Annotated in this window: 301 protein-coding genes, 1 tRNA gene and 1 riboswitch (1 of these 303 running past the window's edge); of the genes, 141 read left to right on the forward strand and 161 right to left on the reverse strand. The window is 66.9% G+C overall.

Going from position 1 to position 329,284, the window contains the following annotated elements; genetic code table 11:
* Nucleotides 1-2,541: the 3' portion of an apolipoprotein A-IV repeat region-like domain-containing protein gene (locus AB4Z10_RS01920; protein WP_441468663.1), read on the forward strand. 3,855 nt of this gene lie to the left of the window's left edge; the window shows 2,541 of its 6,396 coding nt (coding positions 3,856-6,396); its start codon lies off the left edge, out of view; the stop codon is at nucleotides 2,539-2,541.
* A 116-nt stretch (nucleotides 2,542-2,657) separates the two neighbouring features.
* Here AB4Z10_RS01920 and AB4Z10_RS01925 read toward each other — a convergent pair whose 3' ends face one another.
* The 4 genes from AB4Z10_RS01925 to AB4Z10_RS01940 are packed head-to-tail and all read right to left on the reverse strand — an operon-like array spanning nucleotide 2,658 to nucleotide 6,405.
* Nucleotides 2,658-3,254: an ABC-type transport auxiliary lipoprotein family protein gene (locus AB4Z10_RS01925; RefSeq protein ID WP_441468664.1), complete on the reverse strand. Its 597-nt coding sequence runs from the start codon at nucleotides 3,252-3,254 to the stop codon at nucleotides 2,658-2,660.
* 3 nt (nucleotides 3,255-3,257) lie between these two features.
* Nucleotides 3,258-4,400: an MlaD family protein gene (locus AB4Z10_RS01930; protein ID WP_441468665.1), complete on the reverse strand. Its 1,143-nt coding sequence runs from the start codon at nucleotides 4,398-4,400 to the stop codon at nucleotides 3,258-3,260.
* A 2-nt stretch (nucleotides 4,401-4,402) separates the two neighbouring features.
* Nucleotides 4,403-5,257, reverse strand: coding sequence for an ABC transporter ATP-binding protein (locus tag AB4Z10_RS01935; protein WP_441468666.1), 855 nt, complete (start codon nucleotides 5,255-5,257; stop codon nucleotides 4,403-4,405).
* Between the two features lie 2 nt (nucleotides 5,258-5,259).
* On the reverse strand, nucleotides 5,260-6,405 hold the full coding sequence (locus tag AB4Z10_RS01940; protein ID WP_441468667.1) for an MlaE family lipid ABC transporter permease subunit: 1,146 nt from the start codon (nucleotides 6,403-6,405) through the stop codon (nucleotides 5,260-5,262).
* 307 nt (nucleotides 6,406-6,712) lie between these two features.
* On the opposite strand from AB4Z10_RS01940, the gene AB4Z10_RS01945 reads away from it, so the two are divergent.
* Nucleotides 6,713-7,576 carry a hypothetical protein gene (locus AB4Z10_RS01945; RefSeq protein ID WP_441468668.1) on the forward strand — a complete coding sequence of 288 codons (864 nt, stop codon included), beginning with the start codon at nucleotides 6,713-6,715 and terminating at the stop codon, nucleotides 7,574-7,576.
* 89 nt (nucleotides 7,577-7,665) lie between these two features.
* Here the strand turns inward: AB4Z10_RS01945 and AB4Z10_RS01950 are convergent, their stop codons facing one another.
* The 3 genes from AB4Z10_RS01950 to AB4Z10_RS01960 all read right to left on the reverse strand — a co-directional run bounded on the left by AB4Z10_RS01950 (nucleotide 7,666) and on the right by AB4Z10_RS01960 (nucleotide 10,515).
* Nucleotides 7,666-8,541 carry an ABC transporter permease gene (locus tag AB4Z10_RS01950; protein ID WP_441468669.1) on the reverse strand — a complete coding sequence of 292 codons (876 nt, stop codon included), beginning with the start codon at nucleotides 8,539-8,541 and terminating at the stop codon, nucleotides 7,666-7,668.
* Complete coding sequence (locus AB4Z10_RS01955; protein WP_441468670.1) at nucleotides 8,538-9,374, reverse strand: ABC transporter ATP-binding protein; 837 nt, start codon at nucleotides 9,372-9,374, stop codon at nucleotides 8,538-8,540. The genes AB4Z10_RS01950 and AB4Z10_RS01955 overlap by 4 nt, the downstream gene beginning before the upstream one ends.
* Before the next feature lie 109 nt (nucleotides 9,375-9,483).
* A complete protein-coding gene (locus AB4Z10_RS01960) occupies nucleotides 9,484-10,515 on the reverse strand; it encodes an ABC transporter substrate-binding protein (protein WP_441468671.1) in 1,032 nt (343 codons plus the stop codon).
* Between the two features lie 148 nt (nucleotides 10,516-10,663).
* Between AB4Z10_RS01960 and AB4Z10_RS01965 the strand changes: the two genes are divergently transcribed.
* Nucleotides 10,664-11,464: a creatininase family protein gene (locus tag AB4Z10_RS01965; RefSeq protein WP_441468672.1), complete on the forward strand. Its 801-nt coding sequence runs from the start codon at nucleotides 10,664-10,666 to the stop codon at nucleotides 11,462-11,464.
* 98 nt (nucleotides 11,465-11,562) lie between these two features.
* Here AB4Z10_RS01965 and soxR read toward each other — a convergent pair whose 3' ends face one another.
* The gene (gene soxR, locus AB4Z10_RS01970; RefSeq protein ID WP_441468673.1) at nucleotides 11,563-12,018 is read right to left on the reverse strand and encodes a redox-sensitive transcriptional activator SoxR; all 456 of its coding nucleotides are present in this window, start codon (nucleotides 12,016-12,018) and stop codon (nucleotides 11,563-11,565) included.
* A gap of 76 nt (nucleotides 12,019-12,094) precedes the next feature.
* On the opposite strand from soxR, the gene AB4Z10_RS01975 reads away from it, so the two are divergent.
* The gene (locus AB4Z10_RS01975; RefSeq protein ID WP_441468674.1) at nucleotides 12,095-12,688 is read left to right on the forward strand and encodes an NADPH-dependent FMN reductase; all 594 of its coding nucleotides are present in this window, start codon (nucleotides 12,095-12,097) and stop codon (nucleotides 12,686-12,688) included.
* A gap of 200 nt (nucleotides 12,689-12,888) precedes the next feature.
* The gene (locus AB4Z10_RS01980; RefSeq protein WP_441468675.1) at nucleotides 12,889-13,653 is read left to right on the forward strand and encodes an MBL fold metallo-hydrolase; all 765 of its coding nucleotides are present in this window, start codon (nucleotides 12,889-12,891) and stop codon (nucleotides 13,651-13,653) included.
* Nucleotides 13,654-13,776: 123 nt separating this feature from the next.
* Here AB4Z10_RS01980 and AB4Z10_RS01985 read toward each other — a convergent pair whose 3' ends face one another.
* The 3 genes from AB4Z10_RS01985 to otnK form a co-directional block, all read right to left on the reverse strand.
* Nucleotides 13,777-15,306: a malonate--CoA ligase gene (locus AB4Z10_RS01985; RefSeq protein WP_441468676.1), complete on the reverse strand. Its 1,530-nt coding sequence runs from the start codon at nucleotides 15,304-15,306 to the stop codon at nucleotides 13,777-13,779.
* Nucleotides 15,307-15,488: 182 nt separating this feature from the next.
* Nucleotides 15,489-16,823: a malonyl-CoA decarboxylase gene (locus tag AB4Z10_RS01990; RefSeq protein WP_441468677.1), complete on the reverse strand. Its 1,335-nt coding sequence runs from the start codon at nucleotides 16,821-16,823 to the stop codon at nucleotides 15,489-15,491.
* A gap of 145 nt (nucleotides 16,824-16,968) precedes the next feature.
* Nucleotides 16,969-18,234, reverse strand: a complete 1,266-nt coding sequence (otnK, locus tag AB4Z10_RS01995) for a 3-oxo-tetronate kinase (protein WP_441468678.1) — start codon at nucleotides 18,232-18,234, stop codon at nucleotides 16,969-16,971.
* A 303-nt stretch (nucleotides 18,235-18,537) separates the two neighbouring features.
* Between otnK and AB4Z10_RS02000 the strand changes: the two genes are divergently transcribed.
* From AB4Z10_RS02000 to AB4Z10_RS02030, 7 genes are all read left to right on the forward strand, one after another.
* The gene (locus AB4Z10_RS02000; protein ID WP_441468679.1) at nucleotides 18,538-20,043 is read left to right on the forward strand and encodes an ABC transporter substrate-binding protein; all 1,506 of its coding nucleotides are present in this window, start codon (nucleotides 18,538-18,540) and stop codon (nucleotides 20,041-20,043) included.
* 145 nt (nucleotides 20,044-20,188) lie between these two features.
* Nucleotides 20,189-21,133 (forward strand): ABC transporter permease, encoded by a 945-nt coding sequence (locus tag AB4Z10_RS02005; protein ID WP_441468680.1) that lies wholly within the window; start codon nucleotides 20,189-20,191, stop codon nucleotides 21,131-21,133.
* Entirely contained in the window at nucleotides 21,133-22,014 is an 882-nt protein-coding gene (locus AB4Z10_RS02010; protein ID WP_441468681.1) for an ABC transporter permease, read from the forward strand. Before AB4Z10_RS02005 ends, AB4Z10_RS02010 begins: the two co-directional genes overlap by 1 nt.
* Nucleotides 22,015-22,149: 135 nt before the next feature.
* The gene (locus AB4Z10_RS02015) at nucleotides 22,150-22,449 is read left to right on the forward strand and encodes a GIY-YIG nuclease family protein (protein WP_441468682.1); all 300 of its coding nucleotides are present in this window, start codon (nucleotides 22,150-22,152) and stop codon (nucleotides 22,447-22,449) included.
* A 160-nt stretch (nucleotides 22,450-22,609) separates the two neighbouring features.
* The gene (locus AB4Z10_RS02020; protein ID WP_441468683.1) at nucleotides 22,610-24,409 is read left to right on the forward strand and encodes a gamma-glutamyltransferase family protein; all 1,800 of its coding nucleotides are present in this window, start codon (nucleotides 22,610-22,612) and stop codon (nucleotides 24,407-24,409) included.
* Nucleotides 24,410-24,421: 12 nt separating this feature from the next.
* On the forward strand, nucleotides 24,422-25,153 hold the full coding sequence (locus AB4Z10_RS02025; RefSeq protein ID WP_441468684.1) for a DUF1028 domain-containing protein: 732 nt from the start codon (nucleotides 24,422-24,424) through the stop codon (nucleotides 25,151-25,153).
* Between the two features lie 85 nt (nucleotides 25,154-25,238).
* Nucleotides 25,239-25,781, forward strand: a complete 543-nt coding sequence (locus tag AB4Z10_RS02030) for a DUF2345 domain-containing protein (RefSeq protein WP_441468685.1) — start codon at nucleotides 25,239-25,241, stop codon at nucleotides 25,779-25,781.
* A gap of 36 nt (nucleotides 25,782-25,817) precedes the next feature.
* On the opposite strand, the gene AB4Z10_RS02035 is transcribed toward AB4Z10_RS02030, so the two are convergent.
* From AB4Z10_RS02035 to AB4Z10_RS02070, 8 genes are all read right to left on the reverse strand, one after another.
* Nucleotides 25,818-26,939 carry a D-TA family PLP-dependent enzyme gene (locus tag AB4Z10_RS02035; protein ID WP_441468686.1) on the reverse strand — a complete coding sequence of 374 codons (1,122 nt, stop codon included), beginning with the start codon at nucleotides 26,937-26,939 and terminating at the stop codon, nucleotides 25,818-25,820.
* Complete coding sequence (locus AB4Z10_RS02040; protein WP_441468687.1) at nucleotides 26,936-27,394, reverse strand: RidA family protein; 459 nt, start codon at nucleotides 27,392-27,394, stop codon at nucleotides 26,936-26,938. Before AB4Z10_RS02040 ends, AB4Z10_RS02035 begins: the two co-directional genes overlap by 4 nt.
* Before the next feature lie 52 nt (nucleotides 27,395-27,446).
* Nucleotides 27,447-27,929, reverse strand: coding sequence for a GNAT family N-acetyltransferase (locus tag AB4Z10_RS02045; protein ID WP_441468688.1), 483 nt, complete (start codon nucleotides 27,927-27,929; stop codon nucleotides 27,447-27,449).
* A gap of 147 nt (nucleotides 27,930-28,076) precedes the next feature.
* Nucleotides 28,077-29,240 (reverse strand): amidohydrolase/deacetylase family metallohydrolase, encoded by a 1,164-nt coding sequence (locus tag AB4Z10_RS02050; RefSeq protein ID WP_441468689.1) that lies wholly within the window; start codon nucleotides 29,238-29,240, stop codon nucleotides 28,077-28,079.
* An 18-nt stretch (nucleotides 29,241-29,258) separates the two neighbouring features.
* Nucleotides 29,259-30,194, reverse strand: a complete 936-nt coding sequence (locus AB4Z10_RS02055; protein WP_441468690.1) for an N-carbamoyl-D-amino-acid hydrolase — start codon at nucleotides 30,192-30,194, stop codon at nucleotides 29,259-29,261.
* Nucleotides 30,195-30,306: 112 nt separating this feature from the next.
* Entirely contained in the window at nucleotides 30,307-31,215 is a 909-nt protein-coding gene (locus AB4Z10_RS02060) for an ABC transporter permease (protein ID WP_441468691.1), read from the reverse strand.
* Nucleotides 31,212-32,153: an ABC transporter permease gene (locus AB4Z10_RS02065; protein ID WP_441468692.1), complete on the reverse strand. Its 942-nt coding sequence runs from the start codon at nucleotides 32,151-32,153 to the stop codon at nucleotides 31,212-31,214. Before AB4Z10_RS02065 ends, AB4Z10_RS02060 begins: the two co-directional genes overlap by 4 nt.
* A 133-nt stretch (nucleotides 32,154-32,286) precedes the next feature.
* Nucleotides 32,287-33,882 (reverse strand): ABC transporter substrate-binding protein, encoded by a 1,596-nt coding sequence (locus tag AB4Z10_RS02070; RefSeq protein ID WP_441468693.1) that lies wholly within the window; start codon nucleotides 33,880-33,882, stop codon nucleotides 32,287-32,289.
* Nucleotides 33,883-34,277: 395 nt separating this feature from the next.
* Here AB4Z10_RS02070 and AB4Z10_RS02075 point away from each other — a divergent pair, with 395 nt between their 5' ends.
* Entirely contained in the window at nucleotides 34,278-35,234 is a 957-nt protein-coding gene (locus tag AB4Z10_RS02075; RefSeq protein ID WP_441468694.1) for an amidohydrolase family protein, read from the forward strand.
* A gap of 13 nt (nucleotides 35,235-35,247) precedes the next feature.
* Here the strand turns inward: AB4Z10_RS02075 and AB4Z10_RS02080 are convergent, their stop codons facing one another.
* Both AB4Z10_RS02080 and AB4Z10_RS02085 read right to left on the reverse strand, forming a co-directional pair.
* Complete coding sequence (locus AB4Z10_RS02080; protein ID WP_441468695.1) at nucleotides 35,248-36,654, reverse strand: amidase; 1,407 nt, start codon at nucleotides 36,652-36,654, stop codon at nucleotides 35,248-35,250.
* A gap of 108 nt (nucleotides 36,655-36,762) precedes the next feature.
* Nucleotides 36,763-37,992: a M20 family metallo-hydrolase gene (locus tag AB4Z10_RS02085; RefSeq protein WP_441468696.1), complete on the reverse strand. Its 1,230-nt coding sequence runs from the start codon at nucleotides 37,990-37,992 to the stop codon at nucleotides 36,763-36,765.
* 158 nt (nucleotides 37,993-38,150) lie between these two features.
* Between AB4Z10_RS02085 and AB4Z10_RS02090 the strand changes: the two genes are divergently transcribed.
* The 3 genes from AB4Z10_RS02090 (at nucleotide 38,151) to AB4Z10_RS02100 (ending at nucleotide 41,432) form a co-directional block, all read left to right on the forward strand.
* On the forward strand, nucleotides 38,151-39,557 hold the full coding sequence (locus AB4Z10_RS02090) for an MATE family efflux transporter (protein WP_441468697.1): 1,407 nt from the start codon (nucleotides 38,151-38,153) through the stop codon (nucleotides 39,555-39,557).
* 173 nt (nucleotides 39,558-39,730) lie between these two features.
* Complete coding sequence (locus AB4Z10_RS02095; RefSeq protein ID WP_441468698.1) at nucleotides 39,731-40,492, forward strand: L,D-transpeptidase; 762 nt, start codon at nucleotides 39,731-39,733, stop codon at nucleotides 40,490-40,492.
* Nucleotides 40,493-40,595: 103 nt separating this feature from the next.
* Nucleotides 40,596-41,432, forward strand: a complete 837-nt coding sequence (locus AB4Z10_RS02100; RefSeq protein ID WP_441468699.1) for a DUF2076 domain-containing protein — start codon at nucleotides 40,596-40,598, stop codon at nucleotides 41,430-41,432.
* Nucleotides 41,433-41,638: 206 nt separating this feature from the next.
* Here AB4Z10_RS02100 and AB4Z10_RS02105 read toward each other — a convergent pair whose 3' ends face one another.
* Together AB4Z10_RS02105 and AB4Z10_RS02110 are read right to left on the reverse strand one after the other, a co-directional pair.
* Nucleotides 41,639-42,442, reverse strand: coding sequence for a L,D-transpeptidase (locus AB4Z10_RS02105; RefSeq protein ID WP_441468700.1), 804 nt, complete (start codon nucleotides 42,440-42,442; stop codon nucleotides 41,639-41,641).
* A 166-nt stretch (nucleotides 42,443-42,608) separates the two neighbouring features.
* On the reverse strand, nucleotides 42,609-44,039 hold the full coding sequence (locus tag AB4Z10_RS02110) for a lipopolysaccharide biosynthesis protein (protein ID WP_441468701.1): 1,431 nt from the start codon (nucleotides 44,037-44,039) through the stop codon (nucleotides 42,609-42,611).
* A 286-nt stretch (nucleotides 44,040-44,325) separates the two neighbouring features.
* Between AB4Z10_RS02110 and AB4Z10_RS02115 the strand changes: the two genes are divergently transcribed.
* Entirely contained in the window at nucleotides 44,326-45,168 is an 843-nt protein-coding gene (locus AB4Z10_RS02115; RefSeq protein ID WP_441468702.1) for a DMT family transporter, read from the forward strand.
* On the opposite strand, the gene AB4Z10_RS02120 is transcribed toward AB4Z10_RS02115, so the two are convergent.
* Nucleotides 45,155-45,637, reverse strand: coding sequence for a PaaI family thioesterase (locus AB4Z10_RS02120; protein ID WP_441468703.1), 483 nt, complete (start codon nucleotides 45,635-45,637; stop codon nucleotides 45,155-45,157). The two genes, AB4Z10_RS02115 and AB4Z10_RS02120, sit on opposite strands and share 14 nt — an antisense overlap.
* Before the next feature lie 79 nt (nucleotides 45,638-45,716).
* Nucleotides 45,717-46,184, reverse strand: a complete 468-nt coding sequence (locus tag AB4Z10_RS02125) for a MarR family winged helix-turn-helix transcriptional regulator (protein WP_441468704.1) — start codon at nucleotides 46,182-46,184, stop codon at nucleotides 45,717-45,719.
* Between the two features lie 228 nt (nucleotides 46,185-46,412).
* On the opposite strand from AB4Z10_RS02125, the gene groES reads away from it, so the two are divergent.
* From groES to AB4Z10_RS02150, 5 genes are all read left to right on the forward strand, one after another.
* Nucleotides 46,413-46,700, forward strand: coding sequence for a co-chaperone GroES (gene groES, locus AB4Z10_RS02130; RefSeq protein ID WP_112578552.1), 288 nt, complete (start codon nucleotides 46,413-46,415; stop codon nucleotides 46,698-46,700).
* Between the two features lie 48 nt (nucleotides 46,701-46,748).
* Nucleotides 46,749-48,386, forward strand: coding sequence for a chaperonin GroEL (gene groL / locus AB4Z10_RS02135; RefSeq protein ID WP_441468705.1), 1,638 nt, complete (start codon nucleotides 46,749-46,751; stop codon nucleotides 48,384-48,386).
* A gap of 222 nt (nucleotides 48,387-48,608) precedes the next feature.
* The gene (gene phnD / locus AB4Z10_RS02140) at nucleotides 48,609-49,523 is read left to right on the forward strand and encodes a phosphate/phosphite/phosphonate ABC transporter substrate-binding protein (protein ID WP_441468706.1); all 915 of its coding nucleotides are present in this window, start codon (nucleotides 48,609-48,611) and stop codon (nucleotides 49,521-49,523) included.
* Between the two features lie 179 nt (nucleotides 49,524-49,702).
* On the forward strand, nucleotides 49,703-50,815 hold the full coding sequence (locus AB4Z10_RS02145) for a branched-chain amino acid ABC transporter substrate-binding protein (protein ID WP_441468707.1): 1,113 nt from the start codon (nucleotides 49,703-49,705) through the stop codon (nucleotides 50,813-50,815).
* Between the two features lie 230 nt (nucleotides 50,816-51,045).
* Nucleotides 51,046-53,139 carry an ABC transporter ATP-binding protein/permease gene (locus AB4Z10_RS02150; protein WP_441468708.1) on the forward strand — a complete coding sequence of 698 codons (2,094 nt, stop codon included), beginning with the start codon at nucleotides 51,046-51,048 and terminating at the stop codon, nucleotides 53,137-53,139.
* A gap of 166 nt (nucleotides 53,140-53,305) precedes the next feature.
* On the opposite strand, the gene AB4Z10_RS02155 is transcribed toward AB4Z10_RS02150, so the two are convergent.
* The 9 genes from AB4Z10_RS02155 to AB4Z10_RS02195 all read right to left on the reverse strand — a co-directional run bounded on the left by AB4Z10_RS02155 (nucleotide 53,306) and on the right by AB4Z10_RS02195 (nucleotide 62,975).
* Nucleotides 53,306-53,791, reverse strand: a complete 486-nt coding sequence (locus AB4Z10_RS02155; protein ID WP_441468709.1) for an META domain-containing protein — start codon at nucleotides 53,789-53,791, stop codon at nucleotides 53,306-53,308.
* A 133-nt stretch (nucleotides 53,792-53,924) separates the two neighbouring features.
* Nucleotides 53,925-54,911 (reverse strand): ATP phosphoribosyltransferase, encoded by a 987-nt coding sequence (gene hisG / locus AB4Z10_RS02160; RefSeq protein WP_441468710.1) that lies wholly within the window; start codon nucleotides 54,909-54,911, stop codon nucleotides 53,925-53,927.
* On the reverse strand, nucleotides 54,908-56,020 hold the full coding sequence (locus tag AB4Z10_RS02165; protein ID WP_441468711.1) for an ATP phosphoribosyltransferase regulatory subunit: 1,113 nt from the start codon (nucleotides 56,018-56,020) through the stop codon (nucleotides 54,908-54,910). Before AB4Z10_RS02165 ends, hisG begins: the two co-directional genes overlap by 4 nt.
* A gap of 171 nt (nucleotides 56,021-56,191) precedes the next feature.
* A complete protein-coding gene (locus tag AB4Z10_RS02170) occupies nucleotides 56,192-56,509 on the reverse strand; it encodes a GIY-YIG nuclease family protein (RefSeq protein WP_441468712.1) in 318 nt (105 codons plus the stop codon).
* Between the two features lie 58 nt (nucleotides 56,510-56,567).
* Nucleotides 56,568-58,148: a histidine--tRNA ligase gene (hisS, locus tag AB4Z10_RS02175; protein ID WP_441468713.1), complete on the reverse strand. Its 1,581-nt coding sequence runs from the start codon at nucleotides 58,146-58,148 to the stop codon at nucleotides 56,568-56,570.
* 194 nt (nucleotides 58,149-58,342) lie between these two features.
* On the reverse strand, nucleotides 58,343-59,716 hold the full coding sequence (gene glcF / locus AB4Z10_RS02180) for a glycolate oxidase subunit GlcF (protein WP_441468714.1): 1,374 nt from the start codon (nucleotides 59,714-59,716) through the stop codon (nucleotides 58,343-58,345).
* A 3-nt stretch (nucleotides 59,717-59,719) separates the two neighbouring features.
* The gene (locus AB4Z10_RS02185) at nucleotides 59,720-60,355 is read right to left on the reverse strand and encodes a DUF2585 domain-containing protein (RefSeq protein ID WP_441468715.1); all 636 of its coding nucleotides are present in this window, start codon (nucleotides 60,353-60,355) and stop codon (nucleotides 59,720-59,722) included.
* Nucleotides 60,355-61,542: an FAD-binding protein gene (locus tag AB4Z10_RS02190; RefSeq protein WP_441468716.1), complete on the reverse strand. Its 1,188-nt coding sequence runs from the start codon at nucleotides 61,540-61,542 to the stop codon at nucleotides 60,355-60,357. Before AB4Z10_RS02190 ends, AB4Z10_RS02185 begins: the two co-directional genes overlap by 1 nt.
* Nucleotides 61,539-62,975, reverse strand: a complete 1,437-nt coding sequence (locus AB4Z10_RS02195; protein WP_441468717.1) for an FAD-binding oxidoreductase — start codon at nucleotides 62,973-62,975, stop codon at nucleotides 61,539-61,541. Before AB4Z10_RS02195 ends, AB4Z10_RS02190 begins: the two co-directional genes overlap by 4 nt.
* A gap of 136 nt (nucleotides 62,976-63,111) precedes the next feature.
* Between AB4Z10_RS02195 and AB4Z10_RS02200 the strand changes: the two genes are divergently transcribed.
* Together AB4Z10_RS02200 and AB4Z10_RS02205 are read left to right on the forward strand one after the other, a co-directional pair.
* Nucleotides 63,112-64,017 (forward strand): LysR family transcriptional regulator, encoded by a 906-nt coding sequence (locus AB4Z10_RS02200; protein WP_441468968.1) that lies wholly within the window; start codon nucleotides 63,112-63,114, stop codon nucleotides 64,015-64,017.
* A 150-nt stretch (nucleotides 64,018-64,167) separates the two neighbouring features.
* Nucleotides 64,168-65,106 (forward strand): SMP-30/gluconolactonase/LRE family protein, encoded by a 939-nt coding sequence (locus tag AB4Z10_RS02205; protein WP_441468718.1) that lies wholly within the window; start codon nucleotides 64,168-64,170, stop codon nucleotides 65,104-65,106.
* An 18-nt stretch (nucleotides 65,107-65,124) separates the two neighbouring features.
* Here the strand turns inward: AB4Z10_RS02205 and AB4Z10_RS02210 are convergent, their stop codons facing one another.
* The 3 genes from AB4Z10_RS02210 to mscL all read right to left on the reverse strand — a co-directional run bounded on the left by AB4Z10_RS02210 (nucleotide 65,125) and on the right by mscL (nucleotide 68,044).
* Entirely contained in the window at nucleotides 65,125-66,186 is a 1,062-nt protein-coding gene (locus tag AB4Z10_RS02210) for an AbrB family transcriptional regulator (RefSeq protein ID WP_441468719.1), read from the reverse strand.
* Between the two features lie 120 nt (nucleotides 66,187-66,306).
* Complete coding sequence (locus tag AB4Z10_RS02215) at nucleotides 66,307-67,500, reverse strand: pyridoxal phosphate-dependent aminotransferase (protein WP_441468720.1); 1,194 nt, start codon at nucleotides 67,498-67,500, stop codon at nucleotides 66,307-66,309.
* Nucleotides 67,501-67,621: 121 nt separating this feature from the next.
* Nucleotides 67,622-68,044 carry a large conductance mechanosensitive channel protein MscL gene (gene mscL / locus AB4Z10_RS02220; RefSeq protein WP_441468721.1) on the reverse strand — a complete coding sequence of 141 codons (423 nt, stop codon included), beginning with the start codon at nucleotides 68,042-68,044 and terminating at the stop codon, nucleotides 67,622-67,624.
* Nucleotides 68,045-68,307: 263 nt separating this feature from the next.
* Here mscL and AB4Z10_RS02225 point away from each other — a divergent pair, with 263 nt between their 5' ends.
* The gene (locus AB4Z10_RS02225) at nucleotides 68,308-71,871 is read left to right on the forward strand and encodes a hybrid sensor histidine kinase/response regulator (RefSeq protein WP_441468722.1); all 3,564 of its coding nucleotides are present in this window, start codon (nucleotides 68,308-68,310) and stop codon (nucleotides 71,869-71,871) included.
* Nucleotides 71,872-71,877: 6 nt separating this feature from the next.
* On the opposite strand, the gene AB4Z10_RS02230 is transcribed toward AB4Z10_RS02225, so the two are convergent.
* A complete protein-coding gene (locus tag AB4Z10_RS02230; RefSeq protein ID WP_441468723.1) occupies nucleotides 71,878-72,438 on the reverse strand; it encodes a thioesterase family protein in 561 nt (186 codons plus the stop codon).
* 120 nt (nucleotides 72,439-72,558) lie between these two features.
* Between AB4Z10_RS02230 and AB4Z10_RS02235 the strand changes: the two genes are divergently transcribed.
* From AB4Z10_RS02235 to AB4Z10_RS02250, 4 genes are all read left to right on the forward strand, one after another.
* Complete coding sequence (locus AB4Z10_RS02235) at nucleotides 72,559-73,071, forward strand: tyrosine phosphatase family protein (protein ID WP_441468724.1); 513 nt, start codon at nucleotides 72,559-72,561, stop codon at nucleotides 73,069-73,071.
* 147 nt (nucleotides 73,072-73,218) lie between these two features.
* Nucleotides 73,219-73,683 carry an Lrp/AsnC family transcriptional regulator gene (locus tag AB4Z10_RS02240; protein WP_441468969.1) on the forward strand — a complete coding sequence of 155 codons (465 nt, stop codon included), beginning with the start codon at nucleotides 73,219-73,221 and terminating at the stop codon, nucleotides 73,681-73,683.
* Nucleotides 73,684-73,756: 73 nt separating this feature from the next.
* Nucleotides 73,757-74,029, forward strand: a complete 273-nt coding sequence (locus AB4Z10_RS02245; protein WP_441468725.1) for an exodeoxyribonuclease VII small subunit — start codon at nucleotides 73,757-73,759, stop codon at nucleotides 74,027-74,029.
* Between the two features lie 128 nt (nucleotides 74,030-74,157).
* Nucleotides 74,158-75,078, forward strand: coding sequence for a pirin family protein (locus AB4Z10_RS02250; RefSeq protein WP_441468726.1), 921 nt, complete (start codon nucleotides 74,158-74,160; stop codon nucleotides 75,076-75,078).
* 28 nt (nucleotides 75,079-75,106) lie between these two features.
* Here AB4Z10_RS02250 and AB4Z10_RS02255 read toward each other — a convergent pair whose 3' ends face one another.
* Nucleotides 75,107-76,336 (reverse strand): MFS transporter, encoded by a 1,230-nt coding sequence (locus AB4Z10_RS02255; RefSeq protein WP_441468727.1) that lies wholly within the window; start codon nucleotides 76,334-76,336, stop codon nucleotides 75,107-75,109.
* Nucleotides 76,337-76,517: 181 nt separating this feature from the next.
* Here AB4Z10_RS02255 and dxs point away from each other — a divergent pair, with 181 nt between their 5' ends.
* On the forward strand, nucleotides 76,518-78,428 hold the full coding sequence (gene dxs, locus AB4Z10_RS02260) for a 1-deoxy-D-xylulose-5-phosphate synthase (protein ID WP_441468728.1): 1,911 nt from the start codon (nucleotides 76,518-76,520) through the stop codon (nucleotides 78,426-78,428).
* Between the two features lie 9 nt (nucleotides 78,429-78,437).
* The gene (locus AB4Z10_RS02265) at nucleotides 78,438-79,166 is read left to right on the forward strand and encodes a TlyA family RNA methyltransferase (RefSeq protein ID WP_441468729.1); all 729 of its coding nucleotides are present in this window, start codon (nucleotides 78,438-78,440) and stop codon (nucleotides 79,164-79,166) included.
* Here AB4Z10_RS02265 and AB4Z10_RS02270 read toward each other — a convergent pair whose 3' ends face one another.
* Complete coding sequence (locus AB4Z10_RS02270) at nucleotides 79,167-79,667, reverse strand: hypothetical protein (RefSeq protein WP_441468730.1); 501 nt, start codon at nucleotides 79,665-79,667, stop codon at nucleotides 79,167-79,169.
* Nucleotides 79,668-79,755: 88 nt separating this feature from the next.
* Here AB4Z10_RS02270 and AB4Z10_RS02275 point away from each other — a divergent pair, with 88 nt between their 5' ends.
* Nucleotides 79,756-80,523, forward strand: coding sequence for an SOS response-associated peptidase (locus AB4Z10_RS02275; RefSeq protein ID WP_441468731.1), 768 nt, complete (start codon nucleotides 79,756-79,758; stop codon nucleotides 80,521-80,523).
* 48 nt (nucleotides 80,524-80,571) lie between these two features.
* On the forward strand, nucleotides 80,572-82,167 hold the full coding sequence (locus tag AB4Z10_RS02280; RefSeq protein ID WP_441468732.1) for a gamma-glutamyltransferase family protein: 1,596 nt from the start codon (nucleotides 80,572-80,574) through the stop codon (nucleotides 82,165-82,167).
* Between the two features lies 1 nt (nucleotide 82,168).
* On the opposite strand, the gene AB4Z10_RS02285 is transcribed toward AB4Z10_RS02280, so the two are convergent.
* From AB4Z10_RS02285 to AB4Z10_RS02305, 5 genes are all read right to left on the reverse strand, one after another.
* Nucleotides 82,169-82,945 carry an ABC transporter permease gene (locus AB4Z10_RS02285; RefSeq protein WP_441468733.1) on the reverse strand — a complete coding sequence of 259 codons (777 nt, stop codon included), beginning with the start codon at nucleotides 82,943-82,945 and terminating at the stop codon, nucleotides 82,169-82,171.
* Complete coding sequence (locus AB4Z10_RS02290; RefSeq protein WP_441468970.1) at nucleotides 82,945-83,670, reverse strand: ABC transporter ATP-binding protein; 726 nt, start codon at nucleotides 83,668-83,670, stop codon at nucleotides 82,945-82,947. Before AB4Z10_RS02290 ends, AB4Z10_RS02285 begins: the two co-directional genes overlap by 1 nt.
* Before the next feature lie 220 nt (nucleotides 83,671-83,890).
* Nucleotides 83,891-84,964: an ABC transporter substrate-binding protein gene (locus AB4Z10_RS02295; RefSeq protein ID WP_441468971.1), complete on the reverse strand. Its 1,074-nt coding sequence runs from the start codon at nucleotides 84,962-84,964 to the stop codon at nucleotides 83,891-83,893.
* A gap of 262 nt (nucleotides 84,965-85,226) precedes the next feature.
* Nucleotides 85,227-86,639, reverse strand: coding sequence for an FAD-binding oxidoreductase (locus AB4Z10_RS02300; RefSeq protein ID WP_441468734.1), 1,413 nt, complete (start codon nucleotides 86,637-86,639; stop codon nucleotides 85,227-85,229).
* 15 nt (nucleotides 86,640-86,654) lie between these two features.
* The gene (locus AB4Z10_RS02305) at nucleotides 86,655-87,893 is read right to left on the reverse strand and encodes a class I SAM-dependent RNA methyltransferase (RefSeq protein ID WP_441468735.1); all 1,239 of its coding nucleotides are present in this window, start codon (nucleotides 87,891-87,893) and stop codon (nucleotides 86,655-86,657) included.
* A gap of 142 nt (nucleotides 87,894-88,035) precedes the next feature.
* Here AB4Z10_RS02305 and AB4Z10_RS02310 point away from each other — a divergent pair, with 142 nt between their 5' ends.
* A complete protein-coding gene (locus AB4Z10_RS02310; RefSeq protein ID WP_441468736.1) occupies nucleotides 88,036-89,082 on the forward strand; it encodes a cysteine synthase A in 1,047 nt (348 codons plus the stop codon).
* Between the two features lie 112 nt (nucleotides 89,083-89,194).
* The gene (gene corA / locus AB4Z10_RS02315) at nucleotides 89,195-90,247 is read left to right on the forward strand and encodes a magnesium/cobalt transporter CorA (protein WP_441468737.1); all 1,053 of its coding nucleotides are present in this window, start codon (nucleotides 89,195-89,197) and stop codon (nucleotides 90,245-90,247) included.
* Here the strand turns inward: corA (AB4Z10_RS02315) and AB4Z10_RS02320 are convergent.
* The 4 genes from AB4Z10_RS02320 to AB4Z10_RS02335 form a co-directional block, all read right to left on the reverse strand.
* Complete coding sequence (locus AB4Z10_RS02320) at nucleotides 90,244-92,022, reverse strand: SLC13 family permease (protein WP_441468738.1); 1,779 nt, start codon at nucleotides 92,020-92,022, stop codon at nucleotides 90,244-90,246. The genes corA (AB4Z10_RS02315) and AB4Z10_RS02320 overlap by 4 nt on opposite strands.
* 33 nt (nucleotides 92,023-92,055) lie before the next feature.
* Nucleotides 92,056-93,045 carry a magnesium/cobalt transporter CorA gene (corA, locus tag AB4Z10_RS02325; RefSeq protein WP_441468739.1) on the reverse strand — a complete coding sequence of 330 codons (990 nt, stop codon included), beginning with the start codon at nucleotides 93,043-93,045 and terminating at the stop codon, nucleotides 92,056-92,058.
* Between the two features lie 79 nt (nucleotides 93,046-93,124).
* Nucleotides 93,125-93,985 carry an SDR family oxidoreductase gene (locus tag AB4Z10_RS02330; RefSeq protein WP_441468740.1) on the reverse strand — a complete coding sequence of 287 codons (861 nt, stop codon included), beginning with the start codon at nucleotides 93,983-93,985 and terminating at the stop codon, nucleotides 93,125-93,127.
* Nucleotides 93,975-94,850 carry an SDR family NAD(P)-dependent oxidoreductase gene (locus tag AB4Z10_RS02335; RefSeq protein ID WP_441468741.1) on the reverse strand — a complete coding sequence of 292 codons (876 nt, stop codon included), beginning with the start codon at nucleotides 94,848-94,850 and terminating at the stop codon, nucleotides 93,975-93,977. Before AB4Z10_RS02335 ends, AB4Z10_RS02330 begins: the two co-directional genes overlap by 11 nt.
* Nucleotides 94,851-95,092: 242 nt before the next feature.
* Between AB4Z10_RS02335 and AB4Z10_RS02340 the strand changes: the two genes are divergently transcribed.
* Nucleotides 95,093-95,887 (forward strand): class I SAM-dependent methyltransferase, encoded by a 795-nt coding sequence (locus AB4Z10_RS02340; protein ID WP_441468742.1) that lies wholly within the window; start codon nucleotides 95,093-95,095, stop codon nucleotides 95,885-95,887.
* A gap of 17 nt (nucleotides 95,888-95,904) precedes the next feature.
* On the opposite strand, the gene AB4Z10_RS02345 is transcribed toward AB4Z10_RS02340, so the two are convergent.
* Nucleotides 95,905-97,680 carry an acyl-CoA dehydrogenase gene (locus AB4Z10_RS02345; RefSeq protein ID WP_441468743.1) on the reverse strand — a complete coding sequence of 592 codons (1,776 nt, stop codon included), beginning with the start codon at nucleotides 97,678-97,680 and terminating at the stop codon, nucleotides 95,905-95,907.
* 174 nt (nucleotides 97,681-97,854) lie between these two features.
* Here AB4Z10_RS02345 and AB4Z10_RS02350 point away from each other — a divergent pair, with 174 nt between their 5' ends.
* Together AB4Z10_RS02350 and AB4Z10_RS02355 are read left to right on the forward strand one after the other, a co-directional pair.
* Nucleotides 97,855-98,832, forward strand: a complete 978-nt coding sequence (locus tag AB4Z10_RS02350) for an L-threonylcarbamoyladenylate synthase (protein WP_441468744.1) — start codon at nucleotides 97,855-97,857, stop codon at nucleotides 98,830-98,832.
* Between the two features lie 163 nt (nucleotides 98,833-98,995).
* Entirely contained in the window at nucleotides 98,996-99,895 is a 900-nt protein-coding gene (locus AB4Z10_RS02355) for a LysR family transcriptional regulator (protein ID WP_441468745.1), read from the forward strand.
* Nucleotides 99,896-100,074: 179 nt separating this feature from the next.
* On the opposite strand, the gene acuI is transcribed toward AB4Z10_RS02355, so the two are convergent.
* Nucleotides 100,075-101,061: an acrylyl-CoA reductase (NADPH) gene (gene acuI / locus AB4Z10_RS02360; RefSeq protein ID WP_441468746.1), complete on the reverse strand. Its 987-nt coding sequence runs from the start codon at nucleotides 101,059-101,061 to the stop codon at nucleotides 100,075-100,077.
* 150 nt (nucleotides 101,062-101,211) lie between these two features.
* Nucleotides 101,212-102,444, reverse strand: a complete 1,233-nt coding sequence (locus AB4Z10_RS02365; protein ID WP_441468747.1) for an MFS transporter — start codon at nucleotides 102,442-102,444, stop codon at nucleotides 101,212-101,214.
* A 233-nt stretch (nucleotides 102,445-102,677) separates the two neighbouring features.
* On the opposite strand from AB4Z10_RS02365, the gene AB4Z10_RS02370 reads away from it, so the two are divergent.
* Together AB4Z10_RS02370 and AB4Z10_RS02375 are read left to right on the forward strand one after the other, a co-directional pair.
* Nucleotides 102,678-103,979 (forward strand): cell wall hydrolase, encoded by a 1,302-nt coding sequence (locus AB4Z10_RS02370; protein WP_441468748.1) that lies wholly within the window; start codon nucleotides 102,678-102,680, stop codon nucleotides 103,977-103,979.
* Between the two features lie 241 nt (nucleotides 103,980-104,220).
* Nucleotides 104,221-104,814 (forward strand): hypothetical protein, encoded by a 594-nt coding sequence (locus AB4Z10_RS02375; protein WP_441468749.1) that lies wholly within the window; start codon nucleotides 104,221-104,223, stop codon nucleotides 104,812-104,814.
* 134 nt (nucleotides 104,815-104,948) lie between these two features.
* Here the strand turns inward: AB4Z10_RS02375 and AB4Z10_RS02380 are convergent, their stop codons facing one another.
* The 4 genes from AB4Z10_RS02380 to AB4Z10_RS02395 all read right to left on the reverse strand — a co-directional run bounded on the left by AB4Z10_RS02380 (nucleotide 104,949) and on the right by AB4Z10_RS02395 (nucleotide 107,555).
* Nucleotides 104,949-105,215 carry a hypothetical protein gene (locus AB4Z10_RS02380; RefSeq protein ID WP_441468750.1) on the reverse strand — a complete coding sequence of 89 codons (267 nt, stop codon included), beginning with the start codon at nucleotides 105,213-105,215 and terminating at the stop codon, nucleotides 104,949-104,951.
* Between the two features lie 11 nt (nucleotides 105,216-105,226).
* Entirely contained in the window at nucleotides 105,227-105,496 is a 270-nt protein-coding gene (infA, locus tag AB4Z10_RS02385; protein WP_047578165.1) for a translation initiation factor IF-1, read from the reverse strand.
* A 204-nt stretch (nucleotides 105,497-105,700) separates the two neighbouring features.
* Nucleotides 105,701-107,173 carry a DEAD/DEAH box helicase gene (locus AB4Z10_RS02390; protein WP_441468751.1) on the reverse strand — a complete coding sequence of 491 codons (1,473 nt, stop codon included), beginning with the start codon at nucleotides 107,171-107,173 and terminating at the stop codon, nucleotides 105,701-105,703.
* Nucleotides 107,174-107,345: 172 nt separating this feature from the next.
* The gene (locus AB4Z10_RS02395; protein WP_441468752.1) at nucleotides 107,346-107,555 is read right to left on the reverse strand and encodes a cold-shock protein; all 210 of its coding nucleotides are present in this window, start codon (nucleotides 107,553-107,555) and stop codon (nucleotides 107,346-107,348) included.
* Between the two features lie 274 nt (nucleotides 107,556-107,829).
* Here AB4Z10_RS02395 and AB4Z10_RS02400 point away from each other — a divergent pair, with 274 nt between their 5' ends.
* The gene (locus AB4Z10_RS02400) at nucleotides 107,830-108,324 is read left to right on the forward strand and encodes a GFA family protein (RefSeq protein ID WP_441468753.1); all 495 of its coding nucleotides are present in this window, start codon (nucleotides 107,830-107,832) and stop codon (nucleotides 108,322-108,324) included.
* 27 nt (nucleotides 108,325-108,351) lie between these two features.
* Here AB4Z10_RS02400 and AB4Z10_RS02405 read toward each other — a convergent pair whose 3' ends face one another.
* The 3 genes from AB4Z10_RS02405 to AB4Z10_RS02415 form a co-directional block, all read right to left on the reverse strand.
* Nucleotides 108,352-109,053: an HAD family hydrolase gene (locus tag AB4Z10_RS02405; RefSeq protein WP_441468754.1), complete on the reverse strand. Its 702-nt coding sequence runs from the start codon at nucleotides 109,051-109,053 to the stop codon at nucleotides 108,352-108,354.
* Between the two features lie 112 nt (nucleotides 109,054-109,165).
* Nucleotides 109,166-111,850 (reverse strand): pyruvate, phosphate dikinase, encoded by a 2,685-nt coding sequence (gene ppdK / locus AB4Z10_RS02410; RefSeq protein ID WP_441468755.1) that lies wholly within the window; start codon nucleotides 111,848-111,850, stop codon nucleotides 109,166-109,168.
* Nucleotides 111,851-112,032: 182 nt separating this feature from the next.
* Nucleotides 112,033-112,527 carry a YcgN family cysteine cluster protein gene (locus AB4Z10_RS02415; RefSeq protein WP_441468756.1) on the reverse strand — a complete coding sequence of 165 codons (495 nt, stop codon included), beginning with the start codon at nucleotides 112,525-112,527 and terminating at the stop codon, nucleotides 112,033-112,035.
* Nucleotides 112,528-112,769: 242 nt separating this feature from the next.
* On the opposite strand from AB4Z10_RS02415, the gene AB4Z10_RS02420 reads away from it, so the two are divergent.
* From AB4Z10_RS02420 to AB4Z10_RS02430, 3 genes are all read left to right on the forward strand, one after another.
* The gene (locus AB4Z10_RS02420; RefSeq protein ID WP_441468757.1) at nucleotides 112,770-114,992 is read left to right on the forward strand and encodes a transglycosylase domain-containing protein; all 2,223 of its coding nucleotides are present in this window, start codon (nucleotides 112,770-112,772) and stop codon (nucleotides 114,990-114,992) included.
* A gap of 186 nt (nucleotides 114,993-115,178) precedes the next feature.
* Nucleotides 115,179-115,754, forward strand: coding sequence for a DUF1214 domain-containing protein (locus AB4Z10_RS02425; protein ID WP_441468758.1), 576 nt, complete (start codon nucleotides 115,179-115,181; stop codon nucleotides 115,752-115,754).
* A complete protein-coding gene (locus AB4Z10_RS02430) occupies nucleotides 115,751-116,383 on the forward strand; it encodes a DUF1254 domain-containing protein (protein ID WP_441468759.1) in 633 nt (210 codons plus the stop codon). The genes AB4Z10_RS02425 and AB4Z10_RS02430 overlap by 4 nt, the downstream gene beginning before the upstream one ends.
* 10 nt (nucleotides 116,384-116,393) lie before the next feature.
* On the opposite strand, the gene AB4Z10_RS02435 is transcribed toward AB4Z10_RS02430, so the two are convergent.
* Together AB4Z10_RS02435 and AB4Z10_RS02440 are read right to left on the reverse strand one after the other, a co-directional pair.
* Nucleotides 116,394-117,191 carry a hypothetical protein gene (locus AB4Z10_RS02435; RefSeq protein ID WP_441468760.1) on the reverse strand — a complete coding sequence of 266 codons (798 nt, stop codon included), beginning with the start codon at nucleotides 117,189-117,191 and terminating at the stop codon, nucleotides 116,394-116,396.
* Nucleotides 117,188-117,391 (reverse strand): hypothetical protein, encoded by a 204-nt coding sequence (locus tag AB4Z10_RS02440; RefSeq protein ID WP_441468761.1) that lies wholly within the window; start codon nucleotides 117,389-117,391, stop codon nucleotides 117,188-117,190. The genes AB4Z10_RS02435 and AB4Z10_RS02440 overlap by 4 nt, the downstream gene beginning before the upstream one ends.
* A 169-nt stretch (nucleotides 117,392-117,560) precedes the next feature.
* Between AB4Z10_RS02440 and AB4Z10_RS02445 the strand changes: the two genes are divergently transcribed.
* Nucleotides 117,561-118,697: a DUF2336 domain-containing protein gene (locus tag AB4Z10_RS02445; protein ID WP_441468762.1), complete on the forward strand. Its 1,137-nt coding sequence runs from the start codon at nucleotides 117,561-117,563 to the stop codon at nucleotides 118,695-118,697.
* Nucleotides 118,698-118,706: 9 nt separating this feature from the next.
* On the opposite strand, the gene AB4Z10_RS02450 is transcribed toward AB4Z10_RS02445, so the two are convergent.
* From AB4Z10_RS02450 to AB4Z10_RS02460, 3 genes are read right to left on the reverse strand one after another with little or no spacing between them, the layout of a single operon-like run.
* Nucleotides 118,707-119,042: a DUF1491 family protein gene (locus tag AB4Z10_RS02450; protein WP_441468763.1), complete on the reverse strand. Its 336-nt coding sequence runs from the start codon at nucleotides 119,040-119,042 to the stop codon at nucleotides 118,707-118,709.
* 18 nt (nucleotides 119,043-119,060) lie between these two features.
* A complete protein-coding gene (locus AB4Z10_RS02455; protein WP_441468764.1) occupies nucleotides 119,061-119,654 on the reverse strand; it encodes a hypothetical protein in 594 nt (197 codons plus the stop codon).
* A gap of 15 nt (nucleotides 119,655-119,669) precedes the next feature.
* Nucleotides 119,670-121,472, reverse strand: a complete 1,803-nt coding sequence (locus AB4Z10_RS02460; protein WP_441468765.1) for a sensor histidine kinase — start codon at nucleotides 121,470-121,472, stop codon at nucleotides 119,670-119,672.
* Between the two features lie 314 nt (nucleotides 121,473-121,786).
* On the opposite strand from AB4Z10_RS02460, the gene AB4Z10_RS02465 reads away from it, so the two are divergent.
* Nucleotides 121,787-122,065, forward strand: a complete 279-nt coding sequence (locus AB4Z10_RS02465) for a hypothetical protein (RefSeq protein WP_441468766.1) — start codon at nucleotides 121,787-121,789, stop codon at nucleotides 122,063-122,065.
* 103 nt (nucleotides 122,066-122,168) lie between these two features.
* Entirely contained in the window at nucleotides 122,169-122,597 is a 429-nt protein-coding gene (locus tag AB4Z10_RS02470) for a SufE family protein (protein ID WP_441468767.1), read from the forward strand.
* A gap of 6 nt (nucleotides 122,598-122,603) precedes the next feature.
* Here the strand turns inward: AB4Z10_RS02470 and AB4Z10_RS02475 are convergent, their stop codons facing one another.
* The 3 genes from AB4Z10_RS02475 to AB4Z10_RS02485 all read right to left on the reverse strand — a co-directional run bounded on the left by AB4Z10_RS02475 (nucleotide 122,604) and on the right by AB4Z10_RS02485 (nucleotide 124,373).
* Nucleotides 122,604-123,401, reverse strand: a complete 798-nt coding sequence (locus tag AB4Z10_RS02475) for a DUF6456 domain-containing protein (protein ID WP_441468768.1) — start codon at nucleotides 123,399-123,401, stop codon at nucleotides 122,604-122,606.
* A complete protein-coding gene (locus AB4Z10_RS02480; RefSeq protein WP_441468769.1) occupies nucleotides 123,401-123,763 on the reverse strand; it encodes a helix-turn-helix domain-containing protein in 363 nt (120 codons plus the stop codon). The genes AB4Z10_RS02475 and AB4Z10_RS02480 overlap by 1 nt, the downstream gene beginning before the upstream one ends.
* 193 nt (nucleotides 123,764-123,956) lie before the next feature.
* Nucleotides 123,957-124,373: a Ros/MucR family transcriptional regulator gene (locus tag AB4Z10_RS02485; RefSeq protein WP_441468770.1), complete on the reverse strand. Its 417-nt coding sequence runs from the start codon at nucleotides 124,371-124,373 to the stop codon at nucleotides 123,957-123,959.
* Nucleotides 124,374-124,765: 392 nt separating this feature from the next.
* On the opposite strand from AB4Z10_RS02485, the gene AB4Z10_RS02490 reads away from it, so the two are divergent.
* The gene (locus AB4Z10_RS02490; protein WP_441468972.1) at nucleotides 124,766-126,877 is read left to right on the forward strand and encodes a S9 family peptidase; all 2,112 of its coding nucleotides are present in this window, start codon (nucleotides 124,766-124,768) and stop codon (nucleotides 126,875-126,877) included.
* Here AB4Z10_RS02490 and AB4Z10_RS02495 read toward each other — a convergent pair whose 3' ends face one another.
* A complete protein-coding gene (locus tag AB4Z10_RS02495) occupies nucleotides 126,878-128,236 on the reverse strand; it encodes a hypothetical protein (protein ID WP_441468771.1) in 1,359 nt (452 codons plus the stop codon).
* 288 nt (nucleotides 128,237-128,524) lie between these two features.
* Between AB4Z10_RS02495 and AB4Z10_RS02500 the strand changes: the two genes are divergently transcribed.
* Complete coding sequence (locus tag AB4Z10_RS02500) at nucleotides 128,525-129,124, forward strand: superoxide dismutase (RefSeq protein WP_441468772.1); 600 nt, start codon at nucleotides 128,525-128,527, stop codon at nucleotides 129,122-129,124.
* A gap of 71 nt (nucleotides 129,125-129,195) precedes the next feature.
* Here the strand turns inward: AB4Z10_RS02500 and AB4Z10_RS02505 are convergent, their stop codons facing one another.
* Nucleotides 129,196-130,881 carry a methyl-accepting chemotaxis protein gene (locus AB4Z10_RS02505; protein WP_441468773.1) on the reverse strand — a complete coding sequence of 562 codons (1,686 nt, stop codon included), beginning with the start codon at nucleotides 130,879-130,881 and terminating at the stop codon, nucleotides 129,196-129,198.
* A 121-nt stretch (nucleotides 130,882-131,002) separates the two neighbouring features.
* A complete protein-coding gene (locus tag AB4Z10_RS02510) occupies nucleotides 131,003-131,836 on the reverse strand; it encodes a ChbG/HpnK family deacetylase (protein WP_441468774.1) in 834 nt (277 codons plus the stop codon).
* A 123-nt stretch (nucleotides 131,837-131,959) separates the two neighbouring features.
* On the opposite strand from AB4Z10_RS02510, the gene AB4Z10_RS02515 reads away from it, so the two are divergent.
* Nucleotides 131,960-132,991 (forward strand): glycosyltransferase family 2 protein, encoded by a 1,032-nt coding sequence (locus AB4Z10_RS02515; RefSeq protein WP_441468775.1) that lies wholly within the window; start codon nucleotides 131,960-131,962, stop codon nucleotides 132,989-132,991.
* Between the two features lie 116 nt (nucleotides 132,992-133,107).
* A complete protein-coding gene (gene murJ / locus AB4Z10_RS02520; RefSeq protein WP_441468776.1) occupies nucleotides 133,108-134,634 on the forward strand; it encodes a murein biosynthesis integral membrane protein MurJ in 1,527 nt (508 codons plus the stop codon).
* A gap of 3 nt (nucleotides 134,635-134,637) precedes the next feature.
* On the opposite strand, the gene AB4Z10_RS02525 is transcribed toward murJ, so the two are convergent.
* From AB4Z10_RS02525 to AB4Z10_RS02540, 4 genes are all read right to left on the reverse strand, one after another.
* A complete protein-coding gene (locus tag AB4Z10_RS02525) occupies nucleotides 134,638-135,618 on the reverse strand; it encodes an NAD(P)H-dependent flavin oxidoreductase (protein WP_441468777.1) in 981 nt (326 codons plus the stop codon).
* A gap of 16 nt (nucleotides 135,619-135,634) precedes the next feature.
* Complete coding sequence (locus tag AB4Z10_RS02530; protein WP_441468778.1) at nucleotides 135,635-136,507, reverse strand: branched-chain amino acid aminotransferase; 873 nt, start codon at nucleotides 136,505-136,507, stop codon at nucleotides 135,635-135,637.
* Nucleotides 136,508-136,633: 126 nt separating this feature from the next.
* A complete protein-coding gene (locus AB4Z10_RS02535) occupies nucleotides 136,634-136,951 on the reverse strand; it encodes an AzlD family protein (RefSeq protein ID WP_441468779.1) in 318 nt (105 codons plus the stop codon).
* The gene (locus tag AB4Z10_RS02540) at nucleotides 136,938-137,597 is read right to left on the reverse strand and encodes an AzlC family ABC transporter permease (protein ID WP_441468780.1); all 660 of its coding nucleotides are present in this window, start codon (nucleotides 137,595-137,597) and stop codon (nucleotides 136,938-136,940) included. The genes AB4Z10_RS02535 and AB4Z10_RS02540 overlap by 14 nt, the downstream gene beginning before the upstream one ends.
* Before the next feature lie 183 nt (nucleotides 137,598-137,780).
* Here AB4Z10_RS02540 and AB4Z10_RS02545 point away from each other — a divergent pair, with 183 nt between their 5' ends.
* Nucleotides 137,781-138,395: a 4'-phosphopantetheinyl transferase family protein gene (locus tag AB4Z10_RS02545; RefSeq protein WP_441468781.1), complete on the forward strand. Its 615-nt coding sequence runs from the start codon at nucleotides 137,781-137,783 to the stop codon at nucleotides 138,393-138,395.
* Nucleotides 138,396-138,398: 3 nt separating this feature from the next.
* On the opposite strand, the gene AB4Z10_RS02550 is transcribed toward AB4Z10_RS02545, so the two are convergent.
* The 7 genes from AB4Z10_RS02550 to pheS all read right to left on the reverse strand — a co-directional run bounded on the left by AB4Z10_RS02550 (nucleotide 138,399) and on the right by pheS (nucleotide 146,873).
* Nucleotides 138,399-139,139, reverse strand: coding sequence for a TerC family protein (locus AB4Z10_RS02550; protein WP_441468782.1), 741 nt, complete (start codon nucleotides 139,137-139,139; stop codon nucleotides 138,399-138,401).
* Between the two features lie 21 nt (nucleotides 139,140-139,160).
* Nucleotides 139,161-139,865, reverse strand: a complete 705-nt coding sequence (locus tag AB4Z10_RS02555) for a TerC family protein (protein WP_441468783.1) — start codon at nucleotides 139,863-139,865, stop codon at nucleotides 139,161-139,163.
* 87 nt (nucleotides 139,866-139,952) lie between these two features.
* Nucleotides 139,953-141,029 (reverse strand): tartrate dehydrogenase, encoded by a 1,077-nt coding sequence (locus AB4Z10_RS02560; RefSeq protein ID WP_441468784.1) that lies wholly within the window; start codon nucleotides 141,027-141,029, stop codon nucleotides 139,953-139,955.
* On the reverse strand, nucleotides 141,026-141,937 hold the full coding sequence (locus AB4Z10_RS02565) for an alpha/beta fold hydrolase (RefSeq protein ID WP_441468785.1): 912 nt from the start codon (nucleotides 141,935-141,937) through the stop codon (nucleotides 141,026-141,028). Before AB4Z10_RS02565 ends, AB4Z10_RS02560 begins: the two co-directional genes overlap by 4 nt.
* Nucleotides 141,938-142,130: 193 nt before the next feature.
* Complete coding sequence (gene pheT / locus AB4Z10_RS02570) at nucleotides 142,131-144,554, reverse strand: phenylalanine--tRNA ligase subunit beta (protein WP_441468786.1); 2,424 nt, start codon at nucleotides 144,552-144,554, stop codon at nucleotides 142,131-142,133.
* A gap of 26 nt (nucleotides 144,555-144,580) precedes the next feature.
* Nucleotides 144,581-145,762 carry a ceramide glucosyltransferase gene (locus AB4Z10_RS02575; RefSeq protein WP_441468787.1) on the reverse strand — a complete coding sequence of 394 codons (1,182 nt, stop codon included), beginning with the start codon at nucleotides 145,760-145,762 and terminating at the stop codon, nucleotides 144,581-144,583.
* Nucleotides 145,763-145,790: 28 nt separating this feature from the next.
* Nucleotides 145,791-146,873 (reverse strand): phenylalanine--tRNA ligase subunit alpha, encoded by a 1,083-nt coding sequence (pheS, locus tag AB4Z10_RS02580; RefSeq protein WP_441468788.1) that lies wholly within the window; start codon nucleotides 146,871-146,873, stop codon nucleotides 145,791-145,793.
* A 113-nt stretch (nucleotides 146,874-146,986) separates the two neighbouring features.
* Here pheS and AB4Z10_RS02585 point away from each other — a divergent pair, with 113 nt between their 5' ends.
* The gene (locus tag AB4Z10_RS02585) at nucleotides 146,987-147,763 is read left to right on the forward strand and encodes an LOG family protein (RefSeq protein ID WP_441468973.1); all 777 of its coding nucleotides are present in this window, start codon (nucleotides 146,987-146,989) and stop codon (nucleotides 147,761-147,763) included.
* Between the two features lie 134 nt (nucleotides 147,764-147,897).
* On the opposite strand, the gene rplT is transcribed toward AB4Z10_RS02585, so the two are convergent.
* Both rplT and rpmI read right to left on the reverse strand, forming a co-directional pair.
* Nucleotides 147,898-148,272 carry a 50S ribosomal protein L20 gene (rplT, locus tag AB4Z10_RS02590; RefSeq protein ID WP_441468789.1) on the reverse strand — a complete coding sequence of 125 codons (375 nt, stop codon included), beginning with the start codon at nucleotides 148,270-148,272 and terminating at the stop codon, nucleotides 147,898-147,900.
* A 28-nt stretch (nucleotides 148,273-148,300) separates the two neighbouring features.
* On the reverse strand, nucleotides 148,301-148,501 hold the full coding sequence (gene rpmI / locus AB4Z10_RS02595; RefSeq protein ID WP_377846399.1) for a 50S ribosomal protein L35: 201 nt from the start codon (nucleotides 148,499-148,501) through the stop codon (nucleotides 148,301-148,303).
* Between the two features lie 271 nt (nucleotides 148,502-148,772).
* Here rpmI and AB4Z10_RS02600 point away from each other — a divergent pair, with 271 nt between their 5' ends.
* The gene (locus tag AB4Z10_RS02600; protein WP_441468790.1) at nucleotides 148,773-149,798 is read left to right on the forward strand and encodes an amino acid ABC transporter substrate-binding protein; all 1,026 of its coding nucleotides are present in this window, start codon (nucleotides 148,773-148,775) and stop codon (nucleotides 149,796-149,798) included.
* Between the two features lie 24 nt (nucleotides 149,799-149,822).
* Here the strand turns inward: AB4Z10_RS02600 and AB4Z10_RS02605 are convergent, their stop codons facing one another.
* Nucleotides 149,823-151,031 (reverse strand): MFS transporter, encoded by a 1,209-nt coding sequence (locus AB4Z10_RS02605; RefSeq protein WP_441468791.1) that lies wholly within the window; start codon nucleotides 151,029-151,031, stop codon nucleotides 149,823-149,825.
* A gap of 102 nt (nucleotides 151,032-151,133) precedes the next feature.
* On the opposite strand from AB4Z10_RS02605, the gene AB4Z10_RS02610 reads away from it, so the two are divergent.
* Nucleotides 151,134-151,721 carry a TetR/AcrR family transcriptional regulator gene (locus AB4Z10_RS02610; protein ID WP_441468792.1) on the forward strand — a complete coding sequence of 196 codons (588 nt, stop codon included), beginning with the start codon at nucleotides 151,134-151,136 and terminating at the stop codon, nucleotides 151,719-151,721.
* Between the two features lie 124 nt (nucleotides 151,722-151,845).
* On the opposite strand, the gene infC is transcribed toward AB4Z10_RS02610, so the two are convergent.
* Nucleotides 151,846-152,388 carry a translation initiation factor IF-3 gene (infC, locus tag AB4Z10_RS02615; RefSeq protein WP_441468974.1) on the reverse strand — a complete coding sequence of 181 codons (543 nt, stop codon included), beginning with the start codon at nucleotides 152,386-152,388 and terminating at the stop codon, nucleotides 151,846-151,848.
* Nucleotides 152,389-152,505: 117 nt separating this feature from the next.
* Nucleotides 152,506-153,723, reverse strand: a complete 1,218-nt coding sequence (locus AB4Z10_RS02620; protein ID WP_441468793.1) for a glycosyltransferase family 4 protein — start codon at nucleotides 153,721-153,723, stop codon at nucleotides 152,506-152,508.
* A 107-nt stretch (nucleotides 153,724-153,830) separates the two neighbouring features.
* Between AB4Z10_RS02620 and AB4Z10_RS02625 the strand changes: the two genes are divergently transcribed.
* Nucleotides 153,831-154,607 carry an alpha/beta hydrolase gene (locus tag AB4Z10_RS02625; RefSeq protein ID WP_441468794.1) on the forward strand — a complete coding sequence of 259 codons (777 nt, stop codon included), beginning with the start codon at nucleotides 153,831-153,833 and terminating at the stop codon, nucleotides 154,605-154,607.
* Between the two features lie 22 nt (nucleotides 154,608-154,629).
* On the opposite strand, the gene AB4Z10_RS02630 is transcribed toward AB4Z10_RS02625, so the two are convergent.
* From AB4Z10_RS02630 to AB4Z10_RS02650, 5 genes are all read right to left on the reverse strand, one after another.
* Nucleotides 154,630-154,896, reverse strand: a complete 267-nt coding sequence (locus tag AB4Z10_RS02630; RefSeq protein ID WP_441468795.1) for a BQ00720 family protein — start codon at nucleotides 154,894-154,896, stop codon at nucleotides 154,630-154,632.
* Nucleotides 154,897-155,006: 110 nt separating this feature from the next.
* Nucleotides 155,007-155,435 carry an Hsp20 family protein gene (locus AB4Z10_RS02635; protein WP_441468796.1) on the reverse strand — a complete coding sequence of 143 codons (429 nt, stop codon included), beginning with the start codon at nucleotides 155,433-155,435 and terminating at the stop codon, nucleotides 155,007-155,009.
* Between the two features lie 185 nt (nucleotides 155,436-155,620).
* Nucleotides 155,621-155,697: transfer RNA gene (locus AB4Z10_RS02640), tRNA-His, on the reverse strand.
* 151 nt (nucleotides 155,698-155,848) lie between these two features.
* The gene (locus tag AB4Z10_RS02645) at nucleotides 155,849-156,766 is read right to left on the reverse strand and encodes a phasin family protein (RefSeq protein WP_441468797.1); all 918 of its coding nucleotides are present in this window, start codon (nucleotides 156,764-156,766) and stop codon (nucleotides 155,849-155,851) included.
* 93 nt (nucleotides 156,767-156,859) lie between these two features.
* Nucleotides 156,860-157,255 carry a phasin gene (locus tag AB4Z10_RS02650; RefSeq protein WP_441468798.1) on the reverse strand — a complete coding sequence of 132 codons (396 nt, stop codon included), beginning with the start codon at nucleotides 157,253-157,255 and terminating at the stop codon, nucleotides 156,860-156,862.
* A 222-nt stretch (nucleotides 157,256-157,477) separates the two neighbouring features.
* On the opposite strand from AB4Z10_RS02650, the gene AB4Z10_RS02655 reads away from it, so the two are divergent.
* Nucleotides 157,478-160,435: an ATP-binding protein gene (locus tag AB4Z10_RS02655; RefSeq protein WP_441468799.1), complete on the forward strand. Its 2,958-nt coding sequence runs from the start codon at nucleotides 157,478-157,480 to the stop codon at nucleotides 160,433-160,435.
* A 133-nt stretch (nucleotides 160,436-160,568) separates the two neighbouring features.
* Here AB4Z10_RS02655 and mgtE read toward each other — a convergent pair whose 3' ends face one another.
* A complete protein-coding gene (mgtE, locus tag AB4Z10_RS02660) occupies nucleotides 160,569-161,936 on the reverse strand; it encodes a magnesium transporter (protein WP_441468800.1) in 1,368 nt (455 codons plus the stop codon).
* Nucleotides 161,937-162,272: 336 nt separating this feature from the next.
* Between mgtE and AB4Z10_RS02665 the strand changes: the two genes are divergently transcribed.
* The 8 genes from AB4Z10_RS02665 (at nucleotide 162,273) to AB4Z10_RS02700 (ending at nucleotide 169,354) form a co-directional block, all read left to right on the forward strand.
* Nucleotides 162,273-162,935, forward strand: coding sequence for a glutathione S-transferase family protein (locus AB4Z10_RS02665; protein WP_441468801.1), 663 nt, complete (start codon nucleotides 162,273-162,275; stop codon nucleotides 162,933-162,935).
* Between the two features lie 72 nt (nucleotides 162,936-163,007).
* Nucleotides 163,008-163,934 (forward strand): DMT family transporter, encoded by a 927-nt coding sequence (locus AB4Z10_RS02670; RefSeq protein WP_441468802.1) that lies wholly within the window; start codon nucleotides 163,008-163,010, stop codon nucleotides 163,932-163,934.
* Nucleotides 163,935-164,060: 126 nt separating this feature from the next.
* Entirely contained in the window at nucleotides 164,061-165,047 is a 987-nt protein-coding gene (locus AB4Z10_RS02675) for a LysR family transcriptional regulator (RefSeq protein WP_441468803.1), read from the forward strand.
* The gene (locus AB4Z10_RS02680; RefSeq protein WP_441468804.1) at nucleotides 165,047-165,565 is read left to right on the forward strand and encodes a tripartite tricarboxylate transporter TctB family protein; all 519 of its coding nucleotides are present in this window, start codon (nucleotides 165,047-165,049) and stop codon (nucleotides 165,563-165,565) included. The genes AB4Z10_RS02675 and AB4Z10_RS02680 overlap by 1 nt, the downstream gene beginning before the upstream one ends.
* Nucleotides 165,566-165,568: 3 nt before the next feature.
* Nucleotides 165,569-167,080 (forward strand): tripartite tricarboxylate transporter permease, encoded by a 1,512-nt coding sequence (locus tag AB4Z10_RS02685; protein ID WP_441468805.1) that lies wholly within the window; start codon nucleotides 165,569-165,571, stop codon nucleotides 167,078-167,080.
* Nucleotides 167,081-167,145: 65 nt separating this feature from the next.
* Complete coding sequence (locus AB4Z10_RS02690) at nucleotides 167,146-168,120, forward strand: tripartite tricarboxylate transporter substrate-binding protein (protein ID WP_441468806.1); 975 nt, start codon at nucleotides 167,146-167,148, stop codon at nucleotides 168,118-168,120.
* Between the two features lie 239 nt (nucleotides 168,121-168,359).
* Nucleotides 168,360-168,791, forward strand: a complete 432-nt coding sequence (locus AB4Z10_RS02695; RefSeq protein WP_441468807.1) for a DUF1236 domain-containing protein — start codon at nucleotides 168,360-168,362, stop codon at nucleotides 168,789-168,791.
* Between the two features lie 137 nt (nucleotides 168,792-168,928).
* Nucleotides 168,929-169,354, forward strand: coding sequence for a DUF1236 domain-containing protein (locus AB4Z10_RS02700; protein ID WP_441468808.1), 426 nt, complete (start codon nucleotides 168,929-168,931; stop codon nucleotides 169,352-169,354).
* Between the two features lie 152 nt (nucleotides 169,355-169,506).
* Here the strand turns inward: AB4Z10_RS02700 and upp are convergent, their stop codons facing one another.
* The 6 genes from upp to AB4Z10_RS02730 all read right to left on the reverse strand — a co-directional run bounded on the left by upp (nucleotide 169,507) and on the right by AB4Z10_RS02730 (nucleotide 176,621).
* The gene (upp, locus tag AB4Z10_RS02705; RefSeq protein WP_441468809.1) at nucleotides 169,507-170,148 is read right to left on the reverse strand and encodes a uracil phosphoribosyltransferase; all 642 of its coding nucleotides are present in this window, start codon (nucleotides 170,146-170,148) and stop codon (nucleotides 169,507-169,509) included.
* Nucleotides 170,149-170,188: 40 nt separating this feature from the next.
* A complete protein-coding gene (locus AB4Z10_RS02710; RefSeq protein WP_441468810.1) occupies nucleotides 170,189-171,406 on the reverse strand; it encodes a URC4/urg3 family protein in 1,218 nt (405 codons plus the stop codon).
* A 31-nt stretch (nucleotides 171,407-171,437) separates the two neighbouring features.
* Nucleotides 171,438-172,700, reverse strand: coding sequence for a GTP cyclohydrolase II (locus tag AB4Z10_RS02715; RefSeq protein ID WP_441468811.1), 1,263 nt, complete (start codon nucleotides 172,698-172,700; stop codon nucleotides 171,438-171,440).
* Nucleotides 172,701-172,799: 99 nt separating this feature from the next.
* Nucleotides 172,800-172,961 (reverse strand): Thivi_2564 family membrane protein, encoded by a 162-nt coding sequence (locus AB4Z10_RS02720; RefSeq protein ID WP_091855869.1) that lies wholly within the window; start codon nucleotides 172,959-172,961, stop codon nucleotides 172,800-172,802.
* A gap of 364 nt (nucleotides 172,962-173,325) precedes the next feature.
* The gene (glyS, locus tag AB4Z10_RS02725) at nucleotides 173,326-175,704 is read right to left on the reverse strand and encodes a glycine--tRNA ligase subunit beta (protein ID WP_441468812.1); all 2,379 of its coding nucleotides are present in this window, start codon (nucleotides 175,702-175,704) and stop codon (nucleotides 173,326-173,328) included.
* A complete protein-coding gene (locus AB4Z10_RS02730; RefSeq protein WP_441468975.1) occupies nucleotides 175,704-176,621 on the reverse strand; it encodes a glycine--tRNA ligase subunit alpha in 918 nt (305 codons plus the stop codon). The genes glyS and AB4Z10_RS02730 overlap by 1 nt, the downstream gene beginning before the upstream one ends.
* 255 nt (nucleotides 176,622-176,876) lie before the next feature.
* On the opposite strand from AB4Z10_RS02730, the gene AB4Z10_RS02735 reads away from it, so the two are divergent.
* The 3 genes from AB4Z10_RS02735 (at nucleotide 176,877) to AB4Z10_RS02745 (ending at nucleotide 177,999) form a co-directional block, all read left to right on the forward strand.
* Nucleotides 176,877-177,146 (forward strand): hypothetical protein, encoded by a 270-nt coding sequence (locus tag AB4Z10_RS02735; RefSeq protein ID WP_441468813.1) that lies wholly within the window; start codon nucleotides 176,877-176,879, stop codon nucleotides 177,144-177,146.
* A gap of 132 nt (nucleotides 177,147-177,278) precedes the next feature.
* The gene (locus AB4Z10_RS02740; protein ID WP_441468814.1) at nucleotides 177,279-177,554 is read left to right on the forward strand and encodes a hypothetical protein; all 276 of its coding nucleotides are present in this window, start codon (nucleotides 177,279-177,281) and stop codon (nucleotides 177,552-177,554) included.
* 154 nt (nucleotides 177,555-177,708) lie between these two features.
* Nucleotides 177,709-177,999, forward strand: coding sequence for a hypothetical protein (locus AB4Z10_RS02745; protein WP_441468815.1), 291 nt, complete (start codon nucleotides 177,709-177,711; stop codon nucleotides 177,997-177,999).
* Between the two features lie 65 nt (nucleotides 178,000-178,064).
* Here the strand turns inward: AB4Z10_RS02745 and AB4Z10_RS02750 are convergent, their stop codons facing one another.
* Both AB4Z10_RS02750 and AB4Z10_RS02755 read right to left on the reverse strand, forming a co-directional pair.
* A complete protein-coding gene (locus tag AB4Z10_RS02750) occupies nucleotides 178,065-178,835 on the reverse strand; it encodes a tRNA1(Val) (adenine(37)-N6)-methyltransferase (RefSeq protein WP_441468816.1) in 771 nt (256 codons plus the stop codon).
* On the reverse strand, nucleotides 178,828-179,052 hold the full coding sequence (locus tag AB4Z10_RS02755) for a putative signal transducing protein (protein WP_441468817.1): 225 nt from the start codon (nucleotides 179,050-179,052) through the stop codon (nucleotides 178,828-178,830). Before AB4Z10_RS02755 ends, AB4Z10_RS02750 begins: the two co-directional genes overlap by 8 nt.
* 140 nt (nucleotides 179,053-179,192) lie before the next feature.
* Here AB4Z10_RS02755 and AB4Z10_RS02760 point away from each other — a divergent pair, with 140 nt between their 5' ends.
* Nucleotides 179,193-180,209, forward strand: coding sequence for a polyprenyl synthetase family protein (locus AB4Z10_RS02760; protein WP_441468818.1), 1,017 nt, complete (start codon nucleotides 179,193-179,195; stop codon nucleotides 180,207-180,209).
* Nucleotides 180,210-180,226: 17 nt separating this feature from the next.
* Here the strand turns inward: AB4Z10_RS02760 and AB4Z10_RS02765 are convergent, their stop codons facing one another.
* The 3 genes from AB4Z10_RS02765 to AB4Z10_RS02775 all read right to left on the reverse strand — a co-directional run bounded on the left by AB4Z10_RS02765 (nucleotide 180,227) and on the right by AB4Z10_RS02775 (nucleotide 185,027).
* A complete protein-coding gene (locus AB4Z10_RS02765) occupies nucleotides 180,227-181,096 on the reverse strand; it encodes a 4-(cytidine 5'-diphospho)-2-C-methyl-D-erythritol kinase (protein WP_441468819.1) in 870 nt (289 codons plus the stop codon).
* Nucleotides 181,097-181,132: 36 nt separating this feature from the next.
* Nucleotides 181,133-182,899, reverse strand: coding sequence for a tetratricopeptide repeat protein (locus AB4Z10_RS02770; RefSeq protein ID WP_441468820.1), 1,767 nt, complete (start codon nucleotides 182,897-182,899; stop codon nucleotides 181,133-181,135).
* A 448-nt stretch (nucleotides 182,900-183,347) separates the two neighbouring features.
* Nucleotides 183,348-185,027 carry an electron transfer flavoprotein-ubiquinone oxidoreductase gene (locus AB4Z10_RS02775; RefSeq protein WP_441468821.1) on the reverse strand — a complete coding sequence of 560 codons (1,680 nt, stop codon included), beginning with the start codon at nucleotides 185,025-185,027 and terminating at the stop codon, nucleotides 183,348-183,350.
* A gap of 174 nt (nucleotides 185,028-185,201) precedes the next feature.
* Here AB4Z10_RS02775 and AB4Z10_RS02780 point away from each other — a divergent pair, with 174 nt between their 5' ends.
* Complete coding sequence (locus AB4Z10_RS02780) at nucleotides 185,202-186,026, forward strand: uracil-DNA glycosylase (RefSeq protein WP_441468822.1); 825 nt, start codon at nucleotides 185,202-185,204, stop codon at nucleotides 186,024-186,026.
* Between the two features lie 270 nt (nucleotides 186,027-186,296).
* Here the strand turns inward: AB4Z10_RS02780 and AB4Z10_RS02785 are convergent, their stop codons facing one another.
* Complete coding sequence (locus AB4Z10_RS02785; RefSeq protein WP_441468823.1) at nucleotides 186,297-187,874, reverse strand: arylsulfatase; 1,578 nt, start codon at nucleotides 187,872-187,874, stop codon at nucleotides 186,297-186,299.
* 861 nt (nucleotides 187,875-188,735) lie between these two features.
* Here AB4Z10_RS02785 and AB4Z10_RS02790 point away from each other — a divergent pair.
* From AB4Z10_RS02790 to ypfJ, 4 genes are all read left to right on the forward strand, one after another.
* The gene (locus AB4Z10_RS02790; RefSeq protein WP_441468824.1) at nucleotides 188,736-190,061 is read left to right on the forward strand and encodes an MFS transporter; all 1,326 of its coding nucleotides are present in this window, start codon (nucleotides 188,736-188,738) and stop codon (nucleotides 190,059-190,061) included.
* Between the two features lie 244 nt (nucleotides 190,062-190,305).
* A complete protein-coding gene (locus AB4Z10_RS02795; RefSeq protein WP_441468825.1) occupies nucleotides 190,306-191,736 on the forward strand; it encodes a cytochrome ubiquinol oxidase subunit I in 1,431 nt (476 codons plus the stop codon).
* Nucleotides 191,737-191,748: 12 nt separating this feature from the next.
* A complete protein-coding gene (gene cydB, locus AB4Z10_RS02800) occupies nucleotides 191,749-192,753 on the forward strand; it encodes a cytochrome d ubiquinol oxidase subunit II (RefSeq protein ID WP_441468826.1) in 1,005 nt (334 codons plus the stop codon).
* Between the two features lie 106 nt (nucleotides 192,754-192,859).
* Nucleotides 192,860-193,747, forward strand: a complete 888-nt coding sequence (gene ypfJ / locus AB4Z10_RS02805; protein WP_441468827.1) for a KPN_02809 family neutral zinc metallopeptidase — start codon at nucleotides 192,860-192,862, stop codon at nucleotides 193,745-193,747.
* 52 nt (nucleotides 193,748-193,799) lie between these two features.
* On the opposite strand, the gene AB4Z10_RS02810 is transcribed toward ypfJ, so the two are convergent.
* Together AB4Z10_RS02810 and AB4Z10_RS02815 are read right to left on the reverse strand one after the other, a co-directional pair.
* On the reverse strand, nucleotides 193,800-194,612 hold the full coding sequence (locus AB4Z10_RS02810; RefSeq protein WP_441468828.1) for a universal stress protein: 813 nt from the start codon (nucleotides 194,610-194,612) through the stop codon (nucleotides 193,800-193,802).
* 67 nt (nucleotides 194,613-194,679) lie between these two features.
* Complete coding sequence (locus tag AB4Z10_RS02815) at nucleotides 194,680-195,165, reverse strand: hypothetical protein (protein ID WP_441468829.1); 486 nt, start codon at nucleotides 195,163-195,165, stop codon at nucleotides 194,680-194,682.
* A 124-nt stretch (nucleotides 195,166-195,289) separates the two neighbouring features.
* Here AB4Z10_RS02815 and AB4Z10_RS02820 point away from each other — a divergent pair, with 124 nt between their 5' ends.
* From AB4Z10_RS02820 to AB4Z10_RS02835, 4 genes are all read left to right on the forward strand, one after another.
* Nucleotides 195,290-196,483: a PA0069 family radical SAM protein gene (locus AB4Z10_RS02820; protein ID WP_441468830.1), complete on the forward strand. Its 1,194-nt coding sequence runs from the start codon at nucleotides 195,290-195,292 to the stop codon at nucleotides 196,481-196,483.
* Between the two features lie 189 nt (nucleotides 196,484-196,672).
* Nucleotides 196,673-197,284 (forward strand): ribonuclease HII, encoded by a 612-nt coding sequence (locus AB4Z10_RS02825; protein WP_441468831.1) that lies wholly within the window; start codon nucleotides 196,673-196,675, stop codon nucleotides 197,282-197,284.
* Nucleotides 197,285-197,610: 326 nt separating this feature from the next.
* A complete protein-coding gene (locus tag AB4Z10_RS02830; protein WP_441468832.1) occupies nucleotides 197,611-198,813 on the forward strand; it encodes a site-specific DNA-methyltransferase in 1,203 nt (400 codons plus the stop codon).
* A gap of 104 nt (nucleotides 198,814-198,917) precedes the next feature.
* The gene (locus AB4Z10_RS02835; RefSeq protein ID WP_441468833.1) at nucleotides 198,918-199,646 is read left to right on the forward strand and encodes a peptidoglycan-binding protein; all 729 of its coding nucleotides are present in this window, start codon (nucleotides 198,918-198,920) and stop codon (nucleotides 199,644-199,646) included.
* Here the strand turns inward: AB4Z10_RS02835 and mutY are convergent.
* Both mutY and AB4Z10_RS02845 read right to left on the reverse strand, forming a co-directional pair.
* On the reverse strand, nucleotides 199,625-200,698 hold the full coding sequence (mutY, locus tag AB4Z10_RS02840; protein ID WP_441468834.1) for an A/G-specific adenine glycosylase: 1,074 nt from the start codon (nucleotides 200,696-200,698) through the stop codon (nucleotides 199,625-199,627). The genes AB4Z10_RS02835 and mutY overlap by 22 nt on opposite strands.
* A 170-nt stretch (nucleotides 200,699-200,868) precedes the next feature.
* Complete coding sequence (locus tag AB4Z10_RS02845) at nucleotides 200,869-201,588, reverse strand: nucleoside deaminase (protein WP_441468835.1); 720 nt, start codon at nucleotides 201,586-201,588, stop codon at nucleotides 200,869-200,871.
* A gap of 421 nt (nucleotides 201,589-202,009) precedes the next feature.
* Here AB4Z10_RS02845 and AB4Z10_RS02850 point away from each other — a divergent pair, with 421 nt between their 5' ends.
* From AB4Z10_RS02850 to AB4Z10_RS02885, 8 genes are all read left to right on the forward strand, one after another.
* A complete protein-coding gene (locus AB4Z10_RS02850; RefSeq protein WP_441468836.1) occupies nucleotides 202,010-202,507 on the forward strand; it encodes a DUF721 domain-containing protein in 498 nt (165 codons plus the stop codon).
* A 94-nt stretch (nucleotides 202,508-202,601) separates the two neighbouring features.
* Complete coding sequence (locus tag AB4Z10_RS02855; protein WP_441468837.1) at nucleotides 202,602-203,222, forward strand: DsbA family protein; 621 nt, start codon at nucleotides 202,602-202,604, stop codon at nucleotides 203,220-203,222.
* 156 nt (nucleotides 203,223-203,378) lie between these two features.
* Nucleotides 203,379-206,834 (forward strand): chromosome segregation SMC family protein, encoded by a 3,456-nt coding sequence (locus AB4Z10_RS02860; RefSeq protein ID WP_441468838.1) that lies wholly within the window; start codon nucleotides 203,379-203,381, stop codon nucleotides 206,832-206,834.
* A gap of 244 nt (nucleotides 206,835-207,078) precedes the next feature.
* The gene (locus AB4Z10_RS02865) at nucleotides 207,079-207,429 is read left to right on the forward strand and encodes an AtpZ/AtpI family protein (protein ID WP_441468839.1); all 351 of its coding nucleotides are present in this window, start codon (nucleotides 207,079-207,081) and stop codon (nucleotides 207,427-207,429) included.
* A 43-nt stretch (nucleotides 207,430-207,472) separates the two neighbouring features.
* Complete coding sequence (locus AB4Z10_RS02870) at nucleotides 207,473-208,237, forward strand: F0F1 ATP synthase subunit A (protein ID WP_441468840.1); 765 nt, start codon at nucleotides 207,473-207,475, stop codon at nucleotides 208,235-208,237.
* Nucleotides 208,238-208,298: 61 nt separating this feature from the next.
* Nucleotides 208,299-208,526 carry a F0F1 ATP synthase subunit C gene (locus tag AB4Z10_RS02875; RefSeq protein ID WP_038360954.1) on the forward strand — a complete coding sequence of 76 codons (228 nt, stop codon included), beginning with the start codon at nucleotides 208,299-208,301 and terminating at the stop codon, nucleotides 208,524-208,526.
* A 133-nt stretch (nucleotides 208,527-208,659) separates the two neighbouring features.
* Nucleotides 208,660-209,235, forward strand: a complete 576-nt coding sequence (locus AB4Z10_RS02880) for a F0F1 ATP synthase subunit B family protein (protein WP_441468841.1) — start codon at nucleotides 208,660-208,662, stop codon at nucleotides 209,233-209,235.
* Nucleotides 209,236-209,246: 11 nt separating this feature from the next.
* On the forward strand, nucleotides 209,247-209,723 hold the full coding sequence (locus AB4Z10_RS02885) for a F0F1 ATP synthase subunit B family protein (RefSeq protein WP_441468842.1): 477 nt from the start codon (nucleotides 209,247-209,249) through the stop codon (nucleotides 209,721-209,723).
* Between the two features lie 210 nt (nucleotides 209,724-209,933).
* Here the strand turns inward: AB4Z10_RS02885 and AB4Z10_RS02890 are convergent, their stop codons facing one another.
* The 7 genes from AB4Z10_RS02890 to AB4Z10_RS02920 form a co-directional block, all read right to left on the reverse strand.
* On the reverse strand, nucleotides 209,934-211,193 hold the full coding sequence (locus AB4Z10_RS02890; protein WP_441468843.1) for a L,D-transpeptidase family protein: 1,260 nt from the start codon (nucleotides 211,191-211,193) through the stop codon (nucleotides 209,934-209,936).
* 125 nt (nucleotides 211,194-211,318) lie between these two features.
* Nucleotides 211,319-212,893 carry an aminomethyl-transferring glycine dehydrogenase subunit GcvPB gene (gene gcvPB / locus AB4Z10_RS02895; RefSeq protein ID WP_441468844.1) on the reverse strand — a complete coding sequence of 525 codons (1,575 nt, stop codon included), beginning with the start codon at nucleotides 212,891-212,893 and terminating at the stop codon, nucleotides 211,319-211,321.
* A complete protein-coding gene (gcvPA, locus tag AB4Z10_RS02900) occupies nucleotides 212,893-214,233 on the reverse strand; it encodes an aminomethyl-transferring glycine dehydrogenase subunit GcvPA (protein ID WP_441468845.1) in 1,341 nt (446 codons plus the stop codon). Before gcvPA ends, gcvPB begins: the two co-directional genes overlap by 1 nt.
* A 142-nt stretch (nucleotides 214,234-214,375) precedes the next feature.
* Complete coding sequence (gene gcvH, locus AB4Z10_RS02905) at nucleotides 214,376-214,750, reverse strand: glycine cleavage system protein GcvH (protein WP_441468846.1); 375 nt, start codon at nucleotides 214,748-214,750, stop codon at nucleotides 214,376-214,378.
* Nucleotides 214,751-214,783: 33 nt separating this feature from the next.
* Complete coding sequence (gcvT, locus tag AB4Z10_RS02910; RefSeq protein WP_441468847.1) at nucleotides 214,784-215,938, reverse strand: glycine cleavage system aminomethyltransferase GcvT; 1,155 nt, start codon at nucleotides 215,936-215,938, stop codon at nucleotides 214,784-214,786.
* 161 nt (nucleotides 215,939-216,099) lie between these two features.
* Nucleotides 216,100-216,199: riboswitch (glycine riboswitch) on the reverse strand.
* Nucleotides 216,200-216,273: 74 nt separating this feature from the next.
* Nucleotides 216,274-216,876, reverse strand: a complete 603-nt coding sequence (locus AB4Z10_RS02915; protein ID WP_441468848.1) for a hypothetical protein — start codon at nucleotides 216,874-216,876, stop codon at nucleotides 216,274-216,276.
* On the reverse strand, nucleotides 216,873-217,382 hold the full coding sequence (locus AB4Z10_RS02920) for an invasion associated locus B family protein (RefSeq protein WP_441468849.1): 510 nt from the start codon (nucleotides 217,380-217,382) through the stop codon (nucleotides 216,873-216,875). The genes AB4Z10_RS02915 and AB4Z10_RS02920 overlap by 4 nt, the downstream gene beginning before the upstream one ends.
* A gap of 348 nt (nucleotides 217,383-217,730) precedes the next feature.
* On the opposite strand from AB4Z10_RS02920, the gene coxB reads away from it, so the two are divergent.
* From coxB to AB4Z10_RS02980, 12 genes are all read left to right on the forward strand, one after another.
* Nucleotides 217,731-218,609: a cytochrome c oxidase subunit II gene (gene coxB, locus AB4Z10_RS02925; RefSeq protein WP_441468850.1), complete on the forward strand. Its 879-nt coding sequence runs from the start codon at nucleotides 217,731-217,733 to the stop codon at nucleotides 218,607-218,609.
* A 20-nt stretch (nucleotides 218,610-218,629) separates the two neighbouring features.
* Entirely contained in the window at nucleotides 218,630-220,255 is a 1,626-nt protein-coding gene (gene ctaD, locus AB4Z10_RS02930; protein WP_441468851.1) for a cytochrome c oxidase subunit I, read from the forward strand.
* Nucleotides 220,256-220,401: 146 nt separating this feature from the next.
* The gene (locus AB4Z10_RS02935; RefSeq protein ID WP_441468852.1) at nucleotides 220,402-221,346 is read left to right on the forward strand and encodes a heme o synthase; all 945 of its coding nucleotides are present in this window, start codon (nucleotides 220,402-220,404) and stop codon (nucleotides 221,344-221,346) included.
* Nucleotides 221,343-221,516 carry a hypothetical protein gene (locus AB4Z10_RS02940; RefSeq protein ID WP_441468853.1) on the forward strand — a complete coding sequence of 58 codons (174 nt, stop codon included), beginning with the start codon at nucleotides 221,343-221,345 and terminating at the stop codon, nucleotides 221,514-221,516. Before AB4Z10_RS02935 ends, AB4Z10_RS02940 begins: the two co-directional genes overlap by 4 nt.
* Complete coding sequence (locus AB4Z10_RS02945; RefSeq protein ID WP_441468854.1) at nucleotides 221,516-222,127, forward strand: cytochrome c oxidase assembly protein; 612 nt, start codon at nucleotides 221,516-221,518, stop codon at nucleotides 222,125-222,127. Before AB4Z10_RS02940 ends, AB4Z10_RS02945 begins: the two co-directional genes overlap by 1 nt.
* Nucleotides 222,128-222,180: 53 nt before the next feature.
* Nucleotides 222,181-223,044, forward strand: a complete 864-nt coding sequence (locus AB4Z10_RS02950) for a cytochrome c oxidase subunit 3 (protein WP_441468855.1) — start codon at nucleotides 222,181-222,183, stop codon at nucleotides 223,042-223,044.
* Between the two features lie 82 nt (nucleotides 223,045-223,126).
* Nucleotides 223,127-223,501, forward strand: a complete 375-nt coding sequence (locus tag AB4Z10_RS02955) for a DUF983 domain-containing protein (RefSeq protein ID WP_441468856.1) — start codon at nucleotides 223,127-223,129, stop codon at nucleotides 223,499-223,501.
* Nucleotides 223,498-224,262, forward strand: a complete 765-nt coding sequence (locus AB4Z10_RS02960; RefSeq protein ID WP_441468857.1) for an SURF1 family protein — start codon at nucleotides 223,498-223,500, stop codon at nucleotides 224,260-224,262. The genes AB4Z10_RS02955 and AB4Z10_RS02960 overlap by 4 nt, the downstream gene beginning before the upstream one ends.
* A 71-nt stretch (nucleotides 224,263-224,333) precedes the next feature.
* A complete protein-coding gene (gene thrC / locus AB4Z10_RS02965; RefSeq protein WP_441468858.1) occupies nucleotides 224,334-225,749 on the forward strand; it encodes a threonine synthase in 1,416 nt (471 codons plus the stop codon).
* Between the two features lie 14 nt (nucleotides 225,750-225,763).
* A complete protein-coding gene (locus AB4Z10_RS02970; protein ID WP_441468976.1) occupies nucleotides 225,764-227,086 on the forward strand; it encodes a M16 family metallopeptidase in 1,323 nt (440 codons plus the stop codon).
* A gap of 6 nt (nucleotides 227,087-227,092) precedes the next feature.
* On the forward strand, nucleotides 227,093-227,692 hold the full coding sequence (locus tag AB4Z10_RS02975; protein WP_441468859.1) for a GNAT family N-acetyltransferase: 600 nt from the start codon (nucleotides 227,093-227,095) through the stop codon (nucleotides 227,690-227,692).
* A 77-nt stretch (nucleotides 227,693-227,769) separates the two neighbouring features.
* Nucleotides 227,770-230,712 (forward strand): EAL domain-containing protein, encoded by a 2,943-nt coding sequence (locus AB4Z10_RS02980; RefSeq protein ID WP_441468860.1) that lies wholly within the window; start codon nucleotides 227,770-227,772, stop codon nucleotides 230,710-230,712.
* A gap of 120 nt (nucleotides 230,713-230,832) precedes the next feature.
* Here AB4Z10_RS02980 and AB4Z10_RS02985 read toward each other — a convergent pair whose 3' ends face one another.
* Nucleotides 230,833-231,453, reverse strand: coding sequence for a YqgE/AlgH family protein (locus AB4Z10_RS02985; protein ID WP_441468861.1), 621 nt, complete (start codon nucleotides 231,451-231,453; stop codon nucleotides 230,833-230,835).
* 239 nt (nucleotides 231,454-231,692) lie between these two features.
* Here AB4Z10_RS02985 and AB4Z10_RS02990 point away from each other — a divergent pair, with 239 nt between their 5' ends.
* Together AB4Z10_RS02990 and AB4Z10_RS02995 are read left to right on the forward strand one after the other, a co-directional pair.
* Nucleotides 231,693-232,556 (forward strand): protein-disulfide reductase DsbD domain-containing protein, encoded by an 864-nt coding sequence (locus AB4Z10_RS02990; RefSeq protein ID WP_441468862.1) that lies wholly within the window; start codon nucleotides 231,693-231,695, stop codon nucleotides 232,554-232,556.
* Between the two features lie 51 nt (nucleotides 232,557-232,607).
* Nucleotides 232,608-233,093, forward strand: a complete 486-nt coding sequence (locus AB4Z10_RS02995) for a peroxiredoxin (RefSeq protein ID WP_441468863.1) — start codon at nucleotides 232,608-232,610, stop codon at nucleotides 233,091-233,093.
* Nucleotides 233,094-233,341: 248 nt separating this feature from the next.
* Here AB4Z10_RS02995 and AB4Z10_RS03000 read toward each other — a convergent pair whose 3' ends face one another.
* On the reverse strand, nucleotides 233,342-233,899 hold the full coding sequence (locus AB4Z10_RS03000) for a dihydrofolate reductase family protein (RefSeq protein ID WP_441468864.1): 558 nt from the start codon (nucleotides 233,897-233,899) through the stop codon (nucleotides 233,342-233,344).
* Between the two features lie 270 nt (nucleotides 233,900-234,169).
* Between AB4Z10_RS03000 and AB4Z10_RS03005 the strand changes: the two genes are divergently transcribed.
* On the forward strand, nucleotides 234,170-234,619 hold the full coding sequence (locus tag AB4Z10_RS03005) for a GNAT family N-acetyltransferase (RefSeq protein WP_441468865.1): 450 nt from the start codon (nucleotides 234,170-234,172) through the stop codon (nucleotides 234,617-234,619).
* A 198-nt stretch (nucleotides 234,620-234,817) separates the two neighbouring features.
* On the forward strand, nucleotides 234,818-235,840 hold the full coding sequence (locus AB4Z10_RS03010) for an LLM class flavin-dependent oxidoreductase (RefSeq protein WP_441468866.1): 1,023 nt from the start codon (nucleotides 234,818-234,820) through the stop codon (nucleotides 235,838-235,840).
* 61 nt (nucleotides 235,841-235,901) lie between these two features.
* On the opposite strand, the gene rnhA is transcribed toward AB4Z10_RS03010, so the two are convergent.
* The 3 genes from rnhA to ispH form a co-directional block, all read right to left on the reverse strand.
* Nucleotides 235,902-236,348, reverse strand: coding sequence for a ribonuclease HI (rnhA, locus tag AB4Z10_RS03015; RefSeq protein ID WP_441468867.1), 447 nt, complete (start codon nucleotides 236,346-236,348; stop codon nucleotides 235,902-235,904).
* Nucleotides 236,345-237,310 (reverse strand): homoserine kinase, encoded by a 966-nt coding sequence (locus AB4Z10_RS03020; RefSeq protein WP_441468868.1) that lies wholly within the window; start codon nucleotides 237,308-237,310, stop codon nucleotides 236,345-236,347. Before AB4Z10_RS03020 ends, rnhA begins: the two co-directional genes overlap by 4 nt.
* Before the next feature lie 198 nt (nucleotides 237,311-237,508).
* A complete protein-coding gene (gene ispH, locus AB4Z10_RS03025; RefSeq protein WP_441468869.1) occupies nucleotides 237,509-238,480 on the reverse strand; it encodes a 4-hydroxy-3-methylbut-2-enyl diphosphate reductase in 972 nt (323 codons plus the stop codon).
* A gap of 201 nt (nucleotides 238,481-238,681) precedes the next feature.
* Between ispH and AB4Z10_RS03030 the strand changes: the two genes are divergently transcribed.
* The 3 genes from AB4Z10_RS03030 to AB4Z10_RS03040 are packed head-to-tail and all read left to right on the forward strand — an operon-like array spanning nucleotide 238,682 to nucleotide 242,878.
* The gene (locus tag AB4Z10_RS03030; protein ID WP_441468870.1) at nucleotides 238,682-240,547 is read left to right on the forward strand and encodes a monovalent cation:proton antiporter-2 (CPA2) family protein; all 1,866 of its coding nucleotides are present in this window, start codon (nucleotides 238,682-238,684) and stop codon (nucleotides 240,545-240,547) included.
* Nucleotides 240,544-241,962: an MATE family efflux transporter gene (locus tag AB4Z10_RS03035; RefSeq protein ID WP_441468871.1), complete on the forward strand. Its 1,419-nt coding sequence runs from the start codon at nucleotides 240,544-240,546 to the stop codon at nucleotides 241,960-241,962. Before AB4Z10_RS03030 ends, AB4Z10_RS03035 begins: the two co-directional genes overlap by 4 nt.
* A 22-nt stretch (nucleotides 241,963-241,984) precedes the next feature.
* Entirely contained in the window at nucleotides 241,985-242,878 is an 894-nt protein-coding gene (locus tag AB4Z10_RS03040) for a DUF937 domain-containing protein (RefSeq protein ID WP_441468872.1), read from the forward strand.
* Nucleotides 242,879-242,940: 62 nt separating this feature from the next.
* Here AB4Z10_RS03040 and AB4Z10_RS03045 read toward each other — a convergent pair whose 3' ends face one another.
* Together AB4Z10_RS03045 and AB4Z10_RS03050 are read right to left on the reverse strand one after the other, a co-directional pair.
* Nucleotides 242,941-244,830 carry a methyl-accepting chemotaxis protein gene (locus AB4Z10_RS03045; RefSeq protein ID WP_441468873.1) on the reverse strand — a complete coding sequence of 630 codons (1,890 nt, stop codon included), beginning with the start codon at nucleotides 244,828-244,830 and terminating at the stop codon, nucleotides 242,941-242,943.
* A 160-nt stretch (nucleotides 244,831-244,990) separates the two neighbouring features.
* On the reverse strand, nucleotides 244,991-245,350 hold the full coding sequence (locus tag AB4Z10_RS03050) for a DUF1127 domain-containing protein (RefSeq protein WP_441468874.1): 360 nt from the start codon (nucleotides 245,348-245,350) through the stop codon (nucleotides 244,991-244,993).
* A gap of 184 nt (nucleotides 245,351-245,534) precedes the next feature.
* On the opposite strand from AB4Z10_RS03050, the gene AB4Z10_RS03055 reads away from it, so the two are divergent.
* Complete coding sequence (locus AB4Z10_RS03055; RefSeq protein ID WP_149130562.1) at nucleotides 245,535-246,416, forward strand: LysR substrate-binding domain-containing protein; 882 nt, start codon at nucleotides 245,535-245,537, stop codon at nucleotides 246,414-246,416.
* Between the two features lie 27 nt (nucleotides 246,417-246,443).
* Here the strand turns inward: AB4Z10_RS03055 and AB4Z10_RS03060 are convergent, their stop codons facing one another.
* The 3 genes from AB4Z10_RS03060 to AB4Z10_RS03070 all read right to left on the reverse strand — a co-directional run bounded on the left by AB4Z10_RS03060 (nucleotide 246,444) and on the right by AB4Z10_RS03070 (nucleotide 249,113).
* Complete coding sequence (locus AB4Z10_RS03060) at nucleotides 246,444-246,620, reverse strand: Flp family type IVb pilin (RefSeq protein WP_441468875.1); 177 nt, start codon at nucleotides 246,618-246,620, stop codon at nucleotides 246,444-246,446.
* A gap of 96 nt (nucleotides 246,621-246,716) precedes the next feature.
* Nucleotides 246,717-248,096: a glutamate--cysteine ligase gene (locus AB4Z10_RS03065; protein WP_441468876.1), complete on the reverse strand. Its 1,380-nt coding sequence runs from the start codon at nucleotides 248,094-248,096 to the stop codon at nucleotides 246,717-246,719.
* A gap of 270 nt (nucleotides 248,097-248,366) precedes the next feature.
* Entirely contained in the window at nucleotides 248,367-249,113 is a 747-nt protein-coding gene (locus tag AB4Z10_RS03070) for a 16S rRNA (uracil(1498)-N(3))-methyltransferase (RefSeq protein WP_441468877.1), read from the reverse strand.
* 253 nt (nucleotides 249,114-249,366) lie between these two features.
* Between AB4Z10_RS03070 and AB4Z10_RS03075 the strand changes: the two genes are divergently transcribed.
* Together AB4Z10_RS03075 and ubiA are read left to right on the forward strand one after the other, a co-directional pair.
* Nucleotides 249,367-249,786, forward strand: a complete 420-nt coding sequence (locus tag AB4Z10_RS03075) for a hypothetical protein (RefSeq protein ID WP_441468878.1) — start codon at nucleotides 249,367-249,369, stop codon at nucleotides 249,784-249,786.
* A 15-nt stretch (nucleotides 249,787-249,801) separates the two neighbouring features.
* A complete protein-coding gene (gene ubiA, locus AB4Z10_RS03080; RefSeq protein WP_441468879.1) occupies nucleotides 249,802-250,773 on the forward strand; it encodes a 4-hydroxybenzoate octaprenyltransferase in 972 nt (323 codons plus the stop codon).
* A 44-nt stretch (nucleotides 250,774-250,817) separates the two neighbouring features.
* On the opposite strand, the gene AB4Z10_RS03085 is transcribed toward ubiA, so the two are convergent.
* Nucleotides 250,818-251,339 carry a DUF6101 family protein gene (locus AB4Z10_RS03085; RefSeq protein ID WP_441468880.1) on the reverse strand — a complete coding sequence of 174 codons (522 nt, stop codon included), beginning with the start codon at nucleotides 251,337-251,339 and terminating at the stop codon, nucleotides 250,818-250,820.
* A 248-nt stretch (nucleotides 251,340-251,587) separates the two neighbouring features.
* Between AB4Z10_RS03085 and AB4Z10_RS03090 the strand changes: the two genes are divergently transcribed.
* From AB4Z10_RS03090 to lpxK, 5 genes are all read left to right on the forward strand, one after another.
* Nucleotides 251,588-252,415, forward strand: coding sequence for a 3'(2'),5'-bisphosphate nucleotidase CysQ (locus AB4Z10_RS03090; RefSeq protein ID WP_441468881.1), 828 nt, complete (start codon nucleotides 251,588-251,590; stop codon nucleotides 252,413-252,415).
* A gap of 89 nt (nucleotides 252,416-252,504) precedes the next feature.
* On the forward strand, nucleotides 252,505-252,747 hold the full coding sequence (locus tag AB4Z10_RS03095) for a DUF4170 domain-containing protein (RefSeq protein ID WP_441468882.1): 243 nt from the start codon (nucleotides 252,505-252,507) through the stop codon (nucleotides 252,745-252,747).
* Between the two features lie 28 nt (nucleotides 252,748-252,775).
* On the forward strand, nucleotides 252,776-253,516 hold the full coding sequence (locus AB4Z10_RS03100) for a lysophospholipid acyltransferase family protein (RefSeq protein ID WP_441468883.1): 741 nt from the start codon (nucleotides 252,776-252,778) through the stop codon (nucleotides 253,514-253,516).
* On the forward strand, nucleotides 253,513-254,817 hold the full coding sequence (locus tag AB4Z10_RS03105) for a 3-deoxy-D-manno-octulosonic acid transferase (RefSeq protein ID WP_441468884.1): 1,305 nt from the start codon (nucleotides 253,513-253,515) through the stop codon (nucleotides 254,815-254,817). The genes AB4Z10_RS03100 and AB4Z10_RS03105 overlap by 4 nt, the downstream gene beginning before the upstream one ends.
* Before the next feature lie 45 nt (nucleotides 254,818-254,862).
* A complete protein-coding gene (gene lpxK / locus AB4Z10_RS03110; protein WP_441468885.1) occupies nucleotides 254,863-255,948 on the forward strand; it encodes a tetraacyldisaccharide 4'-kinase in 1,086 nt (361 codons plus the stop codon).
* On the opposite strand, the gene AB4Z10_RS03115 is transcribed toward lpxK, so the two are convergent.
* Nucleotides 255,920-256,141, reverse strand: a complete 222-nt coding sequence (locus tag AB4Z10_RS03115) for a DUF2093 domain-containing protein (RefSeq protein WP_441468886.1) — start codon at nucleotides 256,139-256,141, stop codon at nucleotides 255,920-255,922. The two genes, lpxK and AB4Z10_RS03115, sit on opposite strands and share 29 nt — an antisense overlap.
* 110 nt (nucleotides 256,142-256,251) lie before the next feature.
* On the opposite strand from AB4Z10_RS03115, the gene AB4Z10_RS03120 reads away from it, so the two are divergent.
* Nucleotides 256,252-257,064 carry a dienelactone hydrolase family protein gene (locus AB4Z10_RS03120; protein WP_441468887.1) on the forward strand — a complete coding sequence of 271 codons (813 nt, stop codon included), beginning with the start codon at nucleotides 256,252-256,254 and terminating at the stop codon, nucleotides 257,062-257,064.
* A gap of 3 nt (nucleotides 257,065-257,067) precedes the next feature.
* On the opposite strand, the gene xseA is transcribed toward AB4Z10_RS03120, so the two are convergent.
* A complete protein-coding gene (xseA, locus tag AB4Z10_RS03125) occupies nucleotides 257,068-258,663 on the reverse strand; it encodes an exodeoxyribonuclease VII large subunit (protein WP_441468888.1) in 1,596 nt (531 codons plus the stop codon).
* A 232-nt stretch (nucleotides 258,664-258,895) separates the two neighbouring features.
* Between xseA and purD the strand changes: the two genes are divergently transcribed.
* The 3 genes from purD (at nucleotide 258,896) to AB4Z10_RS03140 (ending at nucleotide 262,194) form a co-directional block, all read left to right on the forward strand.
* Nucleotides 258,896-260,173, forward strand: coding sequence for a phosphoribosylamine--glycine ligase (gene purD, locus AB4Z10_RS03130; protein ID WP_441468889.1), 1,278 nt, complete (start codon nucleotides 258,896-258,898; stop codon nucleotides 260,171-260,173).
* A 33-nt stretch (nucleotides 260,174-260,206) separates the two neighbouring features.
* On the forward strand, nucleotides 260,207-261,121 hold the full coding sequence (locus AB4Z10_RS03135; RefSeq protein WP_441468890.1) for an alpha/beta fold hydrolase: 915 nt from the start codon (nucleotides 260,207-260,209) through the stop codon (nucleotides 261,119-261,121).
* A 203-nt stretch (nucleotides 261,122-261,324) separates the two neighbouring features.
* Nucleotides 261,325-262,194 carry a patatin-like phospholipase family protein gene (locus AB4Z10_RS03140; RefSeq protein WP_441468891.1) on the forward strand — a complete coding sequence of 290 codons (870 nt, stop codon included), beginning with the start codon at nucleotides 261,325-261,327 and terminating at the stop codon, nucleotides 262,192-262,194.
* Here the strand turns inward: AB4Z10_RS03140 and AB4Z10_RS03145 are convergent.
* The gene (locus AB4Z10_RS03145) at nucleotides 262,154-262,912 is read right to left on the reverse strand and encodes an ArsR/SmtB family transcription factor (protein ID WP_441468892.1); all 759 of its coding nucleotides are present in this window, start codon (nucleotides 262,910-262,912) and stop codon (nucleotides 262,154-262,156) included. The genes AB4Z10_RS03140 and AB4Z10_RS03145 overlap by 41 nt on opposite strands.
* A gap of 105 nt (nucleotides 262,913-263,017) precedes the next feature.
* Between AB4Z10_RS03145 and AB4Z10_RS03150 the strand changes: the two genes are divergently transcribed.
* Nucleotides 263,018-263,761, forward strand: coding sequence for a sulfite exporter TauE/SafE family protein (locus tag AB4Z10_RS03150; protein ID WP_441468893.1), 744 nt, complete (start codon nucleotides 263,018-263,020; stop codon nucleotides 263,759-263,761).
* Nucleotides 263,762-263,864: 103 nt separating this feature from the next.
* Entirely contained in the window at nucleotides 263,865-264,116 is a 252-nt protein-coding gene (locus AB4Z10_RS03155) for a hypothetical protein (RefSeq protein ID WP_441468894.1), read from the forward strand.
* 122 nt (nucleotides 264,117-264,238) lie between these two features.
* Here the strand turns inward: AB4Z10_RS03155 and AB4Z10_RS03160 are convergent, their stop codons facing one another.
* The gene (locus AB4Z10_RS03160) at nucleotides 264,239-264,703 is read right to left on the reverse strand and encodes a nucleoside deaminase (protein WP_441468895.1); all 465 of its coding nucleotides are present in this window, start codon (nucleotides 264,701-264,703) and stop codon (nucleotides 264,239-264,241) included.
* A gap of 123 nt (nucleotides 264,704-264,826) precedes the next feature.
* Here AB4Z10_RS03160 and AB4Z10_RS03165 point away from each other — a divergent pair, with 123 nt between their 5' ends.
* The 4 genes from AB4Z10_RS03165 to AB4Z10_RS03180 all read left to right on the forward strand — a co-directional run bounded on the left by AB4Z10_RS03165 (nucleotide 264,827) and on the right by AB4Z10_RS03180 (nucleotide 268,759).
* Nucleotides 264,827-266,992: a pseudouridine synthase gene (locus tag AB4Z10_RS03165; RefSeq protein ID WP_441468896.1), complete on the forward strand. Its 2,166-nt coding sequence runs from the start codon at nucleotides 264,827-264,829 to the stop codon at nucleotides 266,990-266,992.
* 3 nt (nucleotides 266,993-266,995) lie between these two features.
* The gene (gene rsmD, locus AB4Z10_RS03170; protein ID WP_441468897.1) at nucleotides 266,996-267,556 is read left to right on the forward strand and encodes a 16S rRNA (guanine(966)-N(2))-methyltransferase RsmD; all 561 of its coding nucleotides are present in this window, start codon (nucleotides 266,996-266,998) and stop codon (nucleotides 267,554-267,556) included.
* A gap of 97 nt (nucleotides 267,557-267,653) precedes the next feature.
* Nucleotides 267,654-268,391, forward strand: a complete 738-nt coding sequence (locus AB4Z10_RS03175) for a hypothetical protein (RefSeq protein WP_441468898.1) — start codon at nucleotides 267,654-267,656, stop codon at nucleotides 268,389-268,391.
* The gene (locus AB4Z10_RS03180) at nucleotides 268,388-268,759 is read left to right on the forward strand and encodes a DUF2019 domain-containing protein (RefSeq protein ID WP_441468899.1); all 372 of its coding nucleotides are present in this window, start codon (nucleotides 268,388-268,390) and stop codon (nucleotides 268,757-268,759) included. The genes AB4Z10_RS03175 and AB4Z10_RS03180 overlap by 4 nt, the downstream gene beginning before the upstream one ends.
* Before the next feature lie 4 nt (nucleotides 268,760-268,763).
* Here AB4Z10_RS03180 and mutL read toward each other — a convergent pair whose 3' ends face one another.
* The 9 genes from mutL to AB4Z10_RS03225 all read right to left on the reverse strand — a co-directional run bounded on the left by mutL (nucleotide 268,764) and on the right by AB4Z10_RS03225 (nucleotide 280,817).
* The gene (gene mutL / locus AB4Z10_RS03185; protein WP_441468900.1) at nucleotides 268,764-270,569 is read right to left on the reverse strand and encodes a DNA mismatch repair endonuclease MutL; all 1,806 of its coding nucleotides are present in this window, start codon (nucleotides 270,567-270,569) and stop codon (nucleotides 268,764-268,766) included.
* A 140-nt stretch (nucleotides 270,570-270,709) separates the two neighbouring features.
* On the reverse strand, nucleotides 270,710-272,035 hold the full coding sequence (locus tag AB4Z10_RS03190) for a glucose-6-phosphate isomerase (RefSeq protein ID WP_441468901.1): 1,326 nt from the start codon (nucleotides 272,033-272,035) through the stop codon (nucleotides 270,710-270,712).
* 37 nt (nucleotides 272,036-272,072) lie between these two features.
* Nucleotides 272,073-273,368 (reverse strand): M16 family metallopeptidase, encoded by a 1,296-nt coding sequence (locus AB4Z10_RS03195; protein ID WP_441468902.1) that lies wholly within the window; start codon nucleotides 273,366-273,368, stop codon nucleotides 272,073-272,075.
* 54 nt (nucleotides 273,369-273,422) lie between these two features.
* Nucleotides 273,423-274,712, reverse strand: a complete 1,290-nt coding sequence (locus tag AB4Z10_RS03200; RefSeq protein ID WP_441468903.1) for a M16 family metallopeptidase — start codon at nucleotides 274,710-274,712, stop codon at nucleotides 273,423-273,425.
* A 121-nt stretch (nucleotides 274,713-274,833) separates the two neighbouring features.
* On the reverse strand, nucleotides 274,834-275,490 hold the full coding sequence (locus AB4Z10_RS03205) for a hypothetical protein (protein WP_441468904.1): 657 nt from the start codon (nucleotides 275,488-275,490) through the stop codon (nucleotides 274,834-274,836).
* A 71-nt stretch (nucleotides 275,491-275,561) separates the two neighbouring features.
* On the reverse strand, nucleotides 275,562-276,047 hold the full coding sequence (gene lspA, locus AB4Z10_RS03210; RefSeq protein ID WP_441468905.1) for a signal peptidase II: 486 nt from the start codon (nucleotides 276,045-276,047) through the stop codon (nucleotides 275,562-275,564).
* A complete protein-coding gene (gene ileS / locus AB4Z10_RS03215) occupies nucleotides 276,047-279,061 on the reverse strand; it encodes an isoleucine--tRNA ligase (protein ID WP_441468906.1) in 3,015 nt (1,004 codons plus the stop codon). The genes lspA and ileS overlap by 1 nt, the downstream gene beginning before the upstream one ends.
* Nucleotides 279,062-279,267: 206 nt before the next feature.
* Nucleotides 279,268-280,266: a bifunctional riboflavin kinase/FAD synthetase gene (locus AB4Z10_RS03220; protein ID WP_441468907.1), complete on the reverse strand. Its 999-nt coding sequence runs from the start codon at nucleotides 280,264-280,266 to the stop codon at nucleotides 279,268-279,270.
* 95 nt (nucleotides 280,267-280,361) lie between these two features.
* A complete protein-coding gene (locus AB4Z10_RS03225) occupies nucleotides 280,362-280,817 on the reverse strand; it encodes a MaoC family dehydratase (protein ID WP_441468908.1) in 456 nt (151 codons plus the stop codon).
* 249 nt (nucleotides 280,818-281,066) lie between these two features.
* Between AB4Z10_RS03225 and AB4Z10_RS03230 the strand changes: the two genes are divergently transcribed.
* Entirely contained in the window at nucleotides 281,067-281,453 is a 387-nt protein-coding gene (locus AB4Z10_RS03230) for a response regulator (RefSeq protein WP_441468909.1), read from the forward strand.
* Nucleotides 281,454-281,523: 70 nt separating this feature from the next.
* On the opposite strand, the gene AB4Z10_RS03235 is transcribed toward AB4Z10_RS03230, so the two are convergent.
* From AB4Z10_RS03235 to AB4Z10_RS03245, 3 genes are all read right to left on the reverse strand, one after another.
* Nucleotides 281,524-282,393 carry a TIGR01459 family HAD-type hydrolase gene (locus tag AB4Z10_RS03235; RefSeq protein ID WP_441468910.1) on the reverse strand — a complete coding sequence of 290 codons (870 nt, stop codon included), beginning with the start codon at nucleotides 282,391-282,393 and terminating at the stop codon, nucleotides 281,524-281,526.
* Nucleotides 282,394-282,495: 102 nt separating this feature from the next.
* The gene (locus AB4Z10_RS03240) at nucleotides 282,496-283,989 is read right to left on the reverse strand and encodes an EAL domain-containing protein (protein ID WP_441468911.1); all 1,494 of its coding nucleotides are present in this window, start codon (nucleotides 283,987-283,989) and stop codon (nucleotides 282,496-282,498) included.
* Nucleotides 283,990-284,156: 167 nt separating this feature from the next.
* Nucleotides 284,157-285,959, reverse strand: a complete 1,803-nt coding sequence (locus tag AB4Z10_RS03245; protein ID WP_441468912.1) for a tetratricopeptide repeat protein — start codon at nucleotides 285,957-285,959, stop codon at nucleotides 284,157-284,159.
* Between the two features lie 177 nt (nucleotides 285,960-286,136).
* Between AB4Z10_RS03245 and aptA the strand changes: the two genes are divergently transcribed.
* Both aptA and AB4Z10_RS03255 read left to right on the forward strand, forming a co-directional pair.
* Complete coding sequence (aptA, locus tag AB4Z10_RS03250; protein ID WP_441468913.1) at nucleotides 286,137-287,477, forward strand: omega-aminotransferase AptA; 1,341 nt, start codon at nucleotides 286,137-286,139, stop codon at nucleotides 287,475-287,477.
* Between the two features lie 123 nt (nucleotides 287,478-287,600).
* Nucleotides 287,601-287,891: a GIY-YIG nuclease family protein gene (locus tag AB4Z10_RS03255; protein ID WP_441468914.1), complete on the forward strand. Its 291-nt coding sequence runs from the start codon at nucleotides 287,601-287,603 to the stop codon at nucleotides 287,889-287,891.
* A 90-nt stretch (nucleotides 287,892-287,981) separates the two neighbouring features.
* Here AB4Z10_RS03255 and AB4Z10_RS03260 read toward each other — a convergent pair whose 3' ends face one another.
* The 5 genes from AB4Z10_RS03260 to AB4Z10_RS03280 form a co-directional block, all read right to left on the reverse strand.
* Entirely contained in the window at nucleotides 287,982-288,476 is a 495-nt protein-coding gene (locus AB4Z10_RS03260) for a peptide deformylase (RefSeq protein ID WP_441468915.1), read from the reverse strand.
* A gap of 14 nt (nucleotides 288,477-288,490) precedes the next feature.
* Complete coding sequence (locus AB4Z10_RS03265; protein WP_441468916.1) at nucleotides 288,491-290,692, reverse strand: FAD-dependent oxidoreductase; 2,202 nt, start codon at nucleotides 290,690-290,692, stop codon at nucleotides 288,491-288,493.
* Nucleotides 290,693-290,715: 23 nt separating this feature from the next.
* The gene (locus AB4Z10_RS03270) at nucleotides 290,716-291,924 is read right to left on the reverse strand and encodes an acetyl-CoA C-acetyltransferase (RefSeq protein WP_441468917.1); all 1,209 of its coding nucleotides are present in this window, start codon (nucleotides 291,922-291,924) and stop codon (nucleotides 290,716-290,718) included.
* Nucleotides 291,925-292,062: 138 nt separating this feature from the next.
* Nucleotides 292,063-293,859 carry an acyl-CoA dehydrogenase C-terminal domain-containing protein gene (locus AB4Z10_RS03275; protein WP_441468918.1) on the reverse strand — a complete coding sequence of 599 codons (1,797 nt, stop codon included), beginning with the start codon at nucleotides 293,857-293,859 and terminating at the stop codon, nucleotides 292,063-292,065.
* Nucleotides 293,860-294,049: 190 nt separating this feature from the next.
* The gene (locus AB4Z10_RS03280) at nucleotides 294,050-294,502 is read right to left on the reverse strand and encodes a MerR family transcriptional regulator (RefSeq protein WP_441468919.1); all 453 of its coding nucleotides are present in this window, start codon (nucleotides 294,500-294,502) and stop codon (nucleotides 294,050-294,052) included.
* A gap of 344 nt (nucleotides 294,503-294,846) precedes the next feature.
* Between AB4Z10_RS03280 and AB4Z10_RS03285 the strand changes: the two genes are divergently transcribed.
* The 3 genes from AB4Z10_RS03285 to AB4Z10_RS03295 all read left to right on the forward strand — a co-directional run bounded on the left by AB4Z10_RS03285 (nucleotide 294,847) and on the right by AB4Z10_RS03295 (nucleotide 300,087).
* Nucleotides 294,847-298,212 (forward strand): SEL1-like repeat protein, encoded by a 3,366-nt coding sequence (locus AB4Z10_RS03285; RefSeq protein WP_441468920.1) that lies wholly within the window; start codon nucleotides 294,847-294,849, stop codon nucleotides 298,210-298,212.
* A gap of 178 nt (nucleotides 298,213-298,390) precedes the next feature.
* Nucleotides 298,391-299,320, forward strand: a complete 930-nt coding sequence (locus tag AB4Z10_RS03290; protein WP_441468921.1) for a sulfite exporter TauE/SafE family protein — start codon at nucleotides 298,391-298,393, stop codon at nucleotides 299,318-299,320.
* Nucleotides 299,317-300,087 carry a TIGR02186 family protein gene (locus tag AB4Z10_RS03295; protein ID WP_441468922.1) on the forward strand — a complete coding sequence of 257 codons (771 nt, stop codon included), beginning with the start codon at nucleotides 299,317-299,319 and terminating at the stop codon, nucleotides 300,085-300,087. The genes AB4Z10_RS03290 and AB4Z10_RS03295 overlap by 4 nt, the downstream gene beginning before the upstream one ends.
* Nucleotides 300,088-300,102: 15 nt before the next feature.
* Here the strand turns inward: AB4Z10_RS03295 and AB4Z10_RS03300 are convergent, their stop codons facing one another.
* Nucleotides 300,103-301,350 (reverse strand): molybdopterin molybdotransferase MoeA, encoded by a 1,248-nt coding sequence (locus tag AB4Z10_RS03300; protein ID WP_441468923.1) that lies wholly within the window; start codon nucleotides 301,348-301,350, stop codon nucleotides 300,103-300,105.
* Between the two features lie 173 nt (nucleotides 301,351-301,523).
* Here AB4Z10_RS03300 and AB4Z10_RS03305 point away from each other — a divergent pair, with 173 nt between their 5' ends.
* The 3 genes from AB4Z10_RS03305 to AB4Z10_RS03315 all read left to right on the forward strand — a co-directional run bounded on the left by AB4Z10_RS03305 (nucleotide 301,524) and on the right by AB4Z10_RS03315 (nucleotide 303,388).
* Nucleotides 301,524-301,751 carry a sulfurtransferase TusA family protein gene (locus tag AB4Z10_RS03305; RefSeq protein ID WP_441468924.1) on the forward strand — a complete coding sequence of 76 codons (228 nt, stop codon included), beginning with the start codon at nucleotides 301,524-301,526 and terminating at the stop codon, nucleotides 301,749-301,751.
* A gap of 30 nt (nucleotides 301,752-301,781) precedes the next feature.
* Entirely contained in the window at nucleotides 301,782-302,897 is a 1,116-nt protein-coding gene (locus tag AB4Z10_RS03310) for an Mrp/NBP35 family ATP-binding protein (RefSeq protein ID WP_441468925.1), read from the forward strand.
* Between the two features lie 89 nt (nucleotides 302,898-302,986).
* Nucleotides 302,987-303,388: an SRPBCC domain-containing protein gene (locus AB4Z10_RS03315; RefSeq protein ID WP_441468926.1), complete on the forward strand. Its 402-nt coding sequence runs from the start codon at nucleotides 302,987-302,989 to the stop codon at nucleotides 303,386-303,388.
* A 15-nt stretch (nucleotides 303,389-303,403) separates the two neighbouring features.
* Here AB4Z10_RS03315 and mobA read toward each other — a convergent pair whose 3' ends face one another.
* Both mobA and AB4Z10_RS03325 read right to left on the reverse strand, forming a co-directional pair.
* A complete protein-coding gene (mobA, locus tag AB4Z10_RS03320; RefSeq protein ID WP_441468927.1) occupies nucleotides 303,404-304,018 on the reverse strand; it encodes a molybdenum cofactor guanylyltransferase MobA in 615 nt (204 codons plus the stop codon).
* Nucleotides 304,019-304,063: 45 nt separating this feature from the next.
* A complete protein-coding gene (locus AB4Z10_RS03325) occupies nucleotides 304,064-304,579 on the reverse strand; it encodes a DUF2478 domain-containing protein (RefSeq protein WP_441468928.1) in 516 nt (171 codons plus the stop codon).
* A gap of 188 nt (nucleotides 304,580-304,767) precedes the next feature.
* Here AB4Z10_RS03325 and AB4Z10_RS03330 point away from each other — a divergent pair, with 188 nt between their 5' ends.
* From AB4Z10_RS03330 to AB4Z10_RS03340, 3 genes are all read left to right on the forward strand, one after another.
* Nucleotides 304,768-306,024, forward strand: coding sequence for a peptide ABC transporter permease (locus AB4Z10_RS03330; RefSeq protein WP_441468929.1), 1,257 nt, complete (start codon nucleotides 304,768-304,770; stop codon nucleotides 306,022-306,024).
* A 130-nt stretch (nucleotides 306,025-306,154) separates the two neighbouring features.
* A complete protein-coding gene (locus AB4Z10_RS03335) occupies nucleotides 306,155-307,123 on the forward strand; it encodes a threonine ammonia-lyase (RefSeq protein WP_441468930.1) in 969 nt (322 codons plus the stop codon).
* 32 nt (nucleotides 307,124-307,155) lie between these two features.
* Complete coding sequence (locus tag AB4Z10_RS03340; protein WP_441468931.1) at nucleotides 307,156-307,677, forward strand: GNAT family N-acetyltransferase; 522 nt, start codon at nucleotides 307,156-307,158, stop codon at nucleotides 307,675-307,677.
* Between the two features lie 18 nt (nucleotides 307,678-307,695).
* Here AB4Z10_RS03340 and AB4Z10_RS03345 read toward each other — a convergent pair whose 3' ends face one another.
* Nucleotides 307,696-308,007 carry a hypothetical protein gene (locus tag AB4Z10_RS03345; protein WP_441468932.1) on the reverse strand — a complete coding sequence of 104 codons (312 nt, stop codon included), beginning with the start codon at nucleotides 308,005-308,007 and terminating at the stop codon, nucleotides 307,696-307,698.
* Nucleotides 308,008-308,457: 450 nt separating this feature from the next.
* Between AB4Z10_RS03345 and AB4Z10_RS03350 the strand changes: the two genes are divergently transcribed.
* A complete protein-coding gene (locus AB4Z10_RS03350) occupies nucleotides 308,458-309,633 on the forward strand; it encodes a M20 aminoacylase family protein (RefSeq protein ID WP_441468933.1) in 1,176 nt (391 codons plus the stop codon).
* A gap of 10 nt (nucleotides 309,634-309,643) precedes the next feature.
* Nucleotides 309,644-310,747, forward strand: coding sequence for an NAD(P)/FAD-dependent oxidoreductase (locus AB4Z10_RS03355; protein WP_441468934.1), 1,104 nt, complete (start codon nucleotides 309,644-309,646; stop codon nucleotides 310,745-310,747).
* Between the two features lie 134 nt (nucleotides 310,748-310,881).
* Here AB4Z10_RS03355 and eda read toward each other — a convergent pair whose 3' ends face one another.
* The 8 genes from eda to AB4Z10_RS03395 form a co-directional block, all read right to left on the reverse strand.
* Nucleotides 310,882-311,526, reverse strand: a complete 645-nt coding sequence (gene eda / locus AB4Z10_RS03360; RefSeq protein WP_441468935.1) for a bifunctional 4-hydroxy-2-oxoglutarate aldolase/2-dehydro-3-deoxy-phosphogluconate aldolase — start codon at nucleotides 311,524-311,526, stop codon at nucleotides 310,882-310,884.
* 39 nt (nucleotides 311,527-311,565) lie between these two features.
* Nucleotides 311,566-312,252, reverse strand: coding sequence for a 6-phosphogluconolactonase (gene pgl, locus AB4Z10_RS03365; RefSeq protein WP_441468936.1), 687 nt, complete (start codon nucleotides 312,250-312,252; stop codon nucleotides 311,566-311,568).
* Nucleotides 312,252-313,754, reverse strand: a complete 1,503-nt coding sequence (gene zwf, locus AB4Z10_RS03370) for a glucose-6-phosphate dehydrogenase (RefSeq protein ID WP_441468937.1) — start codon at nucleotides 313,752-313,754, stop codon at nucleotides 312,252-312,254. Before zwf ends, pgl begins: the two co-directional genes overlap by 1 nt.
* Before the next feature lie 169 nt (nucleotides 313,755-313,923).
* The gene (locus AB4Z10_RS03375) at nucleotides 313,924-314,676 is read right to left on the reverse strand and encodes an ABC transporter ATP-binding protein (RefSeq protein WP_441468938.1); all 753 of its coding nucleotides are present in this window, start codon (nucleotides 314,674-314,676) and stop codon (nucleotides 313,924-313,926) included.
* A complete protein-coding gene (locus AB4Z10_RS03380) occupies nucleotides 314,673-315,545 on the reverse strand; it encodes an ABC transporter ATP-binding protein (RefSeq protein ID WP_441468939.1) in 873 nt (290 codons plus the stop codon). Before AB4Z10_RS03380 ends, AB4Z10_RS03375 begins: the two co-directional genes overlap by 4 nt.
* 4 nt (nucleotides 315,546-315,549) lie before the next feature.
* Nucleotides 315,550-316,455 carry a nickel transporter permease gene (nikC, locus tag AB4Z10_RS03385; protein ID WP_441468940.1) on the reverse strand — a complete coding sequence of 302 codons (906 nt, stop codon included), beginning with the start codon at nucleotides 316,453-316,455 and terminating at the stop codon, nucleotides 315,550-315,552.
* A gap of 10 nt (nucleotides 316,456-316,465) precedes the next feature.
* Nucleotides 316,466-317,530: an ABC transporter permease gene (locus AB4Z10_RS03390; RefSeq protein ID WP_441468941.1), complete on the reverse strand. Its 1,065-nt coding sequence runs from the start codon at nucleotides 317,528-317,530 to the stop codon at nucleotides 316,466-316,468.
* Between the two features lie 136 nt (nucleotides 317,531-317,666).
* A complete protein-coding gene (locus AB4Z10_RS03395) occupies nucleotides 317,667-319,271 on the reverse strand; it encodes an ABC transporter substrate-binding protein (RefSeq protein WP_441468942.1) in 1,605 nt (534 codons plus the stop codon).
* A gap of 232 nt (nucleotides 319,272-319,503) precedes the next feature.
* On the opposite strand from AB4Z10_RS03395, the gene AB4Z10_RS03400 reads away from it, so the two are divergent.
* The 3 genes from AB4Z10_RS03400 to AB4Z10_RS03410 are packed head-to-tail and all read left to right on the forward strand — an operon-like array spanning nucleotide 319,504 to nucleotide 326,311.
* Nucleotides 319,504-322,905 carry a transglutaminase family protein gene (locus AB4Z10_RS03400; protein WP_441468943.1) on the forward strand — a complete coding sequence of 1,134 codons (3,402 nt, stop codon included), beginning with the start codon at nucleotides 319,504-319,506 and terminating at the stop codon, nucleotides 322,903-322,905.
* 8 nt (nucleotides 322,906-322,913) lie between these two features.
* A complete protein-coding gene (locus tag AB4Z10_RS03405) occupies nucleotides 322,914-325,436 on the forward strand; it encodes a circularly permuted type 2 ATP-grasp protein (protein WP_441468944.1) in 2,523 nt (840 codons plus the stop codon).
* Nucleotides 325,433-326,311: a transglutaminase family protein gene (locus AB4Z10_RS03410; RefSeq protein WP_441468945.1), complete on the forward strand. Its 879-nt coding sequence runs from the start codon at nucleotides 325,433-325,435 to the stop codon at nucleotides 326,309-326,311. Before AB4Z10_RS03405 ends, AB4Z10_RS03410 begins: the two co-directional genes overlap by 4 nt.
* A 5-nt stretch (nucleotides 326,312-326,316) precedes the next feature.
* Here AB4Z10_RS03410 and AB4Z10_RS03415 read toward each other — a convergent pair whose 3' ends face one another.
* Nucleotides 326,317-326,679, reverse strand: a complete 363-nt coding sequence (locus AB4Z10_RS03415) for a winged helix-turn-helix transcriptional regulator (RefSeq protein ID WP_441468946.1) — start codon at nucleotides 326,677-326,679, stop codon at nucleotides 326,317-326,319.
* Nucleotides 326,680-326,778: 99 nt separating this feature from the next.
* On the opposite strand from AB4Z10_RS03415, the gene AB4Z10_RS03420 reads away from it, so the two are divergent.
* On the forward strand, nucleotides 326,779-327,792 hold the full coding sequence (locus AB4Z10_RS03420) for a zinc-binding alcohol dehydrogenase family protein (RefSeq protein ID WP_441468947.1): 1,014 nt from the start codon (nucleotides 326,779-326,781) through the stop codon (nucleotides 327,790-327,792).
* A 57-nt stretch (nucleotides 327,793-327,849) separates the two neighbouring features.
* Here the strand turns inward: AB4Z10_RS03420 and AB4Z10_RS03425 are convergent.
* The coding region (locus AB4Z10_RS03425) for an aldehyde dehydrogenase family protein (protein ID WP_441468948.1) at nucleotides 327,850-329,284 on the reverse strand (1,435 nt) is incomplete at its 5' end.

Here is a 329,284-nt window from a genome sequence, read left to right on the forward strand (position 1 = left end):
CTCGGTGGCCGCGCCCTGCAGATCGCCGATACGCTCGACCAGAGCGTCGCGCGCTTCGAGGAGCGCGTCGTCAACCGGCTCGACACCGTCTCGCACACGCTCGACAGCCGTGGCGATGAAATCGCGACGACGCTGCAGGGACGTTCCGAGGCCATCGCGGCAACATTGTCCGAGCGGGCGCAAGAGCTGCGCGCGCTCTTCGATAACCAGGGCAACGGCATGGTCTCGTCGCTCGCCCAGCAGAGCGAAGCCATCGCCGCCGCGCTCACCGAGCGAGCCGAACAGCTGCGTACGCTGTTCGACGACCGCGGGCTCGGCATCGTGGCCGCGCTCGGCCGGCGCGGCGACGCCATCTCCGGCGCGCTCGACCAGCGGGCCGAGCAGTTGCGCACGATCTTCGAAGATCAGGGCAGCGGCATCGTCACCGCGCTCGAACGCCAGGGTGTGGCAATCGCGCACTCCCTGGAGGAGCAGACGGACGCGCTGCGGACCGCATTCGACGCCAAGGGCCACGGCCTCGTCGAGGTGCTCGGCCGCCAGGGCGAGACGATCACCCAGTCGCTCGACGAGCGCGTCGAGACGCTGCGCGCGGTCTTCGATGCGAAGGGCACCGGTCTCGTCACGGCCCTCGGGCAGCAGGGCGAAACGCTGACCCAGTCGCTCGACGAACGGGTCGAGGCGCTGCGCGCAGTCTTCGACGCCAAGGGCAATGGTGCCGTCGAGGCGTTGAATGAGCGTGGTGAAGCGCTGGCTGCCGAGTTCGCCACGGTCGGCGAATCGGTGGTGCGTGCGCTCGAAAGCCGCGGCAACGCCATCGTCGCCGGGCTGCGAGACCGCGGCGCGGCCATCGCCAATGCGGTCGAGGCCTCGTCCAACGCGCTGCGCGAGACGCTCGAAGCCGGCTCGAAGCAATCGGTCGAGGCACTGGTCGGCACGAACGAGCAGCTGCGCGAGGAGCTGGGCGGCATGCTCGGACGCCTCGGCGAAGCCAACAAGCTGATGCAGCAGATCGTCAACGGCGCGAACAAGAACCTCGCCGCCGTCGAGAACAGCCTGTCGACCCGCGTCGGCGAGCTGCAGAACGTGATCGGCACCGTGATGACGGAGGCCGGCAACGCCTCGCAGCAGGTCACGGCGCAGATCGCCGAGCTGAAGAGCTTCTCGGAAGGCACGCTGCGCGAGACAACGGCGCTGATCGGGCAGCTCGACGATCGCGGCACCTCGCTCAGCGAGGCGACGCAGGCCAGCTCCGCGGCGCTCAACGCCGTTGCCGGCCGTCTCGAGCAGATCGAAGCCCGCGTCGGCAAGGCGCTGGCCGAGCGCCGCGATGCGTTGGAGCAGCTCCATGGGCTGATCGCCAACCGCACCGACGATGTCGAGGCGATCACCCGTTCCTTCGCCTCGCTGATCGACGAGTCGCTTGGCAGCGCCGAGGCGCGGGCCCGCCAGATCGGCACCGTGCTCTCCGACTCGGCCGAATCGACGACGAGCGCCATCGCCCAGCAGTTCGAGACGATCCGCGCTGCGACCGGCAAGGAGCGCGAGCTCACGGCGGAAGCCCTGCGCTCGGCCTATGCCCAGGTCTCGACCGAGATCAGCGGCGAGCTCGCCAAGGTGACTGACCGCTTCCAGAAGGCGGCGCAGGACATGCGCGGCATCACCGGCGACATCCAGCGCGAGCTGGAGGCAACGCGTGCAGAAATGAAGCGCGGCGTGCTCGAGCTGCCACAAGAGGCAAAGGAATCGACCTCTGCCATGCGCCGTGTCGTGGCCGAGCAGATCAAGGCGCTGAACGATCTCACCGAGATCGTGACGCGTTCCGGCCGGCGCGGCGACGTCTCGCTGCCGATCGATGCCGTCGTCAGCCGCAAGGCCACGGTCGCCGCCGCCCCTGCCCCGGCCCCGCAGTCGGCTCCGGCCTTCACGCCGGCGCCGCAGCCGAAGCCGGCGGCCGCGGAACCTCTGCTGCGCCCCTCGCTCGATGCCTCGGCTGAGACGGCGCGCGCCGCCACCCCTCGCGCGGAGCCCCGCAGCGAGCCCACTCCTGCGCCGAGCCGCCCGGCTCCCGCTCAGGAGGCCGCTCGCCGGCAGCCCGAGGCGACGACGCAGCAGCCCGCCAAGGCCGGCTGGCTCTCGGACCTGCTCAGCCGCGCCTCGCGCGAGGACAAGCAGCCGGAACCCAGCAAGCCGACGACCCATTCGATCGAGAAGCTCGACTCGCTCTCCGTCGATATCGCGCGGATGATCGACCATGACGCCGCCGTCGAGCTGTGGGATCGCTACAAGCGCGGCGAGCGCAACGTCTTCACCCGCCGGCTCTACACGCTCCAGGGTCAGCAGACCTTCGACGACATCCGCCGCAAGTACCGGCGCGACCCGGAGTTCAAGGAGACGGTCGACCGCTACATCGACGAGTTCGAGCGCCTGCTCGGCGAAGCGGCCAAGGACGACCGTGACTCGATGGTGGCCAAAACCTACCTGACCTCGGAAACCGGCAAGGTCTACACCATGCTGGCGCATGCCAGCGGCCGCTTCGAGTAAGCTGCCGCATCCCTGCGGACTGGAACGAGAAAGGCCGCCCGAGAGGGCGGCCTTTCTGCATTGGAAGGGTCTGCGCAGGATGTCGGCGGCTCAATCCAGGCGAGCCGAGGATCGCCTCAACGCGCCCAGCGCACGATCTCGATCAGCACCTGCGAAAGCGCCCGGTCGAGCGCCTGCGCCGCGCCCGCTCCGTCGACCGAGCTGGCGGGCACGCGGGCGGAGAACAGGCGCGCGCGCTGGATCTTGCCGCTCTGATCGCCGACGATCCGGGCCGTGATCTCAACCACCGCCGTCCCGCTTGCGGCATCGATGTTGAAGCTGCGGATGTTGGTGTTGAGCAGCACGTCAGGCTGAATGCGTTGGCCGGGCGCCGAAACGGAGCCGATACGGCTGGCGTTCTCGAAGGTCTGGATGAGCCGTGCCTGCACCAGCGCGGGGATACGGTCGGCCCACTGCGCCCCGCCGACGAAGGAAAGGGCCCCGCTCGTATCCCTGACGATGACCCGGTCGGAATCGAGCGCCTGCACCGTGGTCGGCTCGGCCACGACCATCACAGCACGCGAGCCTCCGACCTTGCCGAAGCCGCTCGGCGCCGAGAGGTCGAAGGTCGTCGGCGTCGTACCGCCGCAGCCCGCAAGCATGGCGCCGGCCGCCAGCATGAGGGCCGTGAGGCGAGCCTTCGTCGCCGGGAAGAGCGCTGCCTCGATCGTCATCGCTTAGCGGGATCCATTGTATTGCGGGAGCGGCGGCTTGCCGCCGAAGATGAGTTGCTGCGGGTTGCGCTCGAAATTGCGCAATGTCCGGTTGATTTCGGTCAGGGTCTTCTTGCCGTCCGCGGCCAGGCTTTCGACATCTCGCAGCCCCGGCCCAGTGAAGCGGGTGATACCGGCCGTGATCTCGGCGGTGCGCTTGTCGAGATTGTCGGCGAGCACGCGCATCGATTTGGCGGCGTCGGCGACCTCCTGGAAGGCGCTGCGCCCCTCCCCGCCCGAGCCGGCGTTGAGGAAGCCTTGCGCCGCCTTCAATACGCCCTCGATCTGGTCGGCCGCCTTGTCGAGCTTGGCGGAGATCGAGGCGGCGTCCTTGACGACCTTCGCAACGTCGGCGCTCGAACCGCCGAGCGCGCCCGTGAACTTGTCGATGTTCTCGATGATGGCCGCGACCTTCTGCCGATCGACCGAGCGCACCACCCCGGTCAGCTCCTCACTCAGTGTCTGAAGCCGCTGCGAGAGCGGTTGAATCGTCTCGGCGATATTGCTGAAGCCGGCCATCAGCTTGTCGAGCCCGTCGGAGTTCTTGCCCAGGGCCTCCGAGAACTTCTCGACATTGCGGACGGTGTTGTTGAGCGGACCGGCATTCTGCTTGATCAGCCCGTCGAGCGAGGTGAGCATCGTGTCGGCCTTCTGCGCGACGTTGCGCACGGTCTCGATGATGTCCTGCAGCTCCGAGCGCTCGGCGATGATCGTCGGCATCGGCTCGCCAGGCTTGGCGGTGAGGACCGGAGCGTCCGGAGCGCCGCCGATGAGCTGCAAGGCGACCACGCCGGCCAGGCCCTGCGCCTCGATGCGGGCGCGGGTGTCCTCGCGCAACGGTGTCGTGCTGGCGACCTGGATGACGGCGTAGATGCGGCGTGGATCGTCCGGCTGCAGCTCGATACTGGTGACCTCGCCGACGCGCAGGCCGTTGAACAGCACGCTCGACCCACGGCCGAGGCCGGTCACCGTGCCGGTGAAGATGACCCGGACGCTCTCCCTGCGCCCTGACCCGCCGCTGTTGAACCAGTAGACGAAGCCGAAGGCCGCAGCCAGGACCGCGAGCGTGAAGAGACCGACGAGTGCGTAATTGGCGCGCGATTCCATGCCTAGTCGTTTCGTTCCCGTTCCCCGGCCGGCAGCCGGGCCATGGCGCGCTCGCCACCGAAATACGCCTTCAGCCACGGATGCTCCGAGGCCAACATCGTCCCAAGCGGGCCAACCGCGATCACCTTCTTGTCCGCCAGCGCGGCGATTCGGTCGCAGGCATGATACAGGCTGTCGAGATCATGGGTCACCATGAAGACGGTGAGCCCGAGAGTCTTCTTCAGCGTCATGATGAGGTCGTCGAACTCGGCCGCGCCGATGGGGTCCAGCCCCGATGTCGGCTCGTCGAGGAAGACGATCTCAGGGTCTAGCGCAAGCGCCCGGGCGAGCGCTGCCCGCTTGATCATGCCGCCCGAAAGCTCGGAGGGAGCCTTGTCGGCGGCGTCGAGCGGCAGGCCGACGAGATCGAGCTTCACCATCGCCAGTTCGTCGAGCAGATCGGGCGAGAGATGCAGATATTCGCGCATCGGCACCTGGATATTCTGCTTCACCGTCAGCGCCGAGAACAGCGCGCCCTGCTGGAACATCACGCCGGAGCGGCGCTCGAGCACGCGGCGGCGCTGCGGCGTCAGCGTATCGACGTTCTCGCCGAAGACCTCGATGGTTCCGCGCGCCTTCTGGACCAGGCCGAGGATCGTGCGGGTCAGCACGGATTTGCCCTGCCCCGAACCGCCGACGAAGCCGAGGATCTCGCCGCGCATCACGTCGAGATCGAGCCCGTCCATGATCACCTTCTCACCGAAGGCGACCTTGAGGTTGCGCACCCGGATCACCGCTTCGGCCTCGTCCGCCTGCGGTTCGGCCGCGGGTGAACCCGGCTGCGCCGCATGCACCGGAGATTTGCCGGAGAAAGCCATCGTCAGAACTCGATCGACGCGAAGAACATGGCGAAAAGACCGTCGACGACGATGACCATGAAGATCGCCTTCACCACCGAAGCCGTGACCTGGCGGCCGAGCGACTCCGCCGAGCCCTGGACCGCCAGCCCCTCGATCGAAGCGATCAGCCCGATGACGAAGGCCATGAAGGGCGCCTTGATCAGGCCGACGGCGAAGTGCTTCCAGGTGATCACCGACTGCAGCCGGGCAAGGAAGGTATCGACGCCGATACCGCCGTAGAGCCAGGCGACGAGGCCGGCGCCGACGAGGCCGGCCATGGCCGAGATGAAGGTCAGGATCGGCAGCGAGATGATCAGGGCGAGAATGCGCGGCACGACCAGCACCTCGATCGGATCGAGACCCATCACGCGCAGGGCGTCGATCTCCTCGCGCATCTTCATCGAGCCGATCTCGGCAGTGAATGCCGAGCCGGAGCGGCCGGCGATCATGATCGACGTCAGGAGCACGGCGAGCTCGCGCAGGATCAGGATGCCGGTCAGGTTGACCACGAAAGCCGCGGCGCCGAACTGCTGAAGCTGGAAGATGCCCTGCTGCGCGACGATGCACCCGACAAGGAACGAGATCAGCATGATGATCGGCGCGCCGTTGAAGGCGATCAGCTCGATCTGATTGACGAGAGACGGCCCACGGAACTTGCGCGGACCAAGGACGACGCCGATGGAGCCAACCACAACCTCGCCAAGGAACATGGCGCCGCCGACCATGTCGCGGCCGAAGCGCACGATCGCCTCGCCGATATCGACCAGGATGTCGACCACGCGGAAATGCCGATGCGGCGCCTGCTGGTCCTTGTCATGGACGTGGACCTCCGCGAGCAGGATGGTGTGCTCGGGCTTGTCGCTGACGATTTCGATGGCTGCGCCATCCCGCGCCCGGCGCGCCTTCAGGCGGTTGAGGACATAGGCGCCGAGCGTATCGAGACGGGTGACGCCGGAGAGATCGATCCGGACATGTCGGGCCTGCGGCAGATGCTGGACGATCTCCGCGGTCAGCTCTTCGATGCGCGGAGCACGATCGGCGCTCCAGGAACCGGCAAGCGCCACCGCGACCGTCCCGGCATCGGAGCGGATGGTCGCCTGCGGTTCGGCGGTATCAACGCTCGCCATGTCGCTGTGACGTCCCTTGCCCTGCCCGGGACAGCCTCGCGGCTGCGCAACACCGGTCTCTCGCGCCGAAATCTACCCCTTCAACCCTGTATTGCCGTGACCAGGGCACTTGGCAAGCACAGGGCAACGTCCGGGGCGCTTCCGCCGGAAAGCGTTGCCAAAGGGCCATAGAATTGGGCGTTTCCCCGAGAGCCCGGCTCACGGCGCCGCCGGATGCAGCAATTTCTTAAGCAATCGTGGAGCAGCGTCGCTCCCTGAACATCCCGACCGCCGCTGATTCGGCCGGTCCACCGAAGGCAGAATGGTCATGGGCGAACCGCGCTCGCTGACACCGCTGAGCCAGGCTGACTACGAGGCGATTGAAGCCGCGGTCATGGAGACGTCGCGCGGCCGCTGGTTCATGACGGAATACGCCAAGCGCAACCGCCAGGCCGATACGCTCCAACTGCTCGGTGCAATCCACCGGATCGAGCGCGTCGTCGGGCTCGGCGTGCAGGAGACCAGCCGCGAAACCAACCTGATCGAAGCCGCTGCCCTGATCAGCGATCTGCGCAGCGACCTGGAGCGCGTGAGCGGCAAGGCTGACATACGTTCGTCGGGGCTCGCCGTCCGGATCGAACAGGCGGCCGGCACCGTTATCGCCGCCACGGAAAACATCCAGGAGGCGGCCTGGGAACTGCGCGAAGCCGGCGCCGACGAGGGGCTCTGCGACAAGCTCGATCAGCACTCTGCCGATATCTCGACCGCGATCGCCGTCGTCGACGGGCTCGTCCAGCGGATCGACAAGATTTCCGACACCATCGCCATGCTGGATTCAAGCCTGCGCGCCTTCGGCGAGATTTCGCGAGAGCCGAGCACCAGCTTCGAGATCATGGCCGCGGCCGCCGAGCAAGGCATGACGGCGGCGCCGTCCCGGCCGATGGCGCGCCGAAGCTATCGCGATGCAAGCGCTGCCGCATCAGACGAGCCGTCAGCTCCGTACCAGCTCAACGACCAGGCCGCTCCGGAGACCCGCATCGGAACCGTGCATCTCCTCGACGACGACCTCTCCTTCGAGGAGCCGGTCGCCGCTCCACCCGAACCGCAGCGCGTCGCCGCCGGCTATTCGGAGGCCGGCCTGCGCGAGATCGACGCGCTGCAGGCCGACCGCAAGCTCGCCTATTTCGTCTAGCGGAGCTGCGCGTGATTGCGAGCAAGGCTCGGAAGCCACGCTCCATGCAATGACAGCCGGAATCCGACGGCTTATCTGGCAGACCGGCGTCAGTTCTCGCGCCGGATCGCGCTTTCGTGCCAGCGGTGCAGCAGCAGGTACGAAATCAGGCTCGTCGCAAGAAAGATCGCGATGCCCGACAGCGAGATCATGACCAGGGCTGCGAAGACGCGCGGGATCTTGAGCTGATAGCCCGCCTCCAGGATGCGATAGGCCAGGCCCGAGGCACTGCCGCCCGTCCCCGCGACGAACTCCGCCACGACAGCGCCGATCAGCGCGAGGCCGCCCGAGATCTTCAGCCCCGCCAGGAAATAGGGCAAAGCCGCGGGAAGCTTGAGATAGCGCATCGTCTGCCAGCGCGAGGCGCCGTAGAGTTCGAACAGGTTGACGAGGTTATGGTCGGCCGAATTCAGCCCGAGTATGGTGTTGGACAGGATCGGGAAGAAGGCGACGATCCAGGCGCAGATCAGCAGCGACAGGTCGATATCATTGGCCCAGATGATGATCAGCGGGGCGATGGCGACGATCGGCGTGACCTGCAGGATCACCGCATAGGGCAAAAGCGCCATCTCCAGCCATTTCGACTGGCTGAACAGAACGGCGAGCGTGACGCCAACGACGATCGCCGCGGCCAGCGCCATGAAGGTGATCTTCAGCGTTACCCAGAGCGAGCCGGAGAGCGTGCCCCAGTCCGCGACCAGCGTCTGGCCGACCAGGATCGGCCCGGGCAGGACATAGGACGGAATCTCGTTCCAGCGGACCGCGGATTCCCAGATTGCCAGTACGATCACACCGATCGCGAGCGGGGCGAGGATACGCGGCCAGACGCTGACCGGCAGGCCGAGAATGCGTGCCTCGGCCGCGGCCACGGGCAGCGCCTGCGCGTCGGTGCCGTCCGACACCAGCGTTTCGACGGGCGCGCTCATCGGCCAATCGCCTCCTTGAGCTTGGTGGAGGCGACGCGGCAGAGATGGGCGTATTCGCCGGAGGTTCGGAAGAGTTCGTCGCGCGGATAGTCGGCCTCGACGGACAGGTCCGCCATGACCCGGCCCGGCCTGGCTGCCATCACCACGATACGCTGCGAGAGGTAGACCGACTCGAAGACCGAATGGGTGACGAAGACGGCTGTGAAGCGCTCGCGCCACCAGAGTTCCAGCAGGTCGTCGTTGAGCCGATGCCGGGTAATCTCGTCGAGCGCCGCGAAAGGCTCGTCCATCAGGAGGATCTTCGGCCGCATCACCAGCGCACGGGCGATCGAGACGCGCATCTTCATGCCGCCCGAGAGTTCGCGCGGATAGGATTTCTCGAAGCCCTTGAGTCCGACCAGCGCCAGCATCTCGGCCGCGCGCGCCTCGGCTTCTGCCCGCGGGACGCCCTTGAGCTTCAGCGGCAGCATGACGTTGGCCAGCGCGTTCGCCCAGGGCATCAGCGTCGGATCCTGGAAGACGAAGCCGAGATCGCGCGCACCATGGCCGGCACTTCCCTGCGCGGCACCCGTTTCACCGGGCCAGGTGATCGTGCCCGAACTCGGCGCGCCGAGGCCCGCGATCATGCGCAGCAGCGTCGACTTTCCGCAGCCGGAGGGGCCGAGCAGGCTGATGAACTGCCCTGCCCCGAGTTCGAGATCGACATCGCGGACGGCGAGCGTGCCGTTGGCGAAGCGCTTCGAGACCTGCCGGACCGCCACCAGCGGGGCAGCGGCGCCATCCTTGTCCTTGGGTGTGCTCAGATAGGCTGTGTCCAAAGCCTGATGATCCATTTTACGAAAGCCGTCATTCTCAGGCGAAGCGCAGCGCAGACCCGAGAATCTCAGGACGAGAAGGCACTGGTTTCCAAGATGCCCGGGTCAAGCCCGGGCATGACGCATCTCAGGCCTTGCCGATGCCCTTGTTCACGAATTCCAGGCTGTAGGCCTTCCTGACGTCGACACCGGCGGGGATCACCCCGGCCTCGGTCATCGTCTTGGCGAAGCTCGCCCAGCGCGCATCGGTCATCGCACCGATGCCGAGCGTCAACGCGTCGCCGGACAGCACGATGCCGCGCTCGTTCATCACCTTGAGGGCGTAGTCGATCTTCTCCTGATCCATGTCGGGATTGTCCTTCAGGATCCGGGCGTTGGCGGCGGCGATGCTGGGGCCGCCCTTCATGTATTCGGCCCAGCCCTCGAGCGTCGCGTCGACGAAGCGTTGCACCAGCTCCTTCTTCTCCTGCGCCATCTTCCGGGAGATCGTGATGGTGGTGTTGTAGTTCTCGAAGCCGGCATCGGCGAGAAGATGGACGACCGGCTCGACGCCCGCCTTGCGGATGACGAAGGGCTCGGAGGACAGGAAGCCCTGCTGCGAGATCTTCTTGTCGGCCAGGAACGGCGCCATGTTGAAAGTGTAGGGGCGGATCTGCTCGTCGCGATAGCCGAACTTCAGCTTCAGGAACGGCCAGAAGCCGACGCGGGCCTGCGCGCCGATCAGGATCGGCTTGTCCTTGAGGTCGGCGAGCGTGTCGTTGCCCTGGCCGGGATGCGAAATCAGGACCTGCGGGTCCTTCTGGAAGATCGAGGCGATGCAGAGGAAGGGCAGGTTCTCCTGCGCGAAGCTCAACGCCTCCAGCGAATTGCCCATGATCATGTCGACGCGACCGCCGAGCAGAAGCTGGGTCGGGTTCTGCTGCGGGCCGCCGGGTCGAATGTCGACCTCGATGCCGTATTTCTTGTAGATGCCGTTGGTCGCGGCCAGATAGAAGCCGCCATGCTCGGTCTGGGCACGCCAATTGGTCTGGTAGCTGACCTTGTCGAGCGTCTGCGCATTGACGCGCGCGCCCGGCACGGGGATGAGCAGGGATGCGGTCGAACCGCCGATCAGGCCGAGCGCGGCGCGCCGGTTCACGCGATATTTCATCGTCGTCATCTCGATATCTCCCCTGCGCCTGCCGCCGGACCGGCCACTGGCCCGTCTCCTTATCCCATGCGATAGGACGGCGGGACAATGCAACGCCGCGCCACCGGGTTTCTGCACAGAAACGAGGCAATCGCGCCGGCTCCTGACAGGCCTGATCATGACCGCACGTTTCTGGGGCGACCTGAAGAGTTCCGATTTCGCCGCGCTCTCGCCCGAGCGCACCGTGGCGGTGCTGCCGCTGGCTGCGATCGAGCAGCACGGCCCCCATTTGCCGGTCTCGGTCGACACCACCGTCATGAACGCGATGCTGGCCGAGGCGATGCCGCTGGTGCCGGCCGATCTCGACGTGCTCGTCCTGCCTACTCAGGCGGTCTGCAAGTCGAACGAGCATCTGCACTCGCCGGGAACGCTGACGATCGGCTGGGAGAGCGCGATCCGCTCCTGGATCGAGATCGGCGAGAGCGTGAAGCGGGCAGGCTTCCGCAAGCTCGTGCTGATCACCTCGCATGGCGGCAATGTCGACCCGATGAAGATCGTCGCGCGGGAGCTGCGCGTCGGCCACGGCATGCTCGCCATCTGCACCGCCTGGATGTCCTTCGGCCTGCCCGACGGGCTCTATGGCGAGCTCGATATCCGCCACGGCATCCATGGCGGCGATGTCGAGACCTCTCTGATGCTGCATTTCCGGCCGGACCTCGTCGATATGAGCAAGGCCGCGTATTTCAAGCCGCATACGGTGACGATGGCCGAGGAAGGCTACACGCATCTGCGGCCGACCGGCCCACATGCCTTCGCCTGGATGGCGCAGGACGTGAACCGCTCCGGCGCGGTCGGCGACGCCAGCCTCGCGACGTCGGAGAAGGGCAAGGCCACCGCCGCGCTGCAGGCGAAAGGCTTTGTCCAGCTGATGGCCGATGTCGCGCGCCTGCCGCTCGATACGCTCTACAAGGCGGACTGAGCTTCTAGCTCACCCCTCCTCAACGTCATTCCGGGCTCGGCCCGGAGCGACGACGGCGTGTTTCCGCACAAAGTCACAGGCGCGCTTTCCGGCACCTCTCAATCCGGATCGAGGAGGCGCGGACCCGGCCCCTCTTCGCCCAGCCGGTCGAGCGGATTGTGCAGCGGGCAGTCTCGAACCGACAGACAGCCGCAGCCGATGCAGCCATTGAGATGATCGCGCAGCCGCGTCAGTCGGTCGATGCGGCGCTCGAGTTCCGCCTTCCAGGCTGATGAGAGCCGCGTCCAGTCGGCGACGGTCGGGGTGCGCTCCTGCGGCAGAGCCTTGAAGGCCTCGCCGATGGTCTTCAGCGGAATGCCGGCGCGCTGCGCCACCTTGATGATCGCGACCCGGCGCAGCACTTCGCGCGGGTAGCGGCGCTGGTTGCCCGGCGTGCGATGGCTGCGGATCAGCCCTTCCGCCTCGTAGAAATGCAACGCCGAGACGGCGAGGCCACTGCGGCGCGCGACGTCGCCGACGCTGAGCTCGCCCGGCAAGGACCAATGCTGGGACATCGGAAACACCTCTTGACCTTAACCTTACTTGAGGTTCTATAAGCCCTGCTCCCGTGATGCAAACCGGAGCGTTTCCATGCACCAGAAGGTCGATACGAGGATCAGGCTCGCCCTGATCTATGGCAGCAGCCGCGAAGGCCGCTTCTGCGACAAGGTCGCCGGCTGGGCGGTATCGCAGATCGAGGGTGACGGCCCCTTCGACCTTGCCGTCGTCGATCCCGGCGAGATCGACCTGCCGCCGCGCCATGTCAGCGGAAAGCACCCTGCCCTCGAAGAACTCAGGCAGGTCATCGACTGGGCAGACGGCTTCGTCGTGGTCACACCCGAATACAATCGCGGCTATCCGGCGATCCTGAAGTTCCTGATCGACGCGGTCGGGCCGGAATGGCGCGGCAAGCCGGTCGGCTTCGTCTCCTATGGCGGCATCTCCGGCGGCCTGCGCGCCGTCGAGCAACTGCGCCTCGTCTTCGGAGAGCTGCACGCCGCGCCGATCCGCGACGGCGTCGCCTTCGCGGATGTCTGGAGCCGCTTCGATGCGGAGGGCGGCCTGCTCAACGCCGACCGTGCCGAACAGGCGATGGCGACCATGCTGGCGCAGCTCCACTGGTGGGCGAGCGCGCTGCGCACCGCGCGCCGGAGCGTACCTTATGGCCAGTTTGTGCCAGCCTGATACCTCACGCGAACGTGGGAAGAGCTTCACAAATCCGAACTGGTCTCACCGTGTCGGGATGCGGAACAATGCCCGCCCCGAGACTAGATCGCCGCGCGTCCTGCCGGACGCAAAGTGGCGATCCAGCTCTTTGTCATAGCATCGGATCTTCCGAAAAGTGCATTCCACTTTTGGGTCCGATGCCCGAGGAGCCGACGGATATGAAGCTCAAACTTCTCCGCAACGCGACGCTGAAACTCGACTATGGCGGCAGGACCTTCCTGATCGACCCCGATTTCGGCCCGCGGCACAGCCGCCGCTCCTTTACCGGACGCTCGCAGAACCCGATGGTGGACCTGCCCGAGCCGATCGAGGACATCCTTGCCGACGTCGACACGGTGATCGTCTCGCATCTCCATGCCGACCATTTCGACGACATCGCCAAACAGCGCATCCCGAAGAACCTGCCGGTCATCTGCCAGCCCGGCGACGAGGCGGCGATCGCGCAGGCGGGCTTCTCCTCGATCACCGCGATCGACTGCTTCGTCAGGTTGGGCTCGATCGTGCTGAAACGGCACCCGGCCCAGCACGGCACCGGCGCGGTCGTCGAGACGATGGGGCCGGTGATGGGGCTCAGCTTCGAAGCGCCGGGCGAGCCGACCATCTACTGGTGCGGCGACAGCGTGCTCTACCCGCCGCTGCGCGACGCCGTGGCCGCGACCGGCCCGGACATCATCGTCACGCATTCCTGCGGCGCGATGTGGGACAACACCCTGATCGTGATGGACGACGAGCAGACGCTCGATGTCGCCGATGCCTTCCCGCGCGCGACCGTGATCGCGACGCATATGGAAGCGCTCGACCACGCCACGGTGACGCGGGCCGCCTTGCGGAAGGCAGCGAAGGAACGCGGCGTCGACATGCAGCGCCTGCGCATTCCCGCCGATGGCGACACGATCGAACTCGGTGTACCCGCGCTGTTGTGAGCCGTTTCAGCCAAGCGTCATGCTCGGGCTTGACCCGAGCATCTCTGGAAAGAGAAGCGCCTCATCCTGCATGAGATTCTCGGGTCGAAGCTGCGCTTCGCCCGAGAATGACGGTGCGGGCCGTTACTCCCCCGCCTTCAGCCGCTTGGCGTAGATGTCCTTGTACTGCTCGCGCAGCAGGTTCTTCTGGACCTTGCCCATGGTGTTGCGCGGCAATTCGGGCACGACGAAGACCTGCTTGGGCTGCTTGAACTTGGCAAGCCGCTGCTCGAGCGCCTTGGCGATGGCCTGGGCGGTGATGTCGGCGCCGGGCTTGGCGACGACGACCGCGGTCACGCCCTCGCCGAAATCCGGATGCGGCACGCCAATGACTGCGCTCTCGATTACGCCCGGCATCTCGTCGATCTCGGTCTCGACTTCCTTCGGATAGACGTTGTAGCCGCCGGTGATGATCAGGTCCTTGCCGCGCCCGACGATATGGACATAGCCGGCGGGGTCGATCTTGCCGAGGTCACCGGTGATGAAGAACCCGTCAGGGCGGAACTCCGCCTTGGTCTTCTCGGGATTGCGCCAGTAGCCCTTGAAGACGTTCGGGCCCTTGACCTCGATCATGCCGATCTCGTCGGCAGCCAGCGCCTTGCCCGTCTCGGGATCGACCACGCGCGCCGAGACGCCCGGCAACGGGAAGCCGACCGTGCCGGCTACCCGAACCCCCTCATAAGGGTTCGAGGTGTTCATGTTGGTCTCGGTCATGCCGTAGCGCTCGAGGATGGCGTGGCCGGTGCGGGCACTCCACTCCCGATGCGTCTCGGCCAGCAGGGGAGCCGAGCCGGAGACGAACAGGCGCATATGCTTCGTCGCTTCCTTCGTCAGGCGGGCATCCTGCAGGAGCCGAACATAGAAGGTCGGCACGCCCATCATGCTCGTCGCCTGCGGCAGGTACTTGAAGACCTGATCCGGATCGAATTTCGGCAACAGGATCATCGAGGCGCCGGCGAGGAGGATCACATTCGTCGCGACGAAGAGGCCGTGCGTGTGGAAGATCGGCAGGGCGTGCAGCAGCACGTCGCTGTTGCCGAAGCGCCAGTAGTCGACCAGCGCCAGCGCATTGGACGACAGATTGTCGTGGCTGAGCATCGCCCCCTTGGAACGGCCGGTCGTGCCGGAGGTGTAGAGAATGGCGGCAAGGTCGTCCGGCCCGCGCGAGACATCGGTAAAGGTGGCCGAAGCCGTATTGGCCTTGTCGAGCAGGCTGCCATTGCCGACCCCGAGCGTCTCCAGCTTCGCGCCGGCCTTCTCGGCATAGGGACGCAGCGCTTCGGCCTTCGCGGGATCGCAGACGAAGACTGCAGGCTCGGCATCGCCGAGGAAGTACTCGATCTCGGCCGGAGTGTACGCGGTATTGAGCGGCAGGAAGATCGCGCCCGCCCGCACCGTCCCGAGATAGAGCATCAGCGCCTCGAAGCTCTTCTCAACTTGAACAGCCACGCGGTCCCCTGGCTTCACGCCGAGCTCGACGAGCGCATTGGCGAAGCGGGCGGAGACGGCAAGCATGTCGCCATAGGAGAAGCGCCTGCCGTCATCGAGCTCGGCGAAGAGCGCATCCGGCGCCGGCATGCGCGAGCGGATCAGGTCGAACAGGTGATTGCCCATGATTTCGGGTCCTTTCAGGCGTTTCCGTGTCAGCGTCGTTTATATGCAGCCCTCATCCTGAGGAGGCCCACTGGGCCGTCTCGAAGGATGGTCCAGATGGCTGCAGAGCCTCCTGGAGCATCCTTCGAGACGCCGCTGACGCGGCTCCTCAGGATGAGGGCTGACGGGGGTCTGCATCACGCTCAACTCGTCGCCGGGCGCAGGAGCTTGCGCACACTGGATGAGGCCACGACCGTGTTACGGGTGGCGAAGGCCTCGTGATTGGTCTCGATGTCGTCGAGGTCGTAGCGGTAGTTCACCATCACGCCATGCGACTCGCGCAGGCCCCGCGCAGAGAGATTGCCGCTGACATTGATGCGCTCCAGCCGCGCCCCGTTGCCGAGATGGAAGCGCGCCACGGGGTCGATGACCCGGCCCGAGGCCGTGCGTGCCCGCAGCAGGTATTCCGCGGTCATCTGGCCGAGCAGCTTGTCGCGGCGTGCCTTCGTCGCATCGTCGAGAGAGATGGTCTCGCCGGCGGGCCGGGCAAGCTCGGAACGCTCCTCGTTGGTGAGGGCAATATCGCCGGGTTCGGCCGCGACGCCGGCGAGCCAGCGGGCGAAGCCCGGCACAGGCGAGAGGGTGACGAAGGTGTCGAGGCCGGGCAGCTCGCGCCTCAGGTCCTCGGCGACCTGCTTGATCAGGAAATTGCCGAAGGAGATGCCGCGCAGGCCTTCCTGGCAGTTCGAGATCGAATAGAAAACCGCCGTCGTCGCCGCCTGCGCGGGCAGGACCTCGCGCTCGGGCTGGAGCACCTCTCCGATACTGCGCGGAATATCGCTGGTCAGCGCGACCTCGACGAAGATCAGGGGCTCGTCGACGAGTTGCGGATGGAAGAAGGCGAAGCAGCGCCGGTCGGCCGGCTCGAGCCGGCGCCTGAGATCGTCCCAACCCTGGATCTCGTGGACCGCCTCGTAGCGGATGATCTTCTCCAGCAMATTCGCCGGGGTGCGCCAGTCGATGCGGCGCAGGACGAGGAAGCCGCGGTTGAACCAGGAACCGAAGAGATGGCGGAAATCGTCGTCGATCGCCTTGAGGTCGGCTTGAGTCTCCATCGCCTCGAACAGCGCCTCGCGCATCCGCACCAGCACCGGCGTGCCTTCCGGCGCGAGGTTCAAGCGGCGCAACAGCTCCTGCCGGCGCGGCTCTGCAGCAAGATGCAGGGCCGCGACCGCGGCAGCATCGGGCTTTGTGCGATAGGCCTCGATCGCCCTGTCGAGCCGGTCGTGATCCGGCCCGAAGCGCTCCTGCAGCAGGTTGAAGAAGGCAAGCCGGCCGGGCTTGTCGAGCCGCTGCCAGGCTTCGAGCACCGCCTGCGCCAACGCCATCCCGGAGGCCTCGCCCCGGCCGGACAGCAGATCCTCGCAGAGCCGGTCGATCGGACGGGCGCGATTGCCGAGGAAGCGCTCGAAACCGATCAGGGCTCGGCCGCGATCGGCCACGCTCGTCAGAAGTTCGCCGAGAAACGCCATATCCATGCGGGCCTCTTGGTTGCCGTGCGATCCTAGAGCGCGCTGCCCCCTGACGGAAGCGGGTCGGCATAGCGACGCAACGTCATGCTCGGGCTTGACCCGAGCATCTCGGACGCCAGAGATCTCTCGTTCTCGGGTCGCCCTGCTCCCATCAGCGCAGCAGGCTCCAGGCTTTCAGGAAGAAATCCGGCGTGCCGAAATTGCCCGATTTCAGCGCCACGACCATATCTGGGCCGTCCACGACGCGCGTCCAGGGTACACCGGGATCGATTTCCGGGCCGATCTCCAGCGTGCGGATGCCGAGACCCAGCACGGTCGCGCCGGAGGTCTCGCCGCCCGCGACGAGAAGCCGCGTCACGCCGCCCTCCGATAGACGCCGCGCGACCTCCGCGAAGGCGTGCTCGACGATGCTGCCCGCCTTTTCGCGGCCAAGCTTGGCCTGCACGGCCGCGACTTCGGCGGGATCGTCGCTGGAGTAGATGAGGAACGGCTTGGCGGCCGGCTGTGACAGCGCCCAGGCGGCAAGGCCGGCCGCATCCTGGCTGCCGTCGACCAGCGCGAAGGGATCGACCTTGAGCGCCGGATAACCCGCTTCAAGCGCCGCCTTGATCTGGCCCCGCGTCGCGGTCGAGCAGCTGCCGGAGATGATGCCGGCACGCCCGGCGGGCGCCTTGAGCTCCTGCGGTCCGGGACGCTCCGGCAGGAGGCCTGCGCGACGGAAATTCTGCGGCAGGCCCATGGCGATGCCCGAACCGCCGGTCAGCAGGACGTGCTCGGACACCGCGTGGCCCAGCGTCATCAGGTCTTCATTGGTCAGGGCGTCCGTGACGGCATAGCGGACGCCGTCCGCCTGCAGCTTGGCGAGCCGCGCCTTCACCGCCGCGGGGCCTGCCAGCACAGTGACGTAGTCAACGAGGCCGACCTCCGACCCTGCCTGCGCCGCCATCAGCCGCATCAGGTTGGAATCGCGCATCGGCGTCAGCGGATGGTCCTTCATCGAGCTCTCGTGCAGCGGCACGGCGCCGACGAAAAGATAGCCCTGATAGATCGAGCGGCCATTGGCCGGGAAAGCCGGGCAGACAATGGCGAGCCCGGCGCCCAGACGCTCCGCCAGCGCATTTGCCACCGGGCCGATATTGCCCTCGGCCGTGGAATCGAAGGTCGAGCAGTATTTGAACAGGATCTGGCGCGCACCGCCCTTCAAAAGCGCTTCGCAGGCGGCGAGCGAATCCGCGACGGCCTCGGCCACCGGATTCGTCCGCGACTTCAGCGCGACGACGACCGCATCGGCCTCCGGCAGCGTGCTGCCGGCCGGCGGCACGCCGATGACCTGGACGGTCCGCATGCCGGCGCGGTTCAGCATCAGCGCGACATCGGTCGCGCCGGTCATGTCATCGGCAATCACGCCCAGCAGCATGCGGTCCTCTCCCTCGGCCATCCGGCTCGGTTCTATGATTGCCGTTTTAGCGGCCGATTAGTGCCGAGGCGACTGCCATCGCCGCATCCGCCGGTCCTCCTGAAGGCATGCGTCGTGGCCTTGCTCGATCGACGTTCAGCTCTGCCTCTCGATCAGGCAGCGCTGCCTGCGAATTGATGCGGCGCATGATCGACGGCCCCGCCATTCTGAGTCAGGTTGGTGCCATGAGGAACGAATTCGGCGTGGCGGTGCGAAGCGAGCCGGCCGGGTGCGGTTCTGACAATCGGCACAAGGGGGAGAAGCATGAAGCTGTTGAAGGTTGCAGTCTCGGCCGCCGCGCTCGCGCTGGCGACGCTCCCCGCACTCGCGCAGGCGCCCTCGACCCTGCGCATCGGGCTGCAGGAAGACCCCGACATGCTCGACCCGCACAAGGCACGCACCTTCGTCGGCCGCATCGTCTTCATGGGGCTGTGCGACAGGCTCGTCGACATCACGCCCGAACTGAAGCTGGTCCCCCGGCTGGCGACGGAATGGAACTTCTCCGCCGACGGCCTGACGCTGACGATGAAGCTGCGCAGCGATGCGAAGTTCCATGACGGCGAGGCCTTCAATGCCGAAGCCGCCAAGGCCAACCTCGAACGCGCGATGACCTTGCCGGACTCGCTGCGCAAATCGGAGCTGGCCTCGGTCGACAAGGTCGAGGCGCCGGACGCCACGACGCTGGTGCTGAAGCTGAAGCGGCCCGACGCCACGCTGCTCTCGCAGCTTACCGACCGCGCTGGCATGATGCTCTCGCCCAAAAGCCTTTCCGGCGATGTCACGGCAAAGCCGGTCTGTTCCGGCCCCTACAAGTTCGTCGAACGCGTCCAGAACGACCGCATCGTGCTCGAAAAGTTCAAGGAGCATTGGGAAGCGGACAAGTACAATTTCGACCGCATTCTCTATCGCTCGATCCCCGACACGACCGTCCGCCTCGCCAACCTGCGTTCGGGCGAGCTCGACATGCTGGAGCGGCTGGCGCCGACCGACGTGAAATCGGCTCAGTCAGACAAATCGCTCAAGGTCATGAGCATGGCCAATCTCGGCTACCAGGGCATCACCATCAACACCAACAACGGCGAGGCCGCGAAACAGCCGGTGGGCCAGGACAAGCGCGTGCGCCAGGCGCTTTCGCTCGCCATCGACCGCAAGGTGCTGAGCCAGGTCGTGTTCGAAGGCCTCTACGAGCCGATGAACCAGCCGTTCAACCCGGGCAATTTCTACATCAGCGCCGATCTGCCGGTTCCCGCCCGCGACCTCGCCAAGGCCAAGGCTCTGCTCAAGGAAGCCGGGCAGCCCAAGGCCACGGCCGAGCTCTTCGTCACCAACAACCCCGTCGATGCCCAGCTCGGGCAGGTGATCCAGGCGATGGCGCAGGAGGCCGGCATCGACATCCAGATCCGCTCGACCGAGTTCGCCAGCCAATTGCGCGACCAGCAGCAGGGCAAGTTCCAGATGAGCCGGATCGGCTGGTCCGGCCGCATCGATCCGGACGGCAACATCCACCCCTTCGTCACCACGGGCGGCGGACAGAACGACGGCAAATACTCCAACCCGGAGGTCGACCGCCTGCTGAACCAGGCGCGCACGGTCTACGAGCCGGCCGAGCGCAAGAAGCTTTACGACGCGGCCCAGAAGATCCTGCAGGACGAGCTGCCGATCATCTATCTCTATAACCAGACGGTGTTCTTTGCGATGCGCTCGAACATGCAGGGCTTCGTGATCAACCCCGACGGGATGATCCGGCTGGCGGGGCTGAAGCGCTCGTGAGAGCCTGCGGACTGGTGGGCCATGGCGCGGCTGCTGCCATGGCCGTCATTGCGAGGAGCGTAGCGACGAAGCAATCCAGCGGCGGCCGTGCTCTACGCCCTCCTGGATTGCTTCGCTTCGCTCGCAATGACGGCTGGAGCGACCAATGGCGACCCTGATCATCCGCCGCTTCCTGATCGCGATACCGACGCTGTTTCTGGTATCGCTCTTCGTCTTCGCCCTGCAGCGCGCGCTGCCGGGCGACCCCTTCCTCGTCATCGCCGGCGAGGAGCGCGATCCGGAGGTGATCGCGCGGCTGCGCGAGATCTATCGGCTCGACGATCCGATCTTCGTCCAGTTCTTCGCCTGGCTCGGACAGGTGGTCCAAGGCGATTTCGGCCGCTCGCTGCGCACGGGCGAGCCCGTGCTCGGGCTCATCCTGCAGAAGCTGCCGGTGACGATCCAGCTCGCCACTGCCTCGATCCTCGTCGCGATCTCAATCGGCATCCCGATCGGGATCCTGGCGGCGCGGCGCAAGGGCACCATCGTCGACTACTCCGCCAGCGCAGTCGCGCTGTCGGGGCTGTCGATCCCGAATTTCTGGTTCGGGATCATGCTGATCCTGCTGGTCTCCGTGCACCTGAAATGGCTGCCGGCCTCGGGTTATGAATCGATCTTCGTCCACCCCTGGGAGGCGATCCAACGGCTGATCATGCCGGCCTTCGTGCTCGGCAACGGGCTTGCCGCCTTCCTGATGCGCCATACCCGCTCGGCCATGCTCGAAGTGCTGCGCTCGGACTATGTCCGCACCGCCCGCGCCAAGGGGCTCGACGAGGATACGGTGGTGCACCGCCACGCGTTGCGCAACGCGCTGGTGCCGATCATCACGCTGACGACCCTGCTCTTCGGCGAGCTGCTGGCGGGTGCGGTGCTGACCGAGCAGGTCTTCACCATTCCCGGCTTCGGCAAGCTGATTGTCGATGCCGTGTTCAATCGCGACTACGGCGTGGTTCAGGGTGTCGTGCTGTGCACCGCCATCGGCTTCATCCTGATGAACCTGCTCGCCGACATCCTCTACATCCTCGTCAATCCGCGCCTGAGGACCGGCTAATGGCATCGCTCGATTCCATTTCTTCCGCGGGCGCCGCGAGCGGCGTAACGGCGCGCCCCGGCGTTCTCGCCCGGCTGGTCCGCAACAAGTCCGCACTGATCGGCGGCGGGCTCGTGCTGATCTTCGTGCTGATGGCGGTGCTCGCGCCGATCCTGCCGCTGGCCGACCCGTTCAAGTCGAATTTCCTCGCCATCCGCAAACCGCCCTCGGAGCTCTACTGGTTCGGCACGGACGAGCTGGGGCGCGATCAGGTCTCGCGGCTGTTCTTCGGCGCGCGGGCCTCGCTGCTCGCCGGGATCGTCTCGGTGCTGATCGCGGTGGCGATCGGCCTGCCCTTCGGGCTCCTGGCCGGCTGGTATGGCGGCTGGACCGACATCGTGATCTCGCGCGTCACCGAGGCGCTGCTCGCCTGCCCGTTCCTGATCCTCGCCATCGCCTTCGCCGCCGTGCTCGGTCCGTCGCTGACCAATGCGATGATCGCAATCGGGCTTGCGGCGGTGCCGATCTTCATTCGGCTGATGCGCGGCCAGGTGATGAGCGTGAAGATGGAGGATTTCGTCGAGGGAGCACGCGCGGTCGGCGCGCGGGACGCGAGGCTGATGTTCCGCCATGTGCTGCCCAACACCCTGTCCCCCATCGTGGTGCAGTCGACATTGTTCATGGCGCAGGCGATCATCCTGGAAGCCGCCCTTTCCTTCCTCGGCCTCGGCCAGCAGCCGCCGGCGCCGTCCTGGGGACAGATGCTCAACGTCGCCAAGAACTTCATGGAGCAGGCGCCGTGGATGTCGGTGGCGCCGGGCGTCTGCATCTTCCTCGCCGTGCTCGGCTTCAACCTGCTCGGCGACGGCCTGCGCGACGCGCTCGATCCAAAAGAGGGCTGAGTGATTTCGCTTCCCTCAGCCCTCATCCTGAGGAGCCGCGAAGCGGCGTCTCGAAGGATGCTCCAGGAGACTGCGCAGTCTTGCTACCATATACCGAACGGAACGCGCTACGGTTTTGCCGGATTTCCGAGTGCCATGCAGAAGCAAGATGGATGCTGGCTATACATCGTGGAATGCAGCGATGGCAGCCGCTACACCGGCACGACTCGTGGAGAGGTCGAAACCAGGATCGATCAGCACAATGCCGGAGTATACCCCGATAGCTATACCTTTGTTCGGCGACCGGTCAGCTTGGTCTTCGCGGAACACTTTCCAAGCATTCTCGATGCGATCGCTATGGAACGGCGCGTCAAGGGTTGGTCACGCAGGAAGAAGCAAGCCATGATCGACGGCCACTGGGAGCGGCTTCCCGAACTCGCAAGACGCCGAACATGATCCACCATTTCAATATCGCTTTGCGATGCGTCTCCGAGCCTTCTGGAACATCCTTCGAGACGCCGCTTCGCGGCTCCTCAGGATGAGGCTTGGGAGTAAAGCCTGAGTTCGGCTGTTTCGCCCTGATAACACTTCTTTTTCTGACGCACTGGACACGCCCATGTTTACGACCCGCCCCGAAATCCTCGGCACCTTCGGCGTCGTCACCTCGACGCATTGGCTCGCCACCGCCTCGGGCATGGCGATGCTGGAGAAGGGCGGCAACGCCTTCGATGCCTGCGCGGCAGCCGCCTTCGTGCTGCAGGTCGTCGAGCCCCATCTCGTCGGCCCCGCCGGCGATATGCCGGCCGTGTTCTATTCGGCTGAAACCAAGAAGGTCGAGACGCTCTGCGCACAGGGACCGGCCCCGCAGGCGGCGACCATCGCCGCCTACAAGGCGCTCGGCCTCGACCTGATCCCCGGCTCCGGCCTGCTCGCCACCGTGATTCCCGGCGCCTTCGGCGGCTGGATGACGCTGCTGCGCGACCATGGCCGGCTGAAGCTGCGCGAGGTTCTCGAGCCGGCGATCGGCTATTTCGAGAACGGGCACCCGATGCTGCCGCGCGTCTCGGATTCGATCCGGGAGCTGACCGACCTCTTCACCAACGAATGGTCCACATCGGGCGCGGTCTACCTGCCCGGCGGCAACGTGCCGGAGGCGCGCAAGCTCTTCGCGAACAAAGCCGCGGCCGAGACCTACAAGCGCATCCTCGCCGAGGCGGAAGCCAAGGGCAGCGACCGCCAGGAGCAGATCCAGGGCGCCTATGACGCCTGGTACAAGGGCTTCGTCGCCGAGGCGATGGATCGCTTCTGCCGCACGCAGGAAGTGATGGATTCCTCCGGCCGGCGCAACAAGGGCCTGCTGACCGCGCAGGACATGGCGAATTACAAGCCGACCTACGAGACGCCGACTTCGGTGACCTATCACGACTGGGAGGTCTTCAAGATCGGCCCCTGGGGTCAGGGCCCGGCCTTCCTCCAGACGCTGAAGATCCTTGAGGGCATCGACCTCGCCGGGATGGGGCCGGCGAGCCCGGAATTTGTCCACCATGTCGTGGAAGCGATGAAGCTCGCCTTCGCCGACCGCGAGGCGTATTACGGCGACCCGGATTTCGTGAAGGTCCCGCTCGAGACCCTGCTCTCGGCCGACTATGCCGCCGCACGGCGAAGCCTGATCGGCGAGCGCGCCTCGCTGGAGCTGCGGCCCGGCATCGTCTCCGGATACGAGGACCAGGTCGCGCATGCGCTGAAGGCGCTCGGCGCCATCGCCCAGCCGGGCCAGGGGGGCGCCAGCGTGGGCGAGCCGACCATGGCCTCGATGGTCGCGGCCGGGCGCAAGGGCGACACCGTCCATATCGACGTCATCGACAAATGGGGCAACATGATCGCGGCCACGCCCTCCGGTGGCTGGCTGCAATCTTCGCCGGTTATCCCGGAACTCGGCTTCCCGCTCAACTCGCGCGCGCAGATGTTCTGGCTGGAAGAGGGCCTGCCCTCCTCGCTCGCGCCCGGAAAACGCCCGCGCACGACGCTGACGCCGTCGATCGCCTTCGAGAAGGGCGAGCCCCGGCTCGCCTTCGGCACGCCCGGCGGCGACCAGCAGGAGCAGTGGCAGCTCGGCCTCTTCCTGCGCCGCGTCCATCACGGCCTCAACCTGCAGGAGGCTATCGACCTGCCGCTGTTCCATACGCAGCACTTCCCTTCCTCCTTCTATCCGCGCTCCTCGCGGCCGGGCCATATGATGATCGAGGAGAGCATCGGCACGGCCGCGCTCGCCGAGCTGGAGCGCCGCGGCCATATGCTGGAGAAGGCCCCGGCCTGGACGGTCGGGCGGCTCACCGCGGCGGAACGCAGCGCCGACGGGCTCTTGCGCGCGGCCGCGACGCCGCGTCTGATGCAGGCCTATGCCGCCGGCCGCTGAGGGATAGCCTGCATGACCTGGTCCATCGTCGCGCGCGACGCTGCCACCGGCGCATATGGCGTCGCCGTCTCGACCTGCGCCTTCGCCGTCGGCTCGCGCGTGCCGTATGGCGGCGGCCGGATCGGCGCCATTGCGACGCAGGCCTTCGTCAATCCGCTCTACGGCGTCGATGGCCTGAGGCTGCTGCAGGAGGGGCGCTCGGCGCTCGAGATCGTCGCGACGCTGACGGCGGCAGACGAAGGCCGTGCCCATCGCCAGCTCCACGTCATCGACCGCGACGGCAGGATCGCCGCCCATACGGGCGCGGCCTGCATCGACTGGTGCGGAGCGGTGGACGGGCCGCAGGTCTCTGTCGCCGGCAACATGCTCGCCGGGCCGGAGGTCGTGCAGGAGACGCTGAAGACTTATATCGCCGCTTCCGCGCTCGATTTCGACGAGCGCCTGCTGGTGGCGCTCGAAGCCGGCGAGAAGGCCGGCGGCGACAAGCGCGGCAAGCAGTCCGCCGCCATCCGCATCTGGAATGGCGAGCCGGTCCCGAGCTTCGACATCCGTGTCGACGACCATGCCGATCCGCTGAAGGAGCTGCGCCGGCTCTGGCGCGTGGCGCATCAGCGCTATGTGCCGTTCCAGCAGGTCGCGCCCTCGCGCAGCCGCCCGGCGGGTGTCACCGACCGGGCCGAGCTCGACAAGCTCTGCGACGACTACGCCGCCAACTGGAACGCCCGGCATCCGGACAAGGGATAGCCGTTGCAGTCCTTCCTCGACGCGAGTTCGGCATGCTAGATTGACGCTTCGTCACCTTGTCGTTGCCGATTGACCGGAGGCTACGATGGCCGATGCGGATGTCGATAGCCTTCAGCGGCGCATCGCGGCGCTCGAAGCCCAGATCGCGCTCCTGACGCAGGCGATCTCGGTTGACAGAGGCGGCAACATGACCATCAGCGCGCCGAGCCGATTGACGATCCTCAGCGGCGGCCCTTGCGCGATCCAGGCCGGCAGCACGCTCGCCTTCTCCGTCGGTAGCAATATGAGCCTTGCCGTCGCCGGGCGGCTTCAGATCGCCGGAGGGCAGGGAATCACGCTCGATACCCGCTACTTCACCTTGAATGCGACGGTGAATCTCGAGCTCGCCAGCGCCAAGACCTTGGCGATCAAAGCCGAGCGCGAAATGAACATCGTCGCAGGCAAGACCCTTACGGCAACGAGCGCGGATGCGACGCTGCTGAGAAGTGGCGATGCCCGGCTGAACCTGAAGAGGGATGGGACCGCCGAGCTGCACGGCCGCGATATCACGATGCAGGCCAGCGGACGCTTCACAGCGAAAGCGTCCTCCGACATGACCCTGAAGGGCTCGCGAATTCTACAGAACTGACAATCCTGACACCAGCCCGCCTGACGTCAGCCCACCTTACGTCAGCTTGCCGCGGGCGGCGACAGGCAGCTCGCCGATCAGCTTGTTGCCGCGCACGGTGATCAGCCGGTCGACCATGTTCACCACGACACAGACATGGTTCGGCACGATGCGCACGACCTCGCCGACCACCGGCCGCTCGTTCGAGCCCGAGAGATCGAGGAAGCCGTGTTCCTCGGCGAACTGCGCGATCCGCGCCCTCGGATATTCGAGGATGTAGCCGTGGCCGTCGAGATTGCCCTTGTCGCTGGTCAGCGTCTTCGAGCCGGAATCGAGGATGCCGCGCTCCGGTGCTGCCCGGCTCACCACCGAGGCATAGACCGTGAGCGCGCAGTCTTCGAGCGTCGCGACCCCGGCCGCGATCTGCATGCGATCGTTGAAGATCGAGGTGCCGGAGCGGTGCTCGGTCGCGCCCTTGAGCTTGCCCATGTTGGGGATGTTGGGCGAGCCGCCGGTCGAGATGATGTCGGCCTTGAGGCCGGCATCGCGCAGCCCGGCATTGGCGGTGTCGAGGAAGACCTGCGTCCGCTCCCAGCCATCCTCCGGCGGATACATCAGAAAACCTGCGAAGCGCAGGCCGGGCGATGCTTCGATCATCTTCGCGAGCTCGACCGCCTCTGCGGGTGTCTCGACGCCGGCGCGCTTGCGGCCTGTATCGCATTCCACGACGACTTCGAGGTCGCGCCCGGCGATCTCGGCAGCGCGCGGCAGGCCGGAAATCGTGACCGGATTGTCGGCCGCGACGATCATCCGGACGCGCCTTTGCAAGGCACCCAGGCGCCCCAGCTTCTCCTCGCCGAGGATGTTGTAGCTGATCATGATGTCGTCGAGCCCGCCATCGGCCATGATCTCGGCCTCGCCGAGCTTCTGGCAGGTGATGCCGCGCGCGCCGGCCTCGACCTGGAGCCGCGCCAGCTCGGGCGATTTATGCGTCTTGATATGCGGTCGGTTGGCGACGCCGGCTGCATCGCAGGCGGCCTGGAGCCTGGCGATGTTGGCATCGACCTTGTCGAGATCGATCACCACGGCGGGGGTGCCGTAGACGCGCGCAATCTCGGCCGCGAGCGGCGTGGCGGCCGGCTGGTCGACAGCCGACGAGGTGGTGGCGGTCACGCTCATGGATGCACCTTGATGATGACTTCGATCTCGACGGTCATGCGGTTCGGCAGAGAGCCCATGCCGACGGCGGAACGGGCGTGGCGGCCGCGATCGCCGAGCACCGCCACGAACAGGTCCGAGCAGCCATTGATGACCTTGGGATGATCGGAGAACTCGGGTGCCGCGTTGACCATGCCGAGCAGCTTCACCACCTCGACCTTGTCCAGCGAGCCGGTCGCCTTCTTCATGGCGGCGAGCAGGCCGAGACCTGTCTGCTTGGCGTGCTCATAGGCCTGCTCGATCGTGACATCAGCGCCGACCTTGCCAGTCGGATAGGTGCCGTCTGCCCGCTTCGGTCCCTGGCCGGAGAGATAGACGATGTCGCCGACCTGCTTGAAGCTGACATAGGTGGCGACCGGCGTCGGCACCTCCGGCAGCGTCAGCCCCAGTTCCTTCAGCCTGTCCTCGGCGCTCATGGGCATTCCTCTCTTCAATTGTCGCCGGTGTCTGTCGCGCCGGCGTCTCCTGTCAATTCTGCAAATCGCGGCGCATGTAGCGGGCCGCATCGTCATAGCTCGCGAGCTTGCGGGCAAGGGCGGGGTCATGCATCTCGCGAAAGCCCTGGCGCCGCCAGAAGCCGGTCGAGTCGTTCACGGCGACCAAAGCGAGGCTGGCGAAGCCGGCTCGCATCGCCCGCTCCGCGATCGCGGCGACGATCCGCCCCGCAGCGCCGCCGCCCCTGCCGGCCGGCAGAAGCGCGAGGTCGTGGATATACCAGTTCCGTGTGCCGGGCGGGATGGCGCCGAGCAATGAATTCAGCGCCGGCACGGTGCCGACCGGCCAGGGATGGCTGACGAGGTAACCGAGCAGGGCGCCGTCTTCGCTGGCCAGCACATGGCAGCCCTCGGAAGCGAGGCGCAGCCGTTCCGCAAAGACCGCCTCGTCCTCGGGATAGCTCGGATGCACCACGGCCGCGATCGCCATCACGGCCGGAAGATCGACCGGCGCCATTCGGCGCCAGCCCCCTTCTCGCACGTCATGCTCGGGCTTGACCCGAGCATCTCCTGCCGAGGGAGGCTCCTGCGCGTCGACGTCCCGAGATTCTCGGGTCTGCGCTTCGCTTCGCCCGAGAATGACGCCGCGTGTCCCGCGTGGCAATTAGGCCGCGACCTTCGGGAACTTGCTCGTCCGCTTCGGATGCCACCACTTGCCCTTGAGGACGACACCCTCGGAAACGATCTTGCGGTCGCCGGTCAGGTGCTCGCCGACCACGTCCTCATAGTCGAACTTGCCTTCCTTGACGGTCAGGATCGTCGCGTCGCCGAGCGAACCGACCTTGAGCGAGCCGTACTCGGTCCGCTTCAGCGCCATGGCGGCGTTCACAGTCGAGGCGGCGATGACGTTGTTCAGGCTCATGCCCATGCAGAGGAACTTCGACATGGTGGTGACCTGGTCATAGGCCGGGCCGTCGATGCAGAGCTTGTGCACGTCCGACGAGATCACATCCGGCTCGAAGCCGTTGGCCAGCATGGCGCGCGTGGTCTTGAAGGAGAAAGAGCCCTTGCCGTGGCCGATGTCGAAGATGACGCCGCGCTTGCGTGCGGCGAGCACCTCGGGCTTCACCGTGCCCTGCGCGGTCGAGGGAGCGTTCGGGAACGGACGGAAAGCGTGGGTCAGCACGTCGCCCGGCCGGAGCATGCCGATGACTTCCTCATAGGACGGCGGCGGATGGTCGATATGGCACATCAGCGGCATGCCGACCTCGTTGGCGACCTGCAGCGCGATGTTGAGGGGCACGGTGCCCTGGTCGCCCGAAGCATGCAGACCGACGCGGACCTTGATGCCGACGATGTAATCACGGTTCTTGTCGGCGACCTCGGCGCAGTCGATCGGATTCATCAGACGCAGATCGCCGCTTTCGCCGACCATGACGCGGTGGTCGAAGCCGTAGATGCCGGCGTGCGAGACGTGGAGATAGGCGAGGATGCGCGCCTGGCTCGGCTCGATGACGTGCTTGCGGAAGCCCGCCCAGTTGCCGGGGCCGGCCGAGCCGGTGTCGACCGAGGTGGTGACGCCGGATACGCGGCAGAACTCGTCGGCGTCGATGCCGAGCGAGGTGCCGCCCCAGTAGACATGGGTGTGCAGGTCGATCAGGCCGGGGGAGACGATGTAGCCGGAGACGTCGCGGATCTCCTTGGCGCCCTTCAGGTCCTTGCCGAAGCCGGACACCTTTCCGTCCGTGAAGGCCACGTCGAGCACGCCGTCGTGCTTCTGCGACGGGTCGATGACGCGGCCGCCCTTCAGGATGAGATCGTGAGTCATTTTAGTCCTCTGAGGTGATCAAACCGGGGAGACGGCGCCCTTGCGCTCGACGATCAGGCCATAGGCCTGGGGCTCGCGATGCCTGGCGAAGTTGAAGGTCGAGGCCTTATAGCTCTTTCCGAGGTCCATGTCGCAACGGGCGACGACCAGTTCGTCGCCCTCGGTCACGGCCTGCGCGACGACCTCGCCGGTCGGAGCGATGATGCAGGAACCGCCGATCTGGTCGACGCCGGCCTCCAGCCCCGCCTTGGCGACGCCGACGACCCAGCTGGCGTTCTGGTAGGCGCCGGCCTGCATCACGAGCTGATTGTGGTAATTGCCGAGCCGGTCATGGTCCGGCGCTGGCGGGTTGTGCTTGGGCGTATTGTAGCCGAGCACGATCAACTCGACGTCCTGCAGGCCCATGGAGCGGTAGCTCTCGGGCCAGCGCCTGTCGTTGCAGATCATCATGCCGATATTCGCGTCCATCGCCCGCCAGACCGGCCAGCCGAGATTTCCGGTCTCGAAATAGCGCTTCTCGAGGTTCTGGAACGGCGCTGCCGGGCGGTGCTCGGGATGGCCCGGCAGATGGATCTTGCGGTACTTCCCGACGATCGTGCCGGACTTATCGACCAGAATGGCGGTGTTGAACCGGCGCTTGCGGCCTTCCTCGAAGGCAAGCTCGCAATAGCCGAGGTGGAAGCCGATGCCGAGCCGCTTGCTTTCCTCGAACAGCGGCGCGGTCTCGTTCGAGGGCATCGCGCTTTCGAACCAGCTGTCGATCTCGGCTTCGTCGTCGATCCACCAATGCGGGAAGAAGGCAGTGAGCGCTGCTTCGGGATACACGACCAGATCGGCACCGTGCCCCTTGGCCTGCCGCATCAGCTCCACCATGCGGGCAACGGCCGAGGCCCGGCTTTCATCGCGCTGGATGGGGCCGAGCTGGGCGGCGGCGACAGTCAGGATTCGGGTCACGTCATAGGCTCCGGATGAAGATCACCCTGCGGCTAAGGCTTCAAAGCACCGAGCCGGCGCGTCAAGCGCCGGCAATGCAGGGCGAGGGTTGTGCCAGTTGCGGGGCTGGTCCTCAGATGGACTTCGCGAGGCGCGGATCGAGCGAGTCGCGCAGGCCGTCGCCGAGCATGTTCACGGCGAGCACGGTGAGCGAGAGGAAGACCGCCGGGAACAGGATGATGTGCGGCCTGACCTGCCAGAGCGCCCTGCCCTCGGCCATGATATTGCCCCAGGACGGCGTCGCCGGCGGCACGCCGGCGCCGATGAAGGACAGGATCGCCTCGACGATCATGGCGCTGGCGCAGATGTACGTCGCCTGGACGCTCATCGGCGCGAAGGTGTTCGGCAGGATGTGCCTGATGATGATGCGTGGCACGCGAGCGCCGTTGGCCACTGCCGCCTCGACATAGGGCTGCTCGCGCAGCGACAGCACCACGCCGCGCACCAGCCGCGCCACACGCGGGATCTCGGCGATGGTAATGGCGATGATGACGTTACCGACGGAGCCCCGGGTCAGTGCCATCAGCGCGATGGCGAGCAGGATCGGCGGAATCGACATCATGCCATCGATGACCCGCATGATGATGCCGTCGGTCCAGCGCACGAAGCCGGCGAAGAGACCGATGGTGAGCCCGACGACCGACGACAGGATCGCCACGCTGAAGCCGACGAGCAGCGAGACGCGCGCGCCATAGATCACGCGCGAATAGATGTCGCGGCCGAGCATGTCGGTGCCGAACCAGTAGAGCTCGGAGGGCACGCGCGTGCGCCGCGACGGCGAGATCGCGGTCGGATCGACCGTGCCGAGCAGCGGCGCGAAGATGCCGATGAGTGCCATCAGGACGAGCAGGCCGCCGCCGATCGCGACGGAAGGGTGCCGGCGCAGATAGCGACGGAAGCGGGCCGAGCGGCTGAGCGTGGCCTTGACCGGCTCGGCGGCAGCGGCGACGGCCGGGGCCGGGATGGAGGATTGAGCGGTCAATAGCGGATCCTCGGGTCGACGAGGGTATAGGTCAGGTCGATCAGCAGGTTCACGAGCACGTAGACCAGGCTGAACATCAGCACGACGCCCTGGATGACCGGGTAGTCACGCCGCAGGATGGCGTCGACGGTGAGCCGGCCGAGGCCGGGAATGGCGAAGACGCTCTCGGTCACCACCGCACCGCCGATCAGCAGCGCGATGCCGATGCCGATGATGGTGACGATCGGCACCGCCGCGTTCTTGAGGGAGTGCAGGAAGAGCACGTCCTTCTGCGACACGCCCTTGGCCTGGGCCGTGCGGACATAGTCCTGCTGCAGCACCTCGAGCATGGTCGCGCGGGTGATGCGGGCGATGAGCGCGATGTAGACGAGCCCGAGCGTCACCGCCGGCAGGATGAGGTTCCTGAGCCAGGGCCATAAGCCCTGCGAGATCGGCGTATAGCCCTGCACAGGCAGCCAATCGAGCTTCAGCGCGAAGAAGTAGGCGAGCAGATAGCCGACGACGAAGACCGGCACGGAGAAGCCGAGTACGGCGAAACCCATCGCGGCCTTGTCGATCCAGCTCCCGGCCTTCCAGGCGGCGATGACGCCCATCGGAACGGCGATGACGACGGCGAAGATCAGGGTCAGCACCATCAGCGAGACGGTGGGCTCGATGCGCTGGGAAATGAGCTGCGTCACCGGCAGGTTGGTGAAGATCGAGGTGCCTAGGTCGCCCTGCAGCACGCGGAAGGACCATTCAGCGAAGCGGATCAGATAAGGGCGATCCAACCCCAGGCTGGCGCGGATGCGCTCGACATCGGCAGGGGAAGCCTGGTCACCGGCGATGATGGCCGCCGGATCGCCCGGCGCGATGTAGAGCAACGAAAAGACGAACAACGCCACGAAGGCCATCACGGGGATGGTCGTAATGATGCGTCTGACGACGAAAGCAAACATAAAGCCGTGGAACCTCGTTCACGTCGAACCTGGGAACCGCGGCCCGGTCTTCTCCCGGGTCGGGGCGAGGCGAAGTGTCGGAGCCCGGCCGGCCCCGAGGGGCGGAGCGGCTATGCCGCCCCGCGAAGAGAGGTCAGGCCTTGGCGACGTCCCAGAAGAACGGCAGAGGGCCGCTGACGACGCCCGAGACGTTCTTCCGCCAGGCCTGATAGCCGAGATAGAAGCCCGTCGGCGCATAGACGACGTTCTCGACCGCCGCCTTGTTGAGCTTGGCCATCGCCGCCTTTTCGCCGGCCAGGTCCTTGGCGTTGAACCAGTTGGTGACCTCGGTCTCGACCGCGGGGACGTCGGGCCAGCCGAACCAGGCCTTCTCGCCATTGGCGCGGATCGCCGTATAGGCGGCCGGATTGATGCAGTCGGCGCCGGCATGCCAGGTGTGGAACATGCTCCAGCCGCCCTGCCCCGGCGGTGTCTTCTGGGCGCGGCGCGAACCGACCGTGCCCCAGTCGGTAGCGACGAAATCGACGTTCATGCCGATGCTCTTGAGCAGCTCGGCCGTGACGTCTCCCATCGACTTGGTGGCAGCCATGTCCTGCGCGACGATGCAGACCACCGGCTCGCCCTTGTAGCCGGACTCGGCCAGGAGCTTCTTGGCCTCGGCGACATTGCGCTTCTTCAGGATGTCGCCGCCCTCTTCCGTGTAGAGCGGCGTCCCGGGCGTGAAGAAGCCCGGCAACGGCTTCCAGAGCTTGTCGTCGTCGCCGACGACCGCGCGCATGTAGTCTTCCTGGTTCAGCGCCGTCAGCACCGCCTGCCGCACCTTCACATTGTTGAAGGGCGGGAAGAGGTGGTTCATGCGGAAGGCGCCGATATTGCCGAGCGGATCGCCGATATCGACGTTGATGTCCTTATGCCCCTTGAGGACCGGCACGAGGTCGGCGAGCGGGGTCTCCCACCAGTCGACCTCGCCGTTCTGGAGCGCGGCAGCGGCCGTCGCCGCATCGGGCATGATCACCCACTCGACCCGGTCGACGAGGATGTTCTTGCCGCCGGCGAGCCAGTCCGCCTTCTCGGAGCGCGGCTTGTAGTCAGCGAACTTCTCGAACACCGCCTTGGCGCCGGGAACCCAGTCGCTGCGCAGGAACTTCATCGGCCCCGAGCCGATATATTCGGTGATCTGGGTGAACGGATCGGTCTTGGCGATCCGCTCCGGCATCACGAACGAACACGGCGCGTTGTTCTTGGCGAGCGCCAGCAGCATCTTCGGGAAGGGCTGCTTCAGCGACCATTTCCAGGTCAGCTCGTCGACTGGCGCAAGCTCCACCTGGATGGCGCGGATCATCAGGCCCATCGGATCGCGCGCCGACCAGCGCACCAGGCTCGCGACCACGTCCTTCGACGTCACCGGCGTGCCGTCATGGAACTTGAGGCCGGACCGCAGCTTGAAGGTCCAGGTCAGGCCGTCGGAGGAGACCTCCTCGGCCTCGACCATCTGGCGCTGCGGCTGGAACTTGGAATCGATGCCGTAGAGCGTGTCCCAGACCAGCGCGGCGGCGTTGCGGACGACGTATTGCGTTCCCCATATCGGGTCGAAATTCGCGAGATTGGCCTGCGGCACGAAGCGCAGCGTCTTGCTCGCCCCCTGCGCCAGTGCCGGCATCGCCAGCCCGCCTGTCGCCGTTGCCACGCCGGCGCCCGTCGCGGATTTCAGAAATGTCCTGCGATCCATCAATCCTCTCCCCTGAAGCGGCGCCTCTGATCGGGCTGCCTTGCCGCGAGTTTGGGCAGAAAAATCCTGCCTGACAACACGCGGCAGCGCCCAATCGAGGCAAATGGCTTCCGTGCAGGGTCCGTGCCAAACGACGATGAAGCGCGCCTCGCGCAACGCAATCGGCAGAGAACGACCGCATGCGCCCACAAGACGCCAGATAATTGCGACTCCGGCGATAAAATCGATTTAAACGTGTTATCAGATCTGTGCCGTGCCAAATCTTCGGTGTCGCCTCGCCAAGGACTTCGCCGTGCTGAAGGGCCGCGTCGCCGGATCATTCGACCACAGCGCGGCTTGATCTCCAGCGGCTCAAGCGTTCACATCACCGCAGCGCCAATGATCGCGATGAAGCCATGCGTTGCTCGCCGCTCGCCGCCCTGGTCTCGACACTCTGCCTGCTCGTCCAGCTTTCCGCTGTCCTCGCGCAGACCGGGCCGCTGAGCAGCGGTTCGCGGGCTCCCGCGGAGACTGTCGACCCGCCCGGAGCGGCCGCCGAGGCCGTGCCGTTCATCGATGCCCATGTGCATCTGAACGACGAGGCGATGCAGCTCGCACTGATGGAGCGTTTCGGGGCGACGCGCGCAGTCGTCTTTTGGGGCCGGGATAGCGACAACGAGACGATCGCGGCGGCAGCACAGCGGAATCCGGATCGCTTCATCCCCTTTGCCTCGATTTCGCCCGAGCGCAGGGCGTACCGGAAAAGCTGGGACGGGCAGGATCCGGCTGTGCTGGCGGCCCTGGATCAGCTCCTATCGACAGGGCGGTTCAAGGGAATCGGCGAGATCTCCGCCGCTCATTTTCCCTCGCCCGGGTTCCCCGAGGCCGATTACGATCCGACGGGCGCGATCATGCGCGGCGTTCTCGAGCTGGCCCGCAAATATGGCCTGCCCGTCATGGTCCATGTCGAGATCACCCGGATAAGGGAGCTCTCGCTCCTGCTGGAGGCCTATCCGGACGTAGCCGTCATTTGGGCGCATGGGGGCTACACCCCGGTCTTCCTGGCTCGCCGCATGCTCGAGCGCCACCCCAATCTCCATTACGAGCTCAGCGCCCGGACCTGGCCCCGGCACCCGCGCGCACCGGACTACACGATCCTGCGCGATGGCAAGGCCGTCTGGCCTGAATGGCTCGAACTCATCGAGGCGAAGCCCGAACGCTTCCTGATCGGCACCGATGCCAGCCAGCGCTCACTGGGCAGCGACGCGATGAAGTTCGCGAGCGTTCAGTCTTTCCTGCAACAGCTGCCCCCCGCCACCCGGGAACGGGTGGCGAGCCGCAACCTGCTCAGGCTGGTCGAACCGGCGCGCTGACGGCCGACGACCTCTACACGCGCGGCGCATCGACGCGCGCGAACGGCCTGGCCAGCTCAAAGGCGGCTGCGGCCCGCAGAACGAGCGCGTCCTTGCCGAACGCTCCGACGATCTGGAGCCCCGCCGGCAGCCCCGTCGCAGTCAAGCCGCAGGGCACCGACACGGCCGGCTGCTCAGTGATGTTGAAGGGGTAGGTGAAGGGCGTCCAGCGCGTCCAGTCCTCGCCATAGGCGCCATGCTCCGGGGTATTGCGCCCCACCGCGAAGGCCGGCAGAGGCAGCGTCGGCGTCAGCAACAGGTCGTAACGCGCATGGAACTGCGCCATGCGATAGGCCAGCGCATTGCGCTGGTTCAGCAGCGCATCGACATAGGTTGAGGCCGGGATGCGCTCCCCCAGCTCGGCGACCGCGACCAGGCCGGGGTCCATTCGGGAACGCGCGGCCGCATCGACACTACGCAACGCCAGCGCCGCGCCGGACGCCCAGATCGTCATCAGGGTCTCGATCGGATCGGCGAAGCCGGGGTCGACCTCCTCGACCGTTGCGCCGAGCTCGGCGAAGACTTGCGCCGCGGCAGCAGTCAGCGCAGCGATTTCCGGGTCGACGGCAACGTCCTGCCCAAGGCGCGGCGACCAGGCCACGCGCAGGCCCCGGACCCCGCCCTTCAGCCCATCGACATAGTCAGGCGGACGATCCGTGAGCGCCGTCATGTCGCGCGCGTCGGGCTGGCCGATCACCTTCATCGCCAGCGCCGTGTCGGTGACGGTGCGGGTCAGCGGGCCGAGATGGGCGAGGAAGCCCATGGTCGAGATCGGCCAGGCCGGAACGCGCCCGTAGCTCGGCTTCAAGCCCACGACACCGGTGAAGGCGGCGGGAATGCGCACGGAGCCGGCCCCGTCCGTGCCGAGATGGATGCAGCCGAGATTGAGCGCGGCGCAGACCGCCGCACCGGAAGAGGAGCCACCCGGCCCCGTGCCGGTGTTCCAGGGGTTGCGGGTGATACCGGAGAGCGGGGAGTCGCCGACGCCCTTCCAGCCATATTCCGGCATGGTGGTCTTGCCGAGGAACACCGTGCCGGCTTCTCGCAGCCGCGCCGTGGCGGGAGAATCCTCCGCGAAGGGCGCATCGGAAGCGACCGCCGAGCCGCGTCGCATCGGCCAGCCGGCGACGCCGAGATTGTCCTTGATGGTGACGGGCACGCCGTCGAGCGGGCCGATCGCCTCGCCCTTCAGCCAGCGCGCTTGCGAGGCCTCCGCCATCGCCAGCGCGATCGCCTCATCGCGGACGACGAAGGCATTGACCTCGGGCTCGAAGCGCTCGATGCGCGCCAGCGCATCCTTCGCGACATCGACCGGGGAGAGTTCCTTGCTGGCGTAGAGCGGCCCGAGTTCGGCAGCGGAAAGCGAGGCGATCGTCGTCATCGAAGGTCCTTTTGCAGCCTCATCGAAAATTTGAGTCCTCATCCCGAGGAGCCGCGCCAGCGGCGTCTCGAACCTCCTCGGGATGAGGGCTCATTTGTTCAAGCGCTTTCAGGCGTTGGCGACGCGCCAGGCAGTGCTGAGCAGGATGTTCGCGCCGGCGGCCATGTCGTCGTCGGTGCTGAATTCGGCCGGGTTGTGCGACAGCCCGCCGATCGAGGGGATGAACACCATCGCCGTCGGACAGAGCCGCGCCATCATCTGCGCGTCATGGCCGGCGCCCGAGATCATCCGCCGGATCGGCAGCCCGAACTCGCCGGCGCTGCGCTCGACCTCGGCGATCAGTTCCTCGGCGAAGGGCGTCGCCGGGAAGCGCGCGAGGTCACGGAAGGAGATCTCGATGTCGTCCCGCGCGGCAAGCTCGGCGCAGAAGCGGCGCACCGCCTCCTCCGCCTGGGCAAGCGGCGCATCGAGCGGGTTGCGCAGGTCGAGCGTCATCACCACCGTCTCGGGCACGACATTGACGTTGCCGGGCTGCACGCGGATGACGCCGGAATTCGCGAGCTGGTGCGGGATCGTCTTGGTCAGCTCGTTGGCGAAGATGTTGATGCGCGCGGCGGCAAGGCCCGGGTCCTTGCGGTAGGCCATCGGAGTCGTGCCGGCATGGCTCGGGCGGCCCTTGAGGGTCAGCTCCAGCCAGCAGATCGCCTGGATGCCAGTGACGGCGCCGAGGCCGCCGCCCTCGCTCTCGAGCACCGGCCCCTGCTCGATATGGAGCTCGAGATAGGCGTGCGCGGGCAGGAATCCCGGTCGCTCCGCACCTTCGTAGCCGATGCGCTTCAGCTCGGCGCCAAGGCCGACGCCCTCGGAATCGACTTCCCTGTGGGCCGCCTCGACGCTCATGCCGCCGGCCCAGACATAGGAGCCGAGCATGTCCGGGTGGAAGCGCGCTCCCTCCTCGTTGGTGAAGGCGATCACGGCCATATCGCGCCTGGGGGTCAGCCCCGCGTCGCGCAGCGCCGCCAGAACCTCGACGCCCGCGACGACGCCGAGCGCCCCGTCGAAGCGGCCGCCGGTGCCGACCGTGTCGATATGCGAGCCCATGACGATGGCGGGACCGTCCTGCTGGCCCTTGAGGATGCCGACGATGTTGCCGATCGCATCGACGCGGACATCGAGGCCGAGCGCCTCCATCTGGCTGACCAGCCAGTCGCGGCCCTGCCGGTCCTCATCGGTGAGGGCGAGCCGGCGGCAACCCCCTTCCGGCGTCGCACCGATCTTCGAGAGCTCTGCCAGGCGCGCGGCCAGCCTCGCGCCGTCGATCCTCAGATTGGTGCTCATTCGTCCAGGCCCTCCGGCAATCCGCAAGGCAAGATGCAGACCGCGGCGGGACTTGTCGACCCGCGTCCAGTGCATCGGCTCCGGGCGTCGTCAGTCGCGGCTGTGGCTGTTTCAAAGCTTCAATCGGCGGTAGAAGCGGCGCCCCGAGAAAGCGCCTCATGACGACTGCCGACACAGCCAAACCGCATCATCCCTGGCTCACCGAGGCGCGCGCCATGCTCGCCCTGAGCTGGCCGATGGTGCTGACCAATGTCGCGCAGACGGCGATGATGGCAACCGACGTCATCATGATGGGCCATCTGGGCCCGGAGGCGCTGGCGGCCGGCGCGCTCGGCACCAACCTCTACAATGCCGCCCTCATCTTCGGCATCGGCGCGATGGGCGCAGTCGCGCCGATGCTCGCGATCGAGCTCGGCCGCAACAGGCATGCGGTGCGCGATCTGCGCCGCACCGTCCGGCAGGGCTTCTGGGCCGCCGCCACCATGGTGGGGCCGATGTGGCTCTTCCTCTGGCAGGCCGAGTTCATCCTCACGGCGATGGGCCAGGACCCCGCCTTGTCGAGCGCGGCCGCATCCTACATCCATACGCTGCAATGGGGCCTGCTGCCCTTCTTCCTCTATCTGTGCCTGCGCGGCTTCGTCGCCGCGCTGCAACGGCCGCGCTGGGCGTTCATCGTCGTGCTCGGCGCCGTCACCTTCAACGCCTTCGCCAACTGGTGCCTGATGTTCGGGCGGCTCGGCTTCCCGGCGCTCGGCCTGCCGGGCTCGGGGATGGCCACCGCGCTGTCCTCGGCCCTGATGTTCCTGGGCCTCGCGCTCGTCGTCTCGCTCGACCGGCGCTTCCGGCGCTATCATGTGCTCGGCCGCTTCTGGGTGCCGGACTGGCCGCGCTACCGCGCCTTCTGGCGAATGGGCTTCCCGATCGCTCTGACGCTCGCCTTCGAATCGCTCATCTTCTACGGCGCCGCCTTCATGATGGGGCTGCTCGGAGCGACCGCGCTTGCGGCCCACGCCATCGCGATCCAGATCGCCTCGCTCGCCTTCATGGTGCCGCTCGGCATCGGCCAGGCCGGGACCGTCCGGGTCGGCCGCGCCTTCGGATCCGGCGACAAGGAGGGCATCAGGCGGGCCGGCACGGTGGCGCTCATCCTGGCGCTGAGCTTCATGAGCTTTACCGCGCTTCTGATGGCAACCGTGCCCCACTGGCTGATCGCGCCCTTCCTCGACCGCTCGAAACCCGGCGCGGAAGCGGTCGCCCAGATCGCGATGGTCTTCCTGTTCTATGCGGCGGTCTTCCAGATCGCCGATGGCGCGCAGGTCGTCGGCTCGTCGATCCTGCGCGGGCTTGGCGACACGCGCCTGCCGATGATCCTTGCCGGCATCGGCTACTGGGGCATCGGCCTGCCGCTTTCCGCAGCTCTCGGTTTCGTGACCCCGCTCGCCGGACGCGGCATCTGGATCGGCCTTGCCATCGGGCTGACGGCAGTCGCCGTGATGATGCTCTCGCGCTGGTGGGCCCGCGAGCGGTTGGGACTGCTCAAATGGGGGCTGCGGGAGGCGGCCTAGCCGGCTCGACGAGCTGTGGCCGATCGGCAACAGAGTTGCACGGCCACAATTTGGCCACCTCCTGTTCACCCCACGGCCATCTCGGGCACCTTGAACGGAGGCCTGCAACGGCGCATGGAACCGCGGCGCCGTCCCACCGTTGACCTCCGCCCGCAACTCCGAGTTTTCCGTCGATGTCTCCCGCCCGCCCGTCCGCCTCTCCCCTTGCCCGTCCGACACGCCGCGCCTTCGCTGCGCTGACGCCGTTGTTCCTTGCCGCCTGCGTGAGCCAGCGCCAGCAACCCTATGAGGTTGCCCCGCATGGGCGGCAGATCAGCCCGGAATACCTGTCGATGTATGGCGAGCGGCCGGATGAGCAGCACCCGCTGCCGGCCACGGACCTCACCGAGGTCGAGCCGCAGTTCCTGCGCCGCATCGTCTCCTACCCGACCCGCGAGCAGCCCGGCACCATCGTCGTCGATACCGACAACCGCTTCCTCTATCTCGTCCAGGAGAACGGCAAGGCGATCCGCTACGGCATCGGTGTCGGCAAGCAAGGCATGTCCTGGCGCGGCCGCGCGACGGTCGCCCGCAAGGCGCAGTGGCCGCGCTGGACGCCCACCCCAGCGATGATCGCCCGCGAGCCGGAGCGGAACCGCCCCTGGGCTGCCGGCATGGCCGGTGGCCTCGAGAACCCGCTGGGTGCGCGCGCGCTCTATCTCTACCAGGGCAACCGCGACACGATGTACCGCATCCACGGCACCTCCGAGCCGTGGTCGATCGGCAAGTCCGTCTCCTCGGGCTGCATCCGCCTGTTCAACCAGGACATCATCGACCTCTACAGCCGCGTGCCGACCGGGACGGCGGTCGTGGTGCTCAACCGCGGCACGCTGCAGCCGGGCTCCGAAGTCGACGAGATGCCGCCGCCGGACGACGATTTCGGCGGCAGCATCTGACCCGCCGCGGCAGCTTGCCGCGGCTATGGCCTTGATACTGTCACAGGCCGGGCCCACCTCTTCAACGCGGCGCAACGATGCCGCGTAACGAGAGGAGATGACGATGACGCCGCAAGAACGCGACGTGATCGCCGGGATTTTCGACCGCCTCAAGCAGGCGGCCAACCAGCCCCGCGACCCCGAGGCTGAGAATTTCATCGCGGAGCGCCTGCGCGAGCAGCCCTATGCGCCCTATGCCATGGCCCAGGCGGTCTATGTACAGGAGCAGGCGCTCGCGAATCTGAACCAGCAGGTCGAAAGCCTGCAGGCGCAGCTGCGCGACGCCGAGAAGCGGGCGAGCGAGGCCACAGCCCAACCGGCTGCCGGCGGTTTTCTGTCCGGCATCTTCGGCGGCGGCAGCGTGCCGCGCACAGGGTCGGTGCCCTCCGTGACGCCGCGTGCCGATGCCGCCGCCCCCGCGGGTGTCTGGAACACGCAACCGCAGGGCCAGCCCACGCAAGCCGGCCCGATGCAAGCTGCTCCGGCGCAGGCCGCGGCGCCCATGCAGCCCGGCCCGTGGAGCAACCAGCCGCAGCAGGCGCCCGGCCGCGGCGGCGGTTTCATGGCGAGCGCACTCAGCACGGCGGCGGGTGTCGCCGGCGGCGTTGTCCTCGGCAATGTCCTTGCCAACGCCTTCAGCGGAGCAGGCGGTGCCAGCAAGGCTGCAACCCCGGCGGCAGCGGCCGACACGAACGCCAATGCCGGCGCCAACACGCAGCAGGCGGCTTATGATCAGGGCACCGCGGATCAGTCGGCCTATGATCGCGGCTCGTCCGACCAGTCGGCGCAAGATCGCTCGGATTACGGCCAGGGCTATGACGGCGAGGCCAAATACGATCAGGCGAGCAACGACGACGACGATCCCGGCATCGATTCCGGCGACGACGACAGCTGGGTCTGAAACGACCATCAAAACGACGAAGCCCGCCTGGAAAGGCGGGCTTCTTTATTGGGCGATGGGGTTCACGGCGGCCAAAGCCGCGAATGTCTCCTTGGGTCGCTGACGGGGACTAGTCGGCGTCAGGATACGATCCGACCATTCACCGCTGTCTGTCCTGCCGGATCTCTGGTTTCTCTTTTTCTTGCGAGCGGCCTGCTCCGCGCGGTTCAGATCACCAGCACCTTGGCGCCGACGCGCACCCGCTCGTAGAGATCCTGGACGTCGTCATTGGTCATGCGGATGCAGCCCGAGGAAACCGCCTGGCCGATGGTGTTCGGTTCGTTCGTGCCGTGGATGCGGTAGAGCGACGAGCCGAGATACATGGCGCGCGCACCCATCGGGTTCTCCGGGCCGCCAGCCATGAAGCGCGGCAGGTCCGGCCGGCGCTTGAGCATTTCCGCCGGAGGCGTCCAGCTCGGCCATTCCGCCTTACGGGTGATCGTCTTCATCCCGGCCCAGGAGAAGCCGGGACGGCCGACGCCGATGCCGTAGCGCATGGCCCGGCCGCCCGGCTGCACCAGAAAGAGGAAGCGCTGGGGCGTGTCGATGATGATCGTGCCGGGCTTGTGCGGGCCGTCATAGGCGACTTCCTGCTTGCGGAAGCGCGGATCGACGATCTGCTGGATGCCCTGCTGCGGCTCGATCGGCTGGCCGAGCGCCGCCATGCGGCGGCCGGCCTGCGGCTGGCGCGCCGCCTCGAACGGATCGGCTTCGTAGCCGGGCGCCGACCTCACGGTCTGGCCATAGGCATAGCCACCCGGACGGTTGTAGACGGCGCCGCCGCGGCCATTGGGTGACGGATCGCGGCCCGTCATCAGCATCTCGATGAAGCCGCCGCCGTAATTCGCGCGGCCATGCGCCGCCGCCATCGGATCGCGGGGCGCGGCATAGCCATAGCCCTGCGCCATGGCTCCGCTCGCGGTCAAGGTACCGGCTGCGATCAGCAGCGGAAGGACAATCGTTCGACGCATAACGCAACACTCTCGACAGCGACTGCCGGAAGAGTGCGGAGCGGCTTGAAATGAATGGTGAATCGCGGACTTCCAGCGCGCAGATCACGCCAAAACCCAGCCAATTCGCGGAATTAACCTTAGCGGGGCATCAACCCACAGGGTGAAGGAAGCGTTGCCGGCCTGGCTAGCGCCTTAACCCTTTGCGAGCGACCCAACGCAGCTTCAGGCCGCTGCGCCAGCGGCCGACATCGCAGGCGAGGATCACCGCCGCATAAGCCAGGGCGCCGAGGACGATCTGGAGCGGCAGCTCCGCCGGAGCCGGCAGACGGTCCTGCAGCGGCCAGACCACCAGAACCATGACGGCGGCGGCGAGGACGACACAACTGAGATCGCGCAGCGGCGGCCAGGACGGCAACATGCGCAAGGCCACGACACCCGTCACCGCAAAGGCCGTCACGAAGGCTGCGCTTTGCGCGACGGCGATCGTTTCCGACGCGAATGCCCCTGGCAGCGCGAAGATGATGGCAAGGTTGACAACCAGGCCCGCCAGAGCCGCAAAGGTGGCGACGAGGGTACGCCTGGCCAGCAGGAAGACCGGGTAGATCGCCGCCTGGAACAGTGCGATCGCGGCGAAGCCGGGCAGCAGCACGGCCATATAGCTGGCGAAATGGCCCCTGAAGCTCGCCGGCACGAAGAGGCGTTCGAAGGCCGGCAGTGTCAGCCAGAAGCCCAGCGCGACGGGCAGCACGAGGGCTAGCACCGTCACCATGTTGCGCGCGATGCGCTTCTGTGCGGCGAGGCGGCCTCGCGCCTCATCGAGGCGGATGACCTCGCGCAGCAGCAATATCTCCAGCATCGAGGCCAGCACCGGAAAGAGCCTGAGGCCGATATCGGAGGCAAGCGAGAAATAGCCGGCCTCCGCGAAGCCGAAGCGGTCCGCCAGAATGGCGCGATTGAGCAGCGGGATCAGTGAATAGACGGCGTTGCCGGCCACCAGCGGCAGCGCATAGCGGGCGAAGCTGCGGGCAAGATCGGCGCGCGCGGCGGCAAGGCCCGACCCCGCATCCGCCAGCCTGCCGCGCACAGCGAGCACCGAGACGACGGTGCTGGCCAGCCCGCCGAGCAGGACGATGGCCGGATCGCGCAGCCACCATGCAGCCCCGACCATCAACGCGAGGGCAATGCCACTCCTGACGAGGACGAGCCGGGCATAGGCGGCGTCGAGGAAGCGCGAGCGGGCGACCGCCCCGTGATAGTCGAACCAGCCGGCGCCGACGCCGCCGGCGACGGCCACCGCGAGCAGCGTCATCGGCAGCCCCGTATCGATGCCGGCGAGCAGCGCCGCCGTCAGGAGCGCGCAAAGGGAAAGGCCAATACCAGCGAAGAGCAGATTGAGCGTCGCGCGGATGCCGGGATCGCGCTCCCGGCTTTGCGCCGAATAGAAGCGGACGACCGAGAGCTTCAGCCAGTCGAGCAGCGCCGTGTTGACCAACACGACGATCGCGGCACCGATGGCAAAGAGCCCGAACGCCTCGGGCCCCAGGAACAGGGCGATGAGCAGCCCGAGGACGAAGTTCAGCCCGGCATTGACAATGAAGGGCAGAAGAACGGTCATCGCCTCTCGGTCATCTCGTCGTGAGCCTGACGCCTTTGCGGCACCTCGTGCGATTCGCAGCCAGGTCGCAAGCCCGGCTCTGCAAGGCGTGCCGCTGCCGATGCGATTGTCCCACGCCGGGAGCGGCCGGCATGGCAATGTCTCGGCAATCGACCCCTGCAATGACAGCATTGGGGGCCTGTGCGCCCCTCCCCTAGGCGCGCTCCGGGATCGGCCTTAGACGAGGTCCCGGCCCGTGCTCTCCATGGGCGCCCCTCCCGGACAGCCATGGACGCGGCCTGACAGCATGAATCGGTCGATTGCTCTGCGCGCCGCGCTCGGCATCGCCCTGCTCACCGCCATGGATGCGGTGATCAAGGGCCAGATGCAGCACCACCCCTTCATCGTGGCGCTGTTCATGCGCTTCCTGATGGGCGGCCTCTGCGCGCTCGCCGTTCTCGCGCTCGCCCGCCCGGCCCGCCCGACGCGAGACAGCATCATCGGCAATGTCGCGCGCGTCCCGCTCGTCGTGATGACGGCAGGCAGCTTTTTCTATTCGGTCTCCGTGCTGCCGCTCGCCGAAGCGCTGACATTGTCCTTCCTGGCGCCGGTCTTCGTCGCGGTTCTCGGCGGCCTGCTGCTGAAGGAGACGATCGACCGGCGCGTGCTGCAGGCGCTCGCCTTCGGCCTTGCCGGCATGCTGGTCATGGTTTGGCCGCGGCTGCAGGGGCATGTCAGCGGCGCCAGCCTCGGCGTCGCCGCCGCGCTGTTCTCAGCGGTCAGCTACGCCTTCAACCTGATCCTGCTGCGACGCATCGCGGTCAGAGAGCATCCCACCGTCATCGTCGCCTTCCAGAATGTCGGGCCGGCGCTGTGCCTAGCCGTCCCGGCGGCCCTCGCCTTCGTGCCGATGACGCTGGCGGATCTGGCGATCTATCTCTTCGCGGGAGCGCTTGGCGTCGCGGGTCATCTCACGCTCACCTCGGCCTATGCCATGGCGGCCGCGTCCCGGCTGGCGGCAATCGAGTACACCGCTCTGATCTGGGCCAGCCTGCTCGGCTTCTTCCTCTTCGGTGAGATGCCGCTCTATACGACCTATCTCGGTGCGCTGCTGATCGTGGCCGGCGCCGGGGCGGTCAGCCGGCGCTAGGCTTGGCGGGAAACACCAGGCAGGTTTCGGTGCCGTGCGCGAGCAGCTTGCCACGTTCGTCGCGCAGATTGCCTTCCGTCGTGATGACGGAGCCGCCGCGATGGATCAGCTTGCCTTCGCAGCGCACCGTGCCCGAGTCCGGCATGACCGGCCGGACATAGTTCAGCTTCATCTCGAGCGTGGTGTAGCCCTCGCCCGGCTTGAGCGTTGAATGGGCGGCGCAGGCCATGGCGGAGTCGAGGATCGTGGCGGTCCAGCCGCCATGAATCGTGCCGAGCGGATTGAAGAAGCGGGGTGACGGGCGCCCGACGAAGACGACGCGCCCTTCATCCGCCTCCACCAGATCGAAATCCATGGTCCCGGCGAAAGGCGGAGCCGGGTGAGCGCCGTCGATGATGCCCCGCAGGAAGCTCAAGCCGTCGCCCGCGACCAGCACCTCGCGGGACACCACTCCAAACGTCCGATCCATGGCGCCCTCTCAAATCGTGTATCTGCACGTTAGAGAGAGGACGGCTGGCTCGTCAACCGGAGTTGATTGGACACCGCGTTCACAGAACGTCCCGCGCCGCGCGGCGCAGCGCCCTCAGCCCGTCGCGGGTCTCGCGCCAGCGCTCCTCGCCGAAGCCGCCTTCGATCCTGTCCTGCGCCGCCCGCCAGTACGGAATGGCGGCCTCGATCGCAGCCCTGCCCTTCTGCGTCACCGCATAGACCGCGGCTCGGCCCCGGCACTCGACCGGCTCGACCATGCCCTCAGCAGCGAGAAGCTGGAGATTGCGGGTCAGCGAAGTTCGCTCCAGCGCGAAACGCTCGGCCAGCTCGGTGATCGACTTCCATTGCCCGGTGCTCAGCGCCGAAAGCAGGACAAACTGGGTGATCTTGAGGCCGCTCGGCCGCATCGCCTCGTCATAGGCACGGGTGACGGCCCGGGCCGTCATCCGGACGTGTAGCGCCACGCAGGAACGCGCGATGTCGTCGAGGCGCGGATCGGGCGCGGGCGGGGGCGCGAGTGTCGTCATTCAGCCATCTTAGCGTGTTCTAGCGCGTGCGGCAGCCGAAAGGCTAAGGGCTGCGATGCCGCACCCGGCGGCGTTCACTTTGTTGTCGCAGGCTTCCTTGACTCTCCGGGACCCCGAGCCTATCTCCCGGCCATCTGTTAGCACTCTCCTTCGTTGACTGCTAACAGCCTCCCCCGGGAGCCATTCAGCGGCGCCCGAACCGAATAAGACCGAGAGGAAGACAGAACCATGAAGTTCCGTCCTTTGCATGACCGCGTCGTGGTCCGCCGCCTGGATGGCGAAGAGAAGACCAAGGGTGGCATCATCATTCCCGAGACCGCCAAGGAAAAGCCCCAGGAGGGCGAGGTCATCGCCGTCGGTCCCGGCGCGCGTGACGAAGCCGGCAAGCTCGTTGCCCTCGATGTCAAGAAGGGCGACCGCGTCCTGTTCGGCAAGTGGTCGGGCACCGAAGTCAAGATCGATGGCCAGGATCTCCTGATCATGAAGGAATCCGACATCATGGGCGTCGTCGGCTGATAGCCGCCTGACCGCTCTCTTCCGTTTCCATTTCAAGGAGTAGCTCTCATGGCTGCCAAAGACGTCAAGTTCTCCTCCGACGCCCGCGACAAGATGCTGCGCGGCGTGGACATCCTCGCCAACGCCGTGAAGGTCACGCTCGGTCCGAAGGGCCGCAACGTCGTGATCGAGAAGTCGTTCGGCGCTCCGCGCATCACCAAGGACGGCGTCACCGTCGCCAAGGAGATCGAGCTCGCCGACAAGTTCGAGAACATGGGCGCCCAGATGGTTCGCGAAGTCGCGTCCCGTCAGAACGACCATGCCGGCGACGGCACCACGACCGCCACGGTCCTGGCCCAGGCGATCGTCCGCGAGGGCGCCAAGTCGGTTGCGGCCGGCATGAACCCGATGGACCTGAAGCGCGGCATCGACCTGGCCGTCGAGGCCATCGTCGCCGACCTCAAGAAGAACTCGAAGAAGGTCACCTCGAACGCGGAAGTCGCGCAGGTCGGCACGATCTCGGCGAACGGCGACGAGTCGGTCGGCAAGATGATCTCGACCGCCATGCAGAAGGTCGGCAACGAGGGCGTCATCACCGTCGAGGAAGCCAAGACCGCCGAGACCGAGCTCGACGTCGTCGAGGGCATGCAGTTCGACCGTGGCTATCTATCGCCTTACTTCATCACCAACTCCGAGAAGATGATCGCGGAGCTGGACGACCCCTACGTCCTGATCTTCGAGAAGAAGCTCTCCTCGCTGCAGGCGATGCTGCCGATCCTCGAGGCCGTCGTTCAGACCGGCAAGCCGCTGCTCATCATCGCCGAGGACGTCGAGGGCGAGGCTCTCGCCACGCTCGTCGTCAACAAGCTCCGTGGCGGCCTCAAGGTCGCGGCCGTCAAGGCTCCGGGCTTCGGTGACCGCCGCAAGGCCATGCTCGAGGACATCTCGATCCTGACCGCCGGCCAGATGATCTCGGAAGACCTCGGCATCAAGCTCGAGACCGTGACGCTCAACATGCTCGGCCGCGCCAAGAAGGTGCGCATCGAGAAGGAGAACACCACGATCATCGACGGCGCCGGCAAGAAGAAGGACATCGAAGCCCGCGTCGGTCAGATCAAGGCCCAGATCGAGGAGACCACCTCGGACTACGACCGCGAGAAGCTCCAGGAGCGCCTGGCCAAGCTCGCTGGCGGCGTCGCGGTGATCCGCGTCGGCGGCGCGACCGAGGTCGAGGTCAAGGAGAAGAAGGACCGCGTTGACGATGCCCTGAACGCCACCCGCGCCGCGGTGGAAGAAGGCATCCTGCCGGGCGGCGGCGTCGCCCTGCTGCGCGCTCTGAACTCGGTCAAGTCGATCAAGACCCAGAACGACGACCAGAAGACCGGTGTCGAGATCGTCCGCAAGGCGATCGCCGCTCCGGCCCGCCAGATTGTCGACAACGCCGGCGATGACGGCGCGGTCGTGATCGGCAAGCTGCTCGAGTCGAAGGACTACGCCTGGGGCTACAACGCCCAGACCGGCGAGTACGGCGATCTGGTCAAGGCCGGAATCATCGACCCGACCAAGGTCGTGCGCACGGCGATCCAGGACGCGGCTTCGATCGCGGGCCTGCTGATCACCACCGAGGCGATGATCGCCGAGCTGCCGAAGAAGGACTCGCCGATGCCCCCGATGGGCGGCGGCGGCATGGGCGGCATGGACTTCTGAGGAAGTCCGGACGCCCAAAGCGTCTGAATGCCGAAACCGGGCAGGCCCGGTTTCGGGGGCGGCATGGACTTCTGATCCAGCCTCCCAAGGCAATCATGGAAGGCCCGGCGCAAGCCGGGCCTTTCTTCGTTTCACGGCACTGTCATCCCCCCGCCATCCAGCCGTCGCCCCCCGCATGCATCCAGGACCGCTCAACGCATTCGTCGTATCCTGGGAAGCATCATGCCGACACGCCGCTCAGTCCTCGCCGGCCTTGCCGCCACGAGCGCCGTCCCCGCTTTCGCGCGGGCGCCGGACTGGCGACAGAGCATCAAGGAGTTGCGCTTCGGCGTCTCTTCCGCCGAGAACGAAACCGGTGCCATCGCCCGCACCCAGCCGATGGTCGACTACCTGTCGCAGCGCCTCGGCGTGCCCGTCCGGTTCTTCAGGGTTTCGGACTATGCCGGCCTCGTCGAGGCGATGCGTGCCGACCAGGTCGACTTCGCCCGCTTCGGACCGGCCGTCTACGCGCTCGGGCGCCGTGTGCTGGGCGAAAAGCTCCAGCCGCTGCTGCGCGACGTCGATAACCAAGGCCAGGAAGGCTACTATTCGGTGCTGCTGGTGCGGGCGGACAGCGCCTATCAGAACCTTGCCGATCTCAAGGGCAAGGTTCTGGCCTTCGCCGATCCGAACTCGACCTCCGGATACGCTTTCCCCGCTTATTTCCTGCGCAAGCAAGGCATCGACCCGAAGGCCTATTTCAGCGGCACCGTCTTTTCCGGCGGGCACGACAACTCCGTGCTGGCGCTGGTGCGCGGGCAGTTCGACGTCGTCGCGACCTATCAGGTCAATACCGAGTCCGGCGTCGCCCAGCGCCTCGCCCAGCGCGGCATGATCCCGGCCGGCTCGACCCGCGCGCTCTGGACGTCGCCGCTGATCCCCGCCAGCCCGTTCTCGACCCGCGCCAACCTGCCCCAGGGCCTGAAGGACGATTTCGTCGCAGCCATGAACGCGATGAAGGAGGCCGCTCCGGACGTCTGGAAAACCTTCACCGATGGCCATGTCTCGCGCTATGCGCCGGCGCGTCATGAGGACTATCTTGACGTCATCGCCGTCACCGAGGAGCTGGAAGCTCAGCGCAAGGCGAAGAGCGGCTGAGCGAATTCCAAACCAGCGCCCCTGCTCCCGGCGAAGCCGGCCGTCGCATTGCCATGCGTTTGTCGCGATAGCTGATGAAAATGCAGGCAGTGTCCCTCGGACCGGCCCTGGCCTATACAGGCGACAGGCGATCCTCGGCAGGGTCGCGCGCATAAATTGCATGTCGTAGGGAGATGCAGATGAAAAAATCCTATTTCCTCTCGGGCGCTGCGTTGGCCGCCACGCTGTTCCTGTCGGCACAGGCCGCTCAGGCCGACATCACGATCGGCCTCGTCGCGCCGCTGACTGGCCCCGTCGCTGCCTATGGCGACCAGGTCAAGAACGGCGCCCAGACCGCCGTCGACGTCATCAACAAGAATGGCGGCGTGCTCGGCGAGAAGCTCGTGCTGAAGCTCGCCGACGATGCCGGCGATCCGAAGCAGGGCGTCTCGTCCGCCAACCTCCTCGTCGGCGAGAAGGTCAAGTTCGTGGTCGGCCCGGTGACCTCGGGGGTCGCCATGGCGGTTTCCGACGTGCTCTCCGAGAGCGGCGTGCTGATGGTGACGCCGACAGCAACCTCGCCGGCGCTGACGACGCGCGGTCTGAGCAACGTCTTCCGCACCTGCGGCCGTGACGACCAGCAGGCGGACATCGCCGCCGCTTATGTCCTGAAGAACCTGAAGGACAAGAAGATTGCGATCGTCCACGACAAGGGCACCTACGGCAAGGGCCTCGCCGATGCCTTCCAGAAGGGCATCAATGCCGGTGGGCTCAAGGAGGTCGTCGCGCTGACGGTCAACCCCGGCGACAAGGACCTCTCGGCCGTCGTGACGCGCCTCAAGGCCGCCAACGTCGATGTGATCTATTTCSGCGGCTACCACCCCGAGGGCGGGTTGCTCTCGCGCCAGCTCGCCGATGCCGGCGTCAAGGCGACGATCATCGGCGGTGAGGGCCTCTCCAACACCGAGTACGCAGCGATCGGCGGCGATCATGCCACCGGCACCCTCTTCACCAACGCCACCGACGCGCTGAAGAACCCGGATTCTGCCCAGGCCGTCGCCGCGCTGAAGGAGAAGGGCATTCCTCCGGAGGCCTTCACGCTCAACGCCTATGCCGCGGTCGAGGTGCTCAAGGCCGCCATCGAGAAGGCCGGCAAGGCCGGCGACGCGACCGGCGCCGCCAAGGCGCTGCAGTCCGGCATGCCGGTCAAGACCGCGATCGGCACGCTGACCTACGGCAAGACCGGCGACCTGAGCTCGCCGAGCTTCTCTATGTACAAGTGGGACGCCGGCAAGATCGTCGCCGCCGAGTGACGCTCGCGACCAGCGGGCCACGGCTCCGCTAGACCTGCCTTCCGCCCCGGACGAGCCGAGCTCGCTCCGGGGCGTTTTGGTTTGCGGCTCAGGCGCGGATTTCGGCCTCGCAAGCGCCTGTCCGCCAGATGACAATTTGCTCATTCGGGCGCATCGCCATTGAAAGGCCCCATCCGCTGCGACATGGTCCGAATCGTGGAGCCCACCGTTTCCCGCCAGGATCCCTGCCCATGCGTCTGTTGAGCATCTTCGTCGCCCTGCTGGCGGCCGTCACGCTGGTCGCCGGCCAACAGACCGGATCGGCCGGGCTGATCGGCATGGGCATCGTCGGCCTGCTGCTGGCGGTGGTAACCTTCCGCTCGCCGACCCTGCCGTTCTTCCTGCGCATCTTCTCCGGCGTGTTCGCCATCGAATATGTGCTGTTCGGTGCGGCAGCCGTGCTGGCGCAGATCGACTGGTGGCCACCAGCGCTGCAGATTCCCGCGGTGCCGTCCAGCCTGCCGACCACCGTCGGCGTCTTCGGCATCCTGATCTACGCGATCTCCTTCGTGCCGGTGATCGCGCGCATCGCCCGGATCGCCTCACCCTATTTCGAATCGCAGGAGGTCACCACGGCCAATCTCTGGCCGATCGGTCCGTTCCGGATCCGGCTCGGCACGCTTGCGGTCTCGCTGTTCGTCTTTCTGATCGTGTTGAACCAGACCCAGGTCGGCATCACGCTGCGCCTCTCCTTCTTCAACCGCGACATGTACGACGCGCTGCAGAACAAGGATGCGGCGGCGTTCTGGTATCAGCTCTTCTACGTCTTCTGCGTCTGGGCCCTGCTCTGGGTCATTTCGAACCTCATCGAGCTCTTCGCCAACTACACCATCCTGATCCGCTGGCGGCAGTTCATGGCGAACGAGTACACGCAACACTGGCTCGATCACGCGACGCATTACCGGATCGCGCTTGCCGGCAGCGTCGACAACCCCGACCAGCGTATCGCCGAAGACACGCGCGCCTTCGTCAACCAGACCTACAACTTCGCGCTGCCCCTGCTCTCGCAGGTTTCGACGCTGGTCTCGTTCTCGATCATCCTCTGGAACATCCCGGTCGCCTTCAACCTGCCCGGCACCTCGATCGCCGTTCCCGGCTATATCTTCTGGGTCGCGTTCTTCTACGCGGTCGCGGCGACCTGGCTGACGCACCTGATCGGGCGCCCGCTGATCCGGCTCGAATTCGAGCAGGAGAAGCGGGAGGCGAATTTCCGCTTCTCCCTGGCCCGCCTGCGCGAATATTCCGAACAGATCGCGCTGATGGTCGGCGAGCCGACGGAGCGCGCTCACCTCGCGCGCCGCTTCGGCGACATCGTCGAGAACTTCTACCGGCTGGTCTGGCGCCGGCTGAAGCTGACCAGCTTCACCCTGTCCTACAACCAGCTTAGCGTCGTTCTGCCCTACATCATCCTGGCGCCCTACTACTTCGCGGGCACGATCACGCTCGGCATCATGATGCAGGTGGCCGGCGCCTTCGACCGAGTGCAGACCGCGCTCTCCTTCATCATCAACAGCTACTCCTCGATCGCCTCCTACCTCGCTTCGATCAACCGCCTGACCTCGTTTGCGTCAGCGATCGCCGACGCGCAGCACGGGCCGATCAGCGAGGAGGCTCTCAGCCGCGAGACCTCGCGCGACCAGGGCCTGCATATCCGCAACGCCACGCTGCTGCTGCCGAACGGCAAGCCGATCGTGAAGCTCGGCTCGCTCGATTTCGGCAAGGCGCGCTCAACCCTGCTGATCGGCCCGTCCGGCTCCGGCAAGTCGACGCTGTTCCGCGCCATCGCCGGCATCTGGCCCTTCGGCGACGGCAAGGTCGGGATTCCGCCCGAAGCGGATATCATGCTGCTGCCGCAGCGCCCCTATCTGCCGCAAGGATCGCTGCGAGCCGCGCTGGCCTATCCGGCCAAGGAAGGCGCCTATGAGGACGCCGCGATCCGCGCCGCGATGGAGAAGGTCAAGCTGGGCCATCTCGCCGACAAGCTCGACGAGGTCGATCTCTGGGGACAGCGTCTCTCGGGCGGCGAGCAGCAGCGGCTGGCCGTCGCGCGTGCGCTGCTGAGCAAGCCGGACTGGCTCTTCCTCGACGAGGCCACCGCCTCGCTCGACGAGAAGCTGGAAGGCGAGATTTACGCCACGATCGACCGGGAACTTCCCGAGGCCCGTATCGTCTCGATCGGCCATCGCGCGACGCTGCGCACCATGCACGATGCCATCGTCACCATGGAGCCGAATGTCGACGGCACCTTCACCCCGACGCCGACGGAAAAAACGCCGGCTGCCTGACGGCGAAGGGCGCTCCCCTTCTCCCCTCGGGGAGAAGGTGGCACGGCGAAGCGGCGTCGGATGAGGGCCGACCCGCCTCACTGATACAGGAAAGGGCCGCTTGCGCGGCCCTTTCCTCATCCATCTGATGCGCAGACACCTTCTCCCCCGAGGGGAGAAGCAGGCGTCAGAGCGAGCGGCTGAGGGTTACCTCGCCGGCCGCGCCCTTGAGGACGAGGCGGCCATTGACGATGTCCCAGTTGCGCGCACCGCGTAGTGCGGTGAGGAAGGTGCGCTCGAACTCGAGCAGTCCCTTGTCGCAATCACGCTTGGTAAGCGCGATCGGCCCCACGGCGAGGCCCTGCTGGCGCAGCGGGTAGGCCGAGGCCGAAAAGGTGTTGCAGCCGCCAAAGCCGGTGCCGCGGAGGTTCTTGTCGATGATCAGCGTCGCCCGGCGCTCGTAAACCGGCTTGCCGTTCAGCTGGACAACGCTCCAGCTCGCGCCGACCGGAAAGGTCTTCTCCTGCTGGGCCTGCGGAATCTCCGTCTGCCCGCCGCCGAGCTCGGAGCGCGACGGCATCTGCTGACGGCGCTGAGCCATGGCTTCGCCCGGCATCAGCATCGGCACGGCCAAGCCAGCAACAACGGCCGCAAGGCCAAGGCGTCGGATCATGATCGTCTTACCTGCATTCACTCGCACGGCCGCGCGGCCGGCCGCCAAACCGGCTAACACGCCTAGAGGCCAATTGGTTCAGGATCAAGGCTGAACCGCGACCGATATCGTCATTCCATCGCAGAAAGCAGCTTCAGATCCGGGCGTTGAGTCGTTCCAGCAGGCGGTTCGACCGACGGAAGACATAAGTCGGTGCGGAGACGGTCACGTCGTCGGCACCGAGTCCGTCGAGATGCTCGACCAGCGAGAAGACGGCCTTGTCCGGGCAATGCAACGTCAGCGGCGCACCGGCAGCCGGCACACCGAACGGCAGCCGGGCGCCGAAACGCTCCGCGAGAACCGCCAGCACCTCCGGCGACAGATCGAGACGCGCACGGACCTCGCGGATCGTGCGCCCCTCCTCCTCCGCCGCGATGCGCGAGAGGATGGTCTTCGCGGCAGCCCTGGCGCGCTCGCCCCAGAGGGCACGCATCGAGGCGACGAGATTGGCCTCCGAGGCCAGCATCACGCCGTCGTCCAGCACCTTCAGCGCATTGGCCGCCAGCGTCGCGCCGGTCGTGGTGATGTCGACCACGATCTCGGCCGTGCCGGCGGCGGGCGCGCCTTCGGTCGCCCCGAGGCTCTCGACGATGCGGTAATCGGCGAGGCCGTGCTCGGCGAAGAAGCGGCGGGTCAGGTGCACATATTTCGTGGCGACGCGCAGCTTGCGGCCATGGCGGGCGCGCATGGTCGAAGCGACATCGTCGAGATCGGCCATGCTGCGCACGTCGATCCAGGCCTGCGGCACGGCGACGACGACATTCGCCTGGCCGAAGCCGAGCGGCGTCAGCATCTCGACGGCGGCATCGGCGTCAGACAGTTGCTCGCGGACGAGATCCTCGCCGGTGATGCCGAGATGGGCGGCGCCCGAGGCGAGCTGCGCGACGATCTCGGAGGCAGAGAGGAACGCGACCTCGGCGCCTTCCACCCCGGCAATCTTGCCGCGATAGCCGCGCTCGCCGCTGGCCTTGACGAATTTCAACCCGGCCCGGCCGAAGAAGGCGGTCGCGTTCTCCTGCAGGCGGCCCTTGGAGGGCACCGCGAGGACGAGCGGGGCATCGTTGCTGGACGACTGGCTCATGCGGCGTCTCCCGTCAGCCGGTCGAGCCAGAGCGAGGCGCCGACGGCCGGGATCGGCCGGCCCGCGCCGAGACGGCCGAGGACGTTGTCATAGCGGCCGCCGCCGGCGACCGGCTTGCCGTCACTGCGGGCCGTATCGTGCAGCTCGAAGATGAAGCCGGTGTAGTAGTCGAGATTGCGGGCGAAGCCGGCCGAGAAGCGGATCGCCCCGACATCCACGCCGCGCGCGGCGAGGAAGCCGGTACGCTCGTCGAAGGCGTCGAGCTGCCGACCCAGATCGAGCGAAGCCTGGTCGGCCAGTGCCCGGAGCGCAGCGGAAGCGGTGTCGGGATCGCCCGAGACGGCTAGCACTTGGGCGAGCAGCGCCTTGACGTCACCATTCACCGGGTTTTCGCGCTCGGCCGCGCGGGCCAGGAAGCGTTCTGCGATATCCGCAGCCGTGCGCCCGCCGACCGTCGAGATGCCGGCAATCGACAGCACGTCCTCGACGAAGGCGCGGGCGGCCTTGGGGTCCTGCCCTTCCAGCGCCTTGAGCAGGCCGGCATGGGCGGCCTCACCCTCTGCCGCCGGCGCATCGAGCGCCTCGACCGCTTCCGTTCCCTTGCCCTGCACGATGGCGCGCACGAGGCGGCGGCGCGCGGCCCGCGGCACCGAGAGCCCGTCGAGCAGCGCACCGAGCAGCGCGACATCGCCCATCTGGATACGCGGCTCCTTCAAGCCCAGCGCGGCCGTCGCCTCGATGGTAACAGCCATGATCTCGGCATCGGCGGCGGTGAAATCCGCGCGGCCGAAGGATTCGATTCCTGCCTGCTGGAATTCGCCCGGCTCACCGGCTCGCATGCGGAAGACCGGGCCGGCATAGGCATAGGCCGCCGGCTCGGTCGAGCCCGAGGCGATGTGATCGAGCGCGACGGGGATGGTGTATTCGGGTCGCAGGCACCAGTCGCGGCCGTCGGCATCCTGCGTCATGAAGATGCGGCGGCGGATGTCCTCGCCCGAGAGATCGAGGAAGACGTCGGCGGGCTGCAGGATCGCGGGCTCGGCATGGACATAGCCCTCGCCTGCGAAGAGCGCGATCACGGTCTCGATGCTGGCGCGGCTTGCGGACACGGCTTCCTATCCTGTTGCGAGCGCCGTCCTAGCAGCGGTGCGACGAACTTTCGAGGGATTTGAGGGAAATGGGTGAACGGGATTTTCCAGCCCTCATGCTCGGGCTTGACCCGAGCATCTCAGGACGAGGAAGGCTCTACCGCCCTTCCGCCCAAGTTTCTCGGCTCTGTGCTACGCTCCGGCCGAGAAGGACTCGGGGTAGATGTCTTCGCATAGATCACGCCAATCTGGATTAATCTTCTCGATCATTTCGATCTTCCACTCCCGATCCCAGCGCTTCAGGCTCGTCTCGCGCTGGATCGCGAGCTCGATATGATCGAAGGTCTCGAACCAGACGAGCTTGTCGAGATTGTATCTTGCCGTAAACGACCGACCGACAAGCAGCTTGTGCTCCGAAGCGCGTTTGACCAGATCAGCGGTCACACCAAGATACAACGTGCCTCGCGGCTTGTTCGTCATGATGTAGACGAAGGACGGTTCGAGGTTCACGTCATTCTCGGGCGAAGCGAAGCGCGGACCCGAGAATCTCCGGCAAGAGATGCTCGGGTCAAGCCCGAGCATGACGCTGGAGCACGGTCTTCACCCCGTCCACCAATTGATCCACCGGCACGGCGAACTGCGCCTGCGCCTGCTTGGCCTTGTGCTCGGCGGAGTCCTTGACGTCGCGGCTGGCGGCGGCGAGTTCGGCGCCGAGGATCAGGTCCTTGATCACGACGGTGCCGGCCTCGCGCTCGGACGAGCCCTGGATGACCGCGCAGATGGCGCCGCGCCGGTCGGCATATTTCATCTGCGCGTTGAAGCCGGAGGCGCCGAGATAGAGGTCGGCGCGCAGCAGCGGCTTGCCATCGGCATCCTTGGCCTGCCGCAAGGCGGAGACCATCGCCTGATAGCCCGGCATGAATTCCGGCGACTTGTTGTCCATCGCCGTGACGACGACCAGCGGCAGCTCACTTTTGCTGTCGACGATCGGCGATTTCACCGCCTTCAGCGCCGAGAAGAGCCGCGAGACGCCGATCGAGAAGCCGGTCGCCGGCACAGGTTCGGGCCGGAACCGGCCGACGAGTCCGTCATAGCGTCCGCCGCCTGCCACCGAGCCGAAGCGCACCACCTGCCCGTCATCATTGGTGACGGGGAAGGTCAGCTCCACCTCGTAGACCGGGCCGGTGTAGTATTCGAGGCCACGGACGACGGAGGGGTCGATGATGATCCGCCCGAGATAGCCGGCCGCCGTGATCAGCTCGCGGATCTGATCCAGTTCCGCGATACCGGCCTGACCGTTCTCGGCGCTTTCGACGAGCCCACGCAGATCGGTCAGCGCCTCGGCCGACAGCTTGGCGGAACCTTCGCTGTCCTCGGCATTGGCCTTGCCCAGTTCGGCGAGCTTCTGGCCGAGCTCAAGATAGCTGATGATGCGATCCGCCTGAGCGCCGGACAGGCCAGCTCCCTTGGTGAAGTCGCCACTCTCGTCCTTGCGGCCTTCGCCGAGGAGCTTGCGGACCTCGTCCAGCGGAAACTTGTCGGCCTTGTCGATAGCCCGCAGCACCGTAAGGCGCGCAGCCGCCTCGATCCCGGCCGCATCCATCACGCCGTCGAGCACCTTGCGGTTGTTGACCTTCACGACATAGTCGCCGCGCTTGATGCCGAGCTTCTCCATCGTGTCGGCGGCGAGCATGCAGATCTCGGCATCGCCCGCGACAGTGCCCGAGCCGACGATATCGGCATCGAACTGCATGAACTGGCGGAAGCGACCCGGGCCGGGCTTCTCGTTGCGGAAGACGTAGCCGACACGGTAGCTGCGATAGGGCTTGGGCAGCGCGTCGAAATTCTCAGCGACATAGCGGGCGAGCGGCGCCGTCAGGTCGTAGCGCAGCGAGAGCCACTGCTCGTCATCGTCCTGGAAGGAGAAGACGCCCTCGTTCGGCCGGTCCTGGTCGGGCAGGAACTTGCCGAGCGCATCGGTGTATTCGACGAAGGGCGTCTCGACCGGATCGAAGCCATAGACCGAGAAGCTCTCGCGGATGACGGAGAGCATGCGCTCGGTAGCGGCGACATCGGCCGGGCCACGATCGACGAAGCCCCGCGGCTGGCGGGCCTTCAGCTTGGCAGGGGCGGATTTGTCGGCGGACATGGGCGAACTCGGATTGGGGCGTGCGGTACAAACGTACGAGGCGGGTTAGACCGCCGCGACGCAGGGAGCAAGTCACGGGGCGTCATTCTCGGGCGGAGCGAAGCGCAGACCCGAGAATCTCGTGACACGAAGGTGCCGGTGCCCTCTGCGGCAGGAGATGCTCGGGTCAAGCCCGAGCATGACGCGCTTGTTGGCTATTCGGCCGCCGCGAGTGTCGCAACGCGCAACGGCCTGTCCGCGATCCCCGCCCGCGCCAACTTTTCAGGAAGCGGGCCGCCAGTCGCCCAGTCGAGCAGTTCGGCGGTGTGAACCACCGGGGTCGTCGCGCCCTTGTCGGCAAAACCCTTCGCGAGCTGGGTCATGCAGCCGATATTGCCGGTTGCGACCAGCACCGGCTTGGTGCGCTCGATGTTGCCGATCTTGCGCTCGCGCAGGCGCCCGGCGATCTCGGGCTGGAGGATGTTGTAGACGCCGGCCGACCCACAGCAGATATGGCCTTCCGGCACCTCCTTCACCTTGAAGCCGGCGCCCGACAGCAGCCGCTTCGGCCCATCTTTCAACTGCTGGCCATGCTGCATCGAGCACGCCGAGTGATAGGCGATCGGCATGGCGACATCGCGCACCGCTGACAGCTCAAGCGTCTCCAGGAACTCGGTGACGTCCTTGGCCAGCGCGGAGACCTTCGCCGCCTTCTCGGCATAATCAGGCTCGTTGCGGAACATGAATCCGTAATCCTTGATCGTCGTGCCGCAGCCCGAGGCCGTGATCAGGATGGCGTCGAGCCCCTCGCCGTCGATCTCCGCCATCCAGGCGTCGATGTTCGCGCGGGCAAAGGACAGGGCGTCGTGCTCCTGCCCCATATGGTGGACGAGCGCGCCGCAGCAGCCCTCCCCTTTCGGCAGCACGACCTCGACGCCGTGGCGGTTGAGCAAGCGGATCGTCGCCTCGTTGATGGCGGGATCGAGCACCGGCTGGGCGCAGCCGGAGAGCAGCGCGACGCGCTTCGTCCGCGCTGCGGGCGGCGGGAAGCTCTGCGGGCCCTCCATAGTGGAGCGCGTCGGCAGCCGCACGGGCGCCAGCGCCAGCATCGCCTTCAGCCGCGGGCCGACGACCGGCACCACCCCGAGCAGCGGCGCAAGCGGCTTGCCAATCAGGGCCGCCAGCATCGCGGCACGGAAGCGGGCGGGATAGGGCAGGATCGCCGCCAGCACCTTGCGCAGAAGCCTGTCATGCCAGGACCGCGTGTAGGTTTCCTCGATATGGGCGCGGGCGTGGTCGACGAGGTGCATGTAGTGCACGCCCGAAGGACAGGTCGTCATGCAGGACAGGCAGGACAGGCAGCGGTCAATATGGGTGACCACCTCCGGCGTCGCCGGCTTGCCGTTCTCCAACATGTCCTTGATCAGGTATATGCGTCCGCGCGGGGAATCGAGCTCGTCGCCGAGCAGCAGATAGGTCGGGCAGGTCGCGGTGCAGAAGCCGCAATGCACGCAGGTGCGCAGGATCTTCTCCGAGGCCGGCATGCGCGGATCGGAAGCGAGGCGCTCGGGACTGAAATTGGTCTGCATCGCTCAGGCTCCGCCCTGCCAGGCTTTGATCCAGTCCATCGGCCAGAGCAGCATGATGACGTTGAGGGTGAGGTTGTCGCGGATCAGCCAGCCGACGATCAGCTCCATCGCCAGCGCGCTGGTCACCGTCACCCAGACCGGCGCCAACCGTGCGACGAGGAAGCCCAGCACCATGGCGAGGATGTCGCTGACCGAGTTCAGGACGCTGTCCCCGTAATAGTCGAGCGAGATCGTCGCCGAACGGTAGTGATTGATCACCGCGTCGGTGTTCTCGGTGATCTCCCAGGCGCTCTCGGCCACGATGGCGAGCAGCAGCGCGAGGCCGAACGAGATCGGCAGGCCGCTGACGCGGCGGATCAGCCAGAACAGGCCGTAGAACAGGAAGCCGTGGATGATGTGCGAGAAGGTGTACCAGTCGGTGACGTGCTGGGAGTTCTCGGAGGACATCACCGTGCCCTGCCAAAACTTGATATTCCCGCATTTGCAGATCGGCTCGCGGCCCATCCAGAGCAGCGTGCCAGCCGCGATGGCGATCAGCAGCGCGGCCAGCAAGGCGATGGCCATCGGGCTCAGGCGGCCCGGCGCCCAGCTCGCGCGCGGCGGGGCTATTTCGGAGGACAAGGTATCAGCGAGCGCCATCAGATCCCCGCATACATCCGACCCGGCTCCAAAATGCCGGCCGGGTCGAAGCTCTTCTTGATGCCGGCCGTGACGCGCATCAGCGGCTCGGCCAGCGGCTGGAAGACATCGACGGCGGCACGTACCGCATCGGGCGCGCGCACCAGCGTGGCGTGGCCGCCGAGCGGCTTCAGCGCCGTGCGAATAGCGGCCGCGCCGGCGTCGCCATCGGCCGGAGCCGCCAGCCAGACCAGCCCGCCGCCCCAGTCGTAGAACCAGCGCGCGCCCGGCAGCATCCGCCCGATCGCCGTGGCGGCCTTCGCACCATCCGTCGGCTTGAGCGAAAGGCGCCAGATGGCCTCGGCAGTGCCCGCGAAGAAGGCGGCGTCGCGGATGCTACGCCAGAGCGAACCGATGCCCTCGCCGTCCAGCCGGTCCGGCACGCCGTATTCGCCGAGCAGCAATGCGAGCTCGCCAGAGCGGTACTCGATCGAATCCGGGAAGTTCTCCAGACGCAGCAGCGTCACGGCCTCCTCCCCGGCGAGGCCGGCGGGAAGATGGGCAGCGGCCATCGGCTCGAAGGGCGAGCCCAGCGCCTTGGACAGCAGGGCTACGCCCTGCACGTCCGACAGCCCGCGCCATTGCAGCGTCGCGATCTCCGCCGGCTTCGGCAGCACGCGGAAGGTGACTTCGGTGAGGAAGCCCAGCGTGCCGTGGCTGCCGCTGACCAGCTTCACCAAATCGAGGCCGGTGACGTTCTTCATCACGCGCCCGCCGGATTTGATCATCTCGCCGCGGCCATTGACCATGCGGATACCGATCAGGGAGTCGCGCGCGGCACCGGCATTGATGCGGCGCGGACCGGAGATGTTGCAGACGGCGACAGCGCCGATCGTCGGCTCGCCTTCCGTGCCGTAGAGGGCGCGATGATCCATCGGCTCGAAGGGCAGCATCTGGCCGCGTTCGGCCAGCGTCTCCTGTACCAAGGCGAGCGGCGTTCCGGCGCGCGCGGCGATGACCATCTCGGCCGGCTCGTAGAGGGTGATGCCGGTGAGGCCGGCGCTCGACAAGGTGCTCGCGGCCTGCGCAGGGCGGCCGAGGCCAGCGCGCGTGCCGCCGCCGCGCAGGGTCAGGGGGACGCGCGAATCGATCACCGATTTGACGACGGCGCAGGCCTGCGCCTCGGTGGTGGGAGTGTGGATGATCACGCCGCGATCCGTCCTTCGAGCGGAAACACCTTCGCGGGGTTGAGCAGCCAGCGCTCGTCGAACACCGCCCTCACCCGCATCTGCTGCGCCAGGTCCTCCGGGTTGAACTGGAAGGTCATCAGGTCGCGCTTCTCGATGCCGACCCCGTGCTCGCCGGTGAGGCAGCCGCCGACCTCGACGCAGAGCTTGAGGATGTCCATGCCGGCATCCTCCGCCTTCTGCGCCTCGACCGGATCGTTGCAGTTGTAGAGGATCAGCGGGTGCAGATTGCCGTCGCCGGCGTGGAAGACATTGGCGACGCGCAGGCCGTAGCTCTTCACGATCTCGTCCATGCGCCTGAGCACAAAAGGCAACTGGCCGGTCGGGATCGTGCCGTCCATACAGATGTAGTCGGCGATGCGGCCGGTGGCGCCGAAGGCCGACTTGCGGCCCTTCCAGATCGCCGCCGCCTCCATCGCCGATTTCGATTCCTTGACGGTGGTAACGCCGTGCTCGCGGGCGATGGCGACGATGCGGGCGAGCTGCGCGTCCATCTCCTCGTCCGAACCCTCGACCTCGATGATCAGCAGCGCGCCGCAATCCATCGGATAGCCGGCCTTGGCGAAGGCCTCACAGATCTCGATCGCCGGCTTGTCCATGAACTCCATCGCCACCGGGATGATGCCGGCGCCGATAATCGCCGCCACGGCCGCACCGGCCTGCTCGCTGGTCGGGAAGCCGAACAGCACCGGCCGCGCCCCCTCGGCCGAGCGCAGGATCCGCACCGTCGCCTCGGTGATGATACCGAGCTGGCCCTCCGAACCGTTGATCAGGCCGAGCAGATCGTAGCCGGGCGAATCGAGATGGCCGCCGCCGATCTCGACGATGCTGCCGTCCAGCATCACCATCGTCACGCCGAGCACGTTGTTGGTGGTGACGCCGTATTTCAGGCAATGCGCTCCGCCCGAGTTCATGCCGATATTGCCGCCGATCGAGCAGGCGAGCTGCGAGGACGGGTCGGGCGCGTAGAAGAAGCCTTCGGCCGAGACGGCGCCGGTCACCGCGAGATTGGTGACGCCGGCCTGCACCCTGGCGGTGCGGTTGGCGTAGTCGATTTCAAGGATGCGGTTCATCTTCGAGACGCCGACGACGATCGCATCCTCCTGCGGGATCGAGCCGCCGGCCAGCGAAGTGCCGGCACCGCGCGGCACCACCGGGACGCCCTGCTCAAGGCAATAGCGCAGCACGGCCGCCACCTCCTGCGTGGTCGAGGGCAGCACGACCGCGAGCGGCATGCGGCGATAGGCGGTCAGCGCATCGGTCTCGTAGGGGCGGCGCTCGTCGTCGCTGGTGATCAGGGCTTCCCGCGCCACCAGGCCGGAGAGGCCGGCGATGATCGCTTCGCGGCGGGCGAGGATGCCGGCATCCGGCACCGGAAAAGCTATCGCGCTCATCGCTCCCTCCCATCTCCACGGCGCCGAGGCACTGCTCTCGGCGCATTGTTTGCGCTGCAGATTAGATCAATTCAATGGCTCTTGCAGCGCAGCCAAAGCCAGCCATTATTTCCAGTTTGGAAAAGGTAGCTTGTTTATGGATCGATTCGGCGATCTCGATGTATTTGCGCATGTAGTGACGGCGAAGAGCATGTCGGCGGCCGGCCGGCAGCTCAATCTGTCGCCCGCCGTCATCTCGAAGCGCATCCGCCGGCTGGAGGAGCGGCTCGGCGTGCGCCTGCTCCAACGCACGACGCGGCAGCTGGCGCTGACCGAGGCTGGCCAGGGCTTCTATGAGCGCGTCGTCTCGATCCTGGCTTCGATCGAGGAGGCCGAGGCCTGGGTCGCGAGCGGCGCCGGTCAGGTCCGCGGCACGCTGCGCGTCTCGGCGCCGACCTCGTTCGGGCGCATGCATGTCGCGCCGCATCTCAAGCGCTTCCTCGATGGCAACCCGCTGGTGACGGTCGAGCTCGTCCTGAGCGATGCGTTCGTCGACGTCGTCGGCGAGGGCTTCGATCTAGCGATCCGCATCGCCGACCTGCAGGATTCGAGCCTCGTCGCGAAGCGGCTGGCGCCGAACCACCGCGTGCTCTGCGCCACGCCGGGCTATCTCGCGACCCATGGTATGCCGGGCGAGATCGGCGATCTCGCCCGGCATACGCTGATCGCCCACAATACGGATCATTGGCGCCTCGACGGCCCGGAAGGCCCGGTCTCGGTGCGCGTCAACGGCCCCTTGCGGACCAATTCGAGCGAAGTGGTGCGCGAAGCGCTGCTGGCCGGAGTCGGCATCGCCCTGCGCTCGACCTGGGATGTCGGTCCGGAGCTGAAATCCGGCGCGCTGCAGCGTGTGCTGCCGGCCTATGCCGTCGGTTCGCGCGTCGCGGTCTATGCGGTCTATCCGAGCCGCCGGCATATGGAGCAGAAGGTGCGCGCCTTCGTCGACTATCTCGGCGAACTCTACGGCGCCACGCCCTATTGGGATGCGGGGCTTGCGCTCTAGCATTTGCTGCACCGAGATCGTGTCGCGCCGTCACGCTCGGGCTTGACCCGAGCATCTCAAGACAAGACAGCTGCTCTTTCTGCCTGAGTTTCTCGGGTCTGCGCTTCGCTTCGCCCGAGAATGACGGTGCGGTGGCAAGGGAGGGATGACATGTTCGGCGTGCTCGAAGGCACAGGGGTTTCGGTCCTCGATCCGCGGTTCCACCGCGTCATCCCGGGCTCGGCACGTGTCGAGCGGCTGTGGACGGGCGCGCGCTGGTCGGAGGGACCCGCCTGGTTCCCAGCGCACAATTCGCTGGTCTGGTCGGACATCCCTAATAACCGCATGCTGCGCTACGATGCGCTTTCCGGCCATGTCGGCACCTTCCGCCAGCCGGCACGCAACTCCAACGGCAACACCGTCGATGCGGAAGGCCGGCTCGTCACCTGCGAGCATGGCGGGCGGCAGGTGACGCGCACCGAACATGACGGCTCGATCACCGTGCTGGCGAGCCATTATGGCGGCAAGCGGCTGAACTCGCCCAACGACGTGGTGGTGAAGTCTGATGGCTCGATCTGGTTCACCGATCCCGACTACGGCATCCTGACCGACTACGAGGGCGACAAGGCGCCGGGCGAGATCGGTGCTTGCAACGTCTACCGCATCGACGGAAAGACCGGCGAGATCTCCATCGTCTCCGATGATTTCGTCAAGCCGAACGGCCTCGCCTTCTCGCCCGACGAGGACGTCCTCTACATAGCCGATACAGGCGCGAGCCACGATCCGGAGAACGGACCGCGGCATATCCGCAGCTTCACGATCGGCAGCGACGGGAGCACGCTCGGCGCCTCCAAGGTCTTCGCCACCTGCACGGCCGGGCTCTTCGACGGCTTTCGCCTCGATAGCGAAGGTCGCATCTGGACGAGCGCCGCCGACGGCGTCCACATCTACCACCCGGACGGCACGCTGATCGGCAAGGTCGCGATCCCGGAGATCGTAGCGAATGTCTGCTGGGGCGGGCCCAAGCTCAACCGCCTGTTCATCTGCGGCACGACTTCGCTCTATTCCGTGATGACGCACACCAACGGCGCGATGCGGCCAGGCGGCTGAACGCCGCCGCGACTTGCCTCAGCGTGGCGGCTCGTTCTTCACCCGCGTCAGCAGCAGCGGCATGGCAAGGCCGATGATGACGAAACGCACGAGGTGGTGAGCGCCGACATAGAGCGTGTCGAGCCCCATCGCGAAAGCCAGCATCGCCATCGCTTCCAGCCCGCCCGGCGCGAAGGCGACCATGCCGCTGGCGTAGGATGTGCCGGCGAGCCAGGCCGCCGGCCAGGCAAACAGGAAGGCGACGCCGATCGAAACGGCGAAACCGCCGATCGCCAGCGGGAACAGCCCCTTGAGCTCCTTGCGCGGAATATGCGCAATGCGCCCGCCCATCGTCGAGCCCAGCAGGATCTGCACGGCGATCTGGACCGGCTGCGGCAGCGTGCCCTCGATCAGGCCGCTGCCATGCAGGATCGCGCTGGCGAAGGTCGCGCCGAACATCAGCGGTGCCGAGAGCCCCAGCCGATCGAGGCCGAGGCCAAGCAGCAACCCCGCCATCGTCACGCACAGCATGGTGCCGGGGCTGATCGACACCGCAACCGGGATGGGAGCTCCGGTGGAAATGCCGGTCGCCTGCATGAGGCTGGGAAGGCAGGCGACCAGGACGAGCAGCCGGAACAGCTGAACCACCGAGATGCGCCCGATATTGGCGCCCTTGGCCTGGGCCACGGCGAGCACGGTCGAGAGCGCGCCGGGGGCAGCAGCGAGCAGCGCGTCGATCCAGGGCCAGCGCGCGACATGACGCAGATAGGCACCGGTGGCGAGCATGATCGCGGCGACACCGACGAGGAGCACGGCGAGCGAGGCAGGGTAGCGCGCGGCAGCGGCCAGCGCCTCAGGCGTCGCGGAAGAGCCGAGAATGGTGCCGGACAGCACCATGGTCGCGTCGAACCAGGGCCGGCGCAGTGTCGGGAGCGGGCGCAGCAGGGCCACGGCCGTGCTCAACAGCATCGAGCCCGAGAGCCAGGCGGCCGGCATGCCGAGCAACGCGAACAAGCCACCGCCCAGGGCTGCCAACGCAATGACGAGCGCCTCCCGCCAGAGGATCGTCAGCCGGTTCGTGGGGTAGCCGAAGGGTCTCATTGCGCTCCGGGCGCGCCGATCGGGGCAGCGCCGGAGCGTTCATGGCGGCAGGCGCGGCACCGGTCAATCGGCGAGCGGGCTGCTCCGCGCAAGGCTGCCCTGCGCTGCGGGCGCGGCGGCTCAGATCGTCGCCAGAGCCTGCTGCAGCCGGGCCACCGCCTCGACCAGATCGGAGGATTTGCGGGCGAAGCAAAGGCGCAGCCCCGTTTCGCCGCCGGGGCCGAAGGCCGTGCCGGGAGCGAGGCCGACATTGGCCTTGTCGACCAATTCGAGCGCCAGCTTGCGGGAATCGTCGCGGCCATCGACCGAGAAGAACTGGTAGAACGCCCCGACCGGTGCCGAGAGCGCCACGCGATTCGTCGCCTTGAGACCTTCGAAAATGATGCGTCGGCCTTCCGCCGCGCGCGCGATCTGCTCGGCGACAAAGCCCTCGCCATCGTCCAGCGCTGCGACCGCGCCGCGCTGCACGAAGACCGGCGAGCCCGAGGTCGAGTACTGGATCAGGTTCTCGATGACCTGACCGAAGGCTTCCGGCGCCTCGATCCAGCCGATGCGCCAGCCGGTCATCGCCCAGTTCTTCGAGAAGGTCTGGACGAAGACGACGCGGTCCTCCGGCCCCATGATGTCGTGGAAGGATGGCGCGCGCTCCGAACCGTCGAAGACGAAGCGACCATAGATCTCGTCGGCGATGATCCAGATGCCGTGCTTGCGCGAGAGCGCGAGCAGCGCCTCCTGCTCCTCGCGGGTTGCGGTCCAGCCCGTCGGGTTGGAGGGCGAGTTGATCAGGATGCCGCGCGTCTTCGGCGTGATCGCGCCGGCGAGCTTGTCGAGATCGAGCGTGAATCGGCCCTGCGCATAGTCCATCGGCACGCAAACCGTGCGCGCTCCGGCAACGCTGACCGCCGCGCCGAAATTGGGCCAGGCCGGTGTCGGAATGATGAGCTCGTCGCCGGGTCCCGCGATCATGCGGACCGCGATCTGGACCGATTGCATGCCCGAGCCGGTGATGAAGAAGCGCTCGGGCGAGAAGCTCTGCCCGTAGAGGCGCTCATGATAGCGCGCCAGCGCCTCGCGCAGCTCGGGAATGCCGCGCTGCCAGGTGTAGAAGGTCTCGCCGGCAGCGAGCGAACGCGCCGCCACATCGCTGATGAAGGACGGGGTCGGCAGATCACCCTCCCCGACCCAGAGCGGGATCAGGCCCGGCCGCAGCCTGCCGTAGTTCATCACCTCGACAATGCCGCTTTCCGGTGCGTTGACGGCTTCCGGGCGGAGCTCCGCGACCAGGGTGCTGCCGGGCAGAGTGGCGGTGTTCATCAGCATCTACCTCGCGACATTCGATGCCCTCCTTTAGCCGATCGCGGCGCCGGCTGGCATGAAATCGCGAGATCAGGTCAATCGGCCGCCGTGATGAATCGCGGCCACGCAGGCGAATGCGTCAGACGTTCTTCTGCTGCTTGAGCAGGTCCCGGATCTCGGTGAGGAGCGCGACATCGGCCGGGGGCGCAGCCGGCGACGCCGGGGCGGCCTCAGCCTTGCGCTTGAGCTGGTTGATGCCCTTGACCACAAGGAAGAGGACGAAGGCGATGATCACGAAGTTGATCGCCACCGTGACGAAGTTGCCGTAGGCCAGAACGGCGCCCTGCTTCTTGGCCTCCACCAGAACGGGCGCCGTAACGGCACGATTGAGGCCGAAGAAGTAGTTCGAGAAATCGACGCCGCCGAGCGCGCCGATGAACGGCATGATGATGTCCTGGACGAGAGAATCGACGATCCTGCCGAAGGACGCGCCGATGACCACGCCGATGGCGAGGTCGATGACATTGCCCTTCAGGGCGAATTCCTTGAATTCCTTCAGCATGCTGCACCCCTGAGCTAGCAGACGACACTTCCCCGTCAATCGGTCCCGAACGCTAGACCAACCCGACAGAGCAGGAAAAGCCTAAATGCCCGGCCGAATCAGGCGCATCGGGGCTTTTGCGGCAAAGAGCTGGGGATGACTTGCGCCTTTGTCCTATGGCGGGCTCGGGGCGCGTCCGATAAACTGCCGCAAAACTCGAAGCGGAAGCTCATGGCGCCTGAACTCCGGCCTCGCTCGCGCATCGTCGCGCCAGGGATCACGGCATGATTCCGGCGTGGACCGTCATCCTGGTCGCGCTCGCCTATCTCTGCGGGCTGTTCGCCGTCGCGCATATCGCCGACACTTCGGGGCGCAAGCTGATGACCGGCCGGGCGCGCACCACGATCTATGCGCTCGCGCTCGGCGTCTACTGCACCTCCTGGACCTTCTACGGCTCGGTCGGCTTCGCAAATCGCGCCGGTTTCGACTTCCTCGGGATCTATGTCGGGCCGATCCTCGTCATCGGCCTCGGACACCGCTTCGTCGCGCGCATCGTCAGCATCGCCAAATCGCAGAACATCACCTCGATCGCGGATTTCGTCGGCGCGCGCTATGGCAAAAGCGAGCGCGTGGCGGCGCTGGCCTGCATCGTCGCCGTCATCGGCGCCCTGCCCTATATCGCGCTGCAGCTGAAGGCCGTGGCCAATTCGCTTTCGGTCTTTCTCACCGCGACGGGCGGGCATGCGCTGGTGCCGGGCGTGCCGCTGCTGAGCGACCTGCCCCTCGTCGTCGCGATCGTGCTCGCCGGCTTTGCCTGCGCCTTCGGCACGCGCCACATCGACGCCACCGAGCATCAGGACGGGCTCGTGCTCGCGATCGCGGTCGAATCGCTGATCAAGCTCGTGGCGTTCCTCGTGCTTGGTTTCTTCATCGTCTACGGCCTGTTCGGCGGCCCCGGCGACCTGCTCGCCCAGGCAGCGAACCCACCAGAGGGGATGGTGCCGATCTGGGAGCGGACCTCGAGCTGGCCGAACTTCCTGACGCTGACCCTGCTGTCGAGCTGCGCGGCGCTGCTGCTGGCGCGGCAGTTCCACATGACCATCGTGGAGAACCGCGACGTCCGCGACGTGCGGCGGGCAGCCTGGATGTTCCCGCTCTACCTCGTACTGATCAACCTGTTCGTGCTGCCGCTGGCGGCGGCCGGCGAGATCATGATGCCCGGCAGCGGGGTCGATCGCGACATGACCGTGCTGCTGCTGCCGTTGCAGCGCGACGCGGGGGTGATCGCGCTCCTTGTCTTCGTCGGCGGCCTCTCGGCGGCGACGGCGATGGTGATCGTCGCCTCCGTCGCGCTCGCGATCATGATCTCCAACCACATCGTGATGCCGGTGCTGCTGCGCGTGCGTCGCGCGCTGAGCGACCCGACCCGCTCCCGCCGACTCTTCAGCGACGGCAATGGCAGCACGGGCGGCGATCTCGGCTCACAGGTCGTCATCATCCGCCGCCTCGGCATCTTCCTCGTGATCCTGCTCGGCTATGTCTATTACCGGGCCTCGGGCGAGGCGGCGCTGGTCTCGATCGGCCTGCTCTCCTTCGCCGCGACGGCGCAGATCGCCCCGGCCTTCTTCGGCGGGCTGTTCTGGCGCCGCGGCACTGCCCTCGGCGCGACGGCCGGGCTGACGATCGGCACGCTCGTCTGGGCCTACACCCTGCTGATGCCGAGCCTCGCCTTGCCCGGCGGCTGGTGGAGCGAGGTCGTCGCAGAGGGTCCCTTCGGCGCGCAGAGCCTCAGGCCGGAAGCGTTGTTCGGGCTCGACTGGCCGGCGCTGCCGCATGGCGTGTTCTGGAGCCTCGGCCTCAACATCCTCGCCTATGTCGGCTTCTCGCTGCTCAGGCCCGCAAACGCGATGGAGCGGCTGCAGGCCAACGCCTTCGTCGAGTCGCAGCCCGCAGCCATGGCCCAGTCCTTCTCGCTCTGGCGGACCAGCATCACGGAAGGCGAGCTCCAGGCGACGATCGCGCGCTATCTCGGGCAGGAGCGCACGGAGCGGGCCTTTGAGGGCTTCAACTCCAGCCGCGGCGAAACGTCGGACTCGAATCGAGACGCCGACATCCATCTCTTGCGCTTCGGCGAACATCTGCTCTCCTCGGCAATCGGCGCGGCCTCGTCGCGGCTCGTGCTCTCCCTCCTGCTGAAGCGGCGCAACCTCTCGACCGAGGCCGCGTTCAAGCTGCTCGACGACGCCTCCGCCGCCCTCCAGTACAACCGCGACATCCTGCAGCACGGCCTGGACCATGCCGGCCAGGGCATCACGGTGCTCGACCGCGACCTGCGGCTGCTCGCCTGGAACCAGGCCTTCATCCAGCTCTACGACCTGCCGCCCTCGCTGGTGCGCTTCGGCACGGGGCTCGATGAGATCGTGCGCTTCAACGCGGCGCGCGGCGCCTACGGCGATGGCGCGCAGGACGAGCTGATGGCGGCGCGGCTGGAGAGCTTCATCAAGGACCGCGAGCCCGTGCGACTCAAGCTTTATCCCTCGAAGAAGGTGATCGAGGTCCGCACCAACGCCCTGCCGGATGGCGGCTTCGTCACGACCTACACCGACATCACCGAGACCGTGGCCGGCGAGGAAGAACTCGAACGCGCCAATGAGAGCCTCGAGAAGCGCGTCGCCGAGCGCACCGAGGAGCTGCTGCACGTCAATACCGAACTCCAGCGCGCCAAGGCGGAGGCCGAAGCCGCGAACGCCTCGAAGACACGCTTCCTCGCCGCCGCCAGCCACGACATCCTGCAGCCGCTGAATGCCGCGCGGCTCTATGCGACCTCGCTGGTCGAGCGCGACCGCTCCGCCGGCGAGCCCGATCTCGCCGAGAACATCGATGCCTCGCTCGATGCGGTCGAGGAGATCTTGACCGCGCTGCTCGAAATCTCGCGGCTCGATGGCGGCGCGTTGAAGCCCGAGCTGTCCTCTTTCCGCCTCGACGAACTGATGCGCCAGCTCCAGCGCGAGTTCGAGCCGAGCGCCCAGGAGAGGGGCCTGAAGCTCGTCTTCATGCCGACCAGCCTCGCGCTGCGCTCGGACCGGCGCCTGCTGCGCCGGCTGCTGCAGAACCTGATCTCGAACGCGATCAAATACACGCCGAACGGCAAGGTTCTGATCGGCTGCCGCCGCCGGGGCAATCAGGTCGCGGTCGAGGTGATCGACACCGGCCTCGGCATCCCGCAGAGCAAGCAGAAGACCGTGTTCCGCGAGTTCCAGCGGCTCGACCAGGGTGCCAAGGTGGCGCGCGGCCTGGGCCTTGGGCTATCGATCGTCCAGCGTATCGCGCGCGCGCTCGACCATGGGCTGACGCTCGATTCGGCGCCCGGGCGCGGGACGCGCTTCTCGGTGCTGGTGCCGCGCGCCGCGCCCCTGCCGGCGATGGCGACCGGGGCCGCGCCGCGGCAGGCCCCGGCCGGCCAGCTCGCCGGAATGCGGCTGCTGGTGATCGACAACGAGCCTGCCATTCTCGACGGGATGAAACGGCTGCTCGAAGGCTGGGGCTGCCAGGTCAGGACCGCGCCGAGCCTGGAAGAAGCCCTGCCGCATGTCGGCGGCAAGGGCGAAGCCGATGTGCTGATCGCCGATTATCATCTCGACCACGGCAACGGGCTCACCGCGATCAGTGCCTTGAGGGCGCGGGCGCGGACGCCGATGCCGGCGATCCTGCTCACCGCCGACAGGACGCCGCATGTCCGCGAGGCGGCGAATGCGCTCGACGTCTATCTGCTGAACAAGCCGCTGAAGCCCGCGGCGTTGCGCGCCCTGCTGGCGCAGTGGCGCGCGACGCGGCTGGCGGCGGAATAGCCGCTTTCAGCCAGCCCCCGAGGCGGCGCTGCGCATGGATTCCTCGGAGGCGAGGAAAGCCGCCACCTCCGCGGTCGGCGCCGGGCTTTCCACGTCGATGCCGATCTCGCCGAGCAGGCGCGCGACCGGCACATAGGCCCGGGCACCCTTGTCGTAGAGCGCTGCGCGGACCAGCGCGACGGCCGCGACGATCTCCCCGCCATCGCGACCGCGCATCAGCATGCGGTGCTGCATCACCAGCCAGTTCTCGCTCCAGCACAGGATCCTGGTTTCCAGCCGAAACGGCCGGAACAGGCGCATTTCGCGGCGGAAGCGGATCGTGCCGGCATTGACCACAGGCAGCCAGCGATGGCGCAGCACCGCCCGCCACAGCCCGCTGCGCAGCATCAGATCGAGCCGGCCGAGATCCATCAGCGCCCAGTAGCGGCCATTGTTCATGTGCAGGCTGGTGTCGAGATCGTGGAACCAGACGCGGAAAGGCAGAACGGACGCCTCCCCCGGCAAGGCGAGTCCCGGACGGAAACGGGTCGTCAGCAGGAGCCAGATCAGCCGGAGCCAGAGATTCATGGGAGCTTTCGCCGTGGCGGGTCGATGGGTCGCGGCTTCCATGTCATGGAGACGTCGGCACTGTCGATCATGCTATCGTCTGCCCCACCGGTTTCGCGCCGAGACATCCGGAGCCGTCCCTTGCCAAGCCTTCACGTTTGCCCGCTGTCCAGGTTGAGCGAGACCGTCGCCGCCGTCCGCGCCCGCCATCTCGTGACGCTGATCAATGCCGGCACGCCCGTCGAGCGACCGGCAGGGATCGATGCAAACCGCCACCTCTTCCTCGGCATGTCGGATATCAGCACGCCGCTGGAGGGCCATGTCCTGGCCGGGCAGGACCATGTCGAGCGGCTCATCGCCTTCCTGCGCGACTGGGACCGTGAGGCGCCCATGGTGATTCATTGCTGGGCGGGCATCAGCCGCTCGACGGCTGCAGCCTATATCGCCGCCTGTGCGCTCAACCCCAGCCGCGACGAGGAGGAGGCCGCCGACGCGCTGAGGATCGCCGCTCCCTCAGCGACGCCCAATGCCCGGCTCATCGCCCTCGCCGACGCGGTGCTCGGCCGTCGCGGCCGGATGATCCGTGCGATCGGACGAATCGGTCGCGGCGCCGATGCTTTCGAAGGCACGCCTTTCGCCATGCCCCTGGCCTGAATCGGCCTGCGCGGCCGCGCATATTCCTGCAAGGTCAAGGCAAGAAGCTGCGGATGTAAGCGCATCCGCCCAAGATCAACGCAGAAGATTGCTTGCATCGGACGAAATTTGCGACGATGCATCGCGCGGGAGGTTTCCGCAGTGACCATGATGATCGAGCTCGACTCGCGCGACCGCGCCATCCTGCGGCTTCTCCAGCAGGACGGCCGCATCACCAATTCCGACCTCGCCGAGAAGGTGCATCTGTCGCCCTCGGCCTGCCTGCGGCGCGTGCGGCAGCTCGAGGAAAGCGGCCTGATCCGCGGCTATGCGATGATGCTTGACGACAAGATCGCGGGCTTTCCCGGCACGGCCTTCGTCTTCGTCACGCTCGACCAGCAGGGCCGCGCCTCGCTGGAAAGCTTCGAGCAGGCGGTGCAGAGCCTACCGGAGATCCTCGAATGCCATCTGCTCGCCGGCGCACATGACTATCTGATGCGCGTGATCTATCGCGACAGCGCCGATTTCGAGCGCATCCACACCGACATCATCACGCAATTGCCGGGCGTCACGCGCGTCCAGTCGACACTGACGCTGCGCACCATCAAGAAGACCTCGGCGCTGCCGGTCTGATCGGCCTCCGACGAACCGGGTTGCGGCAAGGCGCGCTCCGGCCGATAAGCTCACGGCAAAGAGGAATCGGTCCGTGAGCCAAGACAGCAAGTCTCAAGACAATCCGAATGCCGATATCGCGGCCCTGCCCTTCGAGGCGGCGATGAAGGAGCTCGAAGGCATCGTCGCGCGGCTGGAGCGCGGCGACGTGCCGCTTGAGGAATCGATCGCGATCTATACGCGCGGCGAGGCGCTGAAAGCGCGCTGCGACGCGCTTCTGAAGCAGGCGGAAGCCCGCATCGAGCGCATCACGCTCGGCGCCGACGGCAAACCGACGGGCACGACGCCGCTCGACGTCGACGGCTGACCCGGAACGGCTGCGGCCCCGACAGCGGGGACCTTGAGATTGCGCCTCTGCCAGCGGCCGGTTGCAGCCGGCCTGCTTGCCCGCGAGCGCGATCGGGATCACGCTTCGTCCCAACCAAGGAGGCCGCCATGTCGCAACTGCCCGCCGACGACCCGATCCTGGGCGATGCCCGCTCCTGCGAGGCCATCGAAAAGGTGATCGTGCCACGCACGCGCGATCTCGGCGGTTTCCAGGTCCGCCGCGCCCTCCCCGCGATCGGCCAGCGCATGGTCGGCCCCTTCATCTTCTTCGATCAGATGGGGCCGGCCGAATTCCATCTCGGGGAAGGGCTCGACGTCCGCCCGCATCCGCATATCGGCCTTTCGACGGTCACCTATCTCTTCGACGGCGAGATCATGCACCGCGACTCGCTCGGCACGGCGCTGGCGATCAAGCCAGGCGCGGTCAACCTGATGACCGCCGGGCGCGGCATCGTCCATTCCGAGCGGACCGGACTGGAGGCGCGGGCCACGGGCCCGAAGCTCTACGGCATCCAGGCCTGGCTCGCCCTGCCGAAGACGCATGAGGAGATCGCCCCGCAATTCGTGCATCACGGTGCGCCCGAGCTGCCGAGGATCGTCGAAGGCGGGAAGCGCATCAGCCTGATCATGGGCTCGGCCTATGGCCAGACCTCGCCGGTGCAGTTCCCCTGGGAGGCGCTCTATGCCGAAGCCGTGCTCTCGCCCGGTTCCATCCTGCCGCTAGACCCCGACTACGACGAGCGCGCAGTCTATATCGTCTCGGGCAAGATCGACATCGCCGGCGAGGAGTTCGGCGCCGGCCAGTTGCTCGTCTTCAGGCCGGGCGACCGCATCTCCATCCTCGCGGTCGACCAGAGCCGCCTGATGCTGGTCGGCGGCGAGCCGATGGACGGCCCCCGCAATATCTGGTGGAACTTCGTCTCCTCGTCGAAGGAGCGCATCGAGCAGGCCAAGCAGGAGTGGAAGACCGGCCGCTTCGACACCGTGCCCGGCGACGACAAGGAGTTCATTCCGCTGCCCGAGGGCTGAAACAGTCGGCCGGCTGCCGCCGCCCCGTTCAGGCAATCTCGGACAGGTCCCGCAGCCTCGGCACCTGGGAAAAAGCGATGACGAGCAGCTGAACCAGGAAGCCCGCCGTCGCGAGCCCCAGGCACGCGGCGATGCCGAAATGCGCCGCCACGGATGCGCCGATCGCGGCACCCAGCGGCCTCGCGCCGAAGGTCGCCGTCATGATCAAGGCAGAGACACGACCGAGCATCGCATTGGGAGTGACCGCCTGCCGCAATGTCATCGTCGAGATCGTCCAGATGATCGGCCCGACACCGAACAGGAAGAAGCTCGTGCCGACCAGATTGACGGACGGAATCCAGAGCGTCGCAAGCATCACGGCGGCTGCACAAAGGCCGGCGAGCGGCCCGAGCAGGATCAGCGTCCCGAAAGTGACCTGCCGCGCAATATGAGGGGCGAGGACAGCGCCGACGATCATTCCCGCGCCGTAGATGCCGAGGGTGACGCCGACCTCGGTCGCACCGAGGCCGAGATTCTGGACGGCGTATGCCACATAGACCGCCTGGAAGACGAACCAGGAGACGTTGAAGAAGACCGCCGTCACCAGGATCGGCCTGAGCAGATCGTGGCCGGCGACGAAGCGAGCGCCCTCCTTCAAATCGTGCAGGAGATCGCGTCGTGGGCCGGACGGTGCCTCATCCCTCGGCAGGCCGGCCAGCAGGAGCGCGGCGAGGATCGAGAGCCCGGCCGCCAGACCGTAAGCCGTCGACACGCCGATCCATCCGACGAGCGCCCCGCCGAGCGCCGGGCCCCCGGCATAGGCGGCGCTGCGCGCCAGCTCCAGCCAGCGATTGGCGTCCGCAAGCCGGGCGCGCGGCACCACGGATGGAACGAAGGCCGGTGCCGCCACGCTGTAGCAGACCGTACCGACGGCGCCGAGCGCGCCGAGCACGGCGAGCCAGGTGAGGTTGAGGCCACCGGAGACCAGCAGCAACGGAATGGCGAGCAGCGACAGCGCACGCAGCGCTTCCGTGCCGACCATGAGCCGGCGCCGCGAGGCACGGTCGACCATCAGCCCTGCGGGAATCGACAGCAGAAGGAAGGGCAAAGTCTGTGCCGTCTGCAGCCAGCCGGTCTCGGCCGGGCCGGCCGAGAGCAGGAGAACCGCAGCCAAGGGTGCGGCGGCCAGCGCGATCTGCTCCGAGAACTGGGCAGAGAGATTGGACCAGCCGATGCGCCTGAATGCCGCCGGCAGAGGTGTGATATCGGTCGGGTTCATCGCTTGATGTCCTCAGAAGCAGTCGTGAGGACACTGAAAAGCCTTGCCGGCGTGGGAACCACCCGTTTCGTGGGAAGATGCTGCCTCGCCGATGCAGAGGCAGATCCCAACCGTGGTTTGCCAGCGCGGCGCGCAGGCACTATTTCAGGACAGAACCATTCCAACGAGCCCGGACAGCCTCGTGCCACGCCCTGCGACTCCTCTGCTCGACACGATCCACGATGCCGCCGATCTGCGAGAGCTCGACGATGCCCAGCTTCGGCAAGTGGCGGATGAGCTGCGGCTGGAAACGATCGACGCCGTCTCCGTCACCGGCGGACATCTCGGCGCCGGGCTCGGCGTGGTCGAGCTCACCGTCGCGCTGCATCATGTCTTCGACACCCCGCGCGACCGGCTGATCTGGGATGTCGGTCACCAGGCCTATCCACACAAGATCCTGACCGGGCGGCGCGAGCGCATCCGCACGCTGCGCCAGCCGGGCGGCCTTTCCGGCTTCACCAAGCGCTCCGAGAGCGAATACGATCCCTTCGGCGCCGCCCATTCCTCGACCTCGATCTCCGCCGGGCTCGGCATGGCCGTCGGGCGCGATCTCAAGGGCGAGCGCAACAACGTCATCGCCGTGATCGGCGACGGCGCTATGTCGGCCGGCATGGCCTATGAAGCCATGAACAATGCCGGTGCGCTCGGTTCGCGCCTGATCGTCATCCTCAACGACAACGACATGTCGATCGCCCCGCCGGTCGGTGCGATGTCGGCCTATCTGGCGCGGCTGGTCTCGGGCCGGACCTATCGTTCCCTGCGCGAAGTCGCCAAGCAGCTCGCCGAGCGGCTGCCGCGCTTCTTCCACGACAAGGCGAAGCGCACCGAGGAATATGCCCGCGGCTTCTGGACCGGCGGGACGATGTTCGAGGAGCTCGGCTTCTACTATGTCGGGCCGATCGACGGGCACAATCTCGACCATCTGCTGCCGGTGCTGCGCAACGTCCGCGACGCCGGGAACGGGCCGATCCTCGTCCATGTCGTGACGCAGAAGGGCAAGGGCTACGCCCCGGCCGAGGCCAGCGCCGACAAATATCACGGCGTCGTCAAGTTCGATCCCGTGACCGGCCTGCAGGCCAAGGCGCCGGCGAATGCGCCGAGCTACACGGGCGTCTTCGCCAACGCGCTGATCAAGCAGGCGCGGGAGGACGAAAAGGTCGTCGCCGTCACCGCCGCCATGCCGTCCGGCACCGGGCTCGATGCCTTCGGCAAGGAGTTTCCCTCGCGCACCTTCGACGTCGGCATCGCCGAGCAGCATGCGGTGACCTTCGCGGCCGGGCTCGCGACCGAGGGCTACAAGCCCTTCGTCGCGATCTACTCCACCTTCATGCAGCGCGCCTATGACCAGATCGTCCATGATGTGGCGCTACAGAAGCTCCCCGTTCGCTTTGCGCTGGACCGAGCCGGGCTTGTCGGCGCGGATGGCGCAACCCATGCCGGCTCCTTCGACATCGCCTATCTCGCCTGCCTGCCCGACATGGTGGTGATGGCGGCGGCCGACGAGGCCGAGCTCACCCATATGGTCGCGACCGCCGCCGCCTATGACGAAGGGCCGATCGCCTTCCGCTATCCGCGCGGCGAAGGCGTCGGCGTCGAGATTCCGGATGTCGGCATGCCCTTGGAGATCGGCAAGGGCCGCATCGTGCGTGAAGGGACGCGCGTCGCCCTGCTCTCGCTCGGCACGCGCCTGGCGGAAGCGCTTAAGGCAGCCGATCTGCTGGCCCAGCGCGGGCTCTCGACCACGGTCGCCGATGCGCGCTTCGCCAAGCCTCTCGATGAAGCGCTGATCCTCAAGCTCGCCCGCGAGCATGAGATCCTGATCACGATCGAGGAAGGCTCGGTCGGCGGCTTCGGCAGCCATGTGCTGCATCTGCTGGCGCGCAGCGGCGCGCTCGATGCGGGCCTGAAGGTGCGGACGCTGACCCTGCCTGACGTCTACCAGGATCACGACAAACCCGACGCGATGTATGCCGCCGCCGGGCTCGACGCTGCCGGCATCGTCGCCGCCGTCGATGGCGCGCTCGGGGCGCCGAACGTCGTCAAGCGCGCCTGATATTCACCCATGAAAAGCCGTGCGGACCAACTGCTCGTCGAGCGCGGCTTCTTCGAGAGCCGCGCGCGGGCGCAGGCCGCTATCGCCGCCGGGCTCGTCAGCGTCGCCGGCCGGCCGGTACGCAAGGCCTCGGAAATGGTGGCTGATGACGCCGAGCTGACCGCCGAGGCGCCTCACCCTTACGTCTCGCGCGGCGGCCTCAAGCTGGAAGGCGCCCTCAATGCCTTCGGCTTCGATCCGCAAGGGCTGGTCTGCCTCGATGTCGGCTCCTCGACCGGCGGCTTCACCGACCTCCTGCTGAAGCGCGGCGCACGCCAGGTCGTCGCCGTCGATGTCGGGCGCGACCAGCTCCACAATTCGCTGCGGACCGATCCGCGCGTCACCAGCTTCGAAGGCCAGGACATCCGAACGCTGGCTTCGGAAGCCCTGCCGGCGCGGCCGAGCCTCGCCGCGATCGACGTCAGCTTCATCTCGCTCAAGCTGGTGTTGCCGGCCGTGGCCGCGCTGCTCGCGCCGGCTGCCGGCATCGCGGCGCTGATCAAGCCCCAGTTCGAGGCCGGCCGCGCCGCCCTCAAAAAGGGCATCGTCCGGGACGAAGCGATTCAGCGTCAGGTCTGCGACGACATCGTCACGGCGTTGCGTGCGCTTGGCTTCACGGTCGACGGACCGATCCCTTCCCCGATCGACGGCGGCGACGGCAACCGGGAGTTCCTCGTCGGGGCGCGGCGGAAAGCGTGATCAGCGCGTCAACAGCGCGTCGATCTGCGCTTGCAGAACAGCATCCTCGACGGCCGTGATGTCGATCATGCCGTTGGCGTTGATGAACTGCGTGGCGCGGGCGATCTGCCGGCGCAGCGCATCGCTCGCCACGTTGACGATCATCGGCAGCTCCTTCGGTTGCGGCGTCTCTGCAAGCAAAGCTGTCACGGTGCGCACCAGCCGGGTCATCGATCGGCAGACATCCTCGAACGCGCTCGCGTGGACGGGATCGATGCGGTCATAGGCCGCCAGCGCCGAAGCCGCGCAACGCAAGGGCGAGCGTCGGAAATGCTCGCGATAGCTGATGCTCTGCCAGGCCTGGAGATCGGCGACGAGACTCTCGTCCATGCCGGCCATCTCGATCAGCATCAGGGCTTCGCTGTAGCGGTTGAGGAAATCGGTCGAGAGCCGGGGAGCGTCGACGCTTCCAGCCAGTCCCACCGGCACCTCGGCCAGCACATTCGTCGCGATGGCACTCATCTTCTGCCCCGGAATCGGCGCGACTATGTTTGGCCAACCGGAAAGAAAGTGTTGATCTGACCGCCTCGTCTCGACGTAAACAGCCGGCATGTGCGGACGCTATGCGATCACCCTCCCCCCTGAAGCGATGCGCGAGGCCTTCGGCTATCGCGAGCAGCCGAACTTCCCGCCGCGCTACAATATCGCACCGACACAGCCGGTGCCTGCGGTGCTCGTGCATGACGGGGCACCGCGCTTCCTGCTGATGCGCTGGGGCTTCATTCCCGGCTGGGTGAAGGACGCGAGGGACTTTCCGCTCGTCATCAACGTCCGCAGCGAGAGCGCCGCCGAGAAGCCGTCTTTCCGCAATGCTCTGACGCGCCGGCGCTGTCTGCTGCCCGCCGATGCCTTCTATGAATGGCGGCGCAGCGGTGCCGGCCGGCAGGCGCAGAGCGAGGCCTTCCTGTTCCGCCGGCCCGATCGCGGCTTCTTCGCCTTCGCCGCGCTGTGGGAGACCTGGCATTCCCCGGATGGGTCCGAGATCGACACGGTCGCGATGATGACCGGTCCGGCGAACGGCCTGATGGCCGCCATCCACCACCGCTGCCCGATCATTCTCGATCCGCGCGACTATGCTGCGTGGCTCGATCCGCAGGCCACGGCCGAGCAGACCAGGCGCCTGCTCAAGCCGCCGCCGGACGATCTGCTGGAAGCCGTCGCCATCGGCAACGCCGTCAACAAGGTCGCCAATGACAGTCCGGAGGTGCAGTTGCCTCTGGCCGAGCTGCCCGATCAGGAGCCCCCCGAAGCGCCGAAGCGCCATGCGCGCAAAGCGGCCCGGCCTCCCACGGATGACGGGCAAGGCAGCCTGTTCTAGCGCTGGAATCATGCTCTGATCGTCGCAGAAGACGACGAGGAGACGCAGATGCACGGCCGCCGCCCCACCATGACCTCCCGCCACGGCATGGTCGCCGCGGCCCATCCGTTGGCGGCACAGGCCGGCGCGAGATTGCTGGCGCAGGGCGGCAACGCCTTCGACGCCGCAGCCGCCACCGCCGCCGCGCTCAATGTCGTCGAGCCCTTCATGTCCGGCCTCGCAGGGATGGGCTTTGCGACACTATGGGTCGCCGCCGAGCGGCGCGTGCGGGTGCTCGATTTCGTACCGCCGATCCCGGCCAGCTTCCCGGCCGAACGCTTCAGCAAACGCAGCGACCTCGAACGCGGCCCGCTCGCCGTCGCCGCCCCCGGCAACCTCGCCGGCTGGTGCGAGCTGGCGAAGACCTACGGCCGCAAATCGTTGCCGGAGATCTTCGCGCCGGCCATCGCGCTGGCGCGGGATGGTTTCGCGCTAGCCGAGTTCGGCGCGGCGGAGTTCGAGGAGAACGATCCGCTGCTGCAGAACCGCCCCGCGCTCTATCCGGCCTGGTCCCGGAACTATCAGCCCGGCGGCGCGCTGCATCTCGGTTCGCTGCTGGTGCAGTCCGACCTCGCCCAAACCTTCAGCGAGATCGCCGAGAAGGGGCCCGATCACTTCTACCGCGGCGCCCTCGGCGAGAAGGTGATTGCCCATCTGCAAGCGCTCGGCGGCTCGATGACCATGGCCGATCTCGCGGCGGTGAAGACGGTGTGGCGCGAGCCGCTGGCGGCGAGCTTCCACGGGCTGAGCGTTCATGTGCCGCCGCCGCCCTGCGAAGGCTTCCAGTTCCTGCTGACGCTGCGCCTGCTCGACGGGCTCGACCTCGCCGCCCTGAGGAAGGACGGGCCTGATCATCTCGACCTCGTCTACCGCGCCATCCGCCTCGCCGCCGGCGAGCGCATCGCCCACAACAACCCCAGCCCTGACAAGCTCGCCGAACTTTTGTCCGACGACGCGGTGGAGCGGCTGCGCAAGCGCCTCACCGACGGCAAGCCGGTGACGGGGCCGACCGAGCAGTGGACGCCGCAGGAGAGCGAGGACCCGGCGCATACGACGTCGTTCTCGATCGCCGACAGCGACGGCAACCTGATCTGCATCACGCAGAGCCTCGGCAGCCCCTTCGGCAGCGGCGTCGTCGTGCCCGGCACGGGTCTGTGCCTCAATAACTTCCTGTATTGGGCGGATGTGCAGACCGGCAGCCCGAACCGGGCCAAGCCCGGCGATGCGCTGGCGATGTGCATGTCCCCGTCGATCTCGACGCGCGACGGCAAACCGGTGCTCGCGCTCGGCACGCCCGGCAGCTACGGCATCATGCAGACGCAGGCCCAGGCGATGGTCCAGCACCTCGCCTTCGGCCTGCCGCTGCAGGAGGCGATCGAGGCGCCGCGCGCCCGGCTCTGGGACGGCCACCTCGTCGAGATCGAGAACCGGGTCGCGCCTGAGACCATCGACGAGCTCGTCCGGCGCGGCCATGATGCCCGCGCCTTCGATGTCGGCTGGACGATGCGCTGCGGTGGCATGCAGGCGGTCGCCGTCGATCCGGCGACCGGTGTGTCCACAGGCGCCGCAGATCCGCGCCGCGACGGTTACGTCGCGACGCCGTAATTCAGGCGACGATCTCGCCGCGGAAGGCCCAGCGGGTCATCCGCCGCTCGACCAAGGCGCAAAGCGCGTAAAGCGCCATGCCCATGATGGCGATGGAGAACAGGCCGGCGAAGGTCGTCGGCGCGTCGTTGCGCGCGCCGGCCGAGAGCATCAGGAAGCCGATGCCGCGATTGCCGCCCACGGTCTCCGACAGCACCGAGCCGACGAAGGCGAGCGTCACCGCGACCTTCAGGCTGGCGAAGAGATAGGGCATCGCGCGGGGCACGCCGACCTTGGTGAGGATTTCCCATTGGCTCGCGCCGAGCGAGCGCATCACGTCGCGCATCTCGGGCTCGATGGTGGCGAGGCCCGTGGCGACGTTCACGACGATCGGGAAGAAGGAGATGACGAAGGCGGTGATCACCGCCGGCAGCGCGCCGACGCCGACCCAGATCATCAGGATCGGTACGATCGCGACCTTCGGGATCGCGTTGAAGGCGATCAGCAGCGGGTAGAGACCGGAATAGACGAAGGGCGAGGCGCCGATGGCCAGGCCCAGCAGCAGGCCGAAGCCGATCGCCAGTGCGAAGCCGATGAGCGTGGTCCAGAGCGTCTCCAGGCAGAAGCGCAGCAGGATGTCCCAGCGCTGAACCATCGTCTCGAAGATGCGCGTCGGGCGCGGCGCCAGAATCTCGGGCACGTCGAAGACGATGCAGGCCAGCTCCCAGGCGAGCAGCAGGCCTGCCATGGCAAGCCAGGGCATGGCGAGGAGCAATATGCGCCTCTGAGTCTCGCTCATCACGCATGCTCCAGATGGATGCGTTCGCGCAGTTCGTGGACGATGTCGACGAACTCGACCGAGAAGGTCGTCTCCAGCGTGCGCGGGCGCGGCAGCTCGATCTTGCGGATCTTGACGATCTTTCCGGGGCGCCGGCTCATCACATAGACGGTGTCGGCGAGATAGACCGCCTCGCGCAGATCGTGCGTGACGAGGACCGCTGTGAACCGGCGCTCCATCCAGAGCTTCTGCATCACGCTCCAGAGCTCTTCACGGGTGAAGGCGTCGAGCGCGCCGAAGGGCTCGTCGAGCATCAGGATATCCGGCTCGTGGACGAGCGCGCGGCACAGGCTGGAGCGCTGCTGCATGCCGCCCGAGAGCTGCCAAGGGTACTTCTGGCCGAAGCCGCCAAGGCCGACCGAGGCCAGCAGCGCCTCGCCGCGCGCGATATATTCGGCCTTGTTGGCGCGGAAGCGGCGCTTGTGCGGCTCGACCACCTCCAGCGGCAGCAGGATGTTGTCGAGCGTCGTGCGCCAGGGCATCAGGGTCGGCGCCTGGAAGGCCATACCGACGCCGCGGATCGGCCCCTTCACCACCTGCCCGTGGACCCGAACCTCCCCTCCACTCGGCGGCAGCAGCCCGGTGACGAGTTTCATCAGGGTCGACTTGCCGCAGCCGGATGGGCCGACCACGGCGATGAACTCGCCCTTGGCGATGGAGAGCGTGGCATCTTCAAGCGCCAGCATGCGGCCGGGCCCGCTGCCATAGGCGAGGCTGACCTGCCGCAGTTCGACGAGAGGCGGTTGGGAGTTATTCCCCCCCAAGCCCTCATCCTGAGGAGCAGGCCGGGATGCCTGCGTCTCGAAGGATGGTCCAGATATCACGGGAGCCTCCTGAAGCATCCTTCGAGACGCCGCTCCTGCCGGAACAGCTCCTCAGGATGAGGGCCGGGGATGGAACGGCGCGTCAGGGCGCGACCATCCGCTCCGCCTTCGGCGGCAGGAACTTGCCCGTGAAGACCTTGTCCGGCTCCGGCGCGGAAGGCAGGCCGAAGGCTTCGGCCACGTCCTTGACCGAGCGGGCAAAGCGGGCCGGCTCGACATCGCCCATGCCGTTTTCCTTCACGAAGGGCGTCAGCACGTTCATCCGAAGCGACATGTCGAGGCGCTCTGCCTCCAGCTTCTCGTCGATCAGCGGGTCGCGCTTCTTGGCGGCAGCGATGCCGAGCGCCGGATTGGCAGCGACTTCCTTCCAGGCCTTGGCGGTGGCGCGCAGGAAGCCGGTCACGGCCTCGGGCTTCGCCGCCAGCGCCGGCGAGACGATGATACCGTTGCCGTAAACATCCATCTTGTAGTCGGAGTAGTTGAACGAGACGACGTCCTCCGCCTTCACGCCGCGCGCCTTCAGATCGAGGATCGAGGAGAAATAGTGCCCGGAAATGAAGTCGACCGTGCCCTGCACCAGCGACTGCTCACGCAGTTGCGGCGTCAGGTTGACGTGCTGGACGGTAGCAGCGTCGAGCCCGACCTTCTTGGCGAAGGCCGGGAACAGCCGGAATGAGGCGTCGAAGACCGGCGCGCCGAGCTTCTTGCCGGCGAGATCGGTCGGCTTTGTGATGCCGCTCTTCTTCAGCGCATGGACGCCGAAGGGCGGGAAATCATAGGCCATGAACACGCAGAGGATTTCCTTGCCCGCGTTCTTGGCGTTGTACTCGATCAGCGAGTTCACATCGGCGAAGCCGATATCGTAGGCGCCGGTCGCGACACGCTGGACTGCGCCGGCCGAGCCCTGGCCGGGGTCCATCGTCACGTCGAGCCCTTCGGCCTTGTAGTAGCCCTTGTCGAGCGCGACGAGGAAGGGCGAGGTCGGCCCCTGAAAGACCCAGTCGAGCGTGAATTTCAGCGAAGTCTGGGCGGCCGCCGGCATCGCCCCGGCCAGTGCAGCCGCTCCCACCAAGGCCGCACCGACAAGACCGCGCCGCGTCGGCCCGAAGCCCGTCATCCGCGCGCAATTCGACAGCATCCGCGTCACGCCGATCATACCAGCCAACCCCTCATGTTCTCGTTATGAGGCCGAAGGCTAGAGATGAGGCAAAAAGCGGTCAATCGAGCGCAGGGCGCATCCTGCCAAATTTTTGAGCAGGACGTTCCGGCAGCGATGCTTCACGACGCAGCCTGCCGATGGCGCGGGCAAGGGTTTGTGCCCTCCAGGAGCGATCGTCATTCTCGGGCGGAGCGGAACGCAGACCCGCGAATCTTGATCAGCAGATGCTCGGGTCAAGCCCGAGCATGACGAGCGCCACTCATTCCTGCGCCAGCATCGCGCCCGGGTTCAGAATCCCCCGCGGATCGAGCGTCTGCTTGATCGCGCGCATCAGGTCGAGCTCCACGGGGTCCTTCACGCCCGGCAGCAGGTCGCGCTTCAGGCGGCCAATGCCGTGCTCGGCCGAGATGGAGCCGTGGAGTTCCGTGACGATGGCATGGACCGCCTCGTTCATCTCGCTCCAGCGCGCGAGATAGGCGGCCTTGTCGGCGCCGACCGGCTGGCTGATGTTGAAATGGATGTTGCCGTCGCCGAGATGGCCGAAGGGCACGGGGCGGCAGCCCGGGACCATCGCTTCCACCGTCGCAATCGCGCGCTTCAGGAATTCCGGCGTGGCGTGGACCGGCACCGAAACGTCATGCTTGATCGAGCCGCCCTCATAGGTCTGCACCTCCGACATCATCTCGCGCAGCTTCCAGAAATCGGCGCGCTGGGTCAGCGACCCCGCCAGCGCAGCGTCGGTGACGATGCCATTCTCCAGCGCCTCGCCGAGGAAAGCTTCGACATGCTCGTCGAGCCCGGCGGCGGACTGGGCTGAGGCCTCCATCAGCACATACCAGGGCGACGGCTCGGATAGCGGGTCGCGCGCGCCGGACGCATGGCGCAGGACGAAATCCAGACCGATGCGCGGCATCAGTTCGAAGGTGGTCAGAGTGCCGCCGGCGCCGGCCTTCGCGGCGTTGAGTAAGGCAAGCGCCGCTTCCGGGTCCGGCACGGCAAGGAAGGCGGTGGCGCGGGCCGCCGGCAGCGGGAAGAGCTTGAGCACCGCGGCGGTGATGATGCCGAGCGTGCCTTCGGCGCCGATGAAGAGATCCTTCAGGTCGTAGCCGGTGTTGTCCTTGCGGAGCTGGCGCAGGCCGTTCCAGATGCGTCCGTCCGGCAGGACGACTTCGAGCCCAAGGCAGAGCTCGCGGGCATTGCCATAGGCAAGCACGGCGGTGCCGCCGGCATTGGTCGAGAGGTTACCGCCGATGGTGCAGGAGCCTTCCGAGGCGAGCGAGAGCGGGAAGAGGCGACCGGCCGCCTCGGCCGCATCCTGCGCCCGCTTCAGGGTGACGCCAGCCTCGACGATCATGGTGTCGCCGTCGGTGTCGACCGCCCGGATCTTGTCGAGGCGCTGCAGCGAGAGGATGACTTCCCTGCCCTCCGCAATCGGGATCTGGCCGCCGACGAGCCCGGTATTGCCGCCCTGCGGCACCAACGTCGTGCCGGTCTCGGCGGCGAGCTTCACCAGCTCCGCGACCTCGGCAGTCGAGCCTGGGCGGACGATTCCTTGCGCCTTGCCGCGGAAGAGATCGCGCCACTCCTTGAGATAGGGCACCATGGCGTCGGCATCGGTGATAACGTTCTTCGCGCCGACGATGCCGGCCATGCGATCAAGAATTGCGCTCATCCTGAAGCCCTGTCCTCAGCCCTTCCTGCCTCGCCGGAACACGCCGACGAGCTCGACATGGGCGGAATAGCGGAACTGGTCGACCGGCGTCACGGCCTCCAGCGCATAACCGCCCGCAACCAGCGTCGCAGCGTCGCGCGCGAAACTGCCGGCGTCGCAGGAAACGTAGACCACATCCCGGACCTTCGAGGCCGCAAGCCGCTTGACCTGCGCCTCCGCACCGGCGCGCGGCGGGTCGAGCACGACGACGTCGAAACCGTTGAGCTCATGCTCCAGCAGCGGGCGGCGGAACAGGTCGCGCGTCTCGGTCGCGATGGGTTTGAGCCCCTGCGTCGCGCCGGCGCCTTTGGTCAGAGCGAGCATCGCCGCCTTCTCGGTCTCGACGGCCAGCACCTGCATGCGCTCGGCCATACGGAAGCTGAACGGGCCGCAACCGGCGAAGAGATCGGCGACACGCTTTCCCTTCGGCAGGGCAGCCATGACGAGTCCGGCCAGAGCCTCCTCGCCCGCCGCCGTCGCCTGCAGGAAGCCCCCCGCGGCCGGCGCGACCAGCGCCTTGCCCATATGCTGCAAGGGCGGGCGGCGCTCGACGACGATCTCGCCATGGTTGGAGAGCCGGGCGAGGTCGAGCCGTTCCGCGAGTTGGGTCAGGGCCAGCCTGAGTTTGTCGGCGACCGGGCCGTGGCCACGCATGTCGACATCGAGCCCCGCCTCCGAGGCGGTGATCTGGATATCCAGCGGCTTGTTCGATCCGCCCATGCGGTTCGCCAGCATCTGCGCGACGGCAGGCGCTCGATCGAGGCCCGGCGCCAGCACCGGGCAGGCCTCGACCGCGATCAACTCATGGCTGCGTGCCGCCATGAAGCCGACGACCATCGCCTCGCCTTGGCGGCGAGCGTGGAAGGTGACACGCCGGCGCCCGGCGCCATGGGCATCGACGAGATCGGCGACCGGCGCCTCGATGCCGGCGCGGCTCAGCGCCGTGATCACCTGCTGGCGCTTCCATTCCCGGTAGAGGCCGGGCTCCATGTGCTGCGCCGCGCAGCCGCCGCAGCGGGTGAAGAGCGGGCAGATCGCAGCGATGCGGGATTCGGAGGGCGCGATGATCTCGACGAGTTGCCCGCGCTCGCCGTCGACCACTGCGCGCACGGTCTCGCCCGGCAGCGCATAGGGAACGAACACGGTGCCAGCGGGCGTCTGCACGATACCGTCGCCGCGCTGACCGAGGCGATCGACGACCAGAATTTCATTCATGGCGAGCCTTGGAGAAGAGTTTTCTCCCTGCTGCGGCTTGGCGACTGGCATGGTTGCGAACCCGGGGCGTGCGGCCCGCTTGCTTGGTGACCTTGGCGAGTGTTTCGCCTATCAGGTCAGAGACGAATTGGGAAATCCGGCCATGACCATCCGCAACGGCGTCATCGAAGCCATCGGCAACACCCCACTCATCAAGCTGCAGAAGGCGTCGCAGGAAACGGGTTGCGCCATCCTCGGCAAGGCCGAATTCATGAATCCCGGACAGTCGGTGAAGGACCGCGCCGCGCTCGCCATCATCCGCGACGCCGAGGCGAAGGGGCAGCTCAAGCCGGGCGGCGTCATCGTCGAAGGCACGGCGGGCAATACCGGCATCGGCATCGCGCTGGTCGGCAATGCGCTGGGCTATCGCTCGGTCATCGTCATCCCGGAGACGCAGAGCCAGGAAAAGAAGGACATGCTGCGGCTCGCCGGCGCGACGCTGGTCGAGGTGCCGGCCGCGCCTTATGCCAATCCGAACAACTACGTGAAGGTCTCGGGCCGCCTAGCCGAGGAGTTGGCGAAGAGCGAAGCGAACGGCGCGATCTGGGCCAACCAGTTCGACAATGTCGCCAACCGGCAGGGCCATTTCGACACCACCGGCCCGGAAATCTGGGATCAGACGGCGGGCAAGGTCGACGGCTTCATCTGCGCGGTGGGCTCGGGCGGCACGCTCGCCGGCGTCGGCATGGCGCTGAAGGCACGCAATCCGAAGGTGACGATCGGCCTCGCCGATCCTATGGGCGCTGCGCTGTATTCCTATTACACGAGCGGCGTGCTCAAGGCGGAGGGATCCTCGATCACCGAGGGTATCGGCCAGGGCCGCATCACCGCCAATCTGGAAGGCGCACCGGTCGATGCCGCCTTCCAGATCCCGGATGCGGAAGCGGTCCAGATCGTCTTCGATCTGCTGGAGCAGGAAGGCCTCTGCCTCGGCGGCTCCTCCGGCATCAACGTCGCCGGCGCGATCCGGCTGGCGAAGCAGATGGGCCCCGGCCACACCATCGTGACGGTGCTGTGCGACTATGGCACGCGCTACCAGTCCAAGCTGTTCAACCCCGAATTCCTGCGCTCGAAGAACCTGCCCGTTCCCGGCTGGCTGGAGCGCGATGCCGCGGCGCTGAAGCAGGTCGCTGCCAGGGTGATGGCGTAAAAGTCGGAATCATCGCCGCCAAAGCGCTCGCTTTGGCGGAAAAGTGATTTCCACGGACCGGGAACAGTTCTAGCCTGCCTTATGGTGATCTCGCGACCGACGGGGTGATCAGATGACAGTCTCGAACGTCCGGTTTGCCGCCTCCGCGGCGCCCAAGCCGCTCCCTCGCGATCCCGTCGAGGGGCAACTCCACGCAGCCGGCGTCGTCGCATCGAGCGTCTACGCTCACGGTGTGCGCATCGCCGACATCCCGGTCGAGGAAGCCGGCGACTGGGCGCAAAAGGACGACCATGTCGTCTGGATCGGACTTTTCGAGCCCGATCCAGCCCTGCTCAAATGCGTACAGCAGCAGTTCAACCTGCATCCGCTCGCGGTCGAGGATGCGACCAACGCCCATCAGCGCCCGAAGCTCGAACAATATGGCGACGCCCTGTTCGTGGTGGCGCGCACCGCGCAACTGATCGACGGGCGCATCGCCTTCGGCGAGACGCATATCTTCATCGGCCGCGGCTATATCGTCAGCGTGCGCCATGGCGCCTCGACCTCCTACACCTCGGTCCGGCAGCATTGGGAGACCTGCCCGACTTCGCTGGCGAAGGGCGAGGATTTCATCCTCTATGCGATCCTCGACTTCATCGTCGACAATTACATGCCGGTGCTCGAAGCGATCCATGACGAGGTGGAGGCAATCGAGGACAGGGTCCTGGCCAAGCCGATGACGCGCTCCGATATCGAGCGGCTCTACATGCTCAGGCGCGATCTGCTGCGGCTACGCAATGCCATCGGGCCGCTGGTCGACGTCTGCCAGCGCCTGACCAACGGGAACATCCCGCAGGTAAGGCCGGCGCTCGCCACGATGTTCCGCGACGTGACCGACCATGTCCGCACGGTGCAGGAGAAGATCGACAGCCTGCGCGAAGTGCTGGCCTTCGCGTTCGAGGCGAGCCTGCTGGTCGGCCAGAGCCAGGAGAACGCGATCACCAAACGGCTCGCCTCCTGGGCCGCCATCCTGGCGGTTCCGACCGCTGTCGCCGGCATCTACGGCATGAACTTCAAGAACATGCCGGAGCTGGAATTCCAGTATGGCTACTACCTCGTCCTGGCGCTCATCGCCTGCGCCTGCGCTACGCTCTACTGGCGGTTCAGGCGGAACGGCTGGCTCTAGCGCAGCGGCCAGACCAGCAGGATCATCGGCACGGCGAGCAAGATGACGATGAGGGAGAGCGGCGCGCCGAGCCTCGCATAGTCGCTGAAGCGGTAGCCGCCCGGCCCCATCACCAGCGTGTTGCACTGGTGTCCGATCGGCGTGAGGAAATCGCAGGCTGCGCCGATCGCGACCGCCATCAGGAAGGCATCGGGATTGTAGCCGAGGTTCTTGGCGAAGCCGGCGCCGATCGGCGCCATGACGAGCACGGTCGCGGCGTTGTTCAGGAAGGGCGTCACCGCCATCGCGGCAACCAGGATCAAAGCGACCGCGGCCCAGCCCGGCAGGCCGCCGCCGATCACGGCGAGCCAGGATGCGAAGAGATCGGTGGCGCCGGTCGCGCGCAAGGATTCGCTGACCGGGATCAACGCCGCCAGCATCACCAGGATCGGCGCATCGACGTTGTTGTAGGCTTCGCGCAGCGGCACGCAGCGGAAGGCGATCAGCAACACGGCCGCGGCGAAGAAGACGAGCGGCACCGGCGCGAGACCGGTCGCGAGAGCTATGATCGCCGCGAGCGTGATCGCGACGGTCAGCACGACGCGGCGCGTCAGGCCAAGCGGCACGAGCCGGTCGGCCAAGGGCAGCAGCCCCATCTCCGAGAGCTTTTCCGGCAGCAGTTTCTCATCGCCCTGGATGACGACGATGTCGCCGGCGCGCAGGCGGATATCGCGCAGCCGCTGGCTGAAGCGCTCCCCGGAACGGCTGATCGCGATCATGTTGACGCCGAAGCGGCTGTGAAGCGCCATGTCGCCGGCCGATTGACCGATGAGGACGGACCCCGGCCCGATGATCGCCTCTGCGACGCGGTCAGGATCCAGCGCATCCTCCTTTTGCGTCGGGCGATCCTTGCCGATGAGGTCGAGCCGCCCCTCTGCGACGACCCGCTCCAGCACGGCGGCGTCACCGCGCAGCAGCAGAATATCGCCCGCGCGCAGGCCCGCGTCCGGCAGGGGCGCCTGCTCCCGTCGCTCGTTGCGCAGGATCGAGACGATCTCGGCTCCGCCACCGCCGATGGCCTTGAGATCGGCGACTGTCCTGCCGGCAAGGAGCGACTTCTCGGTCAGCTTTGCTTCGGTGAGGTAATCCTTGATGTCGATGGCCTGGTCGAGCGAGACCGCGCCGCGCCGGTCGCGCGGCAGAAGCCGGTAGCCGACGCTGAGGAAGGCGCAGCCCGCAAGCGCCACGACGATGCCGACCGGCGCGAAATCGAACATGCCGAAAGGCTGGCCGCCGAGCTCCTGCCGCACGCGCGCGACGATGACGTTCGGCGAGGTGCCGACCAGCGTGACGATGCCGCCCAGCAGCGAGGCGAAGGCCATCGGCATCAGGAAAACCGAGGGCGATTTCCCGTCCTTGCGCGCGAGCTGGTAGGCGATGGGCAGCATCATCGCGAGCGCGCCGATGTTCTTGATGATCGCCGACAAGATCGCGACGGCGAAGACGAGCAACGGCACCTCGAGCTGGGTCGAGGACAGGCGCGGGCCCAGCTTCGAGAACAGCCGTTCGATGATGCGCGACCGGGCCACGGCAGAGCTCAGAACCAGCGCGCTGCCGACGATGATCACGATGTCGTCGGAAAAGCCCTTGAACGCCTCTGCCGCCGGCACCAGCCCGAGCGCCACGGCGAGCAACAGCGCCAGCATCGCGACGATGTCGTAGCGCAGCCGCCCCCAGAGGAAGGCGGCCATCATGCCGGCGACGAGAAGGACGGAAAGAAGCTGAGGCTGGGTCATCCGGTCGTCACGGTCGCCRCCGCACGCGTGGTCTCAGAGCCATTTCTTCCAGCGGAAGAAGATATAGGGCAGCACCGCGAACAGGATCATCAGCCCGATCGCCATCGGATAGCCCCACTGCCAGTCCAACTCCGGCATGGCCTTGAAGTTCATGCCGTAGATCGAGGCGATCAGCGTCGGCGGCATCAGCGCGACCGAGACGACCGAGAAGAGCTTGATGATCTTGTTCTGCTCGATCGAGACGAGGCCGAGCGTGGCGTCCATCATGAACTGCAGCTTATTGGACAGGAAAGCGGCATGCTCCTCGATGGCCTGCACGTCGCGCACCGCCGAACGCCATTCCGCCGAGAACCCTGTCTGCGCCTTCTTCGGCCGCGTGTAGTTGGCAGAGAGAAAGAGCAGCACGCGCTCGACCGAAACCATGCTCTCGCGCACATTCGAGATGATGTGCTCGTACTGGCCGATCTTCTGGATGACGACCTGATAGACGCCGCCCCGCTCGACATCCTGTCCGCGCCCGGCGAAGATCCGGCGCGAGGCGATGTCGATCTTGTCCCCGACGCCGCGCAGCACCTCCGCCGCGCGGTCGACGATCGCCTCGATCAGCCCGTCGAGGACCGCTTCCGGCTGCTGGCCGCAGCCACCCGGCTTGGTCGCGCGATTGAGGAAGATGTTGAAGGCGCCGGGCTCGTCATAGCGCACCGTCACCAGCGCCTTCTCGGTGAGGATGAAGGTGACGTCCGCCAGCTTCGGGACGACCGTGTCGGACTGGCAGATCACGCGCGCCGTCATGAAGCGCGCGCCATCCTCGGTGTAGATGATCTCGGAAGGTTCGAGATCATGCATCTCCTCTCGCGTCGGTATCGAGATGCCGAGATGCTGCTCGACGCGCTTGTCTTCCTCGGGCGTCGGGTTGAGCAGGTCGATCCAAATGACGTCCGCCGGAAAGGCCTCTCCCGGTCCGAGCGCCGCATGCCGAAGCTTGTCGCGCGCCTCGGAGGAGACACCGTGGATCATCAGCATGGGTGCGAATCTCGCTGCACGGTCAGGGTAGGTGCCGGCAGGAACTCCGATCCAGGACGCATGTCAAACCGATGACGGCTCAGACGCCGCCCTTCACGCCCTGCGGCGGCAGGCTGTCGGCCGGCACGAAGAAATCCGGCATCAGCGGCACGGACGGATCGACGCGATAGGGCGTGAAGTCGGTGACGCCCTCGCCGGCCATGAAGCTGTCGTCGATCAGGAAGTTGCCGGAGAATTCGCGGGACGGCTTCGAGAAGATCATGTGGGCGGCATCGGCGAGGATCTCGGGCGTGCGGCTCGCCTGCACCATCTTGTCGCCGCCGAGCAGGTTCTGGACGGCGGCGGTCGCGATCGTCGTGCGCGGCCAGAGCGCGTTGACGGCGATGCCCTTCGGAGCCAGTTCCCCTGCGAGCCCGAGCACGCAAAGGCTCATGCCGTATTTGGCGATGGAATAGGCCAGATGCGGCGCGAACCACTGCGTCTTCATGTCGAGCGGCGGCGAGAGCATGAGGATGTGTGGGTTTTCAGCCTTCTCCAGATGGGGAATCGCGTATTTCGAGACCATGAAGGTGCCGCGCGTATTGATCTGATGCATCAGATCGAAGCGCTTCATGTCGGTCATCTGGGTGTTGGTGAGCTGGATAGCGCTGGCGTTGTTCAGGACGATGTCGATGCCGCCGAAGGTCTCGGCTGTCTTGGCGATCGCCTCGGCCACGCTCTGCTCGTCGCGGACATCGACCATCAGCGGCAGGCACTTGCCGCCGGCCGCCTCGATCTCGGCGGCAGCGGTATAGATCGTGCCCGGCAGCTTCGGGTGCGGCTCGGCGGTCTTGGCCGCGATGGTGACGTTGGCGCCGTCCCTGGCCGCCTTGAGCGCGATGGCGAGGCCGATGCCGCGAGAGCCGCCGGTGATGAAAAGCGTCTTACCCTTAAGCGACATCGCCGCCTCCCTGTTGGTCCGTGATGTTGAAGCGGGCGGGCTGCGAGCCGTCCCGATCGGTGAAGCCATAGGCGCGCGCGAGATCGGCTACAGGCAGCACTTGCCCGGTATGGCGCGCGATCTGTGGATCGGCAGCGAGAGCCGCGACGGCACGGCCGGCATAGAGCGGCGTCTCGGTCGTCTCGGCGGCGAGGCCGGCGTCGCGGACGCGCTCGGTCAGGACATGGCCCGGCGAGATCCCAAGCGCGGTGACGCCGAAGGGCCGAAGCTCCTGCGCCATCGCGAAGCTCAGCCGGTTCATCGCGGCCTTGGCGAGATCGTAGAAGACATCGCCGAGATAGGCGCCGGCCGTATCGAAGCTCACCGTGACAATCAGGCCGGAGCGCATCTGCACCATCGCCGGCGCGACGGCGCGCGCAAGCAGGAGCTGCGCATAGACACCGCTTTCGAAGCTCTCCCCCAGCCTCGCGACCGGGCGGCGCCAGAACGGCGTGCCGAAGCCGGAGCCGTCCGGATAGCGCTCTCCGTCATAGCCTTCATTGCCGCCCCAGACCGCATCGACGACGCAGTCCAACCGGCCGAAGCGGCGCAGGGCCCAGGCGACGAGCCCGTCGACCTCTCTCTCATTGGTGTGGTCGCAGCGATAGGGATGGCCCCGGCCGCCGGCCACCTCGACCTCGCGGGCCGTATCCTCGAAGGTTTCCGGCCGCTGATCGGTATGCGGCCCGGCTTCGCTGGAGCGCCCGGTGACGATCACCGTGGCGCCCGCCTCGCCCAGAGCCTTGGCGACGCCGCGCCCGAGCCCGCGCGAAGCCCCCGCGACGAGGCAGATGCGGCCGGAAAGGAACGGTTGCGTCGTCGTCATGCTGGCAGGCCCAGCTTTGGTGGATCAATCCACCCCACCCCGCCAAGGTCATCCCGGACAAGCCGCGTCAGCGGCGCTGATCCGGGATCCATGCCTGAACCTTTGCCGGAAGCGCTCCGGCATGGATCCCGGGTCTGCGCTTCGCTCCGCCCGGGATGACCCGCGTGGTTGGAATGGAAATCGGCTAGCCACACCCCATCCGCTGCTCTATAGCCCCGCTCCCCTCGCAACGGAGCGGAACCATGGACAGTACCGATGTCGCCGCCTGCTGGGAGGCCAATGCCGAAATCTGGACCCAGCATGCGCGGGCCGGCTACGACCTCTATCGCGATGCCCTGAACACGCCGGTCTTCCTGGCGAACCTGCCGGACATCACCGGATTGACCGGCCTCGACATCGGCTGCGGGGAAGGCTCGAACACGCGCAAGCTCGCCGAAGCCGGCGGGCGCATGATCGCCGTCGACATCGCGCCGACCTTCATCCGCCACGCGCAGGAAGCGGAAGCCGCCGCACCGCTCGGCATCGAGTACCGGTTCGGCGACGGCACCGCCCTGCCCTTCGCGGATGCACAGTTCGATTTCGCCACGGCCTTCATGTCGCTGATGGACATGCCTTTCCAGGACAAGGCGCTGGCGGAAGCGGCGCGCGTGCTGAAGCCCGGCGGTTTCTTGCAGTTCTCCATCCTCCACCCCTGCTTTGCGCCGCCCTATCGCAAGGTGCTGCGGGACGACACAGGCAACGTCCGCGCGATCGAGGTCGGCCGCTACTTCGACGGCGTCGACGGCGAGGTCGAGACATGGCGCTTCGGGGCCGCGCCGGCCGAGGTCAAGGCCGATGTCGAGCCCTTCCGGGTGCCACGGTTTCACCGCACGCTGAGCGAATGGGTCGCGATGATCGTCGCGGCCGGGCTCACGATCGAGCACATGGCCGAGCCGCGCATCGACGCGGAGACGGCCGAACGCGCGCCCTATCTGGCCGATACGCTGATAGCGCCGTTGTTCCTGCATATCCGCGCCCGCAAGGGCGCGGCTGTCTGAACGGGGCGCGGCTGCGCTCACGCGGCGAAGACCGCCGCTGCGTCGGCGATTGCACCGGCGCCTTCCGTCACCGCGAGCTCAAGGGCCGGCGCTTCGGTCGCGAGGTATTCGGCATAGAAACGGGCCGTGGCGAGATCGCCTGTGCCGTTGGCCTCCGAGCGGGTGGCGAGCGCCTTCTTTGCGAGCCCCGTGCCGCCCTGTGCCAGTGCGAAGAGCTTGAGGTAGGGCGTGGCCCCCGCCAGCGCATCGGCCTGGCTCGTGCCGAGCGTCGCCAGCATCCACTGCGTCGCGCGCTCGAGTGCATCGACCGCCGCACCCAATCGTGCCGCCGAGTGACCGAAGCCCGGCGTGTTCGCACGCTCGACCTCGCCGACCACGGCGCGCATCTCGGCCATCAGCGCCTTGACCGCCTCGCCGCCGGAGAGCGGCAGCTTGCGGGTGACGAGATCGATCGCCTGGATGCCGTTGGTGCCCTCATAGATCGCCGCGATGCGCGCGTCGCGCAGATGCTGGGCCGCGCCGGTCTCCTCGACGAAGCCCATGCCGCCATGGACCTGGATACCGGTCGAGGCGACATCGATGCCGATATCGGTGGAGTACGCCTTGGCGACCGGGGTGAGGATGGCGGCACGCTCCGCCGCGACCTTGCGCTTGCCCTCGTCCGGCTCGCGGTGCGAACGGTCGAGCGCCTCGGCCACGAGATAGGAGATCGCGCGGGCGCCCTGTGTCTTCGCCCGCATGTCCATCAGCATGCGCCGCACATCCGGATGGACGATGATCGGGCTCATCGGCGCGCCCTTCGGAGCATCCAGCGCCGCGCCCTGCTTGCGCTCATGCGCGAAGGCGAGCGCCTGCTGATAGGCGCGCTCGGCTATGGCCACACCCTGCAGGGCGACATTGAGGCGGGCGTTGTTCATCATCGTGAACATGCAGGCGAGGCCGCGGTTCTCCTCGCCGATCAGCCAGCCGATGGCGCCGCCATTGTCGCCGAAGGCCATCGAGCAGGTCGGCGAGGCGTGGATGCCGAGCTTATGCTCGATGCCGGAGCAGCGCAGGTCGTTGTGCTCGCCGAGGGAGCCGTCGGCATTGACCAGATATTTCGGCACGAGGAAGAGCGAGATGCCGCGCGTGCCGGGAGGGGCATCGGGCAGGCGCGCCAGCACAAGATGGACGATGTTCTCCGTCAGATCGTGTTCGCCATAGGTGATGAAGATCTTCTGGCCGGTGATGCGGTAGGTGCCGTCCGGCTGGCGCTCGGCCTTGCTGCGTAGGGCATTGAGGTCCGAACCAGCCTGCGGCTCGGTGAGGTTCATCGTGCCCATCCACTCGCCCGAGACGAGCTTGGCGAGATAGGTCTCCTTCAGATGGTCGGAACCATGGGCATAGAGCGCCTCGATGGCGCCGACCGTCAGCAGAGGACCGAGCGCGAAGGCGAAGGCGGCCGAGTTCCACATTTCGATGCAGGCCGATTGCAGCAGCGTCGGCAACCCCTGCCCGCCATAGGCCTCCGGCGCCGGCAGGGCGTTCCAGCCAGCCTCGGCCCAGGCCTTGTAGGCCTCCTTCCAGCCCGGCGGCGTCGTGATCGCGCCGTCCTTCAGCTTCGAGCCATAGGCATCGCCGACCCGGTTCAGCGGCGCGATGACGTCGGCCGCGAACTTCGCCGCCTCGTCCAGCACGGCTTCGGTGACACCGCCCTCCAGCTCCGATGCCAACCCGTCCGCGATCAGTCGGTCGAGGCCTGCGACATGGCGCATGGTGGCGAGCATGTCCGAAACCGGGGCGCGATAGCTCATAGGTTGTCTCCCTGAGGCGCGCGGGCCCGAAAGGGCAGCCGCAGCCTGCATTTGCCGTTGCCGCGATGGTAGCGAGGAACTATCGCCTATGCCACGCGCAAGCGAGCGCGACCTTCGTCCCGTGTCGCGCCTGCCAGTTAGTTTATATATAAACCATCTTCGGTCAATCGCATCGTGAACCAGCCCCTCCCCGTTTCCCGCCAAACGAAGCTTCTCGCTGTCGATGCTGCCGGCATTGCCGAGGCGGCGGCGCTGCTGCGCGCGGGCGGGCTCGTCGCGATGCCGACGGAAACCGTCTACGGGCTCGCGGCCGACGCGACCTCGGGCACCGCTGTCGCCGGCATCTACGCCGCCAAGGAGCGGCCGAGCTTCAATCCGTTGATCTCGCACCTGCCCGATCTGGCGAGCGCGCGCCGGCAGGGACTGTTCGACGCCAATGCCCTGGCGCTGGCGCAAGCCTTCTGGCCGGGCCCGCTGACGCTGGTCGTGCCTGCCTCGCCGGGATGCACGGTGAGCGAGCTGGCGCGGGCGGGTCTCGCCACGGTGGCGCTGCGTGTCCCGGCCCACCCCGTCGCACATGCCGTGCTCGAAGCGGCGGGTCGGCCGATCGCCGCGCCCTCCGCCAATCGCTCCGGCCGGATCAGCGCAACCAGCGCCGCCCATGCCATGGCCGATCTCGACGGGCGCATCGACGCCGTCCTCGATGCCGGCCCGACCGAGGTCGGCGTCGAATCCACCATCGTCGCCTGCCTCGACGGTGCACCGCGCCTGCTCAGGCCCGGCGGCGTGCCGCGCGCGGCGATAGAAGGCGTGATCGGCCGCCCGCTCGTCCTGGCGGGCGAAGCCGGCCACGCCCCGATCGCGCCGGGCATGCTGACGTCGCACTACGCGCCGGCAGCGCGTGTCCGGTTGGATGCGGATGCGCCGCGGGAAGGCGAGGCCTGGCTCGGCTTCGGGCCGGGGCAGGACTTCCCGGCAGCGCTCAATCTCAGCCCGGCCGGCGATCTCCGCGAGGCCGCAAGCAATCTCTTCGGCCATCTGCGCCGGCTGGACGAGATGGGACTGCGGACCATCGCCGTCGCCCGCATCCCGGAGCAGGGGCTGGGCGAGGCGATCAACGACCGGCTGCGGCGCGCGGCGGCTCCGCGCTGAGGCGAAGCGTCATTCTCGGGCGAAGCGAAGCGCAGACCCGAGAATCTCAGGACAAGAAGACACTGGTTTCCGAGATGCTCGGGTCAAGCCCGAGCATGACGGCGGGTGCGAGCTTGCATCGGTGCAAGATTTGGGCTTGCGTGCCTGTGGGGGGACGCTGCCGATGAATGCCAAGCTCGCCTGGGACGATTTCCGGCTGATCAAGGCCATCGCCGATCATGACGGGCTGACGGGGGCCGCGGCGGCGCTGTCGGTCAACCATTCGACGGTGTTCCGGCGTCTCGGCCAGATCGAGGAGATCGTCGGGATGCCGCTCTTCGAGCGGCGCAAGACCGGCTATGTCGCGACTGTGGCCGGTGCGGAGATGGCGGCGCTGGCGAGCCGCATGGACGAGGATGTCACGGCCTTCGCACGGCGCCTCGCCGGCCGGGACGTCGCGCCTTCAGGCGAGCTGCGCATCACGACGACAGACACCCTCTATCAGAACGTGCTGCTGCCGATCTTCACGGCCTTCCGCCGGGTCCATCCGCTGATCCGGCTCGATGTCGTCGTCGGCAACCAGGCGCTCAACTTGTCCAAGCGCGATGCCGATATCGCGATCCGTGCCAGCGACACGCCGGGCGAGACGCTGGTCGGCCGGCGTATCGCCACCATCGCCTGGGCGATCTATGGCCGCTCGGAAGACGGCATCACACCTGAGGAAAAAGTCGATCCCGCCCTGCTCTACCAGCGCGACTGGGTCGCACTCGGCGACCAGCTCTCTCACGTCAAGGCCGCCCGCTTCGTGCGCGAGCATGTCGCGCCGGAGCGGATAGCACTGAAGAGCTCGGCCGTGCTCGGCATCGCCGAAGCGGTCGGACAGGGCCTCGGCATCGGGCCGGTGCCGTGCTTCATCGCCGACCAGAGACCGGAGCTCATCAAGCTCCTGCCGCCCAACCCCGATTTCTCCACGGGGCTGTGGGTGTTGACCCACCCCGACATCCGCCATGTGCCGCGCGTGCGCGCCTTCATGGATTTCTGCAGCAGCGAGCTGGCGCGGCGGCGGACACTGTTCGAGGGATAGGATCGGCTCAAGCTGTCGTTTGCGGAACCCTGTCATTCCGGGCGAGGCGAAGCGGAGACCCGGAATCCATCGTAAAGCGGAGAGCCTGATGATGGATTCCGGATCAGCACCGCTTCGCGGCTTGTCCGGAATGACGGCGCGCTTTCTTCAAAACGGCATGGTCTGAACGCGGATGGCTCCTAGCCTATCTCGACGACGACGCGGCCCTTCACCTTGCCTTCGACGATGGCCTTGCCCGTTTCGATCACGGCCTCTAGCGGGATCGTCGTGGTGATCAGGGCAAGCTTCTCGCGGTCGAGATCGGTGGCAAGGCGGCTCCAGGCTTCGAGCCGGCGCGGCTTCGGGCACATCACCGAATCGACGCCCAGCAGCGCGACGCCGCGCAGAATGAAAGGCGCGACCGAAGCCGGCAGGTCCATGCCCTGCGCCAGCCCGCAAGCCGCGATGGCACCGCCATATTTCGTCATCGACAGCAGGTTCGCCAGCGTATGCGAGCCGACGGCATCGACGCCCGCAGCCCAGCGCTCCTTGCCGAGCGGGCGGCCCGGCGCGGCGAGTTCGTTGCGGTCGATGATCTCGGCAGCGCCTAGGCTTTTCAGGTAGTCGGCCTCCTCGGCGCGACCGGTCGAGGCGATGACGTGCCAGCCGGCCTTGGCCAGCAGCGCGATTGCGACCGAGCCGACACCGCCGGCGGCACCGGTGACGACGACCGGGCCGCCGGAAGGCTTGAGGCCATGCTTCTCGAGCGCGAGAACGCAGAGCATGGCGGTGTAGCCGGCGGTGCCGATGGCCATCGCTTCGGCGGGCGTCAGACCTTCCGGCAGCGGCACCAGCCAGTCGCCGTTGACCCGGCTCTTCTGGGCGTAAGCGCCCAGATGCGTCTCGCCGGTGCCCCAGCCGTTGAGGACAACGAGGTCACCCGGCTTGAAAGCGGGATTGTCGGAGCTCTCGACCCGGCCGGCGAAGTCGATGCCCGGGATCATCGGCCAGCGGCGCACCACGGGAGCCTTGCCGGTAATGGCGAGGCCATCCTTGTAGTTCACCGTCGAATGGGTGACGCGGACGGTGACATCGCCCTCCATCAGGTCGCTCTCGGCGAAATCGGTGAAGGCAAGATTTGGCCCGGCCTCGCCCTTGGTCGCCACGAGGGCCTTGAACGTCGTCATCACCATCTCCCGTACACGGGCATCGGACCGAAAAACGCAAGCCGGTTTTCGGAAGGAGCCGATGCAGATCCAACATGCGAAGGCCGACAAGGTTGCAGCGGCAGCCCGCCGCCGCAACCCCATCGGCCGTGCGTCTGATCGTCTTCCGAATCAGGCCGGCTGCATCTGCGGCCGATGCACCGGCCGCTCGACGATCGGCAGGTTGATCAGGGCCGAGGCGACGCCAAGCGCAACCGAGAGCCACCAGACGAACTGGTAGCTGCCCATCGTTTCGTAGAGCATGCCGCCGAGCCAGACGCCGAGGAAGCCGCCGACCTGATGCGAAAAGAAGGCGAAGCCGTAGAGCATCGCCATGTATTTGGTGCCGAACATCAGCATGACCAGCGAAGAGGTCGGCGGCACGGTCGAGAGCCAGAACAGGCCGATGACGACGCCGAAGGTGATCGCGGTCGTCGGGCTCGCCGGGATCAGGATGAAGGCTGCGATCGCCACGGCACGGCCGAGATAGATCCAGGCGAGGAGATGACGCTTCGGCATCCGCGTCGAAAGCCAGCCCGAAGAGAGCGAGCCCACGGCATTGGCCAGACCGATCACCGCGAGCGTCCAGCCGCCGACCCAGGCCGGCAGGCCGGCATCCTTGAGATAGGCCGGCATGTGCACGGTGATGAAGGCGAGTTGGAAGCCGCAGGTGAAGAAGCCGAGCACGAGCAGGACATAGCTGCGGTGCCTGAAGGCCTCGGTCAGCGCCTGCGCAACCGTCTGGTTCGGCAGATTGGCCGCAGCGGCGCCAGCGGCCGCCCCGGTCTTGCGCGTCGCCAGCACGATCGAGATCGGCAGGATCGGCAGCAGCGTGAAGGCGAAGACGACCAGCGCCTGCTGCCAGCCTATCGTCTCGATCAGGATGTTGCCGATCGGCGGGAACAGGAACTGGCCGAAGGAGCCGGCCGCCGTGCCCGCGCCGAAGGCCATCGGCCGCCACTGCTCGGGCAGGAGCTTGCCGAAGGCGGCGAGAACGAGGTTGAACGAGCAGGCGGAAAGGCCGAAGCCGATCAGCACGCCGGCGCCGAGATGAAGCTGAAGCGGCGTGGTGGCATAGGCCATCGTCACGAGCCCGGCGGCATAAAGCACGGCACCGACGCAGAGCACCCGCACCGTGCCGTACCGGTCGGCGATGGCACCGGCGAAGGGCGCACCCAGCCCCCAGAGCAGGTTCTGGATCGCAAGCGCCAGGCCGAAGATGTCGCGGCCCCAGTGGAACTGCAGCGTCATCGGGATCTGGAAGAGGCCGGTACTGGCGCGCGGGCCAAAGGTGATCAGGGCGATCAGGCAGCCGGCGGCGACGATGACCTCCGGTGCGTAGCTGCGCGCTGGAGTGGACGACATGGAGTTCTCCGGCGAGTCGGGAGTGTCGGAAGTGTGGCTACACGTTATCGCCCTGCCCGCGTGGCAACCAGCGCGATTTCGTGAAATTTGACATCACGGCGCGACATGGAATGCCGGAGCGATGGCGGTGTTAACCGGCGCTCAACCTTACCAAGGCGATAACAGATTCCAACGAAGGCGCAGCGTCGTCTGCTGGGTTTTTCGTTCCGTGCGATCGGGACGGGTGTGTCGCTTTGAGTCATCGGCGTCTTCACAGGCATGGGCGGAACCAGCGCCCTCTCGGCATCAAATGGGCCGCGAACACGGTCGCGCCCTGGGCGCTGTCGGTCGGGCTGCTCGTGTCCTTCACCGCCTCCGCCGGCCAGAATTTCGGGCCGACCGGCCTGCCTTCCAGCGCCATCGACCGGGTCGCGCCCGGCCCCGCCTCGGAGTTGGCCGAGGGCCCCTCGATGCTGGTCGCCGCCAGCGCCTTCCGGCTGCCCGGCCTGGCGCTGACCTCCGCCGTCACCCAGGCCAAGCTCTCCTTCGAGGATCCGGAACGTCGGATCGTCGTCGATCCGCGCGCGCCGCGTGAGGATCTGAAGCGCACTGTCGCCAACTTTCCCGAAGTCGACCGCACGGCCAAGGGCGACATGCTGCCGAGCCTGCGGCCGGGCCTCTCCGAACACCCTTCCATCGAGTTGGAGCGCGTCGTCTTCGGCGACACCCAGCCCAAGCTGATTTCCGGGGGCTTCTCGATCGACGCGATGCGGGCGGCCGAGGCCGTCGACGGCCCGCAGACCGGCTTCGAGACCTATGCCAACGAGGAGGGCCTGACCGATCCGGCCCTGTCGGATTCCTCGCCCGTGTCGCTCAAGCCGAAGATTACTTCGGCGCGGCAGGCGGAACTCTTTCTCGAAAGCATCGACGGCTCGTCGCCATCTGTGCCGAAGGCCAACCGGCAATCCTCCTCGACGCCCCTCGTCGGCTCGGTCATCGGCACGCTGACGCCGCCCGCCCTGCCCGCACATGGCGCGCCGCAGCAGCGCAGCCGCGTCGCGCTCGCCTCCGCGCCGGCCAATCACGACCTGCGCCTGGCCGAGCCCGGTGTGAAGCAGGACTACACCAGCCTGATCGCGCCCGAGGCGATGGCGAAGGAACAGCGCTGCCTGGCCGAAGCGGTCTATTTCGAGGCGCGCTCCGAATCCTTCCAGGGACAGGCTGCGGTGGCGCAGGTCGTGCTCAACCGCGTGAAGAGCGGGCTTTATCCAAGCAGCGTCTGCGGCGTCGTCTATCAGAACAGCAACCGCTACCTGTCCTGCCAGTTCACCTTCACCTGCGAGGGCAAGTCGCTACGCATCACCGAGCCGGGCCCCTGGCGCGACGCGGTGCGGATCGCACGCGAGGTCTATGAGGGCACGACCTATCTGCCCGAAGTCGGCGCCTCCACACACTACCACGCGCAATATGTGCGGCCGTACTGGGCCAAGAAGCTGAAGAAGATGGACACGATCGGCCAGCACGTCTTCTACCAGCTTCGTCCCGGCCAGACCTGACGGCCGAGGCCGGGCGTCGGGCAACCGGGGCGGCGGCCGCCCTCGCTACCGGGTGGCCACCACGGCATTCGCACAGCCATTCGGCAGCAAAACCGACGCCGGATCAATGCCGATGCGCGCGCCGCCAAACGTGGTTAATTTTACCTTGTTTTAGCATTTACCTTGCGTTCACTTCTTCCCGCGGGCTTTCTGACCACCACGAACGGCGCGCTGACGCCGGAACCGACAGGTCAGGTCCAACATGGTGCGCTCGCTCCCGTCATCCCGGATCATTGCCGCCTCGGCCTTTGCCGCGACGCTGCTTCTCGGCGTTTCCGCCGCCGAGGCGGGGGGCTGCCGCGGCTCCGCTTGCTACAACCTCGTCAACGCGCCGCCGGTCTACGGCACCATCAACGAGACCTATGAGGTTCGCCCTGCCCAGACGCAGCACCGCGTCGTCCCGGCTGAGTACGACACCGTGACCGACACGGTGATGATCGCGCCGGAGCGGCGTATCGCCCACCCCCGCGCCGCCGTCTACGAGACCGTGACCGAGCAGGTGCTCGTTGCGCCCGCCACCCGTCGCTGGGAAGTGACCCGCGATGCCTGGGGCAATACGGTCGGCTGCTGGGTCGATGTGCCCGCGCAGTATGGCTACCAGAGCCGCCGGGTCGTGGTTTCGCCGGCGACCGTCGAGTATGAGATGGTTCCGGCAGTCTACACGCAGCGTCAGCGCAAGGTGATGGTGCGTCCCACCGAAGTCGTGCGGGAAGAAATCCCCGCCGTCTACGAGACGCGGCAGCGCCAAGTCCTGGTCAGCCCCGGCTCGCAATACTGGTCCCGCGCCGGCTACTGAGCCGACCGGGCAGGAGTTTCACGCAGACCCTTTTTTACCACGGAAATGACCACTTATACCCCGGCCTCGCGCCGGGGTTTTTTCGTGGTGCCTGGTTTTTCGTGGGGGCCCGCGGTGCGGCGCGATCCGCCCGCTCAGATGTAGCGTTCGCCGAGCAGGAAGATGCAGACCCCGACGACGAAGGCGAGGAAGCGGGCGGGCATGCCGACCAGCGTGCCGGGCGAGCGGCCTGCCGCGTAGCCGATCAGCACCTCCGCAAGACCGAGCCCCAGCAGCACGATGACGAAAGGCGGAAAGGCTCCGTCCTGAACGACGAAGCCCGCTTTCACGCCGTAACCGACCGCAGCACCGAGAATGGCGCCCAGCGCGATGAAGAGAAGCTCATTCCGCGACAGGCGCATCGGCAGATCTCTCAGCGACGGCGGAAGTTCTGACGCGGCGGACCGCCGGGGGCCGGGCCGGCCGTCTTCTGGCGGAAGTTGATGCGGCCGCGATCGAGATCATAAGGCGACATCTCGACGATGACCCTGTCGCCCGCGATGGTGCGGATGCGGTTCTTCTTCATCTTGCCGGCCGCATAGGCCAGGATCACGTGGTCGTTGTCGAGCTTGACCCGGTAGTTGCCGTCCGGGAGCACCTCAACCACGGTGCCGTCGAATTCAAGCAGTTCTTCTTTCGCCATCTGTCGTCCTTCGTGAGCCCCAGAGCACGCGCTGGTCGGATTGCTGCGCAATCTGACCGGATCAAGCGTTCTCTACCAGTAGTCCGGAGACGGATTCACCGGCCAGATTGAACAATCTGGCCGGATCCGGCTCCTGGCGCGGAGCGGGCCACCGTCCGGCTCGGAAGCCGGGATGTAGCCTACCCTGTTCTGGCCTATCGCGCGTCAGCGCGCGCGCCGCCGGGCGCCGTTGGTGCGTGGTTGCTGTGTTCTTTGCTGCAAGAACGCGACGCCGCCAAGCCCTTCTTTTGCGGAAACCGCTTCTTTTCGCTGCTGCGTCTGCTCAGGGCGCTGCGGCCGCTCGGCATTGCGCGGGCGATGCTCTTGCCGGTCCTGGCGTTCCGGCCGCGGGCCGCCGCCATTGGCGTGGTTGCGGTGGCCGGCGTGCTCGGCTCGCTTGCCCTGCTGGGCGGGCTGCCCCTGCGGCCTGCCCTGCCCTTGCGGGCGGCTTTGTTGCTGGCCGCGCCCACCGCGATTCTGCTGCGGCTTCTTCGGCGTGCGCCCGTCCCAGTACGGCACTTCGCCGACCGGTGTCGGCTTGACGCCGGTCAGCTTCTCGATCGCGGCGAAATCGCCGCGCTCTTCCGGCGTGCAGAAGGCGATGGCCACGCCGGAAGCGCCAGCGCGTGCCGTGCGGCCGATGCGGTGGACATAGCTCTCGGGCACGTTCGGCAGATCGTAGTTCACGACATGGCTGACGCCGTCGACATCGATGCCACGGGCGGCGATGTCGGTGGCGACGAGGATGCGCAAGCTACCGTCGCGGAAGGCGCCGAGCGCACGCTCGCGCTGGCCCTGGCTCTTGTTGCCGTGGATTGCCGCCGCCTCGATGCCGGACTGGCCGAGCTGGCGCACGACCTTGTCGGCTCCGTGCTTGGTGCGGGTGAAGACGATGGCGCGTTCGAGCTCGGGCACGTTCAGCGTCTTCGCCAGCAATGCCGGCTTGTCGTTCTGCTCCGTGAAGATGACACGCTGGTCGATCTTTTCCGCGGTCGTCGCGACCGGCGTCACCGCGACCTCGACCGGATGGGTGAGATAGGCGGAGGCGATCTCGCGGATCGGCTTCGGCATGGTCGCCGAGAAGAGCAGCGTCTGGCGCTCCTTCGGGATCAGCGTGGCGATGCGGCGCAACGCATGGATGAAGCCGAGGTCGAGCATCTGATCGGCCTCGTCGAGGACGAGGAACTCGATCTCGCGCAGCGAGACGGCGCGCTGGTCGACGAGGTCGAGCAGGCGGCCGGGGGTGGCGACGAGGATGTCGATCTTGTCGCCGAGGGCGCGGATCTGCTTGCCGACCGGCACGCCGCCGAAGATCACCGTCGAGCGCAGCGTGGTGAACTGCGCGTAGGTGCGGATCGAGGTCTCGATCTGGGCGGCGAGTTCACGCGTCGGCGAGAGGATCAGCGCGCGCACCGCGCGCTGCGGCATCTGGCGCGGCTTGCCGAGCAGCCGATGCAGCATCGGGAGCGAGAAGGCAGCAGTCTTTCCGGTGCCGGTCTGGGCGGCGCCGAGCAGGTCACGGCCCTCGAGAATGTGGGGGATCGCCTGCGCCTGGATCGGCGTCGGCGTTTCATAGCCCTCGGCCGCGAGCGCCTTGAGCAGCGGCTCGGCGAGGCCGAGATCGGTGAATTTGGTCAAGAAAGGTCTTTCCGGACGCCGCGATGCGAGGGGCGCATGTGGAATTCGGCGCGCCGCAGGCCCGCATCCGGCCTGATACTGATAGTCGAACCCGCCGGCGAACCGCTAGCCACAGCGCCGGCAGGCTTGTCGTATGCCGGGCGGCGCGACGCCGTCCCGGCTGTAGTTTGGCTCAGGCGACGACGAGGTTGCCGGCCGAGGTCTTGCCGGTCTTACGATCGGCAACGAGTTCGAAGGAGACGACCTGGCCGTCGCGCAGCTCGCGCAGGCCGGCGCGCTCGACAGCGCTGATGTGGACGAAAACGTCCTGGCCGCCGTTCTCAGGCGTGATGAAGCCGTAGCCCTTGGTGGTGTTGAACCACTTCACGGTGCCCTTGTTCATGGGGTTAGTCCTTACGTTTCAGATCCGCGTCTATCGTGATGACACGACGGGACGCGCGGACGCCTCGCCATGGCCTTGTAGCGATGTGTGGTGGATCTGATTCGTAACCGCCGACCGGACAAGCCGCCGAGCGGAGGGGTGGCCAGAACCCGGCCGCATCTCGTCTTACATCGTGCTCCCTAGCACGGAATGCAAGAAGGGTCCAGTAAGCCTGCAGCAGACATCTCGGAACACTCTGCGAAAGCCGGTGTTACTGGCGAATGGAGGCTGCATCATGCCGATAAAGCTGAAGGGCTCATGCCGCTGTGGAGCGGTGCACTTCTCCGTAGAGAGCCATGCGCCGGTGCCGTACCAGCTCTGCTATTGCTCGGTTTGCCGCAAAACCGCTGGCGGTGGCGGCTTCGCGATCAACCTGTCGGCCGATGCGGCGACGCTGAAGGTCGAGGGCAGAGACGCGATCGGCAGCTTCAGCGCGGAAATCAGAGGCGATGACGGTGTCTGCGAGCGTTCGCAGGCGCAGCGCCGCTTCTGCAAGACCTGCGGGACGGCGCTTTGGCTGTTCGATCCGCGCTGGCCGGATCTGCTGCATCCCTTCGCCTCTGCAATCGACAGCCATCTGCCGCACGCTCCCGAGAAGACCCATATCATGCTGCGTTTCAAGGCCGGTTGGGTCGACCCGGATATCGCAGCGAATGACCTGAGCTTCGAAGGCTATCCGGAGGAATCGATCGAGGAATGGCATCGCAGACATGGCCTTTGGGTCGACTGACCCCTGCCACGGCCGAGCTGCGAAACGCTAGCGAAACAGTTGCTCGACAAGGCCCCGCAGAGGGCCGAGGTCCGATATTGCGTGATAGCGACCGTGCCCGACAGGCTCTTCGGCATGCTCCAGCACCCAGGTCAGATCGTGCGGGACATGCACGGCCCAAGCACCCGCCTCGAGCGCCGGCAGGATGTCGGATTTCAGCGAGTTGCCGACCATCATCGCCCGCCCTGCGCCGTCGCCGTGACGGGTGAAGATGCGGTCATAGGTGGCGGCCTTCTTGTCGCTGACGATCTCGACCGCATGGAAGAAATCGCCGAGGCCGGACTGGGCGAGCTTGCGCTCTTGGTCGAAGAGATCGCCCTTGGTGATGAGCACGAGCCGGTAGTCGCCGGACAGGGCCTCAAGCGTCTCATGGACATGCGGCAACGTCTCGACCGGATGGGCGGCCATCTCGCGGCCAGCCGCGAGGATTTCCCCGATGACGGAGGCTGGAACCTGGCCCCTGGTGATCTCGATCGCCGTCTCGATCATCGAGAGCACGAAACCCTTGATGCCGAAGCCATAGAAGCCGAGGTTGCGCTTTTCCGCCTCGAGCAGGCGGCCGGAAATCTCGGCCGCCTCGCCATGTTCACCGAGCAGCGCGACGAAGCGATCCTCCGTCATCCGGAAGAATTGCTCGTTCTGCCAGAGCGTGTCGTCGGCATCGAAGCCGATAGTGGTCAGCTGTGGCATGGGCGAACGCCTTCTCACGACCGGGCGTCATTCCCGGGCGCCGCACCGCGGCGAGCCGGGAATCTCGTCGAAGAGATGCTCGGGTCAAGCCCGAGCATGACGGAAGCTGGCCTCAGCCATCCTTCGGCTTGATCGCGCCCAGTGCCGCCTGCGCGGCAGCGAGCCGCGCGATCGGCACGCGGAAGGGGGAGCAGGAGACATAGTCGAGGCCGACGCTCTCACAGAAGCCGATCGAGGCCGGGTCGCCGCCATGCTCGCCGCAAATGCCGAGCTTGATGCCGGGCCGCGTCTTGCGTCCGCGCTCGGCGGCGAGCTTCACCAACTCGCCGACACCGTCCTGGTCGATGGTGACGAAGGGATCGGCGTCGAGCAGGCCCTTGGCGGTGTAGGCGCCGAGGAAGGAAGAGGCATCGTCGCGCGATATGCCGAGCGTCGTCTGCGTCAGGTCGTTGGTGCCGAAGGAGAAGAATTCGGCACTCTCGGCGATCTCGGCGGCGCGAAGCGCGGCGCGCGGCAACTCGATCATGGTGCCGACCTGATAGTCGATCTTCGTGCCGCTCTCCTCGATCACGGCCCTGGCCATGGCGTCGATGCGCCCCTTGACCAGATCGAGCTCAGGCTTGCCCATGACGAGCGGTACCATCACCTCGGGGATCACCGGCTTGCCGGTCTCCCTGGCGGCGATGACGGCTGCCTCGAAGATGGCGCGGGCCTGCATCTCGGCGATTTCCGGGAAGGCGACAGCGAGGCGGCAGCCGCGGAAGCCGAGCATCGGGTTGAACTCGTGCAGTTCCGCGGCGCGCTGCTTCAGCGCATCGGGCGTGACGCCCAGCGCCGCGGCAACCTCGGCGATCTCCTTCTCGCCTTGCGGCAGGAATTCGTGCAGCGGCGGGTCGAGCAAGCGGATCGTGACCGGCAGCCCGCTCATGATGGTGAAGAGCTGGACGAAGTCCTGACGCTGCACCGGCAGGAGCTTGGCGAGCGCCGCGCGCCGGCCCTTGTCGTCCTGGGCGAGGATCATCTCGCGGACGGCCTGGATGCGGTCCCCTTCGAAGAACATGTGCTCGGTGCGGCAGAGCCCGATGCCCTCTGCGCCGAATTCGCGGGCGGTCTTCGCGTCTTCCGGCGTCTCGGCATTGGCACGGACCTTGAGGCGGCGAACCTTGTCGGCCCAGCCCATCAGCGTCGCGAACTCGCCGGAGAGCTCCGGCTTCTGCATCTTGATCTCGCCGAGCAGCACCTGGCCGTTGCCGCCGTCGATGGTGAGGAAATCGCCCGCCTTCAGCGTGGTCGGGCCGACGGAGAGCGTGCCCTTGGCATAGTCGACGCGGATCTGGCCGGCGCCGGAGACGCAGGGTTTGCCCATGCCGCGCGCCACGACGGCCGCATGCGAGGTCATGCCGCCGCGCGTGGTCAGGATGCCCTCGGCGGCGTGCATGCCGTGGATGTCCTCGGGACTCGTCTCCACACGCACGAGGATGACCTTCCTGCCTGCCTTCTTGGCGGCCTCGGCATCATCCGAATTGAAGACGATCTCGCCGGCGGCCGCGCCGGGCGAGGCCGGCAGGCCGGTGGTGAGCACGCGGCGCTCGGCCCTGGGGTCGATGGTCGGGTGCAGGAGCTGGTCAAGGGCGGAAGGCTCGACGCGGCCGACCGCCTCCTCCTGCGTGATGAGCCCCTCGGTGGCCAGGTCGACCGCGATGCGCAGGGCCGCCTTGGCGGTGCGCTTGCCGGAACGGGTCTGCAGCATCCAGAGCTTGCCTTCCTGGATGGTGAACTCCATGTCCTGCATGTCGCGATAGTGCTTCTCGAGGATGCCGTAGATGCGGCAGAGCTCCGCATAGGCCTCCGGCATCGCCTTCTCCATCGAGGGCTTGTCGGAACCGGCCTCCTTCTTCGCCGTCTCGGTGATGTCCTGCGGCGTGCGGATGCCGGCAACGACGTCCTCGCCCTGGGCGTTGATCAGGAACTCGCCATAGAGCGCGTTCTCCCCGGTCGAGGGGTTGCGGGTGAAGGCGACGCCGGTCGCGGAGGTGTCGCCCATATTGCCGAACACCATCGACTGGACATTGACGGCGGTGCCCCAGGAGGCCGGGATGCTGTTGAGCTCGCGATACTTGATCGCGCGGGCGTTCATCCAGGAGGAGAAGACGGCGCCGACAGCGCCCCAGAGCTGCTTCTGCGGGTCCTGCGGGAAATCGGCGCCGAGCGCCTTCTTCACGATGTCCTTGTACTTGCCGACCAGCACCTTCCAGTCGGCGGCCTTGAGGTCGGTGTCGAGGTGCAGGCCCTTGCGCTCCTTGTAGTCCTCCAGGGCCTCCTCGAAGAGGCCGTGGTCGATGTCGAGCACGACGTTGGAGTACATGGTGATGAAGCGACGATAGCTGTCCCAGGCGAAACGCTCGTCATTGGCCGCCTTCGCCACGGCCTCGACCGTCTCGTCGTTCAGGCCGAGATTGAGCACGGTGTCCATCATGCCCGGCATCGAGGCGCGCGCGCCGGAGCGGACGGAGACGAGCAGCGGGTTGGCGGGATCGCCGAAGGTCTTGCCGGTGAGCTTGGCCATGCCGTCGAGCGCGACCTTGACCTGCCCGTCGAGATCGGCCGGGAAGCTCTTGCCGTTATCGTAATACGAGGTGCAGACCTCGGTGGTGATGGTAAAGCCAGGGGGAACCGGCAGGCCCAGATTGCTCATCTCGGCGAGGTTGGCGCCCTTGCCGCCGAGCAGGTTCTTCATCCCGGCCTCGCCTTCGGCCTTGCCGTCGCCGAAGGTGTAGACCCACTTCCCACCAGCCATCACTTCAACCTCTTCGTTTGCAGCCGGGCGCAGCAACGCCGCGGCGATGCGAAAGTTTCGTGTGCATGCCGTCGATGCCTTGGCGACACCGGCGGCGGGACGGGGCGGTCATGCCCAAAAGCACCTGAACAATCAATGAGCAGGTGCAACAAAATCCCGGGCAGCGCACAAACGCCGACGCGTCATTTCAGGCCTGCCCGCGCGCCGCGCGGCCAACGCAGCGGCCAGTTGACGATGCGTTCGGCAACCTCCTCCTCCGGGACGTCGTCCTCCGAGGCGAAGACGCGGCCGCGGACCGACACCCCTGCCGCCACCACCGTTTCGGGATCCCCGGAAACGAGAGGGTGCCACCAGGGCAGATCCTTGCCTTCCGCGACGAGGCGATAGGCACAGGTCGGCGGCAGCCAGGGGAGCGTGCGCACGTCGTGCGGGGTCAGCGTCACACAGTCGGGCACCTTGAGCGAACGGTTCGGATAGTCCTTGCAGCGGCAGGTTCCGGCGTCGAACAACCGGCAGCCGACATCGGTCGCGAAGATACGCCCCGTGTCTTCGTCCTCCAGCTTGACGAGGCAGCAGCGGCCGCAGCCGTCGCAGAGCGATTCCCACTGCTCCACCGACATCCCCTCGAGCGGGGTGGTGCGCCAGAACGGCTCGTCTTTCGGCTGCTTCAGCGTCATGACCGGCTTATGCGCCGCCGCGCGCCAAGATGGAAGAGCGCCGCTTCGACGGCAGCTTCTGTATCAGGGTGGGACAATAGCACTGGCTCGCTTCCTGCTCGCGGGAAAGGATTCTTTGCGCCCGTCCCTTATCTGGAGACGGCGCGTAACTATGTGTCCATTCTCGGGCGCAATGCTGTTGCCAACGCGATCATCGCACGGCAGCACTGTGTCGGGGGCCATTCGAGAAGCCTGGAACGGCCATGGAGTTCAGGAAGGCAGGCTGGAAGACGCGGCTGAAGCGCTATGCGCTCGCCGCCGACTCATGGCTCGATGCCAGCCTGTGGGGTGCGGGCCGCGGCGCCGGAGAAATCTACGAACGCATTCGCAGCCAGGCCGACCGCCTGACGGTCACCGGATTCAAGCGCATCGCGGCCGAGTTCGCCAGCGAAGGCCTGAACATCGGCATCGTCGGCGCCCTCATCCTGCTGATGCTCGCGCTGCCCGCCTTCCGCATCGGCAATGAGGAAGCACTCAAGAACCAGGTCCTCGCCGTCACTTTCCTCGACCGCTACGGCCAGCCGATCGGCCATCGCGGGGCGCGTCACGACGACTCCCTCAAGCTGGAGGAGATGCCCGACCATCTGCTCAAGGCCGTGCTGGCGACCGAGGACCGCCGCTTCTACGACCATTTCGGCATCGACTTGATCGGCACCTTCCGGGCGTTGCTGGTCAACACCCGGGCTTCGGGCGTGGTCCAGGGCGGCTCGTCATTGACCCAGCAGCTCGCCAAGAACCTCTTCCTCAACAACGAGCGCTCGCTCGACCGCAAGATCAAGGAAGCCTTCCTGGCGCTGTGGCTGGAGACCCGGCTGAGCAAGAACGAGATCCTCAAGCTCTATCTCGACCGCGCCTATATGGGCGGCGGCACCTTCGGCGCCGCGGCGGCGGCCGAATACTATTTCGGCAAGTCGGTGAAGGACGTTTCGCTGGCCGAGGCGGCGATGCTCGCCGGCCTGTTCAAGGCGCCGACGAAATATGCCCCGCATGTGAACCTGCCGGCCGCCCGCGCGCGTGCCAACGACGTGCTCAACGCCATGGTCGATGCCGGCTTCATGACCGCCGGCCAGGTCGACAGCGCCAAGCGCAATCCGGCGACACCGGTCGATCGCAAGCGCGATTCCAGCCCCGACTACTATCTCGACTGGGCCTTCGACGCGGTGAAGGAGCTGGTGGCCGAGGGCAAGCTCGGGCCGGATCGCGTTCTGCTGGTGAAGACACCGCATGATTCCGCGATCCAGGCACGCGCGGACGAAGCGATAGAGACGGTTCTGCGGCAGCATGGCCCGGCCTATCGCGTCAAACAGGCCGCGACCGTCGTCATGGATCCGGACGGGGCGGTGCGCGCCATCGTCGGCGGCCGGGACTATGGCGCGAGCCAGTTCAACCGCGCGACCGCGAGCCAGCGACAGCCCGGCTCATCATTCAAGGCCTATGTCTACGCGGCGGCGCTGTCGTCGGGGCTCTACAAGCCCTCCACCATCGTCACCGACCGCCCGGTCTGCATCGGCAACTGGTGCCCGAACAATTACGGCCGCTCCTATGCCGGCTCGATACCGCTGACAGTCGCGCTGGCAAAGTCGATCAACACGATCCCCGTGCAGATGTCGATCGCCATCGGCCGTGCCACCGGCGAGACGCACGAGGCGCGCGCCGCCGCCATCGGCCGCAAGAAGATCGTCGAGACGGCGCATGCCATGGGCCTGACCACGCCGCTCACCGACACGGTCTCGCTGCCGATCGGCGCGGCCGAGGTCACCGTCATCGACCAGGCAGCGGGCTATGCCGTCTTCGCCAATGGCGGCAAACGGGCGAAGCCCTATGCCGCCATCGAGATCGCCAACTCGCAGGGCGAGGTCATCTACCGCCACGACCGGGACGAGCCGCCGCCCAAGCAGGTGCTGAGCGCGCAAGTGGCGCAGGACATGAACTTCATGCTCTCGAAAGTGCCGACCGAGGGAACCGGCCGCCGCGCTGCGCTCGACGGGGTCGTGACGGCCGGCAAGACCGGCACCACCAACGGCTACAAGGACGCCTGGTATGTCGGCTACTCCGGCAACCTCGTCGCGGCCGTCTGGTTCGGCAACGACAACTCGGCCGAGACCGCCAACATGACCGGCGGATCGCTGCCGGCGATGACCTTCAAGGAGATCATGCAGTTCGCCCATCAGGGGCTTGAGCTGAAGCCGATTCCGGGCGTGCCCACCACCGATCCCAAGGCTCTGGTCGTGGCCAAGGCCGGCGCAGCGGCGCCTGATGCGGGCCAGCAGCCCGGGCCCGGCGCCGGACACATGCCGCGGCAATCCTTCGAGGCGCTGTCGGCCGTCGGCTCGCTGTTCAAGACGATCGAACGATCGCGCGTGGCCGGCAGGCCGGTGCAGGTCGGCATCCGCGAGGTTTCGGGGGCCGACACGCGGCTGCGCTAGATCACGCTGCGATTGGGTGAAAGCGTCCGATCGCAGGAAAGGTGATCGATCCTAAAAGCTTAGAGCATGCTTTAGGCGAAAGGCCGCCGCCAGCTTTTCGCAGCGTGCCGGAGGCGCGTACGGTTGACGGCCCGTGTTCACACGGGTCAATTCGCGTGAGGGGCATCACGCCAGCGGAAGGCAAGCGTGCGGATTCTCGATCTCGCCTATATCCTTGCGCTCGGAGCGGGGCTCGGCCTTGGCTCCGCGCATTGGGCCGTGGCCGGCCGGCCCGCCCTCGGCAAGGTCGAGGTTGGGGCCTGGATGGCCTGGCCCCGCAGCGGCGGGCGCGACATCGACCCTTACATGCGCGCCTATCTCGCCCGCGGCGTCCATCTGCCGCTGGGCTCGGGCGAAGGCCTCGAGCTCATCGCCGAGCGCGACGATGACGGACAACTGCTCGACGGGCGCTGCCGCTACTGGCTGTCCGGCGCCACGCCGACGACGCGCGGCTGGACGCTCGGCGTCACCGATACCGACGGGCTGCCGTTCAGACTGCCGCTGGAACGCACAAGCTTCACGGATTCCGAGATCGTCCGGACCGAGGACGGACAATTGTCCATCGCGGCGGCTGCAACGCCCGTGGCAGGCAACTGGCTTCCCCTGCCGGCGAGCGGGCGCTTCCAGTTCCGCTTGCGCCTCTACGACACTCCGATCTCCAGCCAGACGGGCGAGACGCGGGCGACCAACCTGCCCCGCATCGAACGCCTCGACTGCCGATGAGCGCGATCGAACACGACATGGCGATGCCCCCTGCTCCATCCGCGGCAAAATGGAGAGCCCGGCTGCGCAGCGGCTTCGTGCGCCTTGTCATGACCACGCTGGCGGGGCTGATCCTCGCTGCCATCGTGCACATCGTCACCATCCTGGCCGTGCCCTCGCTGTCCTTGCACGATGCCGCGCACGCCTATCGCGAACTCGGCACCAACGGCCGTGCCGAACTCATCCCGGCGCCCGGCGATGCGCGGGGGCTGCCGGCGCTGCGCGAAGCCGACCCTGATGTCGTCACCGCGATCTGCAGCTACGATCTCTCCAACGGGCCGATGCGCGTCGTCGCCAGGACCGGCGCTCTGCCGCTCGGCCTGACACTGCACCGTCAGGGCGGCGGCGTGATCTACGCGATCACCGACCGGGCGGCGATCCGCGGCGTGCTCGAATTCCTGGTCATGACCGAAGCCCAGCGCGACGAGCGCATCGCAGCCGACGAGGAAGGCGAAACCAGCCGGGAGCTGCGTATCGTCTCCGATACCGAGCAGGGGCTGATCGTGGTGCGCGTCCTCGTCCGCCTGCCGTCCGACAAGGCCGATGCCGAAGGGCTCGCGACGGGTGTCGAATGCGGGATGGCGAACTGAGCGAGACCCGCTAGCCCTTGTAGACCACGGGCCGCTTGCCCTCGCCGAAAGTGCCATTGAGCTGCATCTGGCAGAGCGGAGCGGATTCGGCCGCCAGCGCCATGATCGCGCGTTCGGCCCGAACCGCCTCACGCGAGGGCATCTCGACGACGAGATTGGTCAGCGCGTAGCGATAGCTCCTGATCCGGAAATCCAGGCGCTCGCAGACCCAGTAGATCAGTCCCTCATTCTCGATCACGCGCGCCATGGCCGGCTCCTGCTTGCCGGGAATGACATCCGGCGAGGCCTCGGCGGCACGCATGCGGACGCGATCCATGGTGACGACGCGCATCGCATTGGCGCGGAACGGGCCAACCAGCAGGCGGTCGGCATTCGCGTCTTCCGCGAGGCGGTTATAGCGCGAGACTTGCGAGGCGAAGGACATCGAGGTCAGCCCGCGGAAATAATCCGAAACGTCGTTTGATTGTGCCGCGACCGGCAGGATGCGGCTATGCGCGAAGTTCGATATCTCGCCCTGGAAGACGCTGTGCGGGCTGCCGGGCATGACGAAGCGCCAGGCGCGATCGCGAAGCTGCTCCTCATCGTCAGTCAGACGGAAATAGGACGCAGCCTCACCTCGCCCGGCCGCCGACAGGAAGCCCGCCTCCGGAGCGATCAGCTGTGACCAGACGGTCGGGCGCGGGCGGCCGAGATCGCCGTCGGTCGCCGAGCAGGCGGAAAGGGCAAGCCCTGACGACAGCGCCAGGGCGGCAACGCTTCGGGACCGGCGCCGGAGCGGCCGCGTTTCATCGGGTAGTCGTCGTCTCACGCGGGCTGCCTGTGATCCATCTTGCGCATCGCCTTGCGCGGACGCCGCGCGGGGCGCGCCTTGGCCTGAAGCGGCGAGGTTTCGGCAGAGCGCTCATAGCGGACACCGGTGAAGAACAGGATTTCCGCCGTGCGTCGCGGAAACGGGCAGGACCGCGCCTGCGGGTAGCGGTAGAGCGCAAAGGGGATGATGACGGCCATGCAGCGCCTCCTATCCAGCGCCCGAGTTGCAATCGCGAGAGCCGTCCTGGTGCGCGAGGCCGCACCCGACGCAGGCCCTCAAGGACATCAGGCTCCAGCATGGTTAACGTGGCCTTAATGCCTCGGGGATAATTTGAGCGAACCCATCGGATTCGCAGCCGAGCCAACCATGCCTGCCCGTATCTCCCAGGAACTCGCCGATCTTGCCCGCCTCGCCCGCGACGGCGACCTCGGCCTCAGCCAGGTCTCGCTGCGGGTGAAGGCCGACCTGCTGATGTCGACCCCGCAGCCGCCGCGGGAGGATCTCGCTGCCTTCAACGAGATGGCGGTGATGCTGGTTCCGACCGTCGACGAGCCGACCGCGCTGATCCTGGCGCGCAAGCTCGCGGGTTGGCGGCATACCCCACTCGCGGTGCTGACAACGCTGGCCGCGCGCGGCGGCGCGGTCCTGATCGAGATGCTGCGTCATGGCATGCCGATTTCGCCCGCCGAGCTCGAACGGCTTGCCGAGACCGGCGACGCCGCTATCCGTAGCGCCCTCTCCGTCCGCAAGGACCTCACCAACACCGCGGTCCTGCTGCTGGTTTCCGAAGCCGAACGCGCCATCGATCTCGCCCTGATCGGCAATCGGGAGGCCCCGCTGCCCCGCGCCGCCGTCGACACGCTGATCGCCCGCTCGCGGGTCGACGCGGCCTATCAGCTCGGCCTGCTGGCACGCGAAGACCTGTCCAATCTCGAACTCGCTCCACTTTTCCTCCGCGCAGGGCCGGAGCGCCGCCTCGCCATTCTCGAATCGCTGATGGCGCGCGAGGCCCTGCATCCGAGCGAGCGGCGGCCGGCAGTCGCTAGCTCGACCTTTGCCGACTGGCTCATCCTGGCCGGCGAAGACCGCACGAGCGCATTCGCCGCGGTCGCCGGGCATCTCGGCGGCGGCGCGCCGTTCGCTGCTGCGATGGTAGAGGATGATTCACGTGATCTTGCGGCTCTGAGCCTCATCGCCAGCGGAGTGCGCGTCGAAGACGCTACGCGCTTCCTGATCCGCCTCGGCGACGAGACGGCGCATTCGGTCGAACGGATCTTCGCGCTGGTCGATCTGATGCGGCTGGTCAAGCCATCGATCGCGTTTCGGCTGGCGATGCAGATTGCCGGCGTACTGCCGGTGTCCGCTTCGCCGCGCAAAGGCCAGCACCAGCCGGCGATGGACCCGAGCGGAACGCCGGCCCGGCCCGGCGCTTCCCGCCCGGATGCTCAGCTCGGTCTCACCGAGGTTCTTGGCCGGATCGGCTCAAAGCGCGAGCGGGGCTGAGAGAAAGCGCTATCCGTCGGCCAGTTTGAGGCGCGGATCGCCGATCCGATTCTCGATCTCGACCAGCCAGAGATCGCTGTCGAAGCGCAGTTCCCTATCGACCCGATCCTCGACCGTGAGCGGATCGGCTTCGATCAGGAGTTGGAAGCGGCGCTCGCCATCGTCCTCGGCCAATGATTGGGGCGCCGGGCCGTAGAGGGCGGCCGTGCCGTCGAGGCGATCGAGCTTGACGAAGATCGCACCGGCCTCGCGCGCGCCCCGCCGCCGCAGCACCGCGAAGAGCCCGTCGAGACCGGCCTGGCGCAGATAGGCCGATACCCAGAATTCGCTGGTCAGGCGCGCCATCGCCCGGCGCCGCCCGGCTCAGTTCTCGGCCGATCGACGCGGCGCGGCAGCGGAACGGGAAGCCACGCCCTTGACGTCGGCCGGCGGGCGGAGATCGCCACCGTTGATGAGGTCGGCAATCGGGTCGCGGACCGGCGCGGCCTTGGGTACCGACGTCGTCGCCGACTGCGCCGTGCGCGGCTGGCTGGCGACCGGGGCCGGCGGACGCGGCGCCGCCTCGCGCACCGGCTGCGCATTCGAAAGGTCGGACGGCCGCGCCGGCGGCCGCGACGGCACCGCGGCCGGCGTCGGAAGCGGAGCCGGTGCAGCGTCCTGGATCGGCGCCGAGGCCGGCTCGGAGCGGCGTTCAGCCGCCGCGCGCGGCGGCGCCGCCGGTGCAGCCGAGAGCATCGGCGCCGGGTGACGCGCCTTCTGGAACATCAGCGCATTGGTGACGATCGCGCAGGAAACGATACCGAAGGCGAGAAGCAGGATCGCCCGGCCCGGCCGCCGCCCGACCGTGCGGCTGATCCGCCCGAGCCAGGACGATTTGCGGCGTGCCGGCTGCGCGCGCCGGACGGGGGCGGACAGGGAGGCGCTGGAATGGGCGCGGGCGGCCATGGTCACGGACATCGGTCAGCTCGGTTTTCAGGCAGTCAGACGGAGTGGTTCTTTGGTTTCGAGCCCCTTCCGCGGAGCCCGTGCGAAAGTGACGATCTTGGCCAGCGGCTCGACGGCTTCGGCGCAGCCGACCGGCAGCCGGATCGAGACCCGCGTGCCGACGCCGAGCGCGCTCTCGACCGTCATGCGCCCGCCATGGAGGCCGACCAGGCCACGTACGACCGAGAGGCCGAGGCCGGTGCCTTCATGGTTGCGGTCATAGGCGCCCCTGACCTGGAAGAAGGGATCGCCCAGCCGCGGCAGGTCCACGGCCGCGATGCCGATGCCGGTATCGGAAACGGAGAGGTCGATCATATCGCCGTCGCGGACGATAGCGAGCACGACGCGCCCGCCTGCCGGCGTGAACTTGATCGCATTGGACAGCAGGTTCAGCACGACCTGCTTCAGCGCACGCCGATCGCCCTCTATCGACGGAAGCGCCGGGCCGGCGACACGGTCGAGCGCAATGCCGCCGTTCTCGGCGCGCAGCGCCATCAGCGTGCAGCAGTCGCGGGCAAGTTCGGCGAGATCGAGCGGGTCCCGCTCGATCTCCATCGCGCCGCTCTCGATCTTCGAGATGTCGAGCAGGGTGTTGACGACTTCGAGCAGGTGGTGGCCGGAGGCATGGATGATCCGTGCGTATTCGAGCCGCTTGGCCGCATCGATCCAGCCGTTCTCCTCGGAGCCCAGCATCTCGGAAAAGCCGATGATGGCGTTCAGCGGCGTCCGCAGTTCATGACTGACCGTCGCCAGGAACTGCGCCTTGACGTCATTCGCACGCAAGGCCTCTGCGTGGCCGCGATCGCGCTCCTCGTCGGCGGCCCGGCGCTCCGTGACATCGCGCATCACGCAGACCACGGCGGCACCGTCCTTCGCCTCGGCCTCCCCCGTGCGATAGGCCTGCATTTCCAGCCAGAGCGACACCGGCCGGCGATTATCCCCTTCCCGCGGGACGAAGAGCGTGCGGAAGCAGGCCGTGGCGGTGCCATCGCCATGGGCGGCATCGCTCAGCGCCTTCAGAAAGAGCGGACGGTCCGCGACATGGACGCGATCAAGCAGGCCGCGCCCGAGCAGTTCGCGCGGCTCGGCACCGGCGAGCGCACGCGCCGCGGCGTTGGCGAAGACGACGGCGCCGCCGGCGTCATGCCAGGTCACGAGATCACCGACGTGATCGAGGAGAAGCTGCGCCCGCGTATCCGCCGCACGGTGCGCGCGTTCCGCGACATCGCGCCGACGCAGCATGATCGCGGTTGCGATCAGCACCTGCGCCAGGGCCGCGATGACCAGCATCGACATTGCTTCGCTGGTCCAGACGGCAGGCCCGGCCAGGAGGCCGAGATGCTGCAGGCCGATGGCGGTCGCCAAGGCAGTAACAGCCATCCAGCCTGCCCTCAGGACGAAGTCACGCGAACCGAAAAACGCTGCCTCGACCGGAACGACGACGAGCCACAGCAGCAGCGGCGAGGACAGGCCGCCGGTCACGGCGGCGAGCGCAACGATGAAGAGAGACAGGGCCGCCGAAGAAATCAGATGCGCGATGTCGAGCCGGCCGGTGCGGGAGAGCAGCACGACGGCCAGGACGGGAAGGGCCGCAGCCACAACCATGACCGCCTCGAAAGCTCCGAGCGCTCCGCGCCAGGCCAGATAGGCTGGAGCGAGACTGAGTGCACCGCCTCCGACGAGCAAACGCGACAGAACGAAGCGCTCATGGCGCAAACGCTCAGCCGGGTTCGACCGCACCGATGCATGTACCAGTGCCGCCGCCTGTGTCCTCAGTGCAGTGATCGCCATACGGAACGCAACGCCTAAACTTTGCGGACCACCCGTCCGCGTCACGCATCTCGCCACGTGCGGTTTAAGCGGGACTTAAGGCGCAAAGTCCCGGAACTTCCGACCGAAGCGTAAAACCGGATTTACCCATTGTTTTTCATACACTTAGGTGAAAATCACGCGTTTCCGTGATGGCGCTCGATGTTCGCGGCAGGGTGAATGGAACCTGAAGATCGCCTGTGGCATTCGACTCGCATTTGAACATCCGGAATGACGCGATTTTTCCGGATCGATGCCTAATCTCGCTTGCCCGGTGCCGAAGGAAGGCATCGGCGATGGAGATCGAGATGGCTCACTTCCTGCGCAAGGTCGCGATCATCGGGTTGATTGCGGTGAACTCTCCGGTTCACGGCAACAAGCCCGCCGAGACGACGCTGCCGCAGACCGTCCGCCACGCCGTCGAAACCGCCCAGGCGAGCGCCCGCAACGCCGCCGGCAGCCTCACCGCCGCGCGCGAGGCGGCGGAGATCCTCGCCGGTCTCGATCCTGTGATGCGCGAGCGCATCCTGAACGCGGCGATGACGACCGCGACGGCAAAGCCAACGACGCGCTAGCGGCGCAGGGAGAGACCGGGCTTTGCGCGCTTGACGCGGAACTCCCCTCGCGGGAAGAGGTCGCGCGCCCTATCTGAAGGGGACAATCGCAGCCAGGCAGGTCATGACAGCAAGCCTCGACGAGATCGTCGCCAATTTCGAGCTGCTCGACGAGTGGGACGACCGCTATCGCTACCTGATCGAGCTGGGCAAGAGCCTCGAACCACTGTCCGAAGCCGCACACAACGACGCCAACAAGGTGCGCGGCTGCGCGAGTCAGGTCTGGCTCGAAGCGCGGCGCGAAGGCGGCCCCGGCCCGCAGACACGACTGCATTTCCGTGGCGACAGCGACGCCCATATCGTGCGCGGGCTGGTCGCACTGGCACTGACCATCTTCTCGGGGCGGCCAGCTTCCGAGGTCCTCGCAACCGATGCCTTCGCCATCTATGAGCGGCTCGGGCTCGCCGCCCACCTCACGCCGCAGCGCTCGAACGGCGTGCGCGCGATGATCGATCGGATCAAAGGCGACGCCCGCGCTGTCGCAGAAGGCTGAGCGGCCTCATCCGGCCGCTGCCGGGAAGAGCGTGGGACGTGCGTCCCCAGCGTGCCAGTTTCTGAAAGCGGCCGGCTGCGCAGAGTGGTGCAGGCCGTAATGCGTCGCCAGCGTAGCCAACGCGATGCGGAGCACGACCTTGGCCGAGCGTGCCGGCCAGCGGCGCTCCCTCTCGACGAGATCGAGCCCCTTCAGAAAGCCGCAGACATCGATGACGAGCCCCGACAGCTCCGGGCCCAGCTTGTCGCAGGCCAGCCTGACGCGCTGGCGGGCGGCGAGCGAGGTATCGGACGCTCCCGCCATGTCGCGGGGCCCCGGACCGCGCTGTTCGGGCGTGAAAGCCGCCTCCCAGTTCATCGTCGTACGAGGCAGCATCTGGGCCATCGTGATATCGGCCCGGAAACGTTCGCCGGCAGCGAACTCCTCGTCGCTCATTTGCGGCTTTCCGTCTTTTCCGGGGCGGCGATAAAGCCAGAGCAGCGGACTCTCGCGCTCGTCGAGTACGGGCTGGGGCGGACCCGCCGTCGCCAACGGGGCCTCCTCCGTCAACGGGCAAGCCGCTGCTCCCCCGTAGAGAACGAGCCGCGCCGCCTTTCCCGTTCCGCTCCATGCGATCTCCCCATCGGCAATCAGCACGGTCACCGTCTCCGCCGAGACGTAGCCCGCGCCCAGGCTGGCGCCTCGCGCCTCCCGATAGAGCGCGATGCGGCCACATCCCAGCGGTGAGGCGACGGCATAGCACCCGGGCTGTGCGAGGTGCCGCAGCAAGCGATGCCGTTCTTTGCGATCCTGTCCGGCTGTCATCAGTGCGCCTCCCCTGCGCGGCGCTCCAACCTGCTCATCAAGGCAAGAAGCGCTGCTTCGAGCGCGTTGAGCCCGCATTCGAGACGCAGGTCGTCGCGACGATCCTCAACCAGGGCACAAGCATGCCGGACCGTCGTCCGGTCGCGACCGAAACACGTGCCCACGCGCGTCAGGCTGAGACCGAAAGTGACATGGGCGAGATACATCGCCATCTGCCGCGCCAGGGCCACCTGCCGAGGGCCACGCGTGGCACCGCGCAGAGCGGTGAGAGGAACGCGTGCCATTCCGGCAACCGCAGCCTCAGCCAGCCGCGCCCCTGCCGCGGCGCGCAAGGAAGTCTCGCTCTCAACATAAATGTTCATGCTATGTTCCTATTTTCAGGCAACACCTGCCGCTGGCGATCCATTGCCGAAATAGGACTATAATCTTAAATTCTGACTTGCAAGCCTTAGCGACAGCCTATCCCCGGCTCCTGCCACGGGCTGACAGGTATGAAAAAAGCCGCCGGGGAACCGGCGGCTTCCTCTTTGCCAAATCGGCTGGTCGGACCGGGACTCAGCGGCGCTTCCGGCGCTGCTGACCCAGGCCCATCTTCTTCGCGAGCTGCGAGCGTGCCTCGGCATAGTTCGGCGCAACCATCGGGTAGTCCGGCGGGAGGCCCCACTTCTCACGGTACTGCTCCGGCGACATGTTGTACTGCGTGCGCAGATGCCGCTTCAGCGACTTGAACTTCTTTCCATCCTCGAGGCAGATCAGGTAATCGGCCGTGATCGACTTCTTTACAGGAATGGCCGGCTTCGGCGCCTCCGCCTGAACAACCGGGGCTGCTCCACCGATGACGCGATTCAACGCCGAATGAACTTCGCTGATCAGAGCAGGCAGCTCGGATGCAGGCACGGAATTGTTCGAAACATAAGCGGATACGATATCCGCGGTCAGTTCGATGAAATCCGACCCCTCGTGTTCGGTCATGGCGGTGTCACTCCTTATCGTTCTTGGTAGCGGTTTTCTGAGGATCGCCCGTTTTTCTCTGCCTAATTTCTGACCAAACTTTGCGATAGCGGATCAAGCACTACCGCGCCCAGAATCGGACAACGCGGACTGATCGAGATAAGCGTTTAGTCTATGCCGTCTATTCATGCAAGAGAACAATTCCCAACAATTGAAATTCTGGAAAGCTCTATAATTCAACCCTAGCGCGAGTGCTTTTCATTGCACCGCAAAATCAATCGCACGTTTCCGGAGGTATCTTGCCAGCGCGCGCGCCGCTCTCTACCTGTCGCGGCACTTATCGGAGAATTCCCATGCGCTCGGATCAGCATCGTCAGGTTCGCGGCACACCGCCGTCCCGCCGCGGTGGCCAGATGAAGGCGCCAAGCGCCGAGATCAGGACGAAAGAGACCGTCGCCCATGGCGTCGTACTACGCGACGACTATGATTGGTTGCGGGCGGCGAATTGGAAAGACGTCCTGCGGAATCCCGATGCATTGCCGGGCGATATCCGCAACTATCTCGAAGCAGAAAACGCCTATTGCAAGAAGCTGATGGCGCCGACACGCGCCCTACAACGCGACCTCGTCAAGGAAATGCGCGGGCGAATCAAGGAGGACGACTCCAGCGTGCCACAACCGGACGGCCCGTTCCTCTATTATTCACGCTATCGCAAGCGCGCAGAGCATCCGCTGATCTGCCGGCGCCCACGCGGCCCGGCCGATGCGGGAAAAGCGACACGCGAGCAGGTCATGCTCGACGCCGACGCATTGTCCGAAGGGAAGGACTTCTTTGACCTTGGCGATACTGCGCACAGCCCCGACCACAAGCTGCTTGCCTGGAGCGCCGATGAAGCCGGCTCGGAACTACATACGATCCGCGTCCGTGACCTAGAGAGCGGCGCGGATCTGCCGGACCAGATCAAGGATACAACCGGCGATATCGTATGGGCGAATGATTCACGCTCGTTCTTCTATGTCGCGCTCGATGCAGATCATCGTCCGTCGCGCGTGCTGCGCCATCGTTTGGGCACGCCCGACAGCGCGGATGAATTGCTGCACGACGAGGCGGATGCCGGCATGTTCGTCGACATCGACCGGACGCAATCGAGCCGATTCCTGCTGATCACCATCAGCGACCACGAGACATCCGAGACGCGCGTGGTCGACCTCGGCGAGGATGATGCCAGGCCTGTCCTGATCGCGCCGCGACTCACCGGACGGCAATACGCGCTGGAGCATCACGGCGACGACTTCCTGATCCTGACCAATGCCGACGGCGCCGAAGACTTCAAAATCGTCAGCGCACCCCTCTCCGAGCCCGCGCTCGAGAACTGGCGTGATCTGGTGCCGCACAAGCCGGGGCGGCTGATCCTCAGCCATGTCTGCCTGAAGGGACGGCTGATCCGGCTGGAACGCGAAGACGGACTGCCCCGCATCATCATCCGCGATCTCGCCGGCGGCGCAGAGAACAGCATCGCCTTCGAAGAAGAGGCCTACGGTCTCGGCATGGACCCCGGCTACGAATTCGACACGGATACGCTGCGGTTCATCTACGCATCGATGGCTCGGTCGGCAGAAACCTACGACTACAACCTCGCCACCGGCGAGCGAACCTTGCTGAAGCGGCAGGAGATCCCTTCGGGCCATGACCCAGCCGCCTACAAGGTGCGCCGCATCTTCGCGACGGCGAAGGACGGCGAGCGCGTGCCGATCTCGATCCTGCATCGCGTCGACACGCCGCTCGACGGCTCAGCGCCATGCCTGCTCTATGGCTATGGATCGTATGGCTCGGCGATGTCGGCGTCGTTCCGGACACGGCCGCTCAGTCTGGTCGATCGCGGCTTCGTCTACGCGATCGCCCATGTTCGCGGGGGCACGGACAAGGGTTGGCGCTGGTATCTCGACGGCAAGCGCGAGAACAAGCGCAACACCTTCACCGACTTCATCGCTGCGGCCGAGGCGCTGGCAGAGGCCGGCTTCACCAGCCGCGGCCGCATCGTCGCTGAAGGCGGCAGCGCGGGCGGCATGCTGATGGGCGCGATCGCCAACATGGCGCCCGAGCTCTTCGCCGGCATCGTCGCAGAGGTGCCCTTCGTCGACGTGCTCAACACGATCCTGGACGACACGCTGCCGCTGACGCCGCCGGAATGGCCCGAATGGGGCGACCCGATCCGCGACGCGAAGGCGTTCGAGACGATCCGTAGCTATTCGCCCTACGACAATGTCACGGCGCAAGCGTATCCGCCGATCCTCGCCATGGGCGGGTTGACCGATCCGCGCGTGACCTATTGGGAACCCGCGAAATGGGTGGCGAGGCTGCGCGCCACGATGACCGGCGGCGGGCCGATCATGCTTCACACCAACATGGAGGCCGGCCATGGCGGCGCCGCCGGCCGCTTCGACTCCCTGAAGGAGACGGCGCTGGCCTATGCCTTCGCAATCCAGACGGTTGGCGAAGGCTGGCCGGACGCCGGGGACGCTTGATCACACGCCCAAGCGGCTCTTCTCGCTGGCGAGATAGACCTTGAGCTCGTCCATCGAGGCGAAGCTGTACTCGCCATCGGGGGTGCGGGCCCGGATCGAGCCGTCGGCATAGATGGTGAAATGGGCGTCGCCGACCTGATAGGCGCCGACGACGCCTTCATCGGAAGCCGCCCGCTCCGGCGAAGGTACCTGATCGTCCTCCACCTTGTCCTCGACGGCCGGAGCGTGCGTGGCGGGCGCAGCCTGTGCGTCCTCATCCGGCACGGCATCGTCCAGAGCAGCTTCAGCCTGCGCCTCGATATCGGGTTCCTCCGCTACCGGCTCGGCAGGAGCGGCAAACTCAAGCGCCTCCGTGCGGGGCGGCCATGGCGGCGAAGCGGCCTCGGCAGCGGCTTCCTCCGCCGGTTCCGGGTTCTCGAACCATGGTTCCTTGCGGGGAGAGGCCTTGTCCATCCAGGCTTCCGCCTCGGCGAAGGGATCGGTCTCCGGCTCGAGCGTGGGCTCGATCCGCGTGCCGGCCTGGACAGGTTCGTTCAGGTGACCGGCCAGGCTCTCGCGCAGCGCGCTGAACTCGTCGAGATCGGCATCACGTCCGGCAGGCTTGCTTTCATCCTGCCCAGCCGCGAACGGATTCTCGTGCTCCTGCGAAGGTTCGGAAGCAGCAGGGGCCGGCTCGACCGCATGCGCCAGGGCTTCGTCCTCCCCCATCGACTGGATCTTCGCGGCAACGATTTCCGCCGGCTCGTGGCTCTCCGTCTCGATCGCGATCGGAGCGTCCTTCGGCTCTTCGGGTTTCCCGAACGCCATCTCCTCGAACATGTCGGGCAGCGGTTCGGCAGGCTCGCGGGACGTTGTGTCCCCTTCGCCATCCTGCTGGGGCTCCGTCTCTTCGAGACGCTTTGCCACCAATGCTCCGAACAGATCCCGATCCGGGGGCGACGCGCGCTCGGCAGCAGGCGCCGCCGTTTCCCGCGCCGGGGCCACGAGCGCATCGGCCACCGCGCCGACAGCGACGGCACCAGCCGCAGCCCCAACCGCCGCAGGCGCGATCGCAGACTGTTTCGCGAGGCGCTCCTCGCGTGCAGCCTCCCATGGCGCACGAACCGGCTCGGCGGCAGCCGGCGCCGGCTGCACGTCCGCCCGCATCTGCACGCCTTCCGCCAGCGACCGCTTGAGCGCCGCGATCTCGCGCAGCACCCAGGCAAGCGACAGAAGGATCAGGCCGGCGCTGCTCGCGATCGAGCCGATGATGACCTGGGTGAAACCGCGCTCGAGGACCAGATAGGGCCAGCCGTCATAGACGGCGTAGGCACCGCCGCCGAAGAGAACGAGGCCCAGAACGGTAAAAATCGCGATCAATTTCGCATCCTTGGCATGAGCCGCGCCGACGCTGAAGTGAAGCAATGGCGTGCGACTATCTAACGTATTGAATAAGGGAGAGTTTCCAATCCGGACCGCTTAGGCGGAGGAAATTGGCGTGATTGTGGCCGCCTGTCGAGAAGACATGCGCATTTCGCGGTGGGAGCGGTTGTCGGCCGGCGCCGGGAGGCTTAACTATCGCGTGGAATGGCAGGGCCTCCCTGCCCCCGTCCATTGACGGCAAGCCATTCTCATTCAAGCGATTTTCATAGCCCAAGGAGAGGCCTCATGTCTTTTACTCTTCCTGATCTGCCCTACGCTCATGATGCTCTCCAGCCCTTCATGTCGAAGGAGACGCTCGAGTATCATCACGACAAGCACCACCTCGCTTACGTGACCAACGGCAACAACGCGATCAAGGGCACGGAATTCGAGGGCAAGTCGCTCGAGGAGATCGTCAAGGGCTCCTACGGCAAGAACCCGGCCGTCTTCAACAACGCCGGCCAGCACTACAACCACCTCCATTTCTGGAAGTGGATGATGCCGAATGGCGGCGGCAAGCTCCCGGGCGCGCTCGAGAAGGCGATCGTCGACTCCTTCGGTTCGGTCGACAAGTTCAAGGAAGACTTCGTCGCGGCCGGCATCGGCCAGTTCGGCTCGGGCTGGGCCTGGCTCGAGGTCAAGGGCGGCAAGCTCGCCGTGAGCAAGTCCCCGAACGGCGAAAGCCCGCTCGTCCATGGCGCCACGCCGATCCTCGGCGTCGACGTCTGGGAGCACTCCTATTACATCGACTATCGCAACCGTCGCCCCGACTACCTGAAGGCCTTCCTCGAGAGCCTGGTGAACTGGGAGTATGTTGCGGAGCTCTACGACGCCGCCAAGGCCTGAGCCTGTCGGCAAGCCCAAATGCAGACGGGGCCTCGCGGCCCCGTTTTTTTTATCGCAGGTCCTGCAGCCGTTCAGGATGCGACATTGCGCAGGAACTGGTCGACCGTTGAATCGAGGCGCTGTGCCTGAGTGGAAACCTCGCTGGCGGCGCTGCGCACCTGCTCGGCCGAGCGCCCGGTTTCCTCTACGCTGTCGGCCAGCACGCTGAGATCGCTCGAAACCGAGAGCGAAGACGAACTCGCCATCGCCACACCGCTGGCGATCTCGCCGGTGGCGATCGCCTGCTGCTCGATCGAGGTCGCGACCGAGTTCGCGAACTTCTCGATCGCATTCATACGCTCGGCGATGTTCTGGATCGCACCGACGACCTGGCCGGTGGCGCCCTGGATGGCAGCGACCTGCGCAACGATGCGATCGGTCGCGTCCGCTGTCTGTGCAGCAAGCGACTTCACTTCGGAGGCGACGACAGCAAATCCCCGCCCTGCCTCACCGGCGCGCGCGGCTTCGATGGTGGCATTGAGCGCCAGCAGATTGGTCTGCGAGGCGATGTCACGGATCAGGTTGACGACCTCGCCGATCGCACGCGCCGTCTCGTCGAGTTCACGCACGGAGCCCGCCGTATCGCGCGAGGCCGAAGCCGCCTCGACGATCTCGGTACGAACACGCCGCACCTGAAATTCGACTTCCCGGATGGCCGCGCCCATCTCCTCGGCGGCCTGGGCGGCGTTCTCGACGTTGCCGGAAGCGCCGTGGGCATTGTCGGCAGCCCGTGCGGCACGCTGAGAGGATTCCGCCGCGACGCGCGCGAGACCGTCCGATGCCTCGCGCATCCGCTCCGCATTGTTCTTGAAAGCTTCGAGCGCGAGCCCGACCTCGCTGCGGAACGAGGTGATCGCCATGTCGACGCCCTGCTGGCGCGCGCGCTGCTCATCCTCCGACGCGCTCTGGTTCTGCTGCAGCGTCGCACGCTCAGCGAGACGAACCTTGAGCACGCCGAGCGCGCGGGCGATCGCACCGATCTCGTCGCGTCGCTCCAGCGCATCGATCGGCGTGTCGAGCTTGCCGTCAGAAATGCTGACGATGGATTTCGTCATGTTGCGCAGGGGGCGCATCGCCCGCGACAGCGAGAACCAGAGCAGCGGCCCGAGCACGACCAGGATGAGCAGGCCGAGCCCGATGGTGACGAGCTGCTCCCAGGCGGCACGCGCCACGAGCCGAGTCTTGTCGAAGCGCAACGCCACATAGCCGATCAGCTTGCGCTGGCTGCCAACGCGCACGGCATGAATCTTGGTCACGAAGACATCGTCCTCGATCGCGATCTCGTCGCGGCCCTGCAAGGCCTTCCAGGGCTCCTCGCCGACGATACCGGTCAACCACCGAGGCGTCAGCGAGAGACGCGCCTCCTCGGTGCGGCCGGCCGATGCCAGGGCGGAAAGATCATCCCCGACCACGCCGGCATCGAAATCGGGATCACGCTGCAACGAGGTCAGGATGTAGCCGAGGGTATTGGTGTCCCGCGACAGGATGAGCGACGGCGCCGCATTGACCACCATCAGGGTGAGCGCCGTGACCTTCTGATCGAGATCGGCACGTGTGCGGGCATCATTGTAACGCGCGATCGCCATGACGACGAGGACGACTGTCACTGCAACAATCGCCACGGCGGCGGCGGCGATCTGTCGGCTGAGCGAACCAAGGTCCCGCCCGACCGGCTGCGCCAACTCGCCCGCAACCGAGGCGCGTCTGAACCACGTCATCGCCCCGAACATCCTCGAAATCCGGCGCCAGCAGCTGATAAGCGGCCCGCCAATCCAACCCCTGCGGCGACATTCGCCGATCCCGGTAAACAAATCGCTTGCGTATCGGGCCCGGCGTGCCTCAGCCCGCCAGTTGGTGGAAGCGTCGCAGCGGCATGTCGGGCGGCGGCTCGAAGGCGGCCAAGGCCGCATGCTCGATGGGGCGCGTCGCGGTGACCGGGTCGAGCCCCGCCAGTTCGGCATCGATGAACCCAGGATGGCACATGACGAGATGCAGCTTGCCGGGAGCGATCAGGAAGCGGGCGAGATCAGCGCCGAAATCGCGATGCGGGTCGAACGGTGCCACTCCCGCGAAGCCGGAGTTGACGCGCAACTCGCGCCTGAGCGCCGCGCTACGGAAACCCGCCGCAAGCCCGGCGATGACGAGCGCCTTGCCCACCGCCACGCCGCGAGCACGAATTGCCGCGATCCGATCGGCCGGGTCGCGCACATAGAGCGAGCCGGCGGGATAGCGCCGGGCGAGCAAGTCGAGCAGCGCCCGCCGCACGCCCGGCAAGACATGCACATGCTGGTGACCATCGACGAAGTCCGGCGGGCGGCCCATCGCATCCTCGAAAGCGTCGAGCTGTCGCACTATCTCGTCGGCTATCTCGGCTCTGACCACGCCCGAGACCGCAGCGGCACGCGCGACGTCCTTCAACCCCGGCAGGGCACCGTGGGGGGCAAGGCGCGCCATGGTGCCAATCGGGGCCGCGCAGGTCAGGTTCAGATGGAGGCCAAGATCGGCCGTGCCGGAGAAAGCGGCGAGCTCCGGCGCCAGCCGCCGCCAGTGCGGTCGGTTGGTCATGGCGCCGGTGGCGGTCAGCCTGCCGCGCGCCAGCAGATCCAGAATCCCCCGGCTGACGCCCTCGGTCATGGCGAAATCATCGGCGCAGAAGATGAAGCCTTTCGCCATGCCGTTTGTTGTCCCTCGTTCAGCCGGATCGCGGTATAGCGCGCCGGGCTTGTCGGCCGGCAAGCTTTAAGGTTCTGTGCGTCGCGCGTCACCTTGTCGAGGAGGCGCGTGGAAAGGTTGTTCGTGTCGGATTCCGCATCCCAGCCGGTTCAGCGCGCGCCCCGGGCGGCCCGCTGGCCGGAGCTTTCGATCGTCGTGCCCGTGCACAACGAGGCCGAGAACCTGCTGCTGCTGGTCGGCCGGCTGCGCAGCGTGCTCGAGGGTCAGGTTTCCTCCTGGGAAATCGTCTTCGTCGACGACGGCAGCCGGGACGACACGTTGTCGGTGATCCGAGGCCTGAACGCCGCCGACCCTCGAATCAGCGCCGTCTCCTTCAGCCGCAACTTCGGCAAGGAGATCGCCATCGCCGCCGGGCTCGACCATGCGATAGGCGATGCCGTGGTCATCATGGATGCCGATCTCCAGCATCCGCCGGAAGTCATTCCGGCCTTTCTGGAGAAATGGCACGAGGGCTATCTCAACATCTACGGCCAGCGCATCGACCGCGAAGATGAAACCCCGCTGAAGCGCAACTTCGCCAAGGCCTTCTACCGAATCTTCTCCTATTTCGGCGAAACCGATTTGCCGGAGGGCGCCGGCGATTTCCGGCTGCTCGACCGCAAGGCCGTCGATGCGCTGCGGGCGCTGCCGGAGCGCGCGCGCTTCTCGAAGGGGCTCTATGCCTGGGTCGGCTTCCGTTCGATCGGCGTGCCCTTCCATGTCGCCGAGCGCGAGCACGGCCAATCCAAGTTCAAATATCGCAAGCTGTTCTCCTTCGCCTTCGACGGGCTGTCCTCCTTCTCCACCGTCCCGCTCAAGATCGCGACCTGGTCGGGCGCCATCATCGCTGTGATCGCAGCTCTGAGCGCCGTCTACTTCCTCTTGCGCACGCTGCTGTTCGGCACCGACCTGCCCGGCTTCCCGTCGCTGATCGTCTCGATCATGTTCTTCTCCGGTATCCAGCTGCTTTCGCTCGGCATGATCGGCGAATATGTCGGGCGCATCTTCGCCGAGGTGAAGCGCCGGCCGCTCTACCTGATCGGCGAACGCGTCGGCTTCGACGCGCGCACCGTCGACCACCCGCGCGGCGACGCGCTGCCGCCGTTGATCCGTTGAAGAACATGGCAGGGCGTCATTCTCGGGCTTGACCCGAGAATCTCGTTCAGGAAGAGGCTCAGGCGCCTCGCCGTCCCGAGATGCTCGGGTCAAGCCCGAGCATGACGAGGTTGCAAATGCTCAGAAACATCCTGTCGGTCGGCGGCTATACGCTGATCTCGCGCCTCACCGGCTTCGCTCGCGACGTCATGCTCGCGGCGGTGCTCGGCGCCGGCGCGATGATGGACGCCTTCTCGGTGGCGCTGCGCCTGCCCAACCATTTCCGCGCCATCTTCGGCGAGGGCGCCTTCAACCAGGCCTATGTGCCGACCTACGCCCATGTCGCCGAGCGGCAGGGCCAGGAGGCGGCGAATCTCTTCGCGGACCGGCTCTTCACCGTTCTCCTCGCCGTGCAGATCGTGCTGCTGGTGCTGGCACTGCCGCTGATGCCCTGGCTGGTGACGCTGCTGGCGCCGGGCTTCGTCAACGACCCCGCCGTCTTCGATCTCGCCGTCGCCCTGACGCGGATCACCTTCCCCTATCTGCTGTTCGTGACCATGGTCACGTTCCTGGGCGCAACGCTGAATGCGGTCGACCGCTTCGCCGCCTTCGCGGCCGCGCCGATCCTGTTCAACCTCTTCATCATGGCGGCGCTGGCCGTGCCCTTCCTGTTCCCCAGCGCAGCCTATGCCGCGGCCTGGGGCGTCGCCGTCTCGGGCGTGGCGCAGTGGATCCTGCTCTATGTCGCGGCCAAGCGTGCCAAAGTCTCCAGCACGATCGTGCGGCCGCATATGGATGCCGGCGTCCGGCGCTTCCTCAAGACCTTCGGCCCGGCGGTGATCGGCTCGGCCGGGCAGCAGATCGCGATCTTCGCCGACACGATCATCGCCTCGCTCTTGCCGCGCGGCGGCTATGCGGCGCTCTACTATGCGGAGCGGCTCTACCAGCTACCGCTCGGGCTGATCGCCATCGCGGTCGGCACCGTCGCTCTCTCCGCCATGAGCCGCGCGGTCGCGCGCGGCGACGAGGCTGCCGCCAACCGGGCGCAGAACCGCGCGATCGCGATCTCGCTCGTCGCCAGCGCCCCCTTCGTCGCGGCCTTCGTCGCAGTGCCCGAGCTGATGGTCGCGGGGCTCTTCCAGCGCGGCGCGTTCGATGCCCATGCGAGCGCCGCCGCCGGCGCCGTGCTTTTCGCCTATGCGCTGGGCCTGCCGGCGATCGTGATGATCCGCACGCAAGTCTCCGCCTTCCAGTCGCGCGGCGACACGACCACGCCGATGCTGGTGGCGCTCGCCGCCATCGCCTGCAATCTCGCGCTCAAGCTCGTGCTCTGGCGCGACTGGGGTGCACCCGGCCTGGCGCTGGCGACCGCAGCCGGCGCCTGGGTCAATCTGCTGGCGCTGTTCGTGCTGGCGCGCCGGCGCGGCTGGACAGTGCCCGACCGACGCCTCCCCGGTTTCGCGGCAATCGTCTGCGGCGCCGCCGCCCTCTGCGGCCTGCTGGCATGGTGGGGGGCGCCGCTCGTGATCAAGCTCACCGCATCCCTGTCCTTCGAGCCGCTGCTGGTCGCGGTGCTGCTGATCTCAACCGCTGCGGCTCTGCTCTACGCGCTCATCGCAGGCGGCGGGCTGAAGGCGGCGGGGCTGCTGAAGCTGCTGCGCTGACGGTCAGACGAGAAAGCGGCTGGCGCGGCCGAACAGCGTCGCGGCCTCCGCCACCATGCGCTCGACGATCTCACCCGCGCCGGGAATGTCGGAGATCAGCCCCGCCGCTTCACCGAAAATGACAGCCGCCCTGTCGGGATCGCCGGCCATGAAGGCCTCGCGATAGACGGGCGCCTCCGTCTCGATGGCGGCCTTCAGCTCTGTATCGCGCCCGGCCCATCTGGCGATGAAGGCGTTGTCCGAGACGCGGATATCGAAGGGCTTCGGCCAATCGAGCCGGCGTGCGATGTCGGGCAATGAGGAGCGCACGGTCTCGTCACCGGTCGCGGCCACAGCGGCTGCATGGTGGCGTTCGTGGACCACCGCCTCCCGGCTTGCCCAGAAGCGCGTACCGACCAGCACGCCATCGGCGCCGAGCATCAGCGCGGCAGCGAGGCCGCGGCCGTCCGCGATCCCGCCCGCGGCGAGCAGAAGCGTATCGGAGCTTTCGCGGGCGATGAGATCAGCCGCTTCCGGCACGAAGGGCAGCGTCGCGCGGCTGGCGCCATGTCCGCCGGCCTCGGCACCCTGCGCGACGATGATCGCGGCGCCGGCCTGCAGCGCCTGCCGGACATGATCGAGCGATTGGCATTGGCAGATCAGCGGCACACCCGCCGCCGCGATCTCGATCGCAAAGGGGCGTGGGTCGCCGAAGGAGAGCATCAGCGCCGCGGGCTTGTGAGCCAGCGCCTGCGTCAGCAGCTCCGGCTTCCGCGCCATCGACCAGGTGATGAAGCCGCAGCCGACCTGCGTATTGCCGGCTGCGGAGAATTGCTGCTCCATCCAGGCACCGTCGCCATAGCCGCCGCCGATGAGGCCGAGGCCTCCGGCGTTGCTCACCGCAGCTGCCAACGCCCCGCCGCCGGCCAGCGCCATCGGCGCCGACAGGAGGGGATGGGCGATGCCGAGCCGCTCGGTGAGCCGCGTCGCGAGGCGCGCCGTCACGAGGCGAGCCGCCGCCTCAGGCGGCCTTGGCCTTGCTGTGGGCGAAGTCCATGTAGAGCTCGCGGGCGCGGCGGAAGAGCGGGCCGGGCTGGAGCGTGCGGTTGTCGATGCGTGTCACCGGCATGCACTTCGAATAGTTGCCCGACATGAAGATCTCGTCGGCCTGCTCGAAATCCTCGTAGCGCAGGCTGCACTCCTCGACCGGCACGCCGCTCTCACGCATCAGCTTGATCACGCGCTGGCGGGTGATGCCGTTCAGGAAGGTGCCGTTCGGCACGGGGGTCTTCACCACGCCGTCCTTGGCGAGGAAGATGTTCGAGGTCGCGGTCTCCGCGACATGGCCGAGCATATCGAGCACCAGCGCGTTGTCGAAGCCGGCGGCCTTCGCCGCCTTCAGCACCCGGGCGTTGTTGGGGTAGAGGCACCCCGCCTTGGAGTCGGTCGGCGCGGTCTCGTAGCTGGGGCGGCGATAGATGCCCTTGGTCACCGAGAAGCCGGCGGTCGGCTGCGGCATCGCTGCCTCGAACAGGCAGAGCGCGAACTGGGTCGACTCCGGATCGGGCATGATGGTGGACGGGCCATCGGCCTCGGCCCAATACATCGGCTTGACGTAGAGCGCGGTGCCGGGAGCGAATTTCTTGGCGCCCTCGTACATCTTCTCGACGATGAAGTCCGGCGTGACCGTGGGGTTCAGGCCGAGCGCCAGCGCCGAGCGGTTCACGCGGGCGGCGTGCAGGTCGATGTCGGGCGCGACGCCGTCGAAATAGCGACCGCCGTCGAAGACCGAGGAGCTCTGCCACAGCACATGGCTACGCGGACCGACGAGGCCGGGGTTGCCCTCATGCCAGGCGCCATCGAACCAGGTCCACGTCTGAGAATACCATGCCATGACGGCGCTCCATTTTAGCCGGTTTTGCTGTGACGCACCGTCCTCCCACCGCCCTTCGTCGTCAACATGTGCCGGTGCATATCGGGATGACGTGATGTGATGGAAGCAATCGGCGGGAGTGATGGATCAGAAGCCGAACGCGCGCAGGGCGGAGATCGCGGCCATGCCGGTCAGCAGCGCCAGCAACTCGCTGCGTCGCAGGATCATGGTGCCGATCGCGACCAGCAGGGCGACGGCGGCGCCCGCCCCCAGCCGCTCGATCAGAGGCAGCACGGTCGCGACCACGATCGAGCCGGGCAGTGCGGCCAGCCCGCGCCGGACATGCGGCGTCAGCGGGATGAAGCTCATCAACGCGACGCCGGCGATGCGGCAGAGATAGGTCGCGATCGCCATCGCGCCGATGGCGAGGACGGCGCCCCAACTTCCCGGATCAGGCAGCGTCATCGCGGAACGCTCCCGTGACGGCGCCGGCGAGCGAACCGACGATGATGAAGGCATAGCCGTCGACGAGCTTGGCCGTGACCAGTGCCACGAGGCCGGCGACGACCCAGGGCACCATGCCGCGCCGGCCGCGCCAGAGGGGCACGATCATCGCTGCGAAGAAGATCGGCATCACGAGATCGATGCCATAACGGCGCGGATCGCTCACCAACGCGCCGAGCATGTAGCCGCCGCCCGTCGCCACGACCCAGACCAGCCAGAGCGCGAGCCCAGCCCCGACGAGTACGCCGAGGTCGCGCCCGCCCTCGGCCTGGTAGCGCGTGCCGATCAGCCAGTTCGCGTCGGTGAAGAAGAAGAGGTTAAAGGCATTGAGCGTCTTGGGGTACTTCGCGAACCAGGGCTGGAGGGAAGCACCCTGCAGCACCATGCGCGCGTTGACCGTCGCCGTGACGACGGCCACGCCGACGATGGCGCCCCAGCTCCATTCGGGGCGCCAGAGTTCCAGCGACACAAGCTGCGCGACCCCGGCATAGACGAAGGCGCTCATCGACAAGGTCTCGATCAGGGAGAGCCCCTTCGCCGCCGCCGCCGCTCCAAAGGCAACGGCAAAGACCACGATGCCCGGCATCAGCACGGAAACCTTGCGCACGCCCAGCCTCATGCCGGCGCCGGTGATCGGCGCCTCTGGGGCTGTCCGCTCTGTGTTCTGATCTGGAAGCATCGTCTTCCAGAAGGAGAAACGCCCGGCGCCCGTCAACGCGCATCACAGCCACAGCCGCATGAATGGCGCGCAGAGCGCGACAGCATGCGGCAGCACCGGTAGAGTCCGGCCATGCTCTGGCTCGATTCCGCCGACAGCGCGGCCCCTGCCCTCCCGGCCGTCTGGCTGATCCCGACGGGTGCAAGCCCGCGCAACCTCGCGGAGCGCTCCGAGCTGAGGCGTAGCGTGGCGCGGCGCCTGCTGGCGCGGCAGCTCGGCTGCGCGCGAGAGGATGTCGTCATGGCGCATGACCCGGCCGGGCGACCGCTGCTCGTCCGGCCCGAGGCGCCGGGGCTTCAGCTTTCGCTCGCGACGCGGGCCGGAATCGTCGCCGTCGGCATGGCAGCACGACCCATCGGCGTCGATGTGGAGCGCATCGAGACGGAGGGCACCGCCCCTCTCGACCTGCTGCATCCGGACGAACGCGGGTTCCTCGACACGGCGGCCAGCGCCCTTCGCCCGCTCCTCTTCGCGCGAATCTGGGCGGCGAAGGAGGCCTATGTGAAGGCGCTTGGCGTCGGCTTCCGACGAGCGCCGGAGAGCTTTGCGGTATCGCTCCTGTCGGAGAGCGCCTTTCGCGTAACCGACCCATCGCTCCGGGCCGAAGCGGGCGGGCATCTGCGCATCATGAAAAACGGCGGCCAGGAAATCCTGGCCGCCGCGGCGATCGTTCTGGGTGAAGGCTAACGTTCAGCCGGGCTGGTCGACCGGCTTGCGCTTCAGCGCGTAGGCGACGGCGCAGACGAAGAGCGCGCCGATGACTGCCGCCGCATAGTGCGGCAGGTTTGCCGGGCCGATGCCGATCGGGCTGACATCCGTCGGAACCGGCTTGACCCAATCCGGCCAGTTCACTTGCAGCCACTGCAGCACGGCAATGTCGCCAAGGATCATCTCGGCAGCGATCCAGCCGAGGAGCGCAGCACCGAGCCAGATCAGGATCGGGAAGCGCTCGATGATCGAGGTGAGCAGTTGCGCGCCCATGATGATCAGCGGGATCGAGAGCAGCAGACCGAAGATGAAGAGCTCGGCATGCCCGCGTGACGCCGCCGCAATGGCGATGACGTTGTCGAGGCTCATCACGGCGTCCGCGATGGCGATGGTGCGCACGGCCTTCCAGAGGCTTTCACTCGCCTCGATATTGCCGTGGGATTCTTCCTCTCCGACCGCGAGCTTGATCGCGATCCAGAACAGCAGGATGCCGCCAATCACCTTCAGATAGGGCACGCCGAGCAGATAGGTCACGACCAGCGCGAAGATGATGCGCAGGCCGACGGCCGCGCCGGCGCCGAGCCAGATGCCGATCTTCCTGCGGTTCTCCGGCAACGAACGGCAGGCGAGAGCGATCACGACCGCGTTGTCGCCGGAGAGCAGCAGGTCGATCCAGATGATCTGCAGCAACGATATCCAGAAGGTGGAGGAGGAAAAATCCATCACTCGGTCTGCCCCTTTTCTTCAGTGAGCCGGATCGGGCCGGCGCGATTTGATGAAGTAGCCGAGACCGACCACGAGCAGAGCGCCCAGGATCGCGGCCGGATATTCGAGCTTGTGCAGCAGTTCCGCGCCGAACCGGTCGACCAGCCACGGATCGCTTTCGAACATCTCGCCCGCGACCCAGCCCAGCAGCGCCGCCCCGGCCCAGACGAGGATCGGGAAGCGGCTCAGGAGATTGGTGATAAGCGAGGCGCCAAGCACGATCAGCGGGATCGAGATCATCAGGCCGGCGACCAGCAACGGGATCGAATCTTTGGCGACGGCAGCGATGGCCAGCACGTTGTCGAGGCTCATGACGATGTCGGCGATGGCGACCGTCTGCACGGCCTTCCAGAGCTTGCTGCTGGCGGCGACGGAGTTCTCGTCCTGCCCCTCGTCCTCGACGATCAGCTTCACCGCGATCCAGATCAGCAGCGCGGCGCCGACGATGCGCAGGAAGGGCGCATTGAGCAGCGAGGCGATCAGCACCGTGAAGACCACGCGCAGCACGACGGCGACGCCGGCGCCGAGCGCGATGCCCTTGGTGCGCTGTGCCGGCGCCAGCGCGCGGCAGGCGAGCGCGATCACGACCGCATTGTCGCCCGAGAGCACGATGTTGAGGGCGATGATCTCTGCAAGCTTGCCCCACATCCGGGGGTCGACGATGGAAATCGACGAAATATCCATGAGCTCAAATCCGTTCTCAGCCACATGACCCCGGTCGAAGCGGCCGGGGCTCGTCTTGTTGCAACCTGACGTCCCTGTTCGTGCCGATCAGAGAGCCTGTTCGACCGCCTTGCCCGCCGCTTCCGTTCCGAGCGAGCCACCGAGATCGCGGGTACGCGTGCGGGCATCGCCCAGCGCCCGCTCGACAGCCGCCTCGATGCCCTTGGCAGCCTCGTGCTCGCCGAGATGATCGAGCATCATGGCGCCGGACCAGATCATGCCGACCGGATTGGCTATGCCTTGGCCTGCGATATCCGGCGCCGAGCCGTGAACCGGCTCGAACAGCGAGGGATGATCGCCCGTCGGGTTGATATTGCCGGAAGGCGCGATGCCGATCGTGCCGGTGCAGGCCGGGCCGAGGTCCGAGAGGATGTCGCCGAAGAGATTGGAGGCGACGACAACGTCGAAACGGTCCGGATTCAGCACGAAATGCGCGGTCAGGATGTCGATATGATACTGGTCGACCGCCACATCCGGGAACTTCTTCGCCATCTCCTTCACCCGCTCGTCCCAATAGGGCATGGTGATCGAGATGCCGTTGGACTTGGTAGCCGAGGTCAGCTTCTTGCGCGGCCGGCGCTGCGCCAGTTCGAAGGCGTATTTCAGCACGCGGTCGACGCCGACGCGGCTCATCACCGTCTCCTGGATGACGATCTCGCGCTCGGTGCCGGCATACATGCGCCCGCCCACCGAGGAATACTCACCCTCGGTGTTCTCGCGCACGACGAAGAAGTCGATGTCGCCCGGCTTGCGGTTGGCCAGCGGGCCGGGAACGCCCGGCATCAGCCGCACGGGGCGCAGGTTGACGTATTGATCGAACTCGCGCCGGAACAGCAGCAGCGAGCCCCAGAGCGAGATGTGGTCGGGCACCTGTTGGGGCATGCCGACCGCGCCGAAATAGATCGCGTCGTGCCCGCCGATCTTCTCCTTCCAGTCGTCCGGCAGCATCTTGCCGTTCTTCGCGTAGTAATCGCAGGAAGAGAAATCGAACTCGTCGAGACGCAGTTCGAACCCGAACTTCTTGGAAGCGGCCTCCAGCACGCGCAGTCCCTCGGGCATGACTTCCTTGCCGATGCCGTCGCCGGGGATGACGGCGATACGATAGACGCGATTGGTCCCGCTCATGATGTTGCTCCGAAGAAGGCGTTGAATTCCGCGGCAACGAGGTCGGGGACCTCTTCCGCGAGGTAGTGCCCGCCCGGGAGGGCGTGGCCGCGCACATCCTGTGCACGCTCACGCCACAAGGCCAGAGGGTCGAAGCACTTGCCGATAATGCCGTTGGCGCCCCAGAGCGCGAGCAGGGGCTGCGTCAGCTTGCGGCCGCCATCTTCGTCGTCATGGCGGATGTCGATGGTCGCTGCGGCGCGGTAATCCTCGCAAGAGCCGTGAATCGTCGCCGGGTCGGCGAAGCAGCGCAGGTAGTGAGCGAGCGCCTCCGGCGCAAAGGGCGTCATCCCGGCCGAACCCGAGCCACATTTCTTGCGCCAGTAAGCCTCCGGGTCGGCTCCGATCATCCGCTCCGGAAAGGGGGCGGGCTGGATCAGAAAGAACCAGTGCCAATAGGCGCGGGCGAAGGCGTCCGTCGTGTGGGCGTACATCTCGCGCGTCGGCGCGATGTCGAGCGTCGCGAGGCGGATGACACGCTCGGCATGGTCGAGCGCGAGGCGATGCGTGACCCGCGCCCCGCGATCATGGGCGCCGACGAAGAAGCTGTGATGGCCGAGCGCGGTCATCACCTCCGCCATGTCCTGCGCCATGGCGCGCTTGGAATAAGGCGCGTGCTCGGCGTCGGTCGCCGGCTTCTCGCTGTCGCCATAGCCACGCAGGTCGGCGCAGACCAGCGTGAAGCGGTCCTTCAGCCGCTCGGCCACCTTGTGCCAGAGCGCATGGGTCTGCGGATAGCCGTGCAGCAGCAGGAGCGGCGGCCCGTCTCCGCCCGTGCGCACGCGGATGCGCGCGCCCGACGTCTCGACGTCGAGCAGACGAAAACCGGGAAACAGATTGTCCGCAACGGGACGTTCGGTGAGTGTCATCAGATCGCGGCGATGCAAGAATGCGCCAGCCGATACCCTGAAAGCTCAGGGATTTCTTCTGCGGATTATTACATAATCCTGATCAATGGTGGCCGCGGCCGTCATTCCCGGGCGGAGCGAAGCGCAGACTCGAGAATCCCGATCAGGAGATGCTCGGGTCAAGCCCGAGCATGACGCAGGCGTGGTGCCGCTCTCAGCCGCGCAGAGTTGCGCCGTAGCGCTTGCCCATCTCTGCGACGATCTTCGAGCCGACGGCCTCGATCTCGGCCTCGGTCAGGGTCTTCTCGGTCGGCTGCAGCGTCACGGCGAGCGCGACCGACTTCTTGTCGGCCTCGACACCCGGCCCCTCATAGAGATCGAAGACGCCGACATTCGCGATCAGGACACGGTCCGCGCCCTGCGCCGTCCTGGCCATGTCACCGGCCGCCACTGCCTTGTCGACGATGAATGCGAAGTCGCGCGTCACCGGCTGGAAATCGGAGAGGGCGAGCTTCGGCTTGACCTTGGTCGGCTTGGACTTGGGCAGCGGCAGCGCATCGAGATGGATCTCGAAGGCGACCAGCGGCCCCTTGACGTCGAGTGCCTTGAGGATGCGAGGATGGACCTCGCCGAAAGCACCGACGATGCCCTTCGGGCCGAACTGCAGCGTGGCCGAGCGACCGGGATGGGCCCAGCCAGGGCCGCCCGGAACGATCTGCAAGCCGCCGGTCGGGACGCCGAGGCCGGAGAGCAGGCCGAGCACATCGGCCTTGGCGTCGAAGACGTCGACATTCTTGGCGCCGCCGTCCCAATGACGGCCAACGCCGTCGAGGCGGGCGGTGCCGCGACGCAAGCCGGTCGCGGCGATGAGCTGGCCCTCCGGCTCGTCGCTCTTGAAGACCTGACCGACCTCGAACAGAGCGACGTCGGGGAGACCGCGGTCGGCATTGGCCTGCGCCGCCCGGATCAGGCCCGGCAGCAGAGACGGGCGCATGTCGGAGAGATCGGCGGCGATCGGGTTGGCGAGCGCGAGCTTGGGCGAGCCGCCACCGAAGAGCTTGGCCTGGTCATGCGAGATGAAGGACCAGGTCACGGCTTCGACGAGGCCACGCGCCGCCAGGGTGCGCTTGGCGATGCGCGTGCGCTTCTGGAGCACGGTGAGGACCGGCTTGACGACCTCGCCCTTGATGCGCGGCAGCGGCGTCGAGGCGACACGGTCGAGACCAGCGATCCGGACGATCTCCTCGACGAGATCGGCCTTGCCGCCGACATCGGCACGCCAGGACGGGGGGGCAACCTTCACGCGGTCGCCCGCGCCCGAGACGTCGAAGCCGAGCGAAGTCAGCGCCGCCTGCATCTCGTCCTGCGGCAGGTCGAGCCCGGTCAGGCGCTTGACCTCAGACCAGGGGAAATCGATCGTGGCCGGGCTGCCAGGCAATTCGCCGACGAACTCCATCTCGGAGGCCTCGCCACCGCAGAGCTCGATGACCATCGCCGTGGCGAGATCGAGGCCCGGACGGGCGAAGTCGGGGTCAACACCGCGCTCGAAGCGATAGCGCGCATCCGAGTTGATACCGAGTGCGCGGCCAGAACGGGCAATGTTGAGCGGGTCCCAGAGGGCGCTCTCGATCAGCACGTCGGTCGTCGTTTCGCTGCTACCCGAAGCCTCGCCACCCATGATGCCGGCGAGCGACTCGACGCCGTGCTCGTCGGCGATCACGACCTGCTCGTCGGTGAGCGTATAGGTCTTGCCGTCGAGGGCGAGGATGGTCTCGCCTGCCCTGGCGCGGCGGACGGTGAGATTGCCCGTCACCTTGGCCGCATCGAAGACGTGGAGCGGCCGGTTGCGGTCGAGCGTCATGAAATTGGTGATGTCGACCAGCGCGTTGATGGGGCGCAGGCCCACTGCGCGCAGCCGCGCCTGCAGCCAATCCGGCGACGGGCCGTTCTTCACGCCCCTCACGAGACGCAGCGCGAAGGCCGGGCAGAGCTTGCGGTCCTCGTCAGTGAAGTCGAGCGTGACCTTGACCGGGCATGGGAAGGAGCCGCGCACCGGCTGGATCGGCTGCGATTTGAGCTTGCCGATGCCGGCGGCCGCCAGGTCGCGAGCGATACCGGCGACGCCCAGCGCATCGGCGCGGTTCGGTGTCACGGCGATCTCGATCACGGCGTCGTCGAGCCCGGCATAGGTCGCATAGGGCTGGCCGACCGGCGCGTCAGCGGGCAATTCGATGATGCCGTCATGGTCGTCCGAGAGCTCGAGCTCGGCTTCCGAGACCAGCATGCCGTTCGATTCGATGCCGCGGATCACGCCCTTGCCCAGCGTGACCTTCTTGCCGGGGATGTAGCTGCCCGGCGGCGAGAACACGCCCTTCATGCCGGTGCGGGCGTTCGGCGCACCGCAGACGACCTGGACGGGCTCACCGGCACCGGTGTCGACCATGCAGACGCGCAGGCGATCCGCGTTCGGGTGCTGCTTCGCCTCGATGACATAGGCGATGGTAAAGGCCGACAGCGCGGCGGCGCGATCCTCGATCGCCTCGACCTCGAGGCCGATACGGGTGAGGGTTTCGGCGATCTGGGCGACGGAGGCGTCGGTGTCGAGGTGCTCTTTGAGCCAGGAAATCGTGAATTTCATCGCGCTATCGGGTCAGTATCTTCGGATCAGTCGGAAATCTTCGCGTTCGCCGCCGAAAGCCTCGGGGCCGTATCGTTGAGCTCGTTGGTGCCGTCAGCGCGGATCTTCATCGCGTTGCCGCGCCAGCTCACCTCGCCACCGACGAAGGCATAGGCCCAGACGCCGGGGAAGGAGATATCGCGCACGAGCATAGCGATGGGCGCGCGCCAGTTCAGGAACCAGCCGACGCTCGCAGACAGAATGATGTCGCCGGCATACCAGAGCAGCAGCACCAGCAGCGGCGGCGCCCAGAAGGGCAGGCCAACAGCCGAGGCACCAAAAGCCGCCAGCACGGCCGCCAGGAACGGTGTGGAGAGGATCTCCAGCATGAAGAACGGCAGGAAGGTGACACGCCTAAGCCGCGCCCAGCGGAATTGACGCTGCACCGCATCCGCCAGACGGCGCGGCCCCAACGGCTGCTCGAAGGGCTGGCCGACGAGATGGACATGCCTGCCGGCCCCGCGCACGAGCTTGGTGGCGGCGGCATCCTCCGCGATCTCCTGCCCGAGCGCGGCAATCCCGCCATTCGCATCCAGGAAAGGCTTGTTCCAGAGCATCGACTTGCCCTGCGCGAAGCCGAGCCCCAGCGCCTCGCCGACATATTGCCAACGCGCCTGGAAGGCATTGAGGAAGGCGCATTCAACCTCGGCGCCGAAGCTCTGCGGCCGCGAGCCGGCCGGCGTCGAGCAGACCAGGCCGGTATCAGGCTGCCAGGCTGCGAGCATGCGCTGGATATAGTTCTTCGGCATCAGCACGTTGGAATCGGCGAGGATGACCCAATCGGTCGTCGCCTCTTCCCAGCCCCGGACGCAGTTGTTGAGCTTGGGATTGGCGCTGACGGCGACGTCGCCGACGATGAGCCGGACTTTCTCCGTGCCATGGGTTCCGATCAGCTCCTCGATCAGCGGGATGATCGGGTCGTGGGCATCGGCGACGCAGAAGATCGTGCTGTAGCGGGGATAATCGAGCTCAAGGCCCGAGACCGCGGTCTCGCGGCTGAAAGCCTCGATGCCGCGCACCGGTCTGATGATCGTGACCGGCGGCAATCTGTCGAGCAGGGCGGAGCGCTGCATGGGCCGGCGCAGCCGCCAGAGCGCGATGGCCTGGCTGACCAGGTTCATCGCAACCAGCAGCACGGCGATCGCCGCCGCCCAGCCCGCAGGCGTCATCGCGCCCTCCCCTGCCCGGTCCGTGCCGTCATGAGGAGAGGCCACCCGTCAGCGTTGGCAGGTCGAGCGGGCGGAAGCCGTAATGGGCGAGCCAGCGTACATCCGCCTCGAAGAAGGGGCGCAGGTCCGGCATGCCGTATTTGAGCATGGCGATGCGGTCGATGCCCATGCCCCAGGCGAAGCCCTGATAGACCTCCGGGTCGAGCCCGCAATTGCGCAGCACGTTCGGGTGAACCATGCCGCAGCCGAGGATCTCCAGCCAGTCGTCACCCTCGCCGAAGCGGATCTCCCCGCCCTTGCGCGAACACTGGATGTCGACCTCCATCGAGGGTTCGGTGAAGGGGAAGAAGGACGGGCGGAAGCGCATCTTCACGTCGTCGATCTCGAAGAACGACTTGCAGAACTCTTCGAGGATCCACTTCAGATGACCGAGATGGGCCGACTTGTCGATGACGAGCCCTTCGACCTGATGGAACATCGGCGTGTGGGTCTGGTCGGAGTCGTTGCGATAGGTCCGGCCCGGGCAGATCACGCGGATCGGCGGCTGCTGCGCCAGCATGGTGCGGACCTGCACCGGCGAGGTGTGGGTGCGCAGCAGCTTGCGCTCGCCGTTCGCGTCCGGCGCGAAGAAGAAGGTGTCGTGCATCTCGCGGGCGGGATGGCCGACCGGGAAGTTCAGCTTGGTGAAGTTGAGATCGTCGGTCTCGACATCCGGCCCTTCGGCGATGGCAAAGCCCATGTCGCCGAAGATGGCGGTGATCTCGTCGATGACCTGGCTGATCGGATGGATGCGGCCGCGCGCCTCCGGGCCGTCCTGAACCGGCAGCGACACGTCGACGCGCTCGGAAGCGAGTCTGGCTTCGAGAGCAGCCTCGCCCAGCGCCTCCTTGCGGGCGGCGATCGCTCCCTGCACGCGATCGCGCAGGCCGTTGATCTGCGGGCCCTTTTCCTTGCGCTCATCGGCCGTCATCGCGCCCAGCGTCTTCAGCAGCGCCGAGATCGAGCCGGACTTGCCGAGGGCGGCGATGCGCACATCCTCGACGGCGGCTTCATCGGCGGCAGAAGCGATCGCGGCGAGGACGTCGCGTTCCAGGGTGGCGATATCGATCATGAACAGGTCGCAAGCGTTTGAAGGCGTGGGAACGGGCGCGTTCTAGCGGGAACGGCCGGCTTATGCCAGAGCGAAGCGACGCTTTGCCGAACAACCCGGCGCAGCCGATGCCGATGCAGGAGGATGCCTTGCCCGACAACACCCATCAGAAGGAATCGCCGTCCTACCGGCTCGCCGCGCTCGACCCGGACTTCATCCTCGGTGATTCGACCCGCGGCGTGCGCTTCATGCTGGAATACCAGAAGGCCGAGGACCATCTGCGGGCGCGCGGCGTCGTCTCGACCATCGTCGTCTTCGGCTCGGCGCGCGTGCGCGAGGGCAATCCCTGGTACGAGGCGGCAAGGCAATTCGGCCGCATCGCCTCCGAGCGCGGCGGCGCGCTGCTGGACGGCGAGGCCGGACGCCATCACGTCATCGCCACGGGCGGCGGGCCCGGCATCATGGAAGCGGCCAATCGCGGGGCCACCGAAGCCGGTGCGATCTCGATCGGCTTCAACATCACTCTGCCGCACGAGCAGGAGCCGAATGCCTGGTCGACGCCCGACCTGACCTTCCTCTTCCATTATTTCGCGATGCGTAAGATGCATCTGGCGATGCGTGCCGCGGCGCTCGTCGTCTTCCCCGGCGGCTTCGGTACACTCGACGAGTTGTTCGAAATCATGACGCTGGTCCAGACCGGCAAGATGGGGCCGGTGCCGATCGTGCTCTACGATTCCGGCTACTGGAAGGGCCTGCTCAACCTCGACCGGATGGAAGCGGCCGGCTTCATCCGCCCGGCGGATCTGAAGCTGTTCGCTTATGCCGATACGCCGGAAGAGGCCTATGACCGGATCGTCGCGGGCGCCGGCGACGGCTGGAACCCGCCGGGCAACGGCAGCGTGCAGACGTGATGYGGCCTGCGCCTCTTTCGACTAGAGATTCTCGGGTCCGCGCTGGCGCCGCCCGAGAATGACGGGGGAAGGCGGCCCAAAGAAAAAGGCCGGCGTCACCGCCGGCCTTTCCCAATTCAGCAATATCAAACCGCTCAGGCGGCCTGGGCCTGCGCGCCGAGCGCCCCCTTGACCGTCTCGACCACGGCGGCGAAAGAAGCCGCATCGTCGATGGCCATCGCGGACAGGGTCTTGCGGTCGAGCTCGATGCCGGCCTTGATCAGGCCGCCGATGAAGACCGAATAGGTCAGGCCGTGCTCACGCACCGCAGCGTTGAGACGCTGGATCCAGAGAGCGCGGAACGAGCGCTTCTTGTTCTTGCGGTCGCGATAGGCGTACTGCATCGACCGATCGACGGCCGCCTTGGCGGCGCGGATCGTGTTCTTGCGGCGGCCATAGAAGCCCTTGGCGGCCTTCAGTGTCTTCTTGTGCTTGGCGTGGGACGTTACGCCCCGTTTCACGCGAGCCATGTCATGATCTCCGGAATGTCAGGGGGCGTCAGCCGTTGGGGAGGAAGAACTTCTTCACGTTGGCCGCATCGCCCTCGAACAGGACGGTGGTGCCGCGGTGATTGCGGAGCTGCTTGTTGGTCCGCTTGATCATCCCGTGACGCTTGCCGGCCTGGGCGTACATCACCTTGCCGGTTCCGGTGATCTTGAACCGCTTCTTCGCGGCCGATTTAGTCTTGATCTTGGGCATTTCAGCTCCTCAATGGTCGCGGCGCCGCGCTTTTTTGAACGCGTTGCCAATGTCTTGCTTTCAGGAAGCAAAGCACGACCGCCACGGCAGCCCTTATCAGCCGGGCGATCGAAGGCCGGCCCTATCGCAGAAAAGTGCCGTTCTGGCAAGTGCGAAGCCGGCAATGCCATGTGAGGCTGCCCGTAAAAGCAGCAGCAATCCACGCGCTTCCTTCAGACGCCTGTCACAACGTAAGGTCAACAGGCGCGTTCCGCATCTGGAGAATCCCCCCGTGAAGAAGCTTCTGCTCAGCCTCGCCGCAGGCCTCGCCCTGACGGCTGCCGCCTCGGCCCCAGCGCTTGCCCAGTCGACCCTCGATAAGATCAAGGCACGCGGCAACATCATCTGCGGCACCAGCGAAGGCGTGCCCGGCTTCTCCCTGCAAGACAAGAACGGCATCTGGCGGGGCTTCGACACCGATGTCTGCCGGGCGCTGGCCGCCGCGATCTTCAACGACCCGGACAAGGCGAGCTATCTCTCGCTGTCCAGCAAGAACCGCCTCGTCGCGCTGCAGTCCGGCGAGATCGACGTGCTCGCCCGCACCACAACCTGGTCGCTCGGCCGCGACATCGGCCAGGGCGTCACCTTCACCGCCATCAACTATTATGACGGCCAGGGCTTCATCGTCCGCAAGAAGCTCGGCGTGAACACGGTGAAGGACCTCAACGGCGCTTCGGTCTGCGTCGCGCAGGGCACGACCACCGAGCTCAACCTCGCCGATTACGGCCGCACCAACGGCATCAAGTTCGAGACCGTCGCCTTCGCAACGCTGGAGGATACGGTGCAGGCCTATGAGGCCGGCCGCTGCGACGCCTACACCACCGATCTCTCGGCGCTGGCCGGCACGCGCGGCAGGCTGAAGAATCCCGACGAGCACATGCTGCTGCAGGAGGTCATCTCCAAGGAGCCCCTCGGCCCCTGGGTCCGCAAGAACGATCCGGCCTGGTTCGATCTCGTGCGCTGGACCGTGATCGCGACAATCAATGCCGAGGAGCTCGGCGTGACCCAGGCCAATGTCGAAGAGCTGGCGAAGACCTCGCAGAACCCGGAAGTCCGCCGCATGCTCGGCGCCGAAGGCAAGTTCGGCGAAGGTCTCGGCCTGACCAACGACTGGGTGGTGCGCATCATCAAGGCCGTCGGCAATTACGGCGAGAGCTTCGAGCGCCATTTCGGTCCGAAGACCAGCAACCCGCTGCCGCGCGGCGTCAACAAGCTGTGGACGCAGGGCGGCCTGCAATATGGCCCGCCGATCCGCTGACGCGCCGAAATGCGGGCCGGCCGATCAGGCCGGCTCGCAAACCACCGTCTCCTTCCGCTCGCCCAGCAGCCGGCTGTAGCCGAGGAGCGTGACGATCAGCGCTACGGCGCCGGCCGCGACCGAGATCCAGAAGCCGCTGCGCGCCCCGAAAGCATCGATCAGAGCGCCGGCGGCAGAGGCGCCGAAGGCCATGCCGATGCCGATGCCGGTGATGCCCCAGGTCATGCCCTCGGTTAGCTGGCGCGGCGGCACCAGCCGCTCGATCAGCCCCATGGCGATGATGATCGTTGGCGAGACGGCCGCGCCAGCCATGAAGAAGACCAGCGCCAGCGAAGCCAGGCCGGTCACTGCCAGCAACGGCAGCGTCGTGGCCGCCGCGAGCGCGATCGCGGCGACGAACTGCGTCGCGAGCGAGGCCCTCAACCGCAGCGTGCCGAAGACGAGACCGACGATCAGGGAGCCCGCGGCATAGGTGGCGAGGACGACGCTCGCCATCGCCTTCTGGCCCTGCGCCTCGGCGAAGGCGACAGCGGTGATCTCGGCGGTGCCGAAGATCGCGCCGACGGCAATCATCGCCAGCACGACGACCTGCACCCCGCCGAGCCGGATGACGGACGCATCCATTCCCGCCGAGCGGGCTCGGACAGGCGGTTCGGTGCGGCGCTGGGCGCAGAGCAGCGGCACGCCGACCACCAGGAATATCATGGCGGCAAGCGGCCCCGCCTCGGGGAACAGGGCGACACTCAGCCCGATCGCCACGATCGGCCCGACAATAAAGATGACCTCGTCGACCACCGATTCGAAGGCGAAGGCCGTGCGCAGCTGCGGCGTGTCGCGGTAGAATTCCGTCCAGCGCGCCCGCACCATCGCGCCGATGCTCGGCATCAAGCCGGCGAGCAGCGCGAAGAGGAAGAGCAGCCAGCTCGGCGCGCCCGCCCAGGTCGAGATCATGAGGCCGCTCAGCGCCAGGGCCCCTGCCCCGGCGGCCGGCATCAGCACCCGGCGCTGGCCATAGCGATCGACGAGACGCGAGACCTGCGGCGTGATCAGCGCGCTGGCCAGCGCGAACACGGCGGCGACAGCGCCGGCAAGGGCGTATTCGCCGCGTCGCTCCGACAGCATGGTGACGATACCGAGGCCGACCATCGAGGCCGGCAGACGTGCGACGAAGCCAGCGGCGGAAAAAGCGAGCGCGCCGGGCACCCGGAAGATCTCGCGGTAAGTGTTAGGCATGGCTTGTCCCGAAGGAAGCGGACATATGCCGCGTATACGGATGGATAATTGCATACGCCGCGTATGTCAATTAACATACGGGACGTATGTGAAAGGGATGTGATGGCCCGCAGACTTCGCGCCGACATGATCGCGGAAACCCGCGCCAGCCTGATCGCCGCCGCGCGCGAGGCATTCGGCTCGGTCGGCTATGCGGCTGCATCGATGGACGACCTCACCGCGGCAGCGGGCCTCACCCGCGGCGCGCTCTACCATCATTTCGGCGACAAGAAGGGCCTCTTCGCCGCGGTGCTCGACCAGATCGACGCGGAGATGACGGTCAGGCTGCGCGCCGTCTCGGCCAAGGCGGAGGATCGCTGGACCGGCTTCCGCGACGAATGCGCCGCCTATCTCGCCATGGCGCTGGAACCGGAGATCCAGCGCATCGTCCTGCGCGACGGGCCGGCCGTGCTCGGCGATCCCTGGAACTGGCCGATCCAGAACGATTGCATCCACATGATGACCAGAGGACTGGGCGAGCTCGTCGCGGACGGCGTGCTGGCGCCGCTCGATCCGGAGGCCGTGGCGCGGCTGATCGTCGGCGCGACCCAGCATGCGGCGCAATGGATCGCGCATGCTCCGGAACCCGAAGCCGCCCTTCAGGCCGCGACCGACGCCTTCGACGCGATGCTCGGCGGACTTCTGCGCTAGTTCTTTACCTTAGTCTTCACGCGAACCGGCACACACTTCGCTCGAGAGTGCTCCGACCGGCATGAAAAAGGGCGCCGGAGGCGCCCCATTTCTCGACCCGAACGAGATCGTGAGATCGTTCGCGTTAGCGCGGTGCGAGCACCATCACCATCTGGCGGCCTTCGAGCTGCCAGTCGCTTTCGACCTTGGCGATCTCGACGAGATCGGCCTTGACGCGCTCGAGCACCTTCACGCCGAGGTCCTGATGCGCCATCTCGCGGCCGCGGAAGCGCAGGGTGACCTTCACCTTGTCGCCTTCCTCGAAGAAGCCCTGCATGGCCTTCATCTTCACGTCGTAATCGTGCTTGTCGATGCCGGGCCGGAGCTTGATCTCCTTGATTTCGATGGTGCGCTGCTTCTTGCGCGCCTCGGAAGCCTTCTTCTGCTCGAGAAAGCGGAAGCGGCCGTAATCCAGGATCTTGCAGACGGGCGGAACGGAGTTCGGGGCGATCTCGACCAGATCGAGACCGGCATCCTCGGCGATCTTCAGCGCCTCGAAGAACGACACTACGCCACGGTTGGCGCCGGTATCGTCAATGAGCTGTACCTCGCGAACTCCGCGGATATCACGGTTCGAGCGGGGACCTTCCTTGGTCGGGGCCGGGGCAGCACGGTAAGGGCGACGAATGGGGTATTCTCCTGTATTTGGCGCAGTTCGCGCCGTTGATTCAGACACATTGCATAATGATGCGCGTTGTCAATGCATGACGCCGCTGCGGCAGGCATTCGCCCGCGCCTTGACACCTCAGCGTTCCAGCAGCGCGCAGTAGACGTCGAGGGTCTCGGTGACCATCGCTTCCAGCGAAAAGTGCTTCTCCACATGCTCGCGCGCTCTCCTCGCCAGCGCATCGCGCGCGGAAGGCCGCAGCGACAACGCCTCGGCGAGACCGGCCGCCAAAGCGGTCGCGTCGCCCGGCGGGACGCGCCAGCCGGTGCGCTCGCCGGGAGTGACCTGCGGCGGGGCGAGCACCGTTTCGGGCACGGCGCCGAGATCGGAGACCACGACGGGCGCGCCCATCGCCTGCGCCTCCACCGCGACGCGGCCGAAGGCTTCGGGCTCGGTCGAGGGTACGGCAACGACCGCGGCCGAGAGCATCGCCGCCGGCATATCCGTGCAGTGGCCGACGCGCCGGACACGGCCTTCCAGCCCCGCCTTGGCAATAAGCCCGTCGAGTTCCTTCACATAGCCGTCGCGCCCTTGGGCGTCGCCGGCGAGGATGAAGGCGGTATCGGTATCACCACCGTCCCGCATCAGGCGTGCAGCCTCGATCAGGACGCGCTGGCCCTTCCAGCCGGTCAGTCGGCCAGGCAGCAGAACGATGCGCTGATGCGGCTCGACGCCCCAGGCCTTGCGCAACGCCTGGATCCGCTCCGCCCCGACGGCTGCCGGTGCAAAAGCCGAGAAATTGGTGCCGCGGTTGACCACCCTGATCCGGTCCCGCGCCATCGGATGCTTCGCGAGAATCAGCTCGGCCGTGTAGCCGGAATTGGCGATGACGACATCACCGCGCGCCATCACCGAATTGTAGAGCGTCTTCACCGCCGAGCGGCTGTTGTAGGATCCATGATAGGTGGTGACGAAGGGCAGCTTCAGCAGCCGAGCCGCGCCGAGCGCGACCCAGGCCGGCGCGCGCGAGCGGGCATGGATCAATTCCACCCCCTCCTGCCGGCAGAGCAGCACGAGCTTGCGGATGTTGAGCGCCATCGCGACCGGGTTCTTCGACGCCGCCGGGAAAGGCAGCCAAACCCCGCCCTTGGCCTGAAGCTCGGCGACGAGGCGCCCGCCCTCGGTCGCGACCAGCGCACGGGCGCCCGCATCGGTCAGGCCCTTGGCGATGTCGACCGCAGTCCGCTCGGCACCGCCCGCCTCGAGTTCCGGAATGATCTGCAGGATCGTCCGCCCCGCCAGCGGATGCGTTTCGGTAGAAGGCAGCGAAAGATGGGCACCCGGTTTGAAGGACATGCTCTCTTGGTCTGGACTTTCATTCGTTGGGGCGAATATGCCCCTATCGGAGAGCCGCCGCAGCCTTTAATCGCCGCGGCCGCGCGATTCGTCACAGGAGATTTGCCTTGGAGCGCCAGCCGCCGCAATGGCTCAAGGTCGGAGATGGGCCCGCCGGACGCCGCCTCGCCTATCTGATCCAGGACGGCACGGGAACCCCCGTGGTCTGGCTCGGCGGCTTCCGCTCCGACATGCGCGCGACCAAGGCCGAAGCGCTTGCAGAGTGGGCGCGAGACGCGGGGCGAACCTATCTGCGCTTTGACTATGGCGGGCATGGCGAGAGCGAAGGCGACTTCGCCAGCTTCACCCTGTCGGACTGGCTGGCGGACGCGCTTGCGGTCATCCAGACCCAATGCCGGCAGAGTCCGATCCTCGTGGGATCCTCGATGGGCGGCTGGATCGCGCTGCTCGCTGCGCGCCGCCTGTTCGGCACGCCGCTGCAGCCGGCCGGCCTCGTGCTGATCGCGCCCGCCGTCGATTTCTCCGAGGAGCTGATGTGGGCGCAGATGCCCGATGCCATCCGCCGGACGATTCTCGAAGAGGGCGTCTGGCAGCGCCCCTCCGAATATTCACCCGATCCGACTCCGATCACCCGCGCCCTGATCGAGGACGGGCGCCAGCATCTGATGTTCGGCGGCGAGATCAAGGCCGGCTGCCCCGTCCACATCCTGCAGGGCATGCGCGATCCCGACGTGCCCTGGCGCCAGGCGCTGAAGCTCGTCGAACATCTCAGCGGCGATCCAGTCGTCCTGACGCTGATCAAGGACGGCGATCATCGCCTGTCCACGCCCGAGGATATTGTGAGGCTGCAATCAGCGGTCGCCGGGATGGCGACCGCGCCCTGAGCGGCTGGAAGCCTGGTCAGCGTCAGTGGACGCTGACCATCTTCAGATCATGCTCCCAGGCATTGGCCGTGGCGGCCTCGCGCGAATCCGTGACGAGGATCGGCGCGCCGTCGGCCGAGAGCAGAGTGAAGAGCTGCAAGCCGGACTCGATCTTCGGAGCCTGCGGAAAGATCCGCATCAACTCGTCAGAGGTCATCGGCTTGACGTAAGCGACCTCGCCGGTGCCGAGCGCGGCGAATTCCGCAGGGGTCAGCGGGTCGGCCTGGATAAGGATTCTGTCCTGTTTCATCGCGCCCTCCTTCAGAGCAGTGCGAATGCGGTTCTGATACTGCGCCTTCAATTATGAACAGATGCGAAAACCGCGGCCGCATCCTTCGAAGCTGGACGGTGACCCGTCCTCTACTTTCGGCTCATGATATCGATACGCCGGATGAGCCGTTCCGGTTCCGGCCTGACGAGATCAATCGCAAGCAAGCCGTTCGACAGATCGGCGCCGAGAACCTGCATGCCGTCGGCCAGCAGGAAGCTCCGCTGGAACTGACGGGCGGCGATGCCGCGGTGCAGGAATTGCCGATTCTTGTCGTCGCCCTGGCGGCCCCGGATCGTCAGCTGGTTCTCCTCCAGCGTGATCTCGAGCTGCTCGCGCGAGAAGCCCGCCACAGCCAGCGTGATGCGCAGACAATCGGGCTCGTCCTCCGTTCGGGGCAGCCGCTCGATATTGTAGGGCGGGTAACCCTCGCTCGCGCCCTTGGCCACGCGATCGAGCGCACGCTCGATATCGTCGAAGCCGAGCAGGAACGGGTGTGACAGGCTAGGCGTACGCGTCATCTCTTCCAGGCCCTCGAAAGGCGCCTCACAAACATCGGGACCCGCCGCCGGCAGCATCCCGCGGGCGAAAGGCGAACCCTTTCGCTTGCGCAGGATATGGCGAAGCCATGGCCGCGCTTCAAGAGGACCGCGGATTCGGCCGCAGCCGACCGCGCCGCATGACGATGAGGGAAAAACTTGAAGGATGGTACAGCCACCCCGGCTTGAACGGGGGACCTCTAGATCCACAATCTAGCGCTCTAACCAACTGAGCTATGGCTGCCCGTACCCGGGGCGTGGAACCCGGCCGCCGCAGCGGGGATCACCAGCGGCGCGGACCCTAGAGCCGGCGTGCCGCTTTTGCAACCGCGGAATTCGATTTCCACCGCAGGAATTTCGGCGCACCCACAAGCGCGCCGATCCTGTCCCCGCACCTAGTCCTTGCGCAGCGCCGTATTGGCGACGCGCGCGAGCTCCTTCAGGTGCTCCGCATAGGATTCGTAGCTGCGGCGAACCGCCTTGGCCTGAAGCGTGATGGCCTCCGAGGCGCTGTTGCTGCGCGCCAGCTTCTGCGCATCCTGCAACGTCGCCTCAAGCTCGGCGCAGGCATGGTCGAGCATGTGGGCCTGCAGAGCGCCGAAGGCCCGCGCCATCGTCAGCGCCTGGCTCATGATGGTCGAAGACGCGACGGTTGCAGCCTCGGGCGGACGCGGCAGCGAATCGAGCGAAACCGGCTGGATCAGCTTGGCTGCCACGGGCGCGGAGACCGGATCGGCCGGCTTGACGACCGGAGTAGACGGCGCGGCTTCGGCCGACCGTGCGGGTTCCCGAGCCGGCTTCAACGCGGCCGGCGCGGCGTTGACGCGCGGGGCGGTCTCTTGCGAGGCAGCCTTCGGAGCAACGGAAGCTTTGGCTACTGCGGTCTTCAGCGGCGCCCCAAGGGCCGTGGCTGGAATTTTGGACGCAACGATCTTCGCGGGCGGCTGTTGGGCAGGAGCCGCCTTCACCACAGCCGGGGATGCCGGCGCCATATCGGCCGGATTCGGCTTGGCCGCAGCAACCGTATCGTTCCGCACCGGCGCCGGAATGGCGGATGAAACCGGCTTTTCGGTCACCAACGGCTTCTGGGCAACCGGAGGAGCGGCTGCGGTCGGCAAAGCAGGCTTCGCAGCGGTCTCGGCGGCGAAAGTGACTTGAGGGGGCACCGCAGGGCTGGCCGCGGGGCGGGCCTCGGCACTCGTCGACGGCGGCGTTGCAGCTTGCGGCTCGGCGGATACGGACGGCAGCGCCCTCACCGGAGGCAGGCTGACCGGGACCTTGGACTTCGTCCTGGTGGGAGCAGGCTTGACCATGACGGCTCTCCTTCAGCGGCAAACAGCGGAGACCGGGCGCAAGGCCCGGCCCGATAGGACGATGCCGGCGCGTCGCGCGCCGGCAGTGAGGTTTCAGCGGCCCTTCGTGGCCTTGCTGACGGTCTCGGCAGCCTTGGCCGCAGCTTCCTGCGCGGCAGCGCCGACATCCTTGAGCTGGTCCTGGAGCGCCGCCATCTGCGACTTAAGGAACTCCGACTGATGCTGCATGACCTCGGTGAGATCCTTGGACTTCACCAGCTTCTGGGCGAAGTCGAAGGCGGCGGCGACATTGTTCTCTGCATAGGCGATGGCCTTGCGGGTCGCATCATGGGTGTTGGCGCGGGCGCTCTCGGCGGAGCCATGGGCGCTGTCCACAGCCTTCTGAGCCGCGCCAATGAAACCGTCGAAGGCCTTGCGAGCCTGCTCGACACTACGCTCGGCGAATTCGCGCATCTCGGTCGGCACTTCATAAGGCAGTTTGCCGTTCATGGGATCCTCCTGTCGTCCTACAGCCAATCCTACGTCATTGTGCACTGCAATATCATTGTTGCACCGCAATGACAACAACGTGACAGTTGCGACACCGCGCATGTTAACGCTGTTTCGAGGAGAAGCGGGAGAGCGATCTTTGGTTCCATGGATTCGCCGCCGTTTGGGAGCTATTAAGCATTCATTAGGTATAACAGGCGCGGATCGAACGAGCGGGCAGGCATGAGCGAATCCGGAGAGGACTGGACGCGACGGGGCGTGGCGGCGGCTGAAGACGCCGCCCTTGCGTCCTTTGCCGCGGGCGGCGCCCTGCTGCTCTGGGACGCGGCCGTCGGGCGCCCCGGCTTCGCGAACGACGCCGGCTGGTCACTGCTCGGCGGCAAGGCGGCCGATGCCATTCCGAATCAGGCGCGGCAGCGGCTCGATGCGCTCGCCGGCGGCCTTGCCTCCGCGGCCGGTATCCGCCTCGAACGATTGCGCCTGACGTCCGGCTTCGCAGCCATCCCCGTCACCTGCGGCTGCAAGCTCCTGCCCTGCCCGGACGGACAGACTGTCCTGGCGATCGCCATCCCCGGTGCCGAGCTGCGCCGCCTTGGCATCACGATACCTCCGAAGGCTGAGCCGACGCCGGCCATACCGGCGACGGCCACGCCGTCGGCGCAGACCGATTCGCCCACCTCGCCGCGGCCGTCGACGATCCGCTTCCTCTGGCAGAGCGACGGCGAGACCCGGCTGACCAAGCTGTCCGACCAGATCGCCGCCCTGACGGGCGCCGACGCAGCAGCCAGGCTGATCGGCCAGCGCTGGCACGATCTCCTCGGCTCCACCATTCTCGACCGTGACGGCGGACTGATCGAGCGGCTCGGCACCGCCACGACCTGGAGCGGCCACAACCTGCTCTGGCAGACAGATACGCCCGGTGAAGGCGCACGCGTCGAGCTGTCGGGCGTGCCGATCCTCGATGCGGCGCGCGCGCTCGCCGGCTTCCGCGGCTTCGGCATCGCCCGATTGAACGAGCGCGAACCGTTCCCTGCGTCCGGTGTCGCGCCTGAACAGGCCGCGGCGGACGCGCCTGTTGCGCCAGCGGAAGCCACCCTAGCGGACGAGGACGCGAATCAGCAGGAAGAAGCTGCCAAGGCGACGCATGCCATTGCCGACGTAGAGGCGGGATGGTCGCAAGCCGACGAGGCAGACGAGCCGTCAGAGGAGCGCGCGGCAGAGCGCGAAGTGGCGCCTGAAGCGGAAAACCTCCCTGACGAGAGCGGCGAGTTTCCGCTCTCGGAGCTGGGAGGGCGCGACGAACCCGAAGCGTCCCCCGCAGATCAACCGGAAGACGAGCAGGCTGCTCCGCGGACGAAGGCGCCCTCCGACAACATCGTTCCATTGCGCAACGGCGGCACGCTGACGACGCTGCGCCCTCTTCTCGAGCCGTCGAAGCCGCATCTGAGCTCGGCCGAGCGCAATGCCTTCCGCGAGATCGCCAAGGCGCTCGGTGCGCGCCTGGCCGGCGACGAAGAGCCCAGCGGCCCGCGCCTGCCGCCGGTAGCGCCGCTCCAGGTCAAGGAACAGGAAGAGGCCGCCGCCGTCGCTGAGAAGCCGGCAGCGGAGGCCGAAACGGTCACGGCCCCGGCGCGGCAGCGGAACTCCCATGCCGACGTGCTCGACCGGCTGCCCATCGCGGTCCTGGTCAACCGCGGCGACGAGGCGCTCTATGCCAACCGCACCCTGCTCGCGCTGCTTGATTTCGCCGACCTCGCCGACCTGAAGGCCGGCGGCAATGTCAGCCGGCTGATCAAGGAGGCGTCGCGGGCCGATGGCGGCGCGATGACGCTGATCGACCGCCTCGGTCATCTGGTCAGTGTCGATGCCGTGCTCTCCAGCGTGAGCTGGCAGGACGAGCCGGCAACGCTGATGGCCTTCCGCCATCCGAACGGCGGCGGTGGCGAAGTACCAGTGCTGACGCCGGAAGAGGCGGAGGAAGCCGAACTCGCTGCGGAATTCGCGGCCGAGGAGGCGGAATCGGCCGCCCGCGTGGAAGCGCTCAGGCTCGACGCCGAAGCGCGCGACGGCCGCATCGCCGAGCTCACCGCCATGCTCGACACGGCGACCGACGGCGTCGTTACCGTCGACGATCGCGGGCGCATCCTGTCGCTCAACAAGGCTGCCGAAGCGCTGTTCGGCTACGACCAGCGCGAGGTCACCGGCGAGCTGTTCACGCTGCTCTTCGCCAGCGAGAGCCATGCGCCAGCACTCGATTACCTCGAGGGGCTCAAGGGCGGCGGCGTCGCCTCGGTGCTGAACGACGGGCGCGAGGTCCAGGGCCGGGTGCGCCAGGGCGGCAAGATCCCGCTGTTCATGACCATGGGCCAGATCGCGCATGGCACCGAGCCGCGCTTCTGCGCGGTGCTGCGCGACATCACCGCCTGGAAGAAGACCGAGGGCGAGCTCGTCGATGCCCGCAAGGCAGCCGAGATGGCGAGTGCGCAGAAATCGGATGTGCTCRCCAAGATCAGCCACGAGATCCGCACGCCGCTCAACGCCATCATCGGCTTCGCCGAGGTGATGGCCGAGGAGCGCTTCGGACCCATCGCCAATGAGCGCTACAAGGAATATCTGCGCGACATCCATCAGTCGGGCGGCTACGTCATCAGCCTCGTCAACGACCTGCTCGACCTCGCCAAGATCGAGGCCGGCAAGCTTGATCTCGACTTCGTCAGCGTCAACCTGAACGAGATCGCGCTGTCGACCGTGGCGCTGCTGCAGCCCGAGGCACAGCGCGGGCGCGTCGTACTGCGCTCCGGCCTGTCGCCGAAGCTGCCGCCGGTGGTCGCCGACGAGCGCTCGATCCGCCAGATCGCGATCAACCTGCTGTCGAACGCGGTGAAGTTCACCGATGCCGGCGGGCAGGTCATCATCTCGACCGCGCTCGGCGATCAGGGCGAGGCGATCCTGCGGGTGCGCGACACCGGCATCGGCATGGATGACGACGAGCTGAAGCTCGCGCTCGAGCCCTTCCGGCAGGTGCCGACGACGCGCCGCGCCGGCGGCACCGGCCTCGGCCTGCCGCTGACCAAGGCGCTGGTCGAAGCCAACCGCGCCGCGATGTCGATCACCAGCGTCAAGAAGGAAGGTACGCTGGTCGAGATCACCTTCCCGCCGCAGCGCGTTCTGGCCAGCTGATCTTACGTTTCAAACGCTCGGCATGCTCGGGCTCGCCCCGAGCATCTCGTGACCGGTAGGTGCAGGAACCTCTTCCTACCTGAGATTCTCGGGTCGAAGCTGCGCTCCGCCCGAGAATGACGGGCCTCTTCGGTTAGAGCAGCGTCCCGGTCAGGATCGCCGCAGCGACACCGAAGTAGATGATCAGACCGGTGACATCGACCAGCGTGGCTACGAAAGGTGCCGAGGCGCTGGCGGGATCGAAACCGAGCCGCTTCAGCGCGAAGGGCAGCATCGAGCCGGCGAGCGAGCCGAAGGTGACGATACCGACCAGCGCGCCGCCCACCGTCGCGGCGACAAGCATCCAGTGCGGTCCGTAGTCGTAGAGACCGAGCCACTGCCACACCATGATCCGAACCACGCCGATCACGCCGAGAATGGCGCCGAGCGTGAGGCCGGTCGGCAATTCGCGCAGTGCGATCCGCCACCAATCTTTCAGCGTGACCTCGCGCAGCGCCAGCGCCCGGATGATCAGCGAGGTCGCCTGCGAACCGGAATTGCCGCCCGAGCTCATGATCAGCGGGATGAACAGCGTCAGCACGATCGCCTTTTCGAGCTCGCCCTCGAAGTATTGCATGACCGAGGCGGTCAGCATCTCGCCGACCAGCAGGATCGAGAGCCAACCGGCGCGCTTGCGGATCATCGAGAGGAAGCCGATCTCGTTGTACGGCTCGTCGAGCGCCTCCATGCCGCCGAGCTTCTGCACGTCCTCCGTCGTCTCGGCGATCATGGCGTCGATCACGTCGTCGAAGGTGACGATGCCGATGATGTGCTCGTCGGCGTCGACGACGGGAACGGAGAGCAGGTCGTATTTCGTGATGAGCCGCGCCACATCCTCGCGATCGACCTCGGGGGCAACGGTGATCGGCTTGTGCGCCGGAACGACCGACTCGACCGGCGCCTCGGGATCGCCGGCGATCAGGCGCCGCAGCGAGACGGCGCGGACCAGCTTGCGCGTCACGGAATCGAGCACGTAGATCGCATAGACCGTCTCGCGCGAGCGCTCGACGCGGCGGATATGGTCGAGCGTCTGCTGCACCGACCAGTTGTTCGGCACGCTCACGAACTCGGTCGTCATGATCGAGCCGGCGCTGTGCTCGGGATAGGCCAGCAGCTTCTTGAGATCGGAGCGGGTCTGGCGGTCGATGCGGCCGCTCAAGCGCTGACGTGTCTCCTCGTCGAACTCCTGGAAGACGTCGGCCGCGCGGTCCGCCGACATGGCCGACAGCAGCGCGCCGGCGCGCCCATCCGGCAGCAGCGCCAGCGCCTCGGCGGCAGCGGTGAACTCGGGCTGATCGAGCACCTCGACGGCACGGTCGAAAGGCAGCTCCGCCAGGACATGGGCGATCGTCGCCTCGTCCTGTTCGTTCAGCGTCTCGACGATGTCGGCGACGTGCTCTTGCGCCAGCGTCTGGGCCAGCGTCACGGCGAGGAGGTCCGTCGTGGCGACAGTATCATTCATGGCTCTGTTCCTTGCGATCGGGCCGTCATGGCCGGATCGCAGGCGAGCCGGACAACCCGGTCAGGCGCGCGAGGCGGCGGCAGACGGCTTCGACTGTCGGCTGGGACTGTCGCTGGGCATCGGGTTGAGGTTTCCTGTGAGCAGCCGGCCACGCGGGCCGGGAGCAGGAGGGCCAATGCACCCGCAAAGCGCCCGCGTCAAACGGTTTTTTGCATGCGGCAATCGGGGGCTTCCGCATTGGCGCAGCGCGATCCCGCGCCTAATGTCGCAGCGACGGAATCGGCGCCTTCGCCGGCTCAAGTCGCCAGCTCGCCATCTCTCACCGGAATCCCGCCGATGTCCCTGACGATCTACGGTTGCTATCGTTCGCGCGCCACGCGCGTCATCTGGCTCGCCAACGAGCTCGGTCTGCCGTTCACGCACGTGCGGGTTATCCAGGCCTATCGCGTGCCGGATCAGAACGCACCCGGCGTGCCGCTGCATACCCGCAGCGCCGAGTTCCTGAAGATCAACCCGAATGGCCACATCCCCAGCATCGACGATGACGGCTTCAAGCTGCACGAATCGCTGGCCATCAACCTCTATCTCGCGCGCAAGCATGGCGGGCCCCTGGCACCGCAGAACGCGCAGGAGGAAGGCCTCGCGGTGATGTGGTCGCTCTGGGCGGCGACGGAGTGCGAGACCCACGCGCTCAACCTGCAGTTCCACCTCGCCGCCTATCCGCCGGAGAAGCGCAAGCCGGAGCTGGTCGAGGCGGCGCTTACAGCCCTGCCCGGCCCCTTTGCGGTGCTCGACAAGACGCTGGCCGAGGGCAACGGCTATGTGATGGGCGGCCGCTTCACCGTCGCCGACATCAACGTCGCCGAGATCATCCGATATGCGAAGCCCGCGACGCAGCTCTTCGACGCCGCTCCGCGGGTCAAGGCCTGGCTCGATGCCTGTCAGGCGCGGCCGGCCTTCCAGGCGATGTGGCAGGCGCGCGACGCCGAAGCCGCCTGAAACAGAAAACGGGTGGAGAACGAGCCGGGGCGAGCCTATCGCTCCGGCTCGTTCCTTTTCAGCAGGCTCGCCATGTCCTCCTCCCCCACTTCGCAGCCTGCCATGGATCTCAGCGACTGGCTGCTGCTCCTGCTGCTCTCGGTGCTGTGGGGAGGCGCCTTCTTCTTCGGCAAGATCGCCGTCGCCGAATGGCCGCCGCTGGCCGTCGTCCTCGCGCGCGTCGGCATGGCCGCAGCGGCGCTGCTCGTTGTCGTCAGGCTGTCGGGGTTGTCCATGCGCGTCGGCAGTCGGATGTGGCTCGCTTTCTTCGGCATGGGTCTGCTCAACAACCTGATCCCGTTCGGACTGATCTTCTGGGGCCAGACACAGATCGCCAGCGGCCTCGCCTCGATCCTCAATGCCACGACCCCGCTCTTCGGCGTGGTCGTCGCCCATCTCTTCAGCCAGGACGAGAAGGCGACGGGGCTCAGGTTCGCCGGGGTCGGCGCCGGCATCGTCGGCGTTGCGATCCTGATGGGCCCTGATGCCGTCGGCGGCCTGTCGGGAGCGCTTCTGCCGCAACTCGCCTGCCTCGCGGCCGCCCTGTCCTATGCTTTCGCAGGCCTTTTCGGCCGGCGCTTCCGCGGCCTGCCGCCCCTCGTCACGGCGGCCGGGCAGGTCAGTGCCACGACGCTGATGGCCATCCCGCTCGTGCTTGCCTTCGACCCGCCCTGGCAGCTGCCTACCCCAAGCACCCGGGTCGTGCTCTCGCTTGTCGGACTCGCACTGCTTTCGACAGCTCTCGCCTATGTCATCTTCTTCCGGATCATGCGCCGCGCCGGCGGCACCAACGTCATGCTGGTGACGTTCCTGATCCCGGTCAGTGCGATTCTGCTCGGTTCGCTTTTCCTCGGCGAGGCACTGCAGCCGCGGCATTTCCTGGGGATGGCCGCTATCTTCGCCGGGCTTGCCCTGATCGATGGAAGGCTGTTTCGGAAGGCACGGACACGGCCGGCATGAGCCGAAGAGTTTATTGCCAAAAAATTATGAATTGCAGTAGGGTCGACTTGTCGGCTGGAGGCGCTAAGGGCACGTGCCACTGACAGAGATATCGCGGGAAGCGATACTGGGGAACAGGGGACGGCCATGGACGTGCGGCAACTGCGATGTTTCATCGCGGTGGCAGAGGAGCTGCATTTTGGCCGCGCGGCCGAGCGGCTCGGCGTCGCGCCTCCCGCCCTGTCACGCCAGATCAGCGCGCTCGAAGACGAGCTCGGCGTCAGCCTGCTGACGCGTACCACCCGCCAGGTCGCGATGACCCGCGCCGGGTTGATCATGCTCGAGGAAGCCAAAAGCATTCTCGTCAAGATGGAGCATGCATCCCGGGCCGTGCGCGAGGCCTCTCTTGCCTCGGGCAAGGTGCTGCGCGTCGGGGCGATCGACGCAGCCTCGTCCAGCTTCGTCCCTGAAGCGCTGGTAGCCTTCCGCGCCCGCTTCCCCGGCATCGAGATCAAGTTCGTCGAAGCGATGACGGCTGCGCTGGTGCAAATGCTCGAGTCCGGCAAGCTCGACCTCGCGCTCACCCGCCCGCCGCGCAAGCCGACGGACTGCGCCTTCGAGATCCTGCGAGTGGAGCGCCCGCTCGTAGTGCTCAACGAGGCCCATCCACTCGCCGCCCGCGAGCACCTGACGATGCTCGATCTCGTCGGCGAGCCCTTCGTCGTGCCGTCCAAGCGCATCCGCCCCTACGCCTACGATCTCGTCATGGCCTATTTCGAGAGCGTCGGCGCGGTGCCCAACGTCACCATCGAGGCAACCGAGAAGCCGGCGATGATGTCCGCAGTCGCGGCCGGGCTCGGCATGGCGCTGGCGCCGGACTGGGTCTCGCGCCTCTCCTTCCCCGGGGTGACGATGCGGCGGCTACGCGGCGCGCTGCTCGACCCGCCACCGCCAGGCGCGCTGGTCGGCGTGGCCTGGCGTCCCCAGCAGAAACTGCCGGCGCGCGACGATTTCCTGGCGATCCTGCGCGAAAGCGTGACCTTGCTCGACGAGCGCCACAGCGTTCCCCTCTCCCCTTCCCCCAAAACGCAGAAACGGACCGCCCGCCCCGGGTCGCCAGTCGGAGGAGCCTGATGAGTCTCAATCAGATAGAACGGGCGCAGGGTTTGCGCATACGATCGACGCAGGATCTGGCCGGCGGCCTGTTCATGGTGGTGCTGGCGATCGGCGCCTACATCTTCTCCTGGGATCTTCCGGTTGGAACGCTGCGCCAGCTCGGCCCGGGCATGCTGCCGAAGGCCTTCGCGGTGATCTGCGGTGCGCTCGGCATCATGCTCGCGCTCGCCTCGCTGCGCTACAACGGCGAGAGCCTCTCGGGCTGGTCTTGGAAGGGCATCTTCTTCGCACTCGGCGGCGCCTGCCTGTTCGCGCTGACCATCCGCGGCTTCGAATTCGGCCCGATCCAGGTCCCGGCGCTCGGCCTGCTCGTCGCCGGGCCGCTGCTCATCTTCATCTCCGGGCTGGCCGCGGATGACCGCAAGCTCAAGGAACTGCTGATCTTCGCGATCGCGATGTCGGCGGCCTGCATTCTTCTCTTCAAATACGCGCTGAGCCTGCCGATCCCGCTCGCGCCCTGGCTCCTGGGTATCTGAGCGATGATGGAGACGATCTCCCACCTTGCACTTGGCTTCGGCGTCGCGCTCACGCTCAAGAACATCGCGCTTTGCTTCGTCGGCTGCCTTGTCGGCACGCTGATCGGCGTGCTGCCCGGCGTCGGCCCGATCGCGACGATCTCGATCCTCCTGCCGATCACTTTCGGCCTCGACCCGACCGGTGCGCTGATCATGCTGGCCGGCATCTACTACGGCGCCCAGTATGGCGGCTCGACCACCGCGATCCTGGTCAACATCCCCGGCGAGGCAACCTCGGTCGTCACCACGCTCGACGGCCACCAGATGGCCAAGCAAGGGCGTGCGGGCGTGGCGCTGGGCACGGCCGCGATCGGCTCCTTCGTCGCCGGCTGCGTCGCCACCGTCATCATTGCGGCACTCGGTGCGCCGCTCACCAAGATGGCGCTGCTGTTCGGCCCCGCCGAGTATTTCTCGCTGATGGTGATGGGCCTGTGCTTCGCAGTGGTGCTGGCGCGCGGCTCGATCCTCAAGGCCTTCTGCATGATCATGCTGGGGCTGCTGTTCTCGACCGTCGGCACGGATCTCGAAACGGGTCAGGAACGGCTCACCTTCGGCATTCCCGCGCTTGCGGACGGCATCGACTTCTCGGTTCTGGCGATGGGTGTGTTCGGATTCGCCGAGGTGCTGCGCAACCTCGAGAGCCCGGAAGCCCGCGACGTGGTGAAGGGCAAGATCGGCCGGCTGCTGCCCGGTTGGGAGGACATCAAGCAGTCGGCAGCGCCGGTGCTGCGCGGCACCTTCATCGGCAGCATCCTCGGCATCCTGCCCGGCAACGGCGCGGTGCTCGGCCCCTTCGCCAGCTACACCATCGAGAAGAAGATCGCCAAGGACCCGTCGCGCTTCGGCAAGGGCGCTATCGAGGGCGTGGCAGGACCTGAATCCGCCAACAACGCCGGCGCCCAGACCGCCTTCATTCCGCTGCTGACGCTCGGTATCCCGCCGAACGCGGTGATGGCGCTGATGGTCGGCGCGATGACCATCCACGGCATCATTCCCGGCCCGCAGGTGATGACCCGCAACCCGGACCTGTTCTGGGGCATGATCGCCTCGATGTGGATCGGCAACCTGATGCTGCTCATCATCAACCTGCCGCTCGTCGGCATGTGGGTGAAGCTGCTCCAGGTGCCCTACCGACTGATGTTCCCGGCGATCCTGATCTTCTGCTGCATCGGCATCTACTCGGTGAACAACCAGCCGCTCGACGTCGCCTTCACGGCACTGTTCGGCCTGTTCGGCTACCTTCTGATCAAGCTCGGCTTCGAGCCGGCGCCGATGCTGCTCGGCTTCGTGCTCGGCAAGCTGATGGAGGAGAAGCTCCGGCAGGCGCTGATCATCTCGCGTGGCTCGTTCTACACCTTCATCGACTATCAGAACCGGCCGATCTCGCTCGGCCTGCTGATCGTCGCCGTCCTCGTGCTCGCGATCGCCCTGCTGCCCTCGATCTCGAAGAAGCGCGACGAAGTCTTCACCGAATGACGGGGTTGCCGCCACGGCGGCAATCCCTCCAATTTCGTTTCAAGCAATCTCTGGGAGGAATGCTGATGAAGAAGTTCGTTCTCGGCCTCGCCGCAGCTGCGGCGCTGGCCTTAACCGGTGGCGCACAGGCGCAGAGCTATCCGACGAAACCGATCACCATGATCGTACCCTTCGCGGCCGGCGGGCCGACCGACATCATCGCCCGCATCGTCGCCGATCACATGTCGAAGACTCTCGGCCAGCAGATCGTGATCGAGAACGTCGCTGGCGCCGGCGGCACCACCGGCATCGCGCGCGCCGTCACGGCCGCGCCCGACGGCTACACCATCGCGATGGGCCATCTCGGCACCTTCTCGGCGGCCCCCGCCACCTATCCCGGCCTGAAATACGACCCGATAAACGGCATGCAGACGATCGGTCTGGCCGGCGGGACGCCGATCCTGATCGTGGCGCGCAAGAATTTCGAGCCGAAAGACCTCAAGGAATTCGCCGCCTATGTGAAGGCGAACCCGGACAAGGTGAACGAAGCCCATGCCGGCCTCGGCTCGGTCTCCTGGACCACCTGCACCCTCCTCAAGGGCGTCCTCGGCACGCCGAAGATCAACGCCGTCGCCTATCGCGGCACCGGGCCTGCGCTGAACGATCTCGTTTCCGGTCAGGTCGACTTCATGTGCGACCAGATCGTCTCCGTCGCCGAGCAGGTCCGCGCCAACTCGATCAAGGCCTATGCCGTCGCCTCGGCGCAGCGCTCGCCGGCCCTGCCCGACGTGCCGACCACGAAGGAAGCCGGCCTGCCGGACTACCAGATCGAGGCCTGGAACGGGATCGCCGGCCCGAAGGGCATGCCGAAGGAGGCCGTCGACAAGCTGGTCGACGCGCTGAACAAGGCGCTCAACGACGAAGGCACCAAGAAGCGCCTGCTCGACCTCGGCACCGTTCTGCCGACGGCTGAGGAGCGCACCCCGGCAGGCTTCGCTGCTCTGATCAAGCGCGATGCCGACAAGCTGACGCCTGCGCTTTCGGCAGCCCCGAAGCAGTGAGATAAGGCCAATTCCATCGTCTTCGCGGCGGGCCTCGTGCCCGCCGTTTTCATTTCCAGCGAACATCCGCGCCCGGCGAGCGCCCCTCCGCCCCTCCGCAATGAACTGACAAGTCGTTGTTGCGCCTCATCTTCTCGACACTGATTGCAAACGTTAACATCTCGTGACCCCGTTTTTGGGGAACTGTTTCGGCTTGCTGCGGTTTTCCTTCCCGAAGTTCACTTCGAAAGGAGAACGTCATGCTCAAGAAGCTCGCTCTTGTTACCGTATTGACCATTACTCCGGCGATTGCCTTCGCCCAGAGCCAGCCTTCGGGGGGTGCGGTCGGCGGTGCGACCAGCGGTGCAGCTGCCGGCGCCGTCGGCGGCGCCGTGGTCGGCGGCCCTGTCGGAGCAGTTGTCGGCGGCGTCGGCGGCGCCGTGGTCGGCGCGATCGTCGGCGATGCTGCGGAGCCGCGCTTCCGCACCTATGTCGTCGAGCAGCGCGTCCCGTCCTATGCCTATGCCGAGCCGGTCGCGGTCGGCACGGTCCTGCCGGCGCAGGGCGTCGTCTATCACCGCGTACCGGCCGAGTACGGACCGTCCGCCTCGCGCTACAACTACACGGTGGTGAATGATCGCACGCTCATCGTCGAGCCGCAGACGCGCCGCGTGGTCCAGATCATCGAGTGACGCTCGTCTCTCGGCACAGAACGGCCCGCTCCAGCAACGGGGCGGGCCATTCTCGCTTTTGTGATCGTCGAGGCACGGAACTGCCGCAGAAGGCGCGCATTCTCGTACCGGGGCTAGGCAGATATCGGAGGTCGATCATGATCAAGCGGATTCTACTGGCTGCCGCTTTTGCAGCCATTCCCGCAACCGTTTTCGCACAGAGCATGGGACCTATCATCCGCGACCCCGCCAGCGGCGGCTTCACTCATGACCCGGCCCTCGTCGGCACCGAGACGAATATGATGCCGTTCGACGTATTCGCTCCGCCCCTCAGGCGGGATCCCGCCGGCGGTACGATGATCAACGACGACGCAGGGTTCCGGACGTATGTGATGGGACAGCATATGCGGTCGTATCGCTATGCAGAACCGATCGGGGTCGGCACCGTGCTACCGGCGCGGGGCGTGGTCTATCACAACGTGCCGGCGGCATATGGCGCGCCCGGCTATCGCTATACGATCGTGAACGGCGAAGCCGTCGTCGTCGAGCCGCGCACCCGCCGCGTGGTCGAAATCATCGAATGACGCTCGATCGCCGCGCGCCCCGTCGGACGCGATGGCGGCGATCCATCTATTTGTTGTCGCATCGGACTTTCCGAAAAGGGGATGCTGCTTTTCGGGCCGATGCCATAGGCGGCAAAGGCCCGTGCCAGTGACGGCATGGGCCTTTTCGGCGCTCAGCGCGTACCGAACATGCGATCGCCCGCATCCCCGAGACCCGGCATGATGTAGCCGTGCTCATTGAGGCGTTCGTCGATAGCGGCGGTCCAGATGCGGACATCGGGATGCGCGCTGCGCAGGTGAGCGATGCCCTCCGGCGCCGCCAGCAGGCAGACGAAGCGCAGATCCCGGGCGCCCCGCTCCTTGAGACGCTCGACCGCAGCCACGGCGGAATTGGCGGTGGCCAGCATCGGGTCCATCACCACGATCATGCGGTCGGCGATGTCCGACGGTGCCTTGAAATAGTACTCGACCGCCTGGAGCGTATCGGGATCGCGGTAGAGGCCGATATGGGCGACGCGCGCGGCCGGCACCAGCTCCAGCATGCCGTCGAGGAAGCCGACGCCCGCCCGCAGGATCGGCGCGAAGACCAGCTTCTTGCCGGCGATGACCGGCTGCATCGAGGTCGTCAGCGGCGTCTCGATCTCGATCATCTGGGTCGGCAGATCGCGCGTCACCTCATAGCAGAGCAGCATGCCGATCTCGTTGAGAAGCTGGCGGAAGCTCTTGGTGGAGCGGTCCTTCTGGCGCATCAGCGTCAGCTTGTGCTGGACCAGCGGGTGATCGACGACAGTGACGCCGTCCTGGCTCGAAGTCATACGCCGGCTACCCCTTTATCTCTCGCATCTTTGCTCACCGTCAAAATACCGTGCCATCGCTGACAATGGTCAAGGGCGGACCGCCATCCACACGCTTTTCACGCGCGATCCGCCGGCCCGCGGCCCAGGTCCCGCCTTCGAGCACCTTGGCAAGCGGCAAATCCTCGCGCGAGCGGCCGAGGCGCTTGCGGATCAAGAGGCCGATCTCGTCGAGCAACGCCACCGTCAGCGCCCGCCATTCGACGACCAGCGGCGATGCGACCTCATGCGACTTCGTTCGATCCGCCTCGTCCCTCAGCGCGATCACGCCGCTGTCGAGGAAGAGCCCGCCATTGCGATACTCGGGCAGGCCGGTGAGATCGTCGATGTCGATGACGGCAATGCCGGCCCATTGCAGCGGCTCGATCAACGAGTAGGTCAGCCATTGCGACAATTTGTGGAAAGGTACGAGCCCTTCCGTCACCTCGCCGGGCGCGATCAGGGGGTGACGCCAGGTATCGCCGAGCGCGACGCCGGCGAGCGTCAGGCGCGAAGGCCAGATGCCACCGAAGGTCGCGAGCACCTCGCCTAGCATATGCGCGGCTCGCAGCGTGCCGGTGTCGGCGGCGGCTTCGAAACGATCGAAGAGTTCGCCGGGGCGCGACAAGCCCTGCTTTTCCATCTCCTCGCCGAGGCGGTTAAGGAGGGCGGCACGCCCTTCGAGCGCGAGCAGCGGATTGTCCGGCCCCGCCTGGAAGCCGCGCGCCAGCGTCGCCGCATCGAGGTGCTTCAGCCCGGCCGCATCGGCGCGCAGCGGATCGGCCGGATCGCTGGAGAACAGGCCGGCGGCGAACATGTCGAGCGAAGCGAGCGCCAGACCCTCGGAACGGCCGATGTCGCGGCCCGTCGCGGCGTCGCGATAGCGCCAGTCCTGGCCGGCACCGGCATCGAGCAGGACGCTGACCACGGCAAGATCATAGGCGGCGCGGCCACGGGCAGCCGGGTCCGGGAAGCCCCTCGCCTGATCGAGCCGCTGCCAACGATCATCGCCTGCGACCACAAAATGGCGCCAGCGCGCATGGAAGGGGATCTCGAGCGTGGGATAATTCGCGCGGATGGTCTCAAGCACATAGTCCGCGCAGGCTTCCAGCCGCTCGGGCTGGACGCTGAAATGGAAAAGCTTGCCGGCGAGTCCCAGCTCGAGCATCTCCCGCGCACGCTCACGCACGGCGGCAGGTTTCAACAGGGCGCGGAACGCCTCGGGATCGCGGTCAGGCATCGTCAACTCGGGGGACGTGAGCGGGGCGGGATCAGAACTTGTCGAGGTCACGGCCGACGGTGGCCTTGAGCGCATTGTCTCCGGGCGTGCCTTCCGGCGAATAATAGCCCGCGGCCTTCTTGGCCTCGATCTCGACCGAGGCGTCGGGTGGAATCAATTCGGGCGGGATGGCGACGCGCTCGCCGATGGTGATGCCGCTCTCGACCATGGCGTCGTACTTCATGTTCGACATCGACATCAGCCGGTCGATATGGGTGACGCCGAGCCAATGCAGCACATCCGGCATGAGCTGCTGGAAACGGGCATCCTGTACGCCGGCGACGCATTCGGTGCGCTCGAAATAGGTCGCGGCGGAATCGCCGCCCTCCTGGCGCTTGCGGGCGTTGTAGACGAGGAACTTCGTGACTTCGCCGAGCGCCCGACCCTCCTTGCGGTTGTAGACGATCAGCCCGACGCCGCCGCTCTGCGCCTCCCGCACGCATTCCTCGATGCCGTGGATGAGGTAGGGCCGGCAGGTGCAGATGTCCGAACCGAAGACGTCCGAACCGTTGCACTCGTCATGGACGCGGCAGGCGATGCGTGTTTTGCGGTCGGCAAGGCCGGAGACCTCGCCCATGACATAGGCGGTGATCGAGCCGATCGGCGGCAGAAAGACCTTGAGGTCGGGCCGCGTCACCAGCTCGGGATACATGCCGCCCGTCTGCTCGAAGAGCGTGCGGCGCAATTCGTTCTCGGTCGTGCCGAAGCGCTCGGCGATGCCGGGCAGGTACCAGACCGGGTCGACCGCGATCTTGGTGACGGAGATGTCGCCGGAGGGATGCAGGATGTTCCCGTCCGCCGCCAGCCGGTGCGCGGCCATGGCCGCGAGAATCTCGGGCAGGTTGAGCCTGGCCTTGGTGATGGCGATCGAGGGGCGGATGTCGATCCCCTCCCCGATCAGCTTGCCGAAATCCTGCGCCACCGTATGGCCGAAAGGATCGAGCGAGACGATCTTCCTGGGATTGGCCCATTGCGGCTGCGGCGCGATCTCGGCCGTCGGGTAGGTGTTGGTGAGGTCCGGGCGCTGCGAGGGGTTCATCGCGCGGGCCGAGATCGCCAGCGCACGGTAGACCGAATAGGAGCCGCCATGAGCGCCGATGACGTTGCGGTCGCCCGGGTTGGTGGTCGAAGCGATGATCGGGCCGCGCTCGGCAGCGGTGGCTGCGCCCCATCGGATCGGAAAGCGAACGGCCGCGCTGCCGGGCTCGGGATGGGAGGTCAGCCTGATATGGCCGGTACGGTTCGGCGCGTTCATGGTCTTGCCCTGAAACAGGAAAGGGCCCCGAGACGGGAGCGTCCGGGGCCCTCTGGACCTATTCAAGTCTGTACCAGCGCGCGGGCGCCGTCAATCGCCTTAGAAAACAGCGAGATAGCGCAGAAGCGAGATGATGCCGATCACGATCACGATGATCTGCACGACGTTCTTGATCTGCCCGTCAAGCGGAAGCATCCGCACGAGATAGAGCACGAGGCCGATGACGAGAACGGTGATCAGCAGCGAAATCAGAATGGACATGCTTTCAGCCTTTTATCTCGGCCGGTGGCCGGCCCCCCGGGAGCCCTGCCGCGACGCATTCGCGACCTGTCAGCCCCCGCGGACAGAACGTCGCAGGGTGGGAATAGGTTCCGGTGAGGGGTTTGCCGGCGAAGGGCCGGGCGGGCTCGCCAGGGTAGCGCCCACCGTCATGGCCGGGCTTGTCCCGACCATCCACGTCTTCCTCCGTCGAAACCGTGTTCAAGACGTGGATGCTCGCCACAAGGGCGAGCATGACCCGCGCCCGTCATTCTCGGGCGGAGCACAGCGTAGACCCGAGAAACTCAGGATCAGAAGGCGCTGGTTTCCGAGATGCTCGGGTCAAGCCCGAGCATGACGGCGGGCGTCAGCCCGCGATGCGATCGAAATCCGCGACCGCGCGGGTCGCCTGGCGCAGCTGGTTGAGCAGCTTCAGGCGGTTGGCGCGCTGGGCCGGATCGGGATCGTTGACCGTGACCTTGTCGAAGAAGGCATCGACCGCCGGGCGCAATTCGGCGAGCGCCGCCATGGCGCCCTCATAGTCCTCGGCGGCGACGGCGGCCTCGGCCTTCGGCGTCGCCTGCGCCAGCGCTACGGCGAGCGCCTTCTCCTCGATGAGGCCGGCGGCGGCGATGAGGTGCAGGTCCGGCGCGCCAGCAAAGGCGCCCTCCCCGTCCTTCTTCTCCTCGGCCTTGAGGATGTTGGCGGCGCGCTTGTAACCCGCGAGCAGATTCTTGCCGTCCTCGGTGTCGAGGAAGCGGCCGAGGGCGGCGACGCGGCGGGTGATGAGGAGGAGGTCGTCGTTATCCGACGGGCCTTCGCCGATCACCGCATCAACGAGATCATGCCGCGCGCCCTGTTCGCGAAGCATGACCTTCAGGCGGTCGTGGAAGAAGGAGAGGAGATCGGCTGCAACTTCCTTGGGTCGAAAAGCCCATTTCTCACCCAATACAATCTGCATTTTGCTGCCGGACGGGTCTGTAGAAAGTCTGTTGGTCCCGAACTGAATTCGGTCGATGTAAAACGAGCTATTCGACGCGGCAGCCTTTGCGACCTCACGCTGAGAACCGACTTCTGGGAAGTCTTCAGAGTGCCAGCCTAACATGAAGCGATCAGGCTGTAGTGCGGCCACGAACAAGCTCTCGATAACCTGCCCGACATAGGCGACAGGGCTAAAGCGCACTCCATTCTCAACCACCAACCGGATCACACCCAGGGCCGCTCGCCTCAGCGCGTAGGGGTCCTTGCTGCCGGTCGGCTTCTCGTCGATGGCCCAGAAGCCGACGAGCGTGTCGAGCTTGTCGGCCAGCGCCACCGCGACCGAGACCGGATCGGCCGGGACGCGGTCGGATGGGCCGAGCGGCTTGTAGTGCTCCTCGACCGCAGCAGCGACCGAAGCGTCCTCGCCCTGCAGCTCGGCATATTTCCGGCCCATCAGGCCCTGCAATTCCGGGAACTCGCCGACCATCTCGGTCGGCAGGTCGGCCTTGGCGAGCTTGGCGGCGCGCTCGGCCTTCTCGGGATCGGCACCGACGATGGGCGCCAGCTCCCTGGCCAGCGCAGCGATACGCTGGACGCGCTCGCCTTGCGTGCCGAGCTTGGCGTGGAAGACGACGCCGAGCTTGTCGAGCTTGGCCATGCGCTGGTCGAGCGGCTTGGCCAGATCGAGACCGAGCTTTGCAGCGCTCTCTTCGAAGGTGCCAAGGTCCGGCAGCGAGCCTCGGTCGGTCTGCCAGAAATAGGCGGCGTCCGAGAGGCGGGCACGCACGACGCGGCCGTTGCCGGCGGTGATCGCCACGCCGCCATCGCTGGCGAGGAGGTTCGAGACCAGGATGAAGCGATTGGCAAGATCGCCTGTCGCGGGGTCGCGCAGCACGAAGCATTTCTGGTTGGCGCGGATGGTGGCGCGGATCGCCTCGCCGGGAATGTCGAGGAAGCGTTCCTCGAAGGAGCCCATCAGCACGACCGGCCATTCGACGAGGCCGGCGACCTCCTCCAGCAGCCCCTCATCCTCGACGAGATCGAGTCCCTGCGCGAAGGCGAGGTTGCGGGCGTCGGTGAGGATGATCTCCTTGCGGCGATCGGCGTCGAGCACGACCTTCGCCTTCTCCAGCGAAGTCACATAGTCGTCGAGCCGTTTCACCGTGATCGGGCCGGGCGCGTGGAAGCGGTGGCCATGGGTGACGTTGCCCGAGACGATGCCGTCGACTTCGAAGGGCACGATTTCCGGGTCCTCGGTCTCGGCGCCGAAGGTGCAGAGGATCGAGTGCAGCGGACGCACCCAGCGCAGGCTGGCGCCGGCGGCCGAGGCCTTGCCCCAGCGCATCGATTTCGGCCAGGGGAAGGAGCGGATCACGGCCGGGACGATCTCGGCGATCGCCTGAACGGTCTCCTGCCCGGGCTTCTCGATGATGGCGACGTAGCTGTCGCCCTTCTTCGGATCGCTGACGATGGTTGCCTGATCGAGCGAGGTCAGCCCTGCCGCCTTGAGGAAGCCCTGCACGGCGGCATCGGGCGCGCCGACGCGCGGACCTTTTCGTTCCTCGCGCACGTCGCGGCCGCGCACGGGCAGGCCGGCGATGTGCAGCGTGAGGCGGCGCGGCGTCGCGAAGGCCTTGGCGCCCTCATAGACGAGACCGCGCTCGACCAGCGCGTCGGTGACGAGCTTCTTGAGGTCCTCGCCGGCCTTGCGCTGCATGCGCGCGGGAATTTCTTCCGAGAACAGTTCGAGCAGAAGATCGGGCATCACGCAGCTCCCCCGCCGGCGGTCTTCAGCCAGGCCGCGCCGCAGGCCTTGGCGAGTTCACGCACGCGCAGGATGTAGCTCTGCCGCTCGGTGACCGAGATCACGCCGCGCGCGTCGAGCAGGTTGAAGATGTGGCTCGCCTTGATGCACTGGTCATAAGCCGGCAGGGCGAGCTGGTGGCGAGGCTGGTTGGCGCCGGAAGCCGGCTCGCCGGCTGCGAGCAGCGCCTTGCACTCGGCCTCCGCATCCGAGAAATGCCGAAACAGCATCTCGGTATTGGCATGCTCGAAATTGTGCCGCGAATATTCCTGCTCGGCCTGCAGGAAGACGTCGCCATAGGAGATGCGGTCCTCGCCATCGAGGCCATTGAAGTTGAGGTCGTAGACGTTCTCAACGCCCTGAACATACATCGCCAGCCGCTCGAGCCCGTAGGTCAGTTCGCCCGCGACCGGCGCGCATTCGACGCCCGCGACCTGCTGAAAGTAAGTGAACTGGCTGACTTCCATGCCGTCGCACCAGCATTCCCAGCCGAGGCCCCAGGCGCCGAGCGTCGGGCTCTCCCAGTCGTCCTCGACGAAGCGCACGTCATGCAGGCCGAGATCGACGCCGATCGCCCTGAGCGAGTCGAGATAGAGCTGCTGCAGGTCCGGCGGCGACGGCTTCAGGATGACCTGGAACTGGTAGTAATGCTGCAGGCGGTTGGGGTTCTCGCCGTAACGACCATCCTTGGGGCGGCGCGAGGGCTGGACATAGGCCGCCTTCCATGGCTTCGGCCCGAGCGCGCGCAGCGTCGTCGCCGGATGGAAGGTGCCGGCGCCAACCTCCATGTCGTAGGGCTGGAGCACCACGCAACCTCGCTCGGCCCAGAAGCGCTGCAGCGTCAGCAACAGCCCCTGGAAGGAGCGGGTCGGGTCCATCGCCGGGGAGGAAGCCGGGATGGTGGAAAGCGAGTGTGGCACGGGGGCGGACAAATGCCTGCAACCTTCCAATAACAAAGGAATGGCGGTGATTAGGGTTCGGGCCAGCCATGGTCAAGCGCGGGCCGGAACCGGAACCGGACAGATTTCGTTCATACCCGGTCTGCTAACCACGAGACGACCGCATGGTCCGCAATGTTCGGGGGCGAGCATTTGATGGCGGGCCAGCGGCTGGATTAACAAAGGAGTACGCCCATGTTGACAACCCGCATCATTGCCGCCGCCTTCGGCGCAGCAACCTTGCTCGGTGCCGCCATGAGCAGCGCCCCGGCCTCCGCAGCCCCGATTTCGGCCGGTTCGGCCCTGGGTGCGGGCGCCGAGACCGGTCTCGTCCAGCAGGCCTGGCACCGGGGTCGCCCGCATTACGGCCCGGGCCGCCCGCATGCTCGTCGCTGCTGGACCGAAACCCGCCGCGTCTGGAACGGCCACCGCTGGATCGTGCGCCAGCACCGCGTCTGCCGCTAAGCCGGCCACCCGCCTCGATGAAGGCAAGCTGAACGGCGCGGTTTCGCGCCGTTCAGGTGAAACGGCCCAAGTTCCTTGTAGGGACGACAAGTCGTCCATCGGCACGGCCGATGGCTATCGATGGAGAACACGATGTTCCGGACAACGCTTCTCGCGGCTGCCGTGACAGGCGCGCTTGGCGGCTTCGCCATGATGGCCGCCCCGGCCTCGGCCGCTCCGATCGCAGCTCCGGCCGGGCAGACTGCGCAAGCCGGCCAGGGCCTAATCGAGCAGGCTCAATACTACTATCGCGGCCCGCGCCGCTATTATGGCCCGCGCCCCTACTACCGTCCGCGCTGTTTCTGGTCGGAACGCCGCGTGTGGAACGGCTGGCGCTGGGTGATCCGCCCTGTACGGGTCTGCCGCTGAGGCTGACGCATTGCGGCCATGATTGGCCGCTCAATGAAGGCTGGCTGAACGGCGCGGTTTCGCGCCGTTCAGGTTAAGGGGGATAGTTTCCCCTCCCATGGACGGCGTTGGTCACCGCAAGCCATGACCGCCGACGCCATCGCAGGAGGATATCATGTTCAAGACGATGCTTCTCTCCGCCGTGACGGTCGGCACGCTGGGCGTTGCAGCCCTGAGCGCCGCTCCGGCCTCCGCCGCGCCGGTCGCGGCTGCGCCGCTGGTCGATGCTGCCGGCGGCATGGTGCAGCAGGCCCAGTACTATTACGGCCCGCGCCGCTATTACGGCCCGCCGCGCCCCTATTACGGCCCGCGCTACTACGGCCCGCGCCGCTACTATGGTCCGCGCTACTACGCCCCGCCGCCGCCTCCGCCGCTCTTCGCGCCGCCGCCGCGCTACTACTGGTAAGCCGCCAGGTCACCGCTATCGCATCGGATTATTCCGAAAAGTGGATTCCACTTTTCGGTCCGATGCTAAAGGCGCGCCTGCCCGCGATGCACGGCCTCGCTCTCCGCCGTGAAGCGGCCGTCGAGCCCGTTGATCACGAAGGCCGGCAACAGCTCTGCCGGCCTTCTGCTGTTCAGCACCGCCGTGACGACAACCCGAATCGCCGGCCTGTCGGCGACGCCATGGACGGGCCGGATCGTGACAGTGCCGAAGCCTGAGCCCAGGCCCGCAAGCAGATCCGGCAGCGCCTCGGCCCGATGGATGATCGCGAGCAGGCCGCCGGGCTTCAGTGCCCGCCGCGCGGCACGCAGCCAGGGCTCGAGATCGCCCTCCGCCACATGAGCCGCCCGGCGGTTGGGCGTCGGCGAGGCGCGCGTTCCACCCTGCGGATAGAAGGGCGGGTTCATCGCGACCGCATCGAAGGAAGCCGGCTTCAGGCCCGCCGATTCCAGTTGCGCCGACGGCGCGGTGACATCGGCCGCGATGACAATCCCGCGACCGGCCATGCCGTTCAGCGCGATGTTCTGCCTCGCCAAGGTCGCCAGTTCGGGATCGCGCTCCAGCAATGTGACGCGCAAGGCAGGGCGCAACAGCGCAGCGGCGAGCCCCACCGTCCCTACGCCCGCGCCGACATCGAGGAGCGTTCCGCCATCGAGCTCGGGCAGCGCCGCAGCGAGCAGGATGGCGTCGGTGCCGGCGCGGTGGCCCTTGCGCGGCTGGTGCAGGCGAAGCCGGCCGTCGAGCAGCCGATCCTCGACGATTTCACCCAACGCAAGCGGTGTTTTCACCTCACTCATCGCGCAGCTCGGCTCCGTAACCGGCTTCGATCAGAAGAGCCCGCGCCCGGCGCTTGTCCGCGGCGCGCACGAGGAGCCGGCGTGGAAAGGCGCCGGTCATGCCCTCCAGGGCGCTCATATGCTGGTCCGCGATCAGGCAATCCAGCCCGGCTGATTCCAGCAGGGCCTCGACGGCGCCGAGCAGGATGAGGTCGTTGGTGCGCATGAGTTCGTGCATCGCCCCATGGAGCCCGACCCGCCCCCTTCGCGCAAGCTGCGGCGTCGCGACGGTTTGCAGGGGGCTGGCGTCCCATGCAACGGTTGTGGCATGGCTGCGGGGCGTCGCCCTGGCGCGAGAATCTGATCCGGAGTGCTTCAGTGGGTGTCGTCGTCTCCCTCGAGGAACGGGAATCGAATCAGGCGAGCATCGAGCCGCTAGTCGCGTTGGCGCGCGCCGACATGGAGCGGGTCAATGCGATGATCCTGTCGCGCACCGGCTCCGAGGTCACGATGATCCCGGAGGTCGCGAACCATCTGATCTCCTCGGGCGGCAAGCGCCTGCGGCCGATGCTGACGCTCGCCATGGCCGATCTCTGCGGCTACCGGGGCGAAGGCCACGTCAAGCTCGCGGCGTCCGTCGAGTTCATGCACACCGCGACATTGCTGCATGACGACGTCGTCGACGAGAGCGACATGCGCCGCGGCAAGCTCGCCGCACGCATGCTCTGGGGCAACGAGGCGAGCGTGCTCGTCGGCGATTTCCTGCTCGGCCAGGCCTTCAAGATGATGGTCGAGGTCGGCTCGCTCAGGGCGCTCGACATTCTCTCCACGGCCGCGGCGGTGATCGCCGAGGGCGAGGTTCTGCAGCTCTCCGTCGCCAAGAACACCGAGACGACAGAGGACGAGTATCTCTCGGTCATCCGCGGCAAGACGGCGGAGCTCTTCGCCGCGGCCTGCGAGGTCGGCCCGGTGATCGCCAATTCCTCAAAGGCGGACGCCGCCGCCTGCCGCAGCTACGGGCTCAATCTCGGCATCGCCTTCCAGCTCATCGACGACGCGCTGGACTATGGCGGCGTCGCGGCGAAGCTCGGCAAGAACACCGGCGACGATTTCCGCGAGGGCAAAATCACCTTGCCCGTCGTGCTCTCCTTCCGCCGCGGCGACGAGGCGGAGCGCGCCTTCTGGAAGCGCACCCTTCAGGACGGCGAAATTCGCGACGGCGATCTGGAAGAAGCGCAAGCGATCATGCGTCGGCACAAGGCGCTGGACGACACCATCGCGCGCGCCGAACACTATGCCCGCATGGCCAAGGATGCGCTCGGCCTGTTCCCGGCCTCGCCGATGAAGCAGGCGCTCAACGCCGCCGTCGATTTCTGCGTGGCGCGGGCACACTGAAGCCGCGCCGGCGCGGCTCAACGCAGCAGCGTCGGCTTCACCCACCAGTCCGGACGAGCCTTCGCCAGCGCGCGCGCAGCCTCGGCGCTGGCCGAGCAATCGTCGAACAGCGCAAAGCAGGTCGCGCCCGACCCGGACATGCGCGCAAGCCGGCAGCCCGACAAGCCGGCCAGCCGCTCCACCACCTCGTCGATCGCCGGTGCGACACGCCGGGCCGCCGCCGTCAGATCGTTCTGGGAGGCGGCGAGCGCCTCGAAGAACTCCCCTCTCGGCACCGAATCAGGCGCGGTACGCGAGACCGTCATTTTTTGCCCCGGCTCCAGCCCCAGGGTGCGAAAGACCGCGACCGTCTCGACCGCCACGCCCGGGTTGGCCAGCACGGCGAAAAGCGGCGGCAGGTGCAGCACCGGCCCGAGCCGCTCGCCGACGCCGGCCATCAGCCGCGCCCGCGAATCAAGGCAGACCGGCACGTCGGCGCCGACTTTCGCGGCGACGCCCAGCAGAGCCTGATCGGTTTGAGCAATGCCGTTCAGGCGCGCGACCAGACGCAGCGCCGCGGCAGCGTCAGCCGAGCCGCCACCGATCCCCGAAGCGACGGGCAGTCGCTTGACGAGATGGAAGCGCCCCAGACGCAGGCCGGGACGGACTGTCGCGAGCGCGCGCGTAGCACGCAGGACGAGGTTGTCGTCCTCGGCAGACAGCCCCGCCGCGCGCGGACCGGCGAGGGACAGAGAGAGCGGCGCATCCGGCTCCAGCGTCAGCTCATCCCCGACCCCGGCGAAGGCCACCAGGCTTTCGAGCTCGTGATAGCCGTCCTCGCGCCGGCCCAGGACCCGCAGGTCGAGATTGACCTTGGCGCGCGCGCGCGTCGTTAGCGGTAGAGCCACAGCCGCTCCCGGTTCAGCCCCGCGCGGTGATCAGCGTCAGCCGCCGTCCTTCTTGGCCTCGTCGACCACATTGGCCGAAGGATCTTCCAGCCCGCGCTCGATCTTGCGCTGGATCTTCTCGAGATCCTCGGGCTCGGGCTTGAGATCGCGGGCATGGTTCCACTGATACTTCGCCTCGAGCTGGCGGCCCGTGCGCCAATAGACATCGCCGAGATGGTCGTTGATCACCGGGTCCGAGGGGCGCAGCTCGGCCGCGCGCTCGATCTCGCGAGCGGCATCCTCGTAACGGCCTAGCCGGTAATAGGCCCAGCCGAGCGAGTCGATGATGTAACCGTCGCGTGGGCGCAACTCGACGGCGCGGCGCAGCATGCTGAGCCCCTCGTCGAGCTTGAGGTGCTTGTCGACCAGCGAATAGCCGAGATAGTTCAGCACCAGCGCGCGCTCGCGGCCGAGCGGATCGGGCAGCAATTCCAGCGCCTTGCGCAGATCGGCCTCGGCCTCCGGCCACCGGTTGATACGTTCCCGGGCGATGCCGCGGAAATAGTAGAGATCCCAGTTGGCGCGGCCGGGCGAGGCGAGCTTGTCGATGGCCTTGTCGTAGGCGGCGGCCGCCTCGGCGAACTGCTTGCGCGAGCGATAGATATTGCCCAGCGCGGCGAGCGCGTCGACATCGTCCGGCCGTTCCGCGATGACCTTCTGCAGGTGCTTCACGGCCTCGTCGGGCTTGCCGAGGTTCTCCAGCGCGAGGCCCGCCTGGATCTCGGCGTTCGAGCGCAGCGGCGAGGAGGCCGGCATCTTGTCATAGACCGCGACCGCATCCTCGGGCTGGCGAGCCCGCTCGAGGATGTCGCCCAGCGTCAGGATGGCGAGGTCATGACCGGGATCCAGATAGATCGCCATGCGCAGGTAGAGGAGAGCAGCGGCCTCGTCGCCCTGGCGATTGCCGGCGCTGGCGAGCCCGTAGAGCACCTCGGCCGCGCCCTGCTGCGGCGTCTGGATCTGGCGCGGCGGCGCCTCCTTCTTCGAAACCAGCGACATGCCTTCGCGGATGATCGGGTGGTTGGGCAGTAGCCGGTCGAAATCGGCATAGGTCACGGCCGCGCCGGCATAATCGCCGCTGCGGGCCTGGAAGCGCGCCCAGAGATCAACGAGGCGCAATGTGGTCTTTTCGGCGTCGTAGGCGGCCTTCAGCCGCTTTTCGGCCTCCGCCTTGCGCCCGGCGGCGTCGAGAATCAGGCCAGCATGATAGTCGCGGAAGAGGTTGTAGGAGGGCTCGCCCTTCAGACGCTCCAGCGTCTCGATGGCGCGCTTGGAGTTGCCGGATCCAAGATAGGACCAGGCGGAAAGGAGCGTGGCCGTGATGTCGGCCGCCCGGCCGCGACCGCCGCGCTGGAGATGATTGCGGGCGGTCTGGTAGCTCTTCTGCTTGATCGAGCGGATGCCGATGACAAGCTGCGCCAGGCCATTGCTCGGATCCTGCTGGATCAGCTTGTCGGCGGCGCGGAAGGCGTCAGGCATGGCGCCGTCGGCGAGAAAGGCGACGAAAGCGCGCTCCAGCAACTCGCTGTTGCGCGGGTCTTCCCGTACGGCTTCGCGCAGATAAACCGAGGCCGCACCGAGATCGCGCGAGGCACCCGCCACGATAGCGGCGAGATAATTCCCTTCGAGGCTGTCGGCCGGCTCCAGCGAATCAGACGAACGCGGCGCAGTCGCTCCCTGGGCCGCGGCGGCCACCGGCAGAACCATCAACAACGACAAGGCAGCAGCCGTACCGGAGGCACGCACCTTCTTCAGAAATGTCACGACTGCTCTTCTCCCTCGGTCCGCCGCCCAATGCTCCGGGCGCTCATTCGGCGGACCGTGATGGCTCGCGTAGGCCGCCAAGATGGCGGTTTCCGGGCGAGCCGGCAAGCGGGGCTCAGCGCGAATGCGGCGGCTTCGTAGCGGCGGCGCAACAGTCCCAACGAACCCGTTTTCCCCGCAGGGTTCAGCGAGAAAACATTGGTCATCGGCAAAGGATATCGAGTCTATATTTCGTCTGCTTGCAGTTCACGCGGCGACATTATTGGGATCGTTCCAATGAAGAAGATTGTTCTGAGCTTTGCCGCAGTCACTCTTCTCGCCGGCTTCGCCAAGGACGAGCCGAAGCCGACGGCTCCGGTCGTGCGCAATGGCTGACAGCCTTTTCCAAAAGACTAAAGGGCGCGCCTCCCGGCGCGCCCTTTTTCGTAGGATTGGCTGAGTCAGCCGATCACATATTCGCGTAGCCGGGCCCGCCGCCGCCTTCCGGCACCGTCCAGGTGATGTTCTGGGCGGGGTCCTTGATGTCGCAGGTCTTGCAGTGGACGCAGTTCTGCGCGTTGATCACGAAGCGCGGATTGCTCTTCGTCTCGGCATTCTCGTAGACGACCTCGTAAACGCCCGCCGGGCAGTAGAGCCGCGCCGGCTCGCCGTAAACAGGCAGGTTCTTCCCGATCGGGATCGAGGGGTCGGTGAGCTTCAGATGCGCCGGCTGATCCTCCTCGTGGTTGGTCGAGGAGAGGAAGACCGAGGACAGCTTGTCGAAGGAGATCTTGCCGTCCGGCTTCGGATAGGTGATCGGCTCGACCTCGGCGAGCGGCTTCAGCGTCGCGTAGTCCGGCTTACCGTGCTTCAGCGTGCCGAAGGGCGACCAGCCGAAGAGCTGGTTCAGCCACATGTCGATGCCGCCGAGCCCGATGCCGACCAGCGTGCCGAACTTCGACCAGAGCGGCTTGACGTTGCGGACGAGCTTCAGGTCCTTGCCGATGGCGCTGTCGCGCCAGCTCGTCTCGATCTCGACGACCTCGTCATGGCTGCGGCCGGCCTGCAGCGCCGGGACGAGCTTCTCCGCCGCAAGCATGCCGGAGAGCACGGCGTTGTGGCTGCCCTTGATGCGGGGAACATTGACGAAGCCCGCCGCGCAGCCGATCAGCGCGCCGCCCGGGAAGGTCAGCTTCGGCACCGACTGAAAACCGCCCTCGGTGATGGCGCGAGAACCATAGGCGATGCGCTTGCCGCCCTCGAAGGTGTCGCGGATCAGCGGGTGGGTCTTGAAGCGCTGGAATTCGTCGAAGGGCGAGAGCGTCGGATTCTGATAGTTCAAATGCACGACGAAGCCGACGGAAACCAGATTGTCGTCGAAATGGTAGAGGAAAGAGCCACCGCCGGTGCTGTTGTCGAGCGGCCAGCCGAAGGAGTGCTGGACGCGGCCCTTGTGGAACTTCTCCGGCTTGACCTGCCAGAGCTCCTTGAGGCCGATGCCGTATTTCTGCGGCTCGCGGCCGGCGTCCAAACCGAACTTCTTGATCGCGATCTTTGAAAGCGAGCCGCGCGCGCCCTCCCCCAGCAACGTATAGCGGCCGCGCAATTCCATGCCGCGGGTGAAGCGGTCGGAGACGGTACCGTCCTTGGCGATGCCCATATCGCCGGTGGCGATGCCGGCGACCGAGCCGTCCTCGTTGTAGAGCAGTTCCGCGGCGGCGAAGCCCGGATAAATCTCGACGCCCAGCGCCTCGGCGCGGGCGGCCAGGAACTTCGCCACCAGCCCGAGCGAGCCGACGAAGTTGCCGTGATTGTTCATCAGCGACGGCATGCCGAAATTCGGCAGGCGGATGCCGTTCGGCTGGGTGAGGAAACAGAAGACGTCTTCCTTGACCTCGGTGGTCAGGGGGCGTTCGGGATCGTCGCGCCAATCCGGCACGAGGCGGTCGAGGCCGATCGGATCGATGACGGCGCCGGAGAGAATGTGAGCGCCGACCTCGGCCCCCTTCTCGACCACGACGACCGAGATGTTCTCGTCGAGCTGCTTCAGCCGGATCGCAGCCGCCAGACCCGCAGGGCCCGCGCCGACGATGACGACGTCATAGTCCATGCTCTCGCGCGGTTCGCTCTGCGCTTCCTTGAGATCCATCCTGCCCTCCGCCTTGGCAACCCGCATCGCGCGATTAGTTTATACATGAACTGTTTCGCCGACTCGTTCAACGCTCGGCTTCCATCCAGTCTGGAACCCCTCTATCCAAGCGCCCGTTCCATTTTGCAACTGCGTTGGCTCGCGAAGCGGCTTTGCAGCGTATAGGATGCGCGGATGAGCCTGTCCGATACAGTCTGCCCCGACGCGCCAGACCCTTACGAGCTTTTGAGCTGGTACGCCGAGATGGGCGTGACCGAGGCGCTCGACGAGACGCCGCGCAATCATTTCGCCGAACCGCCCCCCTCCGCCGGCGCCGGCCAGCCGCGCCTGCGCCCCCTGCCGGGCCGACCGGCCGCCCCTGCCCGGCCGATCGCGGCGGCAGCCACCGCGCCTGACGACGCGACAGTCAGCGCTCGTGCGCTCGCCCGCGAGGCACGCACGCTCGACGAATTGAAGGAAGCGCTCGCCAAGTTCGAAGGCTGCGCCCTGAAGGCGACAGCCAAGAACCTCGTCTTCGCGGACGGCAACCCGGAAGGCCGGGTGATGATGGTCGGCGAAGCCCCCGGCGCCGACGAGGATCGGCTCGGCTTCCCCTTCGTCGGCCGTTCCGGCCAATTGCTCGACCGGATGCTGGCGGCGATCGGGCTCAGCCGCCAGAACGACGTCTACATCGCCAACCTCCTGCCCTGGCGGCCGCCGGGCAACCGCACGCCGACGCCGCAGGAGGTCGCGATCTGCCTGCCCTTCATCCAGCGCCAGATCGAGCTCGCCGACCCCGACATCCTGGTCTGCGTCGGCGGTCCCTCCGCGCAGGGGCTGCTCGGCTTCAGCGGCATCCTGCGCTCGCGCGGACAATGGGTGGAGTACGACACCGGCTCCCGGCGCATCCGCGCCATCGCGACGCTGCATCCGGCCTATCTGCTGCGGCAGCCGCTGCAGAAGCGCCTTGCCTGGCGCGACCTGCGCGCCCTCAAGGCCGCGCTTGCGGCAGGCTCCTAGAACCGAAGCCAGGCCTCCAGATTGGCGGTGGTGGGCGGGCAAGCGGAAATCTCGTTTCGGTCCTGCTTCGAACCGTCAGTGAGCGGCAGCGGCCCCCGAGCCCATAGTCCTGCCGCCGCTGCTGGTTTGCCGGTGGGGCGAGATCGATCCTCAGCGGCCATCCCTAAACACCGCGCGTATTCTGGATGACCTCGCACCGACTGGCGGGCGGCCCTGTCCGAGCCGCCCGCCGCGATGAGCATCACTTCCTGCAGCCTGCCATGGCGATCCTTACTTGGCCATCGCCGCTTGGGCGGCCTGGATTTTCGCCTTCACGGCATCGAGATTGAAGCTTGCGCCCTTCTGCATCGGCGGGAACTCGATCGCCGTCATGGCCAGCTTCTCGACCTGGTCCTGCACGAATACGAAGCGCCAGAATTCGTATTTGAACCACTGGAAGTATTCCTGCGATCCGGACTTGGTACCGTTTTCCGGCCAGCCCGTGCGCTCGAACGGATCGAGGCGAAGGTTGGTCAGATAGGGCACGTCCGCCTTGGTCTTGTCGCCGAGCCAGCCGTCGGGCTGGTCGATAAAACGATACTTGTAGTCGCCGATACGCACCGCTCCGAGCTCGCTTTCCCCGAAGTACCAGATCTCGTTTCGGTTCGACGGGCCCTTGCCGGTGATCAGATCCATCTGATTGTAGCCGTCCAGATAGACCTTGTAGGTGCGGTCACCGATTTGCTTACCCTTTTTCAGCTCCTCGGCGATGTTCGGGTTGCCCGCCGCGGCCAGCAATGTCGGGAACCAGTCGAGCCCGGAGACGATGCCGTTCTCGACCTTGCCCGCCGGCACCTTGCCCGGCCAACGGATCATCGCTGGTGCACGGAACCCGCCTTCCATGATCGTGCCCTTGCTCTGCGCAAATGGCGTCTGTCCACCGTCCGGCCAGGTGAACGCCTCGGTGCCGTTGTCGGTGGTGAAGATGACGATGGTGTTGTCATCCACGCCCATGTCCTTGAGCTTCTTCATCACCAGGCCGACGTCGTCGTCGAGCTGAGCCATACCGGCTTCGTGAATGCTCCAGCCGTTGGTCGAGTTCCGCATCGCCTCGTATTTGGGCGACAGGTGCGTGACGATGTGCATGCGTGTCGGATTGAGCCAGAGGAAGAACGGCTTGTTGTCCGCCTTGGCCTTGTCGAGGAACCTGAAGGAAAGGTCGCGGATTTCGTCATCCACGGTTTCCATGCGCTTCGGGCACAGTTCGCCCGCGTCCGCGATCGACTGCTTGCCGACCTTGCCCCAACGCGGATCGACCGTCGGGTCGTCGTTGGTCGTCGCGAACGTGTGAAGCATGTTGCGAGGGCCGACCTGCGACCTGAGGTTCTGCGGGTAGTTCGGATGGCAGGGGTCTTCCATCGCATCGAGGTGATAGAGATAGCCGAAGAACTCGTCGAAGCCGTGCACCGTCGGCAGAAATTCGTTCTTGTCGCCAAGGTGGTTCTTGCCGAACTGGCCGGTGGCGTAGCCCATGCCCTTAAGCGCGGTGGCGATCGTCACGGCTTGGGCAGGCAAGCCGATGGGTGCTCCCGCTTGTCCTACCGTGGTCATCCCGGTGCGGATCGGCAGCTCGCCGGTGATGAAGTTGGCGCGTCCGGCCGTGCAGCTCGCCTCGGCATAGTAGTCGGTGAACAGCATGCCCTCGGCGGCAAGCTTGTCGAGATTCGGCGTGCGGCCCGCCATCATGCCGCGGTGGTATGCGCCGATGTTCCAGATGCCGATGTCGTCGCCCATGATGACGACGATGTTGGGTCGTTGCTGCTGCGCGGGCGGCTGAGCAGGCGCTTGAGCGATGGCCGGGCCGGCCAAGGCCAGCGATATCAGCGCTGCCGTACCGAGCAGCGCGGCGCTGGATCGCGCGCGCCAACCGTTCAATGCTTGTTGCAGGCCTTCTCGAGTGGTCGTCGGTATTCCGTTCGGTTCACAACTAGACACCATGTGACCCTCCAATACTTGGCAGACCCCATTCCCCAAAGACATGCGCGAGCGACTTCTCGCCGAATGCGGCGAGAACCGATTTCGTCGCACGAAATTAATCGGTTAGCCAACGCAAGCAGTATTGGCCTGCGGACCCGTCGGAAGGCTTTAACGTTCCAGGCAGAAAAAATTGAACGGATGCTTCAGACCATCTTGGATGCTATCCCAGCTCGCACGCTCGTGGCCAGCATAATCTCAGGAAATCTCGATACAGAACGGAATTGAAAGATGCGAAATGACGGCCGCCGAGTCGCACTTGCAGTCGCGGGGACCGGACTGGGCCTGCCAAACCAGCGATCACCAAGCGTCCTGAGCGGGATCAGAGGCCGTTAGCGACGATGGGCAGGCCGGAATGGCGCGGAGAGCATTGGAAACCGGCCATCTCCAGGCGACCGCTTTACCTTAAGGCATCCCCGGTGTGAATGCCTCGAGACCGCAACCACCGCCGCGTCATCGGGAACGAAAGCGAAGCAACCCGGAAGGGCTCGCGCCGTAGCCCCTGGATTGCTTCGCGTTGACGCTGCTCGCAATGCCGGTGGCCTCCGCCGGGAACCACGGGACGGTCGATCAACTTGAAGCGATTGCCCAACCGCCAGCGCTTGAGAAAATGGCCATTTCCGACAATTTGCGATATAATATTGTTTGATTTTGCAGCGGCCTGCGCAGCGGACCATCGATGCTTGGAGGCTGACCATGGCAGCCATCGATTTTGGCGTCGGCACGTTGTCCGAAGAAGAGCATGGCAGGCAACTTCGACGTGCCATCGTCGCAAGCACGATCGGGACCGCGATCGAATGGTATGATTTCTTCCTCTACAGCACGGTGACCGGCCTGGTCTTCGCCCGGCTGTTCTTCCCGCGATCGGAGCCGCTCGTCGGCACGCTGGAGGCCTTCGCCATCTATGCGGTCGGTTTTCTCGCCCGGCCAGTCGGCGCGGCGATCTTCGGCCATTATGGCGATCGCGTCGGCCGCAAATCGACGCTCATCGCCACGCTCATGCTGATGGGAATCGCGACCTTCCTCGTCGGACTCGTCCCGACCTACGAGAGCATCGGCATCTGGGGCGCAATCATCCTGACGGTGTTGCGCTTCGTCCAGGGCGTCGGGGTCGGCGGCGAATGGGGCGGTTCCGTACTGCTCTCGATGGAATGGGCGCGGACATCCAACCATCGCGGCTTCATCGCGTCCTGGCCGCAGTTCGGCGTGCCTTGCGGCCTCTTCCTCGCCAATCTCGCGGTCCTCGCCTTCAGCTGGCTCTCCGGCGATCAATTCCTGACCTGGGGCTGGCGGGTTCCATTCCTGCTGAGCCTCGTGCTCGTCGCGATCGGCCTCTGGATCCGGCTCGGCATCATGGAAACGCCGATATTCCGCAGGCTCGTCGCCGAAAACAAGGTTGAGCGCGCGCCGATGCTGGAGGTGGTTCGGCGCCAGCCCAGGGAGATTCTGCTCTGCGCGCTCCTGCGCATGGCGGAGCAGGCGCCCTTCTACATCTTCACCGCCTTCGTCTTCGCCTATGGCGTCGGGACACTGAAGGTCTCGCGCGACTTTCTGCTCGTCGCCGTGCTGGCGGGCTCGATCCTGTCGTTCGTTTCGATCCCACTCTTCGGTCACATCTCCGATCTGATCGGACGCAGGCGCATGTATATGATCGGCGCCGCAGCTACCGGCGCCTTCGGCTTCATCTATTTCGGGATGCTGAATACCGGCTCGGCGGCGATGATCTTCCTCGCCATCGTCATCTCGCTCGTGCCGCATGACATGATGTATGGACCGCAGGCGGCGCTGATCGCGGAATCCTTCACCGGGCGCCTGCGCTATAGCGGCGCCTCGCTCGGCTACCAGCTCGCCTCGGTGATCGCCGGCGGCCCGGCTCCGCTCATCGCCGCCTGGCTGTTCGCCAAGTATGGGACGGCCTATGCGATCTCGTTCTACATCCTCGCCTGCGCCGTGCTCAGCCTGATCGCGACGGCGCTGATGACGGACTACACCGGCAAGGATATCGAGGGCGAATACGAGTAGCGCGAGGTCCCCGCAGGGGCGAGAGGGGCATTCCGTTTCGAGCAAGCGGGCGCGGAGCCTGGCGCCCATCCGTCACCGGCGGAGGCTGTGGATTTTCCGCCCCTGCGACAACGCGGCCCGGCGCCTGCGACATTGCCGCGCCTCGCCGGGCTTCGAATTTGACTAATCTGGGCAAGAGCGACGATGCTGCCTCAGAAGAGTCGTTTCGAGCCGCCCCAAGGCGGCAGCCGGCCGGAGCCTTGCGATGGAACTCGACGCTTTTCTGCTTTCGCGCATTCAATTCGCCTTCACCGTTTCCTTCCACATCGTTTTTCCCGCCTTCACCATCGGGCTTTCCGCCTATATCGCGACGCTGCTCGGCCTCTGGCTGAAGACCGGCGATCAGAAGTTCCACCTGCTCGCCCGGTTCTGGACCAAGATCTTCGCGGTCTCCTTCGCGATGGGCGTGGTCTCGGGCATCGTGCTGTCCTACCAGTTCGGCACCAACTGGAGCCGGTTCTCGACCGCGGTCGGCAATGTCGTGGGGCCGCTGATCGGCTACGAGGTGCTCTCGGCCTTCTTCCTCGAAGCCTCCTTCCTCGGCGTGATGCTGTTCGGCTGGAAGCGGGTGCCGCCCTGGCTGCACTTCACCTCGGCGCTGATCGTCGCGGGCGGCACGGCACTCTCGGGCTTCTGGATCCTCTCGGCCAATAGCTGGATGCAGTATCCGGCTGGACATGAGGTGCGCGACGGCATCGCCTATCCGGTCGACTGGGTGAAGATCGTCTTCAATCCGACATTCCCGCTGCGTTTCGCCCATATGATGACCGCGGCCTATCTGACGACCGCCTTCGTCGTGCTGGCGACCGGCGCACGTCATCTGCTCGCCGGGCACCGCACCGAATCGGCCAAGACGATGGTGCGGATGGCGATCCTGATGATAGCGCTGACCGCGCCGCTGCAGGCGGTGATCGGCGATTTCCACGGCCGCGACACCGCGACCTACCAGCCGGCGAAGCTGGCCGCGATCGAGGCGCACTGGGATTCCTCGAAGCCCGGCGCTCTCGTGCTCTTCGCCTGGCCCGACGAGAAGGCCGAACTCAACCGGTTCGAGATCTCGATCCCCGGCGTCGCCAGCCTCGTCACCCATGGCAGCATGAACGCGCTCTTCCCGAGCCTGAAGGATTTCGCCGTGCAGGACCGGCCGCCGGTCCTGATCCCCTTCTTCGCCTTCCGCTCGATGGTGGGCATCGGCATGCTGATGATCCTGTTCGGCTGGATCGGCGCCTGGCTCTGGCGCAAGGGCACGGTGTTCGAATCGCGGCGCTGGCTCTGGATCGCGCAGTATTCCTGGCCCGCCGGCTTCCTCGCCATCCTGTCGGGCTGGTTCGTCACCGAGGTCGGCCGCCAGCCCTGGCTGGCGACGGGCATCATCCGCTCGGCCGATGCAGTCTCGCCGGTCACGGCGACGCAGGTCGCGATCTCGCTCATCCTGTTCGTCTGCGTCTATTCGGTGGTGTTCACGGCCGGCATCCTCCTGATCAACCGCCTGATCGACAAGGGACCGGACGAAATCGGCGGCGCAGACGCTCCCGAGCAGCCCTCGAAACGCACGCTCAAGGCCGTGCAGGGGGAGGCCGCCACGATTTTCGGCGACGGCCGCCCCAGCGACGACAAGATCCAGCCGGCGATCTGAGGAGCCACGACGATGGAATGGTATCTTCCGGTCATCTGGGCCGTGCTGATCGGCACCGCCGTGATGCTCTACGTCGTGCTCGACGGCTTCGACCTCGGCATCGCCATCCTGTTCCCGACGACGAAGGACGAAGGCGAGCGCGACCAGATGATGAACTCGGTCGCCCCGTTCTGGGACGGCAACGAGACCTGGCTGGTACTGGGCGGCGGCGGCCTCTGGGTCGCCTTCCCGCAGGCCTATGCCATCATCATGCCGGCCTTCTACATCCCGATCACGCTGATGCTGCTGGCGCTGATCTTCCGCGGCGTCGCCTTCGAATTCCGCTGGGTCGCCAAGCCGCACCATCGGCGCTGGGACTTTGCCTTCTGGCTGGGCTCGACCGTCGCCGCCTTCTCGCAGGGCCTTGTGCTCGGCGGGCTGATTCAGGGCGTCACCGTCAAGAACGGCCAGTTCGCCGGCGGCCCGCTCGACTGGCTGACGCCCTTCACGGTGATGTGCGGCGCCGGTGTGATCGTCGGCTACGCCCTGCTCGGCGCGACCTGGCTGCTCTACAAGACAGACGGCCCGGTCGCCGAACGGGCGCGGCGGCAGGCGAAGACATTGCTGCTGGGATTGCTGGCCTTCGCGGTGCTGGTCTCGCTGTGGACACCCTATGCGCATCCGCGCATCGCCGAGCGCTGGTTCACCCCGGCCAATCTCGTCTGGCTCTGGCCCTTCCCGGTGCTGACGGCGCTCTGCGGCTATCTCGCCTGGCGGCGGCTCCATGGCGCGCATGAGTTCACGCCCTTCGCGCTGACGGTCGCGATTTTCCTGCTCTGCTTCCTGGGGCTGTCGATCTCGAACTTCCCCTATCTGGTTCCGCCCGGCGTCACGATCTGGGATGCCGCGGCGGCGCCCTCCTCCCATATCTTCGTGCTGATCGGCGTCTCGTTCCTGCTGCCGATGATCCTGTTCTACACCGCCTTCGTGTACTGGACCTTCCGCGGCAAGGTCAGGGCCGACAGCGGCTATCACTAGGCAAGCCGGAGGCCGTCAGGCTTCGTTCAGCCGGAACCTGCAATGACGGCTTGAGTTCCCTGCATCTCCCGGCGAGATTGCGGGGAGTTTCGTCGAGGAACCGTCCATGCAGTGGGAAGATTATCGCCAGTCCGAGAATCTCGAGGACCGGCGCGGCGGCGGTGGTGGCGGCGGCTTCGCCGGCATGCCCGGCGGGCGCGGCGGCATCGGCATCGGCACCATGGTCGTGCTCGGCCTGCTCGGCTGGGCGCTCGGCATCGATCCGCGCCTGCTGATCGGCGGCGCCGAGATGATTGGTGGCATCGGAGGACGCGAACAGACGCAGGAAACCCGCCGCTCCTCCGGACCACCGCAGGACGAGATGGGCCGCTTCGTCTCGGCCGTGCTGGCACAGAACGAGGACGTTTGGACGAAGATCCTGCCGCAACAGGCCAATATCCGCTACCAGGCGCCGCGGCTCGTGCTGTTCTCCGGCGTCGACCGTTCAGGCTGCGGCACCGCTCAATCGGCGATGGGACCGTTCTACTGCCCCGTGGACAAGAAGGTCTATCTCGATACTTCCTTCTTCCAGGAGATGCAGCGCAAGCTCGGCGGCGGCGGCGATTTCGCCTATGCCTATGTGATCGGCCATGAGGTCGGCCACCACATCCAGAACCTGCTCGGCATCCTGCCCAAGGCCAACCAACTCCGCGAGCGCTCGTCCGAGCGGGACGCCAACGCCATCTCGGTGCGGATCGAGCTGCAGGCCGACTGCTTCGCCGGCGTCTGGGCTCACAACATCCAGGCCATGGGCCGCCTCGACCAGGGCGATATCGAGGAGGCGATCCGCACCGCCTCCGCGATCGGCGACGACAAGCTGCAGAGGGCGGCGCAGGGCGTGGTCGTGCCGGATTCCTTCACCCACGGCTCCTCGGCCCAGCGGACGAAGTGGTTCAACACCGGCTTCCAGTCGGGCTCGATGCAGAGCTGCGACACCTTCCGCAACCAGGTATAGGCATCCTCGCACGGCCTGCCCGAATCCGAGCCCGGTTAGCTCATATGGATGATCAGGCGCCGGGCGCGATCAGGATGTCGGCCCGGACCGTGCCCAAGATCGTTTCGGCGGTGCTGCCGATCACCGTTTCGGAAAAGCCGCCCTGGCCGTAGCGGCCGACGACGACCAATTGCGCTCCGGCCGCGGCGCGGCAGCGCTCGATGGCCGCAGTGGCATTACCTTCGACGACCTGCGTATCGAGGCGTGCGCTGAGGCTCGCCGGAAGCTTTGCCGCGTCGAGGAAGGCCGTCATCCCGGCCTCGGCCTCAGCCCGCAGGAAATCGCCCTTGCCTTGGAAATCGGTCCTGGGGCCGGGGCCGGGATAGGCATGGACCAGAAGCAGGCGCGCCTGCGGGAAGAGCTCCGCCGCCGCCAGCAGAGCCCGGCGCGAGCCCTCCGAGAAATCCGTGCCGACGACGATCGCCCCGTAAGGGCGGTCGGCGCGCCGGCGGACGATCAGCACCGGAACAGCCGCCCTGCGAACGATATAGTCAACGGCGGTGCCCACCACGTAGTCGCGGACGTCGTTGTAGCGAGCCACGCCGGTCACGATCAGCCCGCTGCCACGCTCGGCGGCCAGTTCTGCCAGGACATCCGGCAATGAGCCGCTGCGAACCAGCAGTTCCGCTTCGCCCGCTGCCAACGGCAGCTCGTCCCGCCACGCCGCCATCGCAACGGCGGAACCGGCCTGCTCCGCTGCACTCACGACATGCAGAATCGCAAGTTTCGCATGCCATTCCCGCGCCAGCAGCAGCGCGCGATCCGCCGCCCTGTCGGTGCGCGAGGAAAGATCGCTCGCCAGAAGAATCTCGCTCGGTATCGTCATGTCAGCCTCCCGACAGCTCCAGCCTAGGAGGAGTACGACGCGATGTCATGCCGGCCCGGCCATTGCCCTACCCGGCCCGCTCGCGCCACACCGGCAACCGTTGCGGCGCCTGGTCGAGGCGCCCTTCCATGACCATCGCCTTGGGCAGCACGAGCCCGGACCGGAGCCTGAGCCCGGCAAAGGACAGCGCGACGCGCTCGAGCAGCGCGGCGCGGGCGGCGTGCAGCGGTATCAGGGCCGGCACCTCCGGCGTGACGAGCAGATGGCGCTCGACCACCAGCGCCCAATGTGCCTGTGGCACGTCGCCGGCCTCGAACAGCACGAGCCGATCGCCGCGCGCCACGGTGGCTCCTCCCTGCCAGGCCTCGGCCGGGCCGATGCGCAGATAGCAGGCGCCGGTCGTGTCGGCGACGCGCTCGAAATCGGGAGCGCCCACTGTGTCGACGATCACCGCATGGCCGAGCAAGCCTTCCGCCACCGCCGGGATCAGCACGGCCAGCGTGGCGGCGAGAGCTCGCGGGGAACCATCGGCGCGGATCACGGCTGTGAGCATACGCAGTGTTCTATGCCGCAGCGCAGCACGTCGCAATGCAGCTCTTGCCTTTTGTTCCTGTTATGTTCACTCTATCTGAGACCAGAGCGTGCCGATTCCCGGCACATGAACCGGTTCGAAAGCCATGCCCCAGGCCAGACCCACCGAAAGGCCCTATCCGGCGGCTCAGCCGCTGCGCCGGCACGACAGGGAGCCGACCGTCTCGGCGCCGGTCGTCGCGCCGGCCGATCCGCTCGCCTATGCCGGTCATCGCATCGACCCGGAGCGGCGGCGCGGACGCGGCGCCACGGTCAATCCCGGCGGGCGCTACGAAGCGGAGCAGCGCGTCACCGAAGATGAYGGCTGGGGCTCTCTGGAAGAGCTGCCGCCGTTCAAGACCGAGATCGCCTACGAGAAGGCGCGCAGCATCATCACGCGCAACGACTCGCCGGACATCTCCTTCGACCGCTCGATCAATCCCTATCGCGGCTGCGAGCATGGATGCGTCTACTGTTTCGCGCGGCCGACCCACGCCTATCTCGGGCTCTCGCCCGGCCTCGACTTCGAGAGCAAGCTGACGGCGAAGCCCGATGCCGCGGCCTTGCTGGAGAAGGAGCTTTGCTCCCCCTCCTACCAGCCGCGCACCATCGCCATCGGCACCAACACCGATGCCTATCAGCCGATCGAGAAGAAGCTCAGGATCATGCGCCAGATCCTGGAGGTGCTCTCGAAGTTCAACCACCCGGTCGGCATCGTCACCAAATCGGCGCTGGTCCAGCGCGACATCGATATCCTTGCGCCGATGGCGGAGAAGGGGCTGGTCAAGGTCGCGATCTCGGTGACGACACTCGATCCGAAGACGGCGCGGGGCATGGAGCCGCGTGCCGCTTCGCCGCCCAAGCGGCTCGAGACGATCCGCAAGCTGTCCGAGGCCGGCATCCCGGTGACGGTGCTGGTCGCGCCCATCGTGCCGGCGATCAACGAGCACGAGATCGAGCGCATCCTCGACGCTGCCAAGGCGGCGGGCGCACAGGAGGCCGGCTATGTACTGCTGCGGCTGCCGCTCGAAGTGCGCGACATCGTGCAGGAATGGCTGCTGGCGCACCATCCCGACAAGCTCAGGCATGTGATGTCGCTGATCCGCTCGACGCGCGGCGGCAAGGACTACGATTCGCAATGGGGTCAGCGCATGGTCGGCTCCGGCCCCTATGCCTGGATGATCGGGCGGCGCTTCGAGCTGGCGGCCGAGCGCATCGGCTTCAACACCGCGCGCCGGCGGCTGCGGACGGACCTGTTCGTGAAGCCCGAGAAGGAGAAGGCGCAGCTGAGCCTGTTTTGAATGGACACGCGCGGAGGTCATCCCGGGCGCAGCGAAGCGTGGACCAGCGATCGATTCCGGAGCCCCTCTTATTAAAGGCTCGGGCATGGATCCCGGATCGGCGCCGCCCTGGGCGGCTTGTCCGGGATGTCGGTGGAGGAGGACGACAGCGGTCTAGCTCGAAACGGCACTCTGTTGCATAAGCCCGCCATGCCCGCTGATTTCAGCCGCGAGACACACGCCATCGCCAACAGCCTCTGGCCGCTGGCCGGCATCGATGAGGTTGGGCGCGGGCCGCTCGCCGGTCCGGTCGTGGCTGCGGCCGTCATCCTCGATCCGGCCCGCGTGCCGCATGGCCTCGACGATTCGAAGAAGCTGCCGGCGCCGATCCGCGAGGAACTCTTCGGCGAGATCATGGAGCGAGCGCTCGCCGTAGCCGTCGCCAGCGCCACGGCAGTCGAGATCGACGCGCTCAACATCCGCCAGGCGACGCTGCTGGCGATGCGCCGGGCGGTGGCCGCTCTGCCACTCGCGCCGCTGCATGTGCTGGTCGACGGCAACGATCCGCCGCAGCTGAGCTGCGGCTGCGAGGCGATTATTCAGGGGGATGGCGCCGTGGCCTCCATCGCGGCTGCCTCGATCGTCGCCAAGGTTACGCGCGATCGGATGATGGCGCGGCTGTGTCGGCGCTATCCTGCCTATGGCTTTTCGGGCCATGTCGGTTATGCGACGCCGCAGCATCGCAAGGCCATCGCCGAACACGGCCCCTGCCCCGAGCATCGCTATTCCTTCGCTCCCGTGAAGGGCGTCTGGTTCCGGTAGGGTTCTGGCGGTCTCCGCCGTCATTGCGAACGTCGCGAAGCCATCCAGGGGACTGGGTTCAACGGCCCACCCACTCCACCTGGATTGCTTCGTCGCTCTCGCTCCTCGCAATGACGGGAGCGGCGACCGTCGTCCCACGCCCTCGGCACCTGCCCCAAGGACAGGTCCAGACGTTAATTGCCGTTAGGAATTTCCCTTCATCTCCAATGATGTAGGCAAAATCTGCAGCCCCAAAACGGGACGCATTTTTTTCAAAGCGGAAACCCGGCCTTTACCCTGTCCGGCCAATATCGCGCTCGTTGAAGTTGCGTAACGGTCTTGGCGTCATGGGTATCTCGCGTACCGGGACCGCCAGCGCTCCCGTCCGGATTCAGGTTTCGCGTACCGGACGGCCAGCGCTGGGGGCTCGGATGAAGGCCAGGAGCCTTCCCGAACAAATCGGCGTTCCGCAGGAACTGCCGCTCGATCAGATCCTCGTCGGCGACTGCGTCGCGGCGATGAACGCCTTGCCGCCGGCGAGCGTCGACCTGATCTTCGCCGATCCACCCTACAACCTCCAGCTTGGTGGCGATCTGCGCCGGCCCGACGACAGCCTCGTCGACGCCGTCGACGACGACTGGGACAAGTTCGCCTCCTTCTCGGACTACGATCGCTTCACCCGCGACTGGCTGTCGGCCGCACGCCGCATCCTGAAGCCGGACGGGGCGCTGTGGGTGATCGGCAGCTATCACAACATCTTCCGCGTCGGCGCGACGCTGCAGGATCTCGGCTTCTGGATGCTGAACGACATCGTCTGGCGCAAGGCCAATCCGATGCCGAATTTCCGCGGCCGGCGCTTCACCAATGCGCATGAGACGCTGATCTGGGCCGCCCGCGGCGAGAGCTCGAAATACACCTTCCATTACGAGGCGCTGAAGGGCGGCAATGACGACCTGCAGATGCGCTCGGACTGGTATCTGCCGCTGTGCACAGGCGATGAACGCCTGAAGGACGAGAGCGGCGCCAAGGTGCACCCGACGCAGAAGCCGGAAGCGCTGCTCGCCCGCGTGCTGCTCTCCGCTTCCAATCCCGGCGACGTGATTCTCGATCCCTTCTTCGGCACCGGCACGACCGGCGCCGTCGCCAAGGCGCTGGGCCGCCGCTTCATCGGGCTCGAACGCGATCCGGTCTATGCCAAGGCGGCGCGCGAGCGCATCGATGCAGTGACGCCGCTGGCACCGGAGGCCTTCTCCACCGCGCCCTCCAAGCGCAGCGAGCCGCGCGTGCCGTTCCTCAGCCTGGTCGAAGCCGGGCTGGTGAAGGCCGGCGAGACGGTCCATGACGAGAAGCGGCGCTACAAGGCCGTGATACGCGCCGACGGCACGCTGATCCTCGGCCCGGCAGTCGGCTCGATCCACAAGGTCGGCGCGCTTGCCCAGGGCCTGCCGGCCTGCAACGGCTGGACCTTCTGGCATGTCGAGCGCGAGGGCGGACTGACCGTGCTCGACGCGCTGCGCGGCGAGATCAGGGCGCAGATGGCGGCGGCGTAAGCGCCCTTCGGCCATAACTCCACCCCTGCAATCATTCGTTCGGAGGATGCGTGCGCCGAGGGTGCGCGCCCATTCTCGGCGCATGAGATCGCAGCGGGGATGCCATGCCCACGATCCTGAAGAACGGCTCCCGCGGTCCTGAGGTCAAGAAGCTTCAGGAAGCGCTCAACGCCAAGCTGAAGCCGCTGCCCCCGCTCGTCCCCGACGGCCAGTACGGCAACCTGACCCGCAGCGCAGTCCTCGCCTTCCAGCACAAGAACTGGCTGGTCGAGGACGGCGAAGCCGGGCCGGCGACGCAATCCTGCCTCTATGGCACCGAAGCCTTCGCACCGATCCTGCACAAGGTCTCCTTCATCGCGCAGCCGACGAACACGACCTGCTGGGCGACATCGACGGCGATGATGAAGAACTCGACGGTGCCGATCATCATCGCCAAGACACCGCCGGACATGATCGCCTCCGATGGCGGCCTGCTGAATTCCTCCGAAAGCGACCAGGCGATCGTGACAGGACAACGCTATGCACGCATCCACGGGCTGCGCTGCAACGCGCCGATGTCGTGGTCGGTCGAGCTGCTGCGGCAGGCCCTGTCGCGCGGGCCGCTGATGTTCGACATGCTCTGGCGCGTGGACGAATACACCGCCGGGCGCGGCAGCCCCGGCCACATGATCGTCGTGGTCGGCATGCGCGGCGACGGCAATCCCGACGGCACCGGCACGACGCTGCGCATCCACGATCCCTGGCCGCCGCGGCGCGGCAAGATCTACTCCAAGGGCTATTTCAAATGGTCGGTCGATCTGCCGACGATGACCTACCGCGTCTTCGAACGGTAGAGCCCGGCGCGCTCGACGACCTTCAGCATGACGCTCGGCAGCGGCTCGCCGGCGAGTTTCGCCAATGGCGTGAAGCGCATGCCGGGCGGGGCGAGCGTCCGGTCCGGAACGCTGCCGGTGAACACCGTCAGCTCCAGTGGAAAATGCGTGAAGACGTGGCGCACTGGCTCGGGCAGCCGCGTCCAGCGCAGCGGCAGCGGCGCGTCCTGCGCGGCGCCGTCGATCTCGTAATCAACACGCCATTCGCTGGTCGGCACCTCTGCCATACCCCCGAGCAGCCCCTTGGCCGGGCGCGTACGCAGCAGGATCGCGCCGTCGGGTCGGGTCAGCACGAAGGCGGCGCCGTAGCGGGTCTGGCCCGCCTTCTTGGCGACCTTGCGCGGGAAGCGCTCCTGCGTGCCGTCCACCCGCGCCCGGCAGGGCTCGCGCCAGGGACAGAGCCCGCAGGCCGGGTTGCGCGGCGTGCAGATGGTCGCGCCGAGATCCATCAGCGCCTGCGCGAAATCGCCGGGGCGATCCGTCGGCAGCAGCGCCAGGACCTTCTCGCGGATGAGCGGTCGTGCGCCCGGCAATTCATCCGCAATCGCAAAGAGCCGCGTCATGACGCGCTCGACATTGCCGTCGACTGCCGCGGCCGGCTGGTCGAAGGCGATGGCCGCCACGGCGCCGGCCGTGTAGGCGCCGATGCCCGGCAGAGCCCGCAGCCCCTCCTCCGTATCGGGGAAGCGACCGGCGTGATTCTCCATGACCGCGCGGGCGCAGGCATGGAGGTTGCGGGCGCGGGAATAATAGCCGAGCCCGGCCCAGGCCTGCATCACATCCTCGGAAGGCGCTTCGGCGAGGGCCTTCACCGTCGGGAAGCGCGCCATGAAGCGCTCGTAATAGGGCTTCACCGCGGCGACCGTGGTCTGCTGCAGCATGATCTCGGAGGCCCAGACGCGATAGGGATCAGGGCGCTCGCCCGCGACGGCACGCCAGGGCAGCGCGCGGCGATGGCGGTCATACCAGGCGAGAAGGTCGGCGGCGCGGGCCATCGGAACGGAGGCGTCCATGCGCCCGGTGTAGCGCGAGGAGCCGAAGTTGCGAAAGGCCGAACCGTTGCGGGGATTGAATCCAGGCGTCTGCTATGGCGCCCGGCCCCGCTTCGGCGAGGGCCGGGTCATTTTTCGTCTCGGCTTCCAGCCTTCGGCAACCGCATAGCTGCCGATCTCGGCCTCGCGCCTCAATAAGGGTGGCGATCCTTCTTGTTCGTCCACGCCTCATAGGCTTTGAGACCAACCTCTCGCTCGAAGTTCTCGGTCACCTTGATCCGCCTGTCGCCCCACGGCTTGGCGAAATCCTCGTACTGGAAGGCGTCGTCGAACCCGATTGCGCTGGTGTCTTTCAGGCTGGCGGCGAAATAGACGTGGTCGATGCGAGACCAGTAGATCGCGCTCATGCACATCGGGCAGGGCGCGCCGTTGATGTAAATCTCGCATCCCTTGAGCATGCGCGCGCGCTCCGGCACCGGATCGGGAGAGCCCGCCTCGCGGGGGATCATTTCCAGGATTGTGCCCGCGTTGTATTCACTGCCCAGCAGCGCCTTGGGATTGAGGCGCGCCGAAGCATCCATGATCGCGGTGATTTCGGCATGAAAGACCGGAATGCCCGTGAGAAGCACGCGGTTCTGCCCGCGTCCGATGATTTCGCCGTCTTTGACAATAACGGCGCCAAACGGGCCGCCCCATCCCTTCTCGACCGATTCTATGGCCAGCCGCGTCGCCTCTTCCATGAATTTCCGCTTTTCGGGCGAAGGCGTGGCGGCGACAGCCTTGACGGCAGGCAGGCCCACCGCTCCGGCTGCGCCCAAGGCAACGGCCGCTGTGAAGAATTGGCGGCGGCTCGGATCATCAGGAGCATCGCAGCCGAACGTATGAACAGTGGTGCAGGAGCAACTCGGCATCGTATTCGAACCTTCAGTCGTAGGCCCAACCCAAGCCGAGTCCGCCGACGCGCTCGGCGACAGCCCCCACAGGAGCTGCCATTGCGCCATTTAGTGCTGAAATGCTGCGGGCGAGTTAATTTCAACTCCTGGTTTCAACCCAGCGGAGCCGAATTGGTCCGCCAAGCGATCTCGATCGCCAAAGGCTATCGGCGCATGCCGCTCCGGTTCAAACGACCGGCATTCCATTTCCCGACAATCAACTGTGAACACGAGCGCCACACATGTTTTGCCGGATAGCCTGTCGAGCATCCCCGCGGTCCGCCAAGGGGTGGTGAGCGGGCACCTGCGAACGTCTCCGACGGCCTCGCCTTCGGACACGACAACGCCCCTGCCGCGCAACCGACTTGCCAGGCCGCCGGCCACTCGCGCAAACTGAGCCATGGCCGCAAAACCTCTCGCAGAGCTGATCGACGACTGCATCGCGCCCGCGCTCGCCGCGCAGGGCTTTGCCGGACGCGCCATCGTCTCGCTCTGGCCGGAGATCGTCGGCGAGCGACTGGCGGCGCGCTCGCGCCCGCTCAAGATCGACTGGCCTCGCCGCCGGCCTGCCCCCGGCGAGGCGACGGAGCCGGCGACAATGGTCGTGCGCGTCGAGAGCGCCTTCGCGCTGGAGATGCAGCAGCTCGGCCCGCTGGTGATCGAGCGGGTCAACACCCATCTCGGCTGGCGCGCCGTCGGCAAGCTCGTGCTCAAGCAGGGGCCGGTCGCGGCGCCTGTGACTGCGAAGCCAGCGCCGAAGCTCGACGGCGCGGCCGCCGCGCGGATCGACGAGCAGGTCGCCGGCGTTGCCGACGAGGGCTTGCGCGAAGCTCTGGCGCGGCTCGGCCGGGCTGTAGCGCTCAGCGCGAAAACGCGAGACCATGACACGGCTTCGTGAGGAGACCGCCCAGCGGCACGATGTGCTCTTGCCACAATCGCGCTGGCCTCTATAGCTCCGCAACCGCTTTTGGACCTTTCGGGGATTTCTCACGATGACGAACAGGCGACAGCTCCTGACCGGCGCGGCCGGCATCGCCGCTGCCGCGCTCGCCGGCGTTAGCGCCGCGCGGGCCCAGACCAAGCTTCCCGACGCCGGCCCTCTGGGCGATGTCTGGCTGGGATCCCCCGACGCCAAAGTCACCATCGTCGAGTACGCCTCGATGACATGCTCGCACTGCGCCCATTTCCATCAGGCGACCTGGCCGGAGCTGAAGAAGAAGTACATCGACACCGGCAAAGTGCGCTTCACGCTGCGCGAGTTCCCGCTCGATCCGCTGGCGACAGCGGGCTTCATGCTCGCCCGCTGCAACGGCAACGACAAGTACTTCCCGATGACGGACCTGCTCTTCGCGCAGCAGCGCAACTGGGCCTTCACCGACAAGCCGGTCGATGCGCTGGCCGCGCTGGTGAAGCAGGCCGGTTTCACACAGGAATCCTTCGAGGCCTGCTTGAAACGGCAGGATATCTATGACGCCGTCACGGTCGTGAAGGATGGCGGGGCCAAGGCTGGTGTGGATTCGACGCCGACCTTTTTCATCAACGGGCAGAAGCGTTCCGGTGCGCTCACGATCGCCGAGTTCGACAAGATCCTGGAGCCGCTCCTCGGCAACTGAGGGGGCGCGTGCTCTTTCCTTCTCCCCTCGGGGGAGAAGGTGGCCCGGCGAAGCCGGGTCGGATGAGGGAGGGATGGCAGAGCGGTCCATGACCGCCCTCATCCGTCCGCTTCGCAGACAGCTTCTCCCCCGAGGGGAGAAGGACATGGTGGCGCAATGCATCTGACGCGCCTCAAGCTCGCCGGTTTCAAGACCTTCGTCGAGCCGACCGAGTTCCTGATCGAGCCGGGGCTGACCGGCGTCGTCGGGCCGAATGGCTGCGGCAAGTCCAACCTTGTCGAAGCCCTGCGCTGGGTGATGGGCGAAAGCTCGTTCAAGAACATGCGCGGCTCGGGGATGGACGACGTCATCTTCGGCGGCTCGAACGAGCGCCCGGCCCGCAACATGGCCGAGGTCTCGCTCACCCTCGACAACAGCGACCGCAAGGCGCCGGCCGCCTTCAACGAGGCCGATGTCCTCGAGGTCACGCGCCGGATCGAGCGCGAGGAAGGCTCGACCTATCGCATCAACGGCAAGGAAGTGCGCGCCAGGGACGTTCAGCTCCTCTTCGCCGATGCCGCGACCGGCGCGCGCTCGCCAGCCCTCGTCCGGCAGGGGCAGATCAGCGAGATCATCTCGGCCAAGCCGCAATCGCGCCGGCGCATCCTGGAGGATGCCGCCGGCATCGCCGGCCTGCATAGCCGCCGCCATGAGGCGGAGCTGAGGCTGCGCGGCGCCGAAGACAATCTGACCCGGCTGGAAGACGTGCTCGGCGAGATCGACGGGCAGATCGACGCCCTGCAGAGGCAGGCGCGGCAGGCCGGGCGCTACCGCAGCCTCGCCGCCGATATCCGCCGCGCCGAGGCAACCCTGGCGGTGATTGCACTGCACGATGCCCGCGCCCAGGAAGCGCAGGCCTCCCGGGTGCTGGAAGAGGCGGTGCGCGGCGTCGCCGACCAGACCGGCATCCAGGCCGAAGCCGCCAAGCGGCAAGCCATCGTCGCCCATGAATTGCCAGCACTGCGCGAGGGCGAGGCGACAGCCGCAGCCGCTCTGGTTCGCCTCAAACGCGGCCTCGACGAGCTCGAAGCCGAGAATCGCCGCGCCCGGCAGCGAGCAGAAGAACTCGGGCGCCGTCTCGCGGAATTGCAGGCCGACCTCTCAAGGCAGGACAATATCGGCCGCGATGCCGCCGAAAGCCTTGCCCGGCTATCGGAGGAAGATGTCGCGCTCGCCCGCGAAGGCGAAGGCGCCGGATCAGGCGCGGAGGCCGCGACGGCAGCGCAGCGTACGGCCGAAGCCGCCCTCGCAGCGGCCGAAGCCGAACAGGCCGCCGCCCAGGCCGCACTGTCCGACCTCGCCGCGCGACGGGGCGCGCTGGAGCGTTCGTTGCGCGAGGCGCGCGAGCGGCAGGACCGTGCGGGCGGCGAGCGCGACAAGCTGCGCCGCGAACTCGACACGCTCGATGCTTCCGATACGAAGACGCTGCTCGACAAGCTGCGCGAAGCACTTGCGACGGCCGAGAAGGCGGTGAAGGCGGCAGAGGCCGATGTCGGTGCGGCGCGCACGGCGGTCGCGGCAGCGCGCGAGCGTGAAGCGGAGCTGCGTGGTCCGCTTGCCGAGGCGGACCGCCGGGCGCAGCGCCTCGACACCGAGATCGGCACGCTGCGCAAGCTGCTGTCCCCTGCCGCGGGCGACCGCTGGCCGGCGATCCTCGAAGCGGTCAGCGTCGCCAAGGGCTACGAGGTCGGGCTCGGTGCGGCGCTCGGTGACGATCTCGACGCTTCGACCGAAGCGGCAGCCCCCGCGCATTGGGACGATACCGGAGAAGGAAGCGGCGATCCTGGCCTGCCGAAAGGTGCCGAATCGCTGCTTGCATACGTCAAGGCACCCGCGGCCCTGAGGCGACGACTGGCACAGATCGGCGTCGTCACACGCGGCGAAGGCGAAATCCTGCGGCGAGAACTGAAGCAGGGCCAGATCCTGGTCTCGCGCGAAGGCGATCTCTGGCGCTGGGACGGCTTCACGAGTGCGGCCGATGCCCCCTCGCCCGCCGCCCGACGGCTCTCGGAGAAGAATCGCCTCGTCGATCTCGAACGTGAGGCACAGGCCGCGCGCGAGGCGGCGGACGCCGCCCGTAAAGTGCTGGATGCCGTCGGCGCCGAGGCGCGCAATGCGGCGCAGGCAGAAACCGCTGCGATCGAGGCCTCGCGGCTGGCGCGCCGCACTGTCGATCAGGCCCGCGAACAGCTCACCGCCGCCGAGCGCAAGGCGGCTGAGACGCTGGTCAAGCGTTCGACCCTGGCCGAGGCGATCAAGCGGCTCGGCCAGGCCGTGTCCGAGGCCTCTCAGCAAGCTGCAGCACAAGAAGCAGGGCTCGCCGCCCTGCCCGCCTCTGCCGAGCTCGAAAACACGCTGCTCAAGGCCCGCGTGCTGCTGGGCGAGGCCCGCGCCGCCGCCTCCGATGCGCGCGCTCGCGTTCAGACCCTGGCCCGAGAAGCCGAACTGCGCACCCGGCGCCGTGCCGCTATCGCCGCCGACATCAAGGCCTGGAAGGAACGAACGACGGCCAGTCTCCAGACCGCCGAGGAGACGCGGCACCGGATCGAGGTCGCCAGCGCCGAGCAGAAGACGCTGCTGGAAGCGCCCGACACCTTCCTGACCGAGCGGCGCCGGCTCGTCGCCGAGATCGAGCAGGCCGAGGGTGCGCGCCGCGCGGCGGCCGACAAGCTTGCCTCCGGCGAAACCGCGCTGGCGGAGGCCGACCGGCAGGCACGCATCGCCCTCGAAGGGCTGTCCGGCGCGCGTGAGCGCCGCGCCTCGGCAGAGGCGAGGCTGGACGCTGCGCGCCAGCGGGTCGCCGACATCACGCGCCAGATCGAGGACGGGCTCGAGACCGGGCTCGACGGGCTGCAGACCATCGCCGGAATCAAGCATGGCGATGCGCTGCCGGAGCCGGAGACGGTCGAGCGTCGGCTCGCCAATCTCAAGGGCGAGCGCGAGCGACTCGGCGCCGTCAATCTGCGAGCCGAGGACGAACTGGCCGAGGTGAAGGCCAAGCGCGAGGGACTTTCCGGCGAGCGCGACGACCTGACCGAAGCGATCCGCCGGCTGCGGCAGGCGATCGGGGCGCTGAACCGCGAGGGGCGCGAGCGGCTGCTCGCCGCCTTCGAGATCGTCAACGGCCATTTCCAGAGGCTCTTCGGCGTGCTGTTCGGCGGCGGCGAGGCGGAACTCAGGCTGGTCGATTCGGAAGATCCGCTCGATGCCGGGCTCGAGATCTTCGCCCGCCCTCCCGGCAAGAAGCCGCAGGTGATGACGCTGCTCTCGGGCGGCGAACAGGCGCTGACCGCGACCGCGCTGATCTTCGCGGTATTCCTGACAAACCCCTCGCCGATCTGCGTGCTCGACGAGGTCGACGCGCCGCTCGACGACGCCAATGTCGAACGCTACTGCGACCTGCTTGTCGACATGGCGCGAAACACCGAAACGCGCTTCATCCTGATCACCCACAACCCGATCACCATGGCACGGATGGAGCGGCTCTTCGGCGTGACCATGGCCGAGCGCGGCGTCAGCCAGATGGTTTCGGTCGACCTGGCCACCGCCGAGCGCATTCGCGACGCCGGCTGAGGACGCCGTTCTCCCGGCTGAAAAAATGCCACAATCGGCACCGCATTGCGGCAAGAATGTCGCACCTAGCCCGAATTTCCAAATATTCCAATGTGTTAGGTGTTATCCACGTGCCTTGACAGCGCCGGGGGCTGTCAATAAAGGAGGCCGTGCTGACGACGGCTCGATGCGCGGGTTTGATCGTGGTTATAGTGGTTTTTCGCTGGATCGCGGCGTAAACGCGGTCAAGACGGAGGCCAAGACCATGTCCGAACCCGACCCAAACGCCTCAGACTCGGAGTTGCGCGCAAGACTGGGTTCCCTGAAGTCCGCGATCAAACGGGCGGAAGAGACCGAAAAGCCGGGCGCGGGCCCGGCTGGAGAGGACAAAGCCCTCGCGGGTGCGATGTCTTCAGGCTTTCGCGCCGCGACGGATCTCGCAGGCGGCATCATCGCAGGCGCCCTGATCGGGTACCTCGGCGACCGGTGGCTGGGAACGTCCCCGTTCCTGCTGATCGCCTTCCTGGTGATCGGAGCCATCGCGGGCTTCAGATCCGTCTATCGGCTCGGTTCGCGTCCGACCTCAGGGTCGAACGGCGGCCCGAAGGCGAATTGATCGAAAGGCGGCCCCTCCGGGCCGCGCGACGAGGTACGAGACCATGGCGGCCGGCGGCGGAATCGATCCGATCCACCAATTCCACATTGCTCCCATCGTGGAGCTGAAGCCGTTCGGCATCGACCTCTCCTTCACCAACACCTCGCTGTGGATGGTGATCGTGCTCGCCGTCGTCTCGGCGATCATGATCTACGGCTCGAGCCAGCGTGCGGTCGTTCCCGGCCGCCTGCAGTCGCTCGCCGAGATGATGTATGAGTTCGTCGCCTCGACCATGACCGGCGTCATGGGCAAGGAGGGGCTGAAGTTCTTCCCCTTCGTGTTCTCGCTGTTCACCTTCGTGCTGGCGAGCAATCTGCTCGGCCTGCTGCCCGGCTCCTTCACCGTCACCAGCCAGATCATCGTCACCGCCGCCCTGGCGCTGCTCGTCATCAGCATCGTGGTGATCTACGGCGTCGTGAAGCACGGCACCCATTTCTTCGGCCTCTTCGTGCCGTCAGGCGTGCCCGGCTGGCTGCTGCCCTTCATGGTGCTGATCGAGGCGGTCTCCTTCCTGTCGCGGCCGGTTTCGCTCTCGCTTCGTCTGTTCGGCAACATGCTCGCCGGCCACATCGCCCTCAAGGTCTTCGGTGGCTTCGTCGTCGCGCTGCTCGGCTCGGGCGCCGTGCTCAGCTACGCCATCGCGCCGCTGCCGCTGCTGCTGGCGGTTGCGCTCACCGCGCTCGAGGTCCTCGTCGCGGCTCTGCAGGCCTACGTCTTCGCGATCCTGACCTGCGTCTATCTCAACGACGCGCTGCACCCGGGCCACTGAGCCCAAGCCGCGCTCGCGAGAGTTCAACCCGCCCTTTAGCCTTCCACACTGGAGAAACATCATGGATCCTGTTGCAGCCAAGTTCATCGGCGCTGGTCTCGCCTCGCTCGGCATGGGCCTTGCCGCCATCGGCGTCGGCACCATCTTCGGCAACTTCCTCTCGGGCGCCCTGCGCAACCCGTCGGCCGCTGACGGCCAGTTCCCGCGCGCCTTCATCGGCGCGGCGCTCGCCGAAGGTCTGGGCATCTTCGCGTTCGTCGTCGCGCTCGTCCTGCTCTTCGTGGTCTGACGTTTTCGTCGACCGCTTTCTCGTCGCGCGCGCCGGCCATCTTTCGGCCACGTGCGCGGCGGTTCCTTTTCTCTGCGCTGAAAGGCACCCCATGCCGGTTCGATCTTCAGGGTTCGTCGGACAAGGATGGCCGGTGGCTGTCGCCTCGTTCGCCACTCTGCTGGCTGGCGCGGCGCAGGCTGCCGAGCAGCAACACGGCCTGAGCGGCGAGAAGGCGTCTTTCCCGCCCTTCGACCCGGCTCACTTCGCCAGCAACCTGTTCTGGCTCGCCATCACCTTCGCAGCTCTCTACTGGCTGATGTCCAAGGTCGCGCTGCCGCGCCTCGGCTCCATCCTGGAGGAGCGCGCGGAGACGATCGGCCGCGATCTCGATCAGGCCACGCAGATGCAGGCCAAGGCCGAGGACATGGCGCAGGCCTATGAAAAGGCCCTCGGCGAGGCTCGCAAGAACGCCCAGGGCATCGCCCAGACGGCGCGCGACACCGGCGCCAAGGCCAGCGAGGCCCAGCGCCACGCGACCGAGGCAGAGCTTGCCGCCAAGCTCGCCCAGGCCGAGGCGGCCATCGCCAAGACCAAGGTCGATGCCATGAGCAATGTGCGCGATCTCGGCGGCGACATTGCCGTCGCCATCGTCACCAAGCTCACCGGTCAGGCTCCCAGCGCCAACGAGGCGTCGGCTGCTGTCGACCAGGCCCTGACCCGCGGCTGAGGAGAGATCAGATGGATACTTTCTGGGTCGGCGTCGCGCTCGTCATCTTCCTCGCCATTCTGGTCAAGTTCGGCGTGCCGGGCGCGATCGTGAAGGCTCTCGACGCTCGCGGCGAGAAGGTCGCGCAGGAGCTGGCGGAAGCCCGCCGCCTGCGTCAGGAGGCTGAGAAGCTGCTCGCCGAGTACGATGCGAAGCGCAAGGCCGCCGAGGCCGAGGCTGCCGAGATCGTCTCTTCCGCCAACGAAGAGGCCAAGCGTCTCGCGGCAGAAGCCGAGGCCAAGCTTGCGGATTTCGTCTCCCGCCGCACCAAGGCGGCCGAGGAGAAGATCGCCCAGGCCGAAAGCCAGGCCGAGGCCGAGGTTCGCGCCGCCGCTGCGGAGGCAGCCACCAAGGCGGCCGAGACCATCCTGCGCGGCCAGATGGCCGGCAAGGCTGGCGAAGCCGCCTTCGCTGCGGGGCTGAGTGAGATCAAGGCCAAGCTCAACTGAGCTCAGCCGGATCGCTCAAAAGTTCGACGCCGCGCTCTTCGGAGCGCGGCGTTTTCATTTTGACGCCTGGCAAGAGCGAGTGACGCATCATCTCGGGCTTGCCCCGAGCATCTCATGCCGAAGCAGCCTCTTGCGCCGGTTCCGTCTCGAGATTCTCGGGTCTACGCTCCGCTTCGCCCGAGAATGACGCAGGCATGCATCAGGCCGCCTTCAGTTGCTGGCGGTTGTCGCCGGGCCAGGAGCGCTGCCTGCCGCGGTCACCGGGCGGATCGCCGGTCGCGCCGGAGGAGCGGCGGCCGCCTTCGGCTTCGGCTTGCGCGGCTGGATCGTCGAGGTGACGATGCCCTGCGGGGTATCGAGCCCATAGATATCGTCGCGGAACTGAACCTGCCCGTCCGCGCCCTGCCAGCCGGTGAGATAGACCCAGGCGACCGGCACGGATTTCTTGAGCGGGATGTTCTTGCGCTCGCCCTTGGCGATCTCATCCTCGATCGCCTGGCGGTTCCATTCCGAGCCTTCCAGCAGCCAGGCTGCGAGATCCCGGACGCCCTCGATGCGCGCACAGCCAGATGAATTGAAGCGCACGTCGTTGCGGAACAGCGTCTTCTTCGGCGTGTCATGCATGTAGACCGCATCGCTGTTGGGCATGTCGATCTTGAGCTGGCCGAGCGAGTTGGTCGGCCCAGGCTCCTGACGCACGTAGAAATAAGGGTTCGTCAGGGTCGACCAGTTGACGCTCTTGGGGTCGATTTCCTTGTTCTCCGCACCGAGCAGCTTCATGTTCGACTTGGCGATGAAACCCGGATCCTTGCGCATATGCGGGATCACGTCGGCCTTCACGATCGACATCGGCACCGTCCAGTACGGGTTGAGATTGACCGAGGTGATGTTGGCCTGGATCACCGGCGAAGGCCGGTCCGGCCGGCCGACGATGGCGAGATGGCGCTGAGCGACCGTGCCGTTCTCGACCGCCTCGACGCTGGCGCCGGGGATGTTCACCACGACATAGCGGCTGGCGAAGTTGAAGCCGTTGCCCTTGAGGCGCTCCAGTGTCGCGGTGAGCTGGTTCAGGCGCGCTTCGACCGGCGTGTTCATGGCCTTGAGGGTCAGGCGCCCGACCGTGCCGAGATCCGACAGGCCGTGGCGGCGCTGGAAGCGCTTCACGGCCTCGGTTACGACTGCGTCATAGCTGTCGCCCGCCATGGCTTCCGGCGCGAGATCGCCGCTGGCGAGCAGCCGCTGCTTCAGCGCGATGACATCCGCGCCCTGCGAATCCGGTTTCAGGGCGCTGGCGCTGCCGGGCACCTTGGGCCAGCCACCGCGGCTGGCGACATCCTCATGGGCGATCAGCGCTTCGAGCGTGCGGTCATAGGTGTTCGGGCCGTAGCTCGGCTCGTTCGCACGCACGATCGCCGTCGAGGCCAGCAGGAGCGCGGCCGCCGCGGCGAGGATGGAGGGACGCATAGACATGAAAACCCCCGGGCCGCAGAGAGCGGCACCGGGGGATCATTCCTCGACATGGTCAAGGAATGTTTAAGAAGTGGCCGTCGTCCTTCACCATGCTGACGAATGCCGTCAGCATGGGCTGGAGCGCCTTACTCCGCAGCCTTCGCCGGGGCCGGCTTTTCCCACTTCAGCACCGGCTGGCGGGCGGCGCGGGTCTCGTCGAGGCGACCGATCGGGGCATGATGCGGCGCGCTCGTGAAGCGCTCCTTGTCGTTGCCCTTGGCCGACATGGCGAGGTCGCGGAGCGTCGCGATGAAGAGGTCGAGCGAGGCCTTCGATTCCGACTCGGTAGGCTCGATCAGCATGGCGCCGTGGACGACGAGCGGGAAATAGACCGTCATCGGATGGTAGCCCTCGTCGATCATCGCCTTGGCGAAATCGAGCGTCGAGACACCGGTGCCCTTGAGCCACTCGTCGTCGAACAGCACCTCGTGCATCGACGGATGGTCCGGGAACGGCAGCGACATCAGGTCACTCAAGCCGGCGCGGATGTAGTTGGCGTTCAGCACCGCATCCTCGGAGGCCTGGCGCATGCCGTCCGAGCCGTGGCTGAGCATATAGGCGAGCGCGCGGACATACATGCCCATCTGGCCGTGGAAGGCGGTCATGCGGCCGAAGGGCTTGTTCCCTTCCGGCGCTTCCTCGCGCGTCTCGATCAGATGCAGCCTGCCATCGTCCTCGACATGGATGAAGGGCACGGGCGCGAAGGGGGCCAGACGCGCGGAGAGCACGACCGGGCCGGCACCGGGACCGCCGCCGCCATGGGGCGTTGAGAAGGTCTTGTGCAGGTTGATGTGCATGGCGTCGACGCCGAGGTCGCCCGGACGCGCCTTGCCGACGATGGCGTTGAAGTTGGCACCGTCGCAGTAGAAATAGGCGCCCGCCTCATGCATCGCCGCAGCGATCTCGACGATCTGAGGCTCGAAGATGCCGCAGGTGTTCGGGTTGGTCAGCATGATCGCGGCGATGTCCGGCCCGAGCAGGGCCTTCACATCCTCGACCGCGACGGTGCCGTCCGGACGGGCCGGAACGGCCTTCACCGAGAAGCCGATCAGCGCCGCGGTCGCCGGGTTGGTGCCGTGGGCCGATTCGGGGACGAGCACGACGTTTCGGGACGCGCCCTCCCCCTTCGCCTCGATCGCAGCCTTGATCGCCATCATGCCGCAGGCCTCGCCATGGGCGCCGGCCTTCGGGCTGAGAGCGACGGCCGGCATGCCGGTCAGCGTCATCAGGTAGCGGGCGAGCTCCAGCATCAGTTCGAGCGCGCCGGGCACGGTCGAGAACGGCTGCAGCGGATGCACGTCGGAGAAGCCCGGCAGACGCGCCATCTTCTCGTTGAGGCGGGCATTGTGCTTCATCGTGCAGGAGCCGAGCGGGAAGAGCCCGGTGTCGATGCCGTAGTTCTTCTGGCTGAGGCGCACGTAGTGGCGCATCGTCTCGGGCTCGGAGAGGCCGGGCAGGCCGATCTCGCCCTGGCGGGCGTGCTTGCCGAGGCGCGACTTGAACGGCGCCGGCTTGTCGATGTCGACGCCGGTCGCCTCGTGATGGCCGATCTCGAAGATCAGCGGCTCGATCTGCTGGAGGGCCTTGTTACCGGTGAAGGTGGCGCGCTCCTCATGCGAGGCCGCGCCGGCCTGGGTGGGACGTCCCTGACGGTTCAGCATCACAGCACCTCCGCGAGCGCCTTGGCGAAGGCCGCCCGGTCATCATCGGTATTCACTTCGGTAGAGGCGACGAGCAAGAGATCGTCGAGCCCGGCATCCGGCATCAGCCGCGAGACCGGCACGCCGGCCAGGATGCCCTTCTGCACGAGAGCCTCGACCACTTCAGCTGCAGGCTTCGGCAGCTTCACGGTGAACTCGTTGAAGAAGCTCTCGTTGAGCACCGAGACCCCCTTCACGCCCGCAAGCAGGTCGGCGAGCTTCACGGCATTGGCGTGGTTCACCTCGGCGAGGCGGGCGAGACCGGTCTGGCCGAGCAGCGTCATGTGGATGGTGAAGGCCAGCACGCAGAGGCCAGAATTGGTGCAGATGTTCGAGGTCGCCTTGTCCCTGCGAATATGCTGCTCGCGGGTCGAGAGCGTCAGCACGAAGCCGCGCTGGCCGGTCGAATCGACCGTCTCGCCGCAGAGCCGGCCCGGCATCTGGCGGATATATTTCGACTTGGCGGCGAAGAGGCCGACATAGGGCCCGCCGAAATTCAGCGCGTTGCCGATCGACTGGCCCTCGCCGACGACGATATCGGCATCCTGCGCGCCCGGAGGCACGACGGCGCCGAGCGAGACGACCTCGGTGAAGACCGCGATCAGCAGTGCGCCATGGGCGTGGGCCTTCTCGGCGATCGGCTTCAGGTCGCGCAGGTTGCCGAAGACATCCGGCGACTGAACGACGACGCAGGAAACGCTGTCGTCGATCTGCGAAAGAATGTCCTCGCCGGCCGAGACGTCGGGCTTTAGCGCCACGACCTCGTCATTCGCCATCTCCGAGAGCGTCTTCACCACTTCGGTGTAGTGTGGGTGCAGGCCACCGGAGAGCACCGCCTTGCGGCGCCTGGTGACGCGGTGCGCCATGAGGACCGCTTCGCCGGTGCCGGTCGAGCCGTCATACATCGAGGCGTTGGCGACCTCCATGCCGGTCAGCGCGGCGATCTGCGTCTGAAACTCGAAGAGATACTGCAGCGTGCCCTGCGCGATCTCGGGCTGGTAGGGCGTGTAGCTGGTCAGGAATTCCGAGCGCTGGATCAGGTGATCCACCGTCGCCGGGACATGGTGCTTGTAGGCGCCGGCGCCGACGAAGAACGGCACAGCGGAGGCGGCAATGTTCTTGCCGGCCATCTTGCCGAGAATGCGCTCGACCTCGAGCTCGCCCTTGGCGCGGGGCAGATCGACCGGGGCCGTCAGGAGCTTTCCGGCGGGCACATCGCTGAACAGTGCATCGATGTCGGAGACGCCGACCCGCGCGAGCATGTCCTCGCGGTCGGTATCGGTGAGCGGGAGATAGCGCATGGGGGTTCCTATTGTGCTCTGCGCGGTTTTCAACGACGCCATGCTCGGGCTTGACCCGAGCATCTCTTCAACCAGCATCTTCTCGTCATGAGATTCCCGGGTCGCCGCTTCGCGCCGCCCGAGAATGATGTGCCGCTCGTACTCAGAGCGTCTTCACGTAGTTCTGGTACTCTGCCTCGTTCATCAGCCCGTCGAGTTCGGCCGCGTCCTTGATCTTGATCTTGAGGAACCAGCCCTTGCCGGCCGGGTCCTCGTTGACGGTGCCCGGCGCGCCTTCGAGCTCGGCATTGACCTCGACGACCTCGCCGGAAACCGGGGCGTAGACCTCGGAAGCGGCCTTGACGCTCTCGACGACGGCGGCCTCGCCGCCCTTGGTCAGCGCCTTGCCGACCGTGGGCAGCTCGACGAAGACGACGTCGCCGAGCTGGGACTGGGCATAGTCGGAGATGCCGACAGTGCCGACGTCGCCTTCGATGCGGATATATTCGTGGTCCTTGCTGTAGCGGGTCTCGGCCATGGTTTCCTCCTGGCGAAAAATCGAAAAATCAGATCAGCGCTTGTAGCCGTTGGGAACGAAAGGCATCGGCGCCACCACCGCCGGCAGCGGCTTGCCGCGCACGATGAGGTTGAGCTTGGTGCCCGGCGCGGAATGGGTCTTGGCGACATAGCCCATCGCGCAGGGGCCGTTCAGCGTCGGGCCGAAGCCGCCCGAGGTGACGGAGCCGATCACCTCGCCTTCCGGCGTCGCGATCTCCGTCCCCTCGCGGGCCGGGGCACGACCTTCCGGCAGCAGGCCGACGCGGATGCGCGAGACGCCCTCGGCCAGTTCGCGCTGGATGCGCGCTGCTCCGGGGAAGCCGCCCTCCTCGCGGCGGCGCTTCTGGATCGACCAGTTGAGCGCGGCCTCGATCGGGGAGGTCGCGGTGTCGATGTCGTGGCCGTAGAGGCACAAGCCCGCTTCGAGCCGCAGCGAATCGCGGGCCCCCAGCCCGATCGGCTTGACACTGGCGTCGAGCAGCAGCGTGTCCCAGATCTCGCCGATCTTGGCCGCGGCCGCGGAAATCTCGTAGCCGTCCTCACCGGTATAGCCGGAGCGGCTGACATTGGCCTTGATACCCGCGACCTTCATGGTGCGCGAGGACATGAAGCCCATCTCGGCGGCTTCCGGCGCGATCTTCGCGAGCGCGGCTTCGGCGCCCGGCCCCTGCAGCGCGATCAGGCCGCGATGCTCGGCCTTGACCAGCTTCACATTGGCCGGCAGCCGCGCCTCGATATGGGCGTAGTCGGCGTCCTTGCAGGCGGCGTTGACGACGAGATAGAGCGCGCCATCCTCATCGGGATCGATCGAGCGCGTCACCATCAGGTCGTCGAGGATGCCGCCCTCCTCGTTGAGAAGCTGCGAATAGCGCTGCTTGCCGGGCGCGAGATTGACGATGTCGGCGGGAATCAGCGCTTCCAGCGCCTTTGCCGTGGTCTCGTGGTCGGGGCCGACCAGGAAGGCCTGGCCCATATGCGAGACGTCGAAGAGCCCTGCCTTCTCGCGCGTCCAGTTGTGCTCGGTCAGGATGCCGGCCGGGTACTGCACCGGCATGTCGTAGCCGGCGAAGGGCACCATGCGGGCACCGAGCGCGACATGGCGGGCATGAAGCGGCGTCTTCAGCGGCGCGGGCGCGCCGGCGGTATCGATAGTGGCCTCGGCCGCCATGGCGTGCCCCTCCCAGAGTCAAGCGCAAGCCCCGGACAATATCGTCCGGAACGCGCCCCCTCTGTCTTGGGACCTGAGAGATTTCCCCGCCTGACCGTGAGGCCGGACGAGTTACACCCGTCGGTGGGCGGGAATCGCTTCCCGCCTCTTTCCAGAGCGCCAAATCCCCAGCGGTCCTTGTTGCCTGAGCGTTTCCGGGGCGGTTGCGCCTTCGGCGCCGGGTCCTGACGGATCAGGCCCGGTCTCTTCCGCGGGGATATGCGGCTTGGGCAGAGATACAGGAGGCGCCGCCCCAGTCAATCCGGGCGGCGCCTTCTTTCACGGCAAAGCTGCTTTTAACGGCGGCGATGCCGCGCCGGGGCGGCTGCACCACCCTGACCGAGACTGACGATGATCTCGACCTCGCCATTGCCAGCCGGCACGACGATGCCGTCCTCGACATGGGAGAAGTCGACGCCGCTCTGGCCGGACGGGATCGTGCCGCCGACGCGCGAGCCGCGGCGCGCAACCGTCGCCGTGCCGCGCGTCACCGTCGTGTTCAAGGTCGCACCGTAGCTGCCCGGGCTGCCGGCCGGGCCGAGAAGCACACGACCCTCGACACCGACCTTGAGGCGGAAGCCGCCATTGCCGGTCGGCGTGCACTCGCGCGCGACGTTGGTGATCGAGACCTGGTAGCGCAGACCGCTGCTGTCCTGACCGGCCTGAGCGCGGATCGCGGCGCCGCCATCGGCGATGATGACCTCCGGGCAGACCGTATCGTTCCGTTCCTCCTCCTTCGGCAGCTGGTCAGGCGCCGGCGGCTTCGAGGACTGGAACATCAGCATGTTGAGCGCCGTGCTGCCGGCGGAGGGCGATGAGGAGGAGCCGCAGCCGGCGAGACCCAGGCAAAGCAGCGGCAGGGCGAGCCAGCGGCCCGTAGTCAGAGTCTGGTCGATCAAGGCAGCGCCTCCACGCCGGGGCCGAAGCCGTTGAGCGAGACGGGCACGCCCACCCCCTCCTCCGGCGTCTGGAATACGATGAATGTCGCGCTCTTGCCGCCCTTGAGCTGGCCGAGCAGGTTGTCGTCCATGACGACCTCGGCAACGCAACCGGTGGTCAGGCAGCGCACGAAGCCGGCGCGGCCGATATCCTTGTCATCGATCTTGAGGCCGAGGCCGGATGGCAGCAGCACGCCAAGCGGCGCGACGACGCGCAGAAGCCGGCTCTTCTGATCGGCAGTCTTCAGCACGATGACGAGGAGCGTCAGATTCGGCCGGTCCTCGGCCGCGACGTTCTGGACCAGCGCGCATTGCTCCGCCTTGGCGCCGGGCGGCACTTCGCAGCGCATCTGCCAATCGCCATGTGTGGAACGCACCGCGCCCTGCGCGAGAGCGGAGCCGGCGTAGAGGCTCGTCCCCATGAGCGCCAGCGCCAAGGCGCCTGCCGCTCCGATGATCCTCATCATCCCTGCCATCCTTCGAAACCCGTCCAGAAACCGCAGCAAAAGCGCAAGATTCAGGCAAAACGCCGACAGCGCCAGAGAATCCTACCGCTCTTCACATAAAATGCGTTGGGACCATGCAGGCCCGGCCCTGTCAAGGCGTGCACGCGGGTGCGGGCGTGGTTCCGTCAAGGCCTCGCGCGATTATGCCGCACTGATGATGATGGACCGTGTCATTGCCCCACTGGCGCAAGCGTGATCTTTGATTTATCGCAATCCCGAAGAACGAGGCGACCTTCGCGGTCGCCCCTTCGTGCGTGGGGCAAAGCCGGTCGGTTCCCATGCAGGTCGATTGAGGAGCATGTCGGATCGATGCGATTTCTGAGCAGGACCTTTGCAACCGCGGCCGCCACGGCCCTTGCCGTCGCCGCGCTGGCGACCGTCCCGGCCGTCGCCGGCACCGGCATGCCTTCCCCCTGGCAGATGAACCTGCAGGGCGCCGCGACCCCCGTCGCCGAATTCATTCACTGGTTTCATGACTGGCTGAACATCATCATCGGCGTCGTCACGCTCTTCGTGCTGGCGCTGCTGATCTATGTCGTCTTCCGCTTCAACGAGAAGGCCAACCCGGTCCCCTCCAAGACCACGCACAACGCCCTGCTCGAAGTGTGCTGGACGGTGATCCCGGTCCTGATCCTCGTCGTCATCGCGATTCCCTCCTTCCGCCTGCTCAAGCTGCAGCTTGAGGTGCCGCAGGCCGACCTCACCCTGAAGGTCACCGGCAAGCAGTGGTACTGGTCCTATGAGTACGCGCAGGACAACGGCGCCTTCGGCTTCGACTCGCTGATGCTGGACGAGAAGCAGCGTGCCGAGGCGATCGCCAGCAAGAAGATCGCCGAGGCCGAGGCCCCGCGCCTGCTCGCGGTCGACAACGAGGCGATCGTGCCGGTCGGCAAGATCGTCCGCGTCCAGGTCACCGGCGCCGACGTCATCCACAAGTTCACGGTGCCGTCCTTCGGCATCAAGATCGACGCGATCCCCGGCCGCCTGAACGAAACCTGGTTCAAGGCCGAGCGCGAAGGCATCTATTACGGCCAGTGCTCGTTCATCTGCGGCCAGAACCACGCCTACATGCCGATCGCCTTCCGCGTCGTCAGCCAGGAGCGCTACGCCGCCTGGCTCGCCGAAGCGAAGCAGAAATTCGCCAATGCCGAAGACGCGGGCAGCAAGCTCGCCGCCGCGTCCAAGTAATTCGCCGAGGAGACAACACGATGGCAACAGCGGCTCAGCACGCTCACGGCCATGACGAGGCCCATCACGACCACCCGACCGGGTGGCGCCGGTGGCTTCTGTCGACCAACCACAAAGACATCGGCACGCTCTACCTGATCTTCTCGATCATCGCGGGCCTCGTCGGCGGCTTCCTCTCGATCATGATGCGTATCGAGTTGATGTACCCCGGCGTGCAGATCTTCGCGAACGGCCAGAGCTACAACGTGTTCGTCACCGGCCACGGCCTGATCATGATCTTCTTCATGGTCATGCCCGCGGTCATCGGCGGCTTCGGCAACTGGTTCGTACCGCTGATGATCGGCGCGCCGGACATGGCCTTCCCGCGCATGAACAACATCTCGTTCTGGCTCACCGTCGCAGCCTTCGTGCTCATGATCATCTCGATGTTCATGGAAGGCGCCCCGGGCGCGCACGGCGTCGGCACGGGTTGGACGGTCTATCCGCCGTTCTCGACCGCCGGCCACCCCGGCCCCTCGGTCGACTTCGGCATCCTGTCGCTGCACCTTGCCGGCGCGGCTTCGATTCTGGGCGCGATCAACTTCATCACCACCATCCTGAACATGCGCGCGCCTGGCATGACCATGCACAAGATGCCGCTGTTCGCCTGGGGCGTGCTGGTCACCGCCTTCCTGCTGCTGCTCTCGCTGCCGGTCCTCGCCGGTGCGATCACCATGCTGCTGACGGATCGCAACTTCGGCACAACCTTCTATGATCCGGCCGGCGGCGGCGATCCGATCCTGTACCAGCACCTGTTCTGGTTCTTCGGTCACCCCGAAGTGTACATCATGATCCTGCCGGCCTTCGGCATCATCAGCCACATCATCTCGACCTTCTCGAAGAAGCCGATCTTCGGCTACCTCGGCATGGCCTACGCCATGGTCGCGATCGGCGTGGTCGGCTTCATCGTGTGGGCGCACCACATGTACACGGCCGGCCTTTCGCTCAACACGCAGCGCTACTTCGTGTTCGCGACGATGGTCATCGCGGTGCCGACGGGCATCAAGATCTTCTCCTGGATCGCGACGATGTGGGGCGGCTCGATCCGCTTCACCGCCCCGATGGTCTGGGCGATGGGGTTCATCTTCCTGTTCACCGTCGGCGGCGTCACCGGCGTCGTGCTGGCCAACGCCGGTGTCGACCGCTCGCTGCATGCGACCTACTACGTGGTGGCCCACTTCCACTACGTGCTGTCGCTCGGCGCCGTGTTCGGCATCTTCGCGGGCTTCTACTACTGGTTCCCGAAGATGAGCGGCTATGTGATGCCGGACTGGATCGGCCGCCTGCACTTCTGGGTCGCCTTCATCGGCGCGAACCTGCTGTTCTTCCCGCAGCACTTCCTCGGGCTCGCCGGCATGCCGCGTCACTATGTGGACTATCCCGACGCCTTCGCCGGCTGGCATTATTGGTCGTCGATCGGTTCCTACATCTTCGCAGCTGGCCTGCTGATCTGGCTTTACGGCATCGCCGTGGCCTTCAGCCGCAAGCAGCTCGCCGGCGACAATCCGTGGGGCGAAGGCGCGACGACGCTGGAGTGGACCCTGTCCTCGCCGCCGCCCTTCCACCAGTTCGAGACGCTGCCGCGCATCACCGGCTCGGACCACTGAGACAAAGGCGGCGGGCCTCATGGGGCCCGCCGCCGCCCCTCCCCCGAGCGCCTTGCGAGGCGTTCCGGAGACGGGCGGCACGATCCAGCCGCGAACACCCTGCGCCCATGGGCGCTGTTCACAAGAGTACGAAGACGATCCAACCGATGTCTGCTGCGTTCGAAACCCGCACCGACGGCCTGACCGCCTCCACCGGAGAGGCGCGCGACTTCTTCGCGCTGCTGAAGCCGCGTGTGATGTCGCTTGTCGTGGTGACGGCGCTGACCGGCATGGCGACGGCACCGGGCTCCCTGCATCCCGTCCTCGGCTTCGCCGCGCTTTTGGCGATCGCAGTCGGCGCCGGCGCGTCGGGCTGCCTCAACATGTGGTACGACGCCGATATCGACGCGCTGATGAGCCGCACGGCCAAGCGCCCGATCCCGGCGGGCCGGATTCTACCCTCTGAGGCGCTCGCCTTCGGGCTGACGCTCTCGATCGGCTCGGTGCTGGTGCTCGGCCTGATCGCGAATGCGCTCGCGGCCTTCATGCTGGCCTTCACGATCTTCTTCTACGCCGTCGTCTACTCGATGTGGCTGAAGCGCTGGACGCCGCAGAACATCGTGATCGGCGGCGCTGCGGGCGCCTTCCCGCCCATGATCGGCGAAGCCGTGGTGACCGGCAATTTCGGCTGGCACTCCCTCGTTCTGTTCGCGATCATCTTCCTGTGGACCCCGCCGCATTTCTGGGCGCTGGCGCTGATCAAGTCCGGCGACTACGAGCGCGCCGGCATCCCGATGATGCCGAATGTCGCCGGCCCGGCCGCGACCCGCCGGCAGATCGTGCTCTATTCGCTGATCATGGCTCCGGTCGCCGTCCTGCCGGCGCTGATGGGCTTCGGCGGCCTGATTTACCTGGCCGTCTCGGTGACGACCGGGCTGGCGATGATCTGGCTCGCGATCCAGGTCTGGCGCCGCACGGAGGGTCAGCCCGCCGTGAAGGCAGCCTGGTCGCTGTTCGGCTTTTCGATCATCTATCTTTTCCTGCTCTTCGCGGTTCTGCTCGTCGAAAACGGGCTCGGCCTGATGTGGGCCCTGCCGAAGGTGATCGGATGAGCGAGCAACGCCCCCAGAAGCCCGCGCCGGCGCCGTTCTCGCCGGAAGACATGGCACGCCGCCGCCGCCGCTCCATCGCGCTCGCGCTGGTGCTCGGCGGGCTCGTGATCTTCTTCTTCGTGGTGACGCTGGTGAAGACCGGCCCCGCGATCCTGAACCGGCCGCTGTGATGACGAATCCCGTCCCGCAGAAGCCCAAGGGCAATCCGGCGCGCACCGCACTGATCTGTGTCGGCGTCGCTTTCGGCATGCTCGGCGCTTCCTTCGCGGCGGTGCCGCTCTACGACCTGTTCTGCAAGGTCACCGGCTTCGGCGGCACGCCGATGGTGGGCACGGCCGGCGCCGGCAAGATCCTCGACCGGACGATGTCGGTGCGTTTCGACGCCAATGTCGCGCCGGGGCTCGGCTGGAAGTTCGAAGCGGAGAGCCCGGAGATCAAGGTTCGCGTCGGCGCGACCCAGACCGTGTTCTACAAGATGACGAATCGCTCGGACCGCACGGTGACCGGCATCGCGACCTACAATGTCGCGCCGGACAAGGCCGCGGCCTATTTCGTCAAGATCCAGTGCTTCTGCTTCACCGAGCACACGCTGAAGCCCGGCGAGAGCTTCGAGGCGCCGGTGGTGTTCTATATCGACCCCGAAATCGCTGGGAATCGCGAGCTCGACGGCGTCCACGCCATCACACTGTCCTATACCTATTTCGCCTCGAAGTCGGGCCAGCCCGTCGCCGAGGACAAGGCCGGCTCCGTCAAGGGTGACGCGGGCAATTCGAAACTGTAGAACGCGCTAGAGCAAAAGCGCGGACAAGACGTCGTACGCGGAGACTGAATACGATGGCCGGGGCCCATACGAAGCACCACGACTACCACCTCGTCGATCCGAGCCCGTGGCCGCTCGTCGGCGCCGCGAGCGCGACGATCATGGCGATCGGCGCCGTGATGTGGATGAAGGCGCTGCCCATCGGCGGCATGCATATCGGCCCGCTCGTCTTCGGCGCCGGCCTGCTCGGCGTGCTCTACACCATGCTCGCCTGGTGGATGGACGTCATCCGCGAGGCCGAGAAGGAAGGCCACCACACCCGCGTCGTGCAGTTGCATCACCGCTACGGCATGATCATGTTCATCGCCTCCGAGGTGATGTTCTTCGTCGCCTGGTTCTGGGCCTATTTCGACGCCAGCCTCTTCTCGGGCGAGCAGATCAACTATCTCCGCTACGAGTTCACTGGCGGGCATTGGCCGCCGAAGGGCATCGAGACCTTCGATCCCTGGCACCTGCCGCTGCTCAACACGCTGATCCTGCTAACCTCTGGCACGACCGTGACCTGGGCACACTACGCTCTGATCAACAACGACCGCGCCGGCCTGAAGCAGGGCCTGTGGCTCACCGTGATCCTCGGCGTCCTGTTCACGCTGTGCCAAGCTTACGAGTATTCGCACGCCACCTTCGCCTTCAAGGGCAACATCTACGGCGCCACCTTCTTCATGGCGACCGGCTTCCATGGCGCGCACGTCATCATCGGCACGATCTTCCTGGCGGTCTGCCTCTACCGGACCTATCTCGGCCACTTCAAGCCGCAGCAGCATCTCGGCTTCGAGTTCGCCGCCTGGTACTGGCACTTCGTCGATGTGGTCTGGCTGTTCCTGTTCGCCGCGATCTATGTCTGGGGCGCCGGCGCGCACGCAGCCGCTGCGCACTAGGTCACGAATCCTACCGCGCCCTCGCGGTTATCGTCTGGTGAAAGGCGGCCGCGAGGCCGCCTTTCCCGCTTTGGAGGCTGCGATGGCCGGTCCTGAACCTACACATCCCTCCCCCTATTCCACGGGGCTGGCCGGGCGCTGCCCGCGCTGCGGCGAAGGCGCGCTGTTCGACGGTTTCCTCAAGCTGAAGCCGCGCTGCAGCGCTTGCGGGCTCGACTATAAATTCGCCGATTCGGCAGACGGTCCGGCCGTCTTCATCATGCTGATCGCCGGCTTCGTGGTGCTGGGCTCGGCACTCTATGTCGAGATCGCCTATGAACCGCCGATCTGGCTGCACCTGCTGATGTGGCTGCCGCTGGCACTGGTCATCTGCCTCGCACTGCTGAGGCCGCTGAAGGGGCTGGCAGTGGCGCTGCAATACGCCAACAAGGCCGAGGAAGGCAGGCGGGCGAAGTGACCGCGCAACCCGCAAGCGACCGGAAACCCGGGCTGCTCCTGCCAACGCTCCTGACGATCATCGGCGCGGTGATCCTCTGCATCCTCGGAACCTGGCAGCTCGAGCGCATGCAGGAGAAGCACGCCTATATCGGGCGCCTGGAGGCGCAAGCCGCCGGAGCGCCCGCTCCGATCCCGCCCAGCACCGAATGGGCGAAGCTCGACGTAGCGGCGCTCGACCTCACCCGCGTCACCGCCAAGGGCACCTATGTTGATGGGCCGATCGCCGGCGTCCGCACCACGATTGCCGCCGGGCCGCCCGGCTCGCGGCAGCTCTCCGGCTTCGGCCGCTGGGTGTTCCAGGGCTTCAGGCTCGAGGATGGCGGAATCATCCTGGTCAATCGCGGCTTCGTGCCGGAGAGCCGCATGGGCCAGGTCGGACCGGCGAGCGGCCCCGACACCGTCACGGGCTTCCTGCGGGCACCCGAGACCCGCAACAGCTTTACGCCGCGAGACCTGCCGGCCATCCGCGAATTCTACACTCGCGACCCCGCAGGGATCGCCGCCTCGCTCGGCTTGCCGCCGGCGCCGTTCTATCTGGAAGCAGAACGCGAGGGCAACGGCCTCAAGCCGCCGGCCGGCGTCGATGTGCGCGAGCTCATCGACCGTATTCCCGACAACCACCTGCAATACGCCCTGACCTGGTTCGGGCTGGCGCTGACGTTGCTCGGCGTCTTCGCGGCCTATGTCTGGCAGGCGCGGAAAGGTTCCGCACCGGCCTGATGTCGCTCAGGTTTTGCCGAAACCGCCGGACCGGCCTATAGCATCARATTGAGATCACCGAGGCCAAGATCGTGTTGCATGTTTCCACCCGGGGTGAAGCCCCGGCGCTCAGCTTTTCCGACGCGCTGCTGACCGGGCTCGCCCGCGACGGCGGCCTCTATCTGCCGCAGAGCTGGCCGACTCTCGCGCCGGCGGAGATCGCCGGTTTCGCCGGAAAACCCTATACGGCGGTGGCCGAGCGCGTGCTCGGCGCATTGAGCGATGGCGACATCGAGAGCGGCGCGCTCTCCGGCATGATCCGTCAGGCCTATGCCGGCTTCCGTCATCCGGCCGTCTGCCCGCTGACGCAGATCGGCGACAATCTCTTCGTGCTGGAGCTCTTCCACGGCCCGACGCTCGCCTTCAAGGACGTGGCGATGCAGTTGCTCGGCCGGCTGATGGACCATGTGCTCGGCCAGCGCGGCCAGCGCGCCACCATCGTCGGCGCGACCTCCGGCGACACCGGTGGCGCCGCCATCGACGCCTTCAAGGGGCTGAAGAGCGTCGATGTCTTCATCCTCTATCCGCAGGGCCGCGTCTCCGACGTGCAGCGCCGGCAGATGACGACGGTCGATGCGCCGAACGTCCATGCCATCGCGGTCGAAGGCACATTCGACGACTGCCAGAACCTCGTGAAGGCGATGTTCAACCATCACGCCTTCCGCGACGAGATCGGACTGTCCGGCGTCAACTCGATCAACTGGGCGCGCATCGCGGCGCAGGTCGTCTACTACTTCACCTCGGCCGTTTCGCTCGGCGGGCCGGAGCGCAAGGTCTCCATCACGGTGCCGACCGGCAATTTCGGCGATATCCTCGCGGGCTGGGTCGCCAAGCAGATGGGCCTGCCGATCGAGCGGCTGGTGATCGCCACCAACAGCAACGACATCCTGGCGCGGACGCTGGAAACCGGCGCCTACGAGATGCGCGGCGTGGCGGCGACGACCTCGCCCTCGATGGATATCCAGATCTCGTCCAATTTCGAGCGGCTGCTGTTCGAAGCGCATGGCCGCGACGGCGCCACTGTCCGCCGGCTGATGCAGTCGCTGCAGCAATCCGGCCGCTTCGAGATCGCGGGTGAAGCGCTCCAGCGCATCCGCGGCGAATTCGACGCTGCCTCCCGGAGCGAGGAGGAGGTCGCGGCCGAGATCAAGAAGAGCTGGACCGAGGCCGGCTACCTACTCGACCCGCACACCGCGATCGGCGTCGGCGCCGCCCGGCAGGCGCTCAAGCGCAATCCCGCGACGCCGATGATCGTGCTCGGCACGGCTCATCCCGCCAAGTTCCCGGCGGCGGTGAAGGCTGCGAGCGGCGTCGCGCCGGAGCTGCCCGCCCATCTCGCCGATCTGATGGAGCGCAAGGAACGTCTGACGCTGCTGCCGAACGATCTCGGCAAGGTCGAAACCTTCGTGCGCGAGCATGCGCGCGCCGTCCGCGGAGCGGCAGCGTGAGCGCCACCACCCCGATCGAGGCCGTCGAGCTCGCCGCATCGGCGCGGCCTCAAGGCGCCCATGACCCCGACGTCCAGCTGACCACCTTGCCCTCGGGCCTGCGCATCGTCTCGCAGCGCATGGATCATGCCGCGACGGTGTCGCTCGGCATCTGGATCGGCGCCGGTTCGCGCGACGAGCTGCCGCATGAGCACGGCCTCGCCCATCTGCTCGAGCACATGGCGTTCAAAGGCACGGCCCGGCGCAATGCCCTCCAGATCGCCGAGGAGATCGAGGGCGTCGGCGGCGACCTCAACGCCGCGACCAGCGTCGAATATACCTGCTACACCGCCCGCGTCCTCGGCACCGATCTGGCGCTTGCCGTCGACATCCTCGCCGACATCGTCACCTCGCCCGCCCTCACCGAGGAGGAGCTGAAGCGCGAGAAGGGCGTGATCCTGCAGGAGATCTCTGCCGTTCAGGACACCCCGGACGACCTCGTCTACGACCGATTCCTGCAGGCAGCCTTCCCCGACCAGCCGATCGGCCGGCCGATCCTCGGCACGGCCCAGACGGTGCAAGGCTTCACGCCCGAAGCGATCCGCGCCTATCTCGCCCGCAACTACCACGCCGGCAACATGGTGCTCGCCGCGTCCGGCGCCGTCAGCCATGACGAGCTGGTGGCGCTTGCCCGCGAACATCTGTCGAAGCTGCCGGCCCGCCCCGCCAAGATGCCGGAGCGCGAACCCGGCAACTATCGCGGCGGTGAGGCGCGCATCGGCAGCGACGAGGAGCAGGTGCATCTCGTGCTCGGCCTGCCCGGCAAGCCCTTCACCGGCGGCATGCACTACCCCTTGCAGATCTTCGCCTCGGTGCTGGGCGGGGGGCTGTCGTCGCGGCTGTTCCAGGAGGTGCGCGAGCAGCGCGGCCTGGCCTATGCGATCGATGCCTTCCACTGGCCCTTCTCCGATTGCGGCATCTTCGGCATTGGCGCCGGCACCGCGCCTGAGGATGCGAACGAGCTGATCGAAGTCGCGCTCGGCTGCCTGCGCCAGGCGGCGGAGGATGTCAGCGAAGTCGAAGTGGCGCGGGCCCGCGCCCAGATGAAGGTGGGGCTGCTCGCCTCGCTCGAAAGCCCCGGCGGCAAGCTGGAGCAGATGGCCCGGCAGGTGCTGATCTTCGGCCGGGCAATCCCGCGCGAGGAACTGGCGGCCCGTCTCGACGCGGTGACGCTCGAGGACGTGCGCGCGGCAGGTCGCTCGCTGCTCGGCCACCAGCCGACCATCGCCGCGATCGGCCCGATCCACGGCATTCCCGCAGCCAAGCGCCTGCGCCAGGCGGCCCGGGCCGCGGACTGAACGGCGATGGCGCTCTTCCGTTTCCCGAGCGAGCCGCCGAGCCGCCCGCTGATACGGACGCAGAATCTCTATCTGCGTGCGCCGCAAGCCAGCGACTACTCCGCCTGGGCCGTGCTGCGCATCGAAAGCCGCGACTTCCTGACACCCTGGGAGCCGACCTGGAACGAGGACGATCTGACCCGGACCTCCTTCCGACTGCGCGCCAAGCGGGCAGCACGCGAGATCGCCAGCGACGAAGCCTATTCGCTCTTCATCTTCGAAGCCCATACGGAGGCGCTGCTCGGCGGGCTGACCCTTGGCCTCATCCGCCGCGGCGTGGCCCAAGCCTGCACGCTCGGCTACTGGATGGGCAAGCGCCATGCCGGCAGGGGCCACATGGCCGAGGCTGTGCGTGGCGCGGTGCGCTTTGCCTTTTCCGAGCTTGCGCTGCACCGGGTCGAGGCCGCCTGCCTGCCGAACAACGAGCCGTCACGCCGCCTGCTGGAGCGGGTCGGTTTCCAGCACGAGGGGCTGGCGCGCGCCTATCTCAAGATCAACGGCGTCTGGGCCGACCATCTGCTCTACGCTCTGCTTTCGGGCGATGCGTTGCCCGGAGGGAAGCCGTGAAGGCAGCGGTTGACCACAGCCACGCGCTGCCTTGCCCTTGCCATGAGCGCCCAGTAGGGATTTTCGTTCAAGTTCGAATGATTGTCTCCCGCCTGATAGCCGAGCACAGCTTGTCCATTTCCGAGCGCATCCTCCGGATCGGCCTCGCCGTCGCCGGCCTTGCCCTATGGTTCAGTTTCGCGATCGTGACGCCGGCCAGCGCCGTCGATGCGGTGCGTGTGCCGGTCGACGTGCCGGTGATCGATCTCACCAATGTCGTCGAGCGCAACAAATCGGACGGCGACGTCATCCAGATCTCGACCGCGCCGGGGCCGGACGGCATCGTCCGGCGCATCGCCGTCAAGGCGCGCGAATCGGGCGCCAGGCCGGACTGGATCGTCTTCGCGCTGACGAACGATTCCGACGAGCAGATCGACCGGCTTCTGGTCGCGCCCTTCCACCGGCTGATCGGCTCCGGCGTGGTCTGGCCCGATCTCGGCGACAAGCGCATCGAGGCGGTGACGGCGAGCCAGGGCCTCTCGCCGGACCGCGAGGCAAGCCCCGACGCCGACGTCTTCCTGATCACGCTCGACCCCGGCACGACCGTCACTTTCGTGGCGGAGCTGAAATCGCCGAACCTGCCGCAGCTCTATCTGTTCGAGCCGGAAGCCTATCGCCAGAAGACCAACGGCCTGACCCTCTACAAGGGCATCATCATCGGCATCGCCGGCCTGCTCGCGCTCTTCCTGACCATCATCTTCGTGGTCAAGGGCGCGGTGATCTTCCCGGCCGCCGCAGCGCTCGCCTGGGCGGTGCTGGCTTATGCCGGCCTCGATTTTGGCTTCTTCCAGCGCCTTTTCCCGCTCACGCCGGCGATCGAGCGCATCTATCGAGCGGGTGCGGAAGTCGTGCTTGCCGCGACACTGCTCGTTTTCCTGTTCGCCTATCTCAACCTGTCACGCTGGCATGTGCGCTACGGCCATGTCACCGCGATCTGGATCATCGGCCTCGCCGGCCTGATCGGCCTCGCCGTCTTCGACGCGCCGATGGCTTCCGGCATCGCGCGCATCTCGATTGCCGCCGTCGCCGCCGTCGGCTTCGTGCTGGTCGTGCATCTGGCGACACATGGCTACGAGCGCGCGGTCATGCTGATCCCGACCTGGTTCCTGCTTGCGGTCTGGGTCACGGCAGCGAGCTTCACCGTAACCGGGCAATTCCAGCGCGACCTCGTGGCGCCTGCCCTGCTGGGCGGCCTCGTGCTGATCGTGCTGCTGATCGGCTTCACCGTGATCCAGCACGCCTTCGCCGGCGGCGCGATCTCGCAGGGCCTGGTCTCGGACACGGAGCGGCGGGCGCTGGCGCTGTCCGGCTCCGGCGACCTCGTCTTCGACTGGGACGTGAGCTCCGACAAGGTCTTCGTCTCGCCGCAGATCGAGACGCTGCTCGGCCTGCCCAAGGGCTCGCTCGAAGGCTCGGCCGCGCGCTGGCTGGAGCACATGCATGTCGCCGACCGGGACCGCTACCGCGTCACGCTCGACGCCGTGCTGGAGCAACGCCGCGGCAAGCTCAATCTCGACCTGCGCCTGCGCTCCGCTAACGGCGCCTATCACTGGTTCAACGTCAAGGCGCGGCCCGTCATCGGCTCGGACGGCGAAGTCATCCGCGTCATCGGCACGCTCTCGGACGTCACCGAGCAGCGCACGGCCCAGGAGCGCCTGCTGCACGACGCCGTCCATGACAACCTGACCGGGCTGCCCAACCGCAAGCTATTCCAGGACCGGCTCGGCGCGATCTTCGGCTTCACCCGCGCCGACGACAACATCCGCCCGACCGTGCTCGTCATCGATGTCGACCGCTTCAAGCAGGTCAACGAATCGGTTGGTTTCTCAGCCGGCGACTCGATCCTGTTGACGCTGGCGCGGCGCCTTGGCCGGCTGCTCAGGGCGCAGGACACGCTCGCCCGCATCGGCGGCGACACCTTCGCGATGATCCTGGTCTCGGAGCGCGATCCCGAACGCATCCTGGCACTGGCCGAGCTCGTGCGCCGGGCCGTATCGACGCCGATCACCTATGCCGAGCGGGAGATCGTGCTGACGCCCTCGATCGGGCTCGCCCTGTTCGACCCCTCGCCTGCCGCGCGCAAGGACGATGCGCTGAAGAACGCCGAGCTCGCCATGGCTCATGCCAAGCGCCAGGGCGGCAACAAGATCGAGGTCTTCGTTCCGGCGATGCGGACCGACCGCAACGACAGGCTCGCGCTGGAAAGCGACCTGCGCCGGGCCATCGAGCGCAACGAGATCCAAGTCATGTACCAGCCGATCGTCCGGCTGGAGGACCGCACCATCGCCGGGTTCGAGGCGCTGGTGCGCTGGGACCACCCGCGTGAGGGGCGCTTGATGCCGCAGGACTTCCTCGCCATCGCCGAGGAAACCGGGCTGATCGTCGATCTCGGCGTCTATGTGATGGAGAAGACGGCACGCGAGCTCGAAGCCTGGCAGGCGGCACTCGAAGTCGACCCGCCGATCTTCGCCAGCGTCAATGTCTCGAGCCGGCAGCTGCTGCGCCACGACCTGCTGCACGACGTGAAGACCGTTCTCGGGCGGCGGCGCGTGCTGCCGGGCACGCTCAAGCTCGAAATCACCGAAAGCCTGGTGATGGAAAATCCGGAATACGCCGCGCAGATGCTGCAGCGCATCCGCGACCTCGGCGCCGGTCTCTCGCTCGACGACTTCGGGACGGGCTATTCCTCGCTGTCCTATCTGCAGCGCTTTCCCTTCGACACGATCAAGATCGACCAGAGCTTCGTGCGGCAGATGGGCAATGGCCGCCCGCCGGTGATCCTGCGCTCGATCGTGCAACTCGCCTCCGATCTCGGCATGGATGTCGTGGCCGAGGGTGCCGAGAGCGAGTCCGACGCTATCGAGCTGTACCAGATCGGCTGCCAGTACGCGCAGGGCTACATCTTCGGCCAGCCGATGACAGCGGCCGAGGCACGGCGGCTGATGGGCGCGGCAGCTTCGGCGGCGACGGAAGTGGCATAAACCTCAACCGCCATTCTCGGACGAAGCGAAACGCAGGTCCGAGAATCTCAGGCAGGGTGAAACGCGATAGATCCTGGGTCACGAGATGCTCGGGTCAGGCCCGAGCATGACGGTGGCACGTCAGGCGTGGCCAGCGTCGCGAGAGAGAAACGCAGGTTCGATGCCGAGCTTATGCAGCGCCCGCTGATACTTCGTCTCGACGCTCTCGTCGAACAGCAGGGCCGGATCGGCCGCGCAGTGCAGCCAGCCATTCGACTGGATCTCTGCCTCGAGTTGGCCGGCGGCCCAGCCGGCATAGCCGAGCGCGAGGATGGCGCTTTCCGGCCCGCTGCCGATGGCGATGGCGCGCAGGATATCGAGCGTCGCCGTCAGGCAGATGCCCTCATCGATGGGGAGCGTTGCCGATTCGAGGAAGAAGTCCGCCGTATGCAGCACGAATCCACGCTTGGTTTCGACCGGGCCGCCGCGCAGCACCTGCATGCGCTCGGCGCTGCTGGGCAGCCGGATGATCTCCTCGGACGGAATGACGTCGAGCTGAACGAGCAGGTCCGGAAACTTGGTGTCGCCGGCCGGCTTGTTCACGATGATGCCCATGGCGCCGTCCTCGGAGTGCGCGCAGACATAGACGACGCTGCGGCTGAAGCGCGTGTCGGCCATGCCGGGCATCGCGATGAGGCACTGCCCGTCGAGATAGCTGCGGCCGCCGAGGCGGGGTTGTGAGCCGATCTTCATCCCCCGCATGCTAGATGCTGTCGGGGAGTCTCGGCAAGGCTGGATATCAGCCCGCCGCCTTTCCGGCCTCCCGGCCTCGCAGAAATCGGGGGTCGATCGCGGGCTCAGGCTGTGCGCGGCGGTGCGGTCCTTATCGCGATTGCGCCCCATTCCTGCGCAACGATGGATGTTTCGGGCGACCGGCCAATTCAGGACATGAGACGCAGGTTTTGTTCGCTTTTCAGTTTCGCAATGGATAATGCAGGGTCGTGAACCGCGTTTTTTCCCTGCTGGCCATGATGTCCCTCGCGCTCGGCGCCGCCGCGCATGCGCAGGAGGCCCCGACCGAAGCCGCGATATCGCCCTGGTCGACGAGCGAGCATGCGAAGCTGCGCCTGATCGCCGGCCCGACCACACCGACGGGCAAGCAGCGCGTCGGCGTCGAGATCGTGATGTCTCCGGGTTTCAAGACCTATTGGCGCAGCCCCGGCGAGTTCGGCGTACCGCCGAACTTCGACTGGTCGGGCTCGACCAATATCGGCGGGCTCGACGTGCGCTGGCCCGTTCCGGAGCGGTTTCAGGATTCAGCCGGCTACTCCATCGGTTATGTCGGGGAAGTCGTGATTCCGATCTCGGTTCAACCGGTCGATCCGTCCCGGCCCGTCATGATCGTGCTCAAGCTCGACTATGCGGTCTGCGAGAAGATCTGCATTCCCGCCAGGGGCGAGGCCAGCCTGTGGCTCGAGCCGGGCGTCACGACCGTGACATCGCCGCGGCTGGAGAGTTTCGAGGCGCGCGTGCCGGTCTCGGCGAAACCCGGCCCCCACAAGGAGAAGACCTCCATCCTCGAGGCCAAGCTTGACGACACCGTCGTCGATCCCGGTCTCAGGCTCGTCCTGCAGCCGCCGCCCGAGGGCAAGATCGAGGACATCTTCGTCGAAGGGCCCGGCCAATGGTCCTTCGGCAAGTCCCGGCTGACGCCGCAGAGCGACGGCACGGTCGCCGCCCAGATCCGCATCAACGAACGCCCGAAGAGTGCCGCGGGCCCCGTCCCCCTGATCTTCACCATTCGCGGGACGCCCAAGCCCGTCGAGACGAGGCTCGAACTCGACATCCCCGCCGGCAAGCCCTAATCCCTGAGGCGAAGCGGCCTTCGCGCCGCGGGCTTCACGGAGAAAGACGCAATGACGATCCAGGTGGGTGACAAGCTTCCGCAGGCGACGTTCCGCGTCATGACCGCCGATGGCCCGGCTGCCAGGACGACCGACGACCTGTTCAAGGGCCGGAAGGTCGTGCTCTTCGCCGTGCCGGGCGCCTTCACGCCGACCTGCCACAAGAACCATCTGCCCGGCTATCTGGCCAAGGCCGACGAGATCAAGGCCAAGGGCGTCGACGCCATTCTGGTGACCTCGACCAACGACGTCTTCGTGCTGGACGCCTGGTCGAAGGCGACCGGCGGCGCCGGCGTCATCGAGTTCCTTTCGGACGGCAACGCCGATTTCGCCACGGAGATCGGCCTGTCGATGGATGGCTCGGGCTTCGGCATGGGCACGCGCTCGCGGCGCTATTCCATGCTGGTGGAAGACGGCGTCGTGAAATCCCTCAACGTCGAGGAAGCGGCCGGCAAGGCCGACGCTTCCGGCGCCGAGACCATGCTCCAGCAGCTCTGAGTTTTTTCGATCGCCAGTTGCCAGGCCCGCGCGAGGTCATCGCGCGGGCCTTTCTATTGGGCCATGGGTATCAAGCCGCCAGACGTGGCGAATGTCTCAGATGGGTGGGAAGTCGCCATTGCCCACAAGGCCTCGGCCTGATCAACCGAGCGCCCGTGGCAGAAGCAGCGGGTATGCCGTGTTGCGCGGCGAGAAGGCAGCCTATGACCCGCAGGCCCGCGAGTTGGGCGCGAAGAGGCTGCGCTGTGTCAGCGCGCGCGCCGGTAATGCATGGCGACCGCGCCGCTGCGGAGCGGCGTGGCCGAGATCAGCTCGAGCCGTCGCGTGCTGGGCAGCCCGCTCTGGTAGAGGGTTGGGCCGTGGCCCGCGATCCTGGGGTGCACGAGGAGATTGTACTCGTCGATCAGATCCAGCCGGTCCAGCTCGGTCGCGAGCGTGCCGCTACCCAGGAGCACGCCGGCCGGGGTCGCGTCCTTGAGCCTCTGCACGCCCGTGCGCAGGTCGCCGGCGATGTGGTGGCTGTTGGTCCACGGGAAGGCATTTCGCGTCGACGACACTACGTATTTCGGCTTGGCCTCCAGCTTGACCGCCCACTCGCGTATCGCAGGCAGCGCCTCCTCGTCGCCGCGGGCGACTGCCGGCCAGTAGCCCTCCATCATCTCGTAGGTGACGCGACCCCACAGCATAGCCCCGCCCTCATCCATAAGGCGGGTAAAGAAGGCGTGCGTCTCGTCGTCGGCAATTCCCTCCTGGTGGTCGACGCAGCCGTCCAGGGTGACGTTGATACTGAAGGTCAACAGTCCCATGCGGCGAGTCTAAGCCATATAATGGAGAACATGTAGGCCAGTTGCTCGTGGTTGATGTTGAACTTCCGCAACGGATCTTGAGCCGCCGGTCCCGCCAGGCTCCTGCCTTCCCTCCGAAGCCGGCGCGTCGGCCGCTTCCTGGGCGGGTCCGACAAGCAGCGGACCACGGTTTTTTCACGGGTCCTGCCGACCGCTGATCGATCCGATCGCGGCTTGTCATGAGACAAGGCCGAGACCGCCGGCTAGCTTCCGCCCTGGAGGAGAGACTGCATGCCTGATATCACCATCCGCCCGCTCGAAGCCGCTGATCGCGCTGCCTGGACGCCGCTCTGGCGGGGCTATCTGACCTTCTACAAGGCGACGCTGCCACCAGAGCTCGACGAGATCACCTTCGGACGGCTGACCGGCGGTCAGGAGCCGATGGGCGGCTTCATCGCGCTACAGGGCGACAAGGCGCTCGGTATCACCAACTGGGTGATCCACCGCACGACCTGGAGTGAACGGAATATCTGCTATCTGCAGGATCTGTTCACGGTGCCGGAGGCGCGCGGCACCGGCGTCGGGCGCAAGCTGATCGAGGCCGTGAACGAGATGGCGCGCGCGAAGAACTGCTTCCGCGTCTACTGGCAGACGCATGAGTCGAACCTGCAGGCGCAGGAACTCTACAACAAGGTCGCCGACAAGTCGGGCTTCATCGTCTACCGCCAGCCGCTGGCGTGACGAGCGGTCGGCCGTCATCGCGTGAGCTGACGCACGCTGTGCTGCATAGACGCACAGGCGCGCGTGCATCGGCGCAATCGCAACGGCCATGCCAGCGCCTATATTGGGAGCAGGCTTGAGCGGAACCGCTTCGCGGCGCCCGCCGAGCTGTCCCCTTGCGGGGCGCATCTCGCGCCCGCAGCCAGCGACAGGCGCGTCATGAAGAAGATCGGCTTTCTCTCCTTCGGCCATTGGGCGCCCTCGCCGCAGTCCGGCACGCGCTCGGCCGGCGATGCGCTGCTCCAATCGATCGATCTCGCCGTGGCGGCGGAGGAGCTGGGCCTCGACGGCGCCTATGTCCGCGTCCACCATTTCGCCCGGCAGCTCGCCTCCCCCTTCCCGCTGCTGGCCGCGATCGGCGCCCGGACGAAGCGCATCGAGATCGGCACCGCCGTGATCGACATGCGCTACGAAAGCCCGCTCTACATGGCTGAGGATGCCGGCGCGGCCGACCTCATCGCCGGCGGACGGCTCCAGCTCGGCATCAGCCGCGGCTCGCCGGAACAGGTGATCGATGGCTGGCGCTATTTCGGCTACGAACCGGCCGAGGGCCAAAGCGACGCCGATATGGGCAGGCGCCATGCCGAGGTCTTTCTCGACATGCTGCGCGGCCAGGGCTTCGCCGAGCCGAACCCACGTCCAATGTTTCCCAACCCGCCCGGCCTGCTGCGGCTCGAGCCCCATTCCGAGGGCCTGCGCGAGCGCATCTGGTGGGGCGCCGGGTCGAACGCCACCGCCATCTGGGCGGCAAAGCTCGGCATGAACCTGCAGAGCTCGACCCTGAAGGACGACGAAACGGGTGAGCCGTTCCACATCCAGCAGGCGAAGCAGATCCGCGCCTATCGCGAGGCATGGAAGGAGGCCGGCCATGCTCGCCAGCCGCGCGTCTCTGTCAGCCGCAGCATCTTTGCGCTGGTCGATGACCGCGACCGCGCCTATTTCGGCCGCGGCAACCAGAGCGACGACCAGATCGGCTTCATCGACGAGAATACCCGCGCCATCTTCGGGCGCAGCTATGCGGACGAGCCGGACAAGCTGATCAAGGAACTGGGCAAGGACGAAGCGATCGCCGAAGCCGATACGCTATTGCTGACGGTGCCGAACCAGCTCGGCGTCGACTACAACGCCCATGTGATCGAGGCGATCCTGAAGCACGTCGCACCGGCGCTCGGCTGGCGCTGAGGAAGATCGTCCGAGCCGCGACGCCGCGTCGAGGCCGCAAGGATCGCTCTTCGATGAGCCGCTACCGCCCCGACTTGAACGGCGCCATGCCGGCGCGCGCCAGCGCGTCGGCGCGCTCGTTCATCTCGTCGCCGGCGTGGCCCTTGACCCATTTCCATTCGATCTTGTGGCGGCCGAGCGCGGTCTCGAGCCGCTGCCAGAGCTCGACATTCTTCACCGGCTTCCTGTCGGCCGTTTTCCAGCCGTTCTTCTTCCAGCCATGGATCCAGCCGGTGATGCCCTGCCGCAGATACTGGCTATCGGTATGCAGCGCGACGGTGCAGGGCCGCTTCAGCGCCTCCAGCGCCGCGATCGCCGCCATCAGCTCCATGCGGTTGTTGGTGGTCTGCGCCTCGCCGCCGGAAAGCTCCTTCTCGACGCCGTTATAGCTCAGGATCGCCCCCCAGCCGCCAGGTCCAGGGTTCCCCGAGCAGGCCCCGTCGGTCCAGACTTCGACAGTATCGCTCACCGCTTCAGCCCGTATTCGCGGGCATCGACGACGCGCTGGTGGAAGGCGAGCTTGCGGTCGTATTCGAGCGGATCATGCGGTTTAACCAGCGCGCCCGGCGGCACGTTCAGCCAGTCGACCAGGCGCGTGAGCAGGAAGCGCAGGGCCGAACCGCGGCAGAGCTGCGGCAGCGCCTCGATCTCCACCAAGCTCAACGGACGAACTGTCTCGTAGCCGGCGAGCAGCGCCTGTCCCTTGGTCAGATTGAACGAGCCATCGGCCTCGAAGCACCAGGAGTTCAGGCAGATCGCCAGGTCGTAGGCATAGGCATCCGTGCAGGCGAAATAGAAGTCGATCAGGCCCGACAGCCGGCTGCCGATGAAGAAGACGTTGTTGGGGAAGAGATCGGCATGGATCACGCCGCGCGGCAGGTCCTTGGGCCAGCTCGCCTCATGCACCGCAATCTCGGCCATGATCCGGCGTGCGAGGCCCGGCGAGACCTTGTCGACATCAGGGCCCGCCTGATGCGCCAGCGGTCGCCAGCCGGGCACGGACAGCGCGTTGACCCGCTCCATCGTGAAATCCGCACCAGCCTCATGCAGCAGGGCGAGGCCGCGGCCGAGTTCCTGGCAGTGGGCGGCGGTGGGGCGGCGAACGGAAAGCCCGTCGAGGAAGGTGACGATCGCGGCCGGACGCCCGGCAAGGCGACCGAGCATCTCGCCGCGGCTATCCTGAACCGGTTGCGGGCAGATCAGCCCGCGCGCAGCGAGATGCTGCATCAGCTCGAGGAAGAACGGCAGATCCTCCGGGTTCACCCGCTTCTCGTAGAGGGTGAGGATATAGGCACCCTGGGTGGTGTGCAGCAGGTAGTTCGAATTCTCGACGCCCTCGGCGATGCCCTTTGCGGAAAGCAGGTCGCCGATGCCATAGCGCGCCACAAAGGCTGCCATCTCGTCATCGGGCACTTCGGTATAGACGGCCAAGATCAGGCTCTCTTGCTAGATCACGTCGCATTTTGACGAAACCGTCAAAATGCGAAAAACGTGATCGATTCTAAAAGTTTAGAGCATTGCTTCTGCGAAAAACCGGCACCCACTTTTTCGCGCAATGCTCTAGTTGGTTTATCGCATTTTCTTCACGCGAACCGGCACCCACTTCGCTCGAAAATGCTTCTGCTGGAGTTATTCGGCCGCGGTCGGCGCCGCCTCGCCGCGCAGCTCGCGCGGCAGCGGGAAGAAGACGTTCTCGTCGGCGGTCGAGACGGTCTCGACGCGGACCTCGTAGCGCTCGGCGAAGGCATCTATGATTTCCTCGACCAGCACCTCGGGCGCGCTCGCGCCGGCGGTGATGCCGAGGCTGCGGATGTTGCCGAAGACCGACCAGTCGATCTCGTCGGTGCGCAGGACGAGCCGCGCGACCGGGCAGCCGGCGCGCTCGGCCACCTCGCGCAGGCGCTGCGAGTTCGAGGAATTGGGCGAGCCGACCACGATCAACCCGTCGACCTGCGGGGCGACGTGCTTCACCGCCTCCTGGCGGTTGGTCGTGGCGTAGCAGATGTCTTCCTTATGCGGCGCGATCAGCTCCGGGAATCGGGCCTGCAGCGCCTCGACGATCTCGCGCGTATCGTCCACCGAAAGCGTGGTCTGCGTGACGTAGGCGAGCGGCTGGCCGGTCGACGGCGTCAATGAGGCAACATCCTCCAGCGTCTCGATCAGCGTGATCGCACCCTCGGGGAGCTGGCCCATCGTGCCGATGACCTCGGGGTGGCCGGCATGGCCGACCAACAGGATGTGGCGGCCGCGCTTGTGATGGACCTCCGCCTCGCGATGCACCTTCGTCACCAGCGGACAGGTGGCGTCGATGGCGAAGAGATTGCGCGCCTTCGCCGCCGCCGGGACCGCCTTGGCGACGCCATGGGCGGAGAAGATCACGGGCCGCGTCTCGTCGGGCACCTCGTCCAGCTCGGCGACGAAAACCGCGCCCTTACGCTTCAGGGATTCGACGACGTATTTGTTATGGACGATCTCGTGGCGGACGTAGACCGGCGCGCCATGCAGGGCGAGCGCCTTCTCGACCGCGTCGATGGCACGCACGACCCCGGCGCAGAAGCCGCGCGGGGCACAGAGCAGGATGTCGAGCGGCGGCTTGGTCACGCGCGGAAAGAACTCCAGATGGTGCCGGCCTTCTTTCGGCGGGATGGCGGCGATGTCAAGGAAGCGAAGCGGTGCGGGCTCGGCAGACCTGTCGATTGCCTCTCGCAGTCTCGGCGCCGAGAGCCTAGATAGAGCCATGGCCGCCCGCTCTGCAGCACCGCACCAGGCCATCCCACGCCCGTTTCCGATCACGAGTTCCGTATGGCCGACGCCACTTCGCATGTCAGCTTCCTGCCGCCGATCCTGACCTTCTGCGCCGCGGCGGTGGTTGCCGTTCCGCTGTTCCGCAAGCTCGGGCAATCGGCGGTGCTCGGCTATCTCGCGGCCGGCATCGTGATCGGCCCCTCGATCCTTGGCGTCATCAAGGACCCCGACGCCATCCGCAGCACGGCTGAGATCGGCGTGGTGCTGCTGCTCTTCCTGGTCGGTCTCGAGCTGCAACCGGCGCGCCTCTATTCGATGCGCAAGGACATTCTCGGCACGGGCCTCGCGCAGATGGCGCTCAGCGCCGCCGGCATCGGTCTCTTCGGCTGGTATTTTGGCTTGTCCGCCGCGGGCGCTGTCGCGGTCGGCGTAGCACTGGCGCTCTCCGCCACCTCGATCGCGCTGCAGCAGCTCGCAGAACGGGGCGACAGCAGCGAGACCTATGGCCGGCGCACTTTCTCGATCCTGCTGTTCCAGGACATGGCGATTGCGCCCGTGCTGGCGCTGCTTCCCCTGCTCGCCACCACCGGCGGTGCTCAGGCCGGCACCCCGATGCGCGCGCTCGCCAGCCTCGGCATCGCGCTCGGCGCGCTGATCGCGATCATCCTGGCCGGGCGCTATGTGCTGAACCCATTCTTCCGCATCCTCGCCAATACCGGCGCCAAGGACGTGATGACGGCGGCCGCCCTGTTGATCGTGCTCGGTGCGGCACTGCTGATGGAGCATGTCGGCCTGTCGATGGCGATGGGCGCCTTCCTGGCCGGCGTGATGCTGGCCGACTCGCATTTCCGGCACGAGCTCGAAGCCGATATCGAGCCGTTCCGCGGCGTGCTGCTCGGTCTTTTCTTCATGGCGGTCGGGATGTCGCTCGACCTCAAGCTGGTCGCGTCCAATTGGATGCTGCTGGCGGTGGCGGCGCCACTGCTGGTGCTGTTCAAGATCGCGGTCGTCACCTCGATCCTGCGGATCTCCTGCTCCTCCTGGCTGGAGGCGATCCGGGCCGGCGCGCTGCTTTCGCCGGCCGGCGAGTTCGCCTTCGTCCTGCTGCCGCTCGGCCTGGCGCAGGGGCTGCTCACGCCGTCGCAGGCGGCGATGGCGACTGCGCTCGCCGCGATCAGCATGCTGCTCGGCCCGATCGTCGCCAAGCTGATCGATGCGGTGCTGCTTTCGCGCGTCACGCCGGAGACGATGGAGGAGGATTTCGACGGGATCAGCGACAGCCAGGTGATGGTGGTCGGCTTCGGCCGCTTCGGCCAGGTGGTGACGCAGGCGCTGCTCCTGCAGCACATCAACATCACCGTGATCGATTCCGACGTCGAGCAGATCAGGGCCGCCGCCCGCTTCGGCTTCAAGGTCTATTACGGCGATGGCACGCGCCTCGACGTTCTGCGCGCCGCCGGCGCCGGCCGGGTCAAGGTGATCTGTGTCTGCATCGACGACAAGGACGCCGCGCTGCGCATCGTCGAGATGGTCAAGGCCGAGTTCCCGCATGTGCGCGTGCATGTGCGCGCCTTCGACCGCATCCATTCGATCGAGCTGATGAAGGCCAATGTCGACTACCAGATGCGCGAGACCTTCGAATCGGCGCTCGGCTTCGGCCGCGTCACGCTCGAAACCCTGGGTCTGAGCCGCGACGAGGCCGATTTCGTGATCGACCATGTGCGTGATCGGGACGCCCAGCGCATGGAAATCCAGTTCCACGAAGGCATCGCCGCCGCACTGAACCGCGTGCCGCGCGTGACGCCGGAGCCCATCGTCAAGCCTAAGGGCAAGTCCAAGGCCCTCAATGCCGAGACCGAGCAGGTCATCGCCGATGGCGGGGCCGAGGTCTCGGTCGGCGGCGTCGGAGAGCCGGAACGGTGACCAGCGCCTCCTCCCGGCCGGCTCAGGCGATCTTTGTCGAAGGCCCGCTGATGCGCCACGTCGCCGTGATGACGGCGACGGGTTCGATCGGCCTGATGGCCGTCTTCGTCGTCGATCTCCTGTCGCTGCTCTACGTCTCCTGGCTCGGGCGGCCGGAGGCGACGGCCGGCGTCGGCTTCGCCACCATCGTGCTCTATCTGATGGTCTCGGTGAATGTGGGGCTGATGATCGCGGTAGCCGCCCTGACCTCACGCAGCATCGGCGCCGGTGACCGCGAGGGCGCGCGGCGCATCGCCGCCTCGACCATGGTCCTGATGGCGCTGGTCGCGCTGGTGCTGTCGCTTGCCGCCCTGCCGCTGCTGCCCTGGTTGCTGCGTGCCATCGGCGCGCATGACCAATCCTACGCCGTCGCCCTCTCCTTCCTGCACATCACCCTGCCCTCCAACGTGCTGATGGCGATCGGCATGGGCTTCTCCGGCGTGCTGCGCGCCATCGGCGATGCACGCCGGGCGATGTTCGTGACGCTCGGCGGCGGCATCGCCACGGCCGGGCTCGATCCCCTGCTCATCTTCGGCTTCGGGCTCGGGCCGGACGGCGCGGCGATCGCGATCGTGCTGGCGCGTATCATCATCGTCGCGATCGGCTTCCACGCGACCGTCGTCGTTCATGGCATGATGGCCCGGCCGCGACTGAGCTGGATTCGCCAGGACAGTGCCCGGACCTTCGCCATTGCCGGGCCGGCCATCCTGACGAACCTCTCCAACCCGATAGCCAACGCCGTCTTCGCCGGCGTCGTCGCCCGCTTCGGCGACGGGGCGGTGGCGGCGCTCGCGATCATGGACCGGCTGGTGCCGGTCGCCTTCGGCGCGGTGTTTGCGCTTTCGGGCGCGGTCGGCCCGATCCTCGGCCAGAACTGGGGCGCCGGGCGCTTCGACCGGATGAGACGCGGCCTGACGGATTCGGCGATCTTCGCGGCCGGCTGCGTGCTGGTTTCCTGGCTGCTGCTGCTTTCGCTGCGCGGCGTCATCGTCTCCGCCTTCCACGCCGTGGGGCTGACGGCGGAGCTGGTCGAGTTCTTCTGCCTGATCGCAKGGCCGATGTGGTTTTTCGTCGGCATGCTCTTCGTCGCCAACGCCGCTTTCAACAATCTCGGCATGCCGTTCCTGTCGACCCTGTTCAGTTGGGGCCGCGCCACGCTCGGCACCATGCCCTTCGCCTTCCTCGGCGCACAGATCGCCGGGCCGAAGGGTGCGCTGGCGGGCTCGGCGCTGGGCGCGGTCGCCTTCGGCGTGCTCGCGCTGATCTTCGCCTATCGCGGCATCGCCCGGCTGGAGCGCGAGGCCCTGCAACGGCGGGCTACCCTCGATTTGCCAGACAAGGACACCCTGCTATCGTCCACTCAGGCACGGAACTGAATGCCGGCCTGGGGAGGCGTCCATGATGAATCTGTTCGATATCATGCAATCGGCACAGAACGGCCGAGCGGTGCCGAATCTCGCCCAGCAATACGGCTTGAGCCTGCAGCAGACCCAGGCCGCGCTCGATGCGCTGCTGCCGGCCTTCTCGATGGGGTTGCAGCGGCAGACGCAGGACCCCTTCGCCTTCGGCGCGCTGGCGCAGATGATGACGGCCTCGCCCTATGCCCGCTTCTTCGAGACTGCCGGAAGCGGCATTCCCACCGGCGCGCAATCGGCCGGCAACGATGTGCTCAGCCAGCTCTTCGGCTCGCGCGAGGTCAGCCAGGCCATCGCAGCGCAAGCGGCAGCGACCAGCGGGGTCAGCCAGGCAATCCTGAAGCAAATGCTCCCGGTCATTGCCGCGATGCTGATGGGCGGCCTCTCCAAATCGAGCAGCAATGAGGGGCTCGGCGGCATTCTCGGCCAGTTCGCCGAGATGATGCGCGGCCAGATGCCGGGCATGCAGCCCCCGCCGCCGCAGCAGCCGCAGATGCCGGCCAACCCGTTCGAAGCGATCCTGAAGGGAATGTTCGGCCAGGCGGGGGCCCAGCCCCAGGCCAATCCTCAAGCCAACCCGACCGACCCCTTCGGCGGCGCGCTCGGCCAGATTCTCGGCAGCATGTTCGGCGGCGCAGCTGCCTCGCAGCCTGAGCCCGCCCCCGCGCCGCGGAGCGCCCCGCCCCGCCGCGCGCCTGCCCCCGAACCGGAGCCGGAGGAGGCATCCCCCTCCTCTTCGCCTCCAGGTCCCGGCTCGATCGGACTCGACGCGCTCAACCAGATGTTCGAGCACGGCCGCCAGATCCAGGACGAGCACCAGAACGCGCTGAAGTCGATCCTGGACGCCATGCTCGGCGGCAACCAGGGACGCCGCTGAAGCAGAACGGCTGACGACGAAGCGGAACAGGAAGCCGCTCCGGCCGCCTGATCGCGCAAGCGTCAGGCGCGCCGACGCTCCTCGCCGGCCTGTGCCGCCATAGCGGCAGCCATGCTGCGCAGCTCCACGAGGTCGTCGCGCGTCCGGAAGCTGGCAACGAGATCGTTGAGGCGCTGGATCTGACTGGCCAGGGCCGTGGCGGACGCCGCGCTCTCCTCTGCGAGCGCCGCGTTCTGCTGGGTCATCTCGTCCATATGGGCAACGGCCTGGCTCATCTCGTCGATGCCATAGGCCTGCTCGGTCGCGGCAGCCGAAATCTCCGAGACCGTGGCCGATACCTTGCCCGAGGCCTCGACGATGCGCTCCAGTGCGGCGCCCGCCGAGCGGACGAGGCCGACGCCCTGCGCCACCTCCGCACCCGACTCGGTGATCAGCGCGGTGATGTCCTTGGCCGCTGCGCCCGAACGTTGGGCGAGCGTGCGGACCTCGGAGGCGACGACGGCGAAGCCCTTGCCGGCGTCGCCGGCGCGCGCTGCCTCGACCGCCGCATTGAGCGCCAGAAGATTGGTCTGGAAGGCGATCTCGTCGATCACGCTGGTGATGTCCGAGATCTTGCGCGAGGCCGTCTCGATGCGGGCCATAGCATCGACCGCGTTCTGGACGATGGCACCGCCCTTGCGCGCGACGTCCATCGCCTCGTCCGCAAGCGCGACCGCCTGCTGCGAGGAGTGAGCGGAAGCCTTGACGGAAGCCGCGAGTTCCTCGGTTGTCGCGGCTGTCTCCTCCAGCGAGGAAGCCTGCTCCTCGGTGCGCTTCGAGAGGTCGTCGGCGCCGGTGTTGATCTCCAGCGCCGCGTTGCCGACATCGCCGGACGTCTCCTGAATCGTCCGGATCGTCTCGGCGAGATGGCCGACAGCAAGATTGAAGTCGTCGCGCAGCTTCTCGTATTCAGCGGCGAGTTCGGCATCGATGCGGCAGGTGAGATCACCGCGTGATAGCCGGTCGAGTCCTTCGGCGAGCGCGTCCATCACCTGGCGCTGCTCGGCGGCAAGGCGCTCCTGCTCCTGCGAGTGGGCGGCGCGCTCCTGCTCGACGATGCGGCGCTGCGTTTCCGAGACTTCGCGGTTCTCAGCCGTCTCCGCCTCGAGGCGCTGCACGGCGAGGCCGTTCTCCTTGAAGACCTGCACGGTCCGCGCCATCGCGCCGAGCTCGTCACGCCGGGCGTGGCCTTCGATCTCGACTGCGTAGTTGCCTGCGGCCAGATCCGCCATCCGTGCCTTGAGCTGATCGAGCGGCTTGGTGATCGACAAGCGGGCGAGCAGCATCGCGCCGGCCAGGCCTACCAGCGTGCCGACGACGGTCAGGATCAGCATCAACCAATCGAGCTGCTTGGCCTCGGCGTCGAGCGCATGCGCAGCCGTCAACGTGTCGCCCTTGATCTCACCGTTGAGCTTCACCGCATCGGCGATGATCGCGCCGAAAGCCCGGTCCAGCTCCGACATCACCGAGAGCGCCGGCAGATCCTCGTCGCGCGCCGCCTGCTTGGTCACGTCGTCGATCTTGGACTTGAGCTCGGCGATCCGCCGCGCCAGCACATCGAACTCGGCATGCTTCTCGGGAAAGCTGATCTTGGCGTTCATCAGCTGCTGCAGCGCGAGATCATAACCCTTGCGCACATCGTCGATCGCGGTGGCGTTCTGCTTCATGTACTCGGGATAGGCGATCGCCTTGTAGAGATCGCGCAGGATGTAGCTCGTCGCCAGCGTCGACTGCGCCGAGTCGAGGATCGCCGTGGCGCGCTGGTCGATCAAATCCGAATAGGTCTTCTGGATACGGGCATATTCCTGGCCGGCATAGATCGCCGTGCCCAATCCAATCATTCCCATGACAACGAGCGGGATCGCGATCTTCGTGCGAATCCGCAGATCCTTGAGGCGCAGAGACAATTTCATGCCGACAGCCCAGATCCGACGCAGCCGCCATCTGAGCGGCGCGGCAGAGTTTCGCCAGAATCATGAAATTTGGGTTATTGCGGGCAATATTTGTTCAAAATTGCATAAAAAAGGGCGGAAGCATGAAGCTTCCGCCCTCAGGGACGCTGCTGCCAAGGGGTCAGGCGCAGCGTGCAACCGCTAGATCGGCATTGGCGGCCAGCTTCGGCCGTGTCGGCGCATGGAGCTGGGCGTGCTCGCGCCGCGCCGCGGCGGCACCCGCCTGCTCCTCCGAGCGATCCTGAAGCACAGCCGACGGGTCCTTGTACCAGGACGTCGCCAGCGCGCCGGCGATATCGGAACGCACGAGGCCGATATCCTTGAGGCCGCGCTCGTCGAGCTCGGCAAGGCGCATTACCTGGCGACGGCGAATGAGGGCGCGCACGAGTTGGGCAATCTCGCCGAAACCAGCAATGGCGATGCGCGTCACACCCGACGAGATGATCGAGAGCGGCTTCGCGACAAAGGTCATGATCAGCATGACAGCCTCCTGGGACGGAACGGACGGGAAAGGTTGGCTCGGCGTCTCCGTCCGGCCCGGACGCGCCATTGACTGGAAAGATCGGAGACTGGGCGGACGATAGCGAGGCTCTGGCCATCAGCCAAACGAATGGTTATGATGTCTCGCAACACTGATATTGATGAGCAGTGGATGGGGATCGCCAATGGCTCATGTGCTCGACGCCGATCAGCTCAAGACCTTCGTCGCCATCGCCGATACCGGGTCTTTCACCCGCGCCGCCGAGATCGTCTTCAAGACGCAGTCGGCCGTTTCCATGCAGATGAAGCGCCTCGAGGAGCGCGTCGGCCGCCCCTTGTTCGGACGCGATGGCCGCCATGCCAAGCTGACGGAGGACGGCGAGCGACTGCTCGACTATGCGCGCCGCATCGTCCGGCTGAACCTCGAATGCGTGGCTTCCTTCGCCGATGCGGATTTGAAGGGCCGCATCCGCCTCGGCGTGCCGGACGACTATGCCGATCGCTATCTCCCGGAGATTCTCGCCCGCTTCGCCCATTCGAATCCGCGCGCCGAGGTCACGGTTGTCTGCGAGCCGACGCCGATGCTGGCGGAACGCATCGCGACCGGGGACATCGATCTTGCCATCATCACCCATGTCGAAAGCCGCGGACAGGGCGAGATCATTCGGATCGAGCCGCTGCTCTGGGTCACGTCGGCGCGCCACGGCGTGCATGAGGAAGACCCGCTCCCGCTGGCGCTCGGTCGACCGACCTGCAACTGGCGCCAGGCGGCAGTGGATGCGCTGGAGTCGAAGGGGCGCCGCTTCCGCGTGCTCTATGCGAGCTGGAACTCGACCGCCGTCGGAGCGGCCGTGCTGGCGGGGCTTGCAGTTTCTGTGCTGCCGGAAAGCGCGGTGAGGCCGGGCATGCGCATCCTCGGTCCGTCCGAAGGATACGCCACTTTGCCCTCGTGCAAGATCGGGCTGCTGCGCACGCGCTTCGACCCTTCGGTGCTGTCGAACGCGCTGGCCGAGCACATCATCCAGAGCCTGGATAATCTGGCGAGCTTCAAGGTGGCGGCGGAATAGGCCGGGAGCTGCCCTGTCGCCGGCAGGCTATTTCGTCAGGCCTGGAATGATCCCCTCGAACAGCACATTGAGGCGCGTGCCGATCAGCGTGGCGGCGCCGACGATGGCGATCGAGACCAGGCTGGCGATGAAAGCGTATTCGATCGAGGTGGCGCCCCGCTCGTCGCGAAGAAGTCCGGCAAAGCTGGCAGCGATCTGCTTCATGCCGTTAGGTTAGGCATGAGATTTCCGCCAACAGGTTAATTTCGGCAGAAAAATGCGCCGGAAATCACGATTCCCGGCGCCGGCCTGGCCAGGAACTCACACGGCCAGCTCGGTCATCACGGGCTCGACCTTGCCGTTCCACGCCGAGCGGAAGCGCTCTTCCAGGCGCTGGGCGAGAGTCTGCCGATGCGCCACGATCTCCTGCAGAGGCGCGAGGAAGACGCTCTCGTCCTGGCCCGAGGCATTCTGCCTTGCCCGCCGTGCGAGACCCGCGCGCGAGAACTCCAGAACCTCGGCGGCAATTTCACTCAACTTGCGACCGGCAATCGTCGCCGCAAGTCCCTGCTTCGGAACCACGTCGCGCAGGGCCTGGCGCTCCTGTGCGCTCCAGCCCTTCACGAGGTCCCAGGCGGCGTCGAGAGCCGATCGATCATAGAACAATCCGACCCAGAAGGCCGGCAGGGCGGCCAGCATCTCGGGCGGCCCGGCGTCGGCGCCGCGCATCTCGAGGAACCGCTTCAGTCGGACTTCCGGGAACATGGTGGAGAGATGGTTCGCCCAATCCGACATGGTCGCGTGTTCGCCAGGCAACTGCGGCAGCTTGCCGGCCAGCAGATCGCGGAAGGAAGCACCAGCGACGTCGTGATAGGTGTCGCCACGCTTGACGAAATACATCGGAACGTCGAGCGCCCAGTCGACATAGGCCTCGTACGACATGCCCTCGTCGAAGGCGAAGGCGAGCATGCCGGAGCGGTTATTGTCGGTGTCGCGCCAGATCTCGGAGCGCATCGACTGAAAGCCGTTCAGCTTGCGCTCCAGGAAGGGCGAGGAGGCGAAGAGCGCGGTTGCGAGGGGTTGGAGGGCGAGCGAAACCCGCAGCTTTCGCACCATGTCGGCCTCGGTGGCGAAGTCGAGATTGACCTGCACGGTGCAGGTCCGGAACATCATGTCGAGGCCCATCGTGCCGACTTTCGGCATGTAGTTCGCCATGATCTTGTAGCGGCCCTTGGGCATCACCGGGGTCTCGGCGCGGGTCCAGAGCGGTGAGGCGCCGAGTGCGGCGAAGCCGATGCCGTGCGGCTCCGCGACCGCCTTGGCGTCGTCGAGATGTGCGACGAGTTCGGCCTGCGTCTGATGGACGTCCTCCAGCGGCGCGCCGGACAGTTCGAACTGGCCGCCCGGCTCCAGCGAGATCGCGCCGCCGCCCTCGGGGCCGGCGAGGCCGATGATGTTGCCGTCATCGACGATAGGCTCCCAGCCGAGACGCTGCTGCATGCCTTCGAGCAGGGCGCGGATGCCGCCCGCACCGGCGCGCCCTTCATAGGGAACCGGCCCGAGATCGCTCCGGTAAAACGGGAATTTCTCGTGTTCGGTGCCGATCCGGAAAGCGGATTCCGGTTTCTCGCCGGCGGCGATCCAGGAGATCAGTTCATCCTTCGAACCGATCGGGGTCGAATCGGACACGTCGCGAGCCATGGGCGCTCCGGCAGAACAGACATGAATGACCCGCAGTCCGCCGGCGAGAGCCGGGAGCAGCAGGTTCGGGACGACAGACATAGGCGAGCGCCGAACGCTCGACAACGACCCCGCTCTTGCATTCGTGAAAGGCCGCCCGGCGCTGGCAGCAGATCCCGCGGAGCGCCGAGCCGGCTTTCAGCAGGCGCGGCGCAGGATGCGCGGCCTCGTGCAAAGCCCCGCGCACGCACGCTCCCTGATAGAAACGCCGCAGCAGTGACGACGTTCCGCTCAGCGCCGCGACCAGTCCCCGAGCGTAGCTTGCACGACGGCGAGCGCGGCGACGGCCGCGGTGTCGGCGCGCAGGATGCGGGGGCCAAGCGAGATCGGCAGCGTGTTGGCACGCGCGCGGATCAGCCGCCGCTCCGCCTCGTCGAAACCACCCTCCGGGCCGATCAGCACCGCCAGAGGGGCAGGCTCCCGCGCGGCCAGCGCCGCGACCGGGCTCGCCTCATCGGCCCCCTCGTCACAGAAGATCAGGAGTCGCTCGGGAGCGAGGCCCGCGAGGGCCGCTTCGAGGGGTTTCTCGGCCTCGACCGCAGGCAGGCTGAGAATGCCGCACTGCTCCGCCGCCTCGACTGCATTGGCACGCATGCGGTCGAGATTGAGCCGCGACACCTGCGTGCGCCGTGTGATGACGGGCTGCAGAATCCCGGCCCCCATCTCCACCGCCTTCTGCGCCATGTAGTCGAGGCGGGCGTGCTTCAGCGGGGCGAAGAGATAGTGCAGGTCGCTCTCCGGCGGCTGCGGCTTGACCTGCCGGATGAGCGCAAGCGTTGCCTGCTTGCGCCCTTCGGGAACGAGGCTTGCCAGCCACTCGCCGTCGCGCCCGTTGAAGACGAGCACGGTGTCGTCGGCCTTGAAGCGCAGGACGTTGAGCAGATAATTCGCCTGTTCCCGCTCCAGCGGAAGCGTCGCGCCCGGCGCAAAGGAGCGGTCGATGAACAGCCGGTGGCGGGCGAAATCGGGATCGGACATGTGGGCAGGCGCCTCCGCGGCTGATCTTGGCTGTGGAAAGTGGCATGAAAAACGCCACAATCTTGAACTAGCAGCGAGCTGCTCCCGACATAGGAAGAGTAGACTCGCAAGGGTCGTTCGCGTTAACAGCGCCTGCTGTTAAGGACATATTTAAGAACGGGCCAAATCGGCCGGCAAGCTGGAGAGGGACATCATGCGGCGCGGGTTGGCATATGGCGTGATGACGACGATCGGCCTAGCCGTGGCTTCTGTCATGTCTGCCGCACCGGCCCAGGCCCAGATTTCCGGCTGTGAGCAGATCCAGAAGCTGCTCGCCGAACGCCAGTCGATCGTCGCCAAACTCCAGGCTACGCAGAAGGCCAAGAAGAAGATGACGCCGCAGGATGCCTGCAGCACTTTCGGCCGTCTGGTCAACAATGGCGAGGCCGCGATCAAATTCGCGACCGCCAACCAGGACTGGTGCCAGATCCCGCCTACCTTCATCGACGGCATGAAGACCGACAACCAGAAGGTCGTGACGTTCCGGAGCCAAGCCTGCAATGCAGTGAAGCAGCAGGCCGCGATGCAGCGCAAGGCCCAGCAGCAGGCGCAGGGCGCCAATCCCTTCGGCGGCGCCGATTCGATCACCAGCGGCGCAGGCGGCGGCATGCGTGTTCCGCAAGGCGCGCTCTAACCGGCGGAGGCGGCCATGCCGGAGCCCCTGCCGCTCCACGCCACCTCCGGACCTGACGCCGTCCTCCCCGACGCACTCAAGGGCCATTGGGTCGATACCCGTGCGCCGCGCGCGGCCCGTCCTTTCCTGAAGCTCGCCCGCATCGAGCGGCCGATCGGCTGGTGGCTGCTGCTGCTACCCTGCTGGTGGGCGGCCGGGCTCGCCGCGATCGCCGCCGGCCGGCCCTATCCCGATCCCTGGCATTGCCTGCTTTTCCTGATCGGCGCGATCCTGATGCGCGGCGCCGGCTGCACCTTCAACGACATCATCGACCGCAAACTCGATGCGGAAGTTGCTCGCACGCGCGGCCGCCCGCTGCCCTCGGGCCAGGTGACGGCCAAGGCGGCGGCGCTGTTCATGGTCGCGCTGTCGCTCGGCGGGCTCGCAGTCCTGCTTCAATTCAACCGCTTCACGATCGTGCTTGGCATCGCCTCGCTCGCCATCGTCGCGATCTATCCTTTCATGAAGCGGATTACGAACATGCCGCAGTTCGTGCTCGGGCTCGCCTTCTCATGGGGCGGGCTGCTCGGCTGGAGTGCCGTGTTCGGGCGGCTCGATCCGCCGGCCTATCTGATCTATGCGGCAGCGATCGCCTGGACGGTCGGCTACGACACGATCTATGCGATGCAGGATATCGAAGACGACGTCATCGCGGGCATCAAGTCGAGCGCGCGCTATTTCGGCGATCATACGCGCGAGGCTGTGGCGCTGTGCTTCGGGCTGGCGACGGCATTGACGGCCATCGCGATCTGGCTCGTCGGAGGCGGCTTCTTCGCCTGGCTGGGCCTCGCCGCCTTTGCAGGCCATCTCGGTCGGCAGGTTGCGCGCATCGCCGGCGCGAGCGCGCCGGAAGCTCTCATGCTCTTCCGTTCGAACCGCAATGCCGGGCTGCTGCTGGCCGCCGGGCTGGCGCTCGACACAATCGGCCGCGCGCTTCTGGCCGGCTAGGGCACGCGCTGCCCGGATTGATTCAACCTGATCGGATCCCGGTCCTAGTCGGTCAGTCTCTCGCCTGAAACGATGTCCGGCAGCTCCGCCAACCGGCCCGTCTTGCGCCGTGTGAGAAAGCGGGGGCGGCGGCCGTTGAGCAGGCCATGACGGCGCCGGATCCGCACGGGCCCGAGCGCGACGCGGCCGATCTGCGGGAACGGCTCGCTCACCGCGCCGTCGGCGGTTTCGAGCAGCAACGGCAGACCGCTCGCCCGACCGAAATCGCGCCAGAGCGCGACGGCATCGGCCTCGTCGGCGCAGGCCACCACGATGGAGCGGCCATCGCCGGCCGTCAGCGCCAGTTCGAAGCGCTCGTCGTCTCCCGCCGGGTTGGCCAGACGCAGGGCAACGCCCCGCCAATTGGCCGAGCCGCGCAGGATACGCACGGAAGCCAGGCGTTCGATCGCCGGCGCGACCGGGCGGGCCGGCATCGGGTTGTGGGAAACGATCGCTGTGATTGTCGAGCCGCCGAGGAGATGCGGCGCAAAACCGACCTCCCCGGCGGCCGGCGTGACGCTGGCCATCGGTTATAACGCCTCTCTTGATCCCTGCCGCAGCGGAGCCCTCTGTCGATGCCGGGGCTCTCGTGCTTGCCATGCGAGATTGGGCGTCAGCCGTGTCCGAGCGCTTAAGGCGTTGGGTTAAAGGATGGTGTTTTCGCCGCTTCAGCGCCCTGACTGCCCTGTTTCCGGTCTGATGCTTGACGGAATCTTTCGCACCTTGACCGCATTTTCGGCTTGAAACAGCGACTTTCGCGGCCGATACGAAGGGCATGAGTGCAATGACGCTACCGATCGCGGCCGAACTGATGAAGGCGGCATGCGAAAGCTGCCTGGAAGCCGGCACCCTCGCACTCGATCTCTTCCGGCCCGGTACACAGACAGCGGCACGCACCTGGGCCAAGAGTGGCGGCTCGCCGGTGACGGAAGCCGATATCGGCGTCGACACCTTCCTGCGGATACGTCTCTCGTCACTGCTGCCGGAAGCCGCCTGGCTCTCGGAGGAGACTGTCGACGATGCGCAGCGCCTGACGCATCGCTTCGTCTGGGTCGTCGATCCCATCGACGGCACCCGCGCCTATATGAGCGGCTCGCCCGACTGGGCGGTCTGCGTCGCGCTGCTGGATGAGGGGGCGCCGGTCCTCGGCATCGTCCATGCCCCCGCCTGCGATGCTACCTACACGGCCGTGCGTGGCGCGGGCGCCAGGCGCAGCGGCGAAGCCATCCGCACGTCACTGGCAGACAGTCTCGCCGGCGCGAAGATCGCCGGCCCCAAGCCCATGCTCGATGCGCTGGCTCAATCCGAGGATTTCGAGGCCGCGGGCAAAATTCCCTCGCTCGCGCTCAGGCTGACGCGGATCGCGGACGGCACGATCGATGCCGGGCTGATCTCGCCCGACGCGCGCGACTGGGACCTGGCGGCCGCGGATCTGGTTCTGAGCGAAGCCGGCGGACAGTTGAGCGATGCGGCTGGACGATCCGTCGCCTATAACCGCCCCAACCCCGTTCACGGGATGTTGATCGCCAGCAACGGTGCGCTCGTGAACCCGCTGCTGCACGCGGTCGAGCGATTGCGCGACGGACGGACGCAGCCCGCCTGACGTTTTTTTTGGAAGCTAGCCGCCCGGCCGGCTCGCATGCGCGGCCCGGATGGCTTATTGGGGCGGCGCATGCCCCGCAGGAGATATCGATGAGCGTGGAACCGGATCAGAAGCAGCTTCTCCATCTCGTTTTCGGCGGCGAACTGGACTCGCTCGACAGCATCACCTTCAAGGATCTGGCGAAGCTCGACATCGTCGGGGTCTTCCCGAACTACGCCAGTGCGCATATGGCCTGGAAGGCCAAGGCCCAGCAGACCGTCGATCAGGCGCAGACGCGCTATTTCATCGTGCATCTCCACCGTCTTCTCGACCCGGAAGCAGCCAAGGGCTGAGCCAGCGCAAATTTTCGGCATCAAGCAGATGGGCTTTTCCATCCTCAAGACGCGCGTGGCGCAGGAAACGCTCGGCCGATTGCTGGCCGGCTATCTGCGCCTCGTGCAGCGCACCAACAAGATCGTCTTCGAACCGGCTGATGTCTACGATCACGTCCGGCCGGAGCTGCCGCTCATTTTCGCGATGTGGCACGGTCAGCACATCATGATCCCCTTCGCGCGGCCGGACTGGATGCCGGCCTGCTCGCTGGTCTCGCGCCATGGCGACGGCGGCTTCAACGCGGTGGCGCTGCGCGAACTCGGGATCGGAGCAATCCGAGGCTCCGGCGCACGGCCGGGGCACAAGGTCCGCGAGAAGGGCGGGGCCCCCGCCTTCCTCGCCATGCTGCGCCGGCTCGCCGCCGGGGAGACGATGGTGCTGACCGCCGACATACCGAAACGCGCCCGCGTCGTCGGCCCGGGCATCATTACCCTGGCGCGCGCCTCCGGCCGGCCGATCCGCGCGGTCGCCGTCGTCACCAGCCGCCGTATCGACTTCAACAGCTGGGACCGTGCCTCGATCGGGCTGCCCTTCGGACGCTGTGCCATCGTTGTCGGCGAGCCGATCCTGGTCGCGCGCGACGCCGATGAGGCGACGCAGGAGGAGGCGCGCCTCGCACTGCAGGCGAGCCTGGACGACGTCCACGCCCGCGGCTACGCGCTCGTCGGCAGCCGCGATCCGGGCGCCGGGCTGCGCGAGCAACACCGAACGGCCGGAGCGCCGGCATGAGCGGCAAGGGCGCGATCTTCAGGGCATATCGCTACACGACCGCGCTCCTCGAACCGGCCGCAGCGGCACTTCTGCTCATGCGCCAGCGCCGCGGCAAGGAAGACCCCGAGCGGATTTCGGAGCGACGCGGCTATCCCAGCGTAAAGCGGCCGAACAAGCCGCTGGTCTGGCTGCATGGCGCCAGCGTCGGCGAGACGGTGACGCTGCTGCCGCTGATCGCAAAGCTCCAGAAGCGCGGCCTCGCCGTGCTGGTCACCTCGGGCACGGTCACCTCGGCCAAGCTTCTGGCTGCGCGGCTGCCAGCGGGCGTCATCCATCAATATCTGCCGCTCGACGTGCCGCGCTACATGCGCCGTTTCATGGATCACTGGCGGCCCGAGCTCTGCCTGATCTGCGAATCCGAAATCTGGCCCAACCTGCTGATCGAGGCGCATCGCCGTTCGATCCCGGTGGTCATGGTCAACGGGCGCATGTCCGAGCGCTCCTTCGCGCGCTGGTACAAGATGCCGAAGACCTCGCGCTTCCTGCTCTCATGCTTCGAGGCCTGCCTTGCGCAGTCGCAGGCCGACGCGGAGCGCCTCGCCCAGCTCGGCGCGCCGCGCGTCAGCGTCGCCGGCAACCTGAAATTCGACGTGCCTGCCCCGCCTGCCGAGCCGGGCATGCTCGCCATCCTCGATGGCATGACCACCGGCCGGCCGGTCTGGATCGCCGCCAGCACGCATCCCGGCGAGGACGAGCTGGTGCTGGCCGCCCATCTCGCCATCAAGGCCTACTTGCCGAAGCTCCTGACCATCATCGCGCCGCGCCACCCGCAGCGCGGCCCGGACATCGAGGCGCTGGCCCAAGCTAATGACGTTGCCGTCTCGCGCCGGGCCGCCGGCGAGAATCCGGAACGCGACGTCGACCTCTATGTAGCCGACACCGTCAACGAGCTCGGGCTGTTCTACCGGCTGTCGCAGGTCGCTTTCCTCGGCGGCTCGCTGGTCGAGGGCATCGGTGGGCATAATCCGATCGAGCCTGCCAAGCTCGGCTGCGCGCTGCTGCACGGCCCCTATGTCCACAACAATGCCGAGATCTTCGCGGCCTTCGACCAGGATGGCGGCTCGCGCTCCGTCCCCGACGCGCAGACACTCGCCGGAGCGGTGCATCGCTGGCTGAGCGATCCGGCGAGCGCCCGGCAGGCCGCGCGGGCGGCGGCGCAGACGGCGAGCCAGCTCGGCGGCGCCCTCAACCGCACGCTCCACGCCATCGAGCCGTTGCTGATGCGCGCCGCGCTCGAGCAACGCGAGCCTATGGTCTGATGCCAAGGTCACGATCATTTCGGATCGAAGCGACCCGAAATCATCATGATCGATTCTAAGACTTCGGAGCGGGGCTTCGTGCGAAAAACCGGTTCCCACTTCTTCGCACCCGGCTCCAGCGCGCCGCGCTTCTGGTGGCAGACGCGCCCGACGCTCGCGGCCACGCTGCTTCGGCCGATCGRCTGGCTTTACGGCAGAATCACCCTGCGGCGCATGCGCCAACCCGGCGCCGAACTGCCTGTTCCCGTCATCTGCATCGGAAACTTCGTCGCCGGCGGTGCCGGCAAGACGCCGACGGCGATCGCCGTCGCGGACATGCTGGTGCGGTGCGGCGAGAAACCCTTCGTGCTGATGCGCGGCTATGGCGGCCGGCTTGCCGGCCCCGTCGAGGTCGACCCAACCGGGCACGCCGCTGCCGATGTCGGCGACGAACCGGTATTGATGGCGCGCCATGTCCGCACCGTCATCGCCCGCGACAGGCTTGCCGGGGCGCGGCTGGCCCACGGGCTTGGCGCCAGCGTCATCGTCATGGATGACGGGTTGCAGAATCCCGCGCTCGCGAAGCGGTTGAGGCTGGCCGTGGTCGACGGGGCAAGCGGCGTAGGTAACGGGCTCTGCTTGCCGGCCGGCCCCTTGCGGGCTCCGCTTGCGGAGCAGATCGGCAAGGTCGACGCCGTGATCGTTGTCGGCGAAGGCGAGGCAGGTCAGCGCGTGGCAACCGCCGTGCGTTCTCAAGGGCGTCCCGTCATCGACGCGCGACTGGAGCCGCTTGCCAGCGCGGCGCAGCAGCTGAAAGAGCGGGAGGTTCTGGCGCTTTCCGGAATCGGGAGGCCCGAGAAATTCGCCGCGACGTTGCGCGAGATCGGCGCCACCATTGTCGCCGAGCGCGCCTTCGGCGATCACCATCCCTATACGGATTGCGATGTCGCTGAAGTCATCGCCGAGGCCAAGACGCGCGGCGCGTTGATCGCGACGACCGAGAAGGACTGGACCAAGCTCGCCGCCCTCTGGCCCAATGCAGAAGCGGACCGGCTCGTCGTGCTGCCCGTCCGGCTGACCTTCGCCGAACAAGCGCCGATCGAAAGCCTGYTCGTAGAGGCGACTAAGCGCGCCCGGCCCGGCGCAGCCTGAGCATCACGGCTTCCGGTGTAGAATATGCTTCCTGCCATTCGATCGACCAATAGCGCAGATCCTCCAGCCGGATCGGCACCGAGGTCACCGCGCAGCGCACGAAGGCGCCTGGCTTCAGCACGCGGAACTCGCCGGGGCCGTAATCGATGACCGCCTCGGGGCCGCTCGGAGGGAGACGCTCGCTGATGTTCATCAAATTCGCATCAAATCATTGATCGGGAAACGGAAAGCCGGAATACTCCGCCGCTTGTGATAACCCTCTGGTCGACGATGTCCAGTCTCCAGCGCCTCGCGGCGTGCCTGATGAGCCTTGCACTGCTTGCAGCCCCGGCCGCCCTGGCGGCGGGCTATGAGCGCGTGTCGATTCCGATGGACGGAGGCCATCTCGCCGGCGTTTTCTACCGCCCGGCAGGCCCTGGCCCGTTCCCGGCTGTCGTCGCCCTGCATGGTTGCGGCGGTCTGTGGCGCGAGCAAGGCCAATTGTCGGTTCGCCACACGGATTGGGGCGAGAGGCTCGCCGCCGCCGGCTTTGCTGTGCTGATGCCCGACAGCTACGGCTCACGCGGTCTCGGCTCGCAATGCGGTGTCAAGGATCTGACGGTGCGTGCAGGGCGCGAGCGCGTGGCCGATGCCACCGCCGCTCGGGTCTGGCTGCAACAGCGCAGCGACATCAAGCCGGGCATGATCTCGCTCCTCGGCTGGTCGGGTGGCGGCTCGACCGTGCTGGCGGCGATCCGCATGGAACGTGCTCCCGCTGACGGTAAACCCGACTTCAAGCGCGCCGTCGCCTTCTACCCGGCCTGCCGGCTGCAATCGGAATCCCCGAGCTTCTCGGCCCGTCTGCCTCTGCTGATCCTGATGGGGGACGCCGACGACTGGACCCCGGCGGCGCCCTGCGGCTACCTTGCCAAGGCGGCGCAGGCGCGCGGCGAGCATGTCGGCATCGTGCTCTACCCCGGCGCGCTGCATGATTTCGATCATCCGCGTCTCGAGGTCCGGGAACGCGAGAACATCGCCTATTCCGCGAGCGGCACCGGCAAGGTCACCGTCGGCACCAATATGGCCGCCCGCGAAGATGCGCTGAAGCGCGTCAACGGCTTCCTCAACACGCCCTGATCGTCAGAACAGATCGCCTTGCGTGCCGGACGCCGGCCCCTTGCGGGCCGGACGCGGCGCCGTCGGCTTAGCCCCGCCGGACCCGCCCCCGGAAACGGTGACGCCGAAGCTGCCATCTGCGAGCTGGACCGAGAGAGCCTGCCCGGGCTGGGCCGCTCCGACACTGCGCACCAGCGCGCCGGCCTCGTCGCGGACCAGGGCGTAACCGCGCGACAGCACCGCCTCGGGGCCGAGCGAGCGGATCAGCGCCCAGAGCGAGGCGAGCCTGTCAGTGCGCCGATGCAGCGCCTGCCCGAAGGCGCGCTCGGCGCGCTCCGCCAGAACCGTACCGCGGTCACGGCGCTGGACCAGGCTCTGGCCGAAGGCATTGCGCGCTCGCTCTTCCAGTGTCGCCAGCCGGTCGCGGGCATGGGCGATACGTGTTCGCTCCTTCTCCAGTGCGTTCGTTCGGGCGTTTGCGAGGACACGTGCGAAACCTGCGAGTTCAGCCCTCAGACTGGCAAGCGCTACGCGTGGAGAGCGTGCCGTCAGCCGGCGCGACAGATCCTGCAGCACCAACTCATGCGCGCGAGCATTGCGGGCGAGCGCAGGCGCCAGCCGCGTCGCGGCGAGGTCGAGCCGCTGGCGCGGACCGGACAAGACCGCCTCAGGCCCCGGCAGCGCGCGGGCGAGCGCCCTGAGGTCGCTGCGGCGGCGATCCGACAGGCGGCGCATCGCCCCGGCATGGCGACGCGACAGATCGGAGACGAAGCTCATCAGCTCGGCCCGCACCGGCACGACTTTCTCGGCCGCCCCGGTCGGCGTCGGCGCGCGCAAATCCGCGGCGTGGTCGATCAGCGTCCAGTCGGTCTCGTGGCCGACGGCCGAAACGAGCGGAATCTCGGAAGCCGCCGCCGCACGGACCACGGCCTCTTCATTGAAGCTCATCAGGTCTTCGAGCGAGCCGCCGCCGCGCGCGACGATGATGACGTCCGGCCGCGGGATGCGCCCGCCCTGCGCCAGCGCGTTGAAGCCGGCGATGGCGTTGGCGACCTCAGTGGCGCTGGTTTCGCCCTGCACCCTCACCGGCCAGACCAGGACGTGGCGGGGGAAGCGGTCCTCCAGCCGGTGCAGGATGTCGCGGATGACGGCCCCCGTCGGAGAGGTCACGACGCCGATGACCGCGGGCAGATAGGGGATGAGCTGCTTGCGCTCCTCGGCGAAGAGCCCCTCGGCGGCCAGCCGCTTGCGCCGCTCCTCGAGCAACGCCATCAGCGCGCCGGCACCAGCCAGCTCCAGCGAATCGATGACGATCTGGTAGCTCGACTTGCCGGCGAAGGTGGTGATCTTGCCGGTGGCGATGACCTCAAGGCCTTCCTGCGGCCGCGTCTTCAGACGGCCGAACACGCCCTTCCAGATCACCGCATCGATCTTGGCGTTGGTATCCTTCAGCGAGAAATAGACATGGCCGGAGGCGACCGGGCCGCGATAGCCGGAAATCTCGCCGCGCACGCGCACGAAGCCGAATGAATCCTCGATGGTGCGCTTCAGCGCGCCGGAGAGGTCCGAGACGGACCATTCGGGGGCATTGTCGGTCGGCAGAGACGATTCGCGATCCATGGCCGGACCATAGCGGGACGGGCGAAGCAGCAGAAGCGTTGCCCGCGCGCCGCGGGGCAGCTATTGCGCCCATGACGATTTCACCCCGCCTCGTGCGGGTTATCCCGGGCGGCCGCAGGTCGACCCGGGATCCATGCCCGAACTTTCATCGGAAGCACTCAGGCATGGATCCCGGATCTCCGCTTCGCTCCGCCCGGGATGACGGCAAACGAGGCGAATGACGGAGGCGGCGATGAAGATTCTTCTGATCGGTTCGGGCGGACGGGAGCATGCGCTCGCCTGGGCGATTTCGGCCTCGCCCCTCTGCGACACGCTCTTCATCGCGCCGGGCAATCCCGGCACGGCGCAATGCGGCGAGAACGTCGCGGTCGATGTCGCCGACCATGCCGCCGTCGTCGCCTTCTGCCGGCTGCAGGGGATCGACCTCGTCGTGGTCGGACCGGAAGGGCCGCTGGTCGCCGGGATCGCCGACGATCTCCGGCAGGCCGGCATCAAGGTTTTCGGCCCGTCGAAGGCCGCCGCGCAGCTCGAAGGCTCGAAGGGTTTCACCAAGGAACTCTGCGCCGAATTCGACATCCCGACCGCCGGCTTCGGCCGCTTCAGCGACGCTGCCTCCGCCAGGGCCTATGTCGCGGACAAGGGCGCGCCGATCGTGATCAAGGCCGACGGGCTCGCCGCCGGCAAGGGCGTGATCATGGCCGAGACGCTGGACGAGGCGAACGAGGCCATCGAAATGATGTTCGCAGGCGGGCTCGGCAGCGCCGGCGCCGAGGTCGTGATCGAGGAATGGATGATCGGCGAGGAAGCGAGCTTCTTCGCGCTCTGCGACGGTGCGCATGCGCTGGCGCTCGCCTCGGCGCAGGACCACAAGCGCGTCGGCGACGGCGATACCGGCCCGAACACCGGCGGCATGGGCGCCTATTCGCCAGCGCCCGTGATGACGCCCGCGCTGGAAGAGCGGGTCATGGCCGAGATCATCAGGCCGACGCTCGCCGGCATGGCCAAGCGCGGCACGCCGTTCCAGGGCGTGCTCTTCGCCGGGCTGATGATCACGGCGCAGGGGCCGAAGCTGATCGAATACAATACCCGCTTCGGCGACCCCGAATGCGAGGTGCTGATGCCGCGCCTCAAGAGCGACATCGTGCCGGCGCTGCTCGCAGCCTGCGACGGCATACTCGACACTGTCGACCTGCGCTGGCGTGACGAGGCGGCCCTGACCGTCGTGCTCGCGGCCAGGGGATATCCCGCCAAGCCGGAGACCGGCAGCGTCATCCGCAGCCTCGAAGAGGCAGAGGCGCTGGACGAGGTGCTCGTCTTCCATGCCGGCACGAAGCTGGCGAATGGCGAGCTCATCGCCAATGGTGGGCGCGTGCTCAACGTCGTCGCGCTCGGCAAGAACGTCGGCGAGGCGCAGGCGCGCGCTTATGCGGCGGTCGACAGGATCGACTGGCCTGAGGGCTTCTGCCGTCGCGACATCGGCTGGCAGGCGGTGAAGCGCGAGCAAGGCTGACAGGACGCCGTGGCCGGAGCTATGCTTGCGGCCATGGCGAACATCGACTCCCTCTTCCCCGGCTTCAAGGCTCATTGGATCGATGGGCCCATCGGCAAGATCTTCGCGCGCGTCGGCGGCGAAGGGCCGCCGCTGGTGCTGATCCACGGCTTTCCGCAGACCCATGCCGAGTGGCACAGGATGGCGCCGGAGCTGGCCAAGACCCACACCGTCGTCTGCCCCGATCTACGCGGCTATGGCTGGTCGGCTGCGCCGCATGGCGACGGCGGCAAGGAGATCTACACCAAGCGCGGCATGGGCGAGGACATTGTCGCCGTGATGCAGGCGCTCGGCCATCTGCGTTTCGACGTGATCGGCCACGACCGCGGCGCGCGGGTCGCTTATCGGCTGGCGCTCGACCACCCCGGCCGTGTCGAGCGGCTGGCGCTGCTCGACATCCTGCCGACCGTCTCAATGTGGGAAGGCATGAACGCGGCCCGCGCCATGCAGGTCTATCACTGGACCTTCCTGGCCCAGCCAGAGCCGATCCCTGAGAACCTGCTCAAGGCCGATCCCGTCGGCTGGCTCGACAGCACCATCGCGAGCTGGAGCAGGGCGAAGAACCTCGATCTGTTCGACCCGCTGGCCATTCGATCGTACGCGGAGTCGTTCAGCGATCCGTCGCGCACCCATGCCGCCTGCGAGGATTATCGCGCCGGCGCCACCACCGACGTCGAGCACGACAGGGCCGACCTCGCTGCGGGCAAGCGCATCCTCTGCCCGACGCTGGTTCTCTGGGGCGAAGCCGGCATCCCGGCCAAGGGCGCGAGCCCGCTCGAAATCTGGCGGAAGACCTTCGCGCCGCAGGCAGAAGGCCAGGCGATCGACAGCGGGCACTTCCTGCCGGAGGAGAACCCGCAGGCCACGCTCGCGGTGCTGAAGCCCTTCCTGGCGCAGGCCGTCGCCTGAGCCGGCGCGGGCCTCTTCGAAAGGGACGTCATTGCGAGCCCAGCGAAGCAATCCCGGGGGACCTGGTTGAACGCTTCATCCAGCCCCCCTGGATTGCTTCGTCGCTTCGCGCCTCGCAATGACGATGACGGTCCGTCGTGTTCATGGGTCCCGGGCTCAGGGCGGTGGCCTGCACCGGAATGACGATGGGGATGTCGCCAGATATGAAGTCAGCCCCGAAGCCAGAACGCAGGCCGGGCAGCACGCCCGAGATCGCGCTCGTCCTGGGCGCCGGCGGGGCACGGGGCCTGAGCCACATCGCGGTGCTGGAGGCCTTTGACGAGCTCGGCCTGAAGCCCGCGCAGATATCCGGCTGCTCGATAGGTGCCATCGTCGGCGCTGCCTACGCCGCCGGGCTCTCCGGCCGCGATCTGCGCGAGCATGCGCTGCAGAGCTTCCGTGACCGGGCCCGCGTGATCGGGAAGCTGCTCGATGCCCGGGTCGGCAAGCTCGCCGATCTCGTGCGCGGCCTCGGCAACCCCGTCCTGATCGATGGCGAACGGCTGCTCGACCTCTTCTGGCCGGAGGCGGTGCCCGATCGCTTCGAAGAGCTGGCGATCCCGTTCACCGCCGTAGCGGCTGATTACCACCGCCACGCGGAGGTCGTACTGAGCGACGGGCCGCTGACGCCGGCCGTTGCTGCCTCGCTCGCCATTCCCGGGCTGGTGCGGCCGGTCGCGCTCGGCGGGCGCGTGCTGATCGACGGCGGCGCCATCGATCCCCTGCCCTATCGGGCGTTGCTCGCGCCCGGCCGCATCGTCGTGGCCGTCGATGTCAGCGCTCCCACGACCGCGTCGAGCGACACGCGCATTCCCGGCGCGATGGAGGCGATCGTCGGCGCCTCGCAGATCCTGACCCGCACGCTGGTCCAGCGCATGGTCGAGCAGCAGCCGCCCGACATCCTGATCCGGGCCGGTGCCGACCGCATCGGCGGGCTCGACTTCTTCAAGGCGAAGGCGATCCTCGCGGCGGCGGAGCCGATCAAGGACGAGGTCAAGCGAGCGCTGGCGCGGGCTCTCGAAGCGCGGGACTGACCGGCTCCGGCTCATCGCAGCGGAAGCCGGGGAGCGCGGCCGCGAGCATCGCCCTGCCCTCCTCGGTCAGGACAACCGCACGGCTGTCCTTGCGGCGGCGGACCCAGTCCATCTCGAAGCAGCGGCAGGCCAGCGCCGCAGCGAGATGGCCGGCGAGGTGCGGCCGGCGCTCGCTCCAGTCGAGGCAGGGCCGCAGCGCCGCACGGCGGCTCCGGCCGCTCGCATCCGGATCGACGCCGAGGGCCGAGAAAATCGCCTTGCCCGACGGCGTCAGCGCATAGCCGCCCTCGCTGACGGCGAGATGGCGGCCGGCCATCAGCGCGTCGTGTATGCCGATGCCGAGCCGTCCGGCAAAATGGTCGTAGCAGGTGCGGGCCTGGCTCAGCTCCGCACCGACGCGCGAGGGCAAGCGCCGGCTCGTCCCGTCCAGGCCGGCCAGAACCATCAGACCTTCCAGCGCCGCTGCCACTTCAGATCCGGCGAGCCGGTAGTAGCGGTGGCGCCCCTGCACGGCGACCGCGATCAACCCGCCCTGCATCAGTTTGGCGAGGTGGCCGCTCGCCGTCTGCGGTGCGACGCCGGCAATCCAGGCCAGTTCCTTGGCCGTCAATGCACGGCCGTCCATCAGCGCGTGCAGCATGTTGGCACGGGCCGGGTCGCCCATCAGATGGGCGATCTCCGCGAGATAGGGGCCGGAATAGCGACTTGGCGTGCTCATGGCGCCATGATGCGCCATCGCCGCCGCGCCGCAAGCAGGAACACTACGGCGCCGGCCGTAGCATCGGGCGGCGACAGCCGCCGCGGGCGATGCCACAAGCGGGGCATGGACAACACAACTCTCCTCCTCTTCGTCACCGCGACCTTCGTGCTCGCCGGCTTCGTCAAGGGCGTGATCGGGCTGGGGTTGCCGACGATCGCTGTCGGCATCCTCGGCGTGGTGATGGCGCCGGCGCAGGCGGCGGCGCTGCTGGTGGTGCCCAACCTCGTCACCAATGGCTGGCAGCTCACGACCGGCCCTAAGCTCGGCGCAACGCTCCGGCGGCTCGCGCCAATGCTGGCCGCCATCTGCATCGGCACCTGGGCCGGCGCCGGGCTGCTGCAGCAGGAAAAGGACGGCACCGCCACGCTCTGGCTCGGCCTTGCGCTCGTGCTCTACGCGCTCGTCGGCCTGAAGGCGGCGAAGCTGCGCGTGCCACCGGCCTGGGAAGGCTGGCTCGGCCCCGTCATCGGGTTGACGACCGGTGTCGTCACCGCTGCGACCGGCGTCTTCGTGCTGCCGGCCGTGCCCTATCTGCAGACACTCGGCTTCGACAAGGACGAACTGGTGCAGGCGCTCGGCATCTCCTTCATCGTCTCGACACTGGCGCTTTCCCTCGGACTGATCGGAGCCGGGGCGCTCAACGGCGCTGCCGCCTGGCAATCCTTCCTTGCCCTCGTTCCGGCGCTGGCCGGCATGAGCGCCGGACAGTTCATCCGCAGCCGCATCTCACCGGCCACGTTCAAGGTCTGCTTCTTTGCCGGCCTGCTGGCGCTCGGCACCTATTTGTGCTGGCGCAGCCTTGCATAACGGCCCGCATCTTGCTTAAGGACGCGGGGGGGCACATCGCCGGTCTAAACCAAGCGCTAACCATAGGCGCGCAGTTTCGACCGGCCGCAACAGGAGCGCCTGCATGGATGCCTTCACCATGGTCATCATGGCCTGCGTCACCGGCGAGGTACATTGCGCCACCAGCCGGATCAGCGAGATGGAGTTCACCTCCGCCCAAGCCTGCGAAGCGCGGATCGACGACATCACCCGCTCGATGACCAAGGAATTCAGCAAGCGCCCGGAATTCAAGGGCCGGCAGGTGACCTATGACGTCTCCTGCATGGATCGCGCGCAGCTCGCGCAGAAATTCGGCATCGACTCGTCGGATACCTGATCGTCCCCTCCACCGTCATTCGGTACAAGCCCCGCAAGCGGCGCCGATCCGGAATCCCGCTCTATGATGGATTCCGGATCTGCGCTTCGGTCAGCCCGGAATGACGGCCTGAGAAGGGCTGCCTACCGCCGCTCGCGGAAGAAATCCCGCAGCAGCGCCGCAGCCTCGGTCTCGCGCAACCCGCCATAGACCTCCGGCACATGGTGGCAGGTCGGGCTCTCATAGAGCCTGACGCCATTCTCGACGGCGCCGCCCTTCGGGTCGGCCGCGCCGAAATAGAGCCTCCTGATCCGGGAAAACGAGATCGCCGCCGCGCACATCGGGCAGGGTTCGAGCGTGACATAGAGATCGCAGCCGATCAGCCGCTCGCTGCCGAGCGCCTCGCAGGCGAGCCTGAGTGCCATCATCTCGGCGTGCGCAGTCGGATCCTTCAGCTCGAGCGTGCGGTTGCCGGCACTGGCGAGGACCGCGCCGTCCCGCACCACCACCGCACCGACGGGCACCTCCCCGCGCTGCGCGGCGGCCTTCGCCTCGTCGAAGGCCAGCGCCATGGCGTCGAGCGCGGAGGATGATTGCGGTTTCGACATCATAAACCCCAGTTTTGGCGCTCGCAGCGAGGGAAAGCCTCTGCTACAAGCGCCGGTCATAGCGAATAAGCGAGCCAGGCCTTTCCCGCAAAGCGGTTGTGCTCGGCCGGCTCAGGAGCAACCATGAAAGACGACGACAACAACAGAGGCCGCGGCCCGCGCAAGGGCGGTGGCGCCGGCGGCCGTGGCCCCGGTTCCGGCGGTAAAGGCTTCGGTGGCAAGAGCTTCGGCAGCCGCTCAGGCGGCGAAAGCCGTGGACCCGCACGCGATGGCGAGCGCAAGCCGTTCCGCAGCCGCTCGTCCAGCGACGACCGGCCGCCCCGCGACGGCGAGCACAAGCCCTTCCGCGGCCATTCGACCGGCGACGAACGTCCCACCCGGCGCTTCGAGCGGCCAGCCGGCAGCGAGGGCGACGCCCCGCGCCCGCGCCGCTTCGACGGTGACAGGCCGGCCCGCTTCAAGGCCGAAGGCGAAGGCCGCGGCTTCCGTGAACGCTCCGGCGAGGAGCGCCCGCGCCGTCCGGCACGCACCGGCGATCGCCCCTTTGCCGGCCGCGACCGTCCGCAGGGCGATCGGCCGCCGCGCGGCGAGGGCCGCGATGGCGAAAGGCGCTTTTCGCGCCCGCGCGCGCCGCGCTTCGAAGGGCATGAGGACCGTCCGCGCCGCCCGCGCGAGGACGCGCCCGAGCGCAAGCTGATCACGGCGGAGGAGCCGGAGCGGATCGCCAAGGTGATGGCGCGCGCCGGCGTCGCCTCGCGCCGCGACAGCGAGGCGATGATCGCGGAAGGCCGCGTCAGCGTGAACGGCTCCGTGCTGGAAAGCCCGGCCTTCGACGTGAAGCCGACGGATGTCGTGCTGATCGACGGCGAGCCGCTGCCGGCCCGCGAACGCACCCGGCTGTGGCTCTACCACAAGCCCCGCGGCGTGGTGACGACCAATTTCGACCCGGAAGGCCGGCCGACCGTCTTCGACGTGCTGCCGGAAGACCTGCCGCGCGTGCTGACCATCGGCCGGCTCGACATCAACACCGAAGGCCTGCTGCTCCTGACCAATGACGGCGGGCTGGCGCGGGTGCTGGAGCTGCCGGAGACCGGCTGGCTGAGGCGCTACCGCGTGCGCGCCTTCGGCGAGGTGACGCAGGACGTGCTCGACACCGTCAAGGACGGCGTCACCATCGACGGCATCCAGTACGGGCCGGTGATCGCCCGCTTCGAGCGCCAGCAGGGTTTCAACACCTGGCTGACGGTCGACCTGCGCGAAGGCAAGAACCGCGAGGTCAAGACCGTGCTCGAGCATCTCGGGCTGACGGTGAACCGGCTGATCCGCATCTCCTTCGGCCCGTTCCAGCTCGGAGAACTCGAAGAGGGCGAGGCCGACGAGATCCGCTCGCGCGTGCTGCAGGACCAGCTCGGCACCGAACTCGCCAGCAAGGCCGGCGCCGATTTCGAATCGCCGCGCCGCGATGCCCTGCCCGCAGCGCCGCGCCCTGCCCCCGCTGGCGACGATCGCCCGCGCCGACGCCGCGACGCCGCCGAGGATCCGCACGAGGCGCGCCGCGATGCGGTGCGCGAATTGCGCGGCGACAAGCCCTGGACCCGCACGGTCTGGCGGGATGCCGAGACCGAGCCGCAGCGCGAACGCAAGACCCCGCCGCGCCGCGGCGCCGATCCGAAGCTGGAGCGGCTGCAGCGCGAAGCGTCCGGCGACATCAAGCGCCGCCGCGACACGCCGATCTCCGACCCCAAGGGCCGGCGCGTGCTGGTCGAGCGCGTCAGCGCACCCGTTTCGGAAGAGCACGCCGCTCCTGCGCGCGACAGCAAGCGTCGTCCCGACCGCAAGCCGCGCCACGAACGAGGCGGCGACGAGGCTCGTGCCCCCCGCGCCTTCGGCCGCCCCAGCGGCGGCGAACGGCCGGCGCGGCGCCCGCGCGAGGATGCCGGTGGCCGCGATCGTGCCGATGAGCGGCCCTGGCAGGATCGCGCGCCGCGTGGCGAACGCCCCGACCGCGCCCCTCGAGACGGGGCGGAGCGCCCCGCCCGGCGCTTCAGCGAGCGACCGGCAGAGGACAGGCCGCGCGGCCGCAGCTTCGGTGACCGGCCGGAAGGCAAGGGGTTCGGGGCCAAGAACTTCGGCGCTCGCTCCTCGGAGCGGCCGGCTGGCGGCGGGCGCCCCTTCGGCGGCAAGCCGGGCGGAGGACGTCCCTTCGGCGGCAAACCCGGTGGACGGCCGGGCGGCGGCAAGGGTCCGCGCCCCGGCGGCGGCGGCCCGCGCGGCGGTAATCGCGGCTAAGCGATGCGGATCGTCGGCGGACGCCTGGGCGGCCGGCCTCTGGCCGGCCCAAAGCCGGGGATCGGCAGCATCCGGCCGACCTCGGACCGCCTGCGCGAATCCCTGTTCAATGTGCTCGCCCATGCCTATGGCGACGCGGTGGAGGGCGCGCGCGTGCTCGACCTGTTCGCCGGCACGGGCGCGCTTGGCTTCGAGGCGCTGTCGCGCGGAGCCGGCTTCGCGCTTCTGGTCGATGACGGCACCGAGGCGCGCGGCATCATCCGCGAGAACCAGATGGCGCTCGGGCTCGCCGGCTTCAGCCGCATCTTCCGCCGCGATGCGACGAAGCTCGGGGCGATCGCCGGCATGGCGCCGTTCGGCCTCGTCTTCTGCGACCCGCCCTATCGCAAGGCGCTGGGCGAGAAGGCGCTGGTCTCAGCCCGCGAGGGCGGCTGGCTGGAGCCGGAAGCCCTGATCGTACTGGAAGAGGCAGCGGATGCCGAGATCAGCCTGCCTGATGGATTCGAGGAACTGGAGCGGCGGAGCTATGGCGAGACTCTCGTGATCCTGCTGCGGAACTCATAGGTCATAGGTCGTCGCTAATAGGCCGGCGACAGCGAACTTATCCCCAGCTCCTGTTCCGCGCTTAATCTCCGCATCCGCCGCGGAGACCAAGCGCCGGATGCCAATCCTAAGATCCATCGAACCTAACGGGCGCGCCCTGGCGGCGCGCCGCCATGCCGTCGCCTGCCACATCGCCGGTGAGCGCATGATGCGCACCCTTGCGCGCCTGCAGGCGCTCGTCGAGAAGGGCGGCTTCAATTCGGACCAGCCACGCGTGCCGGCGGGCAGCCCGGAGGGAGGGCAATGGGCCGGTGGCGAGGGCTCCGGCCAAAGCCGGCAGCCGGGCGTCGGCGACAATGGCGGCCCGGCGCTCGACCCCATAAAGGACCCACCCCAAGACCGACAGTCGAAGATCAGGGCCGCGAAGGCGCTGGCAAAGGCGATCGCACGCCAAGTGCTGAGAAGGGCTGGCCCGATCGGCGCCGTCGTCACGGCGATCGAGGTCGGGCACTGGCTTTACACGGAATGGCCCTCGATCCGATCGTATCAGGACGAGCCGAGGTCGCTCATGGAGCTTCAGGAGCAGGCCGGCAGGAGGCGGCCGGGTTATGACGACCATCATATCGTCGAGCGAGGAGCCGGATCGCGCGAAGGCTTTCCGGGCTCCACCATCGACGGCGTGGACAACATCGTCAGCATTCCGCGATACAAGCATCATGAGATCACGGGATGGTATAATCGCCCGAACCCGGAATTCGCCATGCAATCGCCCCGCGAGTACCTTCGCGGCCGGGATTGGTCAGAACATGTACGGATGGGCCATCGAGCGTTGCGACAGAGCGGAGTGCTCAAATGATCGGCCGTAATCTCAGCTCCCTGTCGACCGCAGATATCGTCAAAGATTTCGAGCGGCGTTGCATCGAACAGTACGACGCGATGGAGGGCAATGAAAACACCCGCGCCAATCGGCTGGTTTGGCAGGTTCACGCGCTGGAAATGGAACTCAAATCTCGTGCCGGCGATCAGAGACGCGTCCTGATGAAACTGTTTGGACATCCCAACATGCAGGTCCGCCTAGCTGCCGCTCGTGCCAATCTGGCGGTAGATTGTGTCGCTGCGCGGCGCGAGCTTCAGGCCATCGTCGACGAGCAATGGTATCCGCAAGCGGCAGAAGCGAGCATGGCATTGGAGAGCCTCGATTCCGGCTTCTACCGGCCGACCTGACCCCTCACCGCCGCCCGAACAGCCGCTCGATATCGCTGAGCTTCAGCTCGACATAGGTCGGCCGGCCGTGGTTGCACTGGCCGGAATTGGGCGTGACCTCCATCTCGCGAAGCAGCGCGTCCATCTCCTCGGGGCGCATGCGCCGGCCGGCGCGGACGGAGTTGTGGCAGGCCATCGTCGCCAGCACATGGTCGAGCCGGCGCTCAAGCGAGCCGGCCGTGCCGTGCTCGGCCAGCGCATCGGCGACATCGCGGACGAGGCGCTGGAGATTGCCGCCGGCGAGCTGGCTGGGGGCCTCGCGCACCAGCACTGCGCCCAGCCCAAAGGACTCCAGGACGAGGCCGAGGCTTTCGAGCTCGCTACCGGCCGCGATCAGGCGGTCGGCATCGACAGGATCGAGCTCGACCACCTCGGGCAGCAGCAGGGGCTGGCGGGCGATGCCGTTGCGGGCGCGCTCGGCCTTCAGCCGCTCATAGACCAGCCGCTCATGGGCGGCGTGCTGGTCGACGATGACGACGCCCTCACGCGTCTGCGCGACGATGTAGGTCTCATGGACCTGGGCGCGGGCGGCGCCGAGCGGCCGGTCGAGCGCGTCTGCCGAAGGCTCGGCGAGATGGGCGCGGGCATCGGCGGAAGGCGCCGCGAAATCGGAGAAGCCGGGTTGAGGGGCGCTCGCGGAAACCGGGGCAGGCGCGCTCCAGTTCGATGTCGCAGGAAAGGCCGGGCGCGGGATCGCATTCCCGCTACCGCCCATCGAGAGCACGGCGCGGAAGGCGTCGAGCGTGCGGGCGCCGCCCGTCGTGGTCGCGCGGTGTCCGGCGGCAGCGAGCGCCGCCTTCAGCCCGGAGACAACGAGGCCGCGCACCAGGGCGGGGTCGCGGAAGCGCACCTCGCTCTTGGCGGGGTGGACGTTGACGTCGACCGAGCGCGGGTCGCAGCCGACATCGAGGAAGAGCACCGGATGGCGATCGGAGGGCACGACGTCGGCATAGGCACCGCGCACCGCCGAGAGCAGCAGCTTGTCGCGGACCGGGCGGCCGTTGACCGCAAGATGCACGCCGGCCGAGGTGCCGCGATGGAAGGTCGGCAAACCGGAAAAGCCGAAGATGCGGAAGCCTTCGCGCTCGGCCTCGATCTTCAGTGCGTTCTCTGGGAAGTCGCGGCCAAGCGCCCGGCCGAGACGGCGCAGCAGGCCCTCTTCCCCGATCGGCTCGCCCGGCCAGTCAAAGGCGCTGACATGCTCGCCTTCCAGCGAGAAGCGGATTTCGGGATGGGCGATGGCGAGGCGCCGCAGCATCTCGGAGACGGCCTGGGCCTCGGCCCGGTCGCTCTTCAGGAATTTGAGGCGGGCCGGGGTGAAGATGAAGAGGTCGCTGACCTCAATGCGGGTTCCGACGGCCGCGGCGACCGGGCGGACGACGCCCTTCTCGCCCGCCTCGACGACGAGGCCGGAGCCCTGGGATGCGTCATGCCGGCGTGTCGCGATCGAGAGCCGCGCCACCGAGCCGATCGAGGGCAACGCCTCGCCGCGGAAGCCCAGCGTCCCGATCGCGAAGAGGTCCCCGTCCGGCAGCTTCGAGGTGGCGTGGCGCTCGACGGCGAGCTCGAGGTCCTGCGGCGTCATGCCGGCGCCGTCATCGACGACACGGATCAATTCGCGCCCGCCGCCGGTGATGGTGACCGCGACCGAGCGCGCGCCGGCGTCGATCGCGTTCTCGACCAGTTCCTTCACGGCCGCAGCCGGCCGCTCGATCACCTCGCCTGCGGCGATGCGGTCGACCAGGACGGGATCGAGGCGGCGGACGGTCATGGGCTCAACATGTTCTCTTGGTCGCGAGCACCGCGCCCGTCATTCCCGGGCGGCGCAAAGCACAGACCCGAGAATCTCGATCAAGAGATGCTCGGGCCGAGCCCGAGCATAACGTGCCCTGCCGGCAAACCCCGATTCGCTCAGCTGCGCCCTTCGGCAAGATAGCGCTTGGCGAGGAGCTTCGCCTCCTCCACCGCCGGCTGGTCGAAGGGATCCACACCCATCGCGTAGCCGGTGAGAATCGTCTCCAGCATGAAATGCATCAGCATCTCGCCATGGCTGGTCTCGTCGATCCGCTCGACGTGGAAGCGGCGGACAGCACAGCCGTTCTTGGCGAAGGTGTCGATCATGGCGATGCCTTGCGCCGCAACCATGTCGCCGATCGTCTTGCCGGCGAAATCGGCCTGCCCGATCTTCTCCGCCAGAGCCGCGTCGATCTGCGGCCCCTTGCCCTTCACGCCGGTGGTGATCACGGTGAAGAACTTGTCCTTAGGCCCGGCGAGATAGAGTTGCTGCTGCGAGTGCTGGTCGACGGGGCCGAGCGCGCCGACCGGCTGCGTCCCCTGCCCGTCCTTGCCGAGGCTCTCGGCCCAGAGCTGCATCCACCAGCGGGTGAGCAGCGCGAGCTTGTCGGCATAGGGCATCAGCACGGCGATATTCTTGCCCGATCGCATTGCGGCGAGATGCAGCGCAGCGCCGACCGCCGAGGGCGTCTCGCGGACGTCCTTGCCGGCGAAGAGCGGCGCCACCGCCCGCGCTGCGCCCAGCCGCAGCGCTTCGATGTCGAGGCCGAGCACGGCGGCCGGCAACAGGCCGCAATTGGTCAGGACCGAGTAACGACCGCCGACATCGGTGTGGTGTTCGAGGAAGGGCGTGCCGAAGGGCTCGAGCAACGCGCGCAGCGGATGCAGCTTGCCGGGCTTGCCCGGCTCGGAGAGCCCCTGGAAATGTTCGCCAATCTGCTGATCGGTGAGATGCGCGCCCCGCAGCGCCTCGATCGCGGCGATCGACTGCAGGAGGGTCTCGCCGGTGCCGCCGGATTTCGAGATCGCGACGAACTTGGTCGTCTTGAGCGGCAACCTGGCGAGCAGCGCCGCATAGGTGGCCGGGTCGAGATTGTCGATGAAATGGACGCGCGGGCCGTGCGCGAACTGCGAGAGGCCGGCGATGCCGTAGCCGGTGAGTTGAGCGAGCGTCTGGCCGCCGAGGCTGGAGCCGCCGGTACCGAGCACCAGGACATCGGTGGTGCCGCCAGCCTTCAACCGGTCGGAGGCAACCTTCACGGGGCCGAGGTCGGCGGTGTCGCTCGGCAGCTTCAGCAGCGGCAGCGAACCGTCCTTCGCCTGCCCCTGCAGCTTCGCCAACGCGGGCTTGAGATCGGCCAGCGCCGTCTCGAAGGCCGCGTCGGGAATGCCTCCCTTGCCGACCTTGGATTCGAGCGCGAGATCGAAGCTTTGCTGAAGCATGAAGACTACCCGTATCGACAAAGAGACGAAGGCTATTTCAGACCAGCCCGACCGGCTTGCCAACCGCCTGAACGAGCAGGTCGGGGTTGCCGAAGAGGCGCTGCGCGACGCGCTTGACGTCATCGAGCGTCACGGCCGCGAAGAGACCGTTGCGGCTGGCGAGGAAGTCCGGCGTGTCGCCGCGCAGCGCAAGAGCCAGCAATTCCCCGGCGATCTTCGGCGAGGTGTCGAAGCGCAGCGGATAAGAGCCGATGATATAGCGCTTGGCTTCCTCGACCTCATGCTCGGTCGGCCCGTCATGGGCGAGCTTCAGCATCTCCTCGCGGATCACCTTCATCGATTCGGCAGCGCGGTCGTTGCGGGTGGCGGTGCCGCCGACCAGCATGGCGCTCTCGCGCAGCGGCATCAGGCTGGAGGACACGCCATAGGCAAGGCCACGCTTCTCGCGCACTTCCATGAAGAGCCGCGAGGTGAAGGCCGAGCCGCCGAGGATATGGTTCAGCACGCTCGCGGGGATGAAGTCCGGATCATGCCACATCAGCCCCGGTCCGACGAAGCGCAGTACGGTCTGCGGCACGTCGAGATCTATGACATGGGTCTGGCCGAGCCCCTGGATCGGCAACGGCTGAGACGGGCGCGGGCGGGACACGCCCTGTGGCAGCGCACCGAACAACAGATCAAGGCGCCCTGCGAGTTCCGCCGCGGTGATGTCGCCGACCACGACGACCTTGAGGCCGCCGCGATCGAGCAATGCCGGCGTCAACGCCTTCAGCGCCGGAGCCGCGAGCTTCGAGACGCTGTCGACATCGCCCTTCTCGGGCCGGCCATAGGCATGGCCGGGGAAAGCCGCGGCGAAAAGCGCGTTGCGGCACATGACTTCGGGGTTCTTCGCTTGGCGCTGCAGCCCGGCGATGATCTGGGCCTGGACACGCACGACCGCGTCGGCATCGAAGCGCGGCTTGTTCAGCGCCAACGCCAGCAGCTCGAAGGCGGTGTCGCGATGGGTCGACAAGGTCTGGATATGGCCGTGGAAGTCGTCGCGGCGGGCTTCGAAGCCGAGGCTGATCGCATGATCGGCCAGCTTGCCCTGAAAAGCTTCGGCATCGAGATCGCCAGCGCCTTCGTCGAGCAGCCCCGAGATCAGATAGGCGCTGCCGGCCGCGTTTTCCGGATCACGGCTGGCGCCGCCGTCGAAGGCGAAATCGACCGCGATCAGCGGCAGGCTGTGCTCCTCGACGAGCCAGGCCTCGATGCCGCCCGGCGAGCGGACGCTCTGGACCGCGATGGCGGGGCCGGCCGTGTTGAGCTTGGGTGTCGGAATCGGCGCGTTCATGTCGCTTCCTGTCGGCGGAGCATGGCGTCCGCCCGTTCGGTGAGACGGCAAGTGTCAGGCGGGCAGCAGCAGGCCGGTGACGCTGCGATCAGGCTTCAGATAGCGGCGTGCTGCTTCGACCACCGCATCGCGGCCGACGGCCTCGATGCGCTGCGGCCAGGCGAGCACGTCTGCGACCGTCTCGCCGACGGCGAGCGCCGAGCCGAAGATGCGGGCCAGCGAAGCCTGATTGTCGCGGGCGAAGACCGTCTCGGCGACGAGCCGCGTGCGGGCCCGCGCCAGCTCCAACTCGGTCGGCCCCTCGGCCAGGAAGCTGGCGAGCACGGCGTCGAGCCCCGCCTCCATCGCCGCCATCTCGACACCGGGGCGCGGGCTGGCCGAGAGCTGGAAGGCGGCGCGGTCCACCATCGAGCCCATGAAATAGGCGCTGGCGCCGGCGGCGAGCTCGTCCTCGACACAGAGCTTGCGATAGAGCCGCGAGGTCGTGCCGCCGCCGAGGATCTCGGCGACGAGTTCGAGCGCCAGAACCTCTTCGCGATCTCCGGTCGTATAGGTCGGGGTCAGCCAGCCGCGGCGCAGCGAAGGCTGCTGCACGCGCGGGTCGTTCAGCGCAACCCGGCGCGAGGCGCGCGGCTCAGGCTCGATCGGGCGGCTGCGGACGGGTGGCGCGCCGCGGGCCGCGATCTTGCCATAGCTCTCCTCGGCGAGACGGCGCACCTCGGCGGCATCGGTATCGCCGGCCACAACGAGGATCGCGTTCTCGGGCGTGTAGAAGCGCTGATAGTAGGCGAAGGCGTCGTCGCGGCTCAGGCGCTCGATCTCGTGCTCCCAGCCGATGATCGGGGTGCCATAGGGGTGGTGGAAGAACAGCGAAGCGGAGAATTCCTCGCCGAGCTGGGCAGCCGGATCGGAATCGACGCGCATGCGCCGCTCCTCCAGCACCACGTCGCGCTCCGGTCCGACCACGCTCTCGTCGAAGGAGAGGCCGGTCATCCGGTCAGCTTCGTAATCCATCATCGCGCGCAGATGCTCTTTCGGCACGCGCTGGAAATAGGCGGTGTAGTCGTAGGAGGTGAAGGCGTTCTCCTGCCCGCCGTAACCGGCGACGATCTTCGAGAACTCGCCCGCCGGCCAGCGCTCGGTGCCCTTGAACATCAGATGCTCGAGGAAATGCGCGATGCCCGATTTTCCGGCCGGGTCATCGGCGGAACCGTTGCGATACCAGACCATATGGGTGACGACCGGCGCCCGATGGTCCTTCACGACGACGACGTCGAGGCCATTGTCGAGGCGGAAGGCTTCGACGGGGTCAGCCAGACCGGGCTGGCGCGCATGGATGTTCACCTGACGCGATCTCCTGCTCAGACACAAAGGGGCGGGCACGATGCGCCCGCCCCGAAAGAGAACTTGGTCAGCCGAGCCCGCTTCGGCAAGTGGCTTACCTCGGCCGATCTTGCAGATCAGCCTAGTCAGGCCTGACCAGCATCACCGGCCCCTGGCCCGTCGCGAACTCGCGCTGGCCGACAGCCTGCTTGTCCTCGACCGGGCCACCGCGCCCCGGGCCGATCGCAGCCGTGTCAGCCGGGCGGCGATAGCCGGTCGGCGGCTCGGTCAGCAGGCGGCGCTGCGGCTCGACGCCATAGGCCAGCGACTCTTCGGCGGCCTGACTGCGGCGAGAAGCGAGTTCGCGGCCGATGCGGATCGGCTGGATCTGGTTGTTGTAGTTGCCGTGTTCCTCGACGATTGTCGGCGCCTGTTCCGTGCGCGAAGTGCGGCCGCGACGCAGCTCTTCCTGCGACAGGACCGGGTTGTTGCGCGCTCTTTCCGACAGCGCATAGGGCGGACGATTGGCCTCGTCCTTGCGGCGCTGCACATCCGGATCGTTCGGCCAGGCGGCACTGCGAGCGCTCGCCGGATCCTGCGGGCGCGGCAGCGCCGAATTCGGCGGCACTACCAGCGGCGCACGCTCGCGATAATCGATGTCGTCGCCGGCCCCCTTGCCGCCGAAGGTGCCTTCGAGCAGGTTCTTGAACAGCATGCCCTCCTGCGCGAAGGCAGGCTGGGCCGCCAGCACGAGCCCGCCGGCGAGCAGCAGATGCGACACGCGGATGCGTTGCGCCATATCAAATCTCCCTTTGGACAATCTCGCATTCGCCTCAAGCATGGACGAGCGGCGAAAGGATGGCGAGACCGTCACTCAGCTGTCTTTTCCCCAGCCGGTCGGAATGACTCATACAGGAGCCCGACCACACCGACAACGATCGCGACATCGGCGATGTTGAAGATGTACCAGCTGAAGCTACCCCAATGGAAGTGAACGAAGTCCACCACCGCGCCGTAGACGGCGCGGTCGACGCCGTTGCCGAGCGCACCGCCGATGATCAGCGCGAGACTCAACACCGTCAGCGCACCCTCGCTGCGCCACATCCAGCGCCAGAGCCAGACGGCCGCGACGAAGGAGATGACGACCAGAAACCAGCGGCCGAGATCCGTGCCCTGCTGGAACAGGCCATAGGAAATGCCCCGGTTCCAGGCGAGCACGATCGTCAGGAAAGGCGCGAGATCGAACGGGCCGTTCTCGGCCAGCCCGACACCATAGAGCAGCCAGCATTTCAGGAGCTGATCCGAGACGAAGACGATCAGGACCGTGGCGAGGCCAAGGCGGCGGGCAGGCGTCATCAGGCGGACACCCCCAGCTCCTTCAGCGCCTTGGCATCGCGCGGCGTCACCTCCGGATAGGCGGCATCGGCCGTCTTGGGATCGAAATACTTCCAGGAACGAGCGCATTTGATGCCGGCGGCGCGATTCGACACCACCGCGACGCCCGGAACCTCGGCGAGGCGGAAGGCCTCGGCCGGCCCCTCCCCGTTCGTGATGCGGATATCGGAGGTGATGCTGATCTCGGCGAGGTCGACGCCGGAGAGAGCGGCATAGAGATCCGCATCGGAAACGAAGACCTGCGGCGCAGCCTCCAGCGAGGAGCCGATGCGCTTGGCGGCACGCTCCAGCTCCAGCGCGCCGGTGACGACGCGGCGCACGCGGCGGATCTTGCCCCAGCGCTCCGCCAGCTCGGGATTGAGCCAGCTCTCGGGCGCCTCGGCGAAGCGCTCCAGATGCACCGAGCCTTCGCCCGCCTTCTCCGCGGGATAGCGTTCGAGCCAGGCCTCTTCGGCGGTGAAGACCAGGATCGGCGCGAGCCAGGTCGTCAGGCAGCGGAAGAGGTGATCGACCACCGTCAGCGCGCTGCGGCGGACATGGCTCGAGGTCGGATCGCAGTAGAGCGCATCCTTGCGCACGTCGAAATAGAAGGCCGAGAGCTCTGTGTTCATGAACTGCGACAGCAGGAACACCACCTTCTTGTAGTCGTAGGTGCGATAGGCTTCCTCGACCTGCGGCCCGAGCTCGGCGAGGCGATGGAGCATCAGCCGCTCGAGCTCCGGCATGGTCTGCGGCTCCAGGACGCGGCTTTCCTCGCTGAAATGGGCGAGCGTGCCGAGCATCCAGCGCATGGTGTTGCGCAGCTTGCGATAGGTCTCGACGAAGGTCTTCAGGATCTCCTTGCCGATGCGCAGATCGTCGGAATAATCCGCCGCCGCGACCCACAGGCGCAGGATGTCGGCACCGGAATCCTTGATGATGTCCTGCGGCGCGGTGACGTTGCCCTTCGATTTCGACATCTTCTCGCCCTTCTCGTCCAGGCAGAAGCCATGGGTGAGGACGACGTCGAACGGCGCGCGGCCGCGCGTGCCGCAGCTTTCCAACAGGCTCGAATGGAACCAGCCGCGATGCTGGTCCGAGCCTTCGAGATACATCACCTTGTCGCGGCCGCCATCGACGACGCGATGCGTCTTGAGGTCGGCGCGCTTTTCCAGGGTGAAGGCGTGGGTGGAGCCGGAATCGAACCAGACATCGAGCACGTCGGTGACGCGCTCGTATTTCGCCGGGTCATAGCCGAACGGCTTCAGGAAGCGGGCGCCGTCGGTGTCGGTGAACCAGGCGTCGGCGCCTTCGGCCTCGAAGGCCTCCGCGATCGCGGCGTTGACGGCGGGATCGACGAGGACCTCCTTCGTCTCCTTCTCGACGAAGACGGTGATCGGCACACCCCAGGCGCGCTGGCGCGAAACCACCCAGTCCGGGCGGTTGGCGATCATGCCGGTGATGCGGTTCTCGCCCACCGCCGGCACCCACTCCGTCTGCTTGATGGCCTTCAGCGCGCGGTTGCGCAGCGTATCGGTGTTGCCGCCGGCGACGGGCTTGGGATCGGCCGCATCCGGCGCGCCACCCTCGCCGATCGGCTTGTCCATGGCGATGAACCATTGCGGCGTGTTGCGGAAGATGACCGGCTTCTTCGAGCGCCAGCTATGCGGATACTGATGCTTCAGCCGCCCGCGCGCGATGATGTTGCCTGCCTCGACCAGCGCCTTGATGACGACGTCGTTGGCGTTGCCCTTGTCGCCCTTGTCGGTGATGACCTGTGCGCCCTCGAAGCCCGGCGCCTCCTTGGTGAAGCGACCATCGGCATCGACGGTGTAGGGGATGCGCGTCTCGATGCCGCGCTCGGCCAGCATGCGGCCGTTCGCCATCCAGATATCGAAGTCCTCGCGGCCATGGCTCGGCGCGGTGTGGACGAAGCCGGTGCCGGCATCGTCGGTGACGTGGTCGCCGTCGAGGAGGGGCACGTCGAAGTCATAGCCCTTGCCGCGCAGGGGATGGGCGGCGATGAGCGCGGCAAGCTGCTCGGCCGGAACATCCGCGACCAGCTCGAAGGCTTCGACCTTGGCGGCCTTGAAGACGCTCTCGGCGAGGTTCTTGGCGAGGATATAGGTCGCGCCCACCTTGGCCCAGTTGTTCTCGGGCGCCGCCGTGACGCGGTAGAGGCCATAGGTGATCTTGTTATGGAAGGAGATCGCGCGGTTGCCCGGGATCGTCCAGGGCGTGGTCGTCCAGATGACGATCGACGCGCCTGCGAGCGCAGCAGGCGCATTCAGCACCGGGAACGGCACATAGATCGTGTCGCTCGTATGCTCCTCGTACTCGACCTCGGCCTCGGCGAGCGCTGTCTTCTCGACCACCGACCACATCACCGGCTTGGAGCCGCGATAGAGCTGGCCGGTCTCGGCGAACTTCATGATCTCGCGAGCGATCTGCGCCTCGGCCGGATAGGCCATCGTCAGATAGGGATCGTCCCAGTCGCCCTCGACGCCGAGGCGCTTGAACTCCTTGCGCTGGATATCGACCCAGTGCTCGGCGAAGGCGCGGCATTCCTTGCGGAACTCGACGACATCAACGTCGTCCTTGTTCAGCCCCTTGGCGCGGTACTGCTCCTCGATCTTCCATTCGATCGGCAGGCCGTGGCAGTCCCAGCCCGGCACATAATTGGAATCGTAGCCGAGCATCTGCTGCGAGCGCGTGACGAGGTCCTTGAGCACCTTGTTCAGCGCGTGGCCGATATGGATGTTGCCGTTGGCATAGGGCGGCCCGTCATGCAGGACGAAACGGTCCCGGCCCTGGCCTGCCTCGCGCAGCTTGCGGTAGAGGTCGATCTCAGCCCAGCGGGCGAGCAGCTCCGGCTCGCGCTGCGGCAGGCCCGCACGCATCGGGAACTCGGTCTGGGGCAGGAAGAGCGTCTGCGAATAATCGATGCCGTCACCTGCAGTCTGGGCGGCTTTGGCGTTGTTGGTCTTGTCGGTCATCTTCCGGCTCGGACAGTCGGGACGGCGGGCCATTCGGCGAGCCCAAGCGCGTCCACTCATGAAACGGGAAAAGCGGTCTTCAACCCGGACTGCGCAAGCGCCCACGCCTGTCTAGCGCGAGGCGGCAGCCGGGCCCGTAATTCGCCGGGAAAGATCGATCAGCATGGCGCGTTCAGCGGGCATGGAGGGCTTCTAGCAGGCGTGGCTCACGGAAGGAAGGGCGGCGCGTCGAAAGCGGGGGTCCTGGCCAGAATGTCGCGCGCGCGGGCGCTGTCGGCATCCATCTGCGTGATCAGAGCCTTGAGCGAGTCGAATTTCTCCTCGCCACGCAGCCAGTCGACGAAGGCCACGTCGACGCGCTTGCCGTAGAGATCGCCGGAAAAATCGAAGACGAAGGTCTCCAGCCGTGGTGCGCCGTCATCGAAAGTCGGGCGGCGGCCGAAGCTCGCGACGCCGTCGTGCCAGACGCCGTCGATCCTCATCCGCACCGCATAGATGCCGTGCCGCAGCTTGCAGTCGCGGGCGAGCTGCATATTGGCGGTGGGATAGCCGAGGTCTCGGCCACGCTTGTCGCCATGGGCGACGAGGCCGCGCACGAACCAGGGCCGCCCGAGGAACGCCGCGGCACGGGCAACATCGCCTTCTTCCAGCGCTGCGCGGATCAGCGTCGACGACACGGCCTCGCCCTGCCAGGCGAAGGGAGGCACGACGCGGACCGGGACGCCGGCCGTCAGGCAGTGAGCCTGCAACATCTCCGGCGAGCCGGTGCGGCCCTTGCCGAAATGGAAATCATAGCCGCAGACAAGGCCGGCAGCGCCGAGCCGGCTGACGAGCAGGTCGTCGACGAAATGCTCGGCCGTGATCGCTGCAATCTCGCGGTCGAAGGGCAGGACGAAGACCCGAGCCAGGCCCGCATCGGCCAGCAATTCGAGCTTGATCTGCGGAGGCGTCAGCCGGAAGACGGGTTCCTCGGGGCGGAAGACGCTGCGCGGATGCGGCTCGAAGGTGAAGGCGGCCGGCACCGTACCGAGATCGCGCGCCATGGCACCGGCCATGCGGGCGAGTTCGGCGTGGCCGCGGTGGACACCGTCGAAATTGCCGAGCGCGAGGACGGCGCCGCGCAGGCCGTCGGGAATGGGCTTGTCGAGGTCGAGGACCACGGCCGCCGGCTCGGAGCGCAACGGCGCATCGGCTGGGGAAGACATCGATGAGAAACGTCCGTCTGCCCGTGAAAGCCGGGCGATGGTCGTCTTTGCGGCGAAGCCCGGCAGGGCGTCAAGGCCGCCCCCCTCCGAACCTCTCAGGATTTGGGCTTCGGCGGCATCGCCACCCAGGCCTCGCCCTCCATCACCGCCTTGCCGTCGACGAGGCACTCGCAGAACAAGCGTGCCCGGCGGCGCTCGGCGACGAGTTCGACGACCTCGACCCGAGCCGTGACGACATCGCCGATCTTGACCGGGGCCAGAAAGGTCAGCGTCTGCGAGAGATACACAGCACCGGGACCGGGCAGGCGCGTGCCGAGCAGGGCGGAAACCAGGCTTGCCGTCAGCATGCCGTGAGCAATGCGCTGGCCGAACCTGGTGCCGGCGGCGAAATGGTCGCAGAGATGGATGGGGTTGGCATCCCCCGAAAGCTCGGCGAAGAGTGCGACATCGCGCTCCATCACGGTCCGCATCAAGCTCTCGGACTGGCCGATCGCCAGATCCTCGAAAGCGTGAACGGTGTAGAGTGTGCCGGGCCTCGGCTGAACGGTCATTGATCTCTCGTGGCTTGCAGGCGCACCCCAGCCCCTGTGCTCGATTGGCTTCATCATCTCGCAACTGCAAAATAACAGCAATTGGACTTTGGTGCGGAGCACCACCCTGCCCCACAGTCACTCGGCGATCGGATTAACCGCTTCGCAACACGCCGTCGGTATCACCGAATGCGAGTGGAGACCGCCTCGAACGGGCGGCGCGGTGTCGGTATGTTCCGACGCCACAACTGCCCTGCCTGGAGCATCGCAATGGCCCTCGATCCGTCCATGCCGATCCTCGTGGTCGACGATTACCAAACGATGATCCGCATCATCCGCAACCTGCTGAAACAGCTTGGCTTCGAGAACGTCGACGATGCCTCGGACGGCTCGGCCGCGATCGCGAAGATGCGCGACAAGAAATATGGCCTCGTGATCTCCGACTGGAACATGGAGCCGATGAGCGGCTTCGAGCTGCTGCAGAAGGTGCGGGAAGAGACCACGCTCTCCGAGACGCCCTTCATCATCGTCACGGCCGAGTCGAGAACCGAGAACGTCATCGCGGCCAAGAAGGCCGGCGTCAGCAACTACATCGTGAAGCCGTTCAACGCGCAGATGCTGAAGACCAAGATCGAATCGGTGTGCGTCGCCGCCTGACGCATCGGACCGACAAGTAGCATCCACTTTCCGGAGACATCCGGCGCGGCAGTGGAGAGCTAGATCACCCTCACCAGACCAGATGCGGCATGGCATAGGCGGGGCGATGCGCCTGCCGGCCGAACCAGCCGTGACGCTCCTCCCAAGACGCCTCCATCAGATCCTGGGCATGGATACCTGCGAGCACCATGATGCCGGCGGCGCCGAAGCCTGAGGCGCCGGCGATATCGGTGCGGATGGCATCGCCCACCGCGCAGATCCTGTCCCGGGCGATCGCCGCTCCGCGCTTCTCCTCGGCTGCGGCCAAAGCCGCCTCATAGATCGGCCCGTGGGGCTTGCCGGCATAGACCACCTGCCCACCGATCTCCTCATAGGCCAACGCGACCGAACCGGCACAGGGAATGATGCGCCCGCCGCGCTCGACGACGAGATCGGGATTGGCACAGATCAGCGGCAATCCGCGTGCGGCGAATCCGGCCAGCAGCTCGGCATAGGTCGCCGCCGTGTCGTTCTCGTCGTCGAACAGCCCGGTGCAGAGCACATAGGCGGCTTCCGCCGGGGCGGTTTCCCGGACATCGAGACCGGCGATCAGCGGCAGGTCCCGATCGGGACCGAGCCGATACATCGGCTCGCCGGCGCGCGCGCGGATCAGGGAGCGGCAAACATCGCCGGAGGTGACGATCGCATCCCAGGCTTCGCGCGGCACGCCGAAACCGTCGAGCTGATCGATGATGACATCGCTCGGACGCGGCGCGTTGGTCACGAGAACGACGCTGATCCCGCGCTCGCGCATACGCATCAAAGCCACGAGCGCGTCGCGATAGGCGGCGACGCCGTTATGAACCACGCCCCAGACATCGCAGAGGCAGAGATCGAAGCGGTCAGCGACCTCGGAGAAGCCCGAAAGCGGGATGGTGGAAGCGATCCCCAATGGCGACACTGTCTCGATCTCCGGCGGCTAGAGGAGGCATCCACGCCTCACCGAAGCTGGTCTAGACGGGATTCGCCGGGAGCGGAACCGGATGTTGCACCGCGGCGCGCATCAGGCGCTGGCCCGGCGCAGCACCGAGCGGAACGGCAGCCGTTCGGGCCGGCTTTCTGCGGGCGCTGCGGCCGGAACGGAAGGCAGCCCGGCAACCGCGGCCGGGCGCACGACGTCGTTGGCGGCTCCAGGCTGCGGAACCTGCGGAGCCGAGACGGCAGGAGAAGGCGCAGGAGCCGCCTCCGGTTCCGCAAAGACTTCGGGCTTGACCGGGCGCGGCGGGGAGAACGCCTGGCCCTGCCCCATCGTGACGCCGAGCTCGATCATATCTGCAGCCAGCGGATTGTCCTCGACATGCTCGGCGACAAGCGTGATCGACGCTCTGCCCAGCATCGCCGCAAGATCGCCAGCTGCGATATCGCTGACGACCTTGCCCTCGGCATGGTCCCGCAGCAGCGTCGCCGGAGCCTTGATATACCGCATCCCGCGGTCGAACAGGGCGCGCGGATCGAGCCGCAGGTCGACGACATGATCGAGCGCGAACCGCACGCCATTCGCCGACATCGCGCCGAGCAGGCCGAGGCTCGTCGGATCGAGGCTTCGGAAGACGGTCTGAGGCATCTCGATGACGAGATGCCCGGTGTGCTCGCGATATTTGTCGAGGATGCGCGTCAGTGCCGCCAGGGCACGTGACGAGCCCCAGGTCGCTGCGCTGAAATTGCAGGAGACGAAGATGCCTCCATCCTTCGAGGCGAGATGGCGGGCGATCGCCAGGGCCCGTGTCAGGACAAGCGCGTCGAGCGTCGGCCCGAAGCCGCGGGTCTCGACGGTGTCGAGGAACTCGTGCGGCAGGAGCAGGGTGTTCTCATCGAGTCGCAGACGCGCCAACGCTTCGTAGCCTTGCGTGCGGCGCTGCGGCAGCGACACGACCGGCTGAAGATGGACTTCGATACGCCCTTCGCTGAGCGCCCGGCCGATGAGCGCGGCGCGCTCGGCCTCGGCCTCTTCCTGCGCCGCCTTGGCGGCGGCGGCACGCTCGGCGGCCTGCTGCTCGGCGCGGGCGCGTCGCACCGCCTCTTGATCGAGAACCACTTCGGGAATGGAGGGTGCGGGAAGCGCCGGCGCGGCAGCCGCCGGTTCGGGCAGCCGCGCCAAGACCGCTTCATGGTCGGAGAGCGTCGTGGCTACCTGATGGATCAGATCGCCGAGCAAGCCAACCTCGGCGGTGAGTTCATGAATTGCGGCCCGAGCCGGCGCGGCATCGACATCCCGCATGGGCATCTGCTCGACCCGCTGCGACAATGCGTCGAGCCGGATCGCGTTGGTGGCCAACCTGACCTTGACCTCTCCGAGTCCGGCCAGCGCCTGCTCGTGCCTGGCAAGACCGCGACGCTCGAACGTCCGCATCGCGACCAATACGCCGGCGCCGGAGGCAAGCAGTCCCAGCGCCGTCCCCAGCCCGCCGGGCAAGAGAATCGTCAGGACCGCGCCAGCGGAAAGCCCGGTGATGGCACCGGCGAGAGGAGGCAGGGCTTTCAGGCGCAAAGGGGCCACGGCAGCGTTCGCGCTAGAAGGGTTGATCGGAAATTGGGAACGAATCAGAACGTTAAGCGGCAGATTACCCGTGCGCGCCGCGTTATGCGAGCAACCTTGTCCGCGCCCCATCACCACGTTCCGCAGAATGGCGCGAAGCTGAAGGCGTAGCGATGCGCGGGGCGATCTCAGGACTTGTCGAGACCGAGCGGCGCCAGAATCTGGTTCGCCACCTCGTCGGCGAAGCCCTTCCGGGCCAGATATGCACGCGGATCCTTCTTGAAGAGCGGCGCCTTGTCCCCAAGCTGCGCGATGGCTTTCGCCTGGGTCGCCGTATCGTCATCCGACGCAGCGCTGAGTGCCTGGGCCAGGAGGCCGAAGGGGCTCGTATCGGCTCCCAGCATGGCGGCATAGGTCTCCGAAACCCGCTTGGCGCCGATCAGATAGGCCCCGAGAAAAGCATAGAAGTCATAGCGCGGCGGGCGACCGACACTGAGCGCTGCCGCGCGCTCGAGCATCGGCAAGCCCTCTATCGACCGGCCGCGCCGAACATAGAGCGCGCCGAGATCTGCCATGATGTCCGGATCATAGGGATTGCGCGTCAGAGCCTCCCGCCCCTTCTGAAGCGCTTCCTCGGTCGATCCGCGCAGGAACAGGACTTTCATCATGGCCTGATAGGCCCGCGCACCTGATGGAGCCAGGCGAATAGCCGTCAAAGCCGCAGCGAGGGCGCGATCGAGCGGCGACTTGTCCCTTTGGGCGCTCCCCTTGGGAACGAGGTCGTCCGGATTGAAGCCCGATCCGTATTCTCCGAGCGTCATGATGGCGAGATGAGCCCATGCGGGATAGAAGCTCGGGTCCTGCTCGATCAGCCTTTCAAGACAAGACCGGGCGAGGACATGGTCCTCCGGCACCATGGTTCGACGCGCATCGAAAGCCTGCAGGATGCAACGAACCGCCGATGATGGCTGCGATTGGCGTGCGTCGGCCGGGATGATGCCGAACGGCTCCGTCAGCCTCGTCGCCAGGCTGCGCGCCATCTCGGCAAGCTCGGACTCCTGCAGGAGTTCGAGCGATGGCCGGCCGGAGGACGCCGTCCAGACGATGCGCCCGTCCCGAACGGAACGCAGGCGCCCCAGCCCCTCCACGCCGCTGTCCACGGTCTGGACGTTCATCTCGAAAACATAATCGACGTCCCCGACCGCCGCGGTTCCCGGCGGCGGGGCCTTGATCGTCACGAGATCGTCGAAACGGGCCATGGCATCGACAAGCAGGTCGGAAAACCGGTGCAGGATGCCCGCCAGCTTGGGATCCGATGGCACCACTGGAATCGTGATGGCTACACGGACGAGCTGGAGAGGAGCTACGATTCCCTGCTGCGCACCCGCAGCCTGTTCGCTTCCGGTTGTCCTGGCCGAACTGAGCTCGGTCGGCGTGTCACCCGGCGCCAGGTACCACCAGCCGAGCGCGAGAAGCCCCAGCGCGAGGGCCACAGCCGTGACCACGGACCACCGCCGCGTGGCGGCGCGATCGGCGGCCTTTGCGACCGGGAGCGCCTCCACCGCTGTGGAATCATCGCGAACCGCGAGGAGCGGGGTCGGTTCCCACGTAATCTCCGCATCCGGGTCGACGACCTCGAAGACGGGAACATACCCGCCAACGGGCATCGAGATCACGACCGGGTCGCCCTGTCCCTCCCCGGCATAGTACTGTGTCAGGGCACGCCTGAGCCGCCCCGCCTCGACCCGAACGATCGGGTCGATCTGCGGGTTGAAATCGGCTGGCCGCCCCAGGCCTTCAACCGCGATGGTGTAACCCTTCAGTTCGGCCGCGCGCCCCTCGATCGTGCGCTCGACGATGAAGCTCAGGAAGGCCGAAAGCTGAGGCGCGGCGCGAAAGGCATCGGAAGCGAGGACTCGGGCCAACTCCGCACGAAGGATCGCCGCGGCCCGTTCGTCCAGCCGTCCAGGATCACTATCGCCTTCCGTCATCGGGGTCCGTTCGTGTGTGCCCCAAGCGGGGAGATTACGCCATCGGCGACCTAACGTCACCTACGACCTTCGCTCCGGCCGTCATCCGTTGGGCGCAGCCATGGCGTGCCATCATGGCGATTTACAGTCCGCTTTCGCCTGCTAGGTTCAACCAAGGTTAATCCACAGGGGCCTTCGATGACTTCCGCATCTTCCGCCATCGGCACGCCAAACGACCTCGAAGCCTACTGGATGCCGTTCACGGCCAATCGGTCGTTCAAGAAGAACCCCCGCATGGTCTCCCGCGCCGAGGGCATGTTCTATTACACGCCCGAGAACAAGCCGGTGATGGACGGCACGGCCGGTCTCTGGTGCTGCAATGCCGGCCACGCCCGCGAGCCGATCATCCAGGCGATCCAGGCGCAGGCGCGCGATCTCGACTACGCTCCCTCCTTCCAGTACGGCCATCCCAAGGTCTTCGCCGCCGCCGCGCGCATCGCGGCGCTGGCGCCGGGCGACCTCGACCACGTCTTCTTCGCCGGCTCGGGCTCGGAGGCCGCCGACTCGGCCCTCAAGATCGCCCTCGCCTACTGGAACGTCTCGGGCAAGGCGGCCAAGACCCGGCTGATCGGCCGCGAGCGCGGCTATCACGGCGTCGGCTTCGGCGGCATCTCCGTCGGCGGCATGTCGAACAACCGCAAATTCTTCGGCTCGCTGCTCACCGGCGTCGACCATCTCGCCCATACCTATGACCGCGAGAAGCAGGCCTTCAGCAAGGGCGAGCCGGAATACGGCGCGCATTTCGCCGATGATCTCGAGCGGATCGTGGCGCTGCACGACGCCTCGACCATCGCCGCCGTGATCGTCGAGCCGATGGCGGGCTCCACCGGCGCGCTGCCGCCGCCGAAGGGCTATCTCAAGCGCCTGCGCGAGATCTGCGACAAGCACGGCATCCTGCTGATCTTCGACGAGGTCATCACCGGCTTCGGCCGCCTCGGCTTCGCCTTCGCCGCCGAGCGCTACGGCGTCATTCCGGACATGATCACCTTCGCCAAGGGCGTGACCTCCGGCACGGTGCCGATGGGAGGCGTGATCGTGCGCAAGCACATCTACGATGCCTTCATGGGCGGGCCGGACAACGTCATCGAGCTGTTCCATGGCTACACCTATTCGGGCCATCCGCTGGCGGCCGCGGCGGCGCTCGCCTCGCTCGACATCTACCGTGACGAGGGCCTGTTCGAACGTGCCCGCGCCATGGAAGGCGCCTGGGCCGATGCGGTGATGAGCCTGAAGGGCGAGCCCAACGTCGTCGACATCCGCACGCTCGGCCTCGTCGGGGCGATCGATCTCGCGCCACGTGCCGAAGGCGTGGGCAAGCGCGGCTACGAGGCGATCGAGCGCGGCTTCCACGAGGAGGGGCTGATGATCCGCACCGCCGCCGACACCATCGCCTTCTCGCCGCCGCTGATCATCACCGAGTCCCAGGTCGAGGAGCTGATCGGCAAGCTGCGCCGGGTGATCCGGGCCGTGGCAGGCTGAGATCGCCCCCCGTCATTGCGAGCGTAGCGAAGCAATCCAGGGGCGGCAGGGCTCGACGCTTCACTTGGCCCTGCCAAGCCGCCGCGTTCGTCATGGTGAAGCTGCAAGCGCGGGGCGCAGAGAATGAGGGAGCCCGTCGTCTACATGATGGCGAGCGGGCGCAACGGCACGCTTTATGTCGGCGTGACCTCAAATATCAGGGAGCGTGCGTGGCAACACAGGACCGGGCTCGTTCCCGGCTTCACCAAGCGATATGGCTGCCGGTTCCTGGTCTGGTACGAGCTTCATGATCGGATGAATGAGGCAATCACGCGCGAAAAGCGGATCAAGGCCGGCTCTCGGATCAAGAAACTGGCATTGATCGAGTCGATGAATGCAGGTTGGCGTGACCTCTACGAGGATTTCGCTCCTTGAGCCGCGCTGCGGTCGGAGGCGATAGCGCCCTACCTCCCCTGGATTGCTTCGCTTTGCTCGCAATGACGGAAAGCCGCAACCCTGACGAATTCACCCCCGCCGCAGCTTGTTGTAGCGCGCGATCAGCCTGTCGCGCTTGAGGCGCGACAGGCGATCGATCCAGAAGATGCCGTCGAGTTGGTCGATCTCGTGCTGATGGCACACGGCCAGCAGGCCGCCCGCCTCCTCGATCTGCTCCGCCCCCTCCAGATCCCGGTAGCGCACCCGCACCTGGGCATGGCGCTCCAGCTCATCGGTCACGCCCGGCATCGAGACGCTGCCTTCGACATGGCGGATGGTCTCGCGCGAGACGCCGTCCAGCTCTGGATTGACATAGGTCCGGACGTCGCCCGGCGTCAGCTCGAGCACTACCAGCCTCGACAGCACACCAACATGCGGCGCCGTGATGCCGATGCCGGGCGCCGCCCGCATCGTGTCGAGCAGATCCGTAGCAAGCTCCCGCAGATCGGCATCGAAGCGCGTGACCGCCGTGGCGGCCACGCGCAGGCGCGGATCGGGAAAACTCAGGATCGGGCGGGTGGGCATGGCTGTCCGCCCGCTCAGGCCGCCTTCTTCTCCGTCGTGCCGTAAAAGCTCTCACCGGTCTTGGCCATGCGCTTCAGCAGCCGGTTCGGCTTGAAGCGTTCGCCATGGGCCTTCGCCAACTTCTCGCAAAGCTTCACGAAGGCGGCCGCGCCCATATTGTCGATGTAGGAGAGCGTGCCGCCGGAGAAGGGCGCGAAGCCGAAGCCGATGATCGAGCCGACATCGGCCTCGCGCGGATCGGTGACGACGCCTTCCTCATAGGTCCGCGCGGCTTCGAGCGCCTGCGTCACCAGCAGCCGGTGCTTCAGCTCCTCCATGTCGACGCTGTCGGGATCGAGCTGCTTGCCGACGAGATCGGCGAGGCCCGGCCAGAGCCGCTTCGGCCCGGCTTCCGGATAGTCGTAGAAGCCCTTGCGGTTCTTGCGGCCGAGACGCCCGTGCTTCTCCACCATGTCAGAGAGCAGCTTCTCCTGCGCCGGATCGACGGCAGCGTCGCCGAGCTGGGCCTTCGTCGCCTTCAGCACCTTCCAGGCGAGATCGACCGCGACCTCGTCATTGAGCGAGAGCGGGCCGACCGGCATGCCGGCCTGCTTGCCGGCAGCCTCGATCATCGCCGGCGGCACGCCTTCCATCAGCATGAGATGGCCTTCGCGGATATAGTTGCCCACGCAGCGATTGGCGTAGAAGCCACGGGTGTCGTTGACCACGATCGGCGTCTTCCTGATGGCGCGGACATAGTCCAGCGCCATGGCGAGCGCCTTCTTGCCGGTCTTCTTGGCCATGATGACCTCGACCAGCAGCATCTTCTCGACCGGCGAGAAGAAATGAATGCCGATGAAGTTCTTCGGCCGCTGGCTGTTCTCGGCGAGGCCGGTGATCGGCAGCGTCGAGGTGTTCGAGCCGAAGATGGTGCGCGGGCCGACCACGGCCTCGACCTCGGCGATCACCGCGGCCTTGACCTTCGGGTCCTCGAAGACGGCCTCGACGATCAGGTCGCAGCCCTTGAGGTCGGCAAAATCGGCGGATGCTTTGATGCGGCCGAGCAGCGCGTCGCGATCGGCAGTCTTGGCGCGGCCCTTCATGATCTGGTCGGAGACCAGCTTGTGGGAATAGGCCTTGCCCTTCTCGGCCGCCTCGATGTCCTTGTCGATCAGCACGACCTCGAGGCCCGCCTGCGCCGTGACATAGGCGATGCCGGCGCCCATGAAGCCCGCGCCGATGACGCCGACCTTCTTGAGCTTGGAGGGCGGCACGTCGGCCGGGCGGCGGGCGCCCTTGTTGAGCTCCTGCATCGAGACGAAGAGCGAGCGGATCATCGAGGCCGCCTCCTTCGTCCGGAGGATCTTGGCGAAGTAGCGGCTCTCGACCTTGAGCGCGAGGTCGATCGGGAGCTGCAGGCCTTCATAAACCGCCGAGAGGATGGCACGGGCGGCCGGGTAGTTGTCGTTGGTCTCGCGGCGATAGATCGCATTGGCCGGCGGCCAGATTTGCATGCCGGCCGGCGAGTGCACCTTGTTGGAGGGCAGCTTGAAGCCCTTCTGGTCCCAGGGCTGCGTCGCCTGCGGATTGGCCTTGAGCCAGTCCTTGGCGTTCTGGACGATGTCGGCGCGGGCTGCGACCGCGTGGACGAGGCCGGAATTGCGCGCCGGGAGCGCCTTCACCTGCTCGCCCTTGAACATCATCTGCAGAGCGTCGCCGGTCTGCATCAGGCGGGCCACGCGCTGGGTGCCACCGGCGCCTGGAAACAGACCGACCTTGATCTCGGGCAGGCCGACGCGGGTCGAGGCATCATCCGAGACGACGCGATACTGGCAGGCGAGCGAGAGCTCGAAGGCTCCGCCGAGGCAGACACCATGGATCGCGGCGGCGAAGGGTTTCCCGCAGGTCTCAAGCTTGCGGTAGAGCAGCGAGAGCTTGCGGCTCTCGTCGAAGAAGCTCTGCATCGCGACGGCCTCGCCCTTCTCCTTGGCGAGCTTCACATAGAGATCGCGCAGGCCCTGGAGCATGGTGAGGTCGGCGCCGCCGGAGAAGCTCTCCTTGCCCGAGGTGATGACGCAGCCCTTGATGGCTTCGTCGGATGCGACCTTGTCGACGATCTGGTTCAGCTCCTCCATCACCGCGGGGGTGATGACGTTCATCGAGCGGCCGGGCATGTCCCAGGTCGCAACGGCGATGCCGTCGGAGTCGGTCTCGAAGCGGAAATTGGTGAGGTTCATGATGTCTCTCCCTGCCCTTCCGCTCAGACGCGCTCGATGATGGTGGCGACGCCCATGCCGACGGCGACACAGAGCGTCACCAGAGCGGTCTGCTTGTTCGTCCGCTCCAGCTCGTCGAGCACGGTGCCGAGCACCATCGCGCCGGTCGCGCCGAGCGGATGGCCCATGGCGATGGCGCCGCCGTTGACGTTCAGGATCTCGTCGTCGATGTCGAGCGCCTGCTGATAGCGCAGCACCACCGAGGAGAAGGCCTCGTTCAGCTCGAATAGGTCGATGTCCTTCTTGGACATACCGGCCTTCTTCAGGACGAGCTGGGTGACGTCGACCGGGCCGGTCAGCATCAGTGCGAGATCGGAGCCGACCGTGGCGAAGGCCTTGATGCGGGCGCGCGGCTTCAGCCCGGCGGCCTTGCCGGCCCGCTTCGAGCCGACGAGGACCGCGGCGGCTCCGTCGACGATCCCGGAGGAATTGCCGGCATGGTGGACGTGGTTGATGAACTCGACATCGGGATGCGCGGCGGTCGCCACCGCATCGAAGCCCCCCATCTCGCCCATCTGGACGAAGGAGGCCTTGAGCGCGGCGAGCGCCTGCATGTCGGTGCCGGGGCGGATGGTCTCGTCATGGTCGAGGATGGTGAGGCCGTTGACGTCGGTGACCGGGATCACCGAATTCTTGAAGCGGCCTTCCTTCCAGGCGCGGGCGGCGCGCTGGTGCGAGCGCACGGCGAAGGCGTCGACATCGTCCCGCGAGAAGCCRTATTTCGTCGCGATCAGGTCGGCCGAGACGCCCTGCGGCATGAAATAGGTGTCGATGGCGACGCTGGGGTCGACCGCGATACCGAAGCCCGAGGCGCCCATGCCGATGCGCGACATCGACTCGACGCCGCCGCCGATCGCCATTTCCTTCTGGCCCGACATGACCTGCGCGGCGGCGAGGTTCACCGCGTCGAGGCCGGAGGCGCAGAAGCGGTTGATCTGCACGCCCGGCACTTCCTTGCCGTAGCCGGCCTTTAGCGCGACGGTGCGGGCGATGTCGGCGCCGGCCTCGCCCACCGGATCGACGCAGCCCATCACCACGTCCTCGACGAGGAGCGGATCGAGATTGTTGCGGTCCTTGATGGCACGCAGCGCCTGCGTGCCGAGCTCGATCGCCGTGACCTCGTGGAGCGAGCCGTCCGCCTTCCCCTTGCCGCGCGGCGTGCGGACGTGGTCGTAGATGAATGCGTCTGCCATTTGGTGGCCTCCCGGGGCGCCGTCGGCCGGCGCGTTCTGGTGCCGGACGTCATGGTCGGGCTTGCCCCGACCATCTCGTCATCCAGCGGGTTCTGCAAGAGATGCCCGGGTCAAGCCCGGGCATGACGGTCAAACCCGTCAGAACTGCTCAGGCGCCAGCGCCATGGTCGTGTCGGCCCCGGCGGTGATCCGCGCCAGATGCGCGGCGGTCTCCGGCAAGGTGCGCTCCATGAAGAAGCGAGCGGTGACGAGCTTGGCGCTCATACGCTCGGTCGCGCCGTTGGGGTCGGCCTTGAGCTTCTCCAGCGCCGCCTTGGCGATCTTCGCCCACATGTAACCGAGCGAGACCAGTCCGAGCAGATGCATGAAGTCGTTCGCGCCGGCGCCGGCATTGTCGGGCTTGGCGAGCGCGTTATTCATGAACCACATCGCCGCCTGCTGGAGATGGCCCAGCGAAACCTGGAGAGGGCCAAGCAAGGGCTTCAGCGCCTCGTCGTCGGCATTCTCCTTCAGGAAGCCGCCGACCTCGTTGAAGAAGGCCATGATGCCACGGCCGCCGTCGCGGCCGAGCTTGCGGCCGACGAGATCCATCGCCTGCACGCCGTTGGCGCCCTCGTAGATCATGGCGATGCGGGCATCGCGCACGAACTGCTCGACGCCGGTTTCGGCGATGTAGCCGTGGCCACCGAACATCTGCTGCGCCTTCACGGCATTGTCGAAACCGATATCGGTGAGCACGCCCTTGAGCACCGGCGTCATCAATCCGAGCTGGTCGTCGGCAGCCTGACGCTCGGCCGCATCGCCCGAGCGATGGGCGATATCGGATTGCAGCGCATTCCAGAGCACGAAGGCGCGCGCGGCCTCATTGAAGGCCTTGATCGACATCAGCGTGCGACGCACGTCGGGATGGACGATGATCGGGTCGGCCGGTCCCGCGATATTCTTGGGGCCGGTGAGCGAGCGGCCCTGCAGGCGCTCCTTGGCATAGACGACGGCGTTCTGATAGGCGACCTCGGACTGGGCGAGCCCCTGGATGGCGACGCCGAGACGGGCCTCGTTCATCATCACGAACATGGCGTTGAGGCCCTTGTTCTCGGCCCCGACCAGCCAGCCCTGCGCGCCGTCATAGTTCATGACGCAGGTCGAATTGCCGTGGATGCCCATCTTGTGCTCGATCGAGCCGCAGGAGACGCCGTTATTGGCGCCGACAGAGCCGTCCGCGCCGACCTTGTTGCGCGGCACGACGAAGAGCGAGATGCCCTTGGTGCCGGCCGGAGCCCCCTCGATGCGGGCGAGCACGAGGTGGATGATGTTCTCGGTGATGTCCTGCTCGCCGGCCGAGATGAAGATCTTGGTGCCGGAGATGGCGTAGGAGCCGTCGCCATTCGGCACGGCCTTGGTCTTGAGCAGGCCGAGATCGGTGCCGCAATGCGGCTCCGTCAGGTTCATCGTACCCGACCATTTGCCCTCGATCATCTTGGGCAGGTAGGCATGCTTCTGTTCGTCCGAGCCATGGACGTAGAGCGCGGCGATCGCGCCCATGGTCAGCCCCGGATACATGGCGAAGGCCATGTTCGCGGAGGAGGCATATTCGTTCATCACGGCGCCGAGCGTGTAGGGCAAGCCCTGCCCGCCATATTCCGGATCCATGGCAAGGCCGATCCAGCCGCCGCCGGCATAGGCCTCATAGGCTTCCTTGAAGCCCTTCGGCGTCGTGACGCTGCCATCGGAATGGCGCGTGCAGCCCTCCTGATCACCGGAGTGGTTGATCGGCTGGAGCACTTCCTCGCAAAGCTTCGCGCCCTCGCCGAGCACGGCCTCGATCACGTCCGCGCTCGCATCGGCGAAGCCCGGCAGGTTGTTGTAGCGCTCGATGTTGAAGACGTCGTTGAGCAGGAAAAGCGTATCGTCGACGGGCGCCTTGTAGACCGGCATGTGGTCCTCCCTCTCGTCGCGGGCCGCTCGCCTCTGTCGGGAGCGCCTCAATATAGTTCACATATAAACAATCTCGTTCGACTTGCAACGGGTACACCGGCATTTTGTCAGCCTGCGGACGGGCGCTGTCCATGCGACAACAAAAAACCCCGGCAAAGCCGGGGTTTCATGAAGGTCGATGCGGGAGCAATCAGGCTTTGGGCAACCGCGCCAGCGAGGCCTCGAGCTCGGTGATCGCACCCTCGATCTCGGCGCGCTGGCTGCGCAGCAGATCGAGCTGTTCTACGATCTGGTCGCGGCTGAGCTGCAGCCCGCCGACATTGGCGGCCTTGTCGCCAGCGCCCTTCTTGTCCTCGTTGGCGAGCATCGCGCGGATCTCGACCAGCGTGAAGCCAAGCTGCTTGCCCTTGAGGATCAGCGCCAGACGGGCCCGATCACGGGCCGAATAGACACGCGCCATACCCGAGCGCGTGGGCGCGATCAGGCCGCGCGACTCGTAGAAGCGAAGGGTGCGCAGTGTTACGCCGAAATCGCGGGCGAGATCGCTGATGGTGTATTCGCCGGCCTCATCAGCTTGGGTAGGCGTCGCGGAGCGGGCTTCATGACTCGAAGAACCCGCCATAGCCAGATTTTGGCGTGACATGGAGGTTTCGTTCCTTGCGGTGATCGAATCGCTGCCCGTAAGGCAGCATCGATCGGGATACCTCCTCATAGGGAAGGCGCTATCGTTGCGTCAGGTAATACGTCCCCTTGCCGGGGTAAGTTACCGTTACATCAGCGCCGCCAAAGGCTTCCCAAGCCCCATTCGGAAAAAATTAACGGTCTCGGAGCCGTTTCTTAACCCGCTGTTTACCATGCCGGCCAAATGTCGGGAACGCGCATCGGCATCGTCAACGTTGTCTTCACGACTGCCAAGGTTCGCGCGGAGGTCGGCGGCATCAGGGGGCCGCGTCCTCCGGGAGACAAGCCCCGTAGGCGAGCGAGAACATGGCCACCAGCTTGCCCTGGAGCGTCAAAGGCGTCGATCCCCGGACGCGCGACGCGGCAAAGGCAGCAGCTCGCCGCGCCGGCATGACGCTCGGCGAATGGCTCGACCACAAGATCCGCGACGAGAGCGAGGCACCCGCCCCGGCTGACGCGATGCCCGAGCAGCTCGACATCGCAGCCTTGTCGGAACGGCTGGCACGTATCTCCCAAGCCCAGACGGATACGGCCTCGCGCAGGCCCGACCCCGCCCCGTCACGTTCAGAACTCCACGCTTTCATCGGCCAGGCCGCGAACATCGAGCGCCTGACCCGCGATGCCAACAGCCGTACCGCCGGCGCGCTCGATTCCATCACGCGCTGGATCGAGAAGACCGAGGATCGCCTGTCATCGAGCGAGCGCGGCGCCGCCGAGCGGCAGGAGCGCGCGACCAACGTCATCGCCGAAGCGATCAAGACGATGGGCGAACGCATCGCCGAGATCGAGCGCCGCAGCCATGAGGCCCAGAATCGGCCGGAGCCGTCGCCGCRCCTCGCCTTCAGCCGCGACGGACTTGAGGCGGCCGTCACCAACATCCGCACACGCCAGCGCGTTCTCGACAACGAAGAGATCATTCCTTCCCCTTCGCGGGCGGCCAACGTCACGCCGGAGCGCATTTCGGCACTGCGCGAGGATCTGCGCGAGCTTGGCTCGCGGCTGTCTTCGGAGGGCCGGCGCGCTGGGCAGCGCCCTGCAGCGCCGCAGCCACGCCAGCCTGACACCAGCGCGATCGAGACCAAGATCGCTGCCCTGGCCGAGCGCCTCGACCGCTTCGACCGGCGCGACCAGTTCGAGCCGCTGCTGAAGCCGTTGACACGGATCGAGGCCGAGGTTTCCCGGCTATCGCAGGATCGGGCCGGCGACAGCTACCAGCGCTTCCAGCACGAGATCGCGCATCTGGCCGCCAAGGTCGACGCACTGGCGGCGCGCGGAAATGAAACGGCCAATCTCGACCCGGTCCTGCGCGACATCGCCGAGCTGCGGAGCCTGATCCCTTCCAGCGGACAGGATCACCGGCTCGATGATCTCGCCCAGCAGGTCGCTTCGCTGGGCTTCGAGATCGGCCGGCTGCGCGAAACCCAGCCGGACCTGCGGGAGATGCGTAATCTCTCGGCCGCGATCGAGGATGTCCGCAGCGCGGTCCTGACCAGCCGCCCGCAGGATTTCGACACCGCTCCCCTGGCCTCGCTCGCAACCCAGATCGACCTGCTGTCGCGCAAATTCGACGATGTCACCGCGCAGCGGCATGACAACCATCTCGATGACCGCATCGACGCGCTGCAGCACCGGATCGAGCTGCTCGCCGAACAGGGGCCGTCCGCCGTCACCCGCCAGATCGAAGCGCTGGCCGGCCGGATCGAGAGCCTGGCAGCATCGAGCCAGCTCAGCCGCATGGTCGGCACCGGCGAGTCCGCCGCCTCGGTCGATCTCAGCCCGATCGAACAGATGCTGCGTCATCTCGCCGACAAGATCGACGAGGCCGGCGCCCCCGGCGCAGGCGCGGAATCCTTCGAGGCGCTGGAACAGCAGATTTCGGGCATCGCCTCCCGGCTCGACGAGGCGGCGGCGACCCGCTCGGCCGAGAACGGCATCGAGCGCACGCTGCAGGATCTGGTCGTCCATCTGCGCTCGATGCGCGAGGAGACGGCGGCCGAACGCGCGGCCCTCGTCCAGGCGGCCAGCACCTCGGCGCCGGGCAAGAGCATTGCCGAGCTGTCGAGCCTCGTCACCGGCATGCGCGACACCCATGTCTCGTCGGAGCGCCTGACCCAGGACGCGCTGGGCGCAGTCCATCTGTCGCTCGAGGCGATCATGACGCGGCTCGCGGGCCTTGAATCCGAGCTGCAGGGCGAGCGCCGGAACGCGCCGCAGCGTCCGGCCGCTGCCGCCCGTAGCGAGGAGCCCGCAGTCCGTGCGCCCGCCTTCGCTGCTCGCGATCACGCCGGCCCGGCGGTCAGCGCAGCTGCTCAAGATCGCTTCGGTGCGCCCACCGCCCCGGTCCGGAGCGAAGCGGCTCCCGCGCTGCCGAACACGGCCTTCGACTTGCCGCTGGAGCCGGGGTCGGGCCGCCCGCGGCCTGAAAGCGCCGCCAACGCCGGGCAGGACGCCCAATCGGTGCGGCAGAGCCTGATCGCTGCCGCCCGGCGCTCGGCCAAGGCCGCCAGCGAAGCCGCCGCGAGCGCTCCCGCAGCAGCCTCCGAGCCCGCTGCGAAGAGCTCCGGCAAGCTCAAGGAGATCCTCGAGAAGCGCAAGCGCCCGCTGCTGCTCGGCCTCGCCGCGCTGATCCTGGCCATGGGCACGGCCCATGTCGTCACCGGCGTGGTGCGCGGCGACGGGACCAAGACCGCAAGCACCACGGCGCGTAGCCTGATCGCCCAGCCGGAAGCCCCGGCCGAGGGCGTGCAGGCCCCGGCCAAGGACCCCGGTCCGGCCAGGGACCCTGCAGCCGCCAAGGACCAGTCCTCGGCGCTCTCGCCTGCACCGCTGGCGGCGCCCGCCAGCCTGATTACGGGCCAGGCTGTGCCGGATCAGCCTGCCGCCGTGCCGCCGCCCCTCGTGGCACCGGCGCCAGCCGCGGCGCAGGCGGAAGCCTCCGCGGCCGTCGCGCCCGAGTCTGTTCAGAGCGTCACCGGGGTTGGCGATCTGCCGACCGGCTTCGGCAGCGCCGGACTGCGCAAGGCCGCCTTCGACGGCGATGCCCGCGCGGTCTACGAATTGGCAAGCAAAGCCGCCGACGGCCCGGCCGCGCAGCGCGACGCCAAGCTCGCCCTGCGCCTGTTCGAACGCGCCGCCGTCGCGGGGCTCCCACCCGCCCAGTTCCGTGTCGGCAACATGTTCGAGAAGGGTATCGGCACGCAGCGCGATCTCTCCCTCGCCCGCATCTGGTACCAGCGCGCAGCCGAGCGCGGCAACGCCAAGGCGATGCACAACCTCGCCGTGCTGCATGCCGAGGGCGTCTCCGGCAAGCCGGACTATGCCATTGCGACGGAGTGGTTCCGGCGCGCCGCCGAACTCGGCGTGCGCGACAGCCAATACAACCTCGCGGTCCTGCTCGGCCGCGGCCTCGGTGCGCCGACCGACCTCGCCCAGTCCTTCGTCTGGTTCTCGGTTGCAGCGAATCAGGGCGACGAGGACGCCGCCCGCAAGCGCGACGAGGTTGCCCAGCGCCTGAAGCCGGAAGAGCTCGCCGCCGCCAAGACGACCGCCGCGAACTGGAAGCCCAAGACGCTGGACACGATCGCCAACGAGGTCACCCCGCCGGCCAAGGGCTGGGACGCGGGCCCGACCGCGGCGGCGGCGACCAAGCCCGCCAGGCCCGCGCGCAGCTGAGTCAACCGCCGCGGCGTCATGCTTTCGACGTGTTGACGCGGCAAGGAAAACGATAGTCCTTTAAGACGGGCCGGTAACGGCCCGTCTTCCATTTCAGCAACAACTCTTAACCTGGACGGTTCAGTCTGGGACAAATCGGTGCAAGCAACGGCTATGCACCCGCCTGCGAGGGGTAGTAGTGCAGATTTACCTGCCGATCGCCGAGCTTCCGATCAGCGTGCTGATGGTGCTTGGCCTGAGCGGCGCGGTCGGTTTCATCTCCGGCCTGTTCGGCGTCGGCGGCGGCTTCCTGCTCACCCCCCTCCTGATCTTCCTCGACATCCCGCCTGCGGTGGCGGTCGCAACCGTGGCGGCGCAGGTCGCCGGCTCGTCGATGACCGGCGTGCTGACCTATTTCCGGCGCAGGGCCCTCGATCTCAAGCTTGGCGGCGTCCTGGTCAGCGGCGGCATCGTCGGCACGGTGCTCGGCGTCTTGTTCTTCAACACCATGCGCCGGCTCGGCCAGCTCGAGCTCGTCATCACGCTCTCCTATGTGACACTGTTCTCGATCATCGGCGGGCTGATGCTCTACGACGCGCTGCGCGCGATGCTGCGCGTGCGCGCCGGCAAGCCGGCACGGCTGAAGCGGCGCGGCGGCATGCATCCCTGGTGGATGGGCCTGCCCTTCCGTCAGCGCTTCTATCGCTCCGGCCTCTATTGCAGCGTGCTGCCGATCGCCCTGCTCGCCATCGTCATAGGCTTCATCGGCGCCGTTCTCGGCGTCGGCGGCGGCTTCATCCTGGTGCCGGGGCTGATCTACTTCTTCCGGATTCCACCGGCCGTGGTGGTCGGCACCTCGCTCTTCCAGATTCTGGTGACGATGACGGGCGCGACAATTCTGCACGCGGTCACCAACCAGTCGGTCGATCTCATCCTCGCCACGCTGCTGCTGGTCGGCGGCGTCATCGGCGCGCAGTTCGGCGGCCGGGCGGCGCGCAACCTCAACGTCGAATCCTTCCGGCTGCTGCTGGCGCTGCTGATCCTCTCGGTCGGCCTGCGCTTCGCCATCGAGCTCTTCATTCCGCCGACCGAACGCTTCTCTGTGGTCGTGCCGGAGAGCGCGCGATGATGCGGTTCCTCGCCTTCTTCGCCGCCCTGTGGATCGGCCTCGCCACGGGGACGGCCCGGGCCGAGACGCTGATCGCGGCGATGTCGAGCCACCAGATCCAGATCACCTCGAACTACACCGGCAGCCAGCTGACGGTCTTCGGCCTGGTCGAGCGCGACGGCCGCACGGTCGCGCGCGGCGATCCCTATGACATCATCGTCACCGTCCGCGGCCCCCGGCGCATGCTGCTGGTCCGTGAGAAGGAGCGCCTCGGTCCGATCTGGATCAACCGGTCGCAGCGCCGCTTCCCGGACAATCCGGTCTTCCTGCACGTCGCCAGCAACAGGCCGATCTCGGAGATGATGAGCCCCGAAACGGCGCGGCGCGGCCGCATCGGCCTCGCCAATGCCGAGCTGCCGCAGGGAAATTGGGTCGATCTCGACCCGAACTCCATCCGCTTCCGCGAAAGCCTGGTGCGGATCATGCAGGCCAAGGATCTCTACGGCTACGAGGAGCGCGGCGTCACCTTCCTGTCGAACAGCCTGTTCAGCGCGCCGATCGACATCGCCGCCACGGCGCCGACCGGCTCCTACAGCGTCGACATCGTGCTCTATTCCGGCGGGGTCCCTCTGGCGCGCCAGCAGACCAATTTCGAGGTGATCAAGACCGGCATCGAGCAGCGGCTCGCCTCCGCCGCCTATGACTGGTCGTTTCTGTACGGTCTCGCGACCGTGCTGCTGGCGCTCTTCCTCGGCTGGGGGGCGAGCGTGATCTTCCGGCGCGACTGAGACGCCCCGTCGAGCTCAGCCCAGCAAGCCGGCATAGGGCAGGAAGGGTACGGTGCTGCCCTCCTCCAGCTGCTCCAGTTCCTCAGCCAGTACGACGAGCCCATCCGATTGCGCGAGCGAGGCGAGCGACGCCGCCCCCTCGCCGGGATGCTTGCGCGCGATTACGGCACCATCGTCCCGCCGTTCGAGCGTAACGCGCAGGAACTCCCTGCGCCCGGCCTTTTTCCGATGATGGAAGCCGGCCTTGGCGGGGAAGACAACCGGTGCTTCGGCCGTCGCCCCGGCAAGGCGCGCCAGCAGCGGCCAAGCGACGAACACAAACCCGACGAAAACCGCGACCGGATTGCCCGGCAAGCCGATGAAGGGCGTGCCGGCCGCCTCGCCGATCGCGATCGGCTTGCCCGGCTTGATCGCGACGCGCCAGAGGTCGAGCGAACCGCAGGCCGAGAGCGCAGCCTTGACGTGATCCGCGTCCCCCACGGAGACACCGCCCGAGGTGACGATGAGGTCGCAGGCGCCGGCGGCCTCGCGCAGATGCCGCTCCAGATCAGTGGGTTCATCACGCAGAATGCCGAGATCGACGACGTCGGCGCCGGCCCGCGCCAACAGGGCACGCAGCATCGCCCGGTTGGCATCGTAGATCGCCGCCGGTTTCAGGGGGCGCCCCGGCTCGGTCAGTTCGTCGCCCGTCGAGAACAGCGCAACGCGCGGACGATGCCTGACCCGGACCCGCTCCAGCCCCAGGGCGGCGAGCAGCCCGAGATCCCGCGGCCGCAGGCGCCGGCCCGCTGGAAGAACCTCCTGACCGCGGGCGACATCCTCCCCCGCCCGGCGCAGATTGGCGCCAAGCCTCGACTGGGACGGCAGGATGACCTCGTCGCCACTCAGCGTGACATCCTCCTGCATCACCACCGTGTCGGCCCCGTCGGGCACAGGAGCGCCGGTGAAGATGCGCCAGGCACCGCGCCCGAGCGTACCGACCGGATCGCCAGCCGCCGTTCGGCCGAGGACCGGCAGGCGGGTCTCGGCACCGGGCCGGAGATCGGCGAAGCGGACGGCATAACCATCGACGGCGGAATTCGCGAAGGGCGGCAAATCAACGCGTGCGACCACGGCCTCCGCCAGCACACGCCCATCCGCCTCGACGAGCGGCAGTTCAAGCACACCCGGCACCGGCGCGACGCGGGCAGCCGCGCGGGCTCCCGCTTCGTCGAGGGAGATCAGCCCGATATCCGTCCCGGCTCCGCCCGGCCTACCCGTCACGGCACTCGTCCTTTCCGGACCTGCGCCCGCATCGCCGCCCCTGGCGCGCTCCGCTGCACCTTCATCCTCGCCGGAACGAGGCCGGTCAAGCATGCGGCATGGCGCGCGGTTGCTCCCACCCGAGCAGCCGTCCTATGAAGCAGCGACGACAACGGCCCGGTGGGCGCGAGACCATGGACACCATTCCGCTCGATCTGCGCGGCCTGAAATGCCCTCTTCCGGTGCTGCGCGTGCGCAAGGCTCTGAGCGCGGTGCAGGCCGGCACGCTGCTCGTCGTGCAATGCACCGACCCGATGGCGGCGATCGACCTGCCCAACCTCGCACGCGAAACCGGCGACGTCATCGAGCGGCAAGGGGATGCGGACGGCGCCATCGTCTTCCATATCCGCAAGGCGGCCTGACGGCCGCGCCAGCGAACGGAGTTCAACGACGTGACCGTCTCCCAAGCCGATGTCCTGCGCGCTCTCGAACTGGTGAAATTGCCGGCGAGCGGGCAATCGCTCGCCGCCTCCGGCCGCATCGGCGATATCCTGGTCGATGGCGGCAAGGTGATCTTCGCGATCGGCATCGACCCGACCGAGGCCACCGCGATGGAGCCGGTGCGCAAGGCTGCGGAAAGCGCCGTCGGCGGCCTGCCAGGCGTGACGCAGGTGCTCGTCGGGCTGACTGCCGACAAGGCGCCGCCCTCGGCCGGCATGCAGGCCCGCCAGCAGGCGCAGCGACCCGGCCCCGGCGGCGCACCCAAGCCCAGCGGCGTGCCGGGCGTTAAGCAGATCATCGCTGTCGCCAGCGGCAAGGGCGGCGTCGGGAAATCGACCACCGCGGCCAATCTCGCCGTGGCGCTCTCGACGCTCGGCCTCAAGGTCGGCGTGCTCGATTCCGACATTTACGGCCCGTCCATGCCGAAGATCTTCGGCATCACCGGCAAGCCGCAGATCGTCTCGGGGCGGACTCTGGCGCCGATGGAGGCCTATGGGCTCAAGGTGATGTCGATCGGCTTCCTCGTCGACGAGGAGACGCCGATGATCTGGCGCGGGCCGATGGTGATCTCGGCGATCACGCAGATGCTGCGCGAGGTCGCCTGGGGCGAGCTCGACGTCCTCGTCGTCGACATGCCGCCCGGCACCGGCGATGCGCAGCTCACCATGGCGCAGCAGGTGCCGCTTGCCGGCGCCGTCATCGTCTCGACGCCGCAGGACCTCGCTTTGCTCGATGCGCGCCGCGGCGTCGCCATGTTCAGGAAGGTCGCGGTGCCGATCCTCGGCCTCGTCGAGAACATGAGCTATTTCATCTGTCCGGAATGCGGGCATCAATCCGACATCTTCGCCCATGGCGGGGCGCGGCACGAGGCTGAGCGGCTGCATATCCCCTTCCTCGGCGAGATCCCCCTGGCCATGCCGATCCGCGAAACCTCGGACGGAGGCCGGCCGATCGTCGCCAGCGATCCGCAGAGCCCGCATGCCAAGGCCTATGTCGCGCTGGCGCGGCAGGTTCAGGCCGGCCTCGGCGGAGCCTCCAGAGCAGCGCCGCGCATCGTCATCGAGTAACAAGATCGGCCCGAGACGCCCATACGCTCGCGCTTGACAGCACATTACGCATGTTCTCTTTTTGTTCTTTTGCATAAGGAGAAATGGCGATGGCTGTTCAGCGTGCCCGGCATATCGGCATTGGCATCGATCGCCCGGTGGAGCAGGTTTATGCCTTCCTGGCCGAGCCGGAGAACTTCCCGCAATGGACGGAGGGACTCGGCCACAGCTTCGTCCATGTCGAAGGCATGACCTGGCGCGCCGAAACCCCGATGGGATCGATGCGCATCCTGTTCAGCGAGCCGAACCGTCACGGCGTGCTCGACCATGCGGTGATCTCCGAACACGGCCCGGCCATGCACAATCCGATGCGTGTGGTGCCCAATGACGACGGCGCCGAGGTCGTCTTCACGCTGTTTCAGCGCGACGGCATGTCCGACGACGAGATGGCGGCCGATGCGGGCATGGTGGCGCGGGATCTCGCGGCGCTGAAGGCCTTGCTGGAACGCTGACGGCCGCCGCGATGGCTAGGCCGATAATCCGGCGAGACGCTGCGCCTCGCCTAGGTCGTTCGGCGTGTTGACGTTGAAGAAGGGATCGACAGGTTCCGCAGCCCATTCCGCGACGGCGACGCCATGCTCCTGCGTCCAACGGCTGATCTTCCGCTCGCCGGCTGCCAGTGCCTGCCGCAAATCCTGCCGCAGCGAGACCGGCCAGAGGCCGATGGCATGATGCGCCTGCCGGGCCGAGGCGGCGCAGGCCAACGGAAGCTGGGCCGCGATCCGCGCTTCATGCAGACGCTGGACGAGATCGTTCGGAATGAAGGGCGTATCGGCCGGGACGCTCAGCAGCCATGCCGTTTCCGGCCGGTGCTCGGCCAGCCAATCAAGCCCGGCGAGGATGCCGGCAAGCGGACCGGCGAAGTCCGGCACCGTATCGGCGACAACCGGCAACCCGAAGAGTGCAAAGCGCGCCGGATCGCCATTGGCGTTGAGGACAAGGCCGTCGCACTGCTCGCGAAGCCGCTCGATCACATGGGCGAGGATCGGTCTACCGGCGAGCTGCTTGAGCGGCTTGTCGCCGCCGCCCATGCGACGGGCGAGGCCGCCCGCAAGAACGAGGCCGAGCGTTGGAGGCGGCATCGCGACCCTCATGCCAGCGAGCCGAGAAGCTGTGTCACGGCAGCGTCAGGCCGCAAGCCGGGTCGCCTCACCGACCCAGCGCTCCACCGCCGCCATGTGGGCGTCCAGTTCAACCCACTCGTCTCCGGCGAAATCGCGCCAGGCCGGCAGGAAATCACGGCGCACCGCGATCAGCACGGGCAGGCCCGCCATCACGGTATTCGCGATCTCCTCGCGCAGCCCCTCGCCCAGAGCCTCCTGCTTGCCAAACTTGTTGACCATGACGAGATCGACGCGCTCTGCCAGCGCACCGGCGAAAACCGCCGCGGCCGCGGCGAGGCCGGCTGCATCGAGATGGCAGCCCGCGGCACCCGCGCCGAGATCCTGGCTGATCGGGAAGCGATGGCCGCTGCCGAGATCTTCCAGCGACATCGCCATGCAGCGATCGTCGCAGGCGGCATCATTATGCTGAACCACGCCGCCAAGCCGGAGGCCGCGCCGCTTCAACTGCGTGGCCACGCCCTGCATGAAGGCGTCGATCGGGAAACCGCTCGTATAGGGAATGGCAGCCAGCATGGTCATGCGGGATTCCTCTCACGAACGCTCCCCTCGCGCCAGAGGCACCGGCAGCGCAGGTTTATTCTCCGCATGAGAGATGCCGCGACAGTGTTGCGCCGCACCTACAGTCGTGCGCCCGTACTCTCGCTAGGGTGGCATCGGTTCGTTTCGGGCAACCGGGCGGGCCGCCGCCCGTTACCCCGCCGGAACGCATGATCCGCCACAACGCTCAAGCTCCGCTCGACCCGGCCACCGATGCCGCGCTGCTGCTGCGGCGCATCGGCTTCGGCACGCTCGCGCTCGTCCTGCCGCTGGCCGCATTGGTCTCACGCCGCGCCGCGGTCGTCCTCGTGCCGATCGGCATCGCATTGCTGATCATTGCGATGCTGATCGAGGAACCCGCCAAATTCGTCGGCTCCCTCAAGGAGTCCGTTTTCAGCCGACCGGGACTGATCCTGCTCGGCCTCGTCGCCTGGGCGCTGCTCTCGCTGGTCTGGAGCCCCTTCCCCACATCGGCCGCCGAAAAGGCCGGAAACCTGATGCTCGCCGTCGTGCTCGGCTTCGCCGGCCTGTCGGCACTTCCGGAGCGGATGCGCTCCTCGAATCTCAACCTTTCCCCCCTCGGCACCGGCACCGCCGGTATGTTCGCGCTCGGACTGATCATCATCGCGGCCCTGCGGCACGCGGAAACACCGCCCGGCGCTGTCGAGCGCGGCGTCTCGATCATCCTGATCACCGCCTGGCCGGCTCTCGCCTGGCTCCTCTCGCGCGAGCGCGGGATGAGCGCCCTCGGGCTCGCCCTCGTCGTGGCACTGCTGGCACTGACGCGGTTCGACGACGGCGAAACCGTCGCGATGCTCTTTGGCGCAGTCGCCTTCGGCGCCGTCACCGCCAGCCGCCAGCGCGCTGCGCAGGTGATCGCCACCATCGTCGCCGGGCTGATGCTGTTCGCCCCCGTCCTGCCCTTCCTGCTCGCGCCGTTGGTTTCGGCGTTGCCGGACAGCGCCGACGATTTCGCGCAGATGCTCTCGATCTGGGCCGACGTCATTCGGCAGTCGCCGATCGAACTCGTCACCGGGCACGGGCTCGACACCGTGGTTCGCGACCAACTCAGGGGCATGTTGCCGCAGCCGGCGCCCGCCACTCTGCTGTTCGAGACCTGGTACGAGCTGGGTCTCGTCGGCGCCGCCGCCGCTGCCGCTTGCCTGTATTTCGCCATCCGCGCCGCCGGCCGCATGCCGGGCGCGCTCGCGGCCGGCGGCGTCGGCGCCTTCACCACCGCTTTCGCGCTCGCGGTTTTCGGCTTCGCGCCACTGCTGCCGTGGTGGCTGATGACGTTGACCGCCGTGGTGCTCCTGTTCGGCGCCATCGCCCGCGGCCAGTACCGCACCGACAGGCCCGCCGTGCCGCTGCCGATGCGCTCGACCGGCCGCTCGCGCCCCAAGGCGGGCGAGCCGCCGGCGGACTGACGTCTCCCCCGTGCCGGATATCGGCGAGGAGGCGTAGCGCGCCTCCCCGGTGCTTGACGGCCTTGCGCCTGACGCGCTCTCGTGCGGCCTAGAAGCCCGCCGCGCAGCGGGCAGAGGACAGAAGGCACCCATGCCGTTCGACGTCACCCTTACCGATATCCAGGCCGCAGCCGGGCGCATCGCCGGCAAGGTCCGCCGCACGCCGACCTATTACAGCGCCGGCCTGTCCGAGCGGTTGGGGGTCGAGACCTGGGTGAAGCTCGAAGGCCTGCAGCTCGGCGGCTCCTTCAAGGTGCGCGGCTGCTTCAACAAGCTGATGGGCCTGAGCGAAGCCGAATTGAAGCGCGGCGTCGTCACCGTCTCTGGCGGGAATCATGCCATCGCGGTATCGCTCGTCGCCCGCGCCATGGGTGCCCGCGCCCTCGTCCTGATGCCCAAGGCGACGCCCGCGCTCAATATCCATCTGACGCAGCAGGCGGGTGGAGAGGTCGAACTCTGCGACGATTCGATCGCCGCCTTTGCCAAGGCCGAGGACTATGCCGCGCAGGGAATGGTCCATGTCCATTCCTATGACGACCCGGCGATCATTGCCGGCCATGGTACGCTCGGCCTGGAACTCGCCGCCGATGCCGGAGGGCGGCTCGACCATGTCTTCATCTCGATCGGGGGCGGCGGCTTCTCGGCCGGGGTCGGCGCGGCGCTGAAGGGGCTCGACCCAGCCGTGCGGCTGCACGGCGTCGAGACCGAGGGCGCAACGACGATGACGCAGGCGCTTGCGGCCGGCCAGCCGGTTCCGATCCGCCCCACCTCGATCGCGCGCACGCTGGGCGCGCCCTTCGCGACGGAGCGCACCATCGCGGCTGCCCGGCAGTTCCTTGAGGAAATCCTCGTGGTGCCGGATGCGGAGGCCGTTCGCGAACTGGTCTGGGTGCTGCAGAACGAGCGCGTGCTGGTGGAGCCCGCCGCGGCCTGCGTGGTCGCGGCTGCCATGACGCGCAGGGAGGCCTTCGGGTCCGGCGAACGCGTCTGCCTCGTGCTCTGCGGATCGAACGTGGCTCTGGACGACATCGCCCGCTGGCGCGGCGAATTCGCGATCTAGCCTCGGCGACGGCGCGGCTCTAGAAACCGCGCATGAGCGACCATTCCGTTCCGACACTGCGGACCCAACGCCTTACATTGCGGCCGATGGCGAAGTCGGATTTTCCCGCCTATGCCGCGTTTCTGGCGTCGCCTCGCTCGACGGGAGTGGGCGGCCCCTATTCGACGCGGCAGGCCTGGGGGATCTTCTGCCACGACATCGCCTGCTGGCCGCTGTTCGGGCACGGCGCGCTGATGATCGAGCTTCAGTCGACCGGTGCCTGCATCGGGCAGGTCGGCATCAATGACGGCCCGCTCTTCCCCGAGAAGGAACTCGGCTGGCTGCTCTATGACGGCCAGGAGGGCCATGGCTATGCCAGCGAGGCTGCCCGTGCCTTGCGGGATTGGGCGACACGGAACCTGAAGCTTTCCAGCTTGGTGAGCTATGTGGCGCCGGGCAACACCGCATCGATCGCGGTGGCGGAACGCCTCGGAGCGGTGTGCGATACGCGCGCCGATAGACCCGATCCGAACGATCTGGTCTATCGGCATCCGCTCAACATCACCGCCCGCTGAGGGCGACGGAAGGCTCGATCAGTTGCTGTTACGCGCTAGCCTGGCATAGCGGCTGCGCTTGCTGGCATAAGCGTAGCGGCTGCGCTTTTGGCCGTACCAGGAGATCTCGCGCTCGCCCACGTCGGCATGAACGAGGCCGTTCGAATAGGTGCCGACGCCGCCGACATTGGCGAGCGCACGCGCGGCGGCCGCAGCCTTGCGCGGCGAGGCCGCCAGCGGCCGGAAGTCGACCGCCTTGCCGCTGTAGTGCTGCGAGTGCCGCGCATGGCGGCCGCCGCAGGTCGAGGTGATCTGGATCGGACCGATCTTGGCGACGAGTTCGGCGATCATCGCCTTCGTCTCGGACTTCAGGCAGCCCAGGCCTTTGACCTGCGGCTGAAAGGAGATTTTCTCAGGAGCGATGTCAGCCAGAGCGACTGAAGGCAAGAAACCAAAAACAAACGCAAGCAACGACAAGCGACGCATCATCTACCAGACATGTAAGGGGAAACGAAAAGGATCAGGCCAGATATTCTCGATGGCCTGAGCGAAGGACGCCTCCGCTATTCGTCAAGGAAGGCCAAATCATGGCTGCGGCCTTTCCGGACTATTTCACAGACGTAATCCAGATCGCTCACTGCCTTTGGTCAAGGCGGCGTTCATCTTCCCGGCCTGCCCGCCATTCCGCCAAAGCCAACCCCCTGCGCGCTGCCGGCTTGGACAGGTGGGCCGGGGCTGGGCTAGCGTGCCGTACGGCACCCGCTTTCTGCGCGGTCGCCCCATGTCATCTCAGAGGATACGATGCCCAAAACCGACCTCATCGCGGCGCTGACCCCCGAAATCACCGCGATCCGCCGCGACATCCATCGCCACCCCGAACTGATGTACGACGTTCACCGGACCGCGGGTCTCGTGGCCGAAAAGCTCAGGGAATGGGGCGTCGACGAGGTGGTGACGGGCATCGGCCAGACCGGCGTCGTCGGCATCATCAAGGGCAAGGGCCAGGATTCCGGCAAGGTGATCGCCATGCGCGCCGACATGGACGCGCTGCCGATCCATGAGGAGACCAATCTCGAACATCGCTCGACCATTCCCGGCAAGATGCACGCCTGCGGCCATGACGGCCACACCGCCATGCTGCTGGGCGCCGCGAAGTATCTGACCCAGACCCGCGACTTCGACGGCACCGCCGTGCTGATCTTCCAGCCCGCCGAAGAAGGTGGCGCCGGCGCCAAGGCGATGATCGATGACGGACTCATCACCCGCTTCGGCATCCAGGAAGTCTACGGCATGCACAACAAGCCGGGCATCCCGGTCGGCCGCTTCGAGATCGCCAAGGGGCCGGCCATGGCCGCCGCCGACCGCATCCACATCAAGATCGAAGGCAAGGGCGGACATGCGGCGGCGCCGCACAACGTCAACGACCCGATCGTCGCCTCCTGCGCGCTGGTCAGCGCTCTGCAGACTGTCGCCTCGCGCAATGCCGACCCGCTCGAGTCGATCGTCGTCTCCGTGACCGCACTCAATGCCGGCGAGGCCTTCAACGTCATTCCGCAGACCGCGGAGATCAAGGGCTCTGTCCGCACGCTGACGCCGAAGATTCGCGAGCTTGCGCAGAAGCGCATCACTGAGATCGTCGACGGCGTGATGAAGGCCTTCGGCATGAAGTACGAGCTGGAATACCATCTCGGCTATCCCGTCACCTTCAACCATGCCGGCCAGACCGACTTCGTCACCAGCGTGACCAAGGAAATCTTCGGCTCGGAAGCGATCAAGACCGATATCCCGCCAACCATGGGCTCGGAAGACTTCTCCTATATGCTGGAGGAGCGCCCGGGCGCCTTTATCAACATCGGCAACGGCGACTCGGCGGGCCTGCATCATCCGGCCTATGAGTTCAACGACGCGGCGATCCCCGTCGGCGTGAACTACTGGACGAGCCTCATCGAGATCGCCATGCCGCCGCGCGCGGCCTGACGACCACGCGATGAGCGACATCGATTGCCTGGTGATCGGGGCCGGCGTCGTCGGCCTCGCGGTAGCCCGCGAACTGGCGCTCGCCGGGCGCGAGGTCGTCATCGCCGAAGCGGCCGAAGGCATCGGCACCCAGACCTCGGCGCGCAACTCCGAGGTCATCCACGCCGGGATCTACTATCCGCCCGGCTCGCTGAAGGCGCGCGTCTGCGTCGAAGGCCGCAAGAAGCTCTACCGCTATCTGGAAGGGCGCGGCCTGCCGCACAAGGCCTGCGGCAAGCTGATCGTCGCCACCTCCGAAGCACAGAAACCGGCGCTGGAAACGATCATGGCCCGCGCCCAGGCCTCGGGCGTCGACTCGCTGCGCTGGCTCTCCGGCGCCGAGGCGAAGGCGATGGAGCCGGAGGTGCGCTGCGAGATCGCCCTTCTCTCGCCCGAGACCGGAGTGGTCGACAGCCATGCACTGATGCTCTCGCTGCTTGGCGAGTGCGAGGCGGCCGGCGGTTCGCTCGCGCTCAACACGCCGATCACCGGCTGGCGGCACGGGGCGGACGGGTTCAGCGTCGATTTCGGCGGCGCCGATCCTGCGACCTACACTGTCCGCACGGTGGTCAATTCGGCCGGGCACGGTGCGCCAAGGCTGCTCGGCCTGCTCGCGGACTTCCCCGCCGAGCATGTGCCGGTGCAGCACTACGCGAAGGGCAACTATTTCGCCCTGACCGGCAAACAGCCCTTCAGCCACCTCGTCTATCCGGTACCGGAAGCCGCTGGCCTCGGTATCCACGCCACGATCGACATGGGCGGGCGCGTCAAATTCGGGCCCGATGTCGAATGGGTTGAAAGCGATCAGGATCTGGTCGTCGATCCGGCGCGCGCGGAGAAGTTCTACGCCGCGATCCGAACCTACTGGCCAGCCCTTCCTGACGGTGCACTGGTCGCCGACTACGCCGGCATCCGGCCGAAGCTGCACGGTCCGACCGAGCCGATGCCGGACTTCCGTATCGACGGGCCGGAAGTCCATGGCGTCGCCGAGCTGGTCAATCTGCTCGGCATCGAAAGTCCGGGCCTGACGAGCTCGCTCGCGATCGCGGAGATGGTGCGGGAGAAACTGGCGTAGGGCGCGTCATGCTCGGGCTTGCCCCGAGCATCTCATGCCGAAAGAGGCTGCGGCGCCGTATCCTGCCAGAGATTCTCGGGCCTGCGCTTCGCTCCGCCCGAGAATGACGCACGGCCTACGCGCGTGAGGCGAAGTCAGGCACGCGCCTTCAGGAAGGCTTCCTTCGCCTCGCGCGCCAGCGTGGTGATGCGGTTCCAGTCGCCGGCCGCAATCGCGTCGGCCGGAACGAGCCAGGAGCCGCCGACGCAGATCACCTGCGGCAAGGCGAGGTAGTCGCCGAGGTTCTTCAGGCCGACGCCGCCGGTGGGGCAGAAGCTCATCTGCGGGAACGGACCGGAGAGCGCCTTCAGCGCCGGCGGCCCGCCCGCCTGCTCGGCGGGGAAGAACTTGGCGGTGTTGCGCCCGGCCGCGACGGCCCGCATGCAGTCCGACGCCGTGGCAACGCCCGGCAACCAGGGCAGGCCCGCCTTGCGCAGCGCCTCATCGACGCTCTCGCTGAAACCGGGGCTGACCACGGCCTGGGCGCCTGCGTCCTTGACCTGCGCGACCTGAGCGGGCGTAACCACCGTACCGGCCACGGGGAGCGCCTTCGGCACTGATTTCGCGATGGCTGCGAGCGCTTCCATCGCAGCCGGGCGGCGCAGTGTGACCTCGACGACATCAACACCGCCAGCGACGAGCGCATGGGCGAGATCGACCGCGCGCGAGGCATCCTCGATCACGACGACGGGGATCACGCCGCAGCTCTTCAGCCGGGCAATCGCGACAGTCTCGTCCATGGCCTCATCTTTCAAACGATTTGAACGGATAACCGGGCTCTACTCCTTAGCCCAGTAGACGTCGAGCCCCTGCTCCCGGCGGAGCAGCATATCGACCGGCAGCGGCGTCTCGCGGGCGGCTGCCTCTTTCAGGACCGCCTCCTTCGCGCCGCCTGAGACGAGCAGGCTCGCCCAGCCCGCATCGCGCAGGCGCACCGGCGAAAGCGACAGTCGTGGCGGCAGGCCCGGCGGCTGGGCCACGACGATGCCGCTGTCCGGCACCGTATCGAAGGTGGTTTCAGCGCCGGGGAAGAGCGAGGCAATGTGCCCATCCGCTCCCATGCCGCTGACCAGCAGATCGAGCGGCGGAAGCGCTGCCAGCTCCGCGCACAGCAGGGCCGCGGCCGCCTCGATGTCGCTGCCATGACCGTGGAAGGACAGGAAATCGGCACGCCCCTCCGCGAGCGGCGCGAATTGCGCGCGGATCATGCGCTCGTTCGAAGCGCTGTCGTCGGCCGCGACGAAACGTTCGTCCGTCGGCAGCAGCGTAACCTTCTCCCATGGTAGATCGCGCTGACCGAGCGCTGTGAGAAAGCGCGCCGGCGTCGTGCCGCCGGGCACGGCCAGCAGCGCCCTGCCCTTCTCGGCGAGCAGTTCCGTCAGCCGCAGCGCGACGGTCTCGGCCAAGGCCTCCGAGGCATCGGCCAGTGTGGCGAAGCGGTGCCAGGCGAGCGGGCCGGCCGGCATCAGACGAAATCCGGATCGGCCCAGGAGCGGCCGTCGCGCTCGATCAGGCCGATCGCCTGTGACGGTCCCCAGGAGCCGGCGGCGTAGCGATGGGGATGCGGATAGTAGTCCTGCCAGCCGGATATGATCGGATCGACCCAGCCCCAGGCCTGCTCGACCTCGTCGCGATGCATGAACAGCGTCTGGTCGCCGCGGATCACATCGGTCAGCAGGCGCTCATAGGCGTCCGGCGTGCGCTCGTCGAAGGCGGTCGAATAGCGCAGATCGAGCTGGCGCGGCACGATCTTGAGCCGGCCGGAGCCCGGCACCTTCATCATCAGCTGGAGCTGGACGCCGTCGTTCGGCTGCAGGCGGATGAAGAGGCGGTTGGCGTCGAGCCGGTCGCAGGTGCCGTTGCCGAAGATCGAATGCGGCACCGGCTTGAAGGTGACGGCGATCTCGGAATAGCGCTGCGCCATGCGCTTGCCGGTGCGCAGATAGATCGGCACACCGGCCCAGCGCCAGTTGTCGACCTCGCAACGGATGGCGACGAAGGTCTCGGTGTTCGAGCCATGGCCGAGTTCCTCGGCATAACCGCGAACGCGCTGGCCGTCGATCTGGCCCGGCCCGTACTGGCCGCGCACAGTGTAGCGCTGCACGTCGGGGCCGACGATGGGGCGCAGCGCCTTCAACACCTTGATCTTCTCCTCCCGAACCGCGCCGGCCTCGAGCATGTTCGGCGGCTCGATGGCGAAGAGGGTGAGCAGCTGCATGAGATGGTTCTGCACCATGTCGCGCATATGCCCGGCCTTGTCGTAATAGCCGGCACGACTTTCGAGGCCGACCGTCTCGGCGACGGTGATCTGGACATGGTCGATGTCACGACTCGACCATGACCGTTCGAACAGCGTGTTGGCGAAGCGCAGGACGAGCAGGTTCTGCACCGTCTCCTTGCCGAGATAATGGTCGATCCGGTAGGTGCGGCTCTCGGGCAGGATGCGCGCGACGGCATCGTTGATCTGCTGCGCCGAAGCGAGATCGCGGCCGAGCGGCTTCTCCAGGATGACGCGCGAGGTCGGCGTCAGAATATCCGCCTTGGCCAGGTTCTCGCAGATCGGGATGAAGAGGTCGGGCGGGGTCGAGAGATAGAAGGAGCGGACGCGCTCGCTCTCGCCCAGGGCCTGCTTCAGCGCCTTGTAGGTCTCGGGCTGGACCGCATCGAGCATCACCATCGTCAGGCGCCGCAGGAAGGGCTCGACCTGATCCTTCGGGATGCCCTCCTCATCCAGGCGCCTGGCGATCTGCTTCGGCAGCCCCTCGACATCCTCCTCCTTGCGGACGACGGCGAGGATGCGGCTTTCCTCCGGCAGGACACCATCGCGGTTACGCTGGGCGAGCGCCGGGAAGAGCTTGCGCAGGGCAAGATCGCCGCCGGCTCCAAAGATCACCAGATCGAAGGGCGGAACCGGCGTCCGCTCGGGGGCAGTCTCGGGTCGAAGCGCGTTGTCGACGATAGCGTCCATGGGACTGAAACTCCGTAAGGCGGTGCCGGTTTCAAACGACCGGCGTGAGCCCTGCCGCCCGGCCGAGGTTCGGCCGGACGCGCAGCTTTTAGCGCAAGGCTACGACCAGAGTGAGACGGTTTTGCCGCGCTGCAAAGAGGGAACGGCGCAGGGCCGCTACCCCTACCGCTCAGCCCGCGCGCCGGAAGCCCGCGCTCGCCGCCAGCAATTGCTGCGCATAGACCGTCTGTGGCTGGCGCGCCGCCAGCGTTTCGACGGTCATTTCCTCGACGGCACGGCCGAACTGCATGACGAGCAGCCGCTCGCACATATGCCCGACCACGGCGAGGTCATGGCTGACGAGGATATAGGTCAGCTTCCGCTCCTGCCTGAGCGCTGCGAGCAGGTTCAGCACCTCCGCCTGGATCGAGACGTCGAGCGCCGAAGTTGGCTCGTCGAGCAGCAGAATCGAGGGTTCGAGCACGAGGGCGCGTGCGATGGCGACGCGCTGGCGCTGGCCGCCCGAGAGCTGATGCGGATAGCGGAAGCGGAAGGAGGCGGGCAGGCCGACATCGGAGAGGGCCTTGCCGATGCGCGCTTCGGCATCACGGGCACCGTGGATCGCCAACGGCTCCGCAAGGGTGTCATCCACGGTCTTCTTGGGGTGAAGCGAGCCGTAGGGGTCCTGAAAGACCATCTGGACATTGCGGTAGAAGGCCTTGTCCCGGACCTTGGGCTGCACGGCACCCTCGATGGAGACGGCACCGCTCCAGTCGCGGTTGAGGCCGGAGAGCACGCGCAGCACGGTCGACTTGCCGGAGCCCGACTCGCCTACGAGGCCGTAGCTCTCGCCCTTGCGCACCTCGAAGGAGAGATCCTTCACGACATGGGAGTCGCCGAAGGACACGTTGAGCTTGTCGACGGAGATCGCAGCGTTCGTCATGCCAGCCAGGCCGGGTCGCGGTTGAGGGTGGAGAGCTTCGCCCGGGGATGGTCGAGGTCCGGAAGGCATTCGAGCAGGCCGAGCGTATAGGGATGGCGGCGGCTGCGCGCGGAGGGGTCGGCGAGCTCGGCCGCCGGCAACGTCTCCATCACCTTGCCGCCGTACATGACGATGACGCGGTCGCAGAAGGACTGCACCAGATGCAGGTCGTGGCTGATGAAGATCAGCCCCATGCCGCGCTCGGTGACGAGATCGTCGAGGATCTTCAGGATCTGCAGCTGGACGGTGACGTCGAGCGCCGAGGTCGGCTCGTCGGCGATCAGGATCTCGGGCTCGGCGATCAGCATCATCGCGATCATGACGCGCTGGCCCATGCCGCCCGAGACCTCGTGCGGATAGAGGTCGTAGACGCGGGCGGGATCGCGGATCTGCACCGCTTCCAGCATGGAGAGGCTGCGCTCGCGCGCCTCACGGGTACCGGCCTTGCGGTGGATGCGATAAGCCTCGGCGATCTGGCTGCCGACCGTCTCGACCGGGTTCAGCGAGAACTTCGGATCCTGCATCACCATGGAGATGTGGCGGCCACGCAGCTTGCGCCGCACGCCCTTGTCCATCGTCGTCAGGTCCTGGCCGCGGAAGCGCATGCCATCGGCGCTGACGACGCCGGGATGCGGGATCAGGTCGAGGATGGCACGGCCGGTCATCGACTTGCCGGAGCCGGACTCGCCGACGATGCCCAGGCGCTCCCGCCCCAGCGTGAAGGACAGGCCCCGCACGGCGCGCACGATGCCGGTCGGGGTGTGGAAATCGACCTTGAGATTGTCGACCTCGAGAAGAGGCTGCTCGGCTTTATTCGTAAAGGCCTGCATCGCCTCACCTCGCATCCATGACGTCACGCAGCCCATCGCCGAGCAGGTTGAAGCCGAGCGCGACGACGCAGATGGCGAGGCCCGGGAAGGTCGCGACCCACCACTGGTCGAAGATCTGCTCGCGCCCGGCCGAGATCATCGCACCCCATTCCGGCATCGGCGGCTGCGCGCCGAGGCCGAGGAAGCCGAGGCCCGCGGCGGTCAGGATGATGCCGGCCATGTCGAAGGTGGTGCGCACGATCAGCGAGGGCATGCACATCGGCACGACGTGCTTCCAGATGATGCGGGCGCGCGAGGCACCCTGCAGGCGCATCGCCTCGATGTAATCCTGGTTGCGGATCACCATGGTCTCGGCGCGGGCGACGCGGGCATAGGGCGGCCAGGTCGTGATCGCGATGGCGATGATGGCGTTGACGATGCCCGGCCCCAGCGCAGCGACGAAGGCCAGCGCCAGCACGAGGCGCGGGAAGGCGAGGAAGACGTCGGTGATGCGCATCAGGAGCCGGTCGACCCAGCCGCCGAAATAGCCGGAGACCGCGCCGATCAGCAGGCCGAAGGGGCCGACGGTCACCACGACCAACAGCACGATGACCAGCGTGATGCGCGTACCGTAGACGATGCGGCTGAAGATGTCGCGCCCGAGCGCGTCGGTGCCGAACCAGTTGGTTGCCGACGGCGGCAGCAGCCGCTTGTCGAGCGCCTGCGCAAGCGGGTCGAACGGCGCGATCAGCGGCGCGAAGGCGGCGACCAGCAGCAGCAGGACGATGATGGCGAGGCCCGCCACCGCCATCGGATTGCGCCTGAAGGCGAGCCATTGCCGGTAAAGCTGGCCGAGGCGGGCCTGGCGGCGCGATGCCGGGGAATCGCTGATCAGCCAGGCATGCAGGCCGGCGGAGGAGGTGTCACTCATGTCCGCCTCCTCAGCGCACGCGCGGATCGGCCAGCCGGCCGATGATGTCGGTCAGCAGGTTAACCGCGATGAAGACGACGCCGACCACCAGCGTGCCGCCGAGCACGGCGTTCATGTCGGCGTTGAGCAGCGCGTTCGTGAGATAGCGGCCGAGCCCCGGCCAGGCGAAGATCGTCTCGGTCAACACCGAGCCTTCGAGCAGATGCATGTAGGAGAGCGCGATCACGGTGAAGAGCGGCACCGCGGCGTTGCGCAGGGCGTGGCGCCAGATGACGGCGGTTTCCGAGACGCCCTTCACGCGGGCCGCGATGACGTATTGCTGCTGCAGCTCGCTGATCATGAAGCTGCGCGTCATGCGGCTTATATAGGCGACGGAAAGCAGACCGAGGACCAGCGCCGGCAGGATGAGATGCGAGAAGGCGTCCCAGAACGCCTCCCATTCGCCTTCTAGCGCGGCGTCCAGCATGATGATGCCGGTGCGGGTGGTGACGATGTCCTGCCAGACCACCGAGATGCGCCCCGGCCCGGAAACCCAGCCCAGCTTGGCGTAGAACAGCAGCAGCGCCATGAGGCCGATCCAGAAGACCGGCACGGAATAGCCGACGAGGCCGACAACGCGGGCGACCTGATCCTGCCAGCGGCCCTGATTGACGGCGGCGAGGATGCCGAGCGGAACGCCGATCAGGACGCCGATCAGCGTGCCCAGCGTTGCGAGCTCGAGCGTCGCCGGAAAGACGCGCTTGATGTCTTCGGTGACCGGGTTCGAGGTCAGCACGGAGGTGCCAAGATTCCCGGTGAAGACCTTGCCGATATAGATCGCGAATTGCTGCCAGAGCGGCTTGTCGAGGCCGAGCTCGATGCGCGCCGCTTCATAGGTCTCGGGACGGGCATTGTCGCCAACGACGGCGAGCACCGGATCGATCGGAATGACCCGGGCGATGAAGAAGGTGACGAGCAGCAGGCCGAACATGGTGATCACCACGGTCGTCAGCTCGCGCGAGAGGGCGCGGCCCCAGCGACCGAGCCTCCCCGGCGATGCGCTCTTGCGCGCAGGCGCTTGCATCACGGCCGTCATGACTCGCCTCCGTTTCTGATCGACATGGGCAAGGATGTCTCCTGCCTGGGCGCCGGTTGCGCCGGGGCGTACTCTGCGGCAACGCAAAGACCCGCCCGAGGCCGGGGGCCGGGGCGGGTCTCCTGCGTCACGAACCTCAGTTCTTGACGATGGTCGCGTAGCGGTTGGTGTCCGAGCTCGGTCCGATGACCCAGCCATTCACGTTCTTGCGCTCGGCCGAGACCTCGATCTGCTGGAACATGATGACGAAGGGCGAGATCTTCTGATGCTCGCGCTGCAGCGTCTCATAGGTCGCCTTGCGTTTGGCGGCGTCGGCTTCCAGCACCGCGCCCTGCGTGACCTTGGTCATTGCCGGGATATCCCAGGCATTGCGCCAGGCCAGCGTCTTCGACTTCGCATCCTCGCCATTGTCCTCGTTGATGGCGAAGGTTTCGGCATTGGTGTGCGGGTCGAGATAGTCCGGGCCCCACTGGCCGATATAGATGTCGTGGGTGCGGGCGCGGTACTTGGTCAGGGTCTGCTTGCCGTCGCCCGGGATGATCTCGAGCTTGACGCCAGCCTGGGCCCAGGTTGCCTGGATCGCCTGGGCGATATCGGTGATCGGCGCAACCGAACGGGTGTCCATGGTGACGGTGAAGCCGTTGGCGAGGCCTGCCTTGGCGAGCAGTTCCTTCGCCTTGGCTACGTTGAGCTGGTAGGGCTTGTCCGAGATCGCGCCGAGGAAACCCTGCGGCAGGAAGGATTCATGGCCCTTGTAGGTGCCTTCGAGGATGTTCTTCTCGATCGAGGCGTAATCGACCAGCAGCTTCAGCGCTTCCCGCACCTCGGGCTTGGCGAGGTTCGGGTTCTTCTGGTTCAGGCCGAGATAGAGGATGTAGCCCTTGTCGCCCTGGACGATCTTGATCGCGTCGTTGCCCTTGACCGCCGCGAGCTGATCCTTGGAGAGGTTGCGCGCGATATCGGCGTCGCCCTTCTCGACGAGGAGACGCTGCGAGGCCGGCTCGGCGACATGGCGCACGACGACGCGCTTGCTCTTCGGCGCGCCCTTGTACCAGCTCTCATTCGCGTCGAGCGTGTACTGCTCGTTCGGGCGGTAGGCACGGACCTTGTAGGCACCGGAGCCGGCGGAATTGAGCTTCAGCCAGGCATTGCCCCAGTCGCCGTCCTTCTCATTCGCCTTGACCAGCTTGGAATCGACGATCGAAGCGACGCCGGAGGTCAGGCAGTTGTAGAAGAAGGTCGGCGCGAAGGGCTTGGAGACAGTGATCTGGACGGTGTTCTCGTCGACAGCCTTGACCTTCTCGAGCACGTTCTCGGCGACGAAACCGAACTGGCGCAGGATGAAGCCCGGCGACTTGTTCAGCGTCACCGCACGCTGGATCGAGTAGACCACGTCGGCAGCGGTCAGCGGGTTGCCGGAGTGGAACTTGACGCCTTTGCGCAGCTTGAAGGTGTAGGTCAGGCTGTCGGGGCTGACGGTCCAGCTCTCGGCGAGATCCGGCACCAGCGCGTTGTTGTTGGCGATATCGACGTTGATCAGCTTGTCGTAGACGTTCGCGACAACCTCGACACCCGAGAATTCGAAAGCCTCGGCCGGGTCGAGCGTGATGATGTCGTCGATCTGCTTGGCCATGACGATCGTATCCTTCGGCGTCTGCGCGAAGGCGACCGTTGTCGACATCAGGGCTGCAAAGGCCGAAGCCGCCATCAACTTGGCTACGTGACGCATCGAATTCCCCATTGTTCGTGTCTCTGGAGCCATCGATGGCCCCTTGCGCGCTATCTGCAACCAGTCCGGCGCGGCTGTCCAGCCGACCGCAGGCCATCCGCACGCCATTATGCACATCTCTTGGGCAGAGGTTCTGCGGCCTGCCGCCACCCTGCCCACCGGCCGCCTTGCGCGCGCGTGCCGGCTCGCTAACCTGACCCGGTGGGCGGATTCCGCCTTTGCCAGCGTCACGGGGAGCCGAACCTTGGCCATCATCGCCGCGCTGAACCACGTCACCCACTATTCCTATGATCGCCCGGTCACGCTCGGGCCGCAGATCATCCGCCTGCGGCCTGCGCCGCATTGCCGGGCGGCGATCAACAGCTATTCGCTGAAGGTGACGCCGGCCCAGCATTTCGTGAACTGGCAGCAGGACCCGGCCGGCAACTGGCTGGCGCGCTTCGTCTTCCCCGAGCCCGTCAGGGAATTCCGCATCGAGGTCGATGTCGTCACCGAGCTGTCGGTGATCAATCCCTTCGACTTCTTCGTCGAAGCGGAGGCCGAGATCTTTCCCTTCGCCTACACGCCGGAGCAGCGCGCCGAGCTCGCACCCTATCTGGTGACGGAGCCGGCCGGGCCGCTGCTCGAAGCCTTCCTCGCGGAGCTGCCGAAGGAGCCGGTCAACACCGTCAACTTCATCGTCGACATCAACGCCCGCCTGCAGCAACGCATCGCCTATGGCATCCGCATGGAGCCCGGCGTGCAGGAGCCGGAGCATACGCTCTCGATCGGGTCCGGCTCCTGCCGCGACACGAGCTGGCTGCTGGTCCAGGCGCTCCGGCATCTCGGCCTCGCCGCGCGCTTCGTCTCCGGCTACCTGGTCCAGATGAAGGCCGACGTCGACCCGCTGGAGGGCCCCCGCGGCACCGACAAGGATTTCACCGACCTTCACGCCTGGGCCGAGGTCTATATTCCCGGCGCAGGCTGGGTTGGTCTCGACCCGACCTCCGGGCTTCTCACCGGAGAGGGCCACCTGCCGCTGGCGGCGACGGCGCATTATCGCTCGGCCGCGCCGGTCTCGGGTGTGGCGAGCTATGCCGAGACGACTTTCGACTTCCAGATGAGCGTGACGCGGGTGCACGAGGTGCCGCGCATCACCCTGCCCTTCTCGGATGAATCCTGGCAGGCGCTCGATGCGCTCGGCGACAAGGTCGAGGCCGATCTGCAGGCGCAGGACGTGCGGCTCACCATGGGCGGCGAGCCGACCTTCGTCTCGATCGACGACCAGACAGGCGCGGAATGGAACATTGCCGCCGTCGGACCGACCAAGCGCGAGCGCGCCGACGTGCTGATCCGGCGCCTGCGCGAACGCTTCGCGCCGGGCGGAATGCTGCATTACGGGCAGGGCAAATGGTATCCTGGCGAGAGCCTGCCGCGCTGGGCCTTTGCTCTCTACTGGCGCCGGGATGGGCAACCGATCTGGCGCAATCCCGACCTGATCGCGCGCGAGCCCGGCGCCAGGACCGGCGGCGACCGCGAGCTCGAAGCCGGCGCCACCGTCCAGGATGCCGAGGCGTTGGCGAGGGAGCTTTCGGACAATCTCGGCCTCGGCGCCGACTACGTTATCCCGGCCTATGAGGACACCGGTCACTGGCTGCTGAAAGAGGCGCAGCTTCCCGACAACGTCGACCCGCTCGATTCCCGCCTCTCCGATCCCGAGGAGCGGGCGCGGATGGCGCAGGTCTTCCAGCTCGGTCTCGGCCATCCCCGCGGCTTCGTCATCCCCGTGCAGCGCTGGCAGGCGGCGGCCAACGACCGGCGCTGGCGCTCGGAGAAATGGCGGTTGCGGCGCGGCAAGTTGTTCCTCGTTCCCGGCGATTCACCGGTCGGCTACCGATTACCGCTCGGTTCCCTTCCCGACATACCGAAGGCCGAATACCCGCATATCCATCCGCAGGATCCGATGGAGCCGCGCGGGCCGCTGCCGCCGGCCGGCGTCACGCAGGCCGCGCCGGCGCCGGGCGCCGGAAGCCCACCGGCGCCGGCGGCCCCGACCAGCTTCGGAGCGCCGCCGCAGATGTCCGTCCAGGTCGATCCCGGCGTGGCAGGTACAGCCCAGCAGCGCACCGAGCAGGAGATCGGCGGCGAGCATGTGCGCACGGCGCTCAGCCTCGAAATCCGCGACAATGTGCTCTGCGTCTTCCTGCCGCCGGTCGAGCGGCTGGAGGATTACCTCGATCTTGTCGCCTCAATCGAAGCTGCCGCCGAAGAGACGGGCCTGCCCGTCCATATCGAGGGCTATGCGCCGCCCGTCGATCCGCGGCTCAGCGTCATCAAGGTCACGCCCGACCCCGGCGTGATCGAGGTCAACATCCATCCCGCGGCCGATTGGCGCGAGGCAGTGGCGATCACGCAGGGCGTCTACGAGGAGGCGAGACAGGCCCGGCTCTGCGCCGAGAAATTCATGGTCGACGGACGCCATACCGGCACAGGCGGCGGCAACCATGTGGTGCTCGGCGGCGTGACGCCTGCGGATTCGCCCTTCCTGCGCCGGCCGGACTTGTTGAAGAGCATCGTGCTCTACTGGAACAGGCACCCGTCCCTGTCCTACCTGTTCTCCGGGCTGTTCATCGGCCCGACCAGTCAGGCGCCGCGCATCGACGAAGCCCGGCAGGACCAGCTCTACGAGCTGGAGATCGCACTGGCGCAGGTGCCGAAACCGGACGAAGCGCCGATTCCGCTCTGGCTGGTCGATAGGCTGTTCCGCAACCTGCTGGTCGATGTCTCCGGCAACACGCACCGCACCGAGATCTGTATCGACAAGCTCTATTCGCCGGATGGGCCGACCGGACGGCTCGGGCTGCTGGAGTTCCGCGGCTTCGAGATGCCGCCGGATTCGCGGATGTCGCTGGCGCAGCAATTGCTGCTGAGGGCGCTGATCGCGTGGTTCTGGCGCGAGCCGCAGGCAGGCAAGCTGGTGCGCTGGGGCACCGCCCTGCACGACCGCTTCATGCTGCCGGAACTGGTCTGGCAGGATTTTCGCGAGGTGCTCGCCGACCTCCAACGCGCTGGCTATGCCTTCGATCCGGTCTGGTTCGAGGCGCAGGCGGAGTTCCGTTTCCCCTTCTTCGGCAAGGTCGCGCATGGCGGCGTCGAGATCGAGATCCGGCAGGCGCTGGAGCCCTGGCATGTGCTCGGCGAGGAGGGGGCGATCGGCGGCACGGTGCGCTACGTCGATTCCTCGGTGGAACGTCTGCAGGTCAAGGCGAAGGGCTTCGTTCCCGGCCGCCACCTGATCACCTGCAACGGCAGGCGGCTGCCCATGACACAGACGGGCACCTCCGGCGAAGCGATCGCGGCCGTGCGCTTCAAGGCCTGGCAGCCGTCTTCCGGCCTCCATCCGACGATTCCGGTCCATGCGCCGCTGACCTTCGATATCGTCGACCTCTGGTCCGGCCGCTCGCTCGGCGGCTGCGTCTACCACGTCGCCCATCCCGGCGGTCGCAATTACGAGACACCCCCGGTCAATTCCTATGAAGCGGAAGCAAGACGGCTCGCGCGTTTCGAAGCGATCGGTCATAGTCCGGGCGCTCTGGCGATTCCGCCGGAAGAGCGCAGCGCCGAATTTCCGCTCACGCTGGATCTGAGGCGCCAAGCCGGGGTCTGACAAGGCGAATGGCAGTGCAAGGCCGCACCCGATCGGGACGCAGCAGGGCAGACCGACGCGCCGCGCTGCTCGCCGGCTATCGCCCCCTGCCCGGGGCCTTCGACGAGTTCATCGACGAGGCCGGCGAAGTCAGGCCCCATTGGGAGCCGTTCCTGTCGGAATGGTGCGCGCTGACGCCGGGCGAGCTCTCGCAGCGCTTCGGGCTGGCCGACCGGCATGTTCGGGACACCGGCGTGTCCTATCGCGTCCATGGCGACATCGATGCCAACGATCCGGGCTTCGGCGAGCGCTCCTGGCCACTGTCGCATGTGCCGCTCGTCATTCCCGAGGCGGAATGGCAGGTGATCGCGGCCGGCGTCACGCAGCGCGCCGAGATCCTGTCGACGTTGCTCGACGACATCTACGGACCGGGCGAGCTGATCGCCAAGGGGCTTCTCCCGGCCGCGGTCGTCGCCGGCAGCCCCGACTACCTGCGCCCGCTCCATGGCGCGCCGGGCGGGGGCACGCTCCAGCTCTACGCTGCCGATCTCGGCCGCGGCCCGGATGGGCGCTGGTGGGTGCTGCAGGATCGGACCCAGGCGCCGTCCGGCACCGGCTACGCGCTGGAGAACCGGCTGGCGCTCGCCCGCGCCTTCCCGGACATGTTCCGCAGCATGAACATCGAACGGCTCGCGGCCTTCTTCCAGAGCTTCCGCGCCGGGCTCGTGGCGCGCTCCAAGCGGGTCGAGCCGCGCATCTGCCTGCTCACCCCCGGCCCGCTCAACGAGAGCTATTTCGAGCAGGCCTATCTCGCGCGCTATCTCGGCTTCCTGCTGGTCGAGGGCGGCGACCTGCTGATGCGGGAGGGCCGCGTCCATGTTCGCACCATCGCCGGCCTCAAGCGCGCCGATGTGATCTGGCGGCGGATCGACGGCGACTTCACAGACCCGCTCGAACTCAATGCGGGCTCGGCGCTGGGCGTGGCCGGGCTGGTCGAGGCTGTCCGCCAAGGCCATGTCCATGTCGCCAATGGTCTCGGCTCCGGCGTGGTCGAGGCCCGCGCTCTGATGGGTTTCATGCCGGCTTTGGCCGAGCAGCTCACCGGCGAGGAACTGATCCTGCCGAACGTCGCGACCTGGTGGTGCGGCCAGCAGCCGGAGCGCGAGGTCGTCCTCGACCGGCTCGAGGAGATGAGCGTGGCGCCGGCCTTCCGCAGCGCCGGCGGCGGGCTGGACACGGCACCGATCGTGGCTGGCGAACTACCTCCGGCCGAGCGGGAGGCGCTACGTCGGCGCATCGAGGCGCGCGGCATGGACTATGTCGGGCAGGAAGTGGTGCGGCTCTCGACCATGCCGGTCTTCCAGAACGGGCGTCTTGAACCGCATCCGATGACGCTGCGCGTCTTCGCCGCGGCGACACCCGACGGCTGGGCGGTGATGCCCGGCGGCTTCTGCCGCATCTCCGACGAGCCCGACGCACGCGCGGTCAGCCTGCGCAACGGGGTGCGCTCCAGCGATGTCTGGATTACCTCGGAGGAGCCGGTTGCCCAGCTCAGCCTGCTGCCGACGCCGGACCGCACCAGCATCCGGCGCGTGACCGGCACGCTGCCGAGCCGCGCCGCCGACAATTTGTTCTGGCTCGGCCGCTATCTGGAGCGCGGCGAGGCGACGCTGCGGCTGGTACGGGCCCTGCTCGGCCGGCTGATCGATCCGGACCCAGCGCCGGGACACGGCGACACGCTCCGCCAGCTCGCGGGCATGCTTGTCGCCTGGGGGGCCGCCCCCGGCGGCACCGGGCACAAGGATCCGGCGGCGCAGGCGCGCGCCGCGCTCTTCAGCCTGGACGATTACGGTTCTGCGGCCGCCTCGATCCGGGAGGCCCGACGCACGGCTTCGGTGATCCGCGAGCGCCTTTCGGTCGATGCCTGGCGCCTGTTCAGCGACCTGCAGCGCCAGCTGGTACCTGAGGAAGGGCGCAAGCCGAGCGAAGGCGAGACCTACGAAAGCGCCGACCGGGCGCTGAAGACGCTCGCCGCCTTCTCGGGCCTGAGCCAGGAAAACATGGTCCGCGGCGCGGGCTGGCGCTTCCTCGACATCGGCCGGCGCCTGGAGCGCGGCGTCGCGACCTGCCGCTTCGCCCGGCAATTCGCCGACAGTCACGCCTCCGGCGACAGCCTCGACGCCCTGCTCGACCTGACGGATTCGCAGATCACCTACCGCTCGCGCTACCTGCTCGGCGCCAGCCTGCAGCCGGTGCTCGATCTGGTGATGCTCGATCCCTACAATCCCCGCTCGGTCGCCTTCCAGATCGAACGGCTCGACGCCGAGATCGCCGCCCTGCCCGCGCTCTCCGACGACGGCATGCTGGAAGCGCCGCGCCGGCTGGTGTTGCGGCTGGCCGCCGATTGCCGCACGACCGAGGCCAGCCGGCTCGACCGCACCAGCATCCTGCTGTTCGAGCAATTGCTGATGGGCGTCTCCAGCGCGATCGCCGACCGCTATTTTCTCCAGAACAGCGGCCCGGAAGGCTCGCGGATGACGGGCATCGCGTGATCTACGAACTGCGCCATGTCACCACCTATGGCTATAGCCGGCAGGTGCCTTTCTCCCGCTGCATCCTGCGGCTCCTGCCGCATGACGGCCCCGGCCAGATCGTGCGCAAGGCCGAGCTCTCGATCTCGCCGCGGCCGGCCGAGCGCGGCGACGGCATCTGCTTCTTCGGCAACCGGATGACCACGATCACGATCACCAAGCCGCATCGCGAGCTGAAGGTGGAGATGCGGGCCCGGATCGAGGTGCACCGGCAGACCCCGCCCCATGCCGGCCTGACCCGGAACTGGGAGGAGGTCGCACAGCTCGCGCTGGCGTCGAACAGCCTTGCCCCGGATTCACCAGCGCATCACCTCTATCCGAGCCGGCTCGTCCCCCCCGTCGCGGCCGTTATCGCCTATGCGGCCGAAAGCTTCGGCGCGAGGCGACCGGTGCTCGAAGCGGCCAGCGAGCTGATGGCGCGCATCCGGCGCGACTTCACCTATGATCCGGAGGCGACTGAGGTCACCACGCCCATCGCCGAGGCCTTCGCCCAGCGCCACGGCGTCTGCCAGGACTTCGCCCATATCATGATCGGTGGTTTGCGGGGCCTCGGGCTGCCGGCCGCCTATGTCAGCGGCTATATCCGCACCATCCCGCCGCCCGGCGAGAAGCGTCTCGAAGGCTCCGACGCCAGCCATGCCTGGGTCCTGGTCTGGTGCGGCCCGGAAACCGGCTGGGTCGGGCTTGACCCGACCAACGACCTGATCGTTGCCGACGACCATATCGTCACCGCCATCGGGCGCGATTACGCCGACGTGTCCCCGCTCGACGGCGTGGTGATCGGCCCCGGCACGCAGAAGATCAGTGTCGCGGTGGACGTCATCCCGGTCGGCTGAGCCTTTCAGGCAGCCTGAGCGGCCGATCGAGGTTGCGGCGCATGGGCGTGCGCCTCGCCCCAGGCCTTCAGCGCCAGAATGACCGGTTCCAGCGTGCGGCCCTTGGCCGAGAGGCTGTATTCGACGCGCGGCGGCACTTCCGGGTAGACCACACGGACGATCAGCCCGTCCGCCTCCAGCTCGCGCAGCTGCGTGGTCAGCATGCGCTGGGTCACACCCGGAACCCGTCGACGGATCTCGTTGAAGCGCAGCGTTCCGCCCATCAGATGATAGAGCGCGATGCCTTTCCATTTGCCGCCGATCAGCCCCAGCGTCGCTTCGACCGGGCAAGCGGCGGAGCAATAGGGCTCCTTGAAACGCGGCGGCATTACAGTACCCTTTTCGACACTATAGGCTGAAATTGTGCGTTCTTGCGCCAATCGACAGTTATCCGCATCTCGACTCCATCGCAATGCAGGAGAGACGCCATGCGCGCCGTCGGATATCGCCAGTCACTGCCCATCGCAGCCGAAACCAGCCTGATCGACATCGATCTGCCCGAGCCCGTCGCGACCGGGCGCGACCTGCTGGTCGAGGTCAAGGCCATCTCGGTCAATCCGGTCGACACCAAGATCCGGGTGCGTAGCCAGCCGGCGGAAGGCCAGACGAGCGTGCTCGGCTGGGACGCGGCGGGCATCGTCAAGGCGGTGGGGCCGGAGGTGACCGGCTTCAAGCCGGGCGATGCCGTGTTCTATGCCGGGGCGATCGACCGGCCGGGCTCGAATGCGGAATTCCATCTCGTCGACGAGCGTATCGTTGGGCCCAAGCCGAGGAGCCTCGGCTTCGCCGAAGCCGCCGCCCTGCCGCTGACCGCGATCACCGCCTGGGAAATGCTGTTCGACCGGCTCGACATCCGCAAGCCCGTGCCCGGCGCGGCGCATGCCCTGCTCATCATCGGCGGCGCGGGCGGCGTCGGCTCGATCGCGATCCAGCTCGCGCGCCAGCTCAGCGATGTCACGGTGATCGCCACCGCCTCACGGCCTGAAACCCGCGCCTGGGCGCAGGAACTCGGCGCGCATCATGTGATCGACCATACCAAGCCGTTGCCGGCGCAGGTCGCGGCGCTCGGCATCGGCGCGCCGGCCTTCGTTTTCTCGACGACGCATAGCGACACTCATCTGGAGGGTATCGTCGAACTGATGGCGCCACAGGGGCGGTTCGGCCTGATCGACGATCCGAAGACGCTCGATGCCAATCCGCTGAAGCGCAAGAGCCTGTCGCTGCACTGGGAGCTGATGTTCACGCGCTCGCTGTTCAAGACCGCGGACATGGGCGAGCAGGGCAAGCTGCTGGCGGAGGTCTCGCGGCTTGTCGATGCCGGCCAGATCCGCACGACGCTGGCCGAGCATTTTGGCACGATCAACGCGAGCAATCTCAAGCGGGCGCATGCCCTGATCGAAAGCAACCGCGCCAAAGGCAAGATCGTCCTGGAAGGCTTCTGAACGACGAGGGCCGCGCCTTCTGGCGCGGCCCTCAAATCTTCATCGGTTCCGAGGCGATCAGGCCAGCGTATAGGCGGTCTTGACGGTTGTGTAGAACTCCTTGGCGTAGGCGCCCTGTTCGCGCGGGCCGTAGCTGGAGCCTTTCCGGCCGCCGAAGGGCACGTGATAATCGACGCCCGCCGTCGGCAGGTTGACCATCACCATGCCGGCCTCGCTGTTGCGCTTGAAATGCGTGGCGTGCTTCAGCGAGGTCGTGCAGATGCCCGACGAAAGGCCGAACTCGGTGTCGTTGGCGAGGCTGAGCGCTTCCTCGTAGTCCTTGACGCGGACGATGTTGGCGACCGGGCCGAAGACCTCCTCGCGCGAGATGCGCATGGCGTTGGTGGTCTCGGTGAACAGCGCCGGGGCGAGGTAGAAGCCGGGGGTGTCGCGCTTCAGCAGCTCGCCGCCGAAGACCAGCTTGCCGCCCTCGTCCTTGGCGATCTGGATRTATTTCAGGTCCTGGTCGAGCTGGCTCTGGTCGACGACCGGGCCGATATGGGTGCCGGCCTTCAGCGCGTCGTCGACGACGACGCTCTTGAGGCGCTCGATGCAGGCCTCGACGAACCTGTCRTGGATGCCGGCCTGGACGATCAGGCGCGAGGACGCCGTGCAGCGCTGGCCGGTCGAGAAGAAGGCGCCGTTGACCGCGACCTCGACGGCAACCTTGAGGTCGGCGTCATCGAGCACGACGAGCGGGTTCTTGCCGCCCATCTCGAGCTGGACCTTCTTCATCGGGTTGGAGGCGATGCAGGCGGCCGCGACCTTGCGGCCGGTCGCGACCGAGCCGGTGAAGGAGATGGCGGTGACGTCCYTGTGCTCGAGCAGCGCCTGGCCGACGACCGAGCCGCGGCCCATCACGAGGTTGAGCGCGCCCTTGGGCAGGCCGGCGCGCTGGAGGATGTCGACCAGCGCCCAGGCSGAGCCGGGCACGAGGTCGGCCGGCTTSAGGACGACGCAGTTGCCCCAGGCGAGCGCCGGGGCGATCTTCCAGGCCGGGATCGCGATCGGGAAGTTCCAGGGCGTGATCATGCCGATGATGCCGAGCGGCTCGCGCGTCACCTCGACGCCGACGCCGGGGCGCACCGAGGGGATCATCTCGCCGCCCAGCCGCAGGCATTCGCCGGCGAAGAAGGCGAAGACCTGGCCGGCGCGGGTCGCCTCGCCGATGCCYTCSGCSAGCGTCTTGCCCTCYTCGCGCGAGAGCAGGCGGCCGAGCTCGTCCTTGCGGGCGAGGATCTCGTCCGAGGCCTTCTTCAGGATGTCGTAGCGCTCCTGCGGCGTCGTRCGGCTCCAGGCCGGRAACGCGGCCTTGGCGGCGGCCACGGCGCTGTTGAGGTCCTCGACCGAGCCCTGGACGTATTCGCCGACCACGTCGTTGGTGTTGGAGGGATTGATGTTGCGCGAGGCATTGGCCCCGCCGGCCCACTCGCCGGCGATCAGGTTCTTGAAG

The organism is Allobosea sp. RAF48, from assembly GCF_052114025.1.
Lineage (GTDB): Bacteria > Pseudomonadota > Alphaproteobacteria > Rhizobiales > Beijerinckiaceae > Allobosea.

Excerpts from the sequence above, each read along its gene's own strand:
- phnD (WP_441468706.1), top strand. The coding sequence starts at position 48,609 with ATGCCGACACGCCGCTCAGTCCTCGCCGGCCTTGCCGCCACGAGCGCC.
- acuI (WP_441468746.1), bottom strand. The coding sequence starts at position 101,061 with ATGACGACGTTCAAGGCCCTCGTGGCGACCAAGGGCGAGGCCGGGCCA.
- AB4Z10_RS02395 (WP_441468752.1), bottom strand. The coding sequence starts at position 107,555 with ATGAACAAGGGCACCGTGAAGTGGTTCAACACCACCAAGGGCTACGGC.
- AB4Z10_RS02745 (WP_441468815.1), top strand. The coding sequence starts at position 177,709 with ATGTTCAAGACGATGCTTCTCTCCGCCGTGACGGTCGGCACGCTGGGC.
- AB4Z10_RS03085 (WP_441468880.1), bottom strand. The coding sequence starts at position 251,339 with ATGGCCAGCGTCACGCCGGCCGCCGGGGAGGTCGGTTTTGCGCCGCAT.
- AB4Z10_RS02565 (WP_441468785.1), bottom strand. The coding sequence starts at position 141,937 with ATGACACTCACCGAACGTCCCGTTGCGGACAATCTGTTTCCCGGTTTT.
- aptA (WP_441468913.1), top strand. The coding sequence starts at position 286,137 with ATGACTTCCGCATCTTCCGCCATCGGCACGCCAAACGACCTCGAAGCC.
- zwf (WP_441468937.1), bottom strand. The coding sequence starts at position 313,754 with ATGGACGCTATCGTCGACAACGCGCTTCGACCCGAGACTGCCCCCGAG.
- ubiA (WP_441468879.1), top strand. The coding sequence starts at position 249,802 with ATGCCGGAGCCCCTGCCGCTCCACGCCACCTCCGGACCTGACGCCGTC.
- AB4Z10_RS02550 (WP_441468782.1), bottom strand. The coding sequence starts at position 139,139 with ATGGATTTTTCCTCCTCCACCTTCTGGATATCGTTGCTGCAGATCATC.
- AB4Z10_RS02485 (WP_441468770.1), bottom strand. The coding sequence starts at position 124,373 with ATGACCGAACACGAGGGGTCGGATTTCATCGAACTGACCGCGGATATC.
- AB4Z10_RS02585 (WP_441468973.1), top strand. The coding sequence starts at position 146,987 with ATGCAGGAGGATGCCTTGCCCGACAACACCCATCAGAAGGAATCGCCG.
- AB4Z10_RS02420 (WP_441468757.1), top strand. The coding sequence starts at position 112,770 with ATGGAGTTCAGGAAGGCAGGCTGGAAGACGCGGCTGAAGCGCTATGCG.
- AB4Z10_RS03275 (WP_441468918.1), bottom strand. The coding sequence starts at position 293,859 with ATGCCGGTCTACAAGGCGCCCGTCGACGATACGCTTTTCCTGCTCAAC.
- AB4Z10_RS03140 (WP_441468891.1), top strand. The coding sequence starts at position 261,325 with ATGAAGTCAGCCCCGAAGCCAGAACGCAGGCCGGGCAGCACGCCCGAG.
- AB4Z10_RS03280 (WP_441468919.1), bottom strand. The coding sequence starts at position 294,502 with ATGTCACGCCAAAATCTGGCTATGGCGGGTTCTTCGAGTCATGAAGCC.
- AB4Z10_RS03100 (WP_441468883.1), top strand. The coding sequence starts at position 252,776 with ATGGGCTTTTCCATCCTCAAGACGCGCGTGGCGCAGGAAACGCTCGGC.
- AB4Z10_RS02345 (WP_441468743.1), bottom strand. The coding sequence starts at position 97,680 with ATGAGCTATCGCGCCCCGGTTTCGGACATGCTCGCCACCATGCGCCAT.
- AB4Z10_RS03295 (WP_441468922.1), top strand. The coding sequence starts at position 299,317 with ATGATGCGGTTCCTCGCCTTCTTCGCCGCCCTGTGGATCGGCCTCGCC.
- AB4Z10_RS02470 (WP_441468767.1), top strand. The coding sequence starts at position 122,169 with ATGACAGCAAGCCTCGACGAGATCGTCGCCAATTTCGAGCTGCTCGAC.
- AB4Z10_RS02380 (WP_441468750.1), bottom strand. The coding sequence starts at position 105,215 with ATGCGCCTGTCGCGGAATGAGCTTCTCTTCATCGCGCTGGGCGCCATT.
- mutY (WP_441468834.1), bottom strand. The coding sequence starts at position 200,698 with ATGGACGCCTCCGTTCCGATGGCCCGCGCCGCCGACCTTCTCGCCTGG.
- AB4Z10_RS03165 (WP_441468896.1), top strand. The coding sequence starts at position 264,827 with ATGAAAGACGACGACAACAACAGAGGCCGCGGCCCGCGCAAGGGCGGT.
- AB4Z10_RS02850 (WP_441468836.1), top strand. The coding sequence starts at position 202,010 with ATGGCCGCAAAACCTCTCGCAGAGCTGATCGACGACTGCATCGCGCCC.
- AB4Z10_RS02995 (WP_441468863.1), top strand. The coding sequence starts at position 232,608 with ATGACGATCCAGGTGGGTGACAAGCTTCCGCAGGCGACGTTCCGCGTC.
- gcvPA (WP_441468845.1), bottom strand. The coding sequence starts at position 214,233 with ATGCGCTATCTCCCGCTCACCGATACCGACCGCGAGGACATGCTCGCG.
- AB4Z10_RS02150 (WP_441468708.1), top strand. The coding sequence starts at position 51,046 with ATGCGTCTGTTGAGCATCTTCGTCGCCCTGCTGGCGGCCGTCACGCTG.
- AB4Z10_RS02280 (WP_441468732.1), top strand. The coding sequence starts at position 80,572 with ATGCACGGCCGCCGCCCCACCATGACCTCCCGCCACGGCATGGTCGCC.
- AB4Z10_RS02950 (WP_441468855.1), top strand. The coding sequence starts at position 222,181 with ATGGCCGGGGCCCATACGAAGCACCACGACTACCACCTCGTCGATCCG.
- AB4Z10_RS03305 (WP_441468924.1), top strand. The coding sequence starts at position 301,524 with ATGGACACCATTCCGCTCGATCTGCGCGGCCTGAAATGCCCTCTTCCG.
- AB4Z10_RS02940 (WP_441468853.1), top strand. The coding sequence starts at position 221,343 with ATGAGCGAGCAACGCCCCCAGAAGCCCGCGCCGGCGCCGTTCTCGCCG.
- AB4Z10_RS03340 (WP_441468931.1), top strand. The coding sequence starts at position 307,156 with ATGAGCGACCATTCCGTTCCGACACTGCGGACCCAACGCCTTACATTG.
- AB4Z10_RS02000 (WP_441468679.1), top strand. The coding sequence starts at position 18,538 with ATGAAGCTGTTGAAGGTTGCAGTCTCGGCCGCCGCGCTCGCGCTGGCG.
- AB4Z10_RS03380 (WP_441468939.1), bottom strand. The coding sequence starts at position 315,545 with ATGCAGGCCTTTACGAATAAAGCCGAGCAGCCTCTTCTCGAGGTCGAC.
- gcvT (WP_441468847.1), bottom strand. The coding sequence starts at position 215,938 with ATGGCGGCCGAGGCCACTATCGATACCGCCGGCGCGCCCGCGCCGCTG.
- AB4Z10_RS03160 (WP_441468895.1), bottom strand. The coding sequence starts at position 264,703 with ATGTCGAAACCGCAATCATCCTCCGCGCTCGACGCCATGGCGCTGGCC.
- glcF (WP_441468714.1), bottom strand. The coding sequence starts at position 59,716 with ATGCAGACCAATTTCAGTCCCGAGCGCCTCGCTTCCGATCCGCGCATG.
- AB4Z10_RS03075 (WP_441468878.1), top strand. The coding sequence starts at position 249,367 with ATGTCTGCCGCACCGGCCCAGGCCCAGATTTCCGGCTGTGAGCAGATC.
- AB4Z10_RS02090 (WP_441468697.1), top strand. The coding sequence starts at position 38,151 with ATGACGACTGCCGACACAGCCAAACCGCATCATCCCTGGCTCACCGAG.
- AB4Z10_RS02650 (WP_441468798.1), bottom strand. The coding sequence starts at position 157,255 with ATGAACGGCAAACTGCCTTATGAAGTGCCGACCGAGATGCGCGAATTC.
- AB4Z10_RS03265 (WP_441468916.1), bottom strand. The coding sequence starts at position 290,692 with ATGAACCTCACCAATTTCCGCTTCGAGACCGACTCCGACGGCATCGCC.
- AB4Z10_RS02095 (WP_441468698.1), top strand. The coding sequence starts at position 39,731 with ATGTCTCCCGCCCGCCCGTCCGCCTCTCCCCTTGCCCGTCCGACACGC.
- AB4Z10_RS03045 (WP_441468873.1), bottom strand. The coding sequence starts at position 244,830 with ATGAAATTGTCTCTGCGCCTCAAGGATCTGCGGATTCGCACGAAGATC.
- AB4Z10_RS02560 (WP_441468784.1), bottom strand. The coding sequence starts at position 141,029 with ATGAGCGGGACCAATCGCGTCTATCGTATCGCCGTCATCCCCGGCGAC.
- AB4Z10_RS02460 (WP_441468765.1), bottom strand. The coding sequence starts at position 121,472 with ATGGCGATCACTGCACTGAGGACACAGGCGGCGGCACTGGTACATGCA.
- AB4Z10_RS03030 (WP_441468870.1), top strand. The coding sequence starts at position 238,682 with ATGGCCGACGCCACTTCGCATGTCAGCTTCCTGCCGCCGATCCTGACC.
- eda (WP_441468935.1), bottom strand. The coding sequence starts at position 311,526 with ATGGACGAGACTGTCGCGATTGCCCGGCTGAAGAGCTGCGGCGTGATC.
- AB4Z10_RS02115 (WP_441468702.1), top strand. The coding sequence starts at position 44,326 with ATGAATCGGTCGATTGCTCTGCGCGCCGCGCTCGGCATCGCCCTGCTC.
- AB4Z10_RS02430 (WP_441468759.1), top strand. The coding sequence starts at position 115,751 with ATGAGCGCGATCGAACACGACATGGCGATGCCCCCTGCTCCATCCGCG.
- AB4Z10_RS03190 (WP_441468901.1), bottom strand. The coding sequence starts at position 272,035 with ATGCTTCAGCAAAGCTTCGATCTCGCGCTCGAATCCAAGGTCGGCAAG.
- AB4Z10_RS02080 (WP_441468695.1), bottom strand. The coding sequence starts at position 36,654 with ATGACGACGATCGCCTCGCTTTCCGCTGCCGAACTCGGGCCGCTCTAC.
- AB4Z10_RS03345 (WP_441468932.1), bottom strand. The coding sequence starts at position 308,007 with ATGATCGCCGAACTCGTCGCCAAGATCGGTCCGATCCAGATCACCTCG.
- AB4Z10_RS02320 (WP_441468738.1), bottom strand. The coding sequence starts at position 92,022 with ATGACCCAGCCTCAGCTTCTTTCCGTCCTTCTCGTCGCCGGCATGATG.
- AB4Z10_RS02195 (WP_441468717.1), bottom strand. The coding sequence starts at position 62,975 with ATGAGCGCGATAGCTTTTCCGGTGCCGGATGCCGGCATCCTCGCCCGC.
- AB4Z10_RS02285 (WP_441468733.1), bottom strand. The coding sequence starts at position 82,945 with ATGAGCGAGACTCAGAGGCGCATATTGCTCCTCGCCATGCCCTGGCTT.
- AB4Z10_RS02225 (WP_441468722.1), top strand. The coding sequence starts at position 68,308 with ATGATTCCGGCGTGGACCGTCATCCTGGTCGCGCTCGCCTATCTCTGC.
- AB4Z10_RS02405 (WP_441468754.1), bottom strand. The coding sequence starts at position 109,053 with ATGCCACAGCTGACCACTATCGGCTTCGATGCCGACGACACGCTCTGG.
- AB4Z10_RS02845 (WP_441468835.1), bottom strand. The coding sequence starts at position 201,588 with ATGCCGAGTTGCTCCTGCACCACTGTTCATACGTTCGGCTGCGATGCT.
- AB4Z10_RS02645 (WP_441468797.1), bottom strand. The coding sequence starts at position 156,766 with ATGGTCAAGCCTGCTCCCACCAGGACGAAGTCCAAGGTCCCGGTCAGC.
- AB4Z10_RS03335 (WP_441468930.1), top strand. The coding sequence starts at position 306,155 with ATGCCGTTCGACGTCACCCTTACCGATATCCAGGCCGCAGCCGGGCGC.
- AB4Z10_RS02105 (WP_441468700.1), bottom strand. The coding sequence starts at position 42,442 with ATGCGTCGAACGATTGTCCTTCCGCTGCTGATCGCAGCCGGTACCTTG.
- groL (WP_441468705.1), top strand. The coding sequence starts at position 46,749 with ATGGCTGCCAAAGACGTCAAGTTCTCCTCCGACGCCCGCGACAAGATG.
- AB4Z10_RS02545 (WP_441468781.1), top strand. The coding sequence starts at position 137,781 with ATGCTCTGGCTCGATTCCGCCGACAGCGCGGCCCCTGCCCTCCCGGCC.
- pgl (WP_441468936.1), bottom strand. The coding sequence starts at position 312,252 with ATGCCGGCCGGCCCGCTCGCCTGGCACCGCTTCGCCACACTGGCCGAT.
- glyS (WP_441468812.1), bottom strand. The coding sequence starts at position 175,704 with ATGCCCGATCTTCTGCTCGAACTGTTCTCGGAAGAAATTCCCGCGCGC.
- AB4Z10_RS02715 (WP_441468811.1), bottom strand. The coding sequence starts at position 172,700 with ATGAACGCGCCGAACCGTACCGGCCATATCAGGCTGACCTCCCATCCC.
- AB4Z10_RS02275 (WP_441468731.1), top strand. The coding sequence starts at position 79,756 with ATGTGCGGACGCTATGCGATCACCCTCCCCCCTGAAGCGATGCGCGAG.
- AB4Z10_RS02355 (WP_441468745.1), top strand. The coding sequence starts at position 98,996 with ATGAATGCCAAGCTCGCCTGGGACGATTTCCGGCTGATCAAGGCCATC.
- AB4Z10_RS02825 (WP_441468831.1), top strand. The coding sequence starts at position 196,673 with ATGCCCGCTGATTTCAGCCGCGAGACACACGCCATCGCCAACAGCCTC.
- rsmD (WP_441468897.1), top strand. The coding sequence starts at position 266,996 with ATGCGGATCGTCGGCGGACGCCTGGGCGGCCGGCCTCTGGCCGGCCCA.
- AB4Z10_RS02985 (WP_441468861.1), bottom strand. The coding sequence starts at position 231,453 with ATGCGGGGGATGAAGATCGGCTCACAACCCCGCCTCGGCGGCCGCAGC.
- corA (WP_441468737.1), top strand. The coding sequence starts at position 89,195 with ATGACAGTCTCGAACGTCCGGTTTGCCGCCTCCGCGGCGCCCAAGCCG.
- AB4Z10_RS02440 (WP_441468761.1), bottom strand. The coding sequence starts at position 117,391 with ATGGCCGTCATCATCCCCTTTGCGCTCTACCGCTACCCGCAGGCGCGG.
- AB4Z10_RS03155 (WP_441468894.1), top strand. The coding sequence starts at position 263,865 with ATGGATGCCTTCACCATGGTCATCATGGCCTGCGTCACCGGCGAGGTA.
- AB4Z10_RS02890 (WP_441468843.1), bottom strand. The coding sequence starts at position 211,193 with ATGTCTATGCGTCCCTCCATCCTCGCCGCGGCGGCCGCGCTCCTGCTG.
- AB4Z10_RS02480 (WP_441468769.1), bottom strand. The coding sequence starts at position 123,763 with ATGAACATTTATGTTGAGAGCGAGACTTCCTTGCGCGCCGCGGCAGGG.
- AB4Z10_RS02010 (WP_441468681.1), top strand. The coding sequence starts at position 21,133 with ATGGCATCGCTCGATTCCATTTCTTCCGCGGGCGCCGCGAGCGGCGTA.
- cydB (WP_441468826.1), top strand. The coding sequence starts at position 191,749 with ATGGAATGGTATCTTCCGGTCATCTGGGCCGTGCTGATCGGCACCGCC.
- AB4Z10_RS02200 (WP_441468968.1), top strand. The coding sequence starts at position 63,112 with ATGGATCGATTCGGCGATCTCGATGTATTTGCGCATGTAGTGACGGCG.
- AB4Z10_RS02255 (WP_441468727.1), bottom strand. The coding sequence starts at position 76,336 with ATGAACCCGACCGATATCACACCTCTGCCGGCGGCATTCAGGCGCATC.
- murJ (WP_441468776.1), top strand. The coding sequence starts at position 133,108 with ATGCTCAGAAACATCCTGTCGGTCGGCGGCTATACGCTGATCTCGCGC.
- AB4Z10_RS03255 (WP_441468914.1), top strand. The coding sequence starts at position 287,601 with ATGAGGGAGCCCGTCGTCTACATGATGGCGAGCGGGCGCAACGGCACG.
- xseA (WP_441468888.1), bottom strand. The coding sequence starts at position 258,663 with ATGGATCGCGAATCGTCTCTGCCGACCGACAATGCCCCCGAATGGTCC.
- AB4Z10_RS02300 (WP_441468734.1), bottom strand. The coding sequence starts at position 86,639 with ATGAGCGCAATTCTTGATCGCATGGCCGGCATCGTCGGCGCGAAGAAC.
- infA (WP_047578165.1), bottom strand. The coding sequence starts at position 105,496 with ATGGCGAAAGAAGAACTGCTTGAATTCGACGGCACCGTGGTTGAGGTG.
- AB4Z10_RS02005 (WP_441468680.1), top strand. The coding sequence starts at position 20,189 with ATGGCGACCCTGATCATCCGCCGCTTCCTGATCGCGATACCGACGCTG.
- AB4Z10_RS03330 (WP_441468929.1), top strand. The coding sequence starts at position 304,768 with ATGATCCGCCACAACGCTCAAGCTCCGCTCGACCCGGCCACCGATGCC.
- AB4Z10_RS03225 (WP_441468908.1), bottom strand. The coding sequence starts at position 280,817 with ATGACCGTTCAGCCGAGGCCCGGCACACTCTACACCGTTCACGCTTTC.
- AB4Z10_RS02365 (WP_441468747.1), bottom strand. The coding sequence starts at position 102,444 with ATGTCGTCCACTCCAGCGCGCAGCTACGCACCGGAGGTCATCGTCGCC.
- AB4Z10_RS02290 (WP_441468970.1), bottom strand. The coding sequence starts at position 83,670 with ATGCTGGCGCTTGAAGATGCCACGCTCTCCATCGCCAAGGGCGAGTTC.
- AB4Z10_RS02475 (WP_441468768.1), bottom strand. The coding sequence starts at position 123,401 with ATGACAGCCGGACAGGATCGCAAAGAACGGCATCGCTTGCTGCGGCAC.
- AB4Z10_RS02830 (WP_441468832.1), top strand. The coding sequence starts at position 197,611 with ATGGGTATCTCGCGTACCGGGACCGCCAGCGCTCCCGTCCGGATTCAG.
- AB4Z10_RS01935 (WP_441468666.1), bottom strand. The coding sequence starts at position 5,257 with ATGGCTTTCTCCGGCAAATCTCCGGTGCATGCGGCGCAGCCGGGTTCA.
- AB4Z10_RS02335 (WP_441468741.1), bottom strand. The coding sequence starts at position 94,850 with ATGACGACGACGCAACCGTTCCTTTCCGGCCGCATCTGCCTCGTCGCG.
- AB4Z10_RS02230 (WP_441468723.1), bottom strand. The coding sequence starts at position 72,438 with ATGAATCTCTGGCTCCGGCTGATCTGGCTCCTGCTGACGACCCGTTTC.
- AB4Z10_RS03065 (WP_441468876.1), bottom strand. The coding sequence starts at position 248,096 with ATGGCTCGCGACGTGTCCGATTCGACCCCGATCGGTTCGAAGGATGAA.
- AB4Z10_RS02755 (WP_441468817.1), bottom strand. The coding sequence starts at position 179,052 with ATGCACGAACTCATGCGCACCAACGACCTCATCCTGCTCGGCGCCGTC.
- upp (WP_441468809.1), bottom strand. The coding sequence starts at position 170,148 with ATGACTTCGAGCCAGGACGGCGTCACTGTCGTCGATCACCCGCTGGTC.
- AB4Z10_RS02120 (WP_441468703.1), bottom strand. The coding sequence starts at position 45,637 with ATGGATCGGACGTTTGGAGTGGTGTCCCGCGAGGTGCTGGTCGCGGGC.
- AB4Z10_RS02025 (WP_441468684.1), top strand. The coding sequence starts at position 24,422 with ATGACCTGGTCCATCGTCGCGCGCGACGCTGCCACCGGCGCATATGGC.
- AB4Z10_RS02875 (WP_038360954.1), top strand. The coding sequence starts at position 208,299 with ATGGATCCTGTTGCAGCCAAGTTCATCGGCGCTGGTCTCGCCTCGCTC.
- hisG (WP_441468710.1), bottom strand. The coding sequence starts at position 54,911 with ATGAGCCAGTCGTCCAGCAACGATGCCCCGCTCGTCCTCGCGGTGCCC.
- AB4Z10_RS03105 (WP_441468884.1), top strand. The coding sequence starts at position 253,513 with ATGAGCGGCAAGGGCGCGATCTTCAGGGCATATCGCTACACGACCGCG.
- AB4Z10_RS03220 (WP_441468907.1), bottom strand. The coding sequence starts at position 280,266 with ATGTCTTCCCCAGCCGATGCGCCGTTGCGCTCCGAGCCGGCGGCCGTG.
- AB4Z10_RS02265 (WP_441468729.1), top strand. The coding sequence starts at position 78,438 with ATGAAAAGCCGTGCGGACCAACTGCTCGTCGAGCGCGGCTTCTTCGAG.
- AB4Z10_RS02465 (WP_441468766.1), top strand. The coding sequence starts at position 121,787 with ATGGAGATCGAGATGGCTCACTTCCTGCGCAAGGTCGCGATCATCGGG.
- AB4Z10_RS02530 (WP_441468778.1), bottom strand. The coding sequence starts at position 136,507 with ATGGCATGGTATTCTCAGACGTGGACCTGGTTCGATGGCGCCTGGCAT.
- AB4Z10_RS03355 (WP_441468934.1), top strand. The coding sequence starts at position 309,644 with ATGAGCGACATCGATTGCCTGGTGATCGGGGCCGGCGTCGTCGGCCTC.
- AB4Z10_RS02835 (WP_441468833.1), top strand. The coding sequence starts at position 198,918 with ATGCCCACGATCCTGAAGAACGGCTCCCGCGGTCCTGAGGTCAAGAAG.
- AB4Z10_RS03000 (WP_441468864.1), bottom strand. The coding sequence starts at position 233,899 with ATGGGACTGTTGACCTTCAGTATCAACGTCACCCTGGACGGCTGCGTC.
- AB4Z10_RS03060 (WP_441468875.1), bottom strand. The coding sequence starts at position 246,620 with ATGAAGCAGATCGCTGCCAGCTTTGCCGGACTTCTTCGCGACGAGCGG.
- AB4Z10_RS02155 (WP_441468709.1), bottom strand. The coding sequence starts at position 53,791 with ATGATCCGACGCCTTGGCCTTGCGGCCGTTGTTGCTGGCTTGGCCGTG.
- AB4Z10_RS02790 (WP_441468824.1), top strand. The coding sequence starts at position 188,736 with ATGGCAGCCATCGATTTTGGCGTCGGCACGTTGTCCGAAGAAGAGCAT.
- AB4Z10_RS03090 (WP_441468881.1), top strand. The coding sequence starts at position 251,588 with ATGAGTGCAATGACGCTACCGATCGCGGCCGAACTGATGAAGGCGGCA.
- AB4Z10_RS02535 (WP_441468779.1), bottom strand. The coding sequence starts at position 136,951 with ATGACGCTGCCTGATCCGGGAAGTTGGGGCGCCGTCCTCGCCATCGGC.
- AB4Z10_RS02735 (WP_441468813.1), top strand. The coding sequence starts at position 176,877 with ATGTTGACAACCCGCATCATTGCCGCCGCCTTCGGCGCAGCAACCTTG.
- AB4Z10_RS02720 (WP_091855869.1), bottom strand. The coding sequence starts at position 172,961 with ATGTCCATTCTGATTTCGCTGCTGATCACCGTTCTCGTCATCGGCCTC.
- AB4Z10_RS02210 (WP_441468719.1), bottom strand. The coding sequence starts at position 66,186 with ATGAGACCCTTCGGCTACCCCACGAACCGGCTGACGATCCTCTGGCGG.
- AB4Z10_RS03120 (WP_441468887.1), top strand. The coding sequence starts at position 256,252 with ATGAGCCTTGCACTGCTTGCAGCCCCGGCCGCCCTGGCGGCGGGCTAT.
- otnK (WP_441468678.1), bottom strand. The coding sequence starts at position 18,234 with ATGCTGCTGGGCGTGATTGCCGATGACATGACCGGCGCGACCGATGTC.
- AB4Z10_RS01925 (WP_441468664.1), bottom strand. The coding sequence starts at position 3,254 with ATGACGATCGAGGCAGCGCTCTTCCCGGCGACGAAGGCTCGCCTCACG.
- AB4Z10_RS02250 (WP_441468726.1), top strand. The coding sequence starts at position 74,158 with ATGTCGCAACTGCCCGCCGACGACCCGATCCTGGGCGATGCCCGCTCC.
- AB4Z10_RS02980 (WP_441468860.1), top strand. The coding sequence starts at position 227,770 with ATGATTGTCTCCCGCCTGATAGCCGAGCACAGCTTGTCCATTTCCGAG.
- AB4Z10_RS03010 (WP_441468866.1), top strand. The coding sequence starts at position 234,818 with ATGAAGAAGATCGGCTTTCTCTCCTTCGGCCATTGGGCGCCCTCGCCG.
- AB4Z10_RS02575 (WP_441468787.1), bottom strand. The coding sequence starts at position 145,762 with ATGACGCCTGCGGGCTGGGCGGCGGCGATCGCCGTGCTGCTGGTTGCG.
- AB4Z10_RS02445 (WP_441468762.1), top strand. The coding sequence starts at position 117,561 with ATGCCTGCCCGTATCTCCCAGGAACTCGCCGATCTTGCCCGCCTCGCC.
- AB4Z10_RS02685 (WP_441468805.1), top strand. The coding sequence starts at position 165,569 with ATGATGGAGACGATCTCCCACCTTGCACTTGGCTTCGGCGTCGCGCTC.
- AB4Z10_RS03420 (WP_441468947.1), top strand. The coding sequence starts at position 326,779 with ATGCGCGCCGTCGGATATCGCCAGTCACTGCCCATCGCAGCCGAAACC.
- ileS (WP_441468906.1), bottom strand. The coding sequence starts at position 279,061 with ATGACCGACAAGACCAACAACGCCAAAGCCGCCCAGACTGCAGGTGAC.
- AB4Z10_RS02695 (WP_441468807.1), top strand. The coding sequence starts at position 168,360 with ATGCTCAAGAAGCTCGCTCTTGTTACCGTATTGACCATTACTCCGGCG.
- ypfJ (WP_441468827.1), top strand. The coding sequence starts at position 192,860 with ATGCAGTGGGAAGATTATCGCCAGTCCGAGAATCTCGAGGACCGGCGC.
- AB4Z10_RS02975 (WP_441468859.1), top strand. The coding sequence starts at position 227,093 with ATGGCGCTCTTCCGTTTCCCGAGCGAGCCGCCGAGCCGCCCGCTGATA.
- AB4Z10_RS02015 (WP_441468682.1), top strand. The coding sequence starts at position 22,150 with ATGCAGAAGCAAGATGGATGCTGGCTATACATCGTGGAATGCAGCGAT.
- AB4Z10_RS02240 (WP_441468969.1), top strand. The coding sequence starts at position 73,219 with ATGATGATCGAGCTCGACTCGCGCGACCGCGCCATCCTGCGGCTTCTC.
- rpmI (WP_377846399.1), bottom strand. The coding sequence starts at position 148,501 with ATGCCCAAGATCAAGACTAAATCGGCCGCGAAGAAGCGGTTCAAGATC.
- pheS (WP_441468788.1), bottom strand. The coding sequence starts at position 146,873 with ATGATCGATATCGCCACCCTGGAACGCGACGTCCTCGCCGCGATCGCT.
- AB4Z10_RS01940 (WP_441468667.1), bottom strand. The coding sequence starts at position 6,405 with ATGGCGAGCGTTGATACCGCCGAACCGCAGGCGACCATCCGCTCCGAT.
- AB4Z10_RS02205 (WP_441468718.1), top strand. The coding sequence starts at position 64,168 with ATGTTCGGCGTGCTCGAAGGCACAGGGGTTTCGGTCCTCGATCCGCGG.
- AB4Z10_RS02040 (WP_441468687.1), bottom strand. The coding sequence starts at position 27,394 with ATGAGCGCCGAGGACAGGCTGAAGGAACTGGGGCTGACGCTGCCGGAG.
- AB4Z10_RS02555 (WP_441468783.1), bottom strand. The coding sequence starts at position 139,865 with ATGGATATTTCGTCGATTTCCATCGTCGACCCCCGGATGTGGGGCAAG.
- AB4Z10_RS02955 (WP_441468856.1), top strand. The coding sequence starts at position 223,127 with ATGGCCGGTCCTGAACCTACACATCCCTCCCCCTATTCCACGGGGCTG.
- AB4Z10_RS02185 (WP_441468715.1), bottom strand. The coding sequence starts at position 60,355 with ATGGCGCTCGCTGATACCTTGTCCTCCGAAATAGCCCCGCCGCGCGCG.
- AB4Z10_RS03390 (WP_441468941.1), bottom strand. The coding sequence starts at position 317,530 with ATGACGGCCGTGATGCAAGCGCCTGCGCGCAAGAGCGCATCGCCGGGG.
- gcvPB (WP_441468844.1), bottom strand. The coding sequence starts at position 212,893 with ATGCTGAACCGTCAGGGACGTCCCACCCAGGCCGGCGCGGCCTCGCAT.
- AB4Z10_RS02855 (WP_441468837.1), top strand. The coding sequence starts at position 202,602 with ATGACGAACAGGCGACAGCTCCTGACCGGCGCGGCCGGCATCGCCGCT.
- mobA (WP_441468927.1), bottom strand. The coding sequence starts at position 304,018 with ATGCCGCCTCCAACGCTCGGCCTCGTTCTTGCGGGCGGCCTCGCCCGT.
- AB4Z10_RS02415 (WP_441468756.1), bottom strand. The coding sequence starts at position 112,527 with ATGACGCTGAAGCAGCCGAAAGACGAGCCGTTCTGGCGCACCACCCCG.
- AB4Z10_RS02330 (WP_441468740.1), bottom strand. The coding sequence starts at position 93,985 with ATGTCGCTTAAGGGTAAGACGCTTTTCATCACCGGCGGCTCTCGCGGC.
- AB4Z10_RS03245 (WP_441468912.1), bottom strand. The coding sequence starts at position 285,959 with ATGACGGAAGGCGATAGTGATCCTGGACGGCTGGACGAACGGGCCGCG.
- AB4Z10_RS02070 (WP_441468693.1), bottom strand. The coding sequence starts at position 33,882 with ATGGATCGCAGGACATTTCTGAAATCCGCGACGGGCGCCGGCGTGGCA.
- AB4Z10_RS02750 (WP_441468816.1), bottom strand. The coding sequence starts at position 178,835 with ATGAGTGAGGTGAAAACACCGCTTGCGTTGGGTGAAATCGTCGAGGAT.
- AB4Z10_RS02860 (WP_441468838.1), top strand. The coding sequence starts at position 203,379 with ATGCATCTGACGCGCCTCAAGCTCGCCGGTTTCAAGACCTTCGTCGAG.
- AB4Z10_RS03350 (WP_441468933.1), top strand. The coding sequence starts at position 308,458 with ATGCCCAAAACCGACCTCATCGCGGCGCTGACCCCCGAAATCACCGCG.
- AB4Z10_RS02375 (WP_441468749.1), top strand. The coding sequence starts at position 104,221 with ATGGTGCGCTCGCTCCCGTCATCCCGGATCATTGCCGCCTCGGCCTTT.
- pheT (WP_441468786.1), bottom strand. The coding sequence starts at position 144,554 with ATGAAATTCACGATTTCCTGGCTCAAAGAGCACCTCGACACCGACGCC.
- AB4Z10_RS02945 (WP_441468854.1), top strand. The coding sequence starts at position 221,516 with ATGACGAATCCCGTCCCGCAGAAGCCCAAGGGCAATCCGGCGCGCACC.
- AB4Z10_RS02065 (WP_441468692.1), bottom strand. The coding sequence starts at position 32,153 with ATGTTTGCTTTCGTCGTCAGACGCATCATTACGACCATCCCCGTGATG.
- AB4Z10_RS03375 (WP_441468938.1), bottom strand. The coding sequence starts at position 314,676 with ATGACGAACGCTGCGATCTCCGTCGACAAGCTCAACGTGTCCTTCGGC.
- AB4Z10_RS01965 (WP_441468672.1), top strand. The coding sequence starts at position 10,664 with ATGACCGCACGTTTCTGGGGCGACCTGAAGAGTTCCGATTTCGCCGCG.
- AB4Z10_RS02775 (WP_441468821.1), bottom strand. The coding sequence starts at position 185,027 with ATGGATCTCAAGGAAGCGCAGAGCGAACCGCGCGAGAGCATGGACTAT.
- AB4Z10_RS01960 (WP_441468671.1), bottom strand. The coding sequence starts at position 10,515 with ATGACGACGATGAAATATCGCGTGAACCGGCGCGCCGCGCTCGGCCTG.
- AB4Z10_RS03180 (WP_441468899.1), top strand. The coding sequence starts at position 268,388 with ATGATCGGCCGTAATCTCAGCTCCCTGTCGACCGCAGATATCGTCAAA.
- AB4Z10_RS01945 (WP_441468668.1), top strand. The coding sequence starts at position 6,713 with ATGGGCGAACCGCGCTCGCTGACACCGCTGAGCCAGGCTGACTACGAG.
- AB4Z10_RS02920 (WP_441468849.1), bottom strand. The coding sequence starts at position 217,382 with ATGATGAGGATCATCGGAGCGGCAGGCGCCTTGGCGCTGGCGCTCATG.
- AB4Z10_RS01950 (WP_441468669.1), bottom strand. The coding sequence starts at position 8,541 with ATGAGCGCGCCCGTCGAAACGCTGGTGTCGGACGGCACCGACGCGCAG.
- AB4Z10_RS01975 (WP_441468674.1), top strand. The coding sequence starts at position 12,095 with ATGCACCAGAAGGTCGATACGAGGATCAGGCTCGCCCTGATCTATGGC.
- ctaD (WP_441468851.1), top strand. The coding sequence starts at position 218,630 with ATGGCAACAGCGGCTCAGCACGCTCACGGCCATGACGAGGCCCATCAC.
- AB4Z10_RS02455 (WP_441468764.1), bottom strand. The coding sequence starts at position 119,654 with ATGTCCGTGACCATGGCCGCCCGCGCCCATTCCAGCGCCTCCCTGTCC.
- AB4Z10_RS02510 (WP_441468774.1), bottom strand. The coding sequence starts at position 131,836 with ATGGCGAAAGGCTTCATCTTCTGCGCCGATGATTTCGCCATGACCGAG.
- AB4Z10_RS02500 (WP_441468772.1), top strand. The coding sequence starts at position 128,525 with ATGTCTTTTACTCTTCCTGATCTGCCCTACGCTCATGATGCTCTCCAG.
- AB4Z10_RS02670 (WP_441468802.1), top strand. The coding sequence starts at position 163,008 with ATGTCCTCCTCCCCCACTTCGCAGCCTGCCATGGATCTCAGCGACTGG.
- AB4Z10_RS03175 (WP_441468898.1), top strand. The coding sequence starts at position 267,654 with ATGCCAATCCTAAGATCCATCGAACCTAACGGGCGCGCCCTGGCGGCG.
- AB4Z10_RS02635 (WP_441468796.1), bottom strand. The coding sequence starts at position 155,435 with ATGACGCGTACGCCTAGCCTGTCACACCCGTTCCTGCTCGGCTTCGAC.
- lspA (WP_441468905.1), bottom strand. The coding sequence starts at position 276,047 with ATGACGCCTGCCCGCCGCCTTGGCCTCGCCACGGTCCTGATCGTCTTC.
- AB4Z10_RS02075 (WP_441468694.1), top strand. The coding sequence starts at position 34,278 with ATGCGTTGCTCGCCGCTCGCCGCCCTGGTCTCGACACTCTGCCTGCTC.
- mutL (WP_441468900.1), bottom strand. The coding sequence starts at position 270,569 with ATGACCGTCCGCCGCCTCGATCCCGTCCTGGTCGACCGCATCGCCGCA.
- AB4Z10_RS03195 (WP_441468902.1), bottom strand. The coding sequence starts at position 273,368 with ATGAACGCGCCGATTCCGACACCCAAGCTCAACACGGCCGGCCCCGCC.
- AB4Z10_RS02710 (WP_441468810.1), bottom strand. The coding sequence starts at position 171,406 with ATGCCTGACCGCGATCCCGAGGCGTTCCGCGCCCTGTTGAAACCTGCC.
- AB4Z10_RS03315 (WP_441468926.1), top strand. The coding sequence starts at position 302,987 with ATGGCTGTTCAGCGTGCCCGGCATATCGGCATTGGCATCGATCGCCCG.
- nikC (WP_441468940.1), bottom strand. The coding sequence starts at position 316,455 with ATGAGTGACACCTCCTCCGCCGGCCTGCATGCCTGGCTGATCAGCGAT.
- AB4Z10_RS02675 (WP_441468803.1), top strand. The coding sequence starts at position 164,061 with ATGGACGTGCGGCAACTGCGATGTTTCATCGCGGTGGCAGAGGAGCTG.
- coxB (WP_441468850.1), top strand. The coding sequence starts at position 217,731 with ATGCGATTTCTGAGCAGGACCTTTGCAACCGCGGCCGCCACGGCCCTT.
- AB4Z10_RS02125 (WP_441468704.1), bottom strand. The coding sequence starts at position 46,184 with ATGACGACACTCGCGCCCCCGCCCGCGCCCGATCCGCGCCTCGACGAC.
- AB4Z10_RS02490 (WP_441468972.1), top strand. The coding sequence starts at position 124,766 with ATGAAGGCGCCAAGCGCCGAGATCAGGACGAAAGAGACCGTCGCCCAT.
- corA (WP_441468739.1), bottom strand. The coding sequence starts at position 93,045 with ATGCTGATGATCCACGGTGTCTCCTCCGAGGCGCGCGACAAGCTTCGG.
- AB4Z10_RS03395 (WP_441468942.1), bottom strand. The coding sequence starts at position 319,271 with ATGGGGAATTCGATGCGTCACGTAGCCAAGTTGATGGCGGCTTCGGCC.
- AB4Z10_RS02050 (WP_441468689.1), bottom strand. The coding sequence starts at position 29,240 with ATGACTCACGATCTCATCCTGAAGGGCGGCCGCGTCATCGACCCGTCG.
- hisS (WP_441468713.1), bottom strand. The coding sequence starts at position 58,148 with ATGTCCGCCGACAAATCCGCCCCTGCCAAGCTGAAGGCCCGCCAGCCG.
- AB4Z10_RS02100 (WP_441468699.1), top strand. The coding sequence starts at position 40,596 with ATGACGCCGCAAGAACGCGACGTGATCGCCGGGATTTTCGACCGCCTC.
- AB4Z10_RS02620 (WP_441468793.1), bottom strand. The coding sequence starts at position 153,723 with ATGTCCTTCAAACCGGGTGCCCATCTTTCGCTGCCTTCTACCGAAACG.
- AB4Z10_RS02780 (WP_441468822.1), top strand. The coding sequence starts at position 185,202 with ATGAGCCTGTCCGATACAGTCTGCCCCGACGCGCCAGACCCTTACGAG.
- AB4Z10_RS03325 (WP_441468928.1), bottom strand. The coding sequence starts at position 304,579 with ATGACCATGCTGGCTGCCATTCCCTATACGAGCGGTTTCCCGATCGAC.
- AB4Z10_RS02665 (WP_441468801.1), top strand. The coding sequence starts at position 162,273 with ATGTCCCTGACGATCTACGGTTGCTATCGTTCGCGCGCCACGCGCGTC.
- AB4Z10_RS02270 (WP_441468730.1), bottom strand. The coding sequence starts at position 79,667 with ATGAGTGCCATCGCGACGAATGTGCTGGCCGAGGTGCCGGTGGGACTG.
- AB4Z10_RS02215 (WP_441468720.1), bottom strand. The coding sequence starts at position 67,500 with ATGAACACCGCCACTCTGCCCGGCAGCACCCTGGTCGCGGAGCTCCGC.
- groES (WP_112578552.1), top strand. The coding sequence starts at position 46,413 with ATGAAGTTCCGTCCTTTGCATGACCGCGTCGTGGTCCGCCGCCTGGAT.
- rplT (WP_441468789.1), bottom strand. The coding sequence starts at position 148,272 with ATGGCTCGCGTGAAACGGGGCGTAACGTCCCACGCCAAGCACAAGAAG.
- AB4Z10_RS02730 (WP_441468975.1), bottom strand. The coding sequence starts at position 176,621 with ATGGACCCGACCCGCTCCTTCCAGGGGCTGTTGCTGACGCTGCAGCGC.
- AB4Z10_RS02815 (WP_441468829.1), bottom strand. The coding sequence starts at position 195,165 with ATGCTCACAGCCGTGATCCGCGCCGATGGTTCCCCGCGAGCTCTCGCC.
- AB4Z10_RS02295 (WP_441468971.1), bottom strand. The coding sequence starts at position 84,964 with ATGATCGGCGTGACGCGGATGCTGTCGAATTGCGCGCGGATGACGGGC.
- AB4Z10_RS01980 (WP_441468675.1), top strand. The coding sequence starts at position 12,889 with ATGAAGCTCAAACTTCTCCGCAACGCGACGCTGAAACTCGACTATGGC.
- AB4Z10_RS02020 (WP_441468683.1), top strand. The coding sequence starts at position 22,610 with ATGTTTACGACCCGCCCCGAAATCCTCGGCACCTTCGGCGTCGTCACC.
- AB4Z10_RS03115 (WP_441468886.1), bottom strand. The coding sequence starts at position 256,141 with ATGAACATCAGCGAGCGTCTCCCTCCGAGCGGCCCCGAGGCGGTCATC.
- AB4Z10_RS02795 (WP_441468825.1), top strand. The coding sequence starts at position 190,306 with ATGGAACTCGACGCTTTTCTGCTTTCGCGCATTCAATTCGCCTTCACC.
- AB4Z10_RS03040 (WP_441468872.1), top strand. The coding sequence starts at position 241,985 with ATGATGAATCTGTTCGATATCATGCAATCGGCACAGAACGGCCGAGCG.
- AB4Z10_RS02085 (WP_441468696.1), bottom strand. The coding sequence starts at position 37,992 with ATGAGCACCAATCTGAGGATCGACGGCGCGAGGCTGGCCGCGCGCCTG.
- AB4Z10_RS03415 (WP_441468946.1), bottom strand. The coding sequence starts at position 326,679 with ATGCCGCCGCGTTTCAAGGAGCCCTATTGCTCCGCCGCTTGCCCGGTC.
- AB4Z10_RS02700 (WP_441468808.1), top strand. The coding sequence starts at position 168,929 with ATGATCAAGCGGATTCTACTGGCTGCCGCTTTTGCAGCCATTCCCGCA.
- AB4Z10_RS02630 (WP_441468795.1), bottom strand. The coding sequence starts at position 154,896 with ATGAAACAGGACAGAATCCTTATCCAGGCCGACCCGCTGACCCCTGCG.
- AB4Z10_RS02110 (WP_441468701.1), bottom strand. The coding sequence starts at position 44,039 with ATGACCGTTCTTCTGCCCTTCATTGTCAATGCCGGGCTGAACTTCGTC.
- mscL (WP_441468721.1), bottom strand. The coding sequence starts at position 68,044 with ATGCTGAAGGAATTCAAGGAATTCGCCCTGAAGGGCAATGTCATCGAC.
- AB4Z10_RS03405 (WP_441468944.1), top strand. The coding sequence starts at position 322,914 with ATGGCAGTGCAAGGCCGCACCCGATCGGGACGCAGCAGGGCAGACCGA.
- AB4Z10_RS03095 (WP_441468882.1), top strand. The coding sequence starts at position 252,505 with ATGAGCGTGGAACCGGATCAGAAGCAGCTTCTCCATCTCGTTTTCGGC.
- AB4Z10_RS02505 (WP_441468773.1), bottom strand. The coding sequence starts at position 130,881 with ATGACGTGGTTCAGACGCGCCTCGGTTGCGGGCGAGTTGGCGCAGCCG.
- soxR (WP_441468673.1), bottom strand. The coding sequence starts at position 12,018 with ATGTCCCAGCATTGGTCCTTGCCGGGCGAGCTCAGCGTCGGCGACGTC.
- AB4Z10_RS03260 (WP_441468915.1), bottom strand. The coding sequence starts at position 288,476 with ATGCCCACCCGCCCGATCCTGAGTTTTCCCGATCCGCGCCTGCGCGTG.
- AB4Z10_RS02340 (WP_441468742.1), top strand. The coding sequence starts at position 95,093 with ATGGACAGTACCGATGTCGCCGCCTGCTGGGAGGCCAATGCCGAAATC.
- AB4Z10_RS01930 (WP_441468665.1), bottom strand. The coding sequence starts at position 4,400 with ATGGAATCGCGCGCCAATTACGCACTCGTCGGTCTCTTCACGCTCGCG.
- AB4Z10_RS02610 (WP_441468792.1), top strand. The coding sequence starts at position 151,134 with ATGGCCCGCAGACTTCGCGCCGACATGATCGCGGAAACCCGCGCCAGC.
- AB4Z10_RS02450 (WP_441468763.1), bottom strand. The coding sequence starts at position 119,042 with ATGGCGCGCCTGACCAGCGAATTCTGGGTATCGGCCTATCTGCGCCAG.
- AB4Z10_RS02605 (WP_441468791.1), bottom strand. The coding sequence starts at position 151,031 with ATGCCTAACACTTACCGCGAGATCTTCCGGGTGCCCGGCGCGCTCGCT.
- AB4Z10_RS03005 (WP_441468865.1), top strand. The coding sequence starts at position 234,170 with ATGCCTGATATCACCATCCGCCCGCTCGAAGCCGCTGATCGCGCTGCC.
- AB4Z10_RS03135 (WP_441468890.1), top strand. The coding sequence starts at position 260,207 with ATGGCGAACATCGACTCCCTCTTCCCCGGCTTCAAGGCTCATTGGATC.
- AB4Z10_RS03145 (WP_441468892.1), bottom strand. The coding sequence starts at position 262,912 with ATGAGCACGCCAAGTCGCTATTCCGGCCCCTATCTCGCGGAGATCGCC.
- AB4Z10_RS02885 (WP_441468842.1), top strand. The coding sequence starts at position 209,247 with ATGGATACTTTCTGGGTCGGCGTCGCGCTCGTCATCTTCCTCGCCATT.
- AB4Z10_RS01985 (WP_441468676.1), bottom strand. The coding sequence starts at position 15,306 with ATGGGCAATCACCTGTTCGACCTGATCCGCTCGCGCATGCCGGCGCCG.
- AB4Z10_RS02810 (WP_441468828.1), bottom strand. The coding sequence starts at position 194,612 with ATGACGATACCGAGCGAGATTCTTCTGGCGAGCGATCTTTCCTCGCGC.
- AB4Z10_RS02740 (WP_441468814.1), top strand. The coding sequence starts at position 177,279 with ATGTTCCGGACAACGCTTCTCGCGGCTGCCGTGACAGGCGCGCTTGGC.
- AB4Z10_RS03055 (WP_149130562.1), top strand. The coding sequence starts at position 245,535 with ATGGCTCATGTGCTCGACGCCGATCAGCTCAAGACCTTCGTCGCCATC.
- AB4Z10_RS01955 (WP_441468670.1), bottom strand. The coding sequence starts at position 9,374 with ATGGATCATCAGGCTTTGGACACAGCCTATCTGAGCACACCCAAGGAC.
- purD (WP_441468889.1), top strand. The coding sequence starts at position 258,896 with ATGAAGATTCTTCTGATCGGTTCGGGCGGACGGGAGCATGCGCTCGCC.
- AB4Z10_RS03230 (WP_441468909.1), top strand. The coding sequence starts at position 281,067 with ATGGCCCTCGATCCGTCCATGCCGATCCTCGTGGTCGACGATTACCAA.
- AB4Z10_RS02935 (WP_441468852.1), top strand. The coding sequence starts at position 220,402 with ATGTCTGCTGCGTTCGAAACCCGCACCGACGGCCTGACCGCCTCCACC.
- ppdK (WP_441468755.1), bottom strand. The coding sequence starts at position 111,850 with ATGGCTGGTGGGAAGTGGGTCTACACCTTCGGCGACGGCAAGGCCGAA.
- AB4Z10_RS02305 (WP_441468735.1), bottom strand. The coding sequence starts at position 87,893 with ATGAATGAAATTCTGGTCGTCGATCGCCTCGGTCAGCGCGGCGACGGT.
- AB4Z10_RS02680 (WP_441468804.1), top strand. The coding sequence starts at position 165,047 with ATGAGTCTCAATCAGATAGAACGGGCGCAGGGTTTGCGCATACGATCG.
- gcvH (WP_441468846.1), bottom strand. The coding sequence starts at position 214,750 with ATGGCCGAGACCCGCTACAGCAAGGACCACGAATATATCCGCATCGAA.
- AB4Z10_RS02045 (WP_441468688.1), bottom strand. The coding sequence starts at position 27,929 with ATGGCGCCGGTCGATCTTCCGGCCGTGATGGCGATCGCGGCCGTGGTG.
- mgtE (WP_441468800.1), bottom strand. The coding sequence starts at position 161,936 with ATGAATGATACTGTCGCCACGACGGACCTCCTCGCCGTGACGCTGGCC.
- AB4Z10_RS02030 (WP_441468685.1), top strand. The coding sequence starts at position 25,239 with ATGGCCGATGCGGATGTCGATAGCCTTCAGCGGCGCATCGCGGCGCTC.
- AB4Z10_RS02035 (WP_441468686.1), bottom strand. The coding sequence starts at position 26,939 with ATGAGCGTGACCGCCACCACCTCGTCGGCTGTCGACCAGCCGGCCGCC.
- AB4Z10_RS02690 (WP_441468806.1), top strand. The coding sequence starts at position 167,146 with ATGAAGAAGTTCGTTCTCGGCCTCGCCGCAGCTGCGGCGCTGGCCTTA.
- AB4Z10_RS02310 (WP_441468736.1), top strand. The coding sequence starts at position 88,036 with ATGACCATCCGCAACGGCGTCATCGAAGCCATCGGCAACACCCCACTC.
- AB4Z10_RS03205 (WP_441468904.1), bottom strand. The coding sequence starts at position 275,490 with ATGGCGCAACGCATCCGCGTGTCGCATCTGCTGCTCGCCGGCGGGCTC.
- AB4Z10_RS02870 (WP_441468840.1), top strand. The coding sequence starts at position 207,473 with ATGGCGGCCGGCGGCGGAATCGATCCGATCCACCAATTCCACATTGCT.
- AB4Z10_RS02400 (WP_441468753.1), top strand. The coding sequence starts at position 107,830 with ATGCCGATAAAGCTGAAGGGCTCATGCCGCTGTGGAGCGGTGCACTTC.
- AB4Z10_RS03070 (WP_441468877.1), bottom strand. The coding sequence starts at position 249,113 with ATGTCCGATCCCGATTTCGCCCGCCACCGGCTGTTCATCGACCGCTCC.
- AB4Z10_RS03150 (WP_441468893.1), top strand. The coding sequence starts at position 263,018 with ATGGACAACACAACTCTCCTCCTCTTCGTCACCGCGACCTTCGTGCTC.
- AB4Z10_RS02865 (WP_441468839.1), top strand. The coding sequence starts at position 207,079 with ATGTCCGAACCCGACCCAAACGCCTCAGACTCGGAGTTGCGCGCAAGA.
- AB4Z10_RS03050 (WP_441468874.1), bottom strand. The coding sequence starts at position 245,350 with ATGCTGATCATGACCTTTGTCGCGAAGCCGCTCTCGATCATCTCGTCG.